Source organism: Paraburkholderia sp. BL23I1N1, from assembly GCF_003610295.1.
Taxonomy (GTDB): Bacteria; Pseudomonadota; Gammaproteobacteria; order Burkholderiales; family Burkholderiaceae; genus Paraburkholderia.
The window spans coordinates 1,948,174-2,409,546 of record NZ_RAPV01000001.1 but is presented as its reverse complement, the minus strand read 5'-3'; the positions used below and the strand labels follow the sequence as shown (position 1 = coordinate 2,409,546).

General features: G+C 61.7%; 389 protein-coding genes, 3 tRNA genes, 1 other RNA gene, 24 pseudogenes and 1 riboswitch (2 of these 418 cut by a window edge). Of the genes and pseudogenes, 185 read left to right on the top strand and 232 right to left on the bottom strand.

Annotation, left to right across the window (positions count from 1 at the left end; all coding sequences use genetic code 11):
* On the bottom strand, positions 1 to 519 hold the beginning of the coding sequence (locus tag B0G76_RS11380) for a TAXI family TRAP transporter solute-binding subunit (protein ID WP_120292162.1). Its footprint begins 825 nt before the window's first position; only the first 519 of its 1,344 coding nucleotides appear in the window; the start codon lies at positions 517 to 519; the stop codon falls past the left edge of the window.
* A gap of 162 nt (positions 520 to 681) precedes the next feature.
* On the opposite strand from B0G76_RS11380, the gene B0G76_RS11375 reads away from it, so the two are divergent.
* The 4 genes from B0G76_RS11375 (at position 682) to B0G76_RS11360 (ending at position 3,792) form a co-directional block, all read left to right on the top strand.
* Entirely contained in the window at positions 682 to 1,125 is a 444-nt protein-coding gene (locus tag B0G76_RS11375) for a DUF2946 domain-containing protein (RefSeq protein ID WP_409076710.1), read from the top strand.
* Positions 1,126 to 1,230: 105 nt separating this feature from the next.
* Positions 1,231 to 2,127: a hypothetical protein gene (locus B0G76_RS11370; RefSeq protein ID WP_120292158.1), complete on the top strand. Its 897-nt coding sequence runs from the start codon at positions 1,231 to 1,233 to the stop codon at positions 2,125 to 2,127.
* Positions 2,128 to 2,175: 48 nt separating this feature from the next.
* Complete coding sequence (locus B0G76_RS11365; RefSeq protein ID WP_120296316.1) at positions 2,176 to 2,556, top strand: copper resistance protein CopC; 381 nt, start codon at positions 2,176 to 2,178, stop codon at positions 2,554 to 2,556.
* A 168-nt stretch (positions 2,557 to 2,724) separates the two neighbouring features.
* The gene (locus B0G76_RS11360) at positions 2,725 to 3,792 is read left to right on the top strand and encodes a HoxN/HupN/NixA family nickel/cobalt transporter (RefSeq protein ID WP_120292156.1); all 1,068 of its coding nucleotides are present in this window, start codon (positions 2,725 to 2,727) and stop codon (positions 3,790 to 3,792) included.
* A gap of 42 nt (positions 3,793 to 3,834) precedes the next feature.
* On the opposite strand, the gene B0G76_RS44765 is transcribed toward B0G76_RS11360, so the two are convergent.
* Both B0G76_RS44765 and B0G76_RS44760 read right to left on the bottom strand, forming a co-directional pair.
* Positions 3,835 to 4,332 (bottom strand): IS5 family transposase, encoded by a 498-nt coding sequence (locus B0G76_RS44765; protein WP_409076751.1) that lies wholly within the window; start codon positions 4,330 to 4,332, stop codon positions 3,835 to 3,837.
* Positions 4,242 to 4,652 (bottom strand): transposase, encoded by a 411-nt coding sequence (locus B0G76_RS44760; protein WP_409076709.1) that lies wholly within the window; start codon positions 4,650 to 4,652, stop codon positions 4,242 to 4,244. Before B0G76_RS44760 ends, B0G76_RS44765 begins: the two co-directional genes overlap by 91 nt.
* 394 nt (positions 4,653 to 5,046) lie before the next feature.
* On the opposite strand from B0G76_RS44760, the gene B0G76_RS11350 reads away from it, so the two are divergent.
* The 17 genes and pseudogenes from B0G76_RS11350 (at position 5,047) to hypB (ending at position 19,184) form a co-directional block, all read left to right on the top strand.
* Positions 5,047 to 6,105: a hydrogenase expression protein HypE gene (locus B0G76_RS11350; protein ID WP_120292152.1), complete on the top strand. Its 1,059-nt coding sequence runs from the start codon at positions 5,047 to 5,049 to the stop codon at positions 6,103 to 6,105.
* 60 nt (positions 6,106 to 6,165) lie between these two features.
* Positions 6,166 to 7,980: a nickel-dependent hydrogenase large subunit gene (locus tag B0G76_RS11345; RefSeq protein ID WP_120292150.1), complete on the top strand. Its 1,815-nt coding sequence runs from the start codon at positions 6,166 to 6,168 to the stop codon at positions 7,978 to 7,980.
* A complete protein-coding gene (locus tag B0G76_RS11340) occupies positions 7,977 to 8,567 on the top strand; it encodes a NifU family protein (RefSeq protein WP_120292149.1) in 591 nt (196 codons plus the stop codon). The genes B0G76_RS11345 and B0G76_RS11340 overlap by 4 nt, the downstream gene beginning before the upstream one ends.
* Positions 8,564 to 9,202 carry a DUF5947 family protein gene (locus B0G76_RS11335; protein WP_120292147.1) on the top strand — a complete coding sequence of 213 codons (639 nt, stop codon included), beginning with the start codon at positions 8,564 to 8,566 and terminating at the stop codon, positions 9,200 to 9,202. The genes B0G76_RS11340 and B0G76_RS11335 overlap by 4 nt, the downstream gene beginning before the upstream one ends.
* Positions 9,195 to 9,842, top strand: a complete 648-nt coding sequence (locus B0G76_RS11330; RefSeq protein ID WP_120292145.1) for a DUF6084 family protein — start codon at positions 9,195 to 9,197, stop codon at positions 9,840 to 9,842. The genes B0G76_RS11335 and B0G76_RS11330 overlap by 8 nt, the downstream gene beginning before the upstream one ends.
* Positions 9,839 to 11,287, top strand: coding sequence for a hypothetical protein (locus B0G76_RS11325; protein WP_120292143.1), 1,449 nt, complete (start codon positions 9,839 to 9,841; stop codon positions 11,285 to 11,287). Before B0G76_RS11330 ends, B0G76_RS11325 begins: the two co-directional genes overlap by 4 nt.
* Positions 11,284 to 11,613: a hydrogenase maturation protease gene (locus B0G76_RS11320; RefSeq protein WP_120292141.1), complete on the top strand. Its 330-nt coding sequence runs from the start codon at positions 11,284 to 11,286 to the stop codon at positions 11,611 to 11,613. Before B0G76_RS11325 ends, B0G76_RS11320 begins: the two co-directional genes overlap by 4 nt.
* Positions 11,600 to 11,836 carry a hypothetical protein gene (locus B0G76_RS11315; RefSeq protein WP_120292139.1) on the top strand — a complete coding sequence of 79 codons (237 nt, stop codon included), beginning with the start codon at positions 11,600 to 11,602 and terminating at the stop codon, positions 11,834 to 11,836. Before B0G76_RS11320 ends, B0G76_RS11315 begins: the two co-directional genes overlap by 14 nt.
* 20 nt (positions 11,837 to 11,856) lie before the next feature.
* On the top strand, positions 11,857 to 11,958 hold the full coding sequence (locus tag B0G76_RS44755) for a DUF6893 family small protein (RefSeq protein ID WP_409076708.1): 102 nt from the start codon (positions 11,857 to 11,859) through the stop codon (positions 11,956 to 11,958).
* Positions 11,959 to 11,982: 24 nt separating this feature from the next.
* Positions 11,983 to 14,190: pseudogene (hypF, locus tag B0G76_RS11310) on the top strand (carbamoyltransferase HypF); the annotation flags it as partial.
* A 19-nt stretch (positions 14,191 to 14,209) separates the two neighbouring features.
* Positions 14,210 to 14,395 (top strand): hypothetical protein, encoded by a 186-nt coding sequence (locus B0G76_RS44750; RefSeq protein WP_409076750.1) that lies wholly within the window; start codon positions 14,210 to 14,212, stop codon positions 14,393 to 14,395.
* An 89-nt stretch (positions 14,396 to 14,484) separates the two neighbouring features.
* A complete protein-coding gene (locus B0G76_RS11305) occupies positions 14,485 to 14,799 on the top strand; it encodes a HypC/HybG/HupF family hydrogenase formation chaperone (RefSeq protein ID WP_120292137.1) in 315 nt (104 codons plus the stop codon).
* Between the two features lie 30 nt (positions 14,800 to 14,829).
* On the top strand, positions 14,830 to 15,546 hold the full coding sequence (locus B0G76_RS11300) for an SIS domain-containing protein (RefSeq protein WP_120292135.1): 717 nt from the start codon (positions 14,830 to 14,832) through the stop codon (positions 15,544 to 15,546).
* Positions 15,543 to 16,792: pseudogene (gene hypD / locus B0G76_RS44745) on the top strand (hydrogenase formation protein HypD). Before B0G76_RS11300 ends, hypD begins: the two are co-directional and overlap by 4 nt.
* Positions 16,789 to 17,871 (top strand): hydrogenase expression/formation protein HypE, encoded by a 1,083-nt coding sequence (hypE, locus tag B0G76_RS11290; RefSeq protein ID WP_310793930.1) that lies wholly within the window; start codon positions 16,789 to 16,791, stop codon positions 17,869 to 17,871. The pseudogene hypD and the gene hypE overlap by 4 nt, the downstream one beginning before the upstream one ends.
* A gap of 18 nt (positions 17,872 to 17,889) precedes the next feature.
* On the top strand, positions 17,890 to 18,219 hold the full coding sequence (gene hypA / locus B0G76_RS11285) for a hydrogenase maturation nickel metallochaperone HypA (RefSeq protein WP_120292133.1): 330 nt from the start codon (positions 17,890 to 17,892) through the stop codon (positions 18,217 to 18,219).
* Between the two features lie 41 nt (positions 18,220 to 18,260).
* A complete protein-coding gene (hypB, locus tag B0G76_RS11280; RefSeq protein WP_259460550.1) occupies positions 18,261 to 19,184 on the top strand; it encodes a hydrogenase nickel incorporation protein HypB in 924 nt (307 codons plus the stop codon).
* Here the strand turns inward: hypB and B0G76_RS11275 are convergent.
* From B0G76_RS11275 to hpaC, 3 genes and pseudogenes are all read right to left on the bottom strand, one after another.
* Entirely contained in the window at positions 19,162 to 19,500 is a 339-nt protein-coding gene (locus B0G76_RS11275) for a hypothetical protein (protein WP_120292129.1), read from the bottom strand. The genes hypB and B0G76_RS11275 overlap by 23 nt on opposite strands.
* Positions 19,497 to 19,877, bottom strand: a pseudogene (locus B0G76_RS11270) (DUF2778 domain-containing protein); the annotation flags it as partial. The pseudogene B0G76_RS11270 and the gene B0G76_RS11275, both read right to left, overlap by 4 nt.
* Before the next feature lie 80 nt (positions 19,878 to 19,957).
* Positions 19,958 to 20,497, bottom strand: coding sequence for a 4-hydroxyphenylacetate 3-monooxygenase, reductase component (gene hpaC, locus B0G76_RS11265; RefSeq protein WP_120292125.1), 540 nt, complete (start codon positions 20,495 to 20,497; stop codon positions 19,958 to 19,960).
* A gap of 271 nt (positions 20,498 to 20,768) precedes the next feature.
* Here hpaC and B0G76_RS11260 point away from each other — a divergent pair, with 271 nt between their 5' ends.
* The gene (locus tag B0G76_RS11260) at positions 20,769 to 21,431 is read left to right on the top strand and encodes a response regulator transcription factor (protein ID WP_120292123.1); all 663 of its coding nucleotides are present in this window, start codon (positions 20,769 to 20,771) and stop codon (positions 21,429 to 21,431) included.
* Positions 21,432 to 21,464: 33 nt separating this feature from the next.
* Here the strand turns inward: B0G76_RS11260 and B0G76_RS11255 are convergent, their stop codons facing one another.
* Genes B0G76_RS11255 through B0G76_RS11235 form a run of 5 tightly spaced genes read right to left on the bottom strand, consistent with a single transcriptional unit; the run spans position 21,465 to position 25,552 of the window.
* On the bottom strand, positions 21,465 to 22,208 hold the full coding sequence (locus B0G76_RS11255) for an SDR family NAD(P)-dependent oxidoreductase (RefSeq protein ID WP_120292121.1): 744 nt from the start codon (positions 22,206 to 22,208) through the stop codon (positions 21,465 to 21,467).
* A gap of 52 nt (positions 22,209 to 22,260) precedes the next feature.
* Complete coding sequence (locus B0G76_RS11250) at positions 22,261 to 23,388, bottom strand: amidase (protein WP_120292119.1); 1,128 nt, start codon at positions 23,386 to 23,388, stop codon at positions 22,261 to 22,263.
* Complete coding sequence (locus B0G76_RS11245; protein WP_120296314.1) at positions 23,385 to 23,900, bottom strand: nuclear transport factor 2 family protein; 516 nt, start codon at positions 23,898 to 23,900, stop codon at positions 23,385 to 23,387. Before B0G76_RS11245 ends, B0G76_RS11250 begins: the two co-directional genes overlap by 4 nt.
* A gap of 20 nt (positions 23,901 to 23,920) precedes the next feature.
* Positions 23,921 to 24,298: a hypothetical protein gene (locus B0G76_RS11240; RefSeq protein ID WP_120292117.1), complete on the bottom strand. Its 378-nt coding sequence runs from the start codon at positions 24,296 to 24,298 to the stop codon at positions 23,921 to 23,923.
* Between the two features lie 48 nt (positions 24,299 to 24,346).
* Positions 24,347 to 25,552 carry an acyl-CoA dehydrogenase family protein gene (locus B0G76_RS11235; RefSeq protein ID WP_120292115.1) on the bottom strand — a complete coding sequence of 402 codons (1,206 nt, stop codon included), beginning with the start codon at positions 25,550 to 25,552 and terminating at the stop codon, positions 24,347 to 24,349.
* Between the two features lie 261 nt (positions 25,553 to 25,813).
* On the opposite strand from B0G76_RS11235, the gene B0G76_RS11230 reads away from it, so the two are divergent.
* Complete coding sequence (locus tag B0G76_RS11230) at positions 25,814 to 27,316, top strand: ATP-binding protein (RefSeq protein ID WP_120292113.1); 1,503 nt, start codon at positions 25,814 to 25,816, stop codon at positions 27,314 to 27,316.
* A 7-nt stretch (positions 27,317 to 27,323) separates the two neighbouring features.
* Here the strand turns inward: B0G76_RS11230 and B0G76_RS11225 are convergent.
* From B0G76_RS11225 to B0G76_RS11215, 3 genes and pseudogenes are all read right to left on the bottom strand, one after another.
* Positions 27,324 to 28,641 (bottom strand): annotated as a pseudogene (locus B0G76_RS11225) (MFS transporter).
* A 27-nt stretch (positions 28,642 to 28,668) separates the two neighbouring features.
* Positions 28,669 to 29,169 carry an aromatic-ring-hydroxylating dioxygenase subunit beta gene (locus B0G76_RS11220; RefSeq protein ID WP_120292111.1) on the bottom strand — a complete coding sequence of 167 codons (501 nt, stop codon included), beginning with the start codon at positions 29,167 to 29,169 and terminating at the stop codon, positions 28,669 to 28,671.
* Positions 29,166 to 30,450: pseudogene (locus B0G76_RS11215) on the bottom strand (aromatic ring-hydroxylating oxygenase subunit alpha). Before B0G76_RS11215 ends, B0G76_RS11220 begins: the two are co-directional and overlap by 4 nt.
* 104 nt (positions 30,451 to 30,554) lie before the next feature.
* On the opposite strand from B0G76_RS11215, the gene B0G76_RS11210 reads away from it, so the two are divergent.
* Positions 30,555 to 31,475, top strand: a complete 921-nt coding sequence (locus B0G76_RS11210) for a LysR family transcriptional regulator (RefSeq protein WP_120296313.1) — start codon at positions 30,555 to 30,557, stop codon at positions 31,473 to 31,475.
* 18 nt (positions 31,476 to 31,493) lie between these two features.
* Here B0G76_RS11210 and B0G76_RS11205 read toward each other — a convergent pair whose 3' ends face one another.
* Positions 31,494 to 32,381, bottom strand: coding sequence for a LysR family transcriptional regulator (locus B0G76_RS11205; protein WP_120292109.1), 888 nt, complete (start codon positions 32,379 to 32,381; stop codon positions 31,494 to 31,496).
* Between the two features lie 102 nt (positions 32,382 to 32,483).
* Here B0G76_RS11205 and catB2 point away from each other — a divergent pair, with 102 nt between their 5' ends.
* From catB2 to catC, 3 genes and pseudogenes are all read left to right on the top strand, one after another.
* Complete coding sequence (gene catB2, locus B0G76_RS11200) at positions 32,484 to 33,641, top strand: muconate cycloisomerase CatB2 (RefSeq protein ID WP_120292107.1); 1,158 nt, start codon at positions 32,484 to 32,486, stop codon at positions 33,639 to 33,641.
* 51 nt (positions 33,642 to 33,692) lie between these two features.
* Positions 33,693 to 34,600: pseudogene (gene catA, locus B0G76_RS11195) on the top strand (catechol 1,2-dioxygenase).
* A gap of 24 nt (positions 34,601 to 34,624) precedes the next feature.
* Positions 34,625 to 34,915 (top strand): muconolactone Delta-isomerase, encoded by a 291-nt coding sequence (catC, locus tag B0G76_RS11190; protein WP_120292106.1) that lies wholly within the window; start codon positions 34,625 to 34,627, stop codon positions 34,913 to 34,915.
* 81 nt (positions 34,916 to 34,996) lie between these two features.
* Here catC and B0G76_RS11185 read toward each other — a convergent pair whose 3' ends face one another.
* Entirely contained in the window at positions 34,997 to 35,974 is a 978-nt protein-coding gene (locus B0G76_RS11185; RefSeq protein ID WP_120292104.1) for a PDR/VanB family oxidoreductase, read from the bottom strand.
* Positions 35,975 to 36,355: 381 nt separating this feature from the next.
* Here B0G76_RS11185 and B0G76_RS11180 point away from each other — a divergent pair, with 381 nt between their 5' ends.
* The gene (locus B0G76_RS11180; protein WP_120292102.1) at positions 36,356 to 37,102 is read left to right on the top strand and encodes a glucose 1-dehydrogenase; all 747 of its coding nucleotides are present in this window, start codon (positions 36,356 to 36,358) and stop codon (positions 37,100 to 37,102) included.
* A 133-nt stretch (positions 37,103 to 37,235) separates the two neighbouring features.
* On the opposite strand, the gene B0G76_RS11175 is transcribed toward B0G76_RS11180, so the two are convergent.
* The gene (locus tag B0G76_RS11175) at positions 37,236 to 38,117 is read right to left on the bottom strand and encodes a LysR substrate-binding domain-containing protein (protein ID WP_120292100.1); all 882 of its coding nucleotides are present in this window, start codon (positions 38,115 to 38,117) and stop codon (positions 37,236 to 37,238) included.
* Between the two features lie 119 nt (positions 38,118 to 38,236).
* Between B0G76_RS11175 and B0G76_RS11170 the strand changes: the two are divergent.
* Positions 38,237 to 39,467, top strand: a pseudogene (locus B0G76_RS11170) (2-aminoethylphosphonate--pyruvate transaminase).
* A 58-nt stretch (positions 39,468 to 39,525) separates the two neighbouring features.
* Positions 39,526 to 40,329, top strand: a complete 804-nt coding sequence (phnX, locus tag B0G76_RS11165; protein WP_120292098.1) for a phosphonoacetaldehyde hydrolase — start codon at positions 39,526 to 39,528, stop codon at positions 40,327 to 40,329.
* Between the two features lie 154 nt (positions 40,330 to 40,483).
* Here the strand turns inward: phnX and B0G76_RS11160 are convergent, their stop codons facing one another.
* The 7 genes from B0G76_RS11160 to B0G76_RS11130 all read right to left on the bottom strand — a co-directional run bounded on the left by B0G76_RS11160 (position 40,484) and on the right by B0G76_RS11130 (position 51,158).
* Positions 40,484 to 41,044 carry a hypothetical protein gene (locus B0G76_RS11160; RefSeq protein ID WP_120292096.1) on the bottom strand — a complete coding sequence of 187 codons (561 nt, stop codon included), beginning with the start codon at positions 41,042 to 41,044 and terminating at the stop codon, positions 40,484 to 40,486.
* A 37-nt stretch (positions 41,045 to 41,081) separates the two neighbouring features.
* On the bottom strand, positions 41,082 to 43,055 hold the full coding sequence (locus B0G76_RS11155) for an alkyl/aryl-sulfatase (protein ID WP_259460549.1): 1,974 nt from the start codon (positions 43,053 to 43,055) through the stop codon (positions 41,082 to 41,084).
* A 340-nt stretch (positions 43,056 to 43,395) separates the two neighbouring features.
* A complete protein-coding gene (locus tag B0G76_RS11150) occupies positions 43,396 to 44,613 on the bottom strand; it encodes an amidohydrolase family protein (RefSeq protein ID WP_183082027.1) in 1,218 nt (405 codons plus the stop codon).
* 52 nt (positions 44,614 to 44,665) lie between these two features.
* The gene (locus B0G76_RS11145) at positions 44,666 to 47,521 is read right to left on the bottom strand and encodes an Hsp70 family protein (RefSeq protein ID WP_183082026.1); all 2,856 of its coding nucleotides are present in this window, start codon (positions 47,519 to 47,521) and stop codon (positions 44,666 to 44,668) included.
* Complete coding sequence (locus tag B0G76_RS11140) at positions 47,518 to 49,377, bottom strand: Hsp70 family protein (RefSeq protein ID WP_120292094.1); 1,860 nt, start codon at positions 49,375 to 49,377, stop codon at positions 47,518 to 47,520. The genes B0G76_RS11145 and B0G76_RS11140 overlap by 4 nt, the downstream gene beginning before the upstream one ends.
* Positions 49,374 to 49,964, bottom strand: a complete 591-nt coding sequence (locus tag B0G76_RS11135; RefSeq protein ID WP_120292092.1) for a DUF2760 domain-containing protein — start codon at positions 49,962 to 49,964, stop codon at positions 49,374 to 49,376. Before B0G76_RS11135 ends, B0G76_RS11140 begins: the two co-directional genes overlap by 4 nt.
* 297 nt (positions 49,965 to 50,261) lie before the next feature.
* Positions 50,262 to 51,158 (bottom strand): LysR family transcriptional regulator, encoded by an 897-nt coding sequence (locus B0G76_RS11130; RefSeq protein ID WP_120292090.1) that lies wholly within the window; start codon positions 51,156 to 51,158, stop codon positions 50,262 to 50,264.
* 131 nt (positions 51,159 to 51,289) lie between these two features.
* Here B0G76_RS11130 and B0G76_RS11125 point away from each other — a divergent pair, with 131 nt between their 5' ends.
* Together B0G76_RS11125 and B0G76_RS11120 are read left to right on the top strand one after the other, a co-directional pair.
* Positions 51,290 to 51,949, top strand: coding sequence for an NADPH-dependent F420 reductase (locus B0G76_RS11125; protein WP_120292088.1), 660 nt, complete (start codon positions 51,290 to 51,292; stop codon positions 51,947 to 51,949).
* 261 nt (positions 51,950 to 52,210) lie between these two features.
* Positions 52,211 to 52,840, top strand: coding sequence for an ATP phosphoribosyltransferase regulatory subunit (locus B0G76_RS11120; RefSeq protein WP_120292086.1), 630 nt, complete (start codon positions 52,211 to 52,213; stop codon positions 52,838 to 52,840).
* A gap of 112 nt (positions 52,841 to 52,952) precedes the next feature.
* On the opposite strand, the gene B0G76_RS11115 is transcribed toward B0G76_RS11120, so the two are convergent.
* Positions 52,953 to 53,810 (bottom strand): oxidoreductase, encoded by an 858-nt coding sequence (locus B0G76_RS11115; protein ID WP_120292084.1) that lies wholly within the window; start codon positions 53,808 to 53,810, stop codon positions 52,953 to 52,955.
* Positions 53,811 to 53,926: 116 nt separating this feature from the next.
* On the opposite strand from B0G76_RS11115, the gene B0G76_RS11110 reads away from it, so the two are divergent.
* On the top strand, positions 53,927 to 54,862 hold the full coding sequence (locus B0G76_RS11110) for a LysR family transcriptional regulator (RefSeq protein WP_120292082.1): 936 nt from the start codon (positions 53,927 to 53,929) through the stop codon (positions 54,860 to 54,862).
* 48 nt (positions 54,863 to 54,910) lie between these two features.
* Here the strand turns inward: B0G76_RS11110 and B0G76_RS11105 are convergent, their stop codons facing one another.
* The 7 genes from B0G76_RS11105 to B0G76_RS11080 form a co-directional block, all read right to left on the bottom strand.
* Positions 54,911 to 55,294 carry a hypothetical protein gene (locus B0G76_RS11105; protein WP_120292080.1) on the bottom strand — a complete coding sequence of 128 codons (384 nt, stop codon included), beginning with the start codon at positions 55,292 to 55,294 and terminating at the stop codon, positions 54,911 to 54,913.
* Between the two features lie 251 nt (positions 55,295 to 55,545).
* Complete coding sequence (locus B0G76_RS44740) at positions 55,546 to 55,692, bottom strand: T6SS immunity protein Tli4 family protein (RefSeq protein WP_409076749.1); 147 nt, start codon at positions 55,690 to 55,692, stop codon at positions 55,546 to 55,548.
* Positions 55,693 to 55,723: 31 nt separating this feature from the next.
* Positions 55,724 to 56,533, bottom strand: coding sequence for a T6SS immunity protein Tli4 family protein (locus tag B0G76_RS11100; protein ID WP_147394031.1), 810 nt, complete (start codon positions 56,531 to 56,533; stop codon positions 55,724 to 55,726).
* Between the two features lie 98 nt (positions 56,534 to 56,631).
* The gene (locus B0G76_RS11095; RefSeq protein ID WP_147394030.1) at positions 56,632 to 58,179 is read right to left on the bottom strand and encodes a triacylglycerol lipase; all 1,548 of its coding nucleotides are present in this window, start codon (positions 58,177 to 58,179) and stop codon (positions 56,632 to 56,634) included.
* A gap of 129 nt (positions 58,180 to 58,308) precedes the next feature.
* A complete protein-coding gene (locus tag B0G76_RS11090) occupies positions 58,309 to 59,079 on the bottom strand; it encodes an SDR family oxidoreductase (RefSeq protein WP_120292074.1) in 771 nt (256 codons plus the stop codon).
* Between the two features lie 75 nt (positions 59,080 to 59,154).
* A complete protein-coding gene (locus B0G76_RS11085; RefSeq protein ID WP_120292072.1) occupies positions 59,155 to 60,009 on the bottom strand; it encodes an alpha/beta fold hydrolase in 855 nt (284 codons plus the stop codon).
* Positions 60,010 to 60,097: 88 nt separating this feature from the next.
* The gene (locus tag B0G76_RS11080; RefSeq protein ID WP_120292070.1) at positions 60,098 to 60,793 is read right to left on the bottom strand and encodes an alpha/beta hydrolase; all 696 of its coding nucleotides are present in this window, start codon (positions 60,791 to 60,793) and stop codon (positions 60,098 to 60,100) included.
* Between the two features lie 145 nt (positions 60,794 to 60,938).
* Here B0G76_RS11080 and B0G76_RS11075 point away from each other — a divergent pair, with 145 nt between their 5' ends.
* Complete coding sequence (locus B0G76_RS11075; RefSeq protein WP_120292068.1) at positions 60,939 to 61,577, top strand: ABATE domain-containing protein; 639 nt, start codon at positions 60,939 to 60,941, stop codon at positions 61,575 to 61,577.
* Positions 61,578 to 61,761: 184 nt separating this feature from the next.
* The gene (locus B0G76_RS11070; RefSeq protein WP_120292066.1) at positions 61,762 to 62,973 is read left to right on the top strand and encodes an MFS transporter; all 1,212 of its coding nucleotides are present in this window, start codon (positions 61,762 to 61,764) and stop codon (positions 62,971 to 62,973) included.
* Positions 62,974 to 63,008: 35 nt separating this feature from the next.
* Here B0G76_RS11070 and B0G76_RS11065 read toward each other — a convergent pair whose 3' ends face one another.
* Complete coding sequence (locus B0G76_RS11065; RefSeq protein WP_120292064.1) at positions 63,009 to 63,881, bottom strand: intradiol ring-cleavage dioxygenase; 873 nt, start codon at positions 63,879 to 63,881, stop codon at positions 63,009 to 63,011.
* 380 nt (positions 63,882 to 64,261) lie between these two features.
* Here B0G76_RS11065 and B0G76_RS11060 point away from each other — a divergent pair, with 380 nt between their 5' ends.
* Positions 64,262 to 65,236 (top strand): response regulator, encoded by a 975-nt coding sequence (locus B0G76_RS11060; RefSeq protein ID WP_120292062.1) that lies wholly within the window; start codon positions 64,262 to 64,264, stop codon positions 65,234 to 65,236.
* A gap of 73 nt (positions 65,237 to 65,309) precedes the next feature.
* On the top strand, positions 65,310 to 66,749 hold the full coding sequence (locus B0G76_RS44530) for a sensor histidine kinase (protein WP_120292060.1): 1,440 nt from the start codon (positions 65,310 to 65,312) through the stop codon (positions 66,747 to 66,749).
* Positions 66,750 to 66,843: 94 nt separating this feature from the next.
* On the opposite strand, the gene B0G76_RS11050 is transcribed toward B0G76_RS44530, so the two are convergent.
* Both B0G76_RS11050 and B0G76_RS11045 read right to left on the bottom strand, forming a co-directional pair.
* A complete protein-coding gene (locus B0G76_RS11050) occupies positions 66,844 to 67,341 on the bottom strand; it encodes a thioesterase family protein (protein ID WP_120292058.1) in 498 nt (165 codons plus the stop codon).
* Positions 67,342 to 67,510: 169 nt separating this feature from the next.
* Positions 67,511 to 68,485: a zinc-binding dehydrogenase gene (locus tag B0G76_RS11045; RefSeq protein ID WP_120292056.1), complete on the bottom strand. Its 975-nt coding sequence runs from the start codon at positions 68,483 to 68,485 to the stop codon at positions 67,511 to 67,513.
* Positions 68,486 to 68,577: 92 nt separating this feature from the next.
* On the opposite strand from B0G76_RS11045, the gene B0G76_RS11040 reads away from it, so the two are divergent.
* Positions 68,578 to 69,468 carry a LysR family transcriptional regulator gene (locus B0G76_RS11040; protein ID WP_120292054.1) on the top strand — a complete coding sequence of 297 codons (891 nt, stop codon included), beginning with the start codon at positions 68,578 to 68,580 and terminating at the stop codon, positions 69,466 to 69,468.
* 69 nt (positions 69,469 to 69,537) lie between these two features.
* On the opposite strand, the gene B0G76_RS11035 is transcribed toward B0G76_RS11040, so the two are convergent.
* Positions 69,538 to 71,031, bottom strand: coding sequence for a HAMP domain-containing sensor histidine kinase (locus tag B0G76_RS11035; RefSeq protein WP_120292052.1), 1,494 nt, complete (start codon positions 71,029 to 71,031; stop codon positions 69,538 to 69,540).
* The gene (locus B0G76_RS11030; RefSeq protein WP_259460548.1) at positions 71,028 to 71,795 is read right to left on the bottom strand and encodes a response regulator transcription factor; all 768 of its coding nucleotides are present in this window, start codon (positions 71,793 to 71,795) and stop codon (positions 71,028 to 71,030) included. The genes B0G76_RS11035 and B0G76_RS11030 overlap by 4 nt, the downstream gene beginning before the upstream one ends.
* 241 nt (positions 71,796 to 72,036) lie before the next feature.
* On the opposite strand from B0G76_RS11030, the gene B0G76_RS11025 reads away from it, so the two are divergent.
* The 3 genes from B0G76_RS11025 (at position 72,037) to katG (ending at position 77,329) form a co-directional block, all read left to right on the top strand.
* A complete protein-coding gene (locus B0G76_RS11025) occupies positions 72,037 to 73,902 on the top strand; it encodes a cytochrome c biogenesis protein DipZ (RefSeq protein WP_120296309.1) in 1,866 nt (621 codons plus the stop codon).
* A 14-nt stretch (positions 73,903 to 73,916) separates the two neighbouring features.
* On the top strand, positions 73,917 to 74,816 hold the full coding sequence (locus tag B0G76_RS11020; RefSeq protein ID WP_220700741.1) for a protein-L-isoaspartate O-methyltransferase: 900 nt from the start codon (positions 73,917 to 73,919) through the stop codon (positions 74,814 to 74,816).
* Between the two features lie 272 nt (positions 74,817 to 75,088).
* The gene (gene katG, locus B0G76_RS11015) at positions 75,089 to 77,329 is read left to right on the top strand and encodes a catalase/peroxidase HPI (protein ID WP_120292050.1); all 2,241 of its coding nucleotides are present in this window, start codon (positions 75,089 to 75,091) and stop codon (positions 77,327 to 77,329) included.
* 321 nt (positions 77,330 to 77,650) lie between these two features.
* Here the strand turns inward: katG and B0G76_RS11005 are convergent, their stop codons facing one another.
* Together B0G76_RS11005 and B0G76_RS11000 are read right to left on the bottom strand one after the other, a co-directional pair.
* Positions 77,651 to 77,872: a hypothetical protein gene (locus B0G76_RS11005; protein ID WP_120292046.1), complete on the bottom strand. Its 222-nt coding sequence runs from the start codon at positions 77,870 to 77,872 to the stop codon at positions 77,651 to 77,653.
* Between the two features lie 127 nt (positions 77,873 to 77,999).
* Positions 78,000 to 78,662, bottom strand: coding sequence for a DUF3313 domain-containing protein (locus B0G76_RS11000; RefSeq protein ID WP_120292044.1), 663 nt, complete (start codon positions 78,660 to 78,662; stop codon positions 78,000 to 78,002).
* A 216-nt stretch (positions 78,663 to 78,878) separates the two neighbouring features.
* On the opposite strand from B0G76_RS11000, the gene B0G76_RS10995 reads away from it, so the two are divergent.
* From B0G76_RS10995 to B0G76_RS10980, 4 genes are all read left to right on the top strand, one after another.
* Positions 78,879 to 79,475 carry a TetR/AcrR family transcriptional regulator gene (locus B0G76_RS10995; RefSeq protein WP_120292042.1) on the top strand — a complete coding sequence of 199 codons (597 nt, stop codon included), beginning with the start codon at positions 78,879 to 78,881 and terminating at the stop codon, positions 79,473 to 79,475.
* Positions 79,476 to 79,725: 250 nt separating this feature from the next.
* A complete protein-coding gene (locus B0G76_RS10990; RefSeq protein ID WP_120296307.1) occupies positions 79,726 to 80,994 on the top strand; it encodes a paraquat-inducible protein A in 1,269 nt (422 codons plus the stop codon).
* A gap of 76 nt (positions 80,995 to 81,070) precedes the next feature.
* Positions 81,071 to 82,615, top strand: a complete 1,545-nt coding sequence (locus tag B0G76_RS10985) for an intermembrane transport protein PqiB (RefSeq protein ID WP_120292040.1) — start codon at positions 81,071 to 81,073, stop codon at positions 82,613 to 82,615.
* The gene (locus B0G76_RS10980) at positions 82,612 to 83,199 is read left to right on the top strand and encodes a membrane integrity-associated transporter subunit PqiC (protein WP_120292038.1); all 588 of its coding nucleotides are present in this window, start codon (positions 82,612 to 82,614) and stop codon (positions 83,197 to 83,199) included. Before B0G76_RS10985 ends, B0G76_RS10980 begins: the two co-directional genes overlap by 4 nt.
* 40 nt (positions 83,200 to 83,239) lie before the next feature.
* On the opposite strand, the gene B0G76_RS10975 is transcribed toward B0G76_RS10980, so the two are convergent.
* The 7 genes from B0G76_RS10975 to B0G76_RS10945 form a co-directional block, all read right to left on the bottom strand.
* Entirely contained in the window at positions 83,240 to 84,550 is a 1,311-nt protein-coding gene (locus tag B0G76_RS10975) for an HlyD family efflux transporter periplasmic adaptor subunit (protein WP_120292036.1), read from the bottom strand.
* A 35-nt stretch (positions 84,551 to 84,585) separates the two neighbouring features.
* Entirely contained in the window at positions 84,586 to 86,094 is a 1,509-nt protein-coding gene (locus tag B0G76_RS10970; protein WP_120292034.1) for an efflux transporter outer membrane subunit, read from the bottom strand.
* A gap of 53 nt (positions 86,095 to 86,147) precedes the next feature.
* A complete protein-coding gene (locus B0G76_RS10965; protein WP_120292032.1) occupies positions 86,148 to 86,585 on the bottom strand; it encodes a MarR family winged helix-turn-helix transcriptional regulator in 438 nt (145 codons plus the stop codon).
* Positions 86,586 to 86,686: 101 nt separating this feature from the next.
* Positions 86,687 to 88,249, bottom strand: a complete 1,563-nt coding sequence (locus B0G76_RS10960; protein ID WP_120292030.1) for a DHA2 family efflux MFS transporter permease subunit — start codon at positions 88,247 to 88,249, stop codon at positions 86,687 to 86,689.
* Between the two features lie 334 nt (positions 88,250 to 88,583).
* Positions 88,584 to 89,033, bottom strand: a complete 450-nt coding sequence (locus B0G76_RS10955) for an ester cyclase (protein ID WP_120292028.1) — start codon at positions 89,031 to 89,033, stop codon at positions 88,584 to 88,586.
* 382 nt (positions 89,034 to 89,415) lie between these two features.
* Complete coding sequence (locus tag B0G76_RS10950; RefSeq protein ID WP_120296306.1) at positions 89,416 to 90,888, bottom strand: benzaldehyde dehydrogenase; 1,473 nt, start codon at positions 90,886 to 90,888, stop codon at positions 89,416 to 89,418.
* 44 nt (positions 90,889 to 90,932) lie between these two features.
* Positions 90,933 to 91,496 carry a GMC oxidoreductase gene (locus tag B0G76_RS10945; RefSeq protein WP_259460547.1) on the bottom strand — a complete coding sequence of 188 codons (564 nt, stop codon included), beginning with the start codon at positions 91,494 to 91,496 and terminating at the stop codon, positions 90,933 to 90,935.
* Between the two features lie 57 nt (positions 91,497 to 91,553).
* Here B0G76_RS10945 and B0G76_RS10940 point away from each other — a divergent pair.
* The 3 genes and pseudogenes from B0G76_RS10940 to B0G76_RS10930 all read left to right on the top strand — a co-directional run.
* Positions 91,554 to 92,636, top strand: a pseudogene (locus tag B0G76_RS10940) (IS630 family transposase).
* Positions 92,637 to 92,649: 13 nt separating this feature from the next.
* Complete coding sequence (locus B0G76_RS10935) at positions 92,650 to 92,949, top strand: hypothetical protein (RefSeq protein WP_120292024.1); 300 nt, start codon at positions 92,650 to 92,652, stop codon at positions 92,947 to 92,949.
* A 27-nt stretch (positions 92,950 to 92,976) separates the two neighbouring features.
* A pseudogene (locus B0G76_RS10930) lies at positions 92,977 to 93,384 on the top strand (LysR substrate-binding domain-containing protein); the annotation flags it as partial.
* A gap of 73 nt (positions 93,385 to 93,457) precedes the next feature.
* Here the strand turns inward: B0G76_RS10930 and B0G76_RS10925 are convergent.
* A complete protein-coding gene (locus tag B0G76_RS10925; RefSeq protein WP_120292022.1) occupies positions 93,458 to 94,225 on the bottom strand; it encodes an SDR family oxidoreductase in 768 nt (255 codons plus the stop codon).
* Positions 94,226 to 94,615: 390 nt separating this feature from the next.
* Positions 94,616 to 94,715: riboswitch (guanidine-I (ykkC/yxkD leader) on the top strand.
* A gap of 58 nt (positions 94,716 to 94,773) precedes the next feature.
* Between B0G76_RS10925 and B0G76_RS10920 the strand changes: the two genes are divergently transcribed.
* From B0G76_RS10920 to atzF, 7 genes are all read left to right on the top strand, one after another.
* Positions 94,774 to 95,844: a putative urea ABC transporter substrate-binding protein gene (locus B0G76_RS10920; RefSeq protein WP_120292020.1), complete on the top strand. Its 1,071-nt coding sequence runs from the start codon at positions 94,774 to 94,776 to the stop codon at positions 95,842 to 95,844.
* 34 nt (positions 95,845 to 95,878) lie between these two features.
* Positions 95,879 to 96,694 carry an ABC transporter permease gene (locus B0G76_RS10915; RefSeq protein ID WP_120292018.1) on the top strand — a complete coding sequence of 272 codons (816 nt, stop codon included), beginning with the start codon at positions 95,879 to 95,881 and terminating at the stop codon, positions 96,692 to 96,694.
* Positions 96,691 to 97,482 (top strand): ABC transporter ATP-binding protein, encoded by a 792-nt coding sequence (locus tag B0G76_RS10910; RefSeq protein ID WP_120292016.1) that lies wholly within the window; start codon positions 96,691 to 96,693, stop codon positions 97,480 to 97,482. Before B0G76_RS10915 ends, B0G76_RS10910 begins: the two co-directional genes overlap by 4 nt.
* Before the next feature lie 16 nt (positions 97,483 to 97,498).
* Positions 97,499 to 98,203, top strand: a complete 705-nt coding sequence (locus tag B0G76_RS10905) for an urea amidolyase associated protein UAAP1 (RefSeq protein ID WP_120292014.1) — start codon at positions 97,499 to 97,501, stop codon at positions 98,201 to 98,203.
* Between the two features lie 15 nt (positions 98,204 to 98,218).
* The gene (locus B0G76_RS10900; protein WP_183082025.1) at positions 98,219 to 98,860 is read left to right on the top strand and encodes an urea amidolyase associated protein UAAP2; all 642 of its coding nucleotides are present in this window, start codon (positions 98,219 to 98,221) and stop codon (positions 98,858 to 98,860) included.
* A 175-nt stretch (positions 98,861 to 99,035) separates the two neighbouring features.
* On the top strand, positions 99,036 to 102,635 hold the full coding sequence (gene uca, locus B0G76_RS10895) for an urea carboxylase (protein ID WP_120292010.1): 3,600 nt from the start codon (positions 99,036 to 99,038) through the stop codon (positions 102,633 to 102,635).
* Between the two features lie 19 nt (positions 102,636 to 102,654).
* A complete protein-coding gene (atzF, locus tag B0G76_RS10890) occupies positions 102,655 to 104,493 on the top strand; it encodes an allophanate hydrolase (protein WP_120292008.1) in 1,839 nt (612 codons plus the stop codon).
* Between the two features lie 81 nt (positions 104,494 to 104,574).
* Here the strand turns inward: atzF and B0G76_RS10885 are convergent, their stop codons facing one another.
* A complete protein-coding gene (locus B0G76_RS10885) occupies positions 104,575 to 105,111 on the bottom strand; it encodes an alpha/beta hydrolase (protein ID WP_120296305.1) in 537 nt (178 codons plus the stop codon).
* Between B0G76_RS10885 and B0G76_RS10880 the strand changes: the two genes are divergently transcribed.
* The 4 genes from B0G76_RS10880 (at position 105,046) to B0G76_RS10865 (ending at position 110,787) form a co-directional block, all read left to right on the top strand.
* On the top strand, positions 105,046 to 106,371 hold the full coding sequence (locus B0G76_RS10880; protein WP_120296304.1) for an IS4 family transposase: 1,326 nt from the start codon (positions 105,046 to 105,048) through the stop codon (positions 106,369 to 106,371). The genes B0G76_RS10885 and B0G76_RS10880 overlap by 66 nt on opposite strands.
* Before the next feature lie 243 nt (positions 106,372 to 106,614).
* A complete protein-coding gene (locus B0G76_RS10875) occupies positions 106,615 to 108,300 on the top strand; it encodes a phospholipase C (RefSeq protein ID WP_120292006.1) in 1,686 nt (561 codons plus the stop codon).
* Positions 108,301 to 108,416: 116 nt separating this feature from the next.
* Positions 108,417 to 109,853, top strand: a complete 1,437-nt coding sequence (locus tag B0G76_RS10870) for a cytochrome-c peroxidase (protein ID WP_120292004.1) — start codon at positions 108,417 to 108,419, stop codon at positions 109,851 to 109,853.
* Between the two features lie 115 nt (positions 109,854 to 109,968).
* On the top strand, positions 109,969 to 110,787 hold the full coding sequence (locus tag B0G76_RS10865) for a hypothetical protein (RefSeq protein ID WP_120292002.1): 819 nt from the start codon (positions 109,969 to 109,971) through the stop codon (positions 110,785 to 110,787).
* Positions 110,788 to 110,848: 61 nt separating this feature from the next.
* Here the strand turns inward: B0G76_RS10865 and B0G76_RS44735 are convergent, their stop codons facing one another.
* Together B0G76_RS44735 and B0G76_RS10855 are read right to left on the bottom strand one after the other, a co-directional pair.
* Positions 110,849 to 111,313, bottom strand: a complete 465-nt coding sequence (locus B0G76_RS44735; RefSeq protein WP_259460546.1) for a helix-turn-helix transcriptional regulator — start codon at positions 111,311 to 111,313, stop codon at positions 110,849 to 110,851.
* Positions 111,314 to 111,524: 211 nt separating this feature from the next.
* Positions 111,525 to 112,654 (bottom strand): IS630 family transposase gene (locus B0G76_RS10855; RefSeq protein ID WP_409076707.1). Its coding sequence is split into 2 segments (ribosomal slippage): positions 111,525 to 112,216 and positions 112,216 to 112,654, totalling 1,131 coding nucleotides; the frame shifts between segments, so codons are not numbered across the junction.
* Positions 112,655 to 112,738: 84 nt separating this feature from the next.
* On the opposite strand from B0G76_RS10855, the pseudogene B0G76_RS10850 reads away from it, so the two are divergent.
* Positions 112,739 to 113,344, top strand: a pseudogene (locus B0G76_RS10850) (transporter substrate-binding domain-containing protein); the annotation flags it as partial.
* A 166-nt stretch (positions 113,345 to 113,510) separates the two neighbouring features.
* Here B0G76_RS10850 and B0G76_RS10845 read toward each other — a convergent pair.
* Positions 113,511 to 113,786 carry a hypothetical protein gene (locus tag B0G76_RS10845; RefSeq protein WP_120292000.1) on the bottom strand — a complete coding sequence of 92 codons (276 nt, stop codon included), beginning with the start codon at positions 113,784 to 113,786 and terminating at the stop codon, positions 113,511 to 113,513.
* A gap of 167 nt (positions 113,787 to 113,953) precedes the next feature.
* On the opposite strand from B0G76_RS10845, the gene B0G76_RS10840 reads away from it, so the two are divergent.
* Both B0G76_RS10840 and B0G76_RS10835 read left to right on the top strand, forming a co-directional pair.
* On the top strand, positions 113,954 to 114,169 hold the full coding sequence (locus B0G76_RS10840; RefSeq protein WP_246287640.1) for a type II toxin-antitoxin system RelE/ParE family toxin: 216 nt from the start codon (positions 113,954 to 113,956) through the stop codon (positions 114,167 to 114,169).
* Positions 114,153 to 114,479 (top strand): helix-turn-helix domain-containing protein, encoded by a 327-nt coding sequence (locus tag B0G76_RS10835; protein WP_120291996.1) that lies wholly within the window; start codon positions 114,153 to 114,155, stop codon positions 114,477 to 114,479. Before B0G76_RS10840 ends, B0G76_RS10835 begins: the two co-directional genes overlap by 17 nt.
* 71 nt (positions 114,480 to 114,550) lie before the next feature.
* Here B0G76_RS10835 and B0G76_RS10830 read toward each other — a convergent pair whose 3' ends face one another.
* Positions 114,551 to 115,081, bottom strand: coding sequence for an IS21 family transposase (locus B0G76_RS10830; protein ID WP_120291994.1), 531 nt, complete (start codon positions 115,079 to 115,081; stop codon positions 114,551 to 114,553).
* 258 nt (positions 115,082 to 115,339) lie between these two features.
* Here B0G76_RS10830 and B0G76_RS10825 point away from each other — a divergent pair, with 258 nt between their 5' ends.
* From B0G76_RS10825 to B0G76_RS10805, 5 genes are all read left to right on the top strand, one after another.
* Positions 115,340 to 116,563 (top strand): tyrosine-type recombinase/integrase, encoded by a 1,224-nt coding sequence (locus B0G76_RS10825; RefSeq protein WP_120291992.1) that lies wholly within the window; start codon positions 115,340 to 115,342, stop codon positions 116,561 to 116,563.
* A 1-nt stretch (position 116,564) separates the two neighbouring features.
* Positions 116,565 to 118,109, top strand: a complete 1,545-nt coding sequence (locus B0G76_RS10820) for a tyrosine-type recombinase/integrase (protein WP_120291990.1) — start codon at positions 116,565 to 116,567, stop codon at positions 118,107 to 118,109.
* A 35-nt stretch (positions 118,110 to 118,144) separates the two neighbouring features.
* Positions 118,145 to 120,430, top strand: a complete 2,286-nt coding sequence (locus tag B0G76_RS10815; RefSeq protein ID WP_259460545.1) for a hypothetical protein — start codon at positions 118,145 to 118,147, stop codon at positions 120,428 to 120,430.
* Positions 120,423 to 120,923, top strand: coding sequence for a hypothetical protein (locus B0G76_RS10810; RefSeq protein WP_120291986.1), 501 nt, complete (start codon positions 120,423 to 120,425; stop codon positions 120,921 to 120,923). The genes B0G76_RS10815 and B0G76_RS10810 overlap by 8 nt, the downstream gene beginning before the upstream one ends.
* Before the next feature lie 98 nt (positions 120,924 to 121,021).
* Entirely contained in the window at positions 121,022 to 121,543 is a 522-nt protein-coding gene (locus B0G76_RS10805; RefSeq protein ID WP_120296300.1) for a hypothetical protein, read from the top strand.
* A 1,434-nt stretch (positions 121,544 to 122,977) separates the two neighbouring features.
* On the opposite strand, the gene B0G76_RS10795 is transcribed toward B0G76_RS10805, so the two are convergent.
* Positions 122,978 to 123,460: a TOPRIM nucleotidyl transferase/hydrolase domain-containing protein gene (locus tag B0G76_RS10795; protein ID WP_120291982.1), complete on the bottom strand. Its 483-nt coding sequence runs from the start codon at positions 123,458 to 123,460 to the stop codon at positions 122,978 to 122,980.
* A gap of 342 nt (positions 123,461 to 123,802) precedes the next feature.
* Positions 123,803 to 124,928: pseudogene (locus B0G76_RS10790) on the bottom strand (branched-chain amino acid ABC transporter substrate-binding protein).
* A gap of 320 nt (positions 124,929 to 125,248) precedes the next feature.
* On the opposite strand from B0G76_RS10790, the gene B0G76_RS10785 reads away from it, so the two are divergent.
* The 5 genes from B0G76_RS10785 (at position 125,249) to B0G76_RS10755 (ending at position 131,436) form a co-directional block, all read left to right on the top strand.
* Positions 125,249 to 126,340, top strand: coding sequence for a GlxA family transcriptional regulator (locus B0G76_RS10785; RefSeq protein WP_120296299.1), 1,092 nt, complete (start codon positions 125,249 to 125,251; stop codon positions 126,338 to 126,340).
* Positions 126,341 to 126,527: 187 nt separating this feature from the next.
* Positions 126,528 to 127,778, top strand: coding sequence for a D-amino acid dehydrogenase (locus B0G76_RS10780; protein ID WP_120291981.1), 1,251 nt, complete (start codon positions 126,528 to 126,530; stop codon positions 127,776 to 127,778).
* 54 nt (positions 127,779 to 127,832) lie between these two features.
* Entirely contained in the window at positions 127,833 to 128,825 is a 993-nt protein-coding gene (locus B0G76_RS10775) for an asparaginase (RefSeq protein WP_120291979.1), read from the top strand.
* 47 nt (positions 128,826 to 128,872) lie between these two features.
* On the top strand, positions 128,873 to 129,793 hold the full coding sequence (locus B0G76_RS10770) for an ornithine cyclodeaminase family protein (protein ID WP_120296298.1): 921 nt from the start codon (positions 128,873 to 128,875) through the stop codon (positions 129,791 to 129,793).
* Positions 129,794 to 130,899: 1,106 nt separating this feature from the next.
* Positions 130,900 to 131,436, top strand: coding sequence for a hypothetical protein (locus B0G76_RS10755; protein ID WP_120291973.1), 537 nt, complete (start codon positions 130,900 to 130,902; stop codon positions 131,434 to 131,436).
* A gap of 446 nt (positions 131,437 to 131,882) precedes the next feature.
* Here the strand turns inward: B0G76_RS10755 and B0G76_RS10750 are convergent, their stop codons facing one another.
* On the bottom strand, positions 131,883 to 132,908 hold the full coding sequence (locus tag B0G76_RS10750) for a DNA-binding protein (protein WP_120291971.1): 1,026 nt from the start codon (positions 132,906 to 132,908) through the stop codon (positions 131,883 to 131,885).
* Between the two features lie 167 nt (positions 132,909 to 133,075).
* Between B0G76_RS10750 and B0G76_RS10745 the strand changes: the two genes are divergently transcribed.
* A complete protein-coding gene (locus B0G76_RS10745; RefSeq protein ID WP_120291969.1) occupies positions 133,076 to 134,251 on the top strand; it encodes a tyrosine-type recombinase/integrase in 1,176 nt (391 codons plus the stop codon).
* A 23-nt stretch (positions 134,252 to 134,274) separates the two neighbouring features.
* On the opposite strand, the gene B0G76_RS42835 is transcribed toward B0G76_RS10745, so the two are convergent.
* Positions 134,275 to 134,451: a hypothetical protein gene (locus B0G76_RS42835; RefSeq protein WP_183082024.1), complete on the bottom strand. Its 177-nt coding sequence runs from the start codon at positions 134,449 to 134,451 to the stop codon at positions 134,275 to 134,277.
* A gap of 95 nt (positions 134,452 to 134,546) precedes the next feature.
* On the opposite strand from B0G76_RS42835, the gene B0G76_RS10740 reads away from it, so the two are divergent.
* Complete coding sequence (locus B0G76_RS10740; protein WP_120291967.1) at positions 134,547 to 134,807, top strand: type II toxin-antitoxin system Phd/YefM family antitoxin; 261 nt, start codon at positions 134,547 to 134,549, stop codon at positions 134,805 to 134,807.
* A complete protein-coding gene (locus B0G76_RS10735; RefSeq protein ID WP_220700786.1) occupies positions 134,804 to 135,226 on the top strand; it encodes a type II toxin-antitoxin system VapC family toxin in 423 nt (140 codons plus the stop codon). The genes B0G76_RS10740 and B0G76_RS10735 overlap by 4 nt, the downstream gene beginning before the upstream one ends.
* A 192-nt stretch (positions 135,227 to 135,418) precedes the next feature.
* Here the strand turns inward: B0G76_RS10735 and B0G76_RS10730 are convergent.
* A pseudogene (locus tag B0G76_RS10730) lies at positions 135,419 to 135,649 on the bottom strand (DDE-type integrase/transposase/recombinase); the annotation flags it as partial.
* Positions 135,650 to 135,756: 107 nt separating this feature from the next.
* Between B0G76_RS10730 and B0G76_RS10725 the strand changes: the two are divergent.
* The 5 genes and pseudogenes from B0G76_RS10725 to B0G76_RS10705 all read left to right on the top strand — a co-directional run bounded on the left by B0G76_RS10725 (position 135,757) and on the right by B0G76_RS10705 (position 138,867).
* Positions 135,757 to 136,752 (top strand): IS5 family transposase, encoded by a 996-nt coding sequence (locus tag B0G76_RS10725; protein WP_120291963.1) that lies wholly within the window; start codon positions 135,757 to 135,759, stop codon positions 136,750 to 136,752.
* A 106-nt stretch (positions 136,753 to 136,858) separates the two neighbouring features.
* Positions 136,859 to 137,113, top strand: a complete 255-nt coding sequence (locus B0G76_RS10720) for a hypothetical protein (protein ID WP_259460544.1) — start codon at positions 136,859 to 136,861, stop codon at positions 137,111 to 137,113.
* 485 nt (positions 137,114 to 137,598) lie between these two features.
* Positions 137,599 to 137,844 (top strand): annotated as a pseudogene (locus tag B0G76_RS10715) (BrnT family toxin); the annotation flags it as partial.
* 21 nt (positions 137,845 to 137,865) lie between these two features.
* The gene (locus B0G76_RS10710; protein ID WP_120296297.1) at positions 137,866 to 138,201 is read left to right on the top strand and encodes a BrnA antitoxin family protein; all 336 of its coding nucleotides are present in this window, start codon (positions 137,866 to 137,868) and stop codon (positions 138,199 to 138,201) included.
* A 378-nt stretch (positions 138,202 to 138,579) separates the two neighbouring features.
* Complete coding sequence (locus B0G76_RS10705) at positions 138,580 to 138,867, top strand: hypothetical protein (RefSeq protein ID WP_120291961.1); 288 nt, start codon at positions 138,580 to 138,582, stop codon at positions 138,865 to 138,867.
* Between the two features lie 324 nt (positions 138,868 to 139,191).
* Here B0G76_RS10705 and B0G76_RS10700 read toward each other — a convergent pair whose 3' ends face one another.
* Complete coding sequence (locus tag B0G76_RS10700; protein WP_120291959.1) at positions 139,192 to 139,569, bottom strand: transposase; 378 nt, start codon at positions 139,567 to 139,569, stop codon at positions 139,192 to 139,194.
* Positions 139,570 to 139,692: 123 nt separating this feature from the next.
* Here B0G76_RS10700 and B0G76_RS10695 point away from each other — a divergent pair, with 123 nt between their 5' ends.
* On the top strand, positions 139,693 to 141,132 hold the full coding sequence (locus tag B0G76_RS10695) for an IS1182 family transposase (RefSeq protein WP_120291957.1): 1,440 nt from the start codon (positions 139,693 to 139,695) through the stop codon (positions 141,130 to 141,132).
* 341 nt (positions 141,133 to 141,473) lie between these two features.
* Here B0G76_RS10695 and B0G76_RS10690 read toward each other — a convergent pair whose 3' ends face one another.
* The 5 genes and pseudogenes from B0G76_RS10690 to B0G76_RS10670 form a co-directional block, all read right to left on the bottom strand.
* Positions 141,474 to 141,902: a YciI family protein gene (locus tag B0G76_RS10690; RefSeq protein WP_120291955.1), complete on the bottom strand. Its 429-nt coding sequence runs from the start codon at positions 141,900 to 141,902 to the stop codon at positions 141,474 to 141,476.
* Positions 141,903 to 142,288: 386 nt separating this feature from the next.
* Positions 142,289 to 142,780 (bottom strand): hypothetical protein, encoded by a 492-nt coding sequence (locus B0G76_RS10685; RefSeq protein ID WP_120291953.1) that lies wholly within the window; start codon positions 142,778 to 142,780, stop codon positions 142,289 to 142,291.
* Positions 142,777 to 143,142 (bottom strand): tlde1 domain-containing protein, encoded by a 366-nt coding sequence (locus tag B0G76_RS10680; protein WP_120296296.1) that lies wholly within the window; start codon positions 143,140 to 143,142, stop codon positions 142,777 to 142,779. The genes B0G76_RS10685 and B0G76_RS10680 overlap by 4 nt, the downstream gene beginning before the upstream one ends.
* 199 nt (positions 143,143 to 143,341) lie before the next feature.
* A pseudogene (locus B0G76_RS10675) lies at positions 143,342 to 143,674 on the bottom strand (phage late control D family protein); the annotation flags it as partial.
* Positions 143,675 to 143,739: 65 nt separating this feature from the next.
* Positions 143,740 to 144,018, bottom strand: a complete 279-nt coding sequence (locus tag B0G76_RS10670) for a YciI family protein (protein ID WP_120291951.1) — start codon at positions 144,016 to 144,018, stop codon at positions 143,740 to 143,742.
* A gap of 449 nt (positions 144,019 to 144,467) precedes the next feature.
* On the opposite strand from B0G76_RS10670, the gene B0G76_RS10665 reads away from it, so the two are divergent.
* Both B0G76_RS10665 and B0G76_RS43660 read left to right on the top strand, forming a co-directional pair.
* The gene (locus B0G76_RS10665; RefSeq protein WP_120291949.1) at positions 144,468 to 144,902 is read left to right on the top strand and encodes a carboxymuconolactone decarboxylase family protein; all 435 of its coding nucleotides are present in this window, start codon (positions 144,468 to 144,470) and stop codon (positions 144,900 to 144,902) included.
* Positions 144,903 to 144,935: 33 nt separating this feature from the next.
* Positions 144,936 to 145,175, top strand: coding sequence for a hypothetical protein (locus B0G76_RS43660; RefSeq protein WP_409076706.1), 240 nt, complete (start codon positions 144,936 to 144,938; stop codon positions 145,173 to 145,175).
* Between the two features lie 111 nt (positions 145,176 to 145,286).
* Here the strand turns inward: B0G76_RS43660 and B0G76_RS10655 are convergent, their stop codons facing one another.
* From B0G76_RS10655 to B0G76_RS10630, 6 genes and pseudogenes are all read right to left on the bottom strand, one after another.
* Entirely contained in the window at positions 145,287 to 145,403 is a 117-nt protein-coding gene (locus B0G76_RS10655) for a phosphoribulokinase (protein WP_220700740.1), read from the bottom strand.
* A 29-nt stretch (positions 145,404 to 145,432) separates the two neighbouring features.
* Positions 145,433 to 145,582 carry a hypothetical protein gene (locus tag B0G76_RS10650; protein WP_183082023.1) on the bottom strand — a complete coding sequence of 50 codons (150 nt, stop codon included), beginning with the start codon at positions 145,580 to 145,582 and terminating at the stop codon, positions 145,433 to 145,435.
* 119 nt (positions 145,583 to 145,701) lie between these two features.
* Positions 145,702 to 146,862 carry a porin gene (locus tag B0G76_RS10645; protein ID WP_120291945.1) on the bottom strand — a complete coding sequence of 387 codons (1,161 nt, stop codon included), beginning with the start codon at positions 146,860 to 146,862 and terminating at the stop codon, positions 145,702 to 145,704.
* Between the two features lie 229 nt (positions 146,863 to 147,091).
* Positions 147,092 to 148,243, bottom strand: coding sequence for a branched-chain amino acid ABC transporter substrate-binding protein (locus B0G76_RS10640; protein WP_120291943.1), 1,152 nt, complete (start codon positions 148,241 to 148,243; stop codon positions 147,092 to 147,094).
* Positions 148,244 to 148,326: 83 nt separating this feature from the next.
* A pseudogene (locus tag B0G76_RS10635) lies at positions 148,327 to 148,599 on the bottom strand (XdhC family protein); the annotation flags it as partial.
* Between the two features lie 96 nt (positions 148,600 to 148,695).
* On the bottom strand, positions 148,696 to 150,021 hold the full coding sequence (locus B0G76_RS10630) for an MFS transporter (RefSeq protein ID WP_183082022.1): 1,326 nt from the start codon (positions 150,019 to 150,021) through the stop codon (positions 148,696 to 148,698).
* Between the two features lie 413 nt (positions 150,022 to 150,434).
* Here B0G76_RS10630 and B0G76_RS10625 point away from each other — a divergent pair, with 413 nt between their 5' ends.
* A complete protein-coding gene (locus tag B0G76_RS10625; RefSeq protein ID WP_120291941.1) occupies positions 150,435 to 150,941 on the top strand; it encodes a MarR family winged helix-turn-helix transcriptional regulator in 507 nt (168 codons plus the stop codon).
* Positions 150,942 to 150,975: 34 nt separating this feature from the next.
* On the opposite strand, the gene B0G76_RS10620 is transcribed toward B0G76_RS10625, so the two are convergent.
* The 16 genes from B0G76_RS10620 to B0G76_RS43650 form a co-directional block, all read right to left on the bottom strand.
* Positions 150,976 to 152,067 carry a porin gene (locus tag B0G76_RS10620; protein WP_120291940.1) on the bottom strand — a complete coding sequence of 364 codons (1,092 nt, stop codon included), beginning with the start codon at positions 152,065 to 152,067 and terminating at the stop codon, positions 150,976 to 150,978.
* Between the two features lie 85 nt (positions 152,068 to 152,152).
* Positions 152,153 to 153,748: an MFS transporter gene (locus B0G76_RS10615; RefSeq protein WP_120291938.1), complete on the bottom strand. Its 1,596-nt coding sequence runs from the start codon at positions 153,746 to 153,748 to the stop codon at positions 152,153 to 152,155.
* Between the two features lie 169 nt (positions 153,749 to 153,917).
* Positions 153,918 to 154,541, bottom strand: coding sequence for an N-carbamoylsarcosine amidohydrolase (locus B0G76_RS10610; protein WP_120291936.1), 624 nt, complete (start codon positions 154,539 to 154,541; stop codon positions 153,918 to 153,920).
* A 9-nt stretch (positions 154,542 to 154,550) separates the two neighbouring features.
* On the bottom strand, positions 154,551 to 155,585 hold the full coding sequence (locus B0G76_RS10605; protein WP_120291934.1) for a 2,5-dihydroxypyridine 5,6-dioxygenase: 1,035 nt from the start codon (positions 155,583 to 155,585) through the stop codon (positions 154,551 to 154,553).
* A gap of 24 nt (positions 155,586 to 155,609) precedes the next feature.
* Positions 155,610 to 156,464 carry an alpha/beta fold hydrolase gene (locus B0G76_RS10600; RefSeq protein ID WP_120296295.1) on the bottom strand — a complete coding sequence of 285 codons (855 nt, stop codon included), beginning with the start codon at positions 156,462 to 156,464 and terminating at the stop codon, positions 155,610 to 155,612.
* Positions 156,465 to 156,507: 43 nt separating this feature from the next.
* Entirely contained in the window at positions 156,508 to 157,260 is a 753-nt protein-coding gene (locus tag B0G76_RS10595; protein ID WP_120291932.1) for an Asp/Glu racemase, read from the bottom strand.
* 58 nt (positions 157,261 to 157,318) lie between these two features.
* Positions 157,319 to 158,284 (bottom strand): amidohydrolase family protein, encoded by a 966-nt coding sequence (locus tag B0G76_RS10590; RefSeq protein ID WP_120291930.1) that lies wholly within the window; start codon positions 158,282 to 158,284, stop codon positions 157,319 to 157,321.
* A 99-nt stretch (positions 158,285 to 158,383) separates the two neighbouring features.
* Entirely contained in the window at positions 158,384 to 159,601 is a 1,218-nt protein-coding gene (locus tag B0G76_RS10585) for a 2Fe-2S iron-sulfur cluster-binding protein (protein ID WP_183082199.1), read from the bottom strand.
* Between the two features lie 13 nt (positions 159,602 to 159,614).
* Entirely contained in the window at positions 159,615 to 160,454 is an 840-nt protein-coding gene (locus tag B0G76_RS10580; RefSeq protein ID WP_120291926.1) for a xanthine dehydrogenase family protein subunit M, read from the bottom strand.
* Positions 160,454 to 162,859, bottom strand: coding sequence for a xanthine dehydrogenase family protein molybdopterin-binding subunit (locus B0G76_RS10575; RefSeq protein ID WP_120291924.1), 2,406 nt, complete (start codon positions 162,857 to 162,859; stop codon positions 160,454 to 160,456). Before B0G76_RS10575 ends, B0G76_RS10580 begins: the two co-directional genes overlap by 1 nt.
* Positions 162,860 to 162,909: 50 nt before the next feature.
* On the bottom strand, positions 162,910 to 163,419 hold the full coding sequence (locus B0G76_RS10570) for an aromatic-ring-hydroxylating dioxygenase subunit beta (protein ID WP_120291922.1): 510 nt from the start codon (positions 163,417 to 163,419) through the stop codon (positions 162,910 to 162,912).
* Positions 163,420 to 164,712 (bottom strand): aromatic ring-hydroxylating dioxygenase subunit alpha, encoded by a 1,293-nt coding sequence (locus B0G76_RS10565; RefSeq protein WP_120291920.1) that lies wholly within the window; start codon positions 164,710 to 164,712, stop codon positions 163,420 to 163,422.
* Positions 164,713 to 164,730: 18 nt separating this feature from the next.
* A complete protein-coding gene (locus tag B0G76_RS10560) occupies positions 164,731 to 165,957 on the bottom strand; it encodes an NAD(P)/FAD-dependent oxidoreductase (RefSeq protein WP_120291918.1) in 1,227 nt (408 codons plus the stop codon).
* A gap of 36 nt (positions 165,958 to 165,993) precedes the next feature.
* The gene (locus tag B0G76_RS10555) at positions 165,994 to 166,299 is read right to left on the bottom strand and encodes a non-heme iron oxygenase ferredoxin subunit (protein ID WP_120291916.1); all 306 of its coding nucleotides are present in this window, start codon (positions 166,297 to 166,299) and stop codon (positions 165,994 to 165,996) included.
* Between the two features lie 450 nt (positions 166,300 to 166,749).
* Positions 166,750 to 166,998 (bottom strand): biotin/lipoyl-containing protein, encoded by a 249-nt coding sequence (locus B0G76_RS43655; protein WP_409076705.1) that lies wholly within the window; start codon positions 166,996 to 166,998, stop codon positions 166,750 to 166,752.
* Positions 166,995 to 167,336 (bottom strand): hypothetical protein, encoded by a 342-nt coding sequence (locus tag B0G76_RS43650; RefSeq protein ID WP_259460543.1) that lies wholly within the window; start codon positions 167,334 to 167,336, stop codon positions 166,995 to 166,997. Before B0G76_RS43650 ends, B0G76_RS43655 begins: the two co-directional genes overlap by 4 nt.
* A gap of 181 nt (positions 167,337 to 167,517) precedes the next feature.
* On the opposite strand from B0G76_RS43650, the gene B0G76_RS10545 reads away from it, so the two are divergent.
* From B0G76_RS10545 to B0G76_RS10530, 4 genes are read left to right on the top strand one after another with little or no spacing between them, the layout of a single operon-like run.
* Complete coding sequence (locus tag B0G76_RS10545; RefSeq protein WP_120291912.1) at positions 167,518 to 168,093, top strand: recombinase family protein; 576 nt, start codon at positions 167,518 to 167,520, stop codon at positions 168,091 to 168,093.
* 4 nt (positions 168,094 to 168,097) lie between these two features.
* The gene (locus tag B0G76_RS10540; RefSeq protein WP_220700785.1) at positions 168,098 to 169,735 is read left to right on the top strand and encodes an IS481 family transposase; all 1,638 of its coding nucleotides are present in this window, start codon (positions 168,098 to 168,100) and stop codon (positions 169,733 to 169,735) included.
* Positions 169,725 to 170,696, top strand: coding sequence for an ExeA family protein (locus B0G76_RS10535; protein WP_120291908.1), 972 nt, complete (start codon positions 169,725 to 169,727; stop codon positions 170,694 to 170,696). The genes B0G76_RS10540 and B0G76_RS10535 overlap by 11 nt, the downstream gene beginning before the upstream one ends.
* 35 nt (positions 170,697 to 170,731) lie before the next feature.
* Entirely contained in the window at positions 170,732 to 171,130 is a 399-nt protein-coding gene (locus tag B0G76_RS10530; RefSeq protein WP_120291906.1) for a cupin domain-containing protein, read from the top strand.
* A 76-nt stretch (positions 171,131 to 171,206) separates the two neighbouring features.
* On the opposite strand, the gene B0G76_RS10525 is transcribed toward B0G76_RS10530, so the two are convergent.
* A complete protein-coding gene (locus tag B0G76_RS10525) occupies positions 171,207 to 171,578 on the bottom strand; it encodes a hypothetical protein (RefSeq protein ID WP_120291904.1) in 372 nt (123 codons plus the stop codon).
* A gap of 398 nt (positions 171,579 to 171,976) precedes the next feature.
* On the opposite strand from B0G76_RS10525, the pseudogene B0G76_RS10520 reads away from it, so the two are divergent.
* A pseudogene (locus tag B0G76_RS10520) lies at positions 171,977 to 173,094 on the top strand (porin).
* A gap of 122 nt (positions 173,095 to 173,216) precedes the next feature.
* Here B0G76_RS10520 and B0G76_RS10515 read toward each other — a convergent pair.
* Entirely contained in the window at positions 173,217 to 175,754 is a 2,538-nt protein-coding gene (locus B0G76_RS10515; RefSeq protein WP_120291902.1) for a penicillin-binding protein 1A, read from the bottom strand.
* A gap of 542 nt (positions 175,755 to 176,296) precedes the next feature.
* On the opposite strand from B0G76_RS10515, the gene fabV reads away from it, so the two are divergent.
* Complete coding sequence (gene fabV / locus B0G76_RS10505; RefSeq protein ID WP_120291901.1) at positions 176,297 to 177,493, top strand: enoyl-ACP reductase FabV; 1,197 nt, start codon at positions 176,297 to 176,299, stop codon at positions 177,491 to 177,493.
* A 57-nt stretch (positions 177,494 to 177,550) separates the two neighbouring features.
* Here the strand turns inward: fabV and B0G76_RS10500 are convergent, their stop codons facing one another.
* A complete protein-coding gene (locus B0G76_RS10500) occupies positions 177,551 to 177,931 on the bottom strand; it encodes a hypothetical protein (RefSeq protein WP_259460542.1) in 381 nt (126 codons plus the stop codon).
* Positions 177,932 to 178,209: 278 nt separating this feature from the next.
* On the opposite strand from B0G76_RS10500, the gene B0G76_RS10495 reads away from it, so the two are divergent.
* Positions 178,210 to 180,024: a methyl-accepting chemotaxis protein gene (locus tag B0G76_RS10495; protein WP_259460541.1), complete on the top strand. Its 1,815-nt coding sequence runs from the start codon at positions 178,210 to 178,212 to the stop codon at positions 180,022 to 180,024.
* A gap of 82 nt (positions 180,025 to 180,106) precedes the next feature.
* Here B0G76_RS10495 and B0G76_RS10490 read toward each other — a convergent pair whose 3' ends face one another.
* The 4 genes from B0G76_RS10490 to B0G76_RS10475 all read right to left on the bottom strand — a co-directional run bounded on the left by B0G76_RS10490 (position 180,107) and on the right by B0G76_RS10475 (position 184,000).
* Complete coding sequence (locus B0G76_RS10490) at positions 180,107 to 180,739, bottom strand: glutathione S-transferase family protein (RefSeq protein WP_120291897.1); 633 nt, start codon at positions 180,737 to 180,739, stop codon at positions 180,107 to 180,109.
* Between the two features lie 14 nt (positions 180,740 to 180,753).
* Positions 180,754 to 181,785 carry a histone deacetylase family protein gene (locus B0G76_RS10485; protein ID WP_120291896.1) on the bottom strand — a complete coding sequence of 344 codons (1,032 nt, stop codon included), beginning with the start codon at positions 181,783 to 181,785 and terminating at the stop codon, positions 180,754 to 180,756.
* Between the two features lie 78 nt (positions 181,786 to 181,863).
* Complete coding sequence (aguB, locus tag B0G76_RS10480; protein ID WP_120291894.1) at positions 181,864 to 182,760, bottom strand: N-carbamoylputrescine amidase; 897 nt, start codon at positions 182,758 to 182,760, stop codon at positions 181,864 to 181,866.
* Between the two features lie 202 nt (positions 182,761 to 182,962).
* Positions 182,963 to 184,000, bottom strand: a complete 1,038-nt coding sequence (locus tag B0G76_RS10475) for an AraC family transcriptional regulator (protein ID WP_147394028.1) — start codon at positions 183,998 to 184,000, stop codon at positions 182,963 to 182,965.
* Positions 184,001 to 184,210: 210 nt separating this feature from the next.
* Between B0G76_RS10475 and B0G76_RS10470 the strand changes: the two genes are divergently transcribed.
* The 3 genes from B0G76_RS10470 (at position 184,211) to B0G76_RS10460 (ending at position 187,704) form a co-directional block, all read left to right on the top strand.
* On the top strand, positions 184,211 to 185,548 hold the full coding sequence (locus B0G76_RS10470) for a glutamine synthetase family protein (RefSeq protein WP_120296293.1): 1,338 nt from the start codon (positions 184,211 to 184,213) through the stop codon (positions 185,546 to 185,548).
* A gap of 24 nt (positions 185,549 to 185,572) precedes the next feature.
* The gene (locus B0G76_RS10465; RefSeq protein WP_409076704.1) at positions 185,573 to 186,958 is read left to right on the top strand and encodes an aspartate aminotransferase family protein; all 1,386 of its coding nucleotides are present in this window, start codon (positions 185,573 to 185,575) and stop codon (positions 186,956 to 186,958) included.
* A gap of 98 nt (positions 186,959 to 187,056) precedes the next feature.
* On the top strand, positions 187,057 to 187,704 hold the full coding sequence (locus B0G76_RS10460; protein ID WP_120291890.1) for a GntR family transcriptional regulator: 648 nt from the start codon (positions 187,057 to 187,059) through the stop codon (positions 187,702 to 187,704).
* A 9-nt stretch (positions 187,705 to 187,713) separates the two neighbouring features.
* Here the strand turns inward: B0G76_RS10460 and B0G76_RS10455 are convergent, their stop codons facing one another.
* The gene (locus tag B0G76_RS10455) at positions 187,714 to 188,610 is read right to left on the bottom strand and encodes a LysR family transcriptional regulator (RefSeq protein ID WP_120291888.1); all 897 of its coding nucleotides are present in this window, start codon (positions 188,608 to 188,610) and stop codon (positions 187,714 to 187,716) included.
* Between the two features lie 161 nt (positions 188,611 to 188,771).
* Here B0G76_RS10455 and tam point away from each other — a divergent pair, with 161 nt between their 5' ends.
* Together tam and B0G76_RS10445 are read left to right on the top strand one after the other, a co-directional pair.
* Entirely contained in the window at positions 188,772 to 189,548 is a 777-nt protein-coding gene (gene tam, locus B0G76_RS10450; protein ID WP_120296291.1) for a trans-aconitate 2-methyltransferase, read from the top strand.
* Between the two features lie 173 nt (positions 189,549 to 189,721).
* Positions 189,722 to 190,087, top strand: coding sequence for a hypothetical protein (locus B0G76_RS10445; protein WP_120291886.1), 366 nt, complete (start codon positions 189,722 to 189,724; stop codon positions 190,085 to 190,087).
* Here B0G76_RS10445 and B0G76_RS10440 read toward each other — a convergent pair.
* The 3 genes from B0G76_RS10440 to B0G76_RS10430 all read right to left on the bottom strand — a co-directional run bounded on the left by B0G76_RS10440 (position 190,084) and on the right by B0G76_RS10430 (position 194,174).
* Positions 190,084 to 191,298 (bottom strand): porin, encoded by a 1,215-nt coding sequence (locus B0G76_RS10440; protein ID WP_120291884.1) that lies wholly within the window; start codon positions 191,296 to 191,298, stop codon positions 190,084 to 190,086. The genes B0G76_RS10445 and B0G76_RS10440 overlap by 4 nt on opposite strands.
* Before the next feature lie 133 nt (positions 191,299 to 191,431).
* A complete protein-coding gene (locus tag B0G76_RS10435) occupies positions 191,432 to 192,883 on the bottom strand; it encodes an APC family permease (RefSeq protein WP_183082021.1) in 1,452 nt (483 codons plus the stop codon).
* A 292-nt stretch (positions 192,884 to 193,175) separates the two neighbouring features.
* Positions 193,176 to 194,174, bottom strand: a complete 999-nt coding sequence (locus tag B0G76_RS10430) for an AraC family transcriptional regulator (RefSeq protein WP_120291882.1) — start codon at positions 194,172 to 194,174, stop codon at positions 193,176 to 193,178.
* 200 nt (positions 194,175 to 194,374) lie between these two features.
* On the opposite strand from B0G76_RS10430, the gene B0G76_RS10425 reads away from it, so the two are divergent.
* The 4 genes from B0G76_RS10425 to B0G76_RS10410 all read left to right on the top strand — a co-directional run bounded on the left by B0G76_RS10425 (position 194,375) and on the right by B0G76_RS10410 (position 201,117).
* Entirely contained in the window at positions 194,375 to 196,360 is a 1,986-nt protein-coding gene (locus B0G76_RS10425) for a primary-amine oxidase (protein WP_120291880.1), read from the top strand.
* A 205-nt stretch (positions 196,361 to 196,565) separates the two neighbouring features.
* Positions 196,566 to 197,618: a hypothetical protein gene (locus tag B0G76_RS10420; protein WP_147394027.1), complete on the top strand. Its 1,053-nt coding sequence runs from the start codon at positions 196,566 to 196,568 to the stop codon at positions 197,616 to 197,618.
* Between the two features lie 190 nt (positions 197,619 to 197,808).
* The gene (gene styD / locus B0G76_RS10415; protein WP_120291876.1) at positions 197,809 to 199,290 is read left to right on the top strand and encodes a phenylacetaldehyde dehydrogenase StyD; all 1,482 of its coding nucleotides are present in this window, start codon (positions 197,809 to 197,811) and stop codon (positions 199,288 to 199,290) included.
* A 900-nt stretch (positions 199,291 to 200,190) separates the two neighbouring features.
* The gene (locus B0G76_RS10410; protein ID WP_120291874.1) at positions 200,191 to 201,117 is read left to right on the top strand and encodes a LysR substrate-binding domain-containing protein; all 927 of its coding nucleotides are present in this window, start codon (positions 200,191 to 200,193) and stop codon (positions 201,115 to 201,117) included.
* Between the two features lie 107 nt (positions 201,118 to 201,224).
* Here B0G76_RS10410 and B0G76_RS10405 read toward each other — a convergent pair whose 3' ends face one another.
* The 4 genes from B0G76_RS10405 to aldA all read right to left on the bottom strand — a co-directional run bounded on the left by B0G76_RS10405 (position 201,225) and on the right by aldA (position 207,104).
* Positions 201,225 to 202,886 (bottom strand): GMC family oxidoreductase, encoded by a 1,662-nt coding sequence (locus B0G76_RS10405; RefSeq protein WP_120291872.1) that lies wholly within the window; start codon positions 202,884 to 202,886, stop codon positions 201,225 to 201,227.
* Between the two features lie 102 nt (positions 202,887 to 202,988).
* The gene (locus tag B0G76_RS10400; RefSeq protein ID WP_120291870.1) at positions 202,989 to 204,206 is read right to left on the bottom strand and encodes a mandelate racemase/muconate lactonizing enzyme family protein; all 1,218 of its coding nucleotides are present in this window, start codon (positions 204,204 to 204,206) and stop codon (positions 202,989 to 202,991) included.
* Positions 204,207 to 205,529 carry a nitrate/nitrite transporter gene (locus B0G76_RS10395; protein ID WP_120291868.1) on the bottom strand — a complete coding sequence of 441 codons (1,323 nt, stop codon included), beginning with the start codon at positions 205,527 to 205,529 and terminating at the stop codon, positions 204,207 to 204,209.
* Between the two features lie 150 nt (positions 205,530 to 205,679).
* Complete coding sequence (gene aldA, locus B0G76_RS10390; protein ID WP_120291866.1) at positions 205,680 to 207,104, bottom strand: aldehyde dehydrogenase; 1,425 nt, start codon at positions 207,102 to 207,104, stop codon at positions 205,680 to 205,682.
* A 284-nt stretch (positions 207,105 to 207,388) separates the two neighbouring features.
* Between aldA and B0G76_RS10385 the strand changes: the two genes are divergently transcribed.
* Entirely contained in the window at positions 207,389 to 208,546 is a 1,158-nt protein-coding gene (locus B0G76_RS10385) for a porin (protein WP_120291864.1), read from the top strand.
* A 39-nt stretch (positions 208,547 to 208,585) separates the two neighbouring features.
* Here the strand turns inward: B0G76_RS10385 and B0G76_RS10380 are convergent, their stop codons facing one another.
* The 8 genes from B0G76_RS10380 to B0G76_RS10345 all read right to left on the bottom strand — a co-directional run bounded on the left by B0G76_RS10380 (position 208,586) and on the right by B0G76_RS10345 (position 220,395).
* The gene (locus B0G76_RS10380; RefSeq protein WP_120291862.1) at positions 208,586 to 208,951 is read right to left on the bottom strand and encodes a helix-turn-helix transcriptional regulator; all 366 of its coding nucleotides are present in this window, start codon (positions 208,949 to 208,951) and stop codon (positions 208,586 to 208,588) included.
* On the bottom strand, positions 208,935 to 209,420 hold the full coding sequence (locus B0G76_RS10375) for an SRPBCC family protein (protein WP_120291860.1): 486 nt from the start codon (positions 209,418 to 209,420) through the stop codon (positions 208,935 to 208,937). Before B0G76_RS10375 ends, B0G76_RS10380 begins: the two co-directional genes overlap by 17 nt.
* A gap of 138 nt (positions 209,421 to 209,558) precedes the next feature.
* Entirely contained in the window at positions 209,559 to 210,233 is a 675-nt protein-coding gene (locus B0G76_RS10370; RefSeq protein ID WP_120291858.1) for a type IV pili methyl-accepting chemotaxis transducer N-terminal domain-containing protein, read from the bottom strand.
* Between the two features lie 100 nt (positions 210,234 to 210,333).
* Entirely contained in the window at positions 210,334 to 211,701 is a 1,368-nt protein-coding gene (locus tag B0G76_RS10365; protein ID WP_120291856.1) for an MFS transporter, read from the bottom strand.
* Between the two features lie 204 nt (positions 211,702 to 211,905).
* Entirely contained in the window at positions 211,906 to 216,102 is a 4,197-nt protein-coding gene (locus tag B0G76_RS10360; RefSeq protein ID WP_120291854.1) for a bifunctional nitrate reductase/sulfite reductase flavoprotein subunit alpha, read from the bottom strand.
* Between the two features lie 43 nt (positions 216,103 to 216,145).
* Positions 216,146 to 216,499 carry a nitrite reductase small subunit NirD gene (nirD, locus tag B0G76_RS10355; RefSeq protein WP_120291852.1) on the bottom strand — a complete coding sequence of 118 codons (354 nt, stop codon included), beginning with the start codon at positions 216,497 to 216,499 and terminating at the stop codon, positions 216,146 to 216,148.
* Positions 216,500 to 216,533: 34 nt separating this feature from the next.
* Positions 216,534 to 219,074 carry a nitrite reductase large subunit NirB gene (gene nirB / locus B0G76_RS10350; RefSeq protein WP_120291850.1) on the bottom strand — a complete coding sequence of 847 codons (2,541 nt, stop codon included), beginning with the start codon at positions 219,072 to 219,074 and terminating at the stop codon, positions 216,534 to 216,536.
* Positions 219,075 to 219,519: 445 nt separating this feature from the next.
* The gene (locus tag B0G76_RS10345) at positions 219,520 to 220,395 is read right to left on the bottom strand and encodes an MOSC domain-containing protein (protein ID WP_120296289.1); all 876 of its coding nucleotides are present in this window, start codon (positions 220,393 to 220,395) and stop codon (positions 219,520 to 219,522) included.
* A 256-nt stretch (positions 220,396 to 220,651) separates the two neighbouring features.
* On the opposite strand from B0G76_RS10345, the gene B0G76_RS10335 reads away from it, so the two are divergent.
* The 3 genes and pseudogenes from B0G76_RS10335 to B0G76_RS10325 all read left to right on the top strand — a co-directional run bounded on the left by B0G76_RS10335 (position 220,652) and on the right by B0G76_RS10325 (position 224,791).
* Positions 220,652 to 221,056 carry a heme-binding protein gene (locus B0G76_RS10335; RefSeq protein WP_120291848.1) on the top strand — a complete coding sequence of 135 codons (405 nt, stop codon included), beginning with the start codon at positions 220,652 to 220,654 and terminating at the stop codon, positions 221,054 to 221,056.
* 72 nt (positions 221,057 to 221,128) lie between these two features.
* Positions 221,129 to 222,326, top strand: a pseudogene (locus B0G76_RS44730) (IS4 family transposase).
* Between the two features lie 296 nt (positions 222,327 to 222,622).
* Positions 222,623 to 224,791 carry a malate synthase G gene (locus tag B0G76_RS10325; RefSeq protein ID WP_120296288.1) on the top strand — a complete coding sequence of 723 codons (2,169 nt, stop codon included), beginning with the start codon at positions 222,623 to 222,625 and terminating at the stop codon, positions 224,789 to 224,791.
* 166 nt (positions 224,792 to 224,957) lie between these two features.
* Here the strand turns inward: B0G76_RS10325 and galU are convergent, their stop codons facing one another.
* Positions 224,958 to 225,875, bottom strand: a complete 918-nt coding sequence (gene galU, locus B0G76_RS10320; protein WP_120291846.1) for a UTP--glucose-1-phosphate uridylyltransferase GalU — start codon at positions 225,873 to 225,875, stop codon at positions 224,958 to 224,960.
* 316 nt (positions 225,876 to 226,191) lie between these two features.
* The gene (locus B0G76_RS42830; RefSeq protein WP_167346791.1) at positions 226,192 to 226,335 is read right to left on the bottom strand and encodes a hypothetical protein; all 144 of its coding nucleotides are present in this window, start codon (positions 226,333 to 226,335) and stop codon (positions 226,192 to 226,194) included.
* Between the two features lie 244 nt (positions 226,336 to 226,579).
* Here B0G76_RS42830 and B0G76_RS10315 point away from each other — a divergent pair, with 244 nt between their 5' ends.
* Positions 226,580 to 227,800, top strand: coding sequence for an acyltransferase (locus B0G76_RS10315; protein ID WP_120291844.1), 1,221 nt, complete (start codon positions 226,580 to 226,582; stop codon positions 227,798 to 227,800).
* A 134-nt stretch (positions 227,801 to 227,934) separates the two neighbouring features.
* Here the strand turns inward: B0G76_RS10315 and B0G76_RS10310 are convergent, their stop codons facing one another.
* From B0G76_RS10310 to B0G76_RS10300, 3 genes are all read right to left on the bottom strand, one after another.
* Positions 227,935 to 230,382: a glycosyltransferase family 4 protein gene (locus B0G76_RS10310; protein ID WP_120291843.1), complete on the bottom strand. Its 2,448-nt coding sequence runs from the start codon at positions 230,380 to 230,382 to the stop codon at positions 227,935 to 227,937.
* On the bottom strand, positions 230,379 to 231,845 hold the full coding sequence (locus B0G76_RS10305) for a flippase (RefSeq protein WP_120291841.1): 1,467 nt from the start codon (positions 231,843 to 231,845) through the stop codon (positions 230,379 to 230,381). Before B0G76_RS10305 ends, B0G76_RS10310 begins: the two co-directional genes overlap by 4 nt.
* Before the next feature lie 72 nt (positions 231,846 to 231,917).
* Positions 231,918 to 234,119, bottom strand: coding sequence for a hypothetical protein (locus B0G76_RS10300; RefSeq protein ID WP_120291839.1), 2,202 nt, complete (start codon positions 234,117 to 234,119; stop codon positions 231,918 to 231,920).
* Between the two features lie 191 nt (positions 234,120 to 234,310).
* Between B0G76_RS10300 and B0G76_RS42825 the strand changes: the two genes are divergently transcribed.
* The 5 genes from B0G76_RS42825 (at position 234,311) to B0G76_RS10280 (ending at position 239,532) form a co-directional block, all read left to right on the top strand.
* On the top strand, positions 234,311 to 234,466 hold the full coding sequence (locus tag B0G76_RS42825) for a hypothetical protein (protein ID WP_183082020.1): 156 nt from the start codon (positions 234,311 to 234,313) through the stop codon (positions 234,464 to 234,466).
* 349 nt (positions 234,467 to 234,815) lie between these two features.
* Positions 234,816 to 235,904: an acyltransferase gene (locus tag B0G76_RS10295; protein ID WP_120291837.1), complete on the top strand. Its 1,089-nt coding sequence runs from the start codon at positions 234,816 to 234,818 to the stop codon at positions 235,902 to 235,904.
* Entirely contained in the window at positions 235,901 to 236,632 is a 732-nt protein-coding gene (locus B0G76_RS10290) for an SGNH/GDSL hydrolase family protein (protein ID WP_120291835.1), read from the top strand. Before B0G76_RS10295 ends, B0G76_RS10290 begins: the two co-directional genes overlap by 4 nt.
* 52 nt (positions 236,633 to 236,684) lie before the next feature.
* Entirely contained in the window at positions 236,685 to 237,728 is a 1,044-nt protein-coding gene (gmd, locus tag B0G76_RS10285) for a GDP-mannose 4,6-dehydratase (RefSeq protein WP_120291833.1), read from the top strand.
* A 427-nt stretch (positions 237,729 to 238,155) separates the two neighbouring features.
* Entirely contained in the window at positions 238,156 to 239,532 is a 1,377-nt protein-coding gene (locus tag B0G76_RS10280) for a Fic family protein (RefSeq protein WP_259460538.1), read from the top strand.
* A gap of 21 nt (positions 239,533 to 239,553) precedes the next feature.
* Here the strand turns inward: B0G76_RS10280 and B0G76_RS10275 are convergent, their stop codons facing one another.
* The 10 genes from B0G76_RS10275 to B0G76_RS10230 form a co-directional block, all read right to left on the bottom strand.
* Positions 239,554 to 240,720, bottom strand: coding sequence for a glycosyltransferase family 4 protein (locus B0G76_RS10275; protein ID WP_120291829.1), 1,167 nt, complete (start codon positions 240,718 to 240,720; stop codon positions 239,554 to 239,556).
* Positions 240,717 to 241,976 (bottom strand): glycosyltransferase family 4 protein, encoded by a 1,260-nt coding sequence (locus tag B0G76_RS10270; RefSeq protein WP_120291827.1) that lies wholly within the window; start codon positions 241,974 to 241,976, stop codon positions 240,717 to 240,719. The genes B0G76_RS10275 and B0G76_RS10270 overlap by 4 nt, the downstream gene beginning before the upstream one ends.
* Complete coding sequence (locus B0G76_RS10265; protein WP_120291825.1) at positions 241,973 to 243,436, bottom strand: glucose-6-phosphate isomerase; 1,464 nt, start codon at positions 243,434 to 243,436, stop codon at positions 241,973 to 241,975. The genes B0G76_RS10270 and B0G76_RS10265 overlap by 4 nt, the downstream gene beginning before the upstream one ends.
* A 3-nt stretch (positions 243,437 to 243,439) precedes the next feature.
* Positions 243,440 to 244,729, bottom strand: a complete 1,290-nt coding sequence (locus tag B0G76_RS10260) for a glycosyltransferase family 4 protein (protein WP_259460537.1) — start codon at positions 244,727 to 244,729, stop codon at positions 243,440 to 243,442.
* 119 nt (positions 244,730 to 244,848) lie between these two features.
* A complete protein-coding gene (locus B0G76_RS10255) occupies positions 244,849 to 245,781 on the bottom strand; it encodes a glycosyltransferase family 2 protein (RefSeq protein ID WP_120291823.1) in 933 nt (310 codons plus the stop codon).
* 59 nt (positions 245,782 to 245,840) lie between these two features.
* Positions 245,841 to 248,039: a polysaccharide biosynthesis tyrosine autokinase gene (locus B0G76_RS10250; RefSeq protein WP_120291821.1), complete on the bottom strand. Its 2,199-nt coding sequence runs from the start codon at positions 248,037 to 248,039 to the stop codon at positions 245,841 to 245,843.
* A gap of 149 nt (positions 248,040 to 248,188) precedes the next feature.
* Positions 248,189 to 249,409 carry a polysaccharide biosynthesis/export family protein gene (locus tag B0G76_RS10245; RefSeq protein ID WP_120291819.1) on the bottom strand — a complete coding sequence of 407 codons (1,221 nt, stop codon included), beginning with the start codon at positions 249,407 to 249,409 and terminating at the stop codon, positions 248,189 to 248,191.
* Positions 249,403 to 249,858, bottom strand: coding sequence for a low molecular weight phosphotyrosine protein phosphatase (locus B0G76_RS10240; RefSeq protein WP_120291817.1), 456 nt, complete (start codon positions 249,856 to 249,858; stop codon positions 249,403 to 249,405). Before B0G76_RS10240 ends, B0G76_RS10245 begins: the two co-directional genes overlap by 7 nt.
* 72 nt (positions 249,859 to 249,930) lie before the next feature.
* Positions 249,931 to 251,385, bottom strand: a complete 1,455-nt coding sequence (locus B0G76_RS10235; RefSeq protein ID WP_120291815.1) for a UDP-glucose/GDP-mannose dehydrogenase family protein — start codon at positions 251,383 to 251,385, stop codon at positions 249,931 to 249,933.
* A 90-nt stretch (positions 251,386 to 251,475) separates the two neighbouring features.
* The gene (locus B0G76_RS10230; protein ID WP_120291813.1) at positions 251,476 to 252,873 is read right to left on the bottom strand and encodes an undecaprenyl-phosphate glucose phosphotransferase; all 1,398 of its coding nucleotides are present in this window, start codon (positions 252,871 to 252,873) and stop codon (positions 251,476 to 251,478) included.
* A gap of 221 nt (positions 252,874 to 253,094) precedes the next feature.
* On the opposite strand from B0G76_RS10230, the gene B0G76_RS42445 reads away from it, so the two are divergent.
* Together B0G76_RS42445 and B0G76_RS10225 are read left to right on the top strand one after the other, a co-directional pair.
* Positions 253,095 to 253,475: a hypothetical protein gene (locus tag B0G76_RS42445; RefSeq protein WP_147394026.1), complete on the top strand. Its 381-nt coding sequence runs from the start codon at positions 253,095 to 253,097 to the stop codon at positions 253,473 to 253,475.
* A 54-nt stretch (positions 253,476 to 253,529) separates the two neighbouring features.
* Positions 253,530 to 255,101 (top strand): mannose-1-phosphate guanylyltransferase/mannose-6-phosphate isomerase, encoded by a 1,572-nt coding sequence (locus B0G76_RS10225; protein WP_120291811.1) that lies wholly within the window; start codon positions 253,530 to 253,532, stop codon positions 255,099 to 255,101.
* 128 nt (positions 255,102 to 255,229) lie between these two features.
* Here B0G76_RS10225 and B0G76_RS10220 read toward each other — a convergent pair whose 3' ends face one another.
* Both B0G76_RS10220 and B0G76_RS10215 read right to left on the bottom strand, forming a co-directional pair.
* Positions 255,230 to 256,399, bottom strand: a complete 1,170-nt coding sequence (locus B0G76_RS10220; RefSeq protein ID WP_120291809.1) for a transposase — start codon at positions 256,397 to 256,399, stop codon at positions 255,230 to 255,232.
* A gap of 585 nt (positions 256,400 to 256,984) precedes the next feature.
* Positions 256,985 to 257,281: a YciI-like protein gene (locus tag B0G76_RS10215; protein WP_120291807.1), complete on the bottom strand. Its 297-nt coding sequence runs from the start codon at positions 257,279 to 257,281 to the stop codon at positions 256,985 to 256,987.
* Positions 257,282 to 257,730: 449 nt separating this feature from the next.
* On the opposite strand from B0G76_RS10215, the gene B0G76_RS10210 reads away from it, so the two are divergent.
* The 3 genes from B0G76_RS10210 (at position 257,731) to B0G76_RS10195 (ending at position 259,754) form a co-directional block, all read left to right on the top strand.
* Positions 257,731 to 258,027: a PsiF family protein gene (locus tag B0G76_RS10210; protein WP_120291805.1), complete on the top strand. Its 297-nt coding sequence runs from the start codon at positions 257,731 to 257,733 to the stop codon at positions 258,025 to 258,027.
* A gap of 332 nt (positions 258,028 to 258,359) precedes the next feature.
* Positions 258,360 to 258,806 carry a hypothetical protein gene (locus B0G76_RS10200; protein ID WP_120291801.1) on the top strand — a complete coding sequence of 149 codons (447 nt, stop codon included), beginning with the start codon at positions 258,360 to 258,362 and terminating at the stop codon, positions 258,804 to 258,806.
* Positions 258,807 to 259,166: 360 nt separating this feature from the next.
* Positions 259,167 to 259,754, top strand: coding sequence for a YSC84-related protein (locus tag B0G76_RS10195; protein ID WP_120291799.1), 588 nt, complete (start codon positions 259,167 to 259,169; stop codon positions 259,752 to 259,754).
* A gap of 108 nt (positions 259,755 to 259,862) precedes the next feature.
* On the opposite strand, the gene B0G76_RS10190 is transcribed toward B0G76_RS10195, so the two are convergent.
* From B0G76_RS10190 to mltG, 9 genes are all read right to left on the bottom strand, one after another.
* Entirely contained in the window at positions 259,863 to 260,930 is a 1,068-nt protein-coding gene (locus B0G76_RS10190) for a glycosyltransferase family 4 protein (protein ID WP_120291797.1), read from the bottom strand.
* Positions 260,931 to 261,167: 237 nt separating this feature from the next.
* On the bottom strand, positions 261,168 to 262,349 hold the full coding sequence (locus B0G76_RS10185) for an AAA family ATPase (protein ID WP_120291795.1): 1,182 nt from the start codon (positions 262,347 to 262,349) through the stop codon (positions 261,168 to 261,170).
* Between the two features lie 73 nt (positions 262,350 to 262,422).
* Positions 262,423 to 263,835, bottom strand: a complete 1,413-nt coding sequence (otsA, locus tag B0G76_RS10180; RefSeq protein ID WP_120291793.1) for an alpha,alpha-trehalose-phosphate synthase (UDP-forming) — start codon at positions 263,833 to 263,835, stop codon at positions 262,423 to 262,425.
* A 358-nt stretch (positions 263,836 to 264,193) separates the two neighbouring features.
* The gene (locus B0G76_RS10175) at positions 264,194 to 264,550 is read right to left on the bottom strand and encodes a Rap1a/Tai family immunity protein (RefSeq protein ID WP_120296287.1); all 357 of its coding nucleotides are present in this window, start codon (positions 264,548 to 264,550) and stop codon (positions 264,194 to 264,196) included.
* Between the two features lie 186 nt (positions 264,551 to 264,736).
* Complete coding sequence (locus B0G76_RS10170; protein ID WP_120291791.1) at positions 264,737 to 265,477, bottom strand: ankyrin repeat domain-containing protein; 741 nt, start codon at positions 265,475 to 265,477, stop codon at positions 264,737 to 264,739.
* Between the two features lie 51 nt (positions 265,478 to 265,528).
* A complete protein-coding gene (locus tag B0G76_RS10165) occupies positions 265,529 to 266,320 on the bottom strand; it encodes a TatD family hydrolase (RefSeq protein ID WP_120291789.1) in 792 nt (263 codons plus the stop codon).
* A 140-nt stretch (positions 266,321 to 266,460) separates the two neighbouring features.
* Positions 266,461 to 267,495 carry a DNA polymerase III subunit delta' gene (locus tag B0G76_RS10160; protein WP_120291787.1) on the bottom strand — a complete coding sequence of 345 codons (1,035 nt, stop codon included), beginning with the start codon at positions 267,493 to 267,495 and terminating at the stop codon, positions 266,461 to 266,463.
* Positions 267,496 to 267,588: 93 nt separating this feature from the next.
* Positions 267,589 to 268,209 carry a dTMP kinase gene (tmk, locus tag B0G76_RS10155; protein ID WP_120291785.1) on the bottom strand — a complete coding sequence of 207 codons (621 nt, stop codon included), beginning with the start codon at positions 268,207 to 268,209 and terminating at the stop codon, positions 267,589 to 267,591.
* Positions 268,209 to 269,219 carry an endolytic transglycosylase MltG gene (mltG, locus tag B0G76_RS10150; protein WP_120291783.1) on the bottom strand — a complete coding sequence of 337 codons (1,011 nt, stop codon included), beginning with the start codon at positions 269,217 to 269,219 and terminating at the stop codon, positions 268,209 to 268,211. Before mltG ends, tmk begins: the two co-directional genes overlap by 1 nt.
* Before the next feature lie 78 nt (positions 269,220 to 269,297).
* Here mltG and B0G76_RS10145 point away from each other — a divergent pair, with 78 nt between their 5' ends.
* From B0G76_RS10145 to B0G76_RS10130, 4 genes and pseudogenes are all read left to right on the top strand, one after another.
* The gene (locus B0G76_RS10145) at positions 269,298 to 270,395 is read left to right on the top strand and encodes a folate-binding protein YgfZ (protein WP_120291781.1); all 1,098 of its coding nucleotides are present in this window, start codon (positions 269,298 to 269,300) and stop codon (positions 270,393 to 270,395) included.
* Positions 270,396 to 270,481: 86 nt separating this feature from the next.
* A complete protein-coding gene (locus B0G76_RS10140) occupies positions 270,482 to 270,709 on the top strand; it encodes an AbrB/MazE/SpoVT family DNA-binding domain-containing protein (protein WP_120291779.1) in 228 nt (75 codons plus the stop codon).
* Positions 270,702 to 271,126, top strand: a pseudogene (locus tag B0G76_RS10135) (PIN domain-containing protein). Before B0G76_RS10140 ends, B0G76_RS10135 begins: the two are co-directional and overlap by 8 nt.
* Positions 271,127 to 271,153: 27 nt before the next feature.
* Positions 271,154 to 272,023 (top strand): NRDE family protein, encoded by an 870-nt coding sequence (locus tag B0G76_RS10130; RefSeq protein WP_120291775.1) that lies wholly within the window; start codon positions 271,154 to 271,156, stop codon positions 272,021 to 272,023.
* Positions 272,024 to 272,043: 20 nt separating this feature from the next.
* Here B0G76_RS10130 and B0G76_RS10125 read toward each other — a convergent pair whose 3' ends face one another.
* The 6 genes from B0G76_RS10125 to B0G76_RS10100 form a co-directional block, all read right to left on the bottom strand.
* Positions 272,044 to 273,003, bottom strand: coding sequence for an alpha/beta hydrolase (locus B0G76_RS10125; RefSeq protein WP_120291774.1), 960 nt, complete (start codon positions 273,001 to 273,003; stop codon positions 272,044 to 272,046).
* A gap of 63 nt (positions 273,004 to 273,066) precedes the next feature.
* Positions 273,067 to 273,975, bottom strand: coding sequence for an SDR family oxidoreductase (locus B0G76_RS10120; protein WP_120291772.1), 909 nt, complete (start codon positions 273,973 to 273,975; stop codon positions 273,067 to 273,069).
* Between the two features lie 92 nt (positions 273,976 to 274,067).
* The gene (locus tag B0G76_RS10115) at positions 274,068 to 275,066 is read right to left on the bottom strand and encodes an NADP-dependent oxidoreductase (protein ID WP_120296286.1); all 999 of its coding nucleotides are present in this window, start codon (positions 275,064 to 275,066) and stop codon (positions 274,068 to 274,070) included.
* Positions 275,067 to 275,184: 118 nt separating this feature from the next.
* Positions 275,185 to 275,670, bottom strand: a complete 486-nt coding sequence (locus B0G76_RS10110) for a PaaI family thioesterase (protein WP_120291770.1) — start codon at positions 275,668 to 275,670, stop codon at positions 275,185 to 275,187.
* An 8-nt stretch (positions 275,671 to 275,678) separates the two neighbouring features.
* The gene (locus tag B0G76_RS10105) at positions 275,679 to 275,981 is read right to left on the bottom strand and encodes a Dabb family protein (protein WP_120291768.1); all 303 of its coding nucleotides are present in this window, start codon (positions 275,979 to 275,981) and stop codon (positions 275,679 to 275,681) included.
* Between the two features lie 56 nt (positions 275,982 to 276,037).
* Positions 276,038 to 277,657, bottom strand: a complete 1,620-nt coding sequence (locus tag B0G76_RS10100; protein WP_259460536.1) for a PLP-dependent aminotransferase family protein — start codon at positions 277,655 to 277,657, stop codon at positions 276,038 to 276,040.
* A gap of 178 nt (positions 277,658 to 277,835) precedes the next feature.
* Here B0G76_RS10100 and B0G76_RS10095 point away from each other — a divergent pair, with 178 nt between their 5' ends.
* Both B0G76_RS10095 and B0G76_RS10090 read left to right on the top strand, forming a co-directional pair.
* Positions 277,836 to 278,222 carry a hypothetical protein gene (locus tag B0G76_RS10095; RefSeq protein WP_259460535.1) on the top strand — a complete coding sequence of 129 codons (387 nt, stop codon included), beginning with the start codon at positions 277,836 to 277,838 and terminating at the stop codon, positions 278,220 to 278,222.
* A gap of 67 nt (positions 278,223 to 278,289) precedes the next feature.
* Positions 278,290 to 278,805 (top strand): LEA type 2 family protein, encoded by a 516-nt coding sequence (locus B0G76_RS10090; protein WP_120296283.1) that lies wholly within the window; start codon positions 278,290 to 278,292, stop codon positions 278,803 to 278,805.
* Between the two features lie 167 nt (positions 278,806 to 278,972).
* On the opposite strand, the gene B0G76_RS10085 is transcribed toward B0G76_RS10090, so the two are convergent.
* From B0G76_RS10085 to B0G76_RS10075, 3 genes are all read right to left on the bottom strand, one after another.
* Complete coding sequence (locus tag B0G76_RS10085) at positions 278,973 to 280,151, bottom strand: acetyl-CoA C-acyltransferase (protein WP_120291766.1); 1,179 nt, start codon at positions 280,149 to 280,151, stop codon at positions 278,973 to 278,975.
* Positions 280,152 to 280,308: 157 nt separating this feature from the next.
* A complete protein-coding gene (locus tag B0G76_RS10080; RefSeq protein ID WP_120291764.1) occupies positions 280,309 to 282,393 on the bottom strand; it encodes a 3-hydroxyacyl-CoA dehydrogenase NAD-binding domain-containing protein in 2,085 nt (694 codons plus the stop codon).
* 141 nt (positions 282,394 to 282,534) lie between these two features.
* Positions 282,535 to 284,220 carry a 3-(methylthio)propionyl-CoA ligase gene (locus tag B0G76_RS10075; RefSeq protein ID WP_120291762.1) on the bottom strand — a complete coding sequence of 562 codons (1,686 nt, stop codon included), beginning with the start codon at positions 284,218 to 284,220 and terminating at the stop codon, positions 282,535 to 282,537.
* Between the two features lie 236 nt (positions 284,221 to 284,456).
* Between B0G76_RS10075 and B0G76_RS10070 the strand changes: the two genes are divergently transcribed.
* From B0G76_RS10070 to B0G76_RS10050, 5 genes are all read left to right on the top strand, one after another.
* Positions 284,457 to 286,013: a YdiU family protein gene (locus tag B0G76_RS10070; RefSeq protein ID WP_120291760.1), complete on the top strand. Its 1,557-nt coding sequence runs from the start codon at positions 284,457 to 284,459 to the stop codon at positions 286,011 to 286,013.
* A 69-nt stretch (positions 286,014 to 286,082) separates the two neighbouring features.
* Entirely contained in the window at positions 286,083 to 286,505 is a 423-nt protein-coding gene (gene msrB, locus B0G76_RS10065; RefSeq protein WP_120291758.1) for a peptide-methionine (R)-S-oxide reductase MsrB, read from the top strand.
* Positions 286,506 to 286,629: 124 nt separating this feature from the next.
* Positions 286,630 to 287,160 (top strand): septation protein A, encoded by a 531-nt coding sequence (locus B0G76_RS10060; RefSeq protein ID WP_120291756.1) that lies wholly within the window; start codon positions 286,630 to 286,632, stop codon positions 287,158 to 287,160.
* A gap of 1 nt (position 287,161) precedes the next feature.
* Positions 287,162 to 287,476, top strand: coding sequence for a BolA family transcriptional regulator (locus tag B0G76_RS10055; RefSeq protein ID WP_120291754.1), 315 nt, complete (start codon positions 287,162 to 287,164; stop codon positions 287,474 to 287,476).
* Between the two features lie 11 nt (positions 287,477 to 287,487).
* Entirely contained in the window at positions 287,488 to 288,267 is a 780-nt protein-coding gene (locus B0G76_RS10050) for a peptidylprolyl isomerase (RefSeq protein ID WP_120291752.1), read from the top strand.
* 137 nt (positions 288,268 to 288,404) lie between these two features.
* Here the strand turns inward: B0G76_RS10050 and purL are convergent, their stop codons facing one another.
* On the bottom strand, positions 288,405 to 292,499 hold the full coding sequence (gene purL / locus B0G76_RS10045) for a phosphoribosylformylglycinamidine synthase (protein WP_120291750.1): 4,095 nt from the start codon (positions 292,497 to 292,499) through the stop codon (positions 288,405 to 288,407).
* A gap of 340 nt (positions 292,500 to 292,839) precedes the next feature.
* Between purL and B0G76_RS10040 the strand changes: the two genes are divergently transcribed.
* The 3 genes from B0G76_RS10040 to pgi all read left to right on the top strand — a co-directional run bounded on the left by B0G76_RS10040 (position 292,840) and on the right by pgi (position 297,781).
* The gene (locus B0G76_RS10040; protein ID WP_120291748.1) at positions 292,840 to 294,135 is read left to right on the top strand and encodes an FAD-dependent oxidoreductase; all 1,296 of its coding nucleotides are present in this window, start codon (positions 292,840 to 292,842) and stop codon (positions 294,133 to 294,135) included.
* An 89-nt stretch (positions 294,136 to 294,224) separates the two neighbouring features.
* Positions 294,225 to 295,850, top strand: a complete 1,626-nt coding sequence (locus tag B0G76_RS10035) for an NAD(P)H-hydrate dehydratase (protein ID WP_120291746.1) — start codon at positions 294,225 to 294,227, stop codon at positions 295,848 to 295,850.
* Between the two features lie 308 nt (positions 295,851 to 296,158).
* Positions 296,159 to 297,781, top strand: coding sequence for a glucose-6-phosphate isomerase (gene pgi / locus B0G76_RS10030; RefSeq protein WP_120291744.1), 1,623 nt, complete (start codon positions 296,159 to 296,161; stop codon positions 297,779 to 297,781).
* Between the two features lie 85 nt (positions 297,782 to 297,866).
* Here the strand turns inward: pgi and B0G76_RS10025 are convergent, their stop codons facing one another.
* Positions 297,867 to 298,553, bottom strand: a complete 687-nt coding sequence (locus B0G76_RS10025) for an ABC transporter ATP-binding protein (protein WP_120291742.1) — start codon at positions 298,551 to 298,553, stop codon at positions 297,867 to 297,869.
* Here B0G76_RS10025 and B0G76_RS10020 point away from each other — a divergent pair.
* Together B0G76_RS10020 and B0G76_RS10015 are read left to right on the top strand one after the other, a co-directional pair.
* Positions 298,552 to 299,257 (top strand): annotated as a pseudogene (locus B0G76_RS10020) (arylesterase). The gene B0G76_RS10025 and the pseudogene B0G76_RS10020 overlap by 2 nt on opposite strands.
* Before the next feature lie 118 nt (positions 299,258 to 299,375).
* A pseudogene (locus tag B0G76_RS10015) lies at positions 299,376 to 299,718 on the top strand (hypothetical protein).
* Positions 299,719 to 299,867: 149 nt separating this feature from the next.
* Here B0G76_RS10015 and B0G76_RS10010 read toward each other — a convergent pair.
* The 10 genes and pseudogenes from B0G76_RS10010 to tig form a co-directional block, all read right to left on the bottom strand.
* Positions 299,868 to 301,806, bottom strand: a pseudogene (locus B0G76_RS10010) (SurA N-terminal domain-containing protein).
* An 86-nt stretch (positions 301,807 to 301,892) separates the two neighbouring features.
* Positions 301,893 to 301,969: transfer RNA gene (locus tag B0G76_RS10005), tRNA-Asp, on the bottom strand.
* Positions 301,970 to 302,011: 42 nt separating this feature from the next.
* Positions 302,012 to 302,087: transfer RNA gene (locus tag B0G76_RS10000), tRNA-Val, on the bottom strand.
* A gap of 65 nt (positions 302,088 to 302,152) precedes the next feature.
* Positions 302,153 to 302,425 (bottom strand): HU family DNA-binding protein, encoded by a 273-nt coding sequence (locus B0G76_RS09995; protein ID WP_007585907.1) that lies wholly within the window; start codon positions 302,423 to 302,425, stop codon positions 302,153 to 302,155.
* Between the two features lie 366 nt (positions 302,426 to 302,791).
* On the bottom strand, positions 302,792 to 304,159 hold the full coding sequence (gene ltrA / locus B0G76_RS09990; RefSeq protein ID WP_120291740.1) for a group II intron reverse transcriptase/maturase: 1,368 nt from the start codon (positions 304,157 to 304,159) through the stop codon (positions 302,792 to 302,794).
* Positions 304,160 to 304,301: 142 nt separating this feature from the next.
* Positions 304,302 to 305,606, bottom strand: a complete 1,305-nt coding sequence (gene ltrA / locus B0G76_RS09985; protein WP_120291681.1) for a group II intron reverse transcriptase/maturase — start codon at positions 305,604 to 305,606, stop codon at positions 304,302 to 304,304.
* A gap of 1,066 nt (positions 305,607 to 306,672) precedes the next feature.
* Positions 306,673 to 309,100 (bottom strand): annotated as a pseudogene (gene lon / locus B0G76_RS09980) (endopeptidase La).
* Positions 309,101 to 309,302: 202 nt separating this feature from the next.
* Positions 309,303 to 310,574, bottom strand: coding sequence for an ATP-dependent Clp protease ATP-binding subunit ClpX (gene clpX / locus B0G76_RS09975; RefSeq protein ID WP_120291738.1), 1,272 nt, complete (start codon positions 310,572 to 310,574; stop codon positions 309,303 to 309,305).
* A 182-nt stretch (positions 310,575 to 310,756) separates the two neighbouring features.
* Positions 310,757 to 311,410 (bottom strand): ATP-dependent Clp endopeptidase proteolytic subunit ClpP, encoded by a 654-nt coding sequence (gene clpP / locus B0G76_RS09970; RefSeq protein WP_007182010.1) that lies wholly within the window; start codon positions 311,408 to 311,410, stop codon positions 310,757 to 310,759.
* A gap of 206 nt (positions 311,411 to 311,616) precedes the next feature.
* Entirely contained in the window at positions 311,617 to 312,963 is a 1,347-nt protein-coding gene (gene tig, locus B0G76_RS09965; RefSeq protein WP_120291736.1) for a trigger factor, read from the bottom strand.
* 573 nt (positions 312,964 to 313,536) lie between these two features.
* On the opposite strand from tig, the gene B0G76_RS09960 reads away from it, so the two are divergent.
* Positions 313,537 to 314,682: a glycerate kinase gene (locus B0G76_RS09960; protein ID WP_120291734.1), complete on the top strand. Its 1,146-nt coding sequence runs from the start codon at positions 313,537 to 313,539 to the stop codon at positions 314,680 to 314,682.
* A gap of 64 nt (positions 314,683 to 314,746) precedes the next feature.
* The gene (locus B0G76_RS09955) at positions 314,747 to 315,199 is read left to right on the top strand and encodes a MarR family winged helix-turn-helix transcriptional regulator (protein ID WP_120291732.1); all 453 of its coding nucleotides are present in this window, start codon (positions 314,747 to 314,749) and stop codon (positions 315,197 to 315,199) included.
* Positions 315,200 to 315,404: 205 nt separating this feature from the next.
* On the opposite strand, the gene B0G76_RS09950 is transcribed toward B0G76_RS09955, so the two are convergent.
* Entirely contained in the window at positions 315,405 to 316,955 is a 1,551-nt protein-coding gene (locus tag B0G76_RS09950) for a DUF3999 domain-containing protein (RefSeq protein WP_120291730.1), read from the bottom strand.
* The gene (locus B0G76_RS09945) at positions 316,952 to 320,314 is read right to left on the bottom strand and encodes a DUF2339 domain-containing protein (protein ID WP_120291728.1); all 3,363 of its coding nucleotides are present in this window, start codon (positions 320,312 to 320,314) and stop codon (positions 316,952 to 316,954) included. Before B0G76_RS09945 ends, B0G76_RS09950 begins: the two co-directional genes overlap by 4 nt.
* A 535-nt stretch (positions 320,315 to 320,849) precedes the next feature.
* On the opposite strand from B0G76_RS09945, the gene B0G76_RS09940 reads away from it, so the two are divergent.
* A complete protein-coding gene (locus B0G76_RS09940; protein ID WP_120291726.1) occupies positions 320,850 to 321,164 on the top strand; it encodes a hypothetical protein in 315 nt (104 codons plus the stop codon).
* Between the two features lie 95 nt (positions 321,165 to 321,259).
* Here B0G76_RS09940 and B0G76_RS09935 read toward each other — a convergent pair.
* Positions 321,260 to 321,346, bottom strand: a tRNA-Leu gene (locus B0G76_RS09935).
* Between the two features lie 217 nt (positions 321,347 to 321,563).
* Between B0G76_RS09935 and B0G76_RS09930 the strand changes: the two genes are divergently transcribed.
* Positions 321,564 to 322,388: a squalene/phytoene synthase family protein gene (locus B0G76_RS09930; protein ID WP_120291724.1), complete on the top strand. Its 825-nt coding sequence runs from the start codon at positions 321,564 to 321,566 to the stop codon at positions 322,386 to 322,388.
* 58 nt (positions 322,389 to 322,446) lie between these two features.
* On the opposite strand, the gene B0G76_RS09925 is transcribed toward B0G76_RS09930, so the two are convergent.
* The 3 genes from B0G76_RS09925 to B0G76_RS43635 all read right to left on the bottom strand — a co-directional run bounded on the left by B0G76_RS09925 (position 322,447) and on the right by B0G76_RS43635 (position 325,991).
* Positions 322,447 to 323,691, bottom strand: coding sequence for a DUF1501 domain-containing protein (locus tag B0G76_RS09925; protein WP_120291722.1), 1,245 nt, complete (start codon positions 323,689 to 323,691; stop codon positions 322,447 to 322,449).
* Between the two features lie 158 nt (positions 323,692 to 323,849).
* A complete protein-coding gene (locus tag B0G76_RS09920) occupies positions 323,850 to 325,484 on the bottom strand; it encodes a DUF1800 family protein (protein WP_120291720.1) in 1,635 nt (544 codons plus the stop codon).
* Positions 325,485 to 325,658: 174 nt separating this feature from the next.
* The gene (locus tag B0G76_RS43635; RefSeq protein ID WP_120291718.1) at positions 325,659 to 325,991 is read right to left on the bottom strand and encodes a hypothetical protein; all 333 of its coding nucleotides are present in this window, start codon (positions 325,989 to 325,991) and stop codon (positions 325,659 to 325,661) included.
* A gap of 229 nt (positions 325,992 to 326,220) precedes the next feature.
* On the opposite strand from B0G76_RS43635, the gene ompR reads away from it, so the two are divergent.
* The 3 genes from ompR (at position 326,221) to B0G76_RS09900 (ending at position 329,086) form a co-directional block, all read left to right on the top strand.
* A complete protein-coding gene (ompR, locus tag B0G76_RS09910) occupies positions 326,221 to 326,955 on the top strand; it encodes a two-component system response regulator OmpR (RefSeq protein ID WP_006048917.1) in 735 nt (244 codons plus the stop codon).
* A gap of 44 nt (positions 326,956 to 326,999) precedes the next feature.
* On the top strand, positions 327,000 to 328,349 hold the full coding sequence (locus B0G76_RS09905; protein ID WP_054039512.1) for an ATP-binding protein: 1,350 nt from the start codon (positions 327,000 to 327,002) through the stop codon (positions 328,347 to 328,349).
* Positions 328,350 to 328,537: 188 nt separating this feature from the next.
* Positions 328,538 to 329,086 (top strand): peroxiredoxin, encoded by a 549-nt coding sequence (locus B0G76_RS09900; protein WP_120291716.1) that lies wholly within the window; start codon positions 328,538 to 328,540, stop codon positions 329,084 to 329,086.
* A 964-nt stretch (positions 329,087 to 330,050) separates the two neighbouring features.
* Here B0G76_RS09900 and ispF read toward each other — a convergent pair.
* Positions 330,051 to 330,530, bottom strand: a complete 480-nt coding sequence (ispF, locus tag B0G76_RS09895; RefSeq protein ID WP_120296282.1) for a 2-C-methyl-D-erythritol 2,4-cyclodiphosphate synthase — start codon at positions 330,528 to 330,530, stop codon at positions 330,051 to 330,053.
* Positions 330,531 to 330,575: 45 nt separating this feature from the next.
* Positions 330,576 to 331,292 (bottom strand): 2-C-methyl-D-erythritol 4-phosphate cytidylyltransferase, encoded by a 717-nt coding sequence (ispD, locus tag B0G76_RS09890; protein ID WP_120291714.1) that lies wholly within the window; start codon positions 331,290 to 331,292, stop codon positions 330,576 to 330,578.
* 121 nt (positions 331,293 to 331,413) lie between these two features.
* Between ispD and mfd the strand changes: the two genes are divergently transcribed.
* The 4 genes from mfd to mscL all read left to right on the top strand — a co-directional run bounded on the left by mfd (position 331,414) and on the right by mscL (position 337,968).
* Complete coding sequence (gene mfd / locus B0G76_RS09885; protein ID WP_120291712.1) at positions 331,414 to 334,896, top strand: transcription-repair coupling factor; 3,483 nt, start codon at positions 331,414 to 331,416, stop codon at positions 334,894 to 334,896.
* 191 nt (positions 334,897 to 335,087) lie between these two features.
* Entirely contained in the window at positions 335,088 to 336,341 is a 1,254-nt protein-coding gene (gene argE, locus B0G76_RS09880) for an acetylornithine deacetylase (protein ID WP_120296281.1), read from the top strand.
* 55 nt (positions 336,342 to 336,396) lie between these two features.
* Positions 336,397 to 337,431, top strand: a complete 1,035-nt coding sequence (locus B0G76_RS09875) for a pyridoxal-phosphate dependent enzyme (RefSeq protein ID WP_120291710.1) — start codon at positions 336,397 to 336,399, stop codon at positions 337,429 to 337,431.
* A gap of 87 nt (positions 337,432 to 337,518) precedes the next feature.
* Positions 337,519 to 337,968, top strand: a complete 450-nt coding sequence (mscL, locus tag B0G76_RS09870) for a large conductance mechanosensitive channel protein MscL (RefSeq protein WP_120296280.1) — start codon at positions 337,519 to 337,521, stop codon at positions 337,966 to 337,968.
* 132 nt (positions 337,969 to 338,100) lie between these two features.
* Here mscL and B0G76_RS09865 read toward each other — a convergent pair whose 3' ends face one another.
* The 3 genes from B0G76_RS09865 to B0G76_RS09855 form a co-directional block, all read right to left on the bottom strand.
* Positions 338,101 to 340,074, bottom strand: coding sequence for a response regulator (locus tag B0G76_RS09865; protein ID WP_120291708.1), 1,974 nt, complete (start codon positions 340,072 to 340,074; stop codon positions 338,101 to 338,103).
* Positions 340,075 to 340,153: 79 nt separating this feature from the next.
* Positions 340,154 to 340,633, bottom strand: a complete 480-nt coding sequence (locus B0G76_RS09860; protein WP_120291706.1) for a response regulator — start codon at positions 340,631 to 340,633, stop codon at positions 340,154 to 340,156.
* A 78-nt stretch (positions 340,634 to 340,711) separates the two neighbouring features.
* A complete protein-coding gene (locus B0G76_RS09855; RefSeq protein WP_120291704.1) occupies positions 340,712 to 342,328 on the bottom strand; it encodes an ATP-binding protein in 1,617 nt (538 codons plus the stop codon).
* Between the two features lie 406 nt (positions 342,329 to 342,734).
* Between B0G76_RS09855 and B0G76_RS09850 the strand changes: the two genes are divergently transcribed.
* A complete protein-coding gene (locus B0G76_RS09850; RefSeq protein WP_028196609.1) occupies positions 342,735 to 343,229 on the top strand; it encodes a hypothetical protein in 495 nt (164 codons plus the stop codon).
* 55 nt (positions 343,230 to 343,284) lie between these two features.
* Here B0G76_RS09850 and B0G76_RS09845 read toward each other — a convergent pair whose 3' ends face one another.
* Positions 343,285 to 345,762 (bottom strand): AsmA family protein, encoded by a 2,478-nt coding sequence (locus B0G76_RS09845; protein WP_120291702.1) that lies wholly within the window; start codon positions 345,760 to 345,762, stop codon positions 343,285 to 343,287.
* Between the two features lie 184 nt (positions 345,763 to 345,946).
* Between B0G76_RS09845 and B0G76_RS09840 the strand changes: the two genes are divergently transcribed.
* Complete coding sequence (locus B0G76_RS09840) at positions 345,947 to 346,657, top strand: ATP-binding cassette domain-containing protein (protein WP_120291700.1); 711 nt, start codon at positions 345,947 to 345,949, stop codon at positions 346,655 to 346,657.
* Positions 346,654 to 347,451, top strand: a complete 798-nt coding sequence (locus B0G76_RS09835; protein WP_120291698.1) for an ABC transporter permease — start codon at positions 346,654 to 346,656, stop codon at positions 347,449 to 347,451. Before B0G76_RS09840 ends, B0G76_RS09835 begins: the two co-directional genes overlap by 4 nt.
* Before the next feature lie 89 nt (positions 347,452 to 347,540).
* Here the strand turns inward: B0G76_RS09835 and B0G76_RS09830 are convergent, their stop codons facing one another.
* Together B0G76_RS09830 and B0G76_RS09820 are read right to left on the bottom strand one after the other, a co-directional pair.
* Positions 347,541 to 348,104, bottom strand: a complete 564-nt coding sequence (locus tag B0G76_RS09830) for a DUF6013 family protein (protein WP_120291696.1) — start codon at positions 348,102 to 348,104, stop codon at positions 347,541 to 347,543.
* Positions 348,105 to 348,394: 290 nt separating this feature from the next.
* On the bottom strand, positions 348,395 to 349,411 hold the full coding sequence (locus B0G76_RS09820; RefSeq protein ID WP_120291693.1) for a zinc-binding alcohol dehydrogenase family protein: 1,017 nt from the start codon (positions 349,409 to 349,411) through the stop codon (positions 348,395 to 348,397).
* A gap of 162 nt (positions 349,412 to 349,573) precedes the next feature.
* Here B0G76_RS09820 and B0G76_RS09815 point away from each other — a divergent pair, with 162 nt between their 5' ends.
* Positions 349,574 to 350,551: a LysR family transcriptional regulator gene (locus tag B0G76_RS09815; protein WP_120291691.1), complete on the top strand. Its 978-nt coding sequence runs from the start codon at positions 349,574 to 349,576 to the stop codon at positions 350,549 to 350,551.
* 63 nt (positions 350,552 to 350,614) lie between these two features.
* Here the strand turns inward: B0G76_RS09815 and ligD are convergent.
* Both ligD and B0G76_RS09805 read right to left on the bottom strand, forming a co-directional pair.
* Positions 350,615 to 351,784: pseudogene (gene ligD / locus B0G76_RS09810) on the bottom strand (DNA ligase D); the annotation flags it as partial.
* Between the two features lie 17 nt (positions 351,785 to 351,801).
* Complete coding sequence (locus B0G76_RS09805; protein WP_120291689.1) at positions 351,802 to 353,049, bottom strand: cytochrome P450; 1,248 nt, start codon at positions 353,047 to 353,049, stop codon at positions 351,802 to 351,804.
* A gap of 315 nt (positions 353,050 to 353,364) precedes the next feature.
* Here B0G76_RS09805 and serB point away from each other — a divergent pair, with 315 nt between their 5' ends.
* Positions 353,365 to 354,204: a phosphoserine phosphatase SerB gene (serB, locus tag B0G76_RS09800; RefSeq protein ID WP_120291687.1), complete on the top strand. Its 840-nt coding sequence runs from the start codon at positions 353,365 to 353,367 to the stop codon at positions 354,202 to 354,204.
* A 233-nt stretch (positions 354,205 to 354,437) separates the two neighbouring features.
* Here serB and B0G76_RS09795 read toward each other — a convergent pair whose 3' ends face one another.
* The 15 genes from B0G76_RS09795 to B0G76_RS09725 all read right to left on the bottom strand — a co-directional run bounded on the left by B0G76_RS09795 (position 354,438) and on the right by B0G76_RS09725 (position 373,743).
* A complete protein-coding gene (locus B0G76_RS09795; RefSeq protein WP_120291685.1) occupies positions 354,438 to 354,887 on the bottom strand; it encodes a hypothetical protein in 450 nt (149 codons plus the stop codon).
* Positions 354,888 to 355,115: 228 nt separating this feature from the next.
* Positions 355,116 to 356,483, bottom strand: a complete 1,368-nt coding sequence (ltrA, locus tag B0G76_RS09790; protein WP_120291683.1) for a group II intron reverse transcriptase/maturase — start codon at positions 356,481 to 356,483, stop codon at positions 355,116 to 355,118.
* Between the two features lie 142 nt (positions 356,484 to 356,625).
* A complete protein-coding gene (ltrA, locus tag B0G76_RS09785; protein ID WP_120291681.1) occupies positions 356,626 to 357,930 on the bottom strand; it encodes a group II intron reverse transcriptase/maturase in 1,305 nt (434 codons plus the stop codon).
* A gap of 1,055 nt (positions 357,931 to 358,985) precedes the next feature.
* Positions 358,986 to 360,170, bottom strand: coding sequence for a cystathionine beta-lyase (locus B0G76_RS09780; RefSeq protein ID WP_120291679.1), 1,185 nt, complete (start codon positions 360,168 to 360,170; stop codon positions 358,986 to 358,988).
* Between the two features lie 14 nt (positions 360,171 to 360,184).
* Positions 360,185 to 360,856: a hypothetical protein gene (locus B0G76_RS09775; protein ID WP_183082197.1), complete on the bottom strand. Its 672-nt coding sequence runs from the start codon at positions 360,854 to 360,856 to the stop codon at positions 360,185 to 360,187.
* A gap of 145 nt (positions 360,857 to 361,001) precedes the next feature.
* Positions 361,002 to 362,186: a beta-ketothiolase BktB gene (gene bktB / locus B0G76_RS09770; RefSeq protein ID WP_120291677.1), complete on the bottom strand. Its 1,185-nt coding sequence runs from the start codon at positions 362,184 to 362,186 to the stop codon at positions 361,002 to 361,004.
* A 75-nt stretch (positions 362,187 to 362,261) separates the two neighbouring features.
* Positions 362,262 to 363,227, bottom strand: a complete 966-nt coding sequence (locus B0G76_RS09765) for a sugar kinase (RefSeq protein ID WP_120291675.1) — start codon at positions 363,225 to 363,227, stop codon at positions 362,262 to 362,264.
* Positions 363,228 to 363,230: 3 nt separating this feature from the next.
* Entirely contained in the window at positions 363,231 to 364,622 is a 1,392-nt protein-coding gene (gene rimO, locus B0G76_RS09760; protein ID WP_120291673.1) for a 30S ribosomal protein S12 methylthiotransferase RimO, read from the bottom strand.
* 116 nt (positions 364,623 to 364,738) lie between these two features.
* Positions 364,739 to 365,791 carry a tRNA-dihydrouridine synthase gene (locus tag B0G76_RS09755; RefSeq protein WP_120291671.1) on the bottom strand — a complete coding sequence of 351 codons (1,053 nt, stop codon included), beginning with the start codon at positions 365,789 to 365,791 and terminating at the stop codon, positions 364,739 to 364,741.
* 404 nt (positions 365,792 to 366,195) lie between these two features.
* Positions 366,196 to 366,813 carry a polyhydroxyalkanoate synthesis repressor PhaR gene (phaR, locus tag B0G76_RS09750; RefSeq protein ID WP_120291669.1) on the bottom strand — a complete coding sequence of 206 codons (618 nt, stop codon included), beginning with the start codon at positions 366,811 to 366,813 and terminating at the stop codon, positions 366,196 to 366,198.
* A gap of 134 nt (positions 366,814 to 366,947) precedes the next feature.
* A complete protein-coding gene (locus B0G76_RS09745) occupies positions 366,948 to 367,688 on the bottom strand; it encodes a 3-ketoacyl-ACP reductase (RefSeq protein ID WP_120291667.1) in 741 nt (246 codons plus the stop codon).
* 216 nt (positions 367,689 to 367,904) lie between these two features.
* Positions 367,905 to 369,086 (bottom strand): acetyl-CoA C-acetyltransferase, encoded by a 1,182-nt coding sequence (locus B0G76_RS09740; protein WP_120296278.1) that lies wholly within the window; start codon positions 369,084 to 369,086, stop codon positions 367,905 to 367,907.
* A gap of 135 nt (positions 369,087 to 369,221) precedes the next feature.
* Positions 369,222 to 371,060: a class I poly(R)-hydroxyalkanoic acid synthase gene (gene phaC, locus B0G76_RS09735; protein ID WP_120291665.1), complete on the bottom strand. Its 1,839-nt coding sequence runs from the start codon at positions 371,058 to 371,060 to the stop codon at positions 369,222 to 369,224.
* 542 nt (positions 371,061 to 371,602) lie between these two features.
* Positions 371,603 to 372,460 (bottom strand): peptidoglycan editing factor PgeF, encoded by an 858-nt coding sequence (gene pgeF, locus B0G76_RS09730; protein ID WP_120291663.1) that lies wholly within the window; start codon positions 372,458 to 372,460, stop codon positions 371,603 to 371,605.
* Positions 372,457 to 373,743: an RluA family pseudouridine synthase gene (locus B0G76_RS09725; protein WP_120291661.1), complete on the bottom strand. Its 1,287-nt coding sequence runs from the start codon at positions 373,741 to 373,743 to the stop codon at positions 372,457 to 372,459. The genes pgeF and B0G76_RS09725 overlap by 4 nt, the downstream gene beginning before the upstream one ends.
* A 38-nt stretch (positions 373,744 to 373,781) precedes the next feature.
* Here B0G76_RS09725 and B0G76_RS09720 point away from each other — a divergent pair, with 38 nt between their 5' ends.
* Entirely contained in the window at positions 373,782 to 374,642 is an 861-nt protein-coding gene (locus tag B0G76_RS09720; RefSeq protein WP_120291659.1) for an outer membrane protein assembly factor BamD, read from the top strand.
* Between the two features lie 117 nt (positions 374,643 to 374,759).
* On the opposite strand, the gene rlmD is transcribed toward B0G76_RS09720, so the two are convergent.
* From rlmD to surE, 6 genes are all read right to left on the bottom strand, one after another.
* Positions 374,760 to 376,178: a 23S rRNA (uracil(1939)-C(5))-methyltransferase RlmD gene (gene rlmD / locus B0G76_RS09715; protein WP_120291657.1), complete on the bottom strand. Its 1,419-nt coding sequence runs from the start codon at positions 376,176 to 376,178 to the stop codon at positions 374,760 to 374,762.
* A 155-nt stretch (positions 376,179 to 376,333) separates the two neighbouring features.
* Complete coding sequence (locus B0G76_RS09710) at positions 376,334 to 377,110, bottom strand: 3'-5' exonuclease (RefSeq protein ID WP_120296277.1); 777 nt, start codon at positions 377,108 to 377,110, stop codon at positions 376,334 to 376,336.
* Positions 377,111 to 377,114: 4 nt separating this feature from the next.
* On the bottom strand, positions 377,115 to 378,194 hold the full coding sequence (rpoS, locus tag B0G76_RS09705; RefSeq protein ID WP_120291655.1) for an RNA polymerase sigma factor RpoS: 1,080 nt from the start codon (positions 378,192 to 378,194) through the stop codon (positions 377,115 to 377,117).
* Positions 378,195 to 378,205: 11 nt separating this feature from the next.
* On the bottom strand, positions 378,206 to 379,144 hold the full coding sequence (locus B0G76_RS09700) for a peptidoglycan DD-metalloendopeptidase family protein (protein ID WP_120291653.1): 939 nt from the start codon (positions 379,142 to 379,144) through the stop codon (positions 378,206 to 378,208).
* A gap of 5 nt (positions 379,145 to 379,149) precedes the next feature.
* Positions 379,150 to 380,169, bottom strand: a complete 1,020-nt coding sequence (locus B0G76_RS09695; RefSeq protein WP_120291651.1) for a protein-L-isoaspartate(D-aspartate) O-methyltransferase — start codon at positions 380,167 to 380,169, stop codon at positions 379,150 to 379,152.
* Positions 380,166 to 380,924 carry a 5'/3'-nucleotidase SurE gene (gene surE, locus B0G76_RS09690; RefSeq protein ID WP_120291649.1) on the bottom strand — a complete coding sequence of 253 codons (759 nt, stop codon included), beginning with the start codon at positions 380,922 to 380,924 and terminating at the stop codon, positions 380,166 to 380,168. Before surE ends, B0G76_RS09695 begins: the two co-directional genes overlap by 4 nt.
* Before the next feature lie 227 nt (positions 380,925 to 381,151).
* Between surE and B0G76_RS09685 the strand changes: the two genes are divergently transcribed.
* A complete protein-coding gene (locus B0G76_RS09685) occupies positions 381,152 to 382,126 on the top strand; it encodes an NADPH:quinone oxidoreductase family protein (protein WP_120291647.1) in 975 nt (324 codons plus the stop codon).
* Positions 382,127 to 382,243: 117 nt separating this feature from the next.
* Here the strand turns inward: B0G76_RS09685 and B0G76_RS09680 are convergent, their stop codons facing one another.
* The 5 genes from B0G76_RS09680 to ffs all read right to left on the bottom strand — a co-directional run bounded on the left by B0G76_RS09680 (position 382,244) and on the right by ffs (position 387,921).
* Positions 382,244 to 383,470, bottom strand: a complete 1,227-nt coding sequence (locus B0G76_RS09680; protein WP_120291645.1) for a CaiB/BaiF CoA-transferase family protein — start codon at positions 383,468 to 383,470, stop codon at positions 382,244 to 382,246.
* A gap of 115 nt (positions 383,471 to 383,585) precedes the next feature.
* Positions 383,586 to 384,182, bottom strand: a complete 597-nt coding sequence (gene recR, locus B0G76_RS09675) for a recombination mediator RecR (protein ID WP_120291643.1) — start codon at positions 384,180 to 384,182, stop codon at positions 383,586 to 383,588.
* A gap of 259 nt (positions 384,183 to 384,441) precedes the next feature.
* A complete protein-coding gene (locus B0G76_RS09670; protein ID WP_007182071.1) occupies positions 384,442 to 384,768 on the bottom strand; it encodes a YbaB/EbfC family nucleoid-associated protein in 327 nt (108 codons plus the stop codon).
* A gap of 63 nt (positions 384,769 to 384,831) precedes the next feature.
* Positions 384,832 to 387,594, bottom strand: coding sequence for a DNA polymerase III subunit gamma/tau (gene dnaX / locus B0G76_RS09665; RefSeq protein WP_120291641.1), 2,763 nt, complete (start codon positions 387,592 to 387,594; stop codon positions 384,832 to 384,834).
* Between the two features lie 228 nt (positions 387,595 to 387,822).
* Positions 387,823 to 387,921, bottom strand: an RNA gene (gene ffs, locus B0G76_RS09660) — signal recognition particle sRNA small type.
* A gap of 457 nt (positions 387,922 to 388,378) precedes the next feature.
* Between ffs and trxA the strand changes: the two genes are divergently transcribed.
* The 8 genes from trxA (at position 388,379) to B0G76_RS09620 (ending at position 397,295) form a co-directional block, all read left to right on the top strand.
* Positions 388,379 to 388,705: a thioredoxin TrxA gene (trxA, locus tag B0G76_RS09655; RefSeq protein ID WP_054039468.1), complete on the top strand. Its 327-nt coding sequence runs from the start codon at positions 388,379 to 388,381 to the stop codon at positions 388,703 to 388,705.
* A 236-nt stretch (positions 388,706 to 388,941) separates the two neighbouring features.
* A complete protein-coding gene (gene rho / locus B0G76_RS09650) occupies positions 388,942 to 390,210 on the top strand; it encodes a transcription termination factor Rho (protein WP_006048863.1) in 1,269 nt (422 codons plus the stop codon).
* Between the two features lie 207 nt (positions 390,211 to 390,417).
* Positions 390,418 to 390,966, top strand: a complete 549-nt coding sequence (locus B0G76_RS09645) for a MerR family transcriptional regulator (RefSeq protein ID WP_120291639.1) — start codon at positions 390,418 to 390,420, stop codon at positions 390,964 to 390,966.
* On the top strand, positions 390,963 to 392,519 hold the full coding sequence (locus B0G76_RS09640; protein WP_120291637.1) for an MFS transporter: 1,557 nt from the start codon (positions 390,963 to 390,965) through the stop codon (positions 392,517 to 392,519). Before B0G76_RS09645 ends, B0G76_RS09640 begins: the two co-directional genes overlap by 4 nt.
* A gap of 15 nt (positions 392,520 to 392,534) precedes the next feature.
* Positions 392,535 to 393,368, top strand: coding sequence for a zinc-dependent peptidase (locus B0G76_RS09635; protein ID WP_120291635.1), 834 nt, complete (start codon positions 392,535 to 392,537; stop codon positions 393,366 to 393,368).
* A gap of 243 nt (positions 393,369 to 393,611) precedes the next feature.
* Positions 393,612 to 393,878 (top strand): type B 50S ribosomal protein L31, encoded by a 267-nt coding sequence (locus B0G76_RS09630; protein WP_120291633.1) that lies wholly within the window; start codon positions 393,612 to 393,614, stop codon positions 393,876 to 393,878.
* A 277-nt stretch (positions 393,879 to 394,155) separates the two neighbouring features.
* A complete protein-coding gene (locus B0G76_RS09625; RefSeq protein WP_120296276.1) occupies positions 394,156 to 395,913 on the top strand; it encodes a glycosyltransferase family 39 protein in 1,758 nt (585 codons plus the stop codon).
* A 2-nt stretch (positions 395,914 to 395,915) separates the two neighbouring features.
* Positions 395,916 to 397,295, top strand: a complete 1,380-nt coding sequence (locus B0G76_RS09620) for an MATE family efflux transporter (protein ID WP_120291631.1) — start codon at positions 395,916 to 395,918, stop codon at positions 397,293 to 397,295.
* Between the two features lie 286 nt (positions 397,296 to 397,581).
* Here B0G76_RS09620 and B0G76_RS09615 read toward each other — a convergent pair whose 3' ends face one another.
* On the bottom strand, positions 397,582 to 397,992 hold the full coding sequence (locus B0G76_RS09615) for a carboxymuconolactone decarboxylase family protein (protein WP_120291629.1): 411 nt from the start codon (positions 397,990 to 397,992) through the stop codon (positions 397,582 to 397,584).
* Entirely contained in the window at positions 397,944 to 398,453 is a 510-nt protein-coding gene (locus B0G76_RS09610; protein WP_120291627.1) for a MerR family transcriptional regulator, read from the bottom strand. Before B0G76_RS09610 ends, B0G76_RS09615 begins: the two co-directional genes overlap by 49 nt.
* 310 nt (positions 398,454 to 398,763) lie before the next feature.
* Here B0G76_RS09610 and B0G76_RS09605 point away from each other — a divergent pair, with 310 nt between their 5' ends.
* Complete coding sequence (locus tag B0G76_RS09605; RefSeq protein ID WP_120291625.1) at positions 398,764 to 399,372, top strand: helix-hairpin-helix domain-containing protein; 609 nt, start codon at positions 398,764 to 398,766, stop codon at positions 399,370 to 399,372.
* Positions 399,373 to 399,560: 188 nt separating this feature from the next.
* The gene (locus tag B0G76_RS09600; RefSeq protein WP_120291623.1) at positions 399,561 to 399,989 is read left to right on the top strand and encodes a YidB family protein; all 429 of its coding nucleotides are present in this window, start codon (positions 399,561 to 399,563) and stop codon (positions 399,987 to 399,989) included.
* A gap of 140 nt (positions 399,990 to 400,129) precedes the next feature.
* Here B0G76_RS09600 and clpB read toward each other — a convergent pair whose 3' ends face one another.
* Both clpB and B0G76_RS09590 read right to left on the bottom strand, forming a co-directional pair.
* Complete coding sequence (gene clpB / locus B0G76_RS09595; protein WP_120291621.1) at positions 400,130 to 402,727, bottom strand: ATP-dependent chaperone ClpB; 2,598 nt, start codon at positions 402,725 to 402,727, stop codon at positions 400,130 to 400,132.
* 119 nt (positions 402,728 to 402,846) lie between these two features.
* Positions 402,847 to 403,344 (bottom strand): Rrf2 family transcriptional regulator, encoded by a 498-nt coding sequence (locus B0G76_RS09590; protein ID WP_120291619.1) that lies wholly within the window; start codon positions 403,342 to 403,344, stop codon positions 402,847 to 402,849.
* Positions 403,345 to 403,647: 303 nt separating this feature from the next.
* Here B0G76_RS09590 and B0G76_RS09585 point away from each other — a divergent pair, with 303 nt between their 5' ends.
* The gene (locus tag B0G76_RS09585; RefSeq protein WP_120291617.1) at positions 403,648 to 404,193 is read left to right on the top strand and encodes a group III truncated hemoglobin; all 546 of its coding nucleotides are present in this window, start codon (positions 403,648 to 403,650) and stop codon (positions 404,191 to 404,193) included.
* Between the two features lie 172 nt (positions 404,194 to 404,365).
* Here B0G76_RS09585 and B0G76_RS09580 read toward each other — a convergent pair whose 3' ends face one another.
* The 6 genes and pseudogenes from B0G76_RS09580 to B0G76_RS09555 all read right to left on the bottom strand — a co-directional run bounded on the left by B0G76_RS09580 (position 404,366) and on the right by B0G76_RS09555 (position 411,029).
* Positions 404,366 to 404,842: a molybdenum cofactor biosynthesis protein MoaE gene (locus tag B0G76_RS09580; RefSeq protein ID WP_120291615.1), complete on the bottom strand. Its 477-nt coding sequence runs from the start codon at positions 404,840 to 404,842 to the stop codon at positions 404,366 to 404,368.
* Positions 404,843 to 404,919: 77 nt separating this feature from the next.
* Positions 404,920 to 405,177 (bottom strand): molybdopterin converting factor subunit 1, encoded by a 258-nt coding sequence (gene moaD, locus B0G76_RS09575; protein ID WP_120291613.1) that lies wholly within the window; start codon positions 405,175 to 405,177, stop codon positions 404,920 to 404,922.
* Between the two features lie 26 nt (positions 405,178 to 405,203).
* Positions 405,204 to 406,442 (bottom strand): gephyrin-like molybdotransferase Glp, encoded by a 1,239-nt coding sequence (glp, locus tag B0G76_RS09570; protein ID WP_120291611.1) that lies wholly within the window; start codon positions 406,440 to 406,442, stop codon positions 405,204 to 405,206.
* 463 nt (positions 406,443 to 406,905) lie between these two features.
* Positions 406,906 to 408,357: a threonine synthase gene (thrC, locus tag B0G76_RS09565; protein WP_120291609.1), complete on the bottom strand. Its 1,452-nt coding sequence runs from the start codon at positions 408,355 to 408,357 to the stop codon at positions 406,906 to 406,908.
* A gap of 8 nt (positions 408,358 to 408,365) precedes the next feature.
* Positions 408,366 to 409,696: pseudogene (locus tag B0G76_RS09560) on the bottom strand (homoserine dehydrogenase).
* Positions 409,697 to 409,781: 85 nt separating this feature from the next.
* Positions 409,782 to 411,029, bottom strand: coding sequence for a pyridoxal phosphate-dependent aminotransferase (locus tag B0G76_RS09555; RefSeq protein ID WP_120291607.1), 1,248 nt, complete (start codon positions 411,027 to 411,029; stop codon positions 409,782 to 409,784).
* A gap of 551 nt (positions 411,030 to 411,580) precedes the next feature.
* On the opposite strand from B0G76_RS09555, the gene B0G76_RS09550 reads away from it, so the two are divergent.
* The 12 genes from B0G76_RS09550 (at position 411,581) to B0G76_RS09495 (ending at position 425,012) form a co-directional block, all read left to right on the top strand.
* A complete protein-coding gene (locus B0G76_RS09550) occupies positions 411,581 to 411,955 on the top strand; it encodes an Mth938-like domain-containing protein (RefSeq protein ID WP_120291605.1) in 375 nt (124 codons plus the stop codon).
* A gap of 230 nt (positions 411,956 to 412,185) precedes the next feature.
* Complete coding sequence (locus B0G76_RS09545; RefSeq protein WP_120291603.1) at positions 412,186 to 413,922, top strand: glycosyltransferase family 39 protein; 1,737 nt, start codon at positions 412,186 to 412,188, stop codon at positions 413,920 to 413,922.
* A 42-nt stretch (positions 413,923 to 413,964) separates the two neighbouring features.
* Positions 413,965 to 414,336 (top strand): multidrug efflux SMR transporter, encoded by a 372-nt coding sequence (locus B0G76_RS09540; RefSeq protein WP_120291601.1) that lies wholly within the window; start codon positions 413,965 to 413,967, stop codon positions 414,334 to 414,336.
* Between the two features lie 256 nt (positions 414,337 to 414,592).
* Complete coding sequence (locus B0G76_RS09535) at positions 414,593 to 415,744, top strand: DegT/DnrJ/EryC1/StrS aminotransferase family protein (protein ID WP_120291599.1); 1,152 nt, start codon at positions 414,593 to 414,595, stop codon at positions 415,742 to 415,744.
* A gap of 6 nt (positions 415,745 to 415,750) precedes the next feature.
* The gene (locus tag B0G76_RS09530) at positions 415,751 to 416,794 is read left to right on the top strand and encodes a glycosyltransferase (protein ID WP_120291597.1); all 1,044 of its coding nucleotides are present in this window, start codon (positions 415,751 to 415,753) and stop codon (positions 416,792 to 416,794) included.
* Positions 416,791 to 417,738, top strand: a complete 948-nt coding sequence (locus B0G76_RS09525; protein WP_120291595.1) for a formyltransferase — start codon at positions 416,791 to 416,793, stop codon at positions 417,736 to 417,738. The genes B0G76_RS09530 and B0G76_RS09525 overlap by 4 nt, the downstream gene beginning before the upstream one ends.
* On the top strand, positions 417,735 to 418,781 hold the full coding sequence (locus tag B0G76_RS09520) for a bifunctional UDP-4-keto-pentose/UDP-xylose synthase (protein ID WP_120291593.1): 1,047 nt from the start codon (positions 417,735 to 417,737) through the stop codon (positions 418,779 to 418,781). Before B0G76_RS09525 ends, B0G76_RS09520 begins: the two co-directional genes overlap by 4 nt.
* Before the next feature lie 10 nt (positions 418,782 to 418,791).
* Positions 418,792 to 419,685 (top strand): polysaccharide deacetylase family protein, encoded by an 894-nt coding sequence (locus tag B0G76_RS09515; RefSeq protein ID WP_120291591.1) that lies wholly within the window; start codon positions 418,792 to 418,794, stop codon positions 419,683 to 419,685.
* A 117-nt stretch (positions 419,686 to 419,802) separates the two neighbouring features.
* Complete coding sequence (locus tag B0G76_RS09510) at positions 419,803 to 420,306, top strand: peroxiredoxin (RefSeq protein ID WP_409076703.1); 504 nt, start codon at positions 419,803 to 419,805, stop codon at positions 420,304 to 420,306.
* A 346-nt stretch (positions 420,307 to 420,652) separates the two neighbouring features.
* On the top strand, positions 420,653 to 422,533 hold the full coding sequence (locus B0G76_RS09505) for a PhoH family protein (protein WP_120291589.1): 1,881 nt from the start codon (positions 420,653 to 420,655) through the stop codon (positions 422,531 to 422,533).
* 205 nt (positions 422,534 to 422,738) lie between these two features.
* Positions 422,739 to 424,037, top strand: a complete 1,299-nt coding sequence (locus B0G76_RS09500) for a C40 family peptidase (protein ID WP_120291587.1) — start codon at positions 422,739 to 422,741, stop codon at positions 424,035 to 424,037.
* A gap of 168 nt (positions 424,038 to 424,205) precedes the next feature.
* Entirely contained in the window at positions 424,206 to 425,012 is an 807-nt protein-coding gene (locus B0G76_RS09495; protein WP_120296274.1) for an SDR family oxidoreductase, read from the top strand.
* 121 nt (positions 425,013 to 425,133) lie between these two features.
* Here B0G76_RS09495 and B0G76_RS09490 read toward each other — a convergent pair whose 3' ends face one another.
* The 11 genes from B0G76_RS09490 to B0G76_RS09440 all read right to left on the bottom strand — a co-directional run bounded on the left by B0G76_RS09490 (position 425,134) and on the right by B0G76_RS09440 (position 434,251).
* On the bottom strand, positions 425,134 to 426,144 hold the full coding sequence (locus B0G76_RS09490) for an inorganic phosphate transporter (RefSeq protein WP_120291585.1): 1,011 nt from the start codon (positions 426,142 to 426,144) through the stop codon (positions 425,134 to 425,136).
* Positions 426,144 to 426,770 (bottom strand): DUF47 domain-containing protein, encoded by a 627-nt coding sequence (locus B0G76_RS09485; RefSeq protein ID WP_120291583.1) that lies wholly within the window; start codon positions 426,768 to 426,770, stop codon positions 426,144 to 426,146. The genes B0G76_RS09490 and B0G76_RS09485 overlap by 1 nt, the downstream gene beginning before the upstream one ends.
* A gap of 152 nt (positions 426,771 to 426,922) precedes the next feature.
* Positions 426,923 to 428,308, bottom strand: coding sequence for a replicative DNA helicase (locus B0G76_RS09480; RefSeq protein ID WP_063495982.1), 1,386 nt, complete (start codon positions 428,306 to 428,308; stop codon positions 426,923 to 426,925).
* A gap of 134 nt (positions 428,309 to 428,442) precedes the next feature.
* A complete protein-coding gene (rplI, locus tag B0G76_RS09475; RefSeq protein ID WP_120291581.1) occupies positions 428,443 to 428,895 on the bottom strand; it encodes a 50S ribosomal protein L9 in 453 nt (150 codons plus the stop codon).
* Positions 428,896 to 428,922: 27 nt separating this feature from the next.
* On the bottom strand, positions 428,923 to 429,198 hold the full coding sequence (gene rpsR / locus B0G76_RS09470; protein WP_012432802.1) for a 30S ribosomal protein S18: 276 nt from the start codon (positions 429,196 to 429,198) through the stop codon (positions 428,923 to 428,925).
* Between the two features lie 2 nt (positions 429,199 to 429,200).
* The gene (priB, locus tag B0G76_RS09465) at positions 429,201 to 429,500 is read right to left on the bottom strand and encodes a primosomal replication protein N (RefSeq protein WP_120291579.1); all 300 of its coding nucleotides are present in this window, start codon (positions 429,498 to 429,500) and stop codon (positions 429,201 to 429,203) included.
* Between the two features lie 50 nt (positions 429,501 to 429,550).
* Positions 429,551 to 429,925, bottom strand: a complete 375-nt coding sequence (gene rpsF / locus B0G76_RS09460) for a 30S ribosomal protein S6 (protein WP_097392318.1) — start codon at positions 429,923 to 429,925, stop codon at positions 429,551 to 429,553.
* 147 nt (positions 429,926 to 430,072) lie between these two features.
* The gene (locus B0G76_RS09455; protein ID WP_120291577.1) at positions 430,073 to 431,020 is read right to left on the bottom strand and encodes an anti-sigma factor; all 948 of its coding nucleotides are present in this window, start codon (positions 431,018 to 431,020) and stop codon (positions 430,073 to 430,075) included.
* A complete protein-coding gene (locus B0G76_RS09450; RefSeq protein ID WP_120291575.1) occupies positions 431,010 to 431,753 on the bottom strand; it encodes an RNA polymerase sigma factor in 744 nt (247 codons plus the stop codon). Before B0G76_RS09450 ends, B0G76_RS09455 begins: the two co-directional genes overlap by 11 nt.
* Positions 431,754 to 431,967: 214 nt before the next feature.
* The gene (locus B0G76_RS09445) at positions 431,968 to 433,164 is read right to left on the bottom strand and encodes an IS4 family transposase (RefSeq protein WP_120289567.1); all 1,197 of its coding nucleotides are present in this window, start codon (positions 433,162 to 433,164) and stop codon (positions 431,968 to 431,970) included.
* Positions 433,165 to 433,336: 172 nt separating this feature from the next.
* Positions 433,337 to 434,251, bottom strand: coding sequence for a LysR family transcriptional regulator (locus tag B0G76_RS09440; protein ID WP_120291573.1), 915 nt, complete (start codon positions 434,249 to 434,251; stop codon positions 433,337 to 433,339).
* 321 nt (positions 434,252 to 434,572) lie between these two features.
* On the opposite strand from B0G76_RS09440, the gene gcl reads away from it, so the two are divergent.
* From gcl to B0G76_RS09415, 4 genes are all read left to right on the top strand, one after another.
* The gene (gcl, locus tag B0G76_RS09435; protein ID WP_120291571.1) at positions 434,573 to 436,348 is read left to right on the top strand and encodes a glyoxylate carboligase; all 1,776 of its coding nucleotides are present in this window, start codon (positions 434,573 to 434,575) and stop codon (positions 436,346 to 436,348) included.
* A gap of 129 nt (positions 436,349 to 436,477) precedes the next feature.
* Positions 436,478 to 437,287: a hydroxypyruvate isomerase gene (gene hyi, locus B0G76_RS09430; RefSeq protein WP_120291569.1), complete on the top strand. Its 810-nt coding sequence runs from the start codon at positions 436,478 to 436,480 to the stop codon at positions 437,285 to 437,287.
* 57 nt (positions 437,288 to 437,344) lie between these two features.
* Entirely contained in the window at positions 437,345 to 438,253 is a 909-nt protein-coding gene (locus B0G76_RS09425) for a 2-hydroxy-3-oxopropionate reductase (protein WP_120291567.1), read from the top strand.
* Positions 438,254 to 438,803: 550 nt separating this feature from the next.
* Complete coding sequence (locus B0G76_RS09415; RefSeq protein ID WP_120291563.1) at positions 438,804 to 439,205, top strand: DUF3597 domain-containing protein; 402 nt, start codon at positions 438,804 to 438,806, stop codon at positions 439,203 to 439,205.
* A gap of 159 nt (positions 439,206 to 439,364) precedes the next feature.
* On the opposite strand, the gene B0G76_RS09410 is transcribed toward B0G76_RS09415, so the two are convergent.
* The 6 genes from B0G76_RS09410 to B0G76_RS09385 form a co-directional block, all read right to left on the bottom strand.
* The gene (locus tag B0G76_RS09410) at positions 439,365 to 440,408 is read right to left on the bottom strand and encodes an asparaginase (RefSeq protein ID WP_120296273.1); all 1,044 of its coding nucleotides are present in this window, start codon (positions 440,406 to 440,408) and stop codon (positions 439,365 to 439,367) included.
* An 82-nt stretch (positions 440,409 to 440,490) separates the two neighbouring features.
* Positions 440,491 to 441,417 (bottom strand): CysB family HTH-type transcriptional regulator, encoded by a 927-nt coding sequence (locus B0G76_RS09405; protein WP_028196691.1) that lies wholly within the window; start codon positions 441,415 to 441,417, stop codon positions 440,491 to 440,493.
* 95 nt (positions 441,418 to 441,512) lie between these two features.
* Positions 441,513 to 442,571, bottom strand: coding sequence for a sulfate/molybdate ABC transporter ATP-binding protein (locus tag B0G76_RS09400; RefSeq protein ID WP_120291561.1), 1,059 nt, complete (start codon positions 442,569 to 442,571; stop codon positions 441,513 to 441,515).
* Complete coding sequence (cysW, locus tag B0G76_RS09395; RefSeq protein ID WP_120291559.1) at positions 442,571 to 443,605, bottom strand: sulfate ABC transporter permease subunit CysW; 1,035 nt, start codon at positions 443,603 to 443,605, stop codon at positions 442,571 to 442,573. Before cysW ends, B0G76_RS09400 begins: the two co-directional genes overlap by 1 nt.
* Entirely contained in the window at positions 443,602 to 444,504 is a 903-nt protein-coding gene (gene cysT, locus B0G76_RS09390) for a sulfate ABC transporter permease subunit CysT (RefSeq protein ID WP_120291557.1), read from the bottom strand. Before cysT ends, cysW begins: the two co-directional genes overlap by 4 nt.
* Positions 444,505 to 444,648: 144 nt before the next feature.
* Positions 444,649 to 445,707 (bottom strand): sulfate ABC transporter substrate-binding protein, encoded by a 1,059-nt coding sequence (locus B0G76_RS09385; RefSeq protein ID WP_120291555.1) that lies wholly within the window; start codon positions 445,705 to 445,707, stop codon positions 444,649 to 444,651.
* A gap of 313 nt (positions 445,708 to 446,020) precedes the next feature.
* Here B0G76_RS09385 and lexA point away from each other — a divergent pair, with 313 nt between their 5' ends.
* The 3 genes from lexA to B0G76_RS09370 all read left to right on the top strand — a co-directional run bounded on the left by lexA (position 446,021) and on the right by B0G76_RS09370 (position 447,937).
* Complete coding sequence (lexA, locus tag B0G76_RS09380) at positions 446,021 to 446,671, top strand: transcriptional repressor LexA (RefSeq protein WP_120291553.1); 651 nt, start codon at positions 446,021 to 446,023, stop codon at positions 446,669 to 446,671.
* Positions 446,672 to 446,729: 58 nt separating this feature from the next.
* A complete protein-coding gene (locus B0G76_RS09375) occupies positions 446,730 to 447,074 on the top strand; it encodes a hypothetical protein (protein ID WP_120291551.1) in 345 nt (114 codons plus the stop codon).
* Positions 447,075 to 447,280: 206 nt separating this feature from the next.
* A complete protein-coding gene (locus tag B0G76_RS09370) occupies positions 447,281 to 447,937 on the top strand; it encodes a DUF2939 domain-containing protein (protein WP_120291549.1) in 657 nt (218 codons plus the stop codon).
* Positions 447,938 to 447,945: 8 nt separating this feature from the next.
* On the opposite strand, the gene B0G76_RS09365 is transcribed toward B0G76_RS09370, so the two are convergent.
* Positions 447,946 to 448,413, bottom strand: a complete 468-nt coding sequence (locus B0G76_RS09365; RefSeq protein ID WP_120291547.1) for a universal stress protein — start codon at positions 448,411 to 448,413, stop codon at positions 447,946 to 447,948.
* 264 nt (positions 448,414 to 448,677) lie between these two features.
* On the opposite strand from B0G76_RS09365, the gene nodI reads away from it, so the two are divergent.
* Both nodI and B0G76_RS09355 read left to right on the top strand, forming a co-directional pair.
* On the top strand, positions 448,678 to 449,592 hold the full coding sequence (nodI, locus tag B0G76_RS09360) for a nodulation factor ABC transporter ATP-binding protein NodI (protein ID WP_120291545.1): 915 nt from the start codon (positions 448,678 to 448,680) through the stop codon (positions 449,590 to 449,592).
* A gap of 65 nt (positions 449,593 to 449,657) precedes the next feature.
* Positions 449,658 to 450,485, top strand: coding sequence for an ABC transporter permease (locus tag B0G76_RS09355; protein ID WP_120291543.1), 828 nt, complete (start codon positions 449,658 to 449,660; stop codon positions 450,483 to 450,485).
* An 871-nt stretch (positions 450,486 to 451,356) separates the two neighbouring features.
* Here B0G76_RS09355 and B0G76_RS09350 read toward each other — a convergent pair.
* Both B0G76_RS09350 and B0G76_RS09345 read right to left on the bottom strand, forming a co-directional pair.
* The gene (locus B0G76_RS09350) at positions 451,357 to 451,779 is read right to left on the bottom strand and encodes a hypothetical protein (RefSeq protein WP_120291541.1); all 423 of its coding nucleotides are present in this window, start codon (positions 451,777 to 451,779) and stop codon (positions 451,357 to 451,359) included.
* A 210-nt stretch (positions 451,780 to 451,989) separates the two neighbouring features.
* The gene (locus B0G76_RS09345; RefSeq protein ID WP_120291539.1) at positions 451,990 to 452,949 is read right to left on the bottom strand and encodes a LysR family transcriptional regulator; all 960 of its coding nucleotides are present in this window, start codon (positions 452,947 to 452,949) and stop codon (positions 451,990 to 451,992) included.
* Between the two features lie 222 nt (positions 452,950 to 453,171).
* On the opposite strand from B0G76_RS09345, the gene B0G76_RS09340 reads away from it, so the two are divergent.
* Both B0G76_RS09340 and B0G76_RS09335 read left to right on the top strand, forming a co-directional pair.
* On the top strand, positions 453,172 to 454,590 hold the full coding sequence (locus B0G76_RS09340; RefSeq protein WP_120291537.1) for a M20 family metallopeptidase: 1,419 nt from the start codon (positions 453,172 to 453,174) through the stop codon (positions 454,588 to 454,590).
* Between the two features lie 73 nt (positions 454,591 to 454,663).
* A complete protein-coding gene (locus B0G76_RS09335; protein WP_120291535.1) occupies positions 454,664 to 455,947 on the top strand; it encodes an MFS transporter in 1,284 nt (427 codons plus the stop codon).
* 57 nt (positions 455,948 to 456,004) lie between these two features.
* On the opposite strand, the gene B0G76_RS09330 is transcribed toward B0G76_RS09335, so the two are convergent.
* Positions 456,005 to 457,057, bottom strand: a complete 1,053-nt coding sequence (locus B0G76_RS09330; RefSeq protein ID WP_120296272.1) for an NADP(H)-dependent aldo-keto reductase — start codon at positions 457,055 to 457,057, stop codon at positions 456,005 to 456,007.
* A 140-nt stretch (positions 457,058 to 457,197) separates the two neighbouring features.
* Here B0G76_RS09330 and B0G76_RS09325 point away from each other — a divergent pair, with 140 nt between their 5' ends.
* Positions 457,198 to 457,410: a DUF3820 family protein gene (locus B0G76_RS09325; RefSeq protein WP_006048800.1), complete on the top strand. Its 213-nt coding sequence runs from the start codon at positions 457,198 to 457,200 to the stop codon at positions 457,408 to 457,410.
* On the opposite strand, the gene B0G76_RS09320 is transcribed toward B0G76_RS09325, so the two are convergent.
* The 3 genes from B0G76_RS09320 to B0G76_RS09310 form a co-directional block, all read right to left on the bottom strand.
* Entirely contained in the window at positions 457,396 to 458,055 is a 660-nt protein-coding gene (locus B0G76_RS09320) for a trimeric intracellular cation channel family protein (protein WP_183082018.1), read from the bottom strand. The genes B0G76_RS09325 and B0G76_RS09320 overlap by 15 nt on opposite strands.
* A gap of 130 nt (positions 458,056 to 458,185) precedes the next feature.
* Complete coding sequence (gene cysC / locus B0G76_RS09315; RefSeq protein WP_120291533.1) at positions 458,186 to 458,758, bottom strand: adenylyl-sulfate kinase; 573 nt, start codon at positions 458,756 to 458,758, stop codon at positions 458,186 to 458,188.
* Positions 458,755 to 460,347, bottom strand: coding sequence for a sulfotransferase (locus tag B0G76_RS09310; RefSeq protein WP_120291531.1), 1,593 nt, complete (start codon positions 460,345 to 460,347; stop codon positions 458,755 to 458,757). The genes cysC and B0G76_RS09310 overlap by 4 nt, the downstream gene beginning before the upstream one ends.
* A gap of 358 nt (positions 460,348 to 460,705) precedes the next feature.
* Between B0G76_RS09310 and B0G76_RS09305 the strand changes: the two genes are divergently transcribed.
* Entirely contained in the window at positions 460,706 to 461,062 is a 357-nt protein-coding gene (locus tag B0G76_RS09305; protein ID WP_120291529.1) for a hypothetical protein, read from the top strand.
* Positions 461,063 to 461,079: 17 nt separating this feature from the next.
* Here B0G76_RS09305 and B0G76_RS09300 read toward each other — a convergent pair whose 3' ends face one another.
* Positions 461,080 to 461,373: the end of an NAD(P)/FAD-dependent oxidoreductase gene (locus B0G76_RS09300; RefSeq protein WP_120296270.1), read on the bottom strand. The gene runs 963 nt beyond the window's last position; only the last 294 of its 1,257 coding nucleotides appear in the window; the start codon falls outside the window, past its right edge; it ends in the stop codon at positions 461,080 to 461,082.

Below are 461,373 nucleotides of genomic sequence, written 5' to 3'. Positions count from 1 at the left end.
GTTGGCTTCCAGCAGCTTGAGCGCGAGGAGGCGCGTGCCGCTGCCTTCGCGGCCAATGGCAATCCGTTTGCCTTCCAGTTCTGAAAGCTCGCCGATACCCGTGCCGCGATAGAACACGACCACCGGAATGTAGAACACGCTGCCAAGCGACATCAGCGACGACGTGTCGATCCCGTCGGCCGCACCGCCTTGCACGAGCGCGAGATCGACATGCTGTTTCGGGTCGAGCAGACGGTGCAGGTTCTCCACCGAGCCATCGGATTCCAGCACCTTCAGCGTAATGCCGTTGCGGGCGAGGATCTTCTTGTACAGATCGGCGGTGACGAAGAACGAACTATCGTGCGGGCCCGCGCTGATCGTGATGGTTTTCGGCGGCGCCGGATCGACCACCCAGACGATCAGCGTGACCATCAGCACGACAAGCGCGGCCACGATGACGTAAGGCAGGGTGTGATCGCGCCACTCCGCATGCGAATGATCGCCGGGTAAGTGCGGGGGACGCGGGCGATACGCTTTCATGGACACTCCGTGCCAAGAGCCGGGATGAGGCATTGTCCACTGTCCGTGGCGTAAACGTGAAGTGTCTGGCACTAGTGGCATAAGCTGTGTTTCACGCGCAGGGACGCGCGGTGCCCCATGGCATAATCCACCGCAGCTTCTAATCGTGTCGCCGGGCGCATCTTGAGTCGTCTCTTTCGGAAGATCGGCAGTTGGCTGGGATTGTTTGCGATCCTGATGGCCACGCTCGCGCCAACAATCTCCCATTCGCTCGCTGCACGCAACGGCGGTGAAACCGCAATGGAAGGCGAGCATTGCTCGATGCCGTCAATGGCTTCCATGCCGGGGATGGATGCCATGTCTGCCATGTCCTCCATGCCCTCCATGCCGGACCAGGCATCGGACGACCCCAGCGGCAAACATACTCAACACACTGCCACCTCCGACGGCGACGCCTGCGGCTATTGCAGTCTGCTCGCCCACATGCCTGCGCTGCCCAGCGTCGAGACATTGTTCTTCGTCACCGTTCGCGTGCTTCAGCATACCGTCGCCACCCGCTTCGAGAGCGTTCGCCGCGTCGAACCGCTCACCTTCGCGCAGCCCCGCGCCCCGCCGCACGCATCCTGATTCGAGTCACACCGGCGCGATGCCATGAGCGCATCGCGATGCCGTCGCACGTCCGTCTGTAGAGACGCGCGCCGGTCTTGCCATGACCCATGAACAGGATGAACCATGCACACCCGTGCAACGCGCAGCGCGATACCGCTGCGCACGACGTCGCTCGTTGCGGCTGCCATCGGCGTATTGCTCTTCGCCCCTTCAATCGCGAGTGCTCACGCGATTGCGGGTAATCGCGTCTTTCCCTCGACGATGGCCGTTGACGACCCCGGCGTCGGCGACGAAGCCAACCTCGAGTACGGGCACCAGCGCGTGCCGGGCGACAACGGCGATCAAAGTATCAATACCTTCGACTTCGAGTACGACAAACTGATCACGCCGCGCCTGGCCGTCTCGGTAGACGGCAGCTACGTGATGCAAAACAACCCGAAGGCGCGCGGCTTCGACAACTTCGGCGTCGGTCTGAAGTACCTGCTGTATGTCAACGACGAACACGAGTTCATGACTTCAGTCGGCGTGAACGCCGAACTCGGCGGCACAGGAAGCCGTGCGATCGCGAGCAACTTCTCGACGATCTCGCCGACGATCTACGCCGGCAAGGGCATGGGCGATCTGCCCGCGTCGCTGGCTTATTTGCGGCCGATCGCGATCACGGGTGAAGCCGGCCCGGCGCTGACAACGGGAGCGGGGCAGCCGAACGCATTCAACTACGGCTTCACCGTGCAATACAGCTTGCCGTATCTGCAGCAGCACGTGCACGACATCGGCCTGCCTCAGCCGTTGGCGAATGTCATTCCGCTGGTGGAAGTTCCGCTCTCGAGAAGCCAGGGGCAGACAACCGGCACGGTCAATCCGGGCTTCATCTGGATCAACCGCTATGGCCAGTTCGGCGTCGAGGCGCAAATCCCGATCAACCACGCAAGCGGTTCGCACGTAGGCATTCTGGTGCAGGCCCACATCTTCTTCGACGATGTCGCGCCGACCACGATCGGCAAGCCTCTCTTCCAGTAACGTAGCCAAACCTTTAATACTGTTAATACCGTTATGCAGGAGTGCGCGATGAAAAACGATCGACATGACCGGCTGCGCGCCGCGGCGAAGCTGCCGTTGCTGATTGCCGGGCTCGCCTTCGCGAGCGCCGCTTTCGCTCATGTATTTCCCCAGAAGCAGGAGCCGGGCGCGGGCGCGACGGTGGCCTCGCCCGCGCAGATCCGCGTGATGTTCGACGGGCCGCTCGAGCCGTCATTCAGCTCGCTGACCGTGACCGACGCAAGCGGCAAGCAGGTCAACACGGAGAAATCCGCCGTCGACGCCCATCAGACGGCGACGATGACCGTGCCCCTACCGCCGCTCGCGGCCGGGCATTACACCGTGCACTGGGTGGCCGTGGCATCCGACGGGCACCGCACGCACGGCGACTATGCGTTCGACGTGAAGTAGTTTGAAACAGTGATGCGCTGCGTCATCGAAGGAACGATGGCGCGGCGTGTCCGATCTCGCCGGGGATCGTATGCGCGAAAAAGTAACAGGAAAAGGTCTATTATCGATTGCAGGCATTGAGCGCTTGACTGTGCAATGCAGCAGCCTTTGCCTCCCGGGAGAGAACCCATGACGGAGTTTGTGAAGGCGCTCCTCGGCGAGGAAGAGGGCCAACGGCGTGGTCAACAGCGCCGGCAGATCGCATGGCTCTACGCGTTTTTGCTTACTTTCAATCTCGCGGCATGGGTGACGGCCTTCGTGGCGTTTCGCGGCTACCCGCTGCTGATGGGCTCCTGCCTGCTTGCTTACTCGTTTGGCCTGCGGCACGCGGTGGACGCGGATCATATCGCGGCCATCGACAACGTCACGCGCAAGCTGATGCAGTCCGGCCAGCGTCCGCTGACGGTGGGGCTGATGTTCTCGCTGGGACACGCCACCATTGTCGTGCTGGCGACGATCGGCATTGCGGCGACCGCCATGGCGTTGCAAAGCCGCATGAGCGACTTCAAGGAAATCGGCGCCGTAATCGGCACGCTCGTGTCGACGTTCTTCCTGTTTGCCATTGCGCTGCTGAATCTGATCGTGCTGCGCTCGGTGCTGCGCGCTTTTCGGCGCGTACGCCGAGGCGAACCTTATGTCGATGAGGATCTCGATATGCTGCTCGCCAATCGTGGCTTTCTCGCGCGTGTTTTCCGGCCGCTATTTCGCCTGATCAGCCGGAGCTGGCATATGTACCCACTCGGCTTTCTGTTCGGCCTCGGTTTCGATACCGCAACGGAAGTCGGGCTGCTTGGCATATCCGCCGCCGGCGCCGCGCAGGGCATGTCGATCTGGTCGATTCTGGTGTTTCCGGTGCTGTTCATGGCGGGCATGACGCTCGTCGACACCACCGACAGCATCCTGATGCTGGGCGCCTATGGTTGGGTGTTTGTGAAGCCGGTCCGCAAGCTGTATTACAACATCACCGTCACGACGATTTCGGTGCTCGTCGCGCTCTTTGTCGGCGGGATGGAAGGTCTCGGATTGCTGGCCGGCAAGCTGCACCTGAGTGGCGGATTCTGGCAGGCGGTGGGCAGTCTGAACGACAACGTCGGCATGATCGGCTACGCGATCATCGGTGTATTTCTGGCGAGCTGGCTGTTGTCAGTCGCGTTTTACAAATGGATGCGATTCGAGGAACTCGAGATTCGCCCGTGAGGGTTGTAACAGATCAATCGCCTGAACCCTTAAGAGACCAGTTCAAAAAGGGCGCTCAGTTCGGCTGAAGATGTTCCAGCAGACGAGTGAGCAGGCTAGTTTGAGGAATGCTTCATGAATGTCAGATCGGCGTTCGAAGCGAATGCGAAGACGACGGAAACCATGGAGCCACGAATGAGTCCGTTCGACGACCCAACGGAACTTGCCGAGGCCGCTGCCGTGTTCGGTGCGGCGCCTGGCGATGACCGGTCTGATGCCACGCTCGCGAAGTCTGCGGCGATGCGAGTCGGAGTCGTAGCCACGGTCGGCGTAGATGACCTTGGGCTTGCGAAGCGGTCGGCCACGAGTGCCGCGAATCGGCGGGATAGCGTCGACCAGCGGTAGCAGTTGCGTGACATCGTTGCGGTTCGCGCCGGTCACGATCACGCTGACAGGAACGCCGTTCGCGTCTACGAGGACGTGGTGTTTGGACCCTGGTCGTGCGCGATCGGTGGGGTTTGGCCCAGTTTTTGGCCCGCCCCAACGGCTCGCACGGACGATGAATCGACAGCCGCATATGAGAAATCGAGCTGGCCAGATTCGCGCAGCTTGTCGAGCAGTAGCCCGTGCAGCTTGTCCCACACTCCGGCCTGCTGCCAGCCGTGCAACCGACGCCAGCAAGTCGCTCCAGAGCCGAAGCCCAGGCGGGTCGGGAGATGGTTCCAACGCATCCCTGTCTTCAGCACGAGCAGGATGCCATTGAGTGCTGCACGGTCCGAGACCGGCAGCCGTCCAGGGTACCGCCTGCGTCGCGGTTTGGGCGGTGGAAGTAGCGGTTCGATCAGTGCCCACAGTTCGTCATCGATGATAGGTGCCGGCATTTCTTGATCCGTTGTTCAGGCATCCAAGGTTAACCGTTTCGTGGAAAAGTAAACAGCCCTTCCGGGCTTTTTTTTGAACTGGCCTTTAAGGGCTATTGTCAGAGAATTACGGTAGTCGCACCCATCGGGTTATCAGGCCCAGGCCGCGCCATGTCTCGTGAATAAGGGACGGAGACTGGGTTATTTCGCATCGCTGAACTATACTCAAAAAAGTTTTTCGGGCTCATCACGGTGGGCACCTTTCCCAACAATACATGCAGCAAATCGGATCCTTTTGACCGCATAGTGCGGAATTATTGCCGACCGATTGCTGGACACGTGACTGCCGTGCGGCACTCGCCACGTATCTTTGCCTGATTGAAAAAGAACGTGGTTCGCAGTGGAGACACACATCATGGCAGAAGCAGATAACGTCCCTTATGGGCGCAAGACTCAGCACGCGCCGGCTCTAAACGAAGTGCACATCATCTGGATCACCGCGGGCCTCGGCTGCGACGGCGATTCGGTATCGATTACCGCGGCGACTCAGCCGAGCATCGAAGATGTGATTCTCGGTGCGATTCCCGGTCTACCCAAGGTGCATTTGCACAACCCGGTATTGGCGTATGAGAACGGCGACGAGTTTCTCAAACCGTTTCATCAGGCCGCGCGTGGCGAGCTCGAGAACTTCGTGCTGGTGATGGAGGGGTCCATTCCGAACGAGCGTATCAATCGCGAAGGATACTGGGCCGCCTTGGGCACCGACCCCGATACACAGGAACCGATCACGATTCCGCAATGGCTCGACCGGCTGGCGCCGCGCGCGCTGGCGGTCGTCGGCGCGGGCACCTGCGCGACCTATGGCGGCATTCACGCCATGGAAGGCAATCCGACCGGCTGCATGGGCCTCGCCGATTACCTCGGCTGGGACTGGAAGTCGAAAGCGGGCCTGCCGATCGTCAATGTGCCGGGCTGTCCGGTGCAGCCGGACAACTTCATGGAGACGCTGCTCTATCTGCTCTATCAACTGGCGGGTCTCGCGCCGATGATTCCGCTCGACGATGCGTTGCGGCCGAAGTGGCTCTTTACCCGCACCGTTCACGACGGTTGCGATCGTGCGGGCTCCTACGAACAGGCGATCTTCGCCAGCGAATACGGCAGCCCGAATTGCATCGTCAAGCTGGGCTGCTGGGGGCCCGTCGTGCAGTGCAACGTGCCAAAACGCGGCTGGATGGCCGGCATTGGTGGTTGTCCGAATGTGGGGGGCATCTGCATCGGCTGCACGATGCCGGGCTTTCCCGACAAGTTCATGCCGTTCATGGATCAGCCACCGGGATCGGTGCTGTCGTCGAATCTGATCAAGAGCTATGGTCCGCTGATTCGCAGCCTGCGCAAGCTCACCAACAACACGCTCAACGACGAGCCGAAATGGCGTCACAACGGTTCGAAACTCACCACCGGCTACCGTCGCTGATCCGGCGGCGTAGTAGGCGATGTAGTTGGCGGAATTCGACTTGTCAGCAGGGAGAAGGTCATGGCCGTTAGTACCGCACCTGAAGCGACCGCAAGCACCCAGGCAGCGCCGGGCAAGCTGGTCGAAATGAACTGGGATCCGATTACGCGGATCGTGGGCAGCCTGGGGATTTACACCAAGATCGATTTTGCGAACCGCCGCGTGGCGGAGTGCTACAGCACCTCATCGATCTTTCGTGGTTACAGCATTTTCATGAAGGGCAAAGACCCGCGCGACGCGCATTTCATCACGAGCCGTATCTGCGGGATCTGCGGCGACAATCACGCGACCTGTTCGGTGTATGCGCAGAATATGGCGTACGGCGTGAAACCGCCGGCGATTGCCGAATGGATCGTCAATCTCGGCGAAGCGGCCGAATACATGTTCGACCACAACATTTTCCAGGACAACCTGGTGGGTGTGGATTTCTGCGAAAAGATGGTCAGGGAGACCAATCCCGGTGTGTGGGCCAAGGCGCAAAAAACACCCGCGCCAAATGCGGACAAACATGGCTACAAGACCATCGCGGATATCATGACCGCGCTCAATCCGTTCACCGGCGAGTTCTATCGCGAGACCTTGATGGTCAGCCGCTATACGCGCGAGATGTTCTGCCTGATGGAAGGGCGTCACGTGCATCCGTCGACGCTTTATCCCGGTGGTGTGGGCACGGTGCCCACCATTCAGCTGTTCACGGATTACATCACGCGTTTGATGAAGTACGTCGAGTTCATGAAGAAAGTCGTGCCGCTTCATGACGATCTGTTCAACTTCTTCTATGAAGCGCTACCGGGTTACGAAGAAGTCGGCAGGCGCCGTATTCTGCTCGGTTGCTGGGGCTCGTTCCAGGACCCGAACGTGTGCGACTACAGCTACAACGCCATGACGCAATGGGGCCGCGGCATGTTCGTCACACCGGGCGTGGTGGTGGACGGCGAACTGGTGACCACCGATCTCGTGGATATCAATCTGAACATCCGCATCCTGTTGGGCAGTTCCTATTACGACGATTGGGATCACGAAGAAACCTTCGTCAAGCAGGACCCGCTCGGCAATCCCGTGGACCGCAAGCACCCGTGGAATCAGACCACGCTGCCACGCCCGCAGAAGCGCAAATTCGACGGCAACTACACGTGGGTGATGTCGCCGCGCTGGCTCGACAAGCGCACGGGCGATCACCTCGCGCTCGATACCGGCGGCGGACCGATCGCACGCCTGTGGGCCACCGCGTTGGCGGGGCTGGTGGATATCGGTTACATCAAGGCGACCGGCCAAAGCGTGAAGATCTACTTGCCGAAGACTGCGCTCAAGCCCGAAGTCGAATTCGAATGGAAGATTCCGAAGTGGAGCAATGCGATCGAACGCGATCGCGCCCGCACCTATTTTCAGGCGTATTCGGCGGCGGCCGCTTTGTACTTTGCCGAGCAGGCGCTGGCGGAATTGCATGCGGGCCGCACCCGCACGTTCAGTGACTTTACGGTGCCGGAGGAAGCCATTGGTTGCGGTTTCCATGAAGCGGTGCGCGGCGTGCTCTCGCATCATCTCGTGATCCGCGAGGGCAAGATCGCCAACTATCACCCGTATCCGCCTACGCCGTGGAACGCCAATCCGCGCGATATCTACGGCACACCTGGACCGTATGAAGACGCGGTGCAGAACACGCCGATCTTCGAAGAGAACGGGCCGGACAAATTCAAGGGTATCGACATCATGCGCGCAGTGCGCAGTTTCGACCCGTGTCTGCCGTGCGGCGTGCATATGTACGTCGGCAATGGCAAGACGATCGATACGTCGCACTCGCCGACGTTCGGCGTGATGCAGGGAGCGCACACGTGAGCGACGACCGCGCGGTCGCCGCGCAGCAACGCCGCATCGATGAACTGATTGTGGCGCTGGAAGCGCTCGACGATCCGCGCGCGCGTGAGCCGGCCAAAGAACTGTTGCAGGTCGTGCTCGATCTGCATACGAACGGGCTCGCACGGCTGATGGAGATCGTGGCGGACGCGGGTGCGATGGACGACGCCATGGTCGCGGCGTTCGAGCGCGACGCCGGCGTGTCGGCCTTGCTGCTTTTGCATGGTCTGCATCCGCAGGATCTGCCCACGCGCGTGTCGCGCGCGGTCGAAAAGATGCGGCCGTTGCTCGGCGCTCAGGGGATCCAGATCGAACTGCTCGACGCCGCGGAAGAAGCGGTGCGTGTGCGCGTGGCCGGCCGTTTGCAGGGCAAGCACAACTCGGTAGGCGAGTTGCAGCAGGACATCGAACGCGCGATTTTCGAAGCGGCGCCGGAAACAATGCGTGTCGAAATCGCGGGCTTGCCGGACGTCAATGTGCATGAACTGCGCTTTGTGCCGCATCGCACTGAGGCGGCAAGCGTCGTAACGAGCGAGATGGCAAGCCGGACCGAGGCCGGCGCGCAATGACGCCCGCCGCCGTCACGACACGCGGCTGGGTTGCGCGGCTGCGCCATTTCGTGCGCAAAGCCGACGACATGCAATGCGAGTTGTGCGGATTGCCGCTTCTATCCGATCACCCCCATCTGTTCGAAACCGCCAGGCGGCAGCTCCTTTGCTGTTGCCGTGCGTGCGCGCTGTTGTTCGGCAGTCAACAGAATGCGCGCTATCGTCCGGTGCCGCGCGATGCGCGTTATCTCGCCGGTTTCCGCATGAGCGACGCGCAATGGGACGCGTTGGCGATTCCCATCGATATCGCTTTCTTCTTTCACGACAGCCAGGCACAGCGTGTCGTCGCGCTTTATCCCGGCCCCGCCGGCGGCACGCAATCGCTGCTGGAATTGCAGGCATGGGACGAACTGGTCGCCGGGAATCCGTTGCTCGCGCAACTGCAACCCGATGTCGAAGCGCTGCTGGTCAACCGCAGCGAAGGCGCGCGCGATTATTACCGCGTGCCGATCGACCAGTGCTACGCGCTGACCGGCGTGATCCGCGCACGGTGGCGAGGACTGTCCGGCGGGCGGGAGGCGTGGGATTCGATTCATCGCTTCTTCGCTGCGCTGAAGACCCATGGCCGGGTGCCGGAGGGCTTGCTCCATGCCTGATCTCGGGTTCACTGTCGAGTCGGCGGAAGTCGTGCCGTTTGCCGCAGCGCCGCTGCTGACGTTCAGGTTGCGTGTCACCAACACGCCGGCGCAGGAAGAGATCGCCAGCGTGACCCTGCAATGCCAGATTCAGATCGAAGCGGCAAGACGCCGCTACACGCCCGCCGAACAATACGGACTCGAGGACCTGTTCGGCTCGCCGCCGCGTTGGGGTGAAACGCTGCGCACGCTGTTATGGACTCATACGACGGCCATCACGCCGCCGTTCAGCGGCGAGTGCGCGCTCGAATTGCCGGTGCCGTGCAGCTACGATTTCAATGTGGCCGCCACCAAATATTTTCATGGCCTCGAAGAAGGCGAGATTCCGCTGATGCTGCAATTCAGCGGTACGGTGTTCTATCGCGACGGCGGCGGCGCGTTGCAGGCCGCGCCGATTCCGTGGCACAAGGAAGCGGCGTACCGGCTGCCTGTTGCGCTATGGCGGGACATGATGACCCGCTATTACCCGAACTGCGCCTGGCTGTGTTTGCACCGGGACGTGTTCGATCGCCTCTCGCGTTACAAAAGCAGACGGGGCCTGACAAGCTGGGAGCAGGCGGTGACGAGTCTGCTCGACGGGGTAGAGGAGGACATATCGTGAACGCGGTCGAACGTGTCGTCCAGGCGGTGCTGTACGAAGGCTACATGCTGTATCCGTACCGGCCGAGCTCGGTCAAGAACCGGCAACGCTGGACCTTTGGCGGCGTGTATCCGCGCGCCTATGCCGAGGCGTCCGGCAGCGATCCGTGGGTGACCCAGACCGAGTGCTTGCTCAGCGGCACTGAACGGACCCGCGTGGCCGTGCGGCCCGGCTTTTTGCAGGTGATCGAGCGGACGGTGCTGGAGGCGGCGGACGGGTCCACTGCGCGGCCGGAGTCGGGTGAACCGGCCTGGCGCACCGTGCCCGCGCTCGATATCGACGAACGGCGCTACACCCCATGGCAGGAAGCGTCCGAACGGCACATCGCCGTGCCGGTTCTGATCGTCGGCGAATTGCTTGAGGCCCCGCGGCAGATGGCGTTTTCGTTCGAGGCGACGAGCGAGCTCGAACCGCTCGCTGACCGGCAAGGGACGCTGCGCGGCGCGCTGCACCGTACCCGGGCTTCGCTGCAAGGCCGCGTCGAATTGAGCGCCGCTAGCGTGGCGGCCGGCGTTTATCGTTTGACGGTGCGCATCGTCAACGAGACGCCGCTCGACAATGCGCGCGGCTTGAAGCGCGATGCGGCTTCGCTGTATGCGCTGGTGTCCTGCCATACGGTGCTGACTGTCGAGGGCGGTACGTGGATCTCGTCGATCGATCCGCCCGCCGAACTGGCCGAGGTTGCTGCGGCGAGCCGCAATATCGGCGCGTGGCCGGTATTGGTGGGCGATGAACAACAGCCCGACACGATGCTTGCCTCGCCGATCATTCTCTACGATTTCCCGCAGATCGCGCCTGAAAGCGCCGGCGATCTATTCGACTCCACGGAGATCGACGAGATTCTCACGCTGCGCATTCTCACCATGACCGACGACGAAAAGCGCGAAATGATTGCCACGGACGAGCGCGCGCGTGCCTTGCTTGCGCGCACCGAAAGCCTTGGCGCCGAGCAGATGGCGAAGCTGCATGGCACCTTGCGCCAGGTGCGCGTACTTGATTCGGCAAGCGTCAGCGCGTTTGCGCCGCCGGAAACACCCGCCATGCCAGTGTCGCCATGGGCCGAGCTCGACGCGCGCCCGCATCTTGCCTGCGTGCGGGTGGCAGGCGTCGAGATTCGAGTCGGCGATCAGGTGCGCTTGCACCCACGCGGCCGCGCGGACATCTTCGATATCGCGCTGAGCGGCATGATTGCCACGATCGAATCGATCGAACGCGATTTCGACGATCACGTGCATGTTGCCGTGACGGTCGACGACGACCCCGGCAAGGACTTCGGCATGCAGCGCATGCCCGGCCATCGGTTTTTCTTCGGCCCGGACGAGATCGAGCCGCTGGTTGCCGTATCCCGCCCATCGTCCCCATCTCGTCCGACTCGTTCGTCCAGTCGCAAAGGGGGGCATGCATGAGTGCGATTCTGGTGGCGGGTATCGGCAATATATTTCTCGGTGACGATGGCTTCGGCGTCGAAGTGGTGCGGCGTTTGCAAGAAAAACTTGCGGCCGGTGAGTTGCCCGCATTTCCGGACAGCGTGAGCGTCGCGGACTTCGGAATTCGCGGTATCGATCTTTGTTATGCGCTGCTCGACGGCGTGGACAGCGCGATTCTGATCGACACCATGCAGCGCGGCGCCGCGCCGGGCACGTTGCATGTGATCGAGCCGTGTGTGGAAGCATCCGTTGGCGGCGAACCAGACGATCCCCTATGCGGTGCCGGTCCTGATGTCGCCGCATGAAATGGACCCGGTCAAGGTGCTGCAAACCGTGCGGATGCTGGGCGGCGGTTGTGAGGACATCGTCGTGCTCGGTTGCGAGCCGCAAGATTTCGGCTTCGAGAATGGCGAGGAAGGAAGGATGGGTTTGAGCGGCGCGGTGTCGGCGGCGGTCGACCAGGCGGTTGAACTGGCCGTAACGCTGGTGATGGCGAAAATGGAGCGGTTGTCCGCGCGTGCTGCCTGAAAACTGAAGTGGGAGACGTCATGAAAGGCTTACTGAAGTACCTCTTGTTGCCGGCGTTGGTGGTCGGCGTGCTCGCGAATATGAAGGATATCAAGCGCTATCTGCGCATCCGCAACATGTAGGCGGTAGCAGCCAGGGAGTTGACCATGAGCACGCAAGCACAGCCTGCCGGACAATCTTCGCCCCTGCGCCCAGCGGTCCCCGGACCGGTCGGCGAGGAAATTCGTGTGCGCGGCCTCGTGCAAGGTGTCGGTTTCCGGCCGACCGTGTGGCGGCTCGCGCATGCGTGCGGCGTGGTCGGCGACGTGCGCAACGATAGCGACGGCGTGCTGATTCATGCCTGGGGCGATGCATGGACCTTGCAACGTTTCATCGAAAGCCTGAGCACCGAGTGTCCGCCGCTCGCGCGCATCGACGCAATCGAGCGGCATCAACTGAGCGAAGCGGCCGAGGCCAGCGATTTCCGGATCGTGGCAAGCGGGACCGGTCATGTGCAGACGGGGGTCACGCCTGACGCTGTGATCTGCGCCGACTGTGCCGCCGAGATCGCCGACCCGGCGAACCGGCGTTACCGCTATCCGTTGACGAACTGCACGCATTGCGGGCCGCGTCTTTCGATCATTCAGGCCATTCCCTACGATCGCGTCAATACAACCATGGCCGCGTTCGACCTGTGCGACGCTTGCCGTGCCGAGTATGAGGATCCCGCCGACCGGCGCTTTCATGCGCAACCGGTCGCGTGTCCGGCATGCGGCCCGCGTGTCTGGCTGGAAGGCCGGCACGGCGCGCGTGCCGATGGTGACGATCCCTGCCGCGCGGCGAGCCTGCTGTTGCGCCACGGCTCGATTGTGGCGATCAAAGGGCTGGGCGGCTTTCAGCTCGCCTGTGACGCCTGCGATGAAGCCGCGGTGGCGCGCTTGCGTCAACTGAAACGGCGCGAACGCAAACCGTTTGCGCTAATGGCGCGCGATTTGCGGGCCGTACGCCGCTATTGCACGCCAGGCCCCGCAGACCTCGCGCTGTTGCAAAGCGCGGCCGGACCGATCGTCATCATGCGTGCCGATGGCGCGGAGTGTGTTGCGCCCAGCGTGGCGCCGGGAGTGGGCACGCTGGGTTTCATGCTGCCGTCCACGCCGTTGCATCGCTTGCTGATGGAGTCGATCGACTCGGCGCTCGTGGTGACAAGCGGCAATACCAGTGACGAGCCGCCGTGCATCGACAACGCGGATGCCCGCGCACGGCTCGGCCGGATTGCCGATGTATTCCTGATGCACGATCGCGATATCGCACGCCGGGTCGATGATTCGGTGGCCCGCGTGATGCATGGCGAACCGCGTGTGTTGCGGCGCGCGCGGGGCTATGCGCCCGCACCGTTGCTCCTGCCGGACGGCTTCGCCGACTTGCCCGCGGTGCTGGCAATGGGCGGCGAGCTCAAGAACACGTTTTGTCTTGCACGCAATGCTCAGGCGATCGTTTCGCACCATCTCGGCGATCTCGAAGATGCGTTGACCTATGCGGACTATCGCCGCTCGGTGGCGCAGTATCTGCGTCTGTTCGAAGATGAACCGCAGGCGGTGGCGCTCGACCTTCACCCCGAGTATCTGTCGCGCAAGATCGGCTACGACCTCGCGCAATCGTGGCAGATTCCGGTGGTCGACGTGCAGCATCATCACGCGCATCTTGCCGCATGCATGGCGGAAAACGGCGTCGCGCCGGATGCGCTGCCGATGCTTGGCGTCGCGCTCGACGGTCTTGGTTTCGGCGACGACGGCACGCTGTGGGGCGGCGAATTCATGCTGGCGGATTATCGCGGTTATACGCGCCTCGGCACCTTCAAACCGGTTGCGATGCCCGGCGGCACACGCGCCATCAACGAAACGTGGCGTAGCGCTTACGCGCATTTAATGGCGGCATTCGACTGGCGCGGCTTCACGAGGCAATACGCCGGGCTCGACGTGCAGGAGTTCTTGAGCAGCCGTCCCCGCGCCGCGCTCGACACGATGATCGCGCAACGCGTCAACAGTCCGCTGGCAAGCTCCGTGGGCCGTCTGTTCGATGCCGTGGCGGCAACGCTCGGCGTGTGCCGGGAGCGCGTGCTTTATGAAGGGCAGGCGGCGATCGAGCTCGAAGCGCTGGTCGATCCGTACGCGTTGCAAGACGACGGTGACGCTCATGCGTATCCGTTCGAGATCGTCAGCACGCTGCCTGACGGCTTGCGTTGCGTCGAGCCACGGCCGATGTGGGAGGCCTTGCTCGACGATGTGTTGCGCGGCACATCCGTGCCCATTGTCGCGGCGCGGTTTCACAAGGGGCTGGCCCTCGCGATCGTGCGGATGGTCGAATGCCTCGCCGACTTGCTGACAGGTCCCGTCGATGCGCGCAGTGTTGCGTTGTCTGGCGGTGTTTTTTCAGAATCGCATTCTGTTCGAACAGGTGGCCGGGCGGCTTGGCGCAGCCGGTTTTCGCGTGCTGACGCACCGGCAGGTGCCGGCCAACGATGGCGGTTTGTCGCTAGGACAGGCAGCGGTGGCGGCGGCGCGGCAACGCGATGGCTTTTGAAAGTCGGTGTTCAAGTCGTGGTGCGGGAGTAACGATATAGCCGGAGCGGTGCAAAAGGCGGGTTAAAGGAAGTGCAAGGGGAGAGTACCATGTGTTTAGGTATCCCAGGACAAATCGTCGAGGTGACCGACGCGGCGAACGATCTCGCGCTCGTCAATATCGGCGGGGTGCGGCGCGTGATCAATATCGCCTTCGTGATCGAGGAAGGACGGCCGGCGAGCGCGTGCATTGGCGAATGGGTGATGGTGCATGTGGGCTTCGCAATGAGCCGGCTCGACGAGCAGGAAGCCGCACGCACACTCGCGTTATTGCACGAACTGGGCGTCGCGCAGGGCGAGATGGATGACATGGCCGACATGGCAAACACGGACACGCTGCGCGATGAACTGCGCAGTGCGCCATGAGTATGCAGTCGGACGCCGACGGAGACTCGCATGCCCGAACATGAATCGCTGCAGGCGTTATATCCGTTCCTGCATGGCGCGCGCCAGGACGCGGACAAGCTCGACGCCGCGCTGCTCGAATCCGTGCGTCTGAAGGCGCAGGACAGCGTCGACACCAAGCGACAATTCTTCGACGAAAACGGTCCGGCGATGGTGCGGATTGCTTATGCGATCGCCGAGATGTACCGCCGCGACGGCAGGCTCTTCACCATGGGCAATGGCGGCTCGAGTTGCGATGCCTCGCATATCGCCGTCGAGTTTCTGCATCCAGTGACCACGGGCCGTCCGGCGTTGACCGCGATCAATCTGGTGGCCGACGTGGCCATGATGACGGCGGTCGGCAACGATGTCGGCTTCAGTCATATTTTCGTGCGGCAACTGGTAGCGCAGGGACGGCGTGGCGATGCGCTGATCGGCGTGTCGACCAGCGGAAATTCCGAAAACCTGCTGACGGCCTTTTCGAAGGCGAAAGAAATCGGCCTGCTAACTATCGGGCTATCGGGCCACGATGGCGGCCGTATGGCGACCAGCGCCGCGGTCGATCATTGTCTCGTGGTGAGAAGCGACAGCATTCACCGCGTGCAGGAAACTCACGTCGCGATTTATCACATTCTGTGGGACCTCGTGCATACGCTGCTTGCTGACGACCGCGGCGGCCTCGCCGCTTCGACCGGCCTTGCAGGTTCAGCGGAAGGAGGCGCGCCATGAAATACGTCGACGAATTTCGCGACCCGCGCAAGGCAAAATTGCTGGAGAAGGAAATTCGCGCGCTGGTGTCCCGCATCGAACGCGCCAGACAACGGCCGCTGCAGATCATGGAAGTGTGCGGCGGCCACACGCATACAATTTTCCGCTATGGCATCCAGCAACTGCTCCCCGATGCAGTGGAGTTCGTGCACGGTCCTGGTTGCCCGGTGTGCGTGCTGCCGATGGGCCGTGTCGACGATTGCGTTGCCTTGGCCGAGCGTCCGGAGGTGATCTTTACGACCTTCGGCGACGCGATGCGTGTACCGGGTTCGAAAAAAAGCTTACTGAAAGCGAAAGCCGACGGCGCCGACGTGCGCATGGTCTATTCGCCGCTCGATGCATTGAAGATCGCGCAACTCAATCCCGACCGGGAGGTCATTTTCTTCGGACTCGGCTTCGAGACCACTATGCCCAGCACCGCGATGACTGTCCTGCAAGCAAAGGCGAAGGGGATTCACAACTTCTCGTTGTTCTGCAATCACATCACGATCATTCCCACGATCAAGGCAATTCTCGATTCCCCGACTTGCGCCTCGACGGCTTTCTTGGCCCCGGGCACGTCAGCATGGTGATCGGCACACGGCCCTACGATTTCATCGCGCGGCACTACCGTAAGCCGATCACCGTGGCCGGATTCGAGCCGCTCGATATCCTGCAATCGATGTGGATGGTGTTGCGACAGATCGAGGAAGGTCGCTGCGAGGTGGAGAACCAGTATGGCCGGGTGGTGACGGAAGACGGCAATGCGCAGGCTTTGTCGGCGGTGACGCGCGTGTTCGAAACGCGCGAGTTCTTCGAATGGCGCGGACTGGGTTCGATCGACCATTCGGGTGTGAGGGTTCGCGAGACGTTCGCCGCGTTCGACGCGGAGCGCAAGTTCTCTGTGCCGAACCTGAAGATCGCCGACCCGAAAGCGTGTCAATGTGGCGAGGTGCTCAAGGGCGTGATAAAGCCGCATCAGTGCAAGGTGTTTGGTACCGCTTGCACGCCGGAGGCGCCGCTCGGCTCGCTGATGGTGTCGAGCGAGGGCGCATGCGCGGCTTACTACAACTATGGGCGTATCGATACGTCACGGATCGACGAACGGCGTGTTGCACGGCAAACCGTGACATCGCGCGGTGAATCGACGCCGGTATGCCTGGGTGCCGGCGACGTGGTGGTTGCGGTTGATGCAGCCTCTGCACTCACTACGCGAGGCCATTCGTGAACGACCGGGCGTCCGAATCTTTGCGGTCGGCGGCACCTCGCCGGGTACGCGACGGTTCCGTCAATCTTGCGCACGGTAGCGGCGGCCGCGCGATGCGTGATCTGATCGAAGACGTTTTTGTCTCGACCTTCGACAACCCCACGCTTGCCGCGCTGGAAGATCAGGCTGTGTTCGCGCTCGCCGATCTCGCAAAGCACGGGGACCGTCTCGCTTTCACGACCGATAGCTACGTAGTCGATCCGCTGTTCTTTCCTGGCGGCGACATCGGCACCCTGGCCGTCTCGGGCACGGTCAACGATCTGGCGGTGTGCGGCGCGACGCCGCTATATCTCTCGTGCGCGGTGGTGATCGAGGAGGGTCTTGCCGTCGATATCTTGCGGCGCGTTGCCGCGAGCATGCAACGAATCGCACTCGAAGCGGGCGTCGCGATTGTGACGGGCGATACCAAAGTGGTCGAGCGCGGTTGCGCGGACAAACTATTCATCAACACCGCCGGCATCGGCGTGGTGCGTTGCGACGTGTCGAGTTCGGCTTGCAACGCGCGTCCTGGCGACGTCGTGATAGTCAACGGTTATCTCGGCGATCACGGCGCTGCGATTCTGGTGGCACGTCAGCAACTTGCACTGGAAGCCGATGTGGAAAGCGATTGTTGTCCGCTCAATAGCCTGATTGCGGTGATGCTTGATGCGTGCTCGCAGATTCATTGCTTGCGCGATGCGACTCGCGGCGGCGTCGCGACCGTGTTGAACGAGTTCGCACAGAGTTCGAACGTGACGATACGGCTGCGCGAAGCGGACCTGCCGTTACGTGAGCAGGTCAAGGGCGCATGCGAGATTCTCGGCCTCGATCCGCTGTATCTGGCCAACGAGGGCAAGCTGGTGGCCGTCGTGCCCGCCGACGCTGCGGAGCGGGTGCTTGCCGCCATGCGTGCGCATCCGGCGGGGCGTGAGGCGGCGTCGATCGGCACGGTGGAAATTGGCGAGGTGGACGGCGGCGGGCTCGTCGTTATGCAGACGGCGTTCGGCGGGCAGCGCATCGTCGATATGCTGGTGGGTGAGCAACTGCCGCGCATCTGCTGAGCGTTGGAGGCGCGCGCTATGCATGAGTTGAGTATTGCCAACAGCGTTGTCGAGATTTGCGCGGAACAGGCCAATGGCGCGCGGGTAAGACGTGTGACGCTGGAAATTGGAAAGTTGTCGGCGGTGATGCCTGACGCGATCCGGTTCTGCTTCGACGTTTGCGCGAAGGACACGGCGGTGGAGGGCGCAACCCTGGAGATCATTGAGATGCCTGGGCAGGCACGTTGCCTCGTGTGTGGCGAGACGCTCGACATCGATGTGCCGTTTGGGCAGTGCGAATGCGGGAGTGCAGATCTCGAACTGATTTCGGGGCAGCAGATGAAGATCCGGCAGATGGAGGTGGTGTGATGTGTACGACATGCGGATGCTCGAACACGCAGGGCGCGACGGTGACCGATCTGGATGCGGAGAAGGGTGTGCAGACGGGAGCGCAGTCGCAATCGCAATCGCAGGCTGCGCAGGATGTCGCTATACCCGGCGCGCGTGGAGTGGCCTATCGGCGAGTGAGCGAAGATGAGAGTGGCCATGCACGCCTGCATACTCACGGTCACTCGCATTCACATGACGGCGATCACGCGCACGACCATGTTCATGCACATGATCATCAGCATGTTCAGGGGAGCGAACATGTCACTTCAATCACGTTGGAGCAGGACATTCTGGCGAAGAATCAGTTGTTGGCCGAGCGCAATCGCGGCTGGCTGGCTGGGCGATCGATTCTCGCGGTGAACCTCATGAGTTCGCCTGGCGCGGGCAAGACGACTTTGCTTGAACGTACGATTCACGATTTAGGCGAGACGTGGCCACTGACGGTGATTGAAGGTGACCAGGCGACGCTCAACGACGCCGAGCGCATTCGCGCCACCGGTGCGCGCGTGGTTCAGATCAACACGGGCACGGGATGTCATCTGGATGCGGAGATGGCGTCACGGGCGCTGACGCAGCTCGATCCGCCGATGCATTCGGTTGTGATGATCGAGAATGTGGGCAATCTTGTGTGTCCTGCGTTGTTTGATCTTGGCGAAGGGGCCAAGGTGTTGATTCTTTCCGTCACGGAAGGGGAGGATAAGCCGATCAAATATCCGCATATGTTTCGGGCTTGTTCGTTGTTGTTGTTGAACAAGATCGATTTGTTGCCGTATTTGCGGTTTGATGTTGAGCGGTGCATTGACTATGCATTGAGAGTTAATCCACGGATTGAGGTTTTGCGGGTGTCGGCGCAGAGCGGTGAAGGGATGGCGGCGTGGTATTCGTGGGTTCGGGGGAAGTGCGCGGATTTTTCCTCTACGCCTACGGGGATGGGTTTTGCTTGATCTTTTTGCCTGCGCTGTGCATTTTCGCGCGCTTTGCGAGGTAACGGCGCAAAGCGACGTTGCATGCCAACACGGCGCACCCTGCGATAACCAGGCAAACGAAAAGGTAGAGAAACAAGGCAAGAATTTCCATGTCATCGGGATTCGCCAATTCATCATTGCCCGAAGCATGCAAGATTGCTCGCAGGAACATGTCTACTTCATACGGCATGTTCATCGGTAGCGCCAAAAAAGCGTGTAGAAGACCCAGCGCGGCAGCGACCGTGACGCCGATCTCTGCGAGAACTATCAGTACTCTAAGGATGATCGTATTCATCGGACCTCGACGGTTCCATAGGCCTTTAGCGTCGTTCCGGGAACGGGCAAGTCCGGCTTCTGCGAACGCAGGTAGCGCTCGAGACGCCCGAAATCGGATGGATTCGAAACGGTTATACAGCCTTCGCTTAGACGCAACGGACCTATCGGATGCAGCCTGAAATTTCCACGCTTGACACCATTAACCATCGTTGCGTCTCCGGTTCGGGGGTTCCACAAAGTGAACCACTTAGTGCGATCTGAAGTGCCATAACCATATTCGCCCCAAAGATCATAGAGGAAACCAATCATCCCGCCGGATTGTCGATCAACAATATAGTAAGTCCCTTTCGGAATAGGGCCGATGCTCTTCCATGCCGTCACCGCAGGATTGTCCCGGTGTTAGGGATATGTCCGTGCGCGAATGTAAAAAATTGCAATGACGAATTCGTTCCCATTTCAAGGCGTCAACTCGCGCATCAATGCGACGCCGAGCGCTTGATGCGGTGGAAGTTGCGATCGAAATAGATCAACCCATCGCCATCCGTGCGCACGCTGATGCTTGTGGTTTTGACGAACATCACCGAGTGCGAGCCCACTTCCTTCAGATCGACGATTTCGCCCTGCAGACTCGCGAGTGCGTCGCGCAATACCGGCACGCCGTGTGTGCCTTCATCCCAGATCGGCCAGCCAAAGCGTTCTTCCATCGGCACCTGCGTCATGCCGGCGAAATGGCGCGCGAGCAGTTCATGCTCGCCGGGCAGCACGTTGATGCAAACATGCCGGTTGCGTTCGAAGGTGGCGTGCATGGCGCTCGATCGGTTCAGGCAGACGAGCAGCGTGGGCGGCGTATCGGTGACGGAGCACACGGCGCTCGCGGTCACGCCGCAGCGTCCATGCGGGCCGGCCGTCGTGATGACGTTCACGGCCGCGGATAGATGCGCCATGGCCTGACGGAATTGCTGCTTGGCTGCCAGGTCGGCGTCAGCAACGGAAGTCGATTGCGGGTTGGGCTTCATGTTCCAGGTTCCTCGGGAGACGCGGTATGGATCTGGATTCAAGCGTAATCAATCCACGCACGGAAAAAAATCCGCGCGAGCGGTGAGCAAGGGGGCGTCTTTCCCAATCGATCTAAAGCTTTCCCCAATGCGCGCACGAACGGCGCTTGCATGTGGGGCGTCAATTCGCGCTACAGGGTAACTATCGCTTTGCAGCGCTTTTTTCAGTGGTTATCATGAGGCGGCAAGACGCTTCGAATTGAACACTCCCCGAACCGTTCCGGCTTACTCCATGTCTCAAGCGCCTCAGTCCGCACCGTCCCCCGCACCGATCGTCTATATCGTCGACGACGACAACGGCATGCGTACGTCGCTTGCGTGGCTGCTCGAATCGGTCGGCGTGAAATCGGCGGGCTTCGCCAATGCCAATGAATTTCTGAGCGCATTTGATCCGGGCATGCCCGCCTGTCTCGTGCTTGACGTGCGTATGCCGGAGCAAAGCGGCTTCGACGTGCAAGCGGAGTTGAACCGTCGAGGTGCGACGCTGCCGACCATTTTCGTCAGCGGTCACGGCGATATTCCAATGTCGGTGCGCGCCTTGCAGAACGGTGCGATCGATTTCGTGGAGAAACCGTATAACTCGCAGCAGATGCTCGACCGCGTGCAACGCGCGTTGAAACTGGCTGCGCTTCGTCACGCCGCCGATCAGAAGCAGCGCGAGTTGAAGAAGCGCCTGGAATCGCTGACGGCGCGCGAAAAAGAAGTGCTGCGCGGCGTGATCGACGGCAAGGGCAGCAAACGCATCGCCTCCGATCTGTCGATCAGCGTGAAGACCGTCGACGTGCATCGCGCGAGCATCAAGGACAAGCTCGGCACGGCCTCGATCGCGATGCTGGTGCGCGACGTGATGGCGGTGTGGGACCAGGATGCGTCCGCGAGCAGTGTGCTTCGTTGAGGCACACCGCCGCCGCATGACGCAGCGCGAGCGTTAACGCATGAACAGGCCGCCGTTCACATCCCAGCACGCGCCATTCGCGAAGTAAGCGTTCTCCGCCGCCAGCATGACCGCGACATCGGCGACATAGTCCGCCGAGCCCAGGCGTCCTGCGGGAATGTTGGCGATCACCGCCTTCAGCTTGTCGGCCGCGACGCTCTCGTGCACGATCGGCAGATCCATCGGCCCTGGCGAAATCGCATTGACGGTCACCCCCGCCGCGCCCAGATCGCGGGCGAACACCTTGGTCAAGGTGATCACGCCGCCTTTGGCCGCCGCATAGTGGGCGCCGGTGGCCGATCCACCGTTCTGCCCCGCCAGCGAGGCAATGTTGACGATGCGCCCGGCGCCGGCGTCGGCGAAATGCTGGCCGAACACCTGGCAGCCAAACAGCACGCTGCGCAGATTCACGTTGATCACCTGATCGAACTGCTCGGCGGTAATCTCCATCACAGGGACGACTTTGGATGCGCCCGCATTGTTGATCAACGCGTCGATGCGGCCCCAGCGTTGCAGGATGGTATCGCGTGCGGATTCGAACGCGGTCTTCGCGGTCACGTCGAGATTCAGCGCGAAGGCGCTCGAGCCGTCGGCGCTCAGTTCGCGGGCAAGGGTTTGTGCGGCATCGAACGCAATGTCGCCGATAGCAACGGCGTAACCCGCCGCGTGAAAGCGTGTGGCAATCGCGGCGCCGAGACCGCGCGCGGCGCCGGTGACGAGTACAACTCTGTTCTGCATTGCTTCTACTCCGTTAGAAAACGATCGTCTGTATAGCAGTTTCGTGCTGTGCTTAAGCGGCGAGTGCCGCTTCGAAGCGCGCCGCAATCGCGCAGACCTGTTCATCCGCGCCTTTGCGTCCAACGATCTGCAGACCTGCCTTGAGCGGCGAGCCGACGATAGGCAAGGGCAAGCTCAGCGCCGGATGGCCGCTCAGATTGAACGGCCGGATCAATGAGGACATGGCGATAACCGAGGCGCCGCCGCGTGCCTCGCCGAGCGTGATGGGGAGCGCGGGCAGGGTGGGGAGAATCAAGACGTCCACGCTTTCAAGCGCATGATCGACAGCCGCGGTGAATTGCCGTCGTACCGACTCCGCCGCATCGCACTGCGCTGGGGTAGTTTTTGCAGCGGCGCGCAACCGTGCGTCGAGATCGGCACCGAGCTTGCCGCTTGCCACGAGATGGCCGAACGCATGCGAGGTTTCGACGTTGATGATCGCGAGGCCTGCTTCGAAGGCGGCGGCAAAGCCTGCGAGTTCCACGGTGCGAGCCGTGCAGTCGGTTTGATCTGCTGCGCGCGCAACGGCGCTGAGAATGTCCGGCGCTGCGTCGACTTGCACGATACCGACGTTCCATGCGCCTGTTTGCGTCGCATTAGCGGCATGGTGGTCGAAGTCGGCGGTGATCGCCTGCATCGCGGCGATGATCATCTGCATCTCGCGCGCAAATGGCCCAACGCAATCGAGCGTCGATTCACGCGGTGCAACGCCGTGCCGGGATACACGCCCGTAAGTCGGCTTCAAGCCGATCACGCCGCAGCATGCAGCAGGGCCGCGAATCGATCCACCGGTGTCCGTGCCGAGCGCGGCGTCGGCAAGTTTCAAACCAACCGCGGCCGCCGAACCGCTCGATGAACCGCCGGGAATACGCGAGGCGTCCTGGGGATTTTGAGGCGTGCCGGTGTACTCGTTGATACCGGTCATGCCGAACGCCAGTTCGTGCATATTCGCCTTGCCGACGATGTGCCAGCCGGCGTCGATCAATCGCGCCACGACGTCCGCGTGCTGGGTGGCAGGCGGTGTGTCGGCCAATGCGCGGCTCGCGGCGGTGGTCGCGTAGCCGGCGATATCGATCGTGTCCTTGATCGCGATGCTGGGGCCCGCGCCGCCCAGCGACAGGGTCTGGATAAACTCGTTCATGGGTTCGGTTTCCTTGCATTGACTTGCCAGGGCGCATCGAACAGACGTTCGGTGCGAAAGTGCGTGATGAGCCAGTCGCGGCCATCGCCGGCGGGTGCGAAATCCACTTCGAGGCGCGCCGAGATCAACTCCGCTTGCGCGTCGACATAGCCGGACGCTTGCAGCATGATCCAGCGGCCCTTCGCGGTTGCGCCCCGCACCTCGATGGTTTCCGACGTGAGGAAGTGCACATTCACCGAGAAATGCGGCGACGGCGGCAGGTAGCGCGTGAGCATCGCGAGAATTTGCGCATGACCGGCGAGGCGGCCGAACTTGCTGGCATACTGCGGGCCGATGCCTTCCCAGATCGCGTCGGTCGCGAAGAGGGCCACGAGCGTTTCGCCTTCGAGCGCGCCCGAAGGGACATCACATAGCGCCATATAGCGCGCCATCGTGCGGCGAACCGCGGATTCGGCTTCGAGCGCCGCGAGGCGTTCAGCCAACATGACAAGCGTGTCTGGGGTCTCGTTCATCGCATCATGCTCCCGCATGTTCAGGCCGCGTTGGCATGTTGCGGCGGCACTTCCAGCGCACGGCCCACTCGCGCTTCGATCTTGCCGTAGCGCCACAGGTTGTACTCGCCAACCGGCGTGGTGCGATACAGATTGCACACCGCCACGGTGGTATCGAAGTCGCGCACGTCGGCCATGATGTAGAAAGTCCACGGCGAGTTGTCGGCGTGACCGACGGTGAGGCGGTCGTCGTCCATGATGCCGAGCACGCTGACGCCGTCCATCGCTTCGACTGCGGCCAGCATCTTGCCGTAGGCCTGCCAGACTTCGCCGATCTTCTCGCGCGGCAAGTCGAAGAAATTCTGCGTCACGCCGCAGCAGAACAGAACGCGCAGGGGCGGCTTCGGGGTATCGGACATTGTGGGGTTCTCCATGAAATCGTTTGAAGGTCAAATGCGAATAGTGGCTTACAGGTAGCCCGGAATCGGCGGTACGCCGACGAACACCGCACCGGCGCCGTCGTAGTTGCCTTCGCCGAGAAAAGCGTGCTGGGTGACCACCATCGCGTCACGTAAGAGGCGCTGCAACGGATGCGTGCGGTAGATCGCCATCGTGCCGCCGAGCCGGTAGGCGCGCTGTACAACCTCGGCGCCTTCGCGGGCGATCTGCGTCGCGGCGAGGCGCAGCAGGCTGGTCTGCTCCGGCGTAACCGGGTTGCCGGCGAGGATTGACTGCCAGACCGTGTCGGTAGTGTCGTAGAAGAACGCCCGTGCCGAACGCAATTGCGCCTCGGCTTTCGCCAGTTCGATCCGGTAGTACGCGCGGTCGGCGAGTTGCGGTGCGCCGGTGGTCGTCTTGCGGCCGCCGGCCATCTGGTTGGCGACATCGAGCGCCGCACGCGCCAGACCGAGGTTGACCACGGCCAGCACTTGCGCCGCGTAAGCGATCGTCGGGTAGCGATACAGTGGTTCGTCCACGCACGCTTCGCCGCCGCGCACGAAGGTCCAGTCGTCGGCAACAAATTGATCGGTCGCGCGCAGATCGTGACTGCCGGTGCCTTGCATGCCGACCACATCCCAGTTCTCGACGATCTCGACCTGATGTGGTCGAAACACGGCCGTGCGTGGCTTGCCGGGTACGCCTGAGCCGGTCGCACCTGAGCCGGCCGCACCCAGGCCGGTCGCACCGATCCCCACGCCAAGCCAATCCGCGCCCTTGCAGCCGCTCGCGAATTTCCACGTGCCGTTGACACGCCAGCCACCATCGGCGGGCTGGGCATGCTGGACCGGGAAAAGGCCGCCTGCAAACACCTGATCGGGACCGTCGGCGTAGATGTGCGCCTGCGTTGCCAGCGGCAAGGCAGCGAGATACACGTTTGCCGAGCCGAAACTTGCGACCCACGCCGCCGAACCGTCCGCTACCGCGATGCGTTCGATCATGTCGAGGAACGCAGTAGGCGCGAGCGCATCGCCGCCGAAACGCCGCGGCGTTGCCGCGCGATACACGCCCGCACGCTTGAGACTCGCGATGACGTCGCGCGGCACATGCGACAGACGCTCGAACTCCTCGCGCCGCACGGCGATTTCGGCGATGACATCGGTCAGCGGCAGGCGTGTTGCCGCGGGGCCGGCGTCCGTGACGGCGGCAACAGTGTCGGTGGCGGTATCTGACATGACGGGGCTTCTCCTTGATTCGTTATCGGCTGAAACTCGCGGCACGTGGGTCGCGGGGGATGAAACCCGTGACGGCGCGTGCAGGGTGAGGCCAGTCTAGAAATGCAAAAAGAACGCTTCAATTGGGGCGCGGGATGTGTTTTTAGGTAACGCGCCGGGGGGAGCTAAAGAAATCTTCAGGCGCGAATCGGGCGGACTGGTGTTATGTTCCTTCGTGTACGTGATCGAAAACGCGATCGAATTTCTCCACCGCCTCGCCCGATGAATTTCCCCGCCGAAGAAGATTTCCACCGCCTGCTCGACGCGCTGACGCTGTGCGTCCTGCTGCACGACGCCGAAACGAAAGCGATCGTGTGGGCCAATCGCGCGGCCTGCGAGGCGCTCGGCTTTACGCTCGAAGAACTGTTGCCGCTCAAGGCGAAAGATATGACTCGCCCGGTGCCGAAGTACCGGCGCGAGATTGGTGTCGGCGCCATGGACCGCGCGATCACCGAAGGCCCCCAGGTCTACGAGTGGTGTTACCGCTCGCGTAACGGCGCCGATATGCTGTCCGAGGCCATTGCCACCTACGTGCCGCTGCGCGAGCGCGCGGTGGTGATGGTGCAGTTCCGCGATATCAGCGTCGAAGACACCCTCAAGCAGACGCTGCGGCGCTACGAGTCGCGGTTGCGCGAGTTCATGCAGGATCTCGGCGAAGGCGTCGCGGTACTGACGCCCGGGGGCGAAGTGGAATTCGTCAGCGAATCCGGCCGTCGCGTGCTGGGTCTGGAAGAGGGCGCGCCGATGGGCGACGTGCTCGACTATTGCAGCGCGTCCGATCGCGACCGTCTGCTCGAACAGCTCGCCGCCGCACCGCGCATCCAGCCCTCGGCGCCGCAGCGTTATCGCATCACGCGCCGCGACGGCACGCCGGGCTGGTTGCGCATCACGTGCAGACGAATCGAGATCGAAGACGATCTCAACGGCCGCCTGCTGCACTTTCGCGATATCACGGACGAAGTCGCTGTCGAAGAGGCGCGCCGCGATGAAGCGCGGTTGCTGGAATACGCGGGGCGCTACAACGCAATGGGCGAAATGGCGACCGCCATTGCGCACGAGTTGAGCCAGCCGCTCGCGGCGGTGCGCAATTTCATCGAAGGCGCGATCCGGCGCCTCGCGCAACCCGGGCCCGTCGAGGACGCAGTATGGGGTTTGCGCAGCGCCGATCGTCAGGCCGAGCATGCGGCGGTCATCATCAAGAGCGTGCGCGACTACATCGTCAAGCGCGAGCCGAGCGAGACGGATGCGGATCTGCGCGACATCGTCGCGGACGTTGCTTACTTCATCGAATTGCGCGCCAAAGACGCGGGTGTTGCGGTCAGTATCGAGCAGGCGCCCGAAGCCTTGCCGGTGTATTGCGAGCGCGTGCTGATCGGCCAGGTGGTGCTGAACCTGGCATTCAATGCGATCGAGGCGCTGATGCAAGACACACATGAAAGCACGAATGCCGCGGCACGGCACGGGGAAGTGCGTCTTGTCACCAGCCTGCGAGGCGAGGTCGCGCTCATGCACGTGATCGACAACGGTCCAGGCGTGCCGGCCGACGCGCACGGCCGCCTGTTCGACGGTTTTTCTTCGCCGAAGGCGGGTGGCAATGGCATTGGTTTGTCGCTGTGCAAAAACATCGTCACGCGGCACGGTGGCGAAATCTGGGCCAAGCCGGCACGACAGGGCGGGCTCCAATGCAGTTTTACGCTGCCACTCGTCTCCACACCCGGCCGCTGATCGCATCTCAACCCTGCGCGGTGTTGGTGTTCTTCGGAATGGTCACGAGCGTAATTGCGGTGATGAGACCGAAGCCGATCAGCATCAAAGCGACCGGCCATGCCGCATGGACCTTCGAATACAGCGCGATCGCAACCAGCGGCGCGAGTCCGCCGGAAAACACTGAAGCGATTTCGTGACCCAGCGCCATGCCCGAATAGCGGACTTCGGTGGGAAAGAGTTCGCCCATCAGCGCGGGCTGCGTGCCGATCATCGCACCGTGGCAGAAGGGCAAACCCAATGCGAGCGACAGGAACACGAGGAACGGTTCATGCGTATCGATCAGCCAGAACGCGGGAAACGCGATCACGACCAGACCGAGCGCGCCGATCATATACACCGGCCGCCGCCCGATCACATCCGATAAGCGGCCCCACAGCACGATCGTGACGAGTTCGATCAGCATGGCGAGCATCACGCCGCCGAGCATCACCGAAACCGGCACGCCGATCGTCTTGCCATACACCAGGACGAACGACAGGAAGATATACGTGCCGCCGTTTTTCGGCAACACGCAGCCCCATGGCCTGCAATACCTGTTTCGGGTGATTGCGCAGCACGGTCAACACCGGCATGTGCTTCGGTTTGGCAGTGGAGAAATCGCGGCTCTCAGGCAGGCGCCGGCGAATATACACGCCAACGCCGAAGATCAGCACGCTGGCGAGAAAGGGCACGCGCCAACCCCACGACATGAAGCTCTCCACCGGCAGGCGCTGCACGAGATAAAACGCGGCCGCCGACAACACGAAGCCGCCCGCCACGCCCAACTGACTGAACGAAGCGTAGTAGCCGCGGCGATTGGCGGGCGCGCTCTCGCTGATCAGCAGCACGCCGCCGCCCCATTCGCCACCGGAGGCGATACCTTGCACGACCCGCAAACAGACGAGTGCGATAGGGGCGAGGAAACCGATTTGCGAAAAGGTCGGCAACAGGCCGATGCCGAAGGTCGCCACACCCATCATCATCAGCGTCACGACGAGCGCACCTTTGCGGCCATGCCGGTCGCCGATATGACCGAACACGATGCCGCCCAAGGGCCGCGCCAGAAAGCCGATCGCGAAACCGGCGAAGGCGGCGAGGGTACCCATCAACGGATCGCCGTGCAGCGGGAAGAACAGCGGCCCGAAGATCAGGGCCGCCGCCGTGCCGTACAGGAAGAAGTCATACCATTCGAGCGCGTTGCCGAGCACGGAGGCGACGATGATCCGCCGCAGTGTCCGCGAGGTCGCCGGTGCCGCGGGTGTGGCGGGCGATCCGGCCGTGGGAGAAAGCGTGTCGTTTTGCATCGTCGTGCTCGCTGGTATCGTCGTCAATCACAACAGGAAACCGATGGCGCTAAGCGCCTCGGTCGAGTCGATCAGGCGAATGACCTTGTGTACGATGCGCGCCTCACCGCTCGCGAAACTGATGCGATGCGTGAGGTCCGCGGCGAACAAGGTGGACTTGCCGCGTTTGTACGCGACGATGATCTGCGCCGAACTCACCTCGACCTCGTCGCTCGTATCGCTCGTCAAAGTGAAACGCGAAACCGTGCGCACGGTGCGGGCGGCGTCGCTCGCCGACGCCGAATAGCCGGACGTCATGCGTTGTACGCGTTTCTCGCGCATGTCCTGATCGTCGTACGCGTAGTTCAGCGTGGCGGCGAAGTCGGTGGTGTCGGGATCGATCGGCACTACGTAGAAGCCCGCCGGGTCCCACAGCGAAAGCCACTCGCGATAGTCCTTGCGGTCCAGCAATTCGGCTTCGCGCCAGATCAGTTCGACCGCGCCGGCAAAAGTCTGCTGCGAGAACAGCGTGTTCCTGTTGTCCATCATGCTTGCTCCATCATCGTGCGCCATTGCGCATACGCTTCGCGCATGCCGGTTTCATCGGTGGCGTGTGCGGTTTTTTCGCCATTTGGCGCGGTGTGCTCGCGATTCAGCCCACGGTTCACGAGGATCGGTAAGTCGGGGCCGGCGTGCGAGCCGCGCTGCACGCGTTCCCATGCTTCGGCGTCGTCCGGGCTGCCGAAACCGAACGGGCCCTGGAAGTGTTCGTGAATGCGCAGACGCACACGGTTGGCTTCGTCGGGGCCGCCGTCCATCGCGAGCGCAACGTGGCGAATTTCGGTCTCGTTCGCGGAGATGGGCCGCAGCACGCGGAAAAAACGCCATCGAGAGCGCGAGGTTCGGGAACAGATTCAGGTTGAAGCCGACCCCCATCAGCGATCGCACGATGCGGCGCACTTCTTCAGGCGTGTGTTTTTGCGCGAGCGTAGCAGCGAGTTCCGCGAAGCGCTCGGGAATCGGCGCGCCGTCGTCCTTGTCAAGATCGACGAGTTCCGGCACCAGCACGGCGAGGCTATGGCCGTTGCCGAGCGAGCGGCAGAATGCTTCGTCGCTCGTCATGAAGCTCGTGATTGCGGCGGCGGTTTCGTCGTCGATCGATTTCATCCACGACTTGTGGACGACCGGGAAGTGATACAGATCGGTGGTGTTTTCGAGCTGGATTTTCCAGTTGCCGTTAAAGCGGAAACGATGTTCGCCGTTCGCCTTGATCGGATAGCCCGCGCCTTGCTTCATGAACAGGTCGATCCACCGCTTGGCGCCGCCGAGGAAATCCTCGAGCGGTTCGATCTCCTGATTGAAGCTCGCGAAGATCAGACCTTGATAGATGCCCACGCGCAGGCTTGCGAGCGGCAACTCGGTCTTGTCGATCACGCCTTCATAGCCGTCGCCGTAGGGAAGTGCGCGCAATGCGCCGTCGAGGCCATACGTCCAACTGTGATACGGGCACGTGAAGCCTTTCGCGTTGCCCTTGTGCTGCTCGCACACCGTTGCGCCGCGATGGCGGCAGCGGTTTTGCAGCACGTTGACGGCGCCGCTCTTGTCGCGCACCACGATCACCGGCTGGCGGCCGATCGTGGTGGTGCGGAAGTCGCCCGGATTCGGCAGTTCGCTTTCGTGCGCGACCCAGATCCACGTTTTGTAGAAAATGCGCTCGAGTTCGGTTTCGAAAACCGCCGGGTCGTAATACAGCGACGGGGCGACGCGGTCGGACTGCGCACGCTGGTACAAGGCGCTCGCATCGACGGTCTGGTATGAGGATTCGCTCATGGCAGTGGTAGGTGGGTGGTCGATGAAGCCAAGTCTCGCTGAGTGCGTGATATGCGTCAAATTGATCTAAAATAAAATAGAAAATCAATCTCATGGATATCTCGATGAATTCACTGGACCACGTCGACCTCAATCTGCTGCGCGTTTTCCAGGCGATCGTTGAGGAGCGCAGCCTCACGCGGGCCGGCCAGCGGCTTGCGCTCTCGCAGCCGGCTATCAGCTACTCGTTGGGGCGGTTGCGGACCCTGTTCGACGATCCGCTATTCATTCGTACGCGCGCCGGCATGCAGCCCACGCCGATCGCGCTCGAACTGTCGGGTATCGTCGCGCGGGCGCTGGATACCGTGCGTGAAGCGTTGCGTTACGCGGAGCACTTCGATCCGGCGGTGAGTACGCGCACGTTCAGGCTATCGCTCTCCGATGCGGGGGAGCTGGCGTACTTGCCTCCGATTTGCGAGGTGTTGCACCAGCAGGCGCCGTGCGTGAAATTGCGCATCGAGCCGCTGCCGGTAGAAGAAATCGAAGACGCGTTGCGCGCGAGCCGGCTCGATTTCGCCATCGGCAATCTGCCGACGCTAACCGCCCGCACGCGACATCAAGCGTTGTTCGAGGAGACCTACGTTTGCATGACGCGCAAGCGGCGCGGCTTGCCGCGTACGAAAGAGCTGAGCATGAAGGCGTTTCTGGACGCCTCGCACGTGCAGATCACCTCGGTCGAGCACAGCCACTACGCGCTCGACGATGCGTTTCGCGCGCAAGGTGTGGGCCGGCATATCGCACTGGAATTGCCGCATTTCGTGGCCTTGCCGAGTGTGCTGGCCGTGACCGATCTGTTCGCGACGCTGCCGCGGCGTCTTGCTCAGATTTTCAACCGGGACGGCGGTTTTCAGCTTTACGAGTTGCCTGTCACATTGCCGATGGCGGCCGTGACGATGCATTGGCACGAGCATTTCGATCAGGACGAGGGCAACGTGTGGTTGCGCGATCTGATGGGCGATATCGTGCGGCGGTTCGACGAGCGTTGAGGGGGGGGCGCAGCTTCTTCAGGCTCGCTTGAAGAGCTCCCGCGCCAGCGAACACAGTAATGTCGTAGTCGGCGATTCGTCCTGCAGGCGGCGGCTCATAATGATCGGCGACGCGATATTGGCAGCCGGAACCGTCCGGTACACCACGCCATGCGCGCGCAAACCCTCCACGCTTTCCGGCACGAGACACACGCCGACTTGCGCCGCGACCAGACCCAGCGCGGTTTGCAATTCCCTCACTTCATGAACGGCCTTGGGCTCCAGCGCATGGTCATGCATTGCCGATAGCTGCTGGTCCGCATAGCTTGGCCGCGGCGTGCTCGGATAGACGATCAGCGTTTCCTGCGCGAGTTGGGCAAGCGTCAGCGGCTTCTTCTGGCGGGCGAGCGGATGGTCTTGCGGCAGGGCGGCAATCATCCGTTCTTCGACGAGGACCTCGCGCGCCAGTTGCGCGTCGTCGAAACGCAGGCGGCCGAAACCGACATCGATCCGGCCGCCTTTGAGGGCGGTCAGTTGCTCGATCGTGAACATCTCGATCAGCGACAACTCGATATGCGGCGCGGCCTCACGAAACGCGCGGATCACTGCCGGAAGCGCGCCATAGAGCGTGGACGGCACAAAGCCGATCACGATGCGCTCGGCCAGTTGCGCGAGGCGCCGCGTGAGCGGCGCGAGTTCGTCGGCTTCGTCGACCAGACGCTTCGCCTGCGCATAGAAAATCCGGCCGGCTTCGGTCAGGCGCAGCGGCCGCGCGCCGCGTTCGAACAGTGGCAGGCCAACGCTTTCCTCGATCTGCTGGATCTGGCGGCTGAGTGGCGGCTGCGTCATATGCAGGCGGTTAGCCGCCCGCGTGATGTTCATTTCTTCCGCGACCGCGATGAAATAGCGGAGTTGGCGAAGTTCCATGCATACCTCTAAGGTATGGAAGTAGTCGGAATCGGTGTTGGACTGCTTCGCGGGTTGTTTCTACTATGGTGCACTCAGGAACGCAGTTCAGGAGGGCAACGAATGATAGCAACACCCGTGAAGATCGAGAGCGTGGAGACGATTCTCGTCGACGTACCGACGATTCGTCCGCACCGGCTTTCGGTCGCAACGATGAACTGCCAGACGCTCGTGCTGGTGCGCATTCGCTGCGCTGACGGCGTCATCGGCGTGGGCGAGGGCACGACCATCGGCGGCCTCGCCTACGGCGAGGAGAGTCCGGAAAGTATCAAGGTCAACATCGATACGTACTTCGCGCCGCTGCTCAAACAGATGGACGCGATCCGTCCGGGCGCTGCGATGGCGACACTGCGTGGGTTGTTTCAAGGCAACCGCTTTGCCCGATCGGCGGTGGAAACCGCCTTGTTCGATGCCCAGGCGCAGCGTCTCGGTGTGCCCCTGTCGGAGCTGTTCGGCGGGCGTGTGCGCGATTCGGTGGACGTTGCATGGACGCTCGCGAGTGGCGACACGACCCGGGATATCGACGAAGCCGAGCGTGTTTTCGAAGCGAAGCGGCATCGCGTGTTCAAGCTGAAGATCGGCGCGCGCGCGTTGGCCGACGACGTGGCGCACGTGGTGGCCATTCAGAAAGCGCTGGACGGACGCGGTGAAGTGCGGGTCGACGTGAACCAGGCATGGACCGAATCCGAAGCGATCTGGGCCGGCAAGCGTTTCGCCGAGGCGGGCATTGCACTGATCGAACAGCCGATCGCCGCGGAGAATCGCGCGGGCCTCAAACGCCTGACCGATCTCGCTCAGGTGCCGATCATGGCCGACGAAGCCTTGCACGGCCCAGCCGATGCATTCGCTCTTGCCAGCGCGCGTGCGGCCGATGTCTTCGCCGTCAAGATCGCGCAATCGGGCGGCCTGACGGGCGCGGCGAGCGTGGCGGCAATCGCGCTCGCCGCGAACATCGACCTGTATGGCGGCACGATGCTCGAAGGCGCGGTGGGCACGATCGCTTCGGCGCAGCTCTTTAGCACCTTCGGCGAGTTGAAGTGGGGCACTGAACTGTTCGGGCCATTGCTGCTGACCGAAGAGATTCTCACTGAACCGCTGCGCTACGAGAATTTTGCTTTGCATCTTCCACAAGGGCCGGGTCTTGGCATCGCGCTCGACTGGGACAAGATCGACCACTTGCGGCGCGATACGACGAAGGGCGCAAGCATCATCACCCACTGAATGACGGTTCATCCGCTAGCCGCCACGAACATTAAACGAAGGAGATACCCCATGAACAAGCAAGCCATCGACGCGCTGCTGCAGAAAATCAACGACAGCGCCACCCGTGAAGGCAATCCGCGCACGAAGCAGATCGTCAACCGCATCGTGCAGGATCTGTTCTACACGATCGAAGACCTCGACGTGCAACCGGCCGAATTCTGGACCGCGCTGAATTATCTCGGCGACGCGGGCAAGAGCGGTGAGCTTGGTCTGTTGGCGGCGGGTCTCGGTTTCGAGCATTTTCTTGATCTGCGCATGGACGAAGCCGAAGCGAAGGCCGGCATCGAAGGCGGCACGCCGCGCACGATCGAAGGACCGTTGTATGTGGCGGGCGCGCCGGTTTTCGAAGGGCATGCGCGACTGGATGATGGCACCGATCCCGGTCAGACACTGGTGATGCGCGGTCGCGTGTCCGGCGAAGACGGCAGCCGCTCGCGAATGCGCTGGTCGAAGTGTGGCACGCGAATCACCTCGGCAACTACTCGTACTTCGACAAGTCGCAGCCGGCCTTCAATCTGCGCCGCTCGATTCGCACCGATGCCGAAGGCAAGTACAGCTTCCGCAGCGTCGTGCCGGTGGGTTACTCGGTGCCGCCGCAAGGGCAGACGCAGTTGCTGCTGGATCAGTTGGGCCGTCATGGGCATCGTCCGGCGCATATCCACTTCTTCGTATCGTCGCCGGGCTGCCGCAAGCTGACCACGCAGATCAACATCGACGGCGATCCGTATCTGTGGGACGACTTCGCGTTCGCCACGCGCGACGGCCTCGTTCCGGCCGTCAAGCAGGCTGAAGGCGCGGAAGGCAAACCATATGGCGTGGAAGGTAAGTTCGCTTTGATCGATTTCGACTTCACGCTGTTCAAGGAACGCGACAATGTGCCGGGCGCGGAAGTAGAGCGCCTGCGCGCGGAAGCCTGAGATCCAGGAAAAAGGAGAGCAAGCATGCTGTTTCACGTTGAGATGACCGTCAACTTGCCGCATGACATGGACGCGGAGCGCGCCGCGCGTCTGAAGTCCGAAGAGAAGGCGATGTCGCAGAAGCTGCAGCAGGAGGGCGTGTGGCGGCACTTGTGGCGCATCGCCGGCCGCTACGCGAATATCAGCGTGTTCGACGTGGAAAGCCCCGCGCATCTGCACGACGTGCTGAGCCAGTTGCCGCTGTTTCCCTATATGGATGTCGAAGTGCGCGCGTTGTGCCGGCATGCATCGTCGATTCGCGACGACGACCGGTAAGGCTGCAGGAAGGATAAAAGCAAGAAGGTGCTGCGAATGCAGCACCTTCTTGTCCTGAAGATCTGAAGAGAAAATCGAGTCTTAAAGATCGAGTACCAGCAGCGGCGAAGCAGCGCGTGAGACGCAGCAGCAGATCACCTTGCCGCCGGCTCGTTCAGCTTTGCTCAGACAGTGGTCGCGATGCTCGGGTGTGCCGCTCACCACGTCGACCATGCAGGTCCCGCACACACCTTCACCACATGAGGTATCGACTTCGATGCCGATCGACGCCAATGCCGCGACGATCGTCGTGTGTTTATCCACGTGTACCGTTGCACCGCTGCTGGCGATCCGCACTTCGAAAGAATCCAGCGTGTTCGATTCACCGCTGGCCGCCGAAGCGGGCTCGGCTGCAAACCGTTCAAGGTGAATCGCCTCGGCGGCAAGGCGCTTTTCGCCAATTGCCACCACACGCTCCATGAAGGGCGCCGGGCCGCAGGTGTAGAGGTGCGAGCCTTCGCGCGCATCTGCTACGCAGTCGGCCAGCACCGTATCGAGCTGTTCCCGTTCGACGCCGAAATGAAGCCGAACGTAGTCACTAAACGGCGTGCGCGACAGCAACGGCAAAAACGCCGCGTGCTCCGCACTGCGCGCGAAATAATGCAACACGAAGCGCTGATTCTGCTTGAGCAACCGGTACGCCATGCTCAATAGCGGTGTCACGCCTATGCCCGCTGCAATCAGAATGTGTTCGCTCGCGCCGGTGGCGAGCTGAAACAGATTTCGCGGTGCGCCGATCGTCAACTCGCTGCCTATCGTCACGTCGTCATGCAGCGAGCGCGAGCCGCCGCGCGACGCGTCTTCACGCTTCACCGCAAACAGGTGCGCTTCACGGTGGTCCGGGTCGCCGCACAAAGAATATTGCCGCGTGATGCCCGAGGGCCCGGTAACGTCGATATGCGCGCCGGGTTCGTAGCCGTCGAACGGTTGTCCGTCCAGACGCGAGACGCTGAACGAGCGCACGCCGTGCGCTTCGTCACGCACGCTGTCGACGCGTACGTTGAAGGAGGTTCTTTCCATGATCTTGCCGGCAAAAGGACAAATAGGACAAAGAGGACAAAGAGGAGCGGAGCGGTCGCCACATGCACTGCGCGGCGTCCGGTCATGCGTCAAGGATATGAAACAGCCGACAATCAGGCAAATCGATTAAAAATAGGTTGTGGAATAAGTCTGATTGATAATGCAGCGCCAGTCGTGCGTCCTCGCCATCCTCGGACACCGGCTTGTCGATTGTTCGGCTCATCCGACGTATCTTTTCGTCTCCAGCCGCTTTATCCGCGCGGCCTGTGTGCCTACATTGTGTCCAGTGACAGCGCCACTGCATTTCCCGCTTCATCGGCGTCAGCGTCGCGAATCTTCGCGATTGCGCGTCGGCGCGAACTTCGTCTAAAGGAAAGGATTATGAGCAGGCTCACAGGTAAGGTTGCGGTTGTAACGGGTGCATCGAAAGGTATCGGCGCGGCGATTGCGAAGGCACTGGCGGCGCAGGGCGCCTCGGTGGTGGTGAACTACGCGTCCAGCAAGGCAGGCGCGGACGACGTGGTCGCCGCAATTACGGCGGCGGGCGGCAAGGCCGTGGCCGTTGCAGGCGATGTCTCCAAGGCCGCCGACGCGAAGGGCATCATCGATGCGGCAGTCGAAATGTATGGCCGCCTCGACGCGCTCGTCAACAATTCCGGCGTGTATGAGATGGCACCGATCGAAGCGATCACCGAAGAGCACTTCCATAAGCAGTTCAATGTGAACGTGCTGGGCCTGTTGCTGGTTACGCAAGCGGCGGCGAAGCATCTGGGCGAAGGCGGCAGCATTGTGAACGTCAGCTCGGTTGTCAGCCGCATTACGCCGCCGGGCAGCGCGGTCTATACGGCCACCAAGGGCGCGGTGGACGCTATCACCGGCGTGCTAGCACGTGAACTCGGCCCGCGCAAGATTCGTGTCAACTCCGTGAATCCAGGCATGGTGGAAACTGAAGGCACGCATACTGCCGGCTTCATCGGCTCGGACTTCGAGGCGTGGGCGGTCAGCACAACACCGCTTGGCCGTATCGGTCAACCTGACGATATCGCGGATGTCGCCGTGTTCCTCGCCTCCGACGACTCGCGCTGGATGACCGGCGAAAGCCTGATTGCCAGCGGCGGTTCGCGCTAACAGGATGGGCGAGTAGCGAGGGGCTGTGTGGTCGTGAGGCTACGTGCCGTTTGGCCTTGCGTCACCGCACGCTTTTCGCTTCAGGACCGTATAAAAAAGCCGCCGGGCAGCGCTTGCCCGGCGGCTTACTTTTTTATTGAGCCGTTACAGCAGCGGCGCCGGTTAACTCCACCGCAAACAACGCGTCCAGCAGGTTCGACCCCGGCCGCCCGGCGAGCCGCGTGAGCGATTCGATCATCTGCACCTGACAATCCTGAAGCGGAATCATTCTGATCCGCCGCGATTCGTTGAATTCGGCGCGCGCGATCACGCCAACTCCCATGCCTTGCGCGACCGCTTCCTCCAGCGCTTCACGTCCGTCCACATACATCGCGGGTTCGACCTGCAAGGACTCACGCACCAATTCGATCTCCAGCAACTGTTGCGTGACCGATTGCGGCTCGCGAAAAATCATCGGCTGCTGCACGAGTTCGGCGTAGCTCAGCTTGCGTTTCTTCGCCACCGGATAGCTTGCCGGCACCATCGCCACCAGCGGATCGCGCCGCAGCACGCGCGACTCGAGCCGGCTGTGCACCTGCGGGGCGGCGGTAATGGCGGCATCGACCGCGCTCGACAGCACGCGCTGCATGCAGTCCGCGGCATTGGCGATCGAGAGCGTCACGACGATCCCCGGATGCAGCTTGCGAAACGCGCCGATCAACGCGACCGCCAGATCGGGCGCATCCGCAACCAGCGAGAGCGAGCCGGACTCGAGCCCGCCCGCGGATTCGAGCAGTTGCCGCGCATCGCGCTCGCAACTGAGCATCTGCCGCGTCACGCTGAAGAGGCGCAGGCCAAGCTCCGTGGTTTCGACGCCGCGCGGGCCGCGCTCAAACAATTTGACGCCGTGGTCCTGCTCCAGCCGCTTCACGTGATCCGACACCGCGGGCTGGGTGAGCGACAGCGCCTGCGCCGCTTTGGAAAACCCGCCATGTTCCGCGACCGCATGAAATGCCCGCAATTGCGCGTATTGCACGTCTGCCTCGTCGAGAAATAAGTTTTTACGATACCTGCATCAATTATATCGATTTTACCGATGGAGGGCCTTTCTGTACTGTGTCACGCATCGAAACAGCGATATCGGAGATTCCGAACATGGACAGCGCGATCGACAGCTCCCCGGCAGGGTCCGCCCTACCTTCAACCGTGACGTGTGCCGCGCCGGCGAAGGGCGAGCCCTATCTGTTGACCCCGGGCCCGCTGACCACGGCGTTCTCGACCAAAGAAGCGATGCTGCGCGACTGGGGCTCGTGGGACGGCGACTTCCGCGCGATGACCGCCCAACTGCGCCGCAGCCTGCTGGAGATTGCCGGCGACACCGCCGGCGAATACGACTGCGTGCCGCTTCAGGGCAGCGGCAGCTATTGCGTCGAAGCGATGCTCGGCAGCCTGATTCCGCGCGACGGCCACGCCCTGGTGCTGGCCAACGGCGCCTACGGCAAGCGCATCGCGACGACCCTCGGTTATCTCGGCCGTGCCTGTACGGTGCTCGATAAGGGCGACTACCTGCCGCCGCGCGGCGCCGAAGTCGAAAGCATGCTGGACGCCGATCCGCGCATCACGCATGTGGTTGCCGTGCATTGCGAAACCAGCTCCGGGATTCTCAATCCGATCGAAGAAATCGCCGCCGCCACCGCAAAAAAAGGTCGCAAGCTGCTGATCGACTCGATGAGCGCATTCGGTGCGGTGCCGCTCGACGTGAATCGGATTGCGTGCGAGGCCTTCGTGTCGTCGGCGAACAAATGCATCGAGGGCGTGCCCGGTTTCGGTTTCGTGATCGCCCGCAAGCGCGCGTTGCAGGAGGCCAAGGGCCGCAGCCACTCGCTCTCCCTCGACGTGTACGACCAGTGGGATGTGATGAACCGTACGGGTCAATGGCGCTTCACGCCGCCGACGCACACGGTCGCCGCGTTTATCGAGGCATTGCGTCTGCACAAGCTCGAAGGCGGCAAGGCCGGACGTCTCGCGCGTTATGCGAACAATCGCGACGTGCTGGTCGCGGGCATGCATGAACTTGGCTTCGAGCCGCTGCTCAATGCACGTTGGCGCTCGCCGATCATCGTCACGTTTTTTCGCGCCGGCGCATCCGTCGTTCAAGTTCGAGCGCTTCTATGAATTGATGAAGGAGCAGGGTTTCATCATCTATCCGGGCAAGCTGACGGTGGTGGACAGCTTCCGTATCGGCTGCATCGGTCAGGTGGATGAGCACGTGATGCGGCGTGTGGTGCAGGCCTGCGCGCAGTCGTTGCAGGCGATGGGCGTCGACCAGGCCGCGCCGCCTGCGCTGGCGATAGAAGAACGCAAGACCTTGGCCGAAGCGGCGTAATCAGAGTACCCCGCGCGGCACGTTGCGCGAGCTTTAAACCTTCTGGGAATCGAAGTAAATGAAACACGTTAAAGCAGTGATTTTCGACTGGGCCGGTACCGTGGTCGATTATGGTTCGCTGGCGCCGATGGGCGCGTTTGTCGAGACGTTCGAGGAGTTCGGCGTCGCGATCACGATCGACGAAGCGCGCGGCCCGATGGGGATGGCCAAGCGCCCGCATATCGCGGCGCTGATGGCGTTGCCGCGCGTGTCGCAAGCCTGGGCCGACAAGTATGGCCGCATGCCGGGCGAAGCGGACATCGACGCGGTGTATGACGTCTTCGTGCCGAAGAACATTGCGGTGGCAGCGAGCTACAGCTCGGTGATTCCGGGCGTGGGGGAAGTGGCAAGCGCGCTGCGCAGCGACGACATCAGGATCGGCACGACCACCGGCTATACGCGCGAGATCATGGCCGAGATCGTGCCGGGCGCGGCGGCCCAGGGGTTTTCGCCGGATAGCATTGTGTGTACCGGTGACACGCCGGAAGGACGTCCGTCGCCCTACATGATCTACAAGACGTTGCCGGAACTGGGTGTATGGCGCGCGAAGGATGCGATCAAGGTTGACGACACCGAGGTCGGCATCGAGGAAGGGATCAATGGCGGCACGTGGGCGGTGGGTGTCGCCGTGAGCGGGAATGCTTTTGGCATGGCCGAAGACGACGTCAAGGCGTTGGCGCCGGATGAATTTGCATGGCGGCGCAAGGTGGCGATTCAGAAGTTAAAGGCCGCCGGGGCGCATTATGTGATCGATAGCGTGGCTGACCTGATGCCTGTCGTGCGTGAGATCGATGCGCGATTGGCGCGAGGCGAGCGGCCTTGAGTTGATCGGGGTGATATCGACCGGCTTGAAGGGCCGTTGCTAGTTGCGTGAAAAGCCAGAAAAGCGGGTCGAGTAGGGCTGCTGGCAGGGCTACTCATATGGGTACACTCACATCAGCAGCCCCACCGTCACATCAGTAGAGAAACAACTTCCTTCACGCGATCTTCTGCACGGGCACGTCATCCCAAATCGATGCGCCCGTCGCTTCTGTCACAAGCGCGTCGTTCAACACGGCGCGAAGCTGCGCCGTGTGGTCCGCGCCCGCGTCGAGCATGACCAGATCGCCGTCAAACGCCGCGTCGATCGACAACCGCCCATCGAGCACCGCCCGCAACGTCGTCTCCGACGTCACGAATACGATGTCACGGTCGGCCTGATCGTTCGACGTCACATCGGGCGCCTCGGGCGTGATGTCCGAATCGAAGCCGTTCCCGGTGGCGTGGAAAAATCCCCACGTACCGATTTCGATCAGCAGAACATAGAAATCCGGCAGCGCCAGCAACTCGCTGACCGGCTTCGATGCTTCGAGCCGGGCGGTCAGGACCTGCAATGCGTCGACAGCGGCAACGCGCATCTTCGCGTTGCTCAAGGCCCCATCCAGCAGGCTCTCCGGCAGCGTGCCCACGTCGATGGCGTTGCGTGTCGCCACCGCCACCGAGAGGGCCAGCGGATGATCGACGTTGAATTCGAGCTTCAGTTCGCAGATGGCGCACATCGTCTTGTCCGTCCTGTAGTCAGATACTGCATGGGGTTCAGGGCGTGACGATGTTGAACCAGAAGTCGAAGTTGTCGAGCCACGACACGAATTCGCCAAGCTTCTTCGTATCGCCCGTCAGTTTCGCCTTGCCGCTCATGACGAGTTTCTCCATCGAGGAATTACCCATCATGACGTCGTTCAGATCCGAGCGCGTCATGGTGACGGTAGCATCCGCGGTATTCGACGTGCGGTCCTTCGAATAGTGAAGCGCGGAATTCTCGACGCCGACCACGTAGTTTTCCTTCGTGTCGGTCATGACGAAGTTGAACGAGATGCTCTTGCCGGCCGCCCGTTCGGCGTTCAGACGCACGCCCTGATAGTCGAGGAACATTTCGAGCGGCATCGCCTTGATCGTGTCGGGGCTTTGCGAACTGCCGAACGGCACCTTGTGCACGCCGTTGCGCAATTCCATCGCGCCGGTCAGATAGAAGTTGCGCCAGCTCGACGCTTCCGACTGGTAGCCCATCTGCTCGTAGGCATCGGCGAGCATGTGTTTGGCGGCCACGTTCTGCGGGTCGGCGAACACGACGTGGTTCACCACTTCGGCGACCCAACGATAGTCGCCCTTGTCGTAATACGCTTGTGCCTTGTGCAGCACAGCGGCCGAGCCACCCATGAACTCGACATAACGCTTGCCGTTCTCGACCGGTGGCAAGCGGTGCAGATTCGCCGGCACACCGTCGAAGAAACCGAGCCGCAAGTTGTATTGCGCCACGAGGTCATGAAACACCGTGCCGTAATAACTGCGGCAATACCATTGCTTGGCCAGCGAATCGGGCAGGCGCAGCGAGTCCGCAATTTCCAGCGGCGTGTAGCCCGTGTTGGCGAGCCGCATGGTCTGGTCGTGAAGGTAGCGGTACATGTCGCGCTGGACTTTCAGGAACGCGATGATCCGCTCGTTGCCCCAGGTCGGCCAGTAGTGCGACGCGAACAGGACCTGCATGTCGCTGCCGAACATGTCGATGGCGGCCTGCAGATACTTCGACCACAACAACGCGTCACGCACCTTGGCGCCGCGCAGCGTGTAGATGTTGTGCAGCGTATGGGTCGCGTCTTCGGCCGCGCAGAACGCCTTGTACTTCGGAATGTAGAATATGAATTCCGACGGCGCTTCGGATTCCGGCGCCATGATGACGACCATCTCGACACCGTCCATCACCAGCTTTTGTCCGGTTGAGGTGGCGAAGTCGGTTGGCACGAGCAGCGTGATCGCGCCGATCGACGTGGTCTTGCCGAGCCCTGCATCCACCACGCCGGCGGGGCCGCGCGGCAGCAGATTGCCGTACATGTAGGCGGCGCGGCGGCTCATGGCATTGCCGGCAATCACGTTTTCGCCCACCGCGGCTTCGGTGAAACCGGCCGGTGCGTAGATCTTGACCTTGCCTGCTTTCAGATCGGCTTCGTCGACAATGCCGCGGATGCCACCGTAGTGATCGGCGTGACTATGCGTGTAGATAACGTGCGTGATCGGCTTGTCGCCAAGGTGCGGAACAACGAGTTGTTTCCACACTACGCTGGATACGTCGGCGGTCATCAGCGGATCGATCACGATCCAGCCGGTGTCGCCGCGGATGATGCTCATGACTGAAAGATCGTAGCCGCGCACCTGCCAGATGCCGTCGACCACTTCGAGCAGACCGTGATTCATATTCAGCTTGGCGTTACGCCACAAGCTGGGGTTCACGGAATCGGGTGAGTTATTTTCCGGGCCGCCCTTAACAAAGGCGAACTGCCCGAGGTCCCAGGCTGCGCCGCCCTTTGAACTGGGGATCACGCCCTCAGGCAAGGTGGCGATCAGGCCGCGGCTTGCGTCCTGAAAATCTTGCGTGTCGTTAAAAGCTAGCTGATTAGCATAAACGGCGTTGGCCTCTTTGGTGGCCTTGGTGGGGGGGCCTGAATCCGATGCCGCTGGCGGTCGGGCCGCCTGCGGTTTGTGCCAGTGCGTCTCCGGCGACAGTGCCGATCCCACTTGCGATACCTACTGAAACAATACCCTTCAAAAATCCTCGGTGTTTTGATGCGGAAGACTGATTATTCTCGTCGGACATAGACCTACCTCCATGTTTCCCTGACGTCCCGTCGGCGCATGGCCTAAGGGGCTTTTACTTTCCGCGAGCGATTGTTCGCGCGACAATCCTAGTCAAAGTGACGAGGGCACGCAATGACCTTGTGAAATTTTTACCTGAACGCGATATGAAGGTTTGGATAGGCGAGCGAGACCGTGACGTTTCCATCGAGCACGGCGTATTCATTGAGCATTAACGCGAGGATGCGCGGCGCGTAATTCAGCGCAGCACGCGAATCAGATTTCAGATGCCGAGGCCTGCGCCGTTGCGCGCGACGATGCAGCCGTTGGCCATTACCAACTTGCGTTGCGGCCGTGCGACGATTGCGTGGGCGAGCGTGTCCGCATCGAGCAGGACGAGATCGGCACGCGCGCCAGGATGCAAGCCGTAGTCGGTGAATCCGCAGCCTTGAGCAGCGGTGGTGCTGACACACTCGAACGCAATCGCGAGATCGTCGTCGCGGCGCAGGCCGTAGCGCATGCCGATCAGCATGGCGCGTTCGAGCATGTCGGGCGAGCCATACGGCGTCCACGTATCGCGCACGCCGTCGTTGCCGCCGAACAGCGTCACGCCGCTTTCGATGCAGACCTTGAGCGGCGGCACCGGTGTCGAAGGTGGGGCAGTCGTCAGGAGTGCCACACGAAGGTCGGCAAGCCGCGCGAGCAAGGCATCGCGTTCGCGCTCCGGCAACGCGCCGAGACAGAACGCGTGACTGACCACCACATGCCCTTGCATGCCGAGTGCGGCGACACGGTCGAGCAGCAGACCGAGCGTGAACGCGCCGATTTCACCGGGTTCGTGAAGATGAATGTCGATCGGTTTGTGATGGCGGTTTGCGATGTCGAAGGTCAGGTTCAGCGACGCAACCGGATCGCCGTCGATCAACGCGGGATCGAGCGCGCCGAGCACGTCTGCGCCTTCGCTCAGCGCGCGATCGAGCAGCGCGTCCGTGCCGGGACGGCCGAGCAGGCCCGACTGCGGGAACGCGACGATCTGCATATCGAGCACATCGCGCAAACGCTCGCGCGTGGCGCGTACGCCTTCCAGATGACGCAGGCCCGCGTCGGTATCGATATCGACGTGGGTGCGCAGACGCGTCGTGCCGGCCTGCATGAACGCGCGGGCCAGCGCAAGCGATTGTGCGCCCGCGTCATGGCCGCTTTCCGCGCGCCAGCGCCGTTCGTTTTCAATGCGATCTGTCAGTTTCGGGCCGACCTCATTGCGATACCAGTCCATGCCCCAGGTGGTTTTGTCGAGGTGCGTATGGCCTTCGACGAATCCCGGCAGCAGCAGCGCACCCGCGCCGTCTTCGTGCGCGACACCGGGCGCACGCGGCAGGTCCGGGCCGATTGCCGCGATGCGGCCGTCGGCGATCGATACGTCGACGCGTGTACCGTCCGGCTGCCGGACGTCGGTAATGAGCAAAGCATTCGTCACGGAATGATGGGCTGTCGATGTCATAAGAGCGTTTGGATGTGGTGCGAGAAATCCGGGTTGCGCTGGTGCGGGTTGCTCATGGCGTTGCCGCTATCAGCTTCAGCCCCGCGGGCAGCGATTCGCCGAACACGCGGCCTTCGTCGGCGTCGTCGAGCTCCACGGTCTCGTTGACCATGGTTATCCACGCACGCGGCGCATTGGCCGCTTCGAGCCGGCGCACCACCGTCTGGCGCAACGCTTCGGGCAGATCGCGCGAGCGGTCGCCGGTCATGCGGGCGATCTGCACGGCCGCGAACGCCGCGGGGTCGACCTTCTTCCAGTCGAGCGCGAGGACGGCGCTCAGCCATTGTGCCGCGATGTCCGGCGGCACGACACTATGCGCGCTGCCATAGAACGGCCTACGCGCACCGATGCGGCCGACCGCCCACCAGCTCTGATGGTTTTCGGCGGGCTTCTTCAGCCGCGTGAGCACCGACTCGCCGAGCTCGATCTTGCGTTCGACCGGAACGCGTTCGAGCGAAGCGCTCAGCCGGACCATGTCGGTGAAGCCGGTTTTCGACACGTCGAACGGCAGCTTGTGGCGCGATTGCGCGGCCGTTTGCAGATAGGCCATGGCGTCGAGCACGCGCAGTTGCGCGCTTTCGTCGAGGCCACCCGCCGCCCGGCGCCAGAGCGTCCACCATTCCGACCAGACCTGGCTTTCGTTGACGTACTGGATGCCGTCGTCGAAGAGCGACCAGAGTTGTTCGACACGCCATCCGTCGAGCGGATAGCCGAAGCCCGGCCGCACGCAATAGCCGGCCAGATTCAGCCACGAGCGCTCGTGGTCCGCCGAGCGCCGCCGGCGACGCGCGCGTTCCCACAGCGCACCGAACAGTTCTCGCAGCAGCGCGCTGTTCCAACCGTCGCGTGGTCCGAGCAGATGTTCGAGTTGCGAGCGCAGGCGTTTGATTTCCTTGGGATCGACTTTTTGCACGCGTGAGCCGAAGCATCGGTCGATATGGTCGATCGCTTCATCGAGGGCGGGGTGCCGGGCTTGTGCCGGATCCGCGGACAGGTTCACCTGAGCATCTGCGCGGCGCAACTGGAATTCGAGCAGCCAGCGCTGGGCCGGATTGTCGAGTTCGATGCAGTGCACGTCCAGCGTGCCGACTTCCGTGATGGAAGTGGCGATCTGTACCGCGGTTTCGCCGCGCGACGGACTCGCGCCGCGCGCTTGCACGATCGTCGCGATCGGTGGCAGCCGGACGAAGTCGCCTTGTGCAAGATCGATCAGTTCGCCGGGTTGATAGATCGTGTCCGCGCTTGAAGAGGCCAGGTGAAAGCGCACGGGGTGGCCGAGGCGCAGCGCGAACGTACGGTCTTCGATCCTGATCTCGTGGCCTTCTTCGGTGCCGCGCGGCAGCAGGCAGATGCCGCGTTGCGCCGGCTCGGCGCCGCGCTCGCCGGCATCGGTTTCGTCCAGCACGAGAAAATAACTGCGTGCGGAGCCGCCACCGATTTTCGGCGCCTGGCCCGCGCGGGCAAGAGCATAAGCGACCGCGCCGCGCGCCACGGCGACGTCGGGATTGTCGTTGTGCAGAACGTTGAGCGGCGCGCCCCGCCATGTGCCCAAGGTGCTGGCCAGGCGCCGCGTGAGCGACTCGGCGCGAAACACGCCGCCGTTCAGCAGCAGCGTGTCGGGTATGGGCAGAGGTTCGTTACCTTCGACGGACTCTGAAGCTTGCTCAGGCGAACCCAGCGCCTTACGCGACTGCGCCGCGAAGCGGCTCAGAAACGCCGCGATATGACGCGTGACGGCGGCATCGGTGGCATAGGGCAGGCCGAACTCGACGATCGCGCCACGCGGCCTTCCGGGCCGTTCGTGCGATGCCACCGCGGGAAAGAATCCGTCGACGATGATCTGCTCGACTTCCTCGCGCGTGACCTGCGCCGTGCGCGCGCCGCCGATCAGCTTCGAGCCGGCGCCGAGCAGCGTGATCGAAGCGGACTCCGGCGCGTGCGGGCCGAGCAATTGTTCTTTCGCGCCGCGGCAACGCTCGACCAGTTGCGACAGACTCGCCGCCGACAAACGCGTGCGTTCGTTGCCTGCTTGAGGCAAGCGCGCTTCGACGCGATGCGCGAGCGCGAGATCCATGTTGTCGCCGCCGAGCATCAGATGGTTGCCCACGCCGATCCGTGTGAGCACAGGCTCTCCGTCGCGCATGCCGACTTCGATCAGCGTGAGGTCGGTGGTGCCGCCGCCCACGTCGCAGATCAGCACGAGCCGTGCGTCCGACAGTTCGGTTGCGAGGCGCTCGCGATGATGAAACAGCCAGTCGTAGAACGCGGCTTGCGGCTCTTCCAGCAGCCTTAACGTGGGCAGGCCCGCCATACGCGCCGCTTCCACGGTCAGCGCTCGCGCGCCTTCGTCGAAAGAAGCAGGCACCGTCAGCACGACGTCCTGCGCTTCGAGTGGCGCGTCCGGAAAGCGCTGATTCCAGGCCGCCCGCACGTGCGCCAGATAGCTCGCGCTGGCTTCGACCGGCGAGACCTTGCGGACATCGTCCGCGGCGCCCCACGGCAGGATCGGCGCGACCCGGTCCACCGACGCGTGCGACAGCCAGCTCTTCGCGCTCGTTACGAGCCGCCCGGGCACCTGGCCGCCGAGCGCGCGAGCGAGCCGGCCGATCACAACAGCCTGATTCGCTTCGCCAGCGTTCGAACTATCTTCTGCACGCCAGGGCAACTGCAAATCGCCCGCACTCAGCTCGCCAGGCGCCGCGTGGTACCGCACCGAAGGCAGGAGCGGCCGCGTGGCGACTTCGCCGAGACTCACCAGCTGATCGATCTCGAACACGCGAATGTCCTGCGAGCCCGTCGCGGCGTAAGCCAGCACCGTGTTACTGGTGCCGAGATCAATGCCGACGCTGTAGCGCTTCATCTCGGTCATGCATTGGCGCCGCCGCGCACGTCGAACTCGACCTTCCAACGCTCGTCGGTACCGCGCGGCACGGCTTCGAGTTCGAGCGTGCCGGCTTCCGTCACGCGCGCGTGCAGCTTCACGGGCACGACTTCACCGGCAGTGCGGCCGGCGGACGGCAGTGTCGCCTGAATTTCTTCGAGTTCCTGAAGTTCTTCCGGACCCCAGAAATCGAGCAGTGTGCCGACCTGATCCTGACGGCGCACCGACGATCCAAAGAAGCGGAAGTGCACCGGCTCGCCGACGACCAGCCCGAACTCCTGCGCCGGCAGTTCGGTGTCCGTACCTTCTTCCATGCCGAACGGCGCGACGCACAGCGCCTGAATCGGTGGTTCGAGACCGGGCACGGCGGGCATCGCCGATTCGATCGCGATGTAGTACGCGCGTGCCGTGCCGCCGCGAATGCGCACGCCCTGGCCGCGCCGCACATAGCCGTAATAGGCCGCGCCGCGGGCGACAGCGAGATCGAGATCGGCGCCTTCGAGCAGGCGCGCTGGCCGTGCGCCTTCGGCGGCGAGCCAGCTATTAAGTGTGCCCATGATCCGCTCGACCAGCAGCGGCGACTTGAACACGCCGCCGTTGAAAAGCACGGCGGTGGGATGCAGGAAGCTCGCGCCTTCCGCGGTGGCGATATCGCGCAAGCCTTCGAGTTCGGCGAGCGCGCCCACCTGACGGCCAAGGAAGGCCGCCAGATGCCGCGTGATGCCCGCGTCCTGTGCATACGGCAGGCCGAGTTGCGTCAGACCGGCACGCGCGCGGCTCACTGGCCGCGCCGCACTCTCCACCTGCGGGAAGAAGCCTTCGAGAATCGTCTGGGTCAACTCCGCGCGCGTGAGCTCGGTGCGGATCGATCCGCCGATCAGTTTCGACCCGCGGCTCGGCACGACGAGCGGCACGGTATCGGTCGACGGATCGCTGAGCAGCGTTTCCTTCGCCGAGCGGCAGGCATAGGTGAGCGCGCGCAATTGCCACGCGTCGGCCTGGGTGCCTTGTGCCGCAAGCTTGCGTGCGACCCCGTGAGCGAGTGCGAGATCCATGTTGTCGCCGCCCAGCAGAATGTGTTCGCCGACCGCGACGCGATGCAGTTCGAGGTTACCTTCGCGTTCGATCACGGCGATCAGCGAGAGGTCGGTCGTCCCGCCGCCCACGTCGACCACGAGAATGATGTCGCCGACCTTGACCTGCTTGCGCCACTGGCCGCCGCTCTTCTGAATCCAGCTATACAGCGCGGCTTGCGGTTCTTCGAGCAGCGTCATGCGGCCGTAACCGGCGGCCTCGGCGGCTTCGGCGGTCAACTCGCGCGCGGCCGGATCGAACGATGCGGGGATCGTCACCGTAATGTCCTGCTGGCTGAACGGCGCGTCCGGATGCGCGTGGTCCCACGCTTCGCGCAGATGCGTCAGATAGCGCACCGAGCTTTCGAGCGGCGAAACGCGCGCGACTTCAGGCGGCGCGTCGTTCGGCAGAATCGCCGCGCGACGGTCGACACCCGGATGGCACAGCCAGCTCTTGGCGCTCGACACGAGCCGGATCGGTGTGGCTGCGCCGCGGCTGCGGGCAAACTCGCCGACCGCGAATTCGCGCTGGCCGGTCCACGGCAGGTACAGGTCGCCCGAGGCGAGTTCGTCCGGATGCGGCAGGTAGAGGAATGAGGGCAACAGATCGAGGTTGTCGATCGCGCCGGGGCCCGTGAGTTGCGCGACCGGCAACACGCCCTGGGCGGTTTTTTCACCGTCGCTGGCGGTGGTGTCCACGTAGGACAGCGCGCAGTGCGTCGTGCCCAGGTCGATACCGATCGAATAGCGAGATTCGCGTGCGTCGCTCATAGCTCCACCTCGGCCGGTGCGATCACGCGGGCGTTGTGGCTGCCCGTCAGCTTCGGCAGACGCACTTCGTCGACACGCCAGCCGCGGTGACTGATGCTGCCGTTAAACGGCGCCTTGCCGACCACATTGCCGGTCAGGCGAACCGAGGTGGCGTCGAAACCTTCGGCGAGCGTCACGCGGCTGCCTTCTGCTTCGTCGCGCACCGGACGGATCGTGAAATGCTCGCGCAACGTCGCGCGGCAGCCGTCGTGCACGAGGCGCGCGGCGGCGCCGATGTCGGCGTCGCTATAACCCTTGATGTCTTCTTCGACGAAATCGATGAAGCGCGCGTCGCGTTGCAGCAGGCCGAGCAACTGGAGCGCGGCGTCCGGGCTCGCTTCCTTCAGCGTGGGTGCGGGCTGGGGTGCGGGAGCCGGTGCGGCGGCAGGCGCGGGCTTGGGCGCAGCAGCAGGTGTAGCGCTCGCGGCGGCGGCACCATTGCGCAGACGCAATACCCCGGCGGCGAATTCGCCATCGCCGAGGATGCTGAAAAACGTGCTGACGGCAAGTGAAATCCTGCCGAGGAATGAGGGGTTCGAATCGGTCATGAATGCTCCTGAGGGGCTCTGTTAAAGGACGAGCTGTCCTGGCTGCGCCGCACGCGACGGGCCCGGCATGCCGGATTGGCTTGCCGGGCCCGTCGCAATGAGTGATGGCAAGGATCGGCGGCGGGCAAGCCGCCGACGTCTGATTTATCCGGTTTCGTAGCGCGTTCCGCGTGTGCAAAACCCGTATTTTGCCTTGTCGCGCGCCCTAAGCGGGCAAAGCCGGCGATTCTAGCTGTCAACGGGGGGAGATTGGCGGGCGGTGGAGGGCGCCTGGCGGGGCAGACCCGGCGGTGCATTTCAAGCCGTGTGCGGCCCGAATTCGGCTACCACCTGATCAATAAACGCGCGCAATTTCGGAGTAACGCGGCTTGCCAGGAACACCAGATGCATGGGGCGCACAGGCGCCTGGTAGCCGTTCAGCAGGCGCACCAGCCGGCCCGCGGCGATCTCGTCTTTTACGGCCTCTTGCGGCGCGAGTATCACGCCGCCGCCATTGAGGGCAGCGGCCAGCAGCGCTTTCACGTCGTTGGCCTGAAAGCGGCCTGAGATCGGCACCACGTGTTCGCCTTGTGCATCGGTGAAACGCCATTCGGTCGGAACCGGCACGCTCGTATAGACGAAGCTCAGACACTCGTGCTCCGCCAGCGCTTGTGGTGTGGGCGGCTCGCCGCGCTCGGCCAGGTAGCCGGGCGACGCACAGGCGATCAGCCGGTACGGCATCAACGGACGCGCGATCAACGACGAATCCGACAGCGGGCCGAGACGGATCGCGGCTTCATATCCTTCGTCGATCAGATCGACAAAGCGGTCGGTCAGCGTCAATTCGACCCGCACCTCGGGATGAGCCTTCAGATAGCGCGTGATCATCGGCACGAGACAGCAGGTGCCGAAGGTCACCGGCGCGTTGATGCGCAGACGCCCGCGCGGCGAGGCCGACAGCTCCTGCGCGACCGATTCGGCTGCCTCGGCATCCGCCAGTAGCGTCTTGCAGCGCTCATAGAAAATCTGGCCGATCTCCGTGAGGCTCTGGCGGCGCGTGGTGCGATTGAGCAAACGCGCGCCGACGCGCTCCTCCAGCGTGCTGACATGCTTGCCGGCCATCTGCGAGGAGATGCCGAAGGCGAGCGCGGCCGCGGCGAACGAGCCGCTGTCGGCTGTTTTCACGAACACGGCCATGCTGGTCAAACGGTCCATTATTCCCCACCTATGGTTTCGACAGTCGTCAAATTATGCACATTTATCTTAAGGAGGTTTTGAATCATAGTGTTTCTCACCGCAGCGCATGCTCAACTGCGCAATCCTCAGATAGACATGGAGTGTGAAACATGAAGATAGGCATTCTCGGCGCCGGCTTTATCGGCCGCGCAATGGCGACACTCGCGAGAAACGGCGGTCACGAAGTCATGATCAGTAATTCCCGTGATCCGCGGACTTTGACCAGCACGGCCTCGGCGATCGGCTGCGCGCTTGGCACGGCAGAAGAGGCAGCGAAGTTCGGCGACGTGGTGGTGGTGGCCGTGCCGTTCATGAACATCGATGCGCTGCCGGTTGCGGCGCTCGACGGCAAAATCGTGATCGACACGGGCAACTACTATCCCGAACGCGACGGCCAGATTGCAGCGCTCGACAGTCGTTCGACGACCACCAGTCAGATGCTGGCCGCCGCGTTACCGGGCGCCAAGGTGGTGAAAGCCTTCAACGCAATTCTGGCGAAAGACCTGGAAACGGACGGCAAGCCGGCCGGTACCCCGAACCGTCGGGCGCTGCCGTTCGCCGGCGACGACGGGCAGGCCAAACATGTCGTGAGCGGGTTTCTCGATCAGTTGGGCTTCGATCCAGTCGACGCTGGGACGCTCGCCGAAAGTTGGCGCTTCGAGCGTGCGAAGCCGGTCTACTGCGTTGCGCTGGATCGTGCGGGTATGGTCGAAGGATTGGCTGCGGCAAAGTGGGACGTGGAGTTACCGCATGGGTCGTGGCGGAGGTAAGCGGAGCGTCGCGGCGACAGAATGAGACCGCCGCGACGTGTTCCAAAATTTAATTCGATATGCGACTATGCCGACCATGGAACCCCGTAACGTACTGTTCAAATCTCATCACCACGGTCGCAAGTTGTTGCGCCGTGGTTCGTTACGTCCATAGCAGGGAATCGGAACTTCACTGATCCCGTTTCATGCTTAAACGACCAAGGCGCCCAGGGCGCCTTTTTTTATTGCTTACACACAGGAGACCAGACATGACCATGATTCGTGGAACCCGTTTTATCGTCGGCAACGAAGCCGCACAGATTCGCGCTCTCGAAAACCGTTTCCGGAGCTACCTTCATTGAAGCCGGGGCGGAGGAGGCCATTGTTCCCGCGCTGTGGGGACAAGACACCTTCATACAGAAAGCCGGTGGCAGTGAGGTCATCGGGCAGATGTGGGCTTTCCCTGACAAGAAAGGCAGACCCTGTTGTCTGATCCCGGAAGCGACGGCGCTCTTCCAGGAGCGGTGCAAGGAACTGTTGGGACAGCAGACGGAACGCATGTTGTTTTACGTTGCGCGGTGCTATCGGTATGAGCGGCCCCAGGCGGGCCGTTACCGCGAATTCTCGCAACTCGGCTTCGAATATCTATGCCCGGATCCGCAACGCGCCAACTTGCGCAGCCAGGAAATTGTGACGGGGTTTCTGGGTTCGTTCGGACTGCGTTACGAACTCGACAGCACGGCTCGGCGCGGTCTTAGCTATTACCTGAACGGCCTGGGCTTCGAGATGCGCTGCACCGAACTGGGGGCGCAACAGCAGATTGTCGGCGGCGGTGCTTATCGGGAAGGCGCGGGTTTCGGCATCGGGGCAGAAAGATTGCTGCTTGCGATGGCGGCTCAGGGCGTCGTGTAGGGAGTTAGCTATTCGCCAGTTGGCCGCCGCGCGGCGCCGGCTGCGGGCAGGGTCGCGGCCGGCCTCGGGGGCGCGCGACGCCCCCGTCTTCGCTTCTGGCTAGCCTGCACCTTCAAGCAGAAAAATCAGTCGATGCCGACAACGCCTTCCAGGTTTCGGTTTCCTGCGTAACGTAGGCATTCTTTTCAGCAATGGCCTTCAGCGTGTCGGTGCCAAGCGCCAGCCGCAGCGGCGGTGTTTGTGCGTCGACCAGTTCGACCATGGCTGCCGCGAGCTTCTCAGGGTTGCCTGGCTGGTTGTGGTTCAGGCTGGTAGCGAGCCGGCGAACATTTCCCGACGTCTCGTCATAGTCTGCGATCACGTCGCGGGCAACAACAAGCGATGACGCGTCCAGGAAGTCCGTACGGAAGTATCCAGGCTCCACGACCGTTGCGTGAATACCGAGCGGCTTCAGTTCGGCGTGCAATGCCTCGGTCAGTCCTTCGACGGCGAACTTGGTCGAACAATAGGCGCCGAACCCGGCGGCGGACCGGTAACCACCGATCGACGAAAAATTGACGACGTGGCCCGTCCGCTGCGCGCGCATCACCGGCAGAACGGCGCGTGTGATATTCAGCAAGCCGAATACGTTCGTGTCGTACATGCGACGCACGTCGGCATCGCTGGACTCTTCGATAGCGCCAAGCAGACCGAATCCCCCGTTGTTGACCAGAACGTCGATACGGCCAAAATGGTCAACTGCGGCTTGAACCGCAGCCTTCGCCTGGGCTTCGTTTGTCACGTCCAGTGCCACGGGGAGGAGTGCTGGCGAGTGACCGAAGCGCTCGACGATCGCTGCGACATTGCGGCCGGTGGCAACGACCGCATTACCGTCGGCCAGAGCTGCCTGAGCGATCAGGGCGCCGAGGCCGCGCGACGCGCCGGTGATGAACCAGACGCGCTTGAAGCCATTGTTTGTGTGGTTGACCATGATGTTTCTCCTACGATTCGAGTGAAAGTGAATGAATCATAGGGGGAGGGATTGGCACAAACTAGCCACAGCCTGGTAGACTGATAATCAACTTTTATTTGCTAATCCGAGTGGCCATGAACGAAGTTCGAGCGATCACGATATTCGTCCGGGCCGCGGCGCTGGGAAGCCTTCGCAAGGCGGCCGTGGATCAGGGCATCTCGCCGCAGGCTGCGAGCCACGCGGTGATGCAGTTGGAAAAGGAGCTGGGGGTTCGGCTTTTCCATCGAACCACACGCAAGCTGAGCCTGACTGAGGAGGGGCAGGGTCTTCTGGACAGCGTGAGACCGGCGTTGGCCGTCCTGTCGTCGGCACTCGACGATGCGCGGCGTTCGAAAGACGAGATTGCGGGGCCATTGCGGGTAAGCGGGCCACGAGCCGTTGGCTATACCGTGCTGTGGCCATATTTTCTGGAATTCGCCGAATTGCACCCAAATGTGCAACTGGATGTGCAGTTCGACGACCACTTCACCGACCTTGTCAGCGATCGCGCCGACGTAGGCTTTCGTGGTGGCTCTCCGCCGTCGGGCGGAACGATCGCGCGACAACTCCTGCCGATACAACTGATCGTTTGCGCATCGCCGGCCTATATCGAGCGGCACGGCGCGCCGCGGACCATTGATGAGCTCGAAGAGCACCGCTGCACCGGCTATCGGCGGGCAAATACCGGCAAACAGGCGCCGTGGGAGTTCCTGATAGGTGACGAGATCGTCTATCGCGACATCGCGACGACCTTGTGCGTCAATGACACGGAAGCGGAGACTCAAGCCGTGCTGGCTGGACTCGCAATCGGGCAACTCGGGAGCTTTTCGGCGACCTTGCCGATCAGGCGTGGCGAACTCGTTCCGCTGCTCGTGAAGCATGTCACCCAGCGTGAAGCCGTCTACATTTACTATCGCCATCGAACCGAGCAGCCGCTGCGGGTGAGGACATTCATCGACTTTATGGTCGCGCGTCTCGCGGGAAACAAGAGTTTCTTTCTTGAGCCATCCGAGCTTCGTGCCGCACGCTGAGCGCGTTTGATCCGATGAGTTGTTAGACGCCTGAACGTTTCTGAACGCTTATGTCTTTGGTAACGTGGATTTGCCGCCCCGTTTGCGCGGCTTCGGCTCGACACCCACACGCGGATCACGTGCGAGCACGAGCGCCGTCGTTCTTTCCACGGTGGTTTCAAATGCGGGATCGTCTTGCGGCACATACAGCCATTTTCCGAGCACCGGATGCGGCCGCAACGCGGGTATTTCATCAATGAGCGCGGCATGGCGTTCTTGCGATGTGCACACCAGCAAGCCATTCCATGGCTTGTCGCGATCGGCGGCAATCAGGCACAACAGGCCGTCGATATAGGCGGCGTCGCTGCCGAACATCCGCTTGTGGATATAGGTCGAATCGCGCTCGAACGCATCGAAGATCCAGACGAGCGAGTTGCGGATAGAAGAGGGCATTGACGCGAAGTCCGTGGCGATAAAAGCGAAGATGAGCTTACACAAATTCGCCGGCCTTGGCAGCCGGTGTCGAGGTCACTCTGGCATGTTGTAGCGCAGACTATTGGAATGGGAGCGCCGCCACGCCTTAGGTTGCGCGGTTCCTGCCGACATGGAACTCACGCAGATTGCCGAACGATTCATTCGGCGGAATGTGACTAGGGTGGTCGATGCGGGAAGCTCTGCCACTCGACCACAGTCACGAGTCACGGCTACGATCCGTCAGGTCTGAGCCTGATGGTTCTCGAGACCGCATCCCATAGCGCAACGGCTTCGCCGGTGGTGAGAGACGCCTTGTCGAGTTTCACAAGCTGCCTCTGGATCTCGACCTGCCCTCCGGTGGTCAGATCCAGCGACAGGTACGGTGTCGACGGTCCACTCGTGGTCTCGTTAATGAAGAATGAAAATGAGTTGCCGCGGCCGCCTCCCGGTCTCCGGTCTCCGGCCTTCGACTAGCCATTCCTCGGACTTCAACCCAGGCAACTCCACAGTCCCCTTCCGGATAAGCTCGCCGTCCGCCGCCTTGAGTGCCGCACGTAGCTCCGTGCTATTAGCACGCTGCAAAAGGGTCGTGGTCTCACGAAGATCAGGTGTCATCCCAATGTCGAAAGTCGCGTCTTCCATGTGGTGCAGGCGAAATTGCGTATCAACACTCTCGTTGCTCCCCTCCGGTGTCGGCAAGAAGCCGCCCGCGAAGCACACTCCCGGTTCAGTCGGAATCTCGTCTTCAGGACGACCGCGCAGTTTTTCCAGCATGCTGAACACCAGCGCTGTTTTTTCGGGCACTGCATTTTTCACATCGAACTGCTTAACGATAGGGTCGTTGGTCTGATCCGGGTGGGTGTAGTCGTAGGTTTTGATTTTTGGCAGGAACCGGTATCCCCGATCCCACTTGTATCCTTCGAAATACCGTCTGCTTGGATCGTCGTAAACGGTGCCACGATGGATGAAGCTGTAAGTGTTTTCCCCTCGTGCCTGACCGGCCGCATACAGGAACGGGTACGCATCAACGCTCTTCGTTGCTTTCAGGACCGTCTCACGCTGCGCGACTTCCTTCCGGTAGGCTTCCTCCGTCATCGCCTTCGCGCCGATGCTGACGCCCTGTATCTTCGCATGGCCGGATTCCACGGCGTCACCCGGCATGTTGATCAGATAGCGGCCCACGCATCGCGTCTTCAGATTCGCAGTCAGTTCAGTCACGATTTGTTTTTCCTGTTGGCTCAACGGCGCCGGCGTGTGATCGCATGCGGCAACGGTCAATATCAGGCACGTGGCAGTGAGTGTTGCGCGCGCGCCTCTCATGCCTTGTATTCCAGCGCGGTGCCTTTCACGCTCTGCGCGATGCGCGTAATGGCGTGCAGGGTGAAGCGTCGGGTCGCATCCAGCTTGTAGGCCCCCTCGTGATCGACGCCCGCAAATGCCGTACAGGCACGCACATGATTGGCCGGCGCACGACCCGAGCGTAGGGGGACCGTACCATCGCCATTCTCGTCGGCATCCCGCAGGACAAAGTTGGAGAACGTGGCGTTTCCATTGAGAGTTGTCTTGACCAGTTGACCGCCGGTCGCAGGGTCATCGCGGCCTCGTTGTCCGAGCAGGTCGGCCATCGGCGGAACGCCTCCGCGCAGCAACGGCGAGGTCTGCTGCACCCACGTGACGTCGCGGTATGCCGTGTGTTTCGCATCGTCGCCATAGAAGGCATAGGTGTTGGCGTGATACTTGCCGCTGATCCTGGCATGGAACGGTTGAACTTCACCGCGGATCAGGTCTGCAAACGTATTCCAATCCTGATCGATGGTTTTCCTGGCGGGATCGAGTGGATTGAGCAGGAGGTCATCGCACAGGCCCCACCAGGTGCCGCGCACCGTATAGATTTCGCTGTACGGGTCGGATTGCGGCAACGCGACGAACCGCTCGCCATCGCGGATGCGTAGCCAGCCCATGCCGTAATCGCGGCCCGGCAGCAACTGCAAGGGGCCAGGCGCATTGCCGACCACCGCGGTCATGCTGGCGGCAGTCGGACCCAGCGCCAGCCCGGCCAGGCGTTCCGTCCCGGTCTTCATCCGCTTGTAGGTGGCTGCCGCGCCCGTGGCGGGCATCACACCGTGCACAACGCCCAGCACCTTCTCGCGCAGACCCATGACCTCCGAATAGTAGCGGGCCACCAGTCCACCCATCGAGTGGGTGACGAGAATCACCCTGTCGCACCGGTAGTTGAACCGATTACGGTAGTAGGCCGTGATTTCATCGATCCGGGCCGCGAGGCGGGTCGCTGACACGGCATTCGATTGCAGCCAGTTATAGCCGACGGCATGGACTGGAAACTGATATTTATAGGTTAGCGAAACCTCTGCATCGTTCAGCTTCTCGAGACCAGGCGTAACGATACGACACGGACTATCGCGCAGGCCCTTGCGCCCGTAATCGGTTCCGGCGTACACATCGTCCAGCGCATTCTCCAGCCAGACCAGCCACTCGCCATAGCTCATGTACGCCACTTCGCCCCAGCCGCGGCGGCGCAGTTCGGCTTCTGACTGTGCCGTGCCCGATGCAATCCTGCCGCGGCTGTGGACCTGAAGAACCTCCCTGCGTTTGGTTGGACCTCTCCCCATCCAGGGCGCAACATCAGACATGCTGTCGAGAAGCCAAACCGGCTCTCGCGAATCACTACGCTTGGGTTCCAAATTCGTCCCCATGATCCCCGGCACAAAGACCACCGGGATAATACGGTCAGGGACCATGTAGCACACGGCCGTGCTGTCGTCGGGCGGAGACGTGACGGACGAGTAATGGACCGACCCATCGTCGGCAATTACCGGTTTGATGACGCGTTCTTTTGTAGTCAATGCAGGAGACTCCCAGGTGCTTGCGACCTTTATCGAGAAGACGATGCACAGTGCTCGTGAAGCGTCAGCAGAATACCAGGCTCGACCTGAACCGTATCTCATAAACCAAGCGTTTAACGTACCCCATCGTCAGATCGACTTAACCTCTCCGCCGTCCATCCTCAACGTCGAGCCCGTCATCCGGTGCGCCGCGGGCGACACGATGAACGCCATCAGTTCGGCAATCTCCTCGGGCGTGCCATACCGGGCGATCCCCGCTTCGAGAGGAAAGCGCGCCGTCGCCTCTTCGACCGTCATGTCGTGCAGCGACGCCCAATGTTCCAGATAGGATTGCCGCCGACCGGTCATCACCGGGCCGGGCAGCACGCTGTTGACCTGTACGCCGTCTGTAATCCCACGATCCGAGAAGGCCTTCGCCAGCGCCACAATCGCCGCGTTGATCGTGCCCACGGCCCCGGACGAGGCTTTCGGAAACAGCGCCGAGTTGCCGGACATCAGCACCACCGACCCTGACGTTTTCTTCAACGACGGCCATGCCGCGATCGTCAATCGCCGCGCGCCGTGCAGCTTCAGCGCGAAGCCGCGGTCCCGTTGATCGTCGCTCATGTCGAACACGTCAATCTGCGGCACCGCGCCCGCGATGTTGAGCAAGGCATCGATCTGCCCAAACGTCGACAGGGTCTGGTCGACCACTTGCTGCGCGGCCGCCGGGTGAGACAGATCGAGGTCGATTGGAAGCGGTTCGGCGCCGGCTTTTTTTACTTCGTCAGCGGTCCGCGCGAGGTTCTCGCGATTGCGCGCAACGAGCACGACCGATGCAAAATCTCGCGCCAACCTGATGGCGGTGGAGCGGCCAATACCCTGGCTCGCACCTGTCACGATGGCTACCTTGCTGGACATGTCCTTCCTCCTTGATTCGTGGATGGGCCGCCCGAACCGCGATTCGGTAGACGGCCGCCATGCTGTGTTTGCCTATCAGCGAACCAGAAATCCCGAGATAGCCGCGGCGATCTCGGCCGCATGCGTTTCCAGCGCAAAATGGCCGGTGTCGAAAAACCGCACCTCGGCATTCGGTATATCGCGCTTGAATGCCTCGGCGCCCGGCGGCAGGAAAAACGGATCGTTCTTCCCCCAAACGGCAAGGAAGGGCGGCTGGTGACTGCGGAAATACTGCTGGAACGCCGGGTACAACGCGACATTGTTTCGGTAGTCTCCGAACAGATCGAGCTGGATCTCGTCGGCACCTGGCCGGCTCAGATAGAACGCGTCAAGCGAATAACCGTCAGGTGACACGGCCGCCGTGTCCTGTACGCCATGCGTGTACTGCCATGCGGTCGTCTCAAGCGTCAGCATGACGCGAAGCGCCTCGCGATTGGCGTGTGAAGGATCCTGCCAGTAAGCGCGGATCGGATTCCAGCCGCCGCTCAAACCTTCTTCGTACGCGTTGCCGTTCTGCGAGATGATCGCCGCGATCCGCTCGGGGTGCCGGAGCGCAAGCCGAAAGCCGGTCGGCGCGCCGTAGTCGAATACGTACAGGGCAAAGCGATCGAAACCGATCTGCTCGGTGAAGCCTTCGATCACGTCGGCGATGTTGTCGAATGTGTACGCAAAAGCGTCGCGGCTCGGCATGTCCGACTGGCCAAAGCCTGGCAGATCGGGCGCGACGATATGGAAGCGCTCGGCAAGCAGGGGGATCAGGTCTCGAAACATATGGCTCGAGCTCGGAAAGCCGTGCAGGAGTAAAAGTTTCGGCGCATTCGAAGGACCCGCTTCGCGGTAGAACACCTTGACGCCGTTGACGTCGGCATGACGATAGGTAATGGAGGACATGGATTGACTCCCGATGAGGTAGGAAATGACAGCCAGTGAGCGCCTGATGGCATGGCAGGTTTCAGACGTCCAAACGGATATCGCAGACCTAACGATCCGCGACGGCCTGGACCGCTTCAACGACTACATTGGTGACGACGTCAGGCGCTGTAACGATCGGCGTGTGATCGACTTCGTGTGAATGGACGCGCGCGTTCATGCGCTGTGCCATGAAACGCTGCGTCTCGGGATTGATCATCCGGTCCTGCCCGGCGATCAGGAACCAGCTCGGCCGATCCATCCAGAGTGGACGCCCGACCGCCTCGCCAATGCATGAAACCGAAATAGGGCGTTGAACCGCGCTGAGCACCGCCAGTTCCTGCGCGCTCGCGTGCTGTGCGAACGCCGTTGCGAATGCGTCCTCGGGTAGCCAGATCAGTCCATGTCGATCCGGCGACAGCTTGGGTGCCAGCGCATGCGCTTCGCCACGGTAGAACACATCGCTCACGGTTTCGCCTTCCGCTGGCGCAAGGGCGGCGACGTAGACCAGCGCCTTGACGTTGTCGGTGCGCGTCGATCCGATCACCGCGCCGGCGTAGGCATGCCCGGCAACCACCACCGGACCGTCGATGCGTTCCAGCGTTCGATCGAGCGCGGCCACGTCGTCATGCAAACCGCTGAGCGGCAACGGTGCCGCCACTGCGTGAATGCCGTGTGCCTTTAAACGCTCCACGAGCTTGCTCCAGCAGGAGCCATCTGCCCACGCGCCGTGCACAAGCACCACGCTTACGTTGCCAATCGACATTTCTCGCTCCTTTGAAGGAATGGGGGGTCTGCGTGTGTAACCTGATAAAACCGTAAATACAGGTTACAAACTGACAATGTAACTTGTCAAGTGTATTTTTAGTGGTTACGATGTAATCATCGTCAATTCATATTCGTCGTGAGAAATGGACTACCGTCAGATGCCCGCGATCGTGTTGGCCGATGCGCCTGGCCTTGATTTCCTGAATTCGGTCGCGACACCGGTGGAGGAAGAAGTCGACTGGATCGGCGACGGGGAAGGCCTGCTTGCCTGGTTGGACCAGACGGAGCTGGTGCCGCGCGCGATCCTCGAAGCCATGCGGAGCCGTTCTACGGCAGCCGAACTCGACGACATGGCGGCACGCGCGCGCGAACTGCGCGAGTGGTTCAGGGGATTTGTGCGGAAAAGGAAGGGGCGGCCGCTGGCTGCCAAAGACTTGCGCGAGCTCGAACCCTTGAATCAGCTGCTCGAGCAGGATCAGCAGCATGGCGAAATCGTGACGTCCGCTTCGGACGGTGTGACGAGCTTCGAGCTTCGTGCGAATCGGCGCTGGCAGTCGCCGGAGTCGCTACTGATGCCGATAGCCGAGGCGCTCGCGAGGCTGGTGTGTGAAGAAGACTTCACGTACGTGAAAGCGTGCGAAGGCCCCAGGTGCACATTGCTGTTTGCGGATCACACGCGTGGCCATGCGCGCCGGTGGTGCAGCATGGCGCTCTGCGGTAATCGCGCAAAGGTCGCGGCTCACCGCAAGCGGCTCAAGGAGCAGGAGAGTGGAACCGCATAGGAATAACAATCGTCGGCGGCCGTGTGCGCTTGCCGCATTCGCGCTGTATCCGCTGCGTCTGCATCTGCGCTAACGTCGGGTAAACGCGCTGCGCTGCGCTGCGCGGCGTGAGCGTGAGCGTGAAAAGCATACGCAAAGAACAAGCCACGCACAGGCCACGCACAAGCAGTCAGAAGGAGGCAAAGTGGCGGACAGACAGGAGACCGACCGGGCAGCCGCAAACCGTGCTGTGCTGGTGATTGCCATCGCGCAGTTGCTCGGCACCTCGCTGTGGTTCAGTGCGAACGGCGCGATGCGGGAGTTGCAGGCGGCCTGGCATCTCAGCGCATCCGGCATCGGTTGGCTCACGAACGCGACGCAGGCGGGCTTTATCGTCGGAACGCTGCTTTCGGCTACGACCGGGATCGCCGATCGTCTGCCCGCAAGCCGCGTCTTCGCGCTCTGCGGCCTGATCGGCGCCGCGCTGAATGCGCTCTTTGCACTGTGCAGCGCGGGGCTCGGCTCGGCACTCGTGTTCCGTTTCGGCGTGGGCGTGGCGCTCGCCGGTATCTATCCGCTGGGTATGAAATTGCTGGTGTCGTGGGCGCCTGGGCGCGCGGCACAAACACTCGCATTGCTGGTCGCCATGCTGACGCTCGGCACGGCGTCCGTGCACGCGATTCGTGCCATGTTCTCAAGTGTGCCGTGGCAGACGGTGGTGCTGGCGTCGTCCGGGCTCGCTGTGCTGGGCGCCGTGCTGGTGTTCGTACTAGGCGAAGGGCCGCATGCACGCGCCGGCGCCGGACGTCGCCCGGCGCTTTCCGGCGGCGTGTGGAACGTGATCGGCATCCGCGAGTTCCGGGCCGCGGCGCTCGGCTACTTTGGTCATATGTGGGAGTTGTACGCGTTCTGGACGCTTACGCCGCTCCTCGTGCAGCACGCGTTGACAGGCGCGGTGCCACCACCGGGCAGCGCGGTGGCGTTCTGGTCGTTCGCGATCATCGGCATTGGCGCGGCGGGCTGCGTGCTCGGCGGAATGTTGAGCCGGTTGGCGGGCAGCGCGCGCACAGCGGCGCTGGCGTTGGCGACTTCAGGGACGTTGTGCGCCGTCTATCCGCTGGCATCGACACTCGGCGCTCCGCTGCAACTCGCTTTGCTGCTTGTGTGGGGCGTAAGCGTTGTGGCCGACTCGCCACAATTCTCGGCGCTGTCCGTGAGGGCGTGTCCGGCGGACAAAATCGGCGGCGCGTTGACACTGCAAAACAGCTTCGGTTTTTTTCTGTCGGCGTGCTCGATTCTCTGGTCAACCAGCGCGTATCGCTCGCTTGACGTGCACGTCGCCTGGCTGCTATTGCCCGGTCCCGTTCTGGGTCTCATTGCAATGAGACCGCTGTTCGCGAAACGGCCACGCTGGTGATATGCGCAGTTGCTTCGGCATCCGGAATATCTTCTTCATGACGAGCTCGCCTCTGCGGCGAGCGCAAAGTCATAGTGCAGCAGCGAGGTCTCGGAATCGACCACGTGGCCGCCGGGCGTTGTTCCCGGCTGCTGCCGAACGAGCGGCTTGACGAGTGAGTCCTTGACGCCGAACACCACGTCCGAGTCGAGGTACGGGTCGCCGTCGAGGAACACATGCGTGACCAGCTTTTCGTAGCCGGGTGCGCTCACCAGGAAGTGCACGTGCGCGGGGCGATAAGGATGGCGGCCTTGTGCATCGAGCATCCTGCCGACCGGGCCGTCGTGCGGAATCGGATAGTACTTCGGCACGATGGAGCGGAACCAGAAACGGCCTTCCGCATCGGTGCGCAAGCGGGCGCGTCCGCTCAAACCTTGCAGACCGGCTTCAGCCTGAACATCGTAGAACCCTTCCGCATCGGAGTGCCAGGTGTCGACGATCGCATCGGCCAGCGGCTTGCCGTCCACATCCGTCACCTTTCCCTCGCAGAAAAGAGCCGGCCCGGGGCGTGTGTCGATGAGATCACCGAGTGCGTATTCGGGCGGGTTGTCGACATAGAACGGGCCGAGTACCGTCGTTTCGGTCGCGCGTTTCGAGAGCCGGTGGTTGATCGCATCCACCAGCATTGACACACCCAACGTGTCGGACAGGAGGATGAATTCCTGCCGCGTGTCGGAGCACATTTTGCCGACGCCGGTCAGGAAAGTAATGGCCTCATCCCATTCTTCCTGAGTGGGTTCAACGTCCCGCACGAAGTCATGCAGGTGCTTGATAAGCGACTCGCTGATTTGCCGGGCGCGCGGCGATTTGCATGCTGCCAGTCGATCAATGACCGCGGTGGTGATGTTGTTTTCGTCGAAGTTACGCATTCGCTTGCTCCGTTCTGGTTCACGCCGCACGGGCCGGCTGACACCGTTGAAAGGTGTCTTCAATCTGTTGACGAACCACCTGTCGACTGGTCGACCGGGAGTGCCAGTATGGCCCTCGCGTCAACCTGAGCGCTGCGAGGTCAAACCCTGATTCAGGCATTCCCCATTCCGGAAGCGATTGCGGCAGAATAAGCGGCGCGAGTCGATTTAATTCAAATTATTCCATTCGCATACTATGACGGAAAGGCCGCGCAAGTTTGCACTGTTCATGCAAAGACCCCGGTACTATACGGTTCAGCGGGAATCGGCCCGGGAGCCAGCGTGAGAGAAGCCGGCGTGTCAGCCGGCGCGAGGCGCGCCACACATTCCACGTAATAGACATGAACAATTTTATTCGCCCCCCTGTTTTCTATCCGGCATCTGTCGTTTTCGTGGACGACAGCGATAGCTACCTCGATGCATTGCGCCGATTCTTTCCGGATATTTCAACCAATCTGTTTTTTACGCGAGCTCAAACCGCGCTCGCTTTCATTCGCAACCATGCCCGCGAGAATTCGCTGGCGTTTGCGCCGGCGTCGGCCGGTTTGAGCGAGACGGGTCTCGAGCGGTTTGTCGAAACGTCGGCGGAGCGAGACGTGCTGGCCAGGGATTCGCGATTTGCAGAGGTGGCCGCGGTTGTCGTCGATTACGACATGCCCGGACTGAGCGGTGTCGAATTCCTTTCGTCCATTTCCAATTTGCGTTGCGCAAAGGTACTTCTGACCGGCGTCGCGGATGAGAGCGTCGCGGTCAAAGCCTTCAATGCCGGCATCGTGGATCTGTATCTGAGAAAGACGGATGCCGACTCAGCTAACCGGTTGGTCCATTTTCTGAAAGATGCCAGAAACAGGCATTGTTCGGAGGCAGGCTGGCTGGGTCTCGGCGAAAACGGCACGACCTATTGCGATCCGCGAACGAGAAAGGTGATCGACACGGTGGTTGCCGCGGAAGGCATCGTCGAGTACTACTGGCGTCCGGAGCAGAATGCGATCCTGATGTTCGACCGCGCGGGCAACCCGAGTGTTTTCCTTGCGTGGGCGGAGAACGACTGGATCTCGCAGGCGGAGATCGTGGCGGATGAGAGTGGGCCGGCCGATCTGCTGAAGCGCATGGCGGTACGTGAGTCGATGCCCGTTTTCTGGCCGCACCTGGCGTTTCGTCCCGGGGCGGACTTCAAAACGGTCACACCGCAAACCATCCCTGATTGGGACGACGCGTTCTATGGCTGGACCCGAATCGATTCGAGCGACGTGGGTTTGAGCACACTGACATTTTCGCAATGGCGGAGTGACCGGAATCAGCCAGCCCGCATATGAGGAATGGGCCCGTTCGCCTGCTCCGCTATAAACACACCGGAATAGTCCCACGTTTCCAGACACATTGAGCCACATGTACGCCATTCCGACTGCCTTTGTGTCTGCGCTGTTCGTGGTGTTCGGCCTTTACGTACTCATTACACAAGGGGTGACGCGCCTGTCCGCGCCTTTCCTTTTGATGTGCACGGCGACATTTGCCTGGCAGGGCACGTGGACCTTGCTGTTCCAGACGGAAGACCCCCACATTGCGAGCGTGCTGGTTCGGGTCGGTTATTTCTTCATTCTGTTTCTGCCCACCACGTTCTATCACTTCGTCACGGAGGTAGCGGCAAGACGCCGCGAGCGGCCGATATTGCTCGCGTCTTACGGTATATGCCTTGTTCTCGCCGTGCTGCTGCCCGGCAACGAAGTGGTCGCCGGCTACCGGCACTACTTCTTTGGCTACTATCCGAGCGCCGGATTGCTGCATCCTATACACGTCCTGCAAACCGTCTTGCTCGCCGGCCGCAGCGGGCAACTTCTGCTCATGGCCCGCAAACAGGCCGGTGGCGAAGCGCGCAGGCGCCTCGATCTCTGCTTTGCGAGCCTTTGCGTGTATTCGCTCGCGGCAGTCGACTATGCGGTCAACTATGGCTATGCGTTCTATCCGCCGGGCGTGCTGTTCATCGCCCTTAGCCTCGGGCTTCTCGCGATCACGATCGTCCGGTATCACCTGATTCACCCTTACGCGATCGCGGCAACCATTGCGCATGAAATCGCGACGCCGCTCGCGACGATCGCCATGCACGCCGACGAAATCGCCAGCGTGTGGTCTCACGTGTTCAAAGGTTACCGGCTGGCCGTCACGCATGGGCTTTACGACGATCAGGAGATGCATACCGGGCAGTCCGAACGCATCAGTCAGCTTGCCACGGCGATCAGAAGGGAGGTGTCGGGCACCAGCGCGATGGTCGAAATGGCGCTCGCGTCGTTCACGCTGGACCGGCTGGACCGTACCCGCTTTAGCCCGCATTCCATCCAGCAATGCGTGGCGTCGGCGCTGGAGCGCTATCCGTTTCGTGGCGACGAACGTGCGCGCATCACAGTGGCGTCAATCGACGCCGCGCTATGCTTTTCGGGTTCGGACACGCTGGCGGTTTTTGTGCTGTTCAATCTGCTGAAAAACGCGTTGCACGCGATTCACGTGAGCGGCGAGGGCGAGATCGTCATCAGTGCGGTTCAGGAGCACGGCTTCTGCGTATTGCGATTCCGCGACACGGGGCCGGGCATCGCGCCCGACGTGCTGCCGCATATTTTCGACGCCTTCTTCTCGACCAAGCGGCACGGAAGCGGTGCGGGAATGGGGCTCGCATTCTGCCGACGCGCTGCGGAGCTTCTGGGCGGCAGTATCGAATGCAGTTCGTTGCGCGGGGCGCACACCACATTCACGGTGCGCTTGCCGGTACCGGGGTCGCCCGCGGATCGCGCGCTGAGGGAGGCGCCAGCGCGGTCCTTGCGCCGGCGTCATGAGTGAAAGTTAAGAGTGAAAGTTAAGAGTGAAAATTAAGGATGAACCTTAACGATAAAACCCAGCGGTAAGACTTTATGGCGGAAGTCAGCCGCTAAGATCAGGCGGCTAGCGCCGTCAACGGCAGTTCATACTCCTTGACCCGCCCGACGATACCTTCCGGGAACCGCCTGATCTTCCGGTCCCGTCCGGCATACAGGATCTGCTGGTAGCCCTGCGAAACCTGGCGCCCATCCACGCAGAAGCGGAACAGCAGGTAGGCCGAGCACTGCTTGACCTGCACCGTGTTCAGATAGCAATCCACGCGCTGGAAAGGAAAGGTTTCGTGGACGTACTCCTGGTGCGCGCGTTTGGTCACGAACATGCCGTCCGATCCCAGCAGGTCGTTGTGTATGCACTCATGGAACCACCGTTCGCGGCAAACACCTTGCCACTCGAAGTAGCGTGAGAAATACGTGTTCATGAAGGCGTTCGAATCCTTTAGATAAATGTCGAACGTGTGCTGGAAGGTCTTTAGCGAGGACGGCGTAATCGGGTCTTCCGAAAGAAGAGCGGATCCTCGGGTCAGGGCGGTAGGGATTGCGTCACGCATCAACATACGATTTTCCTCTTGCAGGAACGGCTGCTTGCGGCAACCACGCATGCCTCCCTGTACGGCAGGCACATCCCATTCTGTTGGGGATGTGCCTGCGTGGCTATTGGCTGACAAACATGCGGCGTCGAAATGTTGAACTTCGTGTGGGTTGGGGTGAAAACCCGGTCAGTCTTTAGACCAGCACGACACACTTCCCAACGGCCTGGTTGCGCTCCATCAGTTCGTGTGCGACCGGAACTTCAGAAAAACCAAATACGTGCGCTGGTTTGCCTCGATATACGCCGCTCGCCTCGAAATCCACGATCTGCTGCATGGGCACGTCCGATAGTGGAAAGTCGGGGTTGCCGAAGTTGAAGCTCCCGAAAAAGCTCAAATGAACGTCACTGGGCATCTGGTTGAGCGGATCGAAGTTTGCTAGCGGCGCGAGTCCGCCCAGAAATCCGGCCAGGCACACGCGACCTCCACGGCGGGTGGCGTGCATTGAGTCGAGAACCGTGCTGTTTCCGGTCAGCTCGAGCACCGCGTCGGCCTTGCCGCCCGGCCAGCCCGGCGCCGCGCATAACTCATCCGCCGCGGTCACGACATGTGCCGCTCCACGCGAACGTGGCAAGGTTTCTCCCTCTGGCCGACGCGTGCTCGCAATCACCTCTGCGCCGAGTTGGCTGGCGATATCGATGGCGGCCAGCCCGAGGCTCGACGTCCCGCCGCGTACGACGAGCGTTTGCCCGGCCTGTACAGCCAGGTTTCTGTGAAGGCACGTCCACGCGACGGCATAAGCTTCCGGCAGGGCGGCAAGATGTTCCCAGTCGAGGTCGCTCTCGACGGCCACGACATTCGTTGCGGGTACGGCGACGTATTCCGCATAGCTGCCGTCGATCGTTCGACCCATTCCGCCCATCAGCGCCACGACCTTCTGACCTTCGCGCAGGGTCCCGGTGGCATCGGACACCACAGACCCAGCACATTCGATGCCGCTCACTTCCGCCACCTCTCCCCACGACCCGCGGCGCATGTAGAGTTCGGCGCGGTTCAGGCCAAATGCCCGAACGCGAATCAGCACACAACCTGGTTTTACTGCCGGCAGCGGTCTCTCGGCGATGCCGAGCACCTCAGGACCACCAAACTGCTTTCTCACGATTGCCTTCATGTCGATCTCCTCAATAGGAGACTGAATGGTAGGATCGAGATTCGTCGAGATAAATTACTATGTTTCGACAAAGACTGAAGTCCATTTCTACAATGAACGCGCCTACGCTATTGCAGTTGCAGTGCTTTGAGGCCCTGGTTGCCGAAGGCAGCTTTGCTGCGGCCGCGGTTCGCCTGAACCGGACGCACCCAACGGTCCATGCCGCTGTGAGGGCGCTTGAAGCTCAAGTGGGAATGGTCCTGCTCGACCGGGCCGGATACCGTGTGTCGCTCACGTCGGAAGGCGCGGCGTATCACGCGCGGGTGACGCAGTTTCTTCACCAATATGAAAATCTCCAACGCGAAGCCACCCAGCTCGCTGCCGGGCAGGAGGCGGAGTTACGCGTCGTGGTGGGTGACCTGTGTCCGTTGCCGGAAACACTGGGTACGCTTAGACGGTTCTTTGACGCGAGTCGCGGCACGCGCCTTACGCTGCTATTCGAGGCGATTAGCGGCCCTTGGGAGCGGCTGAAAAATGGCGAGTGTGACCTGATCTTCCATCACCTCGACAAACCGTCGCCGGCGATCGAAACCATCGAACTCTTCGAGGTAAAGCTCGTGCCGGTCGCAGCACCGGGATTTCTCGGGCAGCCCCCCGGTGAATCGCTCGCGCCCGATGATTTGAGGCCTTACGTTCAGTGCGTTATTCGTGACACGAGCAGGCAGCCTTCAGACGCCAATTACTATCTGATCGAGGGCGCGCCAACCTGCACCGTGCCCGATCAGTTGATGAAGCGTGAGCTGATTGTGCAAGGGCTCGCGTGGGGCCACATGCCCCTTCATCTGGTCGCCGGGGACCTCGAGGAACATCGTCTGGTATCGCTGGAGGGGCGGCATCTGCAAGGCGCTACGCTTAAGCACTATGCGGCGCGGCTTCGAGACGCCGCACACGGTCCGGTTGCGCAACGTCTCTGGATTCAGTTGCTGGAACAGGGCACAAGCTGAATGCGTGTCTGCTGTCGCGGTGCAGAGGTGGCACAGGCGGCAGCCATGCGTCGCCGGCACCCTGACCGCTTAGAGTGGGAGCTCGGCAACAGCCGGCTTCTCGGTGGTCGGCAGCTCGAAACAGAATGCCGTGCCCGTTCCCTCGCACTCGAGCAGACGTATCTGGCTGTGATGCAATTGCAGCATGCGCTGCACGATCAGCAGTCCGAGTCCGCCGCCGCGACGCGCGCCGCCTGAATTGAACGGACGTTCGAACAATCCCTCGCGCTGCTCCGCCGGAATGCCAGGACCGGTGTCGCTAACCGTGACTGATACCTTGCCGTCCTTGTGGGAGAGATCGACTTCAATCGATCCACCGGCGGGTGTGTGGCGAATCGCGTTGTCGAGCAGGTTCGTCAAGACGCGCTCGATCATTCCGAGATCGGCGCAGACGACCGGCAGGCGAGGGGGGAAGCCGGCGTGCAACTGGATCTGCCGCGCCTCAGCGGGCAACTCGAATTTCTGGAAGACGTCCTGGACCAGATCGACCAGCGAGAATGGCTCGAGCGCGGGGTGCACATTGCCGTGTTCGAGCCGGGCCAGTTCGAATAGCGCCTGCGCGAGCCGTCCGACCTTGACGCTCTGGGCAAGCGCGATTGCCAGATAGCGTTTGCGCTCCGTTTCGCCAAGCGTGTCGGCTTTCAGCGACAGCGTCTCGAGGTAGCCATGCAGCGAGGTCAACGGCGTGCGCAGGTCGTGCGAAATATTGGCGATCAGCTCGCGCCGCTGCTGATCCTGACGCGTCAGCGCACGCCATTGGGCGCCGATGCGGTTGGCCATCTGCGCGAACGCCGCTTCGAGCACGGCGATTTCGTCGCCCCGTCCGGCGGGCGACGAGCGTGGCACCGCCGGTTGACTGGTGGGTTCGCCATCGGCATCGAAACGGCGCATGGCGTCGGTCAGGCGGCGCAGCGGCCGTGTGATCAGGCCGAATGCCGTCAAGCCCGCGAGCAATCCCAGCAGCGCAACCAGCGCCATCGACCAGAGCGTCGTGCGCAGCACCGAACTGGCGGCCACGCGCGCGGCGAGCGCGTCGTGCTCTTCGCCGAGCAGCACCACATAGATATAGCCGGACGGCGGCTGCCCGCTCAATGCCAGCGGCGCGGCGCTAAACACTTTCTTTCCGTCGACGCTGCGCGGGTCGTCGCCGAGAATCGGCAACGCGTCTCCGGCGATGAATTCCCGGATCGGCGCGAGATCTACCTGTGTTCGCTTGACGTGGCCCGCGGGCGCGTCGTCGCCCTTGATGCGCCCCTGGTTGTCGAGCAGGTACACCTCGACGCTCGGATTCACCATCATCAACTGGCCGAACAGTTGGCGCACCGCGTCGGGCCGCAAACCGTTCGCGTCCATCAGCGTGGTGCGGTGCGCGATATGCTCCGCGAGATCCTTCGACAGGCTCTGTACGACTTCCTTTTCGTGCAGATCGCTCGAACGGATCTGCAGCCACGCCGACGCGCCGCAGCACGCCAGCAGCAGCACGGAGAAAACGAGCGAGAGCCGTTGGGTGAGCGTCAGGTTCATGGTGCGCTCTGATCCCGCGGTGCGCCGGTTTCGCCTGACGCGCCTGAAGCGCCGGGAGTACTTGGTACCGCGAGCTTATAGCCGCGGCCCCAGACGGTCAGGATGCGCTCGGGCTGGGCGGGATCGCTCTCGATCTTCATGCGCAGCCGGTTGATGTGGGTGTTGACGGTATGTTCGTAGCCTTCATGCTGATAGCCCCACACGGCATTGAGCAGGTCCATGCGCGAGAACACTTTGCCGGGATGCTGCGCGAAGTAATAGAGCAGGTCGAATTCGCGCGGCGTCAGCTCGATGGGTTTGCCGTCGACCGTTGCCTCGCGCGTTAGCGGTTCGATCTTCAGCCAGGCGATCTGCAGACTGCCCGCGTCGATGCGCGAGTCTTTCGCCATGGCTTCGACGCGCCGCAGCAAAGCTTTGACGCGCGCCACCAGTTCGAGCAGCGAGAACGGCTTGGCCAGATAGTCGTCGGCGCCGAGTTCGAGGCCGAGGATCCGATGCACTTCGCTCGAACGGGCACTGGTGATGATGATCGGCGTATAGCGCGTCATCGCGCGGGCGCGCCGGCAGATTTCCAGTCCGTCGACGCCGGGCAGCATCAGGTCGAGGATGAGCACGTCCCAACCGCCTTGCTCCAGCAGGCGCAGCCCCTCATTGCCGTCGGCGCTGTGCACGACTTCATAGCGCTCGTCGCGCAGATGCAGGCTCAGCACGTTGGCGATGTCGACGTCGTCTTCAACGATCAGGATGCGCTTCGGTTGGTCCATGGCGGGCTTTGGCCGAGAGTCAGGGCGTGGTTCAGAACAACGGAAAGAAGGGCGCCAGCAAAAAGCGCGCCGTTGCGCCATTGTGCAAAATTTTCGGGCGGCGAGTTATCACATTTAATTTAACTTTTCGTGAGGACTTCGACATCCCGGGCGACCTAGCATGTGGGCACTTTTCGCGGATTCGCATCGTATTCAACCGCGTACCCATCCTAACCGACTGACAACAACGCCTGGAATCGACATGTTACTCATCGTTCTCGCCTATCTTGGCGGCGCCCTGACGATCCTCAGTCCGTGCATCCTGCCGGTGCTGCCCTTTGTCTTCGCGCGCGCCGATCAGCCTTTCGTACGCAGCGGGCTGCCCTTGCTCGCCGGCATGGCGCTGACGTTCGCCATCGTCGCGACGCTCGCCGCAGTGGGCGGCGGCTGGGTCACGCAGGCTAACCAGTATGGCCGCTGGCTCGCGATCGCCTTGCTCGTCGTGTTCGGACTGACGCTGCTGTTTCCGCGTTTTGCGGATCATCTGATGCGCCCCCTGGTGAGCGCCGGCAATCGCCTGTCGAATTTCGCGCAGGCCGACGGTCAGCAGGTTCGCGCGAGCTCGTCCCTTCTGCTGGGCATTGCAACCGGCTTGCTGTGGGCGCCGTGCGCCGGGCCGATTCTCGGACTCGTGCTGACGGGCGCGGCGCTGCGGGGCGCAAGTGTCGGCACCACGCTGTTGCTGGTGGCCTATGCGGCCGGCGCTGCGACATCGCTCGCGGTGGCGCTGCTGATCGGCGGCCGGGTGTTCACGGCGATGAAGCGCTCGCTGGGCGCGGGCGAATGGATCCGCCGCGGGATCGGCGTGGCGATGCTGGGCGGCGTGGTGGCGATCTCGCTCGGACTCGACACCGGCGTACTGGCGCGCGTATCGACGATTGCCACCAGCGGCATCGAACAGAAACTGGTCGACACGCTCTCGCCCGGTGCGACGCCGGCCAATCCAGGGGCGGCAGGTGGCAAGGTCAATGCGCCGGCCAAAGCCGCGGGTACCGACGATGCCGTAACAACGGCCAACTCCGCCGCCGATGCAAGCAACGCTGGCGCCATGATGCGTACCGCGCAAGGCGTGCCGGGCGGCGCGGTTGCGCTGCCCGTCGAAGGCATGCTGCCGACCCTGAACGGCGCCGTCCAGTGGCTGAATTCACCGCCGCTGACGGTTCAGGACCTGCGCGGCAAGGTCGTACTGGTCGATTTCTGGACTTACTCGTGCATCAACTGCCTGCGTTCGCTGCCGTACGTGAAGGCGTGGGCGCAGAAATACAAAGACCAGGGGCTGGTTGTCATCGGCGTGCATGCACCGGAATTCGCGTTCGAACGCAATGTCGACAATGTGAAGAAGGCTGTCCACGATCTCGGCGTCGACTATCCCGTCGCAATCGACAACAACTACGCGATCTGGCGGGCACTGAACAATCAGTACTGGCCGGCCCATTATTTCGTCGACGGTAAAGGTCAGATTCGCTATCACCATTTTGGCGAAGGCGACTATGCGGAATCGGAAAAAGTGATTCAGGCGCTGCTGATCGAGGCTGGACATACGAACGTCTCGAAAGTCGCAGTGGGCCTTGGCGGCGCGGGCGCGCAAGGCGTAGAGGCCGCGGCCGACGACGCCGACATGCAGTCGCCGGAAACCTATATTGGATACGATCGTGCCGAGAATTTCGTGTCGCCCGGCGGCGCAACGCAGGACAAGGTGCACACCTATGCGGCGCCGGCGCAGCTCGCCGTCAACGATTGGGGGCTGGCCGGCGCGTGGCAGGTGGGCGCCGAACACGCGACGCTCACGGCGGCGTCCGGACGCATCGTTTATCGCTTTCACGCACGCGATCTGCATCTGGTGCTCGGTCCGGACAAGGACGGTAAACCCGTTCGCTTCCGCGTGAGCGTGGATGGCGCCGCACCGGGCGCGGTGCACGGCACGGACGTTGCCGCGGACGGCACCGGCACGGTCACCGAGCAGCGTCTTTACCAACTCGTGCGGCAATCCGGCGATGTGGCGGATCACACGTTCTCGATCGAATTTCTGGATCCGGGTGTGCAAGCGTACGCATTCACTTTCGGCTAATCTGAACGGGCGGCGTGGAAAATCACGCCAAACCCGAAGGTTTCGAAATGGATCGTCAGCAAGAGCTTGCCGTCGTCCGCCGGGTGTTTGCCCGGCGGCTCATGGCTGCAGCCGGCATTACCCATCCGGGCATAGAGGCGGCATTTGCTACTGTCGAACGGGAGCGCTACCTGGGCCCCGGGCCGTGGCCGATCTTGCGTTCCGTCGGCTACATCCCCACGCCCGACGACGATCCCGTTCATCTTTATTCCGATGTTCTGATCGGCATCATTCCGGAACGTGGCCTGAACAACGGCATGCCGTCCTACCATGTGCCGCTTCTCGCAAGCGCCGACATTCGAGCCGGTGACCACGTGGTTCATATCGGCGCGGGTGTCGGTTATTACACCGCCATCATGGCCCGTCTGGTCGGCCCCGCCGGCAGGGTTACCGCCATCGAGTTCGAAACCGGTCTCGCGACGCGCGCGGCGGCGAATTTCTCCAACGCGGGCAACGTTCAGGTGCTTCAGGGCGACGGTTTCTCGATGTTCTTCGATGCGGCTGACGTGATCTACGTCAATGCGGGCGTCACCCATCCCGCCGATATCTGGCTCGATCGCCTGAACGACGGTGGGCGGTTGATTCTTCCCCTCACGGCGGAGAGGATCTGGTTCCCAGGTTGTGACATGCCGATTTCCCATTACGGCGCGGTATTTCGAATTGAACGCAACGAAGACGACTATTTCGCCGACTGGATTTCGGCGGTCGGCCTCTATCCGTGCGATGGAGGGCGCGATGACGCGTCGGAAGCCGCGCTCGACGCCGCCTTTCAAAAAGGCGGCTGGCGCGCCGTGACGCGCCTGTACCGCACGGGTGATCTGCCCGATGAGCGATGCTGGTTGCGTGGCTCGCAGTGGGCTCTTGCTTACGACTGACGCCGCTATAGTCATGACCTATCAACCACATTGCAAGAAACGCATTCAATTGCCGCTCACTCGCACGTATATTTTGAAGTGCAGTAGCCTGCCGACGCGAGCCGCCTCGCCCAACGCACGCCAGGACACCCGTCATCGGACGAAGAGCATGCGCGTCGGATAATCGACAGTGATTTCCGGACACCCTGCCTGCGCGGATTGGTCGATGCAGCATAGAATCCTGACGCCGTAGCAGAACAAGTAGTGGGTATGTCCTCTCAAGGAGATAACGCATGTCAAATGAAGCAAAGTGCCCGTTCAATCATGCCGCCGGTGGCGGCACGACGAATCGTGACTGGTGGCCGAGGCAACTACGGCTGGACCTGCTCAGCCAGCACTCCAGCAAGTCCAACCCGTTGGACAACAGCTTCAATTACGCCGAGGCTTTCAGGAGCCTTGATCTCGCTGCGGTGAAGAAGGACCTCGCGGCGCTGATGACCGATTCGCAGACCTGGTGGCCGGCGGACTTCGGCCACTACGGTCCGCTGTTCATCCGCATGGCCTGGCACAGCGCCGGCACCTATCGTATCGGCGACGGCCGCGGCGGCGCAGGGCGCGGCCAGCAACGTTTCGCGCCGCTCAACAGCTGGCCGGACAACGTCAGTCTCGACAAGGCTCGCCGTTTGCTGTGGCCGATCAAGCAAAAGTATGGCCAGAAAATTTCCTGGGCCGACCTGTTGATCCTCACCGGCAACGTTGCGCTCGAGACCATGGGCTTCAAGACCTTTGGCTTCGGCGGCGGTCGCGAGGACACGTGGGAGCCGGATCAGGACGTCTACTGGGGCAACGAAAAGACCTGGCTGGGCGGCGACGTCCGTTATGGCAAGGGCGAGGGCGCAATCGTGGCTGACCCGGCTCTGCACGGCAGCGAGACCAGCCGCGACGACGGCGGCCGCAACCTTGAGAATCCGCTGGGCGCCGTGCAGATGGGCCTGATCTATGTCAATCCGGAAGGCCCGGACGGCAATCCTGACCCGCTCGCCGCGGCCCATGACATCCGTGAAACCTTCGCGCGCATGGCCATGAACGACGAAGAAACGGTCGCGCTGATTGCCGGCGGCCACAGCTTCGGCAAAACGCACGGCGCCGGTCCTGCCGACCATGTGGGTCCGGTACCCGAGGCCGCCGGCCTCGAGAACCAGGGGCTGGGCTGGCAGAGCAGCTTCGGCACGGGCGCGGGCGCCGACGCGATCTCCAGCGGTCTGGAAGTCACCTGGACCACCACCCCGACGAAGTGGGGTAACGGCTTCTTCGAGAACCTGTTCAAGTACGAATGGGAACTGACCAAGAGCCCCGCCGGTGCCAACCAATGGGTCGCGAAGGGCACCGACGAAACGATCCCGCACGCTTTCGATCCCTCGAAGAAGCAGCGGCCGACGATGCTCACCACCGACCTCTCGCTACGCTTCGACCCCGCTTACGAGAAGATTTCGCGGCGTTTTCTGGCGAATCCCGACCAGCTCGCCGATGCCTTCGCGCGTGCATGGTTCAAGCTGACGCACCGCGACATGGGACCGCGCGCCCGTTACCTGGGTTCGGAAGTGCCGGCTGAAGAACTGCTCTGGCAAGACCCCATTCCGGCGGTCAACCACCCGCTGGTCGATGCGCAGGACATCGCCGCGCTCAAACAGAAGATTCTGGCGTCGGGCCTGTCCGTTTCGCAGCTGGTTTCGACCGCCTGGGCATCGGCATCCACGTTCCGTGGCTCGGACAAGCGCGGCGGCGCCAATGGCGCGCGCATTCGCCTCGCTCCGCAGAAGGACTGGGCGGTCAACCAGCCCGAGCAACTGGCGAAGGTGCTGAAGGTCCTCGAAGGCATCCAGAGCGAATTCAACGGTTCGCAGTCCGGCGGCAAGAAGGTTTCGCTGGCCGACCTGATTGTCCTGGCCGGCGGCGCGGGCATTGAAAAGGCGGCGGAGAAGGCGGGTCGTCAACTGAGCGTGCCGTTCACACCGGGTCGCATGGACGCTTCACAGGATCAGACCGACGTGGAATCCGTCTCGGCCCTCGAACCGCTCGCCGATGGTTTCCGCAACTTTCTCAAGGGCAAATACAGCGTGCCAGCCGAGGCTTTGTTGATCGACAAGGCGCAATTGCTGACGCTCACCGCCCCTGAGATGACTGTGCTCATCGGCGGCTTGCGGGCCCTGAACGCCAATGCCGGGCAGAATCAGCACGGCGTCTTTACCACTCGTCCGGAAACGCTGACCAACGACTTCTTCCGCAACCTGCTCGATATGGGTACGGAATGGAAACCGGTCTCTGCGGCCAATGACGTGTTCGAAGGGCGTGACCGCAAGAGCGGCGAAGTGAAGTGGACCGGTAGCCGTGTCGATCTGGTCTTCGGTTCGCATGCTCAACTGCGTGCCCTGGGCGAAGTCTATGCAAGCGAGGACGGGCAGGAGAAATTCGTCCGCGACTTCGTCGCAGCCTGGGTCAAGGTGATGAACCTCGACCGGTTCGAACTCGCCTGAGTCGGCTAAGCAGGTGCAGGGTCCCGCCAGGGCTGTCGTTCTGGCGGGATGGCTGCGGGCGAAGTCGTATTTACAATCTTCCGCAAATCACATCGGATACGTTTTTCGCTATCCGGCCAACCCGTCGGTAGCCCGTACCCAGATAGCGCAGCATGCGCGCTATCCAGCGCGTGAGGACACCGCGGATGGAACCCGAACGCGCCATGATTTCGTACTCCAGCCCGCGCGGGCGAAGCGGCCTGGTCAGGACCTGTGTGAGCGCAGGATTTGCTGATGCCGCGGGCGCATAGTTGTCCATATCTTCTGCAAAGAGCTGCGAGGTTATCGTGGGCTCATGTGGCCACCCGGATGAAAACCCACGACGAGCACGATATAGGCGAGGGCAACGAACACGCCGGCCAACGTGCCGAACGCGTCTCTCGCGCGTGCGCCGCGCCGGAATTGGACCGGAATCCCCACCAGCAGGTACGCGACCGCGAACACGATGGCGACCATCAAAGGCGGGGGAGCGAGTGAGACAACGAAGTCGGCCAATGCGCGCATGCGCACACCTTCAAGAAATCCGGAACAACCGCTTTCCCTCTGCGGCGAGTTCCGGTGATTCAGCCAGCGGAAGCGCTGCGCGCCGGGCGAAGCGCCGGTCCGCGCGATTCCGCGAGTAAGAAGCCCATTAATGAAGCTGGGCGACCAATGCGTCCGCGCCCTTGTCGAGGCCGGTCTTCGCCGCGCTCAATGAACCGAAGGCTGCCGGCAGGTTCATCGCATTCGGATATTGCTTCGACACGTATGCCTTCAGCAGTTGGCCATTCGCGCTGTCATAAATTTCCACCGCGTAGGAAACCGAGCCACTGAATGCGCCCTGGCCACCGCGAATCGACTGTACGCCGTTATACAGATTGCCCGCGAGGTCGAAGTGCATGACCTGTCCGACCAGCATCGTGGTCGTTTCGGCGCCCGTCAGCGTCAGCTTGACCCGCAGGGTGTTCGGGCCGGTCTGCTGCGCAACGTGGAACCGTGTCCCCAATTTTTCCGAAAACGTCTTTCCCATGTAATCGGCAAGCGCGGCCCGGTCGGCGCTCTTCAAGTCGCCGAACTGGTTGTCGGTGCCCTGATACACGACGACCGGATCCAGCAGGACCTGCGTGTATTGCGCCCAGGCCACAGGCGCCGAGTATTGATAAGGCACCTTGCCTGAATCGTCACCGCGGTTCTGCGTCATTTTCGGCGCAGAGGAGATGCCCGTATAGGCGACCGGTTGCACCCCCGCGCACGCGGTCAAAGTCAGCACCGCTGCGGCGGTGAAAAGAAGCGGGGCGAGGTTTTTCTTCAGCATTGCGTGTTCCTTGGAGGGTAAATGGGCGTGGAGGAAGGCGTCCTGTTCAGGGCGGAACCGATGAGGCCGAACAGTAGCACCGTCGTTATTTTTTGTAAACCGTCTATCCGGGTTGTGTTTATGACATGCTTGTCACGGTACAATTCCAGCCCTCAGCGCGAGCCCGGTTTTGAGCCTGCTCGCGCCGCAATCATCGCGATTTCATCAATATCGATCATGGATAACCAGACCCGTTCGGAGATTTCACGCAGAAGGGCGATTGAAGCCGCTTTCACCATCCTCACCCGGGACGGTGTCGGTGGACTGACGTTCGATTCCCTGGCGCGCGAAAGCGGCATCAGCAAGGGCGGACTGCTGCATCAGTTCCGCACCAAGCACGGCGTGCTGTCCGCGCTGCTGGATTTTCAGCGGCAGCAGTTCGAGCACATTGGGCGCGACTATAAGGCGAAGGAAGGGGCGTCGAAGGCCGAACCGAGCCTGGCGGCACAGATCGCAATTTATCGGGAATCCGTCAATCAGCCGCATTCGGTGGCGCGCGCCATTCTCGCCGCGATTATCGAGAGCCCGACCTTGCTTGAAGACATGAAGCCAAGTGACTCGGCAAAAATGAAGGCGCTGGAAGACGAAGCAACCGACCTGGATTTGTCGCTGTTGCGATACTTTGCTGCCAGCAGTCTCGCGTTTCACGCTCTGCTGGGCTTGTCGCCGGTGAGCGATCCGGCTCGCAACAGGCTGTTCGACCGTCTCCTCGATGAAGAGAGCTGGCAGGGTCATAACGTGCCGCCAAAATGCAGCAAGCGGTCCGCGGGCTGACAGCCGCATCAGTCGTCAAATGGATCAAGGGCTGAGTGGCCGGTTGGGGGCCGCGATGTAGCAGTGAGCAAGCCGGTCGCCGAATTTGACCCAGGCGTTCGCCATAAAAATAAACCGTCTGGGCGGCTTGCATCGTTGAATTGCAGTGTTACGCTGGCGCCTCACATGAGCCGTCAAGCTTCGATTTGGGCTGTGCGGGGGTTATGCGTGTCTTACGCATGCCTTATGCGCCCGCAAGCGGATGCAGAAAATGAATGAAGCCAACTTAATCGCGTGTCACGAATGTGACTTGCTCCAGTGGAAGGCGCCGCTGTTCGAGCGCGGTACCGCGCGTTGTCAGCGATGCGGTGCGGCGCTCTATCGAAGCCTGCCGGCCACCTACGATCGCGCTTTGGCGTTCACGCTGGCTGCCGGGATCCTGTTCGTGATTGCCAACTGTTTTCCGATTGTCGGACTTTGGGTCAAGGGATCGCTCGTCGAAACCACGCTGTTCGGGGCGATTTCTTCGCTGTATGCCGACGGTATGTGGCCGATTGCAGGTCTGGTTCTGGTGACGACAGTTCTGATGCCGGCACTGAACATAGCGGCGGTGATCTATCTGCTCCTGCCGCTGCACATTGGCGGTGTGCCGCAACGTCCCGAGATCGTTCTGCGTGTGCTAAAGCATGTCGCGCCTTGGGGAATGATCGAAGTGCTCATGCTTGCGATGCTGGTCGCGCTCGTCAAACTCCAGCACTTTGCAAGCGTTGTTCCCGGCGTCGCGATCTGGGCATTCGGCGCGGTGATGGTGCTGCTCGCGGTTGCCGCTGTTTCGTTCAATCCGCGTGATATATGGGCGCGTATCGAAAGCGTGCCGGGCGGCGACGTTGCGTCACACGTGTTAAAGGCCGGTGCCAAGGTGGTTACCGCCGCCCGAGCCGGTCTATCCGTTTGCCACGACTGCGGCTTGCTATCGAAGCCGCTCGGTCATGTTCATGGCGGGATTTGTCCGCGTTGCAGTGCAGTGTTGCATTTGCGCAAGCCCAATAGCCTTGCACGCACCTGGGTATTCCTGCTTGCCGCGATGGTGCTCTATATCCCGGCCGTTCTCCTGCCGGTTATGGTCACCAGCACCTTATTTAAAGCGCAATCCGACACGATTCTGAGCGGCGTTGTGTTTCTCTGGACCTCTGGATCGTGGGCGCTTGCCACGATCGTTTTCATCGCCAGCATCGTAGTGCCCATGCTCAAAATCCTGTCACTTGCCTATCTCGCCTGGAGTACCCAGTTGCGCTCGTCTCTCATGCCGCGCAAGCGGACACGTATTTACCGACTGGTGGAGTTCGTCGGCCGCTGGTCGATGCTCGATATCTACGTCATCACCATCCTAGTGGCGCTCGTGCAATTCGGCTCTGTTGCAACGATCGACGCGGGTCCTGGGGCGATAGCATTCGGTTCGGTAGTCGTGCTGACCATGTTCGCCGCGTTGTCGTTCGATCCACGGCTCATCTGGGACGCAGTGGAGTTGGACGGTGAATAACGCATCAGGACAGAACGATAGCGAAGAGGCGGCGGGGTTTCCAACAGCGGTCCATGAGAAGCGGTCGAAATGGCGCATGCAGCTTGTGTGGCTAGTGCCCTTTGTGGCCGTGCTGATAGCCGGCGGACTGGCGGCGCAGTCGATCATGCAAAGAGGCCCGACCATCACCATCAGCTTTACTACAGGAGAGGGCATCGAGGCCGGCAAGACCAAGATCAAGTTCAAGAACGTCGACATTGGCGTGATCAAAAGTCTCGCACTTTCCGACGATCACAAAACGGTGCTTGCCAGCGCAGAAATGTCTCACATCGCTTCCAGCATGCTGGTCGACGACACCCGCTTCTGGGTCGTCCGGCCGCGCATTGCGGGAGGCACCGTATCGGGCATCAGTACCTTGATATCCGGCTCTCACATTGGAATGGACATCGGTACGTCGCAAAAAGTGCGGCGCGATTTTGTCGGTCTCGAGTCACCGCCTGTTCTCGCTTCAGGAGCGCCGGGGCGAGAGTTCGTGCTCAAAAGTGGCAACATTGGCTCACTCGATATCGGTTCGCCCGTATTCTTTCGTCGCCTTCAGGTTGGCCAGATCGTGTCCTACGCGCTCGATCCCGACGGTGCAGGAATGACCGTCCACGTTTTCATCAACGCGCCGTATGACAAGTACGTCACGAACGACACGCGTTTCTGGCAAGCGAGCGGCGTGGATGTGACGCTGGACACGACCGGCGTGAAGGTCAACACCGAATCGTTGGTCTCCGTTCTGATCGGCGGCCTTGCGTTCGAGAACCCACCCGACGCAACGAATACGTCTGAAGCCGATGCGAAGCGCCAGTTTCGGCTTTTCGGCGATCGGGGCGATGCAATGAGGCGGCATGATGCGATCGTCGACAAATACGTGCTGAACTTTAACGACTCGGTGCGTGGCTTGAGCGTCGGCGCCCCCGTCGACTTCCGGGGAATTGTCATTGGTGAGGTATCGGCGATCTCGGCGCACTTCGATCCGGTCAGCAAGGAATTCAGTATCCCTGTCGAGGTCAACATCTTTCCTGAACGCCTGGTCCCGCGCGAGAACTGGCAAAGCAGTGTTGGGAGCAAGCAGTCCGAAAGAAAGGCGTTTGCCGACTATCTGATATCGAAAGGGTTGCGAGCGCAACTGAGAACAGCGAGCCTGCTTACGGGACAACTGTACATTGCGATCGATTTCTTCCCCGCGGCGCCGAAGGCGACAGTGAACTGGAATAACGCGATCCCCCAATTACCCACGGTGCCGGGTAATCTGCAAGGTTTGCAAGACGCCATTGCAAGTCTCGTCGCGAAGCTGAACGCCATTCCGTTTGAAGGAATCAGTAAAGACCTCCGCAAGACCATGAGTGACGCGGATGCGCTTTTGAACACCATCAATACGGACCTGGCCCCCGATGCAAAGGCTACGTTGGCCGCCGCTCGTGAGGCGCTCACGTCAGCGAATCGCGCGATGCAAAGCGATTCGCCCTTGCAGCAAGGCACGACTGAAACCATGCAGGAACTATCACGGGCCGCCGCCTCGGTACGCTCGCTGGCGGACTATCTCCAACGTCATCCGGAAGCGCTGATTCGGGGCAAAAGCGAGGATAAGCCATGAGCCGATTTTCGTCGTTTTCCTTGGGAATGATCGCGCTTGGCCTGGTTGCCGGGTGTGCGACGTCGCCATCGTCGCAGTTCTATACGTTGAGTGCGGTGCAAGTTGTCGAGCTGCATCCGGATATGAAGCCGATCGCGATCGCGATCGGTCCGGTTACGGTTCCGGAATTGGTCGATCGACCACAAATCGTATCCAGGATTGACGCGAACCGTGTCTCGATCAATGAATTCGCCCGCTGGGCCGATCCGTTGAAGAGTCAGATTCCACGCGTACTGGCTGCAGAACTCGCACAGTTCATCCCGGGTTCGATCGTATCGGTCTACCCACAACGCGTGGACGACAATGCTTATCGCGTGTCGGTTGACGTGCAAAGCTTCGATTCGCCCACGAGCGGTACGGTGACGCTGGCGGTGATCTGGTCGGTGCGTCCGCCGAAGCGGGGAGAACCGGTTGCGGGGCGCACGGTTGTACACGAGGCGAAAAGCGAGCCCGGTTACGACGCGCTGGTCAACGCACACAACCGGGGCCTCTCGTCCGTGGCGCGTGATATCGCGGTAGCGACGCAATCCGCTGCACGGCAGTGAAACGGTGGCACTCGCGGCACCCGCGGCACTCGACAAGGTGTCAGCCCGCGTTACGCACCTGTTCGCGCGTCGCCACTTTCTTCACCGACGATTTCGCGGCGCTCGCGTGCGAGACCACCTCATTCTCGCCAATGATCTTCGCGATCTCGGCATCGGCCTGCGCGCCGTACTGCGCAAACACATCGGTCTGATAGGTCGTCGTAGTGGCCGCGCCGAGCTGTGTGCCGGAATCGTTGCGCGTATCGGCGTCGACCTGCATCGACAGGCCGATGCGCAACGGATGCGCCTGAAGTTCACGCTGGTCGAGCTGGATACGTACTGGCAGGCGCTGCACGATCTTGATCCAGTTGCCCGTCGCGTTCTGCGCCGGCAGCACGGCGAAGGCGCTACCCGTACCCGCCGAGAAGCCGACCACCCGGCCGTGGTATTTGACGCTGCCGCCGTATACGTCCGCCGTCAGCTCGACCGGCTGGCCGATACGCATGTGCTTGAGCTGGCCTTCCTTGAAGTTCGCATCGACCCATACGCCGTCGAGCGGCACGATTGCCATCAGCGGCGTGCCCGGCGCGACGCGCTGGCCGACCTGCACCGAACGTTGGGCCACATACCCGGTGACGGGGGCCGGCAACGTGTTGCGTGCGTAGTTCAGGTAGGCGTCGCGCACCTTCGAGGCTGCGGCCTGCACATTCGGATGCCGTTCGACCGTGGTGCGGTCGGTGAGGGCGTGATTGGCCTCGGCCTGCTGGCGGGCCGCATCGAGCGCCGCCTGGGCCACGTTCACCGCATCGCGGGCGTGGGCAATGTCTTCGGCGGACACCGCACCGGTGCCCGCGACGGCCTCGCGCCGGTGCAGATCGTCGTTGGCGCGGGCGAGATCCGCCGCGCGCTGGGCCACCGTGGCCGCATAGAAATCGTTGTTCACGTACAGGCCGCTGACCTGCCGCACGGTCTGGCCGAGCGTCGCTTCGGCGTTGAGCAGTGCGACTTTCGCATCGGCGCCGTCGAGCGTGACGACCGGGTCGCCCTGTTTGACGATCTGCGTGTCGTCCGCGTTGACCGCCACCACCGTTCCGGAGACCTGCGGCGTGAGTTGCACCAGATTGCCGCTGACGTAGGCATCGTCGGTCGACTGGTGATAGCGGGCGTACGTCATGTAGTACGCGCCGTAGGCTGCACCCGCCGCGACCACAGCCAGGCCGAGCAGCGCGAGCAGCAGCTTGCGCTTGCCGGGCGGGGTTGCTTGGGGTGCGTTGCCTGCGGGTGTTGCAGGTGTTGCGGACGCGCCGCCGGTGTTCTCGACGACAGTATCGGTATCCGCCGTCTTGCGGCCGGACGTGGTGGTATCGCTCATTTCAGTTCTCCTGACAGGTGTGCGAACGTGCCGTATCAACGTGCGGCGACGGCGGGACTGGATTGCGCGGCAGTGTCCGCGCGACGGGTTTCATCTTTCGAGGTGTCGACATAGCCGCCACCGAGTGCCGAGGCGAGCGCAATCTGCTGGTCGCGGCGGTCCATCTTCAGATCGGCCACGGCCTGATCGGCATGCAGCGCGTTCATGTCGGCGTTGAGCACGGTCAGCTGGTTGGTCAGGCCGGCCTTGTATTGCGTGATGGCCAATTGGTCGACGCTCTGCGCGGCCTCCTGCGCGGCCTGTGCGTCGACGAGCTGCACGTCGCTCGAACGGATCTGCGCGAGTTGCGTGGCCACGTCGGTCAGCGCGGTGATCAGCGTCTGGTTGTAGCCGGCCACGGCATAGTCGGATTCGGCGTAACGGCCTTTCAGCTGGGCGCGCAATTCGCCGCCATCGAAGATCGGCAGATGGATCGCGGCGCCGGCCGATCCGGTGCGGCTCGCGGCGGTGAGGAAGCGGCCGAAGCCGAACGCGTCGAGCCCCATGGCGGCGCTCAGGTTGATGTCCGGGTAGAACCCGGCCTTGGCTTCCTTCACCTCATGCGTGAGCGCATCGACGCGCCAGCGGGCGGCCACGATGTCCGGTCGGCGGCTCACCAGATCCGCGGGCAGGTTGTCCGGCAGACGCACTTCGTCGCCCACGCCGAGCGTTGGGCGCGCGATCGACAGACCGCGATCCGGGCCCGCGCCGAGCAATGCGGCGAGCTGGTAACGGGTGGTCAGAATGCTGCCGTCGAGGGCCGCGAGGCTGGCGCGGCTCGTGGCGAGATTCGCCTGCGCGGTCTTGCGTTCCACTTCGGTATCGAGACCCGTCGCGATCCGGCCCGCGGTGATGCGGTCGATCTGCTCGCGGCGCGCGACCTCCTGCTGGGCGATGTCGCGCAGTGCGTACAGACGGGCGAACTGGTTGTAGGTGCGCGCAATCGACGTATTCAGCGTGAGCTTGACGACTTCCGCATCGGCCTGGCTGGCCTCGGTTTGCGACACGGCGGCTTTCAGTGCTTCCCGGTTCTTGCCCCACAGGTCGAGGTCGTAGGAAGCGGAGAGCAGGCCCTTGTTCTCGGTCTGCCACGAGCCGGCGTAGGGCGGCGGCACGAGTGCGGTGCCGCTGTACTGCTGGCGTGTGAGCGAGTAGTTCGCGTCCACGCGCGGCAGCGTGTTCGCCTTGGCGGTTTCGCTGAACGCCTGCGCCTGGGCGACCCGGGCACGGGCCTGTTCGAGCGTCGGGCTGCCCTTGAGGGCTTCGGCGAGCAGCGCCTTCAGTTGGGCGTCACCGAACTGGTCGGCCCAGTCGGCAGCCGGCCAGTGACCGCTTTCGGCCGGCACGCTTTGTGTGGATTCGTACTGCTGCGGCGCGGTTATCTGCTTGTCGCTGTGGATGCCGGCGTAGTTGGCACAGGCGGAGAGCACGGCGGCGAAGATAGCCGACACGCCCAGTTTCACCACACGAGCACCGCGGCTGGTTTTGGAAAACTGCGTATTCATTTTCTGACCTATCAGATAATTGGACAAAAAAAATCGGAACGGTTGGACCCGGCTCAATCGCCAACGAACTTGCGAAGCAGGTGGCACAATTCGTCGAACTCGACCTTGGTGAACTTCTTCAGCCGGGCGTTCAGCACCTGCGGCGCGATTTCCTGAATCCGGGCCGCAACTTCCTCGCCCTTCGACGTAAGCGCCAGATTGACCACGCGGCGATCGTCGACACTGCGCGAGCGCCCGAGCAAACTTTTCGCTTCCAGCTTATCCAGCATGCGTGTCATCAGGCCCGTGTCGATGTCGAGCAGCTTTGACAGTTCGAATGGCGTAGTCGCGACGCCATGCGTGAGCGAAAGCAGGATGACCATGTGCTGGCTGCTGATGTCGAGATCCCTCAGTGCCGCGTCCATCTCTGCCGTGATCACGTTTCGCGCCGTGTTCAGCGTGAAACCGACGCTTTGCGTAAGCATGAAACTTTCCTTTGAGTAGTGATCCATCGAACTCTCCAGTTGCTGATTTATACAATAGCTGCATAGTCAGATATAGTCAAGATTTTTTTACTCCCGTTCTTCGCGACTGGTTTCGTTCCGTACATCGATCAGTGCCCACTGGCACCCGCTGCGCCCGCGCTCGCGCCCTTGCCGGGCTTCGTCACCCAGATCAGCGGAATGATCACGAGAAAAATGCCCCCCGACAGCCAGAAGATGTCGTTCAACCCCAGCATCGTGGCTTGTGCGTTCAGCGACGCCTCAAAGAACGCCGTGGCTTTGGCCGTGCTGACGTCGAGCGTTGTCTGCAGGTTGGCGATGGCGTCGACAAAGGTCGGATTGTTCACGCTCGTCTGTTCAGTCAGTCGCGCATGGTGCAGGATCGTGCGGTTGTTCCAGCCGGTACTCAACAGCGATGTTCCCACTGCGCCGGCGAAGATCCGCACGAAGTTCGAGAGACCGGCCGCCGCCGGGATCTTGTCAGGCGAAAGGCCCGACAGGATGATCGCGGTGAGCGGCGTGAAGAAGAGGGCGGTGGGAATGCCTTGCAGCAGGGTCGGAAGAACCAGGGTATAGGGGCCGACCCCCGTCGTGTAAAGCGAGCGCATGAAGAACACGCCGGCGAAGCCGAGAAAGGCAAGCGTGGCGAGCACCCGCATATCCGACTTCGGCATGATCTTGCCCAGAAACGGCGCGAGGATCACCGCGAAGATGCCGAGCGGCGCGGTGACGAGCCCTGCGTCGACCGAGCGGTAACCGAGAAAGCCCTGAATCCATTGGGGCAGGATGACCAGGTTCGCGAAGAACACGGCATACGCGACCGAAATCGCCACCGTGCCGCCGAGGAAGTTGCGTCCGGCAAAGAGCCGCAGGTTGATGATCGGCTTTTCCTCAGTCAATTCCCAGATCAGGAAGAACACGAAACTGATCAGCGCGAACACACTTAGCGCCCAGATTACCGGGGAGTTGAACCAGTCGAGATCCTTGCCCTTGTCGAGCATGATCTGCAGCGATGCGACCCACGCGATCAGCGAGAACAGGCCCACCTTGTCGATCGGCAATTTGCGTGCGGGTGTTTCGCGGTCGCGATAGATCGCCCAGATCGTGCCGGCGGCGAACAGGCCCACCGGAATGTTGATGTAGAAAATCCACGACCAGCTGTAGCTATCCGTAATCCAGCCGCCTAATGCCGGTCCCGCGATCGGGCCGACAGTGGCCGTCATTGCCCAGAGCGATAGCGCACTCGAGCTCTTCTCCTTCGGGAACGAGCCGAGCAGCATCGACTGCGAAAGCGGCACCAGCGGGCCTGCCACAGCGCCTTGCACTATCCGGGCCGCCAGCAATATCGGCAGGGTGGAGGCCAGGCCACACAACCATGACGAAAAGACGAACAGCAGGATCGCCCAGACGAACAGCTTGACCTGGCCCACACGCTGCGTGAGCCACCCGGTCAACGGAATCGATATGGCGTTGGCCGCGGCGAACAGGGTGATGACCCACGTGCCTTCGTCGACGGACACACCCAGGTTACCGGATATGGTCGGAATCGCGACGTTAGCGATCGACGAGTCCAGCACGTTCATGAACGTGGCGAGTGCCACGGCGAGCGTGCCAAGTGCGAATCTGGCGCCGGTTAGTGGCGCCGGGGCGCCTGCAGTTGTCGACGGGTTCATCTTGCATCCTGTAAGTTGATCCGGAGGTCGGCTGCCCAGTTTTCGGCAACCACAATATCTGATATGTCAGGTATATGAGCAAAAAAATAAAAGCCATTCGCCCGGGAAATCTGTCCTGGAGCCCGCGCAGGCATGCGCGGGTGAGTGGTCAGCATTTACGCGGTGGTTCGGTCGCAGTTATTTCTGATGTGACATTATCTGATACAGCAGATAGATGCAAGAATTTTTTCTGCGCCGCTCGCGAATGCGCGAAACGACGACTGGCGGATTTGATGGAACTGGCGGGCCGTCGCAAAGTTCTTGCGACGGCCCGCGCCGGGTCGAGCACGTCCGATCACACTGCCTTGATCAGCCCGAGTTGCTGAAGGGCGGTCACGCCATCGTCCAGTCCGATTTCTTCGACGATCTTGCCGGCGTTGAGTCGTAGCACGGTGGTGCCTGTGAAATGCATTTTCCGGCCGGTCGCCGCAGGTAACGATCCAATCAGAAAGTCGCTGAATGCCGGGCCGGTATGCGTACCGCCGCCTTCCCAGCGACCGACTACATAGTCTCCCTCGGCGATGAGATCAGCGGCACCCCAGAAGTTGAGGTCTGGAAATGCTTCGCGGAAACCGGTCATGAATGCCTTGATGTCCTCGCGGCCACGACGTGCTTCGTGCAGCGAGTAGCGAAGCAGCATGTCGGGCGCAGCCAGTTCGTCGACGATATCGAGGTTGCAGGTCTTGCCCCAGAAATCGTTGAACCAGCGTCCCACGACGGCCTTGTTGTCATCTTCTCTAGACATGATGAATTCCTCTGACAGTGGTTGGCAGAGAGAAACACAAACGCTTCCCTCTACCTGCACGGTATTTGCACCAGCCGTCGGCGGCCCCTCGTTTCTTGCTGCAATACTCGATGAATATCGAAGGCCTGGTGTCGAGACGCATGACGCGTCGCGATACCGGTTTCCTATGTCAAACATGTCATGCCGCCCGGCGTCGCGCGGAAGTCCGTAAAGATGACAAGAGGTGTGACCGTATCCTTCAGGCGTTGCTGCAAGTTCGGAGCAATTGAAGAGCAAAAAACGGAAGGGCGGCGCCGGACTGCCGGCGTAATCTGATTGCGCAATTGCTCAGATGTGAAAAGGAACGCGGGCGCCGCGTTTGCAGCGTCCGCGTGTAGCGGAATCAGAACGGATAAGCGGGAATCCGCGACCGGGTCGTGATCCATTGCCACTCGCTGAATTGATCGGCGTTAGTCAGCGTGCTGTGATTGAAGCCGTTGCCCGATGCGCCGACTCCACCGATCGGACCATACACCTCGTGCAACACTGTCTGATCGTTGATGTGGATGATGCCGGAGTGAAGCCGGCCAGCAATGCTTTGCGCTCGAGCGAGATTGGCCGACGCGACAGCCGCGACCAGTCCGTATTCCGTAGCATTGGCGAGCTCGACCGCTTCGTCGCCGGTCCTGAACATGGTGATCGGCGCCACGGGGCCAAAGATCTCCTCCTCGAATGCGGCCATGCCACGTGTCACGCCAGTGATAACAGTCGGTTCGAAAAAGAGCCCATTGCGCGAGCCGCCGGTCAATGCCTTTGCGCCCCTGGCGAGTGTCTCGGCGACAATGCGCTCTACATTGGCAGCCTGACGTTCATTGATGATGGGGCCGAGTTGAACCTTCTCGTCAAACGGATCGCCGACGATCAGCGCCTTGGCTTTTCTTGCCAGCGCTTCGGCATACGCTTCGGCGACTTTCTCATGGACAAGGTGACGCCCGGCCGTGAGGCAAATCTGTCCTTGATGGAAAAAAGAGCCCCATGCTCCGGCGCTCGCTGCCGCCTCGATATCCGCGTCGTCCAGTACGATGTAAGGGTTGTTGCCGCCAAGCTCGAGTGAGACGCGCTTGAGCTGGCCGCCCGCAATCGAGCCAATCTGCCGCCCCACGCGAGTGGACCCCGTGAAGCTGATCATATCGACCAGCGGTTCCTCGACGAGTGCCGCACCCGTCTCGGCGCCGCCAGGCAGAACATGGAAGAGCCCCGCGGGCAGCCCGGCTTCTTCGAACAGACGTGCGAAACTGACACCTCCCGCCGCCGGTGTTTGCAAATCGGGCTTCAGTATCACCGCATTGCCCATCGCGAGGGCCGGGCCGATCGCCCGCGAGCCCAGAATGAACGGTGAATTCCAGGGCGTGATGACGCCGATCACACCCACCGGAATACGCCGCGTGATGCTTTGGCGACCGGCCTCCGCAGTGGACGTGAGCACGCCCACCGGCTGACTGCCGAGAGCAGCGGCTTCCAGCACTTCCCGGGCGGACATCTGGACTTCCCATAATGCTTTCGCCCTGATCGAGCCGGTCTCCCTGACGATCTGATCGGCGAGTTCTTCGGCGTGCGTCAGCACGAGCCGGGAAAACTCCCTGAGTACATCGCCGCGCAGCGGGCCCGGTGTGGTTGCCCAATCCTTTTGGGCCTCGCGGGCAATAGCGGCTGCTACCGACACATCTTCCGGCGAAGCGATACCAATTTCGCCGAGCTTCGCGCCCGTTGCCTTCTCGATCACATTTTCACTGCCGAGGCCGGGGTTCTTCCATCCATTGCTGTAGATTTTCGCGCTCCAGACTTCTGTCGGAGCGAGTAGTGCTTGAGTCGTCATGTTCAGTTCACCAGAATGCTGCAACTGTTCGAATCCGCGCAGATTCACGCGGACAATTTCGCGGCGATGCGCTCGGCCAGCATGATGGTCGTGACGTTCGTCGGCACCGACGGAATGTCGGGAATAATCGAGGCGTCGACGACCCGCAACGCTTCGACGCCACGCACCTTGCCCCACGCGTCGACGACGGCGGTGGGATCGGAGTCGGCGCCCATAGGCACGGTCGAGGTAGGGTGGAGATAAGCGGCGACATTCGACACGATGTTCGCTCTGAGCGCCTTGCCGTCGTCTACGGTGTTGCCCGGCGCCATCTCGTGATCGATCACGTCCAGAAACGGTGCGCTTCGACCGATCTGGCGAGACAACTGCACGGCTTCGACTAACCGGCCGAGGTCATTCTGGTCATCGAAAAAGTTGTAGCGAATCTCCGGTGCGGCGCGCGGATCGCGACTCGATAGCCGCAACTGACCGATCGACTTCGGCAGAGTCACTGCACAGGCCAGAACGATTGCGCCACCGGTGGGGCTGACCTTCGGATCGATCAGATGCGTGCCCGAGATTTGGATATCAAGATCGCCGGGCGCCGCGCTCTGCGAGCGTGTCCACACTAGTACAACATCCCGAAAATAGATTGAATAATAAACTGCCCCGGTTATCATGACCGGATGAGCCGAGGCCGCCGTGCAACGCCAGTGAAGCTGGCGAATAAAGAACGACAGGAACTGCTATCGCTGATTGAGCGGAAGACGGCTATGCAGCGAGATGTGATGCGGGCGCGTATCGCGTTGTGGGCCCACGAGGGTCACTCCAATACGGTGATTGCGCGGGAACTGGGTGTCTCGGTGCAAACGGTCTGCCTGTGGCGCAAGCGCATTGCCCGGCAAGGTGTCCAGGGTATTCGCGAGGGCGAGCGCAGTGGCCGTCCGCCACGCATCACGCACGAAGCGCGACTGCAGTTGATTGCGCTGGCGTGTGAAGCGCAGGAGCCTGAGGGACGGGTCACGCCGACGCTCGACGAGATTGCGGCGCGTGCCGTGGAGCGCGGCGTCGTCGGGCAGATCAGCCGCAGTCACGTGCAGCGCATTCTGCAGGCCGGCGACGTACGCCCGCACCGGGTCCGGCAATGGCTGCACAGTCCAGACCCGGCCTTTCGCGAGAAGGTCAACGTGATTTGCAAGCTGTAGCGCAAGGCGCCGCGAAACGCGGTAGTGCTCAGCATCGACGAGAAGACCGGCATTCAGGCCATTGAGCGCAAGCACCCGGGACGGGCACCCGCGCCAGGACGGCTGCGTCGCCGTGAATTCGAATATATCCGTCACGGCACCCAGGCGTTGATTGCTGCGCTCGATGTGCATACCGGAAAGGTGTTGGCAGAGTGCCGCGAGCGGCGCACCCAGGACGATCTGGTAGCCTTCATGGAACGCGTGGCAGGCGCGTACCCAGATAAACAGGTGCACGTGGTTTGGGACAATCTGAACACGCATCGCGCGCAGGCCGTCTGGCAGGCGTTCAATGCGCGGCATGGCAAGCGGTTTCACTTCCACTTCACGCCGTTGCACGCAAGCTGGGTCAATCAGATCGAACTCTGGTTTGCCCGTTATACGCGCCGGGTGCTGCGCCATGCCAGCCACACCAGCACCGCGCACCTGCGCGAGCGCACCGGGCAGTTCGTCGGCGAGCACAATCAGGCCGCACGCCCCTTCAAATGGAGTTTCCGGGGCTATCCGCTGCAAAGCGGTGCATCGTAATCGAGGAACGCAGATGCCAGCTGTACCCGCCAAACACCACGCTGCTGAACTGCAGCGTCAACTGCGCAGCCTGCTCGGTCATGAGCAGATCGTCACGCAAGCCTACGGGCGCCACTTGCTGATCAAACGTCTGGATAATGACGAGCCAACCGTCGTGGCGCGCCTCACCGAGCTCGGCCGCAATCGATATGGCGCCGCCTTTCGCAGCCATAGTGGGCGTTGGGAACCGCTGCCGGGCACGGGTTCGCTCGACGAAATGGCCGATGTGGTCGTCACGCTCCTGCAGCCTTATTTGCAGCCTGATAATTATTAAACGTATTTACGGGATGTTGTACTAGTCGGCGCGCCGGACTATTTCGAGCGCCGCGGGAAACCGGCACATCCAGGGCAGCTTGCCGAACACGCGTGCATTCAGTTCCGCATGCCGAACACCGGCAAGCTGCAGGTCTGGCAATTGCGGCGCGATGCCGACGACCCCGAGGTGCAACTCGCCGCAGCAGTGACATGCAATACCAACGAGGCACGCTTGTGCTTCGCGCTGGAAGGTCTCGGTATTGCCTACATGTCGGATTTCACGGTACGCGATGCCCTCGATGACGGCAGGCTGGTGACGGTGCTGGACGAATACACGACTGACCACAACACCTTCCAGCTATTGTGGCCATCCGGCAGACATATCACGCCGAAGCTTCGGGCGTTCATCGATTTCATCAGCGAACACGTGCCGCTCGAAAAGGCGCGTCAATAGCTGTCACTGGCGAGCAGCCCGTGTTGCAGCGCAGTGTTGACACGAGTGCTCCCGAGTTAGATTGCCCTGATATCTACCAGACCGAATCGCCGCGGATCACCGCGTCGGCGCCACCGTCGATGAAAATGGTCTGGCCGGTCATATGGCCGTTCTTTTCGCTGGCGAGCCATGCGAGGAACTCGGCCGCGGCCGAAGGCTCGTATGGGCCGCCGAGTGGCATGGGTGTGCTGGCGCTAACGGCGCGCTTCTTATCGGGGTCCTCAAAAAGCCGCGCCAGCAATTCTGTTTTGACGAGTCCAGGCGCAAGCGCATTCAGCGGTATGCCCGATTCAGCCCAATCCGCATTGATCGCATTGCGCCGGATCCATCGTGAAAGCGCTCGCTTGGATGTTGCGTAGGCGTAGTTCGCATCTCGTGCCCGTTCCAATGCCTGTTCCTCTGTGCCGTTCAGCATCATGTTCAGAAGCTGCTCGTCGTAGGGATGGACGGAGGTAATGGAGGAGACGGCCAAGGCGCGAGGAGCCGCCGATTTCAGCAGCAGTGGCCGGAGCCCTTGCAAGGTTGCCACGGCGCCGTAATAGTTGATTGCTGCGGTGGCAGGGCCCGCAATATCGACACCTGCCACGGCAAGAACGGCGTCGATCGCGCCGCCGCTTTTTTGCGCCACCTGCTCAACCAGAGCGGTGCGTCCTTCAGATGTACTCAGGTCTGCGATGACTTCGGCATTGCGAATATCCGTGCCGATCACATAATGGCCCTGTGACTCAAGTAGCTGCCGGGTTGCCAGCCCGATGCCGTATGCCGCGCCTGTAATGACGTATGTTCTGAACGTATTGGACATAGAGAGTTCTCCTTTGAGGACGGCCCACAGGGGCGAAGCAGTCTATGCATCAGCCTGTAGCCGGGGATGGTTTGCACGACGACAAGGTAGCCGTCCCGGCGAGAATGATGAAGGAGGTTGCGGTTCCAGACAGTGCGGACAAGATGTCCGGAGGGCAAGGGCGATGGGCCGCGGTCATTTTCTGATCCAGGCCGCGACATGACGATCGAGGTTCCAGCAATCCATGCACGGACACGGTGCCGATTCGGCACTCAGGTGTGCGCGCCGTCACCGGAGCGGGGCAAAAACCTACTGTGTCGCGCCGAAATGCGGCGATTTTCGTTTGGCATGCTTCTAGCTTAGGAAGACGTGCAAGGAGCCGGCGCATCATCCGGTTTAACACACAATCTGGAAATGGACGGCTAGGGTTCCGGCCTGCTTCACGCAGGTGCTGGTCCGAGAGCTGTCGACCTCAGGTGAGGTTACACGGCGGGACAAAAGCCCGGGAGAGAACGCGATGTTTGCGCTGCTCCCTGCCGTCGCTAACCGTCCCTTCCGAGGTCAACCTCATGCGCAAGCTCGTTCGCATTCTCAGCATCGCCGCCGTCTCTCTCGCCGCTGTCGCTTCAACTCCCTCGTTTGCCGCCGGACGCACCGACTTCAAGGTGTGCTGGACCATTTACGCGGGCTGGATGCCGTGGGGGCAGGCCAAAACCCAGGGCATCGTTTCAAAGTGGGCCAAAAAATACGGCATCAACGTCGATGTCGTGCAACTGAACGATTACGTCGAATCCATCAATCAGTACACCGCAGGCAAGTTCGACGGCTGCGCGATGACCAACATGGACGCGCTGACCATCCCGGCCTCGGGCGGCGTGGATTCGACGGCGCTGATCGTCAGCGACTATTCGAACGGCAACGATGGCGTGCTCATCAAGGGTAAAGGCAAGCAGATTGCCGACCTGAAGGGCCAGCAGATCAACCTGGTCCAGTTCTCGGTATCGCACTACCTGCTGGCACGCGCCCTCGAAAGCGCGCATATGAGCGAGCGCGACCTCAAAGTGGTGAATACGTCCGACGCCGACATCTCGGGTGCGTTCGCCACGCCCGCCGTCCGCAACGCGGTGACGTGGAACCCGATGCTTGCCGACCTGAAGGCGCAACCAAACGTCACCGAAGTCTTCGACTCGAGCAAGATCCCCGGCGAAATCATGGACATGATGGTCGTCAACACGAAGACCTTGAACGACAACCCGGCGCTCGGCAAGGCGCTGACGGGCGCATGGTTCGAGATGGTCGCGTTGATGCGAGCCAATAACGCCGACAGCACCACTGCGCTCACCGCGATGGCAAAGGCATCGGGCACCGATCTCGCGGGCTTCAAAGGTCAACTGTCGACCACCGCGCTGTTCTACACGCCGAAGGCCGCAGTCGATTTCGTCACCAGCCCCGACATGCCGAAGATCATGACGCGCGTCGCGAAGTTCTCCTTCGATCACGGTCTGCTCGGACAGGATGCGAAGAGCGCGGACGTGGTCGGCATGGCGTTCGACAAGGGGGTCGTGATCGGCAACAGGAGCAACGTGAAGCTGCGCTTCGATCCGACCTACGTGGAAATGGCAGCGGCCGGCAAGCTCTGAGCCAGACAACACGCACTTCATAAGGCGCGCATCCATGCGACTCATCAATCGACGCCCCAGCCGAAGCGGCGGCCTGATGCTGCTGTTGCTGCCGTTCATCGTGCTGATGGCGGTTTATTTCACCGGGTCGTCGATGCGGCTCAAGGTCAATCCCGATGACAAGCTGCTGCCAAGCGCGACGCAAATGAGCGACGCCATCAAGGAGGTCGCTTTCAACGAGGACAAGCGCACGGGCGAGTATCTGCTGTGGTCCGACACGGTATCGAGCTTGCGGCGGCTCGGCATCGGCCTCGTGGTGAGTGCCGTGATCGCCCTGGTGGCGGCTATCGCGACCGGCTCGTTTCCGCTGGTGAGCGCAACGTTTTCACCGTTCATCACGGTGATTTCGATGATACCTCCGCTCGCGATGCTGCCGATTCTGTTCATCGTGTTCGGACTCGACGAATTGTCGAAGGTGGTACTGATCGTGGTCGGCATTACGCCGATGATCATCCGCGATCTGCATGCGCGGACTCGCGAGATTCCGACCGAGTTGTGGGTCAAGGCGCAGACGCTCGGCGCAACCAGTTGGACCTTGATTCTGCGTCTCGTGCTGCCGCAATTGCTGCCGCGCTTACTGGTGGCGATGCGTCTCTCACTCGGCGCTGCATGGCTGTTTCTGATCGCCGCGGAAGCAATCGCTTCGACGGACGGACTCGGCTACCGCATTTTTCTGGTGCGCCGCTACCTGGCGATGGACGTGATCCTGCCTTACGTCGCGTGGATCACGCTGCTCGCGTGGCTCACCGACGAGTTCCTGCGCCGCCTGACGCAATGGTCGTTCCCCTGGTATGGCGGAGGCGCACGATGATCGAAGTTCGTAACGTCTGGAAGGAATACGGCGATCAGGTCGTGCTCGAACGATTGACCCTGCGCGTCGAAGAGGGCGAGTTCTGTTCGATGGTCGGCGCATCGGGCTGTGGCAAGTCGACCTTCCTGCGGCTATTGCTCGGTCAGGAACGGGCGACGCGCGGCGAGATTCTGCTCGACGGCGAACCCTTGCCGAGGGAACCCGATGAACATCGCGGCGTGGTGTTCCAGCGCTATTCGGTGTTCGAGCATCTGAGCGTGCTGCGCAACGTGATGCTGGGACTCGAATTGCCGCGCGCGAAGTTCACGGGCCGGCTGTTCGGCGCACCGCGGCGTGCGGCACGTGACGAAGCCGCAGCGATGCTGGAGCGCGTGGGCCTCGGCGCGGCGCTGGATAAGTATCCGCAGCAACTGTCGGGCGGCATGCAACAGCGTCTCGCGATTGCCCAGGCGGTGATGATGAAGCCGCGCGTGTTGCTGCTTGATGAGCCATTCGGCGCGCTCGATCCCGGCATCCGCAAGGACATGCATGAATTGCTGCTGGGCCTATGGCGCGAATCGAAGCTGACGATCTTCATGGTCACGCATGATCTGAAGGAAGGCTTCACGCTGGGCAGCCGCGTGCTGGTGTTCGACAAGGTTCGCGTCGATCCTCAAGCGCCCGGCGCCTACGGCGCGCGCATCACCTACAACATTCCGCTCGACCACAGCCGCGACTCCGCATCGTCCATTCACATGGCCCGTGCCGTGGTGGAAGGCGCATCGCGTGTCGAAGCGGTCTCAGCCTAACGGGAATCTGAATAACATGGATTTGCTACTCGAAGAAACCGTCCCCGGCGGCGGTCACGTATCACTGATCGTCAAACGCGGCCAGTCGTTGCGCATCACCGACCTGCGCGGTGGTGCGAACGTCAGCGTCATGTTGATCAACGCCAGCGAGAAAAGCGAACGGCTCAACCTCCCCGATACGCTGAAGTGCCAGCACACGGCGAAACTCACCGCCGGTCATTGTCTGTACTCCGATATGGGCCGCGTGCTTGCCGCGATCGTTGCGGACACATGCGGATGGCACGACAGCATCGGCGGCGTATCGAACGCGGAAGAAGTGCACGAACGCTACGGCACAGGCTGCTATCAGGAGCTGCGCAATGCGTTCTATCGCAACGGCACCGACAACCTGCTCGTCGAGATGGGCAAGTGGGGGCTCGGCATTTCGGACCTGGTGATGACGCTCAATCTCTTTAGCCGTGTCGATGTCACTGACGCAGGCGCATTGAATTTCGTGCCAGGCAATTCGAAGGCGGGCGACTACGTCGACCTGTATGCGCCGATGAACACGCTCGTCGTGCTCACCGCGATCCAGCATCCGCTCGATCCGAATCCGGAGTACGCACCCAAGCCGGTCAAGCTCGCGTTGAGCCACGTGGAGCGCGACGTCGCCGAGCTTTGCCGAACCTCGTGCGAGGAAAACGTGCGCGGTTTCATCAACACCGATCGTTTCTTTCTTTGAGCGAGGCCTGACATCATGACAACGACGCTTACAGTCAGTGACAAACGCCCAGAACAGGCGGTCTTTCGCGTGACACTCGCGGCCGGTGAACCGTGGCTTCATGAACTGAAAGCGGGGCAAACGCTGCGCATTCTCGATCTGGAAGGCAATCAGGCTGTCGATACGCTGTTCTACAGTCTTGCCGATCCGCGTGAGCGTTTCGACCCGCAACGCACGCTGCGCCGGCAGAAAAGCCTGTACCTGACCACAGGCACCGTACTCTATTCGAACCTTGGCAATCCGATGCTGATGATCGTCGCCGATACCTGCGGCCGTCACGATACGCTCGGCGGCGCCTGCGCGCAGGAGAGCAATACGGTGCGCTACGCGTTGGAAAAGCGCTACATGCACAGCTGCCGCGATAACTACCTTCGCGCCTGTGCGCACGACGGACGTTTGTCGAAGCAGGATATCGGCGCGAACATCAACTTCTTCATGAACGTGCCGGTGACGTCCGAAGGCGGTCTTACATTCGAAGACGGCATCTCGGCGCCTGGCAAGTATGTCGAACTGCGTGCGGAAATGGATGTAATCGTGCTGATCTCCAACTGCCCGCAGCTGAACAATCCGTGCAACGCCTATAACCCCACGCCCGCCGAGTTGCTGATATGGAACTGAAGCGTATCCGCAACTGGATTTACTTCGTCATGCTGGTTCGCGCCGGACGATGCTGCACCCGCACGCGCGAACAACTGACCCACGCAGATCGCTGACACGGACCTCTGCCGCGGACGATTGCGGCTTGCAATTCCCACGTGGCGGGACGGCCCGCCCATGAATCCAGTCCCCTCTCATGTTCGAGAAAATCCTGATCGCCAATCGCGGCGCTATCGCGTGCCGCATCCTTAGAACGCTGCGTGAACTCGATGTAACCGGTATCGCCGTCTATGCGGAAGCGGATCGTGCGAGCCTTCATGTGAGCGAGGCGCCCATCGCGCACGGTCTCGGCGACGGTCAGGCTTCCGCCACTTACCTCGACACGGAAAAGATTCTCGAAATTGCCCGCCGCGAGAACGTGCAGGCGATCCATCCGGGCTACGGGTTCCTGTCGGAGAACGCGGCCTTTGGCGAAGCGTGCGAAGCGGCAGGCATCGCGTTCATCGGACCGACGCCGGCGCAATTGCGCGCTTTTGGACTGAAGCACACGGCTCGTGACATTGCGGCAGAGGAGGGCGTGCCGATGCTCGAAGGCACGGGCTTACTTGACGATCTGCCGGCAGCGCTCGATGCAGCGGCGTCGATCGGCTATCCGGTGATGCTGAAAAGTACGGCGGGCGGTGGCGGCATCGGCATGCGGGTGTGCTGGAACGCCGAGGAACTGAGCGCGCATTTCGAGGTGGTGAAGCGCCTCGGCCAGAACAACTTCAGCGATGCAGGCGTGTTCCTGGAAAAGTACATCGAGCGGGCGCGGCATCTGGAAGTGCAGGTCTTCGGCGACGGCCGCGGCGACGCGATCGCCCTTGGCGTGCGCGACTGCTCGGTGCAGCGGCGCAACCAGAAGGTGCTCGAAGAGACGCCCGCGCCTAATCTGCCGGACGGCATCCCGGCCGCCTTGTGCGACGCCGCGGTGAAGCTCGCAAAAGCGGTCAGTTACCGCTCGGCCGGCACGGTGGAATTCGTCTACGACAGCGCCGCTCAACAGTTCTATTTCCTCGAGGTGAATACGCGCCTGCAGGTCGAGCATGGCGTGACTGAGCAGGTCTGGGGCGTGGATCTCGTGCGCTGGATGATCGAACTGGCGGCGGGCACGCTCGCGCCGCTGCAGGCGCTCGCGGCGGGGTTGAAGCCGCAGGGGCACGCGATTCAGGCACGGCTCTACGCCGAAGACCCGGGCCGCGATTTCAAGCCGAGCCCGGGCTTGCTGACCGACGTCGCGTTTCCGCGCGCCGACGGGCGCGCGCTGCGCATCGATACGTGGATCGAGGCGGGCTGTGAAGTACCGCCATATTTCGACCCGATGCTGGCCAAGGTGATCGCATCGTCGCCGACGCGCGACGCGGCGCGCGAGGCGCTCAGTGACGCGTTACAGAACACGCGACTCTATGGCGTGGAGACAAACCGCGACTATCTGCGCCAGATCCTCGACGATCATCCGTTTGCCTCGGGCGAGCCGTGGACGCGCTGCCTCGAAGGGCTCAAGTATCGGGCAAGCACGATCGAAGTCGTGAGCGGCGGCACGCAGACGACCGTGCAGGATCATCCGGGCCGCCTCGGCTATTGGGCGGTCGGCATTCCGCCGTCCGGTCCAATGGACGACCGTGCGTTGCGGCTCGGCAACCGGCTGCTCGGCAACGGCGCCGACGCTGCCGCGCTCGAAATCACGATGAGTGGGCCCACCTTGCGCTTCAACACGGACGCCGTCGTCGTTGTGACGGGCGCGAATCTGCCCGCGCTGCTCGACGATATCGAACAGCCGTTGAACACGACCCTGTTCGTGGCGGCCGGTTCGACGCTCGCGCTCGGCACGATTCGCGGCGCGGGTGCGCGTGCCTACCTGTGCGTGCGCGGCGGCTTCGACGTCGCGGTGTATCTCGGCAGCCGCAGCACCTTCACGCTCGGCCAGTTCGGCGGACATGGTGGGCGAGCGTTGCGTGCGGGCGATGTGCTGCATCTTCATTCGTTGCAGGACGAGCGCGCGGGCGCGGTACTCGCAAATGTTCCCGTGCTGGAAACCGTGCGTACGCTGCGCGTGATCTATGGCCCTCACGGTGCGCCGGAGTACTTCAGCCCGCGCTATATCGAGCAGTTTTTCGACACCGAATGGGAGATCCATTTCAACTCCAGCCGCACTGGCGTGCGTCTGATTGGACCGAAGCCGGAGTGGTCGCGCGAAGACGGCGGCGAGGCAGGATTGCATCCGTCGAACATTCACGACAACCCGTACGCGGTCGGCGCCGTCGATTTCACCGGCGACATGCCGGTGATTCTCGGACCCGATGGTCCGAGCCTTGGCGGCTTCGTATGTCCGGTAACGATCATCGAGGCGGATCTTTGGCAAATCGGCCAGTTGAAGGCCGGTGACAAGCTGCGCTTCGTGCCGGTGCAGATCGATGAAGCTCGTGAGGCAGCACGCCAGCGTCTGCGCGAATTGCAGACGCTCGAATTCGAGGGGAGGCCGGCATACACGAAGGCAGCAGCGCTCACGTCGCCGATCGTGCTCGATACCGGCACGGATCGCGAACGGCTCGTCGCTCGGGTTTCCGGTGACACACATCTGCTGCTCGAAATCGGCCCGACGGAACTCGATCTCGTCTTGCGTTTCCGGGGTCATGCGCTGATGCAGTCGCTCGAGGCGATGGCGCTGCCTGGCGTGATCGATCTGACGCCCGGCATCCGCTCACTGCAAATTCACTATCAACCTGAAAGCCTGCCGCTCTCGAAGTTGCTCGCGATCGTCGAGCGCGCGTGGCAGGACGTTATGTTGCAAAAGGATTTGCGCGCACCGTCACGAATCGTGCATTTACCGCTGTCGTGGGACGATCCCGCGTGCCGGCTCGCGATCGACAAATACATGACCACGGTGCGCAAGGACGCGCCCTGGTGTCCGAGCAATCTCGAGTTTATCCGCCGCATCAACGACCTCGATTCGATCGACGCCGTCAAACGGATTGTCTTCGATGCCAGCTATCTCGTGATGGGGCTCGGCGACGTGTATCTCGGCGCGCCGGTCGCGACGCCGCTCGATCCGCGCCACCGGCTGGTGACGACCAAATACAACCCGGCGCGCACGTGGACGGCGGAGAACTCGGTCGGCATCGGCGGAGCGTATCTGTGCGTGTATGGGATGGAAGGGCCAGGCGGTTATCAGTTCGTTGGCCGCACGTTGCAGATGTGGAACCGCTATCGGGAAGTCGCGGATTTCGCGGGGCGGCCGTACCTGTTGCGCTTCTTCGACCAGATCCGCTTCTACGAAGTCGCTGCCGACGAGTTGCTGCGTATTCGCGCGGATTTTCCGCTCGGGCGCTATCCATTGAAGATCGAAGAGACCGAGTTGTCGCTGGCCGACTATCAAACGTTTCTCACGCGCGAATCCACCGGCATCCAGCAATTCCGCGCGCGGCAGCAGGCCGCGTTTCAGGCCGAACGCGAGCGTTGGCGCGAAGCGGGAACGGCAGAAGAGGGTTTCGACCCGCCAGTCACGGAGAGCGTGGAACTGGCGCCGCTGGCAGACGGGGACATTGCGGTGGACAGCGAGATTGCCGGCAGCCTCTGGCAGGTGCGGGTGGCGTCCGGCGATAGGGTCGAGGCGGGCGACGTGCTGTTCGTCATCGAGTCGATGAAAATGGAAATCTCCGTGTGCGCGCCGTGTGCGGGGACCGTCGGCGAAATTCACGTGGCGCCCGGTTCGCCGGTGCGCGCGGGGCAGCGGGTTGCCGTTATCGAACGTCTTTGATTTTCCTGGGAAAACACTCATGTCTTCATTCGATCTGCGCCTGTCCACGCTACGCGGCGCTTACCGTGCCGGCACACTGACGCCGCGCAAGTTGATCGGCGAGTTGCTGGCGAAAGCCGCAGCACTGAATCCCGAGTTTCATCTGTTCATCCACCTTCTGAGCGAAACGGAAGTTGCGCCGTATCTGGACTGGCTGGAAACACAGGATATCGAAGCATTGCCGCTCTATGGCATTCCCTTCGCGATCAAGGACAACATCGATCTGGCCGGTGTTCCGACAACGGCCGCTTGCCCTGCGTTCGCCTATACGCCGGTAGAGTCGGCGACACTCGTTGCGCAGTTGATCGCACTGGGCGCCGTGCCGATTGGGAAGACCAATCTCGATCAGTTCGCCACTGGCCTTAACGGCACGCGTTCACCGTACGGCAAATGCCGTAACAGTGTGCATCCTGACTATCCGTCGGGCGGATCGAGCGCGGGTTCTTCGCTGGCCGTCGCGCTGGGCGCCGCCAGCTTCGCGCTCGGCACTGACACGGCAGGCTCGGGCCGCGTGCCGGCAGGATTGAACAACCTCGTCGGGCTCAAGGCGAGCAAAGGTCTGCTGTCGGCCGCCGGCGTTGTGCCGGCCTGTCGCACGCTCGATTGCGTGACGTACTTCACGGCGACCGCGCGCGAGGCCAGCGAACTGCTCGCACTCACGGCACAAGCCGATCCTCGCGATGCATACAGCCGCAAGAACCCACAATGGAACGATGCGCGCGCGTTCGGCAAGCTCGCCATATTCCGGTTCGGCGTGCCGTCGCAACTCGAATTCGCGGGCTGTGCCGAAAGCCCTGTGTTGTTTGCGAAGGCTCGCGCGATGCTCGAAGCGGCGGGCGGCGAGGCCGTCGAAATCGACTTCGCGCCGTTCGTCGAGGCGGCGAACCTGCTTTACGAAGGCCCTTGGGTCGCGGAGCGCTACAGCGTTGTGGGCGATTTGGTGGAAGCGAACGCGCAGGCCGTGTTGCCGGTCATTCGCGATGTGCTGGCGAAAGCGCCAGGGGCGAGCGCAGTCGAACTCTTTCGTGCGCAATATCGCCTGCAAGCGTTGAAGGCGATCTGTGACGCGACGCTTGAACCACTCGACTTCGTCCTGACGCCGACCTATCCGCGTGCCGTCACGCTGGCCGAGCTGGAACGCGACCCCATCGGGCCGAACTCGTTGCTCGGCTACTACACGAACTTCATGAACCTGCTTGACTACGCGGCAGTCGCAACGCCGACCGCGTTCATGGCAAATGGCCTGCCGTGGGGGGTAACCGTGTTCGGCCGGGCGTTCACGGATCAGTATCTGTTGAGCGCGGCGGACATGTTGCAACGGATGAGCGGAATCGAATGCGTCGGCGGTGGCAAGGCCGATGCGAACAACGGGCCTAAGGCGAGCAACGATCGCGTAAAGGTCGCGGTGTGCGGCGCCCATATGCAGGGTTTGCCGCTCAATCGTGACCTGGTTTGTCGCGGTGCACGCCTGGTGGAAGTTACACAAACCGCGCCGCATTATCGCTTGTCTGCGCTGGCCGCCACGCCAGATGGCACGCGGCGGCCCGGCATGCGGCGAGTGTCGGACGGCGGCACGGCGATCGCGATTGAGGTCTGGGAGATGCCCAGTCTGGAATTGGGCTCGTTCATCACCACTATTCCCTCTCCGCTTTCGCTAGGAAAGGTTGAACTGGCGAATGGCGAGTGGGTGACGGGATTCGTGTGCGAATCGTATGGGCTGGAGTCTGGCACCGACATCACGGAGTGGGGCGGCTGGCGAGCATGGCTTGCCAGCCGTATTTCTTCCTCAAGCGATTCCCAGTACCTGGAAAATCGGTAAATGTATTTCATCAAAGCGATTCGCTTTCGCAATCAGATCGCCGCTGGTGTCGAGCAGTTGCGAGGCGACGCGAGCGCCGCCTTAATTCTGCTCGCCGGCCGCTTCGAGGATCAGACCTGCCACTTCAGTCGGATGCGAAAGCAGCGACACGTGGCTCGACTTAAGCTCGATCGTATGCGCGTGCATCCGGTTCGCCATGAAGCGCTCCTGATCGGGGTTGATGGTCCGATCGTCAGTCGACACCGCATACCAGGTCGGCTTGTCGTGCCACGCGGCGACGGTCGTCTTCGCCATCGTGATCGCCTTGCCAATCGGCTGCTGAACCGCATAGAAGGTTTCTGCTTCAGCCGTCGGTAGATCGCCGGCGAAGTCTTTCACAAATGCCTGCTCGGAGAGCTTGCCGTAGCCTTCGGCCGACCAATGAAGCCCAGCCCTTTCAAGGTCTTTGCGCGGCAAACCTGGTAACCTGGCGACCTGTTCAAGGACGATGGGTACGAAGGGATGTTTGACGAGGTGATGAAGCGTTTCGAGCAGCAGGCACCGGTATGCGTGATGGCACGCCTGGCACTGCAGAGAGCCCTCGCACCGCAATGGGTCGACGAGGTGTTTGCCGAGCATCGGCTGCGGCAATATCCACGGGAATTGCTGTTCTCGACGGTGGTGGAACTGATGACGCTGGTGTCGCTGGGACTGAGTCCGTCGCTGCACGCTGCGGCGACGCAGACGAAGCACCTACCGGTGTCGCTGGCCGCGCTGTACGAGAAGCTCAACCGCACCGAACCCGCGATCCTGCGTGCCCTGGTACAGGGCAGCGCCCAGCGTCTGGAGCCGGTGCTGGCGGCGTGGCCATGCCAGGCTAGCCTGCCCGGCTGGCGTGTGCGTGTGCTTGATGGCAATCACCTGCCGGCCAGTGAGAAGCGGCTGGCAGCGCTGCGCGAACAGCGGGGCGCCGCGTTGCCCGGGCATGCTCTGGTCGTCTACGAGCCGGATCTGGGTCTGGTCACGGATCTGATCGCTGTTGAGGATGCGCACGCGCAGGAGCGTTCCGCGGTGGCCCCGCTGCTCGAATGTGCCGGCCCGGGCGAGCTGTGGCTGGCCGACCGGAATTTCTGTACCAGCACGATCCTGCTGGGCTGGCATCAGGCACAGGCCAGCTTCATCGTGCGCGAACATGGCCGCAACAGCCCGCCGCTTGCCAGTAGTGGGCCATGGGTGGACGCTGCGCGCATCGAGACCGGACAGGTACGTGAGCAACGCATTGACCTGAAGTCCGGGCTGCAGGGCTGGCGGCGCATCGAACTGCAGCTGGACCAGCCTACCGATGCGGGAGACACGGTGATCAGGCTGTGGAGCAATCTGCCTGCCGCGGTAGGCGCACACGAGATCGCCCGGCTGTACCGCAAGCGCTGGCGTATCGAAGGCATGTTCCAGCGACTCGAGTCGGTCCTGCATAGCGAGATCCGCACCCTGGGGCATCCACGTGCCGCGCTGCTGGGTTTTACCGTCGCGGTGCTGGCGTACAACGTGCTGGCCACGCTCAAGCGCAGTGTTCAAACTGCCCATGCTGCAGCCGATGAAACCGATGCAGCGCCAACGGAGGTCTCGACGTATTACCTTGCTGTGCAGATTCGCACCCAGTATGAGGGCATGCTCATCGCGCTGCCGCCGGATGAATGGTCGCACTGGAGCGATGCCACGCCCGATGTGATTGCCGGCAAACTGCTCGAGCTGGCACGATGCGTCGACCCAGCCCAGGTACGCACACGCAGGCGTGGTCCCAAGACCCGCAAACGCGCCCCCTATGTCGAAGGTGCAGTAGCCCGTGCCCATCACAGTACAGCCCGCCTGCTTAAGCGCGCCAAGGGCGGGACATCTTGATCAAGACCTTGAAAGGGCTGGCTGTAAGCACGCGTCCGCAATGGGCACTGACCCGCATCAATTCTTTCAAAAATGTTCATTTGCACGCGATGCGTAATGACTGAGAAAGCAGATCGCCACTTCCCGGTAATAGCGGGATGTTCCAATGCACGTGGGTTTGTAAGCGGTCCCACGCAGCCGCTCGTTTCGCCACGAAACGGCGGACGGAAAACAATTAGCAAAACGACATCCGGAGTTAATCGCATGCTTTCTCGAGCCTTCCTGTTGGGCGTATCAGGCATTGCTTTAGCCGTCTCGCTGTACGCGTGCGGCGGTAGTGGATCAAATGGGCTCACGCCTGTAACAACGCAAGATCAGTTGACGACGGCGACGCCCATCAAGCACGTGGTCGTGATTTATAACGAGAACGTCTCGTTCGACCACTACTTCGCAACCTACCCGAATGCGACGAACCCGTCGGGCGAACCTGCGTTCACAGCTGCCGCAGGCACACCGTCGGTAAATGGTCTAAGCGGCACGCTGCTGACCAACAATCCGAACCTTATTAATACACTTAACGGTGCCGGTGCTACGAATCCGTTCCGACTGGACCGTACGCAGGCAGCAACTGCCGACCAGAATCACGCCTATACGGCAGAGCAGCAGGCATATAACAATGGCGCGGCCGACCTGTTCCCGTTGTATACGGGTAAAGGGTCGAGCGGCGGCGCAGGCGCGTTCGGTACGACCGGCCAGGTCATGGGCTACTACGACGGCAACACAGTTGCGGCCATGTGGAACTGGGCGCAACACTTTGCGATGAGCGACAACGCGTATACGGATACGTTTGGTCCGTCGACGCCGGGTGCCCTGGAAGTTATCTCCGGCCAGAATAACGGTGTGCAACTGGTCAAGACTAGCCAGCAGCCGTTCAATCTGACGACAGCATCGCACTCTTACTACGTCAACGATGGTCAAGGTGGCATCACCCTAATCAATGACGTTGACCCGGCGAACGATCCGTGCTCCAGCACGACAGATCAGATTCTGATGTCTGGCAAGAACATCGGCGACCTGCTTAACGCCAAGAACGTCACGTGGGGCGGCTTCATGGGCGGCTTCAACCTGTCGACGACCAACAGCAATGGTACGACGGGCTGCAAGCGCAGCACGGTGTCACCGGTGGTTGGTCAAGCGACGGCCGACTACATTCCGCATCACAACTGGTTCCAGTACTACGCGTCGACGGCAAACGCGCAGCACTTGCGCCCGAGCTCGACGGCTGCCATCGGCTTCACGCTTGAATCCGACGGCAAGACGGCTGACCCGGCGAACCACCAGTACGACTCCGACGATTTCTTCACCGCGGTGAAAGCAGGTAACTATCCGTCCGTGAGCTTTATCAAGGCCCCGGCGTTCCAGGACGGCCATGCAGGCTACTCCGATCCGCTCGACGAGCAGGCATTTACGGCCAAGGTGGTTAACTTCCTGCAGCAACAGCCTGACTGGAAGAACACTGCAGTTATTGTTGCGTGGGACGATTCGGATGGCTGGTACGACCATGCTTATGCGAATCCGACGAGCTCGTCGTTCGACGCTCAGGCGGACCAACTGAACGGTGCCGGTAAGTGCGGTTCGGGAACGGCTCCGGTCGGTGTGAAGGGCGCTGCGGTCAATGGTCGATGCGGCCCGGGTACGCGTATCCCGTTCCTCGTGATTTCGCCATGGGCTAAGGTCAATTATGTTGACCACACCCCGATTAGCCAGGCATCAGTGGTTCGCTTTATCGAAGACAACTGGCTGGGCAGCCAACGCATCGGCGGCGGTTCCTTCGATGCAACGGCCGGCAGCATTATGGGCCTGTTCAACTTCAGTGGCACCGGCAACAACCCCACTGTGTTTGTCGACCCGAATCTGGGTTCGGTGGTCCCCTCGGTACCTGCCATCTAAATTCCGCAGATTGCATCGACGCATGCGTGTCGATGCGAAACGGAACATTACTTCGGTGTTGCCAGCCCTTCGGGCTGGCAACATTTTTCGTTTTCAGATTCCTTGTCGTCGTTCATATGCCCGCCTCTTCAGTTCGCCCAACTGAAACAAGTCCCATTCAGAGTCGATCCCAGTTTAGCGTCCGGCGCACGCTTGTGTGGGTTGTCGCCATAGCGGCCGTCATCGCCGTCGGCCTATGCGGCTGGGAGCTGCTGTATCCCTCACGCGTACCTGCGGCAGTGGGCGCGGTGGTCGAAAGCGTCACGGGTGCGAACGCCAATCCTATTGAGCTCCAGCGTCCCGTAGCGCCGGCCCAGCTGAGTGCAGTAGCCCAACTTGGGAAGAAGATATTTTTCGACCCCACGCTTTCAGCCTCCGGCCGCCAGTCATGCGCTTCGTGCCACAGTCCGGAGCATGCATATGCTCCCGCCAATAATCTGGCTGTCCAATTGGGCGGACCATCGTTGTCGCAGCAAGGCTACCGGCCGCCACCGTCGCTGATGTATCTCTACCGGCAGCCGAATTTCAGTATCGGACCGGATTCGGGCGACGCGGACAACGCCCCTGATCTAGCGCAGGTTGCAAGTCAAGTGTCCGGTGTGGCGAGAGCACAAAAGAACGCGGGAGTGGCGCCTGCCGCTCCCGCGATGGTTCCTCAGGGCGGGATGTTCTGGGACGGCCGCGCGGATACGCTGCAGGCACAAGCGTCTGGACCGATGCTCAATCCGGTTGAGATGGCGAACACGGGTGTGGCGGATGTTATTGCGAAGCTCGAGCGCACGCCCTATAGGAACGACTTCGTCCAGATTTTTGGGGCGAATGTATTCGAAAATGCAACGCTTGCGATGTCCGAGGCGATGTTTGCGGTCGCACGCTATCAGGTGGAAGATCTGTCGTTCCATCCGTACACCAGCAAGTATGACTACTGGCTGGAAGGCAAGGCGCGGCTCAGTCAGGCGGAATTGCATGGACTGCGTCTGTTCAACGACCCGGACAAGGCCAACTGTGCCGGTTGCCACCTTTCGAAGCCGGGCTCTGACGGCCTGCCGCCGATGTTCACCGACTACGAGTACGAAGCGCTCGGCGTGCCCCGCAACAACCACCTTGTCGTCAATAAAGACCATAGTTTCTTCGACATGGGTATCTGTGGTCCATTCAGGACGGACCTCAAAGATCAGACACAATATTGCGGCATGTTCCTCACGCCGACGCTGCGGAACGTGTCGACGCGCAAGGTGTTTTTTCACAATGGCGTCTATACCTCGCTTGAAGATGTCATGGCCTTCTACAACGAACGCAACACCGCTCCACAAAAGTTTTATCCGCACTACGCGGATGGGAAAATCCAGAAGTACGACGACCTGCCGATACAGTTTCATGTGAACATCGACGACAAGGATGCGCCCTTCGACCGGAAGTTCGGAGACAAGCCCGCGATGACTGACGCGGACATTCGTGACATCATTGCGTTTCTGAAGACGTTGAATGACGGATACCAAGTCAGCGCGCACTAGGCCATATCGCCTTTGCTGGGCACAAAGGGCTGCGCTGATGCCACCGCGACCCTTTGTTTTTGCTGCGACCTGTCCTGCGCTACCGAAATGAGACGACGCAAGCATCTGGTCGTCAATGACGTCAGCAATTATTGAACGCAATCTGGCCGTGAAAAATCCCAAAATTCACCTCCCTCTCGCATTGCATCACAAGGCGGAACGGTACGTGGATGCTGCCTCGTACCTTGACGAACTCAGATTGCAAGGTGCGGAAGGGCACCTCGCGCGATGTCCTTTCTGTCGTCGCGAGATGATGATTGTGGAGAATGACGAGCGGCTAGGACTTCAGTTCTTCCACCGACAGCATTTTTCTTCATCGCCGTGCCCGCTCACAACGAGCGCTGTCCAGCCCCCGGTCCTCTTCGCGCGAGGGATGCCGAGTATCGAGGTTGAGAGCCGCAATCGTGCCGCTTTTATTGCGCGATGGCAGGCTCACTTCGCCGTAATGGCCGATCTGGTCAAATCGCTTTCCATCGAGCGCTTTGTCAACCTCATATCGGTTGCCGACGTGCTGAATCTATGGTCTTACAGCGAGCTCGAGCAGGTTGACGTCCCGTTCATACTCCTTGTGCTTGCGGAGGTAATGACCGATGAGTCGGTTGGGCATGAAAAGGTGTGGGTTCGGTTTGTTTTTGAAGGCCGAATCAGATCGGTGAGCGACTTGTGGGCCGGGCCCGAGATGAGCGCCAAACTTTATAGAATTCAATACAAGCGGCAAAAAAACACGAGAATGCCAACCGCAAGAGACATTGTCGTCTGCGCAGAGGTAGAGCGTTCGCGCGTCCCACTGGACTCGCGCGCGGTTTCGATGTCCGACTCCGATGAGGCTTTATTCGACGCACTTTTAGAGACGGTTGAACTCAACCTGCGAAACCGCCAGGCAGCTTCGTCCTGAAAAACAAAAGCAATTGGCGATTCCGTTGCCTTCGTCCGTCAGATTCACGCACCTTGGCTAATCAGAAGTCAAGTTGATCCGCTGTGATGCCAAGCGCCGCAGCAATCTTTGTGCGCGAGGACTCCCTCAGCCGCTTTTTACCTTCCTGTTGAGAGTAGGCCGATTGACTGATACCCATGTGCGCAGCGATTTCTGCCTGGGTCAGCCCAAGGTGCTCCCGCCACGCTCGAGACGGAGTTGCACCATCGACCGTCGCGTTCACGACTTCATGTGGAATCGGTCTACGTTCGGCGCCATGCTCGGCGGCATGGCCAGCGACATGAAGTTGGCCAAGGCGAGCAAGGCCGCGCCAGGCGTAGTCTTGCCTGCTACAGACTTGCCCATCTGTACGCCACAATTTCCCATCCCAGTAGCGCAATATGCTCCACGATCTAATCAACCAGTGGGTTTCGTATAAGCCTTCCCTGACAGGCTTGATCGAGGAAGGAAACCAGGGCGTTTTCCTCATGTTCAGCACGCCGCTCATCGACGATCCTTCGTACACAAGCGACTGAAACAGTACTTCTTGGTCCTTTTGTTGCGCCAAAGTCTTTGGCCTCGTCTTCGGAATTATCGCATTCGTCTCGGATGCACGTATCAGTCCATTGGTCTGTTATGGCTGAACAGCCACTATGTGCATTTCTACGCATAGTGACCAGCAACCGGAGCCAAGCTAAAGTCGACACTCTAGTGTTTCGTCAGGCCTCAAATGTCGGATATAGCCTGGACAGTTTGATGCGGGCATCGTCGGTGGTGAACTGCCAGTTGATCCTGGCCTTAAGCTGATCTCGTCGAGCCTGCCAGGCGGCCACCTCGCGGCACACCGTGTCGATGTTGTCGATGCGCCGGTCGAGGCACTGCTTGATCATCACATTGAGTTCGATCTCGGCCATGTCCAGCCAACTGCCATGTTTGGGCGTGTAGACAAATTCAAACCGGTCCCACAGCGCTTTGGCCTGCGATGGCGGGAAGGTTTCGTAGGGCGCGGCGGCCGTGTGGGTGTTCAGGTTGTCCATCACGAGGGTGATTCGTTGCGCATCCGGGTAGGCCTGGGCAATGTCCTGTACGAAGCGGGACCATTGCACCCTGGTCCGGGAGTCGGTGACTTTCGTCAGACGCCGTCCGGCAAGGGGTTCCGATGCCATGAAGACATTGCACACGCCACAGCGCTCGTACTCATAGTCCTCCCGCGCAGGACGCCCTGGTGCCGCTTTGATCGGTTCGCGGGTCTGGCGAATCAACTGCCGCGGCGTCTCGTCCATGCACACCACGGGGCGCGTCGCGTCGTAGGGCCGGTGGTACACATCGAGCACGTTTTCCATGGCCGCCACGAACTCCGCGTTCGCTTTGGGCGGGATAATCCAGCCTATCTTGCGCCACGGCTTGAGTTCGTTTTTTTGAGCGCACGCCGCACCGTTTCGTGCGAGAGACTATCCACGTACTCCAGCTCTACGGCACGCTGCGCCAATCGCCGCAGCGACCAGTTCGCCTGGCCCTCGGGAGGCTCGCCGCAGCTCAGCGCAATCAGGCGGGCCTCAAGCTCGCCGTCAATCTTGCTGTCGTAGACCCTTTGGCCCGGCGGCCTGACAAGCGCGGCTTCGTAGCCTTCCTCCACGAAACGTTTCTTCACCCGGTCGATCTTGCGCGCGCTCACGTGCAACACCGCTGCGACCTCTTGCCCGGAGCGACGGCAGCGCCCTGAAGAGGTGTCGCAATTCAACAGAATGAGAGCGTTGATTACCTTCTGGGACTGGTGCGAACCTTTGCTCACAATCGCTTCGAGTTGCTCTCTTTCTTTCGCCGTCAGGGTAACGATGTATTTTTCCATTCCCCGATTTTCGCGCAGCGTGCTCGTGGTTACAACGTCTTTCCCCGGCCCCATATTTACCGACAGTTCACGGAAGTCACGACACTAGGCAATGAAATCTGCACCCGCCTGAAGGCGAAATGTGTCTGGGTTGAAAACGACTTCGACGGCCTGATTCCCGGACTTAAGGCGAGGAAGTTCGATGGCGTGCTGTCCTCGATGACGATCACGGCAGAGCGCGCAGAACAGATCGCGTTCTCGTCTCCGCTCTTCGAAACGCCGACCGCGCTCGTCGCCAGGAAAGGCTCGGGCCTGCACCCGACGGTCGAGTCGCTCAAAGGCAGATCGGTTGGTGTCGAGCAAGGCACGATTCAGGAAACCTACGCCAAGAGATGGGAAGCGAACGGCGTGAAGGTCGTTTCCTACCAGAACCAGGATCAGGTTTATCAAGACCTGGAGGCAGGCCGCATCGATGCCGCGCTGCAGGACCAGGTTCAGGCCGAGCTGGGCTTTCTGAAGATGCCGCGCGGCAACGGGTACGCGCTCGCCGGCGAAGCGATTCCGAGCGGCGCGGCGGCAATCGGTCTTCGCAAGGCAGACACGGACCTGAAGGCCGATATCGACAAGGCCATCGACGGCATGATGAGGGACGGCGCTTATAAGAAGATCGAGAAGAAGTACTTCGACTTCGACATTGCGCCGAGGAGCTGACGGACGGACCAGTGCGCTTTTTGCACGCCCTGTTGTCCGATCGAAGGGCTCCCCAGAGGCGGAGCCCTTTTGCTTGTACCGCCCCTAGTCGCAACCGGTTGTTAGCGGGAGTAGGCCCTGCCAGACTGCTGAAATTTGCCGCTGGTTGTGCAGCACCGCGCGCGCATCATGCCGCCATCCGATGTTCGTAATACGGCCGTTCGCGGTCATCAAGAATGGCGTATTGCGCAGCCAGTTCGGACGGATTTGGATTGAGCCACGCATCGACGTTCTCCGGCTTGATCGGGATGATGCAGCGATCATGACCGGCGGCCGCGACCTCTGGTGGAGGCTCGTCGGTACGGGGACAAATTATTCGCCCATGCAGCACACTTTTTTGGCGATCTTCGAAACTGCGACAGACCGGCCAGCCTGACAAAAGGACAAGCGGTGCTGGCGACACTGCGTGTTTCAGGCGAACTGTAGAATCAGCGCCCAAGTCAGCAGGCAGATCTGCGGAAGGCGGGCAGGGCGTGGCAAAGGAAAATAAGTTGAGCTGGCAAAAACTTATATTATTCTTATAATAGAAGTACGAACGCGATCAACTGGACCCAGAAAGCGGCGAAACAATTGCGCAAGCTTGACCGGCAGCATCAGGTTGCGATTCGTGACGGCGTGAGCACTCTGGCCGCGATGCCAGATTGCCAGAGCGTGAAAGCGCTGACCGATCATGAATACGGCTACCGGCTCCGCGTCGGCAATTACCGGGTCTTGTTCAACTGGGACGGCGCTATCAAGGTCGTCGAGATTGAGGAAGTGAGGAAACGCAATGAACGCACGTACTAACATTCAGGTCATCAACGGACCGGACGGCAAACCCGCCTATGTCGTGATTCCGTACGCGGAGTATGTCGCCGAGCATAGTGCTGAACGCGGCCTGATTCCGCACGAAGTCGTGAGCCTGACGGTTGACGGTGCAACGCCGGTTCGCGCCTGGCGCGAGCATCTTGGCCTAACGCAAGTTGAAGTCGCTGCACGTATGGGCATCAGTCAATCGGCCTACGCACAGCAGGAAGGCAGCGATCGCTTGCGCAAGGCTTCACGCGAAAAGATCGCGATCGCGCTCGGCATCACGGCGGCTCAGCTCGATTTCTGACCGTTCCCAAACCATCCAGATTACATGGGGCGCTAGACGCCCCATTTTTCCGCCCATACGTCCGTTAGCCGTCACGATGCTGTTTTGTCGTGCACGTACGCAGGTGGGCCAATGCCCGCAAACATCCGGCCTGAGCGCCACATTCGCGGCAGCTCGACTGCGAGCGTACGCCAGCGCGCGAGCACAGCCGCGAACGTGCCTTCACGCTTGGCGCGACGGATTTTGTCGACTACGTTCCAGCCGCGTACGTATAGCGCGAAGCTGCGCCTGCTGGAAAGGTAATGCGGGGCGTGGACGCCGACCCACGCGAGCAATTCAGCGGGCGGGACGTCCGGAACCGCGGGATCGGGTTCGATATTGGCCACTACAGGCGTTTCGTCGGCTGGCATACCGCCGCTGGAATTGCCTTGTGTCGCGGAGGTCTCAAGCGCGAGCAGGCGAAGCATTTCGATGCGATGCCACGGTATTGGCGAACGGCCGGCGACGTAGTTGCGGATTGTGCGCGAGCAACAGCGCAACGTTCGGGCGACTGCGGCGATTGAAAGACCGTTGGTCAGGGCGAGAAGCTCTTGCAGGCAGCCATGCCGTTGTTCTGCAGACACCTGGAATCCTGCTGGAAATCGGAAGCGGCGCGTAATCTAACGTAAACGTTACAAAACTTACAAATAGATGCGCTCGACGACCGAATGTAGCCCGAGGTGAGCAAGTTAGAGAACTTCAATTTGACATAAGATAAATTATCAACAGGACTGGTATGTTTTGGTCTGTTGCGTGCAGCGAGCTTCTCACTGGATTTCTGAGCAACAGCTGACCCCATTAATGGTATCTTTGCCCGTTGCGTATTCTTACGGGCGATCCCAGTGTTTCAACAATTGTTCGGTGCCGCGGTTCCGGCGGCGCTTCGTGGCCCGATGCTGGTCGACGATGTCGGGCTACCGCGGTTTTGGACCGCAGTCTGGTCGGCAATGTCGGCCGCGCAACTGGCGGATTCCACGCATACGAAGAAGCTGCGATATCTGGAGGATCTGTATCAACATGCAGATAATCTCCGCGGCACGAATGCTCTGGACAACGCGCTGACCGAGCTCGACGACGGTGTGCTGGCCCAGATTCTCGAATCGTGGTTTGTTTCCATTCGAAATCAGCCGGTGGTAACAGGTGCCGACGAAAAGCGCTGGCAAACCGGGTTTGGCTTTGTGACGGATGTCGTCACCTGGTTATCGAAGAGCGAGCCCCCTGATGATCGGCTTCAGCGCGTCGAGCAGCGACTGCACAGGCTATCTGCGCTTTATAGCCAGCTTCACGTTCGTCGGGATAATTCGGTTGAGACGGTTCGCTCGTTGCCAGCGAGTGTCGTTGAAGCACTGTATGCGATGCTTGACCCGGAATCTCCACAGAATCCGTTCAGGCGTGACAGGACACGCTGGCGCGTCTTCGTCGCATTTGTGCTGATGCTGCATCAGGGCTTGCGCCGCGGCGAAGTTCTGTTGCTTCCGGCCGACGCCGTCAAAAGTGCCTACGATCACAAGCAACAACGGACGCGTCACTGGCTCAATGTGCAGGAAAACGAATACGAGGACACGGACCTCGACTCTCGCTATTCAAGGCCCAGCATCAAGAATGTGCACTCGATTCGCCAGGTGCCCGTCAGTGAGCTGACAGCAAGCATTGTGCAAAGCTACGTGGAAAACTATCGGGGCCGCCCCGATCACTCGTTCCTGCTGAATTCCCAGGGCGGCGCTCCGTTGTCGACGGAGACACTGACAAAGGTATTTGCACAGATTACGCGTTGTTTGCCGGTCGAGATGCTAACGGAGCTGAAAGACCGGACTGGCAAGGATGCAGTTACGCCGCACGATCTGCGCCACACATCTGCCGTAGTCCGGCTCCATCAGTTGCTGGAGCACGGCGATGCGATGGATGAAGCCCTCCAGAAGCTACGGACATTCTTTGGCTGGTCCAAGACATCGGCCATGCCGTCCCGGTATGCGCGCGCCGTGTTCGAGGATCGATTGGCGGGTGTCTGGAATGACGCCTTCGACGACCGGGTTGCCCTGCTGCGGGCTTTGCCCAGGGGGATCTGATATGGGCGGCAAACCACGAGTCCAGTCGGACCTGTTTCCGGTGCATGTTCCCGCCGATGATGTCATTGATCAGGTTGTAGCGGCACTACCGATGCTGCCGCCGGTCATCCGCTATTACGACGACTTCGATGATGTGCTGCACTCGATCCGGGATCCTGCCGGCCAAGTGGCCTTTAAACTGGCAATCAACGGCCGGACGATAAGGGTCGACTTCACGGGGTTTGTGGCCAATCACGCCCTGCTGTTGAAACACGTCTTCCTGTTCCTGCTCGGCGAAGATCTCAGCGTTACGACTGCGGCAAACTACCTGATCGCCGCTCCACATTTATCGCCCGCCGATATCATTGAAATCGCTCGTGCTGGTCCCGTCGGGATTGCGGCCGTCTGGGCCAGACTGCGTGTGCGCGAGATGCCTCTTTCGGCGTATATCCTCGTGAAAGCGCTGCTGCGACTCCTATGTCGCCACCGATTGCGAGGCTGGGCCGATACCTACGATACCTACATCGCTACTACCCTTCCCTTGCCTGCCCGGGATGCTTACGCGGGCGTCCGCTCCGGTGATGTCTTCCTGAGCGCGGACGAAGAGGCAGCAATTGTTCGCTATCTGGATGAAATGGTTGTGGCGCTTGAGTCGACCACGGTCCCGTCGTACGGAGTTATTTGCGACGCAGGGATGTTGCTGTGCGCCTACCAGTTCGCCATGCGCCCGATCCAGATTGCGATGCTGAGCATGCGAAATGTACGTATCTGGCAGGATGCACCGGATGGACCGCCGACGGTGCATTTAACCTTCCATATGGCCAAACAGAAAAGCAACTCGAAGAGAAAGCCGCTTACGCGTCGGGTCAAGCGCGAGTGGGCTCCGATCTTCGTTGCGGTAAAGGCCCGGCGAACGGCTGAAGGTCTCGCTGGTGCTGGGCATTTCTTTGCTGTCGAATCGAACTACGAAGCCGGAACCCGCATTGCCGCGCTCGTCAGAAAGCTGATCGACTCCGAAGACCTCGGTACGGCGACAGACCTGCGCCACACGGCGGCCCAGAGACTCGTCGACGCCGGCGCAAGCCACGAAGAACTCGCCGAGTTTATGGGGCATTCGAACGTGCAAACAGGACTCGTGTATTACGAGACATCGGCCACCCACGCGGAGCGCGTCAACCTTGCTCTCGGCGCGTCGGACATATACCGACGCGTGGCAAAAATTGCACACGACCGGTTCATCTCCCCGGAAGAGCTCACCCTTCTTAAAGGTGAGCAGCAGATTGCCGGTGTACCTCACGGCATTCCGATTGCCGGTATCGGGGGCTGCAAATCGGGCCAGCCCGCCTGTCCCTACAACCCGGTCACATCGTGCTATGGATGCAGGAAATTCATGCCCCTGCACGACAAGGCGATGCATGAGCGCGTGCTGGCCGAGATGCGTGAAGTGGTGATCTTCTTCGACCAGAGTTCCCGCGGCGACACCAGGTCGCCGGCCTACCTGCAACTGCAACGCACGATCGCCGAGATACAGACAGTCATCGAAGAACTGGAAGCCGACAACCGATGAATCCACACTACTCTGCGTTCATTGAACTGGGCAAAATGCTGGCTCATGAGAAACGGCTGTCGTGGGACATGCCTCTCGACGAAACAGGTGCCGCATGCGACGGCGTCGGCTGGAACCTTACTGTCATTGCCGGCGACGTACCGCCGCCGACCCATTACCTGCGAGATCTTGGACCTGATGCGAAGGCGCTCGCGATCATCAATGCGGAGCGCGCTGAGCAGAGCCTGGCGCCACTGCCCCGGCGACCCCTCTCGCCGGCCTGGCAGGATCTGATCAAGGCATCCGTTACCGAACAGTTACTGTTCAAACGGAACACCACCGGACATGTCATGCAACACATCGCGCGACCGCTCCGGGTGGTTGCAACATGCGTGGAAAAGGATCCCTGGCAGCTAACCGTTGATGATCTCCGCATCGCGATTCGCATTGGAGCAGCGATACAGGCCAGCGGCAAACTTGGCGATCTGGTCATCGGTATCGTCAAGGTGATTCTTGATGCCCAACACCTCTGCGATGTGGGGCAGTTGTATCCGTCGCTAGACAGTACGCGCATGCGTACGAAAAGCGCGATCAAGGCGAAACATACCTGGTCGCAAGACGAGTTGCGCGCCGGCCTGGAGGCACGCAAAAGCGAGGCGCGGCTACCCGAACGCCGGGCGTTCTGGGAACTGACCCGGATCGTGATGACCGAGAAGCCGCGGACGGTCATGGACGATCTGCGGTTCGCCGCCGTGCGCACAATGATCGTGACTGGCATGCGTGCGGGCGAAGCTGCCCTGTTGCCGGTCGACTGGAAGCGCGAGCGGACGTATCTGGACTCAAAGGGGCGGCCTGCCGGCGAAGCCGGTGGCATCTCAACGTCGCTGATGGCCCGGCACTTCGCGGAAAAGCAACAGGACGACGAGTCGGACAGCCGCTTCCTTCGTGAAAACACGCAGCCTGTTCCCGACATGTTCCGGGTCCTGCTGACAGAGACGCTCGACCATGTCGCGAAGCTCACAGCTCCGCTACGCGCGACGCTGAAGCTGCAATGCGAAACGGGGCGTCTGCTTCCGTGGTACCCGGCCGACAGCCTCGTGCCCATCATCGAAATCTATACGCGGTTGATGGGTAACCCGTTCTGGCTGGATATTGAGCAGGAACCATTCATCGAGCGCTACCGTGACGACTTCGATCCGGCGGTACTCGTTGAGCTGTACGGCTATCAGATGGAACGACGCCGCAGCGGTGACCTTACACTGAACATGGCCGTCTATCAGTTCGGAAACCGTCTGGTAAAAGCGATGCGCGAGGGCAAGACTGGCATGCGCTTCCGCCATGGGAACGGCTCTCCCGTTAGCCTTGTTGAACGTATGGAATGGCACGCGACGCATCTGCACGTTGGAGAACTCGAAGAGCATATCCGGCTCAAAACGCCAACGAAGGTGTCGGACACCACACCATTGCCGCTTGCGGTCGGTGTCGTTCAGCCGTGGGAGTTTCTGTTCGTGCAGCCCAAGCGCTCGCTTGTCGAAGAGCGCAACGACGGTTTGTGCGACGTGACCCGCTACATGTCGGTTAACCGTCCTGATCCGACGTTCATTGGACAGGCACTCGGTGACTCCAAGGACCTGCCGTCGCTGTTCGAAAAATACGGACAGACCGACGAAGACCGTGCATTGAAGATCGAATCGCACATGCTGCGTCATCTGCAAAACACCGAGCTGTTCCGGCTGGGCGTCGCTGACACCATCATCTCGAAGCGGTTCAACCGACGCAGCGTCGCACAGAGTTACGAGTACGATCATCGCAGCCTCGCAGAAGATCTGGACCAGATCGAGATCCCGCAGGACATCGAGATCATGCTTGGTGAAAAAGCCAGTACGGTTGCCAGGCTCATCAAGGGCGGCAAGGCCAATGGCCCGATCGTGGACGCGTTCCTGCGCATCCAGGCAACAGAGGGCGACACTGCCGCGTATGAGTACCTTCGTGCCGAAGCGGACGGTTTCCATGCAACACCGTATGGGCATTGCCTGAATTCATTTACGGTCGATCCCTGCCACAAACATCTCGAGTGCTTCGCAGACTGCCGCCATCTGTCGGCCACCGATCTGCCGGAGAACCGACAGAACCTGATCAGGCTTGAGGGCAAGTTCAAGCTTGCCCTTGAGTCGATCCAGGCCAGACCATCGACCAGCATCGGCTGGCAAAACCAGCTTGACCACGCAGAGAAGCGGCTGACCGGCGTACAGAAGCTGCTTGCCACACCAGCGGGCGAACGGCCCTTCCCTGACGGCGTAGACCTGTCACTGCCCCCGGAACGTGGAGTACTTGATGACTGAACCTAACGAGACCACGTCGTCCAGCGACGACAACCAGATGCGCGAGATTCTCGAAACGCTGCTGGCCGATGATGAAGACATCACGGCTCGCGCTGTCGCGCGGCTACACCCGTCCATCAACGCGGCGTCGTCGATCACCCGTAGCGAGTCCCGGAGCAAGCTGCTCGCTGGATATCAGCAGCGGCAAGCCGAATACCGGCGCTGGCGAGGCCGCGTTGCGAAACGCTCCGGCGCCGATACCGCGGCGTCGCTTGCCGACAAGGACATCAGGATTGCGGAACTCGAAGCCACTGTGCAACTACTGACCGCGTCCCATCTTGCGATGCTGCGCGCCGTCGGCGAACTCGGCGGCTTCAGCAAGTGGGCCAGGTTCTATGAACAGTATCGCGACGCACGGGACAAACTTGCGGAGCTTGGCGCAATACCTGAAGCGGCAGTCTCTCCAATCCCGGCGGAGAGTCCGAAGCGCCGGCGAGAAACAAAGCATCGATGACCGTCTGATTGGTGTGACAATGTTTGCATGATCCCCGCAGTCACGAAATGGCTGCGGTCCTGCGGTGGAAGCCGCCTCTCTCCCGAAAGGAGTATCACATGTCCTATTGCCCCTTCTTCCAGACCCTGCACGATGAAACACGCCCCGTGGGCAATCTAGGCAGGGGAACTCACTACTCCGTCCTGCGAGCACCGGTCTGGCACGACGAGTTTATGAACCGGCTCGATCGTTGCGCGTTCCTCGACTTCGCCATCATCTGGGATGAGGATCATGACGATCGCGTGATCGACGCGATTATGGTGCTCTACATCAGTGGCCTACTCACGCCGGTACGGTATATCGGCGAGCGGAAAGGCACGCTCTCGGTGCTCCTGGCGCCCGATGTCGTGCGGAGTTGGGACCAGGAAACCCTGAAGCAGTATCGCGACGATATCAACGACGTCTGCCAGTGCTTGGAAGACCCGTGGTCGGCGAAAGTCGACAGCGCCGACGGCCACGAACACTCGATCATCCACAGTTCGGCCCAGAACGTCGCTACGTATCTCAGGAACATCGACATGCTGTGGGAACTGGGTGTGAAGTCGAAGATGTATCAGGCGTCGGCAGGAGCGCAACACTGAGTCTGGCAACATCACGTTGCCAGACCTCATCCTGTTGCGTCTTCGTATGAATATTGACGCAACAAATGCCGCTTTACGGTCACGCAACAGGAAGCACCTGAAAAAGTGGATATCCTGTGGATAACTCGGCCGCCTTACCCGTTGAAATATAACAAAACCTGAAAAACCAAACCAACGCAACACCACACCATAGGTGCCAAGAAGCAACATCAGAGGTACCTAAAGAGGTGTTGCAGGTTTTGCCTTTTAGAGGATCAACGTAAAGTTGCGATGAAATTCTCGCGAAATCCACTTAATGCGTTCTGAAATTAACGCATCGGCACTTTGCGACAAATAAATCGCGCTTTGGGTGGAAAAAACGCGCCGAGGTCGTTTCATAGCAACTTTAGGTGGTTCGTCGTTTCCCCGACAGAGAGTGCTTCGCAGCTATACAGAAACCCGGGTGGAAATGGCAGAAAAGCCCGTTTTCGGCTTTTAGTGCTTCGCAGCAAAATTATGAATGCGGGGTCGTTTTCCTTCAATTTTCACAGATTTGCTCCCCTGAACCGCAGTGCATTCACAGAAACTGTTATAAAAACTCGACAGAAATCGTTTAGAAATGCCGTCACCGTCGTTTCTAAACGGTTTACGTGAAAAAAAGCACGCGCAGATGGTCGTGTGGCATTTCTAAGGAATTACGTTAAGTCTCCCGTGGCCGCCCTCGGCAAATACGATCACCGTTGTCGGGCAACTATGAACACACCGTCGTCCTGAACGGGGGTTTCGTCAGCGTTTAACCATCTTTGCCCTGCGGTCGCCAACCTTTGAACACAATTGGCCGCCAAATAAACAGCCTTGACCTTAAGACGAACACTTTTCCCTGCGTTGGTGAGCAATTGAACAAGATTGCCGCACCTCCGCCGTAAGCGTCATTTGAAGGCCGCATCGACATCGAGGTTGTGTTCGTAACTGACGCGGTATTCCATGGCGGCCGACTCTCTGTGTAGTGTATCTTCGGGGGCCATTTTATCAGCGACCGCAAAACACCACAGGTCCACTCCATTGCATGTCCTTCCCATCACGACGCACCTCCGTGCGTCAACACAAAAGCCACCTTTCCGAAGTTGAAGGGCAATGGTCTCCAAGGCGCGGCCGTTTGCCGGTCGCTGGAAAGCGAGCCGAGTCGCCCCTTTTTCTGTAAGCATCTCGTTGACAACTTTGCTTATGTAAAATTTAGGAATGCAGATTGAATAGCAAGAAATACACTCTAAAATTCAATACTCAGCGCACCTTCCGCCGGCCCGCTCGTGCAGCGGTGGAAACATGGTGGCAATTCCGGACATAGTGACAGTGCGCCGACACACTCGCGCTGGGTGCTGGGTGCGGACTAGAACTCGTCCCGCGCCCAGCAGGAGCCCCCGGGCGTGCCTGGCGATGGCCCCGAGCACTCCGTAGCTAGCTTGGGATGTTATCTCCAAAAATCTCGTGCATTTTCTTTTTCCAGTTTGCTGGAACGCCTGCCCAGTCATCCCCCCATTTCAGGGTCTCCTGGTATGCCCGAAACGGCTTCTCGGCGTTCGGAGCGGCATATCCAATCTCGTCTTCGATGTTTTCATGCATCTGCACGACCTTGCCGGCTCCGCCTAGCGCGTCGACGATTGGCTGGTTAAAAACTTCCGCACCCGCTACTCCTGCATCCCGATCGTGAACGACGATTGGCGCGATATCCATGGCGATCAAGTACTTGATCAAACCAATGATGGATGCTTTGCCTCGAGCCTTGATAATCTCGAAGTCTGATACGACTTTCAGATACCGCTCTTTCGGTAGACGCTTGAGTGTCTCCTTGATAACAACTTCTTCCGTGTCTCCTTCAACAATTACTACGTTTCGCGTGAAGAACACGCGGGCGACGTGGTCGTCAACACGTAGAATCATCTTGACGTGCGCCTTGCTGTCCGCTTCCAGTTCGACGTATGCTTTGGTGACGTTAAACGGTGTCGATTGAATTGCCTTGAGGAAAGCACTCTAGCTATAGCCAACATTTGCCGCTCGCCGCCCAAGAGCGTCTCCGCGGTTGCGGAGTCCATTTGAGGTGAACCTTCGTTCCAGTGAAGGTCAGATGGGAACGCGTATTAAAGCGTCGCGAGTAACTGCAAAGCGTGAACCGAAATCGTGGTGTCGTAAAAAAGCGGCACATGAACAAGCGCCTGTGCCGCTGCAGGAACGAAAAGTCTGGAAGCGGGTTTATAAGGAAACAAAAAGACTGCTAAAACGCGATTACTTCTCCACGACGCCCAGTAACGTCTGTCGGCCCCCAACATATTTGTACAGCGAAATTACGCCGTGCCGCAGATCACCTTTCGAATCGAACTGGGTTTCACCGAGCACACCGTGGTATTCGGTGGCCGGCATCGCGGCGAGAATCTTCGCGGAGTCGGTCGATTGCGCGCGCTTCATCGCAGCGACGATAACGCCCACCGCGTCGTATGCGAACGGTGAGTTCAAGACCGGTGCATAGCCAAAACGCTTCTTGTAACGTTCGACAAAAGCTGGTCCTTCGGCCATTTTTCAGCAGCGGCGCGCCGGCAATCGAGCAGATCACGTTATCGGACGCGTCGCCGGCAAGTTTCGCGAGATCGTCGGCACATAAGCCGTCACCGGCCAGTACTTTCACCGTAATGCCGAGTTGCTTCGCCTGCTTCGCGAACGGGCCGCCCGTGCCGTCAAGTCCACCGTACATGATCGCGTCGGGCTTTTCGCCTTTGATTTTCGTGAGAATCGCGCGGAAATCGACCGCCTTGTCGGTGCTCGCGTCATGTGACAACACCGTGATGCCGTCCGCCTTCGCCTGCTTCTCGAATTCGACGGCAAGTCCCTGACCGTAGGCGGTCGAGTCGTCGACGATCGCAACCGTTTTGACCTTCAGCGTTTTTGCCGCGTAGTCGGCAAGCGTCGGACCTTGCTGAGCGTCCGTCGCGACGACACGATACGCAGTCTTGAATCCCTGCAGGGTGTACGCCGGATTCGTCGCGGATGGCGAGACCTGCACGATACCCGCATCGTTGTAGATCTTTGAAGCGGGAATGGTCGAGCCCGACTGCATGTGCCCGACCACCGCGACAACCTTGTCGTCCGCCAGTTTCTGGGCAACCTGGGTCGCCTGACGCGGGTCGCCGGCATCGTCCTGTGCGTCGAACACCAGCGTCACCTTGCGTCCGCCAATCACGAGGCCGCTCTGGTTGATTTCCTCGATCGCGAGGCGCGCGCCGTTTTCGGTGTCCTTGCCTAGGTACGAAGCCGGTCCGGTCACGGGCGCGGCTTCGCCGATCTTCACCATCTCGTCGGCACGGGCAACGCCCATTGCAGCGGCCACCAACGTTCCCAGAATGCCGACAGTCGCCATGCCGCGACCCAAGACTATGCTTTTGCTCATGCTTCACCCGAAAAAGTAGTTGTGGTTGGCCGGGACGAGCGGCCAGCGCCGTCCGTCGACCGGACGCACAAGCCGCACGCGGCTCAATGCGGCCGGTATGCCTGCCTTCGCTGGAGCGTGCCGCACCTCGGGGCGCGGCGTCGTTCGTTAGCGGTTACAAATTTATGCAGCCAGAATGCCGCGGGATTGAATCGATCTGCCGGAAAATAGAAGAATTGCGGCAAGCGCCAGCCACACCGATTCGCAACCCGTCACCGTATAATCAGAACGAACCGCCCACGAGTTCGCGCATGCCGACTGCTGCCCATCCTCCTAACGTTTCCCAGCCCCATGCGCAGGCGGCTCACGAACTGGTCGAGCAGTTGGACGCGTTACCGCGTACGCTCCAGAAACGCGAAAGCCGCTCCGAAGCGGAATTGAGCGTTGGCATCCTCTTATGGCCGCGCTTTCCCATGCTGTCGCTCGCCGGCCTGTGCGATGCGCTGCGCCATGCCGCGGATCGCGGCGACCAGAGCCGGCAGTTGCGCTGCCTGTGGACGATCGTCGGCGTGCAAGGCGAATCGGTCGAGGCGAGCTGCGGTATTCCGGTGCAGGTGCAGTCCGCGTTTCCAGACGTCGCGCAATTCGACTATCTGGTCGTGATAGGCGGCCTGCTGCCGCATCTCGATCACGTCGACCGTCGCTACTGGGACTATTTGAAACAGGCCGTCCACGCGGGCATTCCGCTAGTCGGCATGTGCACCGGCAGCTTCGTGCTGGCGCGTGCGGGCCTGCTCGAAGATCGCGTCGCCTGCGTGCACAGCTTCCATCTCGACGACTACCGGCGCATGTTTCCGGCCTTGCGTGTCATCACGCACGCCGACTATCTGATTGACGGCGACCGCATCACCTGTGCGGGCGGGATTTCCGTGGTCGAACTGGCCGCGCGCCTGATCAGCCTGCATTGCGGGCCGGATCGCGCGTCGAAGGTGATTCATCAGATGACAGTGAGCCGTCAGGGCGGCTCCTCGTTTGTCGAGCGGCGCGCGGCGCTCGGCTACCTTTCCGTCGACGATGCCACGGTGCGTCACGCGGTGCTGCTGATGGAAGAGAACCTCGAAGCACCGCTGAACATTGCCGTCATCGCGAAGATGATCGGCACCAGCGTGCGCAATCTCGAACGCGCGTTCACGGCGGAGATGGACACATCGCCGAACGAGTTCTATCGGCGCATGCGCCTGCGCTACGCGCGCTGGATGCTCGTCAACACGGCACGCAAGATTACTGACATTGCGTACGAGTGCGGCTTCGCGGACTCCGCACATTTCATCCGCGTGTTCCGTGAGGCTTATGGCGTGACGCCGGGCAAGCTACGCGCGTCGCGGAGCGCCGCCGCGGCCTGACCCTCGCGGGCCGCGCGCGGCGCATTTCGTCTCGTCCCTCAGGCATCTGTCGCGTTTCTTCTATTTTTCGGCAGATCGGTGCAATTCCTCTGCGTCGATGCCACCGTACAGTGTAGTTATCGGGCAAGCCATGCATCGCGTGGCACACGCCCCAACGCAAATCACCCCAGAGAGCGAGTACGGCAGCATGCGGATATTGATCGTCGGCGCAGGCGTCATCGGCTTGTCGAGCGCGTATTACCTGAGTCGCGCGGGCCACGACGTGACGGTCGCCGACCGGCACGCGGACGTCGCGGGCGAGACCAGTTCCGGCAACGGCGGCCAACTATCGTACAGCTATGTCGCGCCGCTCGCCGGCCCTGGCGTCGTCTCGAAGCTGCCGCGCTGGCTGACGCAGCGCGATTCTCCTGTGCGTCTGCGGCCCAAGCTGAGCGTCGAGCAATGGCGCTGGTGCTTCGAATTTCTCTCAGCATGCACTCGCGAACGCAGCGAACTGACGACACGCAGTCTGCTGTCGCTCTCGTTCCTGAGTCGAACGCTCATGCACGAGTTGATCGGCACAGAACCCACGCTCGACTTCGACTTCGTTCGCTCGGGCAAGCTCGTGGTGCACCGTGACGCGAACGCCATGCAAAATGCCCTGAGTCTGCTCGAATTCCAGCGCGCGCTCGGTTGTGAACAGCAGGCGCTGAGCGCTGACGCCTGCGTCGAACTCGAACCGGCGCTGTCACACGTCAAGCCGCTTCTCGCGGGCGGCATTCATACACCGAGCGAGGAAACCGCCGATTGTTTGCGCTTCTGCGAAGGCCTCGCGGCCGTGCTGCGCGAACGCGGCGTTCGCTTGCTGATGAATACGCCGATCGACACTTTGAGACTCAACGCGAACGGCGACGTGGAAGCTCTCCAGAAAGGCGCGCCGCTCGCAACGGATCATATCGTCGTCGCATCGGGCGCCGGGGCGGCACACCTTCTGAAGGCGCTGCATATCCGTGTGCCGGTCTATCCGCTCAAGGGCTACAGCCTCACGTTCGATCTGCAACCGGAGATGGTCGCGCCGCGCCTCAGCGTCACGGATTTCAGCCGCAAAGTCGTTTATGCGCGACTGGGTGATCGATTACGCGTTGCGGGCATTGCCGACATTGAAGGCTATTCGCTCGAAGCCGATCCCATCCGGCTGAGGACACTGCATACCGAGACAGCCGCCCTGCTCCCTGATTTGACCGGGTCCATCACTGCCCGCGAATGGACCGGCCTACGCCCGGCTACCCCGCGCGGCACGCCGATTGTGGGACCGACACGTTACCGCAACCTGTGGCTCAACGTCGGCCACGGCGCGCTCGGATTCACGCTCGCGACGGGTTCCGCCGCGCTGCTGGCTGACTGGCTGGCAAGCAGCGCGGACCACGAACTGCGCCGCACGTTCGCCCTTTCCAATTAATGCCGCGATGCGATGCGTTTCGCGAGCGCGTTCCCCTTACCCGATCGAACCCGCATGACAGCAAAGCCCAACATCCTGGTAATCGGCACCGGCGGCACCATTGCCGGCCAGGGCAAAGCCGCCGTCAACACGTCTGCCTACCTGTGCTCGGTGCTTGGCATCGACGAGGTTCTCGATACCATCCCTCATGCCTTAGCGCTGGCCAATCTGCGCTCGGAGCAGTTGCTGCAAACGGGCTCCGAGAACTTCAATAACGAGCATCTGCTCGCAATCGGCAAGCGCGTTGCAAATGTGCTTGCCCAGCAGGATGTGGACGGTGTGGTGATCACCCACGGCACCGACACGATCGAAGAAACCGCGTATTTTCTGCATCTGACGCTCAAAAGCATAAAACCGGTCGTCGTAGTCGGATCGATGCGACCACCGTCGGCGATGAGTTCCGATGCGGCGCTTAATCTTTACGATGCAATCGCGGTCGCGGCGCACCCGTCGTCGAGCGGCATCGGCACGCTGGTCGTCGCCAATAGCGAAATACACACTGCGCGCGATGTCGTGAAGAGCAACAGCTTCAAGCTCGAAGCGTTTCGTTCGCCCTATGGTGCGCTTGGATATGTGATCGAAGGCGTGCCGCATTACTATCGCCGCCCATCGCGCGCGCATACGCTCGACACGCCGTGGTCGCTCGACACGCTTGCCGGCCTGCCCAAAGTCGACATCGTCTACGGATACGGCGCACTCGAGTCCGATGCGCTAGCGTCAATCGCCGCGAACGCGCGCGGGCTGATCTTTGTAGGCACCGGCAACGGCAACGTCGCCAACCATCTGCTCACGACACTTCGGGACGCAGCACGGCGCGGCGTGCACGTGGTTCGGGCATCGCGCACCGGCAACGGCAACGTGCTGCGCAACGGCGCGCAGCCCGATGACGAGTATGGCTGGCTGACCGTCGACGACCAGGTTCCGCAGAAAGCCCGACTGCTTCTCACGTTGGCACTCACGCAAGGCTGCGACACGAATACGTTGCAGGCCGCGTTCGAGCGCTATTGAAACCGCCGTTCCTGACGACCAACTCTCATCTGACCCGACACAACATCATGCATTTCATTACCGACGACCATGTGCGCCGTCTGATCACCATGCGCGACGCAATTGCCGAACTACGCCTTGCGCTGATCGAACACGGCGCGGGCCGCGCATCGGTTCAGACGCGCGTCAGAACGAAGGGGGAGCATGTATCGATCAGTGCGATGGGTGCAATCCTGCCGAGCGCGGGTGTGTGCGGCGCGAAGATCTATTCGACGCATCGCGGCCGGTTCGATTTCGTCGTTCCGCTCTTCTCGAGCGATGACGGACAATTGATGTCGATCCTCCACGGCGATGCACTGACCGAATTCCGCACCGCCGCAGTCACGCGTATCGCCAGCGATGCGCTCGCACGGCCCGATGCACGCGTGCTCGCGGTGTTCGGCACCGGCCGGCAGGCCAGAGCCCATATCCGGGCGCTCGCCGACAATTCCAGCATCGAGCGCGTGCTGATCGCCGGAATCGACCATGTCGCGCAGACGGTTGCGGAAATGCAGGCGTATTTCCCCGACAAACTGATCGAAGGCAGCCACGCGCTCGCAGCCGCTCAGGCCGCCGATGTGATCGTCACCGCGACGCGAAGCGCGACGCCCCTCTTTGACGGCACGTGTGTGAAGCCGGGCGCATTCGTCGCGGCGATCGGTTCGAGCAAACCCGATGCGCGCGAACTCGACGACGCGCTGTTGGCGCGCGCGAGCACGCTTGTCGTCGAGTCGCTGGAGCAGGCGCGTACCGAAGCGGGCGATCTGCTGATGGCCGCGCCGGGTGTTGTCGACTGGGGCCGCGTCGTCGAACTGGGCGTGGTACTCACGAATCCCCAGATTGCGGATCGCGCACGAGGCGACGTGACAATTTTTAAGTCGCTCGGCTTCGGTCTTGCGGACGTTGCGCTAGCCGGCCTGATCACACGCCGTATGACCCGCGAAGAGTAGTAGCACACCTTCCAGATCATGTATTAAATCGACGAGACTGTGAATGAATGACCGGCTGCGATAGCCCCACTTTGAGCCATTCGGCGTCACGGTGCAATGGTCGGTTCATGGCCGAGCGGCGCCTGATGCGGCAGCCCCTCTGCGTACCGGAGCGACCGGCCGCGGAAGTTGGCCGATCATGGAGTCGGACGCACAAATTCCAGCCCAAATCTCACGTTATAGACAACGAAGCGGCCATCGGGTGTTATGACGAGGCCAGTGATATTCTCCCGCTGAAAGTCGTCTATACGCGAATCATCGTCGACGCCAAGGCCGACGGTCAAAGCCCCGTCCTTCTCGATTATCACTTTGTGGTCATAGTTCACAACCGATCCGAAACAGGTAATCGTGCCTCCATTCACAACTAGCTCTGAAAGCGGATCATCAGCACCTATCCAGCGACCCTGCATTTGCGGCGGTAGCGGCTCATCACGTCCCAATCGATTCACTCTTATCCCTCTTCCTCGAGTCCAGTGAGAGGGATTGTCGACGATCCGGGCAGCCCTGTCGAATGTCTCAAAGTGGCAGACAGCAATCTGAACGGGCGACTGATGGTGCCTACTTCGCCGGGTCTGTCCATCCCGGGCGAAGTCCGCGAGCGTGTTCTGCTCGGACCTGCTCAATCGCTTCCAGGTTGCCCAGATCGGCCTCAATCTCACCGATGCAACCCCAGCAGTCGCCGCCGCAGTCTATCGACAAGGGGTCACAGGGCTGATCGAGTGGCCGTCCACATATCCTACATTTCATCGCTAGGCTTTCGGCGCATGAAGTCGCCAAATTGTCAGCGATTCGACAGCGTGTGTCCATATAAGGCTGTGTGAAAACGCATGCTGAACGCGGCGTTCTAAAAAACCGACCCTTCAGATCGCGCCGTATCGGCTTGGCGGCAACTTGGGAAGGGTAAAGCGACACTCGAAAACCGAGTACTTTCGCGTTTTCACACAGCCTCGGCCGCGTGCTGCGCGATGCGTTTTGGCTCTTGTCGACCCTGAGCGGTCCTTCAGATTTCCCAGCAGCGGCCGTTCACCAGTGGAAAAGTACATCCCCCCACATCAAACTACACGACAATGAACGCGCAAGAGTTCGACGAGTTGTTCGAAGAAATTGTTGTAACGCGGCTGGAGAACGAAGGTTTTAGCCGTGAAGGAAAAAGCCTGTACATGGTGGACGGCGCCTGCCAGTTTGGGTGGATACGTGGCGGCGGCCGGCTTTCCAAAGCGGGAACGCTCGCCCATGTTGTCGTCTTCCGGCACAGTTTTCTGCGTGGTAAGTCAGTAGCGCTTCACACAGACGCACCGCATGCCACCGGCGACTACCCGTGGATATTGAGCGGGGAAGACCTGGTGGGGAGTACGCCGATCGATTGGTGTTTTGAACCATCCCGTTTAATGACGCCTCCATATGGCTGGCTTAACTACGAGACCTTATCAGCGGACCAAGTCGCGGCCTCGTTGGACGCTCGACGGGTTGCCCTGCTCGACTATGTTGCATGGGCCCGTTCATTGAGCCTGTCCGAAGCGCATGTTCAAGTCGCCAGGCATGCGAACGACTATTGGATTGCTGGCTTGTGGGACGAGGACTATCGGGCGATCTTGAAACGTTGACGGTCGATGCAGTTTGTCAACGATCAAGGCGTCCGCGTTGGTTGGCCGTTCTTGGCCGTTCTGCGGCACTCCAGCAGCCACCTGCACCCCGCGACTTTTGCCGTGCCGCACAATGACAAATCCACCCGGAATTCGGATGCCCAAAAATCGCGAATAGTGTTAAGTACGCCCCGGCCCATCAAATCGGGCAATTCCTGTTGTTAATTGTTAACAACACCCCAAAAAAGATGGCGAAATTTGGCGGGGGTAAGGACTTTGGCGCGTTTGGGTTCCATGTTTCCTTTCTCGGAATACGCTCGAAAATCGAGCCTGTTACGAGAGAAAAAACGTTGGGCGCTCCTTTCCAGTATATCGCTCGCTGTGCCTCACTTCCTCGGAAAACCCGGCAGCACAGCGGCGGGCGCCCGATGGCATCGGTCCAGCAACGTTGCGGGCCGTCACTAAAATCAGGATGGCGATCGCTCCCTCTTTGCGGACTTAGGTGCAGCCCGGCGAGGCTTGCTGGTCTCGACGGAGGATAGCGGGCGCTTCCGCGTCGCCACCTGGTTCGCGACGATGGTCGCGAGTTGCAATCTCAGCACGTCAAGTTCCCTGACGTACGCTGCATTCGAACTGCGAAGCGCTTCCAGATTTCCCTCCACGAGGCCTGCACGATGACGCGCGTCGCCAAGCTGAACCTGCAGCGCCTGGATTTCCTCCCGGTGCCGGGTCTCGGTCTGCTCTGCCCTGCGCGCGGCCGCCTCAAGCTCCTTCTGGGACCGTGCGCTCACGCCCCGCTCACGCTCGATCTCAATCAGCGCCCGCTTCTCGGCCGCCCGCAAACGCTCTTCCGCGAGCTCAGTGTTGCTCCGCAGTTTGTCGAGTTCACCCGAAAAATCCGCCCTCGCCTGCACCAGTGCCCGATCGCGCGCGCCGATCTCCTCCTGCTGTCGCGCGATTTCAGTCCCGAGCGCCTGACGCGTCGCCTCCCCGGCAGCCTGTGCCTGCTCAAGCTCCTGAATGCGCACCTGTGCCGCCAGCAACGCGGCGGTGCGCTGCTCGAGTGCCGTTTCGGTCCGCACGAGTTCGGCCTGCAGCGACGCTACCTCGCTGCGCGCGCTGGCCTTCTCCGCCTCGGCATCAGTCCGCAGTGCCTCGAGCGCCGCCTGTGCTGACGTGGTGGATCTCGTCCACAGCGTCGCGACCAGTTCCCCGGCAGCCGCCTGCAACTCCGCCGGCAGATCGGGATGCTCGATCCGCACCCTGCTCTTCTCGCGCAACTCAACCCAGAACTCCCCGAGCACCTGAGTCGGCGTACTCATGCTGCCGCGCTTCACCAGCTGGTACAGCCGGTTCGCGGTCGGCGTAATGCCGAAGCGGAAGAACAGCAGCGCGCAGACTTCGCGATATAGCTCACGGGTCTTCGGAAATGCGGCCTTCAGGCGGTCGATTTCGGCGGCAAGACGGGCTTCGTCGGGCAGGACGTCGGACATGGGAGCAATTTCAATGAGATGTAATAAATAATATAACGTAAACCGTAAAATATCCAATCTATATGCTCGTTAATTTTGACATTATCCCTATAATGTTGAAATTCATCTGCGACCATGTGACAATTACCGCACGACACCTGATGTCGGGCCCATTAGCGCCCATAGCCATGAAAACAACCCTGATCGCGCCGCGCCCCCTCGATGTGCTCGACCTGCCACCCGATCTCGACGGCCGCCACGGCGTGAACCGAGCGCACGGCCGCACGCAGATCGCCGCGCCCGACGACCTGAGCGCGATCCGTGCGTGGCTCGCGCGCGTCGTCGCCACGAAGACCACCTTCGAGAACTACCGCAAGGAAGCCGAACGGCTGCTGCTGTGGTCGATCGTCCAGCCCGGCAAGCCGCTGTCGTCGCTCACGCACGAGGACCTGCTTGCCTACCGGAGCTTTCTCGCCGATCCACAGCCGCGCGCACGCTGGGTGTCAGATGGCGGACGCAAATACCCGCGTCACGATCCGCGCTGGCGCCCGTTCTACGGCGCGCTTGCGGCAAGCAGCCAGCGCCAGGCGATGGTGATCCTCAACGCCCTGTTTGCGTGGCTCGTCTACGCCGGCTATCTGGCCGGCAACCCGCTGTCGCTGTCGCGCCAGCGCGCCCGCCGGACGGCGCCGCGCATCACCCGCTATCTGGAGCGCGACCTGTGGCAGGAGGTCAAGGTGTATATCGACAGCCTGCCGCGCGAGACCGGGCGCGAACGCGAACGTTACCTGCGTGCGCGGTGGCTCTTCACCCTCTTCTACCTGGGTGGGCTGCGCATTTCCGAGGTCAGCGGCAACACGATGGGCAAATTCTTCTGCCGGCGTGACGCCGACGGTCACGAGCGCTGGTGGCTCGAAGTACTCGGCAAGGGCGACCGCGAGCGGCTCGTCCCCGCCTCCGCGGAGATGATGGTCGAACTCGCGCGCTACCGGCGCGAGCGCGGCCTGTCGGCGCTACCCTCGCAGCACGAAAATACGCCGCTCGTGCTGCCACTCGGTAAATCGATGAAGCCGCTCACGCGCTCGGCGCTGCACACGATCGTGAAAGGGATCTTCGCCGGCGCCGCTGAAAAGCTCCGGCTGCGCGGCGACGATTGCGCCGCGCGCGTAGCGCAACTCGAGCGTGCCTCCGCGCACTGGATGCGCCACAGCGCGGGCTCGCACATGGCCGACGGCAACATGGACCTGCGCCTCGTGCGCGACAATCTCGGCCATGCCTCGATCGCCACTACCGACCTCTATCTGCACAGCGACGACGATAAGCGGCATCGCGCGACCGAGGAAAAGCACCGCATCGACTGGTAACGGTTGCAGCTGGATAACATGGATCACAGGAAGCTTCTACGACATTCGCGGGCAGCCATCATGGACCTCACTCCGCCGGGCCATAGGCGCACGATCGCCAGCAGTAAAGCGTAATGCAGCTTATCAAAATTTAAAGGATTTGTTACTTCATAATCTATCGTCGCTTTAACTTCTTCGGTCCAAAGCTGGGTCGTGAACAACGCCGCGTTCCTGTTAGCCCGCTCCAGTTCATGAGCGCCACCTTGAAATCATCCATCGATGTAGTAACATTACTACAATTATAAGGAGGCTCACCGTGAGCGCTACGACCATCTCCAGCCGGGAATTCAACCAGTCGGCGAGCGAAGCCAAGAAGGCTTCCGCGAACGGCCCCGTGTTCATCACGGATCGTGGCCGCCCGTCGCATGTGCTGCTGAATATCGATGAATACCGGCGGCTTACCGGCGGCTTCACGACGCTACTCGAAGCCGTGGCCATGAAAGATGATGACGTCAACGATGAGTTCGAAGCGCCACGCGCGGAAATCGGGATTCGTGCCGCTGACCTGGACGACTGATGTTTCTACTTGATACGAACGTAATTTCCGAAATCCGAAAGCCGAAGACCGCTGATGTGAACGTCATCGCCTGGGCGTCATCTGTACCATCCGCCGCGCAGTTTCTTTCCGCGATCACCGTGCTTGAACTGGAACTCGGCGTTCTGCAACGGGAGCGGAAAGACCCCGTACAAGGTGCGACCCTGCGCCGATGGCTCGAAGGCCAGGTGCTCCCGCAATTCACGGGTCGGGTCCTGGCGTTCGATCAGGTTGTCGCCCTTCGCTGCGCCCGGCTGCATGTTCCGGATCCGCGCGCGGAGCGCGATGCGATCATTGCCGCGACGGCACTTGCGCATGGCATGACGGTAGTGACCCGTAACATAAAAGACTTTGAGGCTACCGGCGTTCCACTGCTGAATCCATGGAAACCACAACCCTGAGTCACTGTGAAACGGCGTCCTGACCGCCGGACGGCAGCCCTCCAGCATAAGGTGGGCCCCGCCTCTCATTCGCGAGCGGCGGTCCGCAGTCCTTTACAAAATTGCGGACTGTGCAGGCAGGCCATCTGCTATCTGCGGTTTCTGGTGCAAATGGCTGGTCAGGCCGATATTTTTCCACTCGATATGGATACCTTATCGATTGAACAGGACAGCATTCCAGACAGCGAGCGCAGCGGTATCTTTAAGCCCGAGCATGGAGAAGTTGAACTGCCCCTTGCGAATGCGATGCATCAATTCGATGCCTGAAATCGTGGTCACGGCATTCCTGAATCGTTTGAAGCCGAGCATCACGTTCGTTCTGGACTTGATGTTTCGATGGTCCTGTTCGATCAGATTGTTCAGGTACTTCGAGAACCGGAACTTCGTGTCCTCAGGCAGCAGGCCATCGGTCTTCATCTCACGGGCCTTGTTCGGAAGGGTGTGTGATTGTTGTAAGATCGTAAGATCAAGGGAGACGTGGATCAAAGCGGATGCCGTATAAAGCCAGATTCAAAGAGGGCGAGGACCGCAAGCGCAGGAAGCCTGGCTATCGGGTGACGAACTGGCGCGAATACAACGGGAGCCTGAAGAAGCGAGGGAAGATCAGCCTCTATTTTCCAGGTGGCGATCTCAGGTCGCAATTCATTACGGCATCGCCGTACGTGCGTGGAGTGTCTGGGAGGTTGCCGTTGTACACCCGGCCATACGTTGAGCTGATCTATACGTTCTACCGGCTGTTGGGCTGGGGAATGCGGCAGATCAGCGGCTATCGGGAAGATTACTGGGCCAGCCAGGGACTGGACATCCCGGTTCCCAGCTTCGGCCATCTGTGCGATCTGTTTGCCGCGCTGGACGTGAAGGTCACGCAACGTTGCGAACGACTGGCCCGGCGTCTGGCGAGGGGCGAAGATACAAGCGTTATCATCGACAGCACAGGGATGAGTTTCGGCCGGGCCAGCGAGTGGTACGAGCAGAAATACGGCAAAAAGGCGGCGAAAACACCGTGGCGCAAGATGCATCTGTCGATTGACACGGACATGAACGTTCACGCGATCGCCGTCACCGGCACGGACGTTTCGGATAGCGAAGGGATGGACCATGTGCTTCCCGCCGACACCCCGGTTGACCGGGTGATTGCCGATGGCGCGTACTACAGCATCGAGCGGACGGAGGCCCTGTCGCGATCAGGCGTGCTGCCCGTGATACCACCGCCTTCTCACGCGGTGGTGCATGGCGAAGAACAGACGCAATGGCATGACAAGGTCGTTGGCTACATCAGGGAAAAGGGCATTTATGCGTTTCACAAAAAATACGGCTATGGGCAACGCTCGCTGGTCGAAGCGCAGATCTCGCGGATCAAACGATGCATCGGATCGACCTTGCTGACCCGGAAAATCGGGTCACAGGAAAGCGAAAGCGTGATCATCGCGAACATCCTTGACCTCTGGAATTCGTTTGGCAGGCCCGTTTCTTTCAAAAATGGATAGTTGCGTCCGTAGTACGGAAACTCGGACCCTTCCGAACAAAGCCCTCTACATCAGTGGCCTACTCACGCCGGTACGGTATATCGGCGAGCGGAAAGGCACGCTCTCGGTGCTCCTGGCGCCCGATGTCGTGCGGAGTTGGGACCAGGAAACCCTGAAGCAGTATCGCGACGATATCAACGACGTCTGCCAGTGCTTGGAAGACCCGTGGTCGGCGAAAGTCGACAGCGCCGACGGCCACGAACATTCGATCATCCACAGTTCGGCCCAGAACGTCGCTACGTATCTCAGGAACATCGACATGCTGTGGGAACTGGGTGTGAAGTCGAAGATGCATCAGGCGTCGGCAGGAGCGCAACACTGAGTCTGGCAACATCACGTTGCCAGACCTCATCCTGTTGCGTCTTCGTATGAATATCGACGCAACAAATGCCGCTTGTACGGTCACGCAACAGGAAGCAGCTTAAAAAGTGGATATCCTGTGGATAACTCGGCCGCCTTACCCGTTGAAATATAACAAAACCTGAAAAACCAAACCAACGCAACACCACACCAGAGGTGCCAAGAATCAATAATTAAGTGGCTAGTTAAATAAAAGGGCTGGGTTCGCCCCGGCTCTTTTTGTTTGATTTTTGTATGTTTTATGTAAGGTGCGCGTGGGCACGTCAGGGGCGTGTCTTCTTCAATCACCGCGCCTTGGCGTCGTTGGCGAACCACCGCCGAACGTCTCGCGACTACGTCCGTTGATTGGCGACGAGGTCGCAACCGAATCTAAATCAACCCAACCGGCCACAGACGAACACGAAATGTCGCCGCGCGTCGCCTGATCTTGCATCAATCATTTATCGTATGTACAATAAATCAAATGGGATCGAATTCGACCCGGCCAAAGACCAGATCAATCGCAGCAAACATGGTGTTTCACTCGCTCTCGCCGAAAGCTTCGAATGGGACAGCGCGCTCGATGCGCTTGACGACCGATACGCGTATGGAGAGCCACGTTTCATCGCTTACGGTTTGATCAGCGATCGCGTCTACTGTCTGGTCTATACATTGCGTGGCGAAACGCTACGAGCTATCAGCCTTCGCAAGGCAAACAAACGTGAGGTGAATGATTTGTTGAGCAAACGCACTATCGTGATGCCGACTGATGAGGAAAACGCGGCGATCAATCGCGGCATTGCGGCAGATCCCGACACGCGTGAGCTGAGCACCGAAGAAATCCGGCGTATGCGCCCTGCGCGTGAAACGCTTCCGCGGCGGATCGGCGAAGGTGCCGCGGCCGAATTGCTAAAGCGCCGCGGCCGGCCGCCGGCCGACGTGACCAAAGTCGCGACGAGCGTTCGTTACGATCGCGACGTGCTCGACGCTTTCCGCTCGACCGGCGAAGGCTGGCAGACACGGATGAACGACGCCCTGCGTGACTACGCGAAGTCTCACGGCATGATGTAACGAAAGCCCGCTTCGGCGGGCTTTTTCCTTGGTCCTCTGCCCTTCCCTTGATTGGTTCGACAAGGTCTGGATGATTGCCTCATCCAGAATCGCCGTCCATTGCGGGCGGCACCAAAGCCACGTTGACGATGCCAATTGAAAGCTGGACGCAGGTGATGCATGATAAACATTGCGTTCTAGCGCTTTGAATTTTCAGCGAAACGTCGCCCTCCGGTATCTGGGCTTTGTTACTACGTCGCGACGGTTTCACACGAAGGCGACGTGCTGCAAAGTCGACCCGAGGCGGGCAAATTCAACCTAGGAGGGCTAGCGATTACAGCCTGATGAATTCATGCTTTGTCTGTTGGAATCTCGATTGGCCAAGTGTCGGAGGTAATCATGACGTACGAGTACCGCGGTTGGGTCATCGACGCGACCCCGGAATTTGCGCTTGGACAGTTTTTCGCACATGCGCGGATCGTCCGTGCATCGCCTGACGATGATGCGGACACTGAAATGCACATCGAGCGCAATCTTGCCTGGTTCGATAACGAAGGCGAGGCGATCGAGCTTGCGCGCCAATGGGCGATTGAGTGGATCGACACGCGCGACAATAACCTGGCCTGCACGGGGATTGATTCATCGACGCGGCAGGACGATATGTCCGCGGAGACGCCGGCCAGATGAAAATCCGGACATGCGATCCTGATCGGCGGCCGACCGGAGCTGTAGCCGTTCCGCAACACCTGCGTCGGCGATAACCAGACTCGCTCCACGACAGGCGCGGCAATGCGGCCTCTCGCAAATATTCAGACGAGATACCCGATTGCCTGAGAAACGGGAATAGGTAGCATAGAACCAACGTCAGCGCCCCTTGCGCGTGTGTGTTTGGGCCGCAGCAATGTCTGCGGTTTTTTTTATTCAGCGGACCCTCTTTCGCATTTGCGGCGTTCGCGCTAAGGCAGGTGACTCGCGGGGGGGACGATTGTGGTCAAGGTCCGAATGAATTGATCAGCCCCGGCGCCTTGTAAGCAGGTCCGCCACCCCGGCGCGGGCTGCAATTTCCCAGACATATCCGCGAGAATAATCAACGCCTACCCGCCGATGAAGCACGGTGCGCAAACGTGCGTTAGTCCAGTGATCAGACTCTATGCCGTGCGCTCGAGGCGACTCTCTGAGCGTAGCAGCAACCCATGCCAGCGTTTCGTCATTCATCGCGGAAGGCTTCTTGTCCGTGCGCTGCTTTGGCGATCGCATCCGGTGGTCCATTCCAAGCTTCCCGACGACGGTTCTCACGTGTCCAGCAGAATGGTAAACGCCGAACTTCTCCTTGATCAGCTTCTGAACATCCCCGTTTCTCCAGAGTTCGGTTTCATAGCCATGGGCCATGGGGCTAGTCTCCGCCTGAGAAGACCGTCAAAGTGACCTTGAACGGCTCAGGTCGACCCAGCTTGTGTGAAAACGCACGCTGATCGCCTAAACTGAAGTAACGCATTCAGGTCAGACGGGCACATGAAGCGATTCGTTGAAGGCGAAGATCGTAAGCAAGCTGTCTTACTACCCGAGTATCTCGAGGACTACGTGTCCGACGACAATCCAGTGCGCGTAGTCGACGTCTTTGTCGATGAGCTTGATCTTCATGATCTCGGCTTTGACGGAACCGCTCCCGCGACGACGGGACGCCCCTCATATCATCCATCCGTGCTGCTCAAGATTTACGTCTACGGCTATCTAAATCGGATTCAGTCGAGTCGGCGTCTGGAACGTGAGACTCAACGCAACGTTGAGCTCATGTGGCTAACGGGCCGCCTGTCGCCGGACTTCAAGACCATCGCCGACTTCCGCCCTAACAACGGCAAAGCGATCCGCAATGTCTGCAGCCAGTTCATCGTGCTATGCCGTAACCTGGACCTCTTCTCAAGGTCGATAGTGGCCATCGACGGCAGCAAGTTCAAAGCCGTCAACAATCGTGATCGCAACTTTACGAGCGGGAAGGTTCAGGCGCGCCAGCAGCAGATCGATGAGAGCATCGCGCGATATCTTTCCGCAATGGAGACGGCAGACCGGACTCAATCCGATGTTACTGAAGCGAAGACGAGTCGCATGAGCGACAAGATCAGCAAGCTCAAACAGCAGATGCAGGACCTCAAGGCCATGGAGCAGCGATTGCGCGACTCGCCAGATGGGCAGGTCTCGCTGACTGATCCCGACGCACGCTCAATGGCTACCAGCGGTCGGGGAACAGGAACGGTTGGCTACAACGTTCAGACAGCCGTTGATGACACGCATCATCTGATCGTGGCGCACGAGGTCACCAACGTTGGCAACGATCGCAGCCAGTTGGCGAACATGGCCGACCAGGCGCGGGCGGCTACCGGCATCACCGATCTGACTGTTGTTGCCGACCGGGGCTACTTCAAGAGCGAGGAAATCCTGAAGTGCCATGAGGCGGGCATTACGGCCTTCGTTCCTAAACCGCTGACTTCAGGCAAGAACGCTGACGGCTACTTCGGCAAGCAGGATTTTATCTACGTTGCCAAAGATGACGAGTACCTTTGCCCCGCCCAGCAGCGGCTCAACCGGCGCTTCACAAACATCGAGCATGGCATGACGCTGCATTGCTATTCGAGCTCAGCCTGTTCTACGTGCGCCATCAGAAAACAATGCACGTCCGGCAAACAGGCTCGTCGGATAAAGCGCTGGGAGCATGAGGCCGTCATCGAGACGATGCAGCGACGGCTCGACCAGAAGCCGGACATGATGCGCATACGCCGTCAGACCGTCGAGCACCCGTTCGGTACGCTGAAGTTCTGGATGGGCGCTGCGCACTTCCTGATGAAAACCCGCGAACATGTCAGCACCGAGATGAGCCTTCACGTGCTCGCGTACAACCTCAGGCGCGTCATGGCGATCCTCGGCACTGGGTCGCTGATGCAAAAGATGCGGGCCTGAGGACAGACTTGCATCAGGCCGGCCGCGCCGGCGCGCATTAGGGCGCCCCCGCACCGCTTCTTCTCGCAATGTAAAGAACCGATAAACGTAAGACGGGCTTAACCAGGCCGTCGACGGCTGTAATTGCTCGCGTGAAAAGTCGTCAGAGCGTCCGCGCCGCGTTTTTACACAACCTGGACCCACATGGGACAGCCGAATCGGCCGATAGCGGACGCTCAGTCGGGGGGGCAATCACTAGACCTCGTCAGGCTCCCTGCACGGTGTCAGGAAGCCTGCCTCAGATCTCAGATAGCCAATTGGGGTGCCTCTGCATACCCCGCAGACTGATGCAGTGAAAACTGTCAGCGCGCCTGCCCGTCAATCTGCTGCCGCAGATGCTTTTCTTGGTCTTGAAGCTCGGGTGTAAAGGCCTCGCCAAAGTCCGCAGGCTCAAAAAAAGGTCGAATCTCGATCTCTGAATCACTCACCATCGGATTCGGACAGCGCTTTACCCATTCAATCGCTTCGTCCATCGATTGAACTTGCCAGAGCCAGTACCCGGCGATCAATTCCTTGATTTCTGCAAATGGGCCGTCAACGACGGTTCGGTCCTTCCCTGAAAACCTCACGCGCGCGCCTGCCGAACTCGGCTTCAGCCCGTCGCCGCCTTGCATGATCCCAGCCTTCACCAGTTCCTCGTTATATTTGCCCATCGCCGCGATGAGTTCCATGCTTGGCATTTGCCCGGCTTCGGATTCGGGGGTTGCCTTGATGATGACCATTACACGCATTTAGGTTTCTCCGTTGAAGACGATAATGTTCGGAGGCAAAGGCGCCTCCAGTGTCTACGACGAATGATCGTGGGAGAAATCGACATGCGCAAGACACGACTTCGCAGTTTTTCTCAGAGCGCTGCGAATGTAGTCATGCATTGCCCGCCACGAAATGGCCCCACGCGGCGATACACTTCTCTTCCAGTTCAAAGGCGTCCAGCTGTCGTAAGGACTAACGAAACTCCTCGGTCAACGATCTAGGGGTAGATAGATGTCGAATGACCGTTCGTGGCCGCACAGAGCCGGATAACAACCGCCTTGGTCCCTGACGTCGAGACGCAAAAAAGGGGGGCATAGGTCGCCCCTTTTTTCTGTGATCGAGAAATCCAACGTTTTATATACGCTTATCCTTGCGGCTTTGATAGCTCCGCCAGGCAATCTTTTTTTACGTTTTGCAACGATGGTTCGTGGACCTTGGTTAGCGCCGCTTTGGCACGCTTGATGTAGGCGGGAATGTCCTTCACTGTATCTTCGATGAAGGGCGCAGAGCAAACGCGACTGACGCCCAGCACTGGCCCGTTGTCGGGATCGATGGCCGATAGAACCGCCTTGGCATTTTTGGGGAGCGCGTAGGCCAATCCGATTCCTAGGTCTTCCGAATTCCCGCCGTCAGTCCCTTTTGCAAGCTTTGGTGCAAGTGCGATCCATGCGGCATTGCCAGAATCGATATGGGTAAGAACGTTGTCCCATTCTGACTCCGACATGGCGCCTACCGTGGCCTTTGCGCCTTCGTCGTTGATCTGTTTGGCTAAAATGGAGGGGCTTGTTTGTGCGCCTGCGTTTGCTGTCGAGCAAGCCAAGGCGAGTACAAGCGTGAAACCGGATGTGCGTTTCATTGAATAACCTCTAACCGACGATCGCCGCTCACCCATATGCGATGGCGAGTTTGAACGCCCATGATAATGCAGCCTTCGGACGCTGTACCCGGGTGGTGCAGGCTATCGCCATGAATCCTGAAAGCACTTCGCCCAAACGTATTGGTTCCAGCGGTCGGCGTTAGATTGAGTGTGTAGGTTCCCGTGTGGGGGGAGGTGTGGGGTTCGCCGACTTGATAATTACCACGCGGGATTGGCCCAATGTTTGGAACCGCCTGCATAGCTGGATTGTTTTTACCTGTCGCCGCGCCGGAGTAACCGCGTTCAACGAATTCGCCATTGAACGAAAGGTTTCCGGTGCTCTGCTGATATGACCACGGCATAAGCGTTCCTTGTTTCAACTGTAAAAAGCTGTTCTCACCGACAAGGGAGAAACGCGGAGTGCACATTATCAGATAAACCAGCCGGTCATATAAAGCTTTATGCCTTCTTCTATGCCGCTTGCATCGGTCGCGATAGCCATAAACAGGAGGCGCTTGGCGCCCCCTTTCAATGCATCAGTTTTACTCACGTGCCGGTATGTCACTGACTTCCCTTGCGAAAATGCGAGCGGTGCCGGTCGGTCGTCGGGTCGTCGCGCACTTCCATTTCGAGTGACGTGGTAAGCCCGCCATCGCCGTTAAGCGTATGTGTTGCCTCCTTCACGAGCCAGGGTGTTTCGTTGATCTCCAGTTTGAAGCCGGAGACGCTCACCGGCAGCTTTGGGAAAACCTCAGGCCGCCCGAGCGCGAGCTGGTAAGAGAACGTCGCCTGACTACGCTGCGTGCGTGCAAACTCGCCAACGGCCGCCGCCCGCGCTTCGGCTTCGCTCGCATGGTCCTCCGGCAGGACTTTCACATTCCTGTTGTTTTCGCCAACGGACGAGCCGCCGGATGTTCATTAAATTTTGTTAGCGAATGCACTGCGAGACGCGAAGTCGTTCAACCCACACGGCGATGAAAACGATGAATTCTGACTTCATCCCAGAGTCCCAGCGCGAAGAACGGATCGTTGCGATTGAACGCCTCGACTTCCTCACGCGTCTGCGCTTCCACCAGAAAGAAGCTGCCGATCTTTTTCTCGCCGGCGTCGTCCACCAGTGGACCGGATGTGACAAGAACGATCGGTCTGGTCTCCAGATAGGCGCGATGCTTCGGCGTATTGGCCTCCCGAAGCTCGTGCGCACCAGGCATATCGGTGCAGTAAACGATCCAGTTCATGTTTTGCAGTTCCCTATCGAAGTTGGACAGGATTGACACGCGCCTGCCAAATGGCACAGGAATCCTGCCGGGTATATTGCTTCGTTGTGCTTACGCAGGCACGGTATTGGCCGGATTCGATGGCCTTCCCAGTCGCAATTCGGAGTTGAACCATGGGCGAATCTACCGGGTAACGCGAGTACGAAAATAATCTCCATGGCGGGAGAACTGATTCAGTATCAGTCCATCGCCGCGTAACCAGATGCGCTACACGTCCTGTGGTTTACCGAATGATCCGATTTTTCGAAGTCAGACTTGAGGTGAACCAATCCGCGCCCTGCCTGCGCAGATTCAGAGCGAAAAGTGGCCACCTTAAAATAGACAAAATCGGCTATTCAATAAGGCCAATTAACCGCCTAATCTTCACTCACCGGCCCACTGAGTGGGTCCAGACGCTCAAGGAGTGAAGCATGAAACAACGTCTCGACTTCTACAAAGCCAGCCCCGCCATCAAGTCATTGCTCGGCGTCGAAGAACGCATCGGCAAATCGGCCCTCGAAAAATCGCTGACTGAACTGGTCCGTCTGCGCGCGTCGCAGATCAACGGCTGCGCTTTCTGCGTCGATATGCACACCACGGACGCCCGCAAAGGCGGCGAATCCGAGCGGCGTCTGGCCACCGTCGTGGTATGGCGTGAAACGCCCTTCTTCACCGACCGTGAACGCGCCGCGCTCGAATGGACCGAAGCGCTCACGCTGGTCTCGCAAGAGCACGTACCCGACGCCGTGTGGCAAGCCGTACGCCCGCATTTCAGCGACGAGGAACTGGTCGACCTGACGCTGCTGGTCTCGGCCATCAACGCATGGAACCGCTTCGCGATCGCGTTTCGCAAGCTGCCGGCCTGAGCGTATTGCAGGCCTTGAGCCAGGAGTGGTCCTATGAAATTTCGTACGCTTATCGCGGTGGCAGCGCTCGCCGGTTTTTCCACCGCGGGAATCCCGCAAACCGTCTTCGCCGCCGGTGCAGCCGCTACACAGGAAACGATTACACCCGCGTTCACCGAGGCAATCGCCAACGTGCCGGGCAAAACAATGACGGCGCTCGTCGTCGACTATGTGAGCGACTTGCATTCGAAACCGGCCGTGCTTGCAATCGATGCAGTTTCCTGCTCGGATTAACTGCAACCGACGGAACGCGCGTGCTCGGATTATCTGCAACTGTGATTGCATTTAGCCGCGCGTGCTTGCATTCCATCGTCGCGTGCTCACATTATCTGCAACTGACGAAAGTCAGATCGGCAGCCCGGCCGCGAGCATCTTGTCTCGCAACGTCGCGGTCCGCACCGGGTCCAGTGAGTTGCTGAAGAGCGCCTTGATTTCCGCCGGTTTGGCGTCGAACTGCTTCACGAGGTCTTTGATGCGATAGCCGTGACGGGTCAGGGTCGGCTCCGCAAGTCGTTGCGCAGTTTCGGGTGACCGGCCAGTATCACCGACAGGCTCCCGTCGCCGTCCTCGACCAGTTCCATCAGGCGCTTCAAGCCCGTCAGGGTATTGCCGTTCAGGTCATGGGCTTCGTCGACGAACAACGCGACCGGGCGCTTGGAAACCTCCCCGTCAGACTATCGCGGGGACTGCGGCCGCCAAGTCCACGCCTGGCCACTGACAGGGAAGTTTTAATCATCGCGGCCTGACCGCTTAGCAGCGCTTAAAACTTGTGACGAACTGCGAGACGAACCGCGACCTGGTTCGAATTAGATGAAACACCGCCTGCGCCCGGAATGTAGGCGTTGTCGAGCACCGTACCAGTCTTGTCCCCAGCGACCTTCTGAAAGGCAACCTGAAGATAGAAATCGGTTCTCTTCGAGACGTTGTAATCAGCCATGAGCCCGGCCGTATGGTATTTCGGTTTGCCATTACCGGACGTTGCGTCCATGGTGGCAGCCGTATAGACGTACTGTGCCCCGACGAAGAACGCGGGCGTGAGCTGATATTTGCCGTTCACTTCGTAGTTCCGGAACCGAAGCGATGAGAGCGTTCCGCCATTGACCGGCGTAATCGAACCGACATACGCTGATGTGCCGGTAGCTGCCGGCTGGTCGACAACTGTGTTTGTGTAAGCAAATCCCACTGTAGCGCTGCCGAACGTGTAGTTGATGCCACCACCGAACACACGGAGGCGTTGTGACAGGAAGTTCGCATCATCGGTGGCTATTGCGCCCGCAGCGTTAAGTCCTGGATTATTTGCCTGCAGATATGCGGCAGCGATAAGCAGGCCACCATTCGCATACTGCGCGCCAACACTATACTGTCTGTTGTTGGCGAAGTTTGTACCGTTGCTGAAACTGTACGTACCACCAAACTGAAAGCCAGAGAATGCTGGACTCGCGTATTTCACCGTGTTGTTTACGCGAAACGAGTTGTCCGTATTGTCGTTGTCGTACGGATGTGCAAGCAGATAGCCACCCCAGTTTCCGTTTGCCGTTGTCTGAGCAAGATAGTCAACAAGAGAGTCGTACTGCCGGCCGAACGTGACCGTGCCGAACTTGTCACTTGCAAGTCCTACATACGCCTGGCGGCCGAACATCCGGCCGCCTTGCCCGAGCTTCCCGGAATTGACATCGAAGCCATTTTCCAGAGTGAATATGGCCTTCAACCCGCCGCCGAGGTCTTCCGATCCTCGCAGGCCCCATCGGCTACCCTGCGCGTAGCCGCTTTCGAGTTGATAAGCAGCTTTGCCTTGCGCGTTAGCGTTATTGGTGTAGTTGAAGCCTTCGTCATTCAATCCGTAGAGTGTGACAGTACTTTGCGCAAATACGGGGGACGCGAATGCAAGAAGTGCGGCGAAGGCAACGCCATGCTTTTTCATCAAGGATCTCCAGGTCAAAATATTATTTAAGCGGCTTTTTTTACAATGGAAAATTGTGACGCCTATCGGCGTTGCGAGCGTGCCGACACAAGTCGGCACGTCGACTGGTATGTAAAGCTAATTTCGTAGAGGCAGGCGCCGGATACCTGGCGAGTCGCCGGACTGCTGATGGAGCGCTAGCGAGAGTCGAACAGGACGAGTCCCGAATCCTGCTTCCTATGCGGATACCTTACGCCCCTGGCCTGCTTGTAACTGGCACCCACGCGTCACCCTTGACGCGATATAAAGTGGAGCTTGCGTTCTTCAGGTCACCATTTTTCTCGAACTGAATTTCTCCGGTGACGCCCTGGAAGTCGGTTGATTTGATTGACGTGTTAAAGACCGACGGCTTGACAGAATCGGCCTTCTGCATGGCCTTTATCGCGAGCGTGGCAGCGTCGTATGCAAACGGAGCGTACGACAGCATATCGACACCGTACATTCTCTTGAAATTGGTCTGGAAGGCTTTGCCCTGCGCAAGGGTGTCGATGGGATGCCCATACTCCCACGCCATGGCGCCTTCCGCCGCTGTACCTGCCAACTTGATGAAGTCGGCATCCATGACTCCCCCTCCGCCCACAAATTGCGCCTTCATGCCCAGTTGCTTCATGCGCTTGACAAGCATCGCCGCCTGCGCATCAAGCACGCCGCAAAAGATCAGGTCTGCGTTGAGACTTTTTATATGAGTGAGCTGGGAACTGAAGTCGACTGCCTTATCGTTGGTAAATTCCCGGTCGATGACCGTCCCACCGCTCGCGGTAACGGCCTTGACGAACTCGTCGGCCTCACCCTGCCCAAATGCCGTCCGGTCGTCGAGAACGGCAATCCGCTTGGCGTTCGAGACTTTCACCGCGTAAGCGCCCGCTGCGCCGGCATTTTGAGCATCCGTCGCGATGACGCGGTAAACCGTGCTCAGCCCCGCCTGTGTGATCGTGGGATTCGTGGCCGATGGAGTCAACATAGGGATTCCAGCCTTGGCGTAGATCTGCGATGCCGGCAACGTCGTACCTGAATTGAAGTGACCAACCACAAATACCGCGCCGTCATCGACGAGTTGCTGGGCAACCTGGACACCGAGACGTGGATCCGCCTGATCATCCTGCGACTCAACCTCGAAGCGAACCGGCACACCACCTATGACCGGTTTGTGTGAATTTTCCTCCGCGACGGCCATTTTCACCCCGGCTTCGATGTCCTTGCCGTACACAGCGTTACCTCCTGTCATTGGCGCTGCAACGCCAACTTTCACGATGATCTCCTGAGCGTTGCAAGCCGTGGCTCCTAGCAGCGAGAGTGCGCTCAGCGCAACCGATGACCGCCAGACGAAAATGCATGAATTCATGGCAATTCCTTAAATAATATTATAATGTAGTGCTACATATTTAAAATTCTTAATCAATTACAGAATCAGCCGCTCATGGATGACCGGTGTGCTTCATCTGCGGTGATTCCGTACTTCACGGCTTCCGGTCGAGTTTGTTCGATACCACGCCGGCGCACACGATCAATCAGATCGTCTTCGATACACCCGCCTGACTCCGAATCGACTACTTGCCCGTCCTCACGGACGGACAGCATCGCGCCCTCTGGCCGCGGCGATGATCCCCAAGTCTTGACCACGGTGACAAGCAGCGCGCGGCGCCCTGCTTCAATCCACTGCGCACTGCTTTTCAACACTTCAAGGTCGACGCTGTCCATGATAAAGGCTTGTGTGGGAATCCACAGGATGCGACAAAGACAGCGCGTCATTCAGGCATCGAATGGCCAGTGCGCTCTCTCGATGCCGCCCCTATCTCAATGTGAGGATGCAACGTCGGCGTGGACTGGAGCGCGCCAGGTGAGGCCAATGATGACGCCGAGTACGCAGAGTGCAGCGATATACCAGGCGGGCGCCATGACGATGCCCTGGCGACCCACCATGTACGAGGCCACTGCCGGCGCGGTGCCACCGAAGATCGCGTAGGCCGTGTTGTACGACAGCGCAAAGCCCGTGAAGCGGACTTCAGGCGGGAAGCTTTTCACGATGATGTACGGCCCGAGCGTGATGGTCCCGATCAGGAAACCGCCTGCGATATAGAGCGGCCACACCGCGCTACTGCCCGAAGTCAGAGCGAAGTAGAAGGCGCCTGTCACAACCAGCATCGCCATGCTGCCCAGCGCGTAAGCGTTACCGCCGCCAATCCGGTCTGCGGCCCAGCCTGCAACCGTACTGCCGATAATCAGCCCTAGGATCGACCAGGAGTTGTTGGTGAAGACCGCTTTCGCTTCATAGTGGAACTGCGACTGCAGGAAGGTCGGCGTGTACAGGAAATACAGTACGAAGATGCCGGAAAAGACCCACGTGGCCAGCAGCGATACGACGATCGCACCACGGTGATGTTTGAGCACGACCGACAGCGGCAGACGCGAGTCGGCGGCACGCTTGGCGCGCAGCGCCTCGAAGACGGGCGTTTCGTGCAGGTAGCGACGCAGGTAGACGGAGATCAGCCCAAAGATGCCGCCGGCAATGAACGGTACGCGCCACCCCCAACTCTTCAGGCTATCCGCATCGAGATTGCCCATCAGGTATTTGGCGCTTAACGCACCGAGCAGGATGCCGGTGCAAAGACCCGACATCAGCAGGCCGCACGCGAGACCCACGCGGTCACGGCGCACGTGTTCCGAGCAGAAGATCCAGGCACCCGGCACTTCTCCGCCAACGGAGAGACCCTGAAGGACGCGGCACAGCAGAAACAGCAACGGCGCGGCCATGCCGAACATCGCATAGCTGGGCAGCAGGCCAATCAGCAACGTGGGAAACGCCATCAGGAACAGGCTGAGCGCGAACATCTTCTTGCGGCCAATCCGGTCACCGAAGTGGGCGAAGAAGATGCCGCCGATCGGCCGAACGAGGTAGCCGGCGGCGAAAATACAGAACACTTCGAGCTGGGCGAGCCATTCCGGTGTGTGCGGCGGAAAGAACACCGTAGCGAGCAGTTTCGTGAAGAATACGGCGACGATGAAGTCGTAGTATTCGAGTGCGCCGCCCAGGGAGGCGAGCCCTAGCGTCTTGATGTCGCGCCAGGACATCGACTGCCCGCCTAGGGCAGCCTCATTCGATCGTACAGGGGTAGTACTCATTCGTTGTCTCCAAACACATGAAAGTTGACGCTTGGCAAAACTGCCAACCCATTTGATCAGTATGCTGACTATATGGGTATATGACTAGCACACCAACGAATACTCGGGTCAAATACTTGCGTGACGCTTCTCTTAAGTTGACTCTTAAAATCAGGTCAATCTCTGCCACCCGCGACGGTTTGCCAACTTGGCGGTAAAATCGTCAGCGCACTGACAGATAGGTTTTTATCCCGAAAAAACCGGGAATGCAACTGGGGTTCCCCCAGGGGCATCACGTCAAGGAACGCAGACGGAGTGTCTGCCGCTCTTGCGCACGCTACGCCTGCCTACCATGACGCAAGCGCCAACGACTATCAGCGCTAGACAGCAGTTACACTTGTCGTGAATGACGGCACTCTTTGAAAAGGATGAATATGGGCACAGTTACGGAGAAAAAAACTGCCGTCTCGGATTCGGCGATTGAGACCGGTCACCTCTGGCAGCGTCCGGGCTTCCTGATCCGGCGCCTCAACCAGATCCACGTCGCGCTGTTCTTTGAAAGCTGCAAGGACTTCGCGATTACGCCGGTTCAGTACGGCTTGCTCACAACGCTGAGCGAGCGTCCTGGGCTTGACCAGACCTCACTCTGCGCTGAAGTCGGCGTCGACCGCACGACGATGGCCGACGTTCTCCGGCGCCTGGAAGAGCGGGGGCTTGTCAAGCGTGAGCCTAGTCCCGCCGATGGACGCCAGAAAATCGCCAATATCAGCAGCAAGGGGCGGCGTGTCATGAACGACATGTACGAGAGCATGCGCGAGGCTCAGGTCCGATTTCTGGCTCCTTTGGACGCCAAGGAACGCATTGAATTCATCCGGATGATGATGCAACTGGTCGAAGGCAACAACCAGTATGGCCGCACATTGCTCAAACACTTTGACTGAAAATATGGCGTCCTGGGACGCCATATTTCCGCTCTCAAAACCGATGCAATATCCCCACTCGCGTCAGCAGTTGCCTGTCGTTGCTCGACGCGCTCGACACCGCCATGATCCACGCCTGCGGGTTGTTGTCGCCACTCACCTTCTGATACACGGCTTCTGTGTAAAGTACCGTGCGTTTGGACAATGCATATCGAACACCCACTGAGAACTGGTTAGCCTTGTCGCTGGCAAGCACGGCATTGCCTTTCATCAATTCGTAGTCTCCACCGACCGAAAGTGCCGGCGTAATCTGGTAGTGCGTACCGATCTGATACACGTTGATGGTTGCGTTGTTGGCCGTGTTTTTTGTGTTCGTGTACAGGACGTTAAGCGCGGCCAGACCGAACTTATACTCCGCCCCTGCCCCGAAATTTCGTATCCCTGCCATGCCGTTCGCAAGCTGCGCATATCGTTGGTAGGTATATGCAACACCGGCCGAAAAAGGCCCGTTAGCATAGTTAGCGCCGAAGCTCTTACCATCGTTCTGCGCGATCGCACCGGGTACACCGCCAAAGCTGTAAAGCGCACCGGCCGAGAATCCATAGTACGTTGGCGTCGTGTATTTCACCGAGTTGGAGATAGCCGTGCCCGACATGCGGTCGAAATTCGCGTTCCCTGACGAATTTCCCGGAATGCCAAGTCCCGAAAATGGTCCCTCGCGAAAACCGTACAGCCCCGCGATGTAGATCGAATTGTCAAAGCGCAGCAACGAGTCAATCATGAAGTCGTACTGTTCGCCGAACGTCAGTTTCCCGTACTGATCGTTCGACACGCCCACATAAGCGTTACGGCCAAATAGTCCGCCGCCGTTCGTTGGAAAAATTGCGCCGGTGCCGAGGTTGAACTGGTCGATCAATTCAAATATTGCCTTGTTACCGCCGCCGAGATCTTCCGTGCCGCGCAGGCCCCACAGGTTCGGCATCGCGATGCCGTTGTCCATCGTGTAGTTGTGCCCGCCCTTCTGATTGATGACCATTGTGACCCCCGCATCGAGCGCACCCCAGAGTTGCACGGAAGATTGCGCGCGCGCCGGAATGGCAGCCGCAAGAGTACACGCCGTTGCAGCAACGGCCCATGAAGTTCTCATCGCCAAACCTTATATGCAAGATTGTACGAAGATTTCCTTTGCCAAAATCAACAAGGAAAATCTTCGCTATATAGGGAAATATGGACTACTGGGAAATGTCCCGGCGAAACGTTTCCGGAACGAAAAGCACACCGACTATTAGAGAGAGCACTGCAATCGCAATCGGATACCACAGGCCGAAGTAGACGTTTCCGTTCGCAACGGCCATGGCTGAAACAACGAACGGCAACATCCCGCCGAACCAGCCGGATCCCAGATGGAACGGAAGTGACAGCGAGGTGTAGCGGATTCGGGCGGGGAACAGTTCAACCATGAACGCCGCCATCGGACCGTAGACCATCGCGAGATACACAATCAGCAACCACATAAGGAAGATGACCATAGGCGCATTGATCTGCGCCGGGTCCGCATGCTGCACCCAGCCAGCGGCCAGCAGCGCATTCTCCAGGTCGTGCCGATCGCTGCCGTGCACGGTGACGTTGCCAATCGTGGTGGCCGCCGACTGCTTTGGTTGCAATGGCATCTGCTGGTATGAAACGCCCGATGCACTCAGGAACGAACGAATGCGGTCGCAATCCGTTCTCGGTGCGGCAAACAGCGAAAAGTGGCAGTCATCTGCGTGAACGATGACAGGCGAGCTTTTCTGGAACGCCTCCAACTTCGGATTCGCGTAGTGGGTCAACGCGTGAAAGATTGGCTGCGTCGTTGCGGCGAGCAACAGGCAGGCTGCCATCATGATCCACTTACGCCCAATGCGGTCCGAGAGCCAGCCGAAGATCAGGTAGAACGGAAAAACGCATACCAAGGCGATGGCCAGATAGAGGTTCACCGTGTTAGGCGCGACCTTCAACGTGTTTTGCAGGAAATACATCGAGTAGAAGTGGCCGGTTCCAAACACAACGCCAACACCGGACGCGGTACTGAACAGCATGATCAGCACGTACTTGAGGTTTTCCCACTTGCCGAAGCTTTCGCTGATTGGAGATTTCGACAGTTTTCCCGCGTGCTTCATACTCTGGAATGTGGGTGACTCGGCCAACTTCGTACGCAGGTAAACAGAGATCACCAGCAACACGAGTGAAACCAGGAACGGCACCCGCCAGCCCCAATCCTGAAACGATGCGCTCTCCATGGCGGACCGGCTCGCGCTGACAACGCCGATGGATGCCAGCAAACCCAGTGTGGCAGTCGTTTGCAGCGAGCTGGTATACAAACCCCGGCGCTTGGCTGGCGAATGTTCAGCCAGATAGGTAGCCGCCCCACCCGTTTCACCACCCAGCGCAAAACCCTGCAGAAGTCTTAGGCATACGAGCAACAGCGGCGCGAACATGCCAATCTTTGCAAACGAAGGAAGCAGCCCCACACCCACTGTAGCGACACCCATCAGGACAATGGTCGCCATGAAGGTATATTTTCGGCCGATCCTGTCACCGAGCCGACCAAAGAATAGTGCGCCGAGCGGCCGCACGAGGAACCCCGCGCCGAATGTCGCGAGACTGGCCAGAAAGGCCGTGGTCTCATTTTCGCTGGGAAAAAAGAGCGTACTGAATGTTCCCGCCAGGGCGGCATAGATATAGAAGTCGTACCATTCGAGCAATGCCCCAAATGAGGACGCGATGATAAGCGTAAATTCGCGGCGCGTGACAGCGCGCCGCGATGGCTCCGACGTTGAGATGTCCATTCCCACTCCTGGCTGCACGGTTCGCTCCACAGATATACTTAGTTATACGTAATTATTGAAAGGTGGCTCAATATAGACGGACCCTCGTTGACACACGTGGCGATTCGAGAGGCGCTACTGATCGACATCGGGCGCGTCCCACCTGACGCGCCCTCTTACTTCACACCGGCTACATATTTCCGAGAACGCTGAGTGCTTCGTCCCGGGTCATGACGGCGGCATACTTCTGTGCCATATCAAAGAGGTTGGCCTCGTGCGGGGCGATGGCGCGGTCGCCCACGCAGTCGGAAAGTACGAGCGGACGGAAGCCGTACTGCATCGCGTCAACCACGCTCGAGCGCACACAGCCGCTCGTCACCGCACCAGCGACCAGCAGCGTCTGCACGCCACGCTGCGCAAGCCACGCAGCCAGCGACGTGCCGAAGAATGCCGAGGGCACCGTCTTGCGCACCACCAGTTCGCCCTCACGCGGCGTGAGTTGCGGCACGATGGCGCTGTTGTGCGTGTGCTCCTTGAGTGCGAGCAGACCCGGCACCTTCAACGTAAAGATGTTGTGGTCCGCATCGTCGTCCGCGAACACGATGCGCGTGTGGGCAATGGGCCAGCCGCGCTCGCGCGCATGGGCCAGCAGAAGAACGGTGCGCTCGATGGCCGGTGCGATGTTGCCCCCGCCAAACACCTCGGGGTCGGCAAAGCCGTTGACAAAGTCGACGATAAGCAGACCCACCGGCGCCTTCGGTTCGAGCGTCGAGCCAAAGCTCTGGCGCTGGTAGGTATCAAGTTCATTGGACATGCCGATTCCTCACTTATCCAGCACCTGGCCGTTGCGCACCACCGCCTCACCATCGAGGAACACATCGCAGTGACGCAGTGGAATGTCGATATGGCAGGTGGTTGTGCGCTTGCCACCCGCTTCGTTGTTCGGTCCGAGCGAGAACAGGAAGTTGCCCTCGAAGGCACGCGCGTCCATGCCGATGGTCGCCTCCCGGTCATACAGCCCCAACGTTGACCAGTGCGCGCGTGGCTGAAGCCCCCAGCCGATGTGCGAGATGGCGTATGCCTCGGGGTCCCTGAAGGTGCCCATGTACTCCTTGAGCAGGTCCGCGTCCATGCCGCCCTCAATGCGGGTGGCAAAGCCGTTCTCGACGGTGAACTCGATCCGGTCCTGCACATAGCACTTTTGCGGCAGCAGGATGTCGCCCCGGTCGATTACGATGCGCCCGTAGGCGCGGCCTTCGTCCGGGAACGTCAGCGCAAAACCGCTGGGCCAGTGATCCCACCGGCCTGGCGTGTCGACGAAACCGTATTCCGCGATCGCCTCGAATTCGCCGATCGGACAGTGGAAGTCCGTCCCGGCGGCCGAAATAATGTGCATTTCTTTGGACCGGTTGATGCGGGCCTGAGCGGCCAGCACCCGCTCGCGGTCGGCCAGACTTGGCACGAGCCGCGTAAGCACTTCAGGCGGCTCGACTGCGAGCAGGATCTTGGTGCCGGTATTCAGAATGTCGAGTTGCTCCGGCGAGAACAGCAGCGTCATCAGGTCCAGAACAAGGTCGCTCGCCTTGAGCGCGGCAATCGCTGCGGGGTTACCCGTGAGCGGTGTCGTGCCAAGGTATGCGAGCGAGTCGCGGCTGAGCGCCTTCTCGCCATTCACCGGCGGCAGGTCCAGCCGGTTGACGATCGCACCCATTGACTGCGTCGCGATCAACGCGGTCGAGAGCGTTTGCGCATGGGTGGCCGCGCTCGTCAGAATCGTGACAGTCTGGCCCGCTTCAAGGCGCGAGAGTGTCAACACCTGCTTCCACGCGTCAACCATCTGGTAATCGCTGACTGGCATCGTGTTCTCCTTGAAAGAGGGGTGTCAGGCCCGGTTGGCGGCCAGAACCGGCAGCGGCGCGCCCAGGAAGTCACCGAACGCGCGATAGAAACCGTGTTCGTCGTCCCACGGAATCATGTGGCCGGCGTCGGACACGTGCGAGTGCTTGAGCTGCGGCACCAGCGTGTGGATCTCCTCGATGTCTTCGAGTCGGACCACGTCGCCGCGTCCGGCCGTCATCAGCAGGACGGGCACGCCGACGTGCGGCAGGTCCCCATGCACGTCATCGGTATGGAAGCCCCGAAAGCTCGCGATCACGGCGCGCTCGTCACACGTGTGCAGCCACTCGGCGCGCAGTTGGCGCTGCTCATCGGTCCAGCTGGGACAGAACGCGCGCATACCCTCGGCGTCCGTGCCTTCGCGCGCGAGGCGCATCGAATCGACGTACCAGGGCAGTTGCGACGGATACGGGCGACGGCCCGGACCGGACACGGGCGGATCGAGCATGACCAGCCGCGCAAGACCGTGCGGCTGCGTGCGCGCGGCGCGTACGCCAATGCGGCCGCCCATCGAGTGGCCCACCACGCTGTAGCGCGTCAGCCCCAGCGCCTGGGCGAACGCGACCAGATCCGCGGCCTGCGCATCCAGGCTGTAGTCCAGTGTGTCCGATGCCGAGGACAGGCCCCGGCCACGAACATCGAGCACATAGGTGTCGAACGTCGTGCCGAAGTGCTCGCCGACGAAACCCCACGTCACAGCCGGACTGGTTATGCCCGGCACGATGATGACGGGGTCGCGACCGGCGCGCGCGCCGGTCGCGACCCCGTAGCGCAGGTAGTGCTGGCGGATTCCGTTCGCGTGAACGTTGCCGCCGTAGAGGAAGGTGGATGTGTGGCTCATACGGGTCTCGGCGTCGTTATCGGAGTCGTTAAGCGTCAGCACGTCAGTAGGCACCCGAAAGCAATGCGCCGGCACCCGGCACCACCGCTTCCAGATCAAGCTGCTTGAGCATCGCGTAGGTCGTCGCAATCGAGGCGGTGATGACGGGCTTGCCCGTCATCGCTTCCACCTTGGCTACGGCCGGCAGCGAAGGCATCTGAACGCACGCCGAGAGCACGATCGCGTCGGCATGCGTCGTGTCCATCTGGGAAACGATGCCCGGCAGCAGGCTCGGGTCATGACGGCCCACGTCGAGGTTGTCGGGAATCTCGAGGGCACGGCAATCGAGCACCTCGTAACCTTCGTTACGGATGTAGTCGACCACCAGTTCGGTGAGCGGCTTCATGTACGGGGCGACCACCACGATACGCTTTGCGCCGATCACCTTTAGCGCATCGACGAGTGCGCCAGCGCTGGTGATGACCGGCGCCGCCCCACCATTCTCGACCGTGCGCGCATGCAGACGCTTCTGCGACACGCGGTGGTAACCGTGACCCATCGCCATGATCGCGACCAGACACGCATAGCCGAGCACATCGACGCGGGCATCGCTGAGTTCGAGCGCACAGCGGTCGGACTCAGCATCCATGGCGGCCAACTCTTCCTTCACCACCTTCTTCATGCGCATGCGGCTGGAGTGGAACGTGAAACGCTCGGCACGGATCGTCTGGCGCGCGAGCAACATCGCCGGAATCTCCGTCTCCATCGTCGTGTTCGAACTCGGCACAATCTGACCAATTCTGTATTGCTTCGTCATGGTTACCTCTAGATAAATTTAACGTGATTTTTTTGCTGCTCGCGGTAAAAAAACAGCATCACAGCTTGAAGATACGTTCAGCGTTGCCATGGCAAACGAGATTTCTGACGTGCTCGTCGAGCGGCGCCTGCTCAATGAAATCGGCGGCAATCGCCGTGGATTCGTACGGGTAGTCCACCGAAAACATCACGGCCTCCGGGCCCATTTCTCCGATTGCGCCAAGCAGGGATGGCGCCGAGCACACACCGGAAGTGGTAATCAGGATGTTTGTTCCGATGTACTCGGAAGGCGCGCGTTCGAGATGAATACCGTGCGAGTAAACCGCGAAACGGCTATCAAACCGCCAGCGCAGGTAGGGCAAGCCCTCACCCATGTGACCCAGAATGACTTTCAGTTTGGGGAATCGGTCGAAGACACCGCCGAAGAGAAGGCGCAATGCATGGCTGCCAGTTTCAACACCCCACCCCCACGCGGCACCCGTCAATTCTGGATGGCCATCGAAGACCTTCGGCATCACATACGCATCGGTAGGATGCAGATACAGCGGTACTTCGAGTTCCTGCATCCGTTCCCAGAAAGGGTCGTAATCACGGTCATCGTAGTACGTTCCCAGCGTGTGCCCATTCACCAGCGCGCCCTTAAAACCGAATTCCCGGACGGTGCGGGTCAATTCATCAATGGCGCCCCGAGGCGTGTGCATCGGCAGCGTGGCAAACCCACCAAACCGCGTCGGGTGCCGCGCAATCTGTTGTGCCAGAAAGTCGTTGCTCTCTCTGGCGCGAGCAAGTGCCAGGGCCGGGTCAGTCTCACCCTGCACGCTCGGCCCAGTCTGGGACAGGATGGTGTAATCGATCCCGGCGCGGTCCATCTCGACGATCCGTTGCTCGTCGAAATCCGCAAGCCGGGCTGCAAGATCAGCGAGCACGTCTGGCGCGATGTGCTGCGTGAAGCTTTTTGAGTAGCCCTGGAAGCCAGGCGTTGAAAAGTGCTCTTCCAAAGCAATCTTCCGAATCCGTTTACTCACGACACACTCCAGTTTTTAATCAGTATACTGATAATAAGAACGCGAGGCGGCGTGCTTGACACGCTACGCCCCCGTCTTCCGCTATCGTTGCAACAGTATTTATTCGCGGCCGCCAAAGAGCCGTTTTATACGACCCCACAGGACACTCCACACCAGACTACCGACGTTGAATCGGGTCTGCAGCACCGCCGAGTCCGGCACATCCACGCCGCCCAACTGTGCGTTAATTCGCATGCCAAAGTCAGCAATCATCCGTCGAACAAAGTCTTTAACAAGCCCGGACCGCGAAAATTGCGCGAGCGGTCCTTGCAACATGTATTCGAGCGTGACGGCCACGCGCGTCTGCGTTCCGTTGGCTTCATCACTTAACGCGTAGGTCACGTCACCGTTCGCTTTCGAGCGGCTGATGTTGTCCTGGCCGGCGCCTCGCATCACGGCGCGATACGCCGCGTCATCACGCTCAAGGCGTGCGGCACCGGCAAAATTCGCCGATATCGGCCCAAATTTGACGGCGATCTTGCCTTTCACTTTTTCGGCATCGTGCTCGATCAGTTCCGCCCCTGGCAGACAGCCGGTGACGGAAGGAAGGTCCCCCATAAAGCCCCAGACCCGCTCAAGCGGAAACGGCACGACGAAACTGTCATCAATCGCCGTCCAGCCTTTGCGCTCACCCGTCGGCTGGGCAGCAGCAACCGACGATGCCGCGCTAGCCTCTTGCAGCGCCCGTTCCGGTGCAGTCGACGGGGCAACTGCCACCGCTGCAAATGTCTGGAATGCACCTGCTTCCTGCGTCGCCGCTTGTCGAACTGGAGCAGCGGGAAAGGTGAGAACGTCAGCGATCGGATTGTCTTTCAGGTCGCCAAGTACCGCTTTGATAGCGTTGACGATGCCCATGTAGCCGGTACAGCGGCACAGATTTCCGGACAGCTCGAGACGGATGCGCGACTCATCAGCGTCAGGAAAACGACGTACGATATCGCGTGCCGTAATGAGCATGCCCGGCGTACAGTAGCCGCACTGCAGGCCGTGATGCACCGAGAACGATCGACGGATGCGCTTCATCAGTTCATCGTCGTCGAACCCTTCGATCGTACGCACCTTCTGGTGGTTGCAAGCAACCGCGAAAGTAATGCAGGAACGCACCGGTTCGCCGTCGATAAGGACGGTGCACGCGCCGCACACTCCGTGCTCGCACCCCAGGTGGGTACCGGTCAGATTCTGGTTATCGCGCAGGAAATCGCCCAGATGCGTGCGCGGCGCAACCTCGCCGCGTATCGCCCGGTCGTTGATAGTGAGTTCAATGACAGACATGGAAATTCCTGTTCACGCGTTAACGCGCGGATGAACCGAAGGTTTGTGCAAGACAGCGCTCAACCGTGGCGGCGTGCATGGAGCGGTCGATGGCATCCGCATTCGGCATCGCGTTCGCTACACCTGCCGCAATCGCTTCCGGCGTGGCGGCACTTGGCCCCTGCTTCGCGATTGACTGCGCAAGCGAGTCCAATGCGGTCGGCGGGCCATCAAGCGCGCCAAGGACCACGCGGGCCAGGCCGGTTTGCGCGTCAAACGCCGCAGCTGCGCTTGCGTGGGCGAACTCGCCAGTCTTACGGCAAAGCTTGTAATAGCCCCAACGCAGGGTGCCCCCGATTTTCGGCAACAGAACCGCAGAGATAATCTCGCCGTCTTCGAGCAGCGTTGTAAAGGCGCCCAGCATGAACTCACTGGCGCGCACTTGACGCGTACTGCCCGCCTTCGCGAGCTCAAGCCGGGCATCGAGGGCTGAAAGCGCCAGCGGCCAGTCCGCCGCGGGGTCAGCATGCGCCAGACTGCCGCCGATGGTTCCTCTGTTACGAATCGCGCGGTATGCAATACCCGAGGCGACATACTGCATAAATCCGTTGCGCAAAGGCTCGAACTTCCCGTCCTCGATTTCCGCGTGAGTGATCGCCGCGCCCACACGAACCACATCACCTACGACAGTGACACTGCGCAATTCGTCAACATGTGACACATCGACCACGCGCGATGGCCTCGCCAGACGGAGATTCAGCATCGGCCCCATCGACTGGCTACCGGCGATCGGTTTCACACCCGTCGCCGAATCATCGAACTCACGTAACGCGTCAGACAATGTAGCGGCGCGTACGTATTCAAAAGCAGCGGCCTTCATCAAATCACCTCGTGAGCATGTTCTGCTTCTGCCTTGCTGCGCGAGGCCGCTTTGGCCGCCTCAATCGCGGCAAGCAGCCGTCGCGGCGTGAGGGGTGTCTCGCTGACGAGTGCTCCAATAGGACTAAGCGCATCGTTCACCGCATTGAAAAGCGTGGCAGGGGGTGCGATTGCACCGCCTTCGCCCACCCCCTTCGCGCCGAATTCCGTGTAGGGCGACGGCGTCTCCATATGAATGATGGTCAACGGCGGCAACTCCGTCGGCCCGGGCAACATGTAGTCTGCGAGCGTGGACGTCAGTGGCTGAGCGTTATCGTCGTATAGCGTTTCTTCATAGAACGCGGTGCCGATACCCTGTGCCGTGCCGCCGATGGTCTGGCCTTCGACAACCATCGGGTTAATCATTCGTCCGCAGTCTTCAACGATGACGTAATCCAGGATGTCGACGTGGCCCGTTTTTGTATCAACCGCCACGGCGGCCGCATGCGTCGCGTAGCTGAACGCGCCGGTGTCGACTTTCGGCTTGAAACCCTGAGTTGCTTCGAGCCCGGTAAGATCCACGCCCGGGGGTAAGCGTTCGGGCCGCAGATACCACGCGTGACCGATCTCCGCGAGGGATACCCGTCCCGTTGCGCCAACTACCTCGCCGGCCTCGAATCGGACCGCGCCTTCCGGTTCACCCAGGATATGCGCGCCAATTTTGATCAGTCGCGGCACCAGTTCACGGCACGTTGCCGCGACTGCACCACCTGCCATGACAATGCTGCGAGAGGCGTAGGTACCCGTCGAGTACGGTGTGAGAGCCGTATCGCCGTGCACGACCTTGATCTTCTGAATGGGAACACCCAGCACTTCATTTGCGATCTGCGCCAAGGTCGTTTCCATACCCTGGCCATGGGAATGGATTCCGGCACGAACTTCCAGACCGCCATCCGCTGTGATCCGGACAGTTGCCAGGTCGTAGCCTGGGACGACCGGCAGGCCCCACGAAGCAAACACCGCCGTGCCGTGTGCCGATTGCTCAGTGAATGTTGCGAACCCGATACCGATCAACCTGCCGTCTGGCTCGCCCTCTTTCTGGCGACGGCGCCACCTGGCAACATCAAGCTGTTCAGCGGCCCGCTTCAAACTCTCCTGGAAGTCGCCACTGTCGTAGTGCTTCTTGACAACGTTCGTATAGGGCATGTCGGCCCCGCGAATCAGATTGTCGTAGCGAACCTCCCACGCTTCGCGACCGACTGCCCGCGCAATGGCGTCCATCGTCAGTTCGATCGCGAAACAGACACCGGTGCGTGCCACGCCACGATACGGGAGGAACCCGGGCTTGTTGGTTGCCGCGCACTGGGTACGGCAGCGGTATCCGCTGAAATCATAGGGGCCAGGCAGGTTACCCAACGCCTGCCCTGTTTCGAGCCCAATCGTAAAAGGCCACGCGGAATATGCGCCGCCGTCAATCAACAGATTGCAGTCCAGTGCCAGGAGCCGCCCGTTGTTGTCCGCATACGCGGTAAGTTCGTAGTGGTGCTGGCGCGTATTCGCACCCGCGATCAAATGCTCGCGACGGTCTTCGATAAAGCGAAACGGACGTTTGTAGGTGAGGGCAAGCCACGCAATGCAGAGCTCTTCCTGCTGAAGTACACACTTGTAGCCGAATGCACCGCCCACATCAGGCGAAATGACGCGCACCTGAGCATGGTCAATACCGAGGCATTGCGCAAGCACCGTACGGATCATGTGCGGGACCTGGGTCGACGTAATGACGACCAGTTGCGCCTGCGTGTGGTCCCAATAGGCCAGCACAGCCTTGCCTTCCATTGGGACCATGCACTGACGGGCCAGGTCGACCTTTTGCCTGACGACGACGGGTGCATCTTTAGAGCGCTCGTCGAAATTGACATCCGCCTTCAGATCGAGGAAGAGATTGTCTGTCCAGTGGTCATGCACCCGCACGTCTGTACGCTCGCGTGCTGTAAATGCATTCGCCAACGCAGGCAGCTCCTCCAGATCCAGCTCGACTTCCTCCGCGATGTCCTCGGCCTCGGCGCGGGAACTCGCGAAACACATCGCCACAGGCTCGCCGACAAAGCGGACTTTCCCGGATGCGAGCGGCGGGTGCGACGAAGGCTTGTAGGTCGGCAAGCTGGAGTCGGCCACAATGTCTGCCGCTGTCTGCATGTCTTCCCGCACAATGACACGGTCGGCGAAGCGTTCAGGTTTGCCGACGCGCTCGATGCGAGCATGCGCAAGTGGGCTGCGCAAGAACGCCACTTCCTGCAAATCAGGAAACGTATAGTCGGCAACGAATTTTCCCTTGCCATGCAAATGTCGCTCATCCTCGCGACGCCTCACGCGGGCGCCGACGCCGCCACTTTCGATGGGCGCTTCCGTCGGTTCAGTGTGGCTCATAAGCATCCCCCTGGTTTGTAGCCCGCCATTAACATTCTCCGATCACGCCTTCAAACAGGATAAGCCAGATCGTTCGCAATCATCGCCGTGTCATAAATCGCCTGCCGTTCCTTCAGAAGCAGCTCATTGCCCTTTCGAGCAAAGCGGTCAAAAAGCCGACCGGCCTGATGCAGACAAGTCGCACCTTCGACGAGGGTCTGCATCAACATGTAGTTGCTCTGAGCAATGATTTCTTCGTCTGTCACGTCAAGAATCCGAACGTTGGTGACGAAATGCAGCATCTGTCGCGGCGCAAACATCTGCGTTCTGGAAATAGCTACTGCGCGGTCGCGCAGCATGTCCCGACCTTCGGCGTAGACCAGGCCGGCCGGAAACCCGAGGGCGGCATTTTCGTACTCGGTCACCCGGTAAAGACAGTTTTCCGTGAAAAAGTCCGGCCACCGCTCAACGTCGCCCCCGTCGAGCACCGCACAATATTCGGCATGGAAATCTTCCACGGCTGCGCGCGCAGCAAGTGCCTTGTCGTGTGCAATTGGCTTCTTTTCGAATCCTGGCAGCATTTAAAACCCCATCACTTCACGGTAGTGTTTGTACATCGCGCGAATTGCAGCTTCCGAAATCAGATTGTCCGCAGTTCCAATTTTTTCACTGTCGAGTTTGAGCACGCTGCGATCGGTTACGGAGCGACGCACGCCTTCCTGCACAAACTTCATGGCTTCGTTGTCCTCGAGACCGAGGAATCCAGCCGGCCCCATCAGGTTGCCCTGGCGCAGCCGGTGACGCGTGGTCTCTTCGGTGTCGTCTTCGTATCCGAACATCGTCCACAGCATCACCATGCTGTTCGGACCATTCGGAACGATATGCCGCACCCCCAAGGTATTCATTTCACGCTGGACAATCAGGTTCGGCCAGATCGTCTGCATTGTCACCGACCATTCGGAGTCAAACTCCTTGACGTACTCAAGGAACCGCTCATCCTTGAGGACCATACCCTCGTGGAACGAGCGCATTTCTTTCTTCTTGTCGGCGTCCACAGTTGCATAGAGTGAATCGCTTTTGGCCGACGCCATCGTGCCGTGTATGCCGTATTTACTATCGGCCACCATCGCCGAGCGGTTTCCTGCAACCAGCAAGCCGAACACCACCAGGAAGGAGTGCAGCAGCGTTGCGTGGTACGGATCCTTCAGATTCTCGTGGTACATCTTCCAGTTGCATGGCAGCTCGTTCTTGTAAAACCCGAGGATGCGCAGCTTCTTGCCGTTGAAGACGGTGTCGAAATCTCTCAGGATTTCTGGCGTGAGGTAGTCCTCAATAGGCTCCATGTCGTGCGTGAAAGAGGCGAAGACCACCCCATTGCGCGTCGTGACAGCAAGCTTCTTGAGACCGTGGTCCTCATTACGGAAGTCGCGCGGCATTCCGCCGAGCTTGTTCACACCCCGTTTGAACGGAATACCTTGCAGGTTCCCTTTCAGGTCATAGGACCACTGGTGATACGGGCAAACGAATTCCGCATTGTTGCCGCGCGTGTGGCGACAGAATTCGGCGCCACGATGGGCGCAGCGGTTTTCGAACACATGGATGGAACCATCTTCTGCGCGTGAGACGACCACCGGCGTCGGACCTACATACGAACGTTTGTAGTCCCCGCTGTTGGGCACTTCAGCCTCCAGTGCAACGAAGTTCCAGGTACGGCCCTGAAAGATCCGCTCAACCTCGCGAGCGTACACATCGTCGCTCGTATAGACCCAGTCTGGGATAGCGTGAAGGCCTTCTTCCGGCCAGACCAGTTGCTCGATGGGCTTATTTTTGACGCTCGGCGTACCAAGCCCAATTACCGTCTCTGACGAATACAAAGTACTCTCCTGGATGCGTTACGAGTGAGCTTTCCGTTCAAGTTGTCGCAACTTGACGTTCAGGTCCACGAGGGCCTCGGGGTCGACCTGAGCCGCCTCCTCAACGAGACGGCGAATCGCACGCAGTTCGCCGCCGTTATTGACTGCGAGCGCATACACAATGACGTTGTTGCGCAAGCCCATCAGCAGGACCTTTTCGCTCGATACCCGGCGCTCGATCCATTGCTCTATTGGGCCGTCTAGCATTCCTAGCATCTGTACGTTCCAGTCATACTGATCTGTCCAGAACCAGGGGCTCGGCCGATATTCAATCGACTCGCCCAGCATGTTGCGCGCGGCAACAATCGCCTGGTCTTGCGCGTTCTGCCATGATTCGAGGCGCAGGCGTCTTCCGGACACTCCAAATGGGAAATTTGCACAATCCCCCGCGGCGTAGACATCAGCGCCCGAAGTCCGGCAATGCGCATCAACATGTATGCCGTTGCCTGTCTCCAGGCCGGACGCTTTGGCGAGCTCTTCATTCGGCTGCTGCCCAATGGCAACCACCACGAAATCGAACCGCTGCGATGCATGGTCGGCAAAGCTCAGCGTTACCCTAGGCGCATGTTCCACCGAGGCAATCAGCCTGGCACCCAGCATGAACTTCACGCCGTTCTGTTCGTGCCTGGCGCGCAAACGCTCCGAGAATTCGCGCGGCAACGCGCGCTCCAGTAATTGCTCGCCCGCTTCAACCACGGTGACATCGATTCCGCGCGCCCTTGCGCTTGCTGCGAACTCAAGCCCAAGGAAGCCGCCGCCGATGACGGCCACCGAACTCGCGCCGACCATGCGCTCCCGTACCCGCATCGCGTCCGGCAGCGTACGCAGCGTGAATACGTGGCGACTGTCAGGCGTGCCGGGCAGGTGGCGCGCGCGGCCGCCTGTAGTCAGCAGGCATTTGTCGAAGCTGATGCTTCGCCCACTCCTGAGCATCGCAGTGCGGCGTGTCACATCCAGTCTTTCGACACCGTCTGCGATCCAGTCGATCTTTCTGGTGGCGTAGAAGTCGCTCGAATGTAGCCACGCGTCGAAGCATTCGTTATCGTCCGCTGTCGTCAGCACCGTCTTTGACAACGCAGGCCGCTCGTACGGCCTGTGCTGTTCATCACCGACGAGCAGGACCGAGCCCTCGAAGCCCTGCGCCCTCAGCGTTTCGGCTGCGCGGCCGCCTGCCTGTCCGGCGCCGACGATCAAAATCGTTTCCACTTTCGGATTCCTGGCGTAGTCAAAAAGGTATGGAGCTCAGAGTTCAACCATCACCGCACCGCCTTCCACCTGAACCTTGTAAGTCCTGATTGAAGCGGTCACCGGCGCACAAAGCGCGGCGCCGGTCTTCACGTCGAATTTCCCCTGATGAAGCGGGCACTCAATGCATCCGTCCTCGAGGAAACCGTCGCTAAGCAGCGCAAACTGATGCGTGCACACGTTGTGCGTCGCATAGACCTCGCCATCTACGAGGTACAGCGCGATCTGCTCCTTGTCGACCGTTGCCGCGTAAGGCTCATCCGGGTTCAGATCGTCAAGATTTGCTGCGAATTTGAGTGTCATCGCTTTGCCTTGATAATTGATCAGTATGCTGATGAATTGATGGTATCAGTAATTCACCTTGAGTCAATAGAGCCAAAATTATCGTTTACCCTTCGAAAGTGGGTTTTGCCGCGATAAGGGCAGCAAGGTGAGATCAACAGCTGGCAGAAACGTGAGCCGTATGATGATGAAGACGAAAGCCCAACGCAGATCTCGCAGAGCCTTGACTCTGCGGGGCTCCACCGCCATTGCTGGCGGAGACGAAGGGATGCGGACGGAACAGCACGCCGCAGTTCCGCGCGACCAGAAGCGCAAGGCTGCAATCGACGCAGTTTCCGGCTCGAAATAACTGCAACTGCCGGAGGGCGCGTGCTCGCACTATCTGCAACCGTGCTTGCATTCCATTTCCGCCTGCTCATATTGTTTGCAACCGGCTGGATCAGACGCATCGGACGGCTTTTGAGCCGCCGGCTACGATGCTTCCTGCTTCGCGGGGGCGCCTGCGCTCTCCAGCGCGAGAATCGGGACGCATTCCGACACGGCATCGCCGACCTTCAGCTTCAACTGCTTGACGACGCCGGCGACCGGACTTGGCACGTCGATCGCCGCCTTGTCGGATTCGAGCGAGACGAGCGACTGCTCGGCTTCGACCGTATCGCCTTCCTTTACGAGGACTTCGACGACTGACATGCCCTTGAAGGCGATGTCCGGCACTTTCACCAACGTGCTGCCGCTTGCGGCTTGCGGTTGCAAGGCCGGGGCGGTTGCCTGACAGGGCTGGGACACGTCACATGGCTTACGGTCGCGTTGACGGCGAAGCCGTTCTTGCGACGTCCTTTGATAGCATCCATGGCCCATTGCGCCGCGATCAGGGCGACCCACACCCCAATCAGCACAGGCCAGCCCCACGCCTCAAGGATCAGATAGGCGACGAGACCCATCATGCCGCCGAAGCCGATCATGCCGTATTCCCGTGTTCGCGTTCCTGCGAAGAAGCCAACCATCATCCCCAGGATCACGAGAACAAAGCCTGCCGCGGTGTGGTCGTCGTGGTGCACGGTACTCAGCCATGTAGTATCGGTTACAGTTTCCAGCCAGGTCCAGCAAACGATGGTTTGATGGATGCCGAGTAGCCGGGAGCCCGGTATCGCGGGAAGCCTTGTAAAAAGCATCCAGGATCAGTTTCCATTTTTCAATGTCCGACTATGCTGAATTTTCAGCGGACAAGCTGGAAATCGTATGTTGATCGGATACGCTCGTGTCTCGACGGACGACCAGCATCTCGACCTGCAACGCGATGCGTTGGCCACGGCCGGGTGTGAACGCGTCTTCGAAGACACCGCAAGCGGGGCGAAAGCCGAACGCACGGGATTGACCGCGCTGCTTGCCGTGTTGCGATCCGGTGACACGGTCGTGATATGGCGGCTGGACCGGCTCGGGCGTTCGTTGAAGGATCTGATTTACCTGGTCGAGCGACTTGATGCCGCGGGCGTCGGCCTGCGCAGCTTGCAGGAGAGCATTGACACCGCATCGATCGGTGGCCGCCTCGTATTTCACCTGTTCGGCGCCCTGGCGGAGTTCGAGCGCAACCTCATCCGCGAACGCACCCGCGCCGGCCTGTCGGCGGCCCGCGCACGCGGCCATAAAGGCGGACGCAAGAAGAGGCTCGATCCGGCCAGACAGGAACTGGCGATGCAGCTTTACCACGAGCGCCGCCACACTGTCGAAGAAATCTGCCGGCTGATGGGCATTGGCCGCTCGACGTTGTACAACTACCTGACCGAGGCGGAACGCAATGCCCAGCGGGCGGCGTAAGGCGATTCCGCCCGACTCGCTGATGCAACTGCGGCAGCGGCTCGACCGTCTGCCGCACAAAAGCCCCGAGCGGGCCGCCCAGGTCGCGGCGGTTGCCGAGCTGTATGGCGTGTCCCCGACCAGAGTGTATCGCGCGTTGCATCGTTTCCAGCAGCCACATTCCGCACATCGGGCTGACTACGGCAAACCGCGCGTGTTGCAGCAGGCAGAACTGGAGCGCTATTGCGAACTGATCGCGGCGCTCAAATTACGGACCACGAACAAGCAGGGGCGGCACCTCTCGACCAAACGGGCGATCGAGTTGCTGGAGGACTACGGCGTCGAAACCGTGCAGGGCCTGGTCAAGGCGCCCAGGGGAGTGCTGCGCGTACCGACGATCAACCATTACCTGTCAGCGCTGCGGCTCGATCAGCCGCATCTGTTGCGGCAGCCGCCCGCAGTGCGCTTCCAGGCCGAACGCAGCAATGACTGCTGGCAGTTCGATCTGTCGCCCTCCGATCTGAAGCACATCGACCGTCCAGACTGGATCGACCCGACCAAAGGCGAGCCGACCCTGATGCTGTTCAGCGTGGTCGACGATCGTAGCGGTACCGCCTACCAGGAATACCGCTGCGTGTACGGCGAGGATGCGGAATCGGCGCTGCGTTTCCTGTTCAACGCGATGGCCCCGAAAGCCGATCCGGGTTTCCCGTTTCAGGGCCGGCCGAAGATGATCTATCTGGACAATGGCCCGGTCGCGAAAAGCCGGGTGTTCCAGAACGTCATGCAGGCGCTCGACATCGAATGGCAGACGCACCTCCCCGCCGGCAAGGACGGCAGGCGCACGACGGCGCGCTCGAAAGGCAAGGTCGAGCGGCCGTTTCGTACCGTCAAGGAAGCGCACGAAACGCTGTACCACTTCCACAAGCCGGAAACCGAGGCGCAGGCGAACGAGTGGCTGTTGCGCTATCTGCTGCGCTACAACGATCAGCGGCACCGGTCCGAAAAGCACTCGCGCCTGGAGGACTGGCTCGCCCGCCTGCCGGCGGAGGGCATCCGGGACATGTGCACATGGGAGCAATTCTGCCGTTTCGCCCGCGAACCGGAGCGGCGCAAGGTCGGCATTGATGCGCGCATCATCATCGACGGCACCGCTTACGAGGTCGAACCCGACATGGCCGGCGAGACGGTGGTGCTGCTGTGGGGGCTGTTCGACGATGAACTGTATGCCGAGTTCGACGGCGAGCGATTCGGCCCGTACTACCCGGTGTCCGGCCCGATCCCGCTGCATCGCTATCGCGCATTCAAACGCGGCAAGGCCGACGAACGCGCTGACCGTATCCGCTCGCTGGCTGACCAGCTCGGCTTACCGATCGCCGCGCTTGCCGGCGACGATGTTCGGCTCGCGCCTTCCGCGACGACACCCACGCCGTTGCCGCATCAGCCGTTCGATGCCGACGCGCACGAATACCGGTTCCCCAGCGCGATCGCGGCCAAGCTCGCGATCGCCGACGATCTGGCGCAGCCGCTTGCGAAGCTGCCACCGCAAGATCGCCTGTTCATCGACCAGGTGCTGGCCGAGACACTCGTCCGCCGCATCGTGCTGGCACGCGTTCGGGACTATTTCCGCCATAAGAAGTCAGGAGAAGAACATGCGAGCTGAAGTGATGCAGCATTATGGATTGACGGTGCCGCTGAATCAGGCCGGCTACTTTGAGACCACGCACCATCAGCAATTGATGAAAGACATCAAGGGAGCAATCTTCGAAGGACGGCTGATTGCGGTATGTGGCGTCATCGGCAGCGGCAAGACGATGATGCTGCGCCGGCTTCAGCAGGCGCTCGAGGATGAGAAGCGCGTCAGCGTCTCCAAGTCGCTCGCGATCGAGAAGCATCGCATCAAGCTGGCGACGTTCATTGCGGCGCTGTTCTATGACCTCTCGACTGAAAAGCAGGTCCGCATTCCGACGCAGGGCGAGAAGCGCGAGCGCGACCTGCGTGAGCTGGTGAAGAAGAACAGGCGTCCGGTCGCATTGTTCGTCGACGAAGCCCATGACCTGAACGGCAATACCCTGACGGGCCTGAAGCGCCTGATGGAGCTGGTCGAGGACGGTGACGGGAGCCTGTCGGTGATCCTCGCGGGTCACCCGAAACTGCGCAACGATTTGCGGCGTGCGACGATGGAAGAGATCGGTTACCGCACGGACATCTTCTCGCTGGACGGCATCACCGGCAGCCAGCGCGAGTACATCCACTGGCTGATCGGAGCGTGCGCCGGTGACGGGACCGACGTCGATTCGATTCTGACCGAGGAAGCCATCGACCTGCTGGCCACCAAGTCGCGCACGCCGTTACAAATCCAGTTGCATCTGGCTCTGGCGTTCGAGGCCGGATACCTCACTGCCGAGAAGCCGGTTTCAGCCGCGCTGGTCGAATCCGTATTGTCGCGTCAGCTTGACGACCTGGAGCCGACCCTGACCCGTCACGGCTATCGCGTCAAAGACCTCGTGGAGCAGTTCGACGCCAAACCGGCGGAGATCAAGGCGCTCTTCAGCAACTCACTGGACCCGGTGCGGACCGCGACGTTGCGGGACAGGATGCTCGCGGCCGGGCTGCCGATCTGACTTCCGTCAGTTGCAGATAATGTGAGCACGCGGCGATGGAATGCAAGCACGCGTGGCTGAATGCAAGCACAGTTGCAGATAGTGCGAGCACGCGCGCTCCGTCAGTTGCAGTTATTTCGAGCAGGGAGCGGCGTGGATTGCAAGCACGTCCGGTTTCAAATGCAAGTCGCTACAACTATGCGCCCGGAGGCAAGTCGCTACCGCATCGGCATGGACAGGCCTTTGTGGTCGGCTATGTTCTCTCGGGTGCGATCCGCAGCCGTGTCAACGAAGGCGATGTGCGCGTCTTTCACGCGGGCGAACACTGGATCGAGAAGCCCGGCGCGCATCATACGATGAGCGAAAACGCGAGCGACACGGAACCCGCGAAACTGCTCGCCATTTTTGTGGCGGACACGAAAGATAAAAATCTGGTCACGTTCGACAGGCAGTGAACGCATCACGTGAGAGGCGAACGCGCTCTCGCGCATATTACTCAGCGCCAGCCCTCACCGGCTGGCGCTGTTTTTTTTAGAACTTCGGATGACATTCGAAATTCACTGACGATGCGTGCTCGGACATCATCTGCACGCCGGTCACCGTTTCGGTCGTGACACTGATCTGCATGCCGCGACGCTCGCAGAATTCGCGCGCCTCGCTTATCGCCTGCTCGTGCGCACGGGCCCAGGCCATCCGACCGCCGGTCGCGCTCGCCGCAACCGTGTAAGTGCCGGGTTTGCCGGTGGCAACAACGTTAGTCGACGATGCGCATCCCACCATGCTCGCGCACGCGGCCAGCGCCGCGACGAGCGCGACCGCCCGCCTGGACAGTGGGCTTCGGGGTCGCAGCGTGACCGCTGCCCGCTCCTGATCGAGCATGCGATCTGAGACAGGGTTGAACATATGCGCCTACATTTTTGACCGTTTTACCAATCCCGAAATTATGCGCAATCGGGCCCGCAAGATCAGCCTCGCCACCTGAAAACACTGTTGCATGCACCTTAACAATCGCCGGCTGGCGGTGCCGGGACGGGACTTCGCAAGTCTGCGTCGTGATGGACGAAAAGCGCGATTTCGTCGGCTTATGCAAGGTTTCACGGCCCGTCCCGATCATGCAATATCTGCACTCTCATCATAAAAATAATGCACTGGCTTTATTCCGTCACTTGACTTGAAATTAGCGCGGTCATGCGATTTGTGACGCGACCGGTTGGGGCCGATAAATCCAGACCGCACTCGCCCCCGCAGCAAGACTGTGCAATCAAATCCGCATCAGGCGGATATAAAAAGAGGAGACATGCATGCGCTTTATCAATCATGGCGTTTGCGGAGCCACGCTGATTCTTGCCGCGGGTGGCGCCGCGGCGGCTGAGTCGAGCGTGACCTTGTACGGCGTTGTCGATGCGAACATCCAGTATCTGGACAACGGCGGCGTCCATTCGTACGCGGAAAAGAGCGGCGGCTCGACCGGCTCCCTGTTCGGCCTGAAAGGCACCGAAGACCTGGGCGGCGGCTTGAAGGCGCAGTTCAACGTCGAAACGGGCTTTAACGTGAACAACGGCGGATTGTTCGCCGACACCTCGGCGCTCTTCTATCGTCAGGCATGGGTCGGCCTGAGCGACGCCAGATACGGTTCGTTGACCATGGGCGTCAGTACGAGCCGAGCTTCCGGGTCATCTATCCGTCCGATCCGTTTCGCGCGAACGAGGTGCTATCGCCGTTTTCGGCCAACGTGCTCGCTGTCGACCGGCAAACGCTTTCGACGCAATACGATTCCGGCCGCGCCAGCAATTCGATCATGTATCAATCGCCGGATCTGAAAGGACTGAAGTTCTACGGCATGTATGCGTTCGCCGCGACGGTGAGCCAGCCCGTGCCGGCCACCACGGGCAACATGTTGAACGTGGCGGCCACCTATTCGGGCTACGGTTTCTATGCGGGTCTTGCGTACGTGAACCAACACCCGGGACAGGAAACCATTACCGGCCTGCCCGCTTCGCTGAGCCTGTTGGGCACCGAGCACTTCATCGGCGCGCTCGCGTACCGGATCGGCATCGTGAACTTCCAGTTCAACTACTCGTACAACCGCGCCAAGGACCCCGCGGCGGGATCGCTGGCCGCGCATCTGGGCACCGCGCATTCGCTGAGCATTGCGGAGTTGGGCGCCACGATCCAGGCAACCCCGGCCGACGTGATCGCGATTGCCGGCGTTCAGCGCAACGTGCGCGGCGCGCATGACAACACGCCGGGCATCGAGCTGGGCGTCGATCATTCGCTGTCCCAACGGACGAGTCTGTACATGCGAGCGGGCTACCTGAAGAACAACGGCACCGCTACGGTGAGCTGGCCGGGTGTGACCGTGACCGCACCCGGCACCAAGCAGATTCTTGCGACGGTGGGCATGACGCATCGGTTCTAAGGCGAACCTTCAGTGCTGCAGGCGGCAGTCGATCGTGTGTGGCCTGCTGCGGCATGCGTCCAGCTCGCGTTGCACGTTGTCGGCGGGAGCAGGTTTGTCGATGCGATCGCCAGCCCTCCCCGTCAAGGCGACGCGTTGACGCTCGCCGACGCGCCTACGGGCGAGCGTGCCGCGCCGCCGCCCGCGTCCGACGGCGCGATGTCGTCCGGCGTGGGTGTCGGTGCCAAGGCAGGCTCGCCGCTGCCGTGCGTCTCTCCGTCGACTGCGCCGTTCGCTGCCCCGCTTGCTATCCCGCTCGCTATCCCACTCGCTGGCACAGGCGCTTGAAGAAGCGGCGGCTGGGCTGGGAGCGGCTTCGGTTCAACGTCCGCGACGGGCGCTGACGCAGACGCCGACGAAGATGCAGATGCAGTTACAGCAGGCGTGTGTCGCGCCGGATTGCGCGTGACAACTGGCGCTTCCGTTTTCACCGTCGGCGCCGCAAACAGATGCTGGAACCACTCGCGCAACCTGCCCGACCGTTCCTCAAACCAGCCTGGCTCCTGGTCGGTCGCAAATTTGACGCGGCTGTCGATCAGTTTCGAGCGTTGCGCGCGCTGGAAAAAGTCGCCGACGATCGGCAAAGCGCTGTGCGCCCCCTGGCCCCAATAGTCGCTACGCAAGGTCACCCGGCTGTCGTTGAAGCCGACCCACGCCCCTGCCACGAGTTGCGGCTGGATCAGGATGAACCAGCCGTCGGCGTTCCCCTGCGTGGTGCCCGTCTTGCCCGCGACATCGCCGCGAACGCCGAAGCGGCTGCGAATGCTCGAACCCGTGCCCCGGCTCACCACGTCGCGCATCACATCGACGAGCGTGCGGGCGGCAGCGGCCGGCAACTCCTGTTTGGGCGACGCCGGCGCGAACTCGGCCAGCACCTCGCCATTGCGGTCTTCGATACGCGTGACCATCACCGGCTCCACGTAACCGCCGAGGTTGGCGATCGTGCCGTAGGCCGAGACCATCTCCTTCAGCGTCACCGGGCTCGTGCCAAGCGCAAGCGACGGCACCGGATCGAGTTCGCTGTCGCGCACGCCCATGGCACGCGCCAGTCGCGCGACCTTGTTCGGACCGACCGTTTCCATCAACTGGGCCGTGATCCGGTTGCGGGAATACGCGAGGCCGTCGCGCAGGCTGATGGCGCGCTCGCTCGGCTCATCCTCGTCGCTCGGACGCCAGACTTCGCCGCCGGCCAGCGGGATTTCGACGGGCTTGTCGATAAACGTGTCGGAGGGTTTGGCGCCGTCTTCGAAGGCCGCGGCGTAGACGAACGGCTTGAAGGTCGAGCCCGGCTGACGCCGCGCCTGCTGGACGTGGTCGAACGGGTCCTGGCTGAAGTCGCGACTGCCGACCCATGCTTTGATCTGACCGTTGCGCGGGTCCATCGCGAGAAAGTCCGCCTGCACCCGGGTCTTGGATTCGCACACCGTCTGCACCAGATTGCGATCGGACGAGACGCGTTTGAGCGCCTCGTCGTCCGTCAGGCCCGGGTCTTTTGCGGCGCGAAAGTCGGGCGTTTCGCGCAGGAAAGTCTGCAGCAGATCGCGGTCGCCCGTACAACCGGCGCGCGTGCCCCACGCCGAGTTGGCAATGCGTTGCAACTGGTTGCCCTGCAAGGTCACCGCCTGGGTGGCCATGGTTTGCAAGCGCGAATCGATGGTGGTGCGCACCACGAGCCCGTCGGAATACATGTTGTATTCGTTGCGATCGGCCCATGCCGCGAGCCACTTGCGCAATTGCTGGGCGAAGTGCGGAGCGGGTCCGGGCGGCTCGGTCTGCCGCTCGAAATCGATGCGCAAGGGACGGCGCGAGAGCGTCGCGTAGGCCGCGGGCGTGAGCTTGCCGTACTTGACCATTTGCGCCAGCACCGTATTGCGCCGCTGCAGGGCGCGATCCGGGTTGAGCACCGGGTTGTAGTAGCTATTGCCTTTGAGCATGCCGGTGAGCGTTGCGCTTTCCAGCACGTTCAGGTCGCCGGCCGATTTATCGAAATAGGTGCGTGCCGCCATTTCGATGCCATAGGCGTTGTAGAGGAACGGCACCGTGTTGAGGTAGGTCTCGAGGATCTCGTCCTTGGTGTAGAGCGCCTCGATCTTGAAGGCCGTGATCGCCTCCTTGATCTTGCGGGTCAGTGTGGGCGCGCGGCCGATTTCGTCCGGATAAAGATTGCGGGCGAGTTGCTGGGTGATGGTCGAGCCGCCCTGGCGGTCGCCGGAAAACGTGTGCAGCGCGGCCGATGCCGTGCGGCGCCAATCCAGCCCGAAATGCTGGTAAAAGCGGTGGTCTTCCGTGGCGATCAGCGCGTTCACCACGTTCGGCGAGATGTCCTTGAGTTTGACCCACTCGCGGTTCGAGGGCTTGAATTCGGCCAGCAGTTTGCCGTCTGCCGAGAGAATCTGGGCCGGCTGCTCGATTTTCGCCTTGCGGATGTCGCCGATGCTGGGCGTGAACGGGATCAGGGCGAGGACATACACGACGAAGAGCGCCGGGATCGCGGCGCAGGCCCATGCCATGCCGCGCAACGTGGGATGGCGCAGGTGCCAGAGAGCCCGGGCGATGGGCTGGTTCGCCTGGGTTAGTCCTTTTTCAAGGATCTGCAGGAATTGGGGGATCAGGCGCTTCACTCGGGGTTACCGTTCTGCTTGACAAAGGCAGCATCGTAGCAGGGGCCTGCTCGGCGATTTGTTTGGGGTGGGGGTTTTTATGGTGTTGGGATTTGGTTGGTTTGGTTGCCTGTGCGGCGCTTGGTTTGTCTGCTTGCCTGCGGTGTTGGCCTTTCCTTGCTTTGTTAGTGGTCTATTAGCGTTGCCCCCTGTGCGGGGCGGCACCTACTCTTTGCCGGCCAAATGTGCGAGAACACGGATTCCAGATGCACCACAACCGTGGCTGCGCGGGGGACCCGCTTAAGAATTAGCGGTTTGAGCCGCTTTCTTTGCTTATCTTTCTTTGCGGCGGCAAAGAAAGTAAGTGCCGCCCCGCACAGGGGCAACGCTAATAGACCACTAACAAAACAAGGAAAGGCCAACACCATAAAACCACGGCCAAAACAAACCGCCGCACAGGCAACCAAAACAAGCAAAGGCCAACCCCACAAGGCAACCAGACAAAAAAACCCCGCCGAGCAGGCCCAAACTATAATGTCGGCAATTCTGACAAGAGGTGCTTCATGATCATCAAACCGCGCGTGCGTGGCTTCATCTGTGTATCGACCCATCCGACCGGCTGCGAAGCCAACGTCAAAGAGCAGATCGAATACGTCAAGGCACGCGGCCCCATTGCCAACGGCCCGAAGAAGGTGCTCGTGATCGGCGCATCCACGGGTTACGGCCTCGCCGCCCGCATCAGCGCCGCCTTCGGTTCGGACGCGGCCACCCTCGGCGTGTTCTTCGAGCGCGCCGGCAGCGAAACCAAAGCCGGCACGGCAGGCTGGTACAACACCGCCGCCTTCGAGAAATTCGCCGCGGAAAAAGGCCTGTACGCCACGAGCATCAACGGCGACGCCTTCTCCGATGAAGTCAAGCAACGCACCATCGAAGTCATCAAGCGCGATCTCGGTCAGGTCGACCTGGTCGTCTACAGTCTTGCCGCGCCCAAACGCACGCATCCGAAAACCGGCGAAGTGTTCAGCTCGACCCTGAAGCCGATCGGCAAAGCCGTCACCCTGCGCGGCATCGACACCGACAAGGAAGTCGTCAAGGAAACCGTCCTCGAACCCGCCACGCAAGAAGAAATCGACAACACCGTCGCGGTCATGGGCGGCGAAGACTGGCAGATGTGGATCGACGCCCTGCTCGACGCCGGCGAGCTCGCCGACGGCGCGAAGACGACCGCGTTCACCTATCTCGGCGAAAAGATCACGCACGACATCTACTGGAACGGCTCGATCGGCGCGGCCAAGAAAGACCTCGATCAGACGGTGCTCGGCATCCGCGAAAAACTCGCGGCCAAGGGCGGCGATGCACGCGTCTCCGTACTCAAGGCGGTCGTCACTCAGGCAAGCTCCGCGATCCCGATGATGCCGCTGTACCTGTCGCTGCTCTTCAAGGTCATGAAGGAAAAAGGCACGCACGAAGGCTGTATCGAGCAGGTCTACGGGCTCTACAAAGACAGCATGTATGGCACGGCGCCGCACATCGATGAAGAAGGCCGTCTGCGCGCCGATTACAAGGAACTCGACCCCGCCGTGCAAGCGCGCGTCCAGGAACTCTGGACTCAGGTGACCAACGACAATATCTACCAACTCACCGACTTCGCCGGCTACAAGACCGACTTCCTGCGTCTCTTCGGATTCGAGATCGCCGGCGTGGACTATGAAGCCGACGTCAATCCGGACGTGCAGATTCCCGGACTGGTACAGATGTAAGTCTTCGCGGGGCCATTGTGGCCCCGCAAACTGCCTGATTCAGAAGGACCGGCGGAATCAGCAGGGAAACGCCGCCTGAAGCGTGCGCAAAATGGCGAGGCCGATCGGAAAGTCGTCTGAAAGACCCGGGTGATTGGTGAAAAACCGATCGAGCAGCGGATAGACATTCTGGTTGCCAATAGCAAGGTTTTGCGGCGGGCAGAACAGCGGCGGACGCTTCTTCGACACCAGATCCCCATTCGCCCACCCCAGTGCATTGATCGTGCCGGTAATGTAAGCCGCGTAGACCGAGTTGTTGTCGGTATGCGCCCAAAGCTTATATTGCGCAGCCGTCATCTCGGCGCTTGCGTTGAGCGCGAAACAGGCCGTCAGCACGGCCAGTGCAAATTTCAATACCCGCATCTTTAAACCTTCAATCCGTGTCGCAAAAGCGGCCATTGTAGGCGCATCAGGCCGCAGTGCGCAGAAGCATCCGGCGCCCGGCACATCGTAAAAAAATCGCGTAAGCATTCCGCAAGTATTGCGGTAAGCATTCGCCTGCGAACGAACCCTGTTACGCCAAGGTCGCGGCCACTCGCGCGGTCGCCTCAAGTTCTCCATTTTTTCGCCGTAGTCCGTGAAGGTAGCCCTAAAACCGTGGCTCGGCCCGGGTCGTGCCGAGGTGCCGCAGCAGGCGTTCCAGATCGTGCAGCACCCCTCCACTCTTCACGGAAACCATGATTTCCTCACTCCGAACCCGCATCCTGATCATTTCCTCCGCTACCGTCATCGGCGCACTCGCGCTCTCGGGTGCCACCGCCTACGTCACAGTGCGCGCCAACACGATGGCGACCATCGCGGAGAACCTGAGCGCGATCGCCGACGCCAATGCGCTGGCCATCGACAAGTGGGTTGCCGCCAAAGCACAGGCCGTGAAGGTGACCGCTGAAGAGGTGGAGCACGGCGATCCGCAAGGCTTCGTCAAACATATGAGCAATGCGGACGGCTTTCCGATCACCACCGTCGGCTGGACCGACAAGACCTATTTCTCGACCAGCAGCACCACGCCCAAGGACTACGACCCGACCGCGCGGCCCTGGTACAAGGCGGCCGTCGCGGCCGGCACGCTGATTGTCACGAAGCCGTACGGCGACGCGTCGACGGGCGTGCCCTACGTCTCGTTTTCCGCACCGATGATTCGCAACGGCGAAGCAACCGGCGCGTTGAGCGGCGCCGTACCGCTCGACGGAGTGCGCGAAGTGGTCGCCGCCGTGCATCCGACGCCCTCGAGCCTCGCCTTCGTGGTGGCGCGCGACGGTCAGGTGATCGCGCATCCGGACGCCAAGCTGATTCTGAAGCAGGCAAGCGACATCTCCGCAGCACTCACGCCGGACGCGCTGACCTCGCTCGCGCAAGCCGGCGCGCCGATGCAAGTCGAGCTGGGTGGGGTGGCGAAGCTGCTCAAGGCGCAACCGGTGCACGGCACCGACTGGTATCTGGTGATCGCGCTCGACAAGGCAGAGGCAACGGCAGGTCTGGCCAACGTCCTGCAAGCGCTCGGCGTGGCGATGGTGTTGCTGACGCTGGCGGCGGTGGGCATTGCCGCGTTCTTCACCTCGCATTCGTTCCGCGGCCTCTCGCAGGTGCGCGATGCCATGGATACCATCGGCTCGGGCAGCGGCGATCTCACCCATCGCCTGCCGGTGGTCGGCAACGACGAAGTGGCGCAGATTTCCGCCTCGTTCAACGCGTTCGTCGACAAGATCGGCACGGTGTTGCTGGAAGTGCGTGCCGGCGTGGAGAACATGAAGATCGCGACCAGCGAAATCGAAATGGGCAACCGCGATTTGTCGCAGCGCACGGAAACGTCCGCCTACAATCTGCAAACCACCTCGGCGGCCCTCACGCAGTTGACCGCAAGCGTCAAACAGTCGGCCGAATCGGCCGTGGAGGCCACGCGGCTAGCGACCTCGGCAAGCCAGGCAGCGGCGCGCGGCGGCGAAGTCGTGACGAGCGCAGTCAGCACGATGGACGATATCGCCAGGTCCTCCGCACGCATCACCGAGATCATCGGCGTGATCGACAGCATCGCGTTTCAGACCAACATCCTGGCGCTCAACGCGGCCGTCGAAGCGGCACGAGCTGGCGAGAACGGCCGCGGCTTCGCCGTGGTAGCGGGCGAAGTGCGCACGCTGGCGCAGCGCTGCGCGACCGCCGCGCGCGAGATCAAGGACCTGATTCAGGCATCCGAAGCCAGCGTCGGCACGGGCGCGCAACGCGTCCAGGCCGCCGGCGCGGCGATGCAGGAAATCGTCGCGGGGATCGACCGCGTGAATCGCGTCATTGGCGAAATCGACGGCGCGATGAACGAACAGAGCGCCGGCATCAGCCAGATCGACCGCAGCGTCGCCGAGATGGACCAGTCGACGCAGCAGAACGCCGCCCTCGTGGAGCAATCGACCGCCGCCTCCGCGACGCTGAACGAGCAGGCGCACGGCCTGTCGCGCATCGTGGGTCTGTTCAGGCTGCGCCACGCTGAGACCCACGCGTAAAGCGCACCGACTGCGCGACTCCGCTTCGGGCTGCCGTGGCCACTTGGGCCGATGGTTGGGCCCCACAGCACGGACGTGCCGCTCACGGCGTGCCGGTACCGCAGTAGTCCAGGTAGCCCGGGCGCGTGGCAAGGCACGCCATATAAGCCGTCAGCGCGGGAAAATCGGCATGCTGCAGCGGCGTTTCGAGCCAGCGGTTGATCGACAGCGCGATCGGAATATCCGCAAGCGAGAACGATGGACCGGCAATGAAGGCACCGGTTGTTGCCAATTGCCGGTCGACGATTGCAATATGCCTCGCCCAGTTCGCGCACGACAGATCGATCTGCTGACGGTCCTGATGCGCCGGTGAGTGCCGGACCAGCGCAAGAAACGCGTAGCTCCAGGCGCGGTTCAGTTCGCTCGCCTGCCAGTCGATCCATTGATCGCATTTCGCGCGCTCGCAAGGATCGCTGGGATAGAGCGGATAGAGCGACTCGCCGCCATAGCGGCCGGCCAGGTAACGGATGATCGAGTTGGATTCCCACAGCACGAACTCGCCATCCCGAATCACCGGAACCATGGCGTTGGGATTCAGCGCGACAAATTCGGGCACGTCGGTCGCCCTGAATCCGGAGCCCCAGTCCTCCCGTTCAAACGGCAGGCCGAGTTCGGCGCACGTCCACAGGACTTTGCGCACATTGATGGAGGTGGCTTTGCCAAGTATCTGAAGCATGGAATCGTGACCTGTCAAACCGACTCAAAACCCGTCAACACATTCACCGCGTTGACCCCGATCGCCGCAACCGCGTAGCCGCCTTCCATCACGAACAAAGTCGGTTTCCCCATGCGTCCAATCGCCTCGCCGATGCGCAGATAGTCCGCGCTGCGCAGCTTGAACTGCGAGATCGGATCTTCTTCGAAAGTATCGACACCGAGCGACACCACCAAGGCATCCGGCGCGTAGTCGGCGACACGCGAGCAAGCCGCGTCGAGCGCCACCGTATAGTCCGGCCACGCCGTCCCCAGTGGCAGCGGGAAGTTCGCGTTGTAGCCGAGGCCCGCCCCCGCGCCGGTTTCGTCGGCGTGTCCGAGAAAGAACGGATACTCCGTGCGCGGATCGCCATGCAGCGACACGAACAATACATCCGAACGGTGATAGAAAATACTCTGCGTACCGTTGCCGTGGTGATAGTCGACGTCGAGAATCGCCACGCGTTTCGCACCCGCATCGAGGAATGACTGCGCCGCCACTGCCGCATTGTTGATATAGCAGTAGCCGCCCATATAGTCCGCCGCCGCGTGGTGCCCGGGCGGCCGGCACAGCGAGAACGCGCCGCGGGCGCCCTCCCTCACGTGGCGCGCGCCGGTGAGCGCAACGTCCACCGCGTCGCTCACGGCGGCCCAGGTGCCCGAGGTGATCGGCACGCCCGCGTCCATCGCGTAGTAGCCCAGCTTGCCGTCGATATCTTCCGGTACGCGGTCCTGGCGCATGCCGCGCACGGGCCAGATGAGCGGCAATGCGTCGTGCTTCCGGCCGAGCGCGCTCCATTCGTCCCAGGCGCCGCGAAGAAACGCGATGAAGCCCTTGTCGTGAACCCGGTGCACCGGATCGAGCCCGAACGCTACGGGCGCAATCACGTCGCCGAGTTTCGTTTCGCGCACCCGTTCCAGAATGAAATCGGCACGGCTCGGCATCTCGAAGCAAGGCTTCATTTCGCCGTCGATCAATTCGGCACGGCCATGGTGCAGCCGGTGCCGATCGCTATATACAGTCAACATGCCATGTCTCCTCAGGATGCTTGCTGCTTGAGTCCTGCTTGAGTCCGCTATTCAACCCGCCGGGGCCGGTCACCCTCGTTAATACGATGCTCCCTCGGCGGTACGGTGTTTGCCATCGCTCGTCGCGAGGATGCCATAGCACGCCGGACGCCGGTCGCGAAACACGCCCCAAGCGTGGCGAGTCTCGGCGAGCGCATCCAGATCGAACCGATGAAGCAGGATCGCAGGCTCGCCGCGCCCCGCTTTCTGCACCTGCTCGCCATACTGATCGGCGATGAACGACGAACCGTAATAGCGCTGCGGAAAGTCACGGCCCTGCTCGCGGCCGGTGCGGTTCGCGGCGACGAGCGGCACGAGATTCGCGCCTGCGTGGCCCTGCATCACGCGCTGCCAGTGTGCGCTGCTGTCGAGCGACGGGTCTTGCGGTTCGCTGCCGATCGCGGTCGGATAGAACAGCAGTTCGGCGCCGAGGAGCGCCATTGCGCGGGCCGTCTCCGGGAACCACTGGTCCCAGCAGATACCTACACCAAGCGTGCCGTAACGCGTCTTCCAGACTCGGAAGCCCGTGTCGCCGGGCGTGAAGTAGTACTTCTCGCTGTAGCCCGGGCCGTCGGGAATATGGGTTTTGCGGTAGCGGCCGAGCACGCTGCCGTCGGCGTCGATCATAGCCACCGTGTTGAAGAAGACGTTGCCGGCCCGTTCGAAGAAACTGACCGGCAGGACCACGTTCAATTCGGCGGCAACGCGGCTCAAGCGCGTAATGGCAGGATGGCCCTCATATGGCAGCGCATGGCGAAAATGCTTCGCGTCCTGCTCGGTGCAGAAGTACGGCAGCTCGAACAACTCGGGCAACAGGATCACCTGTGCGCCCTGTGCCGCCGCGTCGCGCACCAGGCGCTCAGCCTCGGCGAGGTTAGCCTCGCGATCCCATCCCGGTACGGCCAACTGGATTGCCGCCACGCTGACTGCGCGCATTGTGTGTCTCCTATGTCGATGGTTTTGTCTGGGAAAATTCTGCCCGAGGCGCACGGATGAGCGATAACGGAGAAACGGTCATCGAAGGGATAAATGTGGCCAATCTGACGGAGGATGGGCAGCGAGCCAGGGCATGACTTCACAGCGCTTGACCGCGCCGGTCATGCCTCGGCTTCGAAAGAACTTTAGACAGAAGCGCCGTCTACGCGCAGCGGTAGTCACTCGGACAATGGCCGGTCCAACGGCGAAACGCATGCCGGAAACCGGCCGTTTCGCTATAGCCGAGCCGCTCGGCGATATCCGACATCGACAGGCGCGTGCGCATCAGGTAGTCAAGCGCGAGATCGTGGCGCACGCGGTCGAGCAGCGCCTGAAAGGCGGAGCCGCTACCCGACAGACGCCGTCTGAGCGTGCGCTCCGACACGCACAGCGCCTCGGCGAGCGCGCGCAGCGAACCATAGCGGCATGGGTCGGCATACAGCAGCCGCAGGCTGCGTGCGGTGACGTCGTTGCCCGCCGCGGTGGCCCATTCGCGCTCCAGTTGCGCGCATTGCTGGCGCGACATCAGATAGCTCACTGGCTCGGCGAGCGGCAACGGTTCGTCGAGCCAGCTGGCCGGAAAAATCAGCGCGTTTTCGGCGGCGCCGAAGGTGGCGTGGCGGCCTATCCGCTCTTCGTAGGCATCCGCGTGAGCCGGCGCGCCGAACGTCACCTCGAGCGCGGCAGGCGCGCGCCGGGCTGACAGCACGTCGCAGACGATCGCCCACATCGACGCGAGGCACATGTCCGTATTGATCGCCGTGAGATCCGGCCGGTAGTGGTAATCGGCCGCGACAATCGCCGCTTCATCTCCGTTGCGGCGCAGCGAAACCTTGAAGTAGCTGCCGAGCAGGACGGGAAAGTCCTCGGCGCACTGCAACGCATCGCCGAGCGAGGGACTCACCAGCATGGCGTAGCCGAGAATCCCGTAGCTCGAAATATGCATGGCGTGGCCGATGTCGAGGCCGAGGCGCGTATCGCCGCACGCGCCGAGCGCGTTGGCGAACACGATCAGCTCCTGCGCGTGCGTGACGAGCCCGGACGGCTCCCGCAAATCGCCCTCGCTGATGCCGCTTCCCGCCAGCAGCACGGCAGCGCCAATCCCCTGCCGCTCCAGCAAGGAGACGGCGGCGGCAATCGTATGCAGGGTCGCGACGCACTGGGCCGGCGACGGGCGTTGCGAACACGGTGCATCGGTCATGGACGGTTCTTGGCTTCCCTCGATATGTCGATGATATTTGATCAAATTGCCCAAAAGGAAAAATCCGTGCGATGATTTGATCAAATCCCATGATGCAAAACGCCCAGCTTTCCCGAACAGGCAGTTCGTCGCGCAAGGTTTGCAGTTGCGCTTCGCGCCGTCTACATCAACCGACTGGAGTCAACCTTGCAAAGCGACCTACGCGGCGACCTGCGTGCGGATCTGCGTGAATTCCTGGAACAGCACCGCATTCATGAAGTGGAATGCGTGATCCCGGACATGACGGGCGTCGCGCGCGGCAAGATCGTGCCGAAGAACCTGTTTCTCTCGGAAGGCAAGATGCACATGTCGAACGCGCTGTTGATGATCACCGTCAACGGCGAGTTCGCGGATTTCGAGCGCTTTGTCGGGCCGAGCGATCCCGACATGCTCTGCATTCCGGATCCGAATACGGTGCGGCTCGTGCCGTGGGCCATCGAGCAGGTCGCGGTGGTGATCCACGATTGCGTCGGACTCGACGGCAAGCCGATCGGCATTTCGCCGCGCGCGGTCTTGCGGCGCGTGCTGAAACTCTATGAGGAAAAAGGCTGGCGTCCCGTGGTCGCGCCGGAGATGGAGTTTTACCTGATCGCCCAGAACGAGAATCCGCATGAACCGCTGCGTCCGCCGCTCGGCCGCGCGGGGCGTCACGAAGCCGGCCGTCAGTCGTTTTCGATCGACGCCGTCAACGAATTCGATCCGTTTTTTCAGGACCTTTCGCGCTTCTGCGAGACCACGCATCTCGGTGTCGAAACGCTCGTGCACGAAGTCGGCGCGGGGCAAATGGAAATCAACTTTTCTCATGGCGACGCGCTCGATCTCGCCGACCGCGTGTTCCTGTTCAAGCGCGCGGTGCGCGAAACCGCGTACCGTCATGGCATTTTCGCGACGTTCATGGCCAAGCCGATGGAGCATGAACCCGGCAGCGCGATGCACATTCATCAGAGCATCGTCGATAGTCAAACCAGCGAGAACATCTTTTCGCTGCCTGACGGATCGGCCAGCCCGCTGTTTTTCAACTATATCGGCGGCTTGCAGAAGTACATGCCGCAAGCCATGCCGATGTTCGCGCCCTACGTGAATTCCTATCGGCGCCTGTCGCGCTTTACCGCGGCGCCGATCAACGTGCGCTGGGGCTACGACAACCGCACCTGCGGCATCCGCGTGCCGAACTCCGGGCCGGACGGCCGGCGGCTCGAAAACCGCGTGCCGGGCGTCGACGTCAATCCGTATCTCGCGATGGCGGCCACCCTCGCCTGCGGCTATCTCGGCATGGTGGAGCAGCAGGAAGCATCGGCGCCGATGATCGAAAGCGCGTACGACCTCGAATACGAATTGCCGCGCGGTCTCGAAGACGCGCTCAAGGCGCTCCTGAAGTGCACCGGACTCGCGGACGTGCTCGGCGACAACTTCGTGCAGGCGTATTGCGCGGTGAAGGAAAAGGAATTCGAGACCTTCTCGCAAGGCATTACCGCGTGGGAACGTGAGCATCTGCAACTGCTCGTGTGAGCGAGGGCGACCGATAGCAACATTATGGAAACCTCATTGGAGAAGCCGGATTTGACTACCCGCAACGGCATCAACTGGGAGCGTGCGCAAGCGCTCGTCGAACGCGAACGCCGCGCGTTTGCCGAAGCCATGCCGAAATCACGCGCGCTATCCGAACGCGCCGCGCGCCACCTGTTATTCGGCGTGCCGCTGCACTGGATGAACGACTGGTCGACACCCTTCTCGCTCTACGTCGATCAAGCCCGCGGCGCCAGTTTTACCGACGTGGACGGCCATCGCTACGCCGACTTCTGCCTCGGCGACACAGGTGCGATGTTCGGCCACTCGCCGGCCCCGGTGGCCCGCGCGCTGGCGGCCCAGGCCGAGCGCGGCTTGACGACCATGCTGCCGGGCGAAGACGCCGCGTGGGTCGGCGAAGAACTTGCGCGACGTTTCGGGCTGCCCTACTGGCAGTTCGCAATGACGGCAAGCGACGCTAACCGCTTTGCATTGCGCTGGGCACGCGCCGCGACCGGACGCCGGCAAATCGTGATCTTCAACGGCTGCTATCACGGCACCGTCGACGACGTATTCGTCGATCTCGTCGACGGCAAACCGCAACAGCGCGACAGCCTGATCGGCCAGGTGCACGACCTGCTCGAAAGCACCCGCGTGATCGAATTCAACGACCTGTCCGCATTGGAAAATGCGCTGAAAGACGGCGACGTCGCCTGTGTGCTGGCCGAACCCGCCATGACCAACATCGGCATGGTGCTGCCCGAACCGGACTACTGGCGGCAAGCGCAAGCGCTGATGCGCCGCTACGGCACCCTGCTGGCGATTGACGAAACCCACACCATCAGTTGCGGGCCGGGCGGTTACTCGAAAGCGTACGGCCTCGAACTCGATCTGTTCATCCTCGGCAAACCGGTGGGCGGCGGCTTTCCGTGCGCGGTGTACGGTTTCAGCGCCGAGCTGGCGGCCCGCGCGCAGCACGCCAAGCGCAGCGCACCGCCCGGCCATTCCGGCATCGGCACCACGCTGACGGCGAACATGCTGGCCATGAGTGCGATCCGCGCGACGCTCGCCGAAGTGATGACCGATGCCGCCTACGAGCACATGTTCGCGCTCGCCGAGCGGATCGAGGCCGGCCTGAGAAGTGCGATCGAGCGTCATGGACTTGCGTGGTGCGTGACGCGTGTCGGCGCCCGCACCGAATTCCAGTTCACGCCGACACCGCCGCGCAATGGCGCCGAAGCCGGCAATCAACTTGATCCGGAACTGGAGCATGTCGTGCACCTGTACCTGCTCAATCGCGGCGTGCTGATTACGCCGTTTCATAACATGATTCTGGTGTGCCCGGAAACGTCGGTGGCCGCCGTCGACAAACTGGTTTCCACGTTCGACGCCTGCCTTGCCGAACTAACCTGAGCCTGGTCGGATCGAGACCGATCGAGTAGGGCCGACGCTAACTCGCGGCTTTTTTGCAGCCTATTCACAGCCTTTTTTCGGTCCCCGCAACGAGCTTTATGAAAACTTTGCGCCATCACACGCTGCAGGACCAGACTTACGAAACGCTGCGGCAATGGCTGACGATCGGGCGCTTCGTGCCGGGCGAGCGCATCAAGATCCGGCACGTCGCCGCCGAACTCGGCGTGGGCGAGATGCCGGTGCGCTCCGCCTTGCAGCGTCTCGCGGCGGAATCCGCACTGGTGAACGTGCCCAATTGCGGCGTGACGGTACCGCGTCTGTCGAAAGCACAATTCGACGATGTGCTGCGTGTGCGCATGATTCTCGAGGGCCAGGCCGCCGAACTGGGCACGCCGAATCTCAGCGCGCACGATCTGGACACGCTGGAAAAACTGAACGAGGAGATGGCGCGGTCCCTGCTGAGCGCCGACGCCAAGGGCTTTCTCGACGCCAACGAAGCGTTCCATCTGATTCTGTACCGCGCGGCAGGCTCGCCGCTTCTGCTCGAGTTGATCGAAACAGTGTGGCTTCAGGTCGGGCCAATTTCGAATCTGTTGTTTGGCGATACGCACTTTGCCGGCACGCTCAACGACGCGCACGACGAATTGCTGAACGCCGCAAAAGCGGGTGACCCGGCCGGTGTGCGGCGCGCGATCGAACACGATCTGAGCCATGCGGCAAGCTGTTTGCGGGCGCAGTGTTTGTAGGGTTCCGCATCACGCTTTGAGCGTCGCCTGCCCGAGAATCATGTCGTACAGCGCCTGCGCCGCCGGCGACAACTGGGCAGTCTTGCGCGCCACGAGAACCAGCGTACGCGACACCACCGGATGCGTGAGTTCGACTGTGCGAACTGTCGGATACGCGCCCTTCTGAATCGCTAGCGCCGGCACGACGGCGGCGCCCACGCCCTGAGCGACCAGGCCAACCGCAGTCGAACTGCGTTGCACTTCATAAAACGAGCGCAGCGCCAGTTCGCTCTTTTCCAGCGCGACATCGAGCAAGGCGCGATTGCCGCTGACCTCGCCGGCAAAAATCAGCGGATACGGTTGCAATTGCGGCCAGGCGATGCGCCGCCGTTTTGCCAGCGGATGATCTTCATGGCAAATCAGCACGTAGCGGTCTTCCGTCAACGGCACGCTGGCAAGATCCGGATGATGCTCGCCGGCGATATTGATGCCGAACTCCACCTCCCGGCGCAGCACGGCCTCCTCCACCGCGGACGAGGCGTGATCGAGAATCTTGATGCGGTTATGCGGATAGCGCCCGGCATACGCCTGCAAAATGCGCGGCAGATACTGCACGCCGACGGTGGGCACACAGGCGATCGACACGTCGCCGCGACGCGCCACGCCGGTCTCGCGAATTTCCACCAGCGCATCGGCAAGCTCGCCCAACAAACGCCGCGCCTGCGGCAGAAAAGTGCGCCCTATTTCCGTCAGCGCCATGGACCGGGTGGTCCGCTCGATCAGCGTGACGCCGAGAAACGTTTCGAGCTTCCGCAGGCGTTGCGTAATGGCCGTTTGCGTGACGTGGAGCGAATCGGCGGCGGCTTGAAAGCTGCCGCGATCCGCAATCGCGACGAATGCCTGCACGCCGAGCGTGTCGATTTTCATTAGAAAAATGAAGGAATCAGAATGATAAATTCATTTTACTCCGCCTTCATCACCGAAGAGAATGAGCGGATTGGATCGGCTTGACACCGCACACCGCAGACCGCAGACGGCGCGCGGATGTCAACGGAAACGATCCAGCGATCGACACAAAGGAGCGCGAGATGACTTCAACGACGAATTGGCATGCGAAGCAGTACGTGTTATTTGAAAACGAACGCACGCGCCCCGTTAGGGATCTGCTGGCGGCGGTCCCGGCAACGGATGTGCGCGTGGCGGTCGACATCGGCTGCGGCCCCGGCAACTCGACTGAAGCACTGGCGGCCCGCCTGCCCGGCGCGGCGGTCAGCGGTCTGGACAGTTCCGCCGACATGATCGCGGCGGCCAGAAAGCGCCTGCCGCAATTCCAGTTCGAAGTAAGCGACATTGCGACATGGGAGGCGCCGGGCCCCTACGACCTGATCCTCGCCAACGCCGTGCTGCAGTGGGTGCCGAATCACGAGCAGGTGTTTGCGTCGCTGGTGAAGAAACTCGCGCCGGGCGGCAGCCTTGCCGTGCAAATGCCGGACAATCTCGACGAGCCCGCGCACCGTCTGCTGCGCGAAATCGCGGCGGACGGCCCCTGGGCCAACAAGCTGAAAGGTGTGGAACGCACCATGCGCTACGGCGCCGACTGGTACTACTCGCTGCTCAAGCCGCAGTGCGTGCGGGTCGACGTGTGGCGCACCGTCTACCACCACCCGCTGGCCGGCGGCGCGGATTCGGTGGTCGAATGGTTCAAAGGCAGCGCGCTGAGGCCGTTCCTGGCCGAGCTCGACGACAGCGAGGAAGGCGTCTTTCTGGAGCGCTACCGGGATGCGATCGCGCGGGCGTATCCGGCCCTGTCCGACGGCACCGTGCTGTTGCCGTTCCCGCGGCTGTTTATCGTCGCCACGCGCTAGCGGGGCCGGGCTGGCGTCCGGTTCCGGGTGCCGCCGCGCGGTGATTGTGGCGCCGGAGCCGCCTGGGTCAACCAGGCATTGCCGCTCGTGAATTCTGCGTGATATTGTGTAACGGAAGCGGAGGACGGCTTGCCGTCCTGACCGGAACGCAATTTACAGCAGCGAGCGTCGCCATGAGTGATGTACGCCATCATCTGAGTCCACGGGACCGTTTGGAGCTGTTGTGCTGGCTCACATGCGGCTGCCTTGGCGCTTACTACCTGAACGAGGACTGGCCTGACGCGGCTTTCCACGTGCAGGCCGCCCATAAGTGGCTCGACCATCGGTCCCGGGAGGCAGACTGGTTGAGTATCGCCAGGTTGTCGGCAACCGCGCTGGAGATTGCGCGGCGGCACGCGAAATTTGTCGATGCCGACTGGGCGCGCGACGCCGTCGAGGAGATTCTCGATACGGACGAGCTTGATCCTCAAGCGCGACTGGTAAAACAGGTACTGGCGGATTGCCAGAACGCGCTCGCGGACAAACGCGTGGCAGACTAAAAATTGTGCCGGATGCCGACGATCACGGAGAGTTGTTTATCCGTGTCGGCATTGACAATATTCGGAATCTGCGCCAGATTCTCCGTCTGCCCCGTCACCGGATTAACCCCGAGCCCCGCGCCGGACGATTTTTGCCCAATCGCCACCGCATAGACCGCCGTCCGCTTCGACAAGCTGTACACCGCCCCCAGGTTGACCTGATGCACGCGCGTCGAAGCACTGCCGCTCGGTTTGGCGTCGTTGAAGATATACGCCAGACCGAGTTGCAGATCCGGCGCGAGCATGTAGGTCGTATTCAACTCGGCAATATCGAAAGAGATATCCGCTCCCGCAGGTCTCGCCGCACTCGCGAAATACTGGCTCTGCGACAGACGCGTATGCGTATAGCTCAACGCCACGCCCGCCTTGCCGAATGCATACGAGCCCCCTGCTCCGAAAATCCTCACCTTGCTTGCCTGCTGCAGCAGACAATACGACGCGTCGGCATTCGCGCAACTGAAATCGCCGATATACCCGGCCGTCCCGCCTAAGGCCGCCTGCAACGGCTGGTTCAACTCAAGATACCCCGCGCTCAACGACAACGAACCCTGTGCGTAATTCGCCGCTAGCGCCCAGCCCTTGTTCTGCGAAAAATTCCCCGCCACGCCACCCAGGCTGAACAATCCGCCGACCGTCAACCCGCCGAAGCTCGGGCTGATGTACTTGATCGAGTTGTTGAAGTTAAAGGCTTCGTTGAGGTTGTCGACGTCGCCGAGATGCGAGCCGTACAACGTCGCCCAGTTATTGCTTGACGCATACGCGCCCATGTAGTCGGAGAACGGATCGTATTGACGGCCGAATGTCAGCGCGCCGTACGTGCCGTTGTTCAAACCGACCCAGGCGTTGCGGTTGAAGAGCGTATTCGATTGCAACATCGCACCGTTGCCGATCAGAAAGCTGTTCTCCAACGTGAGGTTCACCGTGGTGCCGCCGCCGATATCCTCAGCGCCCGTCAAGCCCCAACGCGACGGCACCAGGTTGCCGCCCGCCAGTTGATAATTCGCGTGGCCGTTGGTGCTGCCGTTGGCGAGCGTCGTTTGCTGGTTGGTCGTGTAGACGACGCCGGCGTCGACCGTGCCATAGAGCGTCACCGAAGATTGCGCATGCGCGCCCATCGCGAGGCCGAACGCGGCCAGCGCGAGCGCCGAGCGCCTGACGAATTTGTCTGCCATAGTTTTGTCGAAAGTTGAGTGGTGAAATCAACGGACGAACGACACCCCTCCGCTGCCGCCCGGGAATGAGCGGCAGCAGTCGATCGTTAGAACGTGACGAGATTGCGCGCTGAGTGCCTTGCGCGCGGTTCGATTACTGCCCGAAGCGCGCGTAGATATCCGGCCGCGTGCGGCGCAGAATCAGACCGATCACGACGCCGGCGAGCGCCACCGCGAATACGATCCAGGGGAAAGACTTGACGATCGGGCTATCGGAGCCGCTGAGCGCATCGAGATTGCGCACCAGAATCACGCCGATATACAGCAGGCCGATGCCGCCCATGAGGGGCGCGACAAACGAGTGCCACACACGCGTGTCCTTGCGCGTCTTGCGGAAGAACGCGATAACGGAAAAACTCGTCACGGCTTGCAGCATCACGATCCCGATCGTGCCGAGCGCCGAACTCCAGCTGAATACGATGTTGAACGCATCGCTGCCTGCTGCGATGAACAGCCCGAGCAGAACGCACACCGAGAGTGTTTGCAGATAGCTCGCCACATATGGCGAACGGTATTTTTCGTGCACCCGGTTAAGCACTTGCGGCAGGATGCCCTCCATGCTCAGTGCGTGGATATAGCGCACCAGCGTGTTATGAAACGACAACAGACTCGCGAAGATACTGCTGAGCAACAGGAAGCTCATCACCGTCGTCACCGCACCGCCCAGGTACTTGCCGGATTGAATGAACCAGAAGTCGCCGGGCTGCTTCGTCGCGACCGCGACCACGTCGTTCAGTCCGTACGCGCAAACAATCGTCCACGTGACGAAGGCGAAGAACACGAGAATCAGCATCACCGATACATACGTTGCACGCGGCACGGTCACTTTCGGATCACGGCATTCCTTACCGTAAATCGCCGTCGCTTCGAAGCCGATAAACGAGGCGAAGGCGAACATCACTGCAATGCCAAGGTGGCCGCTGAACACATGCTCCGGCGTAAGCGGTGCGAGCGTGAGGCCGTTCGGGCCGCCGCCATGCACGACGATCGCAATCGCGAGCAGCAGCAGAATGCCCAGTTCGAGACACATCAGCACGCCGAGCAAGCGGCTATTCAGATCGATGCCGCGAATACCGGTGAATTGCACCACCGCCACGCAGATGAGCGAATAGCCATACCAGGGCATGGCGGTGTGTAGCAGTGGAGAAAGAATCACCGTGCAGAAAAATCCAAACAGGCCATACAGCGCGATCTGGATGAAGGTGTACGACATCAGCGCGACCAGTGCACCGGCCATGCCTATTGGCCGTCCGAGTCCGGCGGTGATGTACGCGTAAAACGCACCGGCGCGCACCACATGCCGGCTCATCGACGCAAAGCCCACGCTGAAAATCAGCAGCACGATACCGGCAATCACGAATGCGCCCGGAATCCCTGCACCATTGCCCAGACTGATGGCGGGCGGCACCGCACCGAGCATGCCGGTAAGCGGCGCCGCCGCGGAAATCACGAGAAACACGATCTGCCACAAGCCCAGCGTATTGCCCTTCAGTTCCACGGGGTTCTCCGCGTCGAGCAAACGCGTCGGAGAGTAGGGTTCATTCATCGCTGCCTCTAGTTTTGTTGGCTAGTCTGGAACTCGCCTAAACCCGGGAAAGAGTGGTCGAGGCGCTCGGTTGACCGACGTTCGATGTTTCGGTGTGAGCGCATGGTAGGTAGCTAAAAAATAAAACGACTTCGCGAACTGCGCCAAATTTTCGATAATTCGCGCCAATGCTCGCGAGCGTTTATCGCGCTGCGGTTCGCAGCGAATACTTAGGAAAGGGAAGTTTTTTTCGTGTGACGATTGCGCCTTTGCGTGCTTTCATATTGAAAGCATTTTCCGCCGCCGCCACTGTTTATTGTTTTTTCCAGTTGCGCGTGGCGCGCCACAGCACCGTTGCGTCGGCATAACCTACGGCGCGAGCGATCGCCGCATTGGTGAGCCCGTCACGTTCCAGCAGTCCTTCCACGCTACGCTGCCGCTCTTCGCGCACGATCTGCCGCACGGAAGTCCCCGCCTCGGCCAGATGCCGTTGCAGCGAGCGATGCGAGAGCCCGAGATCCTTCGCGATGTCGGCGACGATCAGTTTTTCGTGCGCAAGCCTCCTCGTCACCAGATCGCGCACCTGCTCGACGATGCTGTGGGGCATCGCATCGCGCGCAATCAGATCGGTGGCGTGGCGCTCCATCATGCGCGCCATTTGCGAGTCGGCGCTCTTGAGCGGCGCATCGAGATCCAGCGGACGCAGAATCACGCCATTGAAAGGCTGCTGAAAGCGCACCGGCACACGGAAATTACGTGCATACGGCTTGAGATCGGCAGGCGCGGCGTGTTCGAAATGCACTTCAACCGGATTCCACGCCGCGCCGCGCACGGCCCGGATCATATGGCACATCGTCGACAGGCTGTATTCCGCGTCCTGCCGGCGCGGCCAGATCTGTGGATTGGCGATCTGATACGTCCATACCGGCCATTCGCCGTCGCGCAGCACCTCGCAGGTCGTGGTGTTCTGCCACGACGCGAGCGCGAGCGAGAACTTGCGCATCGCCGCGTTCAAGGTGGGTGACGATAGAAACACGAGCCCCGCCGGCCCGAGTTCCGTCAATTGCAATTCGCTGCCGAGACGCAAGCCGAGCAACGGTTCGCCGAGTACTTCGGCTGCGCGCTCGAATGCCGCCACGTAGCGCGTGAGCGGCAGGATTTCGTACGGATTCGACAGGAGCTTGCGGTTCATGCCGAACGCTTCGAGCAGCGCGTCGCAATCGGCGCCCGATGCATCGAGTGCGCGCACAACCGGTCCCATGACCGCAGCGCGGATCATCGGGAAACTGCCGTTGAGCGTGACTTTTTTCATGCTGAGCGTCTCCTCTCAAGTCTTGGCGGATGGGCTGCCGTATCACTTCTCCTGGCGCACTTTATCGTTCATTTGGCGCGATAAGCAAGCGCGAAAATATTATTGGGTTCCTACGATTTGCCATCGACTCAGCGTTCGCCGCGTTTTAGCCAGCCGCGCGGGAACGTGGTCAGGTCCAGCACACTCCTTACGGGAACCTTATGAACACGAATGCCACGAAAGCCCCTCACGCCCCTGTTCATCCGCTCGATCCGCTGAGTTCGGACGAAATGCAGCTTGCCTGCGATCTCGTGAAGGCCGCCGAAAAACTCGACGCGCATGTCCGTTTTCCGATGGTCGAATTGCGTGAGCCGCCGAAGGCTGAAGTGGTCGCATTCAAGACCGGCGACTATTTTTCACGTGTGGCGTTCGTCCTGGCCATCGACCGCACGAATGAGATGACCGTTGAATACAACGTGGACCTGAGAGAGAAAAGAGTCGCCTCGCGCAACGTGTTGCCGTTCGATCAGGCGCCTTACGGTCAGCCGCCGATCATGATCGAAGACTTCATGAACGCCGAGCAGATCGTCAAGAACGACCACGCATGGCGCGTTGCGGTCATGAAGCGTGGCATCACGGAGAAGGATCTGGAGCGAGTCCAGGTCGATCCGTTTTCCGCCGGCTGTTTCGACCGCGAAAACGAGAATGGCCGGCGCCTCGTGCGTTGCGTGAGTTACTACCGCGAGAGCGTGACCGACAACGGCTACGCGCATCCGATCGAGGGCGTGGTGGCGGTGGTCGATCTTCTCGAGAAGAAAGTGATCGAACTCGTGGACGACGGCCGCATCATTCCGATTCCGCGCGCGAAGCACAACTACAATACGCCGAGTCTTGGCGAACCGCGCAGCACGCTCAAACCGCTGTCGATCAGCCAACCCGAGGGCCCGAGCTTCAAGATCGACGGCTGGCATGTGAGCTGGCAGAACTGGAACTTCCGGGTCGGCTTCACGCCGCGTGAGGGGTTGGTGCTGCATCAACTGTTATGGGACGACGGCAAGAATACGCGGCCGATCATCTACCGCGCGAGCGTGACGGAGATGTGCGTGCCCTACTCCGACCCGAGCACGAACCACTACTGGAAAAGCGCATTCGATGCCGGTGAGTACGGCCTTGGCAAACTGGCGAATCAACTTGAACTCGGTTGCGATTGCCTCGGCACGATCCGCTATTTCGACATTCCGTCCGCCGACGATTTCGGCAATGCGTTCCTGATGAAGAACGCCGTATGCATGCACGAAGAGGATTACGGCACGCTGTGGAAGCACTATGAGTTTCGCACTGGCGTTTTCGAAATGCGCCGCTCGCGACGCCTTGTGATCTCCTTCTTCGCGACAGTCGGCAACTACGACTACGGTTTCTACTGGTACCTGTATCAGGACGGCACGATTCAACTCGAATGCAAGCTGACCGGCATCGTCCAAACCTCGGCGGTGGCCGACGGCGACACGTATCCGTGGGGCGGCATGATCACGGAGAACCTGGGCGGTCCGACCCACCAGCACTTCTTCAATGCGCGGATGCACATGATGGTGGACGGCGAGCGCAACACTGTGACCGAACATGAATTCGTGCCGCGCCCGATGGGCGAAACGAATCCGTATGGCAACGTCTTCGACACCACGAAGCGCGTGTTCAGGACCGAGAGCGAAGCCGCGCGCATGGCGAACGGCGCCACGGGACGTTACTGGAAGGTAACCAACCCGAACGTGAAAAACGCCGTGGGTGCGAATCCTGGCTACAAGCTGATCGTGAACGACTCCCCGCTGATGCTGGCCGACGAGCGCTCGAAGGTCCGGCAGCGCGGCGGCTTTGCTACGCGACACGTGTGGGTCACGCCATTCGATCCGTCCGAGCGCTACGCGAGCGGCGACTATCCGAACCAGCACGCGGGTGGTGACGGCTTGCCGCGTTACATCGAGGCGAACCGCAACATTGAGAATGAAGACATTGTCTTGTGGCATAGCTTCGGTCACACGCACGTGTGCAAGCCCGAGGATTTTCCGGTGATGCCGGTGGAATACGCCGGCTTCATGCTCAAACCGAACAACTTCTTCTCTGCCAATCCGACGATGGACTTACCGTCCGAGCGCGACCAGAACAGCGTTGAAGACGGCCAGTCTACGGATCATGGTTGCTGCAAGCGCTGATCCGACGACGCGCGCCGCATGGCCCGCCGTTGCGCGTGTAGCCGACGTAGCATACGTCGCGCGTCCCGCGATTGTCGCGGGTCCGGCACGTGTGCTGACGACGAACGTGGGTGGTGCGATTGCTGCGGGCTCGGCACGCACGCAGACGGCGAGCACGGGTGGCGCGGCACGCGCACTCATTGCGAGCGTGATCGGCGCGGCGTGCGTGCTGCTCATGAGCGGCGCCGCCACGCTAGTGACGCAAGCCGGCTTTGGTCAACGCGCTAACGCGCTGTGGATGAGTGCTCTGGCGTTGACGACGATGACGATTGTGCCGCTGTTGATGTCGCGCATATCCCGAGAGTACAGCACGCTCACTACAGCGGTGACGCTGATCGCCACGATGAGCGCGATGGGCGCCGTACCGGCGTATGCGCGTGGGTTGGAGCATTGCACCGCGATATGCGGGGTGGCCATGTTGCTGGGCAGCGTGTTGCTGTTTTGCGGGTGGCGCCTGTCAGGCAAGACGGCCTCGTTGGCTGAAGATTTCGATCGAAACAGGTACGCGATTCAAAATGCTGACCAATCCACCGGAGCATTGCAGGCAACGGGCGCGACGGTGCTGCTTGCATTGTTTGCGGGCTTATCGACCGGCAGTCTCGCCCGTTTTCAGCTGTTTGCGATTTGCGGTGTGGGTGGTGCTCAACCGACGTGGCAGATCGTGTTTTCGCTGGGTGCTGTTTGTGCGCTGGCGTTCATCGCCGACCGAACCGGCAACGACAACCGAATGCTGATGGTGCTGTACGTGCTACGGGCGGTGTTAATTGGAGCACTCGCAGCGGTAAACGGTCCGACGCTGGCGCTACTGGCGGCAAAGATATTCCTGGTTCTCGACTGCCTGACGATTTCAACGCTGACGAAACTGCGCAGCAAATCGCGCAGCGCAATGAGCGCCAGTTGCCCCGGCGCGGCACACCACATCGGGATGGTAATGGGGGCAACGTTATCGACGACGCCCTATTTTTTCGGCGACGGCTTCATGGTGTTGTATGTGCTAAGCGCGATTGCGAACTTGATATGCGCGGGCACATTGGCAGCCAAATGGCTCGAGAAAAACCCGTTTCACAAGCATACAAATTATGACCGCAGTCGAGCAAGCCCTTCCGACGAGCACGAAGAGCAAAGCGGGAAGTATGACTGCCTTGTCACCGGGGCTGATAGTGCGAGAACACAGATTCCAGATGCACCACTACCGCGGCTGCGCGGGGGACCCGCTTAAGAGTTAGCGGTGTGAGTCGCTTTCTTTTGCCTACTTTTTTTTGTGGCAGGCAAAGAAAAGTAGGTGCCGCCCCGCACAGGGGCAACGCTAATAAACCACTAGCAAAACAAGAAACCCACCCCCACAGGCAAGCAACAAAAGCAACAACCAAACACCACCGCCAATCTCACCCCAACGGAAAAAACGCAAAATGCCCGACCAAAAAAACCAAGCACCGCAGCTCCCCCACACCATGTTCATCAACGGCGAAAAAACCCCGAGCGCCGCAGGCAAAACCTTCCCCATCTACAACCCCGCCACAGGCGAAGAGCTAACCCAAATCCCGGACGCATCCGAAACCGACATCGACCACGCAGTCCAAACCTCAAAAGCAGCCTTCACGTCAGACACCTGGCGCAGAATGCCCCCCGCCACCCGAGAGCACATGCTCCTAAAACTAGCCGACCTGGTAGAGCGACACACTGACGAACTAGCCACATTAGAAACCCTAAACCAGGGAAAACTAATCACCTTCTCAAAGATGCTGGAAGTCTCGGGCAGCGTCCAATGGCTGCGTTACATGGCCGGCTGGGCCACCAAAATCGAGGGCACGACATTCGACCCGTCGATCCCCTTCCCTCCCGGCACCCGCTACAACGCCTCGACAAAACGCGTCCCGGCGGGCGTCGTCGCCGCGATCGTCCCATGGAATTTCCCGCTGCTGATGGCGGTCTGGAAAATCGCTCCGGCACTGGCATGCGGTTGCACCGTCGTGCTGAAGCCCGCCGAAGAAACCCCTTTAACAGCGATCCGTCTGGCCGAACTGGCCCACGAAGCCGGCTTCCCGCCGGGCGTATTCAACGTCGTCACCGGCCGCGGCGAGACCGCCGGCGCGGCGCTGGTCAAGCATCTCTTGGTGAACAAAGTCACCTTCACGGGATCGACCGAAGTGGGCCGCATCATTGGCCGCCAGTGCGCTGACGATCTAAAACGGGCGTCGCTTGAGCTGGGCGGCAAGAGCCCTGTGATCGTGCTGGAGGATTGCGATCCAAAGAAAGCGATTGAAGGCGCGGCAGGCGCGATTTTCTTCAACCACGGGCAGGTCTGCACCGCGGGTTCGCGCCTGTACGTTGCGCGATCGATCTACGACGAAGTCGTGCAAGGCATTGCAGCGGTGGCCGACGGCATTGCATTGGGTTCCGGTTTCGATGCTGCGACGCAGATGGGACCGATGGTTTCCGCGCGGCACCGCGACAAGGTCATGGGGATGATTGCGCAAGGCAAGCAGGAAGGTGGGGAGATTTTGTCGCGTGATGCGGCTGTTGATACGGATGGTTTTTTTGTTCGACCAACGGTGATTGCCAATCGCGAATGCAAGCCGCTTTCTGTTGTCAGGGAGGAAGTGTTTGGGCCGGTGCTTGTGGCGATGCCTTATGACGATATCGATGAGGTGCTGGCGCAGGCCAATGCGTCGGAATATGGGCTTGGCGCGAGTGTCTGGACGAATCAGCTCGATAAGGCTTTACGGTTGGTTGACGGTATCGAAGCGGGGACCGTTTGGGTCAATACGCACAACATGGTGGATCCTGCTATGCCGTTCGGCGGGTTTAAGGCGTCCGGGATCGGGCGTGAACATGGGAAGGCTATTGTCGATTCCTATACTGAAAGTAAGTCTGTTTGTATTGCTTATTGATGTGGGTTTTTTGCCTGCTCGGCGGTTTGTTTGGTTGTGGTTTTATGGTGTTGGCCTTTCCTTGCTTTGTTGGTGGTCTATTAGCGTTGCCCCTGTGCGGGGCGGCACCTACTTCTCTTTGCCGGCCGCAAAGAGAAGTAAGCAAGAGAAAGCGGCTCAAACCGCTAATTCTTAAGCGGGTCCCTCGCGCAGCCACGGTAGTGGTGCATCTGGAATCCGTGTTCTCGCACATTCCGCGTGAGTGACTAAGGGCTCGTCAGCTCCCACTCCGCACTGCGTGCGTCGCGGATGGGTCCGCATGGGAAAGCAGGGGCTTCGTTTAGACGTGATGGACGCCATCGGCTTCGCCTCGGACGGGTCTGCAAGGCAAACTCGGGACTTCGGTTCTGGTCCGTGGCGACTGCCGGCGTTGGCTCGGCGAGGCGTCGAAAATATATCTGTTTCGGGACATGCCACTCGGCGCTCCGAGCGGCGACAAGCCGTAGCCAAAACAGATGGTTCAAAAAAATGCGCGTCGGCGCGCGCAGCGCCGCCGGAAGTATGACTGCCTTGTCACTAACGCCGAATGTGCGAGGGCACGGATTCCAGATGCACCACTACCGTGGCTGCGCGTGGGACCCGCTTAAGAATTAGCGGTTTGAGCCGCTTTCTCTTGCTTACTTCTCTTTGCGGCCGGCAAAGAGAAGTGAGTGCCGCCCCGCACAGGGGCAACGCTAATAGACCACTAACAAATCAAGGAAAGGCCAACACCAAAAAAACACAGCCAAACCAAGCGCCGCGCAGGCAACCACCTCAAGAAAAAACCCAACACCGTAGGTAAACAAACAACCAGCTAAAATACCCAGCACCCGCGCCGCCGCGCACCAGCCTCCCCTTAGGCCTCCGATCTTGAAACGCAAAATGCCCGCGCTGAACGCGCTAAAAGCCTTCGAAGTCGCCGGCCGCACCGGCAGCTTCACCCGCGCAGCGGAAATGCTCAACGTGACGCAAAGCGCGGTAAGCCGCCAGGTCCGCCAACTCGAATCCCAACTCGGCGAGACCTTACTCCTGCGTCACCATCATCATCTGGAACTCTCGGCCGCCGGCCGCATCCTCCTGCAAGCACTGCAACAGTCATTCGACCGGATCGAGCTCACAGTCCGCAGCCTGCAAGAGAAAACCCACCGCAATCGCCTGCGTATCAACGCACCACCCACCTTCACGAGCCGCTGGCTGATGCCGCGTCTCGGACGTCTGCGTGACGCGCATCCGCATCTCGAACTCAGCCTGTCGACCCGCGTCGACGACAATCTCGCCGAATCAGGCGTGCTCGACTGCGCCATCCGCTTCGGTAACGGCGAGTGGGAAGGCTTCGACAACCGTCTGCTGATGAACGAACGGCATATCGCCGTCTGCGCGCCCGCATTGCTCGCACGCCAGGCCGGCCGCGTCGCCATCGACCTGAATCAGTTCACGCTGCTGCATGTGCTCGCGAGCGCCGATCAGCGCTACCTGACCTGGCAACATTGGTTAAAAGCAGCCGGCATTGAAAACGTCGACACCCGTGGCGGCTACGAATTCGATCTGCTCGATCACGCAATCCGCGCGGCCATTGACGGCCTCGGCGTGACGATCGCCGATCGTCACATGATCGGCCGTGAACTCGCGGAAGGCCAGCTCGTGCAGGTGCTGAATGTGCACGTCGACGGGCATCAGTCGTACTGGCTCGTCACGCGCGCGGAACAGGACGAACTGCCGCACGTCGCGTTGTTCCGCGACTGGCTGCAGCAGGAAATCTGGTTGACCGAGCGCGCGCTCGATTCGTCGGAGTCGGTGCCGTCAGTTTGAGCGCGTCAAAGCCGACGTGAGAAAAAAGAGAAAAATGAGAAAAAACCGCGCCGACGGCATCGCATCGGCGCGGTTTATTTACAACGGTGAAGCTTTACTGACGAACTTCAAGCCGCCGCAGAGAACTCCGCCGGATCAGCCTTGAACGCGGCTTCCGTGGCGGCGTCCATGAGAATCATCTCGGCGCCCTTCTCCGCCACCATCATCGTCGGCGCATTGATATTGCCGGAAGTGATGTTCGGGAAGATCGACGCATCAACCACCCGCAAGCCGGACACGCCGTGCACCCGCAAACGCGCGTCGACCACCGAGGTACGCGGGTCGTCGCCCATCGCGCATGAGCCGCACAGGTGATAGATCGACCCCGATTGCTCACGGAAATACTGCAGGAAGCCTTCACGCGTATTCACCTGCGGCCCCGGCGAAATTTCTTCCACCGTGATTTCTTTCAACGCCGGCGATGCCATCACCTTGCGCACCAGTTCGCAACCCTGGATGACTTCGTCGATGTCCTTCTCCGTGGTCAACGCGTTGATGCGGATTTTCGCGGCGTCTTCCGCACGGTTCGACGCAATCTCGATCGATCCGCGGCTGGTTGGCCGGCACGGGTTGAAGGCTAGCAGGAAGCCAGAATACGGTTCTGGTTCGAGACTCGCCTTGTTGCTCTTCGGAATCCGGTACGACAGCGGGTTGAAGTACAACTGCAGATTCGGCTGCACTTCCTGGTCGTTGCCCTTGAAGAACCCGCCCGACTGGTTCACGCTCATCGCGAGCGGCCCCTTGCGCGTCAGCAGATACTGCAAACCAAGCTTGAGCTTGCCAAGCAAGGGCCGCATCTCGTCGTTCAGCGTCTTCACGTTCGCGCGATAGTAGAAGCTCACGCACAGATGGTCCTGCAGATTCTGCCCCACAGCGGGCAGTTCCTTGACCATCGCGATGCGATGCCTCGCCAGCAATGCGCTGTCGCCCACGCCCGAGAGTTGCAGCAGCTTGGGCGAATCGACCGCGCCCGCCGACAGGATCACCTCGCGGTTCGCCATGAATTGCCGCGTCGCGCCGTTCTGCGTCACGCTCACGCCAATGGCCCGCTGGTTGCCGTCGAATAGCACGCGGCTTGCCAGTACTTCACGCTCGACCGTCAGGTTCTTGCGCGTCAGCACCGGATGCAGGTACTCGAAGCTGCTCGACGAACGCTGCCCGTTGCGCGTACTCACGTCGTAGATGCCCGCGCCTTCGAATCGTGCGCCGTTGAAGTCGTCGCTGCGCTTGTACCCGGCCTGGTCGCAGCCTTTCAGGAACACGTGGCAGATCGGATGGACATCATCCTTCATCGGCGAGATGCGAATCGGGCCGTCCGCGCCGTGATATTCGGTATTGCCAAGCGGATGCGATTCGAGCTTGCGGAAATACGGCAGCACGTCACGAAACGCCCAGCCCGGATTGCCCGCCGCGGCCCAGTCGTCAAAATCATGCGGCTGGCCACGCACATAGATCATCGCGTTGATCGAACCGGAACCACCCTGCACCTTGCCCCGCGGGCAATAGATCGGCCGGTTGTCGAGTTCCTTTTCGGGCTCGCTGTAATACATCCAGTTATAGGTTTCGTTGTAGTACGTCTTGGTGAAACCCACCGGGATCTTGAACCAGAACGAGCTGTCCTTGCCGCCCGCTTCGAGCAGCAGTACCGAATATTGGCCCGACGCCGAAAGGCGATTGGCGAGAATGCAGCCCGCCGAACCCGCGCCGACGATGATGTAGTCGTAGTTCATGCTCTATGTCGCCAAACGGCGCCCAATCCATTAAATGCGAGAAACTGGTTGAACCCGCCAGGTCGAATCCGGCAGGTTCAGTCCGGCAGTTTCAATCCGGATTCAACCCTTGGCCGGCGCGAGGTCTTTCACGTCGGCGGGACGAGCCGCCATTTGCAGATGCAACCGCTCACCGGTGTACGGCGTGTGCTGCCGAACGACGTCCATGTTCAACTCCACGCCCAAGCCCGGTTCCTGCGAAGGAATGATGTAGCCGTCTTCCCATTGAATCGGCTTCTTCAACACCGTCGCATGAAAACCGTCCCACGTGCCGATGCTTTCCTGAATCAGGAAGTTCGGCGTGCAGGCCGCGAGCTGAATGCTGGCGGCAGCGCCGATCGGCCCGTTGTACAGATGCGGCGCGATCTGCGCGTAATAAACCTCGGCGATCGCCGCCACTTTCTTCGCTTCGAGCAGGCCGCCCACACGCGCTACGTTCAATTGCAGAATCGACGCCGCGCCCGCTTCGAGCAGCTTGAAGAATTCATACTTGGTGGTCAGGCGTTCGCCCGCGGCAATCGGAATACTCGTGTGCTGCGCGACTTGCGCCATCGCGCCTTCCTGTCCCGGCGGTACCGGTTCTTCGAACCACAGCGGATCGTATTTCTCCAGCCGCTTGGCAAGCCGGATGGCCGACGACGGCACCATCTGCCCATGCGTGCCGAACAGCAGATCGGCCTTGCTGCCGACCGCTTCGCGCACACGCCGGCAGAAGGTCTCGCAACGGTCGAGCACTTCCATCGACAGTTGATGGCCCGAATAAGCCGTGTACGGCCCCGCCGGATCGAACTTCACCGCGGTAAAACCACGCTTCACGTTTTCAACGGCGCATTCGGCGGCGAGATCGGGATCGTCGTAGTCGTATTCGCCTTTGCTGTTCTTCGGATACAAATACGTATATGAGCGCAGGCGCTGGTTCACCATGCCGCCGAGCAGCTCGTACACCGGCTTGTTCGCCGCCTTGCCGATGATGTCCCAGCACGCCATTTCCAGACCGCTGACCACGCCCATCATCGTCAGATCGGGGCGTTGCGTGAAGCCGCTCGAATACGCTTCGCGCCAGAGCCGTTCGATATGGTGCGGATCTTTATCGAGCAGATAGCGGCCGAATACGTCGTCGATGATGTGCGTCATCGCCTTCGGGTGGAACGTCGCCGAATAGATTTCGCCGACGCCTTCAATCCCGCAGTCAGTCTTGAGCTTGACGAAGATCCAGTACATGCCGCCCACGTGCGGCGGCGGTACGGCGACGATATGCGTTTCGAGCGAGACGACTTTCATTTACGCAACCCCTTTCCTGTTAAGCATGTTTCTCAGCGCCAGGCCGGCAAAGCCACCAAGCGCCGCCATTCCGGCCACATAGCCGAAGTAAAGCTGGTAACCGAAGACGCCCGGGAAGTTCTGCGTCAGATAGCCGTTGATCAACGGCAGGAACACATCGGGCGAATAGCCGAGTACGGAGATCAGGCCGATGGCGAGGCCCATCGTTTCGACCGGAATATTGCAGCGATCCAGCAGCGACCAGTACAGACCGCGAATCGCGTAAGTCAGAATGCCGATGAAGAGCACGAGGAACACCAGCAGCACGTGGCTCGAGATACGCGGCGCCGCCATCAGACCCAGCAGCGACAGTGCAGCGAGGAAGAGCGCGATCACCAGCACCGAGACCTTGGAATAGCGGTCGCCGAGAAAGCCACCGCCGATGCCGCCGATCGGCCGCATCCACAGCTTGAGCGTAGTAATCGTGCCGGCCATCACCACCGTCAAACCGATCTCACCTTCGTGCAGGTAGGCGGAGAAGCTGTACGTTGCCCAGAACACCTGATAGCCGCAGAACACGATGGCCGCGACCAGCCACAACTCGGGAATCGACGCGAGCGTTTTCAGATCGACCAGCACGTTGCTGCGTTTCTTCGTGGCACGGTTCGCGGCGGCGTCTTGAGCGCCTTGCGGGTCTTTGACCAGCGCGAGTATCACGCCGAGCGCAATGCACAGAAAGGCGTACATATAGACGACCAGCTTGAAGCCGGCCGCAACCGGCTCGCCTTTGGTCTGCGTGAACCACGCGAACAGCGTGATCGCGACGGTTGCGAGCATGGCTTCGATCAGGCCGCGTCCGCCGTCGAGCAAACCGAAGAAGCGTCCCTGCTCGTGCGTGCCGGCGATCATGGTCACGCGCTTGATAACGGCGGCCCAGAAGGTCAAACCGGTTGTCAAACCCCAGCCGCCGAAGATCAGCATCAGCACCTGGAACGACGGCGCAGTCGAATACCACAGGCCGAGCACACCGGTTGCGATCAACGAAAAACAGATCAACAGGCGCGGCGCGATCCGGTCGGCGAGCCAGCCGCTGGGCAGGTAGCTCAGCAGAAAGATCGTGCCGAGCGACGAATACAGATAGCCGAGTTGGCTATCTGTGATGTGAAACACTTCGAGCATCGTCGGCTGATAAACCTGCCGGAGATACAGAATCGGGTAAATCGCACCGGCCGCGATCACCAGCAACATGAGCTGGACGTAGCGTTGAGCCTTGCTGTTTTGCAAGGCGATTTCCGCTTCGCGTGAGGCAAGCGAGGCGGCGGTCTGAACGGGTTGAGATGACACGTAAGCGCTCCTGAGAGACACAGCGCCGGTCCACCGGTCCGCCGGACTCCAAACTTTTTTATAAGTGCAGCGGGTGTGCTGCGTTTCTGCGGGTTTCAAGGCGACGCGTGCCGTCTACTCCGATTCGCGCGGCACGCGCCGTTTTCAGCTTCAGTACTTCATGACCACCAGACGGGTTTGCGTGAATTCGAGCATGCCGTGCTTGCCGTCGTCGCCGCCGAGACCCGAGCGTTTCCAACCCGCGTGGAACCCTTGATACGGATCGGCCGGCGTGCGGTTCACGTACAGCTCGCCTGCCTCGATGCCGTTGGCGATCTTCATCGCGCCGCGGTAGTTCTCGGTATAAAGCACCGACGACAAACCAAACTGATGGTCGTTGGCCATCTCCAGCGCTTCGTCGAGCGTGCGGTATTTGACGACCGGCATGATCGGACCGAAGGTTTCTTCCTGGATGATTTCCATGTCCTGACGGCAGTTCGACAGCAACGTGGCCGGATAGAAGAAGCCCTTGCCTTGCGGCAGCCTGCCGCCGGTCTCGAGCGTGGCGCCCGCCGCAATCGCGCGCTCGACCATGCCGTGAATCGACTGGCGCGACGCCTCGTTGACGAGCGGCCCCATCACCGAAGGCTGTTCGCTGCGATCGCCGCTTTCCACCGCGCTCATATGCTTCTTCAGCAGCGCGACGAAACGGTCATGCACGCTTTCCTGCACGTAGACGCGTTCGATCGCCGTGCAAAGCTGCCCGCAGTGGGTGGTTTTCGAGGCGACCAGATCGCGCGCGGCCTTCTCCAGATCGGCATCCGCCTCGATGATGGCGGGCGTCTTGCCGCCCAGTTCGAGCGACGGCTTGGCGATGTTCGCCTTGCAGTATTCGAGCACCTTGCGGCCGGCGCCGACGCTGCCGGTCAGCGTGATCATGCCCACTTTGGGATGCGTGCAGAGCGCCTCGGCGGTTGCATGGTTCATCGCGAGAATGTTCACTACGCCGGCGGGCAGCCCTGCTTTCTCAACCGCCTTGGCGATCTCGAAGGCCGAGATCGGCGTGTTGTTGCTCGGGCGCACCACCACGGTGTTGCCGGCGATCAGCGCGGGCGCCACCTTGCGCATGAACGTATAGACCGGGTAATTGAACGGGATCAGGCACGCGACCACGCCGATCGGTTCGCGATGCAACACGAGATTTTCGTCAGGCGTGTCGCTCGGAATCACCTCGCCTTCGATACGGCGCGCCCATTCGGCGTGGTAGCGGGTGATCTGGCCGGCGTAGATCGCTTCGTTGGTGGCGTCGGCCACGCTCTTGCCCGACTCCAGCGCGAGCGCCGCGCCAATCGCGGGCGCGCATTCGGTGAGGGCATCGGCGAGCTTGTGCAGATAGGCGGCGCGCTCCGCCGAAGGCAGCTTGCGCCAGCCCTTCTGAGCAGTTGCCGCGGCGTCCACCGCGGCGATTGCCTCGGCTTCGGTGGCGCCCGTGACGTGGGCAATCACCGCTTCGGTGGCGGGGTTGGTGACGGCGATGAGCTCGTCGCTTGCCGCGTCGATAAAGCAGCCGTTAGCAAAATTCCGATCGAGTCGCATCTCGTCTCCTGAAAAACCTGGTGCAGTGGCGCATTGCCTTCGGCTATCACGTTCATGCCAAAGGTGCATGAACGGAATTTTTCTCCCGGAACCTGTCTGCCACAAGCGAATAATTCGCGGGACAAACATTCGAAAACGTCACGTTTATCCAGGGATGTGCCCCATACGCGAATCGCATCTCAAATAGCAGAATCCGGGCCTTGCCAATAAGCAGCGGCCTTTGAAGCCGGTCGGACCCCGTTTCGGACCACAGGGCCGCTCATTACCAACGTCTGGAGCTCACAATGAAAAAGAATGTCATCGCCACCGCCGCACTCACCACGCTTGCCTCGCTGGCGGCCCCATCCGCCTTCGCGCAAAGCAGCGTGACCCTGTACGGCGTGCTCGATGAAGGCATCGACTACACCAACAACGCCGGGCACGGCGCGGTCTGGGAAATGGCCAGCGGCTATGCGCAAGGCAGCCGCTGGGGCATGAAGGGGTCGGAAGACCTGGGCGCCGGCCTGAAGGCGGTGTTCCAGTTGGAGAACGGCTTCGACGTGAGTTCGGGGAAGCTCAACCAGGGCGGCCGCATGTTTGGCCGCCAGGCTTACGTAGGCTTGAGCGACAGCCGGTTCGGCACCGTCACGCTTGGGCGCCAGTACGACTCGGTGGTCGACTACCTCGCGCAGACCACGGCCAACGGCAACTGGGCCGGCTATCTGTTCGCCCACCCGTACGACAACGACAACACGGACAACTCATTCCGTCTCGGCAACAGCGTGAAGTACGCGAGCCCGGAGATCGCGGGCTTCCAGTTCGGCGGCGTGTACAGCTTCAGCAACGACACGAACTTCGCAAACAACCGCGCCTATAGCTTGGGCGGCCAGTATGCGAACGGCGGGCTGTTGATCGCGGCCGCGTACCTGCAGGCGAACAATCCGGGCGCGGGTTCCACCGGCGCGATCACCGCGAACGACGCGAGCTTTATCGCCGGGCGCATGCGGGTGTTCGGCGGCGGCATCAACTACACGTTCGGTTCGGCAACCGCCGGTTTTGCGTACACCAACTCGAACTATAAGGATCCGACCGGCAACGGCTATATCGGCATTCCGCTGGCCGCGTCCGGCGTCAAGTTGAATACCCTGAAGTATCAGAACTTCGAAGTGAACGGCAAATACCAGTTCACGCCGGCCTTCTTTATCGGCGCGCAATATGTGTACACGATGGAGAACTACGATGCGTCGACCGGCAGCGTAAAGCCGAAGATTCACTCGGTCGGTTTGATGGCGGATTACAACCTGTCGAAGCGCACAGACGTCTATGTGCAGGGCGCGTACCAGAAGGTCGCGGGCGACAAAACCAACTCGATTCTCGACAGCGCGTTCATTCCGGGCGTGCAGGCGCCGTCGTCGACGGGAAATCAGGTTGTCGCGCGGGTCGCGCTGCGCCACAAGTTCTAAGCGGCAGGGGGTGGGAGGATTGGAGCCGCGCCGTCGGCGTCAATCCTCCTCCACCGCCGCCTTCAAGCTCAGCAACGCCTGATCCCATTGCCGCGAGATTGCTTCGAGCGCGCGCCGAGCTTCGTCCAGGTGTGCCGGTTCGAACGCCCATAAGCGTTCACGGCCCATCTTGACGTCGCGCACCAGGCCCGCATTGGCGAGCACCTGCAAATGCTGCGTAACGGATTGCCGCGTCATCTCCATGCCCGCGGTAAGCTGTGCGATCGACATCGCACTGCCCGCGCACAACACGGCGATCAGGCGCAGGCGCGTTTCGTCGCCGAGCGCCGCGAAAATCCGCGCGGAGCTTTGCAGTACAGCCGCCTTCACGCGCGCATGACCGGCCGCCTTATCCTTTGGCGACATGCTTTTCGATGTTAACCAGTTGCTCTTCCCAGCCGCCGCTATTCATGCGGAACGCCTCGTCGCGGCGCGCGGCAGGAATCTGATCGAAGCCCGATTCGACCACGCGCAGCAAGGTGCCCGTACCGACCTCGGTCAGTTCGAATACGACCAGCGTTGTGGGTTCAGCCGAGTAATCGACCGACACATCCACCGCGGCCGGATGCCAGCGAAACGACAGATGATGTTCCGGCTCGATGCGCTCGACCAGCACGTCCATCTTGAGATATTCGTAGCCCGGATAAGTGATGTTGCCTTGCAAGGGCTGACTGGCCACAAACTGTTTGCCGCTGAAATTGACACCGAACCAGTTGCCGAATTCTTCGGCGTTGGACACCGCGCGCCACACTCGCGAGCGCGGCGCCTTCAGCAGAATCTGTTTTTCAATGCGATCCGTCGATGCGTCTTTTGATGCGTCAGATGTATGGGTCATATGCAGCCTCCTGACTGCATATTAGGCTCGCAATCGGCAACATGCAAGTATTTGACTGCGCATTTGACGGCGTACTTTCCGGCAGATTCTTACTTTCTCCACCGAAGAACAGCGAGACAAATCGCAAAACGCGCTCGCTTACCCCGCCGAAGTCTTCTTCACAAACGCGCTGACCACCGCTTCAAGTTCCTTTGTGATCGAAGTCATCACGCCCGCTATCACGGCGAACTCCCGGCCGGTCACATTCGAGCGGCTCGCCACGATCTGACCGTTGAACGAGACAATATGCGCTTCCTTTGCAATCGCCTTGATCCGCTCAATGAGCTCCTGCTGGCCTTTCTTCTGCACATGCGCAATGCGCCGGCTTTCCTGCTCGTAGACAGCGGTCACGGCGTGCAGATGCGTCAGCAACGGATCGACGGCTCCGATCAACGCGTTCAGTGCTGCGTTGGCGCGCGGCGAGGCGCATTCGATCGCCTCCAACGCCACCGAGACCAGCGCGATAAAGCCCGTGATCTTCTGCGCAACGTTCTCGCTGCCGCGAAAAGCTTCGCGCAAGGCCGGCGAGAACAAGCCGGGCAAACCGTAACGGCCTTGCACCAGCGCCGTGTGACTATCCGAAAACGTACGCAGGGTCTCCCGCGCGATTGCAATCGCACCGTCGAACTGCTGAAATGCCAGCATCGCCTGCAACACAATGCGTTGCGACAGCATCCGTTGACGGCCCGCCATGTTGATCAACGAGCTCAATACCTCGCTGGGGACGTCCGCTTCGGAAGGCGGTGCTTGATTCCGATCTTTTGTGATGCTCATGTCTTCTGCTTATGATTCGATTGCTCCCTTCGCGCTAGCCGGCATCGGCGCCGCGAGAACGCCATCGGCGGACACGCAGCGGCGCGGATGCCGGATTGCACTACTCCGTTGCGTGCGCGTGCATCACGCCGCTGTTCATCGACCACGCCATCCACGGACGGCGCAGCGCGACGATCGCGACAAACGCGCAAGCCGCCAGCGCGCCGAAAGTCGCAAAGCCCATCTGATAGCTGCCCGTGCTTTCCTTCGCGATACCCATCACGACCGGCAGATAAAAGCCGCCGACACCACCCGCGGCGCCGACGATGCCCGACATCAGCCCGGTGCGGCCGGCCCACCGATGCGGCACCAGCTGGAAGGTCGCGCCATTACCCAGACCGAAGGCCACGTACAGGCACACCAGCAGCGCAATTCCGCCTGCCATCGACGGCATTGCAGCAGCGAAGACGAAGTCGCACAGCGAAATGATCGCGAGCAGGAAGGTCAACGCGCGCACGCCGGACACCTTGTCGGCAATCAGGCCGCCGAGCGGCCGCACCATTGCGCCGGTTGCGGCAAGCAGCGCCATGAACAGACCCGCGTCGATCTTCGACAACTGATAGAGGTTGGTCAGCAGCAGCGAAACATACGACGACATGCCGACAAAGCCACCGAACGTGATGCTGTACACGAGCATGATCACCCACGTATCGCGCTCGGCCAGCACCGAACGATAGCGCTTGGGCAGCACAGCAATCGCCAGCAGCGCACCGATCACCGGCAACAGCAGCACACCGGTCTTGCCCGAACCGAACATGCCCGCTTCAACCAGCAGCACGAGCACGATCAAACCGACGAGCGTGATCGCAAAGCTGCCGAATGCACGAAGCACGCTGCCCGATTTGATACCGGAATCGTTAGCCCAGAAGTACAGCGTGATCGCAGCGATAGCGAGCAACGGCAGCGCGCCTGCTGTCGCCATTTGCCACCCGTAATGGGTTGCCAGTTGCGGGAACAGGAAGCCGTCGAGCACCGCGCCGATGTTGCCGGCCGCGGCAAGACCCAGCACCAGGCCCTGCACTTTCGGCGGGTAGTTGCTGCCGGCCATCGGCAGCGCCACCGCGAAACTCGCACCGCCCACGCCGAGGAACACGCCGAGCACCAGCAGCAAGGTGTACGACGGCACGAACGGCAACAACGGCAGCACGATCGTCGGCACCGCCGAGAGCAACACGCCCATCAGCGCGATGCGCTTGCCATGCGCCGATTGATAGAGGTTGCCGAGCGTCACGCGCAGGATCGCCGCCGACAGCACCGGCACGGCGACCAGCAAACCTTGCTGCGCAGAAGTCATTGCAATGGTCTTGCTAATGAACGGCGCGAGCGGCCCGTATAGCACCCAGACAGTGAAGCCGGTGTCGAAATAGAGAAAACACGCCACTAGCGCGCGCCAATCTCCACTCTTAAGTGAGCTCATCACGATTTTCATTAGGCATCCTAAAATATTCTGATTGTTTGCTGACCTGGTGCGCGGCGCTCGCATATTGCGCTGAAGTACTGAGCACCGGAATGGTCATGATGTTGAATACCGGCTTTAACATGCAACCTTCATGCCATCCGGACCCTTCTTATAAAGCTTGACTGTGTACTCTTTGGGATCGTGAAACTGTGTCTTTGCAGGCCGCTCTAAAAATCAATAAACGTCGCGTGCGTAGCGCTTTTCCTGCGCTAAACGGCTTACATACTCGGCGGCTTTTTCGTCACTCATGCCGCCGTGCTGCGCGACCACATGCTTGAGCGTTGCATCGACGTCTCTCGCCATCCGGTTTGCGTCACCGCACACGTAGAAATACGCACCCTCTTCGAGCCAGGCCCACAGTTGCGCACCCTGTTCGCGCATACGGTCCTGCACATAGATCTTTTCCGATTGATCGCGTGAGAAAGCGACGTCGAGCCGGGTCAGCACGCCGCTGTCCCGCATCGCTTCAAGTTCATCGCGATAGTAGAAATCCGTGGCCGCGTGTTGCTCGCCGAAGAACAACCAATTACGTCCTTTATCACCGCGTGCACGCCGCTCGTGCAGGAAGCCGCGAAACGGTGCAACGCCGGCGCCCGGACCGACCATGATGATCGGCGTATCCGAACTGTGAGGAGGACGAAAGTGTGCGGATTTCTGCACGAATACCGGCACGTTCACGTCGCCGGCGCGGTCGGCGAGAAATGTCGACGAGACACCCTTGCGATTGCGGCGGCCATTGCTGTATCGAACCGCGGAAACCGTCAGATGAATTTCGCCGGGATGCGCCTTCGGGCTCGATGCAATCGAGTACAAACGCGGTTGCAGGCGCTTGAGCATGCCGGTCAATTCGGTTGCCGTCAGGTTGACGGGAAATTCGTGGAGTACGTCGGCGAGTTGTTGGCCCCACAACCATTGTTTGAGATCGGCCTTGCGTTCTGTGGAAAGCAGATCGCGCAGTGTGCCGTTGTTGCTCCGTGCTGCAATGAACGCGAGCGCATCAGGGCTGGGGCGCGCGATCTCGTAGTGCTTGGTGAGCGCGTCGGCGAGGTGCATTTCTCCCGCGCCGGACACGTTAACCGCGGCGTCCGCGCTCAAGCCACTCAGACTGATCAGTTCGTCGACCAGTTCCGGGCAATTGCTCGGCCATACGCCCAGCGCGTCGCCAGTTTCGTATTCGAGACCCGAGTCGCCCGTGCTCAACGAGAAGTAGCGCGTGTCCTTCACGGCGCCCTGCTTGTTCAACTGCAGGTTTCTGACAAGCCGCGACGCGGCCGGACGCGTCTTGGTCGGCACGGCGCCCGGCACCACGGCGTTGATCATGCCGCCCGGCGGCACAGCATGTAGCGCCGCATCATCTTCCTTGATGCGCAAGATGATGCTTTCGAGCCACGCGTCGGTATCCTCCCGATACTCGCTGTCACAGTCGACGCGATCCATCAAACGCAGCGCGCCAAGCGCTGCGAGACGTTCATCGAGACGGCGGCCGTGGCCGCAAAATTGATCGTAGTTGCGATCGCCCAGCGCGAGCACCGCGTAGCGCAGGCTCTCGAGACGAGGCGCTGCATCGCTGCTCAGTTGCGACCAGAAACTTTGCGCGTTATCGGGCGGATCGCCGTCGCCGAAGGTGCTCGACATCAGCAGCACGTATTGCGCTTTCGCGAGTGTCGAGGCTGGGTAGTCCGCCATGCACGAGGTGCGGATTTCGAAGCCCGACTCCATCAGACGCGTGGCATAACGTTCGGTCAGCGATTCGGTGTTGCCGGTTTGCGAGGCCCACAGCAAAGTCACTTTCGGCCGCACGCGCAAGATGCGTACACCTGCCGTGTCGGCATGCGATGCGGCAAGCGCACCTGCCGGAACGGCCGCCTGGGTTCCGCTGCGGCTATAAAGTCCGGCCAGCAAACCATCCACGTACAAGCGGTTCGCCGGATCGAACGGTGCACCGGCCGGCAGAACCGGCACACTATCGATACCCTGCCCTTCAGCCGAACGCAGGCCGCTGACGAAACCACCCAGATACGCCCGCTCGATTTCCGTGAACGAAGGTGCGGGTGTCTGTGGAAGCTGCAACAGGCTTGTCAGTGCGTTGATGCGGGGCATGTCCAGATCCTCGGTGTTCGTCGATATAGCGCTTGCTGTTGTCGCCACGTCGACTCCGACGGCAGGCGCTTCGATGAGCGTTTCGTCATCTTCATTCGAAGCCGGCTTGATGGCGTCAAGCGCGACCGGGCTCAGCGCGACCGCGCAGAATTTGAGTTCGGGTTGTTGCGAAACCGGATCTATTGCATCGCTGGTGACTGCGTTGATGCACAGATCGTCGCCGAATACATCGTTCCAGTGCATCGGAGCGAAGCAGTTGCCTGCTTGCACGCGCTCCGTGACGACCGCCGGCAACACGGCGCGCCCGCGGCGCGAACGGATCTCGACGGGGTCTTTGGCCTTGATGCCGAGCGTGGCGGCGTCTTCGGGATGAATCTCGACGAACGGCCTCGGGTTCAGCTTGTTGAGCATCGCGACCTTGCCGGTCCTGGTCATGGTGTGCCATTGATGCTGCAGGCGGCCCGTATTCAACACGATCGGAAATTCCCGATCGGGCAATTCGGCGGGAGCTGCAAAAGCACGGGCAAAGAAATTGGCTTTTCCGCTCGCAGTCGGAAACACGAGTCGCGGACGGCTGCCGTCGGCCCGTTCCTTCAGCGTCTGGCTGACGCCGTCGTTGACGTAGCGAATCGGATTGCGGTCAGCAGCATCGTCGGAAGCAAGCGGCCATTGCAGCGGCGTTTCCTTCAGCCGGCGATGGCTCGCGCCGCGCAGGTCGTAGCCGGTTTTCGGATTCGACGCACGGGTGATTTCCGCGAAAACTTCTTCGGCGCTTGCGTAGGTGAATGCATCGGCGAAACCCATTTCACACGCCACGCGCGCAATGATCTGCCAGTCCGGCAGCGCGGCGCCTGGCGGCTCGATGCCCTGTTGCATCAGCGTGAGATTGCGCTCGGAGTTGATCATCACGCCTTCGGCTTCCGCCCACAGCGCGCCGGGCAACAGCACGTCGGCGTAACGGTTGGTCTCGGTGTCGAGGAACGCATCCTGTGAGATTACGAGTTCAGCCGCGCGCAATCCGGCGATCGCGTTCTGACGGTTCGCGACGCTCGCCACCGGATTCGTGCAGATGATCCAGCACGCCTTGATCTCGCCCGCAGCCATGCGGGTGAACATATCGATCGTGCCGTTGCCGACGGCTGTTTTCAGCATGCCCTTCGGAATGCCCCACAGGTCTTCGATAAACACGCGATCGTCTTCGACCAGCACCGAACGCTGGCCCGGCAAACCCGGCCCCATGTAGCCCATTTCACGGCCACCCATTGCATTGGGTTGGCCGGTCAGCGAGAACGGTCCGCTGCCGCGGCGGCAGATCTTGCCCGTCGCCAGATGCAGATTGCAGATCGCGTTCGTGTGCCACGTGCCATGCGTGCTTTGATTCAGGCCCATGGTCCAGCAGCTGATCCATTCCGTCGCGGCGCCGATCATGTGCGCGGCCTGGCGGATGTCTTCTATGGAAAGACCCGTAATCGCCGACACTTTCTCAGGCGTATAGTCGGCGAGGAAAGCGGGCATCGCGTCCCAACCTTGCGTGAAGTCAGCGATAAAAGACGCATCCGTCTGGTCGTTTTCGTGCAGAAGATGCAGCAGGCCGTTGAGCAGTGCCAGATCGGTGCCCGGCTTGATCTGCAGAAAGAGATCGGCCTTATCGGCGGTCGTATTGCGGCGCGGATCGACCACGATCAGTTTCGCGCCGGCCTTCACGCGATCCATCATCCGCAGGAACAGAATCGGGTGACAGTCGGCCATATTCGCGCCGATCACGAAGAACAGGTCAGCATGGTCGATGTCTTCGTACGATCCCGGCGGGCCGTCCGCGCCGAGCGAGAGCTTGTAGCCACTGCCCGCGCTCGCCATGCAAAGACGTGAATTCGATTCGATGTTGTTGGTGCCGACAAAACCCTTGGCGAGCTTGTTGACGAGGTACTGCGCCTCAATCGACATCTGCCCGGACACGTAAAAAGACAACGCGTCCGGTCCATGTGTGTCGAGCAAGCCGCGCAAACGCGCGGCCATGTCGCTGATCGCCTGCACCATCGGCAGCGGCGTCGGATCCTGGTCGCGTGCATGACGTACGAACGCGCCTTCGAGACGACCTGACTTGCGTAATGCGATATGCGCCGATTGGCCCTTCGTGCAAAGCCGTCCGAAGTTGGCCGGATGCTCCTTGTCGCCGGAGATTTTCACGACCTGCCCGTCCTCGACGTGCAGCACCATGCCGCAGCCAACGCCGCAGTAGGGGCACACCGTTTTTACGCTATTCGAGGACATGGCAGGCGACTTCGTTCGAAGAGGATGACAAAGAATCAATGGCTCACATCGCGACCCACACCTGCCCGCTTTCCACCCGCGCGGCGAACGCGTTGACGGAATACGCCGGTGTTTCCAGGCACTCGCCGGTGCGCAGATCGAAGTGATGCTTGTAGATCGGCGAAGCCACGACAAGACGCTCGCCGAGATTGCCGATCAGCCCGCGCGAGAGCACAGCGGCTTGCGAGCCCGGATCGTAGTTTTCGATCGCATACACGACGGTGTCGTCGTCGCCGTTGTCCACATGAAATACCGCCACTTGTTCGCCGTTGACGAGCGCGCACACGCCCGTGTTAGGGACGATCTCGTCGAGCGGGCAAATCGGCGTCCAGGCAAGCGGAAGGCGGTCAAGGTTCATGGCAGGAATCCTCGGTGAGTAACACAGGAAAGAATCAGGCGATTTCGGCAACCACAGGAATCGAAGCGAGTTTCGAGCGCCGCTCGTCGCTCGTTGCAGGGCGAATCTGGCCGCGTTCCTCGACGAAGGCGACATTGCTGTCCGGCTCGCCACTGTTGACGAAGTGGCGGAAGCGCTTACGCGTTTCAGGATCGGTAACGGCCTTCTTCCATTCGCATTCGTAGGTTTCGACCACGTGCTGCATGTCCACATCGAGCTCCGCGGCCACGCACAGGCGATCGTTGACGACCACGTCGATCAGGTATGCCAGGCCGCCTTCGAGGTTGTCGCGCCACACGCTGGTACGTTGCAGACGGTCGGCCGTGCGTACGTAGAACATCAGGAATCGGTCGATGTAGCGCACCAGCGTTTCCTGATCGAGATCCGAGGCGAGCAATTCGGCATGGCGCGGTTTCATGCCGCCGTTACCGCAAACGTAGAGATTCCAGCCCTTCTCGGTGGCGATGATGCCGACGTCCTTGCCCTGCGCTTCCGCGCATTCGCGCGTGCAGCCGGACACGCCGAACTTGATCTTGTGCGGCGTACGCAGGCCCTTGTAGCGGTTCTCGAGTTCGACCGCGAGACCCACCGAATCGCCGACACCGTAGCGGCACCACGTCGAACCGACGCACGACTTCACCGTGCGCAGCGATTTGCCATACGCATGGCCCGATTCGAAACCAGCGGCGATCAGTTCTTCCCAGATGAACGGCAGTTGCTCGACGCGCGCGCCGAACAGATCGACCCGCTGGCCGCCGGTGATCTTCGTGTACAGGCCGTATTTTTTTGCCACCTGGCCGACTGCGATCAAACCGTCAGGCGTCACTTCGCCGCCCGCCATGCGTGGCACGACTGAATAGGTGCCGTCGCGCTGGATGTTGGCGAGGTAGTAATCATTGGTGTCCTGGAGCGAGACGTGCTCCTTCTTCAGCACGAATTCGTTCCAGCAGGAGGCGAGAATGCTCGCCACGGCCGGCTTGCAGATATCGCAGCCGAGACCGTGTCCGTGCTTCGCCAGCAATTCGCCGAAGCTGCGCACGCCCTCTACGCGCACGAGGTGGAACAACTCCTGGCGCGAATACGGAAAGTGTTCGCACAGGTGATTGTTGACCGCGAGGCCCTGCTTTTTCATTTCCGCTTTCATCACCTGCGTGACGAGCGGCACGCAACCGCCGCACGAAGTGCCTGCACTGGTCGCACATTTCAAAGCGCCGATGTCGGTTGCGCCCGCGCACACAGCGGCGCACAGGTCGCCCTTCGCGACGTTGTTGCACGAGCAGATCTGCGCGCCGGCGGGCAAGGCCTCGACGCCAAGCGCCGGCTTCGCCTGACCCTCGAACGACGGCAGGATCAGGAATTCAGGCGACGCCGGCAACTCGATCCGGTTCAGCATCATCTGCAGCAGCGTGCCGTATTCGCTCGCGTCACCCACCATCACGCCGCCGAGCAGATACTTGCCGCACTCGGACACCACCAGCTTCTTGTAGACCTGCTTGCGTTCGTCGCTGAACTGATACGCGCGGCTGCCCGGCGTGTTGCCGTGCGCGTCGCCTATGCTGGCCACGTCCACGCCCATCAGCTTCAACTTGGTGCTCATATCGGCGCCGGCGAACTCCGCCGAGTCGCCGAGCAGTTGCTTCGCCACCGTGCGCGCCATGTCATAACCGGGCGCAACGAGGCCGAACAGTTGACCGTTCCACAGCGCGCACTCGCCGATCGCATAGATGTGAGGGTCGCTCGTGCGGCACGCGTTATCGATCACGATACCGCCGCGTTCGCCGAGCGCGAGGCCGCTCGCGCGGGCGAGATCGTCACGCGGACGAATGCCCGCGGAGAACACGATCATGTCGGTGTCGAGGAAGCTGCCATCGGCGAATTGCATGCGATGCGTGCCATTTTCGCCGTCGACAATCGCCGAGGTGTTCTTTTGCGTGTGCACCGTTACGCCGAGTTCCTCGATCTTGGTGCGCAGCACGCGGCCACCGCCTTCGTCGACCTGAACCGCCATCAGGCGCGGCGCGAATTCGACCACGTGCGTTTGCAGGCCCATGTCGCGCAGTGCCTTCGCGCATTCGAGACCGAGCAAACCGCCGCCGACCACCGTGCCGGTCTTCGAGCGGGCGCCGCATTCCTGCATGGCTTCGAGATCGTCGATGGTGCGGTAGACGAAGCAGTCGGCACGCTCGCGGCCTTGCACGGGCGGCACAAACGGATAGGAGCCCGTGGCGAATACCAGCTTGTCGTAAGGCAAGGTCTCACCGGTCGATACCGTCACGGTGCGCGCATCGCGATCGATCGCCACCGCTTTCGCATTCAGTTTCAGCAACACGTTCTGGCGTTCGAAGAAACCCGGCTCGACGAGCGACAGGTCGTCCGCCGTCTTGCCCGCGAAGAATTCGGACAGATGCACGCGGTCGTACGCCGGCCGGGATTCTTCGCACAGCACAGTGATGTCGAGGCCATGCGCCGCGTCTTGTGCCAGGCATTCGACCAGTTTGTGGCCGACCATCCCGTGACCGATTACGATGATTTTCATGACCGCGGTTCCTCAATGTGCTGTGCTTCGATCGCTGACGCGTGGCATGGAGCGAAAGCGATTCCGGAAATAAAAACGGCGTCCCGCGAACCCAGTCGATGACTGAATTCGGGGGACGCCGTTGTCCTGACCTGTGCCGCAGCGAGTGCCTTGTTGTTGCGCTCGCGCCGGATCCACGTTGATCCGATGGCAAGGCTCAATGCAAAGGTTGTGCCAGGTGTGAAGAATTTGGGCCGCAGCGCCGGGGCGCGGGCCTTTGCGGTGATTCAAGCATGTGTGCGGCGAACGCCGCGTGCGTCACGATTTGATGCAGCGAAGCACAGGGATGGTGCGACGCAGCACTGTGCGCGTGCGAGCGGCCCGAACGGTTGATCGCGGCAGAGGCCAACGCCCAGGCCGCGCGAAATCACGCTGCGATCAGCCGTCTCGCCGCGTTGAACCCAGCCTAATCGCCAAAGCCCAATTCGGCTTCGACCGTTTGCCCGACGCGCAGCCACGTCCCCGCTCCGCTCGCGACGACTGCATTGTTGCCGAACGTCAGCGCACCGTTTCGCTGCGGATTCGCCCGGTAGACGCTCATGGTGTCGGTGGGTTCGTTCGGCCAATCGGGATCGGGCGCGCCCTTTGCCTGGTCGATGTTCGGCATTGGGCAGCGCGAGCACAGCTTGACCAGTTGCAACTCCACGGCCTGATCCTCTGCCCCGTCGACACTCAAACGCTCGACATAATCCTCTTCGTACGCATCGAGCCCGGTCAGCACGACGTTGGGGCGAAACCGGTCGATCGGAATCGACGGCACGCCCTTGCGGTTCAGGCGCCCGTTCAGATCGTCGAGCGAAGCCTGGCCAATCACCAGCAGCGGAAAGCCGTCGGCGAAATGCGTGGTGGCGCCGCCGACGCTGCCGGTGTACTCCGGATCGACAATCCGCTCGTGCTCGGGATTGAAGCGCAAAAGCCGCGCTGGCACGCCGAGGAACCCTGAAAACCATGCGGCGCCTTCTTCGCCGGTGTCGAGCCCGTAGGCCGCATCGCCCCAGACCTCGGTTTGCACCTTTTGCGATGCGCTGAGTCCGTCGGCATCGAGCGGCGTGTGCAACTCGCCCATACCCGGCGCACGGATCACGAGATCGTGTTCGCCGATCTCGACCTGGATCAGCGCCATGCGTGGATACGCGCGCTGGGTGAGCATTGCACCGCTCGGGTCGGTGACCATCCAGCACCGATCGTATTCGAGACCGGTGGCGAGCAGGCGCGCTTCCGTGAGCGCAATGCCGGCGCAGGATTTGATTGGATAGACAAAAAGCTCGCTGATGGTAGGCATGGTGTGGCGCGTGGAGAACACGCGTTTTTCTTGTGGTGATGCTCGATTGTAAGACGCAATGACGCGCTGCTTAAAACTGGCCGGGCCATGCGGCCGTTCCTTCCGGCCCAGCTTGGACGTAAAATCCCCAAGTTAAGCACTCGGATAATCGCTGGGACTAAACCGGGGCCTGCGTCGCAGCATCCGCGCACTCCGGTGCGCCACTGGATAGAACTTGTAGAAGCATCCCTACCATCAACGAAACAGGAAATTCATTATGCTGAGCAAACCCGTGTTGACCGTTGCCGAAACAACCCGAATCCTCGAAGCCGCCCGCGCGGAAGCCGAGAAGAACCAGTGGGCCGTCGCCATCGTGGTGGTCGACGACGGCGGCCACCCGCTCGGAATGCTGCGTCTGGACGGCAGCGCGCCGGCGAGCTCGTACATCGCGACCGAAAAAGCCCGCACTTCGGCGATCGGCCGCCGCGAAACCAAGGTATACGAAGACATGATCAACAATGGCCGCACCGCATTCCTGAGCGCACCGTTGCAAGGCACGCTGGAAGGCGGCGTGCCGGTGATCGTCGACGGTCAGGTGGTCGGCGCGGTCGGCGTGTCGGGCGTCAAGTCGGATCAGGACGCACAAATCGCCAAGGCGGGTATTCAAGCGATCGCCGCTTAAGTTCAATACTGTTAACAAGCTCAAATTTGTGTTAACTTTCAAGCCTCTGAACCAACAAGAAGAGCTTGAAGGATGGCAAGAACGGAAGCAACGCTGCCAGGCGGGGCGCGGCTCGCGGACTATCTGGCGGTGGGGTATCTGGCGCTGAACTGCTCCCTGGGACAGGTCAAGGAGGCGCTCACGAAGTGCGGCGTGCAGACGCGCGTGCGCCGCGACATGCCGCGTGAAGTGCTGGTGTATTTCGTGATGGCGATGTGCCTGTATCCGCGCGTGGCCTATGAGGAAGTGTTTCGTCTGGTGATCGAGGGACTGCGGCGCATCTACGGCGACCAGGTACGCGACGCGCAGGTCAGCAAGGCGGCGATCTCGCAGGGTCGCGCACGCCTGGGATGGCAGGTGATGCGCGAGCTGTTCGCCCGGCAGGCGGCGCAACACCCACGAACCGCAGGCGGCGACTATGCGGGCTATCGGGTCATGAGCGTGGACGGCTCCACGCTGGATGTGCCCGATGAGAAGGCCAATGCGCAAGCGTTCGGATATGCGCAGGGAGGGCGCGGTGAGGCCGCGTATCCGCAGATTCGCTTTCGTAGCGCTGGCCGAATGTGCGACGCACGCGCTGTGTGAGGTCCAGATGGGCGGGGTATGCGAGCACAGCGAACAGGCGCTCACACGCCAGCTGTTTCCGGCATTCTCGGACGACATGCTGGTGCTGGCCGATCGCCTGTTCTATGGCTATGACATGTGGCGCGACGCGGTGGCCACCGGAGCGAAGCTGCTGTGGCGCGTGAAGTCGAATTTGCGGCTGCCGTGCGAAGTGCCGCTGGCAGATGGTTCGTACCTGAGCACTGTCTATGCCAGTGACACCGACAGGCGACACCAGCGCAACGGCATGCAGGTGCGGGTCATCGAGTATCGCCTGGAAGGTGTGCCTGATGCCGAGCCGCAGTATCGCCTGATCACCAATCTGCTGGACGCAGCGGTGGCGCCTGCCATAGAACTCGCGGCGCTGTACCACCGGCGCTGGAAAATAGAAGAGATGTTTGACGAGATCAAGACACATCTGTGCGACGGCAAGAAGGTGCTGCGTAGCAAGACGCCTGATCTGGTCCGTCAGGAGTTCTATGCGTTAATGCTTACCCACGCGGCGATCCGTCGACTGATGTATGAGGCTGCCCAGGACAGCGGGCAGCACCCGGAAGACTTATCGTTCGTTCATGCCGTACGCGTGTTGAACCGACGCCTGCCCGAGGCGGCGGCCGTTCCCCCCTGAGCAGTGGCAAAGTTGGAGGCTCAGCTTACTGCGGGAAATCGCCAGTGGGCGTGCCGTGCAAAGCCGCGGCAAGCGTAATCCCCGCGGCGTGAAGCGAAAGATGTCGAACTTCCGGATACGCCGACGATCGGAGCCGCTGAATCAGCGAATTTCACCGAAAGCGGTCATCAAGTGAACAGTATTGCGCTTAAGTTCGACATCCGTTCGGAATTCGTTCAAAGCGGCATCAACAAAAGCAATAAGCACAACACGGACCGATGCCCCCTCATCGGTCCTATTCAAGGATGGAGCAGTCGATGACTCAGATGAACCCGCGCGGTGGACTGCAAGTCGCCGCCAACCTCGACCAGTTCGTTGAAACGGAAGCCCTGCCCGGCACCGGACTCGACAGCGCAGCATTCTGGTCAGGTTTCGACGCCCTCGTGCACGAGCTGGCGCCCAAGAACCGTGCGCTGCTGGCCGAGCGCGACCGCCTGCAAACCGAACTCGACACCTGGCATCGCGCCAATCCGGCCCCGGTACGCGATCTGCGCGCGTACCGGGCCTTCCTCGAAGGCATCGGTTATATCGTGCCGTCGCCTGCGAACGTCAAAGCCACGACCGACCACGTGGACACCGAAATTGCCGAACAGGCCGGCCCGCAACTCGTCGTGCCGCTGTCGAATCAACGCTATGCGTTGAACGCGGCTAACGCACGCTGGGGCAGCCTGTACGACGCGCTGTACGGCACCGATGCAATCCCCGAGACCAACGGCGCCGACAAGCAGAAGGCCTTCAACCCGGTGCGCGGCGCCGCGGTGATCGCTTATGCACGCAAGTTTCTCGATCAGGCCGCGCCGCTCGCGAACGGCTCGCACGTCGACGCCACGCTGTATAGCGTCGAAGGCGGCAAGCTCGTCGTCACGCTGAAAAACGGCAAGACCGAACTGAAGACGCCGGCGCAATTCATGGGCTATCAGGGCGACCCGAGCGCACCGTCCGCCGTGCTGTTGAAGCACAACGGCCTGCACTTCGAAATCCAGATCGACGCGAACGATTCGATCGGCAAGACCGATTCGGCGCACGTGAAGGACGTGCTGGTCGAAGCCGCGGTAAGCACGATCATCGACTGCGAGGACTCCGTTGCCGCCGTCGATGCCGACGACAAGGTCCAGCTTTATCGCAACTGGCTCGGCCTGATGAACGGCACCCTGACGGAAGAAGTCACGAAGGGCGGCAAGACTTTCACGCGCCGTCTGAATGCCGATCGCGAGTACACCGGCGCGGACGGCCAACCGGTCAAGCTGCATGGCCGCTCGCTGCTATTCATTCGCAACGTCGGTCATTTGATGACGAATCCGGCCGTGCTGACCAAAGACGGCCTGGAGATTCCGGAAGGCATTCTCGACGGCGTCATCACCACGCTGTGCGCGCTGCACGACCGCAAGCACAAGCTGAATTCGCGCACCGGTTCGATCTATATCGTGAAGCCGAAAATGCACGGCCCGGCCGAAGTCGCGTTCGCGAGCGAACTGTTCGCGCGCGTTGAAGACCTGCTGAAGCTGCCGCGCAACACGATCAAGATGGGCATCATGGACGAGGAGCGGCGCACCAGCGTCAACCTGCTCGCCTGTATCAACGAAGCGTCCGAACGTGTCGCGTTCATCAACACGGGTTTCCTCGACCGCACCGGCGACGAAATGCACACGGCCATGGAAGCCGGCCCGATGATGCGCAAGGGCGACATGAAGTCGAGCGCGTGGATCACCGCGTATGAGCGCAGCAACGTGCTCGCCGGTTTGAGCGCGGGCCTGCGTGGCCGCTCACAGATCGGCAAGGGCATGTGGGCCATGCCGGACCTGATGCACGCCATGCTTGAACAGAAGATCGCGCACCCGAAGGCCGGCGCAAACACGGCATGGGTGCCCTCGCCGACCGCCGCGACGCTGCATGCACTGCATTACCATCAAGTCGACGTGCAGGCGGTTCAACAGGAACTCGAACGCACGGACTACGCGAAGGTGCGCGACGAACTGCTCGACGGCCTGCTGACGATTCCGGTTGTCGCCGAAGCGAAGTGGAACGCGGACGAGATCCGCAGCGAAGTCGAGAACAACGCGCAAGGCATTCTCGGCTACGTGGTGCGCTGGGTCGATCAGGGCGTGGGCTGCTCGAAGGTGCCGGACATTCACAACGTCGGCCTGATGGAAGACCGTGCGACGCTGCGTATTTCCAGCCAGCACATTGCAAACTGGCTGCATCACGGTGTGGTCACGCGCAATTTGATCGAGGAGACCTTCAAGCGCATGGCGAAGGTAGTCGACGAGCAGAACGCGGGCGATCCGCACTACAAGCCGATGGCGCCGGGCTTCGACACGCTGGCGTTCAAGGCTGCACAAGCGCTGGTATTCGAAGGACGTCAGCAGCCGAGCGGCTATACGGAACCGTTGCTGCATAAGTTCCGGCTGGAAGTGAAGAAGGCGTAGTGAAGTTTTTGCGGCGTGGCTTGGGTCTAAGGTTTTGGGCTCGCGTCTCTGCCGCAATCAAAGCCAGAAAGAAAGACGGGCGCCGCATCATGCGGCGCCCGTTTTAATTTGCGCAATAGAACTGCGCGTTGCTTCTGCGTGAAACCGTTGCGACGACCGCTTACCCTCAGGCCGCTTCCGCCGTGTACTGCGCCGGCACGCTGGCCTGCATATTCGCCTGCATGTACGTTTGCAGATACGCTTCGAACTCCGCCTTCACTTCCGGATGACGCAGCGCGAATTCCACCGTCGCCTTCAGATAGCCGAGCTTGCTGCCGCAATCGAAGCGCGTGCCGAAGTAGCGGTACGCGAGAACCTGCTCTTCAGTCAGCAGCGATTGCACCGCGTCGGTCAATTGCAGCTCACCACCCGCACCCGGCTTGAGCGCACGGATATGCTTGAAGATGGTCGGCATCAGCACATAGCGGCCCACCACGCCGAGATTCGACGGTGCCTTGTCCGGCGCCGGCTTTTCGACGATACCCGACATCTTGATCACATTGTCTTCCCACTCGCGGCCGTCCACCACGCCATACGAGCGGCTGTCTTCGCGTGCGATGGTTTCGACGCCGATCACCGAGCTGTGGTAATGATTGAACGTGTCGACGAGCTGGCTCATCACCGGCTTCGAGCTGTGCAGCAAGTCGTCGGCCAGAATCACGGCGAACGGGCTCTCGCCCACCAGTTTCTCGGCGCATAGCACCGCATGGCCCAGACCGAGCGCTTCGGCCTGACGTACATAAAAGCAATCGACGTTGGCCGGCTTGATGCTGCGCACGAGATCGAGCAGCTTCTGCTTGTTGCGCGCTTCGAGTTCCGCTTCGATCTCGTAGGATTTATCGAAATGATCTTCGATAGCGCGCTTGCTGCGGCCCGTCACGAAGATCATTTCGGTGATGCCGGCGGCAATCGCCTCTTCAACCGCGTATTGAATCAGCGGCTTGTCGACGACCGGCAGCATTTCCTTCGGGCTTGCTTTGGTAGCCGGCAGGAATCGTGTCCCGAGGCCCGCTACGGGAAACACGGCTTTGGTGACTTTCAGCATGGTAGGCATTCCCACATCGGTTAGAGATTAGTGTGTTCGCGGGCCTCGCGGCCACTCAACGTCGCCGAAAAGGCTAACAAAAAAATTAATTCATTTCATGCGTGATTTTTTTCGCTTCGAATAAATAAATCGATACTTTTTCGATTTCCAGATAGCGGCACGCATCAGGAACAGAATCAGGAAACAATTACGCATTCAAATCGAATTATTTTCGGAAATTCCGAAAATTTTACGCACCCGGCGAAGCGGGCAGTGAGCTGCCTCGAGCGAGTCCAGGCGAGCATTGCGGACGCGCGCAGCCGCTCCAGGGCACCACTCATTCGTTCTCGTCGAGTTGGGGCAGCTTGCCGGGGTTGATGCGGAAACGGCGGATCGGCTCGTTGCGTAACGCCTCCCGGTAGGCGGAGGCGGCGACAAGGATCAGCAGCACGGCAATGCCGGCAAGTAAATGCAGGTTCATGACTTCACCTCGGGTCAAGAGAATCCGTGCCTTAAATTAGCACGAAAAAAAACCGGCAAATAATTCGTTGTAGCATGTGCTTATGCGCAATTACAATTCGTCACAAAACCGCCATTTAATTCGATTCGATACAGAATTTTTTAGCGATTTTTTGCCGCCGCGGTGCACTAGCATGTGATGCACCGCGGGCGCGCATGGCGCGCCCGGGAATAGGCTTTCTCTTCCTTCAGAATAAGGACCGCGCATGAGCGACTCAGCACTGGATGCCGCCGGCTCATCCCTGCCCCTTCCCCCGTCACGGCGGGCCGCCGCGCCGCGCTCCCAGAGCGAAGCGCGCGCCGACAGCGCCGGCAAGGAACACGTAATCGACGCCATGCGGGGTTTCGCCGCGCTTCTGGTCGCGTATTTTCATTGCCGCCAGGTCGAATGGGTCGGCATGCAAGCCTTTCATCAAAGTGTCGGCCATTCTTTCAGTTTGAGTACGATTGCGGCCTATCTGACGTTTCCGATTGCGTGGGGCTCGGCCGGCGTGCCGATTTTCTTCGTGATTAGCGGTTACTGTATTCATCGCGGGGGCGCGCTGCGCCTTGCAAAAAATCCCGACTACCGGCTCGATACCGGCAATTTCTGGGTGCGCCGCTTCGCACGTATTTATCCGGTGCTGCTGGCGGCGCTCGTGCTCACGTTCGCGCTCGACTGGGTCAGCCTGCAGTTGCCGCCGGTCAATCACAAGATCCGCGAGATCGGCCTGCAGGCGTTCCTCGTCAACCTGTTTTCGCTGCAAGGCGTGGCCGGCAAGACGTTTGGATCGAACGGCGCGCTCTGGACGCTATCGCTCGAAGTGCAGTTATATGCGATCTACCCGCTGCTATTCGCGCTGCGCCGGCGTCTGGGCATGACGTCCGTGCTGGCGATCGTTGCCGCGATCAATGTGGTGTCCGCCTATGTGCTGGAGCGCCACGATATCCAGTTTTTCACGTCTTACTGGTTTTCGTGGACGCTCGGCGCGTGGATCGCCGACGCCCGGGCCCGCGCCACACCGGATGCGCGCTCGTCGGCCTGGCTCTATGTGCTGGCCGCGGCGTTCGTCGCGCTCGGCTGCGCGGCGTTCCATTTTGGCCAGTACGGTGCATTCCAGTTGTGGGCTGTCGGTTTTGCGTTCTATCTGCACAAGGCGCTTGAACGGCCTGTTGGCGATAAGGCCGATAAGTCCGGCGGCCTGGGCACGCGTTTTTTGTCGCGCCTCGGCGACTTCAGCTTCTCGCTGTACCTGATCCATCTGCCGATCTTCGTGCTGCTGTCGTCGATCCTGTTCCGCTCGTCGCTGCAAATGTCGATCTGGCCGTCCTTCGGCTACATGCTGGTGGCCGTGCCGGTGGCGTATGTGTTCTACCGGCTGGTTGAATTGCCGGCGATGAAGTGGTCGGCGAGTTTCAAGCCGAAAGGTGCGATGAAGCAAGGCTGAGAGCGGCACACAGTGCGATAAAAAAACGGAGCGAAGTCCCTCAAGACTCTCGCTCCGCCGCGCTAACGACAGGGACCGGCCAGGTCCCTGCCTACCCCTCCGTCAAATAACCTCATCCCCTCCGCGCAAGCCCTTCAGCGCCCCGCCACGCGCTTCAGAATCCGCTCGACACCTTCCACATAGGTTGCAGTCCCAAACCGGCTCAGCGCCGTCTGATACCCGTTCCTGACCAACTTGTTGCGCAGTTCGTCGTTCGAGCGCAATTCAGCGAGCGTATCGGCGAGACCATGTGCATCGCCGGGGGTGCACAGCACGCCGTTTTCGTAGTCGTCGATGATCTCCAGCACGCCGCCCGCGCGTGCCGCCACCACCGGCCGCTGCGCCAGCATTCCCTCGACGATCACGCGACCGAATGGCTCCGGCGTGATCGACGTATGAACCACCGCGTCGACCGCGCACATGCAGGCCGGGATATCGTGCTGGAAGCCGAGAAAATGCACCCGGTCGCCGAGATTGTGTGTGTGGACGAAGGCATGCAGTTCTATCTCGTAGGCCTCTTCGCCGAACAACGGCGCGCCCACCAGCACCGCATGCATCTGCGGATTGAGCACCATTGCCTCGAGCAGCACGTGTTGCCCCTTCCAGCGCGCGAGGCGGCTGAACGAGCCGGCCAGAAACGCGTCCTGCGGCAAGCCCAGGCGCCGGCGCAGCGTCGCTTGCGGGACCGTGCGCAATGCGGCGAACGGTGCTGCGGAAATGCCGTTGAACACCACGTCGATACGCTTTTCGTCGAAACGCGTGAGCTCGGTGAAGGCGCGGGCGGATGCCGCCGAATTGGCGATCACGTGAGTGAGGCCGAGGCGCGCGCACCATTTGATGATCGCCAGCTGCTTGCCGCCAAAATGCTCAGGACTCACGATGTCGCGCAGATGCCAGACCACCGGCCGCCTCGCGAGCTTGCCGGCAATCGCGCCGATCACCATCGCGCGCTGCGTATTGGCGTAGATCACCTCGGCATTGCGCGCGCGTTTCGCGGTGGCCCGCACGAGCGACATCAAGCCCTTGAGCGCCTGGCCCTTCGGCAAGGAACCGCCCTGCTTGCGCACATTGCGCAAGGCGCCGGCGTCCAGCACGTTGACGGTCACGCCGGCCTTGGCCAGCGCGGTACGGAACGGGCCGTCGTCGAACAGCACGACTTCGATGCGCGAGCGCAAGGCTTTGACGATCTCCAGCAGCGATAGCTCGGCACCGCCGAGCACACCACTCTGGTCCACCGCGAGAATGCGAGGCGCGTTGGCACCCGGCTCGGCGACATAAGGCACATACGTCGGCAGCGCCGCCGAGCGCAAGGCCGGCACCGAAGCCCGCACGTGGGCGAAGAAACGTTCGCGGAAATGAGCGGCGGAAAATTGCTCGGCGTTCGCGCGGCAATCCACCGGCGAAAAACGCTTCACGTACTGGTCGAAACGCTCTACCGCGGCAATGATCGATTCGGCGTTCTGCTCGTCGAAAAACATGCCGGTGGGTCGCGACTCGGACAGATCACGCACGGTTTCGAGCGCCCCGCCCTTGCCATACGCGATCACCGGCGTGCCGCATGCCTGCGCTTCAACCACCGAGATACCGAAGTCTTCTTCGGCGGCGAACACGAAGGCTTTCGCGCGGCTCATTTTTTCCTTGAGCACCTTGAACGGCTGGTAGCCCATGATTTCGACATTGGGCCCCGCCTTCGCGCGGATCTTCTGCATGTCGGGGCCGTCGCCGATCACCACGAGCTTGCGCTCCGGCATCCGCGCAAACGCCTCGACGATCAGATCGATCTTCTTGTACGGCACCATCCGCGAGGCGGTCAGATAGAAATCGTCCTTCTCGGTGCAGAGCGAAAACGCTTCGACATCCACCGGCGGAAAGATCACTTGCGCTTCGCGCTGATAGACCTTCTTGATCCGCCGCGCGATGAAATCGGAGTTCGCGACAAAGCCGTCCACCGAATTCGACGTGCGGATATCCCAGTTGCGAATGTAGTGCAGAATCAGCCGCGCCATCGCCGACTTCGGACCGGCAGTTAGCTTCGACTGCTGCAAATACTGATGCTGCAAATCCCACGCGTAGCGGATCGGCGAATGCACGTAGCTGATATGCACCTGGTCGGGGCCGGTGAGAATCCCCTTGGCAACGGCGTGGCTGCTGGAGATCACCACGTCGTAGGCCGATACGTCGAGCTGTTCGATCGCAAGCGGCATCAGCGGCAAATACGTGCGGTATTTGGTCCGCGCGAGCGGCAGTTTCTGGATGAACGAGGTCGTGACCGGCTTGCCGCGCAGGAAGCTGCGATCGTCGAGAAAATCGACGAGGCTGAACAGGTCCGCGTCCGGAAAACACGCGACGATCTGCTCGAGCACCTTCTCGGCGCCCGCATAGGTCACGAGCCAGTCGTGCACGATCGCGACACGCACCGACTTGTCGCCGCGCAGCGCCGCGTGGCGCGATGGCGCCTGAACGCCGGGAACGGTGGTGAGTTCAGCCAGTGCGCTGCGCGTCGTGGGTTGCAGCACGGCTTCTTCAAGGACTTCGTGGTTCATGCGCTTTTCCTCGGATTCAGTCGCAACAGCAGTGAACGCGCAAGATCGCGCAAGGCGGGTGTCATCGTGATTGACCAGGCGACGTTCGCGCCGACCATCAATACGCCGGCGACAATCGCCAATGCGAGACTCGGCAGGAAGCTGGCGAGCCGCAGGCTGGCCAGCAGAAAAGCGAGGTGGGCGAGCATGTCGAGCGCGATCTGGCGCGCGCGAATCGCCGACAGACGCAGCAGCAAGGCGTAATCGAAGAGTGCCCGGCCGGCCACGGCAACGGCCGCGCCGGTCAACCCGAAATGTGTGATTCCGAACCACAATGCCCCTGCAAACAAGGGCAATTCGAACAAACCGACCCGCGCCGCGGTGGCCGGATTGACCTGCGACTGGATCAGAATCCGCGTGACGTTCGCCTGGCCGACGAGCCACACGGCAACGATCATGATCCGGCCCACCGGCGCAGCAACAGTAGCAATCTCATTGCCGACCCACAGATGCAGAAACGGCTCGAGCACGAGCATCGCGACCAGCGCGACCGGGGTGAACACGCCGTTGAGGAATTCGAGCGACTGCTGCGTGATGGTGTCCGCATCCGCGCGGCCCACGGCCGACAGGCGCGGAAACAGCGTGCGCACCAGCGCGGTCGGCACGATGTTCAAGCGCGTCACGAGGTTCTGCGGCACCGTGTAATAGGTCACGAAACGCGCGCCGAGGCTCGTACCGAGCATCACGCGGTCGAGCGAATCCGCGATCATGTTGGTGACGCTCGCAATCAGCATCCAGCCGCCGAAGTTGAAGAGTCCCTTCGCCACGCCGAGCTGCGGCGGAAGAATGCTGCGGATTTCCAGCACTTTCAACGCGGAACGGCCCAGCAGAATCGCAGCCAGGATCCGTGCGAACACCGCGGCGGCGAGCACGTTCTGCAAGGTCGCGCCCAGCCACAGCGCCGCGCCGAGCGGCAGCAACTGGAACAGGAAGGTGCCGATGGTCTGATTGGTGTTGTAGACGCCAAAGCGTTCCGCGCCGTTGATCGCCCCGGCGAACACCCATGACACGTTGGCAATCGGAATCGCCACCGCGAGCCACGGCAGCGCCATATAGACCTCGTGCTGCAATTCCGGCGACACCTTGGTGAAATACGCGGTGTACAGAAACGCGCCGAAATAGATGATCAAACCGCCGATCACCCCGGTCGTGAGATTGAGCCACGTTGCGCTCCAGAACACGCGTGCGCTCTCGCCTTTGTCACCCGAGGCGCGCGCCTTCGAGATGTGGTTCTGCGCGGCCATGCTCATGCCAAGATCGAGAATCCCGAAGTAGCCGATCAAGGTCCACACGAGACTGATCACGCCGTAGCGCTCGACGCCGAGCAGCTTGATATACGACGGCACGGTCACGAGCGAGACAAAGGTCGGCAGCACCAGCCCGAAGAAGTTGATCGCTACGTTCTTGAGAATGCCTTTGTCCATCGGATGCCTTGGGTTAATTCAGTTGCCTGATGATTCATTCGGAAGCCGTTGTGCCGCGCGCATGACGTGACGTCACGGCTTCCAGCGATACATCATCACTTTCCCGCGCGCGTCTTCTTCGACGAACACGAGGTACTCACCATCGCTGCGTTTCGCGGCGCTGATGCCGTTGGGCACATCGACCCAGCCCGATGCGCGGCCCACTTCCGGGCCAGGACGGATCACTCCGATCTCCTTGCCGCTGTCCTTGTCCCACACATGCACCGCGCCGACCGGCTCGACGCCGAAGAGGTATTGCCCTTCGACGGTGAGGCCGATGATCGTGGCGATGGGTTTCGTCTGCGTGGTCCACGGCAGCGTGATCGAATAGCGCTGCACCGGATTGCCGCTCGACCATTTGTCGTAGCGCACCAGCATGCGGCCCACCTCTTTCCAGAAGCCGCGATCCACTGGTGTATCGGGCGTATAGCCGGTCACGTACATCGTGTCGGTCTCGGGTTCGTAAATCGCGCGATGCAGTTCGGTGAACGGTTGCGGCACCGGGTATTGCGTGAGATTCGAATACGAATAAATAGGGTTGCCCTTCGCATCGAGGCCGCCGAAACGGAAGCGATAAATGCCCTTGTTATCGCGGGTGCGCCAGATATCGCCCGCGCTATCGACCCACCAGCCCCAGCCGCCTGCGAGCTTCGTGCCGCTCGTATTGAGCGTGAATTCGTCCGTGTTGAACTTGCCGTCGCCGTTCGCATCGCGCCAGATCCAGTCGCCGCCCGGCGGTGCATTCGGCACCTTGGCGACGGCTCGCTCGCGCCCGGCGATAAAGCCCGAAGGAATCGCGATCTCGCCGTCATGCTGCGGATCGAAGCGATAGATCTTCAGGTGGTCCGCGTACATGTCGGTCAGGTACAGGAACGTGCGGCCCTTGAGCTTGCGAGCGATCGGCAAGCCCGGATATTGATCGGTGTGAAAGACCGGATCGTCGGGGTACTTGAATCGGTTCGACAGAAAACCCGCGTATTTCCAGTCCTGACCCGCGGGCTTCGAGAGATCGAGTTCGAAGCGTTTATTGCCCGTATAGACGCTATCCGGACGTGACGGATCGATCCATGCACCGTCGACAAACAACAGGCCTTGCACCTGCCAATTCTGTTTGCCGTCCGGCGCATAACTTTCGAGCATGGCGCCGAGGCCCGCGCCGATCGGCTCGTAGCGCGGACCGATGCCGTTGGTCGACACGTAGACGTTGCCGCGCGCATCCACGCCCACGCCGGTCAAACCATTGAAACGCTGCGGTCCCGGTTTGCCGGGGACGCCGCTAAAAATGCCGCCGCGCTCGCCGAGCGAGCCCGACTCCGCGTAACGGCCATTGCTCTTGCTGAAGAACAGCACTTGCTGACGCGGGCCGTTGTCGGCGATCAGAACGCGGCTTTGTGCATCGATGGCGATATCGGCCGCGACCGTATCGGCGGGCAGCGTGAGCGTTTCGTCGATGCGCTTGCCCGCGGCCGTGTAGTGCTCCACATGCGGCGCCTTGTCGTTGCGAGTGCCGCTCAACACCCAGAGCGTGCCATCGGGCGCAAGCGCAATGCGGCCCGGCTCGCGCACGTCCCACGTCGTTTTCTGCTGCATCGATTCCGCGTCATACACCTCGATGCGATCGCGCGCCGTGTTCGCCGCGTAAAGCGTGGTCTCGTTCGCCGCCAGCCCGCCGATTTCGGCGCTCGTGCCGGTCGGCACTTCGTTCATCATCAGGAAGCCGGCTGCCAGTTGCGCATGCGGGTCGGCGCTTTTTGCGGCCGGCTGGAACGGCGCGGCGAGCTTCGGATCGGCGATCTGCCGGCGCGAAATACCGAACCATTGCTTGCCCTTCTCCGGCCACACACCCTGCTCGACCAGACGTCCTTTTTCATTGCCGACGGCGATCGCCACGAAGGCGTACTTACGATTCACCGCGATCGCGCTGCCACCGCCGTTACCCCAACCGTGCGTGCCGCCCGCGAAGCCGAGCATCTTGCCGTTCTGATAGACGCTCGCTTCGGCGCCGCTCTCGTCCCACGGCGCGTTTGTGTAAACCTTGCCGTCGGGCGCGACCGCAATCGCGGTAATGTTGATCTGCGTCCACGTGCCGTCGCCAAAACCGAAGGTGTTGCCGATCCAGGAATTTTTCGCGTTCAATACGGTTTCCGCGGATGCCGTGAAGCTAACCGATGCGGCCGTCAATCCGGCCGCATAGGCAAGTACCGCAATCCAGCTTTTGAACGTGAAACGGGCCAAAGTAATTCCTCCAATCCGGGCCGTGCCGCGATCGGGCACAGTGCCCGCACGGGTGCAAAATCCAATGAAGTGACAGCAGAAACCGCTAGAAGCGACGTAAGAACGTGAGACTGATTCGCGCAAGACACGACGTATAAGACGAGGCTTTGAGGCCAGGCTCGCTGCAAAGCCGTCACTCAGATGAGTATCAAGTGAGTACTGAGCGCGTGACGCACGCGCCCTCCCGGGTCGCCCAATCCGCACCGCTCACATTACGCGGAAAAAACGCCGCAACGAAAATCGAAAATAATTCAAAAATATTCGATGCCTTAGGCGATTCGAAAGAAAATGATTTAAAAATCGATTAAATGAAAATGCCCGTGGATGCCTGCATCCAGTCCTGCCATGGCATCCATCCTTACCGATGCAGCCGGATTCTGACGGATGCCGGTGGCACTTCTTACGCATTGCGACACCCTCAAGACACAAGCATAAAAATCTATTGAGAATGGGTAACGAAACACCCTGTTGCAATCTGATTCATTTATCTATTTCATTCCCGTTTTTTCACCAATTTATTTTCCCTAGAATCGATTGCACTTCCGTTGCGACGCGAAGCGAGCGCGCCCCTGTTTTCTTCTTAAGCCCTGTTCTAGATCGGGGATAGGCTCGCGCGGTCCTTCGCCCGGCTCATTCGCTTCACACCATGGACGGTTCATGACAGCTAGCGCACTGCCTTTGGCGCCTTCCCACTCACGCCGCATCGTGCAGCTCGACGGCTTGCGCGCTATCGCCGTGCTCGCCGTATTCGCCCAGCACGCGCTGAAAGCGCCGCTGTGGATGGGCGTCGATCTGTTTTTTGTTTTGAGCGGATTTCTGATTACCGGCATCCTGCTCGAACGCAAGGCGCGACAGCAGTCGTATTTCGGTTACTTCTACGCACGCCGGGCGCGGCGCATTCTGCCGCCTTATCTGCTGCTGATGGTGGTGTCGTCGATTCTGTTCGGCTTCGGCTGGGCGCAGCACTGGCAGTGGTACGCGTTCTTCGCGACCAATATTGGCGACGCGCTCAATCAGAGCGGCCATGACAGCCTGAATGTGCTGTGGTCGCTGGCGGTTGAAGAGCAGTTCTACATTGTCTGGCCGTTCGTGATTCTGCTGCTGCCTGAGCGCGTGCTCGGCTACGTAGCGGCCGCATTGATCGTTCTGGTGCCGGTGCTGCGCGCGCTCGCCACGCCCTGGTTCGATTCGTTCTGGCCGATCTATTACCTGACGCCGTTCCGCATGGACCTGCTGGCGGCCGGCGCGCTGCTCGCGGTTGCCGTAAGGCGCGATCGCAATGCACTCGAGCCGTTCAAGGGCCTCGCCGTACTCGGCTTTTTTGCCGCGCTGGCCGTGCTTGCATGGCTGCATCTGCATTACCCGCGATTCCGCGCGGCGAATACGCCGCTCTCGAACGCCGCGCTGTATAGCGTTTCGTTGGTGCTGTGCACGTCTGTCGTGGTCATCGCCCTGCAAAGCAAGGGCATCGTCAAGCGGCTGCTGTGCAACCCTGTGCTGGTCTATATCGGCACCATCAGCTACACGATCTATCTGATTCACCTGAGCGTGCTGTACACGCTGTGGCCGCTGCATCTGAACCGTTTTCTGACCGCGGCGCTCGCGCTCGCGATCACCCTCGCCTACGCCAGCATCACGTGGTTCGCGTTCGAAAAACGTTTGATCTTCGGCTCGGCAGGCCAGGCCCATGGGCCGGCCGGCAGCGTGTCGAGGGGGGCGTCGCAAGCGCCGCAAAGCCGCGCATGAGGCGCCGCGCGTGGCTCGCTGCGTGCGTATTGGCCGCTCTGCCGGTGCTGGCTTCGATGGCACGGGATGCGCGTGCCGGCAGCCCGGCTGCGCAGGTGCAGGTGGATGCCTACGGCGATTCGACCACGCTCGGCATTACCTGCAGCGGCGGCCATTGCGGCCCGCAGGCGCAAAACGCCGTGGCTTATCTGCAGGACGAGTTGCAGGCGAGGCACGGCGACCGGGTACACGTCACGAACTACGGCGTGGGCGGCACGATGGCCAGCCAGTTGCGCGACGGCATCGGCAGTCGCCACGCCGGCGCGACGGCCGGCCTGCCGTGGCAGGAACGGCTCGCCGCTTCGTCCGCGCAGATCGTGTTGATCAACTACGGCATCAACGAAGTCATGCAGAACCAGACGCCCGAGCAGTTTTACGCGGCCGAAACGGCGCTTGTGAAAACCGCTCGCGCGCTCGGCAAAGAGCCGGTTTTGCAGACCTCGAACCCGATGCCCGACAACCGCCTCAACGCGCGGCTCGCCGCGATGGTCGCGATGACGCGCCGAGTGGCCGCCGAACAACAGGTGCCGCTCGTCGATCAGTTCGCTTACGTCAGCAAACTGCCGGACTGGAAGACGCTGATGTCCGACGGCGCGCATCCGAAGCCGGATTTGTACCGGCTCAAGGCTGAACAGGATTTTCAGGTCGTCGATCCGCTGGTGCGGCGGCTGCTGGACGGCACGCTCTGAAGCTTTTTTCAAGTGCGCTTCTTTTTTCTTTTACCAATATCGAAGGCAAGCTATGAGCCAACCACGCAAAGCGATCATCACCGGCGTATCCGGACAGGACGGCGCCTATCTGACCAAACTGCTGCTCGACAAGGGCTACCACGTGACCGGCACTTACCGGCGCACGAGTTCGGTCAACTTCTGGCGCATTCGTGAGCTCGGCGTGCTCGATCATCCGAATCTGCGTCTGGTCGAACACGATCTGACCGACCTCGGTTCCACGTTGCGCCTGCTCGAAGGCGCGCAGGCAGACGAGCTCTACAACCTCGCCGCGCAGAGCTTTGTGGGTGTCTCGTTCGACCAGCCCGTGACGACCGCCGAAGTGACCGGCATCGGCGCGTTGAATCTGCTCGAAGGCATCCGTATTCTGAATCCGAAGACCCGCTTTTACCAGGCGTCGACGTCGGAAATGTTCGGCCTCGTGCAGGCGGTGCCGCAACGCGAGGACACGCCCTTCTATCCGCGCAGCCCGTACGGTGTCGCCAAGCTGTTCGCGCACTGGTCGACCATCAACTATCGCGAGTCGTACAACCTGTTCGCCAGCAGCGGCATTCTGTTCAATCACGAATCGCCGCTGCGTGGCCGTGAATTCGTCACCCGCAAGATCACGGACACCGTCGCGAAGATCAAGCTCGGCAAACAGGACGCGCTGGAACTCGGCAACCTGAGCGCCAAGCGCGATTGGGGCTTTGCGCTCGAATACGTGGAAGGCATGTGGCGCATGCTGCAGGCCGATGAGCCCGACACCTTCGTGCTCGCCACCGGCCGCACCGAGACGGTCCGCGACTTCGTGCGCATGGCGTTCGCCGCCGCGGGTTATCAGCTCGAATGGTCGGGCAAGGAAGAGCGCGAGACCGGCATCGACGTCGCCACCGGCAAGACGCTGGTACGCGTGAATCCGAAGTTCTACCGCCCGGCCGAAGTGGACCTGCTGATCGGTTGCGCCGACAAGGCGCGCGAGAAGCTCGGCTGGAAGCCGGAAACCACGCTCGAACAGCTGTGCCACATGATGGTTCATGCGGATCTTGGCCGGAACGAGCATCACGAGACGTTCTGAGCGATCGTGTCCGGCCCCGGCGCTCGGGTTTTTCCAAGTGTGGGGAAAAGCCTTGCGTCCGTGGCCGGTGAGAAATCAGGATTCTTTCCTGTCGGGTTCGCCTAGCGTAATCGGCCCTAAATTAAGCTGAAAAACGACAATCTATCGGCGCACTTAGCTGAATTGCGACAAATTTCAAATTTTCCGCTGCAAACTTAGCGCGTTAGCGACAAATCCGCTCGCCAACGCCTCACAGCGAACTTAGCTGAAAAACGACAAAAAAGGTACAATCCAAGCTCGATAGCGACATTCTGGCGCCGACATGCCCCTCTCTTTAGCGGAAAAACGACTTTCGGACGACATCCTGTTTGCGGACGGCGATCCGAAGTTCGACCGAGGCCTTCAGCGCCGCGCGAAAGACGGCCATCTGAAACGCGTCGCTCCTGGCGTGTACGTCCAGCCGGGCACCGACGAGGAAGTCGCTGGCCGAATCAGGCGAAGCTGGCAGAAAATCGCCGCACATGCGGTGCCTGGCGCCGTTGTCTCCCATCGCAGCGCATTGACGGGCGGCATCACGCCGTCCGATGAAGTCGTGCTGTCTCATCCAACACGATTCAACCGGCGCATTCGTTATCCGGGCCTTACCCTGGTGCTGCTGAAAGGCCCCGGTCCGCAGCCTCGCGACCTGCGTCTTGGTTCGCTCGACCTTTACTGGGCATCGCAAGAACGTGCGCTTCTCGAAAATCTCGGTCGAGCTGCAGCCACGACCCGGGCTGCGCGCGATGACATCGAAGAACGCCTGATTACCAGCCTTAACGCGAGCAAGGAGGCGGGACTCAACCTGATTCGCGATCGTGCTCGCGAACTCGTCGAACCGCTCGGCGCGCAAACCAGTTACGACGTACTCAACAGTTTGATCGGTGCGCTGTTGAGCACGCATTCAAAGGGCGTTCTCAAAACGAAGGCGGGGTTGGCCATCGCCCAGGGCACCCCCATCGACATGGAGCGCATGCGTCTTTTCGATTCGCTCGCCACGGCGCTACGCACGACGGTACTGCCGGATATCGCCGACATAGCCGATCAAGGCAACAGCCGTATCCATTTCGCCTTTCTCGAATCGTATTTTTCCAACTACGTCGAGGGCACCCGGTTCTCCGTGGAGGAAGCCGAAGGCATCGTGCTGCGTAACCAGATTGTCGCGCAACGCCCCAAGGATTCGCATGACATCCTCGGCGTGTTCAATCTCGCGTATCGGAGCGATACCCGGGCAATGGTGCCACCCGCCGGGCAAGATTTTGTCGATGTGCTTCAGGAACGCCATCGAATCATGCTTGAACGCAGACCGGAGGTCGACCCTGGCAACCTCAAGCTCGAGGCAAACTACGCGGGCACGACCCAATTTGTCCAGCCATCCCACGTTCGCGGAACCCTTGCCGAAGGATCGCGCCTCGCGCTGTCAATTCCTGAAGGTATGGCACGGGCAATCTACTATCTCTTCCTCGTCGCGGAGGTCCATCCCTTCGCGGACGGCAATGGACGTCTGTCCAGACTGGTCATGAACGCGGAGTTGTCCCGCAGGGAACGCTGTCGAATCATCATCCCAACGCTTTTCCACCCGCAGTTCGTGGATTGTTTGCGAGCCCTTACGCAAAGTGGGCGCCCGGAACCACTGATCACCGCCTTGTCGCGAATGGCCACCTGGTCCGCTGGATTCGATTACGCCGACGTTGCAAGCCTCATAGCCAGCATGAGAAGCGCTCACGCATTCGAAGAGTCTTCTGCCGAGTTCCGGCTTCTCAATGCCGACGGCAGTCGTGCCACCTGATGGCGGCACGGCCTGAGCCGTTCAATGCACCCCACCCGCCTTGATCGCCTCGCTATACACCGACGCCACCCGCTTTGCGATCACCGAGTTATCGAACTTCTCGCGTGCATAACGTCGGCAAGCCTCGGCATCCGGCAACTTTAGCGAGCCATTCAACGCGCCTGCCAGACCCGCCGCGATCGCCTTCGCGCCCGTCTCCGGCAACACCAGATCTGGCGACAAACCCGCCACCGCTTCCGGTAAGCCGCCGACCGGCGTCACCAGCACGGGCGTGCCCGAAGCCAGCGATTCAACGGTAATCAGCCCGAAACCCTCCAACGCCACCGTCGGCACCACGCTGATATTCGCCGCCCGGTACAACGCCGCCAGATGCTGATCGGGCACGAAGCCCAGCAGCTTGACGTTGTTCTCGAGCCCAGCCTCAGTGATACGCGCCTGCAATTCGCCTTCGAGCCGCCCCTTGCCCGCGATCAGCAGCAGCACATCGGGTTCGGTGCGCTTGAGCAGCTTCACCGCATCGATCAGATCTTCGAGACCCATGCGGCGCACCAGACGCCGCACGGCCAGCACGATCGGCCGGTCCTGCGGCAGTTGCAGCTTCAGGCGCGCCTCGGCCGGCGTGATCGGCAGATTGAACTGCTCGACATCCACGCAGCCCGGCACGACGCGCACGCGCTCCGGCGAGATGCGATAGCGCGAAGTCAGAATCTTGCCGAACGCCTCCGACAACACGATCAGACGCGACGAGCGCGCATACACCGATTGCTCCAGATAGCGCTTGGCGCGCTGACCGAACGAATCGGCGCCTTCGACGTGACTCTCGTCGGCCCACGGTCCCTGAAAATGCGACACCTGCGGAATGCCGCGCGTCACGTCGAGACCCGGAAACGTGTACAGCGCGAAGTGCGACGAAATCACGTCCGGACGCGAGGTGCCGATCTCCTGGCGCAGCGCGCGGCGTGCCGCCATCAGCCGCAGCGGCAGCGATTGTGCGGCGGAGCCGAAACCGTTGATCGCGCCGCCCGTGTCCGCGGCGACTTTGGGCGAGCCGGCCACCACGCCGCGCACGGCAACGCCCGCACCCGGCAGCGCACCAACCAGCGAGTAATACATGCGGTCGAGGCCGCCCGCGCGCTCAGGAAACCAGTGCATCCCGATCTGCAGCGATTTGATTGAACTCGTGCTCATGATTGTTGCCCCTGTGCGTTCTGAGTGTGGTGGTGAATGGTTTGCCCGGCGAGCGTGTTCAGCGTCAGCGCGTCGTTCCTCGCCACCGCCGCGGCTTCCGTTTCGCTGCGCAGGCGGTCCTTCTGCTGCCCTTCCAGTTGCCGGTACAGCGCGATGTATTGCGCGGCCATCCGCGCCCAGCCGAAGCCGGTCGCAAGCTCGTTGGCAGCGGCGCCCATAGCGCGGCGCGCGTCGTCGTTGTCGGCCAGGCGCGCGACGGCGCCTGCCAAGGCCTTGGGATCGTCCGGATCGTCGAGCACGATGCCGCATTCCGGCGTGATGATTTCGGCGCCGCCCGCCGTCCGCGCCGTGACCACCGGCAGGCCCGCGGCCATCGCTTCGAGCAGCGACAGGCTCATCGCCTCGTAACGCGACGGAAACACGAACGCGTCGACCGAATGCATCAGCACCGGCATCTCCTTGACCAACCCGAGAAAATGCACGCGATGCGCAATGCCGAGCGCTTTCGCCTGTTCCGGATACGGGCTGCCTGGCAGAAAACCGGCCACCGCGATCTGCACGTGTTCGGGCAGATGCTTGAGCGCGGCCAGCACCGTGCCGAGGTTTTTGCGCGGTGTGCGCAGGTCGCCCACGAACAGCAGCAGGAATGCGTCCGCCGGTAGGCCAAATTTCGCGCGGTCGCCCGTTGCGGCCGCGAAGCCTTGCGTATCGACGCCGTTGTAAATCACGTCGACCCGGTTGTGAGGCGTCAAACCGATCGCGCGAATTTCATCGGCGATCTTTTGCGACACCGCCGTGATCACTTTCGAGCGACGGTACGCCCAGCGTTCGAGCACGGCGTTGCAGCGCGTATAGATCGACTGGTACGCGGACCACACGCCTTTCGTGAGTCCGAACGGGTAATACTTGCTGCCAAACCAGCCGCTATGCACGAAGTGCGAGGTGTTGACGTCGGCGGGCATCCACGTGATGAAACCATTCACGTGCAACACGTCGTATTCGCGGCGATGCGCACGCAGCCACATCGCGCTCTTGAAGGCGAACACCTGCTGGCGCAGCAGATTGGTGGGCCACCAGCGGCCGATTTTTATCGGCGCCCAGCGTACGTCCGGATGCGCGAGCAAATCCGGCGCAACGTGCGAGGCAACCAGGGTGACCGCAATGTTCTCATCGAGGGCGGCGCGCGCAATCTCGTGGTTGACGCGCCCCTGGCCGTCGTTATGGCGCACGACGTGCGTGACAATGGCGACTCTCAATCAGTGCCTCCGTGGAGAAATAGCGTGCGTCTGCGGTTCATCTTGTCGTAGTGCACCGCGGAAAGGATCGAAAAAACACTCATGAAAAGCAGCAGGCCGCCCGTGCCGACCAGCGAATTGGTAAACACGAGCATGGCGAAAGTCGCGAGGCTGAGGCTCAGGCAGGCGGACACGAATTTGTCGTTGCGCAGCTTGAACGACGCGAGCGCCGCGCGCACCACCAGCCACACGATGCCGGACATATAGAGCAAGGTGCCGGGCCAGCCGAGCACGAACGGGATGTTCATCACGCCGCTGTCGAAGTTGCCGTACTGGCCGAGCTGACCGCCGTCGTTCGAGAGCTTGGTCGAGGTGCCGGTCGCGCCCATGCCTTCGCCGGAGACATCGGTAAAGGCTGTCTTCGCGAAGGTCGCGTAGAACTCGTTACGCGCGGCGTAGCTCTGGTCGTCGCTCAGGTTGACGAGCGTGTTCAGGCGCGCCTGCATCCGCTCGGCGACCGGGCCGACCGTGAGCAGCGGCACGCAAAGACCGGCAAGCAGCACCGCACTCGCGACGATCCGCACGCGCACCTTGTTGTTCGCCTTGACCAGCTGGATCAGGAGCGCGATCACCCAGCCGCCCCACGTCGAACGCACGAGGCTCAGCGCGAACGAAAAGAAGCCGAGCGCCGCCGCGATCCAGCGCACGCGGTGCGTCGCTGCCATCACGTAGACCATCGCGCCCATCATCGCGAACGCGAACGGTCCCGACGAGTTCATCGTGCTGAACACGCGCACGCCCATCGGCACGGGGTCGCCTTGCGAATTCATCTGCGAGCCGAGCATCCACAGCGCGTCCCACGGCGGCATGATGAAGAACTGGATCAGACCGTAGCCGCCCATCACCAGCATGCCCCAGATGAAGGTACTGACAATGGTGTCGCGATACTTCGGGTACTGATGCGTGTGCGCCATGATGTGAAAGCCGATCAGGATCGGATAGAGCCAGTTCGCGAGGTCATAGGTCGCGGCGAGCGGACCGCTCGACATCACGCCGATCATGAAGGCATAGGCGAGCCCCAACAGAACCAGCAGCACCGGCAGCCCGCGGCGTTGCGACAGCAGCTTGTAGTACCGGAGCAGGGACAACGCGCTGATCATCGTCACGGCGAGCGGCGCGACCTGGATCAGGCTGGTCGGCGTGAACGAGCCTTTGGACCAGTCGGCGAGACGCCGCACTTCCGGGCTCAGGAACCATAGCCACCACATGAAGCCGATGTAGCGCGCCGGGCTCTTGAAGTAGAGCCACAGGCCCGTCAGGATCGCGAGCACCGGGAATGCGAGCGTGAGCACCGTGCCCTGATGCGCGACGATCAGCATTGCCGTGATCAGCCACAGTAAAGCCTCCGGCAGCCACTCCTTGCGAGCGCCGGACAGCACCCGCCCCGCGTTGTCGTCGCCGGCTCGCGCAATCGTCGACATCGTTTAGAGGCCTCCGCGTGATTGGCGCGAAGGACCCTGGCTCTGGCCGTGACCGCGAGCTTGCCCCTGCACCTGCGCGTGACTGCCCGCGCGAATTCGCACCGGCTGCCTCACGGTGGTGGCGGCCGGCGCGGCGCGCTGCGCCGCTGCCGCTGCCTTGACGTCGGCGCCGGCCTCGGCCGCGCCTGCCGGCACACGTCCACGCGACGCGGCGCGCGCCCGCAACATCTCCTGCGTGACCTTCACGTGCTGCATCGCATAGTTCTGCGTGGTCAGGTCGCGCGACAGCAAACCGGCCGCCGCTGCCTGCGCCTGATGCAATGCCTCCATCGGAGAGGCGGCGAGCTGGTCCACCGCCTCGCGCAACGCCTGCGGGTCGAACGGCGGGATATAAGCCGCCTCGTCCGCCGGAAAATAATCCTGCAACGCGCCGACGTTGGTGACCACCATGGGCTTGCCGACCGCAGCCGCTTCCAGCATCACCGTAATGCCCGAGGCGTGCGAATTCGGACGCAGCGGCACCACGATCACGTCGGCCCAGTCGTAGAGTTCGTGCTGTTTCTTGATGCCCGAGAACAACGCGATCTCGACGTTCGGCGCACGCAGCGAAGCGGGAATCCGCCGGCGCGTCGCGAGCTTCACCGTGTAGCGCGCGTCGTTGCCGAAGGCCTTGATAAGCGTTTCCCAATCGCGGTCGCGATCGTTGCCGATCGCGGCAATCCGGATCGGCGAATGCGGCTTCCATTCGGTTGGCGCCTTCACGGGAAAGTCTTGTGTGTTCAAGCCGTAGAAGAGCGGCTTGGCATCGCGCCCGAAATACTCCTGGCACATTTCAGCGTTTTCGCTCGCGAGCGTCGTGAGCTGGTCGGCTCGCTTCATCAGCTTGCGATACAGCCAGCTGCGCAGAATTCCATAGGAAGGCCATTTATCGAGCAGCCACACGCTTTGCGCGAGCAGTAAGGGTTCCGCGTCACCACCCGCCTTGCGGCCGCTCAGCAGCAGCATCAGCGCGGCGGACAGCCATTCCTGCTCGGTATGCGTCCAGATCACGTCCGAGCGCAGCATCTCGGCGCGGTTGCGCCACGTATGAATGAAGTCGAAGCCAAGCGCCGCCTTCAGCGCGCGGCGCAGCAAACGCACCGGCTTGCTTTCGCGCGCGTCCTGCGAATAGGTCAGCCTGAACGCGTCGGATTCGGCATGGTGATAGCCGTACAGACAGCCGATGTTGTCGCCCGGCCGGTAAAAGCGCGGGTCGGCGCCGTAAAACAGATGAACGTGAACTTTCGTACTCATGCAGACACTCCGCTCTGCCGGTGAAAAGGAGCATCGGTATGCGCCAGCAGGCGCGAGTGCCGATGCACGAACGTGCAGGACGATTGGGTCAACGCGGGGTTACACAGGGTCGCGCGGCATTAGGCTGTTCGAGACAGCGCGCGGCGCGCCTCATGCGCACCGGTGCGCACCGCGCGCCAGCGCGACAGCCTCAGGCTCGCCTGTTTCGAAACCAGCGCGAGCGCGGCGTGCGTGAGACCCGGATAGACACGAGTGCCGACCAGCGTCCACCACCACCACGCGGTTTCGCGGCGCAGTGGCGGCAACTGGTCGCGCAGGATCAGGTGGAAATTGAAGGCGGCATTGCGCAACGCCGCCATGGTTTGCGCGTCGCGCCGATCGTCGTCGAAACGTTCGGCCGGGAAATGGTCGACGGCGACGCGCGGGTCGTACATCAGCTTCCAGCCGGCGTTCTTCACGGCGAGGCTGAAGGCCATGTCGTTGTGGACCTGGGCGCCCGCGCCGCGCAGACGCTGATCGAAGCGGATCGTGCGGACCGCCTCGCGCCGGTAGCTCATGTTGGCGCCCTTCAGGATGTCGACTTCGCGTGCGCCACCGACCCCAAGATGGTGATTGCCGATGATCTTGCCGTGCGCCGTGACCTTGCCGACCAGCGGCCGTTCTCCGTCGAGCACGCGGCCTTTTTCATGTACCCAGTCGCGTCCGCCCAGCGCACCCAGGCGCGCATCGCTTTCGAACGCGGCGGCAATCCGTTCGACCCAGTCCACGTGCGGCGCGGCGTCGTCGTCGGTGATCGCGATCACGGCGCCTGTCGCAGCATCCAGTCCGCGATTCAGGGCCGCGACCTGGCCGGGCACCTCCACCAGCGCGACGAACAAGGGCAAGCTGCCCGGTACGGCCGGATCGCGCAGGCAGGTGTGGGTTGCTTCGTCGTCGGCGCGCGCGACCACCACCACTTCGTCCGGCGCGCGCGACTGCCGTTGCAGCGCCGCGAGGCAGCGCGCCAGGTCGGCCGGGCGGCGGTAAGTTGGAACCAGTACCGTCACTTTCATCGTGATGTCCTTGTTTATCGGGTTTGCGCTGGGTTCGGAATGGGCTCAAGCCGGGTGGCTCAGGCGCTCAGATATTCCTGGACCGCTGCATAGCCGCGGGCATAACCGCCGCGCGAACGCGCCGGCATCCCGTTGAAAATGCCGCCCTGCACGTGCACGCCGGCTGCGCGCAGACGCTTCAACGCCTCCGCGATTTCGCTTTCGTTGTGCACGCCCGAGCGCATCACGAAGAAGGTCGAACCGGCATACGCGCCGATGATCGACGCATCGGTCACGGCCAGTACCGGCGGCGTGTCGATCAGGATCACGTCGTAGCGCTTGGCGAGGCCGTCGAGGTATTGCGGCAGACGCGGCGACATCAGCAGTTCCGACGGATTCGGCGGGCGGCGGCCGCACGAGATGAAGCTCAGGCTTTCGACGTTCGTGCTGCGGATCGCTTCTTCGAGCGAGATCTGCCCGCTCAGCAATTCCGACAAACCGTTGTCCTGCGCACCGCCCACATAGCGTTCCAGCACACCGCGACGCATATCGCCGTCGATCATTAGCACGCGTTTGCCCGAGTTCGCGAGCAGCACCGCCAGATTGACCGTCAGGAAGCTCTTGCCGACGCCGGCCATGGGACCGGTCAGCATGACGATGCGGTTCTTCGCGTCCAACATCGTGAACTGCATGGACGTGCGCAGGCTGCGCAGGCTTTCGATCGTGACGTCCTTCGGCCGCGCATTCGCGAGCACCGAGCGCAGGCGTTCGCCGCCGCGCTGGAAGGCGCTTTCGAGCACGGCCTGTTCGGCGCTCAAGGGCACGAGACCGTACACCGGCAGATGGAACGCACGCTCGATATGGTCGGGGTCGTCGATTCCCTTGAACATATTGCGGCGCAGGAACACGAAACCGGTGCCGCAGATCAGCCCCAGAATCACGGCCGCCGAGAGGATCAGCACCTTCTTCGGCTTGACCGGCGCACCCGGGCGCATCGCCTGGTCGACGATATGCACGTTGCCGCCGGTACCGGCCTTCTGCACCGACAACTCCTGCACGCGGTTGAGCAGCAGCACGTAGATGTCTTCCGCCACCTTCGCGTCGCGTTGCAACTGCACGGCCTTCACTTCAGTGGCCGGCAGATCGCGGAAGCGGTCGGCGTATTTGGCGCGTTGCGCCTCCAGTTCGGCCATCTGCTGGCGCGCGGCCACGAGCATCGGATGGTCGTCGCCATAACGCTCGGTCAACTGCGCCATCTGCAGACGCAAACCGGCGATCTGCTGCTCGTACTGCACGCTGCCTTCGAGGTAGACCTTGGCTTCGTCGCTCGCGTTGATCGAGCCGGACTGGCGCTGATACGCGGTCAACGCGGCTTCGGCGCGTTCGAGATCGGACTTCAGGCGCGGCTCTTCGCTCTTCAGGAAGTCGAGCATCTTGCTTGCGTCGACCTGCTTGTTCGACACGTGCTGACGCACATACGACTGCGCGAGCGCATTGGCCACCAGCGCGGCGTGCTCAGGGCTCTTGTCTTCCAGCGAGATCTGGATCACGCCGGTTTGCTTGCCCTGCTCCTGCACGGTGATGGCCGACTGGAACGCGGTGATCGCGTCAAGGTCGTTAAACCGCGTCACGGTGAACTCTTCACCCGGGCGCGCCACCAGCTTGCTGACGAGAATCGTCACGCCGCCGCCCTGCTCCTGCTGGCCGACCTGGCCGCGCAGCAGCAGCGAACCGTTCTTTGCGTACAGTTCGTAGTGCTGGTCATCCTGCACCTTCATCGTGAGCTTTTCGCCTTCCAGCGCGGGCACCACGTCGATCGAATCGACCTCGGCATCTTCACCGCCCCAGGCGTAGGACGACAGACCCAGCCACGGCCGCGCCGGCTGGCCCGGCGTGGCCATGTGCGCGGCGATGCTGCCGAGCAGCGGGAACGTCTTCGGCACGACGCTGAAGTTCAGCTTCAGTTGCTGGACCACCGGGCCGACTACGCCGCGGCTTTTGATGATTTCGATTTCGGCGTCAGTCGGCAGCGACGTCGAGCCGGTGGTAATCGCCGCGCCCGTCTGCGTTTGCGTGAGCGCCTGCGAGGTGTTGTCGGACTGCTCGACCCGCACGTGCGCATCGGCCGAATAGATCGGCTTGGCGAGGAAACAGTACGCGGCGGCCAGTGCGACGATCACGGCGGCGATCGAGATCAGCCACCAGATGTCGTCGAGGATCACCTGCACCAGTTGCCCGAGGACGACGTCCTCTTCTTCGGTCTTGATCGGACCGGCCATGTGTGGAGAGATTTGATTGCTCACAATTCGATCCCGTTTCGGTTGCTTCGGCGTGGGCTTCAGCGTGTGCCTGGGTGCGTGCTTCTGACATGCGCCCGGGCGGTTGCTTCGGTCCCGCGCCGCTCCAGGAGCGACGCGGGCCTAGACGGTTATTTCGTCAACTGCTTCAGGTAGAACAGCGTCTGTATGGTCGGCAGAACCTGCTGCAACACACGGTTGAACGTGGTCGAAGCAGCGGTGCCCACATACACGACGTCCATCGGCTGCAACTGGAACTGGGACGACAGCATGATCGCGTCGGGCTGCGTCATGTCGAGGCGGTACACGTCCGGCGTGGTCGGATGCTCGCGCATGCCGCGCATCACGAATATCTGGCGCGGGTTGGCGTCGGTGTCGAGAATGCCGCCCGCGTTCGTGAGCGCGTCGGCGATCGTCAGACGGCCCTTCAACATCGGCATCTGGATCGGCGTTTTCACCTCGCCCATGATGAACACACGGCTATCGCTGTGATCCGGGATGTTGATCACGTCGCCGTTTTGCAGCATCACGTTCTGCGTGGTGTCGCCCTGGTCGAGCATGCGGTTGGCGTCGAGCACGTACAGCTTGTTGTTGCGCGTGAGGCGCACGCGCTGGATGTCGGCGTCGGTATTCGTGCCGCCCGAACGCGTGATCGCGTCGACCAGCGTGAGCGGCACGTCGCTGATGGCGAGCGGGCCCGGCGTCTTCACGTCGCCGGTCACCTGCACTTTCTGGCCGCGGTACGACAGCACGCGCACGTCGACCTGCGGATTGCGGATGTAGCGCACGAGGCCGGCGCTCAACTGATCGCGCAACTCGCCCACGGTTTTGCCCGCGGCCTTGATGCGGCCGACGAACGGGAAAAAGATCGTGCCGTCGGCGGCAACGGTCTGGCCGTACGGATCGGCCTGGCCCGGCAGCGCGGCGGTATACGGCTGCTGCAGGGCGCCGCCGACCGACTGCGTGGTGTTGCCGCCCGCGGACAGCGTGCTGCCCTGCGGCGTGGTCAATTCAGGGTGGTCCCACACGGTGATGCCGAGAATGTCCTGCGGCGAAAGCCGGTACACGTACTGCGACGGATCGCTGTAACGCGAAACCGGCAGCGCCTGCTGCGCGGCATTGGCTTGCGCCTGCGCTTGCGCCGCCACCAGCGGGCCGTCGATCAGATGGACCGGATAGGTTTCGTTAGCCTGCTGACTCTGGTGCTGGCCGTCGTCTTTCAGACGGGACGTGTCGAGGTAATTGCCAGGTGCGGTAACGCAGGCCGACAGAAAGGACGTTAGCAAAAGCGTAGCGGCGAATTTCGGATTGAAATTCGCGTAGGTGTGTGCAGTGCGTTTTTTCATCAGCATATTTTCTTCAGCCATCCCATGACCAGATGTTCGATGAGCACGAGACTCTCTCTATAGTCGGCTTCCGCGCCACCGTGCGGGTCGGCGACGTCGGAGTCGTCTTCCCACTTGCCGAGCGGATAAACCTTGCCGCGCGAAGCCGGATCGAACGCTTCGACCGCGCCCACCTGCGCGCGCTCGCTGACGAGCACGAGGTCGGCCTCGCGCACGAGCCTGCGGTCGAGGCGCCGCGAATAGTGGATACCAGAAGCGACGCCCTGCTCGTCGAGCAGGCGCCGCATCACCGGGTCCATAGCGTGGCCGTTCGCGGCCCGCAGGCCCGCCGAATGAAACGCGATCGGCGCTGAGGACGAGCGCGACGCTGCGCGCTGCCGGGTCCTGAACAGCATTTCGGCAGCGGGCGAACGGCACACGTTGGCGTGGCAGACGATCAGAACATTGGCGAACATGGCAGGCTCCTTAAAGAGGCGTAGCGGCACGGCGGCTTGTTGAGCAACTAGTTGACCAACTTATTGGCCGGCTTATTGGCCAGCTTCGACCGCGTCGGTCGAGTGGCTCGGACGGGCTGCCATCTGCACGCCGTTCGCGCCGACCTTTGCAGGCGCATTGCGCAGCGCGTGCTGACGGCCGATCGCGTGATACTCGATACCGAGTTCGAGCAGCACGTCCGGTTCGTACAGATTGCGGCCGTCGAAAATCAGCGGCGTGTCGAGGCTCTCCTTGAGCGAGGCGAAATCCGGACTCTTGAAGACCTTCCATTCGGTGAGGATCACGAGTGCATCGGCGCCCTCGGCCGCGTCCATTTCCTCGTTCACGAACGAGAGCCGCGCGTGCTGTTGCGGCACGTCCTTCAGATCGAGTGCGAACACGCGCTTCGATTCGTCGATCGCAACCGGGTCGTAGGCCTTCACGCGCGCGCCGCGGCGCAGCAGTTCGGCAATCAGCGGACGGCTCGGCGCTTCGCGCATGTCGTCCGTGTTCGGCTTGAACGCGAGGCCCCAGACGCCGAAGGTGCGATCCGACAAGTCTTCGCCCAGACGATCGACGATCTTGTGCGCAAGGATCTTTTTCTGCGTGTCGTTGACGGCTTCCACCGCTTCGAGAATGCGCAGGTTGGCTTTGTGATCGGCCGCCGTGCGAATCAGGGCCTGCACGTCTTTCGGGAAGCACGAGCCGCCGTAGCCGCAACCGGCATACAGGAAGTCGTAGCCAATGCGCGGATCGGAACCGATGCCGCGGCGCACCGCTTCGATATCCGCGCCGACGCGGTCGGCCAGGTTCGCGAGCTCGTTCATGTACGAGATGCGCGTGGCGAGCATCGCATTGGCCGCGTACTTGGTGAACTCGGCCGAACGCACGTCCATGTACAGCGTGCGTTCGCGATTGCGGTTGAACGGCGCGTAGAGGCGCTTCATTAGTTCCCGCGCCTTTTCGCCCGGCACATCTTCATCGCAGCCGAGCACGATGCGGTCGGGCCGCGTGAAATCTTCCACGGCCGCGCCTTCTTTCAGGAACTCCGGATTCGACACCACGGAGAACATGTGGCTCGCGTTGCGCGCGGCCAGTTCCTCGGCAATTACTTCGCGCACGCGCGAAGCCGTGCCGACCGGCACCGTCGATTTGTCGACGATCACCTTGAAGCCCGTCATATGGCGGCCGATGTTGCGCGCGGCGGCGAGCACATATTGCAGATCGGCGGAACCGTCCTCGTCGGACGGCGTGCCCACGGCGATGAACTGGATGTCGCCGTGCGCGACCGCGGCTTCGATGTCGGTCGAGAACTTCAGGCGGCCCGCCTTGCGATTGCGCGCGATGATCTCCTGCAGACCCGGTTCATGGATCGGCACGCCGCCGTTGTTGAGCACGTCGATCTTGCGCTGATCGACGTCGAGACAGAACACGTCGTGGCCGATGTCGGCCAGACAAGCGCCCGTCACGAGGCCTACGTAGCCACTACCGATGATCGTCAGGTTCATGTGTTACACCTCGGAGAATGGAGTTGATTCGGGAGTGCGGTCACGCGATGCATTGCATGGCCGCGGCTCGATAAACGGTCAATCAGCCGCTCAATAAGCGTTGCTGCCCACAAAGCCCTTCCACAGCGTCAGCACGACGATCTTGATGTCGAGCCAGAAGGTCCAGTGCTGCATGTAGTACAGATCGAGCTTGACGCGGCCCATCATCTTTTCGATGCGATCGGTTTCGCCGCGATAGCCGTTGATCTGTGCCCACCCGGTGATGCCCGGCTTGATCCGGTAACGGTGCATGTAGCCCTTCACCAGATCCTTGTAGATGTCGTCGTGTTCGAGCGCATGCGGACGCGGGCCGACTACGGACATCTCGCCGCGCAGCACGTTGATGAATTGCGGCAATTCGTCGAGGCTGGTGCGCCGCAGGAACGCGCCGACCGCGGTAATGCGTGGATCGCGCCGCGTGGCCTGAGTGATCTTGCCGGACTCTTCCTTGTGCATCTTCATCGAGCGAAACTTGTAGATCTCGAACTGGTTGCCGTCGATGCCTTTGCGCTTCTGCCGGAAAAACACCGGGCCTGGCGAGCTCAGCTTCACCATCACCGCGATCACCAGCATCACCGGCGCCAGCGCGGTCAATGCGGCCAGCGCGAACAGGCGGTCGAAAATGCGTTTGGGCAGCACACGCAGGTCGGTGATCGGCGAAGCGGCCAGGTTGATCGCCGGCACGCCGAGCAGGTCGACCATCGGCTGATTGAAGAGCGTGAGGCTGCGCACGTCCGGAATGAAACGGATGTTCACGAAGTCGTTCTTCAGGTCCATCACGAAGCGATGGATCGCCTTCTCTTTCGAGATCGGCAGCGCGAGCCAAAGTTCACGAATCGCGCGCTGACGCACCAGTTGAAGCATCCGCGCGTAATCGCGCTCGACCGGTACGCCTTCGATCGAATCGCTCGCTTCGGGGTCCTCATAAGGATTGATCGTGCCTTCCTCGTCGAACACCACGACGGGGCTGAAGCCCGCTTCCGGGCGGCTGCGCATCTGTTCGATCAGGAAGCGCCCATACGGCGCGCCGCCCACGATCGCCACCGCGCGCTGATTGAAGCCTTCGCGACGCAGTCCGCGCAGGATCGAATAGACGATCACCTTGGTGACGATCAGCAGTGCGATCGTCGCGATCGCCCAGTACACGAGCCACAAACGCGACAGGCTGTCCGAGCGGTGCAGGCTGAAGCTGATCAGCACGCCCGTGACCTCCACGATCAGCCAGCCGCCCGCGACGCGGCACAGCAGGTCATAGAGCGGCTTGCCGCGCCACGACTGATAGATCCCCAGCGCGGGGAAGAACACCACCACGAGCAGGCAGTCGAACGCGAGCGATACGCTTTGGACGTCGTCCAGCCACACCAATTTCCCGCTGTGCACGGCCGTCGCAATAGCGGCGCCGAGCGCGACCATGGCGATGTCGATGATTCTCGATAGAACGCTCAGCATGCGCTGCCCCTCAGTTCGTCAGTCAAGTGCCATCCGTTGGTTGGTTGAATTTCCGTCACACTCATCGAGTCCGGCCGCCCGGGAACAACGCCGGTATCCGCGCCTGCCGAATACACGCGCGACGCGAAACTGATTGAACCCGTGCTAATTGCCATGCTGCTTTCCGGAATAAAAAAATCCTGAATCGACGACTCGGGACGATTCGGAAAGCAGGTATCGGAATGAGTGATTACCCTTGTACAGGTATAGATAAGGCGGCATTAAAATTCGGACTGCAAGACAGCAAAATATCTCAAATTGTATCGGTCATTTTTTCGATATTTTTTCTGAATTTTGCACGGCAATTGTTACCGATTTTTCGCTTGAAAGGCCCTTCTTTCGCCCTTTTGAAGGCCGTACAGAGCCAATCTGTCTGTTTTCCTACGAATCTTACGCCTTACTTTTCACCTTCATTTTTCTTTGTTTCCGCGGGCAAAAAAATTGCCCATTATTTTTTTCAGGTAATTTTTCTTTTTAAAAAATTGTTCGGACATTTTTCCTTCACGAAGCGGCAAATTTTATTATCCGTTTTATATAGTTTCTATTTAACGCGCTTTTATTGATTCCAGACTTCATGATAAAACTCGACGCATTCACCCAGCCTCGAGGAGTCCATCATGACAGCTCCGGTTACGGCCACGCCCGCCGACACCCGGTCCACGCAAGCTATGTCCCCTAACGTCAAGCTCAAGGTTCATCCCGTGATTCTGGCGGGCGGCTCCGGCACACGGTTATGGCCGATGTCGCGCGAACAGCACCCGAAACAACTGATTGGCCTGCTCGGCGACGACTCGCTGCTGCAATCGACCACCCGCCGGCTCGACGGACTCGAGGCCGGTCATCCGCTCGCCGGGCAACTCGTCGTGGTGGCCAACGAAGAACAGCGCTTCACCACCGCCGAGCAATTGCGCACGAGCGGCAAACCGACCCGGCTGATTCTGGAACCCGCCGGACGCGACACCGCGCCGGCACTGACGGTGGCCGCCCTGTCGATCGCCGCGCAGGACGAGGACGGCATCATGGTCGTGATGCCCGCCGATCACGCGGTGACCGACATCGACGGTTTTCACGCGGCAGTGGCCGCGGGCGTACAACATGCGGCCGCCGGCCATATCGTAACGATGGGCATCGTGCCGACGCGTGCGGAAACGGGCTATGGCTACATTCGCATCGGCGCGGCGCTTGGCATGCCTAACGACGCTCGCTCGACCGATACTGACACCAATACCGACGCCGATGCAGCCGATAAGATCGGCGCGCACAAGCTCGACCGCTTCGTCGAAAAGCCGCATCTGGAGTTGGCGCAGCGTTATATCGCGTCGCAGGAATACTGGTGGAACAGCGGCATTTTCATCGTGCGCGCCTCGACCTGGCTAAAGGCGATCCGCCACTTTCAGCCGGCGATTTACGAAGCCTGCGAAGCGGCGTTCGCAGGCGGCAAAGCAGACGGCGATTTTTTCCGTCTGCAACGCGACGCGTTCAGCGCCTCACCGTCGAATTCGATCGACTACGCGGTGATGGAGAAACTGGGCAACGATCAGAGCGCCGCATCCGGCGTGGTCGTGCCGCTGCAAGCGGGCTGGTCGGACGTGGGCTCGTGGGACGCGATCTGGGATATCTCGGAGAAAGACGCCGATCAGAACGTGGGCCGCGGCCGCGTGATGTTCGAAGGAGCGTCGTCGACCTTCGCGCATTCGGAAGGACGCCTGATTGCCTGCGTCGGCACGCAGGATCTCGTGGTGGTCGAAACGGCCGATGCGATTCTGGTCGCGGACAAGTCGCGCGTACAGGACGTCAAGAAGATTGTCGGGCGGATTCGTAACGATGGCGGGCTGGAAGCGGCCAACCATCGCAAGGTGCATCGCCCGTGGGGCAATTACGATTCCGTCGACACCGGCGAGCGTTTCCAGGTGAAACGCATTGTTGTGAAACCGGGCGCGCGGCTCTCGCTGCAAATGCATCATCACCGAGCGGAACACTGGATCGTCGTGCGCGGCACCGCGCTTGTCACGCGAGGTGAAGAGCGCTTCATCGTCTCCGAAAACGAGTCGGCTTATATTCCGCTGGGCGTCACCCACCGCCTCGAGAACCCGGGCAAGATGCCGCTCGAAATGATCGAGGTGCAGTCGGGTTCGTATCTCGGCGAAGACGATATCGTGCGCTTTGACGACACGTACGGACGGCAGTGATTCACAACGGATGAAGCGGGAACCTGCGGCGGTTGCTCCTACCGGCCGCGGGGTACTGCTGCTATGTTATCCGACGCGTTTACATTCGTGCTTGCGGCCGCCACTTACAGCCGCACTTGCAGCCGTACTCATCCCGCGTGCGAGATGAGCTCCGGGTACGACGGAAAACGATCTGATGCACTATTGTTTTCGGTCGCGGGTGCGGCCGGTTCGCTGGGATAGCGGCGCAACGGTCCACGGAACGCATTGAGCGGACCGTGCAAAGGGCCGCCGTGATTCACCGTGACCGGTTCCGGCACATGACGCATGGCCGGCAACGGACGCGCTACCGCTGCAGCCGAATTAACGGCAGCGGCGTTGACCGCCGGTGCTGCGTCTGCTGCAGCTTGCGTGCGGCATTCACGATCGATCCACTGCCGCGCCCATTCGAGCGCGTAGTGCTCCGCCGCTTCAGCCTCAGCAAAGCGCGGACCGACCAGGCCGGAACGCTCGACGCGTTTGCCGTCCCTCATGATCTCCGCCCAGGCGCGATACATGGCATTGGGCACTTGCTCCGCCGCCACGTAGATCACGTAGCCGCGCCGGTCGTCGACCTGCGTGCCGCGCGGCGCGAGGCTCGTCGACAGCGAGCCTCGCTGATCTTCAAGCTGTTGCGTGCGGCGTGCCGACGCGATGGCCGAATCCAGACTGTGCATGGCCGCTTCCACCGCCCGCGCTTCGTCCGTGCCTTGCCAATCGACACGCATGGCGGGTCGCGCTGCAAGTGATGATGCGGAGGCCGAGGGTGCACGCGATAAGACCGGCGGCACGTTCGTCAACCCGGACAACTGTCGTGTGATATCGGCGATCGGATCGGCCGAACGCCAGGTGCTCAGGCTACTCGAGACACCGGGTGCCTGCCACGATTCGGGGCTCTTCCACGACACGCCACGCAGACTTTCGTCACGCACGCTGGGGGTTGGCGCTACCGGTGCTGCCGGCTTGGCCGCAACGGGCGGTGCCGGTTGCGGGACGTACGCGAAGGTACGCCCGGTTTGCGACAACAGCCGAACCATCTCGAGCAGCGTGCCGTTCAACTGCCATTCTTCAAAACGGCGCCGGCATGTGGGACCCGACGGATAGCGCCCCGGCAGCTTCGACCAGGGTTCGCCAGTTGTCAGTATCCACAGGACGGCATTCGCCACGATGCGCGGTTCGGCGCGGGGCCGGCCGCGCCGGTTCAGACGGACGGCCGGCTCGTCAGAGACAAGCGCTGCCAGCAGCGCCCATTCGTCATTGCTTAGCTCATCGAAAAACATTGGGTTTTCTCCACGCGGCCTGGCCCGGCCGCGGCTTTGGGCAGCCACGGATTCAACTTTCACGATCCGTGTGCAGCCCTCGGTTGCACAAATATGTTTTGTACGTTCTGTTTGCTGGTCAATATCGCACTGGCTTAGTGCGGTTTGTCCCTATTGCGAAGCACAAAACGTGGTCTCACTCGTGCATGGGAGAATTTGTGCACGAAGCATACCACCACCAGGGTTTGCGTGAATATCGCTGAGACAAGTGTTACGGATGGAAACAATCTTGTCCTTTTTGCTGCGTCGTTTCACTTATTGCTGTAACAGAACTGCTGGCGGATCTGGCTGCCGCAGCCGCTATTGCACGGCACAATAGTAGGTCAAGATTGGCGAATTGCCTTTACAAAATCAACGTTTGACCCACAATGCATTTCCATGTGTTTCGAACGTATTTTTTGCCCGGCTGGGAAGGTCCTGCGCGCAGCGCAGTAGAGAGCACCCGACCGGCGTCGAGGCGCAATTTTCTTACAAGCGAACGCAGCGCTTGCGTATGCCGTTCGCATTCCTCTCGACGCCGCGCGAGCGTGGTCGACCCGCTCGCTCCTAGCGCACGGGATTCGTCGCGCCCTCACCCACCACCGTCATCCATTGGCGTACGCGCCAGCGTGCCACGAGCCCCGCGAGCACATAGGGATCGGCTCTGGCAAAGGCTTCCGCGGCTGCGGGAGAGTCGCCCTCGAAGAGCAGCACAGCCGTATCCACAGGCTCGTTCAACGCGCCGGCCAGTTGCAATTCACCGCGCCCTGCTGCCGCCCAGGCGAGTTTCAGATGATCGTCGCGATAGACGTCGCGGCGTTCGAGGTAGTCCGGTACGAGCTCATACATCAACAGGTAGTGCATGGCGAGCCTCCTTTGGCTTGCGTGACGGAGACGCAGGGCGGCGCCTCGGCGCGGAAATTCGAGTCATGATTACCCTCATGATCTTTAACGGGATTTTGTGCCGATTTCCTATTCATTTGCACCTGCAGCAATGCGGATCGAATGTTTAATATTTGATCACCCCTTCCTGAATGACAACGGGATAATTCTTTTGCATACGCCTTGCCAATTAATCCGGATTGCATAACATATTCTGGCACGGCTACGATTCATCCGCCTCACTCTCCGGCGCACCGTGATCCCCCGTGGCGTAAGGGAAAACCACCGTGAGCGCTTGTCAACCGGAGTGACCCTTTGTCCGTTCTCGCAGACAGCATTTGCCATAATGGACGTGCCGAGGGGTCCTGGACACCGTTGACACCCACGCGCATGAACGACCAAAAACGTTTTCACCACCGATGGAGTGTCAAATGAAAATCCAATCCGCTATCGCTACGCTGGTGCTGGGTGCGGTCCTCGTTTCGCCGGTGTTCGCGCAGAACAGCCAGCAAACGAAAATGGCCGACTGTAACAAGCAGGCCGGCGACAAGAAGGGCGACGACCGCAAGGCCTTCATGAAGACCTGCCTGTCCGCCAAGCCGACCGCCGCGGCGCCGATGAGCCAGCAGGACAAGATGAAGGCGTGCAACACGCAAGCCACCGGCAAGAAAGGCGACGACCGCAAGGCTTTCATGAAGACCTGCCTGTCGTCCGCGCCGGCTAACTAAGCAAACGCAAGGCGATCGGCGCGACCCACACGCCGCGCGTTTAGCCGCGTATTGCTCGAACGGGCCGCGCCGTTTTCCGGCGCGGCTGCGGTCATTCTTCTGTCGTTGACTGACCGGTTGCTTCAGCCCTCGCCTCTGTTCTTCCTCCTGCTCTACTTCGCCGTTCTTCTCCCCCGCAACGACCGTCCCGCGACAGATTCCTTCGCGGTCCACCCGCGCGAACGCGCCGTTTTTCTTCTATGATGACGGCGGAGACGGCCCACCCCCATACACAACATTAGACGGGCCGCCATCTTGTCGTTGGTGCTGCAGAGCATCGATCGGAGGCAAGGATGGTATCGAAGCATAAAAACCGCTGGTTGAGGCGGTGGCTGGTCGTCATCGTATTCTGGGCCGTGCCCGTGGCGATCGTTGCGGTTAGCGAAATCCGGGAGGAAATGGCGTACAACGCTGTCGACCTCGACCGCGCGCTGACCACCTGGAATTTCACCGACGCACAACGCGCCGCCGGTGCCCCCGCGCGCTGCCATGGCAAGCCCGACGAGGCGCAAGCCGCCGGCTGCCCCGCCGATGTGCTGGCCGCCAACGCGCCGCGCCAGCAGGACGCCCGCAATGAATATGGCGTGCGTCGCTCCACGCTCATGGCTTACCTCTGGCATGCATTCGTCGGCTACTGGATCGTACCGGCTATCACCCTGTTCCTGATCGGCGTGCTGATCGGCATGATTCGCCGTGCGCTGCGGCGCCCGCCTGTCAAAAGTCCGGCGAACCATGGGTGACGATGCCAGTGCGGCGTCGCTGCAACACTTTCAGTTCAATTTCAGCGCGAACGGTGAACGCGGGAAATCGGTAAAAAATGGTGCCTGATGCGGTCCCGGCCCTGTCGCCGACGCGCAGCTCCCTGCCCGGCACAAGTTGCCGGGAGCCCGTTCGAGCGCCCTTTCCGAGCGTCTTCCAGCGCGCTTCCAAGGCCGGTCAAAATTACATCAAGGCTCCTTACAACGGGTCGAAACCCCCGCCACACAAGGCTTTTCGCTGGGCGACGAGGTACGCCTTCCACGCTTGCGTGTGATATAACTTAAAGGCAACCCGGCAACACCAGATGAGGTTGTGCCCAGGAACCGTGATGGAGAAAAACGATGCAAAGACGAAACTTCATGCTGAAGACTACCGCTGCACTCGCTTTCGGAGGCCTTGCACTCGCTGGTTGTACAACCAACGGCAGTAGCCCGAGCACGCCATCCACTGATGCATCCAAACGCCAGTCGATCGACGCCAGCGTCGACGGCACCATGTCGCGTCTATATACGACCGTGAAGGGTTCGCGCGAACTCGTCTCCAAGGCACGCGGCGTACTGGTGTTCCCGTCGGTACTGCAGGCAGGCTTGATCGTTGGCGGCCAGTACGGCGAAGGCGCACTGCGCGTAGGCGGCAGCTCGGTGGGTTACTACAGCACGATTTCCGGTTCGTTCGGTCTGCAGGCGGGCGCGCAATCGAAGGCCATCATTTTCCTGTTCATGACGCAGGACTCGCTCGACTCCTTCCGCAACGCCGACGGCTGGTCGGCGGGCGGCGACGCTTCCGTCGCACTGGTGAAGATGGGCGCCAACGGCGCAATCGACACAACCACGGCCACCGCCCCTGTCGAAGTATTTGTGCTGACCAACGCCGGCCTGATGGCCGATATCTCGCTGCAAGGCACCAAGGTATCGCGCCTGAAGATCTAGGCGCCTACCCGCTCCCAGGTCCCGAAGTCAGCAGCAATGAAAAAACGGCGATGCGCAGTGCACATCGCCGTTCTTTTTCAGACTGCCGCGTGAGCGCGCTTACACCGCTCAACTCCCCGACGTATCGATCACCTTGAAGCGCGAACGCTTCTGCGCGCGAATCACCGACTGATACGCATCCACATACTGCTGCGCCATCCGGTGCGACGTGAAGCGCTCTTCGAAGCGTTGCCGCACACCCGCCCGCGGCACCTTATGCAGGCGGTTGACCGCCGCCACCGCGCCGATCTCATCTTCGACGATAAAGCCTGTCACACCGTCGTCCAGCACTTCCGGCACCGAGCCACGGTTAAATGCGATCACCGGCGTGCCGCACGCCATCGCTTCGATCATCACGAGGCCGAACGGCTCCGGCCAGTCGATCGGGAACAGCAGCGCATGCGCGCCGGATAGAAACTCGGCCTTCTGATGATCCGCGATCTCGCCGATGAATTCGACATGAGGCAAGTCCAGCAAGGGCCGGATTTCGCGCTCGAAATATTCCCGGTCGGCGGAATCCACCTTCGCGGCGATACGAATCGGCAGTCCGCAGCGTCCGGCAATCCGGATCGCGGTGTCGACCCGCTTTTCCGGCGAGATACGGCCGAGAAACGCAAGGTACTTCTGCTCAACCGGTTGCGGCGTGTAGAGCTGCTCCGGCAGACCGTGATAGACGGTGGTGAGCCACTTGGCCTGCGGCAACGGATGACGCTGCGAATTCGAAATCGAGATCACCGGTGCGGTGTTGAAGGTGTCGAATACCGGTTGCTGCTCGGGCAAGTCGAGGCGGCCATGCATCGTGGTGACGAAGGGTGTGTCCTGACGCTTGAAGACCGAGAACGAGTAGTAGTCGAGGTGAAAATGCAGCACGTCGAAGTTTTCGGCCTGGCGGCGCACCAGTTCCATCAACAGCATGTGGGGCGCGATGCGATCGCGGATCCCCGGGTCCAGACGCAGCGCGCTCGGCCAGACCGCTTCGAGCTTGGCGCTCGTGACGGAATCGCCGCTCGCGAACAGCGTCACGTCGTGGCCGAGATCGACGAGCGCCTCGGTGATATAGGACACGACGCGCTCCGTGCCGCCGTATAGCTTCGGCGGCACCGATTCGGTCAAAGGGGCGATCTGCGCAATCTTCATTTTTTGTCTCCATGAAATGACGGCTTGCGCCAATGGCGGTGCACGTCAGCGGCGCTGGGAATGGCAGCGCCGGTCCTTCTCCATCAAAGCGGCGAACGCCGGGCGCCCGCCTGCACCATCCACGTCAAAGCATTATTCATCAGGGCGTAACAAAAATACCTTGGTCTTGCAATTCCTGCGCGCTGTTACAGTCAGCTTACATCCGGTGGCACGCATCCATTATCCGCCCGGCCACGGTCATCGCGCCGGCCATTTCCAGGCCGGCAGGTCGCGATCGTCCGCATTGGCGATGCGCGTCGCACCGAAGTGCTTCTCGAGCACGATCGACTGGCTGCCGTCCTCCCGCTCGAGCGCCGTGATCAACCGCGCCGCGTGCGACACCACCAGCACCTGCGAATGCGTGGAAGCCCTCGCGATCAGGCGCGCCAGCGCGGGCAGCAGGTCCGGATGCAAGCTCGTCTCCGGTTCGTTCAGCACCAGCAGCGCGGGCGGACGCGGCGTCAGCAGCGCGGCCACCAGCAACAGATAACGCAAGGTGCCGTCCGACAGTTCCGCGCCCTTCAGCGGCCGCAGCAGGCCCTGTTGCTGCATCGACACGTCGAAACGGCCGTCCTGCGTGGCGATATCGAGGCGCGAACCGGGAAAGGCGTCGTCGATAGCGGCATCGAGTGCAACGGGGTCGCCGATCTCGCGGATGGTTTGCAAGGCCGCGGCGAGGTCCGCGCCGTCGTTCGAAAGCACCGGTGTGTGCGTGCCGATCTGCGGCTGACGCGCGGGCGCGTCGGCATCAGTACGGAAGTGGTCGTAAAAGCGCCACGAGCGAATCTGCTCGCGCACCGTGATCATCTCGGGGGCGGTCCGCGGATCGGAGAACTCCGTCATCATGCTGTCGAAACTGGCGACGGGTTGCGGGATGGTTTGCCAGTCCCCTTGTTCGTCGCGCGTGCGCAGCGCCGCGCCGTGCCGGTCGACCAGCAAGGCCGACGGACGCAGCACCGCGCCGCTCCAGATGACCTCGCATTTGATGATCGGATCGAGCAGGAACTTGCTCGGTATGGGAGGCGGTGGCTTTTCGGGTGCCGGTAGCCCGAGATCGATCGCATAACCGAATTCATCGCCGGAAAATCCCAGCCGCAGACTCACCGGTTCTTTGCGACGCGTGCCCTCGACCGGCATCTCGCCGGCCAGCACCGCGCGCGAGAAACGTTCGGGTCCAGCCCACAACGTGGATTGCAAACCACCCTCACGCGCGAGCGACGTAATCACGCCGCCGCGCGCTGTCTCAGCCAGCAGGCGCAGCGAGCGATAGACGCTCGATTTCCCGCTGCCATTCGCACCCGTTACGATATTCAATTGCCCGAGCGGCACGATCAACTCGCGTAGCGACCGATACCCCGCGATGGCCAAAGTCCTCAGCATGCGGCCGCCTTTCGACCCAGCGCGCGCTTCCGGGCGCTTCCTGGCAGTAAAACAACTTTATCCAAACACGTCATTACTTATGCCCGCCGCCCTTGCCCGGCTTCTGCACGGGCACATTGCGCAAATCGTTTAGAAAGGTATCGCGCCACACGCCGAGATCGTTCTTGCGCAGCGCCGCCATATTGATCTCGTGACGCCGCTGGCGCGCGTCGAGCGGCATTTGCAGCGCGCGTTGCAAGGCTTCGCACATGCCAATCGCATCGTGTGGATTGACCAGCAGCGCTCCGGTCAACTCCGCCGCAGCACCGGCGAAAATCGACAACACTAGCACGCCTGGATCGTCGGGATTTTGCGCGGCGACATACTCCTTCGCGACCAGGTTCATCCCATCGTGCAACGGCGTGACAAAGCCGATCTGCGATTCGCGAAACAGCGACATCAGCTTCCAGCGGTCGTACTGCTGATTCAGATAGCGGATCGGCGTGTAGTCGAGGCCCGAATAACGGCCGTTGATGCGCCCCGCTTCGTATTCGAGATCCTGGCGGATCTTCTGATAGGTGGCGACGTCCGACCGCGTGGGCGGCGCGATCTGCACCAGCGTGACATTGCCGCGCCATTCGGGCGAGCGCTCCAGCAGTTGCTCGAAAGCGCGAAACCGTTCGACAAGCCCCTTCGAATAATCGAGCCGGTCGACGCTCATGATCAGCTTGCGGCCTTCCAGACTCTGCTTCAGGTCGAGCACGTGCTGGCGGCTTTCGTAGCGCTTGGCCTGTTCCGCGATTTCATCGGGAAACACACCGATCCGATAGACGCCCGTGCGCAGCTTGCGACCGAAGGCTTCGACGTGATTACCCTCGCTCACCGTACCGCGTGCGTGGCGGGTCACGTAGTCGTGGAATGCGAGTTCGTCGGTGGTGGTCTGGAAGCCCAGCAGGTCATAGCACGATAGCGATTTCACCAACTCTTCGTGCGGGGGAATGTTGAGCAGAATCTGCGGTGCGGGAAACGGAATGTGCAGGAAAAACCCGATGCGGTTCGTGACGCCTTCGGAGCGCAGCGCTTCGGCGAACGGGATCAGATGGTAGTCGTGAATCCAGATCACGTCGTCGGGTTCGAGCAGCTTGATGAGTTTGTGCGCGAGCCATGCGTTGACGCGCCGGTAGCCCGCGTACTCTTCGCGCTCGTAACGCGCGAGGTCGTTGCGGTAATGGAACACCGGCCACAGCGTCGCGTTCGAAAAGCCGCGGTAATACTGGTCGTAATCCTTGCGCGTGAGGCCGACGGTCGCGAAGGTCACCGCGCCGTCCTGCTCGAGCGTCGGACCGGCGTTGGCGACGGTCTCGCTTACTACGTCGCCGCTCCAGCCGAACCACACGCCTCCCGCATCCTTCAGCGCGCCGAACACGCCGACCGCGAGGCCGCCCGCCGATCCTTTGGTTTCCGTCGGCGTTGCAACGCGATTCGACACGACGATCAGTCGACCCATGGTGGTAGTCCTCCTTGATTCGCACGGCGCGGCCGATGGACTGCAAACCCGTCGACTGCTTCGGCACTAGAACGCCTCGGCGGAATCTAGCCAGTGAGGCAGCCCGGCAGACAAAGCCGTGCCAGGTTCGTGGATCAGATGGACGGTTCGACTACTGTAGCGCGCAATCAGTTGCACCTGATTGGCGCGTCACTGACAGGCGAAATGCAGCGGGGGGCGGCGATACGAGTGAGGTCGTCAAGAGGTGGCCGCCTGAAGGCGCGGGCGGTCAGCTTTCGTCGGCATGGAAGAAACTTCAACGCGGCTGAAAGTCAGCCGCGATTCACATCACCTTCAATTCAACTACACAACTGCGCGATCAGTTGCCGCTCCTGCAAGGAAACGCCTTGCCGAGCCCCAACGAGATCGCCGTGCTGGCGTTATAGCCCGCGACGATCGGATTCTCGGCGATGTACTTGCGCACCGCGTCGGTGAGTTGTGCCGAACGCGCGTCCGCCGGCAGGCAGAAGTACTGGCCGACGCGCGGCCCGGTGGTGCCACCGATTGCGTCGATCGTGTTGAAGATACCGTCGGCAGCGCCTTCGATATACGCGGCACACGCACTACGCGATGCCACATCGGTCTTCGTGCACAGCTTGTTGAGGTCGCCTCCCGTAAACGCAGCTGCCGATAGCGGTACGGCAAGCGCGCTGGCGAAAATCAAAGCCCGCAGCATGGTGTTCCTTTCCAGGGTGTTTATCAGGCGGTCTTGCGCCGCATCGAACCGGCGCGCCTCGTCGTGCGCCAAGCCGTCATTCTGCACTGTTTTGCGAAGCGGCAGGCATGCCAATAGCCGCTATCTTCAGGCAAATTTGCGCGACCCCGGCGATCCGGCGGCCGGCGCTCCGGTTTTCCGCGTAGTTCACTTCTGTTGCATCTGCTGCAGGCGCGCGGTCAGTCCTTCAACCACGTCCGGCTCCTTGTAGGTCTTCGCGAAATCGAGCGCGGTCAGGCCAATCTGGTTCTTCACCGTGAGGTCCGCGCCATTGTCGAGCAGAAGCTTCACCGTCGACACATGACCGCCGCGCGCAGCCATCATCAGCGGCGTGGTGCCGTTCGGCGAGCCGGTGTCGACGTAGGCCGAATGGTCGAGCAGGACTTTGACGATGTCGTCGTGGCCGTTCGCCGCGGCGTAGTGCAGCGGCGCCCAGCCCTTCTTGTTGACTTCGGCGTCCTTCGCGATCAGCAGGTTGACGAAATCGAGGTCGCCGTTCAGCGCGGCCATCATCATGGCGTTCTCGCCCGCCTTGTCCTGGATTTCGATGTTGGTCTTCGGATTGGCGATCAACGCGGCGCCGACCTTGTCCGACTTTTCGCGCGCGGCGATCACCAGTAGCGGAAAGCCCTGATTGTCGACGCTGTTCGGGTCCATGCCCTTGGCGAGCAGCTTGTTGACGCCGTCGACGTCGTCGAATTTAACCGACTTGATGAGCGAGTCGATCGGCGCGGCCTGAACCGGCGAAGCGACCAGCGAGGTCAGCGAGGCACAGGCGAGCGTGGCGGCCAGCGCGAGGCGCGACGCGCTGCGGCGCGCCGAAACGCGAACAGTTTGCACCGATGAAGTCTCTTGAAACGCTGCAGCCGAAGTCGAATAATTTGTCATATTTTACTTTAGGAAACGCCCCTATCCTTTTGATATTTATTAACTTTTCAATCACGCACCTGCGGGCGCGGGAATCTTGAAAAGCCGGAAAAAGTTTTGCGTCGTCGCGGCGGCCAGCGCCGTATCCGGCATGTCGCGTTGTTGCGCGATGAAGCGTCCGACATAACTTACGTACGCAGGTTCATTAGGCTTGCCGCGATACGGCACGGGCGCGAGGTACGGCGAGTCGGTTTCGATCAGCAAACGATCGAGCGGCACGCGGCGTGCAACGTCCTGCACGTCGGTCGCGCTCTTGAACGTGACGATGCCCGACAGCGAAATGTAAAAATTCTGCGCCAGCGCCTGCTCGGCAACGGCCCACGGTTCGGTGAAGCAATGCATCACGCCGCCCGGCTCGCTCGCACGCTCCTCGGCCATGATGCGCAACGTGTCTTCCGCCGACGAACGGGTGTGAATGATCAGCGGCTTCTTCGTGGCGTGCGCCGCGCGGATGTGGGTACGGAAGCGCTCGCGCTGCCATTCCATCTCCGCGATCGTGCGGCCTTCCAGACGGTAATAGTCGAGGCCGGTCTCGCCGATCGCGACCACTTTCGGATGTTCGGCCAGCTCGACGAGTTCAGCGAGACTCGGCTCGCGCATGTCCTCGTGATCCGGATGCACGCCGACCGACGCGAACACGTTGTCGTACCGGCTGGCGATGTCCAGTACGGAGGGCAGCGTCTCCAGGTCGACCGATACGCACAGCGCATGCGTGACCGAATGGCTGCGCATGTTCTCGAGCACCTGCGGCAGGCGGTCGGCGAGTCCCTCGAAGTTGATATGGCAGTGCGAATCGACAAACATGGTGATGTCCTGCTGATAAATAGCTAGGTGTGAATCTGACCGTCAATCGGGCTGTGGCAGGCTCATGGCGCTTGAACGTGAGCGGGAAGACGAATCAGCGGCCACACGTACGGGAGCGCCTGCCCCGGCCATCGGCAGACTTACGCGAACAGATCCCGGTAGCCGATAAACAGTTCTTCGAACACCAGCCGCGCGTTCAGCGGATGGTTCTCGACGCCGCGCTGGCGCGTCACGGTGCGCATGAAGCGCGCGAACGCGCTGGCGTCGGCTTGCGATGCACAGCGCGTCAACGCCGCCGATGCCTGCGGAAAATAACGCGGCGTGCCGGCCGTGCGCTGCGCCAGCAAATCGTACATCCAGCGTTGCAGCCAGCCGAGTACGAGCGGCACCGGCAGCTTCTGCAGCGCCTCGCCACAGGCAAAGGCGTCGCAATCGGCGCCGGCGGCCAGTTGCTTCAGAGTCCAGTCGCGCAGCGTGCGATTCTCGTCGCTCGCCAGCGCGAGGGCCGTGAGCGGCGCGCCGCCAGCCTCGGCAAGCAGCGCGGGCGCTTCGGCGACGCCCTGCGCGGCGAGCCACTTCGTTGCCACATCCGGCGCGGGCATCGTCATCGGCCACTGGCGGCAGCGGCTGATAACGGTGGGCAGCAGGCGGTCGATGCGCGCCGACACCATCAGAAACACGACGCCTGCCGGCGGTTCTTCGAGCGTTTTCAGGAGCGCGTTGGCCGCGGCGATGTTGAGCCCCTCGGCCGGATAAAGCACGACCACGCGCGCACCGCCACGGTGCGAACCTACGCCGACGAAATCGAGCAGGCCGCGAATCTGCTCGATCTTGATTTCCTTGCTGGGCGCGCGCGTCTTCTTGCCTTCATCGCCGTCGGCCTTCTCGGCTTTTTCGTCTGCGGCGCTCACGAAACCGGCTTCGGCGGCCAGCGCTTCGGGCACGACGATCCGATAGTCCGGATGATTACCTTGCGTGAACCAGTTGCACGCCACGCACGCCCCGCAGGGCTCGCCGTTGGCCTGCTGGGCCTCGCACAGGAGCCCTTGCGCGAGGTGCTGCGCGAAGCGCAGCTTGCCGATCCCCGCCTGGCCATGCAGCAGCAAGGCGTGCGGCCAGTGCCCACGCAACTGCTGCAGGCGGTTCCAGTCATCGGCTTGCCACGGATAAATCATCGTTTCTCTTTTAAATCAATCGGTTGACGACGCTTTGTGAGACATCAAGCGAACTCTGTCACCGTTCCAACTCAGGATTATATTCTTTTAAAATCAAAGAACTGCGATTAATTCTTCAAGTTTCTTCTGAATTCGCGCGATGCTCTGCGAGGAGTCAATGATAGCGAACCGGTATGGCGCTTCTTCTGCGCGGCGCAGATATTCGGTGCGGGTGCGATTGAAAAATGCCTCCGACTCGCTTTCGAACCGATCCGGATCGCGCGCGGCGCTGCGCCGTTCGCTGGCGATTTCCGGCGCGAGATCGAACAACACCGTCAGGTCCGGCTGAAAACCGCCCTGCACCCAGCGTTCGAGCGTTTCCAGCTTGTCGCGCGGCAGGCCACGGCCGCCGCCCTGGTAGGCGAAGGTCGCGTCGGTGAAACGATCGGACAGCACCCAGTCGCCGCGCGCAAGCGCCGGTTCGATCACTTCGGCCAGATGCTGGCGGCGCAGCGCGAACATCAGCAACGCCTCGGTTTCGAGGTCCATTTTCTGATGCAGCACGATCTCGCGAATCTGTTCGCCGAGCGAGGTGCCGCCCGGCTCCCGCGTCATGACGACCGAGCGGCCGGTGCTTGCGACTTTCTCTTCGAGGCGTTCGCGAAACCAGCCCAGGTGGGTGGTTTTGCCGGCACCGTCGATGCCCTCAAACGTGATGAATTTGCCCCGCGCCATCATTGCCCTCGAATGTATTTGTCCACGGCCTTGTTGTGATCGCCGAGGGTGTCAGAAAAGATACTGCTGCCGTCACCGCGCGATACGAAGTACAGCGCGGTGGATTGCGCCGGGTTCATCGCCGCCTGCAGCGATGCGACCCCGGGCAGCGAAATGGGCGTTGGCGGAAGCCCCATCCGGGTGTAGGTATTGTAGGGAGTGTCGGTCTGCAGATCCTTCTTCCTGATGCGGCCGGTGTAACTGTCGCCCATGCCGTAGATCACGGTCGGGTCGGTTTGCAGCGGCATGCCCACACGCAGACGGTTCGCGAATACGGCCGCCACCATGGGCCGGTCCGATTTCTTGCCGGTTTCCTTTTCGATGATCGATGCCATTGTGAGCGCGTCGTACGGGGTCTTGTACGGCAGATTCGGCGCACGGGCAGTCCATGCTTCGTCGAGTCGCACGCGCATCAGCCGGTACGCGCGGCGGTAGATGTCCAGATCGCTGGTGTCCTTGTCGAACAGATAGGTGTCCGGGAAAAACAGCCCCTCGCCATTGCCGATCGACGCTTCCGGCGCGTTGATCGCGTTCATCAGATCGGTGTCGCTCATGCCCGCCGTGTCGTGCTTGAGCGCCGGATTGGCGTCCAGTTCGGCGCGCATGCGCTTGAAGGTCCACCCTTCGATGATGGTCGCCACGTATTCGTTGACATCGCCGCGGGCGATTTTCTGCAGCACTTCGTACGGCGTGATGCCCGTCTTGAACTCGTAGTTGCCGGATTTCAGATCGCTTTGCAGCCCGAGCAGCCGCGTCATGATCACGAACAGTTCAGGCTCCACCGGCACGCCGCCGCGGTTGAGCTGCAGCGTGACGCTGCGCAAACTGCTGTGCGGTTTGACGGTGACATCGAGTTGCGCGGGGGTCAAATCGAGTGGGCTGGTGGCCCAGTGATATCCGCCTGCGATTGTGGCTGCGGCCAGCACAACGACGATTGAGCCGGCGACGAAACATTTCTTCAGAAGGGACATGCGAAACGAGGCTGGGTTGGACCTCATATAATACTTGTTTGCCTTAGCTAAAGTCAGAATTGACTGTTCTCGGAATCCATGAACACACCGCTCGCTACCGCTTCAGGCACGCCTTCAGTGACGCCCAACGTGACTTCTTCCGCAGGCCCGGCCACGGCGCAGGCCTCCGCGCCCGTCGGACTGCCTACGCTGCCGCGCCCTGCCGCTGACGAATTCGACGCTGTTATCCGGCAAGGCGCCTACATGCCGCTCACGCAGTTCGGCGTGATCGACGCGACTGGCGACGACGCGGCGAGCTTCCTGCACGGCCAGTTGACCAACGACACGCAGCATCTCGACGCCGCCAATGCGCGCCTTGCGGGCTACTGCTCGGCCAAGGGCCGGCTGCTGGCGTCGATGCTGACGTGGCGCACGGGCGAGACGATCCGCCTGCTGGTGTCGAAAGACCTTCAGGCCGCCGTGCAGAAGCGGCTGTCCATGTTCGTCCTGCGCGCCAAGGCCAAACTCGTGGACGCGAGCGGCGAACTGGCGGTGGTGGGCCTCGCGGGCGATGTGCGCAAAGCGCTTTCCGGCGTGTTCGATGCGCTGCCCGACGGCGTGCATGTACAGGTGGACGGCACGGCCGGTTCGCTGATTCGTGTTCCCGACGCGCTCGATCGGCTGCGCTATCTGTGGATCGGCCCGAAGGCCTCGATCGAAGCGCGCCTGCCCTTACTCGATGACAAGCTCAAGCGCGTGTCGCCGGCGGTATGGGACTGGCTCGACATTCGCGCGGGCGAGCCGCGCATCACGCAACCTGTAGTCGAGCAATTCGTGCCGCAAATGGTCAATTTCGACGTGCTCGGCGCGGTCAATTTCCGCAAAGGCTGCTATCCGGGTCAGGAAGTGGTGGCGCGCAGCCAGTATCGCGGCACGATCAAGCGGCGCACCTCGCTTGCCAACGTGACGGGGGAACTGGAGGCCGTCAAGGCAGGCGCCGAACTGTTCCACTCGGCCGATCCGGGCCAGCCGTGCGGCATGGTGGTGAATGCGGCGTCGGCGCCTGAAGGTGGCGTCGATGTGCTGGTGGAGATCAAGCTGGCGGCGCTCGAAGGCGGCACGGTGCATCTGGGCGCGGCGGACGGTCCGGCGCTGACATTCCTGGCGTTGCCGTATGGGTTGCCGACCGAGGTTTAAACACACCGCGGCTCCACAAAAACATCATCTTGCGGCCAGAAATTGATATACTTTCACTCGCGTATATCATTCCCTGAGAGGGCATTATGGTGGTCTCCAAGTGGGGTAATAGTCTTGCGATCCGGCTACCTGCTGCGGTGGTCGACGCGCTCGAATTGCACGAAGGTGACGATATTGAAGTAGTTGTCGCTAGCGCTCGCGTTTTCGAGTTGAAGAAGAAACCTGGCCGCGAAGATTTCCTCGCGCGTTTGCGCGATTTTCGCGGCAAGCTCCCCGCCGACTTCACGTTCGATCGGAACGATGCAAATGAGTGAAGTGAAGGCATTTATCGACAGCAACGTATTGCTCTACCTGCTATCGGCGGATGCTGCAAAGGCCGACCGCGCCGAAGCGACAATCCGCGCCGGAGGGCGTATCAGCGTACAGGTACTCAACGAAATAGCGAACGTAGCGCGGAGAAAGCTCAGTATGTCGTGGCCTGATGTTAACGAGGTGCTCACGCTCATCCGCTCGCTATGCCGTACCGACCCGCTGACGGTTGAAATCCACGAGCGCGGCAGGCTGGTTGCCGAACGTTACGGTCTGAGCATATACGACGCGATGATCGTGGCCGCGGCGCTGGTTGCTGGATGCGAGACGCTCTATTCCGAAGATATGCAGGACGGCCTGGTGATCGAGCGGCAGGTAAGATCCGCAATCCATTCGCGGCCCGGTCGGTGCCTGCACTCTAACCGCCCCCACCGGGAGACATCCACCCGATGTGCCTGATCGTCTTCGACTGGCGACCCGACGCGGTCGACGGACCGCTCTTCACACTTGCCGCGAATCGCGACGAATTCTTCCGTCGCACTGCCGAGCCGATCAGCTGGTGGCATGACGCGCCGACCGTGCTGGCCGGCCGCGATCTGCTGGGCGGCGGCACGTGGCTCGGCATGTCGCGCGACGGCCGCTTTGCCGCGCTGACCAATTACCGCGCACCGCATGAAATGCGCGCCGATGCGCCGACCCGCGGCACGCTCGTGAGCGACTGGCTCAGTGGTTCCGCAAGCGGCGCGGACAATGGCTCAGGCAACAACTCAGGCAGCAGCCGGCACGAAACGCCGCTAGACTACCTGCAACACGTCGCGCGAACCGGCGACATCTACAACGGCTTCAATCTGCTCGTCGGCGACTGGACGCGCCGCGAGCTGGGCTGGTATTGCAACCGGTCGAACACCGCGCCCACGCTGCTCGCACCCGGCACGCACGGGATTTCGAACGCGCTGCTCGATACCGCCTGGCCGAAGCTGGTCAAAAAGCGCGCGGAACTGGGCGCCATGCTTACGCGCGATGCAATGCCGCCGCTCGAACGCCTGATCGATCTGATGCGCGATCCGCACCTCGCACGTGATGGCGAATTGCCGTCCACCGGCATTCCGCTCGAACGGGAGCGGGCGCTGTCGGCGGCGTTTATCGAAACGCCGGAGTACGGCACACGCGGCACGACCGCGGTGCGCGTGGTCGCGCATGGCGAGATCATCAGCGTGGCGGCCGCCGAGCGCAGCGACGACAATGGCTCGCACCGGATCGTGCGGCCCGGTGACTTTGAGCGAAGCTTTGCGTTCAACGTTGAACGCGAGATGGCCTGACGCGCTGCGAACGGCGGTAACTACTCAACGCCAAACGCCGCCCGCAATGCCGCGGCGGCATCCGCATGCGCCTGCGCGACGTCAGGCACGAAGCCGCCCATCTTGAAGAACTCGTGAATCATGCCTGCGTAGCGTTTCAGGGTGACCCGATTGCCCGCCGCGCGCAATTTTTCCGCGTACGCATCGCCCTCGTCGCTTAAAGGATCGTATTCAGCGGTCGCGATCCACGCCGGCGCGAGCCCGCTGAAATCGGGCGCGCCGCGCGTACCGTCGAGCGGTGCGAAACGCCAGTCGTCGCGGTCGCCCTTATCGCGCACGTATTGTTCGAAGAACCATTGAATCGTGTCGCCCGACAGCAGGAAGCCGTCGGCAAGGCGCGAGTGCGAATCGGTTTGCTGATGGCCCGTGGCGCCCGGATAGATCAACAATTGCAGCACGAGCTTTATGTCGACGTCGCGTGCCTGAACTGCGCACACCGTTGCCAGCGTGCCGCCCGCGCTATCGCCGCCGACGGCCAGCCGCCCGGCGTCGACGCCGTATTCCGCGGCATGCGTGTGCAGCCAGGTCAACGCATCGAATGCGTCTTCAGCGGCGGTGGGAAATTTGTACTCGGGGGCGAGCCGGTAATCGACCGACAACACCGTGCACTTCCCGTCGCGCGCGAACATCCGGCACAACGCATCGTGCGTATCGACACTGCCGACCGTGAAACCGCCGCCGTGGTAGTACACCAGCGCCGGCGCGGGCTCGGCCCAGCTCGGCTCGACAGGCTGATAAAGACGTGCGCGAATCGTCGCGCCGTCGCGCGTCGGCACGCGCTGGTCCTCGACCGAGAACATGGGCGCGCTCGCGATCTCCAGAATTGGCGCGCTTTTTTCGTAAGACGCGCGTGCCTGTTGCGGAGTCAACTCATGAAGTTGCGGGCGCTTCGCGCGCGCGATCATGTCGAGCACCTGCTCGATCTTCGGATTCAGCGGCATTGGGCGTCGGATGGCGTGTGGTCGCCGAAGATTAGTGGGTCAGAAAATGGCTACCGCGCGCGCCTAACTCGCGTTCTTCACTTCGGGCTTCAGCGACATCGGATCGGTCGGGTTGCGCAACTGCTCGATATCCTCGTGGCGCAGCTTCACCGTCGCCATGATGCCCGGATGCGTGATGATGTAAAACCGCCGAGCCGCGATCGCTTCGAACGTGATATCGGCGACGTCGGTCGCCGTCAGCTTGCCCGATTGCACCGCGCGTTGCAGTTGCTTGCCGGCGGCGATCTGCGAGCGGGTCGGTCCGCAATCGTTGCGCAGTTCCGCGGGCCGCGCGCGTTCCGCGTCGGCGATGCCGGTCGGCACGAAGGCCGGGCACAACAGCGAACAGCCGACCTCGCCACCATTCGCCGATTGTTCCGTTAGTGCCGGTTTGCCCGCCTGCGCGAGTTGCAGGTCGTGATAGAGCGTCTCGGTGAGCGACACGACGGCGTGCTTCGAGGCGTTATAGATGCCCATCGCGGGCGGCGACAGCAAGCCCGCCACCGAAGCCGTGTTGACGATATGCGCGGGTTCGTTCTGCCGCAGCATGATTGGCGTGAAGGCGCGCACACCGTGCGCGACGCCCATCACGTTGACGTTGAACACCCACGCCCAGTCGTTCGCCGAGCTTTCCCAAAGGAAGCCGCCGGAGCCTACGCCCGCGTTGTTGAACAGAAGATGCACCTTGCCGAAAGCGTCGAGTGCCGCTTGCGCGAGCGCTTCCACCTGCGCGGCATCGGACACGTCCGTCGGCACGCCGATTGCCTCGGCGCCGCCGGCGCGCAATGCGTCGACGGTTTGCGCGAGTGCTTGGGGATTCACGTCAGCTAGCACGAGCTTCATGCCGAGCGACGCGCCCTTCTCCGCGAACGCCCGGCCGAAACCGCTTGCCGCCCCGGTGATCACCGCCACCTTGCCTGCGAATTCAAACATCGTTTCTCTCCTGGGTTTATCGGCTCAGGTTTATTGGCAGACAGACGGCCATCGGCACGGACCAAGCGGGCTCGTGCCGATCGCCACCGCGCTCAGATCAGTTTGACGAGCTGCTTGCCGAAGTTCTTGCCCTTCAGGAGACCCATAAACGCCTCGGGCGCCGCATCGAGCCCTTCTGCGATGGTCTCGCGATAGTGCAGCTTCTTCTGCGCGACCAGCGTGCCGAGTTGTTTGAGCGCTTCGGGCCACACGTCCATGTGCTCGCTGACGATAAAGCCCTGCACCAGCAGCCGTTGCGTGAGCATCAGCGACGGGTGCTTGAGCGGCAGCGGCTGACCGTCGTAGCCCGCGATAAATCCGCACAACGCGATGCGGCCGAATGCGTTCATCCGCGCGAGCGTCACGTCGAGCACTTCGCCGCCGACGTTCTCGAAGTAGCCGTCGACACCGTCCGGCGTCACCGCTTTGAGCTCCTGATACAGATTGCCGGCCTTGTAGTCGACGCAGGCGTCAAAGCCGAGCGTCTCGACCACGTAGCGGCACTTTTCCGCCCCACCCGCGATACCGACTGCACGCGCGCCGGCCAGCTTGGCCAGTTGCCCAACCACCCCGCCCACGGCTCCACTCGCAGCGCTGACCACCACCGTCTCGCCCGCTTCCGGCGCAATGATCCGGTTCAGGCCATACCAGGCCGTCACGCCGGGCATGCCGACCGGGCCAAGATAGGCCGACAGCGGCACGTGCGTATCGTCGACTTTCTGCACGCCCGCACCGTTCGAGACGCCGTACTCCTGCCAGCCGAACATCGCGACGACCTTGTCGCCCACCGCGAATTTCGGATTCTTCGACTCCACCACTTCGCCCACCGTGCCGCCGATCATCACTTCGTTCAGCGGCTGTGGCGCCGCATACGACTTGCTGTCGTTCATGCGGCCGCGCATGTACGGATCGAGCGACAAAAAGTGATTGCGCACACGGAACTCGCCGTCGGCAAGCGGCGCAAGCGGGGTTTCGACGAGCCTGAAGTTGTCCGGCGTAACAGCGCCTTGCGGACGCGAAGCCAGCACGAGTTGACGGTTGATCTGGGGCATGACGATCGTCTCCATGGGTTACCGATGTAATCGGCGAGTAATTCGAACGAACGGTAACGGTGTCTGCAACAACGGGATCGGCGCGCGCGGTGCTCAATGCGCGCCATCCATCATGCGATTAGCCGTCGCTTGGACCGGGTTTCGCCGAAGGATCGCTGCGCAGACGCTGTTGCGTCACGTCGCGACCCACGGCGAGACGCCGCATATATTTGAAGGTGCCGAGCGCCTTGGCAACGAAGTGGCCTTCGCTATCGCGGATCTCGCCTTCGCAATAGGCCATGGTGGTCGAGCGGTGCAGCACGCGGCCGGTGGCGCGCAATTCACCGCGGCCGGGCTGCATAAAGTTGACCTTCATCTCGACAGTGACCACGCCGATGCCGTCGCCGGCCAGACTGCGCGCGGCCATCGCAAGCGCGACGTCGGCGAGCGTCATGGTCACTCCGCCATGCGCGACATCCCACGTGTTCATGTGATCGGGCCGAAGCGGCAACACGATTTCGCTGGCGCCGTCGCCAACCGACACGAGTTGCGCGCCGAGCCGGTCGACGAAGGGGCTTTCGGGCAACGACGCGCTGCCCGTTTTAGATGAGCGTGAATCGGTCATGGCTGATTTCAGATTTCGTAGTCGACACATTCACGCGATTCGCGCACCGCACCGACGAAGCCCTTCAGCGCCGTGTGCGTCGGATGGACCTGGTAGGCGTCGAGCGCGGCTTTGTCGGCGAAGTCCGAAACCAGCACGACGTGGTAGGTCGATTCGAGTCCCGACGCCGCGATGCCGACGTCGAACTTGAGCATGCCGGGAACGATGTCGCGGCAGCCTTCGAGTTTCGCCTTCAGCTTCAGGGCGTTTTCATCACGCGAGGCACCTTCTGCGTGTTCTTTAAGCTTCCACATCACAATATGACGGATCACGGGATCACCTTGTTCGATTCGTTGAGCGCAACAAGAAATCATAACTGCTATGGCGTTCACGCATGCGCCACCATCCGTGCCGCCAGGCGCCCTAACCTGCGCACCGCTTCGTCGGCCTGATCGAGATCCGTACTCGGACAACTCAGACGAATGAAATGATCGAAGCGCCCCGCGTTCGAAAACACCGTACCCGGCATCACACGGATGCCTTCACTCAAAGCCGCATCGAAAAACGCCGACGACGACACGTCGCGCGGCAGCTCCATCCAGAAGAACATGCCGCCGCCCGGTGGCGTGAAGCGTGTTCCGTCCGGAAACGATGCGGCGATCGCCGTGGCCATTCGTTCGCGCTGAATCCGCAGACGGTCGCGCAAACGCCGCAGATGCCGTTCATACGCATTCGTTTCCAGAAATTCGGCGAGCACGACTTGCGACAACTGCTCGTTATGGCGCGACTGCGCGAACTTCAGCATGCCGATGCGCGGATGCCAGCGTCCGCCGTTGATCCAGCCGACCCGCATGCCGGGCGCAAGCGTTTTGTTGAACGACGTGCAATGGATCACTGTGCCGTCGGCGTCCCAGGCCTTCAACGATCTGGGCGGCTGAGCGGAGTCGGCGAGTTCGCGGTAGGGGTCGTCTTCGATCAACGGAATACCGGCTCGCGCGCACAGTTCGACGAGCCGCGCCTTGTGTGCGTCCGGCATGACACTGCCGAGCGGGTTCTGCAGATTTGGCACCACCACCACGGCCTTGATGTCGGGATGCGTTTGCAGCGCGAATGCCAGCGCCTCGATGGCGATGCCCGTGGTCGGGCTGGCCGGGATTTCGAGCGCCCGCAGGCCGAGACTTTCGAGCGCCTGCAGCAAACCGAAGAAGCACGGCGATTCCACTGCCACCGTGTCGCCCGGCTGCGTGACGGCACGCAAGGCCAGGTTGACGGCTTCGATGCCGCCGTGGGTCATGATCACATCGTCCGCGCCGATCTGGATGCCGGCGTCGAGCGCGCGACGCGCAATGATCGCGCGCAGTTCGGGGTCGCCCTGATCGGGTCCGGCCGCGGTCAGCAAGGTCGGCCGTCGGCGCAACGCGCGCAGCGCGGCCTTCTGCAAGGCCTCGGTGGGATAAAGATCGGGCGATGCGGTCGCGCCGCCGAGATTCAGGGCGTCCGGATAGCGCTGGAATTTCGACACGATTGCCGAGATTGTCGAATGGATGCCGACGAATTGCGCGGCGCCGGGCGCGGCCGCGAGGTCGGGTTCGGTTGCGGCCGGCAACGTAGCCGTCTGCCGGGCGCGCACGAAGTAACCGGCGCGTGGCCTGGCGTCGATCAACGCGTCGCGTTCCAGGGTGCGATAGCTCTCGGTAGCCGTCGCGAGGCTGACGCCGTGCCGCTGCATGAACGCGCGCATCGACGGCATGCGGTCGCCGGGACGCAGCACGCCGTTGTCGATGGCACGGCGGTATTGGTCGGCTAGTTGTCGGTAGAGGGGGCGGCCATCCGTGCGCCGGCCATCCGGGGGGTGGCCATCCGTGGGGACGCCAATCGGCGATACACGGTCCGGGCGCAGGCCCATGGCCGGCGTTGGCGGCGACAGGCTGACCGGCGTCCCGGCCACAGGCGGCACTTCCGCGCGGTCCACAAGCGGTTCATCTGGCGTAAGGATCGTAGCGTTCATGATCCGATGGTGCGGATAGTTCGGACGTAGCGACAGATACACATCGGCTTGATTCCAACCGATACAGCATGCTCAAACACCACGTTGTACCGGTTCACATTGTCCTTTGTTGCGCCTGTTTTCACGTAGACGAAGTCAATAAGCTGTGTGGCATGAAAACGGTTTAAAGGAAACGGTCATGCCCATCGTGCCCATCGCTCAACCTCGTACCGGTTCGCCTCGCGATACCACCACCTCGCACGTTGCGGCCGGTCAGACGGCCGCACACGATCTGCGTGCACGAACCTCGATCGTGGCCGTCGAAGGCGATCTGCGACTCCACTTCCGCGATCATTCTCTGGCGTGGCTCGGCGACACCGTCCCGGTCACGTCAGTCACACTGCCCGAAGGCGAATGCTATGTCACAGCACAGCGCGGCGTTGTGTCGATCAGCGCAGCGCATGCGCAATCTGCCGTGTTCATCGTCCAGCCATGCCGGGCCGAAAACGAACGACACGGTTTCATCAGCCAGGCCGTGCGCGATCTGACGAGCCTCGTCAAAACGCGGCTGCGGCGCGCCACTTAAAACGTCTCTACTGCCACGGAACCGCCCGCTACAATGCATGCAACCCGCTTCCTTCGAGGTGCCGGTCATGTCCTTCTTTCGCGCACTGCTGTCCCGCCGTCCCACCCGGTTCGCGACCCTCGCCGTCGTCACGCTGACGCTCAACGGCTGCGCCGGTCTGTTCGGCGGCGACCCTTTGCGCGTGAACGTGGCCGGCATCGAGCCAATCGACGGTCAGGGTCTGGAAATGCGTTTCAACGTCAAACTGCGTGTACAGAATCCCAATGAATCCGCGGTCAACTTCGACGGCGTGTCGCTCGCTCTCGAACTGAACGGAAAGCCGTTCGCCAGCGGCGTTAGCGATCAGAGCGGCACCGTGCCGCGCTTCGGCGAAACAGTCGTCAATGTCCCGCTGACGGTGCCCGCCTTCGCCGCGGTTCGCCAGGCTTTCGCATTCGCGGGCGCCGTGCAAGCGGGCGGCGCGCAGTCGGGACAGATTCCGTACATTCTGCGCGGCAAGCTCGCCGGCGGCCTGACAAGCACGACACGCTTCGTCGATCAAGGCACACTAAGCTTGCCGGGGCTCGGCATGGCTTTGCCCTGATACGACCCGGTCTGCATCGCCATCCGATGCGGGTGATTCATGCAGGCCACCCATGCAAGCCGGAGTCACGCAAATTAGAAACGGGTGTCGCGGATTCAATGCCTGCACGTCACATCGCACCGAACCACACGACACCCGCTCCTATTCAGGCCCGCTCTCGCGCCTGATCAAACCACTTCGAACAAGCCCGCCGCGCCCTGGCCGCCGCCGATACACATCGTCACGACGACCAGTTTCGCTCCGCGCCGCTTGCCTTCGATCAGCGCATGGCCGGTCAAACGCGCGCCGGACACACCATACGGATGGCCCACCGCAATCGCGCCGCCGTTCACGTTCAGGCGGTCGTGCGCAATGCCGAGCTTGTCGGCGCAATACAGCACCTGCACCGCGAACGCTTCGTTCAGCTCCCACAGATCGATATCCTCGACCTTCAGTCCCGCCTGCTTGAGCAGCTTCGGCACCGCAAATACCGGGCCGATGCCCATCTCGTCCGGCTCGCAACCGGCCACCGCAAAGCCGCGGAAAATGCCGAGCGGTTGCAGACCTTCGCGCTCCGCAACCTTCGCGTTCATCACGACGCACGCCGACGCACCGTCCGAGAACTGGCTCGCGTTGCCTGCGGTGACCACGCCGCCCGGCATCGCGGTGCGAATCTTCGACACGCCTTCGAGCGTCGTGTCGGCACGAATGCCTTCGTCGGCGCTAACCGTCACTTCTTTCGTGTAGAGACGCCCGGTCGCTTTGTCGGCGACGCCGGCCAGCACCGTCAGCGGCACGATCTCGTCCTTGAACTTGCCAGCTTCGAGTGCGGCCGCCGCACGCTGTTGCGAGCGCACGCCGTATTCGTCTTGACGTTCCTTCGAGATCGAATAGCGCTTCGCGACAGTCTCGGCGGTCTGCAGCATCGACCAGTAGATTTCCGGCTTGTTCTTGCTAAGCCAGCCTTCGGCCATCATGTGGCGGTTCATCTCATTCTGCACGCACGAGATCGATTCCACGCCACCCGCGACGAACACGTCGCCCTCACCGGCAATCACGCGTTGCGCAGCCAGTGCGATGGTCTGCAAACCGGACGAACAGAAGCGGTTCACCGTCATGCCCGGTACGCTGACCGGCAAACCGGCGCGCAGTGCGATCTGGCGCGCGATGTTGGCGCCCGTCGCGCCTTCCGGATTCGCACAGCCCATGATCACGTCTTCGATACGCGCCGGGTCCACCTTCGCGCGCTCGACAGCGGCCTGCGTCACATGCCCGCCAAGCGTCGCGCCGTGCGTCATGTTGAAACCGCCGCGCCATGATTTGGCAAGGCCCGTACGGGCGGTCGATACGATTACGGCGTCAGTCATGCATCTCTCCTGTGTCGACCCCAGTTGGCGCTTTAGTGCTTACTCGGGTCCCATGCCAGTTGGCTGGTCCTTCCAGATGTTGATGGTGGGCACGCCGGCGAATCGCTCAGGCGCCCCACTTCATTCATTTCGCTCACTTCACCCAAGTGGCGGCGATTCAACCGTTGAACCCACGGCCCTTCGCCGCAAGTTCCGCGATGCTCGGCGCCAATTGCCACGCATCGCCATTCGGCCGCGACGCATAGCGGCGAATCGCGCGCTCGACGTTGTAGAGGCCGACCGTATCCGCATACAGCATCGGGCCACCGCGATAGAGCGGAAAGCCGTAGCCGGTCAGATAAACCATGTCGATGTCCGACGCCTTCGACGCAATGCCTTCCTCGAGAATCTTCGCGCCTTCGTTCACGAGCGCGAACACAAGGCGCTCGACGATTTCCTCGTCGCTGATCTTGCGGCGCTCGGCGTTGGTTTCCTTCGAGAACGCGGCAATCATCTCGTCGACCACTGTCGACGGATACGCCGTACGGTCACCCGCCTTGTAGTCGTACCAGCCGCCACCGGTCTTCTGGCCGAAGCGCCCCGTCTCGCACAGACGGTCGGCGATCTTCGAGTAGTGCATGTCAGGATGTTCCTGATAGCGGCGCTTGCGGATCGCCCAGCCGATGTCGTTACCGGCCAGGTCGCTCATGCGGAACGGGCCCATCGCGAAACCGAATTTTTCGATGCCCTTGTCCACTTGAGCGGGCAACGCGCCTTCTTCGAGCATGAATAGCGCCTGACGGATGTACTGCTCGATCATCCGGTTGCCGATGAAACCGTCGCACACGCCCGAGACCACCGCGGTCTTCTTGATCTTCTTCGCGAGCTTCATGACGGTGGCGAGTACGTCTTTCGCCGTGTCCTTGCCGCGCACGACTTCAAGCAGTTTCATCACGTTGGCCGGGCTGAAGAAGTGCATGCCGACCACGTCCTGCGGACGCTTCGTGAAAGCCGCGATCTTGTCGACATCCAGCGTCGACGTGTTCGAGGCCAGGATCGCGCCCGGCTTCGCGACTTCGTCGAGACGCTTGAACACCTGCTCCTTGACGCCGAGTTCTTCGAACACCGCTTCGACGATCATGTCGGCGTTTTTCAGGTCGTCGTAAGCGAGCGTCGGCGTGATCAAAGCCATGCGCTGTTCGAGCGCTTCGGGCTTGAGCTTGCCTTTCTTGACCGTTGCTTCGTAGTTCTTGCGGATCGTCGCGACGCCACGATCCAGCGCTTCCTGTTTTGTTTCCAGCAGCGTGACCGGAATGCCCGCGTTGATGAAGTTCATCGCGATGCCGCCGCCCATCGTGCCGGCACCGATCACGGCCACCTGCTTGATGTCGCGCACCGGCGTATCGGAAGGCACGTCGGGAATCTTGCTCGCAGCGCGTTCGCCGAAGAACGCGTGACGCAACGCATGGCTTTCCGGCGTTTGCACGAGCGAAATGAAGCATTCGCGTTCGAACGCGAGGCCCTTGTCGAAACCGTTCTGCACGCCCGCTTCCACCGCGTCGATGCACTTCTGCGGCGCCGGAAAGTTCTTCGCGACTGCCGCGACACTATTGCGCGCGAACTGGATGAAACCAGCGGCATTCGGATGCTCGATCTTGCGGTCACGCACCTTCGGATGCGGGCCCGTTTTAGCGCCGACCTTGCGGGCGAACGCGAGCGCCGCTTCGGTGAGATCGCCGTCAACGACTTCGTCGAACAGGCCCGAATCGGCCAGCTTCTCCGACATCACCGGCGCACCGGAAACAATCATGTTGAGGGCGGCTTCGAGGCCGATTGCACGCGGTAGACGCTGCGTGCCGCCCGCGCCCGGCAGGATGCCGAGCTTCACTTCCGGCAGCGCTATCTGCGCGCCGGGTGCGGCGATGCGGTAATGCGCACCGAGCGCCAGTTCGAGACCGCCGCCCATGGCAACGCTATGAATCGCGGCGACAACCGGCTTGGCGCTCCCCTCGACGGTCTTGATGACCGTGGCGAGCGTCGGCTCCTGGGTGGCCTTCGGCGTGTTGAATTCGGTGATATCGGCGCCGCCCGAGAAGGCTTTGCCGGCGCCCGTCAGCACGATCGCCTTGATGGCCGGATCGTTCTGCGCGCGCTCGATTCCTTCGACGATACCGGCTCGCGTCGAGAGGCCGAGACCGTTTACCGGGGGATTGTTCAGCGTGATGACGGCCACGCCGTCATGAGTTGTGTAGTCCACTGCCATCTGCCTGCCTCCGTGCGATGAGGCGGCGCATGACGCGCCGCCCGTCCGGTTGATCGAGTCGGCTCATTGTCCGACTTTAGCTCCGATTTCCCGGGGTCAGCAGGCAGAATACACAAAAAAGCACGCTCGTTCAATTTATCGTTAGGCGGGGTTTCCCCTGGCAAGCGGCGTAAGGGGGCAATCCTTTTCGTTTTCGAGCGCGGACGGCAGCACGTGATCGCGAAAAATGTCGCGCAGCTTGAGTTTTTGCAGCTTGCCGGTGGCCGTGTGCGGGAGTTCGTTGACAAAGGCGACGTCGTCGGGAATCCACCATTTGGCGACCTTGCCGTCGTAAAACGCGAGCAGTTCTTCGCGCGTCACGTCGAAACCCGCCCGCTTGACGACCACCAGCAGCGGCCGCTCGGTCCACTTCGGATGCGCGCAGGCGATGCACGCCGCTTCGGCCACCGCCGGATGCGCGATCGCGACGTTCTCGATGTCGATCGAACTGATCCACTCGCCGCCCGACTTGATCACGTCTTTCGAGCGATCCGTGATGTGCAGGAAGCTGTCGCGGTCGATCGTGGCGACGTCGCCGGTCGGGAACCAGCCGTCCACCAGTGGCGAATCGTCCTTGCGGAAATAGCGGTCGATCACCCAGGGGCCCCGCACGTGCAGATCGCCGAACGCCACACCGTCCCACGGCAGATCGCGTCCATCTTCGCCGACGATCTTCATATCGACGCCATACAGCACATGGCCCTGTTTCTCGAGCAGCTTGCGTTGGTCCTCAAGCGGACGCTGACTCTGCTCCCACGTCAGTTTCGACAAGGTGCCGAGCGGCGACATTTCCGTCATGCCCCATGCATGGATCACCTGCACGCCGTACTCGTCCTCGAAGGCTCGCAGCATGGCTGGCGGACAGGCCGAGCCGCCGATCACCGTGCGATTGAGCGACGAAAAGCGCACCCTGGCCTCGCGAAGATAGTTGAGCAAGCCGAGCCACACGGTCGGCACGCCGGCCGAATACGTAACGCGTTCGCTTTCCATCAATTCATAGAGCGATTTGCCGTCGAGATCCTTGCCGGGAAAGACCAGCTTCGCGCCGGTCAGCGGCGCGGCGTGCGGAATGCCCCAGGCGTTCACATGGAACATCGGCACGACCGGCAGCACGGAGTCGCGCGCGGACAGGCTCATCGCATCGGGCAGTGACGCGCCGAACGCGTGCAGCACCGTGGAGCGGTGCGAATACAGCGCGCCTTTCGGGTTGCCGGTGGTGCCCGACGTATAGCAGAGGTAAGACGCCTGACGCTCGTCGATGGCCGGCCATTCGTATTGGCCGCCCTGTGCTTCGACCAAGGTTTCGTAGCTCAGCACCGGCGTTTGCATCTGCGGCAGGTGCGCTTCGTCGGCCAGTGCGATCCAGCCGCGCACTTTGGGGCACTGCGGCGCGAGCGCGTCGACGAGCGGCGCGAACGTGGTGTCGAACAGCACGTAGGCGTCGTCGGCGTGATTGATGATGTAGGCGATCTGGTCGGGAAAGAGGCGCGGATTGATGGTGTGGCACACGGCGCCGAAACCCACCGTGCCGTAATACGCTTCCAGATGCCGGTAGCCGTTCCAGGCCAGCGTGGCCACCCGCTCGCCCGGTTCGACGCCGAGCGCGATCAGTGCTTGCGCCAGCTGCTTCGCGCGCTTTTCGCAGTCGCGGTAGGTATAGCGATGCACGTCGCCTTCGATGCGTCGCGACACGATCTCGGTGTCGCCGAAATGCCGCGCGGCATGCGCGAGCAACGAGGACACGGTGAGCGGCACGTCCATCATCTGGCCAAGCAGCGGCGTCGTCATAAAGAGAGGTCTCCTCGCCTTGTTTGCGTCATTGGGGTTGCAATTCGGGACCGCTCGGCGCGCTCCGTTCGAGTCGCGCGAAATGCGCCGGTGGGTTTCTCGCGGCGTGCACTGGAACGGCGCAGGCGCGCTTCGGCAGGAGAGACGCCCGGGACGCAGGTGGCGCCGGGCTGACGGCCAGCCAGCAGTTCCGCGGGCGCGGACTTACAATATCGGTTAATCCAGAGGCGCTCAATATGTCGTTTTCCCCAAGCATTGCAGGGTTATCCGGGCCTTTGTCGGCTCTTTCCGACGCACTTACCACCTCGCCCGAAAGCGCGTTTGCGCGCCTTGGCAGCACCTTTCTGACGCGCCTGCCCGCGGCGCCGCTGAGTGCGCCGTACGTGGTCGGGTTCTCCGAAGAAACCGCCGCGCTGCTCGGTTTAGAGCCCGGGCTCCAGAATGATCCAGGCTTCGCCGAACTGTTCTCCGGCAACGCCACGCGTGAATGGCGCGCCGACGTGCTGCCGTATGCGTCGGTGTATTCAGGCCATCAGTTCGGCGTGTGGGCCGGCCAGCTCGGCGACGGCCGCGCGCTCGGTCTCGGCGAAGTCGAACACAACGGCCAACGCTTCGAGTTGCAGCTCAAAGGCGCGGGCCGCACACCCTATTCGCGCATGGGCGACGGCCGCGCGGTGCTGCGTTCGTCGATCCGCGAATATCTGTGTTCGGAAGCGATGCATCACCTCGGCATTCCGACCACGCGCGCGCTCTGCGTGATCGGCTCCGACCAGCCGGTGCGCCGCGAGGAAGTCGAAACCGCTGCGGTTGTCACGCGCGTGGCGCCGAGTTTCGTGCGCTTCGGGCACTTCGAGCATTTCTATTCGAACGATCGCGTCGATGCACTGCGCGCGCTCGCCGATCACGTGATCGAACGCTTCTATCCGCATTGCCGCGAAGCCGACGATCCGTATCTCGCGCTGCTGAATGAAGCGGTGATGTCGACGGCCGATCTGATGGTCGAATGGCAAGCCGTCGGCTTCTGCCACGGCGTGATGAATACCGACAACATGTCGATCCTCGGCCTCACGATCGATTACGGCCCGTTCGGTTTCATGGACGGCTTCGACGCCGGCTACATCTGCAACCACTCCGATTCGCAAGGCCGTTACGCGTACAAGATGCAGCCGCAGATCGCGTACTGGAACCTCTTTTGCCTCGCGCAGGGCCTGCTGCCACTACTGGGCATGCAGCACGAGGAAAGCGTGCGCGGCGACAAGGCGATCGAAGACGCGCAACGCGTGCTCGGCGGCTTCAAGGAGCGTTTCGCGCCGGCGTTGGAAAAGCGCATGCGCGCCAAGCTCGGCCTCGAAAGCGAGCGCGACTGCGATGACCTCTTGATCAACCGTTTGTTCGAAGTGATGCATGCCAACCGTGCGGATTTCACGCTGACGTTCCGCAATCTGGCGCGTATTTCCAGGCACGACGCGAGCGGCGATGCGCCGGTGCGCGATCTGTTCCTCGATCGCGCCGCGTTCGATGCATGGGTGAACGACTACCGCGCGCGCCTGTCCGAAGAATCACGCGACGATGCCGCGCGCGCCATTGCAATGAACCAGGTGAACCCCAAATTCGTACTTCGTAATCATCTGGCGGAAACGGCGATCCGCCGGGCGAAAGGGAAGGATTTCTCCGAAGTGGAACGTTTGGCCGCCGTGCTGCGCCGTCCCTTCGACGAGCAGCCGGAAAATGAAGCGTATGCGGGGCTGCCGCCGGATTGGGCCAGCTCGCTGGAAGTGAGCTGTTCTTCGTGACGTAACGTAACGTGACGTGGCATGACGTGACGAGCCCCACACAATAACCCCGAGACAGGAACCCCGACCATGAACAAACCCGACGACTCCAACACCGGCGCCCCCACCGTGCAGAAGGACGACGCCGAGTGGCGCGAGCAGCTCTCCGAGATGGAATACCAGGTGACGCGCCATGCGGCCACCGAGCGCCCCTTCACCGGCCGCTACCACGACCACTGGGACCGCGGTATCTATGACTGCGTCTGCTGCGGTACGCCGCTGTTCGAATCGGACACCAAGTTCGACGCCGGTTGCGGCTGGCCGAGCTACTTCAAGCCGATCAACGGCGAAGTGATCGCCGAGAAAACCGACCGCACGCACGGCATGCTGCGCATCGAGGTGCAGTGCAAGAACTGCGGCGCGCATCTGGGCCACGTGTTCGAAGACGGACCGGCTCCGACCGGTCTGCGTTACTGCATCAATTCGGCTGCGTTACAATTCGAGCCCAAGTAACGCAGCGCGGAGTTCGGCACCCATTGAATGATGCGCGGCCGGCGCCTGTCATCAGGCGCCCGGCGCCGTGTCCCTGTTTCTCTGACCTACTCTCCGACTCACTCTCCGAATTCCCGACCAGATAATGAAATTCCTGTTCGATCTGTTCCCGATCATCCTGTTTTTCGTCGCCTTCAAGTTGTGGGGCATTTTCACGGCGACAGCAGTGGCGATCGTAGCCACGCTGGTGCAGATCGCGTGGGTGGCATTCCGCCACCGCAAGGTCGATCCGATGCTGTGGGTGAGCCTCGGCGTCGTCACCGTGTTCGGCGGCGCGACGCTCGTGCTGCACAACGACACCTTTATCAAATGGAAGCCGACCGTGCTGTACTGGGCGTTTTCGGTCGCGCTGATCGTCTCGCAACTGGCCTTCAACAAGAACCTGATCGAAGCGATGATGGGCAAGCAGATCACGCTGCCGCACGCGATCTGGGGCAAGCTGAATATCGTCTGGGCGATTTTCTTCGTGCTGCTGGGGCTGGTTAACCTGTTCGTCGCGTACAACTACACGACCGACCAGTGGGTCAATTTCAAGCTGTTCGGCGCGACGGGGTGCCTCGTGGTGTTCATCGTCGGACAGAGTTTGTGGCTGTCGAAGTACATGAAGGAAGAATGACATGACGAGCGATGTGTTCATGCACGCCACCACCGCCGAGCGCGCCGCACTGATCGAGGCTCGCCTGACCGCGGCGCTCGCACCGGTCGCCTCGATCCAGATCACGGATGACAGCGCGCAGCACGCGGGCCACGCCGGCGCCTCCGCCGGCGGTCATTTCTCTGTCACGATTGTGGCGGCCGTATTCGCCGGGAAAGCCCGCGTGGCGCGGCATCGCATGGTGTATGATGCGCTGGCCGATGCCATGCAGCGCGGCATTCACGCCCTTGCAATCACGGCGTATACGCCCGAAGAATTCGCTTTGTTGCCCCGCTAGGAAAATTTCTGATGACCTTGAAGAAAACCCGCCTTTGGGTATTGCTGGCTGCCTTTGCGGCCGCACCTGCATTTGCACAGAACATCGCTGTCGTGAACGGTACGCCGATTCCGAAAGCGCGCGCTGACGCGCTGATCGATCAACTGGTTCATCAAGGCCAGCAAAACACGCCGCAACTACAAATGGCCGTGCGCGAAGAGCTGGTGAACCGCGAAATCCTGATGCAGGAAGCGCTGCGCCGCGGCCTGCCGAATCGTCCGGACATCAAGGCGCAAATCGCCGTCGCACAACAAACTGTCGTGCTGCGCGCACTGATCGAAGACTTCGTGAAGAACAACACGCCGACCGACGCCGAAGTCATCGCGCGCTACAACGCGCTGATCAAGGATGCGGGCGGCAAGGAATATCACCTGCACCACATCCTGGTGGACAACGAACAGCAAGCGAAGGACCTGATCGCCAAGATCAAGGCCGGCGCAAGCTTCGAAGACCTCGCCAAGCAATATTCGAAGGATCCGGGGTCGGGCAAGAATGGCGGCGACCTGGACTGGTCGGACCCGAAGGCCTACGTCCCGGAATTTGCTGACGCGGCCACGCATCTGCAGAAAGGCCAGATGACCGACACACCGGTGCATACGCAATTCGGCTGGCACATCATCCGTGTCGACGACGTGCGCGACATCACGCCGCCGCCGCTCGAACAAGTGCGCCCGCAGATCGTGCAACAGATCCAGCAGGAAAAGCTGCAGGCGTTCGAAGAAGGTCTGCGCAAGAACGCGAAGATTCAGTAAGCGTTTTTGGTCTGCTGCTTCAGAACAAAAAAAACCGCCCGAGGGCGGTTTTTTTGTTTCTGCAAGTTCTGCTGCTTTGCTTCGCTTCTGCTCAAGCACGAGCGCCGCCGCTTTGAGCGACGACGCCTGTCGCATCATCAACCCAGCCAGCGGCGTGCGTTCTGGAACACGCGCAGCCACGGGCTCGCGTCCGTGCTGCCCTCGCCCCAACCTTCCGGATGCCAGCTCATCTGCACCGCACGATGCACGCGCTCAGTGTGCGGCATCAACACGGTGAAGCGGCCATCGGGCGTCGTCACCGACGTGATGCCGTTTGGCGAACCGTTCGGGTTGAACGGATACTGCTCCGTTGCCTGACCACGGTGATCGACGAAACGCATCGCCACAGCTACCTTCGACGCATCGCCCTGCTGCGAGAAGTCCGCGTAACCCTCGCCGTGCGCGATCGCCACCGGAATGCGCGAGCCTTCCATGCCGGCGAAGAAGATCGACGGCGAAGCTTGCACTTCGACCAGCGAGAAGCGCGCTTCGAATTTCTCCGACTTGTTGCGCGTGAACTTCGGCCATGCTTCGGCGCCCGGAATCACCGAGGCAAGGCTGCTCATCATCTGACAGCCGTTGCAGATGCCGAGCGCAAACGTATCGTCGCGGCCGAAGAACTCGGCGAACATGTCGGCCAGTTGCGAGTTGAAACGGATCGCCTTCGCCCAGCCTTCACCGGCGCCCAGCGTATCGCCGTATGAGAACCCGCCGCACGCCACCGCACCGGCGAAATCCGCCAGGTTGGCGCGGCCGGCCAGCAGGTCGCTCATGTGCACGTCGTGCGCGTCGAAGCCGGCGCGGTCGAATGCATAGGCCGTTTCGAGGTGCGAGTTCACGCCCTGTTCACGCAGGATCGCAACACGCGGACGCGCGGCCTTGGCAAGGAACGGCGCGGCGACGTCTTCAGAAGGATCGAACGTGAGGATCGGCGAGATGCCCGGATCGGCAGCGTCGGAGAGAGCGTCGTATTCGGCATCGGCACACGCCGGGTTGTCGCGCAAACGCGAAATACGCCAGCTCACTTCGCTCCACGCGCGATGCAATTCGGTACGCGGCGCCTCGTAGATCTTCTTCGCGTCGCGATAGATTTCAATCGTATCGCGTTCATTGGTCTTGCCGATCACATGCGAGCATGCCGACAGGCCGTGTTCGCGCAACGCACCCAGCACCGCGTCGCGGTCCGTGGCACGCACCTGGATCACGGCACCCAGTTCTTCGTTGAAGAGCGCGCGGATCGTGCGGTCTTCACGACGGCCGCTGGTCTGCTTCGCCCAGTCTTTCGCGTCGCCGTAATCGGATTCATGATTCGGATCGAGCACCAGCATGTCGACGTTCAGCGACACGCCGACGTGACCCGCAAACGCCATTTCGCACACCGTCGCCCACAGGCCGCCGTCCGAGCGGTCGTGGTACGCGAGCAGCTTGCCGTCGCTATTGAGCGACTGGATCGCGTTGAAGAAACGCTTCAGATCTTCCGGATCGTCGACGTCCGGCACCGTATCGCCGACCTGCTGCGTGACTTGCGCGAGAATACTGCCGCCCAGACGATGCCTGGCGCGGCCAAGGTCGATCGCGATCAGCACGGAATCGCCCTCGCCACCCGTTCCGTTCGCGCGGCGCAGTTGCGGCGTGAGGTGCTGACGCACGTCTTCGACCGGCGCGAATGCCGAGATGATCAGCGAGACCGGCGCGACCACTTCCTTCGCCACGCCACGGTCTTCCCACTTGGTACGCATGGACAGCGAGTCCTTACCGACCGGAATGCTGATGCCGAGCGCCGGGCACAATTCCATGCCGATGGCCTTGACCGTGTCGTACAGCGCGGCGTCTTCGCCTGCCGCGCCGCATGCGGCCATCCAGTTTGCCGACAGCTTGAGCTTATCGAGCGACGCGATCGGCGCCGCTGCGATGTTGGTGATGGCCTCGCCGACCGCCATGCGGCCCGACGCCGGCGCGTTGATCACGGCGAGTGGCGTACGCTCGGCCATGGTCATTGCTTCGCCGCGGAAGCCCGCATAGTCCATTGTCGTGATGGCGACGTCGGCCACCGGCACTTGCCACGGGCCGACCATCTGGTCGCGCGCGGTCGTGCCGCCGACCGAGCGGTCGCCGATCGTGATCAGGAACGACTTGCTGGCAACGGTAGGATGGCGCAGCACGCTGACCGCGACTTCCGACAACGCGATGCGGGTGACGTCCACAGGTTCGAGCTTCGCTTCGACGCGCTTCACATCGCGATGCATGCGCGGCGCCTTGCCGAGCAGCACTTCCATCGGCATGTCGACCGGCTCATGCGCGACGTCGCTGTTCGATTCGGAGTCGATCACTTTCAGCTGACGCTCGGCCGTGGCCGTGCCGACTACCGCGAACGGGCAGCGCTCGCGCTCGCACATGGCTTCGAAGGCCGGCAGATCGGCCGGTGCAATCGCCAGGACGTAACGCTCCTGCGCTTCGTTCGACCAGATTTCGCGCGGCGACAACCCGCTCTCTTCCAGCTGAATCTTGCGCAGATCGAAGATCGCACCCTTGCTGGCGCCGTCCACCACTTCCGGGAACGCGTTCGACAAACCACCCGCGCCCACGTCGTGAATGCTCAGAATCGGGTTCTTCTCGCCGAGTTGCCAGCACGCGTTGATCACTTCCTGCGCACGTCGCTCGATTTCCGGATTGCCGCGCTGGACCGAATCGAAGTCGAGTTCGGCCGTGTTGGTGCCGGTCGCCATCGAGCTGGCGGCGCCGCCGCCCATGCCGATGCGCATACCCGGGCCGCCGATCTGGATCAGGAGCGAGCCTTCCGGCAGATCGTGCTTGTGCGTGTGCTGATCGGAGATATTGCCGATGCCGCCGGCGATCATGATCGGCTTGTGATAGCCGCGCACCAGACCCGCGACGTTCTGCTCATAAGCGCGGAAATAGCCACCCAGATTCGGGCGGCCAAATTCGTTGTTGAACGCGGCGCCGCCGAGCGGGCCGTCGATCATGACTTGCAGCGGCGACGCGATGCGGTCAGGACGGCCGTACGCTTCGTACTTGTCGTCCGGGTTGCGGTGCGCCAGCGGCTGCGCCGCGTCGCGGGCGTTTTCCCATGCTTCGACGCCGTCCGGCAATTCCAGATTCGACACCGTAAAGCCCGCCAGACCCGCCTTCGGACGCGCGCCGCGGCCCGTCGCGCCTTCGTCGCGGATTTCGCCGCCCGCGCCCGTCGAGGCGCCCGGGAACGGCGAGATCGCCGTTGGGTGGTTGTGCGTTTCCACCTTCATCAAGGTGTGCGTCAGTTCGACGTTGCGGCGGTAGTGCTCGGGCAATTCGCCCGTGCTGAGTTCAGCCGGAGTGCGCGGGAACCAGCGCTCCGCCACGCCGCCTGCCATGATCGCCGAGTTGTCCGAATAGGCCACGATCGTGCCCTGCGGGTTCAGTTTTTCCGTGTTACGGATCATGTTGAACAGCGAAATGTCCTGCTTCTCGCCGTCGATCGTCCATTCCGCGTTGAAGATCTTGTGACGGCAGTGTTCGCTGTTGGCCTGCGCGAACATCATCAGTTCGACGTCGGTCGGGTTGCGGCCGAGCTTCGTAAAAGCGTCGACAAGGTAGTCGATTTCGTCGTCGGCGAGCGCGAGGCCCAGTTCCGTGTTCGCCAATTCCAGCGCGCCGCGGCCGTGGCTCAATACGTCGACGGTTTGCAGCAGCTTGGCCGGCAGTTCGTCGAACAGATGCAAGGCGTGGTCACGCGAGGCCGACACGCTCTCGGTCATGCGGTCGTGCAGGGCTGCTGCGACGGCCGCGCGGGCTTCGTCCGAGAGCGCCTTCTTGCCGCCCAGCAGGCCGCTTTTCAGCGTGACCGTGTATTCGACACCGCGTTCGATGCGGCGCACCTGCGTCAAGCCGCACAGGTGGGCAATATCGGTTGCCTTGCTGGCCCACGGCGACACCGTGCCGAAGCGCGGCACCACGAGGAAGGTCTCAGCCGTGCCGCGCTCTTTGGTTTCTTCGAGCGGATCGCCGTAGTGCATCAGCGCTTCGATCTTCGCGTTATCTTCCGCGGACAGCGGAGTTTGCGCGTTGACGAAGTGAAGATACTGCCCGCGCACGCCGGTGATGTTGGCGTCGATGCGCGTAAGCGTGTCGAGCAGGCGGGTTTGGCGGAAATCGGAGAGGGCCGAAGCACCGGGGAAACACGAGAAGTGGGCCATGGACTTGACGTTGCGTCGCTAATGATGCCGATGAGTGATGCCGATGAGCCGCGCGTGAAGGCGACGTGAGGCGGAAAGGAAGTCCGGGATTATACCCCGGGAACGGGCTTCCAACGGGCCTCGCACCAGGGTTTTGGCGTGATCCGAGCGGTGGTTCGGGTGCGCCGTTGCGGCGCTTCGGCGTGGCACTCGCGTGGCGGAGCCATCCGTTTGACTGCTATCATTCGGCCTTTCACCAGATCGGCGCGAGCGGCCTGAGCAATGCCCGGGCAACGCGCCGCATGCCACGCTTAACGGGAACGCGGCGTTTCGGCGTCCCGCCGGCAAATCGAATCAGATCATGGATGTCATCGTCATTGGCGGCGGGATTGCGGGCGTCGCCACCGCTTATCAACTGCGCGCGGCAGGCCACCGGGTATGCGTCGTCGAACGCCACGCAACGGTTGCGCAAGGCGCGACTTACGGGCACGGCGGCACCGTGCTGCCGACCCCGCTCGACGTCTGGTTCGGCCCGACTTTCATGGCGAGCCGTCAGGGTGTCAAAAATGGCGTGATCAGCAAGACCGGCTTTAACGGGCCGGCACGCCAGTTCGTCAAGCAACTGGCCGCCTTGCAGGAGCCTGGGGCGTTCGGCCGCCAGTACGCGCGGCTGCGTCCGCTGATCGAAACGTCGCGTGAGGCGATGGCCGATATCGAGGCGCGCTTCGGACTGGAATTCGAACAGGCAAGCGGCCTGCTCTATCTCGTGCGTTCCGAGCAGGAATGGAAGCAGACACAAACCGCGCTCGATCTGCTGCGCCAGTATGAAGTGCCGCATCACGTGCTGACGCCGGCCGAATGCGCCGCGTACGAGCATTCCGTGCGGACCGAGCCGGAATTCGCCGGCGGCGTGCTGTTCGACCACGAGCGCACGGCCAATTGCCCGCTTTTCGCCAAATTGATCAAGCAGACCCTCGATACGCAGGGCGGCGTGCAATTCATGCTCGGCTGCGAAGTCTCGGCGATCCGCCTCGAAGGTCAGCGCGCCGCGGTGGAGCTGACGCCGCGGCCGGGCACGGCATCGCGTTCACGCGAAGTCGACGTGATCAACGCCGACGCGATTGTTGTCGCCGCGGGTTACGGCAGCCTGCCGCTGCTCGAACGTCTCGGGCTGCGGCTGCCGCTGTACCCGTTGCGTCTGCATAACCTGGTCGCGCCGATCGCGCATGAGGAATGCGCGCCGCACGTCGCGATTGTGGATGCCGTGAAGCGCATTACCGTCAGCCGCATGAATCATCGGCTGCGGGTTGCGGGCGGCGCGGTCTTGCAGAGCGCAGGTCAGATCGACAAACCGCTCGGCGAGGCGTTGACGAAGGAAGCGCTGGCGCTGCTGGGCCAGGCGACGCATGACTGGATTCCGGGCGCCGCCCGGATCTCCGCGGCCCTGCCGTGGGAAGGCGTCAAACTGCTGTCGCCGGATGGAATGCCTGTGATCGGCAATGCGCTTCACCCGCGTTTGTTCGTCAACGCCGGACATGGCCCGGCAGGCTGGGGTCTGGCATGCGGTGCGGGCAAACTGATCGCCGACCTGATCTCGGGCAAGACCCCGGACGTTCCCGCGGACACCCTGGCGGCGCTGCGCGCGGACCGGTTCTAGTAAAGGGCGCGCGTCCGAAGCCTATCGGCACTACCATAGTGGCTCCCAAAGCTTTCTCGCCTTGCCCAAGGTGAACGCCAAGCCACCCCATGACAGTGCCCGAATCCACGCTCCCCACGTTAATCAGCCCGCGCAACCGGGCACTGCCACTGCTCACGCTAACCGACCTGCGGATTCTTGAAACCCAGGCCGCGGCGGCCCTGCCTCAGCACACGCTGATGTCCCGTGCCGGCAAAGCCGCCGCGAGCTACCTGCAAGAACTGATCACCCGCGATACCTCGACCGGAAAATCGAAACATAGGGTATGGGTCGTAGCAGGCCCGGGCAACAACGGTGGCGATGCGTTGGTCATGGCCGCGGAGCTGCACCTGGCCGGCGTCGCCGTCGAGCTGTGCATGCCGCTTGAAGTCAAACCTGACGACGCCCGCTGGGCGCTCGACACGGCTCGCGCGGCGGGCGTGACCATCACCACGGCGCCGCCCGCCTCGCTGGAAAGCTACACATGGCTGGTCGACGGTATGTTCGGCATCGGCCTGACCCGCCCGTTGGAAGGCATCTTTGCCACCATCGCCCGGCAACTCTCGCAACGCACGAAAGCGAAGTCCAAACGGGGCGGCGTGCTGGCGCTCGACACGCCAAGCGGTCTCGACGGCGATACCGGCACGGTGGTCGGCGAGAGGCGGGACCCAGGCGCGGGACGAAGCGAAAACCAGAACGACGGAACAGCGGTTCACGCCACCCACACGATCACCTTCATCGGCGCGAAACCCGGGCTCTTCACCGCTCAGGGACGCGATCTCGCCGGCACGGTGATCGTGGCGCCGATCGGCATCGACAGCACTGCCCGCACTGCAGTGCAACTCAACGCGCCGGAACTGTTCGCCGCCTTCCTGCCGCCGCGCGACTTCGCCACCAACAAGGGCACCTTCGGCAGCCTCGCCGTGGTCGGCGGCGACACCGGCATGTGCGGCGCGCCGATCCTCGCCTCGCGCGCAGCGCTCTACACTGGCGCGGGTAAAGTGCACGTCGCTTTCCTCGGCGACGGCGCCCCGCCCTACGATCCGCCGCACCCCGAACTGATGCTGCACGCCATCGACGCTCTGCCGCTCGACAAGATGGACGCGCTCGCGATCGGTTGCGGCATGGGTCTGCGCGATCGCGCCACGCGTGCCATGCACGACGTGCTGCCGCTCGACGTCCCCAAGCTGTTCGACGCCGACGCGCTCAATCTGATGTCGACCGACCCATCGCTCGCGGCCGAAGTCACCGCGCGCGGCGTGCAAGGCGACCCGTGCGTGCTGACGCCGCACCCGCTCGAAGCCGCGCGCCTGCTCGGCACCGGCGCCCAGGGTGTGCAACGCGACCGCCTCGCCGCGGCGCGCGCACTGGCTGCGCGCTTTGCCGCCGTGGTTGTGCTGAAAGGCACGGGCACGGTCATCGCCGCGCCGGATGGCCGCGTCGCGATCAATCCGACCGGCAATGCCGCACTCGCGACCGGCGGCACGGGCGACGTGCTCGGCGGCATCATCGGCGCGTTTCTTGCCCAGCATCTGCCGCGCTACGAAGCCGCGCTCGCGGGCGTCTACCTGCACGGCCTCGCCGCCGACACGCTGAGCGCCCAAGGCCACGGCCCGGCGGGATTGACGGCGGGCGAACTCGCCCCGATGGTGCGGACCTTGCTAAACCGCATGTTCTATCCCGCTGCGGCCGAGTGAGCCCATCGATCCCACAGAGTGTCTGGGACGCTTCAACCGCTAGCGCCTCGCCGTCACCCGCTGTCACCTGTCACCTGTCACCTGTCACGCAACGCCGTTATACTGATTGACCGCGCCGCGCGTCAGGTCATCCCGGGTTGCAGCGAAACTTCAGCGAGCCGGTTCGATCGCAAGGCAGGCTCCCGAAGGTTCGCGGCAACCCACCGCGACCCCGGCCGCGCGGCATCGTGCGAACAGCATCCTTGCATCATCCTCGGCAGCGCTTCACGCGCGTGCCATTCTTCGTGCCCCTTCGTTAGACGGACGCTATGACGCAGAACTCGCTCCCCTCCTGGTCCTCGCTGCAGACGCATTACGAGAAGATTCACGATGCGCACATGCGCGACTGGTTCGTCCCCGAGAACGATCCCGCCCCTACCCGTGCTGAGCGCTTTGCGTTCGCGGGCGGCGGTCTCGCGGCCGATTTCTCGAAGAACCGCATCACCGACGAAACCCTGAAACTGCTGGTGCAACTCGCCCGCGAAGCCGGCGTCGAGAAACGCCGCGACGCGATGTTCGCGGGCGAAGTCGTCAACCCGACCGAAGGTCGCGCCGCGCTGCACACCGCGCTACGCGCCGTGGATCCCAAAGCGCCGTTCCATGCGCAGATCCTGGCCGAGCGCGCCAAAATGACAGCCTTCGCCGACAAGGTCCGCAGCGGCGAATGGACCGGCTATACGGGCAAGCGGATCCGCTATGTCGTGAACATCGGCATCGGCGGCTCGGACCTCGGGCCGAAGATGGTCGTGCACGCCCTGCATCATCTGGCCACGCCCGAAATCACTACGCACTTCGTGTCGAATGTGGACGGCGCGGATCTGTACAACGTGATGCAGATGGTCGATCCGGAAGAGACGCTTGCGATCATCGTCTCCAAGACTTTCACCACGCTCGAAACGATGACCAACGCGCGCTCGCTGCGCGACTGGTTCGTCGAGAAAGGCTGCCCGGAAAGCGCACTGGCGAAACACTTCGTCGGTGTGTCGGCGAACCCGGCCGAGGTGGTCAAGTTCGGTATCGCGAAAGAGAATGTGTTCGAGATGTGGGATTGGGTTGGCGGGCGTTATTCGCTGTGGTCGGCGGTGGGTCTCTCGATCATGATCGCGATCGGCCCGCAACAGTTCGGCGAACTGCTGGCCGGCGCCAACGAGATGGATCAACATTTCCGTGACGCACCGCTCGAGAAAAATCTGCCGGTGCTGCTCGGCATGATCGGCATCTGGTATCGCAACTTCTTCGGCTCGCAAAGCTATCTGGTCGCGCCGTATTCGGAAGCGCTTCATTTCCTGCCGTCGTACCTGCAACAGCTCGAGATGGAGAGCAACGGCAAGTCGGCGCGTCTGGATGGCGCAATGGTCGACTATCCGACTGCCGCCGTGACTTGGGGCGAACCGGGCACCAATGGTCAGCATGCCTTTTTTCAGATGCTGCACCAGGGTCCGACGATCGTGCCGATCGACTTCATCGCCGTGCTGACGCCCGAGCACCCGCTCGTCAGTCATCATCCGAAGCTGCTCGCGAACTGCTTCGCGCAAAGCGAAGCGTTGATGCTGGGCCGCACGCTCGAAGAAGCGAAGAAGGTTGCCGGTGCGGACAAGCCGGAACTGGCACCGCACCTGGTGTTTCCGGGCAACCGTCCGACCTCGACGCTGCTCGTCGACGCGCTCACCGCGCGTTCGCTCGGCGCATTGATCGCGCTGTACGAGCACAAGGTGCTGGTGCAGGCATCGGTATGGGACATCAATCCGTTCGATCAATGGGGTGTCGAGTTGGGCAAGATCCTTGGCAAGGTGGTCGAGGCGGATCTGACGTCGGCAAGCGTCGATGAGAAGAAGCATGACTCGTCGACATCGGCGCTGATCGCGCGAGCGCGCGCTGCCTTGAATCGATAAAGCGCTGGAGAAGTTGAAATGAAAAGCGGGCCTTGGCGGCCCGCTTTTCATTTGTAGCGGTGGTTATCGATTTCTATCGGTCTGATCAGGCAAGACGTCCTGCTTCGATCGTCACCGTGGTATCACAGCGACGCGCCAATTCGACGTCGTGCGTAACGAGTATCAACGTGGCGCCGTTCGCGCGATTCATCTCGAACATCAGATCGATCACCGCGTGACCGGTGGCTGCATCGAGACTGCCGGTCGGCTCGTCGGCGAACAGGATCGCCGGATGCGTAACAAAGGCGCGCGCAAGCGCAACCCGCTGCTGTTCGCCGCCCGACAACAGCTTCGGATAGTGCCCGGTGCGCTTGGCGAGTCCCACCTGCTCCAGCAATCCGCGCGCGCGCGCCGCAGCCTCGCGCGTGCCGATGCCGCCTTGCAGTTCGAGCGGCAAGGTGACGTTTTCGAGCGCCGTCAAATGCGGCATCAGTTGAAACGACTGGAACACGAAACCGACTGAGCCGCTGCGCAACGCGGCGCGCTCGTCTTCGTTCAGTTCGGTGAGTTCGCGGCCGAGCAGCCGAACCGAGCCCGAACTTGCGCTGTCCAATCCTGCAAGCAAGCCGAGCAGCGTAGACTTGCCCGACCCGGATGCACCGACGATCGCCACACTGCTGCCGGCGTCGATAGCAAGATCGATGTCCTCGAGAATCGTCAGTTCACCCGTTGCATCCTTAACCTTCTTGCACAAACCCCGCACTTCAATGACTGGATCAGTTTTGTTTAGCATGGTGAAGCGTAGGTTGAAAGTGCGCGCCGCGGCGCCTCGCGCGCTGGCGCTGACTACGGCATTCGGTTCGGCCGTGCTGGCCGCAACCCTGTTTTCGCTGCCCTTCCCGGCCCATGCGGCGAATGCGCCAGACCAGGCCAGGCCGGTGATCGTCGTGCTTGGCGACAGCATCTCCGCCGAATACGGCTTGCCCCGCGACACTGGCTGGGTTGCCTTGATGCGCCAGCGCCTCACCGATGAGCGAATCGATTATAGCGTCGCCAACGCAAGCATTAGCGGCGACACCACGAGCGGTGGCCGGGCTCGCTTGCCGGCGCTCCTGCAGCGGCTCAAGCCAAGTATCGTAATCGTCGAGCTCGGCGCCAACGATGCTTTGCGCGGCGTGCCGCTCTCAACCACCGAGGACAACCTGCGTACGATCATCGAGCAGGCCCAACAGGGCCACGCGAAGGTCGTACTGATCGGCATGTATGTACCACCCAACTACGGCCCCGACTACACGCAAAAGTTCCCACGGCCTGTACGGCGAACTTTCGAAGCAACTGCGCGTGCCGCTGGTGCCCTTTTTGCTGGCCGGCATCGCCGACAAACCGGACATGTTTCAGGCTGATCAGATCCATCCCACGCAGCAGGCACAGCCAGTGCTACTCAACAACGTGTGGCCGGCTGTTAAGCCACTCCTTCGTACAAGTTCGCCGCACTGAAAAGCTCGCTAACAACTTGTTTCCAGTAAATGGGGAACGCGGATCAGCAAAGTCCATCGGACACTTTCGTCATCCCGCGTAACCTGGCTCGATTCTGAGCGACTTCTGAGGAGATAACGTGAAATATTTACCGTTAATCGCTTTGACCGTGGCATTTTCTGCATGCGCCGCTCAACCGCCTGCCGGCGTCCAATCCGTTGGCCAAAGCCAGCAGCCGCCGAAGGCCGTCGCTACGTGTATCGCCCAAAAATGGGCCGATAGCTCGCAACAGCAAGTCGTGTCGCAAGACGTCATGGCTAACGATCAGGCGATGGATGTCTATGTGCCGGGTCAGCAGCCGCCCGACGGCGCAGCGGCCGTTGTGCGGCCCTCCTACACCGGCCCGGGTTCGTGGGTCGGATTCCGCGCCCATGGCGCCGCGGGGTAGCGACGCCACCAGTTCGATCAGCGCTTGCCTCTAGGCAGCTGACGGCATAACAAGCCGCGCCCTCGATCTCAAGCAAACCAGTTGACGAGAGCGTGCACGCGGCAAATAAAAAAGCCCCGCAATTGTGGGGCTTTTTGTGCCTGCGCGCTTTAGTTGCTTACGCGCTGAGGTAGGAGCTGAGACTTATTCGCCGTTCGCCTGGGCATTGCTGCTGTCGAGCGAGCCATAGAACTTCACCTTCGAACGGGCGCGCAATGCCTCGACGTACACCTCTGTTTCGGACTGAGCGTCAACTTGCGCAATCTGCTGTTGCGCGGCAGCCAAACGCTGCGGATCGATCGGAGCACCCGCAACAACCGCGTTCACGCGATAGATCGCATAGCCGTCGTCACCGAGGTCCACACCGACGTAGGCAGGTAATTTTTGTGCGTCCGCTTTGTAGATTGCACTCAATGCAGCCGGCGGCACGCCTTGCGCGTCGTTACGCGAAACCTTCAGCGGCGACGAAAAAACCCGTCGTGGCCTTCGACTTGTCGAACTCAGCCAGCTTCGCGATGCCATCCTTGTGCGCGGCCTCGTCCGACTGAACCGCGATCACCTTCTGACGTACTGCGTCCTTGACAGCGTCGAGTGCCGGCACGGCTGCAGCCTTGTAGTCGGTCACGCGCGCTGCGATCAGCGTGTTACCGCCGACGTCGATCGCTTGCGTGTTGTTGCGCGCGGCCACTGCGTCGTTCGCGAAAACAGCAGCCAGGAATTTCGCATTGTTCAGCGGGCTGTCAGGCGGCAGCTTCGGATCCGGTTGCGGCGTTATCGTGGCCGTTTGCAGTTGCAGCTTGTACTTGTCGGCGGCAGGTTGCAGGCTCTTCGCCTTCTCGTAGACGATCGACGTGAAGCCTTCCGAGTTATCGCTGAATGCCTTTCCTGCCAACTGCGTCTTCAGGTCTTTTGCGATCTGATCTTTCACTTCGTCGAACGGCTTGGTGACCGCCGGCTTCACGTCCGTCACCTTGACGATGTGATAGCCGAAGTCAGTCTGCACGATGCCGCTTACTTCGTCTTTCTTGAGGCCGAACACAGCGTCGTCGAACGCCTGGCCGCCGGCGATCATGCCGCGCCCGAAGTACCCCAGGTCGCCGCCCTTCGACGCCGAACCCGGATCCTGCGAGTTCTGCGCAGCGATCTGCGCGAACTGGTCCGGATGCGCCTTGATCTGTGCGAGCAGCTCTTCGGCTTTCTGCTTCGCCTTGGCCTTGTCAGCCGCGCTGGCATCTTTCGGTGCGGAGATCAGAATGTGGCTCGCGCGCACCTGACCGTCCGTGCGGTAATGCGCAATGTTGTCGTCGTAGTACTTTTTCAGGTCGGCGTCGCTCGGCTGCACGGTTGCAGACAGCGTTGCCGGCGACAACACCAGGTACTGGATCGTTGCCGTGGCCGGCGTGGCGAAGTCGTTGCGATGCGCGTCATAGTACGCCTGCAGTTGCGCGTCCGTGGGCTGCACCTTCGCGGCGTAGTCACGCGGATGGAACGCGATACCCTGCACTTCGCGCTGCTGTTCGGCGAGTTCGGTCAAATGCTGCGCAAGGGTCTTCGACGTGAAGGCGCTGCCTTGAATGCTGCCAGGCAACTGCTGCGTGGCGAGGCCGTAGCGCACGCGTTCGTCGTACTGATCCGGCGTCATGCCCTGCATCGCGAGCAACTGCTTGTAACGGTCGACGTCGATCGAACCGTCAGGATTCTTCAGCGACGAGATCACCGGATCGTTCAGCAGCACGCGGCGCACGGCGTCGTCTGATGCGGTTAGATGCAGACGCTGTGTTTCGTCGGCCAGCACACGCTGCTCGATCAGACCGTCGAGCATTTCGCGACGGCGCTCAGGGGTATCGAACGACTTCATGTCGAACTGCGCACCGAGCATCTGACGGGCGCGGTCGAGTTGTTGACGCATGGCGCCGTCATACTCTGTGCGCGTGATCTTGTGACCGTTGACGCTGGCGACGTTTGCACTTTCGTCAAAGAAGCCGCGGAAGCCTTGAATACCCACAAAACCCAACCCCGGCACAATGACGAGGATGAGCATGAACATCATCAGGCGTTTGTGATTGCGAAAAAAATCGAGCATGCGTGAGGAGTGCCCAAAGCAAAACGCCCGATCTTACAACAGCGGGCAATAAAAAAGGCGAACCGGAGTTCGCCTTTCGTGGATACTGGCGGAGTGGACGGGACTCGAACCCGCGACCCCCGGCGTGACAGGCCGGTATTCTAACCGACTGAACTACCACTCCTAATACTTCAACAGCGCTGAAACACGTAATCGAATCTGAAACTGGTGGGTGCTGAGAGGCTCGAACTCCCGACCTACGCCTTGTAAGGGCGCCGCTCTACCAACTGAGCTAAGCACCCGTTTCGCGATTCAGTGTGCTCCCGCTTTTGCTGCCTGATTTGCAATTCCTCAAGCAGCAAGCCCATTAGTTTAGCGCATCCTTCAGAGCTTTGCCAGGCCTAAATTTAGGGACCTTCGCTGCCTTGATCTTGATGGCCGCGCCGGTGCGCGGATTGCGTCCCGTGCGCGCGGTGCGCTTGCCCACGGCAAACGTGCCGAAACCGACCAAAGTCACCGAACCGCCTTTCTTCAACGTACCTTTGACCCCGCCGATCACCGCATCCAGTGCACGGCCTGCCGCGGCCTTCGAAATATCGGCTTGCTGTGCAATGTGATCGATCAATTCCGTTTTATTCATTCCAACCCCCGAGAATGTTTATGGCAATCGTGACGGTGCTCTGTAGCACCTGGCATCACGCGGCTGGCGGCGAACGCCGAGCCGACTCATTAGAATTGGCCGAAACCCTTGTGTCAAGCGGGGTTGAGCCTGATTCAGAAGTTCTGGATGGGGGCGTCTCGTCACCAGATATTGCAGCAAATCGATGCACACACAACCAGTCGACAACTGAGAACCAACTTTGCTCAAAAAGTGGGATTGCATGCGTTCCAGACGCGTCTTTCGATATCTCGCTGGAATCGGGATAGGGGCAGGCCTCGCGGCCCGACCCCTCCCACACCACCGTGCGTACGGGTCCGTACACGGCGGTTCGGATCGGTTAATCGACTATGGCCTTAGTGATGGAAGCCCCAGCGAGCGAAGGTAACGGTTTGACAAGGCGATGCCCAGCGCGGGACTGCAACTCAGCCGCCACGCATCGTGTGGCGAACCGACCGTCTGGGCAGCAAGGTTTCGGCTGACGCCGCGTACTGTCAGCTCCCGGAATCTTGTGCGGCCCCGTTTCCACTGCTTCCAGAAGAAGCAGCGGATGCGGCGGCGTATCCATTCATCCAGGCGTTGCAGAACGCTGGGCGTTTCGCAGAAACCGAAGTAGCCCCGCCACCCTGCCAGATAACGTTTCAGCGCGCCGATCATCTGGTCGACGCTGACCCCGCGCGTGCGTTGAGTCAGTTCCCGGACCCGATCCTTGAAGCGAGCCAGTGCCTTGGGCGCAATGCGCCGTTTGATCTGCTCCCGCCCCGAGAAGGTGAAGCCCAGAAACGTCCGCGTGTGTGGCCGTGCGACGGCGCTCTTCGCTTCATTGACCTTCAGCTTCAGCTTGCCGGTGAGGAAGGCTTTCAGCCCCGCCATCACCCGCTGGCCCGCGCGTTCGCTGCGTACATAGACGTTACAATCGTCGGCGTACCTCACGAAACGCAGCCCGCGTCGCTCAAGCTCCCGGTCAAGATCGTCGAGCATCAGATTGGATAACAACGGCGACAGGGGACCACCCTGGGGGGTGCCCTCGTCCGTCGCACCAACCAGCCCGTGCTCCATCACGCCCGCCGTCAGGAAGGAGCGAATCAGCTTCAGAACGCGTCTGTCACTAACCCGTTTTGCCACCCGACTCATCAAGATGTCGTGGCTCACGCGATCGAAGAATTTCTCCAGATCCAAATCTACAACCCATCGATACCCCGACTGGATGTAGCTTTGCGCCTGCGCCACTGCCTGATGCGCCGAGCGTCCCGGACGGAAACCGTAGCTGGAGTCCGAGAACGTCGGGTCCCACTGCCTTTGCAACACCTGCAAGACCGCCTGCTGGACGAATCGGTCAAGCGCAGAAGGGATGCCGAGCTTGCGCACGTCACCGCCATCCGGCTTGGGTATCTCGACCCGTCTCACAGGTTGAGGCTGGTATGTGCCGTTCAGCAGCGTGGCCCGTATCGACGGCCAATGCTCCCGCAGGTACGCCGGTAATGCCTGAACGGTCATCCCGTCCACGCCCGGTGCGCCCTTGTTAGCTTTCACACGCTTCAACGCCTGCTTCAGGTTCCCCCTTTCGCAGACTTCTTCCATCAGTCGGTCATATGCCGACGGGCTTTCAGACTCGGGGTTCGCCGCCATAGGTTCAGCCCCTCGATCAGCAGCCATCGGAGCTTCACCCCTGCCTCCGCTGTCGAGGACGCGATGCGTTTTCTGCTGCGCTCCCATGTCGAGTTCTCCGGCTTACTCGCCGCTCCTTTCCGTTCGGGCCTTCAGGCGTCGCCGCCCTGTTGGGTCGGAGGAGGCGCGCTGACGCGCTGGCCTCCGTCCGCCGCTCAAACTGCACGTGCCGTTTTCCGGCATGCAGCTTTCACGAAGATGCAGCATGCTGGGACGCAATTGAAGGTATCAGTTGCACAAGGTTGACCAACCCGAACTCGCCATAGAGCCGCGCCTCGGGCAAGACCTTCCAGCCCATATTGCGCCAGCGCTTGAATCGATGCGACCAGATACGCCGCACGATCCATCGGTTGAGCCGGTTGAAGATTCGCCGGACGTGGGAGCGCTTGTAGTAGTGCCCCCAGCCCCGCAGGATGGGATTGAGCCGTCCAATCAGCTCCCGCGTTCGAAGCGGCACACATCTCTTTGTAAGACGACGCACCTGATCCATGAAACGCTGGACCGATTTCTCCCGGGGGTACGCGTACAGCGCACCCGATCGGGCGCCACTGCGGATTTTGGCCGTGGGCAGCGATAACTGCCGCCCACGCTTGATCTTGTAGCCGAGAAACTCGAATCCAAACCGGACATGCACGATCCGCGTCTTCTGCGGATGGAGTTGCACACCCAGTGCGCTCAGAATCTTCGTCGCCGCCGCGATGGCTGCGCGCGCTTCTGCCTGGGATGAACAGGTGATCACCCAGTCATCCGCGTAACGGGTAAGCTGGTAGCCCTTAAGCCGCATCTCCCGATCAAACGGCGTCACGAGGATATTGCTGAGCAGCGGTGAAGCTACCCCACCTTGCGGCGTTCCACGCTCGCTCGGAAAGAGACGACCCTTGCCGAAACTACCGGCTTTAAGCATCGCCTTGATCAGGCTTAGTACCCGACCGTCAGCGATGCGCTGGGCAATGAGCGACAGAAGTTTGTCATGGTCAACTGATCCAAAGAAGTCCTTCAGATCAGCATCAACAATCCATTCCCTGCCGCCCTCGATCTCCCTCCAGATCTTGCGCAAAGCGTCGTGTGTCGATCGCCCTCGCCGATACCCGAAGTTGGCCTCGTCGAATACCGGCTCGAAGATCGGCTCCAGACGGTTGAGCAGCGCCTGCTGACATACGCGATCGTAAATCGACGGTATGCCGAGATTGCGGAACTCCCCCGGTTTGCCGACTTTCGGGATCGAGACCCGCCGGACCGGTTGCGGCTGATAGGTCCGCGCACGCAGTTCTGCCTGCAGACGGTCCAGATGCTGGTCCGCCTGTTCGGCAAAGTCTGCCACGCTGATTCCATCGACACCGCCACTACCCCGGTTGGCCCGGACTCGCTCCCAGGCGACTTCCAGATTCTTCCGTTGATAAACCTTGTCAATTAATGAGTGGACCTTCCTTGCTTCCATCGGGTTGATCCAGTCAGACAGTCTCCTCGGGCGCGGATGTACGGGTATTTCGCTCATGGAACTGATCCTCCTCCGTGTCCTTACTCACTGCCGTCCGGGTTCTTCCCAATCATCTTCGCCGGCTGCCTTCCCCGACCCACTTCTGTCGCCGATCGCTCGGTCACGTGGTTTTAGCCACGCTTCAGGTACTACTCAGCCGTCCGACTACTGACACAGCACCGCTCGCCACTTCGCTCCTCGCTTATAGGCTCACTTCCCGCGGTGCCACCCGCGGACTGTGCCAGTTCTCCTGGGGTCACACGCTGTTCTTCCGTACCGTGCCGTCCGCAAACACCTTGGTGCGGTGGGTGAATGAGAACGCCTTCGCCTCCATAGTGCAGGCTCGACCTTACCCCACCTTTGGCCGACCGGTTCGTCATCGGGGCAGCCCCCATCGACTACGGCCCGGTACTTCTCCTCATGCCCTTCGGATTCCGCCTCGCGGCGGACACCCTGCCCTCCGGAGTACTGCGAGATGATGGCTTCAGGTCCGCCTTGTCCGTTTCCGGCTTTCGCCTTCGTGCCCGGTTAGACGTCTCCATACCTTCCCACCTCTCTCCGGCCAGCGAGGCATTACCCCCGCTTTCGGATATGGCGCCCCTCATCCGGGCGCCAGAGGGACTTCAACCCTCCGGAACAACGCGCTGCCCAGCGCACAATATGCCCTCTGCTGACTCCTGCACGGTGGTCAACGGCCCTTGCGAGCCGCTCAGTCCTCATTTCAGGACGCCGTGCAGGCCTCCCGAGGTAAGCGCAACCGCCTTCCCCACACACCTGCCAGATCTACCACCCCAGCCCTTGATGGCTATGGACTTCGCAATCAATTGCTTGCTCGTCCGGCCAGGTAGGCCTCGCATCTGGTTTCTGTTCGTCAGGTCATGGCTTTGCTACACGCTTCCTTCAGACCCCGCCTCACGACGACGCCCTTGCGTTTCGCTAGTCCTTCACCACCATCAGGTTGGACAGGGGACTCACACCCCCAAGCTGTTGCGCATGCTCGGCGCACAATAAAAAACCCGCGACCGGGGCCGCGGGTTTCTATACAGCAGGCAGCTTTCGCCGCTGACTAGCTTAGTGCTTCACGTTAGTGCTTCACGACTTCCGTCGCACCGGCGTCCTTGCCAGGCTCAGCTGCTGCGACAGGCGCAGCCGGCTTCGGCTCTTCTTCCGGCAATGCCTGTGGCACACGTTCGAGCGCCAGCTCGAGCACCTTGTCGATCCACCGGACCGGCACGATTTCGATCGCGTTCTTCACATTGTCCGGAATTTCCGTCAAGTCCTTGACGTTTTCCTCCGGGATCAGCACCAGCTTGATACCACCGCGATGCGCTGCCAGCAGTTTTTCCTTCAGGCCGCCGATCGGCAGGACTTCACCACGCAACGTGATTTCGCCCGTCATCGCGACATTGGCGCGAACCGGAATACCGGTCAACACCGACACCAGCGCGGTGGTCATCGCGATACCGGCGGACGGACCGTCCTTCGGCGTCGCGCCTTCCGGCACGTGAATGTGAATGTCCTGCTTCTCGAACGCTTCGTCCTTGACACCCAGACGCCGTGAACGTGAACGGACCACCGAGCGCGCAGCTTCGACGGATTCCTTCATCACGTCGCCGAGCGAACCCGTGCGGATCACATTGCCCTTGCCCGGCATCACCGCGGCTTCGATGGTCAGCAGATCGCCGCCCACTTCCGTCCACGCAAGACCCGTGACCTGGCCAACCTGATTTTCCTTGGCGGCCAGACCGAAGTCGTACTTGCGCACGCCGAGGAAGGTGTCGATATTGCTGCCGTCGACCGTCACCGCGCCTTCCGCCTTCTTCAGCAGAAGCATCTTCACGACCTTGCGGCAGATCTTCGAAATTTCACGCTCGAGCGAACGGACGCCCGCCTTCACGCGTGTAGTAACGAATGATGTCGCGGATCGCGGTTTCCGTCACATCGACCTCGCCATCCTTGAGGCCGTTGTTCTTCTTCTGCTTGGGCAAAAGATAACGTTGCGCGATGCTGACCTTCTCGTCTTCCGTGTAACCCGAGAGACGGATCACTTCCATCCGGTCGAGCAGCGGCGGCGGAATGTTCAGCGAGTTCGACGTTGCCACGAACATCACGTCCGACAGATCGAAGTCGACTTCGACGTAGTGATCGGCGAACGTATGGTTCTGTTCCGGATCAAGCACTTCCAGCAGAGCCGACGACGGATCGCCGCGGAAATCCTGGCCCATCTTGTCGACTTCGTCGAGCAGGAAGAGCGGATTGCGCACGCCGACCTTGGTCAGGCTTTGCAGAATCTTGCCGGGCATCGAACCGATGTACGTACGACGGTGGCCGCGAATCTCGGCTTCGTCGCGCACGCCGCCGAGCGCCATACGCACGAACTTGCGGTTCGTCGCGCGAGCGATCGACTGACCCAGCGACGTCTTACCGACACCCGGAGGCCCAACGAGGCACAGAATCGGCGCTTTCACCTTGTCGACACGTTGCTGGACCGCGAGATACTCGAGAATGCGTTCCTTCACTTTCTCGAGACCAAAGTGGTCTTCGTCGAGCACGCGTTCCGCATTCGAGAGGTCGTTGTTGACCTTGCTCTTCTTGCGCCACGGCAAGCCGATCAGCGTATCGATGTAGTTGCGCACGACCGTTGCTTCAGCCGACATCGGCGACATCAGCTTGAGCTTCTTCAACTCGGAGTCGGCCTTCTTCTTGGCTTCCTTCGGCATGCGCGCGGCGGTGATGCGCTTCTCGAGTTCCTCGAGATCCGCACCTTCTTCGCCCTCGCCCAGTTCCTTCTGGATCGCCTTGACCTGTTCGTTCAGGTAGTACTCGCGCTGGCTCTTCTCCATCTGGCGCTTTACACGCCCGCGGATGCGCTTCTCAACCTGCAGGATGTCGATCTCAGCTTCGAGTTGCGCGAGCAGATGTTCGAGGCGCTCGATCACCGGGAACATCTCAAGGATGTGCTGCTTCTGGTCGAGCTTGAGCGGCAGATGCGCCGCGATCGTATCGGCCAGACGCCCTGCTTCGTCGATACCCGACAGCGACGTCAGGATTTCCGGCGGGATCTTCTTGTTCAGCTTCACATACTGGTCGAACTGCGACACGATCGCGCGGCGCAGCGCTTCAGTTTCAGCGCTGTCGGCGTGGTCGGGTTCGAGCGGCATGACTTCGCACGAAAACTGCGTTTCCTGTTCTTCGATGGAAAGCGTTTTCGCGCGCTGCAAGCCTTCGACGAGCACCTTAACGGTGCCGTCGGGCAGCTTCAGCATTTGCAGGATGTTGGCGATACACCCTACTTCGTACATGTCCTTTTCGGTCGGCTCATCTTTCGCAGCCGTTTTTTGGGCGACGAGCATGATGTGCTTGCCGCCTTCCATCGCTGCTTCGAGAGCCTTGATCGACTTCGGGCGGCCTACGAAGAGCGGAATCACCATGTGCGGGAAGACGACTACGTCACGCAGCGGGAGCAGCGGGAGCGTAATGCGTTCCGGCGGAAGGAGTTGGGTTCCTGACATTTCATTTCCCCATGAGTGGAATCAGTTCGTTCGATAGGTGAGGCCAGCAGAAAAGATTGCAAGCCTCCGCGTGTGGGAAAAGTTCAGTGACTCCGAAGGTTCAGTGACTCCATAGTTAAAACAACCATCCTGACCACACGATAAACGAAAAAAGCCGTTCACGTCGCCATGAACGGCTTTTTTTGCAGTACCCGAAAGCCGATCAGTTCGAACCCGCCACTTTGGGCGCGTCTTCGTAGATCAGCAGCGGCTTGCCGTCGCCGTCAATCACGTTGTCGTCGATGATGACCTTGCTAACGCCTTTCATTTGCGGCAGGTCATACATCACATCAAGCAACGCCTGTTCGAGGATCGAACGCAGACCCCGGGCACCCGTCTTGCGACGGATCGCCTTACGCGCAACAGCCTGCAATGCAGCCGGGCGAATTTCGAGCTCGACGCGTTCCATGTTGAACAGCTTGTGGTATTGCTTCACCAAGGCGTTCTTCGGTTCGACGAGGATCTTCATCAAGGCCACTTCATCGAGCTTGCCGAGCGTAGCCACCACCGGCAGACGGCCGATCAGCTCAGGAATCAGACCGAACTTGATCAGATCTTCCGGCTCCACTTCGCGCAGCACTTCGCCGGCGTCGCGGTCCTGCTTGCTCTTCACGCTTGCGCCGAAGCCGATACCAGTCTTCTCGGTACGGTCGACGATGACCTTCTCGAGGCCGTCGAATGCGCCACCGCAAATGAACAGAATGTTGGTGGTGTCGACCTGGATGAAGTCCTGATTCGGATGCTTACGGCCACCCTGCGGCGGAACCGATGCCATCGTGCCCTCAACCAGCTTCAACAAGGCCTGTTGGACGCCTTCGCCCGACACGTCACGGGTAATAGAAGGGTTGTCGGACTTGCGGCTGATCTTGTCGATTTCGTCGATGTAGACAATGCCGCGCTGGGCCTTGTCGACTTCGTAATTGCAGTTTTGCAGCAGCTTCTGGATGATGTTCTCGACGTCTTCGCCGACATAGCCGGCTTCCGTCAGCGTCGTTGCATCGGCAATGACGAACGGGACGTTCAGAAGGCGCGCAAGCGTCTGCGCGAGCAAGGTCTTGCCGGAACCGGTCGGGCCGATCAGCAGAATGTTGCTCTTGGACAGCTCGATCTCGTCTTTCTTGTCGAGGTGCTTGAGACGCTTGTAGTGGTTGTACACCGCAACCGCGAGAATCTTCTTCGCGCGCTCCTGACCGATCACGTACTGGTCGAGGATTTCACGGATTTCCTGCGGGCTCGGCAGATCGGACTTGGACAAGCCCGCTTCAATGCCCGCGCCTGCAGCCTCGTCACGGATGATTTCGTTGCACAGGTCAATACATTCATCACAGATGAACACCGACGGGCCTGCAATCAGCTTTTTGACTTCATGCTGGCTCTTGCCGCAGAACGAGCAATACAACAGCTTTTCGCTGTTAGAACTTTTCTTGTCCGCCATAGATGTGTGAGCCTCCGGACACTCGATTACATGATACGCCGTTTGCCCTGGCCACGCAGTTTGGGCGCGGCAGGGCTTGAGCCAAGGTGACGGCGTTTGCCGCAGGCGCTCGGACGAGTCTTGATTATTTCACAATCGATCCGATGACGGCCTCACCCCTTTTGGGGCAAGGCCCCACCAGTTCAAGGACGCTTGTGCGCCACCTGGTCAACCAGACCGTAGGCTTGCGCGTCATCGCCGGACATGAAATTGTCCCGGTCGGTGTCGCGTGCGATACGCTCGACGGGTTGGCCGGTGTGATGCGCGAGCAGATGATTCAGCCGTTCCTTCAGGTACAGGATTTCGCGCGCCTGAATTTCGATGTCCGACGCCTGGCCGCGCGCGCCGCCCAGCGGCTGGTGAATCATCACGCGTGAATTCGGCAGCGCAAAACGCTTGCCCTTTGCGCCGGCCGCCAGCAGGAATGCGCCCATGCTGGCGGCGAGGCCCATGCACAGTGTCGACACGTCCGGCTTGATGAACTGCATCGTATCGTAGATCGCCATCCCGGCCGAAACCGAACCGCCCGGGCTGTTGATGTAGAAGCTGATGTCCTTGTCCGGATTTTCGCTTTCAAGGAACAACATTTGCGCGACGACGAGGTTGGCCGTCTGGTCGTTCACTTCGCCGACCAGAAACACGATGCGTTCCTTCAGCAGACGCGAATAGATGTCATACGAGCGCTCGCCGCGGCCGCTCGTTTCCACGACGATCGGCACCAGTCCGAGCGCCTGCGCTTCGAGATCCCGCGACGACTGGGAGGTCAACGTGTCCAGCATTTGGGCGCGAAAGGTCATGCAATGGATCCTTGTCTGGAAATATTCTAAATATTAGATGCTAGACAGGTGTGGTCGACGACCCCGTATTCAAGTGCGCGATCAGTGCGAACGCCGTGTGCGGCGCTGTGTAAAACGCGCCATGCAAAACGCAACGTACTTTCACAGCACAAAAAAACGGCGTGCGAGCCGTCGCTCCGACAGCCGGCACGCCGTTGCAGCGACGCTTATGCTTGCGCCGTTGCGCTTGCCAGTTCTTCGAAGCTTACTTCCTTGTCCGTCACCTTGGCCTTGCTGAGGACGAAATCGACGACGTTGGCTTCAACGACGTACGCTTCCATTTCTGCAAGACGTTGCTGATTGGAATAATACCAGCGGACGACTTCCTTCGGGTCTTCGTAGCTTTTCGCGAATTCGTCGACTTCGGCACGAATCTGCTCCGGCTTGGCTTGCAGCTCATTGACCTTGACCAGTTCGGCCAGCACGAGGCCCAGCTTCACGCGACGCTCAGCCTGTTCCTTGAACATTTCAGCCGGGATCGGTGCGTCAGCCGCGTTCGGCACGCCACGTTGCTCGAGGTCCTGACGAGCCATGCCGACCAGACGTTCCTGATCTTGTGCGATCAGCGCGTTCGGCACGTCGAGTTCCGAGATCTTCAGGAGCGCGTCCATGACCTGGTTTTTGACGATAGCTTGCGTGCGGCGCTTCGCTTCGCGTTCGAGATTGTCTTTGATCTCAGCGCGCATCTTGACCAGATCGCCGTCTTCGATACCGAGCGACTTCGCGAATTCAGCGTCGATTTCCGGCAGGTGCGGCCACTCGATCTTCTTCATCGTGATCGTGAATTGCGCGGTCTTGCCTGCGACGTCCTTGCCGTGATAGTCAGCCGGGAAAGCCAGGTCGAATTCCTTCGCCTCGCCGACCTTCAGGCCGAGCGCCGCCTTTTCGAATTCCGGCAGCATGCGGCCTTCGCCCAGGACGAATGCGAAGTCTTCAGCGCTGCCGCCTTGGAACACTTCACCCTCGATCTTGCCCACGAAGTCGACCGTCACGCGATCGCCGTCTTTAGCCGCCGTGTCCGCGCCGCCGTCGCCGTGCTCGCCGGATTCGCCGCGAGCGTGGAAGTGCACGCGCTGTTTGCGCAGGATGTCCAGCGTACGGTCGATTTCCGCTTCGCTGATGGTGGTCGTGGTGCGTTCGATTTCAGCTGCGGCGACGTCGCCCAGCTTCACTTCCGGATACACCTCGAAGGTCGCGTCGAACGCGTAGTCGCCTTCAGTAGCGTCGGCCTTCGGCGCGAAGCTCGGCTGACCGGCAACACGCAGGTTTTCGGTGCGGCTGATGTCGAAAAATTCCTTGCCGACCTTGTCGCTCAGCACTTCGGCTTCCACCTGGCCCGAATACTGTTGCGTCACCATCTTGAGCGGCACCTTGCCCGGGCGGAAACCCGGCATGCGCACATTCTTCGCGAGTTGACGGATACGCGAATCCACTTCCTTCTGCACAGTGTCCTTCGGCAGGGAAATCGTTACGCGGCGTTCGAGCTTGCCGAGGTTCTCAACAACGTTAGCCATGGCTTCAATCGTCCTAAAATTATTCGAGCGAATCAGTTATCTTCTCCGTGCCGCTTTTCGATGCCGCGCGATGTCGCCTATGTTGCGTTCGCGCCGTTTAGCATCGATTGCGTGCCTGCGCCGCGGGCTTGCAGGGCGCCGGCAGCACGGTTGGGTCCAAAGAGCCGAATATTTTAGCAAACTATTTGCACGCTTAGCCGGGATTCGATGATTGCGCGCGTTTTTATCGGGGTTCAGGCCGCTTTCCGCGCAGTTTTTTACCGCTTTGCGGCTCGCCCGGTGACTGTTTCGTACTTGCATTGCGCCCATCTCCTGACAGCTTCCAGCCTGCTTGCCGCGGTTGAACGGTCCCTTTCATCGGTGCAACTTCTGCGAAAACGCGCCGCATGGCCAAAAGCGCCGCGCTTGCCACGCCCGATTCCCGCTCGCCTTCCCGCGGACAATCCCGGCTATGCCATTCGACATATTCAGTCGGCACGCCCATGCTGATAAGCTAATGGGCGCGCTCGGGGCTGCGCCTGCATCTGTTCATTTCACCCGCCCTCGCAACGACTCCAACCATTCAGAGACACCATGCCGAATTTGCCGTCCTCGCCTGTCGTCGTCATTGCTCCCGATTCCTTCAAAGGTTCGCTTAGCGCGGAACAGGTCGCGCAGGCGATTGCGTCCGGCATTCAGCGCGCGCGGCCGGATGCCACCGTGCGCATCTGCCCGATGGCCGACGGCGGCGAAGGCACGCTCGACGCCATGCTCACGAGCGGCGGCGAGCGCCGCAAGCTGAGCGTGCGCGGCGCGGCCGGCCCGGTGCGCGAGGCACTGACGGGCCTGCTTGCGGATGGCAGCGCGATTATCGAAACAGCGGAAATCGTCGGCATTACCGATCCGGTCGGGATGGGCGTGCCGGTTGAGGCGCGCAGCACGCGCGGCATGGGCGAAGCGATTGGCGTTCTGCTCGATGCGGGCGTGCGGCGCTTTTTCGTTGCGCTTGGCGGCAGCAGCACGAACGACGGCGGCGCCGGCTTGCTGGCCGGTCTCGGCCTGAAACTTTTCGACGCACAAGGCAAGGAACTCGACGCCACGCCCGAACAACTCGCCCGCGTGGCGCGCCTCGACGTGTCGCAACTGGACGCCCGCCTCGCGGAGACGCAGTTCGTCGGCATGTCGGATGTGGACAATCCACTGACCGGCGAGCATGGCGCAACCGCCGTGTTCGGACCGCAAAAGGGGGTGAAGCCGGAACAGGTCGCCCCGATCGACGCCGCCCTCGCCCGCTTTGCAGACCTGCTCGAAGCAGCGCTGGGACGCACGGCACGCGACCAACCCGGCGCGGGTGCGGCCGGCGGTCTCGGCTTCGCGCTGCACATGCTGGGCGCACAGTTCGAGCCGGGTGCGGAAACCGTCGCGCGGCAGATTGGTCTCGACGCGGCGCTTCAAGGCGCGAACTGGCTGATTACCGGCGAAGGCCGCTCGGACGTGCAAACGCTGCACGGCAAGGCGCCGTTCATCGCTTGCCGTCATGCGCAGGCAGCGGGTGTGCCGGCCACGCTGCTCTCCGGCGCGGTCGACTCCGCAGCGCTACCGCGCCTCGCCGAATATTTCAGCGGCTGCTTCTCGCCAGCGCCCGGGCCGATCACTCTCGAGGTTGCGATTCGCGACGCGGCACGTTTGCTTGCCGACGCGGCCGAACAGTTGACACGCCTGAAATACGGCGCGCGTTGACCGGTGGGGGCGGTTGCGGCAACAATCACAGCGCCACGACCGCGCCACTCATCACGGGACGACCATGAAGGCCTCCGCCAAAACCGGACTCGAACAGTTCCTGACGTACCGTCTGCATGTTCTGAACAAACTCGCCGAGCGTGGCATCAGCGAACGCTATCAGGACAAACTTGGCGTGACCTTGCCTGAAGCGCGGGTGATTGCGTCGGTGGGCTCGTTCGGACCGTTTTCGATCATGGAACTGGCGCGGCACGCCAACCTCGACAAGAGTCAGGCGAGCCGCGCAGCTGAGGCGTTGATCAAGCAAGGGCTCGTGAAGCGCGAGCCGAGCGCTGAAGACGGCCGCGTCGTGCTGGTGTCGTTGACCCCTGAGGGTCGCGCGCTTTATCGCAAAGTGATGCCGATCGCGCGCAAGTGGAACGGAGATCTGTTCGACTGTCTCGAGGATGAGGAAAAGCTCGCATTCGGTCACGCGCTCGACAAGATCATCAACACGATGTCGGAGCGAGAGGAATAAGCAACGGCGCGCCATCGCTAGCGGCGAGCCGACTTACAGCGCTGTGTGACGTTTTGACGTTGCGCGATTCATATTAACGTTACGCGATTTCTCCGCGCATCGCGGTTCCTCGCTTCGCAATCCGGCTCCGCCGTGCAGTCCCTCGGTGCGTTCCAATCTCACGGTTCCGTACAATCTTTAGCGCCGAAATACGCCCGCGCCGAAGTCAGTTCTTTCCGGTGCTTTGATCGTCGGCGTCGGCGGTGCCTGCATCCTTCGCGGTTACGGTGGCGCTTGCCGCGCCTGACCCACCAGGCACATCACCAGCCAGCCCACCCGCTCCACCCGTTCCTCCAGCGCCACCGGCTTCACCGCCACCATCGGCCACACCCCGAGCCACACCGCCTGCCTGTGCCCCGGCCTGGACCCGAGCGCCGCGCGCAAGCCGCCATGCGATCGCACCGAGCGAGGCGACGGCCAGCAACAAGGCCGTCCACAACATATAGCGCCGCATCGCTCCCGGGTCTTTGCCCGGCGACTGCGCATCGCCGTCCGGCCCAACGGACAGCGCCTCGCCCAGTCGAGCCGTGACGGCGACCGACGACGCTCCCATCAACAGATCCGCCCGGCTTACCGCCGACGACACCGCGGCCGCACTCCCCACTGCCAGCGTAAAAGGCGGGGCCCCGCGCGCGACGAAGGTAAGTGTCGCCGGACGCCAGCCCGCGCCGACGGTCAATGTGCCGCTTCCCAAACCGCCATTGCGCGTGTCGACCACCACGCGCCACTGACGATCCGTGTCGGGCGCCAGTTCGAGCGATGGATTGCTTTGCTCCACCGTCCCGTTGTGCAGCCTGAACAGTGTCGCGCTCGATACGTCTTTCCACGCCGCCTCCAATCCCGTGCGCGAGTAGACGACAGCGGGCGCCACGGTATTCGGCTGCGGCAGATTCAGGCGCAAACGATCGACCGGAAAAGGCCCGCCGGTATCGAAGTAGTACTCGCCGTCTTTCGGACCCGGACGGGCAACGATGCCTGCCCGCCATTCCCGTTGCGTATCCGCGCGCTGTGCGTTGTCGGCGCCGGCCGACTGCACCTGAGCATCGATTGACTCGACGTACGGCGCACCGTCGAGCCAGTGCAACCGCAGGTAACGTGCGCGCATGCCGTTGAGCTCGATGCGGTCCTGGCTCAGCGTGCTGCCGTTGTAGCTCACCTTGAGCAATTGCGCCTCGCCGGCGGGTTGCCAGTTGCGCAAATCGTCACTCGATTCGACGCTGACGCGCCCCTGGTAATTGTCGTCACGCACATGGACGACCAATGCGTCGACCTGCGCCTCCTTCCGCGTTTCGCGCGCGACGTCGATCAGGTCGGTGTCGTGTTGCGCGCGGTCGGGTGGCGCGGATGTCGCACGCAGCGACCCGTCGGCGGCAATCGTCACGCCGAGCGGCGCGCCAGTGCTGCCGGGAGCGGCGGACGGCAAGGGAAACCAGCGCACCGGACGCACGGTGGCCTGAGCGCGGGAAGGCTCGCGCGGTGTGTCGAGCGAATACGGCACAGGTTCGCCGGCGCCATTGAACACGCGCATGTCGCCGAGATCGGCGCGCTGGCTGGCGGCGTAGACGGCAGCCGGAAGCGTCACGCTGTAATAGGCGGCGCCGCTCTCGAGTTCGAGCGCAAAGCGCTGCGCGAACCGATCGGCCGCGACGGCCGCGGTCGAGACCCACACGGCCGGGATCGCAAGACACCACCCCGTCACTATCAGGACACGCTTCATTGCTCAGTTTCCAGAACTGCCGCCTTGGGCGGTAACGGCGAGAAGTAGCCGATCAACAGCAACATCACACCAATACCGATGAACGATACGATTCGCTCGACACCGGTCACGTGCGACAGGTCGAACAGGAACAGCTTGACGACGGTCACCGCCAGCAGGCCGCCACCGATAAACCAGAAGATCCGGCTGGCCCGGCGGGTCGCCCAGACCATCATAGCCAACGCGCAGAGCGTCCAGAACACCGACACCGAAGCCTGCACGAGCATCGAGTGCGACATCTCGCCAAGCTGATAAGGCACGCCGATCCAGTGATGCAGCGTGCGCAGCAGCATCGCGTTGAGCCAGATGAATCCGGTCACGCCGACGGCGACCTGCAACGGTACACGGTATTCGCCAACCGGCACGCCCAGGCGATGGATGCGCACGAGCCACAACGACGCCAATGCAAAAATCACCGCCTGCACCAGGTCGAGCGGATTGAGCAGCGGCAGCCGCGCCCACGCACCGCCATCCTGTGTCAGGTTCGCATAGAACGTCCACGCCCACATAACCAGCACGAGCGGCGTCGACGCGACCGCGCACAATCGCACGATGCTGTCGCGACGCGCGAGCCACAACCCGGCAAATGCAAACGCGCTCCAGCCAACCAGGAACACCTGTTGAAAATTGAACGACGCCAGTACCGCATCGACATCGTACGCTGCATGGAACTGATGATGCAGTGTGCGTAGCAACAACGCGTTGAACCACAGGAACAGCGTGGCGAGCACCGCGTAGTCGAAAGTCCGCGGATGCCAGTGCACGCCCAGTGTGCGCAGGCGGCGCAGCCAGACCGCGCAGGCGATAAACGCGAGGATCTGCGCCACATCCAGCGGATTGAGGATCGGCAGCCAGAACAGCGGTGCGGCGCTGCCGTCGCTCATCACGCTCGCGATGCTCCACATCCACAGCAAGGCGGCGAGCGGCGCGGCGCCCCACACCTGATAAGCCAGCTCGAAGCGCGCAACCGGCCAGCGCAAACGGTGCCCGACGCCCGCCACCAACAGCAGCAAAACGCCGAAGCCATAGGCCCACGCGCTCCAGCTCCATGCGCCTTCCGGCACGTAGGCGCGCAGGCCCCAGTAGCCTTCGAGCGCGACGAGTGCGCCGGCCGTCCAGAACATCAGTACGTGCAGCGCAGCGAGCACCCGATCGCCGACGTCGCGCTGCTGACGCCACAGCAGCACGTAGGCAGACACCGCGACGACCGCGCAAACCAGCCAGCCGTAACCGCTGACCGGCGCCATGCCCAGCATGAAGAGACTCAACGTCAGCAGAGCGAGTACAGGTACGAGCGCCAGCGCCGGCAGTTCGGCGAGCGGCCAACGCAGCTTGCGCTGCGCGCCGTGCGCGAGCCACGCCGTTAGAACGGCGAACAGCGCAAAGGCGGCGGCCTCGAACCGATCCCGGTCATACGCAAGATGCGTCTGCACGTACGTGTTGATTTCATGAAGACCGCCACATACCCACCACAACAGCCCCCACACACTGGCGACCAGGCCAATCTGCGGCATCCATGCGTGCCACGCGCCCGCTTCGCTGCGCCCATGCAAGCGCCATCCTGTGAAGACGCCTGCGACCGCGATCAGCACCGTCGCAATGTACGCGCCGTTCAGGACCGGCCACGCATGCGCGGCATCGATCTGCGGCGCGAGCATGCCGACACCATACGCGCCTGCCGCAGCCAGTTGCATCAGCAAGCCGAAGCCAAATGCGCTCAGGCGTCGCTGACGCACTGCGAGCCAGGTGATCGCGGCGCCTTCGATGGCCCAGGTCGCGCTTGTAGTGGGTCCGGTGAAAGCGAGCGGTACGGCGAGCGTGGCGAAGATCACGGCCAGCGCGAGCATGGCCTCGAACATCATGTCGAGGCGCGCGCGCCGCGGTGCCAGCCAACCCGCAATTGCGAGGTACAACGCGGCCAGCGCCACCGCGCTCCACGCGAGACCGAATTCGGTGCCTTTCATCAGCGCCGCTTGCAGTCCGATCGCGACGAGCGGCGTGCCGAACACCAAGGTGCCATCGACATAATGCTTGAGCGCGACCTCGCGGCGTACCGCGTAGAGCAACGCGATGCCGACGTACATCAGGAAGAACAGGATCAGGAACGGCTCGGTGCTGGCTAGCAACTCAGGCCGGTAAGCCGTCACGCCCCACACGGCGCCGATCGAAAACGTGAACACGAAGCCCAGCAGATTCAGAGGCCGCCACGCTTTGAACCAGGCGACCGCGAAAATGCCCGTATTGAGCAGCGCGTAGTAGCTGAACAGCATCACGTGATTGCCGCCGCCCGTCGACAGGAGCACCGGCGCGAGGAAGCCACCCGCGCTGCCCATGAAGGCCAGCGACGACGCGTTCTGCCGCACCGCCAGAAATGCGCTCAAGCCGCAGATCGCGATCATGAGCGGCAACGCCGCGCCCGCCGGCAGCAAATGGTAGAGCCTGGTTGCCGCGAATACGGTCAGGTAGAGCGCGCCGACGCCACCACCCTGCAAGATCAGCCCGTACGCGCCGCGGCGCTCGCCGATGCGCCAGCCGAGCACGAGCAGGACAGTCGCGGCAAGCGCTACGCCGGCGAGGCGGAATTCGACCGGCAGCAGGCTGTTGTCGGCCGCGTATTTGAGCAGGAACGCAATGCCGAAGAACAGCACGACGATGCCGACCCGCACGACCGTATTGCCGCCGAATAGCCAGTCGCGGCCACGTTGGTAGAGGCGTTCGGCGAGACCGGGACCGCGCGGCGGTGTGGGCGGGGATGGTGGCGTGGGCCGGGTTTGGGCTGACGGCGGTTCGATGGAAAGCGAAGGCGAAGGCGAAGGCGAAGGCGGCAACGACGCGGGCGGCGTGACCACACTGGCGCCCACCGTCGAGCGCATAGCGGCCGGTTGCGCCCGTGTTGCCTCAGACTCGTGAGGCAGCTCCTGCCCCGCCGCGGGCGGCATCGCATGGGGAAGCGGCGCGACATCGGCCGGAAGCTGTTCGAGCGGCGCAGCCTCGCCATCCACGTTGGCAGTCGCCGATGCGCCGGCGACGCTGGCCCGCAATTCGCGGATCTCACCGCGCAGACCGGCGATCTCGCGCTCGAGTTGCTCGACGCGCGCCGCCAGATCGCCGGATGAACCGCCCGGTGGGTTCCGGTCATCAGTCGCCGCCAGTTTGGGTGAGGGTTCGTTCGCGGCGCCCCGCGACTGATTTTGTAGCAGACGTGCAAGCGCAAAGCCGGCCACCCCGCCCATCAGCGCACCCAGGCCGATCGAGAAATCGTTCGACAAGGCGGCCAACATCCCGACCACCGTGCCGATCACGGCGAATATCACGCGCATCGCATCCCTCTTTTATTGTCTTCTGCTGCGAGATCCGTTTGTCGCACGGTTTGATCCGCGCGTATTGCGTTAGCAATACAGCGAAAATCGGCGCGCAGAATACCACGTAAATCGCGCTGCTGAACCACTGAGCGAGCGAGGTCGAAGGGTGACGCTGATTCGCCGATACATATCGTTCTTTTGCCGACTTGTCGCTGCTTATTTTCACCGGATTAATCCGTGGACGGATGGCAATGCGTAGCCGCGTGCGTGCGCGGATTAACAATCTACGCAATATAGATGACAACGGATACCACCCGATCACCGGCGTCGCTCGATGAGCACCCGATTGCCTGGGCAAATGCGGCAGCGATATCCAACCGCATATTGCTTAGTAGATTAGCTGCGTCGAACACCTTCGTCACACTTCTGCACGACCGGCGCTGCCAGGCCGCCGCGTTCGCGGCAACCCGCCAACCATGTCAAAATTCCGCATTCGGAATTCAGAATCGGCCAGCGGGCCTTCAATCACCACACCTCATCGAGGAACGTTTCAGTGGACATCAACAAACAGGTAGCGGCCCTCACCGCGTCAGAACTTCAAACAGCCGGCGCGAGCCAGGCGACGGCGATCGCCGTCAGTGTGCTGCTGCGTCATCTGCGCTCGCCTGAACTGGCAAAACTGTTGTCGTCGGCATTCGAAAACCACCAGGCGGTCATGCTGCAGACGCCGTGGCCCGATCAGATGCTGCAGGCATTCGAATCGACCCGCCGTTTTCTCGAAGGCGCCACGCAAGCCGAGCTGCCAGGCACACAAGCCGAGCTGCCAGGCACACAAGCCGAACAAAAATCGCAAACGCCCGACGCCTGAGCGCCGCTGGGCGTGCGAGGCTTAATGCCCCGCACGCGGAAAACAAAAAACCCCGTCAGTCCAAAGACTTAACGGGGTTCTCTGCTACATACGGATGGTGCGAGGGAGGGGACTCGAACCCCTACACCCTTGCGGGCGTCAGGACCTAAACCTGGTGCGTCTACCAATTTCGCCACCCTCGCAGCCGGGCAAAGCGCTGCACGCTCCGCCCGATGTCCTGCATGCTCACGACCGCGTAAAAACCGCGCCCGAAAGCGTAAGCGCGAGATTCTAACCGATTGATTCGCGCTTGTCTGCATTTGCTCGTGCATCTGCCCGAGGAGCGTCGATGCTACAATTTTTGGCTAAACGCACGCACGACGTGCCCCTCTTCGCCTGCCCTTCCCCACATTCCAATCCGTGAATTTCGACGAATATTGCCAGCAGAAAGCGGCGCCGCCCGGTTCGAGCACTTACTATGCGCTTCGGCAGGCGCCCGCGGCAAGCCAGCCGCTGCTGACCGCGTTGTTCGCGCTGCGCCGTGAGTTCGAGGAAACCGTCAAAGAAATCAGCGATCCGGCCATCGGCCGCACCAAACTCGCGTGGTGGCAAAACGAGATCGCCGCGTTGGCTTCGGGCTCGCCGTCGCATCCGGTTTCCAAGGCGCTGGCGGCTTATCTGCCCAACGTGCAGGCCGAGTATCCGGCGTTGCAGGCATTGCTTGCCGGTTTCGAAATGGACCTCGACCAGGCGCGCTACCTCGACTACCCCAATCTACGGCGTTACGTGCAGAGCGTGGGCGGCACCTTCGCATCGCTGGTCGCGCGTGCCACGGCGAAAAATAACGCACAGACGTCGGATTGGTCGGCACCGCTCGGCGAGGCGTTACAGCTTGCGGAGTTCGTCGTCGAAACCGGCAACGATGCGCGTCACGGCCGCATCTATATTCCGATCGACGAAATGCAGCGCTTTAACGTCACCGCTGCGGATCTGATCAATCGAAAATACTCCGACGCGTTCACCGAACTGATGCGCTTCGAGACCAAGCGGGCCCGCGATGCGTTGCACGCGGCGCTCGGCGCCTTGCCCGCGAATGAGCGCCGCTCGCAGCGCACGCTGGTGGCGCAGGCGGCGCTCGCTCTCGCGCTGCTCGATGAAATCGAACGTGACGGCTTTCACGTGCTGCATCAGCGCATCGCGCTGACGCCGATCCGCAAACTCTGGATCGCGTGGCGCGCAAGGTAAGTGAAGCGGGCCGCGTAACTGCCGCTATCTCTTGCTGACAGGAAAGCGCAACCCAGCATCAGACACGCAGTAACGGCAACGGCTCGAACCGCTGCTGCAGAATTGCGGAGGCGTCGAGCCCCCACCAGGGCCCGAGCACCGTCGCGTAGAGCTGCTGGAAATCGATGCCGACCGGCAAATTTCCGTTGCCGTCGAGCCGCGCAAGCACCGGCGGCACGCCATACAAACCGCCTCGCACCCGCCCGCCCATGACGAAGTGCGGCGCCACAGTGCCGTGGTCGGTGCCGTTGCTCTGATTCTCACGCGGGCGCCGGCCAAACTCGGCATAGGTCATCACCAGCGTCTCGTCCCAGCGGCCGAGTTCCACCAGCGCCGACTTCATCGACGCAAACCCTTCGGCCAGTTGTTTGAGCAGCGCCGCCTGCTGACCGGGCTGGTTCTGGTGCGTATCGAAACCGTTCAGCGTCAAACGGATCACCGCGACGCCCTGCCCGCTCTTTGGCTGCCATTGCGGCGCGCCTCCCGAGGGGGTTTCTTTCAGGGTGTCCCCGGCGGCAAGTACCTGCATCGCGGTCTTGATCGAACTGCCGAATGCGCCACCGGTAAACACCGTCTTCAATTGCGCCTGACCTTGGGTGGGACGCAGACGGTCGGCGGCTTTCACGATGTCGTTCTCGACGTCGAGAATGTGCGCCAACTCCGGATTGCGCTCGTGCAGCGAGACTGGCGTGGCGAGGCGTGAAGCCTTGACGAATTGCGCCGGATTGACCAGCGCGATCGCGCGCGCGCCGTTGGCGAGCGGTCCCATTTCGGCGCTGCCGATCACCACGCCGTCGGCGGCAAAGCCGGCAGGCACCGGAGCCTGAGCGAATGCACGCGTAAGCCAGCCCTCGCGCAAGTATTGATCCGAACGCGACGCCGTGTCCCATATCTCGATCGAACGGAAATGCGACAGGTTCGGTTGCGCGTAGCTGACGCCCTGCACGATCGCCAGTTGCTGGCTCTGCCAAAGCGGCATCAGCGGCTGCAGCGACGGATGCAGCGCGGTGCGCTCGTCGAGTTGAATTGCCTGCTCGCGTTTGATGCCGATGTTTTTACGCAGCTGATAGTAAGTGGGATCGGCGAACGGAATGACCGTATTCAAACCGTCGTTACCGCCCTTCAACTCGACGAGGATCAGCAGGTTGCCGTAACCGCGATTCATTGCGCCGCCCAGCGCTGCGGCCTGCGCGCCGAACGCGCGCGGCAACCACAGCGTTGCACCGGCGGCGGCGCCCATCGAGAGAAAGCTGCGTCGTTTCATCCTGCACCTCGTTCGATTGTCACGGCGCGTGTCTTGCCGCCGCCGACGGATCGTTTATTTGCGTTGCCGATCTGGGTTAAACGGTTGAGCTGCTCAATTCCGTCGCCTGTCGCTCATTGCCCGTCACAGTCGCTCGCCTCAACTGAAAGCGGAGTGTCTCACTTCAACTGAAAAGCCGGGTCCATTAATAATGCCTCCAGATAAGCGCTGGCGGTCGAATCGGTTGCGATCGCGTCAACCGGCGTGAGCGGCAACACCGCGTGCTGCAGTTGAAGCTCCACCGACAACCCCGGCTTCGCCGTCGGCGCGGCGTTGTAACGCGCAAGCCACGTATCGATGTCAAACCGTACGCCGCCCTGACCCGGCTGGCCGGCTCGCGCTGCCGCTCGCTGCATTGGCGGATTCGCCTGCATATTGCCTGGTGCGCCGCTCGCCGCGGGTTTCGCATTCGTCGGGTTGGTCATACGCCGCGGACCGGCGGTTTCAGTCGCGCGAAACAGTTGCTCGACGAATTGCTTGCGCGCAAGCAGCGTCGAACTATTGATCCATATCGTGCCACCAGGCCACCCTTTGACGTTCGGCGGGTAGAACAGGTTCTCGCCGAGCGTGCGGATCTGCCCGGCGAACGGTGCCGTATTGTCATAGCCGATGTCGAACGCACGCAGTGTCCCGACCACGAACTCCACAGGCGATTTCACAAGGACGCCGCGATCGCCGTCGTCCCAGAACGCGTCGCTCATGAAGAGGCCGCGCAGCGCCACCTTGATATCGTAGTGACTCGCGCGGAACTGCGCGGCGATCGGTGCGATGCGAGCGGGGTCCGGCGTGTCGGAGACAAACTCGCGCCACAGCTTGGTCGTGACGAAGGTCGCGGTTTCCGGTCGCGCAAGAAGGATGTCGAGCACCTGATCGCCGTCGAACGGGCCCGTTTGGCCGAGCACGGTCTTGATGCCTTCGTCGTGCTGGTTGGCGCGCCACACGTAGGTCTGCGTGTCGGGGTCGAGGCTCCACCCCGTGTAGGCACGCGCGGCTTCCGATACGTCGCGCTGGGTGTAGTGCCCCTCACCGAGCGTGAACAATTCCATCACTTCACGCGCGAAGTTTTCGTTAGGCTTGCCCTTGCGATTGCTCGCGCCATCCAGGTATTGCAGCATCGCCGGATCTTTCGCGACGTCGTGCAGCAGCTCGCCGAAGTTGCCGAGCGCGTCGCGGCGCAACAGCATGTTCTGCTGCGCCATCTGCTGCGGATACTGAACTTTGTCCTGCCCCGAGGTGAAATGGTTGTGCCAGAAGAGCGTCATGCGTTCGGTCAGCGGCGACGGTGTGCTCAACATTTCCCGCACCCACCACGCACGTAATATTTCGTAACGCTGCCCACGTAGCCGCTGTTCGTCGCGGCGTTGATCGTCTGTCCATGTCTTGCGGATTTCGCGTGTCGGGACCGGCTCGAGCACCCAGTCCGGCAACGGCGTGACGGCTTCGGTTCGGGTGCTCGCCAGCACCTTGTCGACGGCCTGCTCGCGCGTGAGTCCAACGTATTGTGCGAGTTCGCCACTGTCGGGCGCAAAGCCGACTCGTGTCAGGAAGAAGCGCGCGTCGTCGGCGTCGAGGATGTCCTGGTCGGCCGCGGAATTGGCAAACGCGGCAGACGCGGCACGATGCCTGTTGTGGGGAGCATGAGAGGCATCCTGCTGCACGGCCGGAGCCGGTGCGCACCACGTCACGGCTGCGAGCGCAGTGGCCGTGACTGCCAGCCAGCGCCCACCCTTACCGCCTGTCAGCACTTTGATCATCGACTTTATCCGGTTGCGGGACGTCACGAAAAGACATTCGCGCGTGCAAAAATGCGCTGTGCTCTGGCAGCTCAACGGCAATTGGAATGGGAAAGTTGACGGGGGAAGTGCAACGAAATCTTTCACGCGCGGAGAAAGCGCGACCGGCGTGCCACAGGGCGGGCACGGAAATAGCTACCGCTTGTAGAGTTCGCGGACAGCGTCTTCGATATGCTGGCGTAACAGACGACGCTCGTCGGGCGTCATATGGCCATCACGACGGCGTTGATCAAGATCGGGGGGAACTGCGGTGCGCAACATGACGTCTGACGCAGGGCGGTCGTTGCTGGTACTGGGGCTGCGGCGACTCGCCTTGGAATTAACCGACTTGGGCACGCGTTCGCTCGCAGCTCTGTCCGCCGAAGGCTGGGCGTGGGCGAGCGTTGGTCCTAGTGTGCCTGCAAGCGTCCCGGCTATCGCCAGTGTAATTACGCTTAGGCGCACATTCGGCCAAACCCCTCCCTTCATGTTGTTCCCTTCGTGGCGCGGCAACCGGCTACCTCAAATGCGTATACAGACCCCGGTAGCGAGCCGGGTGCGAGATTTTTAGTCGAGTGAAGTATCCACCGAACAGCCGCATTCAGTAAAGGAGTCTACCTGCCCACGCTTTACGTCGTGCCACAGTGCGGGTAAATTTTGTAACTGACTGTAACCCTATAAATGATGCAACCGCGCGCTACTTTCTAATCGCGCTAAGATGCCGACCATGGAAACCAAAAACCCTTCGAAAATCCTCGTCGTCGACGACGATCCGCGCCTGCGCGATCTGCTGCGCCGCTACCTCGGTGAACAGGGCTTCAATGTCTACGTTGCCGAGAACGCGCCGTCCATGAACAAGCTCTGGGTGCGTGAGCGCTTCGACCTGCTGGTGCTCGATCTGATGCTGCCCGGCGAAGACGGCCTGTCGATCTGCCGCCGCCTGCGCGGCAGCAACGACCGCACGCCAATCATTATGCTGACGGCCAAGGGTGAAGACGTCGATCGGATCGTCGGGCTCGAAATGGGCGCCGACGACTATCTGCCCAAGCCGTTCAACCCGCGCGAGCTGGTCGCGCGGATTCACGCGGTGCTGCGCCGCCAGTCGCCGTCGGAGTTGCCGGGCGCTCCGTCCGAAACCACCGAAGTGTTCGAGTTCGGCGAGTTCGCGCTGAATCTGGCCACCCGCACGCTCACCAAGGCCGGCCAGGAAATTCCGCTGACCACGGGTGAGTTCTCGGTGCTGAAGGTGTTTGCGCGTCACCCGCGCCAGCCGTTGTCGCGTGAAAAGCTGATGGAACTGGCGCGCGGCCGTGAATATGAAGTCTTCGACCGCAGTCTCGACGTGCAGATTTCGCGTCTGCGCAAGCTGATCGAACCTGATCCGGGCAGCCCGCGCTTCATTCAAACCGTCTGGGGTCTTGGCTACGTGTTCATTCCTGACGGTGCAGCCTGAGTTTGTTCTCACCTCCCGTTTTTGATTTCAGATAAGAAGGGCCCATGCGGATCGACCGGCGCCTCCTGACGCTCGCGTTCGGTGGCCTTTTCTGGCGGACCTTTCTGTTGATCGCGCTGTTGATCGCAGTCAGTCTCGCCGCGTGGTTCCAGAGCTTTCGGGTGATCGAACGCGAGCCGCGCGCGCAGCGCGTGGCGTTGCAGCTGGTTGCCATCGTCAAGCTCACGCGCACCGCACTCCTCTATTCCGATCCCGACCTGCGGCGCGCCCTGCTGCAGGATCTGGAGAGCAATGAAGGGGTGCGCGTGTACCCGCGCGAAACCACCGACAAGTACAAACTCCAGCCCGACGAGTCGCTGAACCGGCTGATCGAACACGACATTCGCGGCCGCCTCGGCGACGACACGGTCATTGCGCAAAGCGTCAACGACATCCCCGGCGTCTGGATCAGCTTCAAGATCGACGACGACGATTACTGGGTGGCGCTCGACCGCGATCAACTGGACAATGCGACGGGCCTGCAATGGGCCGGCTGGGGCGTGTTCGCGCTGGCGCTGTCACTGTTCGGCGCGGCGTTCATCACCAGTCTCGTGAACCGCCCCTTCGCCCGCCTCGCCATGGCGGCGCGCAAGGTCGGCTCCGGCCAGTCGCCGGAGCCGCTGCCCGAGCGCGGCATGGGCGTGGCCGCCGAGACCAATCGCAGTTTCAACCAGATGGTGCAGGACCTCGAACAGCTCGAGGCCGACCGTGCGCTCATGCTCGCCGGTATTTCGCACGATCTGCGCACGCCGCTCGCGCGGCTGCGGCTCGAAACCGAAATGAGCCCGTCCGATCAGGCCACCAAGGATGCGATGGTCGACGACATCGAGCAGATGGATATGATCATCGGCCGGTTCCTCGATTACGCCCGTCCGGTGCAGCGGGTGCCGGAACCCGTCGATCTGTCGGTGATCGCGGGCGAATTGGCCGCGCGCATGCAAAGCGAAGACAGCATGCGTCTGATCACACGGCTCGCGCCGTCGGCGGTGATCGAGGCGGACGAAACCGATATGCGGCGCGTGGTTGGCAATCTGCTGGAGAACGCCCGCAAATACGGTTTGAGCGACGGCGACGGCATACCGCATGTGATTCTGGAAACGCGGGTGTCGCACTCTCGGGTCGAGTTGTCCGTGGTCGACGAAGGGCCCGGCATTCCCGAAGACCAACTGGCCCTGGTCACGCGGCCGTTCTATCGCGTGAACTCGGCGCGCACCCAGGCGAACGGCACGGGCCTTGGCATGGCCATTGTGCAGCGGCTGGTAGGCCGTTATCGCGGCGCGTTGCGCCTGCGTAATCGCACGCCAGGTCCGGGTCTCGAGGTCACGATCGAGTTTCCGCTGGCAAAAGGCGCCTGACCGGGCGGGGCATTGCCTCGCCCGTGCGAGTGCCGGCCGCGTTGAATCGCCGCTTACCCATGGCATTCTGAGAAAACTATTGATCCGAAAGTTTCATAGGACTATGGTCAAAAGCGCGTAACGTGTTCGCTACGACGAGCTGATAGGCTCAAACATGCTGTTTTTTGATCCCACGAAGGAGCACTCGCATGAAAACCGTTGGCGATAAAGTCGAAGCGTTCACTGTGACTGCTGCGAAGCCGGGCTTCAACAACCATGAAGAAAACGGCGTGTCGGCGTTCGAAGAGATCACTGAGCAGTCGTTTCCGGGCAAGTGGAAGATCATCTATTTCTATCCGAAGGACTTCACGTTCGTGTGCCCGACCGAAATCGTCGAGTTCGACAAGCTGGTCAAGGATTTCGACGAGCGCGACGCGGTGTTGCTTGGCGGCAGTGTGGACAACGAATTCGTCAAGCTGGCCTGGCGCCGTGAGAACAAGGACCTGAGCAGGCTAAACCACTATTCGTTTGGTGACGTTAAGGGCGAGTTGATCGATCAGCTCGGCGTGCGTGACAAGGAAGCCGGCGTGGCCCTGCGAGCAACGTTTATTGTCGATCCGGACAATACGATTCAGCACGTATCGGTGAACAATCTGAATGTTGGCCGGAACCCGGAGGAGGTGCTGCGGATTCTCGACGGTTTGCAAACGGATGAAGAGTGTCCTTGTAATCGTGCGGTTGGCGGCGCAACGCTGTAGGCCATGCTGTTAGAAGCCTGCCAGGCTTGAAGCTGCCGCGGGCTTTTTTATCGACAGTTCAATGGGAAATTTCAATATTCTATTAATTTGTGCGTGTCTGACTTCGCCTAGGACATTTGGTTGAATTTGGATGGGGCGACTGCCCACTCTTCACTCGAAGTGAATAACGAAGTTTGTTTTGGCTTTTTTTGATCTTGTTTTTGGCCTTTCCTTGAATTTTTAGTGGTTTATTAGCGTTGCCCTGTGCGGGGCGGCACTTACTTTCTTTGCCGCCGCAAAGAAAGCGACTCACACCGCTAATTCTTAAGTGTGTCCCCCGCACAGTTGCGGTAGTGGTGCATCTGGAATCTGTGTTCTCGCACATTCAGCGTGAGTGACAAGGCTGTCATACTTCCGGCGGCGCTGCGCGCGCCGATGCGGTAGTTCATTGAACCGCTCGCCGTTTTTGCGTTTAGCAATATTTCATAACACCGCTCGCTTATTCAATGCCCTCGCACTTCATAAAACTGCCTGCCGTATTTGATGTCCGTGGCATTCAAAAGGCAGCTTGCCGCTTTCGGCGCGCGCCGCGTCTCGTATGCCGTTAGGTATGTCCGGCGGCGGGGCGAGTCCGAAACGTTGGATCAGTACGCATTTCGTCGAGGCGAAGCCAATGGCCCCCGCCAGATCCAAACGAAGCCCCGAGTTCTTCGATGAACCCGTCCGGCGAGCACGGAGTGCGAGGCGGAAAGTATGACGCCTTTGTCACTCACGCCGAATGTGCGAGAACACAGATTCCAGATGCACCACTACCGTGGCTGCGCGGGGGACCCGCTTATGAATTAGCGGTTTGAGCCGCTTTCTTTGCTTATCTTTCTTTGCGGCGACAAAGAAAGTAAGTGCCACCCCGCACAGGGCAACACTAATAAACCACTAACAAAGCAAGGAAAGGCCAAATATCCAGATCAAGGAAAACCCCCTACCATCACCCCTTGATCAACAAAACCACAGCCTGCGCCTCAATCCCCTCACCTCTCCCGAGGTACCCCAACTTCTCATTAGTCTTAGCCTTAACATTAACCCGCTCAACCGGCAGGTTAAGATCGGCGGCAATATTAGCCCGCATCCCATCAATATGAGGCGCGAGCTTGGGCGCCTGAGCAACCACGCTGCTGTCCACATTAGCGATAGAAAACCCGGCGGCGGTCACACGAGCAAAACACTCCCGCAACAAAACCCGACTATCCGCGCCAGCGAACTGCGCATCGGTATCGGAAAAATGCCGCCCAATATCCCCCATCGCGGCAGCACCAAAAATAGCATCGGTAATCGCATGCAGCAGCACATCCGCATCCGAATGCCCGAGTAGCCCGCGCTCATAAGGAATCGTCACGCCGCCGATAATCAACGGACGTCCCGGCACCAGCGCATGCACGTCATAACCCTGCCCAATTCTGAAATCCATATGCGTCAAGTCCTCAAGCCCATTCATTAAAAATCGATTATCCGCTCAGGAAGCCGAAGGCGGCCGCGACAGAATCGCCTCGGCGAGATCGAAGTCTTCCGGATAAGTGACCTTGAAGTTACGCAAACTCCCCTGCACCAACCTGGGCGCGTGCCCCAGCCACTCGATCGCGCTCGCTTCATCGGTCAAATCGTGACCGTCCGCCTGCGCGCGCAAAATCGCCTCGCGCAACATACCGATGCGGAACATCTGCGGCGTCTGCGCCTGCCACAGCCCATCGCGTGCCTCGGTGCGGGCAATCCGCCCGTCGGACGAACCGGCATCAATCCGCTTCAAGGTGTCCGCCACGGGCAAGGCCATGATGCCGCCCACCGCGTCGTCCTTGAGCGCCGTGATCAGCGCGCGGATCAAGCCAGGCGTAATGCCGGGCCGCGCGGCGTCGTGCACCAGCACCCAGTCGTCGTCGTGCGCGCCGAACTCGGCCAGCGCATGCAGCCCGTTCAGCACCGACGCCTGGCGCGAGGCCCCGCCGGAGCGGCGCACGGCAAAACGCAAGCCGCTGAAGCGGCGGGCGTCGAAGTGCTGGTCGTCGGGAGCAATCACGACAAGGGTTTGCGCAAACTCGCTGCAGGCGTCGAAAGCCGCCAGCGAATAATGCAACATGTCGCGGCCGGCGACAGTGCGATATTGTTTGGGCATCGCGGCGCCGGAACGGCTGCCGGTGCCAGCGCACGGAATCAGGGCAAATAGACGGGAAGTCACGAGTGCGGATGCCGCGAGGTCAAAGTAAAGGACGGATTTTATAATAGGTCCTTCGCATCTTCGCCCCGACACGCGTAAACTTGCCGATCACGTGTGAGCCCAAGGCCGCCTTTTCTCTTCTATGTCAGACATCGCCGCATCATCGCAGTCCTCCCCGCCCGTCGCGCTCGTCAAGGCCGGCCAGCGTTTTGCCTTCGATGGCACGCACGGCTCGTCCGACGCGCTGCTGATCGCCCGCTACCACCTCGCCTATCGCGAGAAGGTGCCGCTATTGGCGGTCGTCTGCGAAAGCGCGGTCGACGCGCAACGTCTGTCGCAGGAAATATCCTTTTTCGCGCCCGAAGCACGCGTGCGTTTGCTGCCCGACTGGGAAACGCTGCCTTACGACACCTTTTCGCCCCACCAGGATCTGGTCTCCGAGCGCCTCGCCACCCTGCACGATCTCGGCGAAGGCCGCTGCGACATCCTGCTGGTGCCGGCCACCACAGCTTTGTACCGGATGCCGCCCGCCTCGTTCATGGCGGGCTACACGTTCGCCTTCTCGCAAGGCGAGCGCCTCGACGAAGCCAGGCTCAAAGCGCAGTTGACGCTGGCCGGCTACGAGCACGTGAGCCAGGTGGTGCGCCCCGGCGAATACTGCGTGCGCGGCTCGCTGCTCGACCTCTTTCCAATGGGCTCGCCGCTGCCGTACCGGATCGACCTGTTCGACGACCAGGTCGACTCGATCCGTGCATTCGATCCGGACACGCAGCGCAGCCTCTATCCGGTGAAGGACGTGCGCCTGCTGCCCGGCCGCGAATTCCCCTTCGACGAGGCCGCCCGCACGGCCTTTCGCAGCCGCTGGCGCGAGACCTTCGAGGGCGATCCGAGCCGAGCGTCGATTTATAAGGATATCGGCAACAGCGTGCCCTCGGCGGGCATCGAATACTATCTGCCGCTCTTCTTCGACGAGACGGCGACGCTCTTCCACTATCTTCCCGAAGGCGCGCAACTGGCGTTCGTCGGCGATCTGGACGCGGCGATCCGGCGCTTCACCAACGACACCAGACAGCGCTACAACTTCCTGTCGCACGATCGCGACCGGCCGATTCTGGAGCCGCAGCGTCTGTTCCTGTCGGACGAGGATTTCTTCGAGTTCGCCAAACCGTTCGCGCGGCTCGCCTTGCCGGCCAACGCGGGCGGGGGCTGGTCAACCCCGTTGCCGAATCTGGCGATCGACCGTCACGCGGAGGATCCGGTCTCGGCCCTCCGCACCTATCTCGACACCACGCCGAACCGCGTACTGTTTGCCACGGAATCGGCCGGCCGGCGTGAAACGCTGTTGCAGTTGCTTGCCGACAATCATCTGAAGCCGGCATCGAGCGACTCGTTCCAAAGCTGGCTCACGAGCGACACGCGCTTCTCGCTTGGCGTCGCACCGCTCGCCAACGGTTTCGCGGTGCCCGCCGACGGCATTGCGATCATCACCGAAACGGAGCTTTACGGCCCGCTCGCGCGCCGCGCAGGGCGCCGCCGTCAGGAACAGGCGAGCAACGTCGATTCGATGGTGCGCGATCTGTCCGAACTGAAGATCGGCGATCCTGTCGTGCATTCGCAGCATGGCATCGGCCGGTATATGGGTCTCGTCACGATGGATCTCGGCGAGGGCGAGACCGAGTTCCTGCACCTCGAATACGCAAGCGACAGCAAGCTCTACGTGCCGGTCGCGCAGTTGCACGTGATCTCGCGCTACAGCGGCGCGGATCCGGAAAGCGCGCCGTTGCATTCGCTCGGCTCAGGCCAGTGGGAAAAAGCCAAACGCAAGGCCGCGCAGCAGATCCGCGACACCGCGGCGGAACTGCTGAATCTGTACGCCCGTCGCGCCCTGCGCGAAGGCCATGCGTTCGCGCTCGAACCAAAAGACTATGTGAAGTTCGCCGAGAGCTTCGGCTTCGAGGAAACGCCGGACCAGGCTGCGGCGATTGCCGCCGTGATCGGCGATATGACAAGCGGCAAACCGATGGACCGCCTCGTGTGCGGCGACGTCGGCTTCGGCAAGACCGAAGTGGCGTTGCGCGCGGCGTTCATTGCGGTGATGGGTGGCAAGCAGGTCGCCCTGCTCTCGCCCACCACGCTGCTGGCCGAACAGCACACGCAAACCTTTAGCGACCGCTTCTCGGATTGGCCGGTGCGCATCGCCGAATTGTCGCGTTTCAAATCAACCAAGGAAGTCAACGCGGCGATCCAGCAGATCAATGAAGGCACGGTCGATATCGTGATCGGCACGCACAAGCTGCTGTCGTCGGATGTGCAGTTCAAGCGGCTGGGCCTCGTGATCATCGACGAGGAACACCGTTTCGGCGTGCGTCAGAAAGAGGCGTTGAAAGCGTTGCGCGCGGAAGTCGATGTGCTCACGCTCACCGCCACGCCAATCCCACGTACGCTCGGCATGGCGCTCGAAGGCCTGCGCGATTTCTCCGTGATCGCCACCGCGCCGCAAAAGCGCCTCGCGATCAAAACCTTCGTGCGTCGCGAAGAAGACAGCGTGATTCGCGAAGCAATGTTGCGCGAGTTGAAACGTGGCGGCCAGGTGTACTTCCTGCACAACGAAGTCGAGACGATCGAGAATCGCCGGCAGATGCTTGAGGCGCTCGTACCCGAAGCGCGCATCGCTGTCGCGCATGGGCAGATGCACGAGCGCGAACTCGAACGCGTGATGCGTGACTTCGTTGCCCAGCGCGCGAACGTTCTTCTGTGCACGACGATTATCGAAACCGGTATCGACGTACCGAGCGCTAACACGATCCTGATTCACCGCTCCGACAAGTTCGGCCTCGCGCAATTGCATCAGTTGCGTGGCCGCGTAGGCCGGTCGCATCACCAGGCGTATTCATATCTGCTGGTGCACGACCCGCAAGGACTGACCAAGCAGGCGCAGCGCCGTCTCGAAGCGATCCAGCAGATGGAGGAACTCGGTTCGGGCTTCTATCTGGCCATGCACGACCTCGAGATTCGCGGCACGGGCGAAGTGCTCGGTGACAAGCAATCGGGCGAGATTCAGGAGATCGGTTTCCAGCTCTATACCGACATGCTGAACGACGCCGTGAAGGCGCTCAAGGAAGGCCGCGAGCCGGACCTCACCGCACCGCTCGCCGCCACCACCGAGATCAATCTGCACGCGCCCGCGATTCTGCCGGCGGACTATTGCGGCGATGTACAGGAGCGTCTGTCGCTCTACAAGCGCATGGCTAATTGCGAGCACAACGATTCGATCGATAGCATTCAGGAAGAGTTGATCGATCGCTTCGGCAAGTTGCCGCCGCAAGCGCTTGCGCTGGTCGAGACGCATCGATTGCGCCTGGCGGCCAAGCCTTTGGGCATTTCGAAAATCGATGCGGGCGAAAACGTGATCGGCTTGCAGTTCATCCCCAATCCGCCGATCGACGCGATGCGGATCATCGAGATGGTGCAGAAACACAAGCACATCAAGCTCGCGGGCCAGGACAAGCTGCGTATCGAAACGCGCAGCCCGGATCTGGCCGTGCGCGTGGCGACGGTGAAGGAAACCTTGCGCGCGCTCGGAACGCCCAGCCGCGGCACGGCGGCCACGGCTGTTGCGCGCTGATGTGTCGCGCCGGTATCGCGTCAATACCGGCATCAGTACGTAGCACCTAAGCCGGCACCCACGCCGCCCCAAAAAATACGGCGTACGTCCAACCGCTTTTCGTTCATGCTGCGGTGCGCAAACGCGCATCGCAGCATACGGGTGCGCTTTTTTTGGGTATGATCAAAAGACTCAAATGCCGGAGTCTTGTCATGTCTCACGTTGCTGATTCAGCGCAGTCCTCGCAAACGTCCGCCTCCGAATCGAATGCTTCCGCGCCTGCTACACTGGCCTCGCTTCCCTGGGTAACCCGTCTCGTGTCGATGGACACGGTGAGCCGCAATCCGAATCTCGGCCTGATCGAAACCGTGCGGGACGAACTGCGCGCCGTCGGCATCGAGGCCACGCTCACTCACGACGAAAGCGGCAAATGGGCCAATCTGTTTGCAACGATTCCCGCGCACAACGGCGAGACCAGTGGCGGCGTGGTGCTGTCGGGCCATACCGACGTCGTACCCGCGGACGGTCAGCAATGGGACAGCGATCCGTTCAAACCGGAAATTCGCGGCGACAAACTATACGGCCGTGGCACCTGCGACATGAAAGGCTTCATCGGCGCGGCACTTGCACTCGTGCCCGACATGCAGCGCGCGAAGCTCGCCAAGCCGATTCACTTCGCCTTGTCGTTCGACGAGGAAGTGGGCTGCGCAGGTGCACCCCTGCTGATTGCCGACCTGATGAAGCGCGGCGTGAAGCCGGACGGCTGCATCGTCGGCGAGCCGACCAGCATGCGGCCGATCGTGGCGCACAAAGGCATCAACGCCTATCAGTGCTGCGTGCGCGGGCAGGCCGCGCATTCGTCGCTCACACCGAAGGGCTTGAACGCCATCGAATACGCCGCGCGCCTGATCTGCTATATCCGCGACATGGCCGATCAATTCCGCGAGCAAGGTCCGTTCGACGAACTGTATGACGTGCCCTTCACCACGTCGCAAACCAGCACGATCATCGGCGGCAATGCGATCAATACCGTGCCGGCCGAGTGCAAGTTCCAGTTCGAGTTTCGCAATTTGCCAACGCTCGACCCCGAACCGATTTTCGCGCGCATCGATCAATATGCACGCGAAACGCTGCTGCCGAAAATGTTGCGCGAGCATCCATCTGCCGCGATTGAGATCACGAAGATCGCCGCGGCGCCCGGGCTCGATTCGTCTGAACAAGCCGCGATCACGCAACTCGTGCGCGCGCTGACCGCCGATCAGGACAAGCGCAAGGTGGCGTACGGCACGGAAGCCGGGTTGTTCTCGCTGGCGGGCATTCCGAGCATTGTTTGCGGCCCCGGCAACATTGAGCAGGCACACAAAGCCAACGAGTTCGTGGCGCTGGATCAGCTCGTGGCGTGCGAACATTTCCTGCAAAAGTTTATTCGCAGCATGTCGGTGGACGCCCCGGCGCACGCGCACTGAACCGGACCGCTGCAAAAATAGTCTTAGGCATATTGAGGAAAAACACACCCACGCCATGTCATCCGCCACGCCGCAGCATACCGACCATACGATCGACGGCGAGCCGATCCCTACACTCGACGGCATCGCCACGCAGCACTTTGCGTTGACGCCGTGGGTCACGCGAACGCCAGTGTTCGACCGGCTCGACTTTCCGTCGCTGGAAGGCACGGTGGTGAACTTCAAGTTCGAGTTGCTGCAAGCGGGCGGAAGCTTCAAGGCGCGCGGCGCGTTCACCAACCTGCTCGCGCTCGACGAAGTGCAACGCAGCGCGGGCGTCACCTGTGTTTCGGGCGGCAATCATGCGGTGGCGGTCGCGTATGCTGCGATGCGTCTTGGCATCAGCGCGAAAGTCGTCTTGTTTCGGGCGGCCAATCCGGCGCGCGTCGAGTTGTGCCGGCAATATCGCGCCGACATCGTGTTCGCGGAAAACCTCGCCGAAGCATTCGAACTGGTGCGCCATATCGAGGCGGAAGAAGGCCGCTATTTTGTGCACCCGTTCAGCGGTTATCGCACGGTGCTGGGCTCGGCCACGCTCGGCTATGAATGGGCCACGCAAACGCCCGACCTCGAAGCGGTGATCGTGCCGATCGGCGGCGGCGGTCTCGCCGCCGGCGTGGCCACCGCCATGCGGCTCGCGAATCCGCGGGTGCACGTGTACGGCGTCGAACCGGAAGGATCGGATGCGATGGGCAAGAGCTTTGCCGCCAATCACACGGTCAAGATGGGCCACATGCACACCATTGCCGACTCATTGGCGTCGCCGCATACCGAGGAATACAGCTACGAATTGTGCCGCCGTCATATCGACCAGCTCGTCACCGTATCCGACGACCAGTTGCGCGCGGCCATGCTGACCTTGTTCGGACAACTTAAGCTAGCCGTGGAACCGGCCTGCGCCGCCGCTACGGCCGCGCTGCTCGGGCCGCTGCGCGAAACGCTGCAAGGCAAGCGCGTAGGCGTGCTGCTGTGCGGCACCAACACCGACCCGGTCAGCTTTGCCGCGCATATCGAACGGGCACGCCATAGCCAGGCACAGTTTCCCGAATAGCGCCAAGGCGTTTTTTCCGCGCCAAAAAACTAGCCTATCCTTCTCAGATTGGTATGATTCGACAATCGACTTCTGGGAGGAATGTATATGAGCATGATTAAGGAATTCAAGGAATTTGCCCTCAAAGGCAACGTAATGGATCTCGCGGTCGGGGTGATTATCGGCGGCGCATTTTCCACCATCGTCAATTCAATTGTTAAAGACCTGATCATGCCGGTTGTCGGCGTTGCCACCGGCGGCCTCGATTTCTCCAACAAATTCGTTCGCCTCGGCGATATTCCCGCAAGCTTCAAAGGCAGTCCCGAGTCGTATAAAGACTTGCAGACGGCAGGCGTGGCGGTGTTCGGTTATGGCTCGTTCATCACCGTGGCCATCAACTTCGTGATCCTCGCGTTCATCATTTTCCTGATGGTCAAGTTCATCAACAATCTGCGCAAGCCGGCTGAAGGCGCAGCGGCAGAGCCGCCGCCGACACCTGAAGAAGTCGTGCTGCTGCGCGAGATCCGCGATTCGCTGAAAAACTCGGCGCCGCGTTAAGCCGCCATTGTTAAGCATTCGAACCGGCCCATTAGCCGGCGCAAAATAAAAAGGCCTGTGGCAAGAAAATCGCCACAGGCCTTTTTCATGCCGCACGCACATGACGCCGACTCACCCGGCGCCGCGAACACACTAAGCTTCCTTTCCCGCCTTCTGACTTAACGCACTTTCGATCATCGTTTCGAGCTGTCCGAAATTGACGGGCTTGGTCAGATGCGAAGTAAAGCCCGCGCTCAGGCAACGGCGCACATCTTCGTCAGTGCCGAAACCGGTCAACGCAACCGCCGGCGCGTCCGAATGCTCGCGGAACGCTTTGACGAAATCGAGACCGGTGCCATCGGGCAAGCCCACGTCGCTGATCACCAGATCGAAGGTCTGCAACTGGGTGGCGGCCAATGCATCGTCCACACGGCCCACCGTGGTCACGTCGTGCCCCAGGCTGCGAATCAGCTGCGCCATGACCTCGGCGGTATCCAGGTGGTCTTCGATCAGCAAGATGGTCAGCAGACCGTGAGCACGCACCTCGTCCGGCGCTGCGACGGGCGTCAACTCCGCGGGCGCGGCGGCGGTCGGCAGCGTGATCGTGAACGTCGCGCCGCAGTGAGCGCCCGGACTCTGTGCGACCACGGTGCCACCGTGCACGTCGGTCAATGCCTTGGTGATCGCCAGACCCAGGCCCAAGCCGCCGAACTGCCGCGTCATGTTCTGGTTGCCCTGCTCGAACGCGTTGAACAGTTTGCCAATCTGCTCGGGCTCGATACCGATGCCGGTATCCTCAACCGATATCTGCACGTGCATCCGCTCATCCTGGGTGCGCACATAGATATGACCACCGTCCGGCGTGAATTTGGCGGCGTTGCGGATCAGGTTCCACAGCATCTGTTGCAGCCGTGCGCGGTCGGCGAGTACGTAATGGTGCTGCGCGTTCTTGTGGACATGCACGTCCTGCTGCTTGACCTGTATCTCGCTGCGGAAGAGTTCGAGCACGCTGTCCATCACCTCATGCACGTCGACTGTTTCGAGCGACAGGCGCAACTTGCCGTTCGCCACGCGCGTGAGATCGAGCAGGTCGTCGATCAGGCGCGCTTCGAGTTCGACGTTGCGGCGGATCATGCGCACGCTCGCGCGTGCCTGATCGGGCAGGTCCGGGATCATCTCCAGCACACTGGCGCCCGCCAGTACTGGGGTGAGCGGCGTGCGCAATTCGTGCGACAGCATGGCGAGGAAGCGGTCTTTCGCACGATTGGCTTCTTCCGCGATCTGGCGGGCGGCCTGCTCCGAGGCGAGCAGTCGTTCGCGCTCCTCGATCGCCTCGCGCTGCGGATGAATATCCGTGCAACTACCGAACCATTTGCTGACATTGCCCTCGGGGTCGCGCATGGCGACCGCGCGAATGTCGAACCAGCGATAGGCGCCATCGTGCCGGTGAATCCGCAATTCGTGCCGATAATCGCCGGTGCCGCTCGTCACCGCCTTGAGCCAGGTGCGGCGAATCTCTTCGCGATCGTCGGGATGCACCGCTTCGAGCCACGCCAGACCATACGAACTGCTTTCCGCCAAGCCCGTGTAGTCGAACCACTGTTTCGAAAGGAAATCGCAATCGCCCGCGGCATTGCAGGTGAGCACAAGGTGCGGCAAGGCCTCCGACAAGGTGCGGTAATGCTGCTCGCGATCGCGCAGCAGCAAGGCTTCGTCCGAGGCCTTCTGCAAACGCACCTGGGACAGCACCCGGTCCACCGCTTCGGGCAGGTAATCGAGGTAGTCGCCCGATTTCGGCACCACGTCGGATACGCCCGCGCGCAACGCTTCGATCACGCGGGATTCGTCCGTGAAACCGGTCACGAGGATGGCGGGAATCCGCACCCCTTCCGCCCGCAAGCGGCGAAAGAAGTCGAGGCCCGTCTCCGGCCCGCTCAACTGGTAGTCGAGCACGAGCAGGTCGGGCGCGCCCGCGGCAAGCCGTTCGCGCGCTACGTCGACACCGGCGCAGATTGCAACCCGGCAGCCGGCGCGTTCGAGCGACTTGCGCGCGAGCCGCAGGATGCCTTCGTCGTCATCGACGACCAGCACATACGCGGCGGGTTGCGTGGACACTTCTTCGGTCATGCAAAGTCTTCTATGGCTAGGTCGGGTGTGGCTATCTTGTCATGGGCCGCTTTCGGAGCGCCTTCACATGAACTTTCCGTCACGGCGCGGCCAGCCGGTGGCCCGGTGGCAGCTTGACTACCTGCAGGAAGAAGCCGAGACGGCGCACGGCTTCGATGAACGCATCGTACTCGACCGGCTTGGTGATATACACGTTGCAGCCGAGCTCGTAACAGCGCGCGATTTCGCGCGGATCGTCGGTAGTGGTCAGCACGATCACGGGCACCGCGGCGGTCTGCGGCGAATCCTTCAGACGCCGCAATACCTCGAAGCCATCCACGCGTGGCATTTTCAGATCGAGCAGCACGACGAAATTCGTCAGATCTTCGCGAGGCGGATAAGGGCTGGACGCAGCGTCCACCGGTGCCGGGCCGAAAAAATAATCGAGCGCCTGCTGGCCATCGCGAAAGCGCACGAAGCCGTTCGAAATACCGGCACGGCGCAAATTGCGCTCGACCAGTGTGGCATGACCGTCGTCATCTTCGATCAGCACGATACTGACCGTTTCCCCGTGAGTCATATGCCCTCCATGCTGACGATCCGTATTTTGCATTGTGTCTTTACTGTCCCCACCGGTTCTCCCGGTGCCTGTCCCAACTCAATTGCGCGCCGGCTGTTCCGGCAACACGACGAAAAAGGTCGATCCCGCGCCTTCCGCCGACTCGACCCAAACGCGCCCGCCATGCCGCTCCACCATCCGCCGCACCACCGCGAGGCCCACGCCGTCACCGTTGGCGACGTCGCCGTGCAAACGCTGGAACGCGCGGAATACCTTCGACATATACGCCGCCGGAATTCCGAGGCCGTTGTCGCGCACATAATAAGTGCGCGTGCGCAATGCGCGCGACTCCGTCTCGTTGACTGGTTCCGGCTCCGGTTCCAGCGTGCCGATCTCGATGCGCCCATTGCGTGCCGGGTCGAGATAATTGAGGGCGTTACCCACCAGGTTGCTGAAAATCTGCTCGATTGCGCCCGGGTCGCCCCATGCGGGCGGCAACTCGCGCACGGTGACCACCGCCGCACGCTGCTTGATCGCGCCTTGCAGCGCGTCGACCACGCGGCCCACAACCCGTCCGACGCTCACCCGCTGCCACTGGTATTCAAGCCGGCCGGCGCGCGAAATCCGCAATAGCGCGTCGATGATGGCCGCCGCCTGTGTCACCGCGCTGCGCAGATATTGCAACGACTCGCGCACGTCGCCGTCGAGGATATGCACCATCCGCCGATGCTCCGTCTCCGGCAATTTCGCCACCTTGACGATGCTGCCCAGTTCGTCGCACGACACCTGCAATTCCTTCGAAAAGCCTTGCAGATTCACCAGCGGCGAGCGCAGATCGTGCGACACGCTGTAGATGAACATTTCGTTATCTTGCGTCTCCTGCCGAAGCTCTTCGTTCACGCCCGCCAGTTCCTGCGCGCGTGCTTCGAGCCGCACTTTCAGCATGGCCTGCTCGCCTTCGGCCTCGCGCAGGCGTGCGCCTGTCTGGTGCAGCACCGCGTCGAGCGCGGCAATTTCGTCATTGCCGGACAGCGGCGCCGCGAGCTCCCGCCCACGGCCCAGACGTTCGGCGTTGCCGGTCAACACTTCCAGCCGCCGGCCGATGCTGCGCGCAAACACCATGGCGGTGACCGCCCAGATCAGCATCGACCCCAACACCGCGGCAATCAGCGCGTCTTGCTGGCGTTCGTGGCGCCGTGCCAGGGCGGCACTGCGCTCGGCGTCGAGCCGCGAGGCCTCGCGACTAAACTCGGCGAGCTGATCGCGAAACAGCGCGATCTGCGGGGGGAGCGCGCCCGTATCCCGCGCAGCAAACGAATTCAGGTTGCGGCCTGCATGCAGCGCCTGCGAGATCGTGGCGGCCTGCGCGTGATACGCCTCGATCGCCTGTTGCATCTTGTGCACGCGCTCGACCTGTTGCGGCGTATCGGCCACCAGTGTTTCGAGATTCGAAAGCCTGTCGCCGAGATCGACCCATGCAGTGTGGCGATCGATCAGCGACGCATCGCCGACGACCATGCCCGTGCGGACCCGCGCGGCCTGACGCAGCAGCGGATCGACAATGGCCGACGACTGATAAAGGACCTGCTTGCTGTTGCTGACCCACTGCGCGGCCTGCGCTGTCTGCTCCTGGGTATCGAAGACGACGCCCAGAAGCGCCAGCTCGACCGCGCTCGGCACTGCAATCAGCAGCAGACCCTTGGTGAATAGTTTCATGTTCGCCCGAAGGGTCGTTCAAGCAGCAGTGTGCTTGCCAGTCCAGCACAGGCCACGCGCCTCGCTTCACCATGCGGGACGCCTGTTGCGGTGCGGGACTGGCAAGCACGCCGCGGTGCAGCCGGACGGGCCATTATCGACGTGAATGTGAGATATTTCAACGTAGCGGCAAGATGCGCTCGCCCACACAAAAATGACTTTTTTATTGATACGGGATGTTTTTTCGGCGGCGCGTGAGTCTATGATGGAGACAGATGTGCTGGGAAGCGAAAGCGCGCGGCGAGGCGGTTCGGCATGATTCGTGCGGGAGGCGGTGGAACGGCGTAGACGTCGAATCACCGTGAATCCGACCTTGTCGTATGCTATAAAAGATCGACGTGCGGCGCGCGAAGCCGGGAGTTGTCGCATGAGGACGCTGCGTTTCTTGCAATTCTTTTTCAGGCGAATTTTTATGTCCTTCCCGAAAAAGCGTAGGCGCGCGAAGGTGGACGGCGATGAGTCGTTCCTCGCGGTACTACGGCATTTCAAGCCGTTCGGTCAGCTCGACACCAAAATTGCGCGCGCTCGCGCGCAGGACGAGCCGGTGCTCTATGCACATGTGCTACCCGGGCTCGACGTTCTCCTGTGCAGCGTACGAGGCGCACAGCCCCCCTATCCCGCGCCCGCCGAATTGCGGCGGCGTTGTATCGAATCCATTACCAATGCGTTGGAGCAGCCGCTCGATGGGCTCGAGAACGGCGGGTATTGGTACGAAGCCGACGGATTTGGCTTCCTGGTCTTTGCCAGCCGGGCGAGAGGCAAGATCCTGACGGAGTTTGGCGCCACCCGCGTAGGCGGCGCCCGGCGAGGGGTTCGCAGGCAGGACGCAGCGGGAGACGCCGCTCCGCGCTCGTTAAGATAATTTTTTTCTTTTTTTATCGGCGGGAAGGTTCAACTTCCCCCGTCCGCTTAAAACCTCAACTCCCCTTGTATTCGGCCGCCGTGGCCGGCGGCATGACCGCGGGCTTCTTTGCCGCCCCGGCCGCCGGATACGCGCCGGCGGCAGACTTGTTCACCGGCGCACCGTCGAGGGAAATGGCCGGTTTGGGCTGCTGCTTCACACCCGGCGGCGGCGCACTCGGCGCCTGACGAACCTGCGCCAGCAACTGCCCGCACGGCAGCGGTTTGTTGTTGCTAGGCGCAAGCAGTGGAATCAGCGCTGCAAACGGGTTGATCAAGCCGAGCCCGATAACGGCGCCGCCGCGCAGCGCCAGCGCCGTGGCATTCACCCCCACGTGCGGATCCTTGAACGTCCCCTTCACATACAGCGGCGAGCGCAACGAAAACACCCGAAAGCCCTTGGTATGCGGATGCACGCCAAGATCCATCGATTCGTCGCGCAGATTCACATTGCCATCGATGTTGATCACCGCGTCGTCCGTGTCGAGCGCGAAGACGCGCGATTCCAGCACGCCGTTCGTCGCCACAAAATCCGCCGCCGCGCAGTTGATCTTCACGTCGCGATTGCCAAACATTTTTTCATAAACCACGTTCGCCACGTTCAGCCCCGCGGCTTCCATCAGCAGACGGCTCACCGTGCCTTCGGTGATCAACGCCTTCACCTCGCCGTTCGACGTTGCCGCCAGCGCCGCCGGCGAATTGCCGGTCGCGGTTAGCGCGGCGTCGCCGTTGATTTCACCGAGCGCGTTCTGCATCGTCTTGAAGTTCGGGAACAACTGCTTGAGCTTCAGATGCCGCGCCGATGTCGCGAAGCGCGCCTTCAGCGGCGTCGTGCTGCCGTCCAGACGAGTATCGGATGACAGCGAGCCGCCCGCCACACCGAACGCCAGCGGTTCGAGCGACAGCACGCCGTCGGTCATCACGACGTGCGTATACAAGTCCGTGATCGGCAGGTTGGCGTCCTTGACGATGCGACGCCCCGTGAACTTCACGTCGGCGTCGATCGCCTGCCAGCGGTCCGTGCGGAATTCTTCCACCGGCAGCACTTTATTGCTCGGCTGCGTCGTCGCGTCGCCGCGCTTCGCCTTGCTGGCTGTCGAGTCCGCGCCGATCACCGGCGCCAGGTCGGCGAATTGCAGCAGATGTGACACCAGATCGCCCTGCAGCAGCGGACGAGGCTCGCGCGCCGTGTAGGTCAGCGAGCCGTTCAGATCGCTGCCGCCCACCCGGCCCGTAAAGTTTTCATATTTGAAGACGTTGCCGCTGGACTTGAACTGGCCGACTAGACGCCCATCGGTCGCATACGGCGGTGTCTCCGGCAAGGTCACGCCCGTCAGCGCATATAGCCGCCCGAGGCTGTTGCCTTGCAGCCAGAGGCGCAAATCGACTGCGGCAAGATGCGACGGATCGGTGATCGTGCCTACGAGGCCGACACGCAGATCGCCGGCCTTCACATCGGCCTGCACGGGGAACGGCCGGTTCGCGTCCTGCAACGCCAGCACGCCGCCTACCTTGCCGCTTCCGGACACTGGCGTCTTGTTGTAGGTCCCCTTGACGGTCCAACCGATCGCGTAAGGGGGAATCTCCGGCTTCGCGCCGATCGCATTCGCGGTGCTTGCGGTGCTTGCCGCGCTGGCGCCAGACGCCGAGGCGACCGCCGCGCCGCTTGCACCTTGCCTTGCACTGTTCGACCCGCTGGCAACCGGCGCACCCGATGCGCCACTCGCCGCCGTCGTGTCCGATGCGGTGGTCTCCGTCGACGAAGCGCTGGCAGCCGCCGCAGCAGCTTCCGACGCGGCCTGCGCGTTAGCCTGGGCGGCGAGCTTGCTCGCGCCCGCCTTGCCGACCGTCTCCGCCGACGCATTGCGCGACGCCGCCTCCTGCTGCTTCATCGCCTCGCCGATCGGAATCGGCTGGCCGAGCGTATCGATGACCATCTGCATCTCGACCTTCTTCTGCCGATCGGACAGCGCGATATTGCCCTTGGAAAACGCGATGTCGTGCAGATCGAGCTTCCATTCCGAAGGCCCGCTCGAAGACGCCAGTTTGAAGATCCAGTTGTTGCGCCCATCGAGAAGCCGTTCGAGGTCGACCGACGGATTCACGAGGTTGATCGCGGGAATCACGATATCGTGCGCGAGCAGCGGCAACACCTTGACCTCGAAGTCGATTTCATCGAGCGTTGCAAAGTGCGGCTGCTGGGCCCAGTCGGGATTGCCTACCGTGATATTGGCCGCCGAAAAACGCGGCCAGGGCACCCAGCCGCGCCAGCCGGTCTCGCCGACCGGCTGCCGCCACCCTACTTTCAGATCGCCGTTGATCGCGAACGGCCGGCCGATCGCCTGTGTGACCTTATCGTCGATGTAAGGGCGAGCCCGATTCCAGTCAAACGTCAAAATGAAAATTGTCAGCGCGACAATCAGAATGACGATGATCGCCACCAGCCATGCGATGATTTTTCCTGTTCGCCGTCCGATCGCGCTCGACACCGCCATTGAAAAGATCCGCCTTTGCTCTTCGTTATGCATTAGGGCAGCACGTATCGTGCCTGGTAGTGTTGTCTAATAGATGTGTTTTTATCATGCCGCACAGCGCTGGCACAGCGTCCCGGCCTTTAGAAACGTCAATAAATGTCATGGCGGCCGCCGAATTCACGCAAAACCCACCACGATCCCACTCATGAGCGATGTTCCCTTCGTCCTCGCCGACGGCATCGCCCGGCGCGATGCATTGCGCGGGCAGACCCTGCTGCAACCCACAACCTTCGCCCTGTGCGCCGGCGACCGCGTCGCGGTCACCGGACCATCGGGCTCGGGCAAGAGCGTGTTTCTGCGCGCCCTCGCCCTGCTCGATCCGCTCGATGCCGGGCGCATCCTGTGGCATGGCGCGCCGGTCGAGCGCGCCGCCATTCCGCGTTACCGGCGCAACGTCGCGTATATCCGGCAGCGGCCCGCGCTGCTCGACGGCAGCGTCGAAGACAATCTGCGTTACCCGTTCGAGTTGCGCACCTATCGCGATGTGCGCTTCGATCGCGCCCGCGCGGCGAGTCTCGCCGCCCAGGCCGGCCGCGGTGACGATTTTCTGGACAAACGTGCGAGCGAATTGTCCGGCGGAGAAGCGCAGATCACCGCGCTGATTCGCGTGCTGCAACTCGCACCGGAAGTGTTGCTGCTGGATGAACCCACCGCTTCGCTCGACCCGGAGTCGTCGCGCGCGATCGAGGCTTTGGTGCATGCGTGGTTCGCGGCCGATCCCGGCCGGCATGCGTCGATGTGGGTGTCGCACGATCCGGCGCAAGCCGCGCGCATGAGCGCGCGGCACCTCACGATGCGCGCCGGGGTGCTCGACGAATCCGTGACAACGCCCGCGCATCAGGAGCTCGGCCAATGACATTGCAAAACCTGAGTCTCTGGGACGTCGCGATCGCCGCCTTGCTGATCGTGGTGAACGGCGTGGTGTCGGTCGCGCTCAAGCTGGATCTCGAACGCAAGCTCGCGTGGGCGGCGCTACGCACCGTCGTGCAGCTGCTGGCGATCGGCTATGTGCTCGGCTGGGTGTTCCGCTATGACCACTGGTTCGTGGTGCTGCCCTTGATGGTCGTGATGACGCTGATCGCCGGCTTCGCGGGCGCGCAGCGCGGCAGCCGCACCTATGCAGGCCAGCGTGTGGACAGCGTGCTGTCGATCTGGGTCAGTTCGTGGCTGGTGGCCGCGGTTGGACTCTTCGTCGTGATCCGCATTCACCCTTGGTACGAGCCGCAGTACGCGATTCCGATTCTCGGCATGATCCTCGGCAATACGCTGACCGGCGTGTCGCTCGGTATCGAACGGATGACCGAGGAGCTGACCGCGCGACGTGACCGTGTGGACATGGCGCTCGCGCTCGGCGCGACCCGTTGGGAAGCCGCGCAGGCGCCGGCGCGCCAGGCAGTGCGCGCGGGCATGATGCCGACGCTGAATCAGATGGCCGTGGTCGGTGTAGTGAGTTTGCCCGGCATGATGACCGGGCAGGTGCTGGCGGGTCAGTCGCCTTTGCAGGCGGTGCGCTATCAGATCGTGATCATGTTCCTGATCGCGGCGGCGTCGGCCTTGGGGACCGTGGGCGCGGTGCTGCTCACGTATCGGCGGGTCTTCTCGGCGGAGCACCGGTTTTTATCGGCGCGGCTGGTGGAACGGGCCGCATAGCAGCGTTGAAGGGGCCAAACAGATGCGCGAGGCGACGCAGCTTGCGTCGCCTGTTCGCAGGCCTGCCCATCTTTCACGTCGCGCAACCCTCAACGCTTCGCCGTGACCGCCACTTCAGTGCCGTCATTGAGCGTCAGCGTTTTCGTGCTGCCGTTGGTCGGCATCGTAAAACGCAGAATCTGGCTGACGGACACGGTGTTCGGACACTTGAGCGTTTTGCCGCCGCTCGTCACTGTCTTGACACCGTGCGGCGTCTGCGCCTGAAAACTCAATTGCACGGACGCGGTGCCGTCACTCGCAACGACCGGTGCAAAGCGGATCTGCGTCTGGCGAATCATTGCGCCGTTGGTATCGGTCGGGAGAGACGAATAATTCGGGCAACTATCCGCCGCAGGGACGGGGCCGCCCGGCGGCACAGTTTTCCACGTGAAGTCGTCCGATTCGCCGGAGCGGATCGTGCGCGTTTCCTGTGAATTGCCAAACTGTTTCGACGTGACGCGGACCGTGTATCGGATCGGACCGTCGAGCGCGGACTGTGACGTCACCGTGATCGGCGTGGCCGCGTGGGCCGCCGTCACAAGCATGCCGGGCGCGAGCGCGCACGCGAGAGTAGCGACAACTGACACGGCGGAGAGTTTGAAGCTGGAGCTCATACTGTCACCTCGTTGTTGTGCCGCTGCGCGCTCGCTTTGGCGCTGCCGCCAATGCACCGCCCGACCGAAGTCTGATTGACGCCTGCTTGACGCCTGATCGATGCCGGGTTGAAGCCCGGCCAGACGGGCCGCGAGACACGCAACTGTTTTAGCATGATGCCCCACCAGTCTACCGCCAAGCGGCGCCGCGCGCGCCTCATACGAATCGGGTGTTACCCCGCTTGCAATGAGGCGTTTTCTGCGCGAGCGATCCGACAGCACCACCCAACCCGGTGCAAACCCTGCGCGGTTTAGAAACCCGTCAGAACCAGCTTGCCGATCGCGCGCCCGTCTTCGAGCAGCCGATGCGCGCGACGCAGATTCTCGGCGTTGATCGTGCCGAGATCCTGACCGACCGTCGTGCGCAACGTGCCCGCATCGACGAGACGCGCCACTTCGGTCAGCAGCTTATGCTGTTCGATCATGTCCGGCGTGCCGAACATCGAACGCGTGAACATGAACTCCCAGTGGAACGCGGCGCTTTTCGCCTTCAACAATTCAACCGGCACCGGCTGGCTGTTTTCGACAATCGAACAAATGCCACCCTGCGGCTTGATCACTTCGGCGGCTGCCGGGAAATTCCGGTCGGTATCGTTGAAGATCAGCACGTAATCGACCTGGTCGATGCCGAGTTTTTTCAGCTGCGCGGGCATATCGCCGAAATGATCGACGATATGATCCGCACCCAACTCCGTCGCCCACTTCGCCGATTCAGGACGCGAGGCGCTCGCGATCACTTTCAGCTTCGCCAGTTGTTTGGCCAGCTGGATGCCGATCGAGCCGACCCCGCCCGCCCCGCCGACGATCAGCACGGTGCGGCCCTCGTCCGCGCCTTGCGCCGACACGCCGAGGCGGTTGAAGAGCGCCTCCCAGGCCGTGATCGCGGTCAACGGCAGTGCGGCTGCGTGTGTGAAATTGAGCGACGCCGGCTTGCGCCCGGCAATGCGCTCGTCGACCAGATGAAACTCGCTATTCGCGCCCGGTCTCGTGATGCTGCCCGCATAGAAAACCGGGTCGCCGACCTTGAACAGCGTCACATACGGGCCGACTGCCACGACGGTGCCGGCAGCGTCCCAACCCAGCACGCGCGGCGCTTTCTCGACGGTGTCTTTGGGGGCGCGCACCTTGGCGTCGACCGGATTGACGGAGATGGCTTCGACCTTCACCAGCAGATCGCGGCCGGTGGCTTCGGGTTGGGGAATGTCGATGTCGATCAGGGACTCAGCATGATCGATCGGCAAATAGCGATGGAGACCTACGGCTTTCATCACAGCTCCTGTTGTTTCAGATGAGATTGAGAAACCGGCGATCGTTGCCGGCGGCGCCTCTTGCCGTGCGGGCCAATCGATCGCATTGGCGTCATCCTAAAGGGGTTCTTAATCTCATAAAACCATCATAATGGCTGAAACATCTTTTTGAATTTCAGAAGAATGGACCATCCTGACGATCTCGCAAAATCCGCCGCAGAACCTGCCATCAAACCCTCGTCCGGCGAGCGGGAACGGCTCGATCTGCTCGACGTCGCCCTGTTCGTGCGGGCCGCCCTGCTCGCCAATGTGTCGGCAGCGGGCCGCGAATTCGGCCTGTCGGCGGCGGTGGCGAGCTCGCGCATCGCACAACTGGAAAAGCGCCTCGGCGCGCGCCTGTTGCATCGAACCACCCGTCGCATCAGTCTCACGCAGGACGGCGAAGTGTTTATGACACGCGCCCAGGCGCTGCTCGATGCGGCCGATGCCGCGCGCGCCTCGGTGGGCCGCGCGCGGGCCGAGCCGCAAGGGCGCTTGCGGGTGTCGATGCCGTCGTCGTTCGGACGGCAGCACATATCGCCGGTGATCAGCGAATTTCTGCGACGCTATCCCGGCGTGAGCGTCGATCTGCGTCTGACAGACCAGGTGGTCGATCTGATCGATGCGGGTATCGACGTGGCGATCCGCGTCGGTGTGCTCAAGGATTCGTCGCTGGTGGCGCGGCGCCTGGCCGTGAACCGCCGCGTGCTGTGCGCCGCGCCTGCTTACCTCGCCGCGCGTGGGACGCCGCACCATCCTTCGGACCTCGCACAGCACGAATGCATGATCCTGTCGGACCAGCGCGACTGGGCATTTGTGACGCCCGCCGGTCCGCTCGACGTTCGCGTGAGCGGACGCCTCGTCGTCGACAACGGTGAGGTCATTCGCGACGCCTTGCTGGCCGGCTTCGGCATCGCGCTCAAATCGACCTGGGACGTGGCGCCGTATCTGCGCAGCGGCGAACTGGTGAGCGTGCTCGACACCTATCCCCTCGCGGAGAAGGTGGCGATCTGGGCGGTGTATCCCAGCCGGGCGTTCGTGCCGCCGAAAACATTGGCGTTCATCGAGTTCCTTGCCGCGCATTTCGGCGATCCGCCTTATTGGGATGCTGAGCCGGAATGAGCCGGAGTGCAGGAGTGTCGAAATGAAAGTCGTTGCTTTTGAATGAGGCTGACAGGATCGCGGTCACTCCGCCTCATCCAGACGTTTCTTCATTGCCGCCGTAATGCGCTGACGCGTCTTCGCGTAGTCTGCCCACGGGTCGCGCTTAATATCCTGGAGACGCTCGCGCACGTTCTCGATGGTCCATTGATCGCCGCTCGTCGTATTGGCGACTTCGTCCCATGAGAGCGGCACGGAAACACCCAGGCCCGGCCGCGCGCGGGCCGAAAATGCGGACACCGTGCTCGAGCCGCGACTGTTGCGCAGGTAATCGACAAAGATTTTCTGCTTGCGATTCTGCGCACCCATTTTCGCGCTGAAGTACTTGGGCAACGCCGTCGCCATATGCCGCGCGACCGCTTGTGAGAACACCTTCACTTCGTCCCAGCCGGCGTGCTTCGCGAGCGGTACCAGCACATGGAACCCCTTGCCGCCACTCGTCTTGCAGAATGAGACCAGGCCGAGTTCTTCGAGCAGCGAGCGCGTCAGTTGAGCGGCCTCGATCATCCGCTCCCAACCGAGCGACGCACCGGGGTCGAGATCGAACACCATGCGATCGGGCTTTTCGATGTTCGACACCAGGGCATTCCACGTATGAAATTCGACGGTGCCCATTTGCGCCGCGCCGACGAGAGCCTTGAGCGTGTCGACGGTGATCAGCGCCGGATGGCAGGGGTCGAGTCCGGGATGCTGCGTGACATTGGGAATCGACAGCTTCTGGCTGTGCTTCTGGAAAAACAGCTCACCGCCGATGTCCTCGGGCGCGCGCACCAGCGACACCGGCCGGTCCTGCAGATGCGGCAGCATCCAGTCGGCGACCGCTTCGTAGTACTGCACGAGGTCGATTTTGCGGATGCCGGTGCTTTTGTCGATGATGCGGTCGGGATGGGACACGCGCACGCCGGCGACGTCGACACGCGTCGCGGTGGTTTTTGATTTCGTCGCGGTGGCTTTTGCTGCCGGTGTTTTGGTTGCTGCCAACTTTGCTGCTGGCGTGTTTTTGGCCGACGTCTTCGCTGCACTTTTTTCAACGGGCTTGGCCGCGAGCGGCTCGACGGCCCTTCTCGTCGTGCGTTTCTTCGGCACGGTATCGGGCGCGGTTTCAGTTTTCTCTCGCACGTCGGCTCCTTGACGGGGGTCTTCCCTGATGATCTGCCGCGCCGGTTTGTCGTTGCGCAGACTCACGAACGACGCCTATCAACCGATGCTCGTCAACTGCCGCTCGCCGGCTCCAGTTCCACCGGCACCGCCGCGAAGCCGCGAAACCGCACGCGTCCGCCGCGCGTTGGTTCGCCGTCGAGCCGATACGCCGGAAAACGCTGCACGAAGCGTCCGATGGCAATGCGCGCCTCGAGTCGCGCAAGCGACAATCCCGCGCACTGATGAATGCCGAAGCCGAACGCCAGATGCCGGTTCGGATCGCGGCGGATGTCGAAGCGGTCGGGTTCCGCGAACTGCGCCGGGTCGCGATTGGCCGCGCCGATGCACAGCGTAACGGGCGTGCCGCGCACCACCGCGACGCCGCCGATCTCCGTGTCGACCGTTGTCATCCGGTTGCCGAGCTGATTCGAGCTCTCGAACCGCAAACACTCCTCGATCGCCGGCTCGATTAGCGACGGTTCGCGCAGCAACGCGGCGCGTTGCTCCGGCCAGTCGGTGAGCGTAACGAGACCGTTGCCGATCAGATTCGTAGTGGTCTCATGACCGGCATTCAGGATGAAGATGCAGTTTTGCAGCAGTTCAGTTTCAGATAACTGCTCGCCACCCTGCTCGCCCTGAATCAGGCGCGTCAGCACATCGTGCTGCGGATCGCCAGGTTCGCGTCGGCGCCGCGTCACCAGATCGCGCAAATAGTCGACGAATTCGCTGACCGCGCGGTTTCCCCGTTCCAGCTGCGCCTCGTTCAGCGACGGCTCGAGCGCGCCGAGTATCGCCAGCGACCAGTCGCGCAACGGCTCGCGCTCGGCATGCGGCACATCCAGCAGATTACCGATGATCTCGACCGGAATCGCCGACGCGAACCCGCCAATCAGGTCGATCCGGCCACGCGCCGCGGCAGCATCGAGCAAGCCATCGACGAGGCGGATCAGCCCCGGCTCCATGGCCGCGATCGCACGTGCCGTCAGCGCGCCGGCAATCAGCTTGCGCACCCGCGTGTGACGCGGTGGATCGTTGAAGACGAGACTGGTGGTGTGATGGGTGTAGAGCGGCGAGTCGCCGTACTTCGGCTTGAACTCGACGGTCTTGTCGGAGCTGAAGGTTTTCGGGTCGCGGTAGACCGCTTGCACGTCGCGAAAACGCGTCAGGAACAGCGAGCCGTCCGGCATGCGCTTGACCGGCTCATGGGTACGCAGTGCGTGGTAGACCGGGTACGGATCGGCATAGAACGCGGGGCTCAGATGGCGCAGATCGAAATCGCGCGCAAGGGTGGACGCGTCGCTGGCGGTCGCGGGGGGCATGACTTGTCTCCGTGGTGGTGCGCCGTTTCGCTGGTGCCAATGCGTGCCGTGTGCGGTGTGCCACGCGTCTTATAGGCGCGGCGGGCTCGACAGGCTCGATGGGCTGCGGGGCGTCGTTCGAAGCGTCAGTATGACGTGGGCGCCTGATGATTGCACGGTGGATTGCCTGGCGGAGCACGCGGCGGGCTGCATGACAGGTTTCAGGCAGATCGGTTGTCAGGTGCTCCCGCGGGCCGCGGGCCGCCGAACCGTTACAATGGCGGGATTTTCCGCGCGAGCCGCGCGCCCGTCCTTTTCTGCGTTACCGCGTCGTCCATGAACCTCGTCATCCAAAGCACCGCGCCCCTTTCCGCCGACCACCACAAAACACTCATCGCGCTCGCGCGTGGCTCGCGCGCCGCCGTCATCGCCCCGAACGCGATTCGCATTGCCGACGCAAACATTGCGCAGCGCGCCGACCTCGAGGTCTATTGCAGCACGCATCAACTGGACTACGCGTTTGTGGAACCCGGCCGCCAGTTGCGTGACTTCGGCCTCGTCGCGATGGACATGGATTCGACGCTGATCACGATCGAGTGCATCGATGAAATCGCCGACTTCTGCGGGTTGAAAACCGAAGTTGCCGCGATCACCGAAGCGTCGATGCGCGGTGAAATCAACGACTTCAACGAAAGCCTGACGCGCCGCGTGGCACTGCTCAAGGGACTTGACGCCGGCGCGCTCGAACGCGTTTATGAAGAGCGGTTGCAACTCTCGTCTGGCGCCGAGCAGATGCTGGCCGGCGCGAAAGCGGCGGGATTGAAAACGCTGCTGGTATCCGGTGGATTCACATTCTTCACCGAGAAGCTAAAAACCAGGCTCGGCCTCGATTTCACGCATGCGAACACGCTCGAAATCGTTGATGGCAAATTGACCGGCAATGTAATCGGCGAGATCGTCAACGCCGACGTGAAGGCGCGCACACTGCGCGAAACGTGCGCCCAACTGGGCATCGAGCCGACCCGTGCGATTGCGATGGGCGACGGTTCAAACGATCTGAAAATGATGGCCGCAGCGGGACTTTCGGTTGCATTCCGCGCGAAGCCGGTGGTCCGCGAAGCAGCCAGTGTGGCGTTCAACCACGTTGGGCTGGATGGGTTGCTGCGTTTGTTCTGAAGCTTTGAATTCGCGCTGGCCGGTGCAAAGGTGGCCAGCGCAGACATGCGCGCTATTTGTTCAGAAGCCTATTACGAGCACGCCCAACGTGTAGATCCCAGCGACAACTATGACGACGCTCGCCCACTTCAGAAAACGGGCGTAATTTTCGTCAGATTCCAGAAACGTAAAAAGTTTGTGCATGAGTGCCTCCCGTAAGTAGATCAGTATAAAACCTACGTTATCTAAAAAATCTAAATCAGGCGCACGTGTAGGATTACAAACAGAATGGCAGCGATGGATGTTGCAAAAATCGAGACCCCGATTGCCACGCGCGACAACGCCCCTGCAACCAACCGTTTCTGTCTATCACAAATGCGCATGGCCGCCTGCTCAAGATGAGTATTGACGAGAGACGACATCACGATCGTCGAACAGCCGAACGCCAGCACGCAGAACCCGGTAATGGTAAACGCCAGAGTAGCCACCACGCCACTTCCCCGCTCCAGCGCAGTCACCGCTTCATAAACCGCGGCCGCGCACAGCCCGATCGCACACCAGAACAGTTGGCCGTCCTTCACGGATGCAGCGATCAACGCCTTCGCGACGCGCCAGCCGTGCGTGGGGGCGACGAGCGCTAGCGTAAAGATCGGGCCGATAATCGGCACGCCAAGATTCAGCAACATCCAGGAAAATAGATTCATCGAAGCTCACCATAGTGCAGTCACCGTTAGTCAGGATGTGCACCATCGTAGCGTCGAGATCCGGCGTCGACCATTCGGCGTCGACCATTCGGCGTCGACCATTCGGCCGAATGGTTAGGCTTACTGGCTATCTTGACAAATCGGGATAGGGGCAGGCCTCGCGGCCCGACCCCTCCCACACCACCGTGCGTACGGGTCCGTACACGGCGGTTCGGATCGGTTAATCGACTATGGCCTTAGTGATGGAAGCCCCAGCGAGCGAAGGTAACGGTTTGACAAGGCGATGCCCAGCGCGGGACTGCAACTCAGCCGCCACGCATCGTGTGGCGAACCGACCGTCTGGGCAGCAAGGTTTCGGCTGACGCCGCGTACTGTCAGCTCCCGGAATCTTGTGCGGCCCCGTTTCCACTGCTTCCAGAAGAAGCAGCGGATGCGGCGGCGTATCCATTCATCCAGGCGTTGCAGAACGCTGGGCGTTTCGCAGAAACCGAAGTAGCCCCGCCACCCTGCCAGATAACGTTTCAGCGCGCCGATCATCTGGTCGACGCTGACCCCGCGCGTGCGTTGAGTCAGTTCCCGGACCCGATCCTTGAAGCGAGCCAGTGCCTTGGGCGCAATGCGCCGTTTGATCTGCTCCCGCCCCGAGAAGGTGAAGCCCAGAAACGTCCGCGTGTGTGGCCGTGCGACGGCGCTCTTCGCTTCATTGACCTTCAGCTTCAGCTTGCCGGTGAGGAAGGCTTTCAGCCCCGCCATCACCCGCTGGCCCGCGCGTTCGCTGCGTACATAGACGTTACAATCGTCGGCGTACCTCACGAAACGCAGCCCGCGTCGCTCAAGCTCCCGGTCAAGATCGTCGAGCATCAGATTGGATAACAACGGCGACAGGGGACCACCCTGGGGGGTGCCCTCGTCCGTCGCACCAACCAGCCCGTGCTCCATCACGCCCGCCGTCAGGAAGGAGCGAATCAGCTTCAGAACGCGTCTGTCACTAACCCGTTTTGCCACCCGACTCATCAAGATGTCGTGGCTCACGCGATCGAAGAATTTCTCCAGATCCAAATCTACAACCCATCGATACCCCGACTGGATGTAGCTTTGCGCCTGCGCCACTGCCTGATGCGCCGAGCGTCCCGGACGGAAACCGTAGCTGGAGTCCGAGAACGTCGGGTCCCACTGCCTTTGCAACACCTGCAAGACCGCCTGCTGGACGAATCGGTCAAGCGCAGAAGGGATGCCGAGCTTGCGCACGCCACCGCCATCCGGCTTGGGTATCTCGACCCGTCTCACAGGTTGAGGCTGGTATGTGCCGTTCAGCAGCGTGGCCCGTATCGACGGCCAATGCTCCCGCAGGTACGCCGGTAATGCCTGAACGGTCATCCCGTCCACGCCCGGTGCGCCCTTGTTAGCTTTCACACGCTTCAACGCCTGCTTCAGGTTCCCCCTTTCGCAGACTTCTTCCATCAGTCGGTCATATGCCGACGGGCTTTCAGACTCGGGGTTCGCCGCCATAGGTTCAGCCCCTCGATCAGCAGCCATCGGAGCTTCACCCCTGCCTCCGCTGTCGAGGACGCGATGCGTTTTCTGCTGCGCTCCCATGTCGAGTTCTCCGGCTTACTCGCCGCTCCTTTCCGTTCGGGCCTTCAGGCGTCGCCGCCCTGTTGGGTCGGAGGAGGCGCGCTGACGCGCTGGCCTCCGTCCGCCGCTCAAACTGCACGTGCCGTTTTCCGGCATGCAGCTTTCACGAAGATGCAGCATGCTGGGACGCAATTGAAGGTATCAGTTGCACAAGGTTGACCAACCCGAACTCGCCATAGAGCCGCGCCTCGGGCAAGACCTTCCAGCCCATATTGCGCCAGCGCTTGAATCGATGCGACCAGATACGCCGCACGATCCATCGGTTGAGCCGGTTGAAGATTCGCCGGACGTGGGAGCGCTTGTAGTAGTGCCCCCAGCCCCGCAGGATGGGATTGAGCCGTCCAATCAGCTCCCGCGTTCGAAGCGGCACACATCTCTTTGTAAGACGACGCACCTGATCCATGAAACGCTGGACCGATTTCTCCCGGGGGTACGCGTACAGCGCACCCGATCGGGCGCCACTGCGGATTTTGGCCGTGGGCAGCGATAACTGCCGCCCACGCTTGATCTTGTAGCCGAGAAACTCGAATCCAAACCGGACATGCACGATCCGCGTCTTCTGCGGATGGAGTTGCACACCCAGTGCGCTCAGAATCTTCGTCGCCGCCGCGATGGCTGCGCGCGCTTCTGCCTGGGATGAACAGGTGATCACCCAGTCATCCGCGTAACGGGTAAGCTGGTAGCCCTTAAGCCGCATCTCCCGATCAAACGGCGTCACGAGGATATTGCTGAGCAGCGGTGAAGCTACCCCACCTTGCGGCGTTCCACGCTCGCTCGGAAAGAGACGACCCTTGCCGAAACTACCGGCTTTAAGCATCGCCTTGATCAGGCTTAGTACCCGACCGTCAGCGATGCGCTGGGCAATGAGCGACAGAAGTTTGTCATGGTCAACTGATCCAAAGAAGTCCTTCAGATCAGCATCAACAATCCATTCCCTGCCGCCCTCGATCTCCCTCCAGATCTTGCGCAAAGCGTCGTGTGTCGATCGCCCTCGCCGATACCCGAAGTTGGCCTCGTCGAATACCGGCTCGAAGATCGGCTCCAGACGGTTGAGCAGCGCCTGCTGACATACGCGATCGTAAATCGACGGTATGCCGAGATTGCGGAACTCCCCCGGTTTGCCGACTTTCGGGATCGAGACCCGCCGGACCGGTTGCGGCTGATAGGTCCGCGCACGCAGTTCTGCCTGCAGACGGTCCAGATGCTGGTCCGCCTGTTCGGCAAAGTCTGCCACGCTGATTCCATCGACACCGCCACTACCCCGGTTGGCCCGGACTCGCTCCCAGGCGACTTCCAGATTCTTCCGTTGATAAACCTTGTCAATTAATGAGTGGACCTTCCTTGCTTCCATCGGGTTGATCCAGTCAGACAGTCTCCTCGGGCGCGGATGTACGGGTATTTCGCTCATGGAACTGATCCTCCTCCGTGTCCTTACTCACTGCCGTCCGGGTTCTTCCCAATCATCTTCGCCGGCTGCCTTCCCCGACCCACTTCTGTCGCCGATCGCTCGGTCACGTGGTTTTAGCCACGCTTCAGGTACTACTCAGCCGTCCGACTACTGACACAGCACCGCTCGCCACTTCGCTCCTCGCTTATAGGCTCACTTCCCGCGGTGCCACCCGCGGACTGTGCCAGTTCTCCTGGGGTCACACGCTGTTCTTCCGTACCGTGCCGTCCGCAAACACCTTGGTGCGGTGGGTGAATGAGAACGCCTTCGCCTCCATAGTGCAGGCTCGACCTTACCCCACCTTTGGCCGACCGGTTCGTCATCGGGGCAGCCCCCATCGACTACGGCCCGGTACTTCTCCTCATGCCCTTCGGATTCCGCCTCGCGGCGGACACCCTGCCCTCCGGAGTACTGCGAGATGATGGCTTCAGGTCCGCCTTGTCCGTTTCCGGCTTTCGCCTTCGTGCCCGGTTAGACGTCTCCATACCTTCCCACCTCTCTCCGGCCAGCGAGGCATTACCCCCGCTTTCGGATATGGCGCCCCTCATCCGAGCGCCAGAGGGACTTCAACCCTCCGGAACAACGCGCTGCCCAGCGCACAATATGCCCTCTGCTGACTCCTGCACGGTGGTCAACGGCCCTTGCGAGCCGCTCAGTCCTCATTTCAGGACGCCGTGCAGGCCTCCCGAGGTAAGCGCAACCGCCTTCCCCACACACCTGCCAGATCTACCACCCCAGCCCTTGATGGCTATGGACTTCGCAATCAATTGCTTGCTCGTCCGGCCAGGTAGGCCTCGCATCTGGTTTCTGTTCGTCAGGTCATGGCTTTGCTACACGCTTCCTTCAGACCCCGCCTCACGACGACGCCCTTGCGTTTCGCTAGTCCTTCACCACCATCAGGTTGGACAGGGGACTCACACCCCCAAGCTGTTGCGCATGCTCGGCGCACAATAAAAAACCCATCGGAAACACGTCCCGATGGGCTCATTCGACCTTCAACAAATATTTTTAGGCGCTTAACCCAGCGCCACCAGGCAATGTTCGATATCCGCGCGCAAATCGGCCTCCTCTTCCAGACCGATATAGAACCTCACCAAGGTGCCGCGATACGGCCATTGTCCTTCCGTGCGCATCGAGGCGACGTCATAGGGCATCGCGAGGCTGTGCGCACCGCCCCAGCTCCAGCCGAGCGAAAACAACTCAAGCGATTCGCAGAACGTGTCGATTTGCGCCGCGCTGTAACGTGCGTCGAACACCACTGAGAACAGTCCGCCCGCCCCTGTAAAGTCGCGCTTGAAAAATTCATGCCCCGGACAGTCGGGCAACGCCGGGTGCAAGACCGCCGCGATTTCCGGGCGTGTCTTCAGCCAGGTGGCGAGGTTGAGCGCCGCGCGGTCGTGCTGTTCGAAGCGCAATCGCATGGTCGGCAAACTACGCAAAATCAGCGAACAGTCATCCGACGACACGCCGATACCCATCCGCATGCGCGCTGCCTTCAGCTTCAGATGCAACTCACGATCGACGGTGATCGTCGCACCCATCAGCACGTCGCCGCCGCCCGACTGATACTTGGTTAGCGCCTGCACCGAGATATCGACGCCGTGGTCAAACGGCCGGAAACCGAGTCCCGCCGACCAGGTATTGTCGATTGCCGTGACGACGTTGCGCGCGCGCGCCGCCGCGGTGATAGCCGGCACGTCGGGCACTTCCATCGTGACCGAACCGGGTGCTTCGAGCCAGATCAAACGCGTATTCGGCTGGATCAGATCCGCGATCCCCGCGCCGATCATCGGATCGTAGTAGCGTGCCGTAATTCCGAAATCGCGCGCCAGCCAGTCGCCATGGTCGCGATTCGGCGAGTAGACATTGTCGGGAATCAGCACGTCGTCGCCCGCCTTGACAAGGCCGAAGTACACGTTCGAAATCGACGACAGCCCCGACGGCTGCAACAACGCGTGATTGCCGCCTTCGATAGCGGCGAGCCGCTGTGCCAGCGCGAGCGAAGTCGGCGTGGCGTGCAGGCCATAGCGCCACTGCGCGTCGTTTTTCCAGTCGAGCGCGCGCATTGTCGCGAGATCGGGGAACACAACGGTCGACGCGCGCGTAACCGGCGTTGAGAAAGATTCGAAGCCCGGCGTGAGCTGATCTTCGGCACGCACGATGCGGGTCTGCAGGTCGCGTTTGAGTTTGGATTGGGTCATGGTGTAGAAAGGATTCAATCGCCGATTTGCAGGTTGCTAACCCCACCGACAGCGTGCCCACCGCTCGTCGCCGAAGCGGGCGCTGTTGCGCTGCCGGTGGACGACTGCGGCGTGGCCGCCTTTCCGGCACCCGCACCAGCCGCCGCTGAAGCAGCCGGCACGGCCTGCCCTGCTGCCAGTGGCTTCAGATCGAACGGTTGCGGGTCGGAATCGTCGACGTTCATCCGATCGCCCGCGACCGAACCGTCGGCGGCGAACTTGCCCACCCAGTTGCCCGTGATATGCGTGCCGTCGTTCGATTCTTCGACTTCGAGCGTGTCGCCGTCGCGGTCGCCCGCGATCAGGATCACCTCGCCGGTATCGGTGTACTGATACTCGCCGTGTACGCCGGCGGGGTCGTCGGTTTTCGCGCCGAGCCGCAGGACGATCTGACGCGCGCCGAGCATGCCGGCGTAGCGCGGAAACTTCGCGAATTCGGGGCTCGGCTTAAGCGGCAACTGAATCGGCGGAGGCGCCGCCAGTTCCTTGACCGCGTCGCTTTCCGCCCATGCCTGCACGGGCAGCACAGCCCCGGCGCCGACACACAGCAATGCGGCCGCGCTCACTACGCCCCGAAGGAAGTTCCCGTGGAGAACGGCCCAACCGCGCCGACGCGTCGCACCCTTCATCGCTTTCGATTCCTGCATCCGTTCTTTCCTTGTTACCCGATACTGCTCGATCGTGTTTGCTACCCGCTTAGTGTTCATTTACTGCTCATTGACTGCTCATTTATTGCCGGGCTTCGTTCGGTGGGGCAAGGCGACGCCTCGCGTTGCTTTGCCCGCCTCGACCTCAAATCCGTTCGAAGATCGCCGCGATGCCCTGGCCACCGCCGATACACATCGTCACCAGCGCATAACGCCCGCCGACGCGCTGCAATTCGTACAGCGCCTTGACGGTGATCAGTGCGCCGGTCGCGCCGATCGGGTGGCCGAGCGAGATACCCGAGCCGTTCGGATTGACCTTGGCCGGATCGAGGCCCAGTTCCTTGCTGACCGCGCACGCCTGAGCCGCAAACGCCTCGTTCGCTTCGATCACATCCAGATCGGCGACCGCCAGGCCCGCGCGCTCGAGCGCCTTGCGCGTTGCCGGCACCGGGCCGATGCCCATGTAGGCCGGGTCGACGCCTGCATGCGCGTACGAAACCAGCCGTGCCAGCGGCTTGATGCCGCGCTTTTCAGCGACGCTGCGCTCCATCAGCACGACCGCCGCGGCGGCGTCGTTGATGCCCGACGCGTTGCCGGCCGTCACCGTGCCGTTTTCCTTCGCGAACACCGGCTTCAACTTGGAGAAGTCTTCCGCCGTTGCGTTCATACGCGTGTGTTCATCCGTATCGAACACGACGTCACCCTTCTTCGACGGAATCGTGATCGGCAGGATCTGATCCTTGAAGTAGCCGCTCGTAATCGCATTGGCCGCGCGGCGATGCGATTCGAGTGCGAGCGCATCTTGTGTTTCGCGCGAGATTTCGTATTTGCGCGCGACGTTCTCGGCGGTCACGCCCATATGGATCGACTGGAACGGGTCGTTCAGCGCGCCGACCATCATGTCGACGAGGCGCGCATCGCCCATGCGCTGACCGAAGCGCGCAGCCGGCATGGAATACGGTGCGCGGCTCATGTTTTCCGCGCCGCCGCCGATCGCGATGTCGGCGTCGCCAAGCAGCACGCTTTGCGCGGCCGAGACGATCGCCTGCAAGCCCGAGCCGCACAGGCGGTTGACCGTCAACGCGGGCGCATGCTGCGCGACGCCGCCATTGATCGCCGCCACGCGGGCCAGATACATGTCTTTCGGTTCGGTATGCACGACATTGCCGAACACCACATGACCGACTTCGTCGCCCGACACGTTCGCGCGCGCCAGCGCTTCACGCACGACGCGTGCGCCGAGATCCGTCGGCGGAAAATCCTTCAGACTGCCGCCAAAACCGCCGATTGCCGTACGCACACCGCTTACCACCACTACGTCCCGTTGCATCGCTCGCTCCTCTCTTTAGTCTCAGGGTGATCTTGCCTTGCCGGTCTGCGGGGCACGCCTCGTGGCGCCTTGCCGTCAGCCGGCCAGGATGTGTTCGACCGCCTCCCGCGAAGGGATCGGCGCGACCGCGCCGTAACCTTGCGTGGACAGTGCCGCGGCGACGTTCGCATAACGCGCCGCCTGAAAAGGATCGTCACCCGCCACGATGCGCGCGATGAACGCGCCGCCGAAGCAGTCTCCCGCGCCGGTCGCATCGACTGCGTTGACGGCATGGCCCGGCACGACGCGCCGCTCGTCGGGCGTGGCGATGTACGAGCCGTCCTTGCCGAGCTTGAGCGCCACGACGCGCGGACCGTGCGACAGCAGGAAATCGACGATCTCGTCGCGGCCGGTCAAGCCGGTGAGTTCGGTCACGTCATCCCAGCTCGGCAGGCAAATGTCGGTTTGACGAATGGCTTCGAGCATCACCGCGCGTGCTCTTGCGAGTGGCCAAAGCTTCAGGCGCAGGTTGGTATCGAAGCTGACGCGCACGCCGTTGGCTCGCGCATGCTCGATCGCCGCTAGCGCTGCGTCGCAGGCGCTCAGGCTGATCGCGAGGCTGATGCCGGACAGATGGATGACTTTGGCCGCGGCGATCGCATCGAGCGGCAAATCGTGTGGCGCGTAGCGGCTCGCGGCCGATCCCGCGCGCAGATAGTCGAACGCGTGACCCGCGGGACCGTGCGAGACGAAATAGACGCCGGTGGATGCGTGCGGATCGACGCGCACGAGCGACGTGTCGACCTGCTCGCGTTCCCACAGGTCGATTAACAGATGCCCGAAATGGTCGCTGCCGACCGCCGACACGAAACCCGTCTTCGCGCCCTGCCGCGCTGCCGCGATACAGAAGTTCGACGTATCGCCGCCAAAGCCTTGCAGATAGTTCGGCTGATCTTTAGCGGACTGATTGAACTCGATCATCGCCTCGCCGAGAGCGAGAATCTCTGCGGGCCGGCTTGCCGGGGGCCGGCCGTCCGGCGTACTGGCCATGCTCGCCGTCATCGCTTAAACCTCGCCCCACAGGTCGTGGCCGTCGGCGCCGGTGATCTTCACCGAAACGAAATCGCCGACCTTGTAACGCTTCGACGCCTTGGTAGCCGGCGCGATATACACGACACCGTCGATCTCGGGCGCGTCCGCCGCCGTGCGGCCGATGCCGCCGTCGGCATTGATCTCGTCGACCAGCACTTTCAGCGTCTTGCCGACCTTCTTCGCGATCCGTTTGGCCGACACTTCTTCGGCGACTTGCATGAAACGCGCGCGGCGTTCTTCACGCACTTCGTCGGGCAATGCGCCGTCGAGTTCGTTGGCGTTCGCGCCTTCGACCGGCGAGTAAGCAAAGCAGCCAACCCGATCCAGCTCCGCCTCGCGGATGAAATCGAGCAGTGTCTGGAATTGCTCTTCGGTCTCACCCGGGAAGCCGGCGATGAACGTGCTGCGAATCGTCAGATCGGGGCAGATTTCACGCCAGGCCTTCACGCGCTCCATCACCTTCTCGGCGTTGGCCGGACGCTTCATGCGCTTCAACACTTCCGGATGTGCGTGCTGGAACGGCACGTCGAGATACGGCAACACGTGGCCCTTGAACGGACCTTCGGCCATCATCGGAATGACTTCATCGACGCTCGGATACGGATACACGTAGTGCAAACGCACCCATGCGCCGTATTGCGCCGCGAGTTCGCCGAGCGCGCCGACCAGATCGGTCATGCGTGTCTTGATCGGCTTGCCGTTCCAGAAACCGGTACGGTACTTGACGTCGACGCCATATGCACTCGTGTCCTGCGAAATCACCAGCAGCTCCTTCACGCCGGACTTGAACAGGTTTTCCGCTTCGAGCATCACTTCGGCAACCGGGCGCGACACGAGGTCGCCGCGCATGGACGGGATGATGCAGAACGTGCAGCGGTGGTTGCAGCCTTCGGAGATTTTGAGGTACGCGTAGTGGCGCGGCGTGAGCTTCACGCCGGCAGCCGGCACCAGATCGATGAACGGATCGTGCGGCTTCGGCAGATGGTTGTGCACCGCCTGCATCACTTCGCCAAGCGCGTGCGGGCCGGTGACGGCCAGCACCTTCGGATGTACCTCTTCGATCAGGTTCGAGCCGCTCGCGCTCTGCTTGGCGCCAAGACAGCCCGTGACGATCACCTTGCCGTTTTCGCTGAGCGCCTCACCGATTGCGTCGAGGCTTTCCTGCACGGCTTCGTCGATGAAACCGCAGGTGTTGACGACCACAAGGTCCGCGCCGTCGTAGGTGCCGGAGATCTCGTAGCCCTCGGCGCGCAACTGCGTGATGATCTGTTCGGAGTCGACGAGTGCTTTAGGACAGCCGAGGCTGACGAAACCGACTTTCGGAGTCGAAGGGGTCGGCACGGCGGGGGAAATGGTCTGCGACATAGGTGGGTCCGGCGTATAGCGGTGACGATGGCGACAAATGGGGACGGTGCGGCAAGGCTAAGGGGTCCGATGGTCATAAAGACCGAGCCCGGACAGCGTCCCGCGCACGCAACCCTTTATTGTACCGCGCCGCCGAGCGTGCAGCCGGTCAAGTGGCGAGCCATTGCCGGATCAAGCAGGCCGGGGGCCGCGCTTTGATTTGCCGGTATCAAGCCGTTGAATTCCTGGGCGCGCTCGATCACCTCGATAATTTCGCGCGAATCATGCAGGCGCCGGATGGCGGCATGCAGTTCGGCAGCCTCCGGCCAGGTCCGCTTGAGATAGCTGAGCCACATTTTGACGCGTCCATGCTCATGACGGGCCGCGACACGGGCTTGCAGCTTTCGCAGGTAGCCGGCGAGCTGGCCCAGCACGGCTGGCCATTCCTCGCCGGAAGGCGTCCGGTCCATCAGCCCGCGTATGCGCAAGGCGAGAAATGGATCCGACACGGCGCCCCGCCCGATCATCACGTCCGCGCAGCCGCTGACCGCCCGGCACCGCTCCCAGTCGGCCACCGTCCAGACTTCTCCGTTGGCAATGACCGGCACGTGCACGGCGGCGTCGATACGCGCGATCCACTCCCAGTGGGCCGGCGGCCGGTAGCCATGGTCGCGTGTCCTTGCATGCACCACGAGGGAGGCCGCGCCGCCTTCGGCCAGTGCCGTGGCGCAGTCGATCGCGAGCGACGTATCGGACACGCCGAGGCGCATTTTTGCTGTCACGGCGATACCGGCTGGCACCGCGGCGCGAACGGACGAAACGATCCGGTGCAACTGATCAGGGTGCGCCAGCAGCATCGCGCCGCCGCCGTGTCGATTGACGATTTTGGCGGGACAACCGAAGTTCAGATCGAGTCCATGGGGCGACAAACTGGCCGCCTGGGCCGCGTTCAGCGCCATCCATTCAGGATCGCTGCCGAGCAGTTGGATCACCATCGGCGTACCGCTGGGTGTACGGCCGCCGTGGAGGACTTCAGGCGTATCCCTTTCATAGACACGCTCGGGAAGCACCGAACCGGTGACCCTGACGAATTCGGACACGCAGCCGTCGAATCCGCCCGTGCTGGTCAGCACGTCGCGCAACACGTAATCCGCAAGCCCTTCCATGGGCGCAAGAAACAGCCGGCTCATGCGAGAACGGCGCCTAAGCTGCTTTTGCGAATCCGGCGGTCAGCCAAGGCTGACAAATCCGACCCTCGGAATCGAAGGCGTGGGCGCGGCGTGGGAAAGGATCTGGGACATATGTGGGGCGGGCATACAGCGGTGACGACGAGGCTAAATAGGGATGGTGCAACGTGGACTGAGAGGCAACAGGATCACGAGAACCACACCCCACACAGCGAACGCAACCCGCAATTGTACCGTGCCCGCGGCCATCCGCTCGTGCATGACGCATGACGCGTGGCGCGCGGGCCGCCGCGATCGCGCCCGGCGCCCTTTAGCACAATGTGGACAGCCGGCCGTCGCGTCCGTGAGGCGGACGCGCAAAGAAGCGCGCTTGTCGTCGAGTCGACGTCGGCGACGGCGCTACGCGCTTACTTCTTCTCCGGCTCCGGATTGCTTTGCGGATTAGCCGGCGCGACCGGCGCTCCAGCCGCATTCACCGGTCCACCTGGCGTGAACGGGAACGTGGCGAACATCGATTTCGCCTGGTTCTGCATCTGCTCCTGCATCTGCACGAACATGTTCTTCGACTGCTCGATATAGCTGGTCATCATGCCCTGCATCATCGGCGCCTGCATGTTCATGAACTGGGACCAGACTTCGGGGTTCATCGCCTTGCCTTCGTACAGATTCTTCGACTGATCGGCGAGCTTCGCCTGAATGTCGATGAAGGCCTGGATGTTCTTCTCCAGATACGTGCCCATCATGCCCTGCATCGCATGACCGTAGAAACGGATGATCTGCGACAACATCGACGACGAGAACATCGGCAAGCCGCCGCTCTCTTCTTCGAGAATGATCTGCAACAGGATGGCGCGCGTCAGGTCCTCGTTGCTCTTCGCATCGATGACCTTGAAATCCTCCTGATCCAGCACGAGCTGCTTAACATCCGTCAGCGTGATGTAGGTGCTCGTCTCAGTATCGTAGAGTCGACGATTCGGATACTTCTTGATCAATCGTTCGGCTGTTTTCTTTGTAGTAGTAGTCATGTAACGCCTTTGAGCGCAAGTTGAGCGCGGAAACGGCGTCATGCCGGCTGCGCAATCGGGTAATCGCACAGTCGAGACGCCGCCGGAACCATCTGAGCAGAAGCACGCCGCCTTGTGAGCAGCGCGCCGATGACTCAGCCCATATGCAAACCGCCATTCAGCGAAAAATCAGCACCCGTGGAGAAACCCGATTCGTCCGAGGCGAGCCATGCCACGATCGAGCCGATTTCGTCCGGCTGGCCGAGACGGCGCACCGGAATCGTCGCGACGATCTTTTCCAGCACGTCCGGGCGGATTGACTTGACCATATCCGTGCCGATGTAGCCCGGCGACACGGTGTTCACCGTCACGCCTTTAGTGGCCACTTCCTGCGCCAGCGACATCGTGAAGCCGTGAATGCCGGCCTTCGCGGTCGAGTAGTTGGTCTGGCCGAACTGCCCCTTCTGGCCGTTCACCGACGAAATGTTGATGACTCGCCCGAAGCCGCGTTCGACCATGCCGTCGATCACCTGCTTGGTGACGTTGAACAGACTGGTCAGGTTGGTGTCGATCACCGCCGTCCAGTCTTCATGCGTCATTTTGCGGAACACGACGTCGCGCGTAATACCGGCGTTGTTCACCAGCACGTCGATCTCGCCAACTTCGGCCTTGACCTTGTCGAACGCCTGCTTGGTCGATTCCCAATCGCCGACGTTGCCTTCGGACGCAATGAAATCATAGCCGAGCGCCTTCTGCTCTTCGAGCCACTTCACGCGGCGCGGCGAGTTCGGGCCACATCCTGCAACCACCTTGAAACCCTCTTTGTGCAGCCGTTGGCAAATGCTCGTGCCGATGCCGCCCATCCCGCCCGTTACGTACGCAATTCGCTGTGTCATACACTACACTCCGTTTTTCGTTTTCGAGGCGCCGACCGGCTGCCTCTTCCCTCGCCTGATGCTTCATCTCCACTGCCGCCGGGCGACCGGCCGACGAGGCCATTGCTCACCGCACGACACCTGCTGCGAGGTGCCGCGCGGCAATCCTGCTTACCGCCTGTTAAATCTTACCTACGAGCCCATTCGGGCCGCCCTGGGTTCCAGGCCCGAGGCCCGTTAAGCGCGCTCGAGCGCCAGCGCTACGCCCATGCCGCCGCCGATACACAGCGACGCCAGACCCTTCTTCGCATCGCGCTTCTGCATTTCGTGCAGCAGCGTGACGAGAATCCGGGCTCCGGACGCACCGATCGGATGGCCGATCGCGATCGCGCCGCCGTTCACGTTGATCTTCGACGTGTCCCAGCCCATTTGCTGATTCACGGCGCACGCCTGTGCGGCAAAGGCTTCGTTGATTTCCATCAGGTCCAGATCGGCCGGCGTCCAGCCAGCGCGTTCGAGACAACGGCGCGAGGCCGGCACCGGGCCCATGCCCATCACCTTCGGATCCAGACCCGAGGTGGCGTAAGCCTTGACGCGCGCGAGCGGCGTGAGACCCAGCGCTTCAGCCTTCTTCGCCGACATCACCAGCACTGCCGCCGCGCCGTCGTTCAGGCCCGACGCGTTGGCCGCCGTAACCGTGCCTTCCTTCGAGAAAGCCGGCTTCAGACCCGCCAGCGATTCAGCCGTCACGCCATGACGCACGAACTCGTCCGTTGCGAAACGCAGCGGCTCGCCCTTGCGTTGCGGAATTTCCACCGGCACGATTTCGTCGTTGAAACGACCCGACTTCTGCGCGGCTTCCGCCTTGTTCTGCGACAGCGCCGCGAACGCATCCTGCTGCTCGCGCGTAATGCCGTATTCCTTGGCGACGTTTTCCGCCGTCACGCCCATGTGGTACTGGTTGTAGACGTCCCACAGACCGTCGACGATCATCGAGTCGATCAGCTTCGCGTCGCCCATGCGGAAACCGTCGCGCGAGCCCGGCAGCACGTGCGGCGCGGCGCTCATGTTTTCCTGACCGCCGGCGATCACGATGTCCGCATCGCCCGCGATGATCGCGTTGGCCGCCAGCATCACGGACTTCAGACCCGAGCCGCACACCACGTTGATCGTCATGCCGGGCACGGCCGTGGGTAGACCCGCCTTGATCAGCGACTGACGCGCCGGGTTCTGACCCGAGCCTGCCGTCAGCACCTGCCCCAGGATGACTTCGCTGACCTGCTCAGGCTTCAGACCAGACCGTTCGAGCACGGCGCGAATCACTGTGGCGCCGAGTTCGGGCGCGGCGATCTTCGCCAGCGACCCACCGAATTTGCCTACTGCCGTACGGGCGGCCGATACGATCACAACATCAGTCATTTCCATGTCCTCCGGACATCGGCCAAATACGCCGTAGCCCGTCAAGTTAAAAAATCTTGTTGCTCATGCGCCCTTGCTGATCCGGACGCGCATTCATACCCGCCAAACACACCGCGCCTTGAAGCACGCTAAAGCCTACTCCCGTTGCCGCACATAACGCCCGGGCGCCGGCTCGATCACCGGGAATTCGGCGGAACCGGCGCAGGCGCGCGGCTTCACTTTCTTGCCGCCGAACTGATCGAGCCACGTGGTCCATTCGGGCCACCAGCTGCCAGGCACTTCGGTTGCCTGATCGAGCCATTCGTCCGTGCTTTCCGGCAACGCCTTGACGTCGCCTTCCAGTGTCCAGTAACTGCGTTTTTTCTTCGCCGGGGGATTGATCACCCCCGCGATATGACCCGACGCGCCGAGCACGAACTTCAGCGGCCCGGTAAGCAGCGGCGCCGACGCATAGGCGGTTTGCCAAGGCACGATATGGTCCTCGCGCGAACCGTAGATGAAAGTGGGCACGTCGATCTTCGAGAGGTCGACCGGCTCGCCGCAGGTGGTCAATGCACCCGGCTCGCGCAGACGATTCTCAAGATACGTGTTGCGCAGATACCAGACGTACATCGGGCCCGGCAAGCTGGTCGAATCGCTGTTCCAGTACAGCAGATCGAACGGCACCGGTGTGCGACCCTTGAGATAATTGTCTACAACGTAGTTCCACACCAGATCGTTCGGCCGCAGGAACGAAAAGGTGTTGGCGAATTCGATGCCGCGCATCAATCCCGGCGCGCTGCCGTTCTTGCCGCCAATGGTCTGCTCGCGCATCTGCACATGCGCCTCGTCGACGAACACGTCGAGCACGCCCGTGTCCGAGAAATCGAGCATTGCCGTGAGCAAGGTCATCGACGCGGCCGGATGCTGGCCGCGCGCTGCCGCCACCGCCAGCGCCGTGGCCAGCATCGTGCCGCCCACGCAGAAACCCAGTGTGTTGATCTGCTCGCGGCCGCTGATCTTGCTGACCGTCTCGATCGCTTTGAGGACGCCCTCGCCGATGTAGTCGTCCCACGTCTTGCCCGCGACCGATGCATCCGCGCTGCGCCACGAAATCAGGAACACCTGATGACCCGAATCGAGCCCGTGCGCGACCAGCGAGTTCTCCGGTTGCAGATCAAGAATGTAGAACTTGTTGATGCAAGGCGGCACGATCAGCAGCGGCCGCTCACGCACGGTAGCCGTGCGCGGCTTGTACTGGATCAACTGAATCAGGTCGTTCTCGAACACCACCGAGCCTTCGGTGGTCGCGAGATTTTCGCCGACCACGAAACGTGATTCGTCCGTCTGGGAAATCTTGCCGCGCTGCAAGTCGCCCAGCAGATTCATCACGCCCTGCCGCAAGCTCTCACCCTGGCTATCCAGCAAGGTCTTTTGCGCTTCCGGATTCAATGCGAAAAAGTTGCTGGGCGATGCCGCCGCGGTCCATTGCTGAACAGCGAAACGGATGCGCTCGCGCATCTTCGGTTCCGTTTCGAGCGCGTCGACCATTTCCTGCAGATAGCGTGCGTTCAACAGATACCACGCAGCGGTAAATGCGTAGGCCGGCGTCGCGCTCCACGCGTCCGAACTGAAGCGGCGATCTTTGAGTTCGGGGGCTTTCGCCGTGGAGGTGGCCGCCTGCTGGATCAACTCCATCGCCTCGCGCGAATAATCGGCTTGCAGCTTTTGCAGACGCTCCGAGGGAATCGCGGCGCCCGGAATATTGAGTCCGGCGAATGAAGGCAATGACGGCAGGGATCCCGCAGCCAGTTTGCTGAAGTCAGGCATGCCGGGGAACGACGGCATCTGCGGCAAGCCCATTTGCGGCATTGCGGGGATACCCATGGGCGGCATCTGAGGCATTTGCGGAATCGGGAAATGCGTGCCATTGCCGCCAGGCGGCGTGCCGAGCGAACGCCATGCGCTCATCCAGGCGTCGAATAACTGCTGCATGCCTGCGGCCGGTGTTGCACCGCTCGTACCGGCCTGCTGCGTGTGCTCCGTTGAGGAGTCCGTGCTGGGGGAAGCTGAGGAATGTGATGCTGCCATACCTGCTTTTGACCGGTAAGTCCTTGCGGACGGGTTGAGAGGCAGGTTCATGCGCACGTGGGCGATTGCTCGCGACCCTGTCACGCCCTGTCCCATGTACGAGGAACTGTGAGGAACATTCTTGCTCCCCATCGCAAGGCATGTCAATGCTTGTTCCCGATTTTGCCGCAGTGCGATAGTTTTTTAATTATCGTTTTCCCTGTGTAGCAGATCGCGCTTTTGAGACAAGGGTTCAATGGTGTAGACACAGGAGGAAAAAGCTCCCGTGTTGCACGAGTTTATGGCGTTTTATGTGTTCGCATGCGGACACTTTTGCCGCAGATCTACACACGTGTGACGAATTCCGGCAGCGCAGCAAAAAAGCGTGCCACGCCTCCGAACAAACCCTCATGCGCGTGCTCCAGGGCGACGTCACGCCCACCGTGGTGGGCGCCATCCCGGCTCGCTTAATCCGCGATCGTCTGCGCCTGATCGTCCAGCCAGATCAGCGCGGCCATGCGGCCGGTCTCGCGATCGCGGCGATAGGAATAGAAACGCTCACGTTGCGTGACCGTACACAGATCGCCGCCGACAATGCGCGTCACGCCGAGCCGCTGCAAGCGCAAGCGCGCCAGCGCAGCGAGATCGGCGAGATATTTGCCGGGGTTGTGCGGATGCGTAACGAATGCGTTTGCGGTGGCCTCGCGTTGTGCGCCGTCCACGCCATTCATGAAGGCGTCACGCACGTCTGCCCCTACCTCGAAAGCGTCCGGTCCGATCGCCGGGCCGAGATAGGCGTGCAACGACGAGGCCGCGACGCCAGCGAGATCGGCAACGCACTGCGCGGTCTGTTCGACAATGCCGGCTGCGAGGCCACGCCAGCCGGCATGGGCCGCACCGACCGCGCGTCCCGCTTCGTCGCACAACAGCACCGGCATGCAGTCGGCGACCATCACGACACACACGGTGCCGGGCCGATCGGTAACGCTGGCGTCCGCTCGTGTCGGCGTACCGCTTGCGCGAGACTGCGCGAGCGCATCTTCAGCACGCACTATGCCGGCGCCGTGAATCTGCTCGAGCCAGGCGGTCTCGCCTACACCTGCCAGACTTAATAGCCGGGCACGATTGGTTGCGACCGCGACAGGATCGTCACCGGCTTTCATCCCCAGATTCAGACCGCCGGGCTGGTCCATGCCGTCCTGCCAGCGGCCGAACGGCGGCTCGCTCACGCCGCCGTTGCGCGTGGTGACGAGCGCGCGCACCCGCGGTGACACGTTCCATGCCGGTTGCACAACATCGGCAAAGCTCAGCTCGGGCAAGCTCATGCGTGACCGTCCTCGTCGTGTTCGTCGTCGCCTTCGTCCTGATCGTCGTGATCGCCGCCGCCGTGTGTTTCGTCTTCGTCAGCGTAGTCGTCCGCGGAGGCGTCGTAGTCGTCTTCCTCATAGTACGTCTCGTCGAACTCGCCCGCATCGTCACGCCCGAGACCGAGCGCCGCCGAGAGCACCTGCATGTCTTCCGGTGCATTGGCGCGCCACTGCATGGTGCGGCCGGTTTGCGGATGGATCAGGCCGAGGCGCCATGCATGCAGCGCCTGACGCGCGAAACCGTCCGGCAACGGCGTCACCGAGCGCTTGCCGCGCGCGCGCCCATAGATCGGATCGCCGAGCAGCGGATGGCCGATATGCGCGCAATGCACGCGAATCTGATGGGTGCGGCCAGTCTCCAGATCGCAATGAATCGCGGTGACCGGCTGACGCTGCCAGATCGCCGTGTCCACGCGACGAAAATGCGTGCGCGCCGCCTTGCCCGACGCGCTCGTCACTACCGCCATGCGGGTGCGTTCGCGCGGATCGCGGCCGATCGGCGCGTCGATCGTGCCTTCTTCAGGCATGTTGCCCCACACCAGCGCGAGATAACGGCGCTTCACCGTGCGCGCCTGGAGCTGGCGCACCAGATCGGTCTGCGCCTCGAGCGTGCGCGCCACCACCATCAGACCGGACGTTTCCTTGTCGAGCCGATGGACGATACCGGCACGCGGCAGGCCCGCGGCGGCGTCGCCATAGCGGTAAAGCAGGCCGTTCAGGACCGTGCCGCTCCAGTTGCCGGCCGCCGGATGCACGACCATGCCGGCCGGCTTGTTGATGACCACCAGCGTGTCGTCCTCGTAGACGATCTCAAGCGGCACCGGCTCGGGCGTGAACGCGAGTTGTTCCGGCAGCAGATCGGGCACGAGCTCGATCGTCGCGCCAAGCGGCACCGGCTGACGGATTTTTGCCGGCTTGCCGTCGATGCGCACGCGCTCCGACTCGATCCAGCTTTGCAGCCGGTTACGTGAAAACTCCGGAAAGACACGGGCGAGCACCTTGTCGAGGCGTTCGCCGGCCATTTCGTCGGGCACGACGACGTGGCGCGGCGTCTCGTCCGCCACCCGGCTCGCCACCGTCGGCACCGTGCTTTGCGGGCCGGAGAGAGCAAGCGCGTCGCTGCCGAGATCGTCGTCGAGTGAATCGACGCTCAACGCGTCGGAGGGGTCAGCGCTTACGCTATAATCTTTGTTGCTATTCCCGGCGCCGTGTGCGGCACCTGGAGTATTTGAGCGGGTCATTGAGTCTGGGTCACCTGGACGTAAAGCTAGACTGGAAAATGCGAGCCTTGAACACCATCACTAAAGCGGCGATCAATTTGGCGGCCATCAAGAAGGCGGCCCGGAAAGTGGCCGGATACATTGCATGTGCCGCAGCCGTCGCCGTTGTTGCGGCTTGTCACGGCCTGCCGGAAAAGACCGACGAGACGGCTACGTGGAACAACAACAAATTATATACGGAGGCGAACGACGCTCTGTCCGGTGGTGATTTCGGCAAGTGCGCCAAGTATTTCGAGATGCTCGAAGGCCGCGACCCGTTCGGTCACTTTGCCCAGCAGGCGCAGATCAACGTCGCGTATTGCAACTGGAAAGATAACGAAAACGCCGCCGCCGACCAGGCGATCGACCGCTTCATCCAGCTGCATCCGGATCACCCGGACATCGCCTACGCGTACTACCTGAAGGGCATGATCCACTTCAACGACGACCTCGGTCTGTTCGGCCGATTCTCCGGCCAGGACATGAGCGAGCGCGATCCGAAGTCGCTGCGCGAGTCGTATGACGCGTTCAAAGTCGTGGTCGACAGGTACCCGAACAGCAAGTATGCGCCGGACGCCGCGCAACGCATGCGCTATATCGTGAATGCGCTGGCGTCGCACGAAGTCCACGCGGCGGATTACTACTATCGCCGTGGCGCCTACGTCGCCGCGATCAACCGCGCGCAACTGGCGTTGAAGGAATACAAGAACGCGCCGGCTATCGAAGACGCACTGCACATCATGATGCTGTCGTACGAGAAGCTGAATCAGCCGCAACTGGCCGACGACACGAAGCGCATTCTGGCAGGCACCTTTCCCGACAGCCCGTACATCACCGGCCATGCAAGGCCGGGTAAGGAAAAGTCCTGGTGGCAGTTCTAAGCCTCGACCAGACGCTTTAACCTGAAGCTTCAAACAGAAACGCCACGACTTCGGTCGTGGCGTTTCTGTTTGTGGAGCGCCGTCAGCCCATGCACCACAGGCTCGCATCAGGCGCCCTTAGTCCCGCTCGAACAACGCAATCGACTCCACGTGCGAAGTGTGCGGGAACATGTTCACCACGCCCGCCCCCACCAGCCGGTAGCCGGCTTCATGCACTAGCACGCCCGAATCGCGTGCGAGCGTCGCCGGATTGCACGACACGTAGACAATACGCCTGGGTAGCGGCCCATTGCCGCTCTGTGCGATCTCCGAAAGCGCCTTGGCGACCGCCAGCGCGCCTTCGCGCGGCGGGTCGACGAGGAATTTGTCGAAATGGCCGAGCGCGCGCATGTCGTCGGCGGTGACTTCGAACAGGTTGCGGCAGGCAAACGACGTGTGGCCCGCCACACCGTTCACCTCGGCATTGGCCAGCGCGCGCGAAGTCAGCACGTCACTACCCTCGATCCCCACCACTTCCTTCGAAATCCGGGCGAGCGGCAGCGTGAAATTGCCGATCCCGCAAAACAGATCGAGCACGCGGTCGGTGCTGGCCGGCGCCAGCAAACGCAGCGCGCGGCTCACCAGCACGCGATTGATTGCGTGATTCACCTGGGTGAAATCGGTCGGCTTGAACGGCATCCGGATGTTGAATTCCGGCAGCGTGTAGTCGAGTTGCACGTCGAGCGGATAGAACGGCGAAACCGTCTCAGGACCGCCCGGCTGCAACCACCATTGGATCTTGTGTTCGTCGGCGAAATCGCGCAGCACCTGTTCGTCGGCGGCGGTGAGCGGCGCGAGATTGCGCAGCACCAGCGCGGTGACCGACGAGCCGACCGCGAGTTCGATCTGCGGCATACGATCGTAAATCGACAGCTTGCGGATCATGAAGCGCAGCGGCATCAGCATCGCCGAAATGTGCGGCGGCAGCACCTCGCAGGTCTTCATATCGGCGATTTGGCTGCTCTTCTTCTCGTAGAAGCCGATCCGCATGCCACCCTTTTCCGGCAGATAGCGCACAGCCAGACGCGCGCGATAGCGGTAGCCCCACGCCGGTCCGTGAATCGGCCGGAATATCGTCTCCGGGCGCAGCTTCGCCAGATGCTGGAAATCGTCTTCGAGCACACGCTGCTTGACCGAGATCTGGGCGCGGATGTCGAGATGCTGCATCGAACAGCCGCCGCAGATATCGAAGTAGCTGCATTTCGGTTTGGTGCGAAGCACGCTTTCGCGGAACACCTGGACAACCTCGGCCTGCTCGAATTTCGACTTGCTGCGATGCGTCGAGTAGCTGACACGCTCGCCGGGCAACGCGCCTTCGACAAAAACCACCTTGCCGGGCGTGCCGTCTTCGCTCTCGATGCGGCCTACGCCGCGCGCTTCCATATCGAGCGAAACGATTTCGATGATCGGCTCATTGCCGGTGATGACGCGCGCTTTGACCGGAGCGGGCGCCTTCTGGCGCTTAGGCGAGCGGCGTTGGGGGGCAGTTCGGGACACCTGCGACTTCCTGACAAACTTGGGGAAAGGCGAGATTGTAGACGAAGCCTCGTCGTTGCCAATGATTTGGAGCGGCTGCGGCCGCTAGCGCCTGCTCACCCGCCCCATAATCGATTCGCGTGCCGCGAATCCCTTCGCCATCAGATTATTGCGGTCTATTGATCGAACGCGGCCAGATACTCAGCCCATTGTGGCGCCGCTTCCAGCGCTAATGCATTCTTGACCAGGTTGATCTCGTCAGCATACTCCTCGGCCGAGAACGCGCCGCGGATCAGCTGGAAGCGGCAATACAGCAGGTACGTATTGACGACGTCGGTCTCGCAATAATTGCGGATTTCCTCAATGCGCCCTTCCTGGTACGCGTGCCACACCTGGCTGCCGTCCATGCCCATCTTGCCGGGGAACCCGCACATCTTCGCGAGCGCGTCGAGCGGCGCGTTGGCGCGCGCCTGATACATCGCCAGCACGTCCATCAGATCGGTGTGACGCGCGTGATAGCGGCTGATATAGTTGTTCCACTTGAACTCGCGGTCGTCCTCGCCGAGGTCCCAGAAACGGGACGCCGGAATACCGTTGACCAGCGCGCGGTAGTTCAGCACCGGCAAGTCGAACCCGCCGCCGTTCCATGACACGAGCTGCGGCGTGTACTTCTCGATCACGCGATAAAACGACTGCACGAGCGCCGCCTCGCCGTCTTCCAGCGTGCCGAGCGAGCGCACACGGAAACCGTTGTTGTCGCGGAACACGCAGGAAATCGCCGCGATGCGCTGCAGGTGGTGCGGCAGGAAATCGCTACCGGTCTTTTCCCGGCGCGCCGCAAAAGCGTGCTCGGCGACTTCGGCGTCGCTCAGCGTAGCGGGCAAATCTTCGAGGCGGCGAATGCCGGCGACATCGGGAATCGTCTCGATGTCGAAAACAAGAATCGGTGTCATCAGCTTATAGAACGGCGTCCTTGCGAACACCGTTGGAGGCAAAGAAGCGCTTTAACCGCACCAGCGCTTCCTGTTGGATCTGGCGGACACGCTCGCGCGTGAGGCCCATTTCGTCGGCCAGCTCTTCGAGCGTGGCGGGCTCGATATGATTCAGCCCGAAGCGGCGCTCGATCACGTGGCGATGCTTGTCGGACAGCCGCGCGAGCCAGGCACGTGTAAGCGTTTCCAGTTCACGATGCTGCACTTCGGCATCCGGCGACTGGCTTTGATCGTCGGACAGCAGATCGAGCAGGCTGCTCGCCGGGTCAAGATCGAGCGGCGCGTCGAGCGATGCGGTGTGTTCGTTCAGCGCGAGAATGTCGGTGACTTCGTCGGTGGTCTTGCCGGTCAGATACGCGATGTCGTCGATGCTGGCGTCGCGGCGCTCGGCGGCTTCCCCGGAATTCATCGAATTCTTTTCCAGATGGCGCTTCGCGCGCAGCACCTGATTGAGCTCACGGATCACGTGCACCGGCAAACGCACCGTGCGCGCCTGGTTCATGATCGCGCGTTCGATGCTCTGGCGAATCCACCAGGTGGCATACGTCGAGAAACGGAAGCCGCGTGTGGGATCGAATTTCTCGATGGCGTGCATCAGGCCGAGGTTGCCCTCTTCGATCAGATCGAGCAGCGGCACGCCGCGGTTCAGGTAACCCTTCGCGATGCTGACGACAAGCCGCAAATTGCGCTCGATCATCACTTGCCGCGCGTCGAACTCGCCGGCCTTCGCCAGACGCGAATACTTCTGCTCTTCCTCGACGGTCAGAAGCGGCTTGACGCTGATGCGGTTCAGGTAATGCTGAATCGTGTCGGCCGTCAGCTCGGCTTGCAGCAGCGCACGGAAATCGTCTACGTCGGGCGGCGCTTCGCTCGCGCTTTCGCGACCCTCGCCGACTTCTTCCGCGCCCTGGCGTTCGTCGAGATCGCGCTCCTCCACGATCTCTTCTTCCGCATCCGAAGCGCCGCTATCCTCCACCGAAGCGGACGTGACGCGGCTAATCGTCTCAGACTCGGCTTGCGGCAGGCGGCGCTTCGATTTCGGCATGGTCGTATCGCTTATTGCGGCGGCAAATACTTCAGTGGGTCGACAGGTTTACCCTGCCGGCGAACTTCGAAATGCAACATCACGCGGTCGGAATCGCTATTGCCCATCTCGGCGATCTTCTGCCCTTTGGTCACCGCATCCCCTTCTTTTACCATCAAAGCGCGGTTGTGTGCATACGCCGTGAGATAAGTTGCATCATGCTTGATGATAATGAGATTACCGTAACCACGCAGCCCATTTCCAGCGTAAACCACGCGTCCATCCGCCGAAGCCTTGACCGGATCGCCAGCCGCGCCGCCGATATTAATACCCTTGTTGGTCGAATCGTTGAACGTGCCGAGCAGCGCCCCCCGCACCGGCCATGCAAACACAATGTTGCCGGAGGCGCCGGCACTCGAGTCGCTCGCGGCACCCGGATTGGCCGGTGGCGTCAGCGACGCGTTGTTCGCACCCGAACCATAGATCGGCGACGCCGCGACACCCGCTGCGGCACCGGCCGATGACGGCGTGCTGCCAAGCGGCGCGCTCTGCACTGCGCCACCGCCGCCGATCGGTGCCGTCGACACGCCCGGCGTCAGGGCAGCAGTGTTCGCGCCAGGCGGCACGACGCGCAGCAACTGATCGACTTCAATCTGATTCGGATTGGTGAGATTGTTCCACGTCGAAATGTCGCGGTAGTTCTGGCCGTTCTCCAACGCGATCCGGTACAGCGTATCGCCCGGCTTCACGCGATAGTAGCCCGGCGGCGGCGGTCCGAGCGGCACGGCCGGCTGCTGCGCGGCTTGCGTGCCGAGCGCGCCACTGCCGGAGCGGTCGACGACCGGCGCCTGATCGAGGCGGGTCGCACAAGCCGACATCAACAGGGACAAGGCGAGCACGCACACGCTACGCTGGGTTACGGTCATGGGCATATTCAGTCTGGTTCTTTGCATCGCGCGCAACATACTCATCGGTGTCAAATCACTCCGGATTTTAAGGGTACAAAGAAAACGCGATCAAGCCGCGACTCGCGCCACTGCGCGGGCCCGAGGCGCTCGACCAGGGTCAGCACCTGGTTCTGGCCTTCCTGCGAGCCGACCGGCGCGACCAGACGGCCGCCGATCGCGAGTTGTTCAAGTAATGCTTGCGGTACGTCGAGCCCGGCCGCGGCGATCACGATCGCATCGAACGGCGCCGCCGACGGCAGCCCCAGGCGGCCATCGCCATAGTGCAACCGGATGTTCGGAATGCGCAGCGGACGCAAGTTTGTCTTCGCGCGTTCGGACAGCGGCTTGATGCGTTCGATCGAATAAACATCCCGCGCCACCTGGCTCAGTACCGCAGCCTGATAGCCGCAACCGGTGCCGATTTCGAGCACGTTGTTCAACGCGCGGCCGGCTGCCGCCAGTTCGATCATCCGCGCGACCACCGAAGGCTTGGAAATCGTCTGGTGATGACCGATCGGCAGCGCGGCATCTTCATAGGCCTGAGCCGCGAGGCCCGGGTCGACGAACATGTGGCGCGGCACCACCGACATCGCGTTCAACACGCGCTGATCGGTCACACCGTTCGCACGCAGGCGTTCGACCATCCGTTCGCGAACCCGTTCCGAAGTCAGCGCCAAAGCACCGTTCAACGCGACGTTCGGCACAGAAGTCCGCTCGTTGAGTTTGGCGGCGGGTTTGTTTAGCGGCGCAAGTTTTGGCGCGGCGCGCACTGCCGCACCTTGCGCGATGGCAGTTGCGCGGGGTTTGGCTTGCGGCTTTGTGTGCGAAGTCGCCTGAGCTTGAGTCTGTGCCCTCGCCGGCGACTTCGCTGGGGTCTTCCCCGCGGAACCAGGCGGCGAATTCTTTGCCGGTTGCTGGCGCGCGTTCAGCGCCGCGCTCGCGGCGAGTGCTGCCGCGCGCACGTCGCCCGGACGCCCTTCTGTTCGGCGCGGTTCGCGCACCAGGTCTTCGAGGCCGAGCGGAAAGCGCTTTGCGCGCTCGCTGGTCATGAAGCGCGGCTGCCGGCACGCGCCCAGTCGCGCGCTGCGGGCAGCATTTGCGTGTGGGTCAGGTCGAGCTGCAGCGGCGTGATCGACACCTGGCCGTTGGCGACAGCGTGGAAATCGGTGCCTTCGCTCGCATCGCGCGCGCTCCCCGACGGGCCGATCCAGTAGATCGGTTCGCCGCGCGGGTTGGTCTGGCGGATCACCGGCTGCGACGGATGCCGCTTGCCGAGACGCGTGATATGCCAGCCGCCGAGTTGCTCATACGGCAGGTTCGGAATATTGACGTTCAGGAGCGGATGCCCCGGCAACGGTTGCGCGAGGTAATGCGCGACGATCTCGGCGGCCACACGCGCGGCATCTTCGAGATGCACCCAGTCTTTGTCGACCAGCGAGAAGGCGATGGCCGGCACACCGAACATGATGCCTTCGGTGGCGGCGGCGACGGTGCCCGAATAGAGCGTGTCCTCACCCATGTTCTGGCCGTTGTTGATGCCGGAGACGACGAGGTCGGGCGTGTGGTCCAGCATACCGGTCAGTGCGATGTGCACCGAATCGGTTGGCGTGCCGTTGACGTAGTAAAAACCGTTCGCCGAACGCAGGACCGAAAGCGGACGCGACAGCGTCAAGGAATTGGACGCGCCGCTGCAGTTCTGCTCGGGCGCCATCACGGTGACGTCCGCGATCGGCTTGAGCGCTTCGTAAAGCGCGGCAAGGCCGGGCGCCAGATAGCCGTCGTCATTGCTGATTAGGATTCGCATGCGGCGATTGTAACCGAGGAAAGAAGGCACGCGAACGACACAGCAGGCGGTGCGCGCATCACATGCAAAGCGCACGCGCCGGGCTCCGCGCCGACGGGTATCGACCGCGCAGGCACCCGGCTTCGAGTAATAAAAACGCACGGTCGTGCGGATTGTTTTACACTCAGAATAGTTGCGACGCCCTGGAGGAAGTGCCCTTGAGGGACCCTGATCGATATGGAGACACGATGCGCGCGATTCGCTGTAATCAGTACGGGCCGCCGGAGAGCCTGGTCGTCGAAAATCTGCCGGATCTCGAGGCGCCGCCGGGCCACGTCGTGATCGACGTCAAAGCCGCGGCCGTCAACTTTCCCGATGTGTTGATCATCGAGAACAAATACCAGTTCAAACCGCCCCTGCCCTTTACCCCCGGCTCGGAAGTCGCGGGCGTCGTGCGCGCAGTCGGCGCCGGCGTGACGCAATTCAAACCGGGCTCGCGCGTGGTCGCATTCACCGGCTCAGGCGGGTTTGCCGAGCAGGCACTGGCACCGGTCACGGCGTGCGTGCCGCTGGCGGACGGCGTCGATTTCGAGCTGGCCGCGGCGTTCACGCTTGCCTATGGCACTTCGCATCATGCGGTGGTCGATCGCGGTCAGTTGAAGGCCGGCGAGACGATGCTCGTGTTGGGCGCGGCGGGCGGCGTCGGGCTCGCCGCGGTCGAGATCGGCAAGGCGCTCGGCGCACGCGTGATTGCAGCGGCATCGACCGACGAGAAGCTCGCCACCTGCGTGAAGCACGGCGCGGACGCCACGATTAATTACAGCACCGAAGACCTGCGCGAGCGCATCAAGGCGCTGACCGACGGCAAGGGTCCGGACGTGATCTACGACCCGGTTGGCGGCGTGTATGCGGAACCGGCGTTTCGCAGCATCGGTTGGCGCGGGCGTTATCTGGTGGTCGGCTTTGCAAACGGCGAGATTCCGAAGCTGCCGCTCAACCTGACGCTGCTCAAGGGTGCAAGTCTGGTCGGCGTGTTCTGGGGCGACTTTGCGAAACGCGAGCCGCAGCACAATCACGCTGCGTTCGACCAGATGACTGGATGGATCGGCGAAGGCAAGCTTAAGCCCTACGTTTCGGAACGTTATTCGCTCGACGACACCGGCCGTGCGCTGCGCGATATGGCGGAACGCCGGGTAATCGGGAAGGTGGTGATTACGCCTTAGCCGTGAGCCGTCGCGCGCTCGACCTTCGCTTCATTGAGCGTCAAATCGAAACGGCGCGCGGTTTTAGAACCACGCGCCGTTTTTGCTGCACCCTGGCTTGCCGAGCCCTGCGCTCACTTACACAATCTGTTGCGCGTGCAACCTTGCAATCTGGTCAGAATCGTAACCTAGCGATTGCAGGACTTCGTCGGTATGTTCACCCAGTTCCGGGCCTAACCAGCGCGTTTCGCCGGGGGTTTCCGAGAGCTTCGGCGTGACCGACGGCAGCGTGATTTCCTGACCGTCCTGCCATTTGAAGCGCTGGATCATCTGGCGCGCCATGTATTGCGGATCGGTGAACATGTCCGCGACGCTGTAAATGCGGCCGACCGGCACGTCGGCGGCGTTCAGCACGGTGAGCGCTTCGTCGATGGTGCGCGTGGCGAGCCACGCGGCGATCGCGCCGTCGATTTCCTGGGTACGCGGCACGCGGCCGTCGTTGTGCGCCAAGCCTGGATCGTTCGCCAGGTCCTCGCGTTCGATAGCGACCATCAGGCGCTTGAAGATCGGATCGCTATTGCCGCCAATGACGATGCTGCCGTCGCGGCAAGGATACGTGTTCGACGGCACGATGCCCGGCAGCGACGCGCCGGTGCGCTCGCGCACCATGCCGTACACGCCGTACTCCGGCACCACGCTCTCCATCATGTTGAAGACCGCCTCGTACAGCGCGACGTCGACCACCTGCCCTTTGCCGCCGTTCACCTGCTTGTGATGCAGCGCCATCAATGCGCCGATCACGCCGTGCAGCGCGGCAATCGAATCGCCGATCGAAATACCAATACGTGGCGGCGGCAAATCCGGATAGCCGGTGATGTGGCGCAAACCGCCCATCGATTCGGCAATCGCGCCGAATCCAGGCCGGTCGCGATACGGCCCGGTCTGGCCGTAGCCGGACAGACGCACCATCACGAGCCCAGGGTTCTCCGCCGACAGGACGTCATAACCGAGGCCGAGCTTCTCCAGCAAACCCGGCCGGAAATTTTCGACGACGATATCGGCTTCTTTCGCCAGACGCCGCACGATCTCCTTGCCTTCCTCGGCTTTCAGATTGATCGTGACGGATTTCTTGTTGCGCGCCTGCACGGCCCACCATAAGGACGTGCCACCGACTTCCGGATAGAGCTTGCGCCATTTGCGCAGCGGATCGCCGCCTTTGGGATCTTCGATCTTGATGACGTCGGCGCCGAACTCGCCGAGAAAGCGCGCGGCGAATGGGCCGGCGATCAGCGTGCCGAGCTCGAGCACCCTGACGCCGGCAAGCGGGCCTTTGGGTGTGGCGCCAGGGTCAGGATTGACGCTCATGTGTCTCCTCTGTGTTCTGTTCTTGCCCGGGCGCGTCGCGAAGCGTTGCAACTCGGTCCCGCGCGGTTAGCTCAGGCATGGCAGGCGTGACGATCTGGCGCTGTCAGTGACCGTGCTACATCGAGCGCCGGTCGAGCATCGCGCGGGCGATCGTGCCGGCGTCGACGTACTCGAGTTCGCCGCCCACCGGCACGCCGCGCGCGAGGCGCGTCACGACAAGACCGCGCGCCTTGAGCGTCTGCCCGAGGTAATGCGCGGTGGCCTCGCCTTCATTGGTGAAATTGGTTGCGAGCACAACTTCCTTGACGATTCCATCCGACGCGCGCTTGACCAGCCGGTCGAAATGAATCTCCTTCGGGCCGATGCCGTCGAGCGGACTGAGCCGCCCCATCAGCACGAAATAAAGGCCGCGATAGGTCATGGTCTGTTCGAGCATGATCTGGTCGGCGGGCGTCTCGACGACACATAACAACGCCGGATCGCGCTCCTCATCGAGGCAGACCTCGCAGATCTGCGCTTCGGTAAAGGTATTGCACTTCTCGCAGTGCTGCAGATGTTCAGTCGCGAACAGCAACGAGCGCCCGAGTTTTTCGGCGCCGTCGCGGTCGTGCTGCATCAGGTGGTACGCCATGCGTTGCGCCGATTTAGGCCCGACCCCGGGCAGCACGCGCAGCGCTTCGACGAGCGCCGACAAGGCGGAAGGTTGTTTCATGCGGATCGGCGGTGTCGAAGTGGGTGTTGCCTGGTAGGGTCCGGTACGCGGGTGGCGTTGCGGTTGCTTCTGCTTCGGTTACTTCTGTCAGCTTGAGTCAGCTTGATAATGAATCGGCCCGGCGCTCACCGAACGAACTGCACTGCATCGATGCCAACTTGCGCGAGCCGGAGCGAGCATCTGAACAAGCGCGACTCGCGTATTCAACTCACGCCGCGCTCAGAGCAGCGGCGCAAGTCTGTTCTTGCAGCGACGCCGCTCAGAACGGCAGCTTGAAGCCCGGCGGCAGCGGCAGACCCGAGGTCATACCGCCCATCTTTTCCTGAGCGGTAGCTTCGGCCTTGCGCACAGCGTCGTTGAACGCAGCGGCGACCAGGTCTTCCAGCATGTCCTTGTCGTCGGCAAGCAGGCTCGGATCGATCGAAACGCGGCGCACGTCGTTCTTGCAGGTCATCGTCACCTTGACGAGACCGGCGCCCGACTGTCCTTCGACTTCGATCAATGCAAGCTGCTCCTGCATCTTCTTCATGTTTTCCTGCATCTGCTGGGCCTGCTTCATCAGCCCGGCGAGTTGGCCTTTCATCATGGACATGCTCCTTCTTGATAGCGTGAAATCCGGAAATCGGGTGCGCCACGGGGGCGCGGCGAATCAGTGGATGGACGGTGCGCCGTTCGGGCCGGCGTCCTGTGCAATGGGGCGAATCGAGCCGGGCACGATGCTCGCGCCGAACTCGCGGATCAGCGACTGCACGAATGGATCGGCGCCGATTTCGCGCTCCGCTTCCTGCTGGCGCTGGGCACGCATGGCGGCGTCGTGCGCGGCTGCCGTGCGGCGTGCCGGGCCGACTTCGACCAGTACGTCGACGCTCTGGCCGAGCTTGTCGGCGAGCGCGGCTTTCAGTTTGGCGACCTGCGAGGCTTCCGCGTACTGGGGCACGGGCACGTTCAGTTTGAGCGTGCGGCCTTCAAGCGCCATCAGTTCGCTATTGAACGCGAGTTGATACGAAATGCCCTTGAGCGGCAGATCGACAGAGAGCGCGGGCCAGTCACCCTGAAAACCCAGCGGATCGAGCGGCACAGCGGGCGGCAACGGCCGCTTGTCGACCGCCGGCGCGGGTGTCGGCGCAGGCGCGGCGTTGACGCGGACGTCGTCGGGCCCGCTGTCGAACACCGGCATGTAGTTGTCGTCCGGCAGGCCGTAATAGCCCTCGTCCGCTGCGGTGAGCGGCATGTATTCATCGGGCGGCATGTCGTCCCACGGCGCGGTTGACGAGCCGTTCTGCGCCTGGGCCTGCGGCGACGGCGCACGCTCAGCCGGTGCGGCGTCTTGTTGCGGCGCACGGCGCGGCGCGCCCGGCGTCGGCACGTTGACGACAACGCGTGGTGCGGGCTTCGGCGTAGCCGGGGCTGCAACGGGCTTGGCGGCGGCTGCCGACGTGGCGCGGCCACGGTCCGACGACACTTTCAAGCCGGCGCTGCGCAATACATTGAGTGCGTCGCTCGCGCCGCCTGCACGGCGCGGCGGAATGTCGGCTGCGCGTGGCGATTCTTGTGAGGGCGTCGCGGACGCGGGATCTTCTGCCCGTGCAAATGCGACTGTGGTCGACGCGGCGAGCGAAGACGTGGGCGCTGATTCCTGGGAAGCGGCGGCGGCGAACGAAGACGCAGGCGCCAATTCCCGGGGAGCAGCTGCAGCGGGCGATTCGTTCGGGGCTGGTTCGGCGGGCGCATCGTCCCACGGTGCCAAGGCCGGCGCAGCCACAACTTTCGTTGCTTCGGTTGCTTCGGTTGCTTCGGTTGCTTCGGTTGCTTCGATCGCCGGAGCCGGAGCCGGAGCCGGAGCCGGAGGGGTCGCTTCGGGCATCGGGGCTGCTCGAGGTGCGCTCGCGTCCGTCGGTGCAGGCACCGGATTGCTCAGAGTCGGTTCAACGGACGGCTCTTCCTCCCACGGCGCTAAAGCCGGTGCGGCATTGACGTTGGCCACTGCCGGCGCTGGCGTCGCGCTCGCGTCGCCGGGAGCTGGTGCGAATGCAGCTGCGGGCCCGGAAGCGATTGCCGCTTCACTCGCTTCACCAATAGTTGGTTTCGGCGTGTCAGGATTTTCAGCAGCCCCAGCAGATGCCAGGTGCTGTGAATCCGGCATCGTGGGCTTGGCTTGCGCCACTGGATTTGCCGAGCGCGCCGGCGCATCGGTGACGGCTTCAACCGCACGCGACGGCGCTGCCGCCTGTTGCGCAGCGACCGCCGGCGAGCCCGCGCGCCTCGCGCCACCCGCTCCCGCTGGCCCCGCCGCACGCGCCGAAGCCGCGCCGCCACCGCCGCCGGTGGGCGCCGGCTCGAACGCCAGCATGCGCAACAGCGTCATCGTAAAACCGGCGTATTCGTCGGGCGCGAGACCCAGTTCGCTTCGGCCGATGGTCGCAATCTGATAGAACAACTGCACCTGCTCGGCGCTCAACGCTTCGGCAAAGCGGCGCAGATCACCCGCTTCCGGCCACTCGTCCAACACCGACGACGGCGCGAACTGCGCCCACGCGATCCGGTGCAACAAGCTCGCCAGATCCTGCAAGGCCGTCGAAAACGACAGGCTGCGCAATGCCATCTCGTCCGCGACAGCCAGCACGCCGGCGCCGTCGCCATCGGCAAGCGCGTCGAGCAGGCGAATCAGATAGCTTTGATCGAGCGCGCCGAGCATGCCGCGCACGGCCTCTTCATTCACCTGATTGGCCGAATACGCAATCGCCTGGTCGGTCAGCGAGAGTGCGTCGCGCATCGAGCCGTCGGCCGCGCGCGCGAGCAGGCGCAATGCCTGGGCGTCGAACGGCACTTTCTCTTCGCCGAGAATATGCTCGAGATGCGACACGATGTGCCCGGCCGGCATCTGCTTCAGATTGAACTGCAAACAACGCGACAGCACCGTAACCGGAATCTTCTGCGGATCGGTGGTGGCGAGAATGAATTTGACGTGCGAAGGCGGCTCTTCCAGCGTCTTCAACATTGCGTTGAATGCGTGGTTGGTCAGCATGTGCACTTCGTCGATCATGTAGACCTTGAAGCGCGCGTCGACCGGCGCGTAAACCGCGCGCTCCAGCAGCGCCGCCATTTCGTCGACCCCACGATTACTCGCCGCGTCCATCTCGACATAATCGACAAAGCGGCCTTCGTCGATCTCGCGGCACGCGCGGCACACGCCGCACGGCGTGGAGGTCACGCCGGTTTCGCAATTCAGCGCCTTGGCGAAGATGCGCGACAGCGTGGTTTTACCGACGCCGCGCGTGCCGGTAAACAGATAGGCATGATGCAGACGGCCACGGTCGAGCGCGTGCGTGAGCGCGCGCACCACGTGCTCCTGTCCGACGAGCGAAGCGAAATCCTTCGGCCGCCATTTGCGTGCGAGAACTTGATAGGTCATCTGGAAATTGTATCAGTAACGATGGCGCGCAAAACCGAATCGAGACGGCGCGCGAACGCGTGTTGCCGCTTCATTGAAACAGGCTAACGGACCGATAGAAAAAAATAGATGAAGCGCGCGGAAAATACCACTGCGACGCCAATGCAGCGTCTGCGTGACAACGCGCAAGACAAGACCAGATGGGGGGATGCGACTGATGAGACGTGAATGAAAAACAGAAAAGAGGAAGGTGACGAGCCTGACCCTCGGCACTGGTGGAAAACGGCTGTGGCTGCTTCGTTCCCGACCTGACCAGGTTGACCATCCCTCCATGCGAGGAGGCCCGTCACGAAACATTCTATCATCGCTTGGCGCGTCGCGCGACTGTTAATACGGTCAAACCGACATCGACGCGCCGATTCAGGCGTTTCGCACCATATAGGATGCGGCACCCGGCGATACGGGTTTGGGGTGCTTGAGTTTGCGCTGCCAGCCACCAGATAAGCTGCGTCGCGGTTGTTAAAACGTGGTGCAGGCGTAGTGGCACTTCACCGGCAGCCATTGGCCCTACTGCCCTTGATGAGTACTATCACCACCGGCAACGCATAGCGAATTAAGCTAAACTGCCGTACGGATGACCCGCAAACGCGAGCTTTCCGCACATTCCGGAAAGGATTTTTCGACCTTTTCAGGCGTGCGCCGGCAAGGCTCCGATTGCGGCAAAGCGAACGGAAGTTTCCCTAGATTTTGACGTATCGTGGCGAGCAATTCAGGCGGGCCTCGAACCGATAGAGGTATTCATACAATGAGCGAATCAATCAAGCATATTAGCGACGCATCGTTCGAACAGGACGTCGTGAAATCCGATAAACCCGTGCTGCTCGATTTCTGGGCTGAATGGTGCGGTCCGTGCAAGATGATCGCGCCGATCCTCGACGAAGTCGCCAAGGATTACGCCGATCGCCTGCAAATCGCCAAGATCAACGTCGACGAACATCAATCGACGCCGGTCAAGTTCGGCGTGCGCGGCATCCCCACGCTGATCCTGTTCAAGAATGGCGCGGTCGCCGCGCAGAAAGTCGGCGCCCTGTCGAAGTCGCAGCTCACCGCGTTCCTCGACGGCAATCTGTAAAGCAACGCATCGGTGCGCTCCAGGTCCTTTGAGATCTTCAGGCGCGCTGTCTTAGGCGTGTTGTCCGGCGACAACACGCTTGATAAGAAAGATGCCATGCCGCCGCACTGGCGGAAATTGGCGTGTGCTATGCTAGAATCCGCAAAACGTCGAAAAGACGTGTAAGTCCTTGAGCGGTTCCGCTCACTCTCCTCCCAGATTTCATTTCGTCGCACCTTCTCCTGCGGGTTCTCCGTATGCATTTATCCGAGCTTAAGACTCTGCACGTGTCCGAATTGATCGAGATGGCCAATGGCCTCGAGATCGAAAGTGCAAACCGCCTGCGCAAGCAGGAACTGATGTTTGCCATTCTAAAAAAACGAGCCAAAACGGGCGACACGATCTTCGGCGATGGCACGCTCGAAGTGCTGCCGGACGGCTTCGGCTTCCTGCGTTCGCCGGAAACCTCGTATCTCGCCAGCACGGATGATATTTACATCAGCCCGTCGCAAATCCGCCGCTTCAACCTGCACACGGGCGACACGATCGAAGGCGAAGTGCGTACGCCGAAAGACGGCGAACGCTATTTCGCGCTGGTGAAGGTGGACAAGGTCAACGGCCAGCCGCCGGAAGCCTCGAAGCACAAGATCATGTTCGAAAACCTGACGCCGCTGCACCCGAACAAGGTGCTGCTGCTCGAACGTGAAATGCGTGGCGAAGAAAACGTCACGGGGCGCATCATCGACATGATCGCGCCGATCGGCAAGGGCCAGCGCGGCCTGCTGGTTGCATCGCCGAAGTCCGGCAAGACCGTGATGCTGCAGCACATTGCGCACGCCATTAAGCAAAACCACCCTGATGTCGTGCTGTTCGTGCTGCTGATCGACGAACGCCCGGAAGAAGTGACCGAAATGCAGCGTTCGGTGGCCGGCGAAGTGATCGCCTCCACGTTCGACGAACCGGCTGCGCGCCACGTCCAGGTCGCCGAAATGGTGATCGAAAAAGCCAAGCGCCTCGTCGAAATGAAGAACGACGTGGTGATTCTGCTCGACTCGATCACGCGTCTCGCGCGTGCGTACAACACCGTCGTGCCGGCCTCGGGCAAGGTGCTGACGGGTGGTGTGGACGCCAACGCGCTGCAACGTCCGAAGCGCTTCTTCGGCGCGGCACGCAATATCGAGGAAGGCGGATCGCTCACCATCATCGGCACGGCGCTGATCGAAACCGGCAGCCGCATGGACGACGTGATCTACGAAGAATTCAAGGGCACCGGCAACATGGAAGTGCACCTGGAGCGTCGCCTTGCTGAAAAGCGCGTCTATCCGTCGATCAACCTGAACAAGTCCGGCACGCGCCGTGAAGAACTGCTGATCAAGCCCGAAGTCCTGCAAAAGATCTGGGTGCTGCGCAAGTTCATTCACGACATGGACGAAGTCGAATCGATGGAATTCCTGCTCGACAAGATTCGCCAGACGAAGAGCAACTCCGAGTTCTTCGACATGATGCGTCGTGGCGGCGGCAGCTAAGGCTTGGGCCGCGTGGCTGCTCCAGGAGCAACAAACCGCACCGCATAAGAAAGCCGCTCGCTGCAAACGAGCGGCTTTTTTTCGTCCGCAGCATCTGCAACGACAAACAACCGCCACCCCATTCAGATACCGGTGACCGTTACAACCTGTACGTGAACGTACACGTTTCAGTATAATGCGTTCAATCCGTTCAGCCTGCCATCCCCTATGCCGAAGGAATCGCCCACCCTGCTGACCGTGCGAGACGCCGCCGAGCGCCTCGGTGTCACACCGCGTACGCTGAAATACTACGAGGAGCGCGGCCTCGTCTCACCCAACCGCAGCGAGGGCCGCTACCGGCTGTACGACGAAGAAGACCTCAAACGCTTCGGCCGCATTCTGCGTTTGCGCTCACTCGGTTTCTCGTTGCACGGCATCACCGAAATGCTCAAGCGCCCGCTCGAAGCAGTCGACGGCGGCCACCGCTACTCGCACGAATCGCTGCAACAGATTCGCGACGCCCTCACGCAACAGGTCAACGCCCTCGATACACGCATCGAAGCGATGCGTCGCGAACTCAAGGAAGCACAGAAGCTGCGGACCGAGTTGACACCCGATCTCGACTATCTCGAACGCCGCCTTGCGGGAGAAAACGCCGACACCCTGCTCGAGCAACGACGCAACGCGCGCATCAAGGCGGCCGATCCGTCCTCGAAACGCAGGAAGACGCAAGATGACGCGGCAGCCGACGCCGCCGATCCGGACGAATCCGCATGAACGCCACGTCCTCTCGCGCACCGCTGTTCAGCGTCGAGAAACTGCGCGGCGATTTTTTCCCGTGGGTGCTGGCCGTGGTCACCGGCCTCGACTACTTCGACAACGCGATCTTTTCGTTTTTCACCAGCTACATCGCAGGCGGCATCAACGCGTCGCCGGATGAACTGGTGTGGGCGTCGAGCGCCTATGCAGTAGCGGCCGTGCTCGGCATCCTGCAGCAGCAATGGTGGGTCGAACGTTTCGGTTACCGGCGCTACGTGGCCGGCTGCATGCTGCTCTATTCGGTTGGCGCGATCGCCGCCACGTTGTGCGAGTCGTCGATCGAACTCGCGTTCGCGCGCGGCTTTCAGGGTTACTTTATCGGCCCGATGATGGGCACCTGCCGCATCCTGATTCAGATGAGTTTCACGCCACAGCAGCGGCCGGCGGCAACCCGTGCTTTTCTGCTGCTGATCGTGCTGAGCAGTGCGCTCGCGCCGCTGATCGGCGGCCAACTGGTCGCGCATTTCGACTGGCGTGCGCTATTTGCCTGCACCGCGCCGGTGGGCGTGCTGTTTGCCATCCTCGCCCTGCTCGCGCTGCCCGACACCGGCAACCGCTTGCCGGAAGAACGCGGCGCGGCGCACTTCTGGCCTTATCTGATCTTCGCGTTCGCGCAAGGCGCGCTGCAAATCGTCATGCAACAAGTACGGTTCCAGCTGTTCAGCGCCTCGCCGGGGCTGATTCTGCTGACGGTCGCGGGCATCGTCGCGCTCGGCTGGTTCGCGTACCAGCAATGGCACCATCCGGCACCGCTGGTACGCCTGCATGCGCTGCGCGAAAAGATGTTTCAGGTCGGGCTGGTGCTGTACATGTTCTACTACTACATCTCGACCGTTTTCAGCTATCTGACTTCACGCTTTCTCGAGAGCGGTCTCGACTATCCGGTCGAGAATGCCGGGCGGCTGGTCGGCGTGACATCATTGATGTCGGCGAGCGCGCTGTTCGTCTACCTGCGCTACGCGAAGCTCCTGCCGCGCAAAAAGTGGATCATCGTGCCGGGCTTCGCGGTGGCCGCGTTCGCCGCCGCGTGGATGACGCGCATGTCGCCCGGCGTGGACCAGGCCGCGTTGATCGTACCCATGCTGCTGCGCGGCTTGCTATTGCTGTTCATCGTGCTGCCGGTCGCCAATTTGACGTTTAGAATCTTCGCCATTGACGAATTCACGCACGGTTACCGGCTGAAAAACATCGTGCGGCAATTGACGATCTCGTTCGCGACGGCCTCGGTGATCATCGTCGAACAGCATCGGCAGGCGCTGCATCAAGCCCGCCTCGCGGAGTTCGTGAATCCGTACAATCCGTTGTTCCAGAGTTCGCTCGCGGCGCTGACCAGCGGTTTCAGCGCCGCCGGCCGCTCGCCGTCCGAGGCGCATTCGCTTGCGATTGTGCAAATCAGCCGGACCGTTGCGCAGCAGGCCAGCTTCCTGAGCTCGCTGGACGGCTTTTACTTTCTGCTCGGCATCGCAATTTGCGGCGGCATTTTCGCCGCATGGCAAAAACAGATCGACTAAGGGTTTCATCAGGCCATGCTCTCGAAACTCACACAATGGCTCGGCACGCGCCGCCGCGACCGCGCACTGCGCGACTACGCGATCGAGGACACCCTCTGGCAGACCACGCTCGACGGCTTGCCGTTCCTCGCCCACCTCGAGGCGCCGGATCGCGAGCGTCTGCACGAGCTCGCCAGCCTGTTCATCGCGCAAAAGGAATTTTCGACCGCGCACGACCTCGAGTTGACCGACGCCATGACCGTGGCGATCGCCGCGCAAGCCTGTTTGCCCGTGCTGAACCTGAGCCTCGACCTGTATCGCGGCTGGGTCGGTGTGATCGTCTATCCGGGCGAGTTCGTGATCCGCAAGACGGTCGAGGACGAAGACGGCGTGGTGCACGAGGTCGAGCAGGACGCGAGCGGCGAAGCATGGGAAGGCGGTCCGGTGGTGCTGTCGTGGGAAGACGCGCAGATGACCGGCGGCACGGACGCCTATAACGTCGTGATTCACGAATTCGCGCACAAGATCGACATGCTGACCGGCGAGGCGGACGGCCATCCCCCGCTCATGCGCCGCTGGCATGCACCGCTCGATTCACAGGCATGGGCCGACGTGTTCGACCATGCCTACGACCACTTCTGCACGAAAGTGGACGCGGTGCCGGAGAGGCGCTGGGCACGTTTCGAGCGCGATTCGCTGATCGATCCGTACGCGGCAGACCATCCATCGGAATTTTTTGCCGTTTGCAGCGAAGCATTGTTCGTTCAGCCGCAGGCCTTCGAGGCGCAGTATCCCGAGCTATATCGCCTGCTGGCGCGGTATTACCGACAGGATCCCGCGCGGGTCGGATTGGCGTTCGCCCCGGGCTGATGCCCGCCGCATAAGGGGCACAGCGAGGGCGCCGTACCGCACGCGCAAGGGAAATGAATCGGCAAAACGGTTGAGAACGGAACACAAAACACTGCCAAAAAGGCTGTAGAAAGGTCGTCAAGCGACTGATTTTCTGGCATAATCGCCGTTTTTCGACCATAGGCAAGTGGCTCGCGCCTAGATGCTGTCCGCTTCAAAAGCGGCTGCACGCGGGTTGGCTACCGCCAGATTAAAGGAAAGACCATGAAAGAAGGCATTCACCCGGATTACCGCGAAGTCCTGTTCGTCGACATGTCGATCGACTTCAAATTTGTCACGCGCTCGACCATCCTGACGCGTGAAACCGCTGAATTCAACGGCAAGACCTACCCGCTCGCCAAGATCGAAGTGTCGTCGGAATCGCATCCGTTCTACACCGGCCAACAAAAGATCATGGACACGGCAGGCCGCGTCGAGAAGTTCAACAAGAAGTTCGGCACGCGCGCTACCGGCAAGGCAGCAGCGAAGTAAAACGCGCTTCGTCGCCGGCCTTGGCCCGCAACGAAGCAGCAGCAAAAAAGGGCAGCGCAAGCTGCCCTTTTTTGTCGCCCTATTCCGGACGCACGGGTGCGAAGTATTACCCGTTTCCGCGCCGTGTTACCGGCATCCCATTCACGTTGCGAGCCGTTACCGGTCGTGACGCGCATCGCACGGCACGACTACAATGCCGGATGCTCCAAATTGGCCATTCCCGCCGGGCATGCCGTCCGGTCCCGGCTGCACCGCTTATCCGATATCCACACACCGCATGAGACCTGTCGTTCGCCTCACTGCCTCCGCGACCAGTGCGTTGCCGCGCTGGCTGCTGCTGACCATCTGTATCGTCTACGCGTTCTTCGGCCTGTTCGGCCGGGATCCGTGGAAGAACGAGGACGCAGCCGGCTTCGGCGTCATGTGGACGATGGCCAACGGCAGCGCGCACGACTGGCTGCTGCCGAATCTGGTCGGCAAGTACATGACGGAAGACGGTCCGCTCGGTTACTGGCTCGGCGCCAGCGCGATCCGCGCGCTCGCGCCATGGGTCGACGCGAGCAACGCCTCCCGCGTGTTCACGGGCCTGCTGTTTTGCGCGGCCTGCGCGTTCGTCTGGTATGCGGCCTACCTGCTCGGCCGGCGCGCCGAAGTGCAGCCGTTCAAATATGCATTCGGCGGGGAGCCGGAGCCGCGCGACTACGGCCGCACTCTCGCCGACGGCGCGTTGCTGATCCTGCTCGCCTGCTTCGGCCTTGCCGAACGCGGCCACGAAACCACGCCGCAGGTGGCGCAGTTCTTCGGCATCGCCATGCTCGTTTATGGGCTTGTGCGGATGATCGACAAGCCGATCCAGGGCGCGCTGATCTGGGGTCTGGCGCTCGGCCTCGTTGCGCTCTCCAGTAGCCCGGTGCTGGTCGGCGCGCTGTTGCTCGGCACCCTGGCGATGGCGCTGATCGTCCGCGAAGCGCGTTCGCGCTGGCTGCTGCTGGCCGGTTTGCCGGTGGCACTCGTGCTTTCAGTCGCGTGGCCGATTGCCGCGCTCGCCGCCTATCCCGATGACGCCGTCTGGTATCTGAACCAATGGGTGCACGTCAGCCTGTCGTCGTTCGCCGGGCCGCCCGGCTCGGTGACCGCCTACGCGCTCAAGAATCTGCCGCTCTTCACATGGCCGGCCTGGCCGCTGGCGCTCTGGGCATGGTTCAGCTGGTCGGGCCTGCGGCGCGCGCCGCACGTGGCGATTCCACTATCGGTGATCGGGCCGCTGCTTGTTCTGGTCGTGCTGCAGAGCCATCAGTCGAACCGGCTTTACATGCTGTTGCTGCCGGCGCTTGCAGTATTGGCCACCTTCGCGCTGCCCACGCTCAAACGCGGCGCGATCAATGCAATCGACTGGTTCGCACTGTTGAGCTTCACGATCCTCGGCAGCTTCGTCTGGCTGGTGTACATAGCCGGGCTGACCGGCTTCCCGCATCCGCTCGCGCGAAACCTCGCGCGTCTCGCTCCGGGTTTTGCGCCGCAATTCAAAATTTTGTCGTTCGTATGCGCGGTCGCCGTGACGATCTGCTGGTTCGTTCTGGTGCAATGGCGTCTGGCCCGTCATCCCAAAGTCCTGTGGCGCAGCGTGGTGCTCTCGAGCGCCGGCACGACCCTGATGTGGGTGCTGCTGATGACGCTGTGGCTGCCGGTCGTCAACTACAGCCGGACTTATAAGGACGTCGCGGAACAGATCGCAAGCCATCTGCCGGAGGACTACACCTGCATCTCGCCGGTGCGCCTCGGTAATGCGCAGATCGCGACTTTCGCCTATTTCGGCGACATGCATTTCTCGTTCAACGACGATTGCGACGTGATCCTGCGTCAGGACACCCAGGACTTCGGCGACCCGAGCGCGATGTCGGACTTCATGTGGAAGCTGGTGTGGGAAGGCCGCCGCGTGGCCGACCGCGACGAACGCTTCCGTCTGTATGTGCGGATCGACCGTCCGAAGCCGCCGGTCGTCAAGCGCCGCAACTGGCATAAGAAGCCAGACTGATCATGTTCGCCGACGTACGGAAAATCGCCGCACTCGCCTGGCCGGTGCTGATCGGCCAACTGGCGATCATCGCGTTCGGCGTGATCGACACGGCGATGGTCGGCCGCTATTCGGCAGTCGATCTCGCCGCGCTCGGCCTCGGCTCGTCGATCTATATTTCCGTCTACATCGGCCTGACCGGCATTCTCACCGCGCTGCAACCGATCACCGCGCAACTCCACGGCGCACGCCGGTACATCGAGATCGGCGAAGAGGTGCGCCAGGCCTTGTGGCTCGCGCTCGCGTTGACCGTGATCGGCTTTCTGATTCTCTATTTCCCAGGGCCGGTACTGCAAGTGGCTCGCGTGCCCGAAGCGCTGCATGAGCGCACGGTTACCTATCTGCAGATTCTGGCGTTCGGCTTGCCGGCCGGCCTCGCCTTTCGCGTCTACAGCTCGATCACCAATGCGGTCGGCAAGCCGCGGCTCGTGATGATCCTGCAGATTGGCGCGCTGCTGCTCAAGGTTCCGCTCAACACATGGTTCATCTTTGGCGGACTCGGCGTGCCGGCGCTCGGCGGCCCGGGGTGCGCGCTGGCCAGCACCGCGATCAACTGGGGATTGGCCGTGGTTGGGATGGTGCTGCTGACACGCGTTTACGTGTTCAAGCCGTTCGCGATCTTTGCGCACTTCTGCTGGCCGGTCTGGCGCCGGCAGGCGGCGCAGTTGCGCCTCGGCATTCCGATGGGTCTGTCGTACCTGATCGAAGTCACCTCGTACACGTTCATGGCGCTCTTCATTGCCCGCTTCGGTACGACGACGCTCGCCGGACACCAGATCGCCGGCAACATCGGCGCGGTGCTCTATATGACGCCGCTGGCCATCGGGATCGCTTCGTCGACGCTGGTCGCGCAGGCGCTCGGCGCGCATCGCCCGGAAGCGGCGCGCACGCTGTCGCGGCACGGCATCATGATGGCCGTGGCGATCGCCTGCTGTTACGGCGTGATCGTGCTGGTGCTGCGGCCTTATGTGATCGAAGGGTATACGCCGAATGCGCAGGTTGCGGCGGCGGCGATGCCATTGGTGTTGATCGTCGTGTGCTATCACCTGTTCGATGCGTTGCAGATCACCACCGCATTCGTCCTGCGCGCGTACAAGGTGGCCGTTGTGCCGACCGTTATCTATGCGGTCGCGCTGTGGGGCGTGGGGCTCGGCGGCGGATATCTGCTCGGCTTCAATGTAACCGGCACTACGCCGGAGTGGCTGACCGGCGCGCGCGGCTTCTGGGTCGCCAATACGGTCAGTCTGGCGATTGCCGGTATTGGCTTGCTGCTGTATTGGCGCGGCGTGAGCAAGCGGTATTTGCGCGCCGAGGCGGCGGTCAGGGTGGATTCGGCGGTTTGAGGGGGGATGTTGTGGTCAATCGGCACGCTGGGGTTGCCGGGTTGCCGGGTTGCCGGGTTGCCGGGTTGCAGAGGCAGAGGGTGCCGAGGTTGCCGAGGTTGTTCGATCGGATTGCAGGACCCGGCGTGTGCGACTGTAGAAGCATGGCCCGTTTTTGCTAGCTGGGTTACCTGGCCGCACCGGTAGCGCGTTGTCGAAGTGGCAGGCAAAACCCGACCGTTAGTTGCATCTTGGACTTCATAAAAAAGCGGCTGCATCCGGCAGCCGCCTGCCCCTCTCTTTTGTCTCAGGCTCCTTGCGCCTCTTCCAACGCCTGATCATGCCGCTCGAAAATCTCCCGCGCCGCGAACAGCGCGTTCAGCGCCGCCGGGAAACCCGCGTAGAGCGCCATCTGCATGAACACTTCGACGATCTCCTCGCGCGTACAGCCGACGTTCAAGGCCGCCTCGATATGCACCTTCAACTGCGGTTGCGCGCAACCGAGTGTCGCCAGCGATGCAATCGTCGCGATCTCTCTCGCGCGCAGATCGAGTTGCGGCCGGCTGTAAATATCGCCGAAGCCGAATTCGATCAGCAGGCGCCCGAAATCCGGCGCGATCGGCGCAAGCGCGGCGATCACCTGCTCGCCGGTCGAGCCGTCGATTTCCTTCAGTTTGTTCCAGCCTCGGGTGTAGCGATCGTTTTGTGCGTGTTCCATGGTGAGTCCTTCTCCGAATGCGAAAGCGATTGGGGTTCGTCGATCTGTCGTGTCTGAATACTCGCGCCGGGTTGCCGCCCGTCGGATTGCCGCCCGGCAGCCTCGTAATAAGCGATCTTGTCGGTGATCGCGCCGAGGTTGCTCTGCAACTCGGCGATCCGCGCCAAAACCGCATCCCGATGCGCCACCAGCATGTCGCGGCGTTCACCTATCGTAGGGTCACCTTCTGCCCGCAGCGCCGCGAACGCCTGCATTCCGGCGATCGGCATGCCGGTCGCCTTCAGACGCATCACGAACTGCAGCCAGTCGAGATCGGCCGGCGAATACAGGCGATGCCCCGCCTGCGTACGCCCGACCGCCCGGATCAGGCCAGCCTGTTCGTAGTAGCGCAGCGTGTGGGTGGAGACGCCGATCGCTCCGGCGACCTCGCCGATGGCGAGTGCTTTTGACATTTTCGACATGACGGAACTCAGGTTAGGACTTCGGGTGCACTCTAAGTCAAGTGGAAGACGCTGTCATTTATCCATACGGTCGTTTTTACAGTGAACCGCATTGATCGATAAACTCATAACCGCTTAATCACCAGGCAAAATCTTCAAATATTGTTCATCCCGATTTACTTGTCATGAATCGATCGGTATAAATCGTCGGCGTTCGCAAATAAGGGCGCGCAATTTGTTCTATGCTTAAGCGCAGCGCCTGCTGACAGGCTGCGTCGTCCCGAGTTTTCCCTTTGCGGCTAACTTTTTTGCCCTCAATGGAGTGCTTCCCATGCTGAAGAAGCTTTTGATGCTTTGCGTTGCTTTGGCTTTGTCGCTGTCGGCCGGATTTGCGGCGGCCGTCGAAGTGAATTCCGCCGATCAGGCGGCGCTCGAATCGGTCAAGGGTATCGGCCCGGTGCACGCGAAAGCGATCATCGACGAGCGCACCAAGAACGGCCCGTTCAAGGATGCCGACGATCTCGCCACCCGCGTCAAAGGTATCGGCACCAAATCGGTGACCAATCTCGAGGCAGCCGGTCTGACGATCAACGGCTCGTCCACGCCGCCTACAGGCGCCAAGGCCACTTCGAAGTCCGGCAGCACCGCGAGCACCAAGGCGGCGCCGGCGGCCGCTCCCGCAGCGACTACCCCGGCCACGACGACAACCATGGCACCGGCTGCGCCTGCTGAGGCATCGGGCACCAAGGCTTCGAAGTCGAAGAAGAAGAGCAAGGCAGCGGCGTCCGACGCGGCGGCGGCTTCCGCGCCGGCTGCAACGGCAACGGCCACGACGCCCGCTGCCAGCGCGCCGGCCGATGCGTCCGGCACCAAGGCTTCGAAGAAGAAGGCGAAGAAGAGCAAGGCTGCCTCGGCTGCGGCAGCCTCTGCCGGCGCGTAAACTGGGTAGAGCGCCGGGAGCATGGCTGCGGCGCCCGTCACGTGCGATGAACGTGCGATACGCGCGCGATGAGCGCATAGGCGCCGTCCCGCTCCCGTCCGCCGTCCTCCCATCGGCGCCGCGCAACCGCGCGGCGTTTTCACCCGCTGGCTCGTCAAAATACGGGTCGGCATTCAAGAGAGACTGTCATGAGCCTACTTGACACTATCGGTTCCCTGATTGGCAAATCGCCTGAAGGCGGTGGCCAGCAAGCCCTCGTTTCCGCTGCACTGGAGTTCGTCAACAGCCAGCCTGGCGGCCTGAACGGCCTGATCGACAACTTCAAGCAAAAGGGCCTCGGCGACGTCGTGTCGTCGTGGGTCGGCAATGGCGAGAACCAGGCGATCACGCCGGATGCGCTGCACAGCGTACTGGGCTCGGACGCCGTCACCAACCTCGCCGCCAAGGCCGGCGTGCAGCCGGACCAGGTCACCGGCTTGCTGTCGCAGATTCTGCCGCACGTCGTCAACGCCGCGACACCTGAAGGCGAAGTCCCCGCCGACGGCAAACTGAATTCGACGACCGTGCTGGGCGCGCTCGGCGGCCTGTCGGCGCTGTTCGGCAAGGGCAACGCGTAAGCGGCTTCACGCGTCACCGCGTTGTAACAAGCAAAAAAGTCGAAAAAAAGCGGCAACGAAGTCACCTTCGTTGCCGCTTTTTACCATTGGCTGGAACGGCCCAACCCCTGCCGTTCCCTGAGTAGCCCAACGCGTTTCGCTTAGTGCACGACGCGATCGAATACCAGCTTGCCGTCTTCCACTTCGACCGGAATCACGTCCTTCGGACCAAACTTGCCGGCCAGAATCAGCTTGGCGACCGGGTTCTCGATCTCCTGCTGGATTGCGCGCTTCAACGGCCGCGCCCCGAACAGCGGATCGTAGCCGACCTTGCCGACGTGCTCGAGCGCCGCGTCCGACACCACCAGTTGCATGTCGAGCTTGGCAAGCCGTTCATGCAGACGCTGCAACTGAATCCGCGCGATCGACTGGATGTTCGAACGGTCGAGCGCATGGAACACCACGACGTCGTCGATCCGGTTCAGGAACTCGGGCCGGAAGTGCAGTTTCACCTCTTCCCAGACCGCGTCCTTCACCGCTTCCTGCGGCTCGCCGACCATCGCCTGAATCACCTGCGATCCGAGGTTCGACGTCATCACGATCACCGTATTCTTGAAGTCCACGGTGCGCCCTTGCCCATCGGTCATACGGCCGTCGTCGAGCACCTGCAGCAGAACGTTGAACACATCGGGATGCGCCTTCTCGATTTCGTCGAGCAGGATCACGCTGTACGGCTTGCGGCGTACGGCTTCGGTCAGGTAACCCCCTTCTTCATAACCGACGTAGCCCGGCGGCGCGCCGATCAAACGTGCAACGCTATGCTTCTCCATGAATTCGCTCATGTCGATGCGGATCAGATGATCTTCCGAATCGAACAGGAACGACGCCAGCGCCTTGCACAGCTCGGTCTTGCCCACGCCGGTCGGCCCGAGGAAGAGGAACGAACCATATGGCCGGTTCGGATCCGCCAGACCCGCGCGCGAACGGCGGATCGCATCGGCCACCGCGGTGATCGCTTCGTCCTGACCGACCACGCGGTCGTGCAGTTTCTCTTCGATCTGCAGCAGCTTTTCGCGCTCGCCCTGCATCATGCGCGACACCGGAATGCCGGTGGAACGCGAAACGACTTCCGCGATTTCCTCCGCGCCCACCTGCGTGCGCAACAGACGCGGCCGGGTCGGGTTGTTCTGCTCGTTCGCTTCGGCCTGGGTCACTTCCTTCAACTGCGCTTCGAGACCCGGCAGCTTGCCGTACTGCAACTCGGCGACTTTCTCGAGCTTGCCTTCACGCTGCAAGCGCGTGATTTCCGCGCGCGTTTTCTCGATGTCTTCCTTCAACTGCGCGCTGCCCTGCACCGCCGCTTTTTCCGCGGTCCAGATTTCTTCGAGGTCCGAATATTCGCGGTCCAACCGCTCGATTTCTTCTTCGATCAGTTGCAAACGCTTTTGCGACGCTTCGTCCTTTTCCTTCTTCACGGCCTCGCGCTCGATCTTCAACTGGATCAACCGACGGTCGAGCCGATCCATCTCTTCCGGCTTCGAATCGATTTCCATCTTGATCTTCGAAGCGGCTTCGTCGATCAGATCGATGGCCTTGTCCGGCAGGAAACGGTCAGTGATGTAGCGATGCGACAACTCGGCTGCGGCGACGATCGCCGGGTCGGTGATATCGACGCCGTGATGCAGTTCGTACTTCTCCTGCAAACCGCGCAGAATCGCGATGGTTGCCTCGACCGACGGTTCGTCGACCAGCACCTTCTGGAAGCGGCGTTCGAGCGCGGCGTCCTTTTCGATGTACTTGCGATATTCGTCGAGCGTGGTGGCGCCGACGCAATGCAATTCGCCGCGCGAGAGCGCCGGCTTGAGCATATTGCCCGCGTCCATCGCGCCTTCGGCCTTGCCCGCGCCGACCATGGTATGAATTTCGTCAATGAAGACGATGGTCTGGCCTTCGTCTTTCGCGATGTCGTTCAGCACGGCTTTCAGGCGTTCTTCGAACTCGCCGCGGTATTTCGCGCCGGCCAGCAACGCCGCCATGTCCAAAGACAGCACGCGTTTGCCCTTGAGCGTTTCCGGCACTTCGCCGTTGACGATCCGCTGCGCGAGGCCTTCGACGATCGCGGTCTTACCCACGCCCGGCTCGCCGATCAGCACCGGATTGTTCTTGGTGCGGCGCTGCAGGATCTGGATCGAGCGGCGAATTTCGTCGTCGCGGCCGATCACGGGGTCGAGCTTGCCCGCCCGCGCGCGCTCGGTCAGATCGACGGTGTACTTTTTCAGCGCTTCACGCTGGCTTTCGGCGTCCTGGCTGTGCACTTGCGAGCCGCCGCGCACCGCCGCAATCGCGCTTTCCAACGACTTGCGCGACAAACCGTGCTGGCGCGCGAGACGGCCGGCCTCGCCTTTATCGTCAGCGACCGCGAGCAGGAACATCTCGCTCGCGATGAACGTGTCGTTGAGTTTCTGTGCTTCCTTGTCGGCCTGGTTCAGCAAGCCGGTCAGTTCGCGGCCGATCTGCACGTTGCCGTCGGTGCCCTGCACTTGCGGCAGGCGGGTGATGGCGTCGTCCAGCGCGGTTTGCAGCGCCTGGACGTGCACGCCGGCACGCGAGAGCAGCGAGCGTGCCGAACCGTCCTGCTGGGCGACGAGCGCAGACAGGACGTGAACCGGTTCGATGTATTGATTGTCGTGACCGACGGCGAGACTCTGCGCGTCGGCCAGTGCTTCCTGGAATTTAGTGGTAAGTTTGTCGATTCTCATCAAGAGACCTCCAATTTCAATTACCACCAAATTGAGGCGTTTTACGCAGGTTTCAAGCGTTTTTTTGCAACCACCAACAACTATTTAACATTTGACGCGCGAGAACTTGCGGCCCGGTTTCAGGAGAACGGCGCCGCGCCGCCAGCCGGCGCGACCGGCACGATCGGGATGACGGCGCTTAGGCCAAGCACCGCAGCCAGCGGACCGTGCGGCTCGGCAACTTCGCCGATGGTGTAGCGGTCGAGCTCGGCAAGGAACGCGTTGCGCGCCGCCTCGAGCGCGCCGCGCAGGCGGCAGTGCGGTGCGATGACACAGGCGCGGCGTTCACCTTGGGCGTCCGGGAAACAGCCCACCAGTGCAAAGTCGCTTTCCGTGGCCCGCACGATCTCGCCCACGGTCAACGCGCTGGTTTGCTCGGCAAGCCGCAGGCCGCCGTTACGCCCGCGCACGGTCTCAACCCAGCCGAGTTCGCCGAGTTGCTGCACCACCTTCATCAAATGGTTCTTGGATATGCCGTACGCGTCCGAAATGTCCTGGATGGTCGATAGGCCTTCGCGGCGGACAGCAAGGTACAGCAGGACGCGCACTGCGTAATCCGTATAGTCGGTCAGTCTCATAAGTGCAGGTGTCACGATGAGCGCAAGTCGCGATCCGGGAGATAACCGCGTCGATGCAAGGGTTGCCGGGGGCCGACGCTTCGCCATAAGATGCAGGCGTTGCGCATATTTATTATTTTGCGCTGACAGTCGGTGTTTGTCTCTCGGCAGTAATGGTAACGTTTCCCGCATAGGCCATTAATACGAAAAGCGGGGCAATCGTGGCCTACTTCCTTTTGTTTGAGCGCGGTTTGAGGCCATTCCTGACGGTCTGTGGCGATGCGTGGCGAATCACTTTGAATAACCGCACAATCTGGAATTTGCATGAATCCGTCTTTTCCTGCCGCACCGGTTGTCGAGCGCGCGGCCGAACCTACTGAGGCGAATATTCGCGAGCTCGTCTACGGTTTTTACGACCGTGTTCGCGCCGATCCGCTGCTTGGTCCGGTGTTCGACGCAACGCTGGCGGGCCGCTGGGACGACCACTTGCCCAAGATGTGCACGTTCTGGGGCAGTCTGGTGCTGGGCGCGAAGCAATACCGCGGCAATGTGCAACAGGCCCATCAGCCGCTCGAGGGCGTCGAGCCGCAACATTTCAGCCGCTGGCTGTATCTGTTTCTGGATACGGTGGAGTCGCGCTATCAGCCGGCGGCGGCGGTCCGCTTCATGGAACCGGCGCTGCGTATCGCGCAGAGTTTGCAGTTGAGCCGCTTCGGCTGGGATTACAAGATTCCGGCGGAACAGCAGGCGTTGCTGGAGCGCGTCGCGCCGAAACGGCGTGCGTCTGGCGACGATGATGCCCACGACGCCAGGCACCCGCGCGGCGAGCCGTTTCCGACACGGATCATCGGTAAGACGCGGGACGAGTGAGTGATGCGCCTGCTGCAGAGGCACCCGGGTCTGCTCAACAGCTCAACAGGTGCTGAACCGCCGTTTAACGGTCGCATTGGCGCCGTTCAGGGGCAACAAGCCTGAAGAAGCATCGAGGTGCCCTGCCGGACCCTGTTCCCCCGCTGGAAGACCAACGCACAAACGGTGCGCGCTAGTCCTCAGACCGATTTCCCGATTCGACACCCCAACGAGCCAGCGCCGCGTCGTCGGTGACACGGGCGTCGACCCAGCGCTCGCCTTCTTCGGTTTTCTCTTTCTTCCAGAACGGCGCCTGGGTCTTCAGGTAGTCCATCACGAACTCACACGACGCGAAGGCGTCGCCCCGATGGGCGGCAGTGGTCGCCACCAGCACGATCTGGTCGAGCGGATAAAGCTTGCCGACCCGATGCACGATCAGCACTTCGATCCCCGGCCAACGCTCGCGCGCGCTCACGACGATCGCTTCCAGCGACTTTTCCGTCATGCCCGAATAGTGCTCGAGCTCCATGGTTTCGACCGCGCTGCCGTCGTTCAGATCGCGCACGGTGCCGACAAAACAGGCCACCGCGCCGATCTTCGGATTGCGTGCGCGCAACGCGGCGACCTCGGCGGTGAGGTCGAAGTCTTCCGTCTGGACGCGAACGGGCATGTCTGACTCCTGTGTGGCTGGCGCGTTAGCGTGGTTTAGCGAAGTTTCGGGGCGGTCATCCGGGCCTGCCGGACGGCTCACCCGCCGGTGACGGGCGGAAAGAAAGCGACTTCGCAATTTTCTGTGATGCGCGTGCCGGCATCGGTCATCACGTGATTGCAGGCCATGCGCAGCGCGCGGCCCTCGGCGAGGGTGTCGGCCCAGATGCCGCCGCGCACGCGCAACCAGGCGCGCACGTCGCCGACAGTCGCGATGCCGTCGGGCAGATCGACCGTTTCGTCGGCGGTTTCGAGCGCTTCGCGCACGCTTGCAAAATATCGGAGTTGAATCTTCATCGGAAGGCCGCCGGCTGGTGCCGGCCTCAGTTCAGCAATTCGGAAAAGGGGATGAAACGCACGGTCTCGCCTACGCTGATGGCATGGTTCGGCGGGTTGTCGATCAGCCCGTCGCCCCAGACGGTCGATGTCAGGACGGCCGAGCTTTGGTTCGGAAACAGATCGAGGCCGCCGGCCGCGTTGATGCGCGCGCGCAGGAACTCGTTGCGACGGTCGGCCTTCTTCTGCGAGAAATCGGCGCGCAGCGACAGCGCGCGCGGCGCCACCGTCCGCACGCCGGCCAGTAGCAGGACGAACGGGCGAACGAACAGCAAAAAGGTCGCGAAGCTGGAGACCGGATTGCCCGGCAGGCCGATAAAAAAGGTTTCGGCAGACGTAGCCTTGGCTGTATCTGTCTGCTGCGCTGCCCGGCGCACGGCGCCGAATGCGAGCGGCTTGCCCGGTTTCATTGCGATCTGCCACATCGACAGGCGCCCTTCCGCCTCGACGGCCGGCTTGACATGATCCTCTTCGCCGACCGACACGCCGCCGCAGGTGAGGATCAGGTCGTGCGCTTGCGCGGCTTCGCGCAGCGTTGCGCGGGTCGCGTCGAGCTTGTCGGGGACGATGCCGTAGTCGGTGACGTCGCAGCCCAGGTTTTCCAGCAGCCCGCGCAGCGTGAAGCGGTTCGAGTTGTAGATCGCGCCGGGTTTCAGCGGCTCGCCAGGCATGCTTAGTTCGTCGCCGGTGAAGAATACGGCGACTTTTACGCGGCGGCGTACCTGGAGTTGGGCGCAGCCGACTGAGGCGGCGAGCCCTAGCGCTTGTGGCGTCAGGCGTGTGCCCGCTGGAAGGATGATCGAGCCGCTCTGGATGTCCGCGCCCTGGGCCGTGATCCATTCACCAGGCGCCGGGCTGTGGAGGATGGTGACTTCGTTGCCGGAGGCTTCGGTTTGTTCCTGCATCACGATGGCGTCGGCGCCTGGTGGCACTGTTGCGCCTGTGAAGATGCGGGCTGCTGTGCCGGGTTTTAATGGCTCGGGCGCGTGGCCGGCTGGAATGCGTTGTGAGACTGGCAGGCGGTGGTTGTCGTCCGCTGTTAGATCTGCAGTGCGGATCGCGTAACCGTCCATTGAACTGGTGTTCATTGGAGGGACGTCGAGCGGTGAGATGACGTCGGCCGATAGCACGCGGTTGAGCGCTTCCAGCGTGGGGATTGATTCCGTGCCGGTGATGGGGCTCGCTGCGCTGAGCAAGGTCGCCAATGCTTCGGCGGTGGAGAGCATCGGAGGCATCGCAGCGCGGGGCGTGGGGGTGGGGGTGGACATCTTCTGGTCTCGAAGCCGCAGGTTAAAGGAATATTGTAGCGGTCGATGGGGATGGCCGGTGGCGGCCGGGAGTTATGGTGGTTTTTTGCCTTTGGCGGTGGTTTTTTTATGCCTGCGGCGGTGGCCTTTCCTTGATTTGTTAGTGGTCTATTCGCGTCGCCCCTGTGCGGGGCAGGCACTTACTTTCTTTGGGCCTGCCGCAAAGAAAAGTAGGCAAAAGAAAGCCGCTTCACACCACTAACTCTTAAGCGGGTCCCCCGCACAGCCACGGTAGTGGTGCATCTGGAATCCGTGCCCTCGCACATTCGGCGCGAGTGACACAGCAGTCATACCTCCGGCGGCGCTGCGCGCGCCGTGGCGGTACTTCTTTTGTGCCTCGTTCGTAGCTCGAGCGCGACAGAGTCGCGCTCGAGCTACGGTGTTATTCGCCCGTGTTTGCCGCGATGAAGTCCTTCACGCGCTGGACGTCCGCCGGCAACACTTCAAACCGCTGCGGAAGCGACTCCAGTCCCGCAAACGCGGCTGGGCGCTCCGGTTCGCGCTCCAGCGCCTCGCGGATCGTCTCGCCGAACTTGATTGGCTGCGCCGTCTCCAGCACGATCATCGGGATGCCCGCCTGCAAATGCTCGCGCGCTACCTTCAGGCCGTCAGCCGTGTGCGTGTCGATCATCGCGTCGTATCGCTCGAAGACGTCGCGGATCGCGTCCACACGGTCCTCGTGGCTGCTGCGCCCCGACACGAATCCGAATTCCGCCACGCGCGCAAAATCGCCGCTCGCGGCAAGGTCGAAACCGCCCTTCTCTTCAACGTCGCGGAATAGTTGCAGCACCCGCGCCGGGTCGCGGCCCAGCAGGTCGAATACGAACCGCTCGAAATTCGAAGCCTTCGAAATGTCCATGCTCGGGCTGCTCGTGTGGTAAGTCTCAGCCGCCTTGCGCACTCGGTAAATGCCCGTGCGGAAAAACTCGTCGAGCACGTCGTTTTCGTTCGTTGCGACCACCAGCTTCTCGATCGGCAAACCCATCATGCGTGCAATATGACCCGCACACACATTGCCGAAATTGCCCGACGGCACCGTGAACGAGACGCGCTCGTCGTTCGACTTCGTCGCGGCGAAGTAGCCCTTGAAGTAGTACACCACCTGGGCTACGACGCGCGCCCAGTTGATCGAGTTGACCGTGCCGATCTTGTACTTCGCCTTGAACGCGTGGTCGTTCGAAACCGCCTTCACAATGTCCTGGGCATCGTCGAACACACCCTCGACCGCGATGTTGAAAATATTCGGGTCCTGCAGGCTGTACATCTGCGCAGTCTGGAACGCGCTCATCTTCTTGTGCGGCGAAAGCATGAATACGCTAATGCCCTTCTTGCCGCGCATCGCATATTCCGCCGCGCTACCCGTGTCGCCCGAGGTCGCGCCAAGAATGTTCAGCGTCTCGCCGTGACGTGCCAGCGCGTATTCGAACAGGTTGCCGATCAACTGCATCGCCATGTCCTTGAACGCAAGCGTCGGACCGTTCGACAGTTCCAGCAGCGACAGCGGCGCGCCATTCTCGACGCCCAGCGTTTTCAACGGCGTGATCTGCGCAGCGCTTTCGTCGTTGCGCACATTGCAATACGTCTCGGCCGTGTAGGTCTTGCGCGTCAGCGCGCGCAGGTCCTCGGCGGGAATGTCGTCGCTGAACTTCGACAGGATCTCGAAGGCGAGGTCCGCGTACGGCAGCGTGCGCCAGCGCGTCAGCTCGTCAACCGTGACGCGCGGATATTGCGCCGGCAGGTACAGGCCGCCGTCTTTCGCCAAGCCGCCCAGCAGAATCTCGGAAAAGGTATGGCGCTCGCCGGCTCCGGCGCCGCGCGTAGAGAGGTAGTTCATAGTTCGGCCTAGTTCAGCGCTTCCATGCGCAGCTTCGTGACTTGCGAGACAACGGTCTTCAACGCTTCGATCGTCTTGATCGCCGCGTTGACGTGCTTTTCAACCGTTTCGTGCGTAATCAGGATGATGTCGGTTTCGCCCTTGCCGTTCGCGTCGACCTGCTCCGACTCCTTCTGCAGCAGCGCGTCGATCGAGATGCCGGTGTCCGCCAGAATACGCGTGATGTCGGCCAGCACGCCCGTCACGTCCGCCACACGCAGACGCAGGTAGTAGCCGCTCGTCACTTCGTCGATCGGCAGGATCGGGGTGTTCGACAGGCTGTCCGGCTGGAATGCCAGATGCGGCACGCGATGCTCCGGGTCCGCCGTATGCAGACGCGTCACGTCGACCAGGTCGGCCACCACGGCGGATGCGGTCGGCTCCGCGCCCGCGCCCTTGCCGTAGTACAGCGTGGAGCCAACCGCGTCGCCGTGCACCACGACCGCGTTCATCGCGCCTTCCACGTTCGCCAGCAGGCGCTTTTCCGGAATCAGCGTGGGATGCACGCGCAATTCGATGCCCTTGTCCGTGCGGCGCGAGATGCCGAGCAGCTTGATGCGGTAGCCAAGTTCTTCGGCGTATTTGATGTCGATCGCCGCCAGCTTGCTGATGCCTTCGACGTATGCCTTATCGAACTGCACCGGCACGCCGAACGCGATCGCGCTCATGATCGTCGCCTTGTGGGCGGCGTCCACGCCTTCGATGTCGAAGGTCGGATCGGCTTCGGCGTAACCCAGTTCCTGCGCCGCTTTCAAGGCGGTCGCGAAGTCGAGCCCGCGGTCGCGCATCTCCGAGAGGATGTAGTTCGTCGTGCCGTTGATGATGCCGGCAATGTACTGGATACGATTGGCCGTGAGCCCCTCGCGCAGCGCCTTGATGATCGGAATACCCCCGCCACCGCCGCTTCGAACGACACCATCACGCCGTTGGCGCGCGCCGCTTCGAAAATCTCCGTGCCGTGCACCGCGAGCAGCGCCTTGTTGGCCGTGACCACGTGCTTGCGGTTCCTGATCGCACGCAGAACGAGGTCGCGTGCCACGCCCGTGCCGCCAATCATCTCCGCGATGATATCGATCGACGGATCGTCGACCACCGAGTTGAAGTCATCGGTCAGCGCCACAGTGCCGGCTTCAGCGCCGAGCGCCGCGGTGGCCTTGGTGGGATTGCGCACGGCAATGCGCGCAATCTCGATGCCCCGGCCCGCGCGGCGTTTGATTTCTTCCTGATTACGGCGCAGTACCGTGAAGGTGCCGCTGCCTACCGTGCCGAAGCCCAGCAGTCCAACTTTGATCGGTTCCATGCAGCGTGTGTTTTCGAGTAAGTGATTAAAAGGAAACTGAGGAAACTGGGGCCGGCCGCGGCGCGCACCGGGCGCGCCGGCCGTCTCAAGCCGTGTGGCGCTTGCGGTAACCGTCCAGAAAGCGCGCGATCCGGTTGATCGAATCCGCGAGATCGTCCACGTTCGGCAGGAACACGACGCGGAAGTGGTCCGGCGTCTTCCAGTTGAAACCGGTGCCTTGAACCAGCAGCACGCGCTCTTCCAGCAGAAGGTCGAGGATGAACTGCTGGTCGTCCTGAATCGGATAAATCTTCGGATCGAGGCGCGGGAACATATACAGCGCCGCCTCGGGCTTCACGCAGCTCACGCCGGGAATCGCTGTGAGCATGTCATACGCGAGTTCGCGCTGTTTGTACAGGCGCCCGCTCGGCACGATCAGGTCGTTAATGCTCTGATAGCCGCCCAGCGCGGTCTGGATCGCGTACTGGCCGGGCACGTTCGGGCACAGGCGCATGGAGGCCAGAATGCCGAGCCCTTCGAAATAGTCTTTGGCATGGCGGCGGTTCTCGCCGGTCAGGCCCGAGATGAACATCCAGCCGGCACGGTAGCCGCACGAACGGTAGCTCTTCGAGAGGCTGTTGAACGTGACGGTGAGCACGTCTTCGGAGAGCGCGGCCATCGACGTGTGCTTCTTGCCGTCATAGACGATCTTGTCGTAGACCTCGTCAGCGAAGATCACGAGGCCGTGCTGGCGGGCGATCTCGATCAGGCCAAGCAGCAGTTCGTCCGAGTACAGCGCGCCGGTCGGGTTGTTCGGATTGATGACGACGAGCGCACGCGTATTTGGCGTGATTTTCGCGCGGATGTCGTCCAGATCGGGCATCCAGCTGTTCGATTCATCGCAGATGTAGTGCACCGGCGTGCCGCCCGAGAGGCTAACGCCGGCGGTCCACAGCGGGTAATCCGGCGCGGGCAGCAACACTTCGTCGCCGTCGTTCAGGAGGCCCTGCAGCGCCATCACGATCAGCTCGGAGGCGCCATTGCCGATGTAGATGTCGTCCAGTTCGACGCCATGCACGCCCTTTTGCTGCGTGTAATGCATGATTGCCTTGCGCGCGGCGAACACACCCTTGGAATCCGAGTAGCCGGACGAGCCCGGCAGATTCAGGATCATGTCCTGAATGATTTCGTCCGGCGCGTCGAAGCCGAACGCCGCGAGATTGCCGATGTTCAGCTTGATGATGCGGTGGCCCTCTTCTTCGAGCCGCTTCGCGTGTTCGAGGACAGGCCCGCGAATGTCATAGCAGACATTCAACAACTTGTTGGATTTGAGAATCGGTTTCACGGCGGGCACTTCATCCTGTTGATGGGCTTGGCGAACAAGCGGGGGCGAAAAAACCGCGACCCAGGCAAGTCCGCCGATACGGGGGATTATGACGCGGCACGCCCGCCAGACGCGGAGCGGGACGCCAGGCGCGGATTGGGCCGGCTTGCCGGGCTGCTCAGGCGCGCGTCCGGCGGATTGCGCCGGTGCAGCAGCCGAACAGTCCAAAATCAGACAAAAAGCAGACCCAAAGCAGGTAAAACAGTCGAAAAGCCGACGAAAATCCCGCAATACGCGGGCAGAACCAAGGCAGGTAGCCGGAGGACCGCGCCAGTGCCCTCAGGGCGGCTTATGACAGCACATGAGGCGGCACTTGAGCGAGGGGCGCCGCAAGGCGGCTAAAAAGTTATAATTTAGCGGATTTTGGCCGACTTCCGCAATGCACCAACCGCAACGGCAAGCCTTTTCGGCCGCTTCTGTGCCAATCATGTGTCCCACTCGCGTCAAACCGCCCGGCTTCCGCTCTGCCCGGTCAGGCCGCCAACGCGCATGATGTCTCACGACGACTTCGGAAAACGAATTTGAAATTACATCAGGATTCCAGCGGCGCCCTCAACACCGTCACCGGCTACGGCGCCGGCTACGTCGAAATCAATCTGGTGCGCCACGCCGGCAGCATTCTCATGCTGCCGGACGCGCCCGTCATCGCCTGGCCCGTCTCCTCTTTCGACCAGTTGAGCGCCGAACACTTCGCCATGCTGGTGGACGCGGCGCCCGAAGTGGTCGTGTTCGGCAGCGGCGAACGGCTGCGCTTCCCGCATCCGCGGCTGACCGCCGCACTCACCGCCAAACGCATCGGCGTCGAAACGATGGACTTCAAGGCCGCCTGCCGCACCTACAACATTCTGATGGCCGAGGGCCGCAAGGTCGCGGCCGCGTTGCTGATCGAAGCCTAGTGGCGCCGCGCCGGTGCCGCGAAGCTGTCGCTAGCCGGCGTGCAGACGCTGGAGGCCATACGTGGCATCCGCGGCGTGCGCTGTGTGCGAGGCTGCCGGACCGGCCCCACCTCTCGCCGCATCACGGCTGATAACGTACACTGCGCGCCAATGGCGCCACGCCGACAAGCGCCCTTCCCAAATAACACCGCCTCGCCGCCGACGCGGCGTTGCCAAAAAGGTTGAAAACCATGAACGATACGCCGACGAGGCTACCGCTCAATCGCACCACGATCCTGCTGCTGGTGCTGGCCCTCGCCGTGATCTGGTTCGTGCCGCTCGGCTGGCGCCATCTGCTGCCGAGCGACGAAGGCCGCTACGCCGAAATGGCGCGCGAAATGTTCGTCACCGGCGACTGGATCACGCCGCGCTACAACGGCTACAAGTATTTCGAGAAGCCGCCGCTGCAAACCTGGGCGAACGCGCTCACGTTCGCGTGGTTCGGCATCGGCGAATGGCAGGCGCGGCTCTACACCGCGCTGACGGGCTTTGCCGGCGTGCTGCTGATCGGCTTCACCGGCGCGCGCGTGTTCAACGCGGCAACCGGCGTATTCGCGGCGATTGTGCTGGCCACGTCGCCGTACTGGAACCTGATGGGCCACTTCAACACGCTCGACATGGGCCTGTCGTTCTGGATGGAGCTGACGCTCTGCGCGCTGCTGCTCGCGCAGCGCCCCAACCTGCCGACCGCCAGCGTGCGGGCATGGATGTGGGTGTGCTGGGGAGCGATGGCGCTGGCGGTGCTGTCCAAGGGTCTCGTCGGCCTGATTCTGCCGGGCGCGGTGCTAGTGCTGTACACCGTGATCGCGCGCGACTGGGCCGTGTGGAAACGTCTGCATCTGATCGGCGGCCTGATCGTGTTTTTCGTGATCGTCACGCCGTGGTTCGTGCTGGTGCAGCAGCGCAATCCGGAATTCCTGAACTTCTTCTTCATCGTTCAACAGTTCAAGCGCTATCTGACGCCGGAACAGAACCGCCCGGGCCCGTTCTATTACTTCGTGCCGGTGCTGCTGGTCGGCTTCCTGCCGTGGTTGTCAGTCACCTTCCAGAGCGTGCGCCACGCGTGGCGCCTGCCGCGCCAGCCGAACGGCTTTGCGCCGGTCACGCTGATGCTGGTGTGGACCGCCTTCATCTTCCTGTTCTTCAGCGCGTCCCACTCGAAGCTCCTGTCCTACACGCTGCCGATCGCCCCGCCGATCGCGCTGATCATCGGCATGTACCTGCCGCTCGTCACGCGCGACCAGTTTCGCCGCCATCTCGCCGGCTATGCGCTGTTTCTCGTTGTGGCCGCTTTTGCCGCGCTGTTCATGTCGCGCTTCGGCAACGCACGCAACCCGACTGAACTCTACGTGGAATACCGCACCTGGGTGCTGGCGGCCCTCGGTGTCGCCTTCGTGATCACACTGGTCGCCCTATGGCTGAACCGACGCAGCCGCGCCGGCGTGCCTGGCGCCGTCGCGAGCTTTGGCGCGGCGTGGCTGCTGCTCGGCACGATTGCCGGCACGGGCCACGACGTGTTCGGGCGGCTAAGCTCCGGTGCGCCACTCGCGCCCGCGATCAAGGCCGAGATCGCGAAGTTGCCGGCCGATACGCCGCTCTACTCGGTCGGCGTGCTCGACCACACGATGCCGTTCTACGTCGACCATACGATGATCATGGTCGAACATGCTGACGAACTGGCGTTCGGCGTGTCCGTCGAACCGCAGAAATGGGTGCCGACCGTCGACGCGTGGATCGAGCGCTGGAAGGCCGACCGCTACGCGCTCGCGCTGATCCCGCCGCCGACTTACGACAAACTGCTCAAAGAGGGGCTGCCGATGCAGGTGATCGCGCGCGACTCGCGCCGGGTGGTGGTGATGAAACCCGTGGCCGCGTCCGACGCGGCAGCACAGGGCGCACCGGCGCAGGCCGCATCGGCGCCCCAGTAGAAAAACCACAACACTGACCTCATATCAGGATCTGACCAGTCGATGAACCCGATTTCGCTCTTTTGTATCCTCGCCGGCGTCACGTTGAACGCCGGCGCGCAGTTGCTGCTCAAAGCCGGAACGAATGCCGTTGGACACTTCGAATTCACCCGTGCGAACATCCTGCCCATCGCCTTTCGCCTCGCGACGCAGCCGCCGATCATCGGCGGGCTCGCCTGTTATGTGATCAGCGTGGGCGTGTGGGTGGTCGGACTCTCGCGGGTGGACGTGTCAATTGCCTATCCGATGCTGTCGCTCGGATACGTCGTCAACGCGTTCGCGGCGTGGTATCTATTCGGCGAAGTGATGTCCGTGCAGAAGCTGGTAGGGATCGGCGTCATCCTGATCGGCGTGGTCGTCCTGGCGCGAAGCTAGGCTGTCATGCCCCCGGCCGCGCTTTGCCGGGCCCGATTTATTACCGTTTATTGCCGGCGCCGTTGCGGGCGCTGCGAAAATGCAGGCGGTAAAGCAGCGGTAAGCCAGGCACCGCTGCCTGCTAAGTAAAACGTAAGGTTGGCCGCGGTAAGCTTGGCGGTTGCGCCCTTTTTTAGTCGTGGCCTTGGGTTTGCGCGTCGTTTGTGATCTACTTCGCGCCCTTCGGGTTGCCCCCTTTCAATCGAGCGAAGCATTCATGAGCCAGTCACCAGTCCCGTTTTTGCCGTTTGTCAAACCTGAGATCGATGAAGAAACGATTCAGGGCGTCGCCGACGTGCTCCGCTCAGGCTGGATCACGACCGGCCCGCAGAACCAGAAGTTCGAAGCGGCGTTGTCCGAATTCTGCGGCGGCCGTCCGGTGCGCACGTTCAATTCCGGCACCGCAACGCTCGAAATCGGCTTGCGGATTGCCGGTGTGGGCGAAGGCGATGAAGTCATCACCACCCCCGCCTCATGGGTCGCGACCAGCAATGTGGTCTACGAAGTCGGCGCGACGCCGGTGTTCGCCGACATCGATCCGGTGACCCGCAACATTGACCTGGACCTGCTGGAAAAGGCCATCACGCCACGCACCAAGGCGATCATTCCGGTGTACCTGTCGGGCCTGCCGGTCGACATGGACCGGCTGTACGCCATCGCCCGCGCCCACAAGCTGCGCGTGATCGAAGACGCCGCACAGGCGTTCGGCGCGACGTGGAAAGGCGAGCGTATCGGCCGACTCGGCGACATGGTTTCGTTCAGCTTCCACGCGAACAAGAATCTGACTTCGATCGAAGGCGGCGCGCTGGTGCTGAACAACGAAGAAGAGGCGATCCTCGCGCAGAAGTACCGCCTGCAAGGTATTACCCGCACCGGCTTCGACGGCATGGACTGCGACGTGCTGGGCGGCAAGTACAACCTGACGGACGTCGCCGCACGCGTCGGCCTCGGTCAACTGCCGCATCTGGAGCGTTTCCTCGCGCAGCGCAAAAAGCTCGTGCGCGCCTATTTCGCAGGGCTCGAAGGCGGCGCGGCGGTCAAGCTGGGCATCGGCCTGCCGTTTGCGGACTTCGAAAACAGCAACTGGCACATGTTCCAGATCACGCTGCCGCTCGAAAAACTGTCGATCGACCGCGCCGGTTTCATGGGCGCGCTGAAAGAGCGTGGCATCGGCTCGGGCGTGCACTATCCTGCGATTCACCTGTTCTCGCTGTACCGTGCGCGCGGCTTCAAGGAAGGGATGTTTCCGCACGCGGAGCGCTTCGGCGCCACCAACGTCACGCTGCCACTGTTCACGCTGATGAACGAGGGCGACGTGGAGCGGGTCTGCCGCGCGGTCAATGAAATTTGCGAACAATACGGAAAATAAGCGGAAATGAGTTATTCGGAACATCGCGCCGTCGCACCGGAAGTGTCGATCATCATTCCGGTGTACAACGAAGAAGCCGGGCTGGCCGAGCTGTTCACGCGCCTCTACCCGGCGCTCGATGCGCTCGGCACCGGTTATGAAGTGATCTTCATCAACGACGGCAGCCGCGACAAATCCGCCGCCCTGCTCGCCGAGCAGTTCCGCGCGCGGCCCGACACGACCCGCGTGATCCTGCTGAACGGCAACTACGGCCAGCACATGGCGATTCTGGCGGGCTTCGAGCAATCGCGCGGCGAGATCGTCATCACGCTCGACGCCGACCTGCAGAATCCGCCGGAAGAAATCGGCAAGCTGGTCAACAAGATGCGCGAAGGTTTCGACTACGTCGGCACGATCCGTCTGCAACGCCAGGACAGCTTGTGGCGCCGCAAGGCCTCGCGCGCGATGAACCGTCTGCGCGAGCGCATCACGCGCATCAAGATGACCGACCAGGGCTGCATGCTGCGCGCGTACAGCCGGCACATCATCGACACGATCAATCGCTGCGGCGAGATCAACACCTTCATTCCGGCGCTCGCGTACACCTTCGCGCAGAATCCGGTCGAGATCGAAGTCGCGCACGAAGAGCGTTTTGCCGGCGAATCGAAGTACTCGCTGTACAGCCTGATCCGCCTGAATTTCGACCTGGTCACCGGCTTCTCGGTCGTGCCGCTGCAGTGGCTGTCGTTCATCGGCGTGATCCTGTCGCTCGGGTCCGCGGCGCTGTTCGTGCTGCTGCTGATTCGCCGCTTCATCATCGGCGCGGAAGTGCAAGGTGTGTTCACGCTGTTCGCTATCACCTTCTTCCTGCTCGGCGTGATCATCTTCGCGCTGGGCCTGCTGGGTGAATACATCGGCCGGATTTACCAGCAGGTGCGCGCGCGTCCGCGTTACCTGGTGCAGACGATTCTCGAGCAGCGCGACGGCACCACCGTGAGCGAAGCGCCGCGTCAGGCGCTGGTGCAGGCGGTGCAAGCGGCGCCGCTGGTCGATCAGGGCCCAAATCCATGAAGCCGCGCGCCGTCGTATTCGCGTATCACAACGTCGGCGTGCGCTGCCTGCAGGTGCTGCTCGCACGCGGTGTCGACGTGGCGCTGGTCGTTACGCACGAGGACAGCCCGACCGAAAACATCTGGTTCGGCAGCGTCGCCTCGGTTGCGGCCGAGCACGGTATTCCGGTCGTCACGCCGGCCGATCCGAAAAGCGCGGAATTGCGCGCCGCGGTGAGCGCCGCGCGCCCGGACTTCATCTTCTCGTTCTACTACCGCCATATGTTGCCGGTCGACCTGCTGGCGCTCGCCCCACGGGGCGCTTACAACATGCACGGCTCGCTTCTGCCGAAGTACCGCGGCCGCGTGCCGACCAACTGGGCGGTGATCCACGGCGAAACCGAAACCGGCGCGACGCTCCACGAAATGGCCGCCAAGCCCGATGCGGGCGCGATCATCGCGCAAACGCCGGTGCCGATCCTGCCCGACGACACCGCCGCGCAAGTGTTCGACAAGGTCACGGTGGCCGCCGAACAAACCCTGTGGCGTGTGCTCCCTGCTCTGCTCGCGGGCGAAGCGCCGCATCTGCCGAACGATCTGTCGCACGGCAGCTATTACGGCGGCCGCAAGCCGGAAGACGGCCGGATCGATTGGACGCAGCCCGCGCAGCAGGTCTACAACCTGATCCGCGCGGTAGCCCCGCCCTATCCCGGCGCGTTTGCCGAGATCGCCGGCCACCGCTTCATCGTCGCCCGTGCGCGTCTGGCCGCGCCCGGCGCGCTTCGCTCGGATTTGCCGCCGGGCCTGCACGTAAGCGATAATGCCGTTTTTGCGATATGCGGCGACGGCCGCGCGATCGCCATCCACGAATTGCGGCATCAGCATGACGGCAACGAAACCGTTGTCGCCCCGGCCGAATTCGCCCGGCTCATCCAAACTCCCCTCGAAACTCCCCGTTACTCATGAAAAAAGTCCTGATTCTGGGTGTGAACGGCTTCATCGGCCATCACCTGTCCAAACGCATTCTCGAAACGACCGATTGGGAAGTTTTCGGGATGGACATGCAGACCGAACGTCTGGGTGACCTGATCAACCATGAGCGGATGCACTTCTTCGAAGGCGACATCACGATCAACAAGGAGTGGGTCGAATATCACATCAAGAAGTGCGATGTGATCCTGCCGCTGGTCGCGATCGCCACGCCCGCCACGTACGTGAAGCAGCCGCTGCGCGTGTTCGAACTGGATTTCGAAGCGAACCTGCCGATCGTGCGTTCGGCCGCCAAATACGGCAAGCACCTCGTGTTTCCGTCGACCTCCGAGGTCTACGGCATGTGCACGGACGAGCAGTTCGATCCGGAAGAGTCGCAACTGACGTACGGCCCGATCAACAAGCCGCGCTGGATCTACGCGTGCTCCAAGCAGTTGATGGACCGCGTGATCTGGGGTTACGGCATGGAAGGCCTCAACTTCACGCTGTTCCGTCCGTTCAACTGGATCGGCCCGGGCCTCGATTCGATCTATACACCGAAGGAAGGCAGCTCGCGCGTGGTCACGCAGTTCCTCGGCCATATCGTGCGCGGCGAGAACATCAGCCTGGTGGACGGCGGTGCGCAAAAGCGCGCGTTCACGGATATCGACGACGGCATCGGCGCGCTGATGAAGATCATCGAGAACAGGGACGGTGTGGCCACGGGCAAGATCTACAACATCGGCAACCCGACCAACAACTTCTCGGTGCGCGAGCTCGCGCACAAGATGCTGGCACTGGCCGCCGAATTCCCGGAATACGCCGAACTCGCGAAGCAGGTGCAACTGGTCGAAACGTCCTCGGGCGCGTACTACGGCGCGGGCTATCAGGACGTGCAAAACCGTGTGCCGAAGATCGACAACACGATGCAGGAACTCGGCTGGGCGCCGAAGTCGACCTTCGACGAAGCGCTGCGCAAGATTTTCGAAGCGTATCGCGGCCACGTTGCCGAAGCTCGCGCCCTCGTCGAACAACAATAAGGCCTGATCCTTGGCTCGTATCGTCCTGAAGATCGACGTCGACACGCTGCGCGGCACTCGCGAAGGCGTGCCGAATCTCGCTCGCATTTTCGACCGCTTCAAGGCGCGCGCCACTTTTCTCTTCAGCCTCGGGCCCGACCACACCGGTTGGGCGATGCGTCGCGTGTTGCGGCCGGGCTTTCTGAAAAAGGTGTCGCGCACGTCGGTGGTCGAACATTACGGCATCAGGCAATTGATGTACGGCGTGCTGCTGCCCGGACCGGACATCGGTGTGAAAACCGCCGCCGAAATGCGCGCGATTCATGAGGCCGGCTTCGAATGCGGCATCCACACGTGGGATCACGTTTACTGGCAGGACAACGTGCGTTCGCAGGACCGCGAGTGGACCGAGAAGCAGATGCAGAAGAGCTTCAACCGCTTCGTCGCGATCTTCGGCGCGCCGCCCGTCACGCACGGCGCGGCAGGCTGGCAGATGAACGGCCATGCGTTCGAGCAGATCGACGCGTGGGGTATGCACTACGCGTCCGACGGGCGCGGCCACTCGCCGTATCTGCCGGTGGTCGGCGGCAAGCAGCTGTCGCACGTGCAGATGCCCACCACGCTGCCCACGCTCGACGAAGTGCTCGGCGTGGATGGTGTCGACGAGCACAACGTCGCGGCATGGATGCTGAAGCACACCGAGAACAATCCGCACGATCAGGTGTTCACGCTGCACGCGGAACTCGAAGGACAAAAGCTCGCGCCGATTTTCGAACAGCTGCTGGAAGGCTGGCGCGCGCAAGGCCATACCTTCGCGACCATGGGTGATTACTACGCCACGCTAGACCGCAGCACGCTGCCATCGTACCCTGTTACGTGGGGCGAAATTCCAGGCCGCTCCGGCGAGTTGATTGTCCAGCCCTGACTGGCCAAGCTGCAGCCGGCCCCGGCGACCCGAGCACCGCGCGAGCGATCACCACGCGCCATTCGCCCTCCCCAAAGCCTCGATGCCAGGCCGCCGCCACAGCAGTTGCAAAAGCAAATGCAAATACTGCGGCGGCGGCCACAACAACCGGAGAACCTCGTGCCCATCGCAGTCGACCAACCCGTCCCCGACTTTACCGCTCCCGCTACCGGTGGCGATATCACGCTGTCCAAGCTGGCGGGCAAGAAGGTGGTGCTGTATTTCTATCCGAAGGACAACACGCCGGGCTGCACGACCGAAGGTCTGCAGTTCCGCGATCTGTATCCGAAGTTCAAAAAAGCCGGTGCGGAAATTCTTGGCGTGTCGCGCGACAGCCTGCGCTCCCATGACAATTTCAAGGCAAAGCTCGAATTGCCGTTCCCGTTGATCTCGGACCCTGAAGAAACCTTGTGTGCGCTCTTCGGCGTCATGAAATTGAAGAAAATGTATGGCAAAGAAGTACGTGGGATCGAACGCTCCACGTTCCTGATCGACGCCGATGGCGTGCTGCGCCAGGAGTGGCGTGGCGTGAAAGTGCCAGGGCACGTCGACGACATTCTGGAGGCTGTACAAGCGCTTTGAGGCGCGTTATATTGGGTTCCAATGAGTGCCTGTCCACCCCACACTTTTCGCAACTGCGCCAGACTTGACGGCCGTTTTGTCGGTTCCGTTGGAGTCGTGAGGCGCAACGCGATAACCGAAGGCGAGCCGCTTGCCCCGTACGCCGGGGCGGCGGCTTTTTTAATTGCGCGCAGCCGTTCGTTCACTCGGCTACGTGCTTCCGTTAAGGAGCCGATCGAAGACCAGGCGAACCGGCATCTCTAGACCGAATGCGCGCCTCCGGACGCAAACTGCGTGCGCCTCACCGGCACCGGCAGAATGCGACAGGCGGCGCACGAAATGTGACCCGATTATTTCGAGGGAAACCATGCCTTTGCCTACCCCCCCCAGCAAGCTCGGCAATCTCCTGCCGCCTGACGAATACAAGGCCAAAGCCGCCACGCCGGCGCGCTCCGCCGCGAAGAAACAGGCAGTCGGAGGGGAATCAGCAGAGTCGGCCGATTACGGTCGCACGAACGTCGCCACACCGATGGCGCATGCCGCCAATGCCGCAACCACTTTGCGGCCCGTGCCGGCTTCCACTGCTGCTTCTGCATCCGCCGAGCAAGCTGAACCGGCGCGTCGCACAGCGACGCCCGGCCGCAAGACCAAACAGACCGCCGCCTTGCTGCAACCGGTTCCCGCTGCCCGTCCGCAAGTCGAGACGGCCGCTGTTCCCACGCCCGCTGGCAAATCGCAGCCGGTCGTTGCGCGCGCGCCAAGCGCGAAAGAGCCGGCCGCAAGCACGCCCGCAGCCGTAGCACCCAGCACGCGCGGCACCAGCAAGAAGCGCGGTGCGTCCACCGACCCGCTCGAAATGCAGAAGCTTTTCGTGCTGGACACGAACGTGCTGATGCACGATCCAAGCTGCCTGTTCCGTTTCGAGGAACACGACGTCTATCTGCCAATGATGACGTTGGAAGAACTGGACAACCACAAGAAGGGCATGTCCGAAGTCGCGCGTAACGCTCGCCAGGTGAGCCGCACGCTGGACGCGTTGGTGGCAAACGCCGGCAACATCTCGGACGGCATTTCGCTGGCGCGTCTGGGCAGTCGTGAGGCGTCCGGGCGCCTGTATTTCCAGACCAAGCTCAACGCTATCGAGCCGGTCGAAGGTCTGCCGGAAGGCAAGGCCGACAACCAGATTCTCGGCGTGGTGCGCGCGCTGCAGCGCGACCGGATGGATCGCCAGGTCGTGCTGGTGTCGAAAGACATCAACATGCGGATCAAGGCGCATGCGCTCGGTCTGCCCGCGGAAGATTACTTCAACGACCAGGTGCTCGAAGACAGCGATCTGCTGTACTCGGGCATCCGCGCGCTGCCGCAGGATTTCTGGACCAAGCACGCGAAGGGCATGGAGAGCTGGCAGGACACCAAAACCGGCACCACGTATTACCGTGTGACGGGTCCGCTGTGCGCCTCGATGCTGGTGAACGAGTTCGTCTATCTGGAGCCGCAGAACGGCGAACCGGCGTTTCATGCGCTGGTGCGCGAGCTGAACGGCAAGACGGCGTTGCTGCAAACCTTGCGCGACTACGGCCACCATAAGAACAACGTGTGGGGCATCACGGCGCGCAATCGCGAGCAGAACTTCGCGCTGAACCTGTTGATGAATCCGGAGATCGACTTCGTCACGCTGCTGGGTCAGGCCGGGACCGGCAAGACGCTGGTCGCGCTCGCGGCCGGCTTGGCGCAGGTGCTCGACGACAAGCGCTACAACGAGATCATCGTGACGCGCGCAACGGTGCCGGTCGGTGAAGACATCGGCTTCCTGCCGGGTACGGAAGAGGAAAAAATGCAGCCGTGGATGGGTGCATTCGACGACAACCTCGAAGTCCTGCAGAAAACCGACGACGCCGCCGGCGAATGGGGCCGCGCCGCGACGCAGGAGTTGATCCGCTCGCGCCTGAAGGTCAAGAGCATGAACTTCATGCGCGGCCGCACGTTCGTCGACAAGTATCTGATCATCGACGAGGCGCAAAACCTGACGCCGAAGCAGATGAAGACGCTGGTCACGCGCGCGGGTCCGGGCACGAAGATCATCTGTCTGGGCAATATCGCGCAGATCGATACGCCTTACCTGACGGAAGGCAGCTCGGGTCTCACGTACGTGGTCGACCGCTTCAAGGGCTGGGCGCACAGCGGGCACGTGACGCTGGCGCGCGGCGAGCGCTCGCGCCTCGCAGATTACGCATCGGAAATTCTTTAAGTTTCAACGCCTTAGCCTCAACCAGAAGCCGCGCCCGGGTCAGCCCGGACGCGGCTTTTTTAATCCGCACGAGTTCCCGACGGGCAACACTTAGCGCGCAAACTTCAAGTAATTTATCAAGAATTCTTGCCTGAGCCATGTTCGACGGGCTACCATCCCGAGATCGTTCGACATTAAACGAGCGTTTACCGCTCTCCTCGTCTTCATGCGCCGACTCGCCTTCTCGCTGCTGACCGTCTTGCTGCTGACCGTCTTGCTGCTCGCCGCTTGCGCTGGCGCGCCGCAAAAGACGTCGCGCGAATCGGGTTCGTCGGTCGTGGTCACGAACGGCGCTTATCGCGCGCCGCCGCCGGGCTTTCCGAATTTCGTCGACCACAGCGTCGGCCGCGAGGAAATCTCGATCCAGGCGATGAGTCTGGTCGGTATTCCATACCGTTGGGGTGGCAATACGCCGGATAGTGGCTTCGATTGCAGCGGATTAGTTCGCTACGTGGTATCCCGTGCCGCTTCCGTGAATCTGCCTCGTACTACCGCGGACATGAGCGGCCGTGGCGAATCGATCGAACCGGATGAAATCGCGCCGGGCGATCTGATTTTCTTCAACACCACCGGGCGGGCGCATTCGCACGTCGGCATTTATGTGGGCAAGCTGCGCTTCGTCAACGCGCCGTCCACGGGCGGCACCGTACGGCTCGACTATCTGACCAATCCCTATTGGGCCAAGCGTTTCGACGGCATTCGTCGCGTGGCCGCGCCGGCTGCGAAACCGGCGCCGTTCGATACACCGAGCTATCAGGCTGCGGCGCCGCAACCGGAACGTGTAGCGCCGGTGGCTCAGACAGTGTCGGCTTATTCCGGCACAGCGGTGGCGACGCAATCTTCTTCGGGTTACGCGGCGAACTCTGCGGCGATGCGGTCTTCGGGCTATGTGGCAGCGCCTGCTGCGGCGCAAGCTCCGGACTATGTGGCAACGCCTGTTGCGTCGCAAGCTTCGGGCTATGCCGCGAATCCGGCGGCTCCGCAGCAAACGGCGCGGGTCGCGGCGACCACTCGTGCGCCGCTGACTGCTAGCGCTCAGCCCGCGGCTGCTACGGCGGCAGCGCCGACGCGACAAGCTGATCAGTTCGAACCGCCCCCACCCGGCATGAGCGCCGCGCAGATGCAGGCGCGCGCGGTAGGTGCGGTGTCCCCAGCGCCTGTTCCGGTCGCGCAAGCGAGTACGTATGAGGCCGCCGGAGAGGCGACGAATCAGCAGCCGGTGGCTGCGCGCGCCGAATCGCCGACGGCTGCCGTGCGCACACCGGATCCAATCGACGCCGCTGCGGATGCATTTGAGCCGCCTCCCCCCGCTTCGGTTGCCGCACGCCAAGCCCAGCAAGCTCAGCAAGCCGATGGGAACACAGGCGTGCAGATCATGCGCGCCTCGACGGCATCGCGTGGCATCCCTGCTCCTACCCAAACCACCGACGACCCGATCGCGCGCTTCGCCAACGGCAATTTCTGATCGTGAGGTGCGGCGCGGGCCGGTGGCTCGTCGCTCATGACCCGCTGCCGTGCCGCCTCGCATTAATCGCGCGCCGCCGCCCGCGCTCCGCACCTCAATCCAGCCCATCCCCGCCAAGCTGCCGATCTGCTATCGTCACCGATATTCTTCCGACAGCGGGTGATGACGATGGATCTCGGTCTGAAAGACAAGGTGGTGCTGATCACAGGCGGCAGCAAAGGGATCGGGCTCGCCTGCGCCCGGGCGTTCGCCCTCGAGGGTGCGAAGGTCGCGATCGTTTCGCGCGACCCTGCCAATCTTGCGCGCGCTTACGAGCAGTTGAAGCAGGAAGGCCTGCACGTGCATCGGACCCGCGCCGACTTGCATGAACCCCACAGCGCAGCAGACGTTGTCGAGGAAGTCACCACTGCGGTCGGCCCCATCGACGTGCTGATCAACAGCGCGGGTGCCGCCCGTCGCTATGACCCGGAAACGCTGGACGCCGATGCGTTCCGCGCGACCATGGAAGCAAAGTATTTCCCCTACATTTACCCGCAACAGGAAGTGCTGCGGCGCATGGCCGAGCGCGTGAAGGCCGGCGACGACAGCGCGCCCGGCACGATCGTCAACATCATCGGCATGGGCGGCAAGATCGCGAGCGATATCCATATCGCGGGTGGCGCCGCTAATGCCGCGCTGATGCTTGCCACCGTCGGCCTCGCCCACTACTACGCGCGCTACGGCATCCGTATCAACGCGATCAACCCGGGTTCGACGCTGACCGAGCGCGTCGAGGAAGCGGTCAAACTGGAAGCATCGCAACAAGGCATCGAAAGCACGGACGCGTTAGCACGCGGGCAGGCTAAAGTGCCGCTCGGACGCTATGCCAAACCGGAGGAAATCGCAGACGTCGCGCTGTTTCTGGCGAGCCGCCGCGCGAGCTATGTGACGGGCGCAATTGTCCCGATGGATGGAGGCAACTCGCCGCTGATCTGAGCGGCGAGCTTTTTCAGCTTTAGCGGCTTTACCGCATTACCGCATTACCGCTTTGGCACCGTCACCGCTTTACAGCGCGAACGGCTTGGCGGCTTGACAGCCGCCCGCCGTCCGCGCGCGTTTACAGGAACCGGTGGCCAAGCCACCAGGCGGCCGCGGAGAGCGCCGCCGAGGCCGGAATGGTCAGAATCCACGCCCACACGATGTTGCCGGCCACGCCCCAGCGCACCGCGCTCAACTTCTGCGTCGCGCCAACGCCGACGATCGCGCCGGTGATCGTATGCGTAGTGGACACTGGAATACCCATCCACGACGCCGTAAATAGTGTGATCGCACCACCAGTCTCCGCGCAGAAGCCACCCACTGGCTTCAGCTTGGTGATTTTCTGGCCCATCGTGCGGACAATCCGCCAGCCGCCGAACAACGTGCCGAGACCCATCGACAGATAGCAGCCACCGATCACCCACAGCGGCGGTGCGTCCGCGATCGACGAGGCATAGCCGGTCGCGATCAGCAACATCCAGATGATGCCGATGGTTTTCTGCGCGTCGTTGCCGCCGTGGCCGAGGCTGTACAAACCCGCGGAGATCAGTTGCATGCGCCGGAAGCGCCGGTCGACCTTGCTAGGTGGCGTGCGGAAGTAGATCCACGACACCGCCAGCATGAAGAACGATCCGAGTACGAAACCAAGCAGCGGTGAGATGAAAATGAAGGCGATCGTCTTCATCAGCCCGTCGATATTGAGCGAACCCCAGCCCGCCTTGGCAAGTGCCGCGCCCACCAGCCCGCCGATCAGCGCGTGCGACGAACTGGACGGAATACCGTAGTGCCACGTAATGATGTTCCAGCCGATCGCCCCGACCAACGCGCCGAAAATGACATAGTGGTCGACGATACTCGGATCGATCGTGCCCTTGCCGACCGTCTGCGCCACTTTCAGGTGGAACACGAAATACGCGGCAACGTTGAAAGCCGCGGCAAAGGCCACGGCCTGCTGCGGCTTCAGCACGCCGGTCGACACGACCGTGGCGATCGAATTCGCCGCGTCGTGGAAGCCGTTCATGAAGTCGAAAATCAGCGCGACGGCGACCAGGCCGGCGACGACCCAGATAGCGAGTTGTATCGATTGCATTATGCGTTTTCCAGCACGATGCCTTCGATGATGTTCGCCACGTCCTCACACTTGTCGGTGATCGTTTCGAGCAGTTCGTAAATCGCCTTCAGCTTGATCAGCGTCTTGACGTTGTCTTCTTCGTGGAAAAGTTTTGACATGGCCGAGCGCAGCACGCGGTCGGCTTCCGATTCCAGACGGTCGATTTCCTCGCACGCCTTCAGGATCTGGCTCGCCTGCTTCATGTCGGACAGCAGGCTGACGGCAAACTGCACGCGCTCGGAGGTGGCAGTGCAGATGTGCGCCAACTGGCTCGCTTCGGAGGTCACCGCCTGCACGTCGTACAGCGAGATAGCGGTGGCGACGTCCTCCATCAGATCGAGGATGTCGTCCATTGTCGTGATCAGCTTGTGGATCTCGTCGCGGTCGAGCGGCGTGATGAAGGTCTTGTGCAGCAGGTCGATGGCTTCGTGCGTGAGCTTGTCAGCAGCCTTCTCGGACTTCTGCACATTCTGCTTATGGGTCTCGGCGTCCTGCAGATTGTCGATCAGCAGCTCGAGTTCGTGGCTTGCCGAGACGATGCACGTTGCGTGCGCATTGAAAATTTCAAAGAACTTGCCCTCGGTGGGCATGAATCGACCGAACATTGGGATCCCGAAAATTGGTCACATTATGACCGACATAAAATCGTCACATTGTACCGTTCCAGGATCGATGCCGCACTTTTGAAAGCGTCGTTACAACAGGTCCACCTGCTATCTGCGCAGATATCTGCGCAGTTGCCCCCGCAGTTACCTTGTTACTCGCTATAGAAATTCTGCGCGCCGGCAAAATTGTCGAACTTCGTGAATTGACCATGGAACGTGAGACGAACAGGGCCGATCGGACCATTCCGCTGCTTGCCGATGATAATCTCCGCCGTGCCCTTGTCCGGACTGTCCGGGTTGTACACCTCATCGCGATAGATGAACAGAATCACGTCCGCATCCTGTTCAATAGCGCCGGATTCACGCAGATCGGACATGATCGGCCGCTTGTTCGGGCGCTGCTCGAGACCCCGGTTGAGTTGCGACAACGCGATCACCGGTACGTCGAGTTCTTTGGCGAGACTCTTCAGCGAACGCGAGATTTCCGAGATTTCGGTCGCCCGGTTTTCACCCGACGACGAACCGCTCATCAGCTGCAAATAATCGATGATGATCAGCCCGAGCTTGCCGCACTGACGCGACAGCCGACGCGCGCGCGAGCGCAATTCCATCGGGTTCAAGCCGCCGGTTTCGTCGATGAAAATCTGCGCTTCGCTCATTTTCTGCACCGCGTGCGTGAGCTTCGGCCAATCCTCGTCGGTCAGGCGCCCAGTGCGCATGCGGTGCTGGTCGAGCCGGCCGACCGAGCCCAGCATACGCATCGTAAGTTGCGAGCCCGGCATTTCCATGGAGAACACAGCGACTGGCAGGCCATACTCGACCGCCACGTATTCGCCGACGTTCATCGAAAACGCCGTCTTACCCATCGACGGCCGACCCGCCACGATGATCAGTTCGCCGCCGTGCATACCGGAGGTCATGCGATCCAGGTCGACAAAGCCGGTCGGCGTGCCGGTCACGTCGCTCGGATTGGCGGTGTGATACAGCGTGTCGATGCGCTCGACCACCTCGGTCAGCAACGGCCCGATCTCCAGGAAGCCCTGCGTGCCACGCGCGCCGTCTTCAGCAATCGAAAACACCTTCGATTCCGCCTCGTCCAGCAACTGGCGGACTTCCTTACCCTGCGGGTTGAAGGCGTCGGCGGAAATTTCGTCGGCCACGGATACGAGGCGGCGCAGGACCGCGCGATCGCGCACGATTTCCGCGTAGCGGCGGATATTGGCCGCGCTCGGCGTGTTTTGCGCCAGCGCGTTCAGGTACGCGAGACCGCCGACCTCTTCCGCCTTGCCCGAGGTGCCGAGCGCCTCGTACACGGTAATCACGTCGGCCGGTCGCGTCGCCGCGATCAGCTTGCCGATGTGCTCGAAAATGATGCGGTGGTCATATCGGTAAAAATCGCTCTGCGACAGGAAGTCGGCGATGCGGTCCCATGCCGCGTTATCGAGCAGCAGGCCGCCCAGCACCGACTGCTCGGCTTCGATCGAATGCGGCGGGACTTTCAGCGACTCGATTTGGGGATCTTTGGACGGTGCGTTCATGGAGAGGAATTATCGGGTAAATCGAGCGCGTGCGGGCGGGGGAAAAACTAAAAAACGGGCACAAAAAAAGGCAGGGGCCGGTCACCCGGCCCCTGCCTTTTGCCAGCAACAACCTGGCAGATACAACTTAATGCTTAGACGTGTTCGCCGATCACAGCCACGTTCACATCGACGAGCACGTCGGTGTGCAGCGAGATCTGAACAGCGTGGTCGCCAACCATCTTCAGCGGGCCTTCCGGCAGACGCACTTGCGCCTTTTCCACTGCGAAGCCTTGCTTAACCAGTGCGTCAGCGATGTCAGCGTTCGTCACCGAGCCGAACAGACGGCCGTCGACGCCAGCCTTCTGGCCGATCTGAACCGTCGAGCCTGCCAGCTTTTCGCCTTGAGCTTGAGCGATAGCCAGCTTTTCAGCGGCGATCTTTTCGAGTTCAGCACGGCGAACTTCGAATTCAGCCAGGGCTTCCTTCGTTGCACGGCGAGCTTGCTTGTTCGGGATCAGGAAGTTACGTGCGTAACCGTCCTTGACCTTCACGATATCGCCCAGGTTGCCCAGATTGACGACTTTTTCCAGAAGAATAATTTGCATTCGGATACTCCTTATCGCGTCGTCGGGTTAGGCCTTGTGCTGGTCGGTGTACGGCACCAGCGCGAGGAAACGTGCGCGCTTGATTGCCGTATCCAGCTGGCGTTGATAGTGCGACTTCGTACCCGTGAGACGCGCCGGCGTGATCTTGCCGTTTTCGCCGATGAAGTCCTTCAGCGTTTCGAGGTCCTTATAGTCGATGTGATCGACGTTAGCGGCCGTGAAACGGCAGAACTTCTTGCGCTTGAAGAGCGGATTTTGTTGCTGACGACGCTTGTCGAATTTCTTACCAGTCGGGCGGGGCATGTTCAGTCCTTTCCAATGTCCTGCAATTCTGTGATGTGAAATACCAGCGTTCTTGCGTTGCGGTGCTTTTTTGCCAGAAAGCCTGTGAAGAGCGTTTCTACGCCCATCTGACAGCCTTCCAGCTTACCGCTTGCCTCACCTGCGGCTACCGCCTGCATGGTCAGTTCGACTTGCCGGGTAATGCCGGCTTCGACGACTTCCGTGCGGTGGTGCAACGTGCAGCCTGCAATCGGAACGCCGGCGGGGGTATACCGCACCGGTTCGCGTTCGACGACGCTGGCTGTAAGTTGCAGCCGATTCATGTAGCCTTGGGCGAAAGCAACGCTTGATCTGGTAGCTTAAATAGTGTGTCTTAAGCCTGCGCTTCGGACGGTTGCGTAGCAGCCGACTTCTTGGCTTCTTCGCGCTGCACTTCCTTCATCATCGGCGACGGGCCGGTTTCGGCCTTCTTCATCTTGACGATCAGGTGACGCAGAACAGCGTCGTTGAACTTGAATGCGTGTTCCAGCTCGTCGAGCGTGGCCTGGTCGCATTCGATGTTCATGCAGACGTAGTGAGCCTTCGCGAGTTTCTCGATCATGTAGGCCAGTTGGCGACGGCCCCAGTCTTCGATACGGTGGATCTGGCCACCGTGCGACGTGATCGTGCTCTTGTAACGCTCGATCATGGCGGGCACTTGCTCGCTCTGATCGGGGTGCACGATAAAGACGATTTCATAGTGACGCATACACACTCCTTGGGACTTGTGGATTAAAGCCACCCGGGCGTCGGAACCGGTGTGGCAAGTGAGAAGCCAAAGAGTGTAACCCGATTGGGGCCGGGTTGCAAGATATCCCTTTAATCCGGCACGCGAATCAGGTGTGTTTTCAAGGGTTTAACCGCCTTCGGTCCGCTCACTACCGCCTTGCAGGCGCGCCTTCAGCGCCGTTTCAAGCCCGCTCAACGCATCGGGCGCGGCGTCCGTGATCGCCCACCACGTCATGCCTTCGCCGTTCCAGTGCGAGATCGAGTAGCCTTCGCGGGCAAGTGTTGCCGGGGCCGCGCCGTCCGTGCCGCGCCCCGTTCCGCCAGAGCCGGCCTCCGGAAACACGTACACGTCGATCACATGCTTGCGGTAGCGGTACACCAGCACGGCCACCCGCTGATGCGCAAGGTAATCCAGCCGTCCGCCCTCCAGCGCGAAGCCGCTCGCCGCCAGATCCTCGACCGGCGGCGAATAATCGAGCCGGCCGTTGAACCACGGCTTGACCGTATGCTTGTCCGTCGAAATCACGTCGATATCGCGCCCCGATACCTGTGCGCGGACGTGGCTCTCGACCAGTTCGTCGGCGAACGGCCCGAACTCCGCCGGGCGCCGCAGATTCAGCGTCACGCCCGCAGCCACGGCGCACAGCGCGACAACCAGCGCGGCCAGCCAGCCTTGCGCAATCAGTCTGTTCGAGCCGACGGCGACGCCCGGGCCGCCAAAGCCGCCCTGCGGACCACGCCGGCCGTTCAGCCAGTTATTAAAGCGATCGATCCACGCGAGCCGGCGCCGCTGCCGTGGCGGCTGAGGCTGAACGGCCGCACCGGCCGGAGCCTGCGTCGTAGCGACGGCATCGCCCGTTCCAGGCAGTCCCGCGACAATACGGGCCCGCAGCGAGTCCGGCGCGCGATGATAGGGCGCTGCGCGCAGCGACTCGCTCAACACGTGCCGGTTTTCGCTTTCGCGCCGGCAGGCGTCGCAGCTCTCGATATGCTGCTGGACGCGCTGCGCGTCTGGCGCAGGCAATTCGTGGTCGGCGTTCGCATCGAGGAGCGGCCGCGCTTCGTTACAGTCCATCTGGCGTCTCCTGAGCTAAGCCGGCGCCGCTTGCGCCGGGGTTGTTGGATGGACGGCCGTTGGAGGCCGCCCGCAGCGGCGTAACGGACGCCGTGGGTGTCGTGCACGCGCCGGGCGGCGGACCGCTCCCTCCCGGAAGCCCGGACGCCTGCTTCGCCGTCAGCAGCGCGGCCAGCTTGCGCCGGCCCCGCGCGAGCCGCGACATCACTGTGCCGATCGGCACATCGGCCACCATCGCGATCTCTCGATAACCCATTTCTTCAAGCTCCCGCAGGATCAGCACCTCGCGGTACTCGACCGGCAGTTGCGCGAGCGCGTCGTGCACGAGCTTCGTATCCTCGTTGCGGATCAGGAGCGTCTGCGGATCCGCGCCGCCGGTGCTCCAGCCGTCGAAAGTCGCGTCGTCCATGGTCTCGTCGAACTCGACCACCTCGTGCGACGACGCACGCCGCCGCCACTCCGTGTACCAGGTGCGGCGCACGATCGCGAGCAGCCACGGGCGCGCCGAGTCGCCGCGGAACGTATCGAAAAAACGGAACGCGCGCATAAACGCTTCCTGCACGACGTCGTCGGCATCGTTGGCGTTGCCGCACAACCAGCGCGCAAGGTTGTACGCGGCGTCGAGGTGCGGCAGCGCCATCTGCTGAAAACGGCGGCTCCTCGCTGCATCGGCATCGGCATCGGCATCGGCGTCGACGTGCGCGCGGGCGGCGTCTGAATCGGTCTGGACCACCTGGGCCCTCCAGGGCATTGCGGCTAGGCTCAATACTGTTCACTTGATGACCGCTTTCGGTGAAATTCGCTGATTCAGCGGCTCCGATCGTCGGCGTATCCGGAAGTTCGACATCTTTCGCTTCACGCCGCGGGGATTACGCTTGCCGCGGCTTTGCACGGCACGCCCACTGGCGATTTCCCGCAGTAAGCTGAGCCTCCAACTTTGCCACTGCTCAGGGGGGAACGGCCGCCGCCTCGGGCAGGCGTCGGTTCAACACGCGTACGGCATGAACGAACGATAAGTCTTCCGGGTGCTGCCCGCTGTCCTGGGCAGCCTCATACATCAGTCGACGGATCGCCGCGTGGGTAAGCATTAACGCATAGAACTCCTGACGGACCAGATCAGGCGTCTTGCTACGCAGCACCTTCTTGCCGTCGCACAGATGTGTCTTGATCTCGTCAAACATCTCTTCTATTTTCCAGCGCCGGTGGTACAGCGCCGCGAGTTCTATGGCAGGCGCCACCGCTGCGTCCAGCAGATTGGTGATCAGGCGATACTGCGGCTCGGCATCAGGCACACCTTCCAGGCGATACTCGATGACCCGCACCTGCATGCCGTTGCGCTGGTGTCGCCTGTCGGTGTCACTGGCATAGACAGTGCTCAGGTACGAACCATCTGCCAGCGGCACTTCGCACGGCAGCCGCAAATTCGACTTCACGCGCCACAGCAGCTTCGCTCCGGTGGCCACCGCGTCGCGCCACATGTCATAGCCATAGAACAGGCGATCGGCCAGCACCAGCATGTCGTCCGAGAATGCCGGAAACAGCTGGCGTGTGAGCGCCTGTTCGCTGTGCTCGCATACCCCGCCCATCTGGACCTCACACAGCGCGTGCGTCGCACATTCGGCCAGCGCTACGAAGCGAATCTGCGGATACGCGGCCTCACCGCGCCCTCCCTGCGCATATCCGAACGCTTGCGCATTGGCCTTCTCATCGGGCACATCCAGCGTGGAGCCGTCCACGCTCATGACCCGATAGCCCGCATAGTCGCCGCCTGCGGTTCGTGGGTGTTGCGCCGCCTGCCGGGCGAACAGCTCGCGCATCACCTGCCATCCCAGGCGTGCGCGACCCTGCGAGATCGCCGCCTTGCTGACCTGCGCGTCGCGTACCTGGTCGCCGTAGATGCGCCGCAGTCCCTCGATCACCAGACGAAACACTTCCTCATAGGCCACGCGCGGATACAGGCACATCGCCATCACGAAATACACCAGCACTTCACGCGGCATGTCGCGGCGCACGCGCGTCTGCACGCCGCACTTCGTGAGCGCCTCCTTGACCTGTCCCAGGGAGCAGTTCAGCGCCAGATACCCCACCGCCAGATAGTCCGCGAGCCGCGCCCCGCCTGGCAGCGTTGCTTCCGTTCTTGCCATCCTTCAAGCTCTTCTTGTTGGTTCAGAGGCTTGAAAGTTAACACAAATTTGAGCTTGTTAACAGTATTGCGGCTAGGCTGGGTAACGCGTTGTCACTCGCTCATCAGGCATAACCGCTCACCTGTCGCGTTTATTCCCGCCTTCGCATTGAATCCGACGAATATTTAAACCGCTAATAAGTCGGGCGATTCCAGTAATCCTCGCTGGCATACACCTCTTTCAGATAATCGATGAAGTAGCGCACCTTGGCCGGCACATAACGCTGCTGCGGATAGACCGCCAGAATGTCGTAGTCGGGCAGTGCGAATTCATCCAGCACGGTTTCCAGCTCGCCGCGCGCCAGTTGCTGCTGGATTTCCCAAGTAGAGCGCCAGCCGAGCCCGAGCCCTTCGGATACCCAGCGATGCAGCAGTTCGCCGTCGTTGCAGTCGAGCGTGCCGCCTACCCGCACGGTCGCCAGCTTGCCATTGCGGCGGAAGTACCAGCCGCGGTTCTGGCCACCTTGCAGATTGAACGCGAGGCAGTTGTGCTGCGGCAGATCTTCGAGCGTTTTCGGCTTGCCGTATTTGCGGAAATAGTCCGGCGTGCCGCAGACCACGCGCCGGTTCGACGCCAGCTTCACCGCGACGAAATTCGGATCGACCGCGCCGCCGATCCGGATCGACAGGTCATAACCCTCGCGCACCAGATCCACGACCCGGTCGGTCAGGTTGAACGACACCTGCAATTCGGGCTTGTCGGCTAGAAAGGCCGGCGCGAGCGGCGCGACGTGCTTGCGCCCGAACGCGGCCGGCGCCGACACGATCAGATGGCCGTTCACCGCGCGCCGTCCGGCGCTCAGTTCGTTTTCCGCCTGGTCCCATTCGGTCAGCAGGCCACGGCAGCGCTCGAGAAACGCCGCGCCATCTTCGCTGACCACGAGGCGCCGCGTCGAGCGGTACATCAGCTTCACGCCGAGGCGCTTTTCCAATGCGTCGATGCGGCGCCCGAGAATCACCGGCGACACACCCTCTTCCAGCGCGGCCGCCGCGAGACTGCCCGCGTCAGCCACGCGCACGAAAGTTTCGATTTGTTTGAAGCGGTCCATGTTTGTCTCCGGTCCCATGCAAAGCGGTCGACCATGCAAGATCGTCCCTACCCGTCTCGCGCTTTAAGGCGAACGGCTCAGGGTTCATAACTGGCAGCTTCCGGACCTCCCCCTACTCGCCGCCCCCCGGCGTCACGCTCCGCGCCCGTCCACCCAGCCACGCGCCATTCCATACTTTTTTGTTTCGAAATAAGCGACCCGGACTGATCTTATCAAACCTTTAGGTGAGGCCTACAGTTCGATCAACACCTTTGGTTTGCACATTCGTCAGCGAATTCGTCACCCCACTTATTCGCCCACCCAGACATTCAGGAGACATTCATGGCCAAAATGAGAGCCGTCGACGCAGCCGTGCTGGTGCTCGAAAAAGAAGGCATCGACACCGCATTCGGCGTTCCGGGCGCAGCAATCAACCCGTTCTACTCGGCCATGCGCAAGGCAGGCAACATCAGCCACGTGCTGGCGCGCCACGTTGAAGGCGCGTCGCATATGGCCGAAGGCTATACGCGCGCCCAACCGGGCAACATCGGCGTATGTATCGGCACCTCGGGCCCTGCCGGCACCGACATGATCACCGGTTTGTACTCCGCTCAGGCCGACTCGATTCCTATTCTGGCTATCACGGGCCAGGCGCCGCGTGCGCGTCTGTACAAGGAAGACTTCCAGGCCGTCGACATCGAATCGATCGCCAAGCCGGTCACCAAGTGGGCCGTCACCGTGCGCGAACCGGCGCTGGTGCCGCGCGTGTTCCAGCAGGCTTTCCACCTGATGCGTTCGGGCCGTCCGGGTCCGGTGCTCGTCGACCTGCCGATTGACGTGCAACTCGCCGAAATCGAATTCGACATCGACACGTACGAGCCGCTGCCGGTCTACAAGCCGAAAGCCACGCGCAAACAGATCGAAGCCGCGCTGAACCTGCTCAACGACGCCGACAAGCCGTTGATCGTCTCGGGTGGCGGCGTGCTGAACGCAGTTGCTGAAGACCTGCTGGTCGAATTCGCCGAAACCGTCGGCGTGCCGGTGATCCCGACGCTGATGTCGTGGGGCGCGATTCCCGACGACCATCCGCTGATGGCCGGCATGGTCGGCTTGCAAACGTCGCACCGCTACGGCAACGCGACGATGCTCGCCTCCGACTTCGTGCTCGGCATCGGCAACCGTTGGGCGAACCGTCACACGGGCAGCGTCGAGGTTTATACCAAGGGCCGTAAGTTCGTGCATGTGGACATCGAGCCGACGCAGATCGGCCGCGTGTTCGGCCCGGACCTTGGCATCGTGTCGGACGCGAAAGCCGCGCTCGAACTGTTCGTTGAAGTGGCGAAGGAATGGAAGGCCGCGGGCAAGCTCAAGGACCGCAGCGCATGGGTCGCCGATTGCCAGCAACGCAAGAAGACGATGCTGCGCAAGACGCACTTCGACAACGTGCCGATGAAGCCGCAGCGCGTGTACGAAGAGATGAACCAGGTGTTCGGCCGCGATACGTGCTACGTGAGCACGATCGGTTTGTCGCAGATCGCCGGCGCGCAATTCCTGCACGTCTACAAGGCGCGTAACTGGATCAACTGCGGCCAGGCAGGCCCGCTCGGCTGGACGATTCCGGCAGCGCTCGGTGTGCGCGCAGCAGATCCGCAACGTCCGATGGTCGCGCTTTCAGGCGACTACGACTTCCAGTTCATGATCGAAGAACTGGCAGCCGGCGCGCAATTCAAGCTGCCGTACGTGCACGTGGTGGTGAACAACTCGTACCTCGGTTTGATCCGTCAGGCACAGCGCGCGTTCGATATGGACTTCTGCGTGCAACTCGGCTTCGAGAACATCAACGCGCCGGAAATGAACGGTTACGGCGTGGACCACGTCGCGGTTGCGGAAGGTTTGGGTTGCAAGGCGATCCGCGTGTTCAAGCCGGAAGAACTCAAGCCGGCCCTGCTGAAAGCGCAATCGATGCTCTCCGAGTTCAACGTGCCGGTGATCGTCGAAGTGATCCTCGAACGCGTGACCAACATTTCGATGGGCACCGAGATCGACGCGATCAACGAGTTCGAAGAACTGGCCGCGAAGCGCGAAGATGCGCCGACGGCAATCAGCATGCTCGACTGAGCTTCCTGACGTTTTGGCCCGCGTTTTGACCTGCGCGTCGATTTGACAAGCATCACATGAACGCGGCCCGGCCTCCCCGGGCCGCCTCATGACGTTATTCCACTGACCGACCAGCGAGACACCAGCACCATGCCGAAATTTGCAGCGAATCTCACCATGCTGTTCAACGAAGTCCCGTTCCTCGACCGCTTTGCGGCAGCAGCGGACGCGGGCTTCAGCGCCGTCGAATTCCTGTTTCCGTATCCGTATCAAATCGCCGAATTGAGCGAACGTCTGGAGCAGAACCGTCTCAAGCTCGTGTTGCACAACCTGCCCGCGGGCAACTGGGAAGCGGGTGAGCGCGGCATCGCGTGCCTGCCCGATCGCGTGGGCGAGTTTCAGGAAGGCGTCGGCCGCGCGATCGACTACGCAAAGGCCCTGAAGGTGCCGCAACTGAACTGCCTCGTCGGTATTCCGACCGCGGGCGTCGATGCGGACAAGGCACGTTCGACGATTGTCGACAACCTGCGCTTCGCCGCGGGCGAACTGAAAAAAGCCGGCATCAAGCTGCTGGTCGAGCCGTGCAATTCGTACGACATCCCCGGCTTCGCGCTGAATCGTTCTGGCGAAGGCCTCGACGTGATTCGCGCGGTGGGCTCGGACAATCTGTTCCTGCAGTACGACATCTATCACATGCAACGGATGGAAGGCGAACTCGCGGCAACGATCAAAAAGAATCTGCCGCGGATCGCGCACATCCAGCTCGCCGACAACCCGGGCCGCAACGAACCGGGCACCGGCGAAATCAACTACCCGTTCCTGTTCGACCTGCTCGATTCGCTCGGCTACGAAGGCTACGTCGGTTGCGAATACAAGCCGCGCACGACCACCGCCGCCGGCCTCGGCTGGGTGCAGAGCGTGGCCGGGCAATCCCGCGGCGCAGCCCACGCCGCTGCCTGATCGAGTCATTGATCGACTTAGGCATATCACCCCAAACAACACTGGAGATTTAGACACATGGCAAAGATCGGTTTCATCGGCCTCGGCATCATGGGCGCGCACATGGCGCGCAACCTCATCAAGGGCGGTCACTCGCTGTTCGTGAATGGCGCGTACCCGGTGCCGGAAGATCTGAGCAAGACGACCACCGTAGTCGCCAATTCGACCGCTGTCGCGCAAGCCGCCGACATCGTCATCATCATGGTGCCGGACACGCCTGATGTCGCCAACGTGCTGTTCGCCGACGACGGCGTCGCCGCCGGCCTCACGCAGGGCAAGCTCGTGATCGACATGAGCTCGATCTCGCCGCTCGACACGCAAGCCTTCGCGAAGAAGATCAACGCGCTCGGCGCGGATTACCTCGATGCGCCGGTATCCGGCGGCGAAGTCGGCGCGCGCGAAGCGACGCTGACGATCATGGTGGGCGGCCCGGAAAAAGCTTTCGCAGTGGCCAAGCCGCTGTTCGAACTGATGGGCAAGAACATCTCGCTGATCGGCGACAACGGCGCGGGTCAAACCTGCAAGGTCGCGAACCAGATCATCGTCGCGCTGAACATCGAAGCGGTGGCCGAAGCACTGCTGTTCGCGTCGCGCTCGGGCGCCGATCCGGAACGTGTGCGCAAAGCCTTGATGGGCGGTTTCGCTTCGTCGCGCATTCTCGAAGTGCACGGCGAGCGCATGACCAAGCGTACGTTCGATCCGGGCTTCCGCATCGAACTGCACCAGAAGGACCTGAACCTAGCGCTCGACGGCGCACGCAAGCTCGGCATCGCCCTGCCGCATACGGCGAGCGCACAACAACTGTTCAGCGTGTGTGCAGCCAACGGCGGCAAGGCATGGGATCACTCGGCCATGGTGCGCGCGCTGGAAATCATGGCGAACTACGAAGTCGCGCAAGCGCCGGGTAGCGCAGCCAAGGCGGCTTAAGCAACAACAAGGTTGCCGCGACGGTTGCGATTTCAACGTGATCGTCGCGGCAACCGCAGGTGGGGCGCCCGGTTCGTCGTGCGGCATGCATGGCGAAACGGGCAAATCGTGCCGCTCTGGGCTGAGAGCGGCAAGTGGGGTCCGCAGCGGCACCCGGCGGCGCCGGGGAAGCCTTGGTCGGTCAGACGTCGTCGTCGGGTGTCCGGCTGTCGGATTTCAAACTTATGCTTTTTCGGCCAATCTCTCGCAGCGGCTGCGTCATGCACGCCGCCTGCCAGCATCTCTCTTTGCAGATCTCCTCGCCCGTGTGCTCGCAAGTCCGCTTGCATTTGCTTGCAACTCCGCGCCCGCGGCACGACCTTTTTTGACACATCGGTCCGCGCTTTTCCCCTACACTCTTTGAGTCTGGTTGCGGGCGTATCGGCGATCACGTGCGGCTTGCCGATCATCGCAGCGCATGGGCTCTGCTTCGTTCGCCCGATTCCCAACCAGCGGTCAACCCGTGAGCGGAATGTGCTTGCGCCTGTAACCCATCTGCAAAGGATTCAGAATGAGCATCTTTGGTGACATCGTAAACAAGCTCTTCGGCAAAGCGAAGCCCGACCAGCCTGCGCCTGCGGTTGAGCCGACACCGGATCCGGCAGCGGCGCAAGCTGCCGCACCGGACGCCGCACCGGCGCCCGCGCCGCTGGCCGACGTCGACGTCGCTGCCGTCATGGACCAGTTCGTGAGCGAGAGCGGGCAAACGTTGAACTGGCGCACGTCGATCGTCGACACGCTGAAAGCGCTCGGCGTCGACAGCAGCCTCGAGCATCGCAAGCAACTCGCACAGGAACTGAAGTACGGCGGCGACACGAACGATTCGGCGAGCATGAACATCTGGCTGCACAAGCAGGTGATGCAAGCGCTGGCAGCGAACGGCGGGAAGTTGCCTCCGGATCTCGCGGCCTAACTGCTTGCCGGCGTCGCCTGTTTCCGCCGGTAGCGATAAACCTTAAGCTGAAACGACAACGCGGTGCTCGGGTCGATGACCTGGGCGCCGCGTTGTCATTCAAGCTTCACGTACAGGACACGGTTCTGACTTTGAACCGGGCCGCCCGCGCTAGATCAGTCAGTACGTATCGAAAGTCTTCTGCAACGCTACCGGCCCTGTACCGCCCGCGGCAAGTGCGAGCATCAGCAGAACGCGCGCTTTGTACGGATTCAGCGAACCCGCGCTGATGAAACCGAGCGCATCGTCCGCGGCTGCGCCATTACGCATCACATGTCCGGAGCCCACGCGCGACGAGCGCACCACCGCTACGCCTTGCGAGGCCGCATCGGCCAATGCCTGCTGCACGGAAGCGTGAATCGAACCGTTACCCGTGCCGGCCACCACGATGCCGCGCACGCCGGCTGCCACCAGCGCATCCACGGCGATCCGCGAGACGCCTGCGTAGCTCACGACAACTTCCACATGCGGCCACTTCGCGCCGATCACGAATTCGGTCGCGAGCGTATGCGGGCGCACCACGCTGCGTTGAAATTCGACGCGACCGTCCTGCACCCAGCCGAGCGCACCGATCTCCGGAGACTGGAAAGCATCGACCGCATACGTGCTCGTCTTGACCACGTCGCGTGCGCTGTGAATCCGGTTGTTGAAGGCCACCAGCACGCCCTGCCCGCGCGAGCCCGCGTTCGCCGCCACCGTCACGGCATTCAGCAGATTCAATGGACCGTCGGCGGATAGCGCCGATGCCGGGCGCATGGCTGCGGTCAGCACAACCGGCTTGTCCGATTTGATCGTCAGATGCAGCAGATAGGCGGTTTCTTCGAGCGAATCGGTGCCATGCGTGACTACCACGCCGTCGACGTCATCGCCGGCGAGCAGCGTGTTGATGCGTTGCGCGAGCGTGGTCCACAGCGGCATCGCCATGTCTTTACTGTCGACGCTGGCAATCTGTTCGGGCGCGATCCGCGCGACCGTGGACAAAGCCGGCACCACGGCCAGCAATTGATCGACGCCGACCACACCCGCCTGGTAGCCGGACGTGTTGGTGGCGTCCGCGGCCGCCCCGGCGATCGTGCCGCCGGTTGCCAGCACGGCGATGCGCGGCAGTTGGGGTGTTGCGCCTTCGTCAGAAGGCGTCGCGGAAGAGGAAGTCAAAGTGTTCATGGCGGCGATTGTAAGCGATGCGCCGCGCGCCGCCATGCGTAAAAAAACGGATACCCGTTCGTTTTAGGTTCGCGCCCTCGCCTCAAACCGCCTCGCGCAATTGCGCGGCGATTTCCGCCTCGTTCAACTGCGGCGCGAACATTTCGATCAACCGGTACGCATACGCGCGCAGGAACGCGCCCTTGCGCAAACCGACCCGCGTCGTGCTCGCTTCGAACAGATGCTGCGTATCCAGCGCGACCAGTTCCGTGTCACGCTTCGGATCGTAGGCCATGGCCGCGACCACGCCGATGCCCATGCCGAGTTCGACGTAAGTCTTGATCACGTCGGCGTCGATTGCGGTCAACACGACGTCGGGCAACGCACCCGCTTTCGCGAACGCCTGGTCGATGTGCGAGCGGCCGGTGAAGTCCTGGTCGTAGGTGACGATCGGGAATTCAGCGATCTCGTCGAGCGTCAGATTCTCGCGGCCCACCAACGGATGGTCTTTCGGCACCACCACGATGTGATGCCACGAATAGCACGGGAACGTGACGATATCCGGAAAGCGGTCGAGCGCCTCGGTCGATATGCCGATGTCCGCTTCGCCGTTGATGATCATCTGCGCGATCTGCTGCGGGCTGCCCTGGCGCAAGGCCAGATGCACCTTCGGGAACACCTCGGTAAATTGACGAATCACCTTCGGCAGCGCATAACGCGCCTGCGTGTGCGTCGTCGCCACGACGAGGTGGCCGCTGTCCTGATCGGCGTACTGGCGCGCAACGCGGCGCAGATTCTCCGCGTCGAGCAACATCCGCTCGATCAGCTGATGCACCGCCTTGCCCGGCTCGGTGAGGCCCGTCAGACGCTTGCCGCGTCGAATGAAAATATCGACGCCGAGTTCGTCTTCCAGATCCTTGATCTGTTTCGATACGCCCGACTGCGACGTGTACAACACGTTCGCCACCTCAGTCAGATTCATGTTCTGACGCACGGCCTCGCGCACAAAGCGCAATTGCTGGAAGTTCATCTGTATGTCTCCGGTTGAGCCAGAGTTGAGTTATTAGAGTTTGAATGAAACGCCGAGTGTTGTTGCGCTGCTTGTGGTGTCGGTTTTTACACCACTCATTGCGCTGGAAATACGCGCAACGCGCGCGGCACGGCTGTCACACCATCGCCGATCGCCAGTTGCAGATCGCGCCACGATTCGCGGTCGAGTTCCGCTTCGAGCACATTGCCCTCACGGCCCGCCAGCTCCACACGCACCGAGCCGCCGAGCGTCACCACGCGCCGCACGTCGACCACAATGCCTTCGCGATGACCAGACGCTTGTGGATACAGCTGCAGATCGTGCGGCCGCACATAGGCGAACGCCGGCCCGCTGAAATCGGCCTTGATCGCGACCGGCAACGCCGCGCCGTCGACCACGAAGCCGCTCGCATCCACCTTGCCATGCAGGCGGTTCGCCGCGCCGAGAAACTCGTAGACGAAGGAAGTTTGCGGATGGTCATACACGTCCTGCGGACTGCCCACCTGCTCCACGTGCCCGCGATTCAGCACGACGATCCGGTCGGCCACTTCGAGTGCTTCTTCCTGATCGTGCGTGACGAAAATCGTCGAGATATGCAGATCGTCATGCAAACGACGCAGCCAGCTACGCAACTCCTTGCGCACCTTCGCGTCCAGCGCGCCGAACGGTTCGTCGAGCAGCAAGACCTTGGGTTCGACAGCCAGCGCGCGCGCCAAGGCAATGCGTTGCCGCTGACCGCCCGACAATTCCGACGGATAGCGTTGCGCGAGCCAGTCGAGTTGCACCAGCTTCAGCAGTTCATGCACCTTCTCGCGAATTACCGCTTCCGAAGGCCGCTCCTTACGGGGCTTCACACGCAGGCCGAAGGCGACGTTCTCGAACACCGTCATATGACGGAACAGCGCGTAGTGCTGGAACACGAAACCGACTTCGCGTTCACGCGCGCCGACCGTCGCGACATCCTGGCCCTGCAACACGACCTGGCCGCCGTCCGCGTATTCGAGACCGGCGATCACGCGCAGCAACGTGGTCTTGCCACAACCCGACGGCCCAAGCAGCGCAACCAGTTCACCCGGCGGAAAGTCGAGCGAGACGTTATCGAGCGCGACGAAATCGCCGAAGCGCTTTTGCAGGTTACGAACGGTGATACCCATTACAGCTCTCCTTGCTTGAGCGGATGCGCGACCGCATGCTTCGACACTGGCGTTGCATTGACAGACTGTGATGCGAATGATGAGGCGGACGCCGGCGTAACTGGCCCTGCATACGCCGGCACATCGCGCGCGGCGGACAGTTCCGCCGACAAATGGCGCTCGGCAAGCAACTTCAGACCGAGCGTCACGAGCGCCAATAAGGCCAGCACCGACGCGACGGCGAACGCCGCCGAGAAGTTGTATTCGTTATAGAGAATTTCGACGTGCAGCGGCATCGTGTCGGTCTGGCCGCGAATGTGGCCGGACACCACCGACACCGCACCGAACTCGCCCATCGCCCGCGCGTTACACAGAATCACGCCGTACAGCAGCCCCCATTTGACGTTCGGCAGCGTGACGCGCCGAAAGATCTGCCTGCCCGAAGCGCCGAGCACGTGCGCGGCTTCTTCTTCGTCGTTGCCTTGCGCCTGCATCAGCGGAATCAGTTCACGCGCGACGAACGGGAACGTGACGAAGATCGTCGCCAGCACGATGCCCGGCACCGCGAAGATGATCTGCACGTTATGGTCCTGCAGCCACGGGCCGAACCAGCCCTGCGCGCCGAACATCAGCACGTAGATCAAACCGGAAATCACCGGCGAGACCGAGAACGGCAGATCGATCAACGTGGTCAGCAATGCCTTGCCGCGGAAGTCGAACTTGGCGATACACCATGACGCAGCGAGCCCGAACACGAGGTTCAGCGGCACCGCAATCGCGGCGGTAATCACAGTGAGCTTGATTGCGGACAATGCATCCGGATCGGCAAGCGATTCCAGATAGAAGCCGAACCCCTTGCTCAAGGCCTGATAGAACACAGCGAGGAGCGGTACAACCAGGAACAGCCCGAGAAACAGCAACGCGACGCCAGTCAGAACCCAGCGCACTACGGGTGGCTCGGTGACGGGATCGGGCCGGCGCGCAACATTGAGCGGCGCGCGCGGCGCCACGGCAACCGCGGCAGTACCGGCACGCTTCACGGAATCGCGGCTCATTGCGCACCTCCGCCGACACCGATCGTCGCGACGCTCGCAGCAGCAGGCGCGGGACCCGCTCCGCCACGGCTAGTGCGACGCTGCAGATACCACTGCAAGGTGTTGATGAACAGCAGCATCAGGAACGATACGACCAGCATCACGACCGCAATCGCCGTGGCGCCGGCGTAATCGTATTGTTCGAGCTTGGTGATGATCAGCAGCGACGTGATTTCCGATTTCATCGGCATGTTGCCGGCGATGAAAATCACCGAGCCGTATTCGCCGAGCGCCCGCGCGAACGCCAGCGCGAAACCGGTCAGCAAGGCCGGGAAGACAGCCGGCAGCACCACGCGGCGAAAGGTCAGCCAACGCGACGCGCCGAGGCAGGCGGCCGCTTCTTCCTGCTCGCGCTCGAACTCTTCGAGCACCGGCTGCACGGTCCGCACGACGAACGGCAAGCCGATGAAGGTCAGCGCGATCAGCACACCGGCCGGCGTGAAGGCGATCTTGAGGCCGAGCGGTTCGAGAAATTGTCCGATCCAGCCATTGCCCGCATACACCGCCGCGAGCGAAATACCGGCCACGGAGGTCGGTAAAGCAAACGGCAGATCGACCACCGCATCGACGATGCGCTTGAACGGGAACGTATAGCGCACCAGCACCCACGCGACCAGGAAACCAAACACCGCATTGATCAGCGCGCCGCCGAGGGCCGAGAAAAACGTCAGGCGATACGACGCGAGCACGCGCGGCGACGAGACCGCGCGCACGAACTGGGCCCAGTCGAGCGTCGCCGTCTTGAGAAAGGTCGCCGCAAGCGGAATCAGCACCACGAGGCTCAGATAAGCCACGGTGATGCCGAGTGTCAGGCCAAAACCGGGTAAGGCACTCGGTTTTCGGAAGGTCAACGTCGTCATGCTCAGTACTCTTTCAGGGTTGAAGCCGGCGGCTCTTTTTTCGGCCGCCTGGCTGCTCAAAAAGCGCGCCTCGCGGGCGCGCTTTTTTGGGTGAGGTGTTTGACTAACGTGTCTAACCGCGCATCTCGTCCGACCGAATGCCCGTTACTGCGGCGAGTAAATCGAATCGAACACGCCGCCGTCGGCAAAGTGCGTCTTCTGCGCGTTCGCCCAGCCGCCGAACGAATCGTCCACCGTGTAGAGCTTCAGCTTCGGAAACTTCGAAGTCAGCTCGGCCGCCACCTTGCTTGAACGCGGACGGTAGAAGTTTTTCGCGGCGATTTCCTGACCCTGCTCGCTGTAGAGGAAGTTCAGATACGCCTCGGCCAGTTTGCGCGTGCCGTGCCTGTCGACCACCTTGTCCACCACCGCGACCGGCGGCTCGGCCAGAATGCTCACCGACGGCACGACGATTTCAAACTTGTCCGGACCGAATTCCTTCAGCGACAGAAATGCTTCGTTCTCCCACGCGATCAGCACGTCGCCGATCCCGCGTTGCACGAAGCTGGTGGTTGCACCTCGCGCGCCCGAATCCAGCACGCCGGCATTCTTATAGAGCTTGCCGACGAATTCTTTGGCCTTCTGATCGTTGCCGCCTGGCTGATGTTCGGCATAGGCCCATGCGGCCAGGTAGTTCCAGCGCGCCCCCCCCGAGGTCTTCGGATTCGGCGTGACGATCGACACACCCGGTTTGATCAGATCGTCCCAATCCTTGATGTGCTTCGGGTTCCCCCTGCGCACCAGAAACACGATCGTCGACGTGTACGGCGAAGCGTTGTCCGGCAAACGCTTCTGCCAGCCCTTGTCGAGCAGACCCTTGTTGGCCAGCGCGTCGATGTCGTAGGCAAGCGCCAGTGTCACGACGTCCGCCTGCAACCCGTCCAGCACCGAACGCGCTTGCGCACCCGAGCCGCCGTGCGACTGCTTGAAGGTGATCGTCTCGCCCGTTTTCGCCTTCCATTCCTTGCCGAATGCCTGGTTGACGTCCTGGTACAGCTCACGTGTCGGGTCGTACGACACGTTCAGCAGCGTCGTATCGGCAGCGTGTGCCTCTGTCGTGACGCCGACTGCGGCAAACGTGCCGAGGGCGCCGAACGTGCCGAATGCAAGCGCCGCAATGAGTTTTCTGGTCCTGCCAGCCAGCCCCGTACCTTGATGGTTCATGCCAACTTGCTCCGCGATGTGGTCCGCTGAAACAGCGTGGTGTTGTTTTGCGTCGCGGTCACGTGCACATGAGCGCCAACTCGAAGGGCAGTCTATCGAAGAGCTTTCATCATTAAAAATAATGTTTCTTCATTTTTTAATACGCAAAAGTGGTAATGGCGGCCGGATAAGGCGTCGCGACACGAAAACGGGTGTTGGGACGTCCATTTTCGGCGTTGGAGCGCCCCCCCAGGGCACGAACTTAAAGTAAAGCTTGAATTGCGCGGAATACTGTATAAAAATACAGGCACCTGTTCATACATACAGTGACGCTATGACAAAACTCACCGCACGACAGCAGCAGGTTTTCGATCTGATCCGCCGGGCCATCGAACGCACCGGTTTTCCGCCCACCCGCGCGGAGATCGCCGCCGAACTGGGTTTCAGCTCGGCCAACTCGGCAGAAGAACATTTGCGGGCGCTGGCTCGCAAGGGCGTGATCGAACTCGCGGCCGGCGCATCGCGCGGCATTCGCCTGTTGTCGGGCCCGGAAGATTCGCCGTACCAGTTCACGCTGCCGCACGCCAGCATCATGCAGTTGTCGCTGCCGCTGATCGGCCGCGTTGCAGCGGGTAGCCCGATCCTGGCGCAGGAACATATCTCGCAGCACTACGCATGCGACCCGGCGCTGTTCTCGAGCAAGCCGGACTACCTGCTGAAGGTGCGCGGTCTGTCCATGCGCGACGCGGGCATCTTCGACGGCGACCTGCTCGCGGTGCAGAAGAAAAGCGAAGCCAAAGACGGCCAGATCATCATCGCGCGCCTTGGCGACGATGTAACGGTCAAGCGCCTGAAGCGCCGGCCGAACGGCATCGAGCTGATCGCCGAGAACCCCGATTACGACAACATCTTCGTTGAAACCGGCAGTGCGGAGTTCGCGCTCGAGGGTATCGCCGTCGGGCTGATCCGCCCGGGCGAGTTCTAACCCCCCGCTCGTCCGCCAATCCGAAGCTGCCCCAACGTTGAATCGCCTGGAGAGACTCATGGAACGCCTTGCCCGCCTGCTGCCTTTTCGCCAGTTTGGTCGTTTGCGCCATCTGCGCAAGCTGGTGCCCTGCTCATTGATCGAGGCGTCCCCGGCCAGTACTCCATCGCTATTCGACGCGCCTGCGGGCGTATCGGGTTTGCCGTCCTCGTTGCCGGCCTTTGCTCGCGTGTCGCTGAATTCCGGGCTGAATACAGCTGAACCTGCGCGTCGTGCGCCGGTGCGCGTCTATCACGGGCCGTCGCGGCTGATCATGGTCGGCACGGTAGACGCCGTGTGCCGCATGATCGATCGTTGCATCGCCGACGAAGCTAACCTGCATGGCGCGGTGTTCGAGTCATAAGCTGCACTGCGCGCGCACTCTATTCCACTGGAGATGAGCGGCGTGCCGAATGCGACGTGCGACACTCGGCATGCGACGCCCGGCGTGCGACGCCCGGCAAAAAGTCTTTCGGCCTTCCGCGCCTACTCGAATATTGCATCACCTGGGATCCTTTTTCGCGTGGCCGCGGTCCACGTTAGATGACACCTGATGGAGAGTCTCATTCGATGGCATTTTCAACTCGCACGAAGCGCGGCGCCATTCGGCCGCTGATCATCAGTTTGATTGTGATTGCGGTGATTGCCGCGTTGGGGTTCGGCTACGCGTCGCCCTACATGGCGCTGAATAACCTCAAACGCGCGGCGGATGCGCGCGATGCGCAAACCGTCAATCAATACGTCGACTTTCCCGCGTTGCGCGAGAGCCTGAAGCAGCAGGTCACCGGCTTGCTGACCCGTCGGATTGACGCGCATGGCAACGGCAATCCGTTCGCGGCGATTGGCGCAATGATCGGCGTGGCTTTAATCGGTCCGCTCGTGGACGCTTATGCGACGCCCGACGGCGTGGCGGCATTGCTGAACGGCATGCCGCCACGCGGCAACCCGGGCGAACGGCCGCCAGTTCCGCCTGCTGCGGGTTCGCCCGCACCGGAACCGGCGCCCGCTGCTGCCGGCAATACGGCCAACGGCACGACCGGCGGCACAACTAGCAACGAGAACAACACGACGCCACCGCAACCGCCGCAAACCACGGCGGGCTATCGCGGCCTCAACGAGTTCGTCGTTACCTACCAGCATGGTGCGGGCGACACACGTTACTCGGCGATCTTGCTGCGCGAAGGTTTGTTCACATGGAAGCTCGCCGCGGTCAATCTGAACGAGTGACCGCCTCGTCAAGCCGCCGCTGCTTGTTGCTGCTCCTGCGCGGACGAGCACGCTACCAGAATGCTGCACGAGACCCGATCGAGCAGCGGCGTATTGCCCGCACCCATCCACCATCGCGACAGGCCGGTGCGGCAACGATGGCCGACCACCACGAGGTCGACATGCAACTCGTTGGCAAGGTTGGCGATCTCGTCAACCGGATGGCCAAATGCAAAATGCCCTTGCGCAGACACGCCGCGTTCGGTGAGCCAGTCCACTCCTTCCTGCAGGATGTCGCGGGCTGTTTTTTCGAAACTGCCACAGGCTACATCGGTCAGCAGGCCCGCGCTTTGCGCAATGCTCGAGCGCATGTCAACCACCGACAACAAGTGCGTTTCCGCCTTCAGATCCAACGCCAGGTCGGCGCCGCAACGTAACGCTTTGCGGCCTTCGCGCGAGCCGTCGTAGCACAACAGAATTTTTTGGTAGCTCGCCATGATTTTTCTCCCATCCGCGAGAAACGCGGTCTGAATGAATCATGGTGCGCCGCAATTCAGGTTGCAAGGGATGGAAAACGCTAAGTGCGCCCTAAACAGGTGCGCGCTGGATTCGGGCCGGGTTAAGGTCACCCGTGAGCCTTTGCGGCAGCGCAAGAAACACCGCCCGGCGCATCCAGAGTCGATCAACACATCTCTGCCGATGCCATAGAATGAGCGGCCTTACCGGTCATTTGCGTCATTTCGCGGAGCCTCGATCGATCCATGTCTGAAGCCGCCATTGAATTCCACCAGGTTAAGAAAAGCTACGGCGAAAAGATGGTCGTCGACGGACTGTCGTTTCACGTCAACGCCGGCGAATGTTTCGGCCTGCTCGGCCCGAACGGCGCGGGCAAGACCACCACGTTGCGCATGCTGCTCGGCATTGCCGCACCGGACGCCGGCACCATCCGCCTCTGCGGCGAGGCCATTCCCGGCCGCGCGCGCGTGGCACGAGCGCGTGTTGGCGTTGTGCCGCAGTTCGACAACCTCGATCCCGATTTCACGGTCCGCGAGAACCTGCTGGTATTCGGCCGCTACTTCGGTCTGAGCGCCGCGCAATGCCGCGCGATGGTGCCGTCGCTGCTCGAATTCGCGCGCCTCGAGAGCAAGGCGGATGCACGCGTGAGCGAGCTGTCGGGCGGCATGAAGCGGCGCCTTACGCTGGCTCGCGCGCTCGTCAACGATCCAGACGTGCTGATCATGGACGAGCCGACCACCGGCCTCGATCCGCAAGCGCGCCATCTGATCTGGGAGCGGCTGCGCTCGCTGCTCGTCCGCGGTAAGACCATCCTGCTGACCACGCACTTCATGGAAGAAGCCGAACGGCTGTGCCATCGCCTGTGCGTGATCGAGGAAGGACGCAAGATCGCCGAAGGTGCGCCGCGCGCGTTGATCGCATCCGAGATCGGCTGCGATGTGATCGAAATCTTCGGACCTGATCCGGTTGCGTTGCGTGATGAACTGGCGCCGTTGGTGGAGCGCACCGAGATCAGTGGCGAGACGCTCTTCTGCTACGTGAACGACGCCCAGCCGGTGCATGCCCGCCTCAAGCAACGCGCCGATCTGCGCTATCTGCATCGCCCGGCGAATCTGGAAGATGTGTTCCTGCGTCTGACCGGGCGTGAGATGCAGGACTGAGGCGAAACGGCACCGGCTCAGGCCACCATCCTCTACAGCTATAACGACACGGCAAGAGACACGCAATGGACGCACGGACTTACGAACCTCACGGCGAGACGCCGCCGAAGCAGGATATCTTCGCGGCTTTCCCCGCCAACGCCGTCAACTGGATTGCGGTGTGGCGCCGCAACTATCTTGTCTGGAAGAAGCTTGCGATTGCTTCGATGTTCGGCAACCTTGCCGATCCGATGATCTATCTGTTCGGCCTGGGCTTCGGCCTTGGGCTGATGGTCGGGCATGTCGACGGCGTGTCGTATATCGCGTTTCTTGCGGCGGGCACGGTGGCTTCGAGCGTCATGATGTCGGCCAGTTTCGAGTCGATGTATTCGGGATTTTCCCGCATGCATGTGCAGCGCACGTGGGAGGCGATCATGCATACGCCGCTGACGCTTGGCGACATCGTGCTTGGCGAAGTGATGTGGGCGGGCAGCAAGTCGATGCTATCGGGCGCGGCGATCATGCTGGTCGCGGGGGGGCTCGGCTATGCCAATTTTCCGTCGATCTTGCTGGCGTTGCCGGTGATCGTGCTGACGGGGCTCGCATTCGCGAGTATTGCGATGGTGGTGACGGCGCTGGCTCCGTCGTATGACTTCTTTATGTTTTATCAGACGTTGGTGTTGACGCCGATGTTGCTGTTGTCTGGGGTGTTTTTTCCTGTTTCACAGTTGCCTGCGGCGGCGCGGGCTGTGACTGAGATTTTGCCGTTGGCGCATGCTGTGGATCTGATTCGGCCGGCTATGCTTGGGCGGCCTGTTGAAGGGGCGGTTTTGCATGTTGCCGTGCTGGTGGTTTATGCGGTGGGTGGGTTTGTTGTTTCGGCGGTTTTGTTTCGGCGCAGGATGATGAAATAAGGGTTGGGGTTTGGGGCCTGCGGCTGGGGTTTTTTCGCGTGGCGGGTGAGTGGATTTTTGCATTTGCGCCGTTGTTTTTTGTGTGCCTGCGGGGTTGGCCTTTCCTTGATTTCTTAGTGGTCTATTAGTGTCGCCCCTGTGCGGGGCGGCACCTACTTTCTTTGCCGCCGCCCAAAGAAAGATAAGCAAAGAAGGCGGCTCAACCCGCTAATTCTTAAGCGGGTCCCCCGCGCAGCCACGGTAGTGGTGCATCTGGAATCTGTGCCCCCGCACACTCCGCGTGAGTGACAAGGCGCTCATCCGCTCCCACTCCGCACTGCGTGCGTCGCGGATGGGTCTGCGTGGGAAACCAGGGGCTTCGCTTGGGCGCGTTGGGGTCATCTGTTCTGGGACGTGCCGCCAGGCGCTCTGAGCGGCGACTAACCGCAGCGCGCATACAGGTGTGATTCGCATTTCGAATGAAGCGCCGGCGCGTTGGAGAAACGTTGGGGATGCCACGGCGACTCGGGCATCGTGCGGAGCTCGCCGCAAAAAAAACAAGCTGATGGTTCCAGGACGCTCGCGCGAAACCAAACAGATGGTCCAGGAAGTAGGCATCGGCGCGCGCAGCGCCGCCGGAAGTATGACGCCCTTGTCACTCACGCCGAATGTGCGAGAGCACAGATTCCAGATGCACCACTACCGTGGCTGCGCGGGGGACCCGCTTAAGAATTAGCGGTGTGAAGCCGCTTTCTTTGCTTATCTTTCTTTGCGGCGGCGGCAAAGAAAGTAAGTGCCGCCCCGCACAGGGGCAACACTAATAGACCACTAAGAAAACAAGGAAAGGCCAACACCATAAAACCACAGCCAACAAGCGCAGCAAAAACCAACCTCAATCCTCATCATCCGTCCAGGGAATATCCACATCGGAAATAAAAGCCACCGTCGCAAACGGCCCCCCATCCTGCCGTCCGATCTTCCCATCCGCCCGCTGCCATTCAACCCTGAACACCGTGGCAGGATCATCAGCAATCAACCGCACAGTCCGAACCTCATCCGGATCGGCCTCCTCGACAGGCCCATCAAGCGAGACCTGCAATTCCTGTGGCCACAGCCCATCAGCGGGATCGTAAATCTTGTCGCCGTCCGGAATCAGCGTGAATGCCTCCACACCGATCGTCGCCGACGCGTCGACAATCATCTTGCCCAACGCGCGCAGCAACGCCGTCGCTCGTGCCGAGTTGGCCTGGCGAATTGCAAGATCCCCGCGCGTCAGCGCCTGCTCAAGTTTTGGGTTTGTTTTTTGTTGCGCCATTCGATGTCCTGAGTCCTATCGCTCTGTTGTGGACGGCACGCGCTTTCATCGCGCGCCGCTCTCCATTTTTCGGGCTGAATCCTACCACTGGTGTGAGCCGCAGCCTCGCTAGCTGCGCAGCAGAGGCCGACCAGGCCGACCGGCCCGACCCGTCCCCACAGTTTAGGACGTGATTCGCCGTCCGGCAGGGAGATTTGCCTTTCATTGCAATCAATGTGTCCTGCCGCGCTTTCGAGCCGGCTTCGGCACCGCAGCATCCGCAGGCTTGGCGCCGCCGATTTCCGCGATCAGATGGTCGCGGAACGCCTTCACCGACGGCGGCAAATCCCGTCCGGCCATTGTCTGCACCTGAATGCTGCGCTGGCGCATCTGCGGGTGCGTCAGCGGTATCGCGACGAACCCGTCGCCGGCGTAACGGTCGCGCACCGACAGCAGCCCCGTGAACATGATCGCCCCGGACTTCTGCGCGTAGCGGTACATCGCGCCGCTATTGTTGCAGGTGAGATCGGGCTCCAGCAGCACGCCTTCAAGCGCACAGGTGATATCGATCAGTTGCCGGATCGTCGTGCCAGGTTCCGGCAGCACCAGTGAATAGCGCCGCAAGTCGGCAAGCGACACCCTCGCGCGCGCGGCCAGCGGATGATCGGCGCGCAGCAGCGCCAGCACCGGCGCGCGCTCGGTATGTTCGACCTTGACGCCCTTTTCCGGCGCGAGACTGAAGGTCAGCGCGAGATCGGCGTCGCCGTCGCGCACCCGGCGCGTGGCCTCGCCCGGAGGCACCACGGAGAGCGTGAAGTCGATCCCCGGATAGTGGCCGCGGAACGTCGCCATGGCGCTGGGCAGGAAGTCCGCGGCGAAACCCTCCGAACTGGCAACCTTGATCATGCTGCCATGCAACGCCTCGAGCCCGCCGATCTCCTTCATCACGTGCTCCGCTTCGAGCAGGCTGCGCTGCGCGTAGGCAAGCAGGCGCTCGCCCGCCTCGGAGAGCGACATGCCCCGCGGCCGCCGCTCGAACAACGCGACACCAAGGTCGCTTTCGAGCCGCGCAATCTGCCGGCTGATCGCCGATACCGCCACATGCAGCCGCGCGGACGCGTCGCTGATCGAGCCCGTGCGAGCCACTTCGACAAAATAGCGCAATGCGATGCCGTGCAATGAAAGTGCCATGAGCCATGCCTATTCAGATGAACGCGCGAGCGTATTCAGCCGGGTACGGAGGTACTTTGGCGTTGCCTTTTTGGCAACGCAAGCTTCGAAATACGATCATTGTGACAAAAATAACGGCCTCCTAGAATCGTTTCGAAGCTGATGGCCGCGAACCCGACGTGCCACGCACGGCGCCATGTCGTCACCTCGCCGCCATCCCCCGCACTCGCCTCGGAGACAACCATGAGCCGCGACCAGGCCATCGAACACGCCACCCATCATTTCGAATCAGGCGCCTTTCTTGAGAACCTCAATCGGCGCGTCCGATTTCGCACCGAGAGCCAGGAAAGCGACCGCGCCGCCACGCTGCTCTCGTATCTGACCGACGAAATCGCGCCCGAAGCCGAAGGGCTCGGCTTCAGCACGCGCATTGCCGAAAACCCGGCCGAGGGGTCCGGGCCTTTCCTGCTCGCCAATCGCCACGAAGACGACCGGCTGCCCACCGTCCTGATCTACGGCCACGGCGACGTCGTGCGCGGCTACGACAGCCAGTGGCGCGCGCCGCTGACGCCGTGGGCCGTGACCGTCGAAGGAGAACGCTGGTATGGCCGCGGCACCGCCGACAACAAGGGCCAGCACTCCATCAACCTGGCGGCGCTCGCAAGCGTGCTGGCCGCGCGCGGCGGCAAGCTCGGCTTCAACGCGAAACTACTGATCGAAATGGGCGAGGAAACCGGCTCGCCGGGGCTCGACGCGATTTGCCACCAGCACAAACAGGAACTGGCCGCGGACGTGCTGATCGCCTCCGATGGCCCGCGCCTCGCCGCGCGCCGCCCCACGGTGTTCCTCGGCTCGCGCGGCTCGGTGAATTTCAAGCTCTCGCTGAATCTGCGCGATGGCGCGCACCACTCGGGCAATTGGGGTGGCCTGTTGCGTAACCCGGCCACCGTGCTGGCGAACGTCCTCGCCAGTCTGGTCGATGCGCGCGGCGTGATCGCCGTCGACGGCTTGCGTCCGCCGCCGATTCCCGACGCGGTGCGTCGTGCATTGGCGGATATCACGGTAGGCGGTGGCCCGGGCGATCCGGCCGTCGACGATAACTGGGGCGAGCCCGGCCTCACGCCGCCCGAACGTGTGTTTGGCTGGAACAGTTTCGAAGTGCTGGCCTTCAAGGCGGGCAATCCTGAGAACCCGGTCAACGCCATTCCGTCGTCGGCGTTCGCGCATTGCCAGTTGCGCTTCGTGGTCGGCACCGACTGGGAAAACCTGGAACAGCATCTGCGCGCTCATCTGGATGCACATGGCTTCTCGCTGGTCGACATCAGTGTCGAGCGCGGTGCGCCGGCTACCCGCCTGAATCCCGACGACCCATGGGTCAAGTGGGCCATCGCCTCGCTCGAACAGACCACCGGCAAGAAAACGGCGGTGTTGCCGAATCTCGGCGGCACGCTGCCGAACGAAGTGTTCGCCGACACGCTCGGCCTGCCGACCATCTGGGTGCCGCATTCATACCCTGCCTGCTCGCAGCACGCGCCGAACGAGCATCTGCTCGGACCGGTGGTGCGCGAGGGTCTGCAGATCATGGCGGGACTGTTCTGGGACCTCGGCGAAAACGCGCCGCATGCAAGTGTAACGGCAACGCCGCCAGAAATCGCTGCCTGAGCGACCAGCGCAACACGCCCGCAGTTCACCCGTCGTTCCCTGTTAGCCGCATCCGCCACGAGGCACGCCCACGATGAGCACGTCCACCTTGCCAGCCAGCGCCGCGCGGTCGTCCGCCGCGAAGGTCCATCGCATCATTCTCGCGGCGTCGATCGGCAATGCGCTTGAATGGTTCGACCTCGTGGTTTACGGCTTTTTCGCGGTCACGATCGCGAAGCTGTTCTTCCCGGCTCGTACCGAAGCGATTTCGCTGATGCTCACGCTCGGCACCTTCGGCATCTCGTACATGATCCGGCCGCTCGGCGGACTCGTGCTCGGCTCGCTCGCGGATCGCGCGGGGCGTAAGGTGTCGCTGCTGCTGTCGATCGGCTTGATGATGATCGGCACGTTGACGATCGCCGTGATGCCGCCGTATGCCGCGATCGGTTTGTGGGCGCCCGCCGGCATCATGCTGTCGCGGCTCGTTCAAGGATTCTCGGCGGGCGGCGAGTTCGGCGCCTCCACCGCGTTTCTGGTCGAGCACGCGCCTGAGCGGCGCGGCTTCATGGGCAGTTGGCAGTTCGCGAGCCAAGGCATGGCGACGCTGCTCGCCTCCGGCTTCGGCGCGCTGCTGACGAGCCAGCTCACGACGGCGCAACTCGAATCGTGGGGCTGGCGTATTCCGTTTCTGTTCGGCCTCGCGATCGGCCCCGTCGGCTTCTATATTCGCCGCTACATGGACGAAGGCGCCGAGTTCGACACGGAGCCTAAAACACGCACCCCGCTGCGCGATCTGTTCGGTATGCAGAAGATCCGCATGCTGCTCGCGGTCGGCTCGCTGATCATTTCGACCGCGGCCAACTACATGATTCTCTACATGCCGACCTACGCGATCAAGCAACTGCACCTGCCCGCTTCGACCGGCTTCGCGGCCACGCTCGCAACGGGCGTCGTGCTGACGGTGCTGACGCCGTTCGCCGGGCACTTATCCGATAGCGTGGGCCGCATCCGCATCATGGCAGTCGCCGCGACGTTGATGCTGCTGACGGTCTATCCGGCCTTCGTGTATATGAATGCGCATCCATCGTTCGCCACGATGCTGCTGGCGTTGATCTGGATCGGCGTCTTGAAGGCGACGTACTTCGGCGCGCTGCCCGCGCTGATGTCGGAGATTTTTCCGACGCAGACGCGCGCGACCGGTCTCGCGGTCAGCTACAACATCGGCGTGACGGTGTTCGGCGGCTTTGCGCCCTTCGTGATCACCTGGCTGATCGACGCAAGCGGCAATAAACTCGCGCCCGGTTTCTATCTGATGTTCTGCGCGGCGGCGAGTTTGCTGGCGCTCTATGCGGTCCGCTCGAAGCTGAAGATTCGCTGAGCGGGTTCGAGGCGAGCAAGGCGAATCAACTCGCCTTGCCCGCCCCTAGCACCTACATCAAGGCGCCGGATTAGGCTGCAACTCATGCAGCTTGTCGATCTCCGCGAGCGCTTCCGGCGAGAGCTTTACCTCGGCGCTGGCGATGTTTTCCTTCAACTGATCGAGCGACGTCGCGCCGATCAGATTGCTCGTCACGAACGGCCGGCTGTTGACGAAAGCCAGCGCGAACTGCGCGGGCGACAAACCGTGACGCTTCGCCAGTTCCACATAGCGGGTGGTGGCCTGAACCGCTTGCGGCTTGCTGTAGCGTTGAAAGCGCTCGAACAGCGAAATGCGGGCGCCGGCCGGACGCGCGCCACCTTCATACTTGCCCGACAGCCAGCCGAAGGCCAGCGGCGAATACGCCAGTAAGCCGATGTTGTCGCGATGCGCATACTCGGACAGCCCCGCTTCGTACGTGCGGTTCAACAGGCTATACGGATTCTGGATGCTGACGATGCGCGGCAAGCCGAGCTTTTCCGCCGCGCGCAGAAACTGTGCGACGCCCCACGGCGTTTCGTTCGACACGCCGATATGGCGAATTTTGCCCGCCTTCACGAATTCGGCGAGCACCGACAGCGTTTCTTCGATCGGCACCGTGTACGCGTCGTCGACCCACAGATAGGCGGGACGGCCGAACGTCATCGTGCTGCGATCCGGCCAGTGCAACTGATACAGATCGACGTAGTCCGTTTGCAAACGCTTCAGGCTATCGTTCAGCGCTTCGGTCAGGTTCTTGCGGTCGAACTGGTTGCCCTCGCCGCGAATATGGCGCGGATTGTGCGGCTGACGCGCCGGGCCCGCGATCTTGGTGGCCAGCACGATCTTCTCGCGCGCGCTGCGATGCTGCGCGATCCACGTGCCGATATAGCGCTCGGTCGAGCCTTGCGTCTCGGGACGCGGCGGCACCGGATACATTTCCGCGGCGTCGATCAGATTCACGCCCTGGTCGAGCGCGTAATCGATCTGTGCGTGCGCTTCCTGCTCGGTGTTCTGCTCGCCCCACGTCATGGTGCCGAGACCGATCAGGCTAACCTTCACATCCGAGTCGCCGAGTCTGCGGTATTCCATCGAACTTGTCCTGTTGATTGTGTTTGCGGAAAACGCCGGCGTTACCATGTCGGCGTAATGCCTGCAGCGCAGCTAAAATGCTGTTTCAGCAGGCGCTCGCACCACCGCGCTCAATGAACTTTCCGTCCACCCATCCTGCGATGAATCCCGAACACCTCGAACTGCTGGTCACGCGAGTGATGCCTTACGGAAAATACAAAGGCCGGCTGATCGCCGATCTGCCCGGTCACTATCTGAACTGGTTTGCGAGCCAGGGCTTTCCGCCAGGCGAAATCGGCCGTCTGCTGGCCTTGATGCATGAGATCGATCACAACGGGTTGTCGTCGCTGATCGAGCCTTTACGCAAGCGCTGAGAGGGACGCCTTCGGCAGATGCCAGCCGTAGGTCACGGCGAGCACGCGCAAGATGAAGCACGCCGCGCCGCCTGCCAATGTCGCGATACCCGGCGGCAAGCCGGCGCGTCGCGCGACCACCACAACGAATGCGCCGGCGAAGGCCGCGGTCGCATAGATGTCGGCATGCAGCACGAGCGGCACACGCTCCATCAACACGTCGCGAATCACACCGCCACCCACACCGGTGATGGTGCCCATCAGCATCGCGATAAACGGCCGGATCCCGAAGAGCAGCGCTTTCTCGACGCCCGCCACCGCAAACAGGGCAAGACCGGCTGCGTCGAGCACGGTAATCAGCGCGACGGGAAACTGCTGCACGGTCGAATGGAAAATAAACGTGAGCAGACCGGTGACGAACGTCAACGCCGGATAGCGCCAGTCGCGTATCGCGTTAGGCGGCGAATCGCCGATCAGCAGATCGCGGATCACCCCGCCGCCGAGCGCAGCGACAAACGAGATCACCATCACACCCAGCAGATCGAGACCGCCGCGCATCGCACTGAGCGCGCCTTCGATCGCGAAAACCACCGTGCCGGCCAGATCGGCCGCCAGTACGAGTGTTTCGACGTTCGGCCTTATTTTTCGTATCGACAATGTCGGCATCGACGCATCACCTCTTCTATCCACGAGTAGCCGAAAAGGTATAGCGAAATGCCTCGCGCCGGGTGAAAAAATTTGCGCGTTCGAAACGCGTTATGGGTCCTGTGCTTACCTCACACTCGCCTCGTGCCGACTATTTCGCGAGGCGCGGCCTGCCAAGCCCGCTTCGTCTAGGCAAACACCCCATGGCGCTCAGATGCATCAGCAGGCGGCCTACGGCCTCTTCGAGCGACACCCGATCGGTTTCGATCATGACGTCCGGGTCGAGCGGCACCTCGAACGGCCCGGAAATACCGGTGAAATGTGGAATCTCACCGCGCCGCGCACGCGCGTAGAGGCCTTTGACGTCGCGCGCTTCGCATACCGTCAGCGGCGCATTCACGAACACTTCGACGAACCCGGCGCCGACGATCTCACGCGCCATGCGCCGGTGCTGATGCTCGGGCGAGATCGCCGCGGCAATCACGATGAAGCCCTGTTGCACGAACAGCGCCGCGACGTGCGCGACCCGGCGCAGATTTTCAGCACGGTCTTCGGGGGTGAAGCCGAGGTCGGCGGTCAGGCCGCGTCGCAGCACGTCGCCGTCGAGCACGATCGAGGCATGCCCGTTTTCTTTCAGACGCTGGTGCAACGCGTCGGCCAAGGTCGATTTACCGGCACCGGACAAACCGGTCATCCATATGACAGCCCCGCGAATTGCGCTCATGACTTCCGCTCCGTGCCGGTGGCTGCCGCGCCGGCCTCTGCCAGAGGCGCATGCCCGTGCATGCTGACGCCTTCAGCCGGCGCCAACTCCGGTCCCAAAGCCTCAAGCAAGGGTTGCAGCAACGCCCGCTCCGGCTGCCAGCGCCGCACCGACGTCTTGTAGAGCGGACGGCGCACCTGTGCCGCGCTGGCCGTGTTCACCTGCCGCGTGGTCTGGTGAAACGACAGACAGCGCTCGTCCCAGTCGAGCCCGCAATTCGCGAGCAAGCGCCGGACATTGCCTTCGAGATCGTTCACCAGCTCTTCGTATTTGACTTCAATCATCGTGCCCTCGGGCAACACCCGTTGCCAATGCGCCATCAACGCATCGTATGCGCGATAGTAGCGACCCAGTTCACCGAGATCGTAACTGAACGGCACGTCGTGAAAAATTCGCGAAAAAATTGACAGGCAGCTTTGCAGCGGCGAGCGGCTGCTATGAATGAAGCGCGCATTCGGCAACGCCAGATGAATCAGCCCGACGTTGATGAAATTGAACGGATATTTGTCGGTGAAGCGCGTATAGCCCGGCGCGCCGCTTCGTATTTCCGGCAGCGACGTGTGTATGCGGCGCAAATAGTCGGCGCCGAACGCGCGCAACTGCGCGGCACCGACGCCTTGCAATGCTTCGATATCGATGCGCAACGGGTCGTCTGAATCGCGGCCGATGCAATTGACCAGCGCCTCGCCGAACTCCGTGCGCTCGCCAGCGCCGAAAACGTGCGGATGACTCGCGAGGATCTGCTCGATCAGGGTCGAGCCGGAGCGCGGCATGCCGACGATAAAAATCGGCGTAGCCGACGGATCGCCCAGACCGCGTTTGGCCGCCATCACCTCTGACGTCAGCAGCTCGGGCAAATGCGCGAACAGACCGAGCGACGCCGCTTCGTCGTAGCGCACGCCGGCACGGTGCAATGCGTTGCCCTTCAGGAAGTGGTCGAACGACGCATCGTTACGGCCCACATCGGACAGCGCCTGGCCATATGCGAAGTGAATCTCCGCCTGATTGGCGGGCGTGAGCGAAGCGGCAACGCCAACGAGTTGCTCAAGCGCGGCGAACACCGGATCGTCGACGGTGAGGCGCCTGGACTGCACGAGGTTGCGGTAATACAGCGGCACTTGCGGGGCGGCCTCGATCGCACGGCGATAGGCTTCGTGCGACTCGTCGAAACGACCGAGCGCCTGCAGGCAATTACCCATGTTGTTGTACGAGCCGTCGGCTTTCGGATTTAACCGGACCGCTTCGCGATAGGCGTCGATCGCCTGCTCGAGCCGGTGCATCAGCTCGAGGCACCAGCCGAGGCCGTGATGCAAATCGGTGTTGCGCGGGTCGAGCGCGATGGCCTCGTGATAGTGGGCGATGGCTTCGGAAAAGCGGTTCAGGGCCGCGAGCGTCGCGGCGAGGCGCTCATGGAAAATGGCGTTGGCGGGATCGAGCGCGCGCGCTGCCTCGAAACACGGGAGTGCGGCCTCGAGTTCGCCGCGTGCGGCTGAGGCGTCGCCTTCGGCGAGCCATTCTGACGCGGTCGCAGGCTGTGGATCGTGCTTCATTGACGGCCAGGTTTTTGCAGGCGTCGCATCAGGCGGCCCGGCAATGTGGAATGCGTTCTTCTTCGTCCAGCGTCAGCGCAGGCATGGGTCTGGATTCAAAGGGAAATTGTCTGACGGGAAAATATCAGGCGCGCCCTACAGTTACGTTTCGAATATTTAACGAACTGTTACAAGGCGATTAATCCGTCATGATTTGAAAGGCCGGCGCAACGCGCGACCGCTATGGCGTTGGATTGGCGCGTGGGTGTCGTGGAAGCGAGGTAACGCATCCGACCCGTAATTTGCCGACACAAATCCGGCTGAACTCCCGGGCGCGCCGTTTTTCTCAATCCTATAGGCGGGAACGCGGGAGAAGATCGTGAGCAGGCTCGTTGCATCAGTCGCGATGTTGGCCGTGGCGGCAAGTCTCGCCGGGTGCGTGGTGGCGCCCTACGACTACGCCTACGCGCAACCCTACCCCTACTACCCTGGCTACGCTTATGCCTACGGGCCGGCGTATGCGCCGGCTTACGGCGCGGTAGACATCTGGGGCGGCTGGGGTGGCGGGTGCTGTTACTACGGACATGGCGGGTACTGGCATGGCGGAGGATGGCACGGAGGCGGTTGGCACGGCGGCGGCTGGCATGGCAACGGCGGTGGCAACTGGCACGGCAACGGCGGCAACGGCGGCAACTCGTGGAGCAGCGGCGGCGGACATGGGGGGCATGGGCATTGAACGCCAGCGCCGCCCCTTCAAGCCCCCGATTCCGCCAGATACCGGTGAACAAACGTGACCGCCATGGCCCCTTCCCCCACCGCCGACGCAACCCGCTTCACTGACCCGTAGCGGACGTCGCCTGCCGCGAAAGAGCCGGGAACGCTCGTTTCCAGAAAGTAGGGGCGCCGCTCGAGCGGCCAGCACGTCCCAAACTGGGGAAAGTCGCTCAGATCGGCGCCTGTCACAAGATACCCATTCCTGTCCCGGACGATCGTGGTGTCCTTCGCCCACTCCGTATTCGGTGCGCCCCCAATGCACACGAACAGGCG

Bases quoted from the DNA above. Each gene is read 5' to 3' on its own strand.
- B0G76_RS10195 (WP_120291799.1), top strand. From the start codon at position 259,167: ATGCAAAGACGAAACTTCATGCTGAAGACTACCGCTGCACTCGCTTTC.
- bktB (WP_120291677.1), bottom strand. From the start codon at position 362,186: ATGCAACGGGACGTAGTGGTGGTAAGCGGTGTGCGTACGGCAATCGGC.
- B0G76_RS10210 (WP_120291805.1), top strand. From the start codon at position 257,731: ATGAAAATCCAATCCGCTATCGCTACGCTGGTGCTGGGTGCGGTCCTC.
- B0G76_RS10535 (WP_120291908.1), top strand. From the start codon at position 169,725: ATGCGAGCTGAAGTGATGCAGCATTATGGATTGACGGTGCCGCTGAAT.
- B0G76_RS10645 (WP_120291945.1), bottom strand. From the start codon at position 146,862: ATGAAAAAGCATGGCGTTGCCTTCGCCGCACTTCTTGCATTCGCGTCC.
- B0G76_RS10240 (WP_120291817.1), bottom strand. From the start codon at position 249,858: ATGTTCGCCAATGTTCTGATCGTCTGCCACGCCAACGTGTGCCGTTCG.
- B0G76_RS11130 (WP_120292090.1), bottom strand. From the start codon at position 51,158: ATGGACCGTTTGACCAGCATGGCCGTGTTCGTGAAAACAGCCGACAGC.
- cysC (WP_120291533.1), bottom strand. From the start codon at position 458,758: ATGAGCGCAATTCGCGGGGCTGTCATATGGATGACCGGTTTGTCCGGT.
- B0G76_RS11235 (WP_120292115.1), bottom strand. From the start codon at position 25,552: ATGTCAGATACCGCCACCGACACTGTTGCCGCCGTCACGGACGCCGGC.
- purL (WP_120291750.1), bottom strand. From the start codon at position 292,499: ATGGCCCACTTCTCGTGTTTCCCCGGTGCTTCGGCCCTCTCCGATTTC.
- B0G76_RS10530 (WP_120291906.1), top strand. From the start codon at position 170,732: ATGGAATGCAAGCACGCGTGGCTGAATGCAAGCACAGTTGCAGATAGT.
- B0G76_RS10110 (WP_120291770.1), bottom strand. From the start codon at position 275,670: ATGACCGATTCACGCTCATCTAAAACGGGCAGCGCGTCGTTGCCCGAA.
- B0G76_RS10975 (WP_120292036.1), bottom strand. From the start codon at position 84,550: ATGAGCGATACCACCACGTCCGGCCGCAAGACGGCGGATACCGATACT.
- B0G76_RS11125 (WP_120292088.1), top strand. From the start codon at position 51,290: ATGAAGATAGGCATTCTCGGCGCCGGCTTTATCGGCCGCGCAATGGCG.
- B0G76_RS10875 (WP_120292006.1), top strand. From the start codon at position 106,615: ATGCTTTCTCGAGCCTTCCTGTTGGGCGTATCAGGCATTGCTTTAGCC.
- B0G76_RS10445 (WP_120291886.1), top strand. From the start codon at position 189,722: ATGAGTGATGTACGCCATCATCTGAGTCCACGGGACCGTTTGGAGCTG.
- B0G76_RS10495 (WP_259460541.1), top strand. From the start codon at position 178,210: ATGATTTCCTCACTCCGAACCCGCATCCTGATCATTTCCTCCGCTACC.
- tig (WP_120291736.1), bottom strand. From the start codon at position 312,963: ATGGCTAACGTTGTTGAGAACCTCGGCAAGCTCGAACGCCGCGTAACG.
- B0G76_RS09485 (WP_120291583.1), bottom strand. From the start codon at position 426,770: ATGTTCGGTCGATTCATGCCCACCGAGGGCAAGTTCTTTGAAATTTTC.
- B0G76_RS10615 (WP_120291938.1), bottom strand. From the start codon at position 153,748: ATGGACATCTCAACGTCGGAGCCATCGCGGCGCGCTGTCACGCGCCGC.
- B0G76_RS09840 (WP_120291700.1), top strand. From the start codon at position 345,947: ATGAGCGATGTTCCCTTCGTCCTCGCCGACGGCATCGCCCGGCGCGAT.
- B0G76_RS09455 (WP_120291577.1), bottom strand. From the start codon at position 431,020: ATGGACTGTAACGAAGCGCGGCCGCTCCTCGATGCGAACGCCGACCAC.
- B0G76_RS11045 (WP_120292056.1), bottom strand. From the start codon at position 68,485: ATGAAGGCAATCGTGAGAAAGCAGTTTGGTGGTCCTGAGGTGCTCGGC.
- B0G76_RS11145 (WP_183082026.1), bottom strand. From the start codon at position 47,521: ATGACCGAGATGAAGCGCTACAGCGTCGGCATTGATCTCGGCACCAGT.
- B0G76_RS11255 (WP_120292121.1), bottom strand. From the start codon at position 22,208: ATGCAGAACAGAGTTGTACTCGTCACCGGCGCCGCGCGCGGTCTCGGC.
- pgeF (WP_120291663.1), bottom strand. From the start codon at position 372,460: ATGAGCTTGCCCGAGCTGAGCTTTGCCGATGTTGTGCAACCGGCATGG.
- B0G76_RS10175 (WP_120296287.1), bottom strand. From the start codon at position 264,550: ATGCTGCGGGCTTTGATTTTCGCCAGCGCGCTTGCCGTACCGCTATCG.
- B0G76_RS10465 (WP_409076704.1), top strand. From the start codon at position 185,573: ATGGAAACCTCATTGGAGAAGCCGGATTTGACTACCCGCAACGGCATC.
- B0G76_RS10050 (WP_120291752.1), top strand. From the start codon at position 287,488: ATGACCTTGAAGAAAACCCGCCTTTGGGTATTGCTGGCTGCCTTTGCG.
- B0G76_RS11315 (WP_120292139.1), top strand. From the start codon at position 11,600: ATGTCGCCGCATGAAATGGACCCGGTCAAGGTGCTGCAAACCGTGCGG.
- cysW (WP_120291559.1), bottom strand. From the start codon at position 443,605: ATGAGCCGCGATTCCGTGAAGCGTGCCGGTACTGCCGCGGTTGCCGTG.
- B0G76_RS11345 (WP_120292150.1), top strand. From the start codon at position 6,166: ATGGCCGTTAGTACCGCACCTGAAGCGACCGCAAGCACCCAGGCAGCG.
- B0G76_RS10725 (WP_120291963.1), top strand. From the start codon at position 135,757: ATGCCGTATAAAGCCAGATTCAAAGAGGGCGAGGACCGCAAGCGCAGG.
- B0G76_RS10570 (WP_120291922.1), bottom strand. From the start codon at position 163,419: ATGCTGCCAGGATTCGAAAAGAAGCCAATTGCACACGACAAGGCACTT.
- B0G76_RS09365 (WP_120291547.1), bottom strand. From the start codon at position 448,413: ATGGCGAGCTACCAAAAAATTCTGTTGTGCTACGACGGCTCGCGCGAA.
- B0G76_RS11035 (WP_120292052.1), bottom strand. From the start codon at position 71,031: ATGAACCTGACGCTCACCCAACGGCTCTCGCTCGTTTTCTCCGTGCTG.
- trxA (WP_054039468.1), top strand. From the start codon at position 388,379: ATGAGCGAATCAATCAAGCATATTAGCGACGCATCGTTCGAACAGGAC.
- msrB (WP_120291758.1), top strand. From the start codon at position 286,083: ATGAACAAACCCGACGACTCCAACACCGGCGCCCCCACCGTGCAGAAG.
- B0G76_RS10960 (WP_120292030.1), bottom strand. From the start codon at position 88,249: ATGAACCCGTCGACAACTGCAGGCGCCCCGGCGCCACTAACCGGCGCC.
- B0G76_RS09865 (WP_120291708.1), bottom strand. From the start codon at position 340,074: ATGACCGAAGAAGTGTCCACGCAACCCGCCGCGTATGTGCTGGTCGTC.
- B0G76_RS10230 (WP_120291813.1), bottom strand. From the start codon at position 252,873: ATGCTGAGCGTTCTATCGAGAATCATCGACATCGCCATGGTCGCGCTC.
- B0G76_RS09700 (WP_120291653.1), bottom strand. From the start codon at position 379,144: ATGAGTATGTTGCGCGCGATGCAAAGAACCAGACTGAATATGCCCATG.
- rpoS (WP_120291655.1), bottom strand. From the start codon at position 378,194: ATGCCGAAATCGAAGCGCCGCCTGCCGCAAGCCGAGTCTGAGACGATT.
- B0G76_RS10910 (WP_120292016.1), top strand. From the start codon at position 96,691: ATGATCGAAGTTCGTAACGTCTGGAAGGAATACGGCGATCAGGTCGTG.
- B0G76_RS09540 (WP_120291601.1), top strand. From the start codon at position 413,965: ATGAACCCGATTTCGCTCTTTTGTATCCTCGCCGGCGTCACGTTGAAC.
- B0G76_RS10870 (WP_120292004.1), top strand. From the start codon at position 108,417: ATGCCCGCCTCTTCAGTTCGCCCAACTGAAACAAGTCCCATTCAGAGT.
- phaR (WP_120291669.1), bottom strand. From the start codon at position 366,813: ATGACTACTACTACAAAGAAAACAGCCGAACGATTGATCAAGAAGTAT.
- B0G76_RS09820 (WP_120291693.1), bottom strand. From the start codon at position 349,411: ATGAAAGCCGTAGGTCTCCATCGCTATTTGCCGATCGATCATGCTGAG.
- clpX (WP_120291738.1), bottom strand. From the start codon at position 310,574: ATGGCGGACAAGAAAAGTTCTAACAGCGAAAAGCTGTTGTATTGCTCG.
- B0G76_RS10430 (WP_120291882.1), bottom strand. From the start codon at position 194,174: ATGAAAAAAGTCACGCTCAACGGCAGTTTCCCGATGATCCGCGCTGCG.
- atzF (WP_120292008.1), top strand. From the start codon at position 102,655: ATGTCTTCATTCGATCTGCGCCTGTCCACGCTACGCGGCGCTTACCGT.
- B0G76_RS09780 (WP_120291679.1), bottom strand. From the start codon at position 360,170: ATGACCCAATCCAAACTCAAACGCGACCTGCAGACCCGCATCGTGCGT.
- B0G76_RS09625 (WP_120296276.1), top strand. From the start codon at position 394,156: ATGAGACCTGTCGTTCGCCTCACTGCCTCCGCGACCAGTGCGTTGCCG.
- B0G76_RS09530 (WP_120291597.1), top strand. From the start codon at position 415,751: ATGAGTTATTCGGAACATCGCGCCGTCGCACCGGAAGTGTCGATCATC.
- rimO (WP_120291673.1), bottom strand. From the start codon at position 364,622: ATGTCGCAGACCATTTCCCCCGCCGTGCCGACCCCTTCGACTCCGAAA.
- B0G76_RS10640 (WP_120291943.1), bottom strand. From the start codon at position 148,243: ATGAATTCATGCATTTTCGTCTGGCGGTCATCGGTTGCGCTGAGCGCA.
- B0G76_RS09745 (WP_120291667.1), bottom strand. From the start codon at position 367,688: ATGACACAGCGAATTGCGTACGTAACGGGCGGGATGGGCGGCATCGGC.
- B0G76_RS10475 (WP_147394028.1), bottom strand. From the start codon at position 184,000: ATGACCGATGCACCGTGTTCGCAACGCCCGTCGCCGGCCCAGTGCGTC.
- rpsF (WP_097392318.1), bottom strand. From the start codon at position 429,925: ATGCGTCACTATGAAATCGTCTTTATCGTGCACCCCGATCAGAGCGAG.
- B0G76_RS10375 (WP_120291860.1), bottom strand. From the start codon at position 209,420: ATGACCCATACATCTGACGCATCAAAAGACGCATCGACGGATCGCATT.
- B0G76_RS09955 (WP_120291732.1), top strand. From the start codon at position 314,747: ATGAAGGCCTCCGCCAAAACCGGACTCGAACAGTTCCTGACGTACCGT.
- B0G76_RS10200 (WP_120291801.1), top strand. From the start codon at position 258,360: ATGGTATCGAAGCATAAAAACCGCTGGTTGAGGCGGTGGCTGGTCGTC.
- rpsR (WP_012432802.1), bottom strand. From the start codon at position 429,198: ATGCCCCGCCCGACTGGTAAGAAATTCGACAAGCGTCGTCAGCAACAA.
- B0G76_RS10780 (WP_120291981.1), top strand. From the start codon at position 126,528: ATGCGGATATTGATCGTCGGCGCAGGCGTCATCGGCTTGTCGAGCGCG.
- B0G76_RS44755 (WP_409076708.1), top strand. From the start codon at position 11,857: ATGAAAGGCTTACTGAAGTACCTCTTGTTGCCGGCGTTGGTGGTCGGC.
- B0G76_RS10920 (WP_120292020.1), top strand. From the start codon at position 94,774: ATGCGCAAGCTCGTTCGCATTCTCAGCATCGCCGCCGTCTCTCTCGCC.
- B0G76_RS11105 (WP_120292080.1), bottom strand. From the start codon at position 55,294: ATGCCCTCTTCTATCCGCAACTCGCTCGTCTGGATCTTCGATGCGTTC.
- B0G76_RS10955 (WP_120292028.1), bottom strand. From the start codon at position 89,033: ATGTCTAGAGAAGATGACAACAAGGCCGTCGTGGGACGCTGGTTCAAC.
- B0G76_RS10060 (WP_120291756.1), top strand. From the start codon at position 286,630: ATGAAATTCCTGTTCGATCTGTTCCCGATCATCCTGTTTTTCGTCGCC.
- B0G76_RS09545 (WP_120291603.1), top strand. From the start codon at position 412,186: ATGAACGATACGCCGACGAGGCTACCGCTCAATCGCACCACGATCCTG.
- tmk (WP_120291785.1), bottom strand. From the start codon at position 268,209: ATGGCGCGGGGCAAATTCATCACGTTTGAGGGCATCGACGGTGCCGGC.
- argE (WP_120296281.1), top strand. From the start codon at position 335,088: ATGTCTCACGTTGCTGATTCAGCGCAGTCCTCGCAAACGTCCGCCTCC.
- B0G76_RS09960 (WP_120291734.1), top strand. From the start codon at position 313,537: ATGCCGAATTTGCCGTCCTCGCCTGTCGTCGTCATTGCTCCCGATTCC.
- B0G76_RS10070 (WP_120291760.1), top strand. From the start codon at position 284,457: ATGTCGTTTTCCCCAAGCATTGCAGGGTTATCCGGGCCTTTGTCGGCT.
- B0G76_RS10795 (WP_120291982.1), bottom strand. From the start codon at position 123,460: ATGATTCTACGTGTTGACGACCACGTCGCCCGCGTGTTCTTCACGCGA.
- B0G76_RS44760 (WP_409076709.1), bottom strand. From the start codon at position 4,652: ATGCCGGCACCTATCATCGATGACGAACTGTGGGCACTGATCGAACCG.
- B0G76_RS10820 (WP_120291990.1), top strand. From the start codon at position 116,565: ATGGGCGGCAAACCACGAGTCCAGTCGGACCTGTTTCCGGTGCATGTT.
- B0G76_RS09525 (WP_120291595.1), top strand. From the start codon at position 416,791: ATGAAGCCGCGCGCCGTCGTATTCGCGTATCACAACGTCGGCGTGCGC.
- B0G76_RS11005 (WP_120292046.1), bottom strand. From the start codon at position 77,872: ATGCGCGCATTGGCCGACTTCGTTGTCTCACTCGCTCCCCCGCCTTTG.
- B0G76_RS09920 (WP_120291720.1), bottom strand. From the start codon at position 325,484: ATGATCAAAGTGCTGACAGGCGGTAAGGGTGGGCGCTGGCTGGCAGTC.
- B0G76_RS09740 (WP_120296278.1), bottom strand. From the start codon at position 369,086: ATGACTGATGTTGTGATCGTATCGGCCGCCCGTACGGCAGTAGGCAAA.
- B0G76_RS10325 (WP_120296288.1), top strand. From the start codon at position 222,623: ATGACTCAGATGAACCCGCGCGGTGGACTGCAAGTCGCCGCCAACCTC.
- B0G76_RS11060 (WP_120292062.1), top strand. From the start codon at position 64,262: ATGAACAATTTTATTCGCCCCCCTGTTTTCTATCCGGCATCTGTCGTT.
- tam (WP_120296291.1), top strand. From the start codon at position 188,772: ATGACTTCAACGACGAATTGGCATGCGAAGCAGTACGTGTTATTTGAA.
- B0G76_RS09350 (WP_120291541.1), bottom strand. From the start codon at position 451,779: ATGGCGCAACAAAAAACAAACCCAAAACTTGAGCAGGCGCTGACGCGC.
- B0G76_RS09680 (WP_120291645.1), bottom strand. From the start codon at position 383,470: ATGAGCGTCAATCCTGACCCTGGCGCCACACCCAAAGGCCCGCTTGCC.
- serB (WP_120291687.1), top strand. From the start codon at position 353,365: ATGAACCTCGTCATCCAAAGCACCGCGCCCCTTTCCGCCGACCACCAC.
- B0G76_RS11260 (WP_120292123.1), top strand. From the start codon at position 20,769: ATGTCTCAAGCGCCTCAGTCCGCACCGTCCCCCGCACCGATCGTCTAT.
- lexA (WP_120291553.1), top strand. From the start codon at position 446,021: ATGACAAAACTCACCGCACGACAGCAGCAGGTTTTCGATCTGATCCGC.
- fabV (WP_120291901.1), top strand. From the start codon at position 176,297: ATGATCATCAAACCGCGCGTGCGTGGCTTCATCTGTGTATCGACCCAT.
- B0G76_RS09645 (WP_120291639.1), top strand. From the start codon at position 390,418: ATGCCGAAGGAATCGCCCACCCTGCTGACCGTGCGAGACGCCGCCGAG.
- B0G76_RS09900 (WP_120291716.1), top strand. From the start codon at position 328,538: ATGAAAACCGTTGGCGATAAAGTCGAAGCGTTCACTGTGACTGCTGCG.
- thrC (WP_120291609.1), bottom strand. From the start codon at position 408,357: ATGAACTACCTCTCTACGCGCGGCGCCGGAGCCGGCGAGCGCCATACC.
- B0G76_RS10545 (WP_120291912.1), top strand. From the start codon at position 167,518: ATGTTGATCGGATACGCTCGTGTCTCGACGGACGACCAGCATCTCGAC.
- gcl (WP_120291571.1), top strand. From the start codon at position 434,573: ATGGCCAAAATGAGAGCCGTCGACGCAGCCGTGCTGGTGCTCGAAAAA.
- B0G76_RS09585 (WP_120291617.1), top strand. From the start codon at position 403,648: ATGAATCCGTCTTTTCCTGCCGCACCGGTTGTCGAGCGCGCGGCCGAA.
- B0G76_RS09950 (WP_120291730.1), bottom strand. From the start codon at position 316,955: ATGAAGCGTGTCCTGATAGTGACGGGGTGGTGTCTTGCGATCCCGGCC.
- priB (WP_120291579.1), bottom strand. From the start codon at position 429,500: ATGAATCGGCTGCAACTTACAGCCAGCGTCGTCGAACGCGAACCGGTG.
- B0G76_RS09385 (WP_120291555.1), bottom strand. From the start codon at position 445,707: ATGAACCATCAAGGTACGGGGCTGGCTGGCAGGACCAGAAAACTCATT.
- nodI (WP_120291545.1), top strand. From the start codon at position 448,678: ATGTCTGAAGCCGCCATTGAATTCCACCAGGTTAAGAAAAGCTACGGC.
- B0G76_RS11115 (WP_120292084.1), bottom strand. From the start codon at position 53,810: ATGGTCAACCACACAAACAATGGCTTCAAGCGCGTCTGGTTCATCACC.
- B0G76_RS11025 (WP_120296309.1), top strand. From the start codon at position 72,037: ATGTTACTCATCGTTCTCGCCTATCTTGGCGGCGCCCTGACGATCCTC.
- B0G76_RS09510 (WP_409076703.1), top strand. From the start codon at position 419,803: ATGCAAATACTGCGGCGGCGGCCACAACAACCGGAGAACCTCGTGCCC.
- B0G76_RS10185 (WP_120291795.1), bottom strand. From the start codon at position 262,349: ATGCTGAGGACTTTGGCCATCGCGGGGTATCGGTCGCTACGCGAGTTG.
- B0G76_RS09520 (WP_120291593.1), top strand. From the start codon at position 417,735: ATGAAAAAAGTCCTGATTCTGGGTGTGAACGGCTTCATCGGCCATCAC.
- clpB (WP_120291621.1), bottom strand. From the start codon at position 402,727: ATGAGAATCGACAAACTTACCACTAAATTCCAGGAAGCACTGGCCGAC.
- B0G76_RS10580 (WP_120291926.1), bottom strand. From the start codon at position 160,454: ATGAAGGCCGCTGCTTTTGAATACGTACGCGCCGCTACATTGTCTGAC.
- B0G76_RS11040 (WP_120292054.1), top strand. From the start codon at position 68,578: ATGAACGCGCCTACGCTATTGCAGTTGCAGTGCTTTGAGGCCCTGGTT.
- B0G76_RS11050 (WP_120292058.1), bottom strand. From the start codon at position 67,341: ATGTTGATGCGTGACGCAATCCCTACCGCCCTGACCCGAGGATCCGCT.
- B0G76_RS10165 (WP_120291789.1), bottom strand. From the start codon at position 266,320: ATGTTTGTCGATTCGCACTGCCATATCAACTTCGAGGGACTCGCCGAC.
- B0G76_RS09375 (WP_120291551.1), top strand. From the start codon at position 446,730: ATGGAACGCCTTGCCCGCCTGCTGCCTTTTCGCCAGTTTGGTCGTTTG.
- B0G76_RS11030 (WP_259460548.1), bottom strand. From the start codon at position 71,795: ATGGACCAACCGAAGCGCATCCTGATCGTTGAAGACGACGTCGACATC.
- B0G76_RS09580 (WP_120291615.1), bottom strand. From the start codon at position 404,842: ATGCCCGTTCGCGTCCAGACGGAAGACTTCGACCTCACCGCCGAGGTC.
- B0G76_RS09415 (WP_120291563.1), top strand. From the start codon at position 438,804: ATGAGCATCTTTGGTGACATCGTAAACAAGCTCTTCGGCAAAGCGAAG.
- B0G76_RS09830 (WP_120291696.1), bottom strand. From the start codon at position 348,104: ATGAGCTCCAGCTTCAAACTCTCCGCCGTGTCAGTTGTCGCTACTCTC.
- phnX (WP_120292098.1), top strand. From the start codon at position 39,526: ATGAAACACGTTAAAGCAGTGATTTTCGACTGGGCCGGTACCGTGGTC.
- B0G76_RS10965 (WP_120292032.1), bottom strand. From the start codon at position 86,585: ATGGATCACTACTCAAAGGAAAGTTTCATGCTTACGCAAAGCGTCGGT.
- B0G76_RS09335 (WP_120291535.1), top strand. From the start codon at position 454,664: ATGAGCACGTCCACCTTGCCAGCCAGCGCCGCGCGGTCGTCCGCCGCG.
- B0G76_RS10880 (WP_120296304.1), top strand. From the start codon at position 105,046: ATGGCACGCCTGGCACTGCAGAGAGCCCTCGCACCGCAATGGGTCGAC.
- B0G76_RS09400 (WP_120291561.1), bottom strand. From the start codon at position 442,571: ATGGGTATCACCGTTCGTAACCTGCAAAAGCGCTTCGGCGATTTCGTC.
- B0G76_RS10785 (WP_120296299.1), top strand. From the start codon at position 125,249: ATGCCGACTGCTGCCCATCCTCCTAACGTTTCCCAGCCCCATGCGCAG.
- B0G76_RS10265 (WP_120291825.1), bottom strand. From the start codon at position 243,436: ATGTCGACGATTGCGCGAGCCGGCGACGACAACGCGGGGCGGGTGCTG.
- B0G76_RS09925 (WP_120291722.1), bottom strand. From the start codon at position 323,691: ATGAAACGACGCAGCTTTCTCTCGATGGGCGCCGCCGCCGGTGCAACG.
- hpaC (WP_120292125.1), bottom strand. From the start codon at position 20,497: ATGAAGCCCAACCCGCAATCGACTTCCGTTGCTGACGCCGACCTGGCA.
- recR (WP_120291643.1), bottom strand. From the start codon at position 384,182: ATGAAACAACCTTCCGCCTTGTCGGCGCTCGTCGAAGCGCTGCGCGTG.
- B0G76_RS10260 (WP_259460537.1), bottom strand. From the start codon at position 244,729: ATGAGTACGAAAGTTCACGTTCATCTGTTTTACGGCGCCGACCCGCGC.
- B0G76_RS10290 (WP_120291835.1), top strand. From the start codon at position 235,901: ATGAGGCGCCGCGCGTGGCTCGCTGCGTGCGTATTGGCCGCTCTGCCG.
- mfd (WP_120291712.1), top strand. From the start codon at position 331,414: ATGTCAGACATCGCCGCATCATCGCAGTCCTCCCCGCCCGTCGCGCTC.
- B0G76_RS10915 (WP_120292018.1), top strand. From the start codon at position 95,879: ATGCGACTCATCAATCGACGCCCCAGCCGAAGCGGCGGCCTGATGCTG.
- B0G76_RS10685 (WP_120291953.1), bottom strand. From the start codon at position 142,780: ATGAAACGCACATCCGGTTTCACGCTTGTACTCGCCTTGGCTTGCTCG.
- phaC (WP_120291665.1), bottom strand. From the start codon at position 371,060: ATGCAGCAGTTATTCGACGCCTGGATGAGCGCATGGCGTTCGCTCGGC.
- B0G76_RS10120 (WP_120291772.1), bottom strand. From the start codon at position 273,975: ATGTTTGAATTCGCAGGCAAGGTGGCGGTGATCACCGGGGCGGCAAGC.
- B0G76_RS09370 (WP_120291549.1), top strand. From the start codon at position 447,281: ATGGCATTTTCAACTCGCACGAAGCGCGGCGCCATTCGGCCGCTGATC.
- B0G76_RS10815 (WP_259460545.1), top strand. From the start codon at position 118,145: ATGCTGGCTCATGAGAAACGGCTGTCGTGGGACATGCCTCTCGACGAA.
- B0G76_RS10770 (WP_120296298.1), top strand. From the start codon at position 128,873: ATGCATTTCATTACCGACGACCATGTGCGCCGTCTGATCACCATGCGC.
- B0G76_RS09775 (WP_183082197.1), bottom strand. From the start codon at position 360,856: ATGCAGGAATCGAAAGCGATGAAGGGTGCGACGCGTCGGCGCGGTTGG.
- B0G76_RS09615 (WP_120291629.1), bottom strand. From the start codon at position 397,992: ATGGAACACGCACAAAACGATCGCTACACCCGAGGCTGGAACAAACTG.
- catB2 (WP_120292107.1), top strand. From the start codon at position 32,484: ATGATAGCAACACCCGTGAAGATCGAGAGCGTGGAGACGATTCTCGTC.
- B0G76_RS10805 (WP_120296300.1), top strand. From the start codon at position 121,022: ATGTCCTATTGCCCCTTCTTCCAGACCCTGCACGATGAAACACGCCCC.
- B0G76_RS09710 (WP_120296277.1), bottom strand. From the start codon at position 377,110: ATGACACCGATTCTTGTTTTCGACATCGAGACGATTCCCGATGTCGCC.
- B0G76_RS11335 (WP_120292147.1), top strand. From the start codon at position 8,564: ATGACGCCCGCCGCCGTCACGACACGCGGCTGGGTTGCGCGGCTGCGC.
- B0G76_RS11110 (WP_120292082.1), top strand. From the start codon at position 53,927: ATGAACGAAGTTCGAGCGATCACGATATTCGTCCGGGCCGCGGCGCTG.
- B0G76_RS10225 (WP_120291811.1), top strand. From the start codon at position 253,530: ATGACAGCTCCGGTTACGGCCACGCCCGCCGACACCCGGTCCACGCAA.
- B0G76_RS10455 (WP_120291888.1), bottom strand. From the start codon at position 188,610: ATGAAAATCGACACGCTCGGCGTGCAGGCATTCGTCGCGATTGCGGAT.
- B0G76_RS09480 (WP_063495982.1), bottom strand. From the start codon at position 428,308: ATGAACGCACCGTCCAAAGATCCCCAAATCGAGTCGCTGAAAGTCCCG.
- B0G76_RS10095 (WP_259460535.1), top strand. From the start codon at position 277,836: ATGCCCATCGTGCCCATCGCTCAACCTCGTACCGGTTCGCCTCGCGAT.
- B0G76_RS10235 (WP_120291815.1), bottom strand. From the start codon at position 251,385: ATGAACCTGACGATCATCGGTAGTGGCTACGTAGGCCTCGTGACGGGC.
- B0G76_RS10115 (WP_120296286.1), bottom strand. From the start codon at position 275,066: ATGCCCCAGATCAACCGTCAACTCGTGCTGGCTTCGCGTCCGCAAGGC.
- B0G76_RS10085 (WP_120291766.1), bottom strand. From the start codon at position 280,151: ATGACTGACGCCGTAATCGTATCGACCGCCCGTACGGGCCTTGCCAAA.
- catC (WP_120292106.1), top strand. From the start codon at position 34,625: ATGCTGTTTCACGTTGAGATGACCGTCAACTTGCCGCATGACATGGAC.
- B0G76_RS10865 (WP_120292002.1), top strand. From the start codon at position 109,969: ATGACGTCAGCAATTATTGAACGCAATCTGGCCGTGAAAAATCCCAAA.
- B0G76_RS09695 (WP_120291651.1), bottom strand. From the start codon at position 380,169: ATGACCAGCGAGCGCGCAAAGCGCTTTCCGCTCGGCCTCGAAGACCTG.
- ltrA (WP_120291681.1), bottom strand. From the start codon at position 357,930: ATGAGCGAAATACCCGTACATCCGCGCCCGAGGAGACTGTCTGACTGG.
- B0G76_RS10900 (WP_183082025.1), top strand. From the start codon at position 98,219: ATGACAACGACGCTTACAGTCAGTGACAAACGCCCAGAACAGGCGGTC.
- B0G76_RS11160 (WP_120292096.1), bottom strand. From the start codon at position 41,044: ATGTGCGCCATCTGCGAACTGAAGCTCGAATTCAACGTCGATCATCCG.
- B0G76_RS09445 (WP_120289567.1), bottom strand. From the start codon at position 433,164: ATGGCAAGAACGGAAGCAACGCTGCCAGGCGGGGCGCGGCTCGCGGAC.
- B0G76_RS10345 (WP_120296289.1), bottom strand. From the start codon at position 220,395: ATGCCTACCATCAGCGAGCTTTTTGTCTATCCAATCAAATCCTGCGCC.
- B0G76_RS10295 (WP_120291837.1), top strand. From the start codon at position 234,816: ATGACAGCTAGCGCACTGCCTTTGGCGCCTTCCCACTCACGCCGCATC.
- B0G76_RS43660 (WP_409076706.1), top strand. From the start codon at position 144,936: ATGAAATTTCGTACGCTTATCGCGGTGGCAGCGCTCGCCGGTTTTTCC.
- B0G76_RS09495 (WP_120296274.1), top strand. From the start codon at position 424,206: ATGGATCTCGGTCTGAAAGACAAGGTGGTGCTGATCACAGGCGGCAGC.
- B0G76_RS09320 (WP_183082018.1), bottom strand. From the start codon at position 458,055: ATGCCGACATTGTCGATACGAAAAATAAGGCCGAACGTCGAAACACTC.
- B0G76_RS10905 (WP_120292014.1), top strand. From the start codon at position 97,499: ATGGATTTGCTACTCGAAGAAACCGTCCCCGGCGGCGGTCACGTATCA.
- B0G76_RS11330 (WP_120292145.1), top strand. From the start codon at position 9,195: ATGCCTGATCTCGGGTTCACTGTCGAGTCGGCGGAAGTCGTGCCGTTT.
- B0G76_RS11085 (WP_120292072.1), bottom strand. From the start codon at position 60,009: ATGTCCTCCATTACCTATCGTCATGCCGACGTCAACGGCGTCAAGGTG.
- B0G76_RS09720 (WP_120291659.1), top strand. From the start codon at position 373,782: ATGCGAGCCTTGAACACCATCACTAAAGCGGCGATCAATTTGGCGGCC.
- B0G76_RS10405 (WP_120291872.1), bottom strand. From the start codon at position 202,886: ATGAACTACGACTACATCATCGTCGGCGCGGGTTCGGCGGGCTGCATT.
- B0G76_RS10490 (WP_120291897.1), bottom strand. From the start codon at position 180,739: ATGCTTCAGATACTTGGCAAAGCCACCTCCATCAATGTGCGCAAAGTC.
- B0G76_RS11210 (WP_120296313.1), top strand. From the start codon at position 30,555: ATGAATTCACTGGACCACGTCGACCTCAATCTGCTGCGCGTTTTCCAG.
- B0G76_RS10370 (WP_120291858.1), bottom strand. From the start codon at position 210,233: ATGAGCATCACAAAAGATCGGAATCAAGCACCGCCTTCCGAAGCGGAC.
- B0G76_RS09440 (WP_120291573.1), bottom strand. From the start codon at position 434,251: ATGGACCGCTTCAAACAAATCGAAACTTTCGTGCGCGTGGCTGACGCG.
- glp (WP_120291611.1), bottom strand. From the start codon at position 406,442: ATGCTCTCCACCGCCGAAGCATTGGCGACCTTGCTCAGCGCAGCGAGC.
- B0G76_RS09875 (WP_120291710.1), top strand. From the start codon at position 336,397: ATGTCATCCGCCACGCCGCAGCATACCGACCATACGATCGACGGCGAG.
- B0G76_RS10080 (WP_120291764.1), bottom strand. From the start codon at position 282,393: ATGGCAGTGGACTACACAACTCATGACGGCGTGGCCGTCATCACGCTG.
- B0G76_RS09860 (WP_120291706.1), bottom strand. From the start codon at position 340,633: ATGACTCACGGGGAAACGGTCAGTATCGTGCTGATCGAAGATGACGAC.
- B0G76_RS09610 (WP_120291627.1), bottom strand. From the start codon at position 398,453: ATGTCGAAAATGTCAAAAGCACTCGCCATCGGCGAGGTCGCCGGAGCG.
- B0G76_RS09355 (WP_120291543.1), top strand. From the start codon at position 449,658: ATGGACGCACGGACTTACGAACCTCACGGCGAGACGCCGCCGAAGCAG.
- B0G76_RS11370 (WP_120292158.1), top strand. From the start codon at position 1,231: ATGCACACCCGTGCAACGCGCAGCGCGATACCGCTGCGCACGACGTCG.
- B0G76_RS11240 (WP_120292117.1), bottom strand. From the start codon at position 24,298: ATGTCCGATACCCCGAAGCCGCCCCTGCGCGTTCTGTTCTGCTGCGGC.
- ispF (WP_120296282.1), bottom strand. From the start codon at position 330,530: ATGGATTTCAGAATTGGGCAGGGTTATGACGTGCATGCGCTGGTGCCG.
- B0G76_RS10680 (WP_120296296.1), bottom strand. From the start codon at position 143,142: ATGCCGTGGTCATATCAGCAGAGCACCGGAAACCTTTCGTTCAATGGC.
- ltrA (WP_120291683.1), bottom strand. From the start codon at position 356,483: ATGGGAGCGCAGCAGAAAACGCATCGCGTCCTCGACAGCGGAGGCAGG.
- B0G76_RS10385 (WP_120291864.1), top strand. From the start codon at position 207,389: ATGAAAAAGAATGTCATCGCCACCGCCGCACTCACCACGCTTGCCTCG.
- B0G76_RS11150 (WP_183082027.1), bottom strand. From the start codon at position 44,613: ATGACATCGACAGCCCATCATTCCGTGACGAATGCTTTGCTCATTACC.
- B0G76_RS09590 (WP_120291619.1), bottom strand. From the start codon at position 403,344: ATGAGACTGACCGACTATACGGATTACGCAGTGCGCGTCCTGCTGTAC.
- surE (WP_120291649.1), bottom strand. From the start codon at position 380,924: ATGCGAATCCTAATCAGCAATGACGACGGCTATCTGGCGCCCGGCCTT.
- B0G76_RS09995 (WP_007585907.1), bottom strand. From the start codon at position 302,425: ATGAATAAAACGGAATTGATCGATCACATTGCACAGCAAGCCGATATT.
- B0G76_RS11275 (WP_120292129.1), bottom strand. From the start codon at position 19,500: ATGAATACGATCATCCTTAGAGTACTGATAGTTCTCGCAGAGATCGGC.
- B0G76_RS09755 (WP_120291671.1), bottom strand. From the start codon at position 365,791: ATGAGCCGGCTGTTTCTTGCGCCCATGGAAGGGCTTGCGGATTACGTG.
- B0G76_RS44750 (WP_409076750.1), top strand. From the start codon at position 14,210: ATGCGCGCAGTGTTGCGTTGTCTGGCGGTGTTTTTTCAGAATCGCATT.
- mltG (WP_120291783.1), bottom strand. From the start codon at position 269,219: ATGTCCCTTCTGAAGAAATGTTTCGTCGCCGGCTCAATCGTCGTTGTG.
- uca (WP_120292010.1), top strand. From the start codon at position 99,036: ATGTTCGAGAAAATCCTGATCGCCAATCGCGGCGCTATCGCGTGCCGC.
- B0G76_RS10670 (WP_120291951.1), bottom strand. From the start codon at position 144,018: ATGAACTGGATCGTTTACTGCACCGATATGCCTGGTGCGCACGAGCTT.
- gmd (WP_120291833.1), top strand. From the start codon at position 236,685: ATGAGCCAACCACGCAAAGCGATCATCACCGGCGTATCCGGACAGGAC.
- B0G76_RS44735 (WP_259460546.1), bottom strand. From the start codon at position 111,313: ATGAGCGGCGTGCTGAACATGAGGAAAACGCCCTGGTTTCCTTCCTCG.
- katG (WP_120292050.1), top strand. From the start codon at position 75,089: ATGTCAAATGAAGCAAAGTGCCCGTTCAATCATGCCGCCGGTGGCGGC.
- B0G76_RS10750 (WP_120291971.1), bottom strand. From the start codon at position 132,908: ATGTCCGACGTCCTGCCCGACGAAGCCCGTCTTGCCGCCGAAATCGAC.
- B0G76_RS10995 (WP_120292042.1), top strand. From the start codon at position 78,879: ATGGATAACCAGACCCGTTCGGAGATTTCACGCAGAAGGGCGATTGAA.
- aldA (WP_120291866.1), bottom strand. From the start codon at position 207,104: ATGCGACTCGATCGGAATTTTGCTAACGGCTGCTTTATCGACGCGGCA.
- B0G76_RS10745 (WP_120291969.1), top strand. From the start codon at position 133,076: ATGAAAACAACCCTGATCGCGCCGCGCCCCCTCGATGTGCTCGACCTG.
- B0G76_RS11075 (WP_120292068.1), top strand. From the start codon at position 60,939: ATGGACTACCGTCAGATGCCCGCGATCGTGTTGGCCGATGCGCCTGGC.
- B0G76_RS10625 (WP_120291941.1), top strand. From the start codon at position 150,435: ATGGGCACAGTTACGGAGAAAAAAACTGCCGTCTCGGATTCGGCGATT.
- B0G76_RS09490 (WP_120291585.1), bottom strand. From the start codon at position 426,144: ATGCAATCGATACAACTCGCTATCTGGGTCGTCGCCGGCCTGGTCGCC.
- cysT (WP_120291557.1), bottom strand. From the start codon at position 444,504: ATGACGACGTTGACCTTCCGAAAACCGAGTGCCTTACCCGGTTTTGGC.
- B0G76_RS10950 (WP_120296306.1), bottom strand. From the start codon at position 90,888: ATGACGACTCAAGCACTACTCGCTCCGACAGAAGTCTGGAGCGCGAAA.
- dnaX (WP_120291641.1), bottom strand. From the start codon at position 387,594: ATGACCTATCAAGTTCTCGCACGCAAATGGCGGCCGAAGGATTTCGCT.
- B0G76_RS10440 (WP_120291884.1), bottom strand. From the start codon at position 191,298: ATGGCAGACAAATTCGTCAGGCGCTCGGCGCTCGCGCTGGCCGCGTTC.
- B0G76_RS10705 (WP_120291961.1), top strand. From the start codon at position 138,580: ATGACGTACGAGTACCGCGGTTGGGTCATCGACGCGACCCCGGAATTT.
- B0G76_RS10310 (WP_120291843.1), bottom strand. From the start codon at position 230,382: ATGAACCACGAAGTCCTTGAAGAAGCCGTGCTGCAACCCACGACGCGC.
- B0G76_RS10025 (WP_120291742.1), bottom strand. From the start codon at position 298,553: ATGCTAAACAAAACTGATCCAGTCATTGAAGTGCGGGGTTTGTGCAAG.
- B0G76_RS09725 (WP_120291661.1), bottom strand. From the start codon at position 373,743: ATGACCCGCTCAAATACTCCAGGTGCCGCACACGGCGCCGGGAATAGC.
- B0G76_RS10245 (WP_120291819.1), bottom strand. From the start codon at position 249,409: ATGCTGATGAAAAAACGCACTGCACACACCTACGCGAATTTCAATCCG.
- B0G76_RS10075 (WP_120291762.1), bottom strand. From the start codon at position 284,220: ATGACGACGCCGCTGCTTGGCCAGATGATGGACGTGCCGCTCACCGTG.
- B0G76_RS10400 (WP_120291870.1), bottom strand. From the start codon at position 204,206: ATGAAAGTCGTCTCGCTCGAAACGCATATCGTCGCCGTACCGCCGCCG.
- B0G76_RS10500 (WP_259460542.1), bottom strand. From the start codon at position 177,931: ATGGCCGCTTTTGCGACACGGATTGAAGGTTTAAAGATGCGGGTATTG.
- B0G76_RS10125 (WP_120291774.1), bottom strand. From the start codon at position 273,003: ATGCCGCTGAATCCGAAGATCGAGCAGGTGCTCGACATGATCGCGCGC.
- B0G76_RS09310 (WP_120291531.1), bottom strand. From the start codon at position 460,347: ATGAAGCACGATCCACAGCCTGCGACCGCGTCAGAATGGCTCGCCGAA.
- galU (WP_120291846.1), bottom strand. From the start codon at position 225,875: ATGCTGAAAGTCACCAAAGCCGTGTTTCCCGTAGCGGGCCTCGGGACA.
- B0G76_RS10275 (WP_120291829.1), bottom strand. From the start codon at position 240,720: ATGAGCACGAGTTCAATCAAATCGCTGCAGATCGGGATGCACTGGTTT.
- B0G76_RS10435 (WP_183082021.1), bottom strand. From the start codon at position 192,883: ATGAATGAACCCTACTCTCCGACGCGTTTGCTCGACGCGGAGAACCCC.
- B0G76_RS11305 (WP_120292137.1), top strand. From the start codon at position 14,485: ATGTGTTTAGGTATCCCAGGACAAATCGTCGAGGTGACCGACGCGGCG.
- B0G76_RS10425 (WP_120291880.1), top strand. From the start codon at position 194,375: ATGAACACGAATGCCACGAAAGCCCCTCACGCCCCTGTTCATCCGCTC.
- B0G76_RS09855 (WP_120291704.1), bottom strand. From the start codon at position 342,328: ATGAAACTATTCACCAAGGGTCTGCTGCTGATTGCAGTGCCGAGCGCG.
- B0G76_RS09340 (WP_120291537.1), top strand. From the start codon at position 453,172: ATGAGCCGCGACCAGGCCATCGAACACGCCACCCATCATTTCGAATCA.
- B0G76_RS10970 (WP_120292034.1), bottom strand. From the start codon at position 86,094: ATGAATACGCAGTTTTCCAAAACCAGCCGCGGTGCTCGTGTGGTGAAA.
- rplI (WP_120291581.1), bottom strand. From the start codon at position 428,895: ATGCAAATTATTCTTCTGGAAAAAGTCGTCAATCTGGGCAACCTGGGC.
- B0G76_RS10575 (WP_120291924.1), bottom strand. From the start codon at position 162,859: ATGAGCCACACTGAACCGACGGAAGCGCCCATCGAAAGTGGCGGCGTC.
- hyi (WP_120291569.1), top strand. From the start codon at position 436,478: ATGCCGAAATTTGCAGCGAATCTCACCATGCTGTTCAACGAAGTCCCG.
- B0G76_RS10600 (WP_120296295.1), bottom strand. From the start codon at position 156,464: ATGAGCCACACATCCACCTTCCTCTACGGCGGCAACGTTCACGCGAAC.
- B0G76_RS10885 (WP_120296305.1), bottom strand. From the start codon at position 105,111: ATGCTCGGCAAACACCTCGTCGACCCATTGCGGTGCGAGGGCTCTCTG.
- B0G76_RS09945 (WP_120291728.1), bottom strand. From the start codon at position 320,314: ATGCGCGTGATATTCGCCGTGATCGGCACGGTGGTCGGGATGTTGGCC.
- B0G76_RS10365 (WP_120291856.1), bottom strand. From the start codon at position 211,701: ATGAAAATCGTGATGAGCTCACTTAAGAGTGGAGATTGGCGCGCGCTA.
- B0G76_RS09535 (WP_120291599.1), top strand. From the start codon at position 414,593: ATGAGCCAGTCACCAGTCCCGTTTTTGCCGTTTGTCAAACCTGAGATC.
- B0G76_RS11180 (WP_120292102.1), top strand. From the start codon at position 36,356: ATGAGCAGGCTCACAGGTAAGGTTGCGGTTGTAACGGGTGCATCGAAA.
- B0G76_RS10305 (WP_120291841.1), bottom strand. From the start codon at position 231,845: ATGGACAAAGGCATTCTCAAGAACGTAGCGATCAACTTCTTCGGGCTG.
- B0G76_RS42445 (WP_147394026.1), top strand. From the start codon at position 253,095: ATGAGTGATTACCCTTGTACAGGTATAGATAAGGCGGCATTAAAATTC.
- B0G76_RS09600 (WP_120291623.1), top strand. From the start codon at position 399,561: ATGAGCCTACTTGACACTATCGGTTCCCTGATTGGCAAATCGCCTGAA.
- B0G76_RS10220 (WP_120291809.1), bottom strand. From the start codon at position 256,399: ATGTTTTTCGATGAGCTAAGCAATGACGAATGGGCGCTGCTGGCAGCG.
- B0G76_RS10630 (WP_183082022.1), bottom strand. From the start codon at position 150,021: ATGAGTACTACCCCTGTACGATCGAATGAGGCTGCCCTAGGCGGGCAG.
- B0G76_RS10410 (WP_120291874.1), top strand. From the start codon at position 200,191: ATGCCCGCGCTGAACGCGCTAAAAGCCTTCGAAGTCGCCGGCCGCACC.
- B0G76_RS10690 (WP_120291955.1), bottom strand. From the start codon at position 141,902: ATGCGTGTAATGGTCATCATCAAGGCAACCCCCGAATCCGAAGCCGGG.
- hypA (WP_120292133.1), top strand. From the start codon at position 17,890: ATGCATGAGTTGAGTATTGCCAACAGCGTTGTCGAGATTTGCGCGGAA.
- B0G76_RS10775 (WP_120291979.1), top strand. From the start codon at position 127,833: ATGACAGCAAAGCCCAACATCCTGGTAATCGGCACCGGCGGCACCATT.
- B0G76_RS09325 (WP_006048800.1), top strand. From the start codon at position 457,198: ATGAATCCCGAACACCTCGAACTGCTGGTCACGCGAGTGATGCCTTAC.
- B0G76_RS10695 (WP_120291957.1), top strand. From the start codon at position 139,693: ATGAAGCGATTCGTTGAAGGCGAAGATCGTAAGCAAGCTGTCTTACTA.
- B0G76_RS11350 (WP_120292152.1), top strand. From the start codon at position 5,047: ATGGCAGAAGCAGATAACGTCCCTTATGGGCGCAAGACTCAGCACGCG.
- B0G76_RS09815 (WP_120291691.1), top strand. From the start codon at position 349,574: ATGGACCATCCTGACGATCTCGCAAAATCCGCCGCAGAACCTGCCATC.
- nirB (WP_120291850.1), bottom strand. From the start codon at position 219,074: ATGAAAATCATCGTAATCGGTCACGGGATGGTCGGCCACAAACTGGTC.
- B0G76_RS11090 (WP_120292074.1), bottom strand. From the start codon at position 59,079: ATGTCCAGCAAGGTAGCCATCGTGACAGGTGCGAGCCAGGGTATTGGC.
- B0G76_RS10835 (WP_120291996.1), top strand. From the start codon at position 114,153: ATGAACGCACGTACTAACATTCAGGTCATCAACGGACCGGACGGCAAA.
- B0G76_RS09505 (WP_120291589.1), top strand. From the start codon at position 420,653: ATGCCTTTGCCTACCCCCCCCAGCAAGCTCGGCAATCTCCTGCCGCCT.
- aguB (WP_120291894.1), bottom strand. From the start codon at position 182,760: ATGCGCGCAGTCAGCGTGGCGGCAATCCAGTTGGCCGTACCGGGATGG.
- styD (WP_120291876.1), top strand. From the start codon at position 197,809: ATGCCCGACCAAAAAAACCAAGCACCGCAGCTCCCCCACACCATGTTC.
- B0G76_RS10140 (WP_120291779.1), top strand. From the start codon at position 270,482: ATGGTGGTCTCCAAGTGGGGTAATAGTCTTGCGATCCGGCTACCTGCT.
- B0G76_RS09845 (WP_120291702.1), bottom strand. From the start codon at position 345,762: ATGGCGGTGTCGAGCGCGATCGGACGGCGAACAGGAAAAATCATCGCA.
- B0G76_RS09500 (WP_120291587.1), top strand. From the start codon at position 422,739: ATGCGCCGACTCGCCTTCTCGCTGCTGACCGTCTTGCTGCTGACCGTC.
- B0G76_RS10700 (WP_120291959.1), bottom strand. From the start codon at position 139,569: ATGGCCCATGGCTATGAAACCGAACTCTGGAGAAACGGGGATGTTCAG.
- B0G76_RS09795 (WP_120291685.1), bottom strand. From the start codon at position 354,887: ATGAATCTATTTTCCTGGATGTTGCTGAATCTTGGCGTGCCGATTATC.
- B0G76_RS10360 (WP_120291854.1), bottom strand. From the start codon at position 216,102: ATGTCCTCGAATAGCGTAAAAACGGTGTGCCCCTACTGCGGCGTTGGC.
- B0G76_RS10250 (WP_120291821.1), bottom strand. From the start codon at position 248,039: ATGGCCGGTCCGATCAAGACCGAAGAAGAGGACGTCGTCCTCGGGCAA.
- B0G76_RS10985 (WP_120292040.1), top strand. From the start codon at position 81,071: ATGCAGCTTGTGTGGCTAGTGCCCTTTGTGGCCGTGCTGATAGCCGGC.
- B0G76_RS11220 (WP_120292111.1), bottom strand. From the start codon at position 29,169: ATGATGGACAACAGGAACACGCTGTTCTCGCAGCAGACTTTTGCCGGC.
- B0G76_RS09330 (WP_120296272.1), bottom strand. From the start codon at position 457,057: ATGGAATACCGCAGACTCGGCGACTCGGATGTGAAGGTTAGCCTGATC.
- B0G76_RS10160 (WP_120291787.1), bottom strand. From the start codon at position 267,495: ATGATTTATCCGTGGCAAGCCGATGACTGGAACCGCCTGCAGCAGTTG.
- B0G76_RS09905 (WP_054039512.1), top strand. From the start codon at position 327,000: ATGCGGATCGACCGGCGCCTCCTGACGCTCGCGTTCGGTGGCCTTTTC.
- B0G76_RS10100 (WP_259460536.1), bottom strand. From the start codon at position 277,657: ATGAACGCTACGATCCTTACGCCAGATGAACCGCTTGTGGACCGCGCG.
- B0G76_RS10170 (WP_120291791.1), bottom strand. From the start codon at position 265,477: ATGACAAATTATTCGACTTCGGCTGCAGCGTTTCAAGAGACTTCATCG.
- B0G76_RS09765 (WP_120291675.1), bottom strand. From the start codon at position 363,227: ATGACGGCGAGCATGGCCAGTACGCCGGACGGCCGGCCCCCGGCAAGC.
- B0G76_RS11080 (WP_120292070.1), bottom strand. From the start codon at position 60,793: ATGTCGATTGGCAACGTAAGCGTGGTGCTTGTGCACGGCGCGTGGGCA.
- B0G76_RS10665 (WP_120291949.1), top strand. From the start codon at position 144,468: ATGAAACAACGTCTCGACTTCTACAAAGCCAGCCCCGCCATCAAGTCA.
- B0G76_RS11000 (WP_120292044.1), bottom strand. From the start codon at position 78,662: ATGCTGAAGAAAAACCTCGCCCCGCTTCTTTTCACCGCCGCAGCGGTG.
- B0G76_RS10380 (WP_120291862.1), bottom strand. From the start codon at position 208,951: ATGTCGCCAAAGGATAAGGCGGCCGGTCATGCGCGCGTGAAGGCGGCT.
- B0G76_RS10090 (WP_120296283.1), top strand. From the start codon at position 278,290: ATGTCCTTCTTTCGCGCACTGCTGTCCCGCCGTCCCACCCGGTTCGCG.
- B0G76_RS10755 (WP_120291973.1), top strand. From the start codon at position 130,900: ATGAACGCGCAAGAGTTCGACGAGTTGTTCGAAGAAATTGTTGTAACG.
- B0G76_RS09805 (WP_120291689.1), bottom strand. From the start codon at position 353,049: ATGCCCCCCGCGACCGCCAGCGACGCGTCCACCCTTGCGCGCGATTTC.
- B0G76_RS42830 (WP_167346791.1), bottom strand. From the start codon at position 226,335: ATGAACCTGCATTTACTTGCCGGCATTGCCGTGCTGCTGATCCTTGTC.
- B0G76_RS10925 (WP_120292022.1), bottom strand. From the start codon at position 94,225: ATGTCCAATACGTTCAGAACATACGTCATTACAGGCGCGGCATACGGC.
- B0G76_RS10040 (WP_120291748.1), top strand. From the start codon at position 292,840: ATGGATGTCATCGTCATTGGCGGCGGGATTGCGGGCGTCGCCACCGCT.
- B0G76_RS10460 (WP_120291890.1), top strand. From the start codon at position 187,057: ATGAAAACTTTGCGCCATCACACGCTGCAGGACCAGACTTACGAAACG.
- B0G76_RS09605 (WP_120291625.1), top strand. From the start codon at position 398,764: ATGCTGAAGAAGCTTTTGATGCTTTGCGTTGCTTTGGCTTTGTCGCTG.
- B0G76_RS10335 (WP_120291848.1), top strand. From the start codon at position 220,652: ATGCTGAGCAAACCCGTGTTGACCGTTGCCGAAACAACCCGAATCCTC.
- B0G76_RS09670 (WP_007182071.1), bottom strand. From the start codon at position 384,768: ATGATGAAAGGCCAACTCGCCGGGCTGATGAAGCAGGCCCAGCAGATG.
- B0G76_RS09345 (WP_120291539.1), bottom strand. From the start codon at position 452,949: ATGGCACTTTCATTGCACGGCATCGCATTGCGCTATTTTGTCGAAGTG.
- rho (WP_006048863.1), top strand. From the start codon at position 388,942: ATGCATTTATCCGAGCTTAAGACTCTGCACGTGTCCGAATTGATCGAG.
- B0G76_RS09425 (WP_120291567.1), top strand. From the start codon at position 437,345: ATGGCAAAGATCGGTTTCATCGGCCTCGGCATCATGGGCGCGCACATG.
- mscL (WP_120296280.1), top strand. From the start codon at position 337,519: ATGAGCATGATTAAGGAATTCAAGGAATTTGCCCTCAAAGGCAACGTA.
- B0G76_RS11140 (WP_120292094.1), bottom strand. From the start codon at position 49,377: ATGAGCGACGCACGCGAATCTCGCTATTCGATCGGTATCGACCTGGGC.
- B0G76_RS10605 (WP_120291934.1), bottom strand. From the start codon at position 155,585: ATGCCAGTCAGCGATTACCAGATGGTTGACGCGTGGAAGCAGGTGTTG.
- B0G76_RS10610 (WP_120291936.1), bottom strand. From the start codon at position 154,541: ATGTCCAATGAACTTGATACCTACCAGCGCCAGAGCTTTGGCTCGACG.
- B0G76_RS10555 (WP_120291916.1), bottom strand. From the start codon at position 166,299: ATGACACTCAAATTCGCAGCAAATCTTGACGATCTGAACCCGGATGAG.
- B0G76_RS09410 (WP_120296273.1), bottom strand. From the start codon at position 440,408: ATGAACACTTTGACTTCCTCTTCCGCGACGCCTTCTGACGAAGGCGCA.
- nirD (WP_120291852.1), bottom strand. From the start codon at position 216,499: ATGAACCTTGACCGCCTTCCGCTTGCCTGGACGCCGATTTGCCCGCTC.
- B0G76_RS43635 (WP_120291718.1), bottom strand. From the start codon at position 325,991: ATGAAGGGAGGGGTTTGGCCGAATGTGCGCCTAAGCGTAATTACACTG.
- B0G76_RS44530 (WP_120292060.1), top strand. From the start codon at position 65,310: ATGTACGCCATTCCGACTGCCTTTGTGTCTGCGCTGTTCGTGGTGTTC.
- B0G76_RS10215 (WP_120291807.1), bottom strand. From the start codon at position 257,281: ATGCACTACCTGTTGATGTATGAGCTCGTACCGGACTACCTCGAACGC.
- B0G76_RS09405 (WP_028196691.1), bottom strand. From the start codon at position 441,417: ATGAACTTCCAGCAATTGCGCTTTGTGCGCGAGGCCGTGCGTCAGAAC.
- moaD (WP_120291613.1), bottom strand. From the start codon at position 405,177: ATGAAGATTCAACTCCGATATTTTGCAAGCGTGCGCGAAGCGCTCGAA.
- B0G76_RS11230 (WP_120292113.1), top strand. From the start codon at position 25,814: ATGAATTTCCCCGCCGAAGAAGATTTCCACCGCCTGCTCGACGCGCTG.
- B0G76_RS10980 (WP_120292038.1), top strand. From the start codon at position 82,612: ATGAGCCGATTTTCGTCGTTTTCCTTGGGAATGATCGCGCTTGGCCTG.
- B0G76_RS10255 (WP_120291823.1), bottom strand. From the start codon at position 245,781: ATGAAAGTGACGGTACTGGTTCCAACTTACCGCCGCCCGGCCGACCTG.
- ompR (WP_006048917.1), top strand. From the start codon at position 326,221: ATGCCGACCATGGAAACCAAAAACCCTTCGAAAATCCTCGTCGTCGAC.
- B0G76_RS09635 (WP_120291635.1), top strand. From the start codon at position 392,535: ATGCTCTCGAAACTCACACAATGGCTCGGCACGCGCCGCCGCGACCGC.
- otsA (WP_120291793.1), bottom strand. From the start codon at position 263,835: ATGGGTCGACTGATCGTCGTGTCGAATCGCGTTGCAACGCCGACGGAA.
- B0G76_RS11065 (WP_120292064.1), bottom strand. From the start codon at position 63,881: ATGCGTAACTTCGACGAAAACAACATCACCACCGCGGTCATTGATCGA.
- B0G76_RS10190 (WP_120291797.1), bottom strand. From the start codon at position 260,930: ATGAAGATTGCGCAGATCGCCCCTTTGACCGAATCGGTGCCGCCGAAG.
- B0G76_RS10130 (WP_120291775.1), top strand. From the start codon at position 271,154: ATGTGCCTGATCGTCTTCGACTGGCGACCCGACGCGGTCGACGGACCG.
- clpP (WP_007182010.1), bottom strand. From the start codon at position 311,410: ATGACCTTTCGCGCCCAAATGCTGGACACGTTGACCTCCCAGTCGTCG.
- B0G76_RS09640 (WP_120291637.1), top strand. From the start codon at position 390,963: ATGAACGCCACGTCCTCTCGCGCACCGCTGTTCAGCGTCGAGAAACTG.
- ltrA (WP_120291681.1), bottom strand. From the start codon at position 305,606: ATGAGCGAAATACCCGTACATCCGCGCCCGAGGAGACTGTCTGACTGG.
- B0G76_RS11135 (WP_120292092.1), bottom strand. From the start codon at position 49,964: ATGACCGATTCGAACCCCTCATTCCTCGGCAGGATTTCACTTGCCGTC.
- B0G76_RS09620 (WP_120291631.1), top strand. From the start codon at position 395,916: ATGTTCGCCGACGTACGGAAAATCGCCGCACTCGCCTGGCCGGTGCTG.
- B0G76_RS10035 (WP_120291746.1), top strand. From the start codon at position 294,225: ATGACAGTGCCCGAATCCACGCTCCCCACGTTAATCAGCCCGCGCAAC.
- B0G76_RS09630 (WP_120291633.1), top strand. From the start codon at position 393,612: ATGAAAGAAGGCATTCACCCGGATTACCGCGAAGTCCTGTTCGTCGAC.
- B0G76_RS11360 (WP_120292156.1), top strand. From the start codon at position 2,725: ATGACGGAGTTTGTGAAGGCGCTCCTCGGCGAGGAAGAGGGCCAACGG.
- B0G76_RS11300 (WP_120292135.1), top strand. From the start codon at position 14,830: ATGCCCGAACATGAATCGCTGCAGGCGTTATATCCGTTCCTGCATGGC.
- B0G76_RS10315 (WP_120291844.1), top strand. From the start codon at position 226,580: ATGAGCGACTCAGCACTGGATGCCGCCGGCTCATCCCTGCCCCTTCCC.
- B0G76_RS09685 (WP_120291647.1), top strand. From the start codon at position 381,152: ATGCGCGCGATTCGCTGTAATCAGTACGGGCCGCCGGAGAGCCTGGTC.
- B0G76_RS10145 (WP_120291781.1), top strand. From the start codon at position 269,298: ATGAACACACCGCTCGCTACCGCTTCAGGCACGCCTTCAGTGACGCCC.
- B0G76_RS10620 (WP_120291940.1), bottom strand. From the start codon at position 152,067: ATGAGAACTTCATGGGCCGTTGCTGCAACGGCGTGTACTCTTGCGGCT.
- B0G76_RS11250 (WP_120292119.1), bottom strand. From the start codon at position 23,388: ATGAACGAGTTTATCCAGACCCTGTCGCTGGGCGGCGCGGGCCCCAGC.
- B0G76_RS11320 (WP_120292141.1), top strand. From the start codon at position 11,284: ATGAGTGCGATTCTGGTGGCGGGTATCGGCAATATATTTCTCGGTGAC.
- B0G76_RS10525 (WP_120291904.1), bottom strand. From the start codon at position 171,578: ATGTTCAACCCTGTCTCAGATCGCATGCTCGATCAGGAGCGGGCAGCG.
- B0G76_RS11185 (WP_120292104.1), bottom strand. From the start codon at position 35,974: ATGGAAAGAACCTCCTTCAACGTACGCGTCGACAGCGTGCGTGACGAA.
- B0G76_RS11205 (WP_120292109.1), bottom strand. From the start codon at position 32,381: ATGGAACTTCGCCAACTCCGCTATTTCATCGCGGTCGCGGAAGAAATG.
- B0G76_RS11245 (WP_120296314.1), bottom strand. From the start codon at position 23,900: ATGAACGAGACCCCAGACACGCTTGTCATGTTGGCTGAACGCCTCGCG.
- B0G76_RS11365 (WP_120296316.1), top strand. From the start codon at position 2,176: ATGAAAAACGATCGACATGACCGGCTGCGCGCCGCGGCGAAGCTGCCG.
- B0G76_RS10810 (WP_120291986.1), top strand. From the start codon at position 120,423: ATGACTGAACCTAACGAGACCACGTCGTCCAGCGACGACAACCAGATG.
- B0G76_RS10990 (WP_120296307.1), top strand. From the start codon at position 79,726: ATGAATGAAGCCAACTTAATCGCGTGTCACGAATGTGACTTGCTCCAG.
- B0G76_RS10485 (WP_120291896.1), bottom strand. From the start codon at position 181,785: ATGTTGACTGTATATAGCGATCGGCACCGGCTGCACCATGGCCGTGCC.
- B0G76_RS09835 (WP_120291698.1), top strand. From the start codon at position 346,654: ATGACATTGCAAAACCTGAGTCTCTGGGACGTCGCGATCGCCGCCTTG.
- ltrA (WP_120291740.1), bottom strand. From the start codon at position 304,159: ATGGGAGCGCAGCAGAAAACGCATCGCGTCCTCGACAGCGGAGGCAGG.
- B0G76_RS10055 (WP_120291754.1), top strand. From the start codon at position 287,162: ATGACGAGCGATGTGTTCATGCACGCCACCACCGCCGAGCGCGCCGCA.
- B0G76_RS10935 (WP_120292024.1), top strand. From the start codon at position 92,650: ATGCCAGCTGTACCCGCCAAACACCACGCTGCTGAACTGCAGCGTCAA.
- B0G76_RS10595 (WP_120291932.1), bottom strand. From the start codon at position 157,260: ATGACGAAGCAATACAGAATTGGTCAGATTGTGCCGAGTTCGAACACG.
- B0G76_RS09850 (WP_028196609.1), top strand. From the start codon at position 342,735: ATGAGGACGCTGCGTTTCTTGCAATTCTTTTTCAGGCGAATTTTTATG.
- pgi (WP_120291744.1), top strand. From the start codon at position 296,159: ATGACGCAGAACTCGCTCCCCTCCTGGTCCTCGCTGCAGACGCATTAC.